The organism is Brevibacterium sp. S111, assembly GCF_004745075.1.
Classification (GTDB): domain Bacteria; phylum Actinomycetota; class Actinomycetes; order Actinomycetales; family Brevibacteriaceae; genus Brevibacterium.
In genome coordinates this window covers 1-419,496 of record NZ_RHFH01000002.1, presented here as the reverse complement: position 1 = coordinate 419,496, position 419,496 = coordinate 1, and the positions used below count along the sequence as shown (strand labels likewise).

Genomic DNA, 419,496 nt, shown 5'->3' with positions numbered 1-419,496 from the left:
TACGGGAACTGAAAAGTGGAATCAGACTGGTGAGAGACCGGGACGATGTTCCCTGCCCATTTGTCGACATTTTGCGAGAACCGGATTCACACCACGGCTCCCATACCGATCGGTGGATCAAGGCTTACCCGTGCCCGCGCCCGTGCCGGTTCCCGGCCTCGCGACGCTCACCTCGCGACTCTCAGCGCGCGACGCTCACCTCGCAACGCTCGGTCCGCGACTCACAGTCCGGACGACCGGGTGGCGGCGAGCGGCCGGAGACGTATGATGCCAGGAACGACGCTTTCCAATCGATTGTCCGCTCAGTCGCTCGGTCGGGTCGCGGTCAGCCGCCGGCCCCGCCTCGGCGAGGCGGATTCGCGAGGATCGGCGTCGTTGGGATCGAACGTCGCCAGGATCAAAGGAGAACCTTCAATGCGCACCATCAACGGCATCGACGAGATCGAATCGCTCATCGGTCAAGAACTCGGAGCCTCCGAGTGGACGACGATGGACCAGGACGCCATCAACACCTTTGCCGATGTCACCGATGACCACCAGTGGATCCACATCGACGAAGCCCGCGCGGCCGAGGGCCCCTATGGTGCGACCATCGTCCACGGGTTCTTCACCCTCTCGCTCATCCCGAAGTTCTCCGCCGAGATCTTCACGATCGAGGGCGTGTCCATCCGCGTCAACTACGGACTCAACAAGGTCCGCTTCCTCCAGCCCGTGGTCGTCGGCTCGCGCCTGCGCGGCAGGGTCGAGGTCAAGGAGGTCATCCGCGGCCAGAAGGGCACGCAGGTCATCCTCAACCACACGATCGAGATCGAGGACCAGGAACGTCCCGCCTGCGTCGCCGAGGTGGTCACCCTCCTCGTCGAGTGAGGCTCGGTCCGGTAGGGCGGCGCAACACTGCCAGCGGGGTCATACCATCTGCCAGCGAAATGGGTGTGGTCAGATTGCCAATATCGAGCTTGAATTGGGCAATCTGACCACACCTATCTTTCGCCGACCGGCGCAGCGGCCAGGTGGCGTCCTCAGATAAGTCCGCCTGCGCGCAGGTGGTGGGCGATCAGACGGCAGATCTCCGACATGTCCGAGCCTTTCGATACTCGGATGACCGTCCAACCCTCCGCCTGAAGTGCTGAGATGCGGCGATTGTCCTCAGCAAACTGGGTAGGCGAGCTCCGGTGGTGGTCTCCCTCGTACTCAATGGCGAGCCTGATCGACGGATAGCCCATGTCTGGATGGAGTTCTGTCCCGATGAGCGCACACATGACTGCCGGATGGACCAGGGGTTCAGGAAGACCTGCGTCGATGAGATGCAATCGCAGCCTCGTCTCCGGTGGAGAGTCCACATCGTCCCGGACCAAGTCGAGCGCGCTTTCAGCGGTGAGACGTCCGTACACTCGGCGGCGGGAAGCAAGCTCAGCGCGGATCTCGTCGATGGTTGTCACCGGTCCACCGTGCCACCGGCCGACGGCGGCATCACCAAGCTCCACGAGTTGCCTGACCGTCAGCACCCGCGCAAGTTCGATGAATAACTGCGGTACCGTGACGAGCGGCAGGCCGAAGAAGTTCTCCGACCGCAGCCATTCGTAGCGATGGAAGACAACATTCTTCCGATACCTGGACAGGCACTTGTCTTCGCGGGCCACATGCATCCGTGTATCGGCATTCCACGGCACCGGCAAGCCATATAACCGTGCCGCAGTGACATTGCAGGCGACCACATTCGGGTCGATGCAGGCCAGACCCGACAGCTTCACTCGCTCTTCGATCCACTCGGTATCCGCCCAAGTCGGAGCGACGACCCGAGTCGTGGGAGCGGCTTCGACCCATACGCCGTAGTCGAGCTGCTGGTACTTCCGCCCGTCGTCCAGCGCGCGACGCGTGATTCCCCGCGAAGCGGCCTGCGCCCTCGTGAACGGAATAGCGGCGGTCAACAACTGACGTGGCTTCTCCGACCAGGACCGGACGCGCAGCTTCCGCGGCTTCGTACTGTCGCGCGGCGGCGGAGGAGCCGTCGATCCCCCAGCTGCGTTAGCCGGAACGTCGGCCCGATTGTCGTGCAGCGGGTTGGCCTGCGGGCTCATCCGCGAGCTGGTCCTAGAACCGGCCCGTGAGTTGGTCGCCTGACCGCTTTGCGGGCCGGACCGCTGGGTAGCGTTGAGTGGCCGCGAATCTGACGCCTGATTATCCATGGCATGAGACTGCCTCACCCTTGACGAAGAATGCCAGAGGCGAATATCCGCCTGTGGACAGAGTTGCGATATCCACAGGCGGAGTACGTACGACTCGCCGCTCGCTCCTCGCGGCTATGGACGGAGGAAGACGCCGGAGATGGGTGGGGTCAGATTGCACATTTCTGCGTCGAAAATGGCAATCTGGCCACACTCATCTCACGGGCGAGGCAACAGCGGTCGGTGCTGCGCGGCGCAACCGGCGGGCAGGCACCCCGGACCGCCCCGCAGGTCAGCTCGGGCGGTGGGCGTCGAGGAGCTGGGCGACGCGGATGTAGCCGAGGTGCGAGTAGGCCTGCGGGTGATTGCCCAGGTGCGCCTCGGCGACGGGGTCGTACTCCTCGGACAGCAGCCCCGTCGGCCCGAGCAGGTTGTCGACCTGCCGGAACAGGTCCCACGCGTCGTCGATGCGACCGACTTCGATGAAGGCCTCGATGAGCCAGGTCGTGCAGATGTGGAATCCGCCCTCGAGGCCGGGCAGCCCGTCGTCGTAGCGGTAGCGGAACACGGTCGGCCCGACCCGCAGCTCACGTTCGACGGCGTCGACGGTCGAGACGAACCGCGGATCATCGGCGTCGACGAGCCCGGAGAGCCCGACGAACAGCGCCGCCGAGTCCAGATCCGTCTCCCCGTAGGCGACGGTGAACGCCCCGACCTCCTCGTTGTACCCGTGGGTGAGCACGTCGTGGGCGATCTCCTCGCGCAGCTGCCGCCACGCCCCGGGCGGTTCGCGGTCGAACCGTTCGGCGATCCGCAGCGCCCGATCGACCGTCACCCAGCACATCACTCGCGTGTAGACGTTGTGCTTCGGTGCGCGCCGGGCCTCCCAGATCCCGTGATCGGCCTCGAACCACCGCTTGCCCACGGCTTCGACCATCTGGCAGGTGAGGGTCCAATAGTTCTCGGGAAGCTCGCCGAGGTGGCCGCTGAGTTCGTCGAGCAGCTCCGTGACCGGGCCGAACACGTCCAATTGGACCTGGTGTTCGGCGGCATTGCCGACCCGCACCGGCCGAGAGCCGGCGTATCCGGGCAGGTGGGCGAGCACCGCTTCGGTGGTCAGCGCCGAACCGTCGACGGCGTAGAGCGGGTGGAGCTGTTCGGGTGAGACGGTGCGGGAGAGGATCCCGGACAGCCACGACAGGAAGCCTTCGGCCTCGCCCGTCGAACCGAGCGCGAGCAGGGCCCGGACCGTCATCGACCCGTCCCGCAGCCACGTGTACCGGTAGTCCCAGTTGCGCACGCCGCCGATACCCTCGGGCAGGGAGGTCGTGGGGGCGGCGAGGACTCCTCCGGTGGGTTCGTGGCACAGGGCGCGCAGGGTGATCGCCGAGCGGATGACCTCTTCGCGGTGATGGCTGGGCAGGTGCAGCGAGTCGACCCAGTTCGTCCAGAAGTTCAGGGCACGTTCGCGCACATGGTGCTCCCCGCCGGTGGCGATATAACCGGCGTCGCCGGTGCCCGTACCGCAGGCGAGGACGAGCACGACCCTGCCGCCGGGCTGCTGCGAGGGCACGACGGTCGCCTCGGCGGTGTGGGAGTCGCCGTTCTCGACGAGCTCGAAGTCGAGCCCCGGGGCATGGAGTTCGATGGGTTCCGAGGTCCCGAGCACCGCCACCCCGTCATCGGTCGTCACCATGCGGGTCGGCACCGTCGCATAGTCGAGGCGAGGGGCGAAGCGGATCCGGGCGGGAGCATCGCCGGTGAGCACGCGCACGACGATCGTGTCGTCGCTGTGCCCGTCGACGGGAGCGAGGTAGTCGATGCAGCTGAGGCCGGCCCACCGAGTCTCGAGCAGCGTGGAGTGCCCGAGGTAACGCTGAGTCAGCGGGCTCGCCCCGCCGACGGGGGCGACGGCGAAGAACCCGGCCGCCTCGGTGCCGAGGATCTCGGAGAACATCGAGGCAGAATGCGGCAGCGGGTGCGGCATCCAGCAGATGCTGCCCGCGGGATCGACGAGCGCGGTCGACTGCCCGTTGCCGATCAGGCTGTGCCGCTGAATCGGGGTGGCCCGCCGACCGAAGAGCCAGGACTTGCGCAGTTCGAACAGGGCCCCGAGGACGGTGGAGACCTCGTCCGAGGAGGCCAGGCGGAAGTCCGCGTGCGTCGTCGTGGGCTCGGTGCCGACCTTCAGCCCGAGGTCGTGCTCACCGAGGGTCTCGAGCGCGAATTCGTCGGCGGTGTCATCGCCGATGAACACCACGTTCTCGGCTCCGGTCTGCACCCGCAGCCGGGTCAGGGCTTCGGCCTTCGACGACGGCACCACGGACAGGTCGATGACCTGCTTGCCCCTGGTCGGGTGGATCGGATGGGCGGTCGCGAGCTGTTCGACGGCGGCTTCGACCCGGCGGCGTTCGGTCTCGTCGAGTCCGCGCAGGTGGACGGCCGCGCCCGTGGTCTTGTGCTCGATGACCTCGCCGGGCAGGGTGCGGGTGAGCTCGGCGCGGAAGTCGGCCAGGGTCGCCCGCTGCGCCTCGGTGAGGCTGGCGATGGTGAAGGTGTCGGTCTCTCCGCCGTGGGATCCGAAGAGGTGGACCTCCCGCGGCAGGCGCGACATCGCCGCGAGGTCACGCAGGCTGCGACCGGAGATGACCCCCGCCGAGGTGGACGGCAGGAGGGCGAGCGCGCGCAGTGAGTCGACCGAGCTCTCCAAGGGAAAGGCTTCGCTGGGGACGTCGACGATGGGAGCGATCGTGCCGTCGTAATCGGTGGCCACGAGCAGAGACGGGGACCGGGAGAGTTCGAAGAGGCGGCGGAAGAGGGCGGGGTCGAGTTCGCGGCTGGCTTCGGCGAGGTCGCCGAGGAGTTCGGAGGACCTCACCGAGGCGGCGATGGTGGCCAATCGGGATTCGGTCGCGCTCTCGTACTCGACAGTGCTCATCTCACCTCGGGTGTCTCGGGTGCCCGGTCAGGGCTCGTTCTTCGGGGCAGTTCCGTCATCTGATTCGTCGGAGTCGTCGGAGGTGGCCGCCTCGGCGGGGGTGCCGATCTGCTCGGCCGGTTCGCCGCGCTTGGCCAGCTGGCGACCTTTGCTCAGGCGGGAGTACCCGCCGATGATGAAGATCACGCCGGCGATGAGGGTCGCGGCGCCGGTGAAGCCGAGGATCGACAGGGCCTCCATACCGTCGCCGAAGACGAGGATGATGCCCAGCAGGGCGTGGGTTCCCGCAGCGATGAGGAAGTCCGAGGCCATCGGCTGGGACTTCAGCTGCCTGTAGGCCCAGAATTCGAGCGCGCCGTGCAGCAGGGCCCAGATGCTCAGCGCCGCGCGCAGCTCGGCGGGGTGGTCGGCGAGGAAGAGGAATACGATCGCCGGGATCGCAATGACGGCCTGGCCGTAGATCGCGGTGCGCACGTTCAGCGGTGCGCGCACGGCTTCGAATACCAGGGCGAGGGCGAAGAGGATGAGGTAGCCGATGGCGAGGTGGTCGACGACGTCGGTCGGCATGCTCAGCTGCAGCGGGTTGCTGTCATCACGGGGCCAGAAGACGGTGGCGATGCCGAAAACCACACCGAGGAGGCCACGGACGACCATGGGCGTGCCGAGCCGTTTCGCGGCGGCGATGGCCTGCGGGGAGGCCTCGGAACGCGGGGACGTGGATTCGGTGCGCGGCTCTTCGGTACTCATCACGACACCAGTCTAGGTCGCCTGCCTGAGTCTGTCCGTTCAGCCCTGACTCAGGCGCGGACGCACCCTTCGAGACGTATTTACGTAATTACGTATTTATTGTATTATTGAGCCATGGAATCGACGCCTTCATCGGAGGAACGCCTCTCTGCACTCGAACGCCGAGTCGCCGAGCTCGAAGCCGGAGCCTCACCCGTGACGGGGGCAAGGGCATCGGGTGCTCCCGCGGAGACGGGCAGCGCAGAATCGTCCCCGGCTGCGGGCGGGACGGGATCCGCGCCCCCGGGCGAGGCAGCCGCGGGGCTGCCCGGCGACACGGACACGTTCTGGGCACTGCACGGACTCGTCGACCGCCTCGGCGAGGACGGCGGAGTGACCTACACCGGGTACACCACTCCCCCGGGCGCCGACGGCCCCGTGGCATGGCAGATGGGGCTGACGACTGCGGGACTGGGCGACATCGATTTCGCCGAGGCGGCCGGATCCCTGGCAGCGCTCGGCCATCCCGTCCGACTCCAGCTGTTGCAGGCGATCTACGAAGGCACGTCGACCGTGGCCGAGCTCGGTCGGGACGAGCGCTTCGGCACGTCCGGGCAGATCTACCACCATGTGCATGCCCTCGCCGGTGCCGGATGGCTCGAGAATGCCCGCCGCGGGCACTGGCGAGTCCCCGCCTCGCGGGTCATCCCGCTGCTCACGCTCGTGCTCATCGGCACGCACTGAACGACACGGGCGGCGAGCGTTCCGTCCCTGATCACCGCACTTCCCACCCCCGACCACGAGGAGGAACGATGACCGAAACCGATCCCGACCGCAGGCCTCCGGCGGACGGTGAGGCGACTTCCGGGCGCGCGCCTCGGCGCCGGATCATCGCCCTGGCCGCCGCGACACTCACGGCCGTCGCTCTCGCCGTCCTCACCCCGTGGCCGCGCGGCTTCCAAGGAACTCCCACCGGTGACGCCGAGCTCATGAGCGAGCTCGCACAGACCCTCGGCAGCAAACACTGGCAGCACATCGCCGCGGCCCGCATCGACGGCGACGAGGTCACCTTCGCGGGCACCGGGGCCGATGAACACACCGAATTCGAGATCGGCTCGATCACGAAGACGTTCACCGCCGCCCTCTTCGCCGATGCCATCGACCGGGGCGAGATCGACGCGGACACCCGCCTCGGCGAGGTCTGGCCGGACCTGCACGGGAAGGTCGCCGAAGTGAGCCTCAAGTCCATCGCCCAGCAGCGGTCGGGTCTGCCCTCGCAGAAGCCGTGGTCAGGGTGGGGCGAGGGCCTCTCCGGCATCCTCGCGAACTACGTCCGCGCGGACCCCTACCGCGGTGACGCCGCCGCCATCGTGGCCGGTCTGCACGAGGCGGAGGTCGGGAAGAAGGAGCCCGAGTACTCGAACTTCGGCTTCGCCGTCCTCGGTCAGGCCATCGCCGAGGTCACTGGGGAGGACTACGGCGAGCTCGTGCGGACGCGGATCACCGAACCGCTGGGAATGAAGGAGACCTTCGTGCCGGACTCCCCCGAGGGATTGAGCCACGGCCGCACCTCCTCGGGCCTGTCCGCCGCCCCGTGGGTGATGGGCGGCTCCGCGCCCGCCGGTGCGATCCGCTCGACCGCCCACGACATGTCGATCTGGCTGCGGGCGGTACGCGATGGAAGCGCTCCCGGCGCGAATGCCGCCGAGCCCCGCGCCGATTTCGATGAAGGCGACCGCATCGGCTGGGCCTGGTTCACGACGAAGACCCGCGCGCCGAACCTCACCTGGCACAACGGAGGTACAGGAGGCTACACGTCGTTCCTCGGCTTCGATGCACAGTCCGGGCGGGGTGTCATCGTGCTCAACGACTCCGCGAACTGGGTCGATGCGGCTGCAGCGCTGATCTCAGACACATCCGACGCCGGGCCGGCGCGACCGGTCGACGTCAGACAGGAGGGAGCACGGTCATGAATCCCGAATTCGTCTCAGCGGTCATCGGTGCGATCATCGCAGCCTGGGGCGCCTTCGCAGCACTGCGGGCATCCAGGTCGGCGACGCGGATGGGCCTGCTCTCGGGGATCGGCACGGGCGTGATGTTCGTGCTTCTCATCCGCCTCGTCGGACCCTTCGGAGGCTGGGCCGACTGGTTCGTCTGGGTCTGGCTGGCCGCCATGGCCACCATCGTCGTCGCCGTCTTCCGGGCAGTTCTCGTCTGGCCCGGCCTGCCCTGGCGGGCCGAAGACGCAAAGACCCGTCGCAGCGAGGTGAGCGGACTCGGCTTCTCCGTCGTGGCCGCCCTCGTCATCGCCGGAGCCCTGGTTCTGCCCGGACTTCTCCTCTGAGCCCCAGCGAACGCAGCATCACAGGATGCAGGCCACCCGCGCCCCCGACGGGCGCGGACGCCTCACCCGGAGGCGATGGATCACTTGCCCGTGATCGTCAGGGTCCCGCCGTCCTCGGTGACCTCGTACTTCGGCAGCGGTTCCTCGGCCGGACCGGAGAGCACCTCACCGGTGGTGACCGAGAAGTTCGTCGAGTGGCACGGACAGATGATGGCTTCCTCGGTGACCCTCTTGACCTGGCAGCCCTGGTGCGTGCACACGGACGAGAACGCGAAGAACTCGCCCTTCTTCGGCTGAGTCACAACATAGGTATCGTCGATGACGGTGCCCGATCCGACGGGAACATCGGAGCTCGGAAGGCTCGCATCCTGCGTCGGCGCGGCCTCCTCCTCTTCGGGTGAGCACCCCGAGGTGGCCGCCACCGAGGTGCCGACGACCGCAGCGGTTCCGGCCACGCCCACGGTCTTCATCACCCGACGCCGGCTCGGGGCCTCGGCCGCGGTCGACTCTGCCGGGATGGGGGTGATCGGGCTCGTGGTCATCGGAATCTGCTCCTTCTCGCGGATGCGCACAATCCACCATGCCGGCGCCCCGGCATGGTGCGGAGACTCCAGCGTACAATCGCTGACGGTTCGACACGTACAGGGGGCAGACGGCACCCGAGGCGAAAGGCGGTGGCGATGTCCGAAGGATCGCAGGCGAAGACCCCGGACCCATCGCAGTCGCATGCGGCCACGGGATGGGGGTTGGCCGCCTCGGCGTATGTCTTCACCGTCGTCATGATGGGCACGACCCTGCCGACTCCGCTCTACCCCCTCTACGAGGAGCGGTTCGGCTTCGGCACCGCATTCACGACTCAGCTCTTCGCGATCTACGCACTCGGCGTCATCGCCGCACTCATCGTCTTCGGCCGCCTCTCCGACGGTCTCGGGCGGCGCCCGGTGCTCAGCCTCGGGGTGGTCTTCTCGGTCGCCTCGGCGGTCCTCTTCCTCATCGGCGCGAACGTCGGACTGCTGCTCACCGGACGTGTCCTCTCCGGGCTGGCCGCGGGGATCTTCACGTCCACGGCCACCGTCACCGTGCTCGAGAACGCCCCGGCCGGACGCGAACGGCTGGCCGGGTCGCTCGCGACGGCCGCGAACATGGGCGGACTGGGATTGGGGATCCTCTCCTCCGGACTCCTCGCCCACTTCGCCGCCGGGCCCCTCTTCACACCGTTCCTCGTCAACGCGATCATGCTCATCATCGCCGGGGCCGCGCTGCTCCTTGTTCGGGACCGGACGCGGAGGCAGCAGCGGGGCACCCCGGGTGCGGTGCGGCTGCAGCTGCCGGGCATCCCCGCCTCGGCGAAGCGCATGTTCCTCGCCGCCTCACCGGGAGCGATCACCGGATTCGCGGTGTGTGGCCTGTATTCGGCGGTCGCGCCGAGCTTCATCGGGCAGACCCTGCACCTCACGTCGACGGCGGTCACCGGCACCGTCGTGTTCCTCCTCTTCGGCGCCTCGGCGAGCGCGCAGCTGGTCTTTCGGGGACTGAGCGACCGTCGGCTCATCGTCGGCGGGACGGTGACGATGATCGTGAGCATGGGTGCGCTTGTGCTCGCGCTCCTGATCGGCTCGCTGCCGGTGCTCATCGTCTCCTCCGTGCTGGCCGGAGCCGGGCAGGGGCTGGTGTTCATGACCGGGATGCGCGCGATCACCGCAGCCACCGCCCCGGAGCACCGCACCGAGGCGACCACCTCCTACTTCATCCTCGCCTACGTCTTCATGTCCGTGCCGGCGATCGGTGCCGGATTCCTCGCCGCCGAGGTGGGACTGGCGAATGCGACGACGATCTTCGCGGTCGCGGTGGCCGCGGTCTGCGTGTTCGGGCTCGTCGCGGCCCGGAGGTTCTCTGCCCGGTGAGGGACGGTCCGGGCCGGGCACTTTCGGACAGTTCGCTGAAACATAGGTCACCTTCGGACATTTTGGCGGCAGCAAAGTATCCGATTGCGACCTCAATTTCGGCGCGAATGTCCGATTGCGACCAAAACTCGGCGCCAGATGTCCTCCGTCGCCTCTCCTGCACGGTCTCAAACGACTGAACGCCCCGGAGGTTCTGAGTCAGTGCCGTGAACTAGGGTGGGATCCATGACCTCCGCAGCCACGACCTCCGCCCTCGATGTCCTTCACGATGTCTTCGGCTATGAGGAGTTCCGGGGTGAGCAGGCGGCCATCGTCGACCAGGTCGTCGGTGGTGGGGATGCGGTCGTGCTCATGCCCACCGGCGGCGGAAAATCTCTGTGCTATCAGATTCCGTCCCTGGTCAGGCCGGGCACGGGCGTGGTCATCTCCCCGCTCATCGCGCTCATGGCCGATCAGGTCGCGGCTCTGGAGAACCTCGGTGTGCGCGCGGCCTACCTCAATTCCTCTCTCGATTTCGACACCGCGCAGCAGGTCGAGCAGCAGCTGCTCGCCGGTGAGATCGACCTGCTCTACCTCGCGCCCGAACGCCTCGTGCTCTCGCGGACGATGCGGCTGCTCGAACAGGCGCAGATCTCACTGTTCGCCATCGACGAAGCCCACTGTGTGTCCCAGTGGGGCCATGACTTCCGCAGCGACTATCTCGGGCTCGGGGTGCTGGCCGAACGGTTCCCCGACGTCCCGCGCATCGCGCTGACGGCCACGGCGACCCCGGCGACTCATGCCGAGCTCACCGAACGCCTCCACCTCCAGGAGGCCGAGCACTTCGTCGCCAGCTTCGACCGGCCCAACATCACCTATCGGATCGAACCGAAGGCTTCGGCCCGGTCCCAGCTGCTCAACTTCATCACCACCGAACACCCCGGGGACGCCGGCATCGTCTACTGCCTGTCCCGGCGCGGCGTCGATCAGCTCGCCGAGGCGCTCGTGGCCCGTGGCATCACCGCCCTGCCCTATCACGCGGGACTTCCCGCCGAGGTGCGGGCGGAGAACCAGGCTCGGTTCCTCCGTGAGGACGGGATCGTCATGGTCGCCACGATCGCCTTCGGCATGGGCATCGACAAACCCGACGTCCGCTTCGTCGCCCATCTCGATCTGCCCAGATCGGTCGAAGGCTATTACCAGGAGACCGGCCGTGCCGGCCGTGACGGGCTGCCCGCGGATGCCTGGATGGTCTACGGCCTCGGCGATGTCGTCTCCCAGCGCCGCCTCATCGAATCCGGTGAGGGCGACCAGGTGTTCAAACGCCGTGCGATGAGCCATCTCGACTCGATGCTGGCCCTGTGCGAGACCGTCGACTGTCGGCGCGTGCAGCTGCTGCGCTACTTCGATGAGGAGTCCGAGCCCTGCGGCAACTGCGACACCTGCATGACACCCCCGGTGACCTGGGATGCGACCGTGGCCGTGCAGAAGCTGCTCTCGGCGGTCATCCGTCTCGACCGCGAACGCGGACAGCGTTTCGGATCCGGGCAGGTCATCGATGTGCTGCGCGGCAACGACAACGACCGCTCCCGGGCGTCCGACCACGAGAGCCTGAGCGTCTGGGGCGTCGGCGACGACCTGTCCGAAAGCCAGTGGAAGACCGTCATCCGTCAGGTGCTCGCCCGAGGACTGCTGGAGTCCCACGGCGATTACGGGGTCCTCGTCGTCGGTGAGGCGGCCGGTCCCGTGCTGCGCGGTGAAGAGGAGATCTCGCTGCGCGTCGACCCGGTGAAGAGGTCCGGTGCGAAGAAGGCGGGATCCCGCCGCCGGTCCGGTCCCGAAGTCGAACTCGACCCGGCCGATGCCTCCCTGTTCGAAGCCCTGCGCGCCTGGCGCGGTGAACAGGCGAAGGAGCAGGGCGTGCCCGCCTATGTCGTGTTCCCCGATGCCACGCTCTACGGCATCGTCGAGGTCAGGCCGAGCTCGGTCAGCGAGCTCGGACAGGTCAGCGGTGTCGGTCTGAAGAAGCTCGACCGCTACGGAGAGTCCGTCCTCGAGGTCCTCGCCGCGCATTCGGGCTGATCAGACAGGGCCGGCGAATACTCGTGAGCCGATCCTCCGACCGACGGACACGCATCAGCCGGCCCTCCGACCGTGACGGCTCTCGTCCTCAGTCGACTTTCGTCACGGTGACGTCGATCGGCGTCGGGTTGGTGAAGATGTCGAAGACCGGGCAGTGGGCGTCGACGGTCTCCTGCAGCCTGCGGTAGTCCTCGGCGTCGTCGGGTCCCGAGACGTTCACGGACACCCGCACGGTGGAGAACCCGGGACGGACGGTCTCATCGGCTCCGAAGAGTCCCTGCACATCGAGGTCGCCCTCGGCGGTGACATCGAGTTCGTCGATGGTCAGCCCGAGATTGTGGGCGTAGAGGCGATAGACGACGATCTGGCAGGAGATGAGCGCTCCGAGCGCGTATTCGACGGGGTTCGGTGCCGCGTCATCGCCGGCCAGCGGGGTCGGTTCGTCGACGGCGAAGGTGTGCTGCCCGGCGGTGATCACCGAGGACACGGACCCGCGGGCCGTGCCGGAGGCCGAGAACTTCAGGCGGCCGTTCGTCGCCGAGGCGGCCAGACGCTCATTCCAGGCGCTGCCCGCCGCGGCGAGGCGTTCGGCGCGCTCCTGAGCAGTGATGTCGGCGATGGTGTCGAGTTTAGTGGCGGATGCAGTCATGACGGGGCCTCCCGGTGTCGGTGCTGTTGCTTGGGTGATTGCCGACCCCAGCCTAGGAATCTCCGCCGGCGGGCCGCCCTGACTCCGTCGGCTTCCGACTCCCGCCGACATCTTCGGGTCATCCGGCGTCATCTGCCGACACGAGTCATCGTCTACGCCGTCATCAGTATGTGCGAGACCGTCATTTCCGATGATGGCCGAACACAAGACTCGTCTGCGTGTGCGCGATCGTCGGATCGGACAGGTTCTGCTCGATGAATCGGTGCAGGCCCGTCGGATGGTCACAGGCGACGTGGACGAGGAGATCCCGCTCCCCCGACACCTGATACACCTCGAGCGTCTCGGCTGCCTCGAGCAGCCGGTCGATGACACTGCGCAGCTGCGAACGGCCGACCGGGGTGACACGCACGGAGATCATCCCGAACACGCTCAGTCCGAGCTTCTCGTAGTCGATGTCGGCGTGGAAGCCGCGCAGCACCCCGCTCTGCCGCAGGGCGCTGACGCGGCCCGAGCAGGTCGATGGCGCCAACCCCACCCGCGCGGCAAGGGTCTTGTTCGAGGTCCGGGCGTCGGCACTGAGCTCACGGAGGATCGCCAGGTCCACCTCGGCGAGCCGAACATCCGCCGAATCGGAGCGATGATCGGCGATCAGCGTCGAATCATTCACGAATATTCCTCTCAGTGACTCAATTCTGTTCGGATTCTGCCCATCATATCCGAATGCCATGCCAGGATGAGGAGCATACGCGAACGCTCGCCGCGCCCCTCATCGCAGAGGCGGAACGGATCGGCGAAGACGACGACTCGGGAGACTCTCGTGGCAGCCAAGCTCAACCAGGACCAGCTCAAACGCACGATCGGACTGCCCGGTGCGCTGAGCGTGACGATCAATCAGGTGATCGGCGGCGGCATCGTCTCGCTCACGGGCGTGGCCATCGGCATCACCGGCGGCGGAACGCCCTGGGCCTACCTCATCGCGGTGGTCACGATCATCCTCGTCTCGATCCCCTATGCCGCGATGGCCTCGGCCCTTCCCGCGGTCGGCGGGACCTACACCTGGCCTGCGCGGGTCGTCGATCCGCGGCTCGGCTTCGTCAATATGTGGATGGCGCTCATGCAGCAGTGCGCGCTCAGCCTCTACGGCCTCTCTGCCGGGATCTATCTGCACTCGCTCTCGGACTTCTTCGACCCGATCATCGTCGCGGTCGTCATCGTCAGCATCTTCTACGTCGCGAACCTCATGGGCGCCGCCTTCTCCTCGCGGGTGGGGGTCTGGCTCATGGTCCTCATGCTCATCGGCTTCTCCGTGTTCATCGTCAACGGCTTCGGCCACATCGAATGGAACGCCTACCCCGAACCGCTGCCGCACGGCTTCACCCAGCTCCTGTCCGCGGCGGCGCTGCTCACCTTCGCCACCATGGGAAGCTTCGGCGTCGCCGAGCTCGGTCGCGAGATGAAGAACCCCTCTCGCGACATCCCTCTGGCGATGATCGGCGGCACCCTCGTCGTCGGACTCCTCTACGTGCTCATCGCGATCCCCGCCGTGGGTGTCCTTCCCATCGCCGAGGTCGCCGATCAGCCCCTCTCGGTCGTGGCCGAAGAGATCATGTCTCACGGCTGGTGGGTGTTCTTCATCCTCGGCGGAGCGATGGTCGCGATCGTCTCTACGCTCAACGCCCAGCTCCTGTGGGGGTCGAAGGGTCTGCTCGCCGCCACGGACGACGGCTGGCTGCCGGCGGCGTTCGGACGGGTCAATGCCCGGTTCGGCACTCCGCATTGGATCCTCACCGCGCTCTTCGTCCTCGGCATCGTCCCAGCGATCGCCGGTCTCGACATCTCGGTCATCGGCACGGCCGCCTCGGCGCTGGTGCAGGTCATGCTCATCGTCATCCTGCTCGTCTCGCTGCGGATGCGCTATGTCATGCCCGAGACCCACGCCCGGGCCCCCTTCACGATCCCCCTCTGGCTGCATTGGGCACTGACGGTGATCGGCACAGCGGTCAACCTCTACCAGATCACGCTGCTCGCAGCCGACTTCACACCGGTGGTGTGGATCGCCCTGGCAGCGTGGCTGGCGATCGGAGTCCTCATCGCGGTTCTCCGGTACCCGACGGTGGGCCGGATCCTCGCCGCCCGCGCGACAGCCTCCGACACAGCCGCCGACGAACCTGCCACACTGAACGACAACAGCACCGAAAGGACGACACCATGACCACTCTCGACGACGGACGCGACGCCGAACCGATCACTGACTCCGCTGACTCTCGAGCTTCCGAGCAGCCCGCCCGTGCCGGCGGAGGTGCGCTCGATCGGGCGGCCTGCGCCCAGCGGGGTGCCTACGATCCTCTCCGCGGCTTCCGCGAGGAGTTCGTCCTCCCGCCGGAGACGATCTACCTCGACGGCAATTCCCTCGGAGCCCGGACCAAGGGGGCCGCAGAGCGTGCCCAGAACGTCATCTCCGAGGAGTGGGGGGCCGGTCTGATCCGCTCGTGGAACGACGCCGGCTGGTTCGACCTGCCCGCCGTGCTCGGCGACAAGGTCGCGGGCCTCGTCGGGGGCGGTGCCGGGGCCACCGTCGTCACCGACACGACTTCGATCAACCTGTTCAAGGTCGCCTCGGCCGCCTGCAAGATCCAGGCCGCCGATGCTCCGGGACGCCGCGTCATCCTCACTCAGCGGGAGAACTTCCCCTCCGACATCTACATGCTCGAGGGCCTGGCCGAGCAGCTCGGCGACGGCTGGGAGGTCCGCCTCGTCGATGACGCCGAAGTGGCCGCCGGATTCCCTACCGCCCTGACCGACGAGGTGGCCTTCGTCGTCCTCACCCACGTCAACTACCGCACCGGTCGCCTCTTCGACATGGAGTCGACGACCTCGGCGGTCCATGCGGCAGGGGCACTGGCGATCTGGGACCTCTGCCATTCGGCCGGTGCGCTCGAGATCGACCTGGCCGGCTCGGGCGCGGACATGGCGGTCGGCTGCACGTACAAGTTCCTCAACGGCGGTCCGGGCTCACCCGCGTTCGTCTGGGTCTCCGAGGCTCTGCGGACACGGTTCACCCAACCGCTGTCGGGATGGTGGGGCCACAAGCAGCCCTTCGAGATGGAGCCCAACTACACGCCGGCCGACGGCATCCGGCGCTATCTCACCGGCACGCAGGGCATCATCTCGATGTCCGTGGCCGAGGTCGGTCTCGACGTCCACTCCCGGGCCGACATGGCGGCCGTGCGGCAGAAGTCGCTGGCTCTGTCCGATCTGTTCATCGAGCTCGTCGATTCGCGTCTGTCGCATCATCCCGTCGAGGTCGTGACCCCGCGCGAGCAAGCGCAGCGCGGTTCGCAGGTCTCGATCACCCACCCCGAGGGGTTCGCGGTGATGAGTGCGCTCATCGAGCGCGGCGTCATCGGCGACTACCGCGAGCCCGAGGTGCTGCGGTTCGGCTTGACTCCGCTCTATGTCGGGTTCACCGATGTCTGGGACACCGTCGAGGCGCTGCGTGACATCCTCGACAACCGAGAATGGGACGTCCCGCAGCACAAGGTCCGCGGCGCCGTCACCTGAGCTCGGACCGGCTGTCGATCTCCGCATAGACCCCGAAGAGGGGTTCGCCGACCTCGTTGGTGGGTCGATAGCCGGCCAGCGCTCTCAGCAGGCGCGCATTCCGCTCGCCGGTGACCGGGTCGAGGTCCATCACCGCGCACCGCGGGATCGGTGCCCCGATGCGCACCCGGATCTCGCCGAGGCCGGAGTCGACAAGGCCGACCTCCCGGCCCTGCCAGGCCTCCTCGGCGAATGGGACATCCGTGTCGACGACGAAGGTCGCACGGAAGCGGGCCGCCTCGTCGACGAGTCCTGGTCGGGCCGCCCGATCGGTGAGGTCGCCGAGCGAGGCCGTGGTGACGATGGAGACCGGCGCACCGAAGACGACGTCTCCACGAGGGGCACGGGCCAGACGCACATGTCGGCCGAGCCAGGTCGACAGCAGTGCGGCGTGCGGGCCGTCCGTGAGGCTGAGATCGGTTTTCCGCTTCCAGTAGTCGCAGGTGAGAACCTCACCATCGGTGGCGGGCACGGCGCAGGCGGACCGGCCGTCGGGCAGCGACATCGCCAGCTCCTCCCCGCGCAGTTCGGCCGTGACCCCGATGAGGCTAGGGTGCTGGACGGTCTTGAGGACCTGACGACGCTCGACGTCGACGAGGCAGTATCGGCGATCGCCGACGGGCCCCTCGGCGTCGAACTGCGCCTCCGGCCGGCGGATGTGCCGTGTGCCCTTGACCGGAGCGAACCCGACCGACACGACTTCGAGGCTCACCCCGGGCCGCGGGGTCATGTGTGCCTCCGTCCGGTCACGGCATAGGCGCCGATGGCCACTGCCCCGATGGCGAGGACCGTGCCGCCGATGATGACCGCCCCGGGGATCGTGGCGATCGTGCCGAGCACCCCGACCGTGACTCCGGAGAAGGTCTGCATCCCGGGGCCGAACATCGCATAGGATCCGATGACGCGCCCACGGATCTCCGCGGGCGCCTCGAGTTGGATGATCGCCATCTCGGTCGACTCGGCGGTGATCTTCGAGACTCCGGCGATCACGAGCATGACGATCGCCACCCACAGGTGTGAGGTCAGGGCGAAGAACACGGCGCTGAGCCCCATCGCGGCAGCGGCCAGCGCGGCAGCCGTGGGGACGGCTTTGATCCATCCGGTCGCCTCGAGCCCGAACCCACCGAGCACCCCTCCGGCACCCATGGCGAAGAGCAGCACCCCGTAGGTGAAGTCACTGTCTCCGCCGGACGGGGTGAGGATCCCGCCGAAGACGGGCATCGCGGTCTGCAGCACCGCACCGATCGTCATCGAGGCGAGCGCGGCCAGCAGCAGCATGCCGAGGATCGCACGATTGTGGCGGACGTCGATGAGCACCCGCAGCGACTGCATGAGCGTCGTCCGCGCCGTGCGCACACTGCCGCTGCGCAGATGTCCGGTGAAGGGCGTGCGGATGAGGAAGAGTGTCAGCGGCAGGTAGAAGACGATGTTGATGAAGATGCCCCAGGTCGCCCCGACCCCGAGCAGCAGGGCGGAGCCGACGACGGGCCCGAAGAGGATGCCGAGGCTGCGGAACGTCGCGTTGAGCCTCACGGCGCTCGGCAGCTCCTTCCGGTCGACGAAATCATGAAGCATCATCTGCTCGGCCGGGCCCCACAGGCATCCGGCGAGTCCGTGGATGACGAGCAGCACGCAGGCCTGCCACAGCTGCAGCGAGTCGGTGAGGAAGAGGATGCCCCAGCACAGGGAGACGACCATGAACATGATCTGCCCGATCTGGATGAGGCGGCGACAATCGAAGCGCTCGGCCAAGGAGCCGGCGTAGACGGACAGGAGCAGGAACGGCAGCCAGTGACTGATGAGCTGGAAACCGACAAGGGCCGGGGACTCGAACTTCTCCCACAGCACCCAATAGGTGATGACGTGCTCGATGTTGTCGCCCATCATCGCCGTGCCCGAGCCCACCAGGTACGGCGCGGTCTTCCAGCTGCGCAGCACACTGAAACGGCGTGGGGCGGCCGAGGCGTCGCCGGAACCGGGAGAGATATCGTTCACCCGCTCATTCTCACACCACCGCCGAAATACCGACATACGCTCTTGTCTGCCGGGACTCGGCAGAGAATAATGAATGGCGATCAAGGAGGATCATCATGCCCACAGGCACCGACGCACTGCCCGCATCCGCTCGCAGCAACTCCGCCCTCATCGTCATCGACGTCCAGAACGCGGTGATGGAAGCCTCGTGGAACTCAGACGGGGTCATTTCGACGATCGCCTCTCTCGTCGATCGTGCCCGGAACACCGGCACCGAGGTGGTGTGGGTCCGGCACAGCTCAGATGAGCTGCCGTCGGGTTCGCCGCAGTGGCAGATCGTCGATGCGCTCGCCCCCGCCGAAGGCGAGGCGATCATCGAGAAGACCCATGGCAACACCTTCGAGGAAACGGACTTCGCGGAGGTGCTTGCCGGCAAGGATGTCGGCCACCTCGTCGTCACCGGCGCCCAATCGGATGCCTGCGTGCGCTCGACGATCCACGGCGGCTTCGCCTGCGGCTACGACGTCACCCTCGTCACCGACGCCCACACCACCGAGGACCTCACCGAGTGGGGAGCTCCCCCGCCGGAGCAGGTCGTCTCTCACACGAACCTGTACTGGCAGTTCGAATCGGGTCCTGGCCGCACGGCACAGGTACAGGAATCGGGGGAGGTCGACTTCACCCGCCCCTGAGACCCGGAGTCTGACATCATGGGTCCATGAGTGAAGACACCCGCAGCATCGAACTGACCCGCATCGCCGAGAACCACTACCGCGCCACCGCTCCGAGCGGGGCGAGCATCGAATTCGGTCGCGGCGAGGGCCTCATGTCCCCGGTCGAGCTGCTCCTGGCCGCCGTTGCCGGCTGCTCGTCGATCGACGTCGACACCGTGACCAGCCGCCACACCGAACCGACCCGCTTCGAGGTCAACGCACAGGCCGAGAAGGTCGACGAGGACGGCGCCTCCCGCCTGGACAACGTTCACCTCGACTTCGACCTCGCGTTCCCCGACGATGAGGACGGGCGGAAGGCCGATGCCCGCATCGAACGCCTCGTCGGCCTCTCCCACGACAAGTACTGCACGGTCTCGCGCACCGTCGAACACCCCACAAAGGTCGACTTCAGCATCCGCCGCGACTGACGTCGCGATGCGCTCGGGCCCCTACCTCGCCGAGGCGGCCCGACGTTCCGTGCAGACGTGGACCTCAGCTCTCGGCGAGCCGCTTCTTCTCGACCTCGACGTCGAAATCGGCGGCAGGCCACTGTGGATCGATGTCGTGGAGGGCGTCGAGCAGCAGTCGCTGCACGGCCAGTCGCGCGTACCATTTCCGGTCAGCAGGGACGACGAACCAGGGTGCGGCCTCGGTGGAGGTGCGATCGAACACGGTCTGATACGCGTCCATGTAATCCGGCCACAGGAGTCGTTCGTCGACGTCGCCGGGGTTGTACTTCCAGTACTTGTCGGGCCGGTCGAGGCGTTCGGTCAGCCGCTCCTTCTGCTCGTCCGGGAGAGGTGAAGCATCACCTTGACGATGTGCACTCCTGCCTCGGCGAGTTCGGCTTCGAAGTCGTTGATGGCTGAGTAGCGGCGGTCGATCTCGGGGGCGTCAGCGAGTTCACGGACGCGGCCGATGAGCACGTCCTCGTAGTGGGAGCGGTCAAAGACACCGATCATGCCGGGCCCGGGTACCCGTGGGCGGATGCGCCAGAGGAAATCATGGGCGAGTTCTTCATCCGTCGGTTTCTTGAAGCTCGCGGTTTCGACGCCCTGTGGGTCGACGGCGCCGACGACGTGGCGCACGATTCCGCCCTTGCCGGCGGTGTCCATGGCTTGCAGGACGAGGAGGACGGCTGGCCCGGTGTCGTCGTCGTGGTGGGCGGCGAAGAGCCTCTCCTGCAGGTCGTTCAGCTCGGTCGACAGCGCCCCGAGATCCTTTTTCCCGCTCTTCTTGTCCCCGGCGTAGCCGGGAGTGGAGTCGGGATCGACCTCGCCGAGGCGGAATCCCTCCCCAACGCGCAGCAGAGGGGCAGGGTCGGTCGTCCAGTTGCTCTTCGGCTCGCTCATGCGATCATCCTTGCAGACAGGAGGGCCCGCCTCAGTCCGGTTTCCGGAACACCGACGGCAGCTTCTTCTTCACCCGATGGCGGGTCTCGCGGTACGACCACTGCCGCATCGGCTGCGGGACCCGCCATTGCAGCTTCCACGCGAGCATGCGGAAGGCGAAGGCGGCGGCCGCGATGATGAGCGAGGAGATGGCGCCCAGCAGTCCGGTCACCTCGGCGAGGATCGTCAGCCCCGATCCGAGCAGGGCGGGGATGAGGTAGAGGTCGGTGCCGCGGAAGATCGCAGGGTCCTCGCTGGCCACGGCATCGCGCATGAGCCCGCCGCCACAGGCCGTCAGCGCGCCCATGAGCAGCGCGGCCGGGTAGTTCGTTCCGGCGGCGAGCGCGATCGTCGTTCCGGTGACGCTGAAGAGCCCGAGTCCCATCGCGTCGAAGGCGACGATCCAGATCCGTGCCCGGGAGATGTGCGAGCCGATCATGTAGATGAGCAGGGTCGCGATCACCGGCGGGGCGAGATAGATGGGTTGGGCGATGGCGTTGGGCACCCGGTCGAGGAGCACGTCGCGGATCATGCCGCCGCCGATGCCGGTGAGCGTGCCGAGCACGAGTCCGCCGGTGATGTCGAAATTGCGGCGGGCCGCCAGCAGCACACCGGAGACGGCGAAGGCGAAGGTGCCGGTGAGGTCGAGGGCGAGGAAGAGGACTTCCTGCAGATTCAGTTCCACATCGGCTCCCGGCCTGCTCGGTCAGCTGAGCTGGAAGTTGTCCGGGTTCTTGTACTGTTCGATCTCGACGACCGGAGTTCCCTTGCCCATGAGGAGTTTGGAGATCGGGCAGCGTGCGTGAGCGCGGGCCGCGTATTTCTCGGCGTCCTCGTCCGAGACCCCGTCGATGGAGATGTAGGCACGCGGGGCGAAGTAGAAGCCGTTGCCCGAAGGCTCTTTGTGCAGTTCGACCTCGACGCGCACCCGGGAGAGGACGTCGAGTTCGTTGACGGCGAGCACGACTTTGAGGGTCTCACCGAGGCACGTCGACCACGCCATCGCAAGGAACTGTTCGGGGTTGTTGCCCTGTTCGACGTGCGAAGTCGGAGCCGTGGTCAGGGTCTGGCCGTCTTCGACGCGCACCTCTCCGGAGGTGCCGCCGAGGTTCTCGACCTTAGCGGTGTAGATGGGCGCGGTCGGGCTCTTCGGCTCATCCGCATCGGCGCTCGGAGCCTGCGGCTGGGCGTATCCGGGGTTCTCAGTCATTGCTCCATGCTACGACAGACACGTGCCATGGTCACTGGGGTTTCGGTGAATGGAATGTGACGCGGCCGGATGATCCCATCCGAAGGCCCGCGGTCTCCGAATCATTCCCATGAACCCATATCCTCGCGCTCGCCGCCGTCTCCGAGGCGCTCTGGTCGGAATCGCGGCCACCCTCGTGATGTTCGGCCTCGCCGACCCCATCGCGCGCGCATTCAGTCCCAGTGCCGCACCGCTGCTCACCCTCGGCCAGGCGATCATCCCCCTCGCCCCGCCGGCGGCGATCAAACCCGTCATCGCATTGTTCGGAGACAACGACAAGGTTGTCCTCGTTCTCTCCACGGGACTCGGGGCGTTGGTCCTCGGCGGACTCATCGGAATCCTCGCCCTGTCCCACCGACGTCTGGCCACACTGTTTCTGCTCATCGCCGGGCTCGTGCCCGCCGTGGTCATCGTGCTGCGTCCCGAGGCGAATGCTTCGGACATCGTTCCCACGCTCATCGGTCTTACGCTCGGCATCGCGGTCTTCGTGGTGCTCCTGCGTCTCGGCGGCTCAGGAGAACCCGGCTCCGATCGGCGAGGCGCAGAGCACGGGTCACGAACGCCGGAGCCCTTGAGTCGCCGTCGCTTCTTCACCCTGGCAGGAGCCTTCGGTGCGATCGGTGCCGTCACCATCGCCGCCGGCCAGACCGTTGCCTCTCTTGCACAGGATGCGGGAGCTGCGGTAGCTCAACTGGTCCTGCCCCGCCCGGCGAAGAAGGCGGAACCGATCCCCGCCAAGGCGAGCACCGATGTGACAGGCACGGCCCCTTTTCTCACCGACCCGCAGGACTTCTACCGCATCGACACGGTCCTCGCTCCTCCGGTCGTCGATCCCGAACAGTGGTCGCTGCGCATCCACGGCATGGTCGCCGAGGAGGTGACCCTGACGATGGACGAGCTGCTCGATCTGCCTCTCGAAGAACACCACATCACGCTCACCTGTGTGTCCAATCCGGTCGGCGGCGATCTTGTCGGCAACGCGACCTGGCTCGGCTACCCGGTACGTGAGCTCCTCAAACGTGCCCGGCCGAGCGCAGACGCCGATATGGTCCTCTCCCACTCCTTCGACGGTTTCACCGCCTCGACGCCGATCACGGCTCTCACCGATGACCGCGATTCCCTTCTGGCCGTCGGCATGAATGGTCAGGCGCTGCCGCCCGAACACGGATTTCCCGCACGCCTCGTCGTGCCGGGGCTCTACGGTTTCGTGTCCGCAACCAAATGGGTCACCGAGCTCGAGGTCACCCGTTTCGATGAGAAGACCTCCTATTGGACCGACCGTGGGTGGGATGCGAAGGCGCCCATCCTCGTCGCCTCCCGCATCGAAGTGCCCAAACCGCTGGGGAAGGTCTCTGCCGGCAGTCTTCAGGTCGGCGGCACCGCGTGGGCGCAGCGTTCGGGCATCGACCGCGTCGAGGTCAGACTCGACGACGGCGAGTGGACAGAGGCCGATCTGGCCGAGGAGGTCACGATCGACACCTGGCGTCAGTGGCGGACAGATTTCGCCGAGGTGGAGCCGGGCTCGCACACGCTGACCGTGCGAGCCACGGATAAGGACGGCACAGTCCAGACTGCGAAGCGCCGAGATGCGATCCCGAACTCGGCCACCGGCCACCACCACATCCAGTTCCGCGTCGAGTGAGCGCCGACTGCACCGAGGCTCCCGCCCGCGGGCTGGGTGATCCCGCCTCGGCGAAGAATATTTCAGATTTCTTTGCCATCCACCCATCCGCATTCGCCTCCGCTGCGAATACCCAGTACACAGCGAGCAATGGAGTCAACTCCACGGCTGTGCGCTGATACACATCACTGTTGATTAGGAGAAGAACGATGAAAACACTGCTTCGCACACGTACCGCCACCATCCTCTCGGCCGGCGCGATCGGCCTCCTCGCACTGAGCGGCTGCTCGGGCATGGGTTCGGATTCGGGAGGCGAAGAATCCGGCTCGGATTCCGACAGCTCGGAATCCCAGTCGGCTGACTCGGGCGAATCCGAGATGCCCGAAGAATCCGGCGACTCCTCGATGGACGACAGCGACCTCGTCGGTTCCGGCTGCGCAGCCTATGCCGAAGAGAACCCCGACGGCGGTGGATCCGTGGAGGGAATGGCGCAGGATCCCGTGGCCACAGCGGCCTCGAACAACCCGATGCTCACAACCCTGACCAAAGCGGTCTCGGGCGAGCTCAACCCCGATGTCGACCTCGTCGACACCCTCAACGGCGATGAATTCACCGTCATCGCCCCGGTCGACGATGCCTTCGCCGACGTGCCGAAGGACGACCTCGACGCCTTGGCCAAGGACTCGGACATGCTGACGAAGGTTCTCACCTACCATGTCATCCCCGGTCAGCTCTCACCCGATGAGATCACCGGCGAACACGAGACCGTCGAAGGCTCGAAGGTGAAGATCTCCGGTGACGGCGAAGACATGAAGTTCGACGATGCGGGACTGGTCTGCGGCGGCGTGAAGACCGCCAACGCCACCGTCTACATGGTCGACGGCGTGATGATGCCGGAGAAGTGACCGGAGTTCGCCACGAGAGTGCACCACGATGAAGTGGCCGGGAACCGATCAGCAGCGAGACGATCGGCGCCCGGCCGCTTCTGCATTCCCTGCGACTCGTTCGATCTCACGTGTGCGATGCGTCGCTGCTCCCGCCCTGCTCGGCTCACCGTTCACACATGACATGCACGACTCTCTCATCACGGACCGGGGTGATCAGATTCTGCGCAGATGGCATGATTGGGCAATGAGCTCTGATGACCAGACAGCGGTTTCCGCTGATCCCGGCGGTGCGCTGCTGATCCGCATCGCCGAGGGCGACCGGTCCGCTTTCGACGAGCTGTTCACCACCCAATCCCGCATCCTCATGGCCGTGATCCTGCGGATCGTCAAGAGCAGATCGCTCGCCGAGGAGGTCCTGCAGGAATGCTTCACCGAGGTCTGGACCCGATGTTCGGGTTTCGACCCGAACCGCGGCACCGGAAGAGCCTGGCTGATCACCCTGTGCCGCAGACGAGCCATCGACTGCGTACGCAGCGTCCAAGCCCAACAGAACCGGGATCTCGCGGACGGTCTGCGGACGACCGCCGAAGCTGGTGAACAGGTGGAGCAGACGGTCATTGCCCGCGCAGAGTCCGATCGGACGGTCTCGGCTCTGCAGGTCCTGCCGGAGGAGCAGGCCGAACCGATCGTCATGGCCTTCTACCAGGGCATGACCCACACCCAGATCTCGGAGAACCTCAAGGTGCCGCTGGGTACCATCAAGTCACGGATCAGGGACGGAATGAAGAAGCTGCGAGAAGAGTTGGAGGCAAGCCGATGAACGCCGATCGTGACTATCTGGCTGCCGGTCTGGCCCTCGGAGGGCTCAGTGACTCCGAACTCGCCGAAGCGCAGCGCCTCGCGGACTCCGACGCAGATTTCCGCTCCGAAGTCGACGCCTACGCCGAGACGATGGCGCTGATGGCGGAGGACGTGGAACCGCAGGAGGTCAGCGACAAGACACGAGAGGCCATCCTCAACATTCCGTCGACACATGCGCAGGAACCTCCCGGTGACCACTGGCTCGCCCAGACCGCACCACCGGTCGACCCGGGGTCTCAGGATCCAGCCGGTCCCGTCGGCTCGGAATCTGCGGCGGCAGCTCCATCCACCTCACCGTCGGAGCATCGTCAGTCGCAGGACCACGAGGACGATAGTGAGGGCGGCGAGCGAATCGACCCTGGTGAACGCGGTGATCGTCGCGGCAACAGCAGAGTCAGCGACATTCGTGATCAGCGTGCCCGCCGCAGTCGGCAGCGGCCCTGGCTGCCCTATGCTGCGGCCGCGGCCGCCGTCATCGTCGTGGGCGGATTCGGAGTGACGATCTGGCAGCAGACTCAGCATCAGAACCAGCTCGAGGAGCAGCTGGCCGCAACCCAGCAGCAGCTCGACGAGTCCGCGCGACTCATGGAGGCAGATGATCTTCGCACGAGCACGGCCGATCTGCCCGAGGGCGGTTCGGTCACCGTGCTGTCCTCGGAGAGCGAGCAGCTCATCCGATTCAGCCCGCGCGATGTCGGAGACCCACCGGCAGGAAAATCGATGCAGATGTGGGTGATCGGTGACGACGGACCCGAGAGCGCCGGTCTCATGACCGATGAACCGGTGACCATCGCCGGCAGGGAATTCTCGGACGGCAGCCTGTTCGGCATCACCGTGGAGCCCGCGGGCGGGTCCGAGCAGCCGACCACGGACCCGATCGTCGCACTCGATCTGTAGGAAGGGATTCAACCACTACGATGGTCGTGGTACCGTGATGTGACCGGCATGTCCATCAACGGTGAAGGAGACCCACATGCCGATCGGCTACCTCTTCACAATCGGACTCCTCGGCGTGTGCACGGCTGCGGCCCTCATCCCGCCGCCTGGCTATGGCCGCGCAGGTCGCATCAGCTACTTCCTGGCGGTCGTCATCAGCGAAGTGCCCCACTTCGGGGCACTCTGGCTGATCCTCTCCACCGCGCTTGCTCTCAGCGAGGGAGACCTGGACGGCCCCGTGGGAACGGTGCTCCTTGCGCTGTCGGCAATCATCCTCCTCGGCCTCCTCGTGGTGCTGCGGCGCTGCCTTCTGGCTCGATCGGTGGTCACGGCGCTGATCCGCGCACACACCGAACCTCGGCGCGGGAGCACGAGCTCGGCGCCCCCACCGAGGTGGACCTGGCTGCGTCCGCTGCTGTTCCCCGTCCCGCTGCGCCCCCGTTCGGTCATGCGGATCGGCGGTCTGTCCTACGGCGAGCATCGACGACAGCGCCTTGATGTCTATCGGTTCCGGAACCAGACCCTCAGCGGCCCGGTGCTCGTGTACTTCCACGGCGGGGGATACTCCTCCGGCGGAAACCGCCGTGAGGCCCGCGCACTGCTTCACCATCTGGCGGCCCGCGGGTGGGTCTGCATCAGCGCGACGTACCGGCTGCGCCCGAAAGCGGACTTCACCGATCACCTCGACGATGCACGAGCCGTGCTGCGCTGGACACGCGACAACGGGGTGCTCCACGGCGGAGACGCCTCGACGATCGTCATGGCCGGCAGCTCGGCCGGAGCACATCTGACTTCGCTCATTGCACTCGGCCAGGGCGCGGACGTGGGCCCGCCGCTCAGCGAGGAGGCCGAACTGACCCACGACGAGCTGACGACCCCGCGGATCGCCGCCGCGCTGTGCCTCTACGGCTACTACGGTCGGTACTACGGCCGCAGCGAGGACGAGCACCCCGTGTCGACCCCGCTGGCGATGGATGCCTCGGCGGCACCGCCGATGTTCTTCGTCCACGGCGACAATGACTCCTGGGCCCCGATCGATGATGCGAGGGAACTGTCGAAGCAGGTGGCAACCGCGTCGAGCCAGCCCACGTGGTATGCGGAGTTTCCGGGCGGACAGCACGGCCTCGACTCCCTCTTCTCCTGGCGCTTCGCCGCCGTCGTCCATGGATTCGACCGCTTCCTTGCCCACATCGGCATCGCTCCGCAGCCGCACCCGAACCCTCCGCAGCCGCAGGCACTTCCGACACAGCAGCCGAGCACCCATCGCATCGGCGAAGGAGCAGAGTCATGACCGAATTCGCCTGGGACCCGGAGTCCTACCGCGCGCTCATGGCCGAGGAGATCCCCGACTATCCCCGTCTGCAGGCCGAACTGAGCGCAGCCGTCGCAGCCGACGCCCCTCGCACCATCCTCGATCTGGGCATCGGGAGCGGCCTCACCGCCGCCGAGGTGGCCCGGGCACTGCCGGAGGCGCACCTCTTCGGCATCGACGACAGCGCCGAGATGCTCGCTGCGGCCGAAGAAGCTCTCGATCCGACCAGGACTGCTCTGCAGCAGAGCCGACTGGAGGACCCGCTGCCGAGCGGGCCTTTCGACCTCGTGATGTCGACCCTGGCCGTCCATCACCTCGACGGATCAGGCAAGGCGGATCTGTTCGCACGGGTCGCGGCCGTCCTCGATGAGGGCGGGCGCTTCGTCCTCGCCGATCTCGTCGTTCCTGTCGACCCGGCCGATGTCATCACGCCCATCGATGGGATCGAGGACACCCCGAGTTCGCTGAAGGACCAACTGGCTTGGCTCGAGGCCACAGGCCTGCACCCGCGGGTGCACTGGCAGCACCGCGATCTCGCCGTCATCGTCGCGCAGAAGGTCCATCTCGGCTGACCCCGCATACGCAGCTGCGTCGGCTCGAGGCCGGGATCGTCAGCACACTGCTGCGATCGACACCACCGCGGTCATCGCCTGGCGCCGATGCCGATGAGCCAGGCGCCCAGCACCGAGGCGGGATCGACCCGAGCTCCGCGCACGCCGTTGCCTGCCAACCGGTCGAACAGCAGGCCGTTCATCACACCGATGAAGTCGTTCGCTCGCTTCTCGGGCTCGGGGACCCCGAGACCGGCGAGCATGCGCTCGGCCTCGGCAACCAGCTTGAGCCGGATGGGAGATTCGGTGGTGAGCAGGGTGTGCAGTTCGGGGTCCTGCCAGTAGTCGAGAGACAGTGACATCCGTGCCCGGATATCGGTCCCGCGGGCGATGGTCGCCTCCAGCGTGGGGACCAGCTGTTCGAGCGCCTCGGCGACGGTGTTCGGCAGAGGGCGGTCACGGTCGCCCCCGCGCAGATCGGCCATGGCCGCGATCTGGTCGATGACCATGATGACCAGAGCGCGTCGGTTGCGCGCGTAGTTCGACGTCGTTCCCGGCGGCAGGTCGAGGCGCTGATCGATTCGACGGTGGGTGAGAGCATGACTGCCACCTTCGGCCACCAGCTCCATCCCGGTGCGGGCAATGGCCTCACGTCGATCCACTCATCCTCCTCGGCCGCCGGAATCGGACCATCGACTCACGACCGCCTCGCTCCTGGCGGCGCGGTCAGGACCATTCTAGGCGGGCGGTCATCTCTTCCGGCGAAGGTCCGCGAATCCGGCGATGAGAGCGTCGAGCGCGAACTCGAATCGCGCATGGGCAGCGCGATCGGCGTTCGCCTCGACCGCCTCGGCGAGGAGCGGGAAGTCTTCGGCGGACACTCCAGCCAGGTGGCGCCTCCACCTCTCCTCCCCATGCGGCCCCGGCGCCGTGTCGTCTCCGGCCTCGAGCACGGCGTGAATGAGGACCAGCTCGTTGAGGGAGTAGACGATATCGAGGGCCGAAGCCGGCGGGAACTCGTCGGCCTGGAGGAATGTCAGCAGGGACTCCATGAGCGCGAGGTTTCCGGTGGTCACCGCCGGGCGCGACATGACCAGCTCGACGAGCCTCGGATGTGCGCTGAGGGTCTCGAGCTGAGCGCGGGCATAGGTGCGCAGCCCGTCCTCCCAGCCATGACCGGCGAGGTCAACGATCGGCACCGAGGTGGCAAGGTCTTCGACGATCGCGTCGAGGAGTGCGCCTTTGTTCGGAAAATGGTGGTAGAGCGCCATTGCCTCGACGTCGAGTTCGGCACCGAGCCGGCGCATCGACAGTGCGGGCAGCCCCTCCTCATCGGCGAGGCGGATCGCGGTCGCCACGATCGCCTCGGCGGTGAGTCCCGCGTGCTGTCCGCGAGCGCGAGCAGTCCTGCGACTCACCATGGCCGGTCTTCCTGCATGAGCTCCGGTTTTCCTCCATTGACCTGTTCTACGTCGTAAAACTAGCATAGACACAGAGTTTTACGTCGTATAACTCTTAGTCACGCAGCTCGCTTGGCGGGCCGGCGACACCACTTGCGGAATGGTCCCGCAACAGCATCACAGGAGAAAGGACTCCATGACCATGCACTATTCGCATTCGACGTTCCTCGCGCTCTGGGGCGGCCTCGCCCTCACCATCGTGGCCACGGTCAGCGCACACCTCGGGCGCGAGCTTCGCCCTCCTCGTCCGTGACACCTCGGGTGAGACCGGACTGCCGCCGTTCATCAGCGGGATCGGCCTCCTGCCCTCCGTGGCCGGCCTCATTGCCGTGGTCCTGATGTTCAGGGCACGGACGACCTCGGCGGGGGCAGACGCGAACTCGACGGGGCGAACACACCGCCGCCAAACCACCTGAAAGGCAGCATTATGACAACCAGTCTTCATACGAGCATGTCCCTCGACCCGCTGCGCCTGCAGAATGCCCTCGATGAGGTTCATCATGCAGGCATGCCCGGAATCGCCGCCGAGGTGGCCGATGACGGAGAGATCTGGCGCGGCAGCGCCGGTTTCGCCGAGGTGACCACCGAAGTTCCCATGTCCCCCGATCTGCATCATCGGGTCGGGAGCATCGCGAAGACGTTCACGACTCTCGCGCTGCTGCGATCGGCAGAGACCGGGCTCGTCGATCTCGACCAGAGCATCGGCCACTACCTTCCCGAGCTCGTCCCCGGTCAGCGTGGCCACGCCGTCACCGTGCGAATGCTCGCGAACCACACGAGCGGACTGGCCGAATATCTGCCGTCCATCTACGACTCCCTGCGTGCGTTCCCGGATCTCGCGCGAACCAGCCCCCGCAGCCTCGAGGAGAACAGGTTCACCCGGTTCACCCGCCGGGAACTCATCGCAGCCGGGGTTGAGGCACCCATGCTCGGAACACCGGGGCAGCCCCCTGGGATGTACTCGAATACGAACTACCTGCTGCTGGCCGAGCTCATCGAACTGGTCACCGGGAGTGCAGCCGAGGACCACATCACCACCGAGGTCATCGTGCCTGCCGGTCTGAATGACACCTATTTCCCCACGGACACGGCTCTGGCCAGACCGCATTCGCGACTCTACGAGTCGTGGTTCTCGATGGCCGATCCGCCCCGTGACTTCAGTGAGTTCGACATGTCGTGGGTCGGGCCGGCGGCCTCCCTGGTATCGACCGCTGCCGATCTCAATCGGTTCTTCGGCCTCCTCATCGGCGGCGAGCTGCTCCAGGCGGAGTCGCTTGCGCAGATGCAGCGCACGGCCCCCGTCCGCTCCTTCGAGGGAACGATGATCGACTACGGATTGGGACTGCATCGCCGCAATGAGGCGGGAGGAACGTTCTGGGGCCACGACGGTTCGGTGTGGGGAGGCGGCGCCATCACCATGACACGTGCCGACGGCCGACGTCAGATGACGATCCTGGTGAATCGGCAGCGGTGGAATGAGCTGGATGATTCGGGCCGTCCCGTGCCGCATGCCATCGACGGAGCTCTCGAGCACCTGTACAGCTTGGCATTGGGCTGATGCCGGGCCCGTCTCCGCCCTGTGCCGGAGGCGGGCCCGGACGGTTCCCCACTCGGACGGATACCGCGGCATCAGCGGACTGACTAAGCTGGAGGAATGGCAGAGAACGCGACGTCTTTGAGACCCACGCGGGGTGATGTCTATCTGGTCGTCGCCCTAGCGGTCGCTTCGATGATCTTCGCGGTGCTGTACACGGCTGGTGGATATTGGCCATTCGAGGCGCCGCTCTGGGTGCTGTGTTTGGCCTCGACGGCGGTCGCCCTGCCACTGATCTGGCGGCGACGCTACCCCAGCCAGGTCGCCTGGATCCAAGTGATCATATTCGTCGGAGCACAGGTGTCCAGTGCCATGGAGCCCGGCGTCACCCAGATCATCCTGTTCATGGGTCTCTACTCGGTGGGAGCTTGGCAGAGCAACCGCCGAGCCGCCTTCATCTCCCGCGCACTCTACTGCCTCGGCATCCTCGTCTACCTAGTCCTCGCGCTGGGCCTCCAGTTCAACGATCTGTCCGATATGACCGCAATGCAGGTCGCGGCAAGCTTCGGCGTCAATCTGCTGACGAACGTCGCCTACTTCGGCGGTGCCTGGGTATTCGGCGATCGGGCGTGGAAGCAGCGGCAGCTGCTGGCCGAACTTCGGGCTGCCAATGACGAGGTCCGCTCACAGGAGAAGCGTCTGACCCAGCAGGCTCTCGAACTCGACCGGGTGCGTATCGCCCGCGAACTCCACGACGGTGTTGCCCACCACATCGCCGGAGTCGGCATCCACGCAGCGGCGGCCCGACGCAGTCTGACGAAGAATCCGGACAAGGCGGCCGAATCGCTGGCGACGATCGAATCCTCGACAAGGGAGACCGTCGAGGAACTCCGCGCGCTCGTCTACACCCTGCGCGATTCGGACGAATCGAGCACCGAAGGAGCGCCTGCGCAGGGCAACCCCGGCCTCGGCGATGTGCCCGAACTCATCGAATCCGCACAGCGGTCCGGGCAGACCGTCGAGTTCACGACGATCGGCAGCCCCCGACCACTGACCCCGATCACCGAACTGTCGATCTATCGCGTGATCCAGGAATCCCTGACCAACTGCTCCCGCTACGCGGGTGCCGGCGCCGAGGTGGATGTGCGGCTGCGATACGGCACCACCGGTCTCGAGGTCGAAGTCAGCGACTCCCGCCCGACCGGCGAAGGGTCTGCCCGCTCCGGCGCTGCGGCCGACCGGTCGGCCGGGGAAGGCCTGGGCCTGGGCATCATCGGTATGCGAGAGCGTATGAACGCACTCAGCGGCAGCCTGGAAGCGGGGCCGAAGTCCCGCGGCGGCTGGCTCGTCCGCGCCCGCCTCCCCTATCCTCACAGCGACGCCGAACCCGCGGCCGACGACCCGGCCGCCGCGACCGACCCAGTGGCGACCGCATCGGCTTCCGACTCCCCCGGGCCCGACAACTCAGTGAAGGCAACCAGATGATTCGAGTTCTCCTCGTCGACGACCAGTCGATGGTCCGCACCGGTTTCCGCACGATCCTCGAGAGCGAGGACGGCATCGCCGTCGTCGGAGAGGCCGAGAACGGTCAGATCGCCATCGATCGTGCCCTCGAGCTCTCCCCCGACGTCATCTGCATGGACGTGCAGATGCCGGTGATGAACGGCCTCGAATCGACCGCCCAGATCGTCCGCCGAGGCGCGGCCGGAGCGGTCCTCATGCTCACGACCTTCGACCGCGATGACTTCCTGTTCCAGGCGCTGGCCGCCGGGGCCAGCGGCTTCCTCCTCAAGACCGCCAAGGCCGAACAGCTCATCGATGCCGTCACGGCTCTGGCACACGGGGACGGGCTCCTCTCCCCCGAGGTGACCCGGCGCGTCATCGAACGCTCGGTGTCCACCCCCGAACCGACGACCCCCGCGGCACCGGAGCTCGACCAGCTCACCGAACGAGAACTCGAAGTGCTCAGACTGGTCGCGACGGGATCGAGCAATTCCGAAATCGCCGGTGACCTCTTCGTCGGCGAAGCCACCGTGAAGACCCACGTGTCGAATCTGCTGTCCAAGCTCGGCATCCGCGACCGCATCCACGCAGTGATCTGGGCTTATGAGAACGGGGTCGTGGCGATCGGTCAGCACGACAAGGGCTGAGATGAGACCACCGAAGCGACAACGGCAGTAATGTGATCGGTGTCGAATCGCTGAGAAGTGCGTCGAATCTCCCCCGCAGGCAGGGGCTCGAACTCACCCTCACGGCGGATCTCAGGCGGCTGGTCTCCGTATAGCGTTGTGGCATGATCACCCTGGAGAACATCAACCGCAGTTTCGGCAGCAAGCAGGTGCTGCACGATCTCAGCTTCGACATCGGCGACGGTCGGATGACCGGCTTCGTCGGCTCGAACGGCTCCGGCAAGACGACGACCATGCGAATCCTCCTCGGAGTCCTCGCCGCCGATTCCGGTCACATCACCGTCGACGGCGCCCCGATCACCCCGAGCCATCGCAGTGCGATCGGGTACATGCCCGAAGAGCGCGGCCTCTACCCGAAGATGCCGATCATCGATCAGCTCATCTATCTCGCCCGCTTCCACGGCCTGACCCGCCAAGCGGCGAAGAAGCGCGGTCTCGAGCTCCTCGACCAGCTCGACCTCAAGGGTGAACCCACCGACACCCTCGAATCAGTGAGCCTGGGCAACCAGCAGAAGGTCCAGATCGCGGCCGCCCTCATCCACAATCCGCAGGCGCTCGTCCTCGACGAACCGTTCTCCGGCCTCGATCCCGCCGCCGTCGAACGCACCCTCGACGTGCTCACTTCTTTCGCCGCCTCCGGCGCCCCGGTGCTGTTCTCCAGCCACCAACTCGACCTCGTCGAACGACTCGTCGACGACATCGTCATCATCAACGACGGCCACCTTGTCGCCGCCGGCACCACCGAAGAGCTGCGCCGCCAGCGCAGCCTGCCCGAATGGACCCTGCAGACCGACTCCGACCTCGGCTGGGTGCGCGGAATGCCCGATGTCTCCGTCGTCGAACTCGACGGCAGCTGGGCCCGCTTCACCGCCCCGAGTTCCGACACCGCCGAGGCGGTTCTGCGCCACGCGCTCACCGTGTCCTCGGTGACGTCGTTCGGGCCGCACGAAGTCGCCCTCAACCGTCTGTTCCAGGAGGTCACACAGGCATGAGCACGACAGACACGAACACCGCCGCCAGCGCCCGCTCGCACCGCGCAGGTTTCACCACCGCCATCGGACTCGTCATCGAACGCGAGATCATGGTCCGCCTCAAGTCCAAGGCCTTCATGGTCTCGACGATCTTGAGCATCGTCATCCTCGGTGTCCTCGTCGGGGTCTCCGGGGCGCTGCCCTCTCTCTTCTCCTCCACCGACGAGGTGGCGGTCACCTCGGCGGGGGCGAAGGCCGTGGACGGAATCGAGGGCATCGAAACGGTCTCAGTCGATGACGCGGATGAGGCGAAGGCCCTGGTCACCTCCGAGAAGGTCGACGCGGCCGTCGTCGAGTCGAAGGACTCGCCGACCGGGGTCGCGGTCCTGTCTCTGCGCTCGGCACCCGAGTCGCTCATCGGCGCACTCAGCCTCACCCCCGAGGTCGAGCTCCTCGACCCCGATGCCCCGGATCCCACGCTCACGTACCTCATCGGGCTCGGCCTCGGACTCGTGTTCTTCATGGCCGCGATGACGTTCGGAAACACGATCGCCTCGTCCGTGGTCGAGGAGAAGCAGTCACGGATCGTCGAGATTCTGCTCGCGTCCACCTCGGCGCGGGTGCTCATGTTCGGCAAGGTCATCGCGTGCACGATCCTCGCCTTCGCCCAGATCGGCCTCACCGCCGTCGCGGTTCTCACCGGGGCCGCGATCAGCGGAAACGACCTCGTGCTCGGATCGGTGGCCGAACCGATCGCCTGGTTCGTCCCCCTCTTCATCATCGGCTTCGTCATGGTCGCCGCCCTCTATGCGGCCGCCGCCTCACTGGTCTCGCGCACCGAGGATCTGCCGTCGACGAGTATGCCGATCATGATGCTCATCTTCCTGCCCTACATGGGCGTCATCATCTTCTCGTCGAACGAAACGGTGATGGCGGTGCTGTCCTACATTCCGTTCTCGGCGGCAGTGGCCGTGCCGATGCGCGTTTTCCTCGGCACGATCGCCTGGTGGGAGCCGCTGGTCTCCCTGCTCATCCTCATCGTCACCACCCTGCTCGCGCTGCTGCTGGCGACCCGGATCTTCGAGCGCTCAATCCTTCAGTCGGGTCCGAAGCTGTCCTGGGGGCAGGCGCTGCGCCGTCAACGGGGCTGAGGCCTACAGCCAACCGTTCTCCTCGGCGATCCGCGCGGCATCGGCACGGTTGCGGGCATTCGTCTTCCCGATCGCCGAGGACAGACGATTGCGCACGGTGCCGGTCGAGAGGTGGAGCGTCGCGGCCACTTCGTCGACGCTGGCCCCGTCCGCGGCCGTGCGCAGCACATCGGTCTCCCTGGCGGTCAGCGGGGAGGACCCATGCATCGTCGATTCGACGACGAGTTCGGGGTCGATGACCGACATTCCGGACATGACGCGGCGGATGCCGTCGGCGAGGTGGTCGACCGGAGCGTCCTTGACCATGAACCCGCTGACCCCGGCGTCCAAGGCCCGTTTGACCCATCCGGGACGTCCGTAGGTCGTGACGATGATGACCTTGACCCGGGGAAACTCCTTGTGCAGCGTGGCGGCGACACTCAGTCCGTCGGGTTCGGGCATATCGACGTCGAGCAGCGCCACGTCCGGACGGGTCTTGGAAATCGCCGGCAGGACTTCGTCGCCACGGGCGCACTGCGCGACGACTTCGAAGTCGGATTCCATACCGAGCAGGGCGGCGAGCGCTTCGCGGACCATGGTCTGGTCGTCAGCGATGAGCAGCGTCGTCACGGGCCTCACCTCCGTCGACGTCGAGGTCGAATCCGGCATCGGTCTTCCGAGTGCGCACTCGCGCCCCCACACCCGCAGCTCTCTCCCGCAGGCCCCGCAGCCCGGTCCCGGCCCCCACTTCGCCGAGGTCGAGCGTCGTGGCCGGGTGCGTGGGGTCGCCGCGGCCGGCGGTGTCGTTGCTGATGATGAGACGGTGCCTTTCGAGGGTGATCGTCGCCCGCTGCGCTCGGGCATGCCGGAGGATGTTCGTGCTGCCTTCGCGCAGACTCCACGCGAACAGTTCCCGCAGGCGGGGATCGACGACATCGACCGAGGTCGGAGCCTCCACCGTGATGTCGGCGGCCCGCAGTGCCCGGGTTGCTTCGACGAGTTCCTCGGCCAAAGAGATCGTGCGTGTTCCCTGCACCGTGGTGCGAACGTCGGCGAGCGCACCACGGGCGAGCTCTTCGATCTCGGCGATGTGCCGGGCCGCATCGGGGGACCCTGCGGCTTCGAGTTTCGCCGCCAGCTGCGCTTTGAGCGCGATGACGGTCAGGGAGTGGCCGAGCACATCGTGGACGACCTGGGACACGCGCAGTCGTTCGGTCTCGCGTTCCAGACGGCGGTTCTCCTCCTCCGCCTGTCGGGCCGCTCTGGACCGGTCACCGGCCATGAGTGCCATCACCATGGCGAACCCGGAGATCGAGATCCCGAAGGTGGCCGACCAGTCGTGACTCCACCCGGGGACGAGACGTTGGGCCACCTCGGCGACGATGAGCGTCGAGGCCGCGATGACGAGTCCGGGGATCACCCGCCGCACGGACACCACAGCGATCACAGAGATATAGGCCAGGTACGACAGTGCTTCCTCGCCGACGAGGGGAACGGCCACGACGGTGATGGCGATCATGATGATGAGCGCCGCATTGACGACGATCAGGGCCTGTCGTGTGCGGTGAGCGCGGGGGGCGCGCATCGTCCGGACGAAGGTGCCCAGACCGATGCCGCCGGCGATCATGCCGAGGTAGAACACGACTGCGAAGGCGACCGTGAGGCTCACGCCCCAGAACCGCTGTGCCCCGTCGAGCCGCAGCGAGGCGGCCAGCGGATAGGAGAGGAAGACGAGCCAGAAGAACGGGAAGAACCAGCTCATGAAGTTCAGCGGGCGCAGCCCGGCGGGCGAGGACCCTGCCCTCGCCCGGCCGGTGGTGTCGTTCGCGGTCACTGTGCTCCTGACGTGATCGTTGGGTTCGCGCGTCCCCTGCAGGCCGTGACGTGGTCGGCTGTCACACCCGCGAGGTGTCCCGGCGCAGGGCCAGGGCCGATCCTGCGACGAAGATCGCGAGCCAGACGAGGACACTGACAATCGCCCAATGATCGTAACCCCCGCCCAGCGGTGCGCGGGCGATTTCGCCGACTCCGTAGGCCGGAGTGAAGCGGGCGATGGTCTGCAGGGTGTCCGGCCAGATCTCCAGCGGGACGAAGAGTCCGCCGATGAGGGAGAGGATGCCGAGGACCATGCTGGCCACCTGGATCGCGTTCTCGGCGGGCAGCAGATAACCGAGCATGACGCCGAAGGCCGCGAAGACACAGGACGTGAGGATGACGAGAAGTCCGGAGGAGACGAGCGTTGTCAGGGGCGCATGGACGCCGGTGGTCGCGGTGAGGACGAAGACGACGATGACGGACACCGCGCCGAGGACCATGGACACGATCACCTTGATGAGGATGTACGCCGCCGGGCGCAGCGGCGTCAGCGCCAGCTGGCGACTCCACCCAAGTGCCCGTTCGATCGCGACTTGGGCACCGCCGGTGGTCGTGGCGATCATCGCTCCGTACGTCGCCAGGGACACGGAGATGTAGAGCGCGGCATTCGTGCTGCCGAGCATCTCGTCCTTGTTCGTCAGGCCGAAGATGAGATAGAAGACCGCAGGCATGATCATCGTGAAGATGAGCGTGCGCCGGTTGCGCAGCTTCCGCAGCAGTTCGAGCCGGAGCAGGGCGGCCGAGAATCCGCCGAAGCGGGGGATCCTGCGGTCGTCGAGGGAGGAGAGGAACCTCGCCGAGGCGGCCCCCGGTGCCGTACGCACCTTCGTGGATCCGGCCAGTTGGGTCGATGGCGGTTGGGTCGATGGCTGGGTGGACATGTCATGCCCCTTTCGCGGTGAGACTGATGAAGGCGTCTTCGAGGGAGTGAGAGGTGATCTCGAGGTCGGTGCAGGCGTTGTCGAACAGCATCTTCGCGGCCGCATCGGAGTCGGTGGTGCGCATTCTCAGGCGTCTGGCCTGCACGTCGATGGATTCGACTCCGGCCAGGCCGCCGAGGAGGTCGACCAGTTCGGCCACGCCCGCCTCGGCGGTGGGCTCGCCGTCGGTCAGCGGCAGGGTCGCGCTCACAGTCTTCGCAGCGGCCATGCCGCGGATCTCATGGGCCGAACCGTCGGCGACGACCTTCCCGTCTGCGATGAGGATGACGCGGTCGGCGAACTCGTCGGCCTCCTCGAGGTAGTGGGTGGCGAAGAGGATCGTCTTGCCGGTCAGCGCATCAGCGCGCATCTGGTGCCAGAAGTCGCGGCGGCCGGTGACATCCATCCCGGTCGTCGGTTCGTCGAGGACGATGAGGGCAGGGTCGGGCAGGAGCGCCATGGCGAAGCGCAGACGCTGCTTCTGCCCGCCCGAGCACTTCTTCACGACCGAGTTCGCGATTTCGGCGATTCCTGCACGTTTGAGAACGAGGTCGGTGTCGAGGGAAGAGGCGAAGATCGCGGATGTGTATTCGACGGTTTCGCGGACGGTGAGGTCATCGAGCAGGCCGCCGGTCTGCATGACCGAGCTGACGTAGCCGAGAGACACGGCTCGCCGAGGCGGCATGCCGAAGATCTCGACGTCTCCTGCATCGGGTCGGCTGAGGCCGAGCAGCATGTCGATCGTCGTCGTCTTGCCTGCTCCGTTGGGTCCGAGGAAGGCGACGACTTCGCCGGGGCGGATCGTCAGGTCGAGATCGTTGACGGCTGTGATGCCGCCGAAGCTCTTCGTCAGATGGTTGAGGGCGACTGCGGAGGCGGTGACGGCTCCGCGGTGGACCGGAACGGCCGAAGCGGGCGTGTGGGACGTTGTCTGTGAAGTCATGTTCACACACTAGAAATCAGCGCTCGCGTGCGCTGATGCCATTTGTCACCGAGTGCGGGGTGCCATTTGTCACTGGATCTCACGACGAAAGAATGGAAATTCCACCGTGCTGGCAACTGTATCTGCCGCAAACTGGCAAACTGTCAGATATGTCCGAAAATTCTTCCGATGAATTTCAGGCCGAGGAGGTCGTCTCCTCGTATGTCAGCAGACGGCAGCGCCGAGAGGAAGAGTCCGGACAACCACGCTTACCGTGGAAGCGGGGGCTGAGCATCGCTCTGCAGGTGATCGCTTGGACGCTTGCGGGACTTTTCGCCCTGATCATCGTGCTCACCGTGCTGGTTCCGCGAGTCATCGGGGCCGAGCCCTACACCGTCATCTCGGGATCGATGGAACCGACCATTCCGACGGGCTCGATCGTCGTGTCCCAACACGTCGGAGCCGATGACGTCGCCTTCGGTGATGTCATCACCTACCAACTGAAGTCGGGAGAGCCCTTGACTGTCACGCACCGAGTCGTCGGTGTCGACATCGTCGAAGGTCAGACTCGTTATCGGACTCAAGGAGATGCGAACAACGCTGAGGATCCGCTTCCGGTCCGCCCTGAGCAGATCCGCGGAGTGGTCATCTATCACATACCGTTCGTCGGATATCTGGGGCAACTGGTCCCGATGGGCAACAGACAGACGATCGCAACCGTCATCGGCATCGGGCTCATCGGTTATGCCGTCATCATGTTGACCCGAAGCCTCGTTGACCAGCGCCGAAAAAGACGGCTTTCATCCACGCACGACTCCGCAGAATGATCTCTGAGTTGAAGATCACCTCTCTATCGAATAATCAACATTGCCTGTTGTAATATTTGCAGTTATCATTAATTGTGAATGCAGATTATCTGCATATGACATGGCTGAAGTTGAATATGTGATTTTTTCATGACTTCGCTCGTCGACAACCACCCCTCTCCAGTAAAAACAGGATCACACGTGAAGAAATCAACGAAGGCACTCATCGCCGGCGGCATCGGCGTCGCTCTCCTCGTCGGCGGAGCCGGCACCGTTTCGTTCTGGACGGACGAAGCTGAAGGCGGCGACGGAGTGATCTCGGCTGGAACACTCGATCTCGGCTCTCCCGCAGGCGGCGGCTGGGAGATCAGCCACGAAGGCGACGGCAGCGGAACAGCCACCGAACCAGTGGCATTCGACCCCAGCGCGGACCAGATCGTTCCCGGAGACGTGCTCTCTTACACACAGTCCATTCCCGTCACCCTCGAAGGCGAGAACATCAAGGCGGAGTTCAACGGCAGCATTGACGTGACTCCCTCAACCGATGGCACCGCGGATACGGCCCTGTCTGAGGCCATCGAATCCGAGGATCTCGCCGCCACCGGTCTGACCGGCGCAACAGGCGACCTCTCCCTCGACGGAGAGACGCTCGCCGGTGAAGGTGACGGCTCGGTCGAAGTGACGACCACCATCACCTTCCCCTGGGGAACCGAGGGGCAGTACAACGACGCCAAGCTCGGCTCGCTCAATTTCGCCGTGGACTACACCCTCACTCAGGTCCCCGGGAACTGACCCCTTTCGTTTTCAGGGTGGGTTCGACTGACTCGAACCCACCCTCCGGCTCGTCCTCAATCCCCGCCTCCACATGAGGAGCACGAGAATGTCTCTCCGTCGCGCAGTGTTCGCTGCCGCAGTTTCTGCTGCGGCCGGCGCGCTGCTGATCGGCGGCGGCGTGACTTATGCGGCATGGTCCGATTCCGCGGAATCGGAATCCACGACGGTCCAGGCGGGGACACTGACCGCAACGATCGCCCAAAAGGGTCCGACAAACGAATCGACCGGGTCGAATCCGAGCATCGTCGTGACTTCAGGCAGCAACGGAATCATCCCGGGCGCACAGGCACAACGGTGGACGTACACGGTGACGAACTCAGCGAATTCGGCGACCGCAGCCACCGGCACGCTCGACATCGCCGGAACGCCGTCGAGCACCGACGACTACGCCGTCATGCGCCCCTATCTCCGTGCCTCAACCACAATCAACGGCACGAAGAAGAACATTCCCGATTCCGCTTTCTCGTCCAGCGGATTCTCTTATTCAGTGGATCTGGGCAAGACACTCAAGCCGGGCGATTCCCTGGACATCATTCTTGACCTGTCCATGCCGGCGACTGCGACAAATTCGGCTGGAAAGAAAGTCGACGTCGCCGTCGAGCTCCTCAATCGTCGCAGCGCGAACCTGGACGTGCAGTCAATTTTCACGATGAAGAATTCGGCTCAACTCAAGCAAGCGGGGAAGCCGTGACCCGCCGCTTCTCGAAACCTGCGACACGCAAGGCGTGGATGATCACCGCCATCCTCGCTGCACTTTTCCTGCTCGTCCCGGTGGGCGCTACGACGGCATACTTGACCAGTAAGAGCACTGCCAGCCAAACCATAGGCGGCGTCGGCCGCTGGTGCTCGGTCCCGAACCCCGCCGAGCAGCCGAACGTGTATCGACTGAAGGACTTTCCCACCTATTCATCAAGCGGTTCGTCGATGATCATCGTCCCTGCTGTCCGCAATGGTGAGTTCGGATCCGGAGGCGGAGACGGTCGACTCGGAGTCCGAGCCTGGGCATGCAGCAGCAGCTCGCTGACGACTGGCTCCAACATCAAAGTCACCTCGTGGCGAAACACTTCCGCTTCTCCGGCGCTCAACTGGCTCCAGCCAGTCAATGGAAGCGGCCTCCCCTCTCGTCGGCTCAACCCGTCGAGCGGTTTGGGACAGGAGCTCACGAAGCTCCATCGCGAAGGTACATCTGGGCTCGTCGGTGCTCGACTCGGCGGAGATGATCGCGCAAAATATGCCTGGATCGTGTCGTCGGGGCGTACTAAGACTGCGACGAACGCCTCGCCGTCGTATTCCCTCCTCGTTCACAACTTCAATATTGATCCTCATCCGACGTTCTCAAGTGGGTTCAAATCCGACGATTCAGGAACTCGAACGGTCAGCAACTCGGTGGAGTACCTCGCGACGGCATTTTGGAAAGGATCCGGGGAATGGTCTGGTGGGCTCCTCTCACCGCCCACTGCCCAGCCGGTCAATCTCGTTCCCTACAAAAATGACATCACCAGCACCGACGGGCGCCAGGTCCAGTGGGTCGTCATCGAATGGTGGGGCGCGACCGCACCGAGTGATGACATGGTCCTTGAGGTGTTCGTGCGATGACCTGCCGTTTTGTCGTCTCGGTATTGGCCGCAGTCCTCGGCCTGGCCCTGGTGATCGTCGCACCCGCAGCGGCGAGCGCCGAAGGTCAGATCGTCGTCACCCGACCCGACGGCAGCCCACCCGGCAAGCTCTTCACTGACCTCACCTTCGTGCCCGGCGATACGAAGACGGAGAAACTCGTCGTCACACAGACGACAGATGAGGACGTCTCGACCGGTATTCGCTTCGAGGCCACCTCCCCACACGGCCCACTCCATGATTCGGCTGAGGTCACCATCAGCGGCTTCGGCAATTCGGTATCTGCTCCCCTCGGCGAAGCACTCGATGCCGATTCCCCTTATTGGCTCGGAACATTGAGTCCGGAGGACAAGGAATCGATCACCGTATCCGTCCGCCTGCCCGCTTCGGCCGGGAACGACACCAAGCGAGAACGGGCGCGATTCCGCGTCATCGTCACAGCCCAAGGCGACGGTGTCGGCCCCACTTCTCCGCCGACCGATCCCCCGAAGGACTCCGCGGCGGATTCCGACGACAGTGCATCGAGCGAAGCGGATGCCTCTGCCTCAGATCAGGATGACGACTCCTCTGCAGACAGCAGCAGCGGAACCACTGCCGCCTCAGGATCGAAGTCGAAAGGTGAGGAGAACACTGCAGCCGACGGCAGCTCGGAATCCGGCGCCGGTTCGGACGTCAGCAGCAAATCGGACTCCGGCGGCACGAATCTCGGAACGTCAGACACAACAGCAGATGCGGGGTCCGATGCCGACGGGTCGCTTCCGCGGACGGGACTCGGATCACTGTCAATGCTGTTCGCCGGCGCCGGTCTGCTGCTCCTCGGCGTCATCGTGATCGCCATTGTTCGGCGTCGCCGACACAGAACTGCGAGTTAACTCAGGCTTCACATTCCCTCCACTCACTTTGTGAGAAAGCTGAGTAAGTTGGAAGCCGTCTGCTCGCACACAGACGCTCACGCGCTCGTCCGAGCCCTGCCGTCGGTACGGCTCGGACCGCATCTTCGGTGAACGTCTGTGTGCTTCTCTACGAAAGGACGGCACATGGCCAGGAGAACCCTGCGAATCGCTGCGGCGACCGGCGCTCTCAGCTTCGCGCTCTTCGGAGTCGCAAGCCCCGCCCAGGCTTCGGGAATCGACGAACCCGGCGGAGCCCGCCAGCTCGACGGTGACAACACCGACGCCATCCGCGACGCGGTCGAGGACTCCGGCGCGAAGAACGTCATCCTCCTCATCGGCGACGGCATGGGCGATTCCGAGATCACCGCCGCCCGCAACTATGCGAAAGGCGCCCACGGACGCTTCGACGGTCTCGACGCACTGCCGATGACCGGGCAGTACACCACCTATGCGGTGGACAAGGACACCGGCAAGCCGGACTACGTCACCGACTCCGCTGCGAGCGCCACCGGCTGGTCCTCGGGTACGAAGACCTACAACGGGGCGCTCGGTATCGACCGCAAGGGCAACCCGCACAAGACCCTCATCGAAATGGCCCGTGCGAAGGGAATGAAGACCGGCGACGTCTCGACCGCGGAGATCCAGGACGCGACACCGGCCGCGCAGCTGACCCACATCAGCCTCCGCGGCTGCTACGGGCCGGAAGAGACAAGCGAGGACTGCTCGGATGAGGCGCTGGAGAACGGTGGGCTCGGTTCAATCAGCGAGCAGATCATCAACGCTCGTGCCGATGTCACCCTCGGCGGCGGCTCGGCCTCCTTCGAACAGAAGGCCACCGCCGGTGACTGGAAGGACCAGACGCTGCTCGAGCAGGCCGAAGATCGCGGCTATCAGCTCGTCGATGATTCCGACTCACTCGATTCCCTCACCGAGGCGAACCAGGATTCGCCGGTGCTCGGACTCTTCACAGAGGGCAATTTCCCCGTTCGCTGGGAGGGTCCGAAGGCCACCCACGGAGGCGGCACCGAACCGGCCGTGAAATGCAAGAACAACCCCGAGCGCACCTCGAGTGTGCCGAAGCTCGATCAGCTGACGAACAAGGCCGTCGACCTGCTCGACAACGACGATGGATTCTTCCTCCAGGTCGAGGGAGCAAGCATCGACAAGGAGGATCACGCCGCGAACCCGTGCGGTCAGATCGGTGAGACCGTCGACCTCGACGAAGCGGTCAAGGCCGCCCTCGACTTCGCGAAAGAGGACGGCGAGACTCTGGTCATCACGACCGCCGACCACGCCCACACGAGCCAGATCGTCTCCGCCGGTTCGGACACTCCGGGTCTGACCCGGACACTGACCACCGCCGACGGAACCGATATGACGATGAACTACGCAACCGCAGACGAAGAGGAGTCGCAGGGCCACACAGGCACGCAGCTGCGCATCGCCGCCTACGGACCGGGTGCCGCCAACGTCGTCGGACTGACCGATCAGACGGACATGCACTTTACGATCGCCGACGGCCTGGGACTCGACCCCGAGGCCGAAGTGCCCGGCGACCCGGGCGACGATGCGAACGGCGATGACGACTCGGCGGGCACGGATGATGCGAACGGTTCTGCCACTGCCTCAGGTTCGTCCGATACCGGCGGCGATGACAGTTCGGCAGGCTCTCAGGACTCGAACGCATCCGAGGACTCCAACGACTCGAATGATGCCGATGCCGCCGGTGGCGGATCCGGCGCAAATGGCAGCGGCGAAGGCGGCGAAGGCAATGCCGGCTCCGGCAGCGGAGGCGAAGGCCCGGGGTTGGCCGGCGGTGGCGGCGGAACCCTGCCGCGCACCGGCGTCGAGATCGGAGCCGCGGTCTTCTTCGGCGTGGCCGCGATCATCGGCGGATCGGCTCTGATCCGCATGGCCAAGCGCCGTGGGATCCTCCCCGCCTGAACCGCGCACGATGCCGGACGCTCCCAGCGAAGCGTCCGGCATCGTCCGTCCCACTCACAGGTTCGCCTGGCACAGTGAGCCCATGGACCCGCTGGATCTGCCCCTGACCACCGACCGACTGGTTCTGCGCGCGTATCGCGAGTCCGATGCCAAGACGCACCTTCCCATCTACTCCCGCGAGGATGTCTCCCGGTTCCTCCTCCAGGAGCCTTGGACCGCCGAGGTGGCCGAGACCGAGGTCGCCAAACGCCTCCCCCGCACGGGACTCGAAACAGAATCGCGTGCCCTGGCCCTGGTCATCGAGACCGCCGACGGCCTCGATTCGCTCGAGGGGTCACGAGTCATCGGCGATATCGCGATCTGGCTCGCCGACGACAGCGAGGAGAAGGCCGAGGTCGGGTGGATCCTCGATCCGGCCGCCGCCGGTCACGGCTTCGCCACCGAAGCGGCCATCGCGGTCCTCAACCTCGCCTTCGACCATTACGGACTCCACCGGGTGTTCGCGCAGATGGATGCCCGAAACACCGCCTCGGCGAAACTGGCTCAGAGGATCGGCATGCGACAGGAAGCGCACCTGCGCAGGGACTGGTGGTCGAAAGGCGAATGGACCGACACCCTCGTCTTCGGAATGCTCTCAAGCGATCGGCAGACGGCCTGAGTGCACCGAGAGCGTCACCTCCGGTCCGAGGACTTCGCCGGCACCGGCTGTCCGACTCGAGTTTCTGAGATCTCTGACTCTTTGCTCCAGGGCGCGTACTCTGCGGCCCTCTCGGTGTGAGAATCTGAGGTGGCCGTGAAGCCTGGCCCGTCGATCGAACGGGCAGGTGGCCACGGGCAGTCGAGAGAAGAGGACAGCAGACACCGATGGCTCCAGCCGACAAGGATCGCAGCGAGGCAGTGCCCACGGATGAACACACCGACGGCGGCAGAGAGAACGTCGGTCTGCGCAGAGGCCTGACTGCCCGCCACATCAGATTCATGGCCCTCGGCTCAGCCATCGGCACGGGGCTCTTCATGGGCTCCTCGGAGTCGATCCAGTCCGCCGGCCCGGCAGTGCTCCTCGCCTACATCATCGGCGGTGCCGCCGTCTTCATGGTGATGCGCGCCCTCGGCGAATTGGTCGTCCGGCACCCCGTCTCGGGCTCCTTCGGCCAGTATGCCTCTCACTATCTTCACCCCTTCGCCGGCTTCCTCGTCGGGTGGACCTTCGCCTTCGAGATGATCCTCGTCGCCGTCTTCGACGCCACAGCGATCGGCGTGTACATGGGGTTCTGGTACCCCGACGTGCCGCGGTGGATCTGGGTGCTGGCCGTCGTCTTCTTCATCGCCGCGATCAACATGATCGGCGTCAAGATCTTCGGTGAGCTGGAATTCTGGTTCGCGCTGATCAAGATCATCGCGATCATCGTCCTCATCGCCGCCGGCGTGGCCATCATCGTCTTCGGCTTCGGCATCGCCGACCACGACCAGATGGGACCGCAGGCACTGGTCGACCATGGCGGTTTCCTCCCGCACGGGTTCTGGGGGCTGCTCTCATCATTCACCATCGTGATGTTCGCTTTCGGAGGCGTCGAGATCATCGGAGTCACCGCCGGTGAGGCGCAGAACCCGAAGCGGGTGATCCCCGCCGCCATCAACTCGGTGCCGGTGCGCATTCTCCTCTTCTACGTGCTCACCCTCGGCGTGATCATGTGCATCCTGCCGTGGAACCAGATCACGTCCGAGACCAGCCCCTTCGTCGCGATCTTCGACTCCGTCGGTTTCACAGCAGCGGCGGCCATCCTCCAGGTCGTTCTCATCACTGCCGCCCTGTCGGCCATCAATGCCGATGTCTTCGGTGCCGGTCGGATGCTCCACGGTCTGGCCGAACAAGGTCAGGCACCGCGATCCTTCGCCCGCACCTCTCGCAACGGCGTGCCCGTGATGACGGTGATCACGATGATCGTCGCACTGCTGATCGGCGTGGCCCTCAACTACCTCTATCCCGACCAGGCACTGTTCCTGCTCGGAGCACTGGCCACCTTCGCGACGCTGCTGGTGTGGCTGATCATCCTCGCCGCTCACCTGCGGATGAAGCGCGTGATCGCCCAGGAGAACCGCCTGCCCAGCGAATTTCCCATCCCCCTGTGGCCGTTCGGCTCGTGGATCACCGTGGCGTTCATCGTCTTCGTCGTCGTCATGGTCGGCATCGTCCCCGACTCACGTCCGGCCCTCTGGGTCGGACTGCTGTGGGTGGCTGCACTGTGGCTGTGCTACCTCGCCTTCATCCGCGGCGAGGGTCGCCGACACTACGAACTCAGCGACCGCACCGAACCGATCACGGCGTCCGACGGCGCAGAGTGAGCGACCCGACGATGATCGCACCGACGATCCAGCAGGCGATGAAGAGCACCCGCAGCCAGATGTAGGCATCATCCTCATCGCCGGTCGAAACCGCATTCAGCGCATCGATCGCGTGCGACAGCGGCAGCCAATCACCGATGGTCTCGAGCACCTCGGGCAGCTGGTCGCGCGGGAGGAAGATCCCGCCGAGCAGGATCTGCGGGAAGACGAAGACGGGCATGAACTGCACGACCTGGAACTCCGTGCGGGCGAACGCGCTGGCCAACAGTCCCAAGGCCGTCCCCAGCAGAGCATCGGCGATCGCGACGACGAAGAGCAGCCCGACCGAACCTTCGATCTCGAGCCCGCAGATCATGGTCGCATATCCGACGGCCACTGCCGTCTGCACAATGGCGAGCAGACCGAACGCCAGAGTGTAGCCGAGGATGAAGTCACCGCGGCCCAAAGGCATCGACAGAAGCCGTTCAAGGGTTCCGCTGCGGCGTTCGCGCAGGGTCGCGATGCTCGTCACGAGGAACATGACGATGAACGGGAAGAGCGCAAGCATCGCCGGCCCGATCGTTGAGAACACCTCGGTCTCGTCGAAGATCCAGGCCACGAGACCGATGAGCAGGCTGGGCACGATGAGCAGCAGAGCGATCGTGCGCGGGTCGTTGCGGATCTGGACGAGGACGCGTCCCGTCGTCGCCAGGGTGCGCAGCGGGTTCATCGCCGCCCTCCCGCCTTCGCGCCATGTCCCCGGTCAGTGCGAAATCGGCCCTCTCGCGAGAGCAGACGAGTGCCGGAACGGCCCCCGCGCCCGGAGGCACCAGGTGCCGATATGTCCTTGTCGATGATGCGGAGGAAGGCGTCCTCCGCCGAGGCCGCCCCCGTGCCGGCGAGCAGATCGTGCGGAGTCGTATCGGCGATGATCGCGCCCTCCCGCATGAGCAGCAGTCGATCGCAGCGCGTCGCCTCGTCCATGACATGACTCGAGACCAGCAGCGTCGTCCCTTCCTCGGCGAGCCTACGGAAGAGCTCCCACAGATCGGCGCGCAGCAGCGGATCGAGTCCCACGGTCGGTTCGTCGAGAACGAGCAGATCCGGAGAACCGAGCATCGCCGCGGCCAGAGACACCCGGTTGGCCTGCCCGCCCGACAGCGTACGGGCGATCTGATCGGCCTGGCCGGTGAGGTCGGTGCGTTCGAGCACGCGATCGACCTCGGATTTCGGCGCTCCCTGCACACGTGCGAAGTAGCGCAGATTCGCCCGCACACTCAGATCGTCGTAGATGCTGGCCGCCTGAGTCATGTAGCCGACCCGGTGGCGCAGCGCAGCGGACCCGGCCGGACGGCCCAGCACGTCCACCTTCCCACCGGAGACGATCTGGACACCGACGATGGCGCGCATGAGCGTCGTCTTCCCGCTGCCGCTGGGTCCGAGGAGCCCGACGATCGCTCCGCGGGGCACGTCGAGGTCAAGGGCGTCGATGACGGTCGTGCGACCGCGGCGGACCGTGAGGCTGCGCACCTCGACCGAATTATTCATCATCTGTTGAATGAGACACCCGGAGCCGTCTGAGGTCAACAGTTCGAACAGTCACTGCTGCCGCACTCGGGGTGCGTTTCGCACAGGGGACACCGGGCCCGAATCCACGATGTGCCCCGGAGTATCGTGAGACCGAGCCCCGAAAGGTCTGCACAACGATCCGCCGGCACCGGCAAAGGTCTGGGAAACGGGCCTCTGTGTGGTCAGAACCGCCTCGGCGAGGGACCTAGCGTGGGTGTAGCAGCAATCGGATGAAAGGTTCCACGATTCACATGTTCAGGCAGTCGTCGAAGTTGGCCAATGTCCTCTATGACATTCGGGGACCCGTTCTCGAAGAGGCCCAGGCGATGGAAGCCGCCGGTCACACGATCCTCAAGCTCAACATCGGCAACCCCGCTCCGTTCGGCTTCGAAGCCCCCGAGGCGATCGTCCAGGACATCTCAGCGAACCTTCCGGTCACGCAGGGCTATTCGGATTCGCGGGGAATCCTCTCCGCCCGCCGCGCTGTCGTCCAGTACTACGAGACCCGCGGCATCCACAATCTCAGCACCGATGAGGTCTTCCTCGGCAACGGCGTCAGCGAGCTCATCACTCTGAGCCTGCAGGCTCTGTGCAATCCCGAGGACGAGATCCTCGTGCCCGGCCCCGACTACCCGCTGTGGACCGCCTCGGTGGCACTGTCCGGCGGCACACCGGTCCACTACCGGTGCGCCGAGGAGGACGCCTGGCAGCCGGATCTGGCCGACCTCGAATCCCGCATCACCGAACGCACCCGCGGCATCGTCGTCATCAACCCGAACAATCCGACCGGTGCGGTGTACTCGAAGGAGACGCTGAAGAAGATCGCGGACATCGCCCGCCGTCACGGGCTCATGGTCTTCGCCGATGAGATCTACGAGAAGATCACCTACGACGGCGTCGAGCTGGTCAACATGGCTACACTGACCGGTGACGATGTGCTGTGCCTGACCTTCTCGGGACTGTCGAAGGCCTACCGAGTCGCAGGGTACCGCTCCGGCTGGCTCGCGATCACCGGACCGCTGGAGGAGGCACACAGCTACCTCGAGGGGATCAAGCTGCTGGCGAATATGCGCATGTGCTCGAACGTGCCGGCCCAGCATGCCATCCAGGCCGCACTGGGCGGGAAGCAGTCGATCGACGATCTCGTCCTGCCGACCGGTCGCCTCGGTGCGCAGATGCAGGTCGCCCACGAAGGTCTCAACTCGATCGACGGGGTCTCGGCTCACCGGGCCGACGGTGCTCTGTATATGTTCGCGAAGCTCGATGTCGAGAAGTTCGGCATCACCGACGATGAGCAGTTCGCCCTCGATCTGCTGCGCGAGCAGAAGATCCTCGTCTCCCACGGCACGGCCTTCAACTGGCCTAAGCCCGACCACTTCCGTCTGGTCACCCTGCCTTCGGTCGAGGTGCTCAGCGAGGCGATCGAACGGCTCGACACGTTCCTGTCCGGTTACCGTCAGGTCGCCAATTCGACGTGTGAGCTGCCGATCGTGCGGGAACGGACGGAAGCCGGTCACTCGATGCGCACGACCTCGGCCGCGGCGGGTTGAGGCCGCGACCAAGCTCAGTCAGCACTGTCATGGTCACCACCGCCGATCTCGACGAGCTGCGAGTGAACTGAGAGGCACTGAGACAATGAGCCCATGGTGGAGGACACAGGTGGGCGAGTGACCGTTTCCGCAGATTCCGTCGCCGAGGTCATCGGCCGGCTGTCCCGCGGCAATCCCATCGACCGGCGTGCCCTCGAACAGCAGTGCGGTGAGTCGCCTGAGCTCATCGAGGCCCTCGTCGACCTGTCGGCCACGATGACCCGGTGGAAGCAGAAGGACCGCGAACGAGCGGCCCTGCTCGAAAGCGCCTCAGAGCTCATCCGGGTTCGCGACACGACACGGCTGCTCCAGAAGCTCGTCGACCGAGCCCGATCGCTCATCGGATGCGATATCGCCTATCTCTCCCAGTACTATCCGGATACCGATGAGCTGCGCGTCAAGGCCAGTCGAGGAGCCATCTCCTCCCAGCTCACGACCCTGCACGTCCCTCCTGGAATCGGCCTGGCCGGTCGGGTCGTGCGCGACCGGGCCGCCCAGTGGACCTCGAACTACGATGTCACCCAGCTGCCGCACGAGCGACAGGTCGACTCCGCGGTCAGAGCCGAAGGCATGGAGTCGCTCCTCGGGGTGCCGATGGTCGTCGACGGGGAGGTCCTCGGTGCCCTCTTCGCCGCCAACCGCTATGCGCACGAATTCACCACAGATGAGATCACTCTGCTCTCGGCCCTCGCCGACCACGCCTCGGTGGTGCTCAAGACGGCGCGACTCATGGGAGAGCTCGCCGAGGCCGCCCGGAGCTCCGCAGAGGCCGAGGAATCGGCCGCCGCTCAGGCCGCGACGCTGGGACGCCTCGTCGAGGTCGAGGAGCATCTGACTCGACTGGTCCTCCAGGGTCGGGGAGGCTCCGCGGTCACCGACGCCGTCGCCACGATGCTCTGCGCGGAGGTGCTCGTCATCGACAGCGCGCGTCTGAAGTCCCCCGACTTCCCCGATCACGAGCACGTCTTCTCCGACGAGGCGAGCTTCTTCGCCGACCTCGAGGCGGACAGGACCGACATGCTCACTGCGCTGGAGACCAGCAGGGAGACCGGGCGCAGCGCCGAGGTGCCGAGAGCCGAGAACCTGCTCGTCGCCTCGGTGGCCTCACATCGACGTCAGCACAGCGGGCTCTTCGTCCGCTTCCACACCGACCCCGCCGCCGGCGATGCGAACATCGTCGCTCAGGCCGCGCAGTCGCTGGCTCTCATCCACATGAACGCGCAGGCACGGGCCGACGCCGAGAACCGGGTCAGAGGGGAGCTCGCCGTCGATCTCATCGCCGGGACCCGGTCCCTCGACGAGCTCGAGGCCCGTGCTCGGCTCAACGACTTCAGTCTCGCCGGACCGTGGCGGATGATGACGATCCAGGCGGGTCCCGGAGTCGACGAGCACCTCGGTGCACGCTTGGCCCGGATCGAACCGCGCATCCTGCTCACCCAGCGCTCCCCCGGCCTCACCGTCCTCGTTCCCAGCTCTGTCGCGGATTCTCGCCTGTCCCTAAAGCGGCTCAGCGCAGAGCCGGAGGCCCTGGGCGGGTGCCTCGTCGTCGCCTCCGACTCCGACTGCGACCGCTCGCAGCTGGCCGTGGTCGAAGACGAGCTGTGGTCGTGTGTGCGGATCCTCAACTCTCTGGGCATCGACGAGGGGATCCATCCGGCCGCGGACTTCGCTCCCTATACCGCGATGTTCGGCACGGCCCCGGAACAGGTGGGCAGATTCATCGACCGTCTGCTCGGGCCCCTCCGCGATTGGGATCGCAAGCACTCCGCCGAGCTCACCGACACGGTCCGCGTGTACTTCGAGAGCAACGGGAGCATCAGCAGGACCGCTGCCGCACTGTCGGTGCACATCAACACCGTCAAGCAGCGCCTCGAGCGCGTCGATCAGGTCCTCGGCGAGGGGTGGAGAGCCCCGGAGTTCGCTTTCCGTCTGCAAGTGGCGCTGCGTCTGGACCGACTCACACATCCGAGGTGAGCGCGCTCCGCGCGGCGGGAGGGACTCCACGCGGCGTGAGCGGACTCCACACGATGCGAGCACAGCAGCACCCTGTCCGAAACAGACATGGACAGTCCTGGATTCGGGCCGAAACGGCCATGGTCACTGTCGCGCTGCGATGCTTGACTGTTCTCTGCGGAGGAACTCCGACCGACAGCCGTTGTCGGCCAATGACGACCTGACTGGAGACATACGATGGCAGAGAACAGCCGAATTGCCGATTTCCGAAACATGTCGGTCGGCGAACGCAGGACGGCCGTCGCAGAGACAACCGGGCTCGACACTGAACTGTTCCAGCAGCTCGATGCGAATTCCTTCGGCCCCGAGGATGCGGCCGATCTCAGTGAGAACATCTTCGGAGTGTTCTCGCTTCCTCTCGGCGTGGCCACCAACTTCACGATCAACGGCACCGACGCGCTCGTCCCCATGGCGACCGAAGAGGCATCGGTGATCGCCGCTGCCAGCAATGCTGCACGAATGGCACGCCCCCAGGGCGGCTTCTTCACGAGTTCGAGTGAGCCCATCATGCAGGCGCAGATCCAGCTCATCAATGTGGCGGATCCGCACGCCGCGCGCACCCGAATCCTTGAACGGGAATCGGAGATCATCGACCTGGCCAATGCTCAGGACCCCAAGCTCGTCGAAGTCGGTGGCGGGGTCAAGGGCCTCACGGTTCGTCTCGTCGAAGCACGGACTTCGACCTACGTGCTCGTCCATCTTCTCGTCGATGTGCGAGATGCGATGGGGGCGAATGCTGTGAACACCATGGCCGAAGCGGTTTCCGGCTCCGTCGCAGCCATCGCCGAAGGCGAGGCACTTCTGCGCATCCTCACCAACAAAGCCGACCGTCGACTGTCACGCGCCCGCGCGGTCTTCGACAAGGAGCTGCTCGGCGGTGAAGGCGTCATCGACAACATCCTCCACGCCTACGAACTCGCCGCAGCCGATTCCTATCGTGCCGCCACGCATAACAAGGGCATCATGAACGGCATCTCCGCCGTCGTGCTTGCAACCGGGAACGATACTCGTGCAGCCGAGGCCGGCGCCCATTCCCACGCGGTCGTCGACGGCCGTTACACATCCCTGTCGACCTTCGAGAAGAACGCTGACGGCGACCTGGTCGGGACTCTCGAGATGCCGATGCCCGTTGGGCTCGTCGGAGGAGCCACCAAGGTGCACCCCGCTGCACGCGCGGCTCTGCAGATCGCCGAAGTGTCGACGGCCCAAGAACTCGCCGAGATGATCGTCGCCACCGGTTTGGCTCAGAACCTCGCCGCACTGCGAGTGCTCGCCACCGAAGGAGTTCAGCGCGGACACATGTCGCTGCACGCCAAGAATCTCGCTGCCTCTGCTGGAGCGAACGCCGAAGAAGCCGCGATCATCGTGGATCGGCTCATCGAGGAGAAGGCATTCCGCTTCGACCGGGTCCAGTCCATCCTCGAAGAACTCCGATCGGGTGGTTCGCAGTGACGATGGAGCTTCCACAGCAGATCACCCAATCGGACCTGCCGACCGAAGTCAGCATCTGCGAAGTCAGCCCCCGAGATGGGTTGCAGTCGCAATCACGCATACTCCCTGCAGCGGTCCGTCTCGAGCTGATACAGCGTCTTGCCTGTGCGGGCCTGAAGGTCATCGAAGCCGGAAGCTTCGTTTCTCCTCGAGCCGTTCCCCAGATGGCTGATACTCGATCGGTTCTCGACGGGTTGGATGTGGATTCCGACCTCGCTTTCCCGGTTCTCGTCCCGAACCGGCGGGGTCTCGATGATGCCGTGGCGGCCGGAGCCAAAGATGTCGCGGTCTTCATCAGCGTCACGGATTCGTTCTCGAGAGCCAATCTGGGCGATTCGCTTCAGGTGACCACCGATCGCAGTCTCGAAACAGCCAGAGCAGCGACTTCCGCAGGTCTTCGCGTGCGGGGGTACCTCTCGATGGTGTTCGGCGATCCCTGGGAAGGGTCGGTCGACCCGGCAGATGTCGCCGCCGCCGCTCGACGGCTGGTCGACGCGGGCTGCTCAACGATCTGCCTGGGCGACACCATCGGGACCGCTACTCCCGGTCATGTGACCGCCGTCCTTGATAGCCTGATCGACGCCGGGATTCCGATCGAACGGGTTGCCCTGCATACCCACAACACCTATGGCCAGGCGCTCGCGAATGTCTACGCCGCGCTCCAGGCCGGAGTACGACAGTTCGATGCATCGGCAGGAGGAATCGGAGGATGTCCATTCGCACGCAGTGCGTCCGGCAATCTCGCCACCGAAGACCTCCTCTGGATGCTCAACGGGCTCGGCATCTCGACCGGAGTCGATATCGAAGCCGTGGCGGCCATCAGTCAGTGGCTGAGCGACGAACTCGGCACCCCGCTCCCATCTGCCACGCCCTCGGCTGTCCTCAGCCGGTAGTCCCACCGTTCACGTTCCCGACAACCGTCGGCCGACAGAAGGCAGGCAATGATGCCGCAATTGCTCGAGGTGTGGAATGACACCGTCGATCCCAAACACCTCACCGGTGGAATAGCCATCGGAGTCGGGATCGCTGTCCCGGCCTACCTGATCGCTGATCAGATCTTTGCTTCCAGAGGTGATGGAACTCTGGGGCACTCGTATGCGCTGCTCGTCGGCATCGTCGGCTGCATCGTCGGTGCAGTGATCGCCGGGTTCCTATTCAAACCGAAGCGCGTGATCACGACTGCCGGCGCCGACACTCGGAATCGCCAGGAGATCATCAACGAGATCGTCGACGAATACGGGGATCTCGGTGACCCACGAGAACTCGGCCCTTCGGTCCAGGAAGAAGTCCGTGCCCTCGGCCTCTTCGACGCTCTTGTCGAAAACCACGAGACGCGAGCTCAGGAGAAGGGCGGGCACAAGTGAGCGCAGAACTCATCGAGCCCATTCTGTGGGCAATCGGGATGGCGGTCCTCGCCGGAGTGCTCTTCACCGGCATCGGGTTGATTTCCGGCACAGATGAAACCGCGATCGTTGCCCCACTGGCGCTGCTGGTGATACTCATCGGCGTTCCTCCGGCCGGCGTCATCGCGTTCTTCCTCGCGGCGATCATCGCCAAACACATCTCCCACGCCGTGCCCACGACGCTGCTCGGCATACCGGGGGATACCACCGCCGTGCCGATGCTGCGCGAAGCTCAACTTCTGCGGTCCCTGGGTGTTCCTCATATCGCATTGCGAAAAGCGATCTCCGGTGGTGTCATCTCGGTTGCGATAGCAGTTCCGCTGTCGATCGTCTTTGCGCTCGTGCTCACCCCCTTCGCCGACGCGATCGGTGCCGCCGCCCCATGGATCTTCATCGCCGCTGCAGTCCTAGTCGCCTACACCTCGAAGGGAAAGCTGGCCGCGGTCGTCGCCCTCATTCCCTTCGTTCTGATCATCGTCGGCCTGCAGGCGTTCATCATGGAGCAGAAGGAAGCGACTTTCACGACTTCGTTCTTCCTCGGCATCGCCACCGGCCCGCTCATCTTCGACCTCCTCTCAGCGCTTTCGCCTGTTGGCCGCCGGGCAATGCGACAGGAGGGAAAGCGGGAGTTCAACCTCGCTCCCGACGTGCGCTCGAGAGACGGCAAGCGTCTGCCCAACCCCTTCAAGACACTGAGTGGGAAGCAGCTCGCTTACACCAGCGGCTCAGCGGCGATCACCAGTGCCACCTTCGTGTTCTCACCTGTGGCAATGGCCGTGCTCATGGGCGAGATCGTCGGCAGCCGAATCAAGAACGGCTACGAACGTCTGACGACTGTCGTCACTGTCAGGAATGGAACTACGGAGTCGACCTACATTGCGGAGACCCTCATTCCGCTCATCGCAATCGGTCTGCCGCTTTCGCCGATGGCCGCCGGTCCGGCTGCGCCGCTGTTCAACGCTCCGCCGGTGTACACGCTCGACGCCGAGACGGGAGAGACGAACAATCTCCACGACCTGCTCACGACCGGACAGTTCGCACTCTTCGCCGTGATCGCGGCGATCATCGCCATCGTCATCGCCTACCCCTTCGTCATGACAAACGCCCACCGGGCAGCGACCTGGGTGATGCGATCCGTCTCCCACGAGGCGATCATCGCCGGCTTCGCCTCGCTCATCTGCGTCATCTGCCTCTATGAGGGCGGACTGCTGGCCCTGGGAGTGACGCTCACGGTCGGACTCGTCGGGGGCCTGTTCAACCGATTCATCGGCATGCACGCAGGAGTCCAATTCATGGGCTACTACGTCGCCGCCCTCACCGTGCCCGCCCTGCTGGCGCTGTGAAGACCGCGCCTTCCTCTCCTTCCCTCACCGAGGCGGGTCCACCGGTCACCGATATTGGGCGGTGACCCGACGAATAACGGCGACCACCTCGGCGATGGCGGAATCGTGAGCGGCGACGATCGGATCACGGCGGGACGTCGTCCGCGGTTGGGCGGCCCGGGACACGAGAAGCACGTCGCGACGACAGGCGCTCAGGGGCATCGGGATGATCTCGATGTCCGGGTCGGTCGAGAGTGAGGATTCGGGGATCATCGCCACCGCCAGTCCGGCTGAGATCATCCGATTGATTGCCGCATAGTCGTCCATGCGCATCCCCACCCGGGGTTCGAACCCGGCAGCGACGCAGAAGGAGCGGACCACCTCGTCGATGGCGTCACCCGGGTCGATGCTGAAGGCCCAGGTCTGGGACACCAAGGCCGTGAGATCGGGCAGACCGTTGTCATCGACGGCGATGGCACCGATGGATTTCGGCACGCACAGGCTCAGCTGCTCCGAATAGAGGGGACGGGCGGAGAGCGATACGGGGATCCACGTCTTGTCGATGTCGGTGGAGACCAGCAGCGCGAGGTCGAGGTCACCGGCCTCGAGCCGCGAGACGAGTTCCGCGTGCTCGTCCATCGTCACGTCCAGAGCCGCGGTCGGAGCCTCGGGGTGAGTGCCCTGGGTTCCTCCGTCGGCTCCGGCCACCGCCTCGTCGCGGGTCTGCCAACGAGGCCGTTTCTGCAGGTCATGGTAGAGCGGCGGGATCAGCCTGGCGCCGACTGTGGGCACCGCCCCGATCTTGACCGGCACTGCTTGGGACTCCCTCCACAGGGCCACTTCGGTGCCGAGGCGATCGCACAGTCCGAGGATCTCCGTCGCCCGCGCCACGACGAGGCTGCCCACTGCGGTCGGATGCGAACCGCGGGGACTGCGCACGATGAGCGTCGATCCCAACGTCCGCTCGAGATTGCGCAGGTGATGGTTGACCGTCGGTTGGCTCCAGGCCAGGGCAGCGGCCGCAGCCGCCACTGAGCCGGAATCGGCGATGGCACGGAGAGCCACGAGTCCTCTTGTATCCAGTGGATCCATCATTCTCCCGCAAACAGCTCAATAGTGTGTATAGAGCAGTTTAGGAAAGTTGCTATTCTCCCGGCAAGGGTCGGCTTCCTACTCTGGGACTATGACCGTCCAACATGATTCCCCCATGTCCCCGGCTCCGGAAGCGTCGTCGACCCCCATCGGCCCAGCGAACCCGGAACAGGCCCGCGCGCCCTACGCCGAGGCCCTGGCACAGGCAGCGAATCGCGATTCGCTGTTCCTGTCCACCCCCGGACACGGTGGCACCCGAACGGGAATCTCTGCCGGTCAAGCCGAATTCTTCGGCGAGCACACCCTCTCCCTGGACATCCCCCCACTCTTCGACGGCATCGACCTCGGTGCCGACACCCCGAAGGACGAAGCTCTCGCCCTGGCTGCCGAGGCCTGGGGCGCCAAGCGCACCTGGTTCCTCACCAACGGCTCCTCGCAGGGCAACCGGATGGCCGCACTGGCCATCGGCACCCTCGGCCGCGGAGTCATCACCCAGCGCAGTGCGCATTCGAGCTTCATCGACGGCATCGTGCTGGCCGGCCTCAATCCCGGTTTCGTCTACCCCAATGTCGACGAGGTCAACGGCATCGCCCATGGCGTGACCCCCGATTCGCTGCGCCGGGCGATCCGCAACCACCCCGATGAGGTCAGCGCCGTCTACCTCGTGACCCCGAGCTACTTCGGTGCCGTGGCCGATGTCGAATCCCTCGCCGAGGTGGCCCATGAAGCCGGTGCCGCACTCATCGTCGATGCCGCGTGGGGCGCCCACTTCGGGTTCCACTCGGACCTGCCGGCGTCCCCGGTGACCCTTGGTGCCGATATCGTCATCATGAGCACTCACAAGCTCGCCGGTTCACTCACCCAATCCGCGCTCCTTCACCTCGGCGACACCGAATTCGCCGATCGGCTCGAACCGGCGCTGGCCCGAGCGTTCATGATGACCGCTTCGACGAGCGAGAACGCGCATCTGATGGCCTCGATCGACCTGGCGCGCCGTGAGCTCATGACCTCGACCGAGGCGATCACGGAGTCGCTGGAGAACATCCGCCACATCCGCGCGCAGATCGAGGCGACCGACCGCTATCACCTGCTGTCCGGCGAGTTCCTCGGCCACCCCGACGTCGTCGACATCGACCCGTTCCGCCTGCCCATCGACATCACCGCCACCGGCCTCGACGGACACACCGTCCGCAAACGCCTGGCCGAAGAGTTCGACATCTTCCCCGAGATGTCGACAGCGACGACTCTCGTCGCTCTCATCGGCATCGGCAAGTCCCCGAACATCGGCCGCCTCATCGATGCCCTGGAGACACTGCGCATCGAAACCGCGGACGCCGGCACGGCCGTCGGCGACGGACGAGTCTCCGTGCGCACGGCACTGCCTCCGCTGCCGACAGCCGGCCGGTTGGCGATGACGCCGCGTGAAGCATTCTTCGCTGACTCCGAACTCGTCTCAGCCGCCGAAGCCGTCGGACGAGTGAGTGTGAGTTCGCTGGCTGCCTATCCTCCCGGCATTCCGAATGTCCTGCCCGGCGAGGAGATCACCGTCGAGACCATCGGCTTCCTCCAGGCCGTGGCAGCGAGCCCCTCCGGTCACGTCCGCGGTGCCGTCGACCCCGGTCTCGAGACCTATCGCGTCATCAGGAACTGATCTGCGCGCAGTCACCGTCCGCACCGTGCTCGTCGGCCTCAGCCGACAACGCCACTGGACAATTGACCCTGCGAATTAAGTTATATCTTTTTTGCGTATTTTCTGGACCACTGGACAGATTTCAACGAACACTTCTGCCATCGGACACATCTGCCGTGAACTGTGTCACAATTTTTATTGACATGCCTTTCGTGCCGCGTAAGGATGTTCTGCATTGTCGAAATCCGACAGCAACTGCCGCGCAGAGTTCGCACCATTCCGGCGACTCGGCCCTGCAACTTGCCTAGCAGCAGCTGAAACGAGGAACCTCTGATGCCAGAAGGCCACGACAGATTCGCGCAGAAGGACAAGAAGCCGTCGCGCAAGGAACGGCGTGCAATCAAGAAGCAGAGACGGTTCGAAGCCGATGACTGCATCGTCGTCGAAACCAAATCGATCCGCACCGCCATCGGCGGGACCACGGTCGGCAACTTCATGGAATGGTTCGACTTCGGCGTCTACGGCTACCTCGCTTTGACGGCTCATCCGATTCCAGGGTGTAGTCGCGGTCTGAAGCCGCCGGTCTCGAGCAGGGACCTGGCGATGTAGTTGGTGAGGTTGCGGAACCCGAGGGCTGAGCCGCGGAGGTGTTCGAGCCGGCCGTTGATCGCCTCCGTAGGCCCGTTGCTGGTGCCGGGGCGGTCGAAGTAGGCCAGCACGTCGGCGGCCCGCTTCTTCAACGTCCGGCCCAGCGTGATGACCTCGATCAGCGCGGCCGGGACGCCGTCGCTGACCGACTCGATCAGCTTGGTCATGAGCTCGCGGCCCTGGCGTCGGTCCTCGTGGCGGTAGGCCGCGATCATCCGCTGATAGATCCCCCAGGTCGCCTCGACCTGCACGTGCTCATCACCGGCGAACAGTGCCCGTAGTCGGCTGGCCTGCTTGTCAGTGAGCAGCCCAGCACCGGTGTGCAGCGTTCGCCGTGCGGAGTAGAGCGGGTCACCCTTGTGGCCGCGGTGACCGTGGATGGCCTGCTGGACCCGGCGTCGACACCGGTCCAACGCGTCGCCGGCCAACCGGACCACGTGGAAGGGATCCATGACCGCGACAGCGTCGGGGAGCTCCTCGGTGGTGGCGGTCTTGAAGCCGCTGAACCCGTCCATCGCGACGACTTCCACGCCGTCACGCCAGGTGTCGCTCCGGGTGGCGAGCCAGGTCTTGAACACCTGCTTCGAGCGACCCTCGACCATGTCTAGGAGCCGTGCCGGGCCGGTGCCATCACGGATCGGGGTGAGGTCGATGATCACGGTGACGTACTTGTCGCCACGCCTGGTGTGGCGCCACACGTGTTCATCGACGCCAACGACTCGGACACCCTCGAACCGTGCCGGGTCGTCGATCAGGACCCGCTTGCCCTCGGCCACGACGGCGTCGTTAGCGGTGTCCCAGGCAACCCCGAGACCCTCGGCGACCCGGGCGACGGTGAGGTGAGCGATCACGATCCCCTCAAGTGCCCACCGCAGCCCGCGACGCGAGAGCTTCGCCCGAGGTTCGGCCGCCCGGGAGGTGTCTTGGCGCCACACGTGCCCGCAGCCAGCGCATCGGTAGCGGCGGATGGTGAGCAGCAGCGTGGTAGGTCGCCAGCCGAGTGGTTCGTGGGCCAGCTGCCTGGTGACCGTGTCCCGCGGGGTTCCTTCGCAGCCGCATCGGCGGCACCACTGGTCGGCTTCGGCGACCCGGCACGCGACGACCGCACGGTCGGACTCGAGGCGTTGGCCGGTGACGACGAGGCCGAGCTCGTCGAGTCGGCAGAAGGTGGTCAGATCTGGGTGGGCGAACGCGCGTGAGCGGTCGCCGGCGGTAGCGTCGGGCACGTCGAGGTCTTTCAGGATGAGCGTGTAGGAGCCTTCATCCTCGGGAGACCTCGACGTCTATCCCGGGACCGCCACGCCAACGCCTGCTACACCCACAACCGGGATGAGCCCCTATGGCGCTTCACAACCGTGGTACACGAGAGCACGCATGGTGCGGCTCCTTCGGTGGGTGGGCTGCCGGCCGGGGGCCGGGTTCGGTGCGGGTCGGTCTCAGAAGGCGCTGGCGGCGGCTTCGGCGACGGCCTGGTCTTGGTCACCGGTTCCTCCGCTGACGCCGACGGCGCCGACGACCTGGCCGTCGCGCTCGAGCGGGATGCCACCGGCGAAGATCATCACCCGACCGTCGTTGGAGGCGTGGATGCCGTAGAACTGCTCACCGGGTTGGGCGAGGTCGCCGAGGTCTTTGGTGGCTGTGTCGAACGCGCGGGCCGTGAAGGCTTTGTTGATCGAGATGTCGATGCTGCCCAGCCACGCTCCGTCCATCCGTACGTGAGCGACGAGATTGCCGCCGGCATCGACGACGGCGATGTTACTGGGCTGACCCTGCGTGCTGGATTCAGCTTCTGCTGCCGCGATGACACGTTTGGCGTCGTCCAACGACAATGTAGGAATTGATAGCATCAATTGCTCCTTCGAATGTGGCGTGCGCTTTGTGGCTCGAGCCGCTCCAGAGCCGCCCGTTGGTTTGCCTGTTGAGTTTGTGACCGACAGCGCTCGTGTTGTGGTTCGCGTTGCGAACGTGCGTGAGCGGACTACGGGAGCTTGGACGCGAGGACGTCGGCCGGCAGGATCTCGGGTGCTGCGCTGAGGAGGTGCTGGTTGGCCGTCAGGGCTGCGACGATGGCGCCGTTGGCGTGGGCGTCGCGAGCGGCCTCGTCGTGGAATGCATCGAAGATCCAGAAGGTGTCGGCGTGGGTCCTGACCGCGAACCAGACAATCGTTCCTACTTCTTCGTTGGCGAGTGCGACAGCGCCGGCGAGCAGATCGGCGAGCGCGTCGTGCTGTCCATCGGCCGCGACGATCTTGGCGACGAAGGCATACGGAAGTGATGCGGGTGTTGACATGAGGGACTCTCCTTGAAGTCGTGATTCTTCGTGTGACGAGTTCAGCGTATGACGAGCGAGGGCCGGTGGGTAGTGGCGTATACGGCAGTATTGCTATTGTTTACGTCATGCGTATCGGACTGATCGCGATCGACGGCTGCTTCGGTTCGGCTATCGCGTCGATCATCGACATCGTGCGGGTAGCCGACGGAGCCCGCGGTGATGTCGACCCGCGGATCGACCCGATCGAACTCGCCATCCTCGGACCGAAACGGCGAGTGACCACGACGGCATCGATGACCCTGTCGGTGGACCACCCGCTGTCGGAGTCCGCAGAGTTCGACGTGGTCGTCGTCCCTGCGCTTGGAACCCTTACGGCCGCCGCTACCAACGACGCCCTCCAGAGCCGAGATGCTCGTTCGGTCATCGCCTCGCTCGGGCGCCTCGACGAGGCGACCACCCGGATCGCCGCGGCGTGCACCGGCGTGTTCGCTGTCGCCGAGACCGGACGGATGCATCATCGGCGGGCGACGACCAGCTGGTTCCTGGGGCCGGAGTTCCTGAAGCGCTATCCGAGCGTCGCCCTCGATCTCGACACCATGGTCGTGGTCGACGGGAACCTCGTCACCGCCGGCGCCGCGTTCGCCCACATCGACCTCGCGCTCTCACTCGTGCGATCGATCAGCCCCGACCTGGCCCAACATGTCGCCAAGCTCCTCATCATCGACGAGCGTCCGTCGCAGGCGGCCTTCGTCGCCTACGAAAATCTCCGGCACGAGGACTCGATCGTCGTCGAGTTCGAACGCTTCGTGCGCGCCCGACTGGACGAACCGTTCAACGTCGCCTTCGTCGCGCAGTCGCTCGGCACCAGCCGGCGCACCCTCGAACGACGAGTCCGTGCGGCGCTCAACCTCACTCCGCTCGGGTTCGTCCAACGGCTTCGCATCGAACGAGCTCGGCACCTCTCAGCAACCACGGATCTCACCTCCGCCGAGATCGCGCTACGGGTCGGCTACGCGAACGCCGAGACTCTGCGCTCCCTCCTGCGTAGGGAGCGACGCCGTTCCTGACCTATCGCCATGCCTGTAGCCGGTGTGCTAGTGCTCGACTGGAACCACCTCTCAGCACGTCGCGTCGACGCTACTGCGTCGCCCCTGGACGACCCACTCGACACGCCCGCAGCACAGGCCATGTGACGTGTCCCGGCTTCCCGGACGGTCGGGGTCGGGTGGCTGTGATGTGTCGCTGCGTTCTCGTCGAGGGGGTCAGCAGACTCGATCAGGGTCGATTGGGATGAGACGCGAAGGCGGTCAGGTCAGGGCGGCCGAAGCCGGCCGGCGGGGTAGCGTCGGTCACGTCGAGGTCTTTCGGATGGATGGCGTAGGAACCTCCATCGTCGGGAGACCTCGACGTCTATCTGCGGACCGACGCGCCCGGCCGACCTACACCCTCATCTGGGAAGAGCCGCTTTGACTATGAGGACCGTCTTCACCGAAGGCATGGACGAGCAGATGGGCCTGCTCGTCACTTTGTTCGGCTTCGCGGTCTCGTTCCTCGTTCGTCCTCTTGGCGGCATGGTGCTCGGACCACTCGGCGACAAGATCGGTCGCCAGAAGGTCCTCTTCTTCACGATGGCCACGATGGCCACCGCCACGGCACTGATCGGCGCGCTGCCCACCGCGGCCCAGGTCGGTCTATGGGTCATCATCCCGCTCTACCTGCTCAAGATGATCCAGGGCTTCTCCACCGGCGGCGAATACGCCGGTGCCACCACCTACGTCTCCGAGTTCGCCCCGGACAAGTCTCGCGGCTACTGGGCGTCGTGGCTCGATGTCGGCTCCTACCTCGGATTCGCCGCCGGCGCCGGCACCGTGGCCATCACGACCGTCGTCACCACGTCCATCAACGGCGAGAACGCCATGCTCGACGGCGGCTGGAGGATCCCGTTCCTCATCGCCATCCCGCTCGGCGCCGTCGCCATCTGGTTCCGCCTGAAGATCCCCGAGACCCCAAGCTTCGAGTCGAGCGAAGAAGCCGGCCGCGACATCAAGGTCAAGGACGACAAGTACGCTCGCCACGGGCTCATCGGCGTCGTTCGCCACTTCTGGAAAGAGATCCTCATCGGCATCGCCGTCGTCGCAGGATCGCAGACTGTCGGCTATGCGCTCACGAGCTTCATGCCCACCTACTTGGAAGAGACCGTCAAGGTCTCGAACGTCCAGGCAGCTGCGGCCACGATCCCGGTCCTCGTCGTCATGTCTGCCTGCCTGCCGCTCATCGGCAAGCTCTCAGACAGACTGGGACGCAAGTTCGTCTTCATGGCGGCCGCGATCATGACGATCATCCTCATCATTCCCGCCTTCGCCGTCATGCAGATCGGTGAGATGTGGGCGGTGATGGTCGCTCTGTTCATGGTCGCCCTGCCAGCCGGGTTCTACATCGCCTGCCTGGCCTCGACGCTGCCCGCCCTTTTCCCGACCGCATCTCGCTACGGCGCGATGGGCCTGACGTTCAACCTCGGTGTCTCCCTGTTCGGCGGCACCACGCCGCTGGTCGCCCAGGCACTCATCGACGCCACCGGCAACTCGTTCATGCCCGCGTTCTACATCCTGTTCTTCTCGGTCGTCGCGCTCGTCGCCGTGCTCCTCATGAAGGAATCCGCGCACAAACCGCTGCCGGGGTCGTTCCCGACCGTCTCCACCCATGAGGAGGCCGAAGAGCTGGCTCGGACCCAGGCGGAGAACCCGGATATGGACATCGAGGCGATGCCGATCGTCGACATCGACCCCGACAAGGCACCTGCCTGATCGAGATCCACACGCGATCGGGTACTCGATCTGATCACAGACAGCGACACCGGGCCGTCCCGACAGGGGCGACCCGGTGTCGCTTTACTCCCGTGCCGATTCCACCTGACACGGCAAGGTAGAGTCCGGGTGAGCGGGGAAGCGCTTGAAGAAGTAGAGGTTCGACGTCACGAGTTCGGCCGCCTCGGCGGAATCGCCCGCCTCGATGAGGTCGACGATCCTCGGCAGCTCACGGGCGGAGTCGACGGTAATGGTCCCGATCTGGTCCTGGTGTCGGTAGAGGCGCGACTGATCACGCAGTCGCAGGCTGATCGCGGCTGCGCGCGCACCGAGCCCGTGTTCGAGCAGAGCTTCGTGGAATCGGCGATCCTGGGTGTAGAACTCGGCGATCTCACCGCTCTCGGCCGCCGCCACGGTCGCCTCGGCGAGTTCGCGCAGACGGTTGACCGCGCCGGCTTTCGCCGTTGATTCGGCGAGCTCGCGGGCGGCCGGAACAGCGAGGAGGACACGGATGCGGATGATCTCCTCAAGGTCCGCCTCGGTGACGGGGACGAGACGGAAGCCCCGATTGGGCACAGCCTCGACCGTTCCTTCGGTCACGAGCGCCATCATCGCCTCACGAACGGGACTGAGAGAGATGCCAAGCTGCTTGGCCAGCCGGGCGGCCGAATAGATCCGGTCTTCGGCGAGCTCACCGGAGATGATGGCATCGCGAATGATCGCCAGCGCCTGCTCGCGCAGCGACTCGGTCTGCGGTCTCATTCGCTCCATCACGTTTCCCTCCCTCACCTCACTGTGCACAATCGGCTTCCATCGGCTATTGACAGCATAACCGCGAGATCGCACGATAGAGGCAGGTAATCGGTAACCGATTACCCAGTGTCGCTCCCCTGTCGGAGCCGTTCCTGCAACGAAGGAGGAACCCATGACCGCCGATCCCCAGCTCGGCACGTCCGCCGATCCGCTGCTCCAGCCCTTCGACCTCGGAGGCCTGACCCTGCGCAACCGCATCGTCTCGACTTCGCATGAGCCCGCTTACACCGAGCTCGGCATGCCGAAGGACCGTTACCGGCTCTATCACCGGGAGAAGGCTCGCGGCGGAGTCGGGCTGACGATGATCGGCGGCTCGGCCGTCGTGTCCAAGGATTCCCCGGCCGCCTTCGGCAACATCGATCTGTCCACCGACGAGGTGGTGCCCTGGCTCTCAGCGATCGCCGAAGACTGCCACGACGAGGGCGCAGCGGTCATGATTCAGACGACCCACTTGGGGCATCGCTCTTCGAACTTCGCGGGTGACTGGCTGCCCCTGGTTTCGACTTCGCGAACGAAAGAGGCAGCGCACCGTTCGTTCACGAAGGCCATGGAAGACTTCGACATGGATCGCATCGTCGCCGACTTCGCCGCCGCGGCCGCCCGCGTCGCCGCCGCCGGTCTCGACGGCCTCGAGGTCATGCACGCCGGGCACCTGCTCGACGCGTTCCTCGCTCCGTGGCTCAACGACCGCGACGACGAGTACTCCGGTGAACTCGAGAACCTGATGCGGTTCCCGCTGCGCGTCATCGACGCGGTCCGGGCGGCCGTGCCCGAAGACTTCCAGGTCGGCATCCGCATGGCCGTCGACGAACGCCGCGACGATGGCATGGACGAGGCCCGGGCCACCGAGGTCCTCCAGACCTACACCGCGCATGGCATCGACTTCCTCAGCCTCAACGTCGGGCTGATCAGCTCCGACCGGGAACTCGCCGAGGCAATCCCGGGCATGGGCACACCCGCGGCACCGTGGCTCGACACCTGCCGCCGCATCCGGGCCGCGATCGACATCCCGGTCCTCCACGCCGCCCGCATCGCCGATGCCGCGACCGCCCGGTTCGCCCTCGAGGACGGGTGCCTCGACCTCGTCGGTATGACCCGCGCGCAGCTGGCCGATCCGCATCTCGCACGCAAGATCGCCGAGGGGCGGGAGGACGACATCCGCCCCTGCGTGGGCGCGAACATGTGCCTCGACTCGATCTACACCTCAGGCTCGGCGACCTGCATCCATAATCCCGCCACCGGTCGCGAAGCCGAACTGCCGCAAGAGGTCCCCCACGACGCTGAGGCGGCTCCGAAGCATGTCGTCATCCTCGGTGCCGGCCCGGCCGGGCTCGAAGCCGCCCGTGTCGCTGCCGTCCGCGGGCACCGGGTGACGCTGCTCGAGGCCGATGACGCACCCGGCGGGCAGGTGCGCATCGCCGCTCGTTCGCAGCGACGCCGCGACCTCATCGGCATCATCGACTGGCGCGTCCAGCAGTGTAAGAAGCACGGGGTCGATCTGCGGCTGAACACCTTCGCCGAGGCGGACGACATCCTCGCGCTCGACCCCGACGTCGTCATCGTCGCCACCGGAGGGGTTCCTGACGCCGGGTATCCCTTCCGTGAGCAGGGCCCAAGCTTCGACGTCTGGGATGTCATGGACGACCGGCTCAAATCGAAGCAGCGGGTGCTCGTCTTCGACGACCACGGGTTCTACCCTGCCCTCGACGCCGTCGAACGATTGGCTCGGGGAGGTCAGCAGGTCACCTACGTCAGCCCCGAACGCACGATCGGCATCGATGTGGGGTCGATGAACTCCCCCGCCTATCTTCAGGTGTTCTCCGAATTCGGAGTCGAGGTCCGCCTCGGCGAGCGCCTGACGGAGAAACCGCGGATCGAGGGAAAGGAGATCGTGGCGAGGCTGCGCAACGACTATTCGGATCGGGAGACCGAGGTCATCACCGATGCCGTGGTCGTCGATTTCGGGACGACACCGAACGATGAGGTCTACTTCGAGCTCAAATCACAGTCGTCGAATCACGGGGCGACGGACCTTGAGGCGTGGGTGCGGGGACAGCCGCAGCCGGATTCCGGCGCCGACCCGCAGAGCACATCCACCGGCTCCGAGGCGGGGCCGAAGTTCGCGCTCTACCGGATCGGTGACGCCGTCGCCTCCCGCAATGTGCATGCGGCCGTGCTGGAAGGACTGAGAGTGGGAATGGGGCTGTGAGTGGCCCAGTGACGACGATCTGCACAAGCATCGATTTCCATACTGCCGGCGAACCGTTCCGGATCGTCGCCGAACCTCCGGTCGAAGCCCCCGGCGGGAGCGTGGCCGAGCGGCGGGAACTGGCCGTGCCGGGCTCGGAGGTCGATGATCTGCGCAGGCTGCTGTGCTTCGAACCTCGCGGTCATGCGGACATGTACGGCGGCTTCATCACCGCCCCCGATGATGACGGTGCCGATTTCGGGGTCCTCTTCTGGCACAAGGACGGGTTCTCCACGGCCTGCGGCCACGGGACGATGGCGCTCGGGGCGTGGGCGGTGTCGACTGGGCTCGTTGCGGTCAACCCGTCCGGGACTACAACAGTGACGATTGATGTGCCCTCGGGGAGGGTGCAGGCTCATGTGCACACGGACGGCAAGGGACGGGCCGCCGCGGTGGATTTCGTCAATGTGCCCAGCAGGCTCATCGGCACGGACATTTCGGTTCCCACGAGCCGAGGACCGGTGAGCATCGACCTCGCCTGGGGTGGGGCGATCTATGCCCTCGTTGACGGCGCGCAGCTCGGTATGGCGCCACCGGGAGGCTCAGATGACAGCGGAACAGGCGGCGGGAGCAGCGGTGTGGTTCTGTCGGAGAATCTCACCGCGCTCATCGGGCTCGGCCGTGAGATCAAGGCGGGTCTGGCCGGTCGCCCGCAGACCGTGCATCCGGACGACGATCGCCTCTCCGGCGTCTACGGCACGATCTTCGTCGACCGATTCGGGACCGTGCCCGACGGGGCGCTGCACCAGCGCAATGTCACGATCTTCGCCGATGGTCAGGTGGACCGCTCTCCCTGCGGTTCGGGAACAGCGGCTCGTTTGGCCGCTCTCCATGCCACCGGTGAGCTTCGACCCGGGCAGACGCTGGTCCATGAGTCGATCGTCGGCACGCGTTTTCGGGCGAGAGTGCTCGAGGAGACCGCTGACGGCGTCGTTCCGGTCGTCAGCGGCAGTGCTCACCGCGTGGGCACCGCGACCTTCGAGATCGACCCGCTCGATGACCTCGTGCCCGGGTTCGTGCTGCGGTGAGCCGTCCTGGACTACTTCGTCGATTCGAAGTTGAGAACATCCAGCGCCCCGATCTGAATCTCCTCGCGACCTCTGCGCTCAAAACAATGCCTGCTTGACCCGTTGCAGAATCGCTGACCGAGTTATTCGAACCGCCGCCGTGCCAAGACCAATCCTGACCCGAACGTCACGGCAATGCCGAATATCACCCAGGTGACCCAGACTCGTCCAGAAGAAGCATTGTCGAACAGACCGGGCAGCAGCAGTATGAAGATTCCTGAAAACACTGCCAAACCGAATATGAGACCAGCCAGTGCATATGGCTTCGACATATCACCCTCACCCCCAGTTGAAGCTGCCTGCCGTCGTCACGGACTCACCGCCCACGTTCGCGTATCCGCACGCTGCAGAAGCCGCTCTTCTGACCAAAGATCTCGATCGTCAGCAACCTTACCGTCGATGCAGCCGCCGTGCTCGGCATCTCCGGCATCTTGCATGGGCACATGTCAACTGGCGCCGTCGATCACCGCTCGACGACGAGGTCGGTCAAGGGAGTCGAACAGCAGGGCAGGAACTTTCCGGCCGCGATCTCCTTGGGGCGGATCCTTCCGGCATGCTTCATCTCGACCTCAGCGCAAGCAGATGTGCCTACCACTTTGCACAAGGTTTCTAGCACGAGCTTCGTTGACAAATCCTGCGTGAAAGAAGTCAAGCAGGCTTACGAGAAGGTCGGGCAAGAGGCGAGTGCTGACGACCTCGAGATCTGTAAAGGGAATGTGACCGTCGAAGAAGGATCTACTGAGACAGTCGATGTCGGAGAGGCCAAAGCACTCGCTGCTACCCAAGACATGAGCAAGCACGAAACTGCTCAAGTCGTCGAAGCGGCCAAAGCTGGAAAGATCAAGAGCCGGAAATGGAAGCATGCCTACTGGGGTGGCTCCAATTACGAGAAGCATGCTGGCAGAACATACTGGAACGGTTCTCAGGCTTGGGTGAAGAAATATAAAGGTAAGACTGGGTACCACACTTGCCACTCAGAAGGCTCATGGCAGGTCGGCGGCTAAGATTGAATCACTTTTGGAGGCAGTCAGGACGAGACGGATGCAGGTGAAAGACATGGCGACCGAACAGCGTGAGCGATTCATGTCGGCGTCAGAGTGGAAATTCATTGGCTTCCTCGTTCTCGCTTTCTTGCTGACTCCTATCTTTTATGGCCTTCCGCTGCTTAGCCCATTGTTCGCTTTGAGCACGAGCGTCAGGACGCACAGAACGAAAATGGTGTGGCTCTGGGTCGTCGCTTCGCTCCTAGTATTGATGTCGATCGCACCGTTCATCCTCAAACTCGCCAGACTGAGCAACTTCGTCGTTGACTGACGATATGGTGCGTCACCGTTAGTGCACAGTCAGTGCGCGCCCGAATACAGCGAACCTCAACGTAAGCGACCTCAGCAAGATCGACACCCTGCCGACCCTTGCAGCGCTCTGTCGATGCCGACGCGGCACGCTCCACTCCATCACCGTCGAACCCACTACCGACACCAGCACTCTCCGCGTATGCGCCCGCCGCGGCGATGGATCGAAGAACGCGCTGTACGCGAAGATCCAGCAGCAGGTCGCCGACGACGCCCCCATCGTCCCCGTCGCCTACCAGAAGGCGCTGGACGGGGTGAGCAAGGACGTCGTCGGCTTCCGACCCTATGTGCGCGGCACCTACGGCCTCAAGGAGACGAAGCTCAAGCACTGAACGACGGACTCACTCACCTCTCGACGACGAGGTCGGTCAAGGGAGTCGAACAGCAGGGCAGGAACTTTCCGGCCGCGATCTCCTTGGGGCGGATCCCTCCGGCATGCTTCATCTCGACCTCACCGCTGACCAGCACGGACTTGCAGGTTCCGCAGGCGCCTTCCGAGCAGGATGAGGGCACCGACAGTCCAGCGTCCAAAGCGGAGTCAAGGACGGTCGTGGACTCATCGCAGTCGACCACGCGCCCCGAGACCGCGAATTCGACCGCATGGCTCACACCGGTGGGCCCGCATGCGCCGGCCCCGGCTCCCGCGGCCCTCGCCCTCGCTTCGGCCCCGGCCAAACGATCGGCCGGTGAGGTGGCGAAGACGAACGACTCCTCATGCGTCCGAGCCTGCAGCACTCCCGCCTCGGCGAGGAGGGGACGCACCGCGTCCATGTACGGACCTGGGCCGCAGACGAAGGTCTCACGCTCGGCCGCGTCGGGGACGACCTCTGCGAGGGCGGCCGCATCGATCCGCCCGCGCCGACCCGTCCACGTCTCCGTCCCTGCGTCCCGGGAGCAGAGGATGGTCACGCTGACCCCGGCGACCTCGGCGAGCTGTTCGAGTTCGGCACGGAAGATGATGTCGGCCGGCGTCGAGGCACTGTGGACGAAGACGATGTCGGTGCCGAACCCTCCCTGGCGGGCCAGCAGGCTGCGCACCATCGACATGATCGGGGTGATCCCGGAGCCCGCGGAGAGGAAGAGGTGGCGTTCGGCCTGGTGGAACCTCGTGCTGAAAAGCCCGTAGGGCCCGTCGACGTGGAGATGATCGCCGAGCTGAACGCTGTCGTGCAGGTAAGTCGAGACCACTCCCCCGGGCACGCGCTTGACCGTGATGGTGAAGATGTTCGTGCCGAAGGGTGCCGAGGAGATCGAATAGCAGCGCTCACATCCGAGCTCGGGGAAGCGCATCGTCACGTACTGTCCGGGGGCGAAGTCGACAGCGGACATCCACCCCGCCCGCAGCTCGAAGGTCTTCACGTCATGGGTGACCTGAGTGATGCCGGTGACCTCGACGGGTCCAGTGAGCAGTTCCGGATCGAGCGGCTCCGCCACGACGGCCAGCTGGCCGGTCTGGGCGGGCGGGACCGCCGGAGCGGCCAGTCCCGCCTGCACGGGCCAGTCGGCCCATGCCCGCCCGGTCCTCGCGGGCACACGGAAGGTCGCCTTGCCTGCCGGTGATTCTGCCACCGGACCCCCTGCCGAAGTGACCGCCGCAGATGCTGCGTCGACGAGCCTGGAGGCAAGCGTCGAGTGACGGTACCTCATCGCTGCGCCCCCTTCTCCTTGTGCGCCTTGAGCTCCTTATGCACCTTGAGTCGTTCGATGTACCAGGTGACGAAGTCATCCACCTGCGATTCGGTCGGTGCGTACGGGCCGGGTTCATACGCCGGCGACGAGATTCCCAGATGCCCGCGTTCGCAGAAGGTCGCGTCCTGTTCGTTTGTCTTGATCCACACCTTCGTGAGGTTGTCGAGATCGTAGTCGACGCCTTCTTCCGCATCGGCATGGACGAGCCAGGTCGTGCGCACCAGCGTCTTGTCCTCGGCCAGCGGCAGCAGGCTGAACGTCACGACATGGTCGCCCATCGCGTGGAACCACATGTTCGGCTGCACGTGCAGCGAGGCCCGACCGAGGACGAAGGTGTCGAGGTCACCTAATAATTTCGCCGAGGCGGCCGAACCGTCCATCGTGTACGACTCGCCCAACCCGTCGAGAGCGGCCCGTTCGATCCGGAAGCCCGTCGGCCGTCCGCTGAGTTCCTCGACGAGGGCATAGGGCAGTCCATTGCGGTCGCAGTTGGCACGCAGCTGCTCCTCGGCATCGAGGTAGCGTTGGTAGGCCGGCTGCAGACGCTTGGGGATCTCCTCGGGTTCGTAACCGTAGGTGGGAAAGAATGTGCAGGTCAGCTCCGGGTGGCCGGCTTCGCAGTGGTAGCACTCGCGGTTGTTCTCCATGACGAGCTTCCAGTTCGAGTCCTCGATGAGGTCGCTCTGCGCGGCCACCTTCGTCGCGGCGATGTCATGCCCTGCCAGATAGGGTTCGATGACATTGGCCACCTCGTCGATGTCATCGGGAGGGGTGGGGCTGAGGCAGATGAAGATCAGCCCGCCGATGACGCGAACGTTCACCGAGCGCAGCGAGAAGCACGTCCGATCGAAACCAGGAGCCTGGACGCCCGCGGAGATGAGCTCGCCTGCCGGGGTGTAGGTCCACTGGTGGTAGCCGCACACGATGTTGCCCACCGAACCGGACAGGTCGCCCAGCAGCCGAGTGCCCCGGTGACGGCAGACATTGTGGTGGGCGCGGATCTCCTCATCGTCATCGCGGATGACGATGACCGAGTAGGTGCCGATGTCGATCGTGAGGTAGTCACCGGCTTCGGGCACTTCGGCGGTCGAGGCGACGAAGATCCAGGTCGAAGCGAAGATCGCCTCGATGTCGCGTGCGAAGAACTCCGGGCTGATGTAGAACGGCGCCGCCAAGGAGTAGCCGGGTACGCGTTCGTCGATGAGTCGGTCGATGTCGGTCCTGCCGTGCCCGCCCGATCCAGCGGCCATGCCCGGGCCGCTCACTCCGGAATCGGTTCTCTTCTGCTCTGGGGCCAGAGTCAATTCGTCCACCACCTCGTCGTGATCGTCTCGGCCGTTTCTCCTGCCGGCCCCTTCGCCGGCCGCGGCCCCGGAGTCTGTGCTCCTTGCCCCCAGTGTCCGCCAGAGGTTTGCTGAAGAAAAGCGAATCTTCTTCATCCGAAACGTGCAATACTATTGCATGATCGATCCGCGTCTCCACGTCCTTCGGGTCCTCGCCGAAGTCGGCACCCTCACCGAGGCGGCGCACCGCCTCGGGTACACGCCCTCGGCCGTGTCCCACCAGCTGAAGTCCCTGTCGAAAGATCTCGGCGTACGCGTCGTCGAACCTCGCGGCAGGGGCCTCGTCCTCACCCGCGCCGGCCAAGTTCTGCTCGAGCGTTCGCAGGAACTCTTCACCCGGTGGGAGGAGATCCGCGGCGAACTCGACGGTCTCGATTCCGGGCTCGACACGCGGAGCAGGCGGCTGCGTCTGTGCGGGTTCTCCACTGCCGCGGCGACCCTGCTGCCGCCGACCGCCCTGGCGGTGCTGGAACGGTTCCCCGGCGCCGAGGTGACGATCAGCGAAGCCGAACCCCAGGAGTGCTTCGATCTGCTCGTTGCCGATCATGCCGATGTCGCCGTCGTCGTGGCCACCGACCCGCTGCCGCCCCGCGGTGACTCTCGCTTCGAACAGTCCGCGCTCTTCAGCGATCAGCTCGATCTCCTCGTCCCCTCGGGTCATCGCCTGGCGAACCGGGCAGCGGTGCCGCTGAGTGAAGCCGCCGAAGAATCGTGGATCCTCGACCGCCCCGGCTCGCCGTATCACCGCTTGGTGCGCACGGCCTGCGCGGCGGCGGGCTTCCAGCCGGATCACGCCCACCAATCGCGGGAGTGGGAGACCGGCGCGGCCCTGGTCTCGGCGGGGCTCGGCGTCGCACTCATCCCGCGTCTGGCCAGGCTGCCCGACGGATTCGACGTCGTGCGGGTCCCGCTGCGCGGTGACCCCGTCCCCTCGCGAAAGATCCTCACCGGCATCCGATCCGGCTCTGGCACGCAGCCGATCATCGCCGCGGCACTGGCCACCCTCGAGTCGGTGTCCGCCGACGTGGTCCAACGGGCGAAATGACATACTGACCAGGCGCATCGGATACGAGGAGAATCATGGAAACTGGGCAGCTGCGGCGGACGATCGGACTGAGCGAACTCGTCTTCTTCGGTCTCGTCTTCATCGGACCGGCGGCCGCCGTCGGGGTCTTCGGCACCCTCGACGCCCGCTCCGGAGGTGCTGTCGCGCTCGTCTACATCGTCGCCACGGTCGTCATGGCCTTCACCGCGGTCAGCTATATGCGCATGTCACGCGAGGTCCCGCGCGCGGGCACGGTCTTCGCCTACGCCTCGGCGGGCATCGGGAAGCCGGCCGGCTTCATCGCCGGGTGGATGATCCTCCTCGACTATCTCTTCATCCCCTCGGTCGCCTACCTGTTCACCGGAATCGCGCTGAACTCGATCTTCCCGGCATTGCCCGTCTGGGTGTTCGTGGCCGTGGCCGTCGTCCTCACCACCGGCCTCAACCTCGCCGGGGTCAAGATCGCCTCGCGCGTGATCACCGGGGTCGTCCTCGCCGAGGTGGCCGTCCTCGCGCTGGTCCTCGTCCTCGGCATCGCCTATCTGGTCTCGCATGGTCCGACCCGCGGGTGGCTGACCCCGTTGACCGGGGTCGACGCCTTCTCGATGACGGCGGTGCTCGCGGCTGTGTCCGTGGCGGTGCTGTCCTATCTCGGCTTCGATTCGCTCGCGACCTTCTCCGAGGAGGCGAAGGGCGGACCGCGCATCGTCGGACGTGCCACTCTCATCTGCCTGATCCTGGCGGGAGTCCTCTTCGTTGCCCAGACCTGGGTGGGCAGTCTCCTGTCACCGCTGTCACCGGCGGATCTGCAGGCCGATCCCTCGCTGGAAGGCGCCGCGTACTACAACGCGGTCGATGCGACGGTCGGTCCGTGGCTGCACTGGCTGCTCGCCTTGGCCAAGGCCGTCGGCGCGGCGTTCTCCGCGATGATCGGTCAGGCGGCCGGCTCCCGCATCCTCATGGACATGGGCCGGGCTCGGCAGGTCCCGAAATTCCTCGCCGAGGTGGCCCCGAGGACCGGTGTGCCATGGAAGGGCATCCTCGTGGCTGCGGGCGGAAATGTCATCGTGGCCGGGTGGGCGGCGACCCGTGCCGATGGCCTCGACCAGCTCACCTCGATCGTCAACGTCGGAGCGCTGAGCGCGTTCGTGCTCCTTCAGGCCTCGGTGGTCGGCTTCTTCCTCATCAGGAAACAGGGCAGCGAGGCACCGGATCGATTCAAACACGGTGTTGTTCCGATCATCGGTGCCGGACTGCTCATCGCCGTGCTCGTGAGCGCGAATCCTCTGGCGCTCCTCATCGGAGGAATCTGGCTGCTCATCGGCATCGCGGTGTTCGCGGTGAATAACCGGCGGCGAATCCGCGGCTGAGCCGCCTCGGGGAGTGGACCATCAGTCCTGCAGACGAGTCGTGCCTTCGTGGCCGCCTGAGGTGTTCAGCTGCTTGGCGTAGCAGCTGTCGGGACCGAGTCCGTGCGACGAGCACCAGGACAGGGCATCATCAGGGTCGTTGTAGCCGATACCGACGACCGTGACCCAGAAATTGCCTTCCTTGAAGCTTGTGAAGTCACCGCTCCAGACGAGTTTGACGCGAGGAAACTCCTCACGCAGCTCCTGATGCTCGTCGAGGATCGCCTGTTCGTCCCAGGTTCTGCCTTCGGCTTTGAGCCCGACCTTCTTCGAGCTCAGCTGGGGCACCCATTTGCCGTTGAGGTCGTCTGTGGCCTCCTTGCCGTCCGCATCGGCGAGCTGCTTGAGTGCCTTCTTCGGGTCGTCGGGCAGCTGCGTCTCTTCCTCGGTGGGTTCTGGTTCAGCGCTGGCCGAACCGTCACTGCCGGTCTCGTCGGCCGTCGGTTCCTCACTTGAGGCGACGGTGGACTGTTCACCGGAATCGCGTGGGAACAGCGTCGCGGCGCCCCAGCCGATGCCCACGCCGAGGACGATGACGATCACGGCGAAGAGGGCGATCATTGGCCCGCGCTTCTTCGGTGCTGCCGCCGGCTGCTGATAAGGGCCCGGTCCCTGCGGATAGGGGTACTGATTCTGCGAGTAGGCCTGCTGACCGTGCGGTTGCTGCGGCCCGGCCTGCGGGTGGGCCGGACCGCTCTGCTGGTGAGGTGGTTGGGCCGGCGGGTGCGGCGGATAGGGTGGCTGCCCTTGCGGAGGCGCGCCCCAGCCGGTGTTCCCCTGGGGACGGGGCTGCGACGTCCACTGACTGTCGGACTGGTCGTTGACGTCCCATTCGTTCTCATCCCCGCGCCCGGGAGGGTTCGTACTCATCCGCAACTCCAGATCGATCACGCCGTATTTCAGAAAAAGTCCCGATAGAGAACTTCTCTTGCATTAACAGCCTAATATAAGTTGTGAACTACACATGCTTGACTTGATCAGTTGATTGTTTCGGTTTGAACTACATCGCGGAGCTGTCGAGCAGCTGCACTTGAGGACTGGGTATGGACGAGGAATCCGACGAGACGACACCGACCGCCGCCGAGGATCCGAAGGATCGGGATATCGAGGACCAGGAGAGTCCCGAGCCCGAGCCCACGGCCGGCGATCAGCCCGATTCCACCGAAGAGACTGCTCGCTGGGCGCCGCCGGAAGACGGGATGCCCGCCTCCCCGCAGACAGTCGACCCCTATCAGCAAGCAGCCGGGCCGTACCCGCCTGTCCCCGGTGCCCCTCCGCACGCCGGTGGGCCGCAGGCTCAAGGGTCCGCTCCCCACCAGCAGGGCGCCCACCCTCAAGGCTCGGGTCGCTATCAGCACGATCCCTATCGGCAAGACCCCTATCAGCAGGGGCCGTATCAGCACGGTCCCTGCCAATCCGGTCCCGTGCCGTATCCCGCACCGCCGGGCTACCCAGCACATGTCCCGAAGTCGAAGTTCGCCTCGGCGCTGGCGAAGGGTTCCACGTGGAGAACGGCCCTGATCCCACCGGGGATCGCCCTCCTCGGCGGCATTATCGTCTCCATCATCCTCACCGTCATCCTCACGTCGATGTCAGAATTCAGCGCCCTGACCGAGGAGACCGGCTTCAACCTCGACAGCCTCAGCTACGCTCTGCCCTTCGTCCTCATGGCGCTGTCCCTGTTCGGCTCGGCGGCACTGCGTCTCGATATCAATGCTCCTGACAGCTTCAACGCCCAGCTGAGCATCTTCACGACCGGGGCGCCCTTGGTCGTGACGATCATCATTGTCGGCCTGCTGTGGTCGATGACGAAGATCAGCGAACGCCGCTCCCCTGCACCCAACCGGGTGTCCACGTGGATCCGCATCGGGGTCTCGACCCTGGCGATGACGCTCGTGCTCTTCCTCCTCCAGGTCATCTTCGCCGCGCGCTTCTCCTCGTTCGAAGAAGACGGTGCGCTCACCTTCTCCTACTCGGCGGTTACCGTCCGGTCGTTCTTCCTGCCCCTGCTCGTCATCCTCATCACGAGCATCGCCGGCCGGATCGCTGGGCACTTCAAAGGCACCGAGGCGATCGGCGCACCGTTCCTGCGCTGGGCGGTCCCACCGCTGCTGGTGACCTGGGTCCACCTCGCCCTCTGCACCGCCGTGTTCTCGATCGTCGCGCTCTTCGTCCTGCCGCTGTCCGTCGAGATGCCGGGCCAGCTGGTACCGCTGACATTCATCAACATGGGTCTCATCCTCACCTCGCTGACCCACCTCGGCGGAATCAGCGCCACCGCCCAAGGTGACTTCGGCGTCTACTCGGACACCTTCAGCGAAAGCCTCACCCTGTTCAGCCGCGACGCTCCCGGCCTGCTGTGGCTGGGACTGCTCGTCGTTGCGGTCGCGGTGCTGATCGCGACGGTCGTCGCCACCGTCACCCGACGTCCGGCCTGGACCGTCGTCGAGCAGGACAAGCAGCAGTGGTCGAGTGCCTGGAAGCTGCCGGTGGCGTTCTGCCTCGTGTGGGGTCTGCTGTCGCTGCTGGCGATTCCTGCGCACCTGTCGATGTCCGGATCCGCCGAGGCGGCCATGTACTTCGGCGGTTCCGGTGCTGCCCGTGCCGGAATCGGCCCCCTGGCCTGGACGTTCCTCATCTTCGCCGTCTGGGGTGGGATCATCGAGGTGCTCTCCCGCACCCTCGGTCCACGACTCGCTCTCACCTTCCCGGCCCTGGCCCGGATCGCCGCCGGACGGACCGTGCATCCGCACTGGGGACCGCACCTGGGCATGAGCGAACCGCGTTTCGCCTTCGTTCATCCCGATCTGGCTCAGACAACCGCTCCGACGCCGCCGCCGGTCGCCCCCGGACCCGGCGAAGTCGGGCCACAGGCGCCCGGCGGATATCAGGGTCAGCCCGCATCGCCTGAAGCGTTCGGCTCGCGGGGCCACTTGCAGGGTCCGCAGCAGTTCTCCGCCCCGGTCGGCCCGCAGCAGCATCCGACACCGTCAGACCAGCAGCCTTACGCCTACCCGCAGGGTTCGGTCGGCCAGCAGGCCTATTCGGCGCCGCAAGGGGCGGCCGGGCAGCAGTCGCACCCGGTGCCGCAGGGAATGTACGCCGCACAGCCGTCTGCAGGTCCGGCCAGACCCTTCGACAAGAAGAAGACGACTCTCGTATCGGTCGTGGCCGGAGGGGCCGTCCTCCTCCTCGTCGCCGCGCTCATCGTCGTCACCCAGGTCAATGGGCACATGTTCGGTCCTGAAGCGACAGTGGAGAAGTACTTCGCGGAACTCTCCGACGGAGACGCCGAAGGGGCTCTCAAGGTCGCCGACGTCGATGTTCCACAGGAGTCACGGACCCTGCTGACGAACGACGTGCTCGGCGGATCCAAGGCGCTGCCCGACGATGTCACCGTCGACGATGCCGAGATCTCAGGCGACACGGCGACGGTCGCGGTCACCTATGACGTCGGAGGGTCCAAGGGCCACAGCACCCTGACCTTGCACCGGGCCGGGAAGAAGGCTCTGTTCTTCGACGACTGGACGCTCAAGAGTCCGGATCTGCTCACCCTCACCGTCGACACTCCGGGCCTCAAGAAGGTCAAGGTCAACGGAATCGACGTCGACAGCGACGGGTCGACGCTGTCCCTGCCGGCCTTCCCCGGTCTCTACACGATCGATGTGGCTGAGAAGTCCGACCTCATCACTGCCGACGAGGTCGAGGTGCGAGCGTTCCTCGGTGATGACGCGGACATGGAGGGTGAGGAGACACCGATGCTCGCCGCCCACCCCTCGGACGCGTTCCGCAGTGAGGTCGACAAGCAGGTCAAGACCCTCATCGACAGCTGCGCGAAGAAGACCGTCGCGCAGCCTGACGGGTGCCCGTTCGGCTCCTCGCTGGCGGAGAGCTACGATGCCACCGGCCTCAAGTGGTCGATCTCGTCGTATCCGACGGTGACCGTCGCCGATGACTCCATGGGCGCCGACCAGTATTCGGATCCCGCGGATGCGACCGGTCCGAACGGCGGACCTGCGTGGCTGATCTCCTCGGACACCTCCGGTGAGGCGCTTGTGACCGGCAGCTACGACATGTTCGATGAGTCCGAACCCTTCGATGACACCGTGACCTTCGACCTCACCGGCACGGCTGAGATCGTCGACGACAAGGTCGTCATCACCGTCACCGACGACCCCTGGGACTGGTGACCGACGAACCTCAGTCGACGAATATCGCCGAGGTGTCGCCGATCCTCTCCACCAGCCCTCGTCCTTCCTCGACGTAGGCAGCCCGCTCTCCCTCGGGAACCATCGCCCCGCCGGTGAGCCACACCAGGTGGACGCCCGCCGGAGACTCAGCCGCCGCATCACCCATCCGCCACGGAATGGTCAGCCCGGCGGTTGCCGAGGGTTCGACGTCGATGTCTTCGGTCTCGTGGAGCACACCGACTCCGGCCCGGATGACTTCGTCGGGGACCGCGGCGAAACCGGAGATCAGCGGCCCGATCGTCGGTCCGATGAATCGTGAGGGCCGGGCGACGGCCAGTCCGTCGGCGGCGGTGGCTCCGGAGAGTCCGATGTCCTGAACGGAGATGTCGCTGTGCCGACCGGTGCGCACACCGAGGAACATCGCCGGTGCCTGGCTCGGTTCGACGAAGACACAGTGCACCGCAGTTCCGAAGACGCGCTTGAGCCCGAACGTCACTCCCCCGGGCCCTCCGCCGATTCCGCACGGCAGGTAGACGGTGAGCGGATTCTGCTCATCGATGGTCACTCCGGCGGCGTCGAACTGGCGTCTGATCCGCAGTGCGGCCACCGAGTACCCGGCGAAGAGGCTCACCGAGTCCTCGTCGTCGACGAAGTGGGTGTTCGCGGCGGCTTCCGCCGAGGCGCGTCCGGCCTCCACGGCTTCGACGAAGTCACCGGCGTGTTCGATGACGTCGACTCCGTGGTCGCGCAGCGTCGTCTTCTTCCATTCGCGGGCGTCGGCGGACATGTGCACGGAGGCGGCGAATCCCAGCCGTGCGCTGAGGATTCCGATCGACAGTCCGAGGTTGCCCGTCGAGCCGACGACGATCCGGTGGTCTGCAGCGATCTCCCGGAACTGCGGGCTCGAGTAGGTGGCGGGATCATGAGCGTCGAGGCCGTGATCGGCGGCGACCGCCTCGGCGAATTCGAGCACCTCGTGGAAACCGCCACGCGCCTTGATCGACCCGCTCACCGGCAGAGAGTCATCACGCTTGAGCCACAGCTGACCGGAGAGTTCGGTTCCGAAGAGCGCGTCGAGTCGCTCCTGCGCCGAGGCGGCCCGCACGAGCGGCGATTCGATCAGTCCGCCGCGGGCCTCGGGGAAGGCCGATGCGAGTTCGACGGGGACCGTTGCCGTTTCCGGGAAGGTCTCGGCGAACCAAGGGGCGAAGCGGTCGAACCGGGCCGCCGCGGAATCCATGACGTCGGCGAGATCGGGCAGGGCCGCCTCGGCGGGAGTTCGCCGGACCCATGTGGTCGCCTGGGCTGATGCCAAGGATCGGATGACGTCGTCGTCGCGAAGATCGGTGGGAAGTTGAGTCATGCCCCGATCGTAGCCGGACTTTCGGGCAAGGATCAGACGATCTTCTTCGCATCCTCGAGCACGTCGGCGAGTTCGTTCAGCCAGGTTGCGTAGCCGTCATAGGTGTAGGCGCGTTTGTCGTCCCAGGTGCCCAGCTGTCCGGCCTTGACGGCAGGCAGCCGTCGGTAGACGGGATTGTCCTCGTAGTCGGCCGACGCGTCGTGGACGAGGAGGACGTCGGCCGGGTAGTCGGAGATCTTCTCCCAGGACACTTCAGCCCAGGCGCTGTCGGCCGGGGATTCGGGCCCGACGAGGGTGAGTCCGTCCTCGCTGAGCATCTGCGCGATCCCCAGCGAGGTTGAGGCGTAGTTGATCTCGGCGCTGAAGTTCGCGAGCAGCACGGTCAGCGAATCATTGTCCTCGGCGACGGTGCGGATGCGTTTGCGCGCCTTTTCGAAGGCCTTGCGGTCCTCGGCGACGGCACCGGATTCCGTGTCTTTGCCCAGTGCCTCTGCGATCGCGGCGTATTGGGCGAACATCGCATCCGGACTCTGCTCGCTCAGCTTGACGGGAACGAAGTCGACGAGGTCGTTGACCTGGTCTTTGACCTTGTCGTCCCACCAGGTCCAGCCGTCGCCCTCGTCATTGCCGTAAGCAACGAGGATGTCCGGCTCGGTCAGCGCAAGGGCTTCGATATCGAGTTCCATCTCGGTGCCGACGACCTCGACCCCGGTGGAGTCGAAGGCCTTCCCCGGTGATTCGTTCTGCCCGAATCCGAAGACCGCGACCGGGGTGATCCCGTACTGTGCCAGACCGGCCGCGGAGTAGAAGTCCGCGGCGATGCGCTTGGCCGGACGGTCGAGTTCGATCGTCAGCCCGTCATAGCCCTCGGGCGAGTAGCGGAAGTTCTGTTCCGTGCCGCCGCCTCCGGAGGCCGCAGACGGCGCGTCATCGGTCGTCGAACCGTCGCAGGCGACGAGGGCGAACGGGGCGAGAACGGAGAGGGCAAGAAGCTGACGACGACGCATCGAGAGCCTTTCGGTGAGCGTCCCGGCGAGGACGGATCGGGCACGTCCCCGCGGGGACATTGGACGAGGTGGAACGGTGGAAGTGCTGGTCAGCGCGCTGCTCAGCCGGCCTTGTTGATAAGGCCTGGCGACGCCGGGACCACCGTAACACTATTTGGAAAGGCTAGCCTTACTGAATTAGAGTAGAGCAGTGTTGTGGATGTTCGCACGTCCTCGACAGCTGCACACACGAACGGAACGCGTCCCCGCGGGGACGCACCCAAGACCCTGTGGTCGTGGGATGCGAAGGAGAATCAGTGTCACGAGCCCCCATCGGTGCTTTCGAAGCAGAGGTCGTCGCCGTCGAAGACCTCAGCCCGTCTTTCCGTCGGGTGACATTCGGGGGTGCGGGACTCGAGGAATTCGGTCCGAACACGCACCCTCGTGACCTGCGGATCAAACTCGTCATCCCTCCGGCAGGAGCGGCCACACCGCAGTTCGACCTGCCCGCGTTCCTCACCGAGCAGGAAGCTGCCGGTGTCTCCTGGTACCGAGCCTGGCTGCAGGTCGATCCCGAGGTTCGCGGCGCGATGCGCACCTACACGGTGCGGGACTGGAACGATGCCGACCGCAGACTCGTCATCGACATGGTCCTCCACACCGATGAGCACGGTCATTCGGGCCCGGCGGCTCAGTGGGCCGAATCCGCCGAGGTGGGGCACAGTCTCCACATCATCGGCCCCTCCCGTGCCTCGGAGACCCCGTGCGCCGGAATCGAGTTCGCCCCCGGCGATGCCCACCAGATCCTGCTCGCCGGCGACGAAACCGCCGTGCCCGCGATCGCCTCGATCCTCGATTCGCTCAAGGACAGTCAGGCCCAAGGCAAGGCCGTGCTCGAGGTCCCGAGAGCCGAGGACATCATCGACATGACCGCTCCCGCCGGCTTCGAGATCGAATGGCTGCCGCGCGGCAACGCCGATTTCGGACAGCTGCTCGAACCCGCCGTCCGTGAGGCGGTGCGTTCGGAGACCCGGATCCCCGCCGAAGTGGGGGCCGGATCGGCAGGGTCGGCCGGCGGGCCGCATGGTCAGGTGCGGGAACTCGATGATGTCAACATCGACGAGGAGATCCTCTGGGATGTTCCCGCGGCCCTCACCGAGGCGGCCCAGGACAGTTCGAGTGCGACGGAGAAGGACACCCGTCCCTTCTATGCCTGGATCGCCGGAGAGGCCGGGCCGGTCAAGCGTCTGCGCCGCTACCTCGTCCAGGAGGTCGGGGTCGACCGCAAGCAGATCGCCTTCATGGGCTACTGGCGGCAGGGCAAGGCCGAGGGCTGAGCACTCGGCCCCTCAGCAGACAGCGCGCTCAGATCTCGGCGAGCATCTTTCCGGGGTTGAGGATGCCCTGCGGGTCGAGGGCGTTCTTCACGGCCAGCTGGATCCGTCGTGATCCTTCGTCGAGTTCGTTCGGCAGCCACGCGCGTTTGAGGAAGCCGACCCCGTGCTCTCCGGTGATCGTTCCACCGAGCTCGAGGCCGACGCGCATGATCTCTTCGAACACCTCTTCGGCCTTCGCCGTCTCGGCCGCATCCGCAGAGTCGAAGAACACCGACGGGTGCATATTGCCGTCACCGGCATGAGCGACGAGCGCGATCTCGAGTCCGGAGGATGCCCGCAGCTCGGCCAGCCGGTCGCAGAATTCGGGAACGGCCGTGCGCGGCAGGCACACATCATCGAGCAGCTGCCCACCGCCGTGGGCGTTCGCGAACTTCTCGTAGGCCGGCTGGATCATCCGCCTGGCGGTGATGAGGGCCGCGGAGTCCGTCGGGTCGTCGGAGTACGCGACGTCGAGGGCACCGCAGCGCTGAGCCACCTCGGTGAAGGTCGACATCGCGGCTTCCGCATCCGTCGGGTTGTCGTCGACCTGCATGATGAGCATCGCCCCGGCATCGCCGTCGAGACCGAAGTCGCCGTAGTCGTTGAGCATGCGCAGGCTTGCCCCGTCGAGGAACTCGAACAGACTCGGCACCCCTCCTCCGGCCACGAAGTCGGCGACGGTCTGCAGTCCGCTGCGCTCATCGGGGAATGTCGCAATCGCGGTGAACGGATCAGGCAGAGCGGGCACCAGGCGCAGGGTCGCCTCGACGACGATGCCCAAGGTGCCTTCGGAGCCGATGAAGAGGTGGCGCATATCGAGTCCGGCCACGCCCTTCGCCGTCTGCGGGCCGAGCGTCGTGATGCTCCCGTCGGCGAGAACGACCTTGAGCGACCGGACGTAATCCCTGGTCACACCGTATTTCACGCAACACAGGCCGCCTGCGTTCGTGGCGATGTTCCCACCGATCGACGACAGCGCGACCGATCCGGGATCGGGCGGGTAGGACAGCCCGTACGGGGCCAGGTGATCCTTGAGGTCCTGGTTGATGATGCCCGGCTGGACGGTGACGAGTCGTTCGGCCTCGTTGACGGCCACGACGTCCTTCATCTTCGATACGTTGAGCAGGATCGCCCCGGGTGAGGCGTTCGCTCCGCCGGAGATTCCGGACCGTGCGCCCTGCGGGACGACGGGGACCCGATGTTCGCCGGCGAAGCGCATGACTTCCTGGACATCCCCCGCCGAGGCGGCCCTGACCAGGGCGATCGCACCCTCGCGTGGACAGAACAGGGCTTCGTCACTGGAGTGGGCGTCGATGACGTCGGGGTCGGTCGTCAGTGCGCCCGGGCTCAGACGGGCGGCGAGGTCAGCGAGCACGGCCGGATCAAGAGTGGGGAAGTCGGTGGTCGGGTTCGCGGCTGCGGTCGGAAGGGTCGACATGCGTGCTCCTCGGTTCATCGGTGGCGGCAGCGAAGGTCGGCGTCGCAACGTCGCGGTCGTCCGCCTCGGCGATGGGTGTCGACGGTCGTGCAGCCTTCTACTTGAGCTTCGCCTCCAGGCTATCGGGCGCCGGTGCCGCCTTGAGGATGAGGGTCACAATGCCGGCGGTGACCATCGCGGCGCCGACGACCCACATCCCCGCGTTCTGGGTCCCGGTGAGGTCGGCGAGCCAGCCCGTGATGTAGGGGGCGAAGAATCCGGCCGAGTTGCCCAGTGAGTTGATGAGCGCAAGACCGGCGGCGGCTCCGGCACCAGCGAGGAAGGTCTGCGGCAGCGGCCAGAACGTCGGCAGGGCCGCACAGATCGCCATGCACGTGATCGTCACTGCGATCATCGTGGTGAACGGTGAGGACAGGTAGAGCGCGATCGGGATCGTCACACCGCCGATGAAGAGCGGGAGGGCCACGTGCCAGACCCGTTCGCCGCTGCGGTCGCCGTGGCGGGACCAGAAGTACATGGCCAGAGCACCGAAGATATAGGGGATGGCGGTGATCAAGCCGATCTCAACGATCGAGTATTCGACGCCGAAGGTCGCCTGGAACCCGGAGATGATCGTCGGCAGGAAGAAGCTCATCGCATAGAGGCCGTAGACCATGCCGAAGTAGACGAAGGACAGGGCCCACACACGCGGTTGGAGGAGGGAGCGGCGGACCGGGTAGTGGAAGGTCTGCTCCTTGTCCTTCTCCTCGGCGTCCATGGTCGCCTGCAGCCAGTTGCGCTCTTCGACAGTCAGCCATTTGGCATCGCGGGGACGATCGGTGAGGTAGACGATGCACATGATGCCCAACAGCACCGCCGGGACGCCTTCGATGATGAACATGAAGCGCCAACCGGCGAAGCTGTCGAACATGGCATTGCCGCTCGAGATCAGCCAGGACGACAGCGGCGATCCGACGACGCTGGACAGGGGGATCGCGAGCATGAACAGCGCAGTCGCCCGGGCACGCATCGTGGTCGGGAACCAGTAGGTGAGGTAGAGGATGACACCGGGGAAGAATCCCGCCTCGGCGATTCCGAGGAGGAACCGCAGCACATAGAGCCAGCCGTGGTTCGGCACGAACGCCATTGCGGCGGCGATGATCCCCCAGCTGATGAGGATGCGGGCGAGCCAGATGCGCGCCCCGAATCTGTGCAGCGCGAGGTTCGAGGGCACCTCGAGGATGAGGTAGCCGAAGAAGAACACGCCCGCGGCGAACCCGTACTGGGTGGCGTTCATCGCGAGGTCCTCATTCATTCCGCCGGGGCCGGCGATGCCGAGGTTCGTGCGGTCGAGGTAGTTGATGAAGTACATCGCGATGATGAACGGAATGAGCCGGATGAGGACCTTGCGCATGGTCCGCTTCTCCAACACGGTGCCGGACGGTGACTGTCCGGCTGCGGACGGGCTCACCTCGGATGACATAGGATCTCCTTCGATCTGGTCCGGCCACGGTGGTGGCTCGGGATTCGCCGCGATGACGGCTCTCTGCGCACTACGGCAACACATTACGACAGCTCGCCCGCCTCGCCTAGCGTTCGCGGCGGAAGTGCCGAATACCGGGACGACTGCGGACTACTACGATTGGAGCAGAGCGACAAGGGGGACACCATGCAGCCGATGACCGAACTCGATGCCGCGAGCCTGCGTGAGTACTACAGGAAGTTCGCTCTCCTGGAGGCCGCCGAGAGCTCTCCGATCTACACTCAGTGGGCTCGGGGCGTGGCCGAGGATGAGGTCATCATCGCTCGGCTCCTCGAGCTTCCTACACCGAAACGTCAGGCGAACCTGCTCTTCGCGGCGGCCCGCCACCTCGGCGCCGGAAATGGTGACTATTCGAGCCTGAGGGAATGGCTGCTGAAGAACTGGGGGCCAACCCGCGAACTCATGCTTGCGCGTTCGACTCAGACGAACGAGGCAGGTCGCTGCGCTGTGCTCTTACCGGCCCTGGCTCAGCTCTCCGGCCCGCTGTCGCTCATCGAGGTCGGCGCCTCGGCCGGGCTGTGCCTGTATCCCGATCGGTACAGCTACACGTATCGCAGCGAGTCAGGCATCACCCGGTGCGACCCAGTCACCGGTCCGAGCAGCGTCACCTTGGACTGCGAGCTCAGACATGCCGCGCCCCCGACGCGTGTCCCCGAAGTCGCCTGGCGCGCCGGGATCGACCTCAATCCGATCGACATCGCCGATACTGACCAGCAGAAATGGCTGCAGTCGCTGATCTGGCCCGAGCACGACGGACGACGCGCTCGGCTGAGTGCCGCCGCAGAGCTCGTCGGGGCGGATCCGCCGAGGCTGGTCCCCGGGGATCTGCTCGACACCGTCGAGTCGCTGGCGGCCGAGGCTCCTGCGAACACGCAGACCGTCGTGTTCCACAGCGCCGTGCTCGCCTATGTCGAGCCCGCCGTACGCGAGCGGTTCGCCGCCCTCATGCGCGAGCGCGAGGACATCGTGTGGATCAGCAATGAGGGCGGTGGGGTGCTGCCTGACGTTCTCGCGCAGGTCAGCGACCTGGGCGTCCAGCCGGACGGTCGCTTCGTCCTTGCCGTCGACGGCAGGGCCACGGCACTGACCGGTCCACACGGGCAGAGCTATGAGGGGCTGATGTAGGGCAGAGCCCGTGCACTGCCTTCGGAAGGCACCCTGATGCATTCCTCAGCGCACTTTCCCACCTCGTTGAGTCCGTCATCGGTGATGGCCGGCTGTCCTCACGCCCAGCCGACGACGAGGCGGGCCGCCTCGGCGGGGACCGTCGGGTCGACCCCGGTGAGTTCGGCGAAACGGCGCAGACGATTGGCCACGGTGTTGCGGTGGCAGAACAGTTCGGTCGCACTGGCGCCGATGCTTCCCGAGGCCAGGTAGGCCCGCACCGCTTCGATGAGGCGTTCGCGTTCGACCCGGCCGCAGTCGGCGAGCGCCGAATCGACATCGCCGAGGATCGGGTTGCCGGCAGCGTTGAGCGACCGGGCTGCCAGGCGCGCCCACCCGCGTCGCCATGTCATCGCCGAGGTCTCATCAGGGGCGATGACTTCGGCAAGATCGCGAGCCGTCAGTGCCGACCTCCGCAGGGCACCGATACCCGCGGCCCGCACGTATCCCACCCGCGCCTCAGCGACCCGGCGTTCGAACGCCTCGCCGGGGCGACCGCGAGATTCCGAATCGCGGGTGAACGCAATGAGCACCTCGCCGAGGTGGTGCGTGAACATGGTCCCGCCCGCGCGGGCGTAATCGGAGATGAGCACGCGCAGCGCTCGCAGATCCTCCCCGGCCGCGGCGATGACCAGCAGCGGTGAGTCCGCCTCGAGGCCGAGACCGGACGCAATCGTCGACAGGCGCTCACTGGTCGGGTCGGGGTCGTCGAAGAGGCTGGCGATCAGTCCCGTCTGCACCGAGTACTCTTCGGCGCGCATCCGCGCCAGCTCCGCCGTGTAGGCCTGCTGGACCTGGGAGACGTATTCGTCGACGGTGCTGAGCACGATGCCCGTGTGGCGGATGACGAGCTCGGCATCGTCCTGGCTCGCCACCCGGGTGAGCACCTCCCAGAGCACATTGAAGTCGTGGCGGATTGCGGTCATCAGCGCCTCCAGGGGAATGCCCGCCCGGGCTCGCGAGACGCCGACCTCCGTCGAGATCGCCACCGGTCCATCGAAGCCGCCGGCCCGCAGTCCCTCGATCAAGGTGCTGAAGGAGAGCCGTCCGGTCCGGCGCAGCTCGGAGACGGGGATCGGCGCGGGGTCGTATCCGGAGACGGTGACAACGCGGGACATGAACCTCTCGGTCAACTCATCGAGGTCGAGCGCATCGAGAAGTTCGAGCCATCGCTGCTCGTCCCCAGGCGCCGGCCGGTCCCGCAGCTGCCGGTCGTCGACATTTCCCTCCTGCTCATTCACCACCCCTCAAGGATATGTGCATATGCACAAGTTGTGACCGATATTCGGCGGCAAATGCGCCTGGAGCATGGCATGTGGCACTCTGTAAGGTCGGTACCTGCCGGGCCAACGCAGCGTATGCCGGGGGCACTCCTCCTGCATGCGCACGCGGCGCCCGGTGCCTCACCCGCACACAGATGCGGCCGAACCGGGCCGCATCCCCCGGACTCAACGGAGAGAACCATGAGCGAGCAGAACACCACGGCGGCCGCCGAGTTCAACGCCACCACTGAGCTGAGCATCAAGGATGCGAACAAGGTCGCCGCCGGGGCGCTGATCGGCACCGCCCTCGAGTGGTACGACTTCTTCCTCTTCTCGGCCGCGGCCGCCCTGATCTTCAATGTCCAGTACTTCACGAACGAGAACGCCACCGCCGCCGCTCTCGCGTCCTTCGCCACCTTCGGCGTCGGACTCGCAGCCCGCCCCATCGGCGGGCTCATCTTCGGCCGCATGGGCGACAAGCTCGGTCGCCGCCGGGTCCTGCTCATCACGATCATCGGCATCGGCGTCGTCACCGGTCTCATCGGCCTGCTGCCGACCTACGCCGCCATCGGCTTCGCCGCCCCCGCCCTGCTCGTGCTCCTGCGCATCCTCCAGGGCCTCTTCGTCGGTGGCGAATGGTCGGGCGCGATGACGCTCGTCGTCGAGAACGCACCCCTGCACCTGCGCGCCCGCTACGCGGCGATCCCGCAGATCGGTTCCCCGATCGGCACCATCCTGTCCTCCGGCGGCTTCTTCATCATGACGCTCGTCTTCTCGCAGGACAACTTCAATTCCTTCGGCTGGAGGATCCCCTTCCTCATCGCCCTGCCCCTGCTCATCGTCGCCGTCTACCTCCGTTCTCGACTCGAGGAGTCGCCGGTCTTCCGTCAGCTCGAGGAGTCCGGCGAGGTCGAGAAGAGCCCGATCAGCACGACTCTGCGTGACAGCTGGAAGCAGGTCATCGTCGGTATGGCCGCAGCCCTGCTCGGCGTCGGCGGCTTCTACCTCGTCACCGCGTTCTGCGTCTGGTACGGCGTCAACATCCTCGGCTATGACGATTCGCTCCTGCTGCTGGGCAGCATGGTCGCGGCCTTCGTCGAGATCTTCGTCCTCATCTGGGGCGGAGCATTGGGGGCGAAGTACGGTGCCAGCAAGGTCGTCCTCTGGGGCGGAGTCGCCTCGGCGCTGGTCTCGGTCCCAGCGTTCCTGCTGTTCGTGACCGGTCAGCCGGTGCTCATCATCCTGGCCATGACCCTGGCGGTGGGCACCCTGTCGCTGCCCTACGCCGCCTCGGGGACCGTGATGACCGGCCTGTTCCCGGCCAACACCCGCTATACAGGCGTGGGAATGTCGCAGAACGCCGCCGGTATGCTCTCCGGATTCATTCCGCTGCTGGCCACCGGCTTCGTCGCCTCGGCGGGAGATCACTGGTGGCCGGCCGCCGCGATGCTCGCCTTCCTGTCGCTGTTCACCGCCTTCGCCGGAATCATCGCCCCGAAGTTGAGCGTCGACCTGCCGGGCTTCAAACACTGAGCCCGTCTCCGGACCCGCTCAACCGCACCCCTGCCCGCCGGGGTCAGGTACCACCCCTCGAAAGGACGAATACCATGTCGCACTCGGCCGGCCACCTCATCGTCGACACCTTGGAGAACGCGGGGATCGAACGCGTCTATGCGGTCCCCGGCGAGTCCTACCTCGACGTCCTCGACGGCCTCTACGATTCCTCGGTCGAGACCATCGTGTGCCGTCAGGAGGGCGGGGCCGGGTTCATGGCCCTCACCGAGGCCCGACTGACTGGCCGCCCCGGAATCGCCATGGTCACCCGCGGGCCCGGGGCGGCGAACGCGATGATCGCCATCCACACCGCATGGCAGGATGCGACCGCACTCGTCCTCTTCGTCGGCCTCGTCCCGCTCACCGACCGAGCCCGCGAGTCCTTCCAGGAGTTCAGTCTGCCCGAGTGGTTCTCCTCGACGGCCAAACGTGTCATCACCATCGACGACGAGCACCGCGCCGGCGAACTCACCGCCGATGCCCTGCGCATCGCCGCGGCCGGCCGGCCCGGACCCGTCGTCGTCGGCCTGCCCGAAGACGTCCTCGTCCGCCTCACCGAATCGACCGCCCCGACCCTCGCCGAGGCGGCCCCACCGACACCGGCGACCGCTGAGATCGAATCGCTGAGGGCCCGTCTCGCCGCAGCGAAGCGTCCCGCCTTCGTCCTCGGCGGAGACGGTTGGCACTCGGGCTGCGGTGCCGACCTTGCGGCGTTCGCCGCCTCGGCGGGGATTCCGATCTTCTGCGACTGGCGGGCCTACGATGCGCTGCCGCACAGCTGCCCGGCGTGGGCCGGGTGGCTCGGCTATGGTCGCGCCGATGCGGTGGCCGCCGGTTTCGCCGAGGCCGACCTGCTCGTCTTCGTCGGCTGCACCCGCTCAGATGTGGCCAGCGACGGGTACACGATCGGGTTCGATGCCGAAACCGTGCTCGTGTCCCTCGACCCGGAGGCCACCCAGCATGCCGGACGTATCGACCAGCAGATCCTCGCCTCACCGCAGTCCTTCACCGAGGCGCTGACCGGCTTCGATGCCGCCGGTGCACGCGGCGAACGTTCGGATGAGTGGATGCGGGACCGCACGGAGGTGCAGTCCCGGTTCGCCGCTCACCGCGCCGACGCAGCGGCGGTTTCCGGGGTCGATCTCGGGGTGGCGTTCGGAATCCTCGACGACCGCCTCGGCGGGGAGGCGATGCTCACCTACGGGGCGGGAAATGCGACGATCTGGGGACACCGGTTCATCCGTCACAATCGGCCGGCCAGTCTCGTCGGTGCCCGCAACGGGGCGATGGGAAGCGCCGTGCCCGGCGCGGTCGCCGCGTCCCTGGCATTCCCGGACCGGCGCGCGGTCGCGATCTGCGGCGATGGGGATTTCCTCATGAATGGCCAAGAGATCGCCACGGCCTTCGCTCATGGGGCCCGACCGCTCATCATCGTCGTCGACAACGGCGTGTACGGAACGATCGTCTCCCACCAGGAGAACCACTATCCAGGCAGGCCCTCGGGCACACGGATGGTCAACCCGAACTTCGCAGAGTGGATGACGGCGTTCGATATGAGCAGCTCCGGGGCCGCCTCGCCGGGGGCTGATGCTTCGGTGTCCGGGCTGACCGGGCATGGCGAACGCGTCGAGACGACCGAAGATTTCGGGCCCGCGCTCGACCGAGCCCTGGCAGCGGAGGGCCCCGCGCTCATCCACGTGCTCATCGATCCGGCGACGATGCCGCCGGCGGCCGACGAGACCTCCTGACACCGACCCTGCCGACACCGCAGCCCTCTTCCGCATCCTTACCGCGACTCCGCGGGGCCCACCCGTGGCCGAACCATCTCGAAAGGACCCATCATGACCGTCACACCCTCTCTGATCAGCGCGGATCGTGAGGCCGAATTCCTCGCCGACTGGGCCGTCCACTCACGCTTCGGCGCGGTGGAGGGCACGAACGGTGTCGACCGGCAGGCGGCCAGCGCGGCCGATGGGCAGCAGCGGAAATGGTTCGAAGAGCTGCTGGTCGAGCACGGCTTCAGCGTGCATCGGGATGCGATCGGCAACCAGTTCGGGCTGCTCGAACTCGTGCCCGGTGCCCCCTATGTGCTCACGGGTTCGCATATGGATTCCCAACCCACGGCCGGTCGCTTCGACGGTGCCTACGGGGTGATGGCCTCGGCGCATGCCTGCTTCGCCGTCGCCGATGAACTGCGCGCGGACCCCTCGAAGGCGAGGTTCAATCTTGCCGTCGTCAACTGGTTCAACGAAGAGGGATCGCGGTTCAAGCCCTCGATGATGGGCAGCAATGTCTTCACCGGCAAGGCCGAACTCGAGTCCGCCCTGGCGACAACCGATGCGCAGGGAATCACCGTCGCCGAGGCGCTCGATGCCCTCGGCGAGCGAGGGGACTTCACCCTCCCCGAGATCGCCTCCTATGCGGAGATCCACGTTCAGCAGGGCCGCAGCATGGAGGAGGACGGGGTGACGATCGGGCTGGTGGGTGCCACGTGGGCGGCGCACAAGTACGAATTCGTCGTCACCGGTGCACAGGCCCACAGCGGGTCGACGCTCATGGACGACCGTCAGGATGCTCTGCTCGGAGCGGCGCGTCTCGTCGTGACCGCCCGTGAGCTCACCGAGGAATTCGAGCCCGGAGCCCTGCACACCGCGTGCGGTCAGCTCACCGTCTATCCGAATTCCCCGGTCGTCGTCGCCAGCGAGGTTCGCCTGCTGCTCGACCTGCGCTCTCCCAGCGCCGAGGTGATCGCCGCCGCTCATGAGTCCCTCATGGCCACGATCGCCACGGTGTGCGAGGAGGATCGGGTCGATATCGAGATCGTCGCCGAGCACAGTTGGGATCAGAACCCGTACTCCGAGGACGGGGTCGAGCTGGCCCGCACGGTCGCGGATGACCTGGGACTCACCTCGGCGCGGGTGATGACGGTGGCCGGGCATGACTCGACGAACATGAAGGATGCAGTGCCGACAGTCATGCTCTTCATCCCCAGCGTCGACGGGATCTCACACAGTCTGTCCGAGTTCACCAAGGACGAGGACCTCGTCTCCGGACTGCATCACCTCACCGAGGTGGTCCGGCGCCTCGCCGCCGGCGCGCTGGCCTGAGGCCGGGTCCGGGAGTGGCCCGGATGCGTGCCGGGTCCGGACACGGGCCGGGTGCGGGCCTCACTCGATGTCGTCGACGTCTTGGTTCTCGTCGACGAGCTGTTCGGCCAGCGGTTCCCATTTCGCGTAGGCGTCGGGGTAGGCCGAGGCCTGCACGTCCTGCGCGGCGGCACCCGGATCCTTGCTCTCCCAGCCGTCGATCTCGGTGAGACCCGGATTGGGGCTTTCAGGGTTGATTCCGTAGAAGGCCTTCGAGGAGTAGACCGGGTCGGTGACCTCATCGGTCGATCCCCAGTCCATGGAGGGCCGCTGTTGGAACGCTCCGGCGGAGTCCCTGTCTCCACCGTCGAGGTTCTGCAGGCTCGATTCCTGCAGTGCCGTCATCACGGCGATCGTCTGCGCGTCCTTCGACAGGTCCGCGCCCTTTCCGACGCCGATGATCGTGCGCGCATTGTCGATCTGTTCGGAGGTCAGCTCGTCGGGGTCGTCGATGCCTCCGGTCGGGTCGGCGGCAGCCGAGGTCGCCGTCGACAGGGAGACGCCTCCAGCGATGACGGCAGCGGAGAGTGCGGTCACCGCAAGTGTGCGTACACGATTCATCTGTTCTCACTTTCCTGTAGGTGTGGGCCGGCAGCCTGAAAGACCGTCCTCACTGTGATGGGCACAGCCGCGCCTGCTGCGTTCGGCACAGAAGGGGCTGGAAATGGCCCATCACAACCCTGTCGGACGCACCGCGCCGGTTCAATGCATAGAGACACATAGGTGGCTCAGTCTCCCTGCAACGAAACGTCAGTGAGGAGTGAACATGTGCGCCGAATTCGATGAGTGCCAAGCCGGTGTTAGTCGGGACCATCACCTGCGGAGTCGTGGCGCAGTCGGGCCCAGCGGCGCATCCGTTCGGCGATGAGCCGTTCCTCGCCGCTGTCGGTCGGTTCGTAGAACGTCTGTCGCGGCATGTCGTCGGGGAAGTAGTTCTGGCCGGAGAAGCCCGCCTCGGTGTGCGGGTCGTATTCGTACCCCTCCCCGTATCCCAAGTCCTTCATCAGCTTCGTCGGAGCGTTGAGGATGTGAGCCGGGGGCATGAGCGAGCCGGACTGCTTGGCCGCGCGCATCGCCCGGTTCATCCCGCGATAGACGGCGATGGACTTCGGTGCGGTGGCCAGGTAGACGACGCATTGGGCGATCGCGAGTTCCCCTTCGGGTGAGCCGAGTCGTTCATAGACGTCCCATGCGGCCAGTGCCTGGTGGACGGCCTGCGGGTCGGCGATGGCGATGTCCTCGTTGGCGAAGCGGACGAGGCGCCGGGCGATGAAGAGCGGGTCCTCTCCCCCGTCGAGCATCCGCGCCAACCAGTACAGGGCCGCGTCGGGGTCGGAACCGCGCATCGACTTGTGCAGGGCGGAGATGAGGTTGTAATGCCCCTCTTGGGACTTGTCGTACTGCGGGGCGCGCTGCTGCACGAGCTGAGCCAGGCCCGCCGGATCGAGGGGCTCGTGCACGGTCGACAGCATCTCGATGAGGTTGAGCAGATAGCGTCCATCTCCGTCGGCCATGGCGAGGAGGGACTGCCGCGCCTGCGCATCCAGCGGCAGTGCGTTGCCGATCGCCTCTTCGGCTCGTTCGACGACCGTCGTCAGGGCGGTCTCATCGAGCCTCTTGAGCACGAACACCTGGCAGCGGGAGAGCAGTGCGCCGTTGAGCTCGAAGCTCGGGTTCTCGGTCGTCGCCCCGACGAGCACGATCGTCCCGTCTTCGACATACGGGAGGAAGGAATCCTGCTGGGCGCGGTTGAATCGGTGGATCTCGTCGACGAACAGCAGCGTGCCCTGTCCGACTTCGCGCCGCTTCTGCGCGGCGAGGAACACCTTCCGCAGATCGGCGACTCCGGAGAAGGTGGCCGACAGCGGCTCGAAGACGAGATCGGTTCCTTCGGCGAGGAGGCGGGCGATCGTCGTCTTCCCGCACCCGGGAGGCCCCCACAGCACCATAGAGGCGAGTCGGTGTTCGGAGACCATCCGTCCGATCGGGCTCTCCGGGGCGAGCAGATGCTCCTGGCCGACCACCTCGGCGAGAGTCGTCGGCCGCAGCCTGTCGGCCAGGGGGCGCGTGGACTCATCGGCCCCGAACAGTGCGGGCGAATCCTCACTCATCAGCTCATCTCCTTCCCAACCCGATGGAGACCAGATGCTCGGTGAGCGGATGTCCCTCGCCGATGCGTCCCACCGTACACATTCCCCTCGCGGTCGAACAGACCACCGAGTGACGATTGCGCTGCTCTCAGGTCCCCTGACGGGTCGGTCGGGTATCGTGGATCACATTCTGATGACACGGAGGACTGACGTGGCTGATCTCAAGAAACTCACCGACACCCATGTGGCCCAGGCACGGGACAACGAGAACGGGCGCAGTGCCGAACTCGTCGCTCACGATGGCGAGCTGCGCCAGACCGTGATCGCTCTGGCAGACGGAGTGCGACTTCCCGCTCACAACTCGCCTCCTGCCGCCAGCATCCAGGTGCTGAGCGGACGCATCCGGGTCGAACTCGGCGAGGAGATGCAGGGGGAGTTCGGGGCCGGCGAACTGTGGATCCTCACCCATGAGCGCCACTCGGTGCTGGCGCTGGAGGACTGCGCCTTCCTGCTGACCACGGTGACCAGCGTCGACAAACCCTCCTATTCCTGACAGCACCGTTGCCCCATGGCGATGACGTTGCCCACCGAGGTCTCCCGCGCGATCGAGTCGTATCTCGGGGTGGCCGACCTTCTGCTTCCCGGCGCGGTCATCGCGGCCGCAGTGGCCGGGTCGGTTGCCCTGGGGGCCTATCGACCGAATCGCAGTGATATCGACATCGTCGCCGTGATCGGTGATGACTGGCGGGATCGGCGTGATCTCATCGTCCGGCTGCGGCTTCTCCACCTCTCGCAGCTTCCGCGACTGGCTCTGCGCGCAGCACGTGGTCGGGGATTCAGCGCCTGCTGCAACGTCTCGTTCATCTGGCAATCCGACCTCACGCGGCCCGTCACCGGCATCCGTCCGATCGCTTCGCATACGGGTGAGATCTTCGAGGCGAACCGGGCGTTCGACGTCAACCCTGTCGTCTGGAAGGAACTCGTCGACGGCGGCATCGTCGTCCGCGGCCGCGCGTTCACCGAGTGGTGCCTCAACCCGGAACCGGATCGACTGCGTCCATGGGTCACGGACAATCTGCGAGAGTACTGGTCTCCCCTGGCGGCTCGGCTCCGCGCCCGGCCGCTACGGAGTGTTCGGGCTCTGGTCCGCCGCATTCTCACGTCCCCGCGGGGACTCGCCGCCAGCACCGTCGTGTGGTGCGTGCTCGGCCCCGCCCGCATGCACCACACGCTGATGACCGGCGAAATCATCGGCAAGGAGGAGGCAGGTCGCCGAGCCCTCGACACGTTCCCTCAGCATTCCCCCATCACCGAGGTGGCCCTGGCCAAGGTCCGCGGAGCGCGAATCCCGTCCGCACCGCCACATCGGCAGTGGAGGGAACTGACCGCCTCAGCAATGGAGGACATACTCATGAACGCACAGACCGCGGGCAAGAACTGATCCATTTACGTGATGATGTCGTTCTGCACTGACGAGATTCAATAGGCGGTTTGCGCTATGTTGCTCAATGCTTCACGAACGCGCAGTGCAAACTGCTGACATCCAGCCCTGTCAAGAGCCTCGTCCAGCTGTCGGAATTTCGGCTTGGATTTCCAGTACTCGAACTGGTCACGGACTATCGGGCGAAGGCATGAAGGCGCAGAGTCGACCACGAGCATGAAGAAATCATCCGGAGAAATGACCTCATATGGCTGGGAATCCGGTGTAGTCGTGATTCCGGTCGGACGGTCGGACGTGACTACAAGGTCAGAGCGGGCTGCCAGCGCCGCCGCATGAACATGGTAATCATTTGGGTCTTCACCTGTGAACTCAACATTGCCCGGAAAGTCTTGTACCACCTCGTCGACACAAGCTCGTATGAGTTCGAGACGGTGACGAGTCCGATGCCCAGGCGCTTCGGGCTGTTCTTTGCGCATATTTGCCAGCACCTCGGCAAAAACATCCTCGGTCGAATGAAGTTGAAACATACCTTCGTTGGCCTGCCTCAAATGAAACATCCAATCAAGGAGGGTCTTACTAAAGAAGATGTTGGCATCGACAAACACTCGCTGGGGCATAGAAACAGACTAGCTGGAGTGGATACTCCCCCTCCAGCTAGTCAGTGATTCGTCTCAGTCAGTGAGGAACTCTTCGTGCTCCTCATCCAGCTGACGCAGTTCGTCGAAAGCAGACCGGCGAGCAGCCACATTACGCTCTCGAAGATCCAATACCTCGTCTCTGCTGAAACGCGTATGTGAGCCTTTCTTAAACGAACTGATTCGGCCTTCACCGACCCATTTCATCAGGGTCGGCCGTGAAATGCTGAGCAGATCCGCTGCTACTGTACTGGTCAGCTCCGTCGGAAGCTGCCCAATAGAAACGGAGCCCTGTTGCGCGATCAGCTTCAGAGCATGCAATAGTGTCCTCTGGATACTGGCCGGAAGTTCCGCCTCTTCTCCACCTGCGAAACGAAGCACAAGCGACGCTTCACTGGGTATGACAGTATCTTGGGCATCCTTCACAGTCTGATCGCTGATTGCAATTCGCTCGGAAGAAGCTAGTGCTGACATAGTCACCCCTTCCCGGGTTCACTTCTATATCTAGAGAACAACGATACCAACGTTTCACTTATAAGTGCAACTAGGCGATCAGTGACGCACTAGCCTGTCCACTTCGCGACGAAGTGGAGGCGCTTGTTGCCGAATTCGCCCATGCCGATCAGGCCGATCTCGCGGCCGAAGCGCGAGCGCTTGACTCCGCCGAATCAGATGATGACCTGCGCATCCTTGATGATCGCAACGCCGCCCGCCGGGGTCTCCGTGGCGATCATCGCCGACGAATGGTGTCGCAGTCCGGACCTCATCCGTCGGCTCCGAGCCCTCGACACGTTCCCTCAGCATTCTCCCATCACCGAGTTGGCCCTGGCCAAGGTCCGCGGAGCGCGAATCCCGTCCGCACCGCCACATCGGCAGTGGAGGGAACTGACCGCCTCGGCGATGGAGGACATTATCACCGAGACGCTGCGGACCGATCCCGAAAGACCCGACTGTTGACCTGTCCGGTTGCCACCAGAGTCCCTTGCGCATCTGTGACGTGCACTTCGGTGAGAGTCGCCGAACGAGTCCGGTGCACAACCTTTCCCGTCGCAGTGAGGTCAGTTTTGGCCGCGCCGAGATAGTTCACCGTGAGATTTGCTGTAGCGCCACCGGAAGCGTTGTCATCGGGTGAGATTCCGGATGCCAAGGCGGCGGCTCCTGCGGTATCGATCAGAGTCGCGATGACGCCTCCGTGAAGGACTTGGGGTGTAGTCGTCAGTTCTTCGGAATACGGCATCGCGAGAGTGACGTGATCGATCTCCGCCGATTGCACCGAGATTGCGAGGGTCTGTGCGACGGGTGAGTGGAGGATGACATTCGTGATCCAGTGCTGTGCAAGCGAGTGCATGGTGGACATCCTTGATGGTTGAGGCGATGGCCGCCTTGGTCATCTAAGCGTTGTCCCTCTAGCGGCCGTTGTCGATAACCTCACAGGTCATTTATCCAGGAGCCAACAGGGGCCTCTGCCTTTATGACATGCCGAGAATGGCATTTCTGGTGGTCTCGTCGGCCGGGTAGAAGGCCTCGATGCGCAGTTCGTCGACGGTGACATCCATTGCTGACTCCACCGCGGCGGAGATGCTGAAGAAGCGCAGCTCTGCGCCACCGACTCTGAGTTCGAGTGGGACGACGACATCGGTGAGCACTGGACGACCGACGTCATCACCTGGGTAGGCGGCCACTTCCGCCGCAAGCTCATGGAGCCGGGCATCACCATCACGTTCGGACCTGCTCTGTACCTGGGTGAGCAGGTGCGAGCGCCACTGGCCGAGGTTGGTGATACGAGGGGCCAGACCGTCAGGATGCAGGGTCAGCCGCAACGCGTTGATCGGGGGTTCAACCAGGTGAGCCGCACAGCCATGGAGCAGGAAGTCGGTCGCAGCGTTGCGGTCGACGACATCCCACCAGCGGTCCAGGAGGAGTGCGGGAAAGGGCAAGTGCGCATCCATGATCGACTGCAGTGCTCTGCTGACTGCCAGCGATTCGGGCGCGTCGAGTCCACGCTCGGGGTACGTCGGTGCCAGGCCTGCGGCATGCATCAGCTGATTGCGTTCGCGCAGCGGAACATCCAAATAGCCTGCGAGACGTTCGATCATGGTGCGCGACGGCTGTGACCGTCCCGTCTCGAGGTAGCTGAGGTGGCGCGTTGACACACTGGCGCGCGTGGCCAGCTGGAGTTGGCTGAGCTGCCGTCTGGTTCGCCACTCTCGCAGAAGCTCACCGAATGATATCGAATTGATGGCCGTCACCCGCCCCCGTCGCCGTCACGCCCATCATTCTACCGAGGTGTGATGACAAGCATGGCGGTCTCCTAACTGTAGGCACCTAGGGCATAGGTGACCACAGTTAGGAGACCGCGGAGAATCGGCCGCGACTTACTTCGCGACGAAGTGGAGGCGCTTGTTGACGAATTCGCCCATGCCGATCGGGCCCATCTCACGGCCGAAGCCGGAGCGTTTGACCCCGCCGAAGGGGATCTCGGCGGCCTCGGCGGCGATGGTGTTGACATGCGTCATGCCGACCTCGAGACCTGCAGCGACCCGATCGGCGCGCGCCTCGTCGGTGGAGAAGACCGATCCGCCGAGCCCGAGTGCGCAGTCATTGGCCAGCTCGAGGGCCTCCTCATCGCTGGAGACCCTGTACACGGTGGCCACCGGTCCGAAGATCTCCTCGCCATAGGATTCGGAGTCCCGGGGCACGTCGACGAGCACCGTCGGCGAATAGTAGGCGGCCGGTCCTTCGCCCAGCTCCCCGCCGACGAGGGCCCGGGCGCCCTCGGACACGGCCTTCTTCACCTGGGCGTCGACCGTCTCGGCCGCCGTCCGCGATGACAGCGGCACGTACTCGTCGTCACCGAGCTTCGCCGGGTCTCCGGGCTTGAGACCGGTGCCGAGCTTGACGAGTTCGTCGACGAATTCCTCGTAGATGTCGTCCATGACGATGAGCCGTTTGTTCGAGTTGCACACCTGTCCGGCGTTGTAGGTGCGGAATTCCCAGGCTTCACGGGCCACCGCGGCGACATCCGAAGCGTCGAGGACGACCATGGGGTCGATGCCGCCGAGTTCGAGCACGGCCTTCTTGAGGTTCTGCCCCGCCTGCGCGCCGATGATCGCACCGGCCCGCTCGGAACCGGTCAGGGACACGCCCTGGACGCGGGGGTCGGCGATGATCGAAGCGATCTGGTCGTGGTTGGCGAACAGGTGCGAGTAGCCGCCTTCGGGCACACCCGCCGCGAGGAAGATCTCCTCGATGAGCAGAGCCGAACGGCCGCAGATATCGGCATGCTTGAGCATGATTGTGTTGCCGAGCACGAGGTTCGGGGCCGCGAAGCGGGCCACCTGGTAGTACGGGAAGTTCCAGGGCATGACGCCGAGCAGCGCGCCGATGGGCAGGGCCTCGATGCGGGCGGTTCCGGGGATCGTGCTCGGGATCTGGTAGTCCGTGGCCAGGCTGGGGCCGTGGACGCCGTAGTACTCGATGATGTCGGCGGCGAACTCGACCTCGTCGACGGACTCCTCATAGGACTTGCCCATCTCCGTCGAGATCGTGCGCGCAAGTTCGTCTTTGCGTTCGTGGAAGATCTCGGCCGCGCGGCGGACGATTCCCGCCCTCTCCTGGATGTCGGTGTCCTTCCAGGTCAGGTAGGTGGCGTGGGCGGCAGCGACGGTGTTGTCGATGTCGGTGTCGGTCGCCTCGGCGAAGGTTTCGACGGTCTGACCGGTGGCGGGATTCTGGACGCGATAGTTCGACATGGTTGCTCCTGTGGTGGTTTCGAATGGTGGCATGGTGGGGTCAAGGCAAGATCAAGCGGCACCGCGGCTCCATCACCGCGGTCTGTTATCACCCATACCATCGACAGAAGCGCCCGAAGGGACGCGAACGATCATTCCGAAATGATCGTAGTACAGATCGCAGACTTTCACCGAGGCGGCCCATCACCGCATGGGTCACGGGTTCAGCGCACGACCTCGCGGTGAGTGGTGTCGAGACGACGCGCCCACCCGCGCGAGTCGAGGTGTTCGAGCAGCGGAATGACCGTCCTCCGCGTCGTGCCCAGCGCCTGTCTGGCCTGACTCGTTGTGAACGGCTGCTCAAGACCGGCGAGTTCACGCATCGCCTGGGCGGGGGTGCGTGGGGAGACGACGATTCCGTCGCCGAGGCGCAGCACCCGTCCGGCCTTCTCGGCGACCGCGAGCTCCCGCGCTCCCAGACCGAGTTCGCGGAGGTCATCGGCTTCCGGGGCGGAGAACGGATCGGCGGCGAGACGTCGTTCGAGTTCGACGAGTCCGGCTTCGGCGGGTCCGAGATCCGCCGCGTGGCCGGGCGGCCGGACCATGCCGTCAACGGTTTCGAGGCCGGCGCGGGAGATGATCTCGCCGAGCAGGGTGCGAGTCGCCGCGGCCGCGCCTTCGGGCAGGGGCAGGCGTGCTTTCGTCGGTGTCTTCGCTGCGGCGCTGCGAGCGCTGTCGGCTGTCTCGACGCCTCGCCGCAGTGCTTCGGCAACGGCTTTGACGGGGACTCCAGCGGCCATCGGTCGGGCTGTGAGTTCGCGGCCGACCAGGGTCCTCGCGGTTTCGACCCAGGCGGCGAGCGCGGGAGTGTGGACGAGCCATCCGCCCACGGCTTCGACCTCCTCGGGCCGGGAAGAACTCGACACTTCCAGACCGAATCGGACGAGGACGGTGCGTTCGACGGCACCGCGGCGGGCCACCTCGGCGAGGATGTCCCCCTCGACCGGACGCTCGGCCAACTGACGTCCGCGGCGGGCACCGGCGCCCCGGCGTGAGAGTTCGGGCGGGTCGACGTCGAGGACGACGAGGCCGGCGAAGACGTTGCGGCTGCCCGGCGCGCGCAGCACGATCCGGTCACCGAGCCGCAGCGGCAGAGGCCGTTCCAGCGTGAGCCGGGCGTGGTCGGCGCCGAATCCTCGCAGTCGGGCGCGAACGGCGGCCGTGCCGATGTGGGCCATGAGTTCGCGGACGCCCGCGTCGAGGGCCTCGCCCATGGTGCGGCGGACGTCGATGACGTCGACGACCGGCCACGCATCGGGGGTGAGCAGGGCGTCGCCGCGGTGGAGATCCTCGGCGGGGGTGTCGCGCAGGTTCACGGCGACGCGGGCCTGCGGGACCGCCTCGGTGGTGGTGGAGTTCTTCGACTGCAGTCCGCGCACGGTCACGGTCCGGCCGATCGTCTCACCGACCAGATCGACGGTGTCGCCCGTGCGCAGCGTCCCGGCCGTGAGCGTGCCGGTGACGACGGTGCCCGCGCCCTTGATCGTGAACGCGCGGTCGACCCACAGCCGCACCCGCGCCGAGGTGTCCGCGGGCTCGGCCGCGGCCGTGACCTCGTCGAGGACGGAGATGAGCTCGGGCAGACCGTCCCCGGTCGTGGCGGAGACCGTGACGATGGTAGCGTGCTCGAGTGGAGTGCCGCGCAGCTGGGCGCCGACCTGCGATTTCGTGGTCTCGATGGTGTCGGGGGCGAGGTCGGCGCGGGTGATGACGACGAGGCCGCGGGTGATCCCGAGCGCGGCGATCGCGTCGCGGTGGTCGCTCGACTGGGCCTGCCAGCCCTTGTCGGCGGCGATGACGAAGCAGGCGATGGGTGCCGGTCCGAGGCCGGCGAGCATGTTCGCGAGGAACTTCTCATGCCCGGGGACGTCGACGAACGCGAGTTCCCGACCCGAGGGCAGAGTCGTCCACGCGAAGCCGAGGTCGATCGTCAGGCCGCGTTTGCGCTCCTCGGCCCACCGGTCGGGTTCCATTCCCGTGAGGGCATTGACCAGGGTGGACTTGCCGTGGTCGACGTGCCCGGCGGTGGCGATGACGAAGGTGTCGGGGTGCGGATTCTGATCAGGCATCGTTGTCGTGAGATTCTTCGCCGAGGTGGTCCGCGGTCAGCACCCGCCGGACTGCGGCGGCGATGCGGTCATCGTCTGCCTCGGGCACACATCGCAGGTCGACGAGGCAGCGCCCCTGGTGGGTGCGAGCGACGATCGCGGGGTCTCCGGTCCGCAGTGCGGCGGCGCAGGCTTCGGGAAGTTCCACTGCCCAACCAGGCAGCGGTACGCCGGGGGCTCCCCCGCCGCCGACGCGTCCGTCGTGGGCCACGACCTTCGCTCCGACCGCCTCGGCGAGGGAATCGGTGCGTCTGCGCAGGTGATCCGGATCGATGTGGAGGGCGTCGTGGACGGGGTTCGCGGTGTGCGTGATCGTTGCTTCGAGCGCGGCGAGGGTGAGTTTGTCGGTCCGCAGCGCTCGGGCCAGGGGGTGCTTCGCCACCGCCTGCACCGCTTCGGTGCGGCCGAGGATGAGTCCGGCCTGAGGTCCTCCGAGGAGTTTGTCACCGGAGACGATGACGAGGTCGGCACCGGCACGCAGAGCGGTGTCAATGTCCGGTTCTGCCGGGAGTGAGGGATCGGGGGTGAAGAGGCCCGAGCCGAGATCGACGATGAGCGGCAGATCGTGTTCGTCGGCGAGAGTGCGCAGTTCTGCGACGTCGACGGAGGCGGTGAACCCTTCGACGCGAAAGTTGCTCGTATGCACTTTGAGCAGACTCGATGTGGTCGCGTCGATCGCCTCGGCGTAGTCGGAGAGGTGTGTTCGGTTCGTCGTGCCGACTTCACGCAGGCGGGCGCCGGTGGTGGTCATGAGGTCGGTGAGACGGAAGCCGGCACCGATTTCGATGAGCTCACCGCGGCTGATGACGATCTCGTCGGGACTGCCGGCAGCTGAACCGGCGGCGGCAGTCGATCCGGCAGCCCCGGATGCAGCGCCGCGGCCTCGCAGTGCCGTGACCGCAAGCAGCAGGGCGGCGGCACCGTTGTTGACGACGAGGGCGTCCTCAGCTGCGGAGCAGGCTCGCAGCAGGGCGGCCTTCGCCCCGGTTCCGCGTTTGCTGCGTTTGCCGCCGGCCAGGTTCATTTCGACGTCGACGTATCCGGCGGCTTCGGTGACGGCCCGCGTTGCCGCAGGTGACAGTGGTGCGCGGCCGAGGTTCGTGTGAACGAGGATGCCGGTGGCGTTGAGCACCGGGGTCAGGGAGGAGGCCGAACGGGAACGAAGCGTGGAGACGAGGGTGGGGGTCACCTCGGCGACAAGGATCTCACCATTGCGGGCGGCGTTCTGGACTTCGGTGATGATCGCCTTGACCGTCGCCTGATTGAGGTGTTCACCTGCGGCGATGATGTCCGGTGAGGCGAGGAGGAAGTCCGTGCGCGGTATGCTGCGACGCGGGTCGGACTCGACCATGGGGCCTCCTCGGGTGTGCCGACGCACGGGCGCGAACCGGTGGCGCGCTGCTCTCGCCTGCCTTCGCGTCCGCCGGCGAAACGGGTGGACTGTGGCGGAGGCGGACGGGAATCGAACCCGCCAGACCGAGATGCTCGGTCTCACTGGTTTTGAAGACCAGGGCGCCCACCAGGACACGGACGCCTCCACCGGCAATCCTATCGCGAACGGTCGCCGAGGGGACCCGGCCCGATTCACGATCGAGCCTCAACCCCGATCCGGTGGCACTCCACACCGGTGACCGTGTGTCGGCGGCCGGCCACGCCGATCCCCACCAGTGTTAGTCTCCGGGTATGACTGCGATTCATGATCGTCTGACTTCATTCGCCCATGGTGGAGGGTGCGCCTGCAAGATTCCTCCGGGCGAGCTCGAGGACGCGGTGCGCGGGTTGGTCGGGCAGCCGGGTCCGGATGTTCTCGTCGGCCTCGACGACGGTGACGATGCCTCGGCGGTGCGAATCCGCGAGGATCTCGCGGTGCTTTCGACAGCGGACTTCTTCACACCGGTCATCGACGATGCCTACGACTGGGGTCGGATCGCTGCGGCGAACGCACTGTCGGACATCTATGCGATGGGCGGGACGCCTGTCACGGCGATCAATCTCGTGGGATGGCCGCGTGAGAAGCTGCCGATGGAGTTGCTCACCGAGGTCCTCCGCGGTGGGCTCGACGTCGCGGCGCAGGCGAACTGCCCCGTCGCCGGCGGGCATTCGATCGACGATCCCGAGCCGAAGTACGGAATGGCCGTGACCGGGGTGGCCCACCCCGATGAGCTCATGCGCAATGATGCCGCCGAGGTGGGGCTTCCCCTGACATTGACCAAACCGATCGGGGTGGGCATCCTCAACAACCGGCACAAAGTCACCGGTGAGAACTTCGACGAAGCCATCGCCACGATGACCTCGCTCAATGCCGATGCTGCCCGGGCGGCTGTCGCGGCCGGGGTGCGAGCGGCCACGGATGTCACCGGGTTCGGGCTGCTCGGACACCTGTTCAAGATGGCTCGGGCCTCTGGGGTCGGTGCCGTCATCGACGCGGCCGCGGTGCCCCGCCTCGACGGAGTCGATGAGTCGATCGCCGATGGTTATGTCTCGGGCGGAACCAGGCGCAATCTCGATTGGGTGCGCCCGAACCTCACCGCCGACGACTCGGTGACCGAGGACGAGCTGTTCCTCCTCGCCGATGCGCAGACTTCAGGCGGACTGCTCGTCGTCGGTGAACTGCCCGGCCACCCGGTCATCGGCGAGATCGTCGTCGGCTCGGGCGTGCACGTGCGGTGACGCCGGTCATCTGCGTGGAGTGACGTCCTCGTCGCGGAACTGTCGGAAGCTGGACAAGAAGAACCAGAAGAGGACACCGTTCCCGAGGCCGACGAGCAGTGCCTCCCACCAGGAGAAGGCGTCATTGCCCAAGCCCAAAAGGCTCATGCCGAAATAGATGAACGGGAAAAGCAGCGCCATGAACACACCGAGTCTGACGCTCTGACGATCCTGGAGCAGCTTCTTCATAGATTTCCTACGCTACTGCACATGCTGTGTTTTGCAACCCGTCTTGCCGGCCGTGCAGAGCATCCCACACTGTTGCCCGCACAACACCCGGAGCATCTCACACCGTCAGCGACACGACACACCGCTGGCCGCACAGCGGACCGATAGCGGCACAACGCACCGATAGCGGCATAGCGCAGCGGTGCACCGGGAGGTTATGTCGCTGCGGGTGAGGGGTCCGGCGGCATCGGCCTCAGCGTCGTCTGCCAGCCAGCGCCCCTACCAGCCGGTCGTGATCGAGTCGTCGGTGATGCCGCGGGCCCGACGCTCCTCGAGGCGAGCGCGCTGGGGTTCGACGACGTGACGCGGATCCTTCGTCGATTCGATGCCGGCCTCGAGCACCCCGAAGCGGGTGTACGCCGAGGCGGCGGCGAGTGCCGCACCGGAGACGACCGAGAGCGCACGCAGCGCCGTCCTCGTCTTCCAGCTCCGCTTGCCCCCGGCACCGAAGGCACCACTCGATGCGTCAGTCTTACCGGCCAGCTTCTTCGCGAACACTCGTGCCGCCACCTCGACGGCGGCGGCACCGGCGGCACCGGCAAGGAGCAGCTTCTCGGCCCGGTGGAGTTTGTGGCCGGGTTCGCCGTCTTCCATCGGATCGACCTCGGCGGGGTGCATGCCCTTCTTCATCTGATCCATCGCCACCATCTCACCGGCGGCACCGGTCAGCGCCAGAAGACGAGCCGGACCGGTCTCGCGGATCGGAGCCAGCGCCATTCCCGCTCCCCCGGCGGCCATCGATGCCGAGGCCACGAACACATATGAGAGTCCGTTGCGACCGGCAGCGTTCCACGTGGGAACCGCGGTATCGCCGAGCAGCGCGCCCGTGTAGGCGGCCAGAGGTGTGGCGAAGAGCGCTGACTCGATGGCGGCAGGCGTTTCGAGGGCGTGGAGCACGCGGCGCAGGGGGCCGAGCGGCAGCAGCTTCTCACCGGTCAGGCGATCGACTTCGATGGCGGTCAGCACGCCCGAACCGACGCCGAAGCCGGAGAGGATCCAGGTGCCCAGGCTCATCGGGGAGCTGACCTTGAACACGCGCATCATGTTGAGGAACCGTTCGGGCCGGCCGAGGTCGGCCACGAGCGCCGCTCCCCCGATTCCTGTTGCGGTGATCGCTGTCATCCGTGAAGCGATGCGCAGACCGGGACGGTCGCTGAACTGTGCGCCCAGACCCAAGAGGGCCGAGCCACCGGCCAGACCGCCGAGGAACAGGTAGAGCCCGATCTCATCGCCCCAGGGCGGAGCCTTGACGATGGGTCGACCGTAGTAGGAGGTGAATTCGACGTCCTCGACCATCGGCATCTCACGGTTGCCGTCGGCCCCGCGGTTCTTCCAGCCACCGCCTCGCCGACCACCGGCACCCGGTCCACCACGACCGCCACCGGGCCGACCGCCTCGGCGGCGCTTCTTGCGTCCGCCTTCCGGCTCGGGTGGACGGTAGGAGTCATATTCGGACGTGCTCAACGGCGGCTCCCGAGGAAGGCGAGTCCGACGGCGGCGACCATGCCGAGCGCCGCGATGCCGGCATTGGCGTACATCTTCGGCAGGTCCTTCGTCGGCACACGCGGATCCGGCGGCAGCCCGTAGACCTCGGGCTCGTCGAGGATGAGGAAGACCGATCCGGTGCCACCGACCCCGTCGTTCGGGTTCGCGCCGTAGAGGCGAGCCTCGGTCAGACCCTTCGCATGGAGATCGGCCACGCGGGCGTGAGCCTTGTCGACCATGTCGTCATGGTCGCCGAATTTGATCGATTCCGTGGGGCAGGTCTGCGCGCACGCCGGTTCCTGCCCATCGACGAGGCGGTCATAGCACAGGGTGCACTTGTTGGCCGTGTTCTTGTCCGGCACGTCCATGTCCGAGGCGCTGCGATCACGGTCGGTGGGTGTGTTGATCGTGCCGTCATCGCGGCGCTCGATGACGCCGAAGGGACAGCCGGCCACGCACGTTCCGCAGCCGTTGCAGACGTCGTTCTGCACGACGACGGTGTCGAATTCCGTGCGGAAGAGCGCTCCCGTGGGGCACACGTCCAGGCAGCCGGCGTGGGTGCAGTGCTTGCACACGTCCGAGGACATCAGCCAGCGGAAGTCCGCCGTGTCCGGGGGCGTCGTATCGAGGTTGGCGATGTCCTCGGGATCGCTCGGTTCCAGGGCGCCGGGTGCCAGCAGATCGATGCCCATCGGTGGGGTCGAGGGCAGTCCTCCGCTTCCGGCAGACCCATCCGCTGCCGCACCGAGGGCACCGCCGAGTGGCTGGGCACCTGCCGACTCATCCGTGCGCGGACGGATCGTCGGCATGCCGAGGTTGACGAGTTTCCGCCCCGACTCGCGGGCGGCTTCGATCCGCTCGGAGTCCTGTTCGATGAAGGCGACGTGTCGCCAGGTGTTCGCCCCGAGGCTGCCCGTGTTGTCATACGAGGATTCGAGGAGTTCGTAGGTCCCGTCCTGCGGATTGTTGTTCCACTCCTTGCAGGCGACCTCACAGGCCTTGCAGCCGATGCAGATCGACGTATCGGTGAAGAACCCTTTGCGCTCGTGCGCGGAACCGTGCCAGTGCCCATCCGCAACGGCATCGTTCTCGACGGTCGATGTCGACATCAGTCCTCCTCCTCGTTTCCTGTGGTGTCCACCGTATCCGTCTGGGCACCCTCGCCGAGGTTGCCCTGCTGAGCCTTGTCGGCATCCTTGCCGATGTAACCGCGGTCGGGGTCGCCATCGGTCGGGTCCCCATCGTCCGCGCGGTTCGCGTCCACGGTCTCGGTCGGGTTCTGGTCCACGCTGTCGGTGGGTCCAAGATCGGCCCGGCCCGTGCGATCATCGGCACTGTCGACGGCTTCGTCTCCGAGGGTGCGCCCAGGGGTGACACCCACGGCGGAGTCCCCACCGCGATGCGGATGCCCGCCCTTGCTGGCCGCAGAGTCCGCGGCCAGGGACTCGGCGACGACGTCATCGGAGACCGTGACCAGCTGATTGCCCGATTCCGGGCTCAGACCCGCCTCACGCTGATACTTCTCGACGAAATCGACGAGCTCCGGACCCCGTGGACGGCGTCCCGGAATGATCGTGCCGGCCACGTACTTGCTGTTCTGGATGAACACATTGGGGTCCATCGTCACGCCCAGCAGATCATTCGCGGAGTCACCTTCGACCGTGGCGTCTCCGCCGACGCCCCAGTGGTAGGGCAGGCCGATCTGGTGGATGGTCTTCCCGCCGACCGTCAACGGCGTCATCCTCCGGGTCACGAGCACGCGGGCCTCGATGGCGGCGCGCGGGGAGACCAGCGTCGCCCATCCGTAGGGCTCGAGTCCCACCTCGGCGGCGAGCTCCGGGGAGATCTCACAGAACATCTCCGGCTGCAGCTCCGAGAGGTAGGGCAGCCACCGCGACATTCCTCCTGCGGTGTGGTGCTCGGTCAGGCGGTAGGTCGTGAACACGTACGGGTAGACCTCGGAACCGGGATTGCCTGCGGCCGGGGCCGAGAGGTTGTCCTCCCTGCGCATCACCAGTCGTGTCGGGCTCGACTGTTGCTCGTAGAGCGGGTTGGCCACCGAGGATTCCTGCGGCTCGTAGTGCGTGGGCATCGGCCCGTCGACCATGCCGCTGGGCGCGAACAGCCAGCCCTTGCCGTCGGCCTGCATGACGAACGGATCGTCCCCGTCGAGGTTGGCGGGTCCGCCGTAGGGCTGATCCGAGCGGGCCGAGGGTGCCCGGTCGATCGGGAAGTCGGGGACGTCCTTGCCCGTCCACTTTCCGGTCTCTTCGTCCCACCACACGAACTTCTTCCGCTCCGACCAGGGTGTGCCGTCGGGTGCTGCAGAGGCGCGGTTGTAGAGGATCCGTCGGTTCGCCGGCCAGGCCCAGGCCCATTCGGCGGCGGTCTCGTCCTGCTCGGCTCGGGGCTTGCGTCGGGCGGCCATGTTCTCGCCGCCTGAATAGATTCCCGCGTAGATCCAGCAGCCGCCTGCGGTGGTGCCGTCGTCGGTCATCTGATTGAAGTTATCGAGCGGCTGTCCGTCCTTGTCACCGCCGACGTAGTAGCCGTTGATCTCGGCCAGCACGGATTCGGCGTCGACCTCACCCTCCTCATCGACCGGGTAGTCCCAGGTCATGTCGAGGAGCGGACGATCACGAGGATCGTCGGAGTCCCCCAGCTTCTCGCGCACCCGTTTGCCGAGTTCGAAGAAGAAGTCGAGTTCGCTCTGCGCATCGCCGGGTGGGTTGACGGCCTTGTGCCGCCACTGCACGAGACGCTGCGTCTGGGTGAAGGTGCCGGCTTTCTCCGTGTGGTTGGCCGCGGGCATGAAGAACATCTCGGTTTCGATGTCCTCGGTCTTGAGCTCACCGCTGGCGATCTCGGGGCCGTCCTTCCACCAGGTGGCGGATTCGATGAGACGGAAGTCGCGGACGACTATCCACTTGAGGTGGCTCATCGCCATGCGCTGCATCCGCCCGTTGGCCGAGCCGACGGCCGGGTTCTGGCCGAGCAGGAAGTACCCGTCGACACCGTCGTTGAGCATGCGGACCTGCGTCTGATACGTGCCGTGGGCACCGTTGATCTTCGGCAGGTAGTCGTAGGCGAAGTCGTTCTCCGGCGTGGCGGCATCGCCCCACCACGCTTTGAGCAGGTTGGTGGCATAGCTGCGTCCGTTCGCCCAGAAGCCCTTGTGGGTCTCCGGAGTGCCCACCGCCTTGACGTAGTCGTCGAAGGTCTCATGGACTCCGGCGCTGGGCATCGGCAGGTAGCCGGGCAGCAGGTTGAACAGGGTCGGTATATCGGTCGAACCCTGGATCGTGGCGTGTCCGCGCAGGGCCATGATGCCGCCGCCGGGACGACCCATGTTGCCCAGCAGCAGCTGGAGGATCGAGGCGGTGCGGATGAACTGGGCGCCCAGCGAATGCTGGGTCCAGCCCACGGCGTAGGCGAAGCACGTGGTGCGTTCGCGCCCCGAATTCCGGGTCACCGACTCGACGAGGTATTCGAAGTCTTCCGGTTTGATGCCGCAGTTCTCGGCCACCATCTCAGGCGTGTAGCGCGAGTAGTGGCGTTTGAGGATCTGGAAGACCGTGCGCGGGTCGCTCAGGGTCTCATCGGTGATGGGCGCCCCCGACTCATCGGTCTGGTACGACCAGGTCGAATTGTCGTAGGAGTTCGTCTCGGGGTCGAACCCGGAGAAGAGTCCGTCCAGGTCTTCTGTGTCCTGATAGTTCTCGCTGATGAGATTCGTCGCGTTGGTGTACGCGCGGACGTACTCATCGAAGTACGCACCGTCGCTGAGCACACGGTTGATGAGCGCACCGAGGAGCACGATGTCCGAGCCCGCCCGGATCGGGACGTGCTTATCCGCGATCGCAGTGGTGCGGGTGAAGCGAGGATCGACGTGGATGATGCGGGCACCACGGGCCTTGGCCTCGGTCACCCATTGGAAGCCCACGGGGTGGCACTCGGCCATATTGGATCCCTGGATGATGATGCAGTCCGCATTCGCCATATCCTGGACGGGTTGTGTGGCGCCGCCTCGCCCGAACGAGGTTCCCAGACTGGGAACCGTGGCGGAGTGTCAAATGCGCGCCTGGTTCTCGATCTGTATCGCGCCCGCCGCCGTGTAGAGCTTCTTCGCGAGGTAGTTCTCCTCGTTGTCGATGGTCGCCCCGCCGAGGCTGGCGATGCCCATCGTGCGACGCAGGGGGTGTCCCTTGTCGTCGACGTCCTCCCAATGGTTGCGGCGGGCTTCGATGAAGCGGTCGGCGACCATGTCGAGCGCCGTATCCAGATCGAGCTTCTGCCAGTCCTTGGCACGCGGAGCGCGGTAGAGGACCTCGGTGACGCGTCCGTTGGCATTGACCAGCTGTTCGCTGGCGGCTCCCTTCGGACAGAGACGTCCACGCGAGATCGGCGAATCCGGGTCGCCTTCGATCTGCACGACCTTGTCATCCTTGACGAAGATCTTCTGTCCGCAGCCGACGGCGCAGTAGGGGCACACGGACTGGACGACCTTATCGGCCGTAGCCGTGCGCGGGGTGGTGTCTCGGGTCTTCTGGGACACGACAGATTCTCCGCGTCCCGTCTTGTCCGAGGTGCGGAATTGCCGGAGTACCGGCCACTCGAGGAAGCTGAACCGAGCCATGGCTCAACCATAGACCCTCACATGCGGAAAATGCATCAGGCGAGCCGCAGTGGAATCACCGCGTCCTGCAAGGTGAGACCGCCTGAGTCGAGCGGTCGGTGACGACCGTTCGGCTCAGGCGGAAAGAGCTTGGGTTCAGGCCCCGGGAAGGGACCGGCTCAGACCCGGCGAGCGAGCAGGATGGCGTCATCGAGTTCGGCGGGTTCGCCGTCCGGTGAGGTCACCTGTCGGGTCCGGGTCTCGGCGAGTTCGATCTCCCAGCGATCGGGGCTGGCACCGATGAGCAGAGCGAAGTCTCCGTTCGGGCTCACCGGTTCGCGGTGGTGGTCCATCCCGTGGTCGAGCTTCTCATTGTGTTCGGCCGCCCACGGCGGCATCGTGGCATGGGAGACGAGCAGCAGGGCACCGCCCGGTGCCACATGTTCGGCGACCCGGGCGAGCAGCTCTTCCCGGGTGTCGGGCAACCGGGTGTGGAGGAAGAATCCGGTGACGAGGTCGAAGCCGCCTCGGCGATCGGCGTCTTCCGATGATGCGGACTCCGGTGCCCAGGTGGAGATGTCGGCGACGGCGAAGTCGGCCTTCGCTCCGCGGTCGTCGGCGGCCCTGCGGGCACGGTCGATGGCCGTGGTCGACAGATCGATTCCGGTGGCGTCCCAGCCGTGTTCGGCCAGCCAGACGACATCGGCACCCTCTCCGCAGCCGACGTCGAGGGCGCGGCCGGGCGCCATGTCACCGACGAGGGCCACGAGGGCTTCATTCGGGCTGCCCGACCACACGGGGTCGTCAGATTCGGAGTAGCGCTCTTCCCAGGCCGCCACGGAATCCGGGACAGCGATGGATTCGGTCACTGGTCGACGCCCGGATCGGCGGGGATGGAATCGGGGCCGTCGTCCGCGGCCTCGGTCGAGGCGGCAGCGTCCTGCTTGGCCAGTTCGGCGCGGACTTCGTCCATATCGAGGCCCTTGACGGCGGTGATGACCTGCTCGAGCTGCGGTGCGGCGAGCGCACCCGGCTGAGCGAAGACGACGATTCCCTGGCGGAAGGCGACGAGCGTCGGGATCGAGGAGATCGCGAAGAGGCCGGCCAGCTGCTGCTGGGCTTCGGTGTCGATCTTGCCGAAGGCTATGTCGGGGTTGGCCTCTGCGGCCTGTTCGAAGACCGGAGCGAACTGCTTGCACGGGCCGCACCAATCGGCCCAGAAGTCGAGAAGGATGATCTCGTTGTCGTTGATGGTCGATTCGAAGTTGTCCTGAGTGATTTCGATCGTAGACATGCGGGTCAGTCTAGGAGCCGAGGATGAATGATGTCTGGACGGGGTTGGCATTTCTCCTGGACGGCATGCTCCGCGCACTCTGTATTGTCACGAACTCAGTCCAGGGCGAGGTCCACAATCGGTTCGTCCTCGGCGATGGCGGTGAAGACAGCATCCGCCTCGGGGGCGATGACGACCCGGTTGGGGTCCTCAGGAGCCTTCGTCCAGGGCATGATCGCGAAGGTGATCGCGTCCTCGGGCACCGAGGAGACCGTCGAGGCCAAGGAACCCAATGCCGAAACCGAGTCGAGTTCTTCGTCGACGCTCAGCGAAGAGGTGACGGCGTCGAGGAAGCTGTAGAGGCGGTCGGGACGTGACAGGACCTGCGCGCTCTTGGCCCGGTCGATGATCGATTCCATTACCATCTGCTGATTGCCCATGCGGGAGATGTCGCTGCCGTCGCCGACGGCATGGCGGGTGCGAGCCAGCGCGAGGGCATCGCTGCCGTCGATGGTCTGGTGACCGGCAGGCAGGTCGAGCTGGGCCTTGGAGTCCTTGAGCGGTTCGTCGAGATCGACGGTGATCCCGCCGAGGGCATCGACGATCGTCGCGAAACCGTCGAAATTCACCTCGATGAAGTGATCGATGCGCACGCCGGTCAGGGCTTCGGCAGCGGAGACCGAGCAGGCGGGACCGGAGTTGAGGGCGGAATTGATCATTCCGTGGACGGCGCTCGAGGCTCCGAAGCCGGTGTCGGTGCAGGCGGGGATGTCCATGATCGTGTCTCGCGGGATCTGAACAGCATCGATGCGGGAGGTGTCGGCCGAGATGTGGGCGAGGATCATCGCATCGCTGCGAGCGCCTTCGGCCGTGCCGTATCCCGAAGAGGCGGCTCCGTGCCCGCCGTCCTCGACACCCATGCCCTCGCCGGTGCTGCCGTCGTCCTCGGCGTTCCCGGAGTCGAGATCTCGCGTGTCCGAACCGAGGATGAGCACATTCGTCTCGTCCGTGAGCTTCTCGGGCACGGCACTCTCCTCTCCGGCACGCAGGGGCGAGGAGCTGATATTGGAACTGAGGTTGTGAACGACCGCCACGATCGTCACCGGAACTGCGATGACCATGACCGCGATCAGGGCCACGATGGTGCGGCGGCGTCGGTACTTCATGGCGAGACGACGCTGACGCCGCGGTCCGATCTCCGGCAAACCTGCACTCCTTCATTTCACTCTGTTTCAGATTGCATACAATCCTAAACACAGGTTCTCAGTGCAATCCGTCATTCAAGCCGTCCAGACTCTGTTAGAATGGATTTGTTCCTGTACGACACTGTGCGGAACGTGTGGCGTTGCGAGCGTAGGTAGATTCGCTCCGCGCCCTGCAGTCGCCGAATCAGCGCGTGTCTACCATCCGCGCTTCTCATACTTTCTCTTCACTTTTCAGTCCAGTCGTACCTCGACTTCAATCCAGCACCTTCGAGTGCGTTATCGTCACCGAGCTTTCCGCTTCTTCGCCTGAGACAAGGATTTTTCACATCAGCACGAATTCCGGAGCTTCGGTTTCACCACAGTTTTTCGTTGGATCCGCGTACGACACTCGGTTCGTCCAACGAGAAGTCACACCATCAGACCAACGGCTGCTCGGCACTGTCGATCAGCTCCAGGCTCTGCAGGTGTGAACAGCCGGACCCGGTCACGGGTCCGACCATCACGACCGCACCAGCGGTCATCAGCTAAAAATAAGGATACAAAGATTATGGCAACAGGTACCGTGAAATGGTTCAACGCGGAAAAGGGTTTCGGATTCATCCAGCCTGACGACGGTTCGGCTGACGTGTTCACCCACTTCTCCGCGATCGAAGCCTCCGGCTACCGTGAGCTCACCGAGGGTCAGAACGTCGAGTTCGACTCTGAGATGGGTTCCAAGGGCCTGCAGGCGACTCGCGTCCGCGGCCTCTGAGACTCACTGTGAGTCTCATCAGAGACATCACAGGTCTCTCTCGAGACTTCTGAGATTCATCGGAGACCCTCCGCTTTCGGCACCGTCGTGATCGTCTCATCGGTCACCAGTCGCGGTCGGATGGTTTCCACCAGCGAAGCACCGAAGCAGTCAGCTGCCTCGGTGCTTCGCTCTATTCATGCCCGGTCCGCGCTCTTCATATCCGGTCCGTGCAATTCATGGTCTGTCCGTGCGGAACCGAGCTCTCAGCTGCTGCGCCGTCGGTCCAGCGCCCACCATAGGCCAAGGAACGTTGACATATAACTGTTGCGACTTCTACAGTCGTGGCAACGATCACAGGAGTGCTCAGACACACGACGGGGGCGGAGGCATGATGAGAAGAGGACGTCGGCTGAGCTGGATCATCGCCCTGCTGCTCCTCGTCACCGCGTGCCACGTCGCGGCGCATATTCCGCCGCTGACAAACTTCGCCGTCCTCTTCTGGGGACTCTCGCTGATCTTCCTCGTCATCGCCCTGATTCTGGCGATCATGCGCAGCCGGGAGCACGGTCGCAGCCGATGACTGATGTAGTCGCCCGGCCACCCGCCGAGGCCCCTCCTGCCGGTTCATCCCCGGCCTCCGGAAGCAGCCTCACCGCCGTCTTCGGTACCGAGACTCACCGCACCCGGTAGCGTGGGTTGTGACTCAGCGAATCCGATCACACAGGTGGTGCCCTCATGTCTCAGCCCGACTCCTCCATTCCGACGACCGTGGTCTTCGATCTCGGCAACGTCCTCATCGGATGGGACCAGTCGGGTCCGCTCGCTGACCGGATGAGCGCCGAAGAATGGCGCGACTTCGCCGCCGAAGCGGATTTCTCCGCCCTCAACTCCGCCTCCGACGCCGGCGTTCCGGTCGCCGAGATCGTCGCGCGGGCCGCTGCGACGGACCCTCGCCACGGCGAGATCATCTCCCTCTACTACGAGCGCTTCGAGAAGTCCCTGACCGGTCCGGTCGAGGGCATGGCCGAGGTCGTCGCCGAGCTCAAGGACTCAGGGACCAGACTGCTCGGCCTCTCGAACTGGGCGGCCGAGACCTTCCACCATGCCCCTGCAGCGGCACCGGCCATCAATGAGCTCGAAGACGTCGTCGTCTCCGGGCGCGAAAAGCTCATCAAACCCGATCCGGCGATCTTCCACGTGCTCACCGAGCGGTTCGACCTCGACCCGAGCCGGACCGTCTTCGTCGATGACCTGCCGTCGAACATCGAAGCCGCACGGAAGCTCGGATTCATCGGTCTCGTCTTCACCGACGCACAGTCCCTGCGCCGGGATCTGGCTGGTCTGGAGCTGCTGGAACCGACGAACCGCTGACGAGAACCAGAGCAACTCCGCCTGGGCAGAGCACGCTTCGCATTGAGCCGAAGTTCAGTCGCAGGGCCTAACGTGGCCAGTATGACATATGTGATCGCTCAACCCTGTGTGGACGTGAAGGACCGTGCCTGTGTGGATGAGTGCCCGGTGGACTGCATCTACGAAGGCGAACGGATGCTCTATATCCATCCGGACGAATGCATCGACTGCGGAGCCTGTGAGCCGGTCTGCCCGGTGGAGGCGATCTTCTACGAAGATGACGTGCCCGAGGAGTGGTCGAGCTACTACAAGGCCAATGTCGAGTTCTTCGACGACATCGGCTCCCCGGGCGGGGCTGCCGGCATGGGCGTGATCGACAAGGACCATCCGCTCGTCTCCGCCCTCCCGCCGCAGAACCAGTGATTCGCCGGGCGACGACGGCAGGATGCGTTCCACCCATTCCCAGTCGCCGTCTGCGGGCAGGACCTCGGTGCTGCGCGGGACCGATCAGCTTCCCTGTTCGAACTCGTCCTTCATCGCGGTGAGCGTGCGGTAGATGTTGATGCGCTGGAAGTCCGAGAAGGACTGCCCGCGCGTGACCACACGATCGAAGACCGCGGCCACCCAATCCGGCCAGCCGGTGCGATCATCGTTCCAGGTCTCGGTGACTCGCGTCGCTCCGCCGAGGTCCTCGAAGTCATAGGACCACGTGGCATTGCTGCCTTCGAGAGACGGCGAACGGGGACCGATCTTGCGCACCGTGAACGCGAACCGCCGGCCCGGCACGGAATCGATGACAACACTCTCGGTCACCCACCTCGCGCGGCCCCGCCGGTTGGTGCCTTCGAATACCTCGCCCACCGACAACGGGCGTGCATCCGCGCGGGTGCTGGCACCGGTGTTCTCCGGACTCCACCGGGGCATCTGCGTCGGATCGGCCACCTGCGCCCAGATGGCGTCGGCCTCTGCACGGATGACAATGCTGCCGCTGACCTGCATGGTGCGTCTCATCGAATTCCCTTCCTCGGTCACCCACCCAGCCTAGAGGGTCGTTCCGGTGTGCACCTGCCCGAGCCGGACTCACTCCCTCGTGTCACCGGTCTTTCGGCCCCGACCCAAGAGCGCCTCTTGGTGAGCGACGGTCTGGTCGCGCAGGGCCTGCACGACCGCGGCGATGGCGGGTCTGCGCAGCGAGTCGGGGCGCAGCACCATCCAGTAGGGCAGACGTTCGGCCACCGTGTCGGGGAAGAGGCGCACGAGGTCCGGATGGCGATCGGCCATGAAGCACGGCAGGAATCCGACCCCGGCACCCGCTCGGGTGGCTTCGACGTGGACGAAGACGTTTGTCGAAGTCAGGGCATCTTTCATTGAGGGGAAGAGCCGCGTCGGTGCGTCCAGATCGTCGACCTGGAGCATGGAGTCGACGAAGTAGACGAGTCGGTGTTCGCTCAGTTCGTCCACCGAGGTGGGAGTGCTGTGGGCGGCCAGATAGTCGCGTGCGGCGTACAGTCCGAGTTCGTAGTCGCCGAGCTTCACCGCCTCCGCCCGGTGCACGCGCGGTTCGCCGACGACGACTTCGATGTCGAGCCCCGACCTCTGCTGCAGGGCTTGGCGAGTGACGGTGACGATCTCAACGCTCAGACCCGGATGTCGGCGTCGGAGCCTGGCCACCGCGGGAGAGGCCACGTAGGCGCTGAAGCCGTCGGTGGCGGTCATCCGCACCACTCCTGCCACCGGATCCGGCACCTGTCCCTGTTCGCCGAGGCTGTGCACTGCCGCCTCCATCTGCTCGGCGACGACCACGGCCCGCTCTCCGAGCTCCGTGAGCTCCCATCCGCTGTCGGCGCGGGCCAGGACACGGCCGCCGAGGGATTTCTCCAACGCCGCGATGCGTCGGGAGACCGTTGAATGGGTCAGCCCCAGGTGGTGTGCCGCTGTCGTGAATTTCGCCGTGCGGGAGACGGCCAGCAGCACGAGCAGGTCATTGGGGGTGGTGTCCATGCCTGCCATAGTAGGCACAGACGATCACCTCGTGCCGTGTCCTCAGCGGACGATCTGCGGCGATGGCGAGCGCGTCCATCTCAGCAGCACGACGATTCCGCAGATGAAGAACACGATCCCCGAGGCGACCAGTCCGGTGACGATGACGCCGATATCGCTGCCCAAGTCGACGTCGTCGACCGGTTTGGTCGGTGCCGTCCCCTCGGGGTCGATGAGGACCGTGATCGTATCGCCCTCGTCGAAATCATCGAAGCCGTCCTTGCCGCGGTAGATGAGCGGCTCGGCGACCGGACTGCCGTCGGTGCGCTCGAGGGTGTAGGTGTGCGTGTAGGCCTTCCGAGACCGGGACGAACTCGAGTCGTGCCGGGTCTTCACCTCGACCTTGTGGTCAACGACGACCACCTCGGTGACTTCGCCCGACTGTGACAGGGCCACATCCTCGGCGAGCATCACCGTGCCGATGAGGGCGATTGCGACGACCGGACCGGTGTACCAATACGCCCATGCGCTGCCCATGATCATGCGCATCGCCAAAGTGACTCCGACGAAGACGAGGACCCCGAGGACGATGGTCAGCAGCTGCGCGGACGGAATCAGGTAGCCGATCGCAAAGACCACTCCGGTGCCGATGAGGAAGACGGCGCCGACGATGACGATGCTCAGGGGGTTCCGGCTGCCCCGATTCCGACGTCGGTCCCTCACGCCGCCATTCCTTTCCTTCCGGCGCTGCCCATCCGGGCACTGCTCATCACTGCGGCATGTTGACGAACCGGGACTTCGCGCCCTGGAACGCCACAGGGATGTCCATCGTCGGACCGGCACGGTGCTTGGCGACGATGATGTCGGCCTCACCGGCACGTTCGTGTTCCTTGTCGTACATGTCCTCACGGTGGATGAGCAGCACGAGGTCCGCATCCTGCTCGATCGAACCGGACTCACGCAGGTCCGAGATCATCGGCCGCTTATCGGTGCGCTGTTCGCTGCCGCGGTTGAGCTGAGACAGCGCGATGACGGGTACCTCGAGCTCCTTGGCCAACAGCTTCAGCGACCGGGAGAACTCCGAGACCTCCTGCTGACGGGATTCGACGCGCTTGCCCGAGGACATCAGCTGCAGGTAGTCGACACAGACCATCTTGAGATCGTGCTGCTGTTTGAGGCGGCGGCATTTCGCGCGGATCTCGGTCAGCGCCATGTTCGGCGAATCGTCGACGAACAGCGGGGCACTGTTGATGCGGGCTTCGGTCGCGGCCAAGGTCGTCCAGTCGTGTGGGCTGAGCTCGCCACGACGCAGGTTCTGCAGCGGAATCTCCGACTCTGCGGAGAGCAGACGCATGACGAGTTCGTTCTTGCCCATCTCGAGTGAGAAGAACACAGCGGCCTGATCGTTGTGGATCGCGGAAGAGCGGATGAAGTCGAGCGCCAACGTCGATTTGCCGACACCGGGGCGGGCGGCGATGACGATCATCGTGCCCGGGTGCAGACCGTTGGTGAGGTTGTCGAATTCGACGAAGCCCGTGGGCACGCCCGCGGTCTGCCCGTCGGTGTTGCCGTTGCGCTCGATCTCCTGAGCCACCTCGCCGAGGATGTCGGAGAGGATGACGTAGTCCTCGGTGGTATGACGTTCGGTGACCTTGTAGATCTCCGCCTGCGCGGAGTTCACGACGTCGTCGGTGTCGCCTTCGGCGTCATAGCCCATCTGCACAATGCGGGTGCCGGCCTCCACGAGGCGGCGCAGCACGGCCTGTTCGCTGACGATCGCGGCATAGTAGCCGGCGTTGGCCGCGGTCGGAACCGAAGAGATGAGAGTGTGCAGATAGGCGGCACCGCCGACGCGGGCGAGGTCGCCGGTCTTCGTCAGGTAGTTCGCCACTGTCACCGAGTCCGCGGGTTCGCCGCGGGAGTAGAGGTCGAGGACCGCCTCGTAGATGGTTTCGTGAGCGGGCTTGTAGAAGTCGTCGCCCTTCATCGTCTCGACGCAGTCGGCGATGGCGTCCTTCGACAGAAGCATCGCACCGAGCACACTCTGCTCGGCCTCGACGTCCTGCGGCGGGGTCCTCAGACCGTCATAGCCCTGGTCGTTGCTCAATCGTGTTCCTCTTCCTCACAGCCTCGTCTTCGCCCACCCCATGTGGTGCGCTCCAACTGTACCCGGCCACCGCTGCGACCGGACACCGACCATCGTAGGTCCCGGCACGGACATGATCGTGTCCGCCGGCTCCGACGGACACCCTCACCGAGGCGGCCCACCGTGACCCGGCGAGCCGCCTCGGTGACGGTGCGGACTTCTCAGTCCCGAGCCCGCCCGGCCGTGGCCACGGAGTGCAGGATCGGCTTCGTCAGCTGCAGTCCGGCACGGATGATGACGATGCCGACGACGACGGTCAGCAGGATCGTGAGGAATGTGACCGGTTTGAATACGAGCGCCGCCCCGGCCAGGGGCAGTACGAGCAGCAGACCGAGCCCTCCGGCCAGCAGCGACACCCAGATCGCCGGTGCCATGACGGCCCGCACGAGTGCGCGGTGGATGAGCTGGGGGTCGACGCCTGCGGCGAAGAGGTCGGAGAAGGTGTCGGCCCTGTCGTGGATGTCGGCGACCTGGTTGATCACCGCCGAGACGGCGATGAGCACGATCGCGATGCCCATGACGAGCAGCACTCCGGTGAAGAGGTCGTGGAAGAGGTGGATATCGCTCTCTCTCATCCCTGACTGCGGGTCATCGGCGGTGTCGAGTCCGAGCTGCATGAGGGCCACGCCGGACCCGCACACGGCCGCGGTGAAGGCGGCCATCGCCAGTCCCGAAACCCGACGCCAGAACCTCTTCGGTTCGTCGGAGACGAGACGGGCGGCGATGAGACGTTCAGGGGTGGCCGCGCGGTTGCCGCTGAGGTGAGCGAACCAGCGGACGAGGAGTCCGCCGACGAGGTCGACGACGATGAGACCGAGCGCGAAGAAGCCGACCACTGCGGCCAGAATGACTCCCACGCCGAGGCCGCCGCTCTGGGTCAGTGCGTACACGACCGGCAGCAGACAGATTGCCAGCACCGTGACCACGACCCGGCCCACGGGGAACTTCCGGTCCAGGCTCTTCGTCCGCACACCCAGCGGGGAGACCGCGACCTTCCGCAGCCCGATGAGCGCCGAACCCGCACAGACGAGGACGAGTCCGGCCACCACTGTGAGGACGAGCCAGGCCGGCATGAGCATGTTCGCGTACCCGATGGGCCGGCCCATGAAGTGGATGAAGCTGACCGGCAGCGCCAGGCCCAGGTAGCCGACCACGCCGAGAACGATCCCGACCAGGGCGGGAATGAGAGGTTCGGCCACGGCAAGTGCCGTGATCTGTCTGCGTTCGGCTCCGAGCAGCGACATCGTCGACAGACGTTCGTCCTGGCGGCGGGCCGACAGGGTGGCCGAAGCCGAGGCCAAAGTCGCTGCGGGGATGATCAGCAGTGCCGTGGCCAACGCGGCCAGGGTCTTGTACATGATGTCGAATCCCGCTTCGGCGGGGTCCGGGTTCGGTGGGATCTGGAAGAACATCCAGGCACCCGCCGCCACCGTGAGGAACAGTGTGGCGCAGGCGAAGAAGGCTGCTGCCACGAGCACGGAAGTCGGCGAGGTCAGCGACCGACGCCCGAGCACGAGGGAAACGGTGCGAAATGAAGTGGACAAGGGATCTCCTCTCAGGCCCGGGTCAGTGTCGGGGAAGCCTGCGCGGCCGCCTCGGCGGGGGTCCGGTTCTCGGGCTCCGCCTCGGTGACTCGGCGGACGAGGGGTCGTGTGAACTGCAGACCCAACCACACCATCGCCACTCCGGCGACGAGGACGATGGTGACGACGCCGATGGTGAAGGGATCGCCGAGGTCGCCGGCCGAGGCCATGAGACCGGCGAGCAGTCCTCCGAGGAGCAGGGAGACGACGGTGACGAGGAGGATCGGAGACATCACCGCGTTCACGGTCACCCGGTGCATCATCGCCTGCGGCATCCCGGCGGCGTGGAGCTCGCGGTAGGTGCCGGCCCGGTCGAGGATGTCTGCGGCCTGATTGATCGTGGCGGAGACGATGACGAGGGCGAAGGCGATGGCCAGGGTGAGGAGGAGGCCGGTGAAGATGTCGTCGCCGAGGTACTGGTACGGGCCCATGACGGCGCGCTCCTCCGCGGTGAGGTCGCCCTGACCGCTGCGCATCATCGCGGTGCCCGCCCCGCCGACGACGGCGATGAAGGTGATCATCGCCAGCCCGGCGACCCGCCGCCAGTACTGTCCAGGGGCGTCGGCGATCACTCCGGCCGCCATCACCGAGGCGGGACCGCGGGCGATCTTCGCCGTGATCCCCGCGTGGATGCGGATGCACAGCACCCCGATGACGCTGATGAGCAGGAGGGCAAGACCGATTGTCGCAATGCTCGAGATGATGGTGGCCGTGACCGCCATTTCGACTTGGGTGGAGACGAAGACGGCTGTGGCCACGACGAGGACGAGCACGATGGCGGTGATGACCCGGAGCAGCGGGAACTTCCGCTCGAGGGATCGGGTGCGCACTCCCAGCGGGGAGACGGTGATCTTGCGCAGGCCGAGCAGTGAGGCCAGCAGGCAGACGAGGACGAGACCGATCACGACGGCGGCGAGCAGCCAGACCGGCATGAGCAGAGACTGGTATCCCAGGGGCTGGCCGGTGAAGGTCACGAGGCTCAGCGGCCAGGCGAGCAGCAAGTAGCCACCGATGCCCAAGACGATGCCGATGGCGGCGGGGATGAAGGGTTCGGCGACGGCGATGAGGCGGATCGTGCTGCGTTTCGCGCCGAGCAGTGACAGCGTCGAGAGGCGCTCGTCCTGGCGACGTGCGCTGAGTTTCGCCGAGGCGACTCCGAGGCTGACCGCGGGAACGATGAGGAAGACAGTGGCGAAGACCGCGAGCAGTTGGTAGAGCTCGGCGACCTCGGAGTAGCCGGTGACTTCGGGGCGGTCGGTGAACGCCCAGGCACCGGCGGCGACGGTGAGGAAGATCGTCGAGCAGGAGAAGAAGGCGATGCCCACGAGCTTCGCCGTCGTCGAGGTCAGGGACTGTCGGGACAGGAGGATGGGAAGGAGATTCATCGGTGCCCTCATCCGTGGTTCTGGACTCGGGGCTGGTGAGCCGGGGCCTGGTGGGTGGTGCCCTGTAGTGCGGAGTCGGCGACGATGCGACCGTCGGCGAGCCTGACGATGCGGGAGCAGCGGGCGGCGACGTTCTCATCGTGGGTGACGACGACGAGTGTGGATCCCCGACCCGTCGTGGAGTCGAGCAGCTCGGTGAGCACCTCGGCGGAGGTGCGCGAGTCGAGGGCGCCGGTCGGTTCGTCGGCGAACGTGACGACGGGCTGGGTGACCTGGGCGCGGGCGATCGCCACTCGCTGGGCCTGCCCGCCGGAGAGCTGTCCGATGCGTTTGTTGACGTGTTCGGCCAGGCCGAGGCGATCGAGCCAGGCCCGTGCATGCTTGGTGGCGTCCGAGCGGTTCATTCCGGCGAGCATGGCGGCGAGCGCGACATTGTCCAGGGCGGTGAGCTCGGGCAGGAGCAGTCCCTGCTGGAAGACGAAGCCGAAGACTTCGCGGCGCAGGGCCGTGCGACCGGATTCCTTGAGCGAGGTGATGTCCGCGGCCGCACTGCGGTCGGTCGGCGAGAGGCGGATGCGACCGTCATCGGGATGGATGATGCCGGCCAGGCAGTGGAGGAGGGTGGTCTTGCCCGAACCGGAGGGTCCCATGATCGCCAGGGATTCGCCGAGTCCGATCGTGAGGTCGATGCCGGCGAGCGCATAGGTCTGATTGAAGTGCTTGGTGACGCCGCCGGCAGTGATGATGGAGGGAAGATGCTGTGCAGGGGTCTGTGAAGAAGTCATGTCTCTATGCTCTCTCCCGGGCACTGTGTCGGCCATGAAGTCATCCCACAGGTGGGGAGGGGAAAACCCAACTTCTGTTGAAGGAAAGCCGAAGTCGGGTTCGGGACTTGATAATCTCCTCACACCACGTCATCGTCTGAGCAGACGCAAGCCTTGCCACCGGGGAGCCATCATGAAGATCAACTGGACATCCATCTTCGTCACCGATCAGCAGAAGGCCTTGGACTTCTACACCGACAAGCTCGGTTTCGCCGTCAAACACGACATCGACATGGGCGGTCCCCGGTGGCTGACCGTGGTCTCTCCGGAGGAGCCGGATGGGGTCGAGATCGTCCTCGAACCCAATTCGCACCCCGCGGTGGCACCCTTCACCGAGGCGCTCGTGGCCGATGGGATCCCGATGAATCAGTTCGCTGTCGACGACGTCCAGGCCGAGTACGAACGCCTGAAGAGCCTCGGAGTGACGTTCATTCAGGAGCCCGCCACGATGGGTCCGATCACCACGGCCGTCCTCGACGACACGGTCGGCAATCTCATCCAGCTCGTCCACCAGGCCGACGGCGCTTGACGCCGAGCACGTACGGGGTCAGCAATGCCGCACTCGGCAACCGCGCATCCCTGAGTTCATCGGACAGCTCTGTCCAAGTCGCCGTCAGAACCCGCCCTGTTCTGAGCTCACCCCGGCAGCAGCACGATGACGGTGTGGATGAGGAGGCCGACGAGGGCGCCGATGACGGTGCCGTTGATGCGGATGTACTGGAGGTCGCGGCCGACGTAGAGTTCGATGCGTTCGGCGGCTTCCTTCGCGTCCCACCGTTCGATGGTGTCGGAGATGACGCTGGCGATTTCGGGGCCGAAGCTCTCGGCGAGGTCGCCGGCCGTGGTCGCGATCCGATCGTCGATCCGGCGGGAGAAATCCGAGTCGGACTGCAGCCGGTCGGCGAATTCACCGATGAGCTGCCAGATGCGGGCGCGCACTTCACCGTCACTGTCGATGATCGCCTCGCGCAGCAGCGCCTTGAGCGAGGTCCAGATCTCGAGCACCGATTCGATGACCCCGTCCTGGCTGAGCAGGTCGTTGATGATGACCTCGGCTCGCTGTGACAGCGAGGTCTCGGAGTCGAGGTCGTCGGAGAGGTCGACGAGCCAGGCGTCGAGGGCCTGCCGGGCTTTGTGGTATTCGTCGTCGCGGACGTTGGCGACCCAGCCGAGCACCTCACGCTGGAGCCGGTTCGCCAGCTGTTCGTTGACGAAATCGGGTACCCAGGACGGTGCCCGGTTGTGAACGATCTCGTCGATGACCTGCGGATTGTCGCGCAGCCAGGTGTACGCCTCGGCGATGATGAGGTCGACGAGTTTGTGGTGGGCTCCGTCGAGCACGATCTGGCGCAGCAGCTGTGCCAGCACCGGTGTCTTGCGGGTCGCCACGAGCCTGGGAATGATGACGTTCCTGGTCAGTGCCGCGATCGAGTCATCGTCGATGCGCGCGAGCACGTACTCGAGCCCGCCTGCGGCACGGTCGACGACGATGTCACGGTTGCCCGGTTTGGCCAGCCATTCTCCGACCCGGTGAGACACCTCGGCGGATCGGATCTTCGTCGACACCGCCTCGGCGTGGAGGAAGTTCGCGGCGACGAAGGCCGAGAGGCTCGCGCCCAGGGTGTCCTTCTTGCGCGGGATGATCGCGGTGTGCGGGATCGGCAGGCCGAGGGGGTGGCGGAAGAGCGCGGTGACGGCGAACCAGTCGGCGATCGCGCCGATCATCGCGGCTTCCGAGGCGCGGGAGACGAAACCCCAGACACCGGTGTTGTCGGTGAAGAGATGAGTGGACAGGAAGATGAGCGTGGCCAGGATGAGCAGGGACAGCGCGAGTGTGCGCATCTTCTTCAGCCCGCGAGCGCGCTCCTGGTCTTCGGCCGTGAGCTCGGCCGGCCCGCCGGTTCCACCTGCCGCACCGAAGCGCGGAACGGATGGTGTCTTCTCGATCGACATCGTTACCCCCTGCTCAACGACTTTAGCGAAACCACGGCCCTCACCCCGCATCCGCAGGCGGATTCTCACCTGGGAATTCGGCGGGGAGTCCGAGCGCCGGCCACACAACGCACCGTTGACCGCACAACGCCCCGTTACCGACATAGCGCCCCGTTGCACCGGGTGGTTGAGCCCCTGCCTGTAGGAGAAGAGCTCCCCGCGCGCCGTCAATCGGGTTAAAGTGCCACCATGGCCCGCCCCTTGACCGCCCGAGAACACAGTGTCGCGCTGTTCATCATCCGTTGTGCCACGACCTCTCCCGACGAATCGGACTACGCGAACTTCACTTCTCAGCAGCGAGACGCCTGGGACCCACCGGTGCCGATCACGGCCGAACAGAGACAGACCTGGGAGAACAGCCTCGGCGAGGTGCTGGTGACAAATGAATGTGGTTGCGGCATCTGCCCGAGCATCGGCATGCGCCCCAGACATCGCACCGACGATGACAAACGCAACGACCAGGGCGGCGACGGGGACTGGTCGGATCGCATCGTCCTCACTGCCGATGTATCCGGGGCGATGCTCCTGCTCTTCATCGACGACGACATTCCCAGCTATCTCGAGTTGGCCCCGACCGATGACGAGCTGAGCTTCGCGGAGTTCTCCGAGCCAGAGTCGATCAGTATCTGATCAGAACCTCCAACTCGCCGAGGCGGCTCCGAGCCGCCGATGAACGCTAGGCTCGATGGATGGAGTATTTCGAGGATCGTGAGCGGGCGGAATCCTTCGGCGAGGTGGCCCGAGACTACGATGCCTACCGGCCGAAGTATCCTGCCCCACTCATCACGGAGATCATGCAGGCGGCCAGGGCGACCGCCGAGTCTCGCACGGGCGACCCGCGCATCCTCGACGTCGGTTCGGGAACCGGCATCCTCGCCTCTCAGCTCAGGGACGCAGGGGCTGAGATCCTCGCGGTCGAACCGGACACCGCGATGGCACAGGTCGCCAGGTCCAAGGGCCTCGAAGTGGAGATCTCGACGTTCGAGGAGTGGGAGGCACACGGCCGCATGTTCGACCTCATCAGCTTCGGACAGTCCTTCCACTGGGTAGACCCGATGGCTGCTCTGCCGCGAATCCGCACCTTGCTCGAACCCGCGGGAAAACTGGCCCTGGCCTGGAACGATATCGAACCGAAGGGTGAATTCCGCGACCGGCTCGATGCGATCTCCGCTCGTTTCCACGCCGAGGGCACGACCGCGGGTCTGGGTGCTGCACCGATTCCGGGCACTGCTGCGGACCCGAGCACGCCAGCGGATCCGAGCACGCCAGCGGGCCCGGGCACGGCAGAGACCGCGGGCAACTTCGAAGCTGTCGAGCATCCGGCCCTCACACAGCTGCGCGCCTCCGGTTTCACGCCGCACGAATCCGTTTTCGCCGAAGACCTCTGGTATTCGAGGCACAATTGGCTCTCGATGCTGTTCACCTACTCGGCTCAGCTGACGATGGATCCGGTGAAGCGAGCGGTCATGCGCGAAGAGCTGTCGGCCGAAATCCCTGACGACGGACTCGAAGCACGAAATGAAGCCCTGCTGATCCTCGCTGGGGTCTGAAGGTCTCCCGCTCGCACGCCCGACACACCCCTGCCAGGGGCTGAGCATCCCTCACCGTTCCCGCCACGCCGGACTCTTACCGCCACAACGCACCGGTGCAACGGGAGGCTGTGCGGCTGCCGGGAGGTTGTGACGCTGACGGTCCAGCATGCTCCACGTCCGGGCACCGGGCCGGGGTGCTCCGCGTCCAGGCACTGGGCCGGTGGCGCGCTGGCGAAGCCCGACCCGTAGAGTGAGAGGGGTCTGGTCACCGCTGTCCTGCGCCGGGGGCCGCACGGGCTCTGCGCCACAGACTCAGCGAGACGACCGGATCGACGCCATCAGCATCCGACCGTCAGGAGCAGTCGTGCCAGCTCAGCCCGCCGAGGCCACCATCTCCGAGATCACCGATCTCATCACGTTCGACACGACGAGCCGGGACTCGAACCTCCCGCTCATCGAGCACGTCGAAGCCCGCCTCGAAGCCGCCGGCATCACCTTCCTGCGGATCCCGAATCCCGAGGGCACGAAGGCCAACCTGCTCGCCACCATCCCCGCCGCCGACGGCACGAAGACCGGCGGAGTAGTCCTCTCCGGTCACACCGATGTCGTCCCCGTCGACGGCCAGGACTGGTCATCGGACCCATTCGCACCCGAGATCCGCGATGGAAAGTACTATGCCCGCGGCAGTGCGGACATGAAGTCCTTCGTCGGCGTCATCCTCTCCCGCCTCGAGACCCTGGCGGCCGCGAAGCTGCGCGAACCCATCCACCTCGCCTTCTCCTATGACGAAGAGATCGGATGCGTCGGTGCGGTGTCCCTCGTCGAAGCGATCACCGAGGCGCAGCTGGCACCTCGCGGCTGCGTCGTCGGCGAACCCACGAGCATGCGCGTCATCCGCGGTCACAAGTCGATGAACGTCTTCCGCGTCGACTTCCACGGTGTGGCCGCTCACTCTTCGCTCACTCCCGAAGGCGTCAACGCCATCGCCTACGCCTCCGAGTTCGTCGCCTTCGTCCACGCGGTCGCCGCCGAATTCCGCACCGAGGGACCCTTCGACGAGGCCTATGTCGTGCCGTTCACCTCGGTCACGGCGAACACGTTCAGCGGCGGCATCGCCGTCAATACGATCCCCGCCGAGGCGAGCGTGCAGTTCGAGTTCAGATCGCTGGGCTCGGTCGATCGGGAAGAGCTCATCGCCCGTTTCCGCGCCGAAGCCGAGCGCCTGGGTCGCCAGATGGCGGCCGAGAACGACACCGCCGGCGTCGACTTCACCATCGAAGCCGGTGCCCCCGGCTGCGAGACCCCCGCCGATGCCGACATCGTCGACCTCGCCGCGAACTGGGGCGGCATCGCCACCGATGACAAGGTCACCTACGGCACCGAGGCGGGGCTGTTCTCGAACGCGGGCATCCCGACCGTCGTCTGCGGGCCCGGAGACATCGCCCAGGCGCACGCTCCCGATGAGTTCATCGAACTCGAGCAGATCGCCGCCTGCGAATCCTTCATCGACGCCCTCATCGCCGATCTCCGCACTGACTGAGCTCCCCGACGCCTCCCGCGGACTCAGTCGATGAACACTCCCACGACGAGGTTGATCGCCGTGGCGAGGATGACGGCGTTGAAGATGTAGGACAGGAGGCTGTGGCGCAGCACCACGGCCCGGATCTCAGTGGTCGACACACTCGTATCGGGCACTCCGAGGGACATGCCCACGGAGAACCCGAAGTAGAGGAAGTCCAGATATCTCGGCGGGACATCCGTGTTGAAGTCGATGCCCGCCGGCTCGTCACCGTCGAAGTATAAGAAGGCGTACCGGGCGGAGTAGAGCAGCTGCAGGCCGGCCCAGGACATGAACACACCGAGGAGGGCGATCGCCGCCGGCAGGGGTCCGGCATCGGATCCTCCCATGATGAGCAGACCGACGATGCCGCCGATGCCCAGCAGCTGGGCGACGGTGACGACGACCTCGTCGATGATGGGCCGGAAGTCCTCCCGCTTCGCATTCGCTTGAGTCGCCTCGGCGTCCATGGGCCGCAGCACTACCGTGCCCAGGATGACGAAGGTCGTGGTGACAACGGTGATCCCGACGAGTGTCGCGAATGCGGCGGCTTCAACCAGCGCGATGACGACGCCGACGACGAGACCGAGGACGATCGAGGCGACCAATCGGTTGCCAGCGCTGATGAACAGCCTGTTCATGGACTCTCCGTTCGCTCATGCCGGTGATCGGCGGGCCACCCTTCCACTGTTGCACACCGGCCCGTCAGCCGGAAGCGAGGATCCCGAGACACCTGGTTCCCTTCGGTCGACCTTCGTGTTTGGATGGGAACACAGCCATCGAGGTCGAGGAGGCAGCATGGGATCCGAATTCAACGTCGGTGATCACGTGGGATGGAACTCGGAAGCGGGCGAGGTCTCCGGTACGATCACCAAGGTCCACACCTCGGATTTCGAGTACAAGGGGCACAACCGCCGGGCATCGCCGGACGAACCTCAGTACGAGATCCGCAGCGATAAGACCGACCACATCGCCGCGCACAAGGGCAGCGCACTTCACCGCATCGACAAGCGATGACCGACCCGACCCCCGCGGCAAGGGAATCCGAGTTTCTCACCATCGGGCATTCGAATCGTGAACTGAACGAGTTCATCGATCTCCTCACGGCCACCGGCACCGAGGTGGTCGTCGACGTCCGCAAACTCCCAGGATCGAACCGGAATCCCCAGTTCAACGCCGACACCCTTGAGACCGACCTCGCCGAGGCGGGGATCGAGCTGCGGCGCCTCGAGGGACTGACCGGCCGGCGACCGGTCAGCCGCACGGTGCCGTTCGACGTCAACGCTTGGTGGCAGAACAGAAGCTTCCACAACTACGCCGACCACTGCCTGTCCGAGGAGTTCCGTACGGACCTCGACACCCTCGTCGACTGGGGTGAGGACGTACGATGTGCGCTCATGTGCTCAGAAGCCGTGTGGTGGCGCTGCCACCGGAGGATCATCGCCGATCAGCTGCTCGGCCGTGGGCTCAAGGTCGCCCACGTGCTCGGCCATGACCATATCGATGCGGCGAAGCTGAGTGCGGGGGCGGTGCTCGATGAGGATGCACGCGTCACCTATCCGGCCGATGCCTGAAGGGCCGATCTGCTCCAACCGACGCCGCACGCTCCAGCGGACGCCGCAAACCCTGACAGACGCGCCGAGGCGGCACCTGAATACAGGTGCCGCCTCGGCGGTGGTGTGGGGAGGGTCGTGCCGGTCGGTACGGACCGGGCAGCCCTCTCGCCACGTCCGGATCAACGGATGGGGCCGATCAGGCCTTGCCGATGACCTCGAACTTGATCTTCGCGGTGATCTCGTCGTTGACGCGCACGACAGCGTTGTAGCTGCCCGGGGTCTTGACGTGCTCGGTCAGAGCGACCTGGCGACGATCGAAGTCGTGCCCGATTGCCGTCTGCAGCGCTTCGGCCACGAGAGCCGGGGTGACGGCGCCGAAGAGGCGACCGTTCTTGCCGGCCTTCATGTCGATGCGAGCCGTGGACGACTCGAGTTCGCCCTTGACCTTGACAGCCTCATCGTGGTCGGCGATCTGCTTGGCCTGACGGGCCTTGCGGACGGACTCGATGTGCTTCTCGGCGCCGGCGCTCCAGGCCGAAGCCCAGCCACGGGGCAGCAGCAGGTTGCGTGCGTATCCGGCACGAACCTCGACGACATCGCCGGCGGCACCGAGGCCGTCGACTTCCTGGTTCAGAATCACTTTGCGGTTAGGCATATTTCTTTCCCTCCGATCAGCGAGCTGAGCTCGAGTAGGGCAGAAGTGCCATCTCGCGGGCGTTCTTGACAGCCTTTGCGATGACGCGCTGTTCCTGCACGGTCACACCGGTGACGCGACGTGCACGGATCTTGCCGCGGTCGGAAATGAACTTACGGAGCGTAGCGGTGTCCTTGTAGTGGATGGTCGCCGCTTCGCCCTTCTTGAGCGGATTAGCCTTCTTCTTGATAGGCTTCCGGATCTCTGGCTTGGCCATGAGTATCTCCTGTTAACGAAATGTCTTCAGACGTGGATCAGAACGGGGGTTCGTCGGCGCCCGGGTTGCCCCAGCCGCCGTTTCCGCTCTGCGGGTTCGATGATGCCCACGGATCGTTGCCCGGTGCGTTGTTGCCCTGGCCGTAGCCGCCCTGGCGCTGACCACCCTGCTGGCTGCCCTGGGGGCCGCCCTGCTGGGGGTTGTTGCCCCATCCGGAGGACTGCTGGTTGCCGAAGCCGCCCTGCTGGCCGCCTCCGCCCTGGCCTCCGCCGAAGTTGCCGCCGCCGGAGAATCCTCCGCCGCCGGGGGTGTTCTTCGTCACCTGGGCGGTGGCGCGTCGCAGGCTGGGGCCGACTTCGTCGACATCCAGCTCCATGACGGTGCGCTTCTCGCCTTCCTTGGTTTCGAAGGACCGGGACTTCAAACGGCCCTGAACGACGACCCGTGTACCACGCTGCAGGGATTCGGCGACGTTCTCTCCCATTTCACGCCATACCGAGCAGCGCAGGAACAGGGTTTCCCCGTCCTTGAACTCGTTGGCCTGACGGTCGAAGATACGCGGCGTCGAGGCCACGGTGAAGTTTGCGACTGCAGCACCATTGGGTGTGAAGCGCAGTTCGGGATCGCTGGTCAGGTTCCCGACGACCGTGATGACTGTTTCGCCTGCCATTGAATGCTCCTTGAAGCGAGGTAGCTTAGATGCCTTACTTGGCGTCCGGGCGGAGGATCTTCGTGCGCAGAACGGACTCGTTGAGTCCGAGCTGACGATCGAGTTCCTTGGTCGTTGCAGGCTCGGCGTGGAAATCCACCACGACGTAGTAGCCCTCGGACTTCTTCTGGATCTCGTACGCGAAGCGACGACGTCCCCAGATGTCCACGTTGTCGACGGTGCCGTTCTCAGCCGGGACAACCTTGATCAGGTTGTTCACGGTGTCAGCCAGCGTCCGCTCTTCGAGGTCGTTGTCAAGAATGAGCATGAGCTCGTACTTACGCATATGTCACCCACCTCCTCTGGTCTTTGCGGCCATGGTCGGTCCATGGCAGGAGGGTATATGCATGTCCGTGCCGCTTCCGTGCTGGTCACGAAATGGGAACAGACCTCGCTAGTCTAGTCGACGCATCGGCGAGCTGTCATGTCCGTCCGCGTGGTCTGCCTTACGGCCTGCGTCCTGATGGCCCCCGTACCCTGCGTCGGCGTCGGCCGTAGGCGTGTGTCGAGGTTCCTCCCCTCGCCGAGGCGGCCCCGCCGTCGCCGTGCGGCCGCGGATCCGTCGCCGGTAGAGGTTCTCCCCGGCCATGATGACGACGAGGACGAGGGCGAGGAGTCGCAGCAGGGCGAAGAGCGCGACGAAGGCGGGATCGAGGCCCTCGTCGAGTTCGTAGCCGGAGACATCGCCGAGTCGGATGCCGACGGCGAAGACCGCCTCGGCGAGGGTCCAGACGATGAGCACCCACCAGCGGCGGATGGACAGGGCGACGAACGGCAGCAGCCACAGGCTGTCCCAGGGCATGAGGCCCGGTGCCAGGAGCAGGCAGCCTCCGATGAGCAGGCACGCGGACACGGCCGGGTCGAGGCCGGTGCGTCGCACCATGTGGAGGGCGGTGGCCACGGCGAGGATCACTCCGCCGCTGGCGATGATCCACAGTGGGGCCCACAGTGCGGTGTCGCCGAGGTCGGCCATGAGCAGAATCGAGGCGAAGGAGCCGCCGTCGACAGCATCGGAGTACCAGTGGATGACCCGGTCGACAGCCGTGCGGTCGATAACGAGCAGAAGCGCCGAGGTGATCATGGCCGCGGCGAGCATCATCCGCGGGTCCCGTGGCTGAAGTCCCCGTGCCGGGTGCGGCCCGGCCACGGCGAGGGCGAGGAGGACGAGCAGGGCGAGCGGGTTGATGAATGCCGCGATGCCCAGCAGCACGCCGGCCGGCCAGCCGCGCGGAGGTACCGGCGGAGAGCCTGTGAAGAGGACCATCGCCCAAATGCTCAGGGCTAGGGCGAGCGGGTCGAGTGTGGAGCCGAGGGTGAAGAGAATGAGCGGGGAGGCGAAAACCGCGATCAGCCAGGCGCGTTCGCGGGCGAGGACGAGCAGTCCCGCACCGAGGGCCGCGATCCCGGCGGTGTTGAGCAGGAGCACGACGACCATGAACAGTGAGACGTCGTTCGTGACCAGGTGGAGCAGGTCGACCAGGCGGGCCTCGAGTGGTGCCAATGCTCCCGCACCACCGTGCGAGCGGCCGAGCACTTCGGGATTGACGTCACCGGCGAAGGCCGTTGAGAGGGGGCCCGCGCACATCCTCGCCGAGGCGGCGGGCTGTTCGTATCCCGAGTTCAGACACGGCCCCTGCAGTGCCAGGGCAAGGAAAGTGGTGACACCGAGGACTGCTGCGAAGGCGTACGCCTGCGCGCTGCGGAACCGGCGACCGGCGACACCGAGGTGAATGCCGACCGGACCGCCGAGCAGAGGCTCGGCGATCCGGGTACTGGGCTTCGAGGGCATGGCTAGAGGTTACTAGTCATTGCGCCCCGGCGACTTCGGCGGCTCAACAGGAAGCTTGCCTGCCGGCCCATCATCTTTATCCTTCGGCGGGTCCTCATCCGAACCGGACTCGTCGCCGTCGCCTCCGTCACCCGAATCCTCGTTGTCCCCGTTGTCGGAGTTCTTGTCGTCCTTGCCGTCGGAATCTTTACCGTCGGCGTCCTTTTCGGAGTCCTTGTTGCCGTCCTTGGAATCCGAGTCCTTATCCTTGCCCTTTTCCTCGTCGTCCTTCGGCGGCTCGATCGGAGCCTTGGTCTCCTTGCTCTTATCGCCGTCGCTGTTGTCCGACGGAGCCTTGGGAGCAGGCTTGGGTTTCGGAGCCGCTGGAGCGTTGGTGTTCTTCGGCTTCGGCTTGTCGGGCAGTTCTCCGCGGGCGGGGAACTGTTCGACCTTCTCACCCTGGAGGGCCTGCTGCATGTAGTCTGTCCACACCTGCACGGGGAATGAGCCACCGGTGACTTCGCCGCGTCCGCCATAGGGTCCGATCGAGATCGACTTGCCGTCGACTTCGCGGTAGAGCACGACCGAGGTTGCGAGGTTCGGGGTGTAGCCGGAGAACCAAGCCGACTTGTTCGACGTGGAAGTACCGGTCTTCCCGGCTACGGGTCGACCGACGTTCTGGGCGTAGCTGCCCGATCCGCCGTTGACGACCTGTTGCAGAGCGTAGGAGGTCTCCGCAGCGACGGCCTTGTCGAAGACGCGCTTTCCCTTGGTCTCGGCCTTGTACACTTCCTTGTCCTCGGCACCCTGGTGGATCGTCTTGATCGAGTGGGTCTCGTGGTGGACACCGTTGGAGGCGAAGGTCGCGTACGCCGAAGCCATATCGATGGGCTTGACACTCGGTGTGCCGAGCACGTTCGACGGGTTCGGGGTCAGCTCGATCGAGCAGCCGCCCGTATTGCCGGCCTTCATCTCCTTCTTCGTGCAGTTCGGGCTCAGTCCCGCACGTTCGGCGACGTCTACGGTTTTGTCCGGCCCGACCTGCACATTCAGAGCGGCATAGGCTGTATTGATCGAGGACTGGGTCGCCTTGAGCAGGCTCACCGGTCCGTAGCTCGTATTCCCGAAGTTCTTCACCGGCCAGGGCGTGCCGTCATTGTTCAACGTTGTCGGGCTGGAACCGGGGTAGGAATCGGTCAGGCGCACACCGTTCTCGAACCCGGCCACAAGGGCGAAGGGCTTGAACGTCGAACCGGCCTGCACATGGCTCTGTGTGGAGGCATTGAATGCCTGGTCGAGATAGTTCTTGCCACCGTAAAAGGCTTCGATTCCACCGTTGTCCGGGTCGATCGAGACGAGTCCGGCCTGCATGCCTTCGGGCTGGTTCGGCGGCAATGACTTAATGGCCTGTTCGGCCGCCTTCATCCGGTCCTTGTCGAAGGTCGTGACGATGTTGTAACCGCCTCGGTCGAGCTGGGCTTCATCGATGTCGAGCTTCCGCAGTGCCTCGCGGCGAACGAAGTCCCACATGTAGCCCTTCTGGCCGGACAGCGAGGACTCCTTGTTCTGCTTCTCCACCTTCGGCAACTTGACCTTCACGGCCTGATCTTCGGTGATGAAGCCTTCGTCGACCATCGACTTGACCACATAGTCGAAGCGGTCCTCGTAAGCCTCGGGATTATCCGAGGGGTCGGCAGCACCGGGACGCTGAATCATCGCGGCCAAGAGAGCGGACTCACTGACGTCGAGGTCCTTCGCCGATTTGTCGAAGTAGTTCTGTGCAGCCACCTCGACGCCGTAGGAGCGCCTGCCCAGATAGATGGTGTTGAGATAGTTCGTGAGGATCTCGTCCTTCGACTGCTGCTGGTCGATCTTGAGCGAGATGAACATCTCCTTGATCTTGCGATCAAAGGAATGCTCGTTCGTGAGGTAGAAGTTCTTCACGTACTGCTGGGTGATCGTCGAACCGCCACCCGCGTACTTGTTCGTCGCCACACCGACCACCGCTCGGGACAGACCCTTGATCGAAATGCCGCGGTTCTCGTAGAACGAGGTGTCCTCAGCGGCGATCGCGGCCTTCTGCATCGGCTCGGAGATCTCGTCGAACTCCACGGACTTGCGGTCTTCGACCTTGTACTGGCCGATGGGGGTCTTGCCATCGCTGTAGTAGATCGTCGAGGTCTGACCGGTTGCCTCGAGGTTCGGCTCCGGGATGTCCGTCGCCGCATATCCGACAGCGAAGAGCACGCACAGCGCGATGACGAGGCTGAGCCCGCCGACGACGAGTACGCGAATGCTCGGCAGGAAACGAGTCCAGCCGCTCACACCCGCTCGCGGGTAGTTGAGCAGATTCTTCGTATTCCTGCCGATGTTCTTGGCTCTGTGTTGTCCCTTAGCCACCCAAGGTCCTCCAGGTCAGTCAGCCTGCCGCGATGCGTGGCGACGAGGTCCGAAAAAGGTCAAAGACGCCCCTCAGTCTGGCACGCCTTCTTTAGTAGAGGGTGAAAAAGTGCTGAGCCTCGTACCCTCCGATCGCGAGAGGTTACCGTACAGTCCACCGAGTAACCCGGCGCAGAGCATCTCACCAGGTATTTTACTTCACGGCATGATTTTCAACCATGACATGTGCGTGTTTGCTCACATTCAACAGGGAGTCAGGTTTTCGATACGAGGAACCATCGAAAACCTGACTCCCTGTTGAACGGCGCGTTTGCACGACCGAGGCGGCCGGGGGGCCAGGGGTGCGACCGACCGGAGTCAGCTCTTGAGGTCGAAGTCCGTATCCGCGTATTCGCTGCCCTCGACGGCGGGTTCGCCGCTGAACGGGTGGAGCTGGTCCTCGCGCGCCCGCAGCTCGACGCGTCGGATCTTGCCGGAGATCGTCTTCGGCAGTTCGGCGAACTCGAGACGGCGGATGCGCTTGTACGGTGCCAGATTCTCACGGCAGTAGGCGAGGATCGACCGTGCGGTCTCGGCGTTGGCCTCGAACTTGTCGGAGACGACGACATAGGCCTTCGGCACGGCCAGGCGCAGCGGGTCCGGCGAGGGCACGACGGCCGCCTCGGCGACGGCTTCGTGTTCGATGAGCACGCTCTCGAGTTCGAACGGAGAGAGTCGATAGTCGCTGGCCTTGAACACGTCATCGGCACGGCCGACGTAGGTGATGAACCCGTTCTCATCGCGTTCGGCCACGTCACCGGTGTGGTAGACACCGCCGGAGAAGGCTTCGGCCGTCTTCTCCTCGTTGCTCCAGTAGCCGCTGGTCAGGCCGATGGGACGCGGGTCGAGACGCAGACAGATCTCGCCCTCGTCTCCCTCTTCGCCGGTGGCCGGGTCGACGAGCACGACGTCGAAGCCGGGCAGGGCCTTGCCCATCGAACCGTACTTGAGCTCCTGATCCGGCGGGTTGCCGATCTGCAGGGTCGATTCGGTCTGGCCGAAGCCGTCGCGGATGAGCACGCCCCAGTCGTTCTTGACGCGGTCGATCACCTCGGGGTTGAGCGGCTCGCCGGCGCCCAGGGCCTTCGTCGGAGGATTCTTCAGATGCTTGAGGTCGGCCTGGATGAGCATCCGCCACACTGTCGGAGGGGCGCAGAAGCTCGTCACACCGACCCGGTCCATGGTCTCCATCAGCGCGTTCGCGTCGAAGCGCGAGTAGTTGTAGAGGAAGACGCAGGCCTCGGCGATCCACGGAGTGAAGATGTTCGACCACGCGTGCTTGGCCCAACCGGGCGAGGCGACGTTGAGGTGGACGTCGCCCGGGGTCAGTCCCATCCAGTACATGGTCGAAAGGTGGCCGACGGGGTAGGAGACGTGCGAGTGAGCGACCATCTTCGCCTTCGATGTCGTGCCCGAGGTGAAGTAGAGCAGCAGCAGGTCATCAGCTCGTGAGCTGCCCTGCGGGTCGAAATCGGTGCTCTCCTCATCGGCGTCGGAGTAGCTGTAGTCCTGCTGGCGGGTGGGCTCACCGCCGACGACGATGCGCACGACTTCGGATTCGACATCATCGAACTTCGCGGCATCCTCGGTGCCGGCGACGACGAACTCGGCCTTGCCGCGTTCGACGCGATCGGTCAGATCGATGGGCCCCAGCTGCGTCGTCGCGGGCAGCAGCACGGCGCCGAGCTTGATGCCGGCGAGCATCGTCTCCCACAGTTCGACCTGGTTGTTGAGCATGACCATGACATGGTCACCACGCTTGATGCCGGCGCGGCGGAAGTGGTTGGCCACCTGGTTCGACCGGGCCGAGAGCTCCGCGAAGCTCCACTTGCCCTCGGTTCCGTCCTGTTCGACGATCCACAGGGCCGGGTTGTCATTGTTCTCCGCGATCTTGTCGAACCAGTCGAGGGCGAAGTTGAAGTGTGTGAAACGCGGCCATTCGAACTTCTCGCGGGCAGCGTCGTAGTCGCTGCGGAGCTCGATCAGCTGATCTCGGGCTGCTCTGAACTCGTCGGTCACCGTCATTGCTCTCTCCTCACACTATCGCCCACGCCACAGTCTGTGACGCCAAGCACAAATCTAGACGATTCCGAAACTATCAGCACAGATCAGTCCGCAGATCAGCGGGGTCGGTCGAGAACTCGGCGCAGGCGGATCAGCAGCAGTCGGTCACTGACCGTGGTCTTCCCACCATGTGCGCAGCTCCGCCTCGGCGCGCTCGGGCCCGAGTGGTCCGTGCTCCATCCGCAGCTCGAGCAGATGCTTGTACGCGCGGCCCACCAGCGGCGATGGTTCGATGTCGAGGATCTCCATGATCTGCCGGCCGTCGAGGTCGGGACGGATCGACGCGAGTTCCTCCTGCTTGGCGAGGACGTCGATGCGCTTCTCGAGATCGTCATAGGCGAAAGCCAACCGGTCGGCTTTGCGCTTGTTGCGGGTGGTGACGTCGGCACGGGTGAGGATGTGCAGACGGGAGAGCATGGGACCGGCGTCGGTGACGTAGCGGCGCACCGCCGAATCCGTCCAGCCGGCATCCCCGTAGCCGTAGAACCGCAGATGCAGTTCGACGAGGCGGCCGACCGCCTTCGTCGTGTCCTTGTCGAAGCGCAGCGCCTTCATCCGCTTGGCCGTGAGCTTCGCTCCCACCGCATCATGGTGGTAGAAGGTCACAGCGCCTCCGGGCTGGAAGCGGCGCGTGGCCGGTTTGCCGACATCGTGCATGAGCGCGGCGAAGCGGACGACGAAGTCCGGGACTCTGAGACGCTGCGGATCATCATCGGCCATGCCGGCTTCCGCCTGGGCCGCGGCATAGCGTTCTTCGAGTTCGATGGCCTGACGCAGCACGGTCAGCGAATGCTGGTAGACGTCCTTGTGCCGGTGGTGCTCGTCGGTCTCGAGCTGCAGTCCCGCCACCTCGGGCAGGACGTGGTCGGCGAGGCCGGTGCGCACAAGCAGGTCGATGCCGGCGGCCGGATCGATGCCGGTCATGAGTTTGACGAGTTCGACCTGGATGCGTTCGGCGGAGATGATGTCGATGCGTTCGGCCATCTCGGTCATCGCCAGCTCCACCTCGGAAACAGGGTCGAGCCCGAGTTGAGAGGTGAATCGCGCCGCGCGCATCATCCGCAGCGGATCATCGGAGAAGGAGTCCGCGGGCGCGCCGGGAGTGCGGATGCGCCCAGCGATGAGATCGTCGAAGCCCTGGTGCGGATCGACGAAGGTCTTCGACGGCAGGCGGATCGCCATCGCCCCGATGGTGAAGTCGCGGCGGACGAGGTCGGCGTCGAGGTCCGTGCCGAAGCGCACGGTCGGTTTGCGCGAATCGGACTCATAGGCTTCGGCGCGGTAGGTCGTGATCTCGATCTGCACACCGGACTTCACGGCTCCGATGGTGCCGAATTCCCGACCGATGTCCCAGTGCGTGTCGACCCAGTCGGCGATGAGCCCGAGGATGTCATCGGGATGCGCATCGGTCGTGAAGTCGAGGTCGGGCATCGGACGGCCGAGCAGCGCGTCACGGACGGACCCGCCGACGAGGGCGAGTTCGAAACCGGCCGCGGAGAACCTCTGACCCAGCGGGCCGAGGATGTGTTCGAGCTCATCGAGCTTGTCGTGCAGTCGGGCGTGCGCGGTCTGCGGGTCCACCGAGCTCCTTCTCTTCCAGATTTCTGCTCTTGCCGGCTCAGACATGCCGCCCGGCCACAGGCGGAAGTTCCGATCCCCATAAGCCTACCGGGAGCCGGTGACACGGAACTTCCAAGATTCGCCTACTAAGGTAGGAGAATGACCACACCGATGCCCAAGCCGGGACCCCGGGCGTCCCGCCGCACCACGGTGGAGGAGATCTCCGCCGGTGGCATCGTCGTCGACTTCTCTCATCCGAAGCTGACCGTGGCCGTCATCGCGCGCATCAACCGGGCCGGCCGGATCGAATGGTGCCTGCCCAAGGGCCATCTCGAAGGCACGGAGACTCCCGCCGAGGCAGCCCGCCGTGAGGTGGAGGAGGAGACCGGGATCGCGGGACAGATCATCTGCCCGCTGGGCACCGTCGACTACTGGTTCACCGTGACCGGGATCCGGATCCACAAACTCGTCCACCATTTCCTCCTCCGCGCACGATCGGGGACCCTGACAGTGGATAATGATCCTGACCAAGAAGCGATCGATGCCGCGTGGGTGCCCTTCAACGACCTGCGTTCGCGACTCTCCTTCGCCAATGAGCGCCGCATCGTCGCCGCCGCCCGACCGATGGTGTCCCGACTGGAGCAGTGAAACCCATTCCCATCCGCCGCCTGCGATTCGTCACCGCCCTGCTGAGCACGCTCATGCTGCTCGCAGGGCCGGTTTTCGCGCTTCCGCTTCTGTCCGCATCCCCGGCAGCAGCCGATACTCAGGGCACCACGGAGGCGCAGACGACCGATACACAGGCGGACAAGCCCACGATCACCCTCGACGAGGTCACACCCTGGGTCGATGAGAAGGGTACGCTCACGGTCCGCGGAATCGTCGCGAATCCCACCGACAAGGCGATCGAGAAGCCGACCCTGAGTCTGCAGATGTCGACCCGCAAGCTCGATTCGGAGTCCCGGCTCAGCGCCTGGAAGCGGGGAGGGTCTGAGCACCGCACCGTCGCCGACCTCGAACACGATGGACCGAAGGCCCGGAAGAAGGCAGAGAAGGACAAGAGCTCCGAGGCGGACAGCGACTCGGGGATCACCCTCGACACGCCGATCGAGGACACCGTCGATCCCGGCACCTCCGCCGAGTTCACCTTCACCGTCGAGGCCGACGACCTGGGCCTGAGCAAGTCCTCGCCCGTGAGTTCCTGGGGTCCGCGCGGTCTCGCCGTTCAGCTCGGCGACGGCACCGGACTGCGCGCCTCCGCGCTCGGCTTCACGACGTGGTATCCGACGCCGAAGTTCGACCAGACGAAGCTCAGCCTGCTCGCCCCGGTCACTCTGCCCGGACATTCCGAGGGCGGACTCATCCCCGCCGAGCAGCTCGACAAGGCCATCGCAGACGGCGGTTCGCTGTCGACGATCATGAAGCTGCTCGACCACAAGGAACTCGCACTCGCCGTCGACCCGAGAGTCATCAGCTCCTTCGAAGCCGCGATCGCCGAACCTCCTCCCGCCGACGGCGAGGGCTCGGAGCAGACCGAGGAGCCCGGCGACGAGGACGGTGAGCAGACCCAGACCCCACCGGTCGGAGTCGCTGAGAACGAGGACACCGGAGCCAGCGACGCCGAACTCAAAGCCGAAGAGGAGCGCCGCAAACGCCTCGACGCCTGGTACGAGGACTTCGTCTCCAAAGCAGAGAAGCACACGGTCGTCGCCCTGCCCTTCGGCGATCCCGATCTCCACTCACTCCACGGCAGCAAGATCGACCGGCTCGGCTCCTTCGCACAAAAGCAGCGCGCGATCGTCAAGGACGTCTTCCCCGAAGCACGCACGGACATCGCCTGGCCCGTGGCCGGCAGCGCGACGAAGAGCGGACTGCGGGCGCTGAAGAAGTCGGGCAACTCCACGGCGATCCTCAGTGATGAGCAGCAGCCGTCGATCACCGGCATCCACGACGATGCGCATTCGCAGACGACGATCACCGACGATGGGGAATCGACGATCGATACGCTGATCACCGATTCGAAGCTCACGGACATGGGCACCGCCGCGATCACTTCCGAACATCCCGCCTCGGCGCTGTCCGAGCTCGTCGCCGAATCGGCCGCGATCCAATCCGAGGCCCCCTATCGCGCGCGCAACCTCCTGGTGCCCCTGCCGCGCACGGCCGCCTCGGCGGGGTGGGAGAAGACGGTCGAGGCACTCACCTCCGCGCCGTGGATCGCCCCGACCGGGGCCGACGAACTCCTCGACTCGCCGTCGGAGGCCCGCGGGCTGCTCCGCACCGATTCCGACGCTGCGCACATCCGCAAATCCACGGTGACGTCCCTGGCCCAGACCCGATCGAACCAGACGGGTTTCAACAGCGTCTTCAGCGACCGGAAGAGCGCGGACATCCGCTTGGATCGGGAACTGCTCAGCTGCACCTCGGCGGCGTGGACCCTGGATCCGAAGGCGAACGACTGCGCGGATAAGGCCCGGGACCAGAGCCGGAAGCTCATGGACAGCCTGCACCTGCGCAAGGGATCGTCCGTCCTCCTCGTCACCGGCGTGAAGACGACGATTCCCGTCACGATCGTCAATGATTCCCCCGCCGAGGCGACTCTGCGGATCCGAATGAAATCCTCCACCCCGCAGCTGCGGACCCAGGAGACGGAGACCGTGCAGGTTCCGGCTGCGGAGACGATGCGTGTCGACGTCCCCGTCGAAGGCCTGGCCAATGCCGATGTGCCGACCACAATCGAGATGGTCACCGACGATGGGGCCGTCCTGCCCAGGGATGAGTCGCTGCTTGTGCGGGTCCGCGCCGATTGGGAGAACATCGGCACGGCCGTGGCCGGATTGGCCCTGGCCGCGGTGTTCGTGATCGGCTTAATCAAGACGATCTCGCGCGGGCGTCCGAAGATCCCCGAGCAGCAGCTGGCCGACGCGATGGCCCGCGCCCAGACCGACGACCCCGAAAAGAGGTAGCGCTTGTCCAGCTTCTCATCCCTGGCCCGGTCCTCGGCAATCATGACCGCAGGCACCCTGACTTCGCGGGTGCTCGGCTTCGCCAAGGCCTCGATGCTGGCCACCGCGATCGGTGTGACCTTCGTCCAGGCCGACGCCTTCGACGTCGCGAACAAGGTGCCCAACACCCTGTACATGCTGCTGGCCGGCGGTGTGGTCAATGCCGTGCTCGTCCCGCAGATCGTGCGTGCCTCGAAACAGAAGGACGGCGGCGAGGACTTCACGAACCGGCTGCTGACACTGTCCTTCCTCATCCTCGGCGCGGTGACCATCATCGCGACCGTCGCCGCCCCGCTGCTCGTCTGGCTCTATTCCTCGGGGTGGAGTCACGAACAGCTGGCGCTGGCCACGGCCTTCGCGTACTGGTGCCTGCCGCAGCTGTTCTTCTACGGCCTCTATACGCTGCTGGGCCAAGTCCTCAATGCGAAGTCCTCGTTCGGCCCGTATATGTGGGCGCCCGCGCTCAACAACATCGTGGCGATCGCCGGCCTCGCGGTCTTCATCATCGTCTTCGGAACGAACAACGCCTCCCCGCACGGGCTGGATACCTGGACTCCGGACAAGATCGCCCTCATCGCCGGCACCGCCACCCTCGGCGTGGCAGCTCAAGCGCTCATCCTCATCTGGCCACTCAAACGCATCGGCTTCAAGTACAAACCGACCTTCGGCTTCCGCGGGGTCGGACTCGGAGCGGCCGGCAAGGTCGCCTTCTGGACGTTCGCGGCGATGCTCGTCGGTCAGATCGGGTTCCTCATCATCTCCCGAGTCGCCGCCGGATCCTCGGTGCCGGGAGACGGAAACGCTTCGAACACGGCCTATACGAACGCGTACCTCGTGTTCATGCTCCCGCACTCGCTCATCGCAGTATCCCTGGCCACGGCCCTGTTCACCTCTTTGGCCAAGGACGCCGCCGAAAACGACACCGAGGCGGTCGTCGGCGACTTCTCGATGGGTGTGCGGATGGTCGGGATGGTCAATACCTTCGCTCTCGCCGCCCTCGTCGTCCTCGCCTCGCCGGTGGCGATGATCATCGCCGGTCCTGGTCGCGAGCAGGCCATGGCCATCGGGTTGGTCATCATCACGATGGTCTTCGGGCTTGTTCCCTTCAGCGCGAACTATCTGGCACAGCGCGTGTTCTACGCCTACGGGGATGCGAAGACCCCGTTCCTCATCCAGCTGCCGCAGATCGTCTTCCAGTCCCTGGCGGTGCTCTCGGCTTCGATCTTCCCGAAGTCGGTGACGGTGGCGATCATCGGTCTCATCATGAGTCTGGGCTACCTGTTCGCGATGATCATCTCGTTTGCAGTCCTGAAGAAGCGCCTCGGTGCGATCGATCTGCGCGAGATCCTCACCTCGCACGTGAAGTTCCTGCTCGCTGCGATCGTCGCCGGAGGTGCCGGTTTCGGACTGCTGTACTTCTTCCCGGACTTCGCGCTGGCCGGTCGCCTGCCGGCGATCGCCACGACCGCCCTCGTCGGCACCGTCATGCTCCTTTTCTTCATCGGAGCTTGTTATTTGCTCAGAGTCAGAGAGTTGCATTCGATTATTGACGTGGTAGCTGGAAAACTAAGAAGAGCAGCCTGAGCCCTTGAATCCCCACCGGAGGTGGTCGTCCTGATCGATATCGAACCCGGCATGGTGGTGGCCGGTCGTTATGTCGTATCGACTGTGGACCGACGTTGGCTTCCCGATAAGCCCGAGGTCGGTGCCGTGTGCACGGGCCTCGACGCGATCCTCGATGAGCCCGTGCTCATCCTCGTCGCCGATGCCGACGGGTCCAACGATGTCCTCGAGGCGGCTCGGCGCGTGTCGATCCTCGGTGACCCGCGCATCGCACCGACGCTCGATGTCGGGCATTCGAACGGCCTGGACTACATCGTCATCAAACGCATCGCGGTGACGCCGTTCAATCAGATCCTCCCGCGGTCGCCGCTGCCCGTCGACGCCGCCTGCGCACTGATCGGCGAGATCGGCACCGCACTCGTGACGGCGGCCAGGCGGGGACTGTTCCACATGTTCCTGCGCCCGAGCGTCGTGGGATTGACCTCGAAGGGTGCGGTGATCATCGCCGGCATCGGCATCGATGCGGCATTGGCGCTGGACACCGGGCTCGTCGAGCAGACGGACTACACGCCGACGAAGGCCTCGCGTCGGGACGCGCTGGCCCTCGTCCAGCTCTTCTACGCGGCTCTGACCGGTTACTGGCCCGGGGAAGAAGCCTTCGACGGCCTGCCTGCTGCGGAGAAGGAGAATGCGCGCATCGCGCGGGTCAAGGCACTCAACCCCGATGTCTCCGATGAGCTCGACGACTTCGTCAGTGGAATCATCACCGGTTCGGATCCCGGACCCGGTTCGGTCGCCGAGATCCTCGGCTACATCGACTCCTGGGATCCGGAGCTGCTGCGCTACGTCAACCGCGCGCCCGTGGCTGAGAACGAGACGCTGTTCGAGACCTCGCCGCGCAGCTTCGATGAGGCGACCAGCCTGCCTACGCCCCGGTCGAAGACCATCGGCCCCGGCCCCGAAGGTGCGGCCAGCGCCAGCGAGGATCAGGTGCAGGCCGCTCTTGTGCGCGTGGGCATCACTCGTCCCGGCACTCGTGGTCTGGCCGCGGGCGTCGTCGGACGCACTACGGGACGCTACGCGGATCGGATGCAGATGAGGGAGGCCTCGAGTTTCCCCATCGCCAAGGAGCAGCTCGACAGCGCTGCCCAGGACTGGGAGGAGTGGGAGCCGGAGCAGACCTATTCCGAATACTCCGAATACGCCGCTCACGAATACGATGAGAACCTCACAACCCCGATCATGAGCCGGGAGGACGATCCCGACCCAGACACTCAGGCTCTCGAGATCGTCCCCGAGGACGAGGGCGATGAGAACGACACGCGCGTGATCATGGACAACGACGAAGAAGAGGACGACGGGTCCTGGTTCCTCGGCGGCATATTCGAAACCGATGAGCAGCAGCGCGAACATCAGCGCCGCGAATACGAGCGGGAACGTCGCATCGCGAAGGCGAAGGAAGAGGAGGCGCGCCGCCGTCTTGCCGCTTTCGAAGCGAGCTCGGCCGCGCGGCAGCAGGAAGCCAATGCCGCGGCACCGCCGAAGGAGATACGTCGGCTGTCCCCGGACACCGATGACGATCACAGCACCGAGGCGGCCCCGCCGACCGAGAACTCTCCGACCGCGGATTCGGCGTCCGTTCGCCCGGCCGAACGCAAGGCGGCAGGACGGCCGCGTCAGCAGCACAGCGATTCCACCGCTGCGGCCGCCGCACCGAAGCCGACATCGTCGAAGACGCCTTCGACCAAGTCGGCCGCGACCGGAGCTGCAGTCGCAGGTGGAGCTGCAGTCGCAGGAGGGGCCGCAGTCGCGGGAACGACCGGGGCTGGAGGGGCCGGGGCAGGGTCCGCCGGTGCAGCGGCCGGTGGCAGCGGCGGCGGTTCTGCTTCGGAGGATCGCGATCTCGCAGCCACCCGGAAGCCGTTCCTGTGGTTGGTGCTCGGTCTCGCCGTCGTCGCGGCGATCATCATCGGCATCGTCGTCATCAACTTCAATTCCGGTGATGACGAATCTGCTCCGGTGGCTGAGTCGTCCGCTCCGAGCGAGGAACCGACGAAGAAGGCCAAGAAGGAGACTCCGAAGGCTGATCCGCCGAAGATCGAGTCGGTCGAATCACTCGATCCCGAGGGTGACGGTTCGGAACATGACAGTGAGACCGAGAACGTCATTCCGAACACCGAGGGTTCGTGGAACACGGACCGCTACAACTCGGCGAGCTTCGGCAACCTCAAATCGGGAGTCGGTCTGCTCTTCGAGTTCGAAGACGAGTCGACCGTCAGCAAGGTCAAGGTCAAGTCGGGCAGCTCCGGCGGTAAGTTCGAGATCCGCGACGGAGACGATCCGGCGGACGCGAAGGTCATCGGCGAAGGTGTCTTCGACGCCGATGGCGGAGTCACCGTCAAGTTCGATGAGAAGGTCACCACCGACAAGCTGATTCTGTGGGTGACCGATCTGCCGCAGACAGACGGCGGTTTCAAGGCCACGATCAGCTCCGTGCAGTTCTCCTGACAGACATGGTCTCTCCGCAGCAGGTGCCGCGGGCGGCGAGGCAGCTGCGGCAGCAGGTGCGGAATAGTCCACGGCACCGTACGGTTATAGAAACGATAGTCACTCCGCACGACACGCCATAACGGGTCGGGCACAGCAAACAGAAGCAGGGATCTTTTCACATGACTGATACTCAACTGGTGATCATCGGGTCGGGTCCGGCCGGCTACACCGCCGCCGTCTATGCGGCTCGCGCCAACCTCTCGCCGGTCGTCATCGCAGGTTCGGTGACAGCGGGCGGCGAGCTCATGAACACCACCGATGTGGAGAACTTCCCCGGTTTCCCCGCCGGTGTGCAGGGGCCCGAGCTCATGGAGAGCATGCGCGAGCAGGCTGAGAAATTCGGTGCCGAGGTCATCTACGACGATGTCGAGACCCTCAAGCTCAACCCCGGAGCTCATGAGATCGAGACCGCCCTTGGTGCTCGCTACACGGCCAAAGCCGTGATCCTCTCGACCGGCTCGGCCTACCGTGAACTCGGACTGCCCAATGAGAAGCAGCTGTCGGGACACGGCGTCAGCTGGTGTGCCACCTGCGACGGCTTCTTCTTCCGCGATCAGCATATCGCCGTCATCGGTGGAGGGGACTCCGCCCTGGAGGAGGCCACGTTCCTCACTCGCTTCGCTTCGAAGGTCACGCTGGTCCACCGTCGCCAGGAACTGCGTGCTTCGCAGGCGATGCAGGATCGCGCACAGGCAGATGAGAAGCTCGAGTTCCTTCTCGACAGCGAAGTCGCCGAGGTCCACGGCGAGGATTCCCTCACGGGTCTGACGATTCGCAATACTGTCACCGGTGAGACTTCCGAGCTTCCGGTGACCGGCATGTTCGTGGCCATCGGCTCCGACCCGCGCACCAGCCTCTTCGCCGACCAGCTCGACATGCGCCCCGATGGCTATCTCAGTGTCGAAGGCCGCACGTCCAAGACATCGGTCGAAGGCGTCTTCGCCGCCGGCGACGTCATCGACTCCGTCTACCGTCAGGCCATCACTGCAGCCGGCTCAGGCTGCTCAGCGGCACTCGACGCAGAGCACTACCTCGCTGATCTTGACGCCGCTGCGGTGCCAGTTTCGGCTGAGGCCGCCGTCGCTTCCTGATCAAGCTGCATCCCGCTCAGGAGCGGCACCGCGCCCAAGGCGGGAATGAATCCGCCAGCACCACTGTTCTCGATAGTGAAACTCGTTGTGAAGGAAGGTCAACCATGTCGACAGAAGTCACTGATGCAACATTCGAAGAGACCGTACTGAAATCCGACAAGCCTGTGCTCGTCGATTTCTGGGCACCTTGGTGCGGTCCGTGCCGCATGGTCAGCCCCATCGTCGACCAGATCGCAGAAGAGCACGGAGAGAAGCTCAACGTGGTCAAGGTCAACACCGATGAGAATCTCGAGACGGCGAGCACCTACGGAATCACTTCGATCCCCGCTCTGTACGTCTTCAAGGACGGTGAAGTCGCCAAGACCATCATCGGTGCCCGTCCGAAGCCTGCTCTCGAGGATGAGCTCTCCGAATTCATCTGATCGAGTTCTAAGGCGCCTGTTGTACTATCAACAGGCGCCTTAGGCGTATCTGCACCATTGAACCCGCCCCCGCAACCGCTCCACAGAAGATTGGCAACGCATTGACGAACACGAACCAACCGCGCTATACGCGCGGTGACATTTCTGAGATGCTGCCGAATATCAAAAGCCAGATGGCGCGCCTGGGACTCAACATCGGTGATACCGAATCGGCCGATTTCGACCGCCCCTTCGAACTGGCAGTGCGACAATTCCAGCAGGACCGCGGAATCCTGTGCGACGGTGTGTTGGGCCCTGAGACGTTTTCGGAGCTCGAACAGGCCAGATATCAGCTGGGCGACCGAGTGCTTCGCTTTGACCCCGTCAGAGTGCTCACAGGCGATGATGTCGTCGTCCTGCAGACAAGACTCGCCGGTTTGGGCTTCTACCCTGGCAGAATCGATGCCGAGTACGCTGCCCGAACCGAGACGGCCGTCAAGGAACTGCAGATGAGTCTCGGAACCAAGGTCGATGGCGTGACCGGGCCACAGACGCTGCGCGGGCTCAATGCCATCAACCGAAACCAGGACACGGGAAATCTCTTCGCTCTCCAGGAGCGTGCGCGAGTGGCGGCATCCGGCACCTCACTGGTCGGACGGACGTTTGTCGTCGAGGCTGCAACTACAGTTGTAGATTTCGAGAGTCTGCCGATGTCGGAAGAGCAGTCCGCGCTCGAGCGTCAGATCACTCTCGATATTGCATCTCGCCTTGTCGGACGGCTTGAGGCCATCGGCGCGGGGGCACTTCTTCTCGAAGGCGATACCGTCGAGGTCAATCGGGCTGATGCACTAGGCGCATCCGCAGTCATCACTGTCACCGCAGATGTCAGCAAGTCAAAAGATGCGAATGGAATCGCCACCTTCTACTTCGGACATGAACGACAGAGCGATCTGAACTCACCCACTGGGCAGAAACTTGCGGAGCTCATCCAGGGGGAGGTCGTCGCGCGCACCGGAATGCTCGACTGCCGAACTCATGCGCGAACTTGGTATTCACTCAAGCGACTCAAGACTCCGAAGGTCCATGTCGTCACCGGGTACCTCACCAACGCTGACGATCTCGAAAGCCTCCAAGATCCATATGTTCGCGATTCGATCGCGGATGGTATCGCAGCCGGGTTGCAGCGCCTCTATATAAGAGAAGACAACGATCCTCAGACTGGCGCCCTCAGCCTCGAAGCGATCAAAGCACTCAGCTGACCTCAATGCTCAACTGCAGGTAGTGACCGCCCGCAGTTAGCCACGACCGGCCGCTCCGCGTTTCACATGAAACATCGCTCTGCAGCCGGTCCCGGCTCACACAATTCTTCAAATTCTCGGGGGCCCGGAGAGAGGGCACAGCGGCAATCAATCCAACGCCGTTTCTTTCGCCCGCGCTGTTTCACGTGAAACACAACAACGCACTAATCGTTAAATAGGACCACGCAAAGCTCGAGAACGGGCTTCGGCAGTTACCCCAAGATGAACACTACTTAAGGTCCGGCCCGCAACGGATGGAGCAGGCGAGTTCAGTAGTCGGGATACACAATCGTCTCTACCATCAGTTTGGCCGGATCCAATAACGGCGGGCGGCGCATGTGATGCATCAAGGACGCATCTGGCAAGTGTCGGTCTTGTCAAAGACCTCCTTGGGCCCCCTCAGTCATGCCATGTCGCAGTCACGGCCCTCCTCGGAACCGCAGCTACACCCACCAATATGGGCGGTATTGGCGATATTTGGAACTATCGATGATTCAGCAGTATTTGTTCCGATGGATGGAAAAGGTTGAGCAAGAGCGGAGGCGCCGTGACAAGACACCGATGTACTATCCCCGGTGCTACAAGGGACAACACGCACCTCTTCTTTGGAGCTATTCGCTCGACGAATGATCGAACTAGCCGTTCCACATGAAACACCTGATGCGGCCCAGCGGGATGAAGGCGGCTCAGCGAGTGGACCGTCGCCCGAAAGTCAACTATGAACCCACTATGGTGTCGTAACGCCGATCCTCGGTTCGCTTCTTCCAATAGAACGAAATCACTTATGCGACCCCGGAACTTCACGAGATGAACCAGCGGCCTGAACACACCGGTAGATTCAATGCACGCCATCATCAACCGGGGCCACGGTGAAGTTGCATTCCTCCCGACTTCAGTCATCAATTTGTCGGAAGCACAACACGACAACCATATATAGAGGGGACTGTGGTCCAGGCACGCCTGCCCGCCGAATCAGGCCAAGGCCGGCAATTCACAATAGCTCGGGCGTATCACCTTGTTTCACGTGAAACACTTACGACCACAGCAGGGGCAAAAGAGCTCGTCATCCACACGCATGCCGATGCGCCACGATAGTTCCGTAGAGTTGGGCAAATCCGTGAAGCCCCGCGTTGGCCGATCACACATCCAGCCCGCCCTGCCACCAGCGCCACCTTCTGGCAATGAACTCAATGGGTACCCTATCTGACACAAGCAACTTCCTACACGCAGCCAGCGATCCACAAGACTAGCAGCGTCTGGACCGTGGTATCGCGCAGAAGGTGTTCAACGCATTGGAACGAGGTTGAGTTAAAAAGCGCGCCCTTCGGGTCGTTCCACGTGAAACTGTCGTGTCCGTTTAATCGTCCCCGATCTTCCGATACGCCAGTACACGTACTGAAGCAAGCGATGCGAGTACAGACCTACCCTGGTAGTGCTGGTGCTAGAGGGACGTGACAGCAGTTCTTCGAAAATGCATGACGGTACCGGTAAATGCGAATGCACCGAATTCCTCGTAGATACAGGTTCACGAATACATGCATTGGCGACAATTGCCTTGACCCACCAGATCGAACTGTGGGCGACGCCCTAGTTTCACGTGAAACGTGACCTATCGATATCGGCGACACACCATTGCTTAGATTGAGTACTATGTCGGTATCAGCGCTAATGACCACCTTCTTAGGCAACAGGCATTCCTGATTGATACGTTCCACGTGAAACAGAGTCTGCGATCGTCCGGCTGCTGTCTCCATGTAGCAATCACAATGGAACGTCTAACAGAGCGTCGGACCAATACACAGGGAACGCCCCCAATCACGAGCTGATCTCGCGGCCGATTTGAAAATAGCGTTCGGTAGAAGAAGATAGCTCCATTGGGCGGAGAAATAGCGTCCACCACCGTTTCTCGTGAAGCATGAACCCCATACGTCGAGCACGTCAATTTCAAAAACCACCGGTCCAGTATGTCTATGACAAAGCCACCGATTGGTCGCACAGGTATGGCTGTGGCCCTGATAGTTTCACGTGAAACATCGGAGCTGTGAAGTTCCAGTCCAACGTCGGACCCAGGCCAACGCCTAACCAAACATTCCACCGACGTATTCCAAACTTTCGAAGCTACCCAGCTGGGCCGATTCAAACCGGATAGACCAAAATATACGTTCCGGTCGCGGAGTAGTCGACTGAACATCATGGTAACCGAGAGAAGCAGATCCGGGCCGCGATGGTATATCGACACCAGCTTTTGTTTCACGTGGAACGGCCCCAAACAAGCCGCAGGAGATACCCTTGCGACTGCACTTCGCGTCAACCTTTGCGAAGTTGCTATTACACCGGGGCGGGTAGGCAACCCGGGGAGCAAGCATCTCACAGTGCCAAAGGAAGAACTATATTCTCCGGTGAGGACCGGATAGGCAGCGGTAGATGCGGTCAACCTCCGAGGGGCACAGGAGCCTGAAGCTAGAAAAGTGGCTCGAGCATCAATCCGTATTCGAAGCTGTCGAGCTCAGCGAGGGCAATCAGCCGTTTGGCCGCGGAATCATACATTCATGAAGCGAACCGCTTGACTCTAAAACCCATGTCTCAGTGTGGATAGCACAACGCCCGGCGGTGACACCCGCCGGGCGTTGACTCTTTTCAACTCTGGAGTTCAGCCGTCTTCTTCGGCAGAAATTCCCAACAGGCCAAGAATGCGATCGAGATCCTCTTGGTTAGCGAACTCTACGCTCAGTTTTCCCTTACGCTTACCGACGGAGATGTTCACCTTCGTATCCAAGCGATCGCCGAGTCGTTCGGCAACCGCGATGAATTCCGGAGACACCTTCGTCGTTGCACGTGAAACATTCGCCGAGTCACCGCGGTTGAGCAACACAACAGCTTCTTCCGATGCACGCACGGACAGTCCCTCCGCGACAATGCGCTGCGCAAGAACTTCCATATGTTCGGGTTCGCGCAGTCCCAGGATCGCTCTCGCGTGGCCGGCCGAAATCACGCCCGCCGCAACTCTGCGCTGAACGAGCGGCGGAAGACGCAGCAGACGCAGAGTATTCGAGATCTGTGGACGGGAACGACCGATGCGTTCGGACAGCTCTTCCTGCGTGCATCCGAAGTCTTCGAGCAGCTGACCATAGGCGGCCGCTTCTTCCAGCGGATTCAGTTCCGCCCGATGCAGGTTCTCGAGAAGTGCGTCTCGGAGTAGATCCGTGTCTTCGACGTATCGAATGATCGCAGGAATCGTCGGGAGCCCCGCGTCCTTCGTCGCTCGCAGACGACGCTCACCCATGATGAGTTCAAAGCGCGACCGATCACTGGGCTTCTGCCGGACGACAACCGGCTGCAGGACTCCGATCTCCCGAATACTGTGAACCAGCTCGGCCAGGAGATCCTCATCGAAGACCGTTCGGGGCTGACGGGGGTTCGCATCGATGAGGTCGACGTCGATCTCACCGAACTCCGTGTCCGGGATCGATTCGACGCCATCGTGCGGATCTGCTTCTTCATCACCGGCGGCAGCGGAGTCTTCTGAGGTTGAAGACTCGTCGTCTGCACTCGCTGCGTCGGAAGAAGCCGCGACCTCATCGCCCGAGGCGTCACTATCAGCAGTATCCACTACCGATGTAGTTGATACATTATCGGTGTCTTCGTTGCCTTCGTCCTGATCAGCCTTGTTGTCGGCCGGGTCATAGCCGGATGATGTGTAGACACCGGGATGCGTTTCACGGACGTCCGATGATGACTCAGCGGTTGAAGAGACAGAATCCGGATTCTCTGCCGGGGTATCCGCGACGGCTTTCGGGGATGATTCAGCAATTTGAGTCGCTTGATCGGAGGCTGGGGAACCTGCGGTCGTCGAAGGCTCGACGGTTTTGGAGCCCACGTCCTTCTTTGACGACGCTGTGGACTTGTCTGCGGAAGTATTGGCCTTCCCCGCTGGAGTATCAGCCTTGTCCGCTGCAGTAGTTGTCTTTGGTGCAGAAGCGGCGTTGGAAGAGCCGGAAACGGCGTTGGAAGACGCAGCAGCGGTTGTGGAAGGCGACGTCGTGCTTCGAGTACCGGATGCCGACTTGGTCGCCCCCGCAGCGGTCTTCGTCGATTTCGTGCCGCCGGTCGACTTCGTCGTCGAGCTCGAGCGCGCTGGCTTTCCACTGGACGTCTTACCTGCAGCTGTTTTCGACGATGAGCCAGTCGCACCAGCACTCTTGGACGCCGTCGTCTTCGCAGCCGTCTTCGTCGTCGTCTTCGCTGCCGTCTTCGGAGAGGTACTCGCGGTCGATGATTTCGCTGTCTTCGCTGTCGACGACTTCGACGAGTCCGAGTCCGACGACTTCGCTTCGTTCTCCGTCTTCACTGCAGATCCGGCCTTGGGTTTGCGACGGCGTGAGGACTGCATCGAAGCAGCAGGATCGGTACGAGCGGTCCGGGAGGTCTTGTGTTCACCCTCACTCTTGCCGTCTTCGCCATTCCCGCCGGAGAAGAAGACATCGACTGGACGATCACTGGAGTTCGCGTCGGGGATCAGTGCTCCGAGGCCGCGTCCCAGGCCCCTCTTCTTGCGTTCAGCCACGACTTACTCCTCGATTCGCGATTTCTTCTGCGGCCTCTCGGTACGAGAGTGCACCGCTCGAATGTGGATCATATGAGATCACGGTCTGCCCGTAGCTCGGAGCCTCCGAGATCCGCACTGAACGCGGAATCGCCGTACCGAGAACCTGTTCCGGGAAGTGAGTGCGGACATCCTCGGCGACCTGTGCGCTGAGGTTCGTCCGCCCGTCATACATCGTGAGCAGAATCGTTGAGATCGCCAACGCCGGATTGAGGTGCTTCTGGATGAGCTGGATGTTCTTCAGCAGCTGGCTCAGGCCCTCGAGTGCGTAGTATTCGCACTGAATCGGGATGAGAACCTCGCGAGCGGCAACAAAGGCGTTGACAGTGAGCAGACCGAGGCTCGGCGGGCAATCGATGATGACGTAATCGACCCGGTTCCCGGCGGCTTCCTCTTCGCTGAGATAGATGCCCAGAGACCGCTGCAGTCGCTGCTCGCGAGCGACCAATGAGACCAACTCGATCTCGGCTCCAGCGAGATCGATGGTGGCAGGCACGCATGTGAGTGTGTCGAAATCCGGGCACTGAGCCACGGCCTGACGCATCGGGACATCGTCGATGAGTACGTCGTAGATGCTCGTGACCTCGGAATAATGATCGATTCCCAGAGCCGTACTCGCATTGCCCTGCGGATCGATGTCGATGAGCAGGACGTTGAGGCCCTGGTTGGCCAGCGCCGCTGCGATGTTCACCGCCGTCGTGGTCTTCCCGACGCCGCCCTTCTGGTTCGCGATCGTGAAGATGCGGGTGTCATCCGGCCGTGGAAAGGTTGTCTGCGACAGTCGATCCGCACGCCGGTTGTCCCGTGCAATCGCGGCACCAATGGGAGACGACTCATCCATGATCGGCATAGGGCGCACTCCATCATCCATCGGTTTCACAAGGCTCTCATCCAGCCTAGACCAACTCTACTTCGTACTATTTCTTCACGATCTCGACGACACGACTCGGGACCTCGAGAATGCCGCCGCCATCGACGACGTGGATCTTCGGCTGCGAGAGCCGATATCGCTTGATCAGTTTCTTCGCTTTGACCAGCTCGCCCTCGACCGAGGCTCCCTTGAGCGCCAGGATACGGCCTCCAGGGCTGATCACTTCACGCGTCCATTCGATGAGAGTCGTCATCGCCTTGACCGCTCGTGCTGTGACGACAGTGAACATCTCCTCGTCCACGAGCTCCTCGACACGGGCGCGGACGATCCGGACATTCTCCAGACCCAGATCATCGACGACCATGCTCAGCCATTCGACGCGTCGTTCCATCGGTTCGATGAGGACGATCTTCGCGTCGGGACGCAGCAGTGCAATCGGGATCCCGGGCAGGCCGGCTCCGCTGCCGACATCACCGACGACGTCGCTCTCACCGACGTATTCGGCGACGACGGCGCAGTTGAGGATGTGACGAGTCCACAGTCGATCGACCTCACGAGGTCCGATGAGACCCCATTCGATGCCAGTGGTCGCCAGATGTTCGGCGTAGCGCTGAGCCGCGGGGAATGCCGCACCGAAGTACTCCTCGGTGCCGACAGGCGGCGTTTCGATCTCGGGCAGTTCGCTGCCGGTCTCAGGCAGATCAGTCATCGGCGAGCCGGACGACGACATGACGACCGTCGCCTTCGCCCTCGGATTCCGACACCAGACCGGCACGTGCCGCCTGGTCGTGAATGATCTTGCGTTCGAAGCTGTTCATCGGTTTGAAGGCGAACTCCTCGCCGCCGTCCTTGACCTCGTCGAAGGCACGATTCGCCTTCTTGATGAGCTCATCGCGCCTGCTGTTGCGGTAGCCGTCGATGTCGAGCATCAGCCAAGACCGCTGACCGGTCTGCGTCTGCACGGTCAGTCGGGACAGCTCCTGCAGAGCTCCGAGGGTGCGCCCTTCCTTGCCCACGAGGGTCTTCAGGTTCGAATCCTCGTCGTCCTCGCAGACGATCGACAGCTGTGCACGACCGTCGGCGACATCGATATCGATATCTCCGTCGATATCGGCAAGATCCAGAAGCTCTTCGAGGTAGTCCGCGGCGATCTCACCCTCTTCTTCGAGGAGCTCGGCACGGCTCGGCTTGGTCGAGGTCTCCTCAGCTGTCTGCTCGGAGGTCTCGTCGATCTTCTCTTCGGTCATGTTCGTGTCCTCAGCGCTTCTTGTTCTTCTTGCGGTTCTTGCTCACGGGCTGCTGCCGTTGGCCACTCTTCTTCGCGGCCTCCTCGGTGGCGGTCTGGCCCTGGATCTCTTCCTGCTTCACAGTCTTGCCCTTGCGAGCCTTGCGCTCAAGCATCTCCTTCTCGGCTTTCGAACCGGGTGCGGGCATATTGCGGATGACCATGTGCTGCTGGGCCATCGTCCAGGAGTTCGAGACCAGCCAGTAGATGAGAACACCGAGCGGGAAGTAGATACCGCCGAAGCCGAAGACCAGCGGCATGACGTAGAGAAGCATCTTCTGCGACTGCATCATCGGGTTCGCCATAGCGGACTCCGACATGTTCTTCGCCATCATCTGCTTCTGCGTGATGAACATCGTGCCGGCCATGATGACGATGAGGACACCGGTGAGGAGCTTGACCGAGACTCCCGGATCGGTGAACACAGCGGAGAGGTGAATGCCGAAGACCGAGGAGCTCTCGGCCTGAACCGCGAGATCCCGTGTGAAACCGCCGATAGCGTCCATCGACCCGTTCGCGACGTCCGGCATGTTGCGGATGACGCGGAAGAGCGAGAAGAAGATCGGCATCTGCACGAGAAGCGGCAGACATGACGCCCATGGGCTGGTCTTGTTGTCGCGGAACAGCGCCATCTGCTCTTCGGCCATGGCCTGACGCGAGTACTGGTCCTTCTTGCCCTTGTACTTCGCCTGGAGGCGCTGGATCTCCGGCTGCAGGAGCTGCATCTTGCGCTGCGACTTGATCTGGTAGACGAAGAGAGGGATGAGCAGAGCGCGGATGACCACGGTCAGTCCGGCGATCGACAGCACCCAGGTCCAGCCGTTGTCTGCGGGCAGGCCGACAGCAGTAAAGATCTCATGAAAGATCGCAAGGATCCATGCCACTACCCACTGCAGCGGGTAGAGCAGGTTGTCGATCCATCCCATTCAGTTCTCCTCGTTACAACGATTCGTCACGATCGTTCATTTTGCCATTGTTCATCGGTTGGCGCGACACGCTCGACGCGCCCCGAGCCAGTCCGCCGATCCGCGTGTTTGCGGGGACCTATGTGGTCTGTGTTCTTCAGCTGCGGGCCTCGCCGCCGTGAATGATCTTCGATCTGGCCTCCCGCGCCGAACCCGGCACGTGGTCGACTCCGCCGTGGGACCACGGGTTGCATCGCAGTATGCGCCATCCAGTTAACACCAGTCCCTTGAGAACTCCGTGTATCTCGAAGGCCTCGAGGCCGTACATGGAACAGCTGGGATAGTAGCGGCATACTTGGCCGTACAGAGGTGAGACCACGATCCGATAGGCCCGGATGAACCAGACGAACGGCATGCGCGGCCCGATCCGGACGATCCACCCCACCGTCGGCCAGAAGCCGGACGGACGGCCGGGCACCTCGGAGACATGTTTCAGATCATGCTCGGCGTCCACGATGTTCCAGCTTCTTCTGTGCCTTGGCCAACAGCTGATCGACCTCGGCCTCGAGGACCGAGAACTCCGCGTCGGCCGCGTGCGGCAGCGCCCGGAGCACGAACAGCTCTCCGGCTCTCAGTTCGCCCAGACGCGGGCGCATGATCTCGCGCAGACGCCGCTTCGTGCGGTTGCGCACCACGGCGTTGCCCACGGCCTTGGATACGATGAAACCCACGCGAGGAGCGTGGGTATCATCGGTGCCTCTCAGGCAGTGCGCCATGAGATGCTCTGAGCGCACCCGGACACCGGCTCTGAAGACTCGTCTGAAGTCCTCGCTGCTGCGGATCCGGTGCGCCGCGTCAAGCACACTCAGGCCGAAAGTTCGGAACGTCCCTTGCGACGACGTGCGGCCAGGATCGAACGGCCTGCACGGGTACGCATGCGCAGACGGAAGCCGTGCTTCTTGGCGCGCTTACGGTTATTGGGCTGGAATGTACGCTTGCTCACTTCAGTCTCCGATTCTAGGTTGCGGGTGAACGCCGGTGCGTTCTCACAAAAAACGGCGGTGAGAGTCTCGACCGCCGAGCACTCCTGTGCATAAGAGCCAAAAGATGATCAGGATAATCGGATGAAGCCCGGTACACAGGACACTCCATCTTAGCGAGGCCGCAACCAGACGGTCAAACGCGGCTCCCATGTTTCACATCACGCTCGGCGAAAATTCATCACGGTTCACATCCGCGCCATCCGACCTCGTCCACAAGTCACACTCATGTAGTTTTCCACAAGCTTATCCACGAGTGTGGAGATTCACTGGCCTGAGCCAGCACGAGTCCACAATCTGTGGAAAACTATGTGGAAGTCATGCACAGGTGTGGATCACGCCGAGAACGAATATTTTGAAAGTTGAGGAAGATTGACGGTGTCGAACTCCAAGAATGAGCTCATCAGCCGCTGGCGCACGGTGGTCTCAACCCTGGATCAGGACCCGGAACTCACGGCGCATCAGAAGGGATTCCTCTCCCTCGCTGTGCCCAAAGCCCTCGTGGACAATGCGCTCGTTCTCCTCGCCGTGCGCGACGAACACACCCGCCGCACCATCGAGACTCGACTTCTCGGTCCTCTGACCAGGGAGTTCTCCAAGGTTCTCGGCTTCGACGTGACTTTCGGCTTCGTCGTCGATCCCGAACTCGACGTGCCGATCCGCTTCGAAGATCTCATCGGGGAACCGACCCCGGGACCTCAGGTTCCCATCGATCCGGTCACCTCCACCTCGGCGACGGGAGCTCCCGCCCCGGTCCAGGACCAGCGGCCGATGCCCGACGCTCAGCAGCCGAATCCGGAATCACCGCGCACCGAGGCTGCCCCCTCCCTGGCGCCGGCACCCGCCGGGCAGGATTTCGGTCACCCGACCGGCCACCAGGCACCTGCCGCACCGCAGATGCCGCAGACACACCAGGCACGGTCGACGCAGGGGATGACCGAGCGCGAACTCAAGATCGCCGAGGCGACCGCCGCCCCCATGGTCCCGCCCGTCGATGCTCCCGGCGTCGCCCAGCTCAACCCGAAGTACACCTTCGACACCTTCGTCATCGGTGCTTCGAACCGCTTCGCCCATGCTGCGGCCTTCGCCGTCGCCGAAGCTCCTGCCAAGGCCTACAATCCTCTGTTCATCTATGGGGATTCGGGACTCGGCAAGACCCACCTGCTCCACGCGATCGGCTACTACGCGACTCAGCTCTTCCCTGAGATCCGCGTCAAGTACGTCTCGAGCGAAGAGTTCGTCAACGACTTCATCAACACGATCGGTTCGTCGAAGACCTCGAACGCGCTGCGCCCGGCCTTCCAGCGTCGGTATCGCGAAGTCGACATCCTCATGATCGACGACATCCAGTTCCTGCAGGGCAAGGATGCGACGGTCGAAGAGTTCTTCCATACCTTCAATGCTCTACACAATGAGGCCAAGCAGGTCGTCATCACCTCCGACCAGCCGCCGAAGATGCTCAAAGGGTTCGAGGAGCGGCTGCGCTCCCGCTTCGAATGGGGCCTGCTCACCGACGTGCAGCCGCCGGATATGGAGACCCGGTTCGCGATTCTGCGGCGCAAAGCCGCCGCCGAACACCTCGATGTCCCCGACGATGTCCTCGAATACATCGCCTCCCGTGTGTCCTCGAACATCCGCGAACTCGAAGGGGCACTCATCCGCGTCACCGCGTTCGCGAACCTCAACGACCAGCAGATCGATGTCTCCCTGGCCGCGACCGTCCTCAAGGACTTCATCACCCAGGACGACACTCCTGCGGTGACTGCCGCCGACATCATGGGTCAGACCGCTGCCTACTTCAGCCTCACGCTCGACGACCTGTGCGGTACTTCGCGTTCCCGCACCCTGACCACGGCCCGACAGATCGCGATGTACCTGTGCCGGGAGCTCACCGATCTGTCCCTGCCGAAGATCGGTCAGGCCTTCGGCGGACGCGACCACACCACCGTTATGCACGCGAACAAGAAGATTCGAACTCAGATGGCCGAAAGACGAGCCGTCTACACGCAGGTCACTGAACTCACAAACCGCATTAAACAACAGCACCGCCTATAGAACGCGGTATGCACATCTGTGGATAACCCTGGGGACAATTGCTCACAGCTGGGGACAGACCGGTGGACAGACCAGCTGCCTGAGTGGAAAGATGTGAACTACATGCTTGTGTTTACCCAAGCGCCCACCGACGCCCTCGTCGCGGTGCACAAGGCATCCACAGGTCCATAAGCGGCTCGTTCCCTTGACTACTCGGGGGTAAGCAGCACTTGTCCACAGTCTCCACAGGTGCTGATACTTCTACCAAGTGAATTCAACTCTTAAGAGGGCGACCGCCACCGACTGCTTCGCTCGGTGAGCACCGAGCTCCGGAGCTCGGGTTCAACGGGATGACGAGCCGGAGAATATTCGAACACAGGATCTCAGCCAGTTCTCGGATCCGAGATTCACCCTCTTCTGAGCCCTTTTCGGCACTCCCACGTGCACTTTCGCTGCAGCCCTCCTGATCGCCTCTGCTGAGGTGGTCATTCATCCGATAGGCTGTGTAAAGTTTTCCGAGCAGTATCGAGCCTGTGCCGTGCAACCCAGAGTCTTGTGCCAGATGCCCTGAGCAGGTCGGGTGGCCACCCCGAAGGAGTAAAGTGAACGCGGAAGCATCCCCCTTGAAGTTCAAAGTCAATCGCGATGTACTCGCCGACGCGGTGACCTGGGCGACCAAGACTCTGCCCAACCGTCCTTCCGCTCCGGTCCTCACAGGCATCCTCATCACTGCCGAAGCCGGTGGCACCGTCCGTCTGGCCGTCTTCGACTACGAAGTCTCCTCCCGTGTCGAGATCGCCGCCGATGTCGCCTCCGCCGGAACCGTGCTCGTATCCGGACGACTGCTCGCCGACATCTCCAAGGCTCTGCCGAATCAAGAGGTCACCCTCGAACAGATCGATGCGAAGGTCGACGTCACCTGCGGCTCCTCGCGCTTCTCGCTGATGACCATGCCCGTGGCCGAATACCCGGCACTGCCGCAGGTTCCCGAAGACTCCGGAACCGTGTCCGCAGGCGAGTTCCAGAACGCCGTCTCCCAGGTCACGATCGCGACCTCGAAGGACGACACCCTGCCGATCCTCACCAGCGTCCGCGTTGAGATCGAGGGCGAGAAGGTCACTCTGCTCGCCACCGACCGGTACCGTCTGGCTGTCCGCGAGTTCACCTGGCACCCCGGTCGCCCCGATGTCTCCGCCGTGGCACTGCTGCGCGGGCGCACACTCTCCGATGTCTCGAAATCCCTCGGCGGCGATGTCACCATCGGTCTGAGCACCGATGCGGGCAAGGACCTCATCTCGTTCACCTCGGCCGGGCGAGTCACGACATCACTGCTCGTCGAGGGCGAATACCCGAAGGTCCGGTCACTGTTCCCGGACTCGGTGCCGATCCACGCCATCGTCGAGACCGCTGTGCTGCGCGAAGCCGTCCGTCGTGTCTCTCTCGTGGCTGAGCGCAACACCCCGCTGCGATTCGAAGTCACCGACGGAATGCTCACCCTCCATGCCGGCACCGGTGACGACGCGCAGGCCTCGGAAGCCGTCGAAGCGACTCTCCAGGGCGAGGAGATCACGGTCGGCTTCAACCCGCACTACATCGCCGAGGGGCTCGCAGCGGTCGAGAGCCCCTATGTGAACTTCTCCTTCACCCAGCCGATGAAGCCGGTCATCATCTCCGGGCAGAAGGAACTCGACGGCCCCGCCGACGAGTCGTATCGCTACCTGCTCATGCCCACGCGGATCTGAATGTGGATATCCCGACTCTCCCTGCGTGACTTTCGGTCGTATCCGGAACTCGACCTCGAGTTCTCTCCCGGAGTCACCACTTTCGTGGCGGACAACGGGACAGGCAAGACCAATATCGTCGAGGCGATCGGGTACCTCGCCCATCAGCGCTCCCACCGAGTGGCCTTCGACGCCCCACTGGTGCACGAGGACCGCCCGGCCGCGACGGTCTCGGCACTGGTCAGACGGGAACAGCGGCATGCCACCGTCGAAGTCACCATTCAGGCCAAAGGGGCCAACCGAGCCCGGGTCAATCGGAACGCGGTCAAGCTCAAGGACATCCTCGGCCTCGTCTCCTGTGTCATCTTCGCCCCCGAGGACCTCAGCCTGGTCCGCGGCGAACCGGCGGAGCGTCGCTCATGGATCGACACCCTCGTCGTGGCGCGCAATCCGCGTTTCGCCTCGATCATCACGGACTTCGAACGCGCTCTCAAACAGCGCAATGCGCTGTTGAAGCGACTGCGCGAAGATCGTGATCCCGGCCTCGAGGCGACTCTGGACATCTGGAACATGGCCTACGCCGATTCCGCGTCCGAGCTCATCTTCGGCCGGCAGCGGATCCTGTCCGACATCGTGGCCCCTCTGCAGGAGAACTTCGCCTACATCGCCGCCGACGCGCGGCTCGAACGCCAAGGTGCGCACATCTCCTACGATTCGCGCATCGACTATTCTCAGGCCGGCTCCGCCGCCGAGTGCAGAGAGCTGCTGCTGGAGGCACTCGACCGGCGCCGCACCACGGAGATCGAACGCGGACTCACGCTGCACGGCCCGGGACGTGACGACCTCTCGCTGCGCATCGGTTCGCATCCGGCGAAGGGCTACGCCTCTCACGGGGAGACCTGGTCGCTGGCCCTGGCCATGCAGCTGGCCGGATGGGACCTGCTCTCTGCCGATGCCGGCTCCGCCGCCGAACAGCCGATCCTCGTCCTCGACGACGTCTTTGCCGAGCTCGACACGGGCCGGCGCAACCGCCTGGCCTCGCGAGTCACGGCCGCCGAACAGGTCTTCATCACCGCCGCCGTCGATTCGGATCTGCCCGAAGGACTCGAAGGTACCCGGATCGACCAGGCCGGACTGTTCGCCGGCGCCGACGGGCCGGCGAGTGCGAATCCGCCGGCGAGTGAGCACCAGGCAGAGAGCGAGAGCTCGACCCGGAGCGCCTCATGAGCGGAATCGTCCGGGACTTCTCCACTCCTGTCGCTGCCCTCGAAGCGCTCGATCGGGTTCGCCGCATGGAGGTCACAGAAGCGAAGTTCGTCCGCAGCCGGCGCCGATCCCGCCTGCGCGGGGAAGTCGTGTACTCGGGATCGGGCAAGGACGGACGCGACCCGAAGTCGGTGTCGTCCGTGCTCGGTTCCCTGATCTCCGACCGCGGCTGGTCCTCTTCCCTCGACATCGGCAAGGTCCTGGGGCGGTGGCCCGATCTCGTCGGCCAGCAGGTGGCCCAACATGCGACTCCTGTCGACTTCTCACCGCCGCTGCTCGTCATCGCCGCTGACTCGACGACGTGGGCGACTCAGCTGCGCGTGCTCAAACCGACGATCCTGCGCCGCCTCGAAGAGGGGCTGGGTTCGGCCACGATCACGGAGATCGAGATCAAGGGTCCGCAGGGACGCAGCTTCAAACGGGGTCGGCGGTCGGTGGCCGGCCGCGGCCCGCGGGACACATTCGGGTGAAAGGGCGCAGCCGCCTCGGCGATCTCCTGCGTCGGCGATCTCCTGTGCGGGACCGTCGGAACTCGGTGCCGGCGCTCAGTTTCTGGGAAGAACTCAGAGGGCCTTAAACGGCCACAGCCGGTCCCGTAGGTGTCCGGGGGTACATCTGCGCTCCGAAAATTCGGGAAATCCGCCTTCTCAGGCCGCTTACGGGCATTTCAGCCCACAGCGCGGTAGAATGGGGAGCTGATAGCGACCATCCGAACAAGGAGTCACATGACGACCGAGGATCAGCCTCATTATGATGCCGGCGACATCACGGTACTCGAGGGTCTCGAGGCAGTCCGGAAACGACCCGGCATGTACATCGGTTCGACCTCGGAACGTGGTCTCCACCACCTCGTTCAGGAGATCGTCGACAACTCGGTCGACGAGGCGATGGCCGGCTACTGCGACCATATCGAGGTGACGATCCTCGCTGACGGCGGCGTCCAGGTCACCGACGACGGGCGCGGAATGCCGGTGGCGATGCACCCCACGGAGAACAAGCCCACCGTCGAGGTGATCCTCACGGTCCTCCACGCCGGCGGCAAGTTCGGCGGAGGCGGCTACGCCGTGGCCGGCGGTCTCCACGGTGTGGGATCGACGGTCGTCAACGCCCTCTCCGAACGCCTGGCCGTCGAGGTCAAGCGCGATGGCTACACGTGGTCGATGGACTTCGTCCGCGGTGTGCCCACCGGTGAGCTGCGGCGCGGTGAGGAGACGGAGGAGACCGGGACGACCGTGACCTTCTGGCCGGATGCCTCGATCTTCGAGACCACGGACTTCTCCTATGAGTATCTGCGCGCGCGGTTCCAGCAGATGGCCTTCCTCAACAAGGGGCTGAAGATCAGCCTCACCGATGAGCGCCACAACGAGGTCGACGACTCGGATGTCCAGATCGACGAAGACGAGGCAGACGAGTGGAAGCCGCGCTCGGTGACGTACAACTACGAGCACGGTCTGCTCGACTACGTCCAGTACCTCAACTCGTCGAAGAAGGTCGACCTCGTCAACCCCGATGTCATCGTCTTCGAAGCCGAGGAGGGCGAACAGACCCTCTCGCTCGAGATCGCGATGCAGTGGACGACGGCCTACAACGAATCCGTCCACACCTACGCCAATGTCATCAACACCCATGAGGGCGGCACCCACGAAGAGGGCTTCCGCACCGCACTGACCTCCCTGGTCAACAACTACGCTCGGGAGCAGAAGCTGATCCGCGAGAAGGATCCCAACCTCACCGGCGACGACATCCGCGAGGGACTGACCGCCGTCATCTCCGTCAAGCTCGCCGATCCGCAGTTCGAGGGACAGACGAAGACGAAGTTGGGCAACTCCGAGATCAAGGGCTTCGTCCAGCGGGTGGTCCGCGATGAGCTCGGGCACTGGTTCGAGTCGAATCCGGCTCAGGGCAAGGATGTCGTGCGCAAGGCGCTGCAGGCCTCGCAGGCTCGTCTCGCCGCCCGCAAGGCCCGTGAGGCCACCCGACGCAAGGGACTCCTCGAGTCCTCGGGCATGCCCGGCAAGCTCAAGGACTGCCAGTCGAAGGACCCTTTCGTATCCGAAGTCTTCATCGTCGAGGGTGACTCCGCCGGCGGCTCCGCGACCCAGGGACGCAACCCGAATACGCAGGCGATCCTGCCGCTGCGCGGTAAGATCCTCAACGTCGAGAAGGCCCGCCTCGACCGGGCCCTGGGCAACAACGAGGTCCAGGCGATGATCACCGCCTTCGGCACCGGCATCGGTGAGGAATTCGACCTCGACAAGCTGCGCTACCACAAGATCGTCCTCATGGCCGACGCCGATGTCGACGGTCAGCACATCACGACCCTGCTGCTGACCCTGATCTTCCGGTACATGAAGCCTCTCATCGAACACGGCTACGTGTATCTGGCCACCCCGCCGCTCTACCGGCTCAAGTGGTCGAACGCGCCTCACCAGTTCGCGTACACGGACAAAGAGCGCGACGGTCTGCTCGAGACCGGACGGGCCGAAGGCAAGCGACTGCCCAAGGACCTCGCCATCCAGCGCTACAAGGGTCTGGGCGAGATGAACTATGAGGAGCTGTGGGAGACGACGATGGATCCGGACCATCGTCTGCTCAAGCAGGTCTCCCTCGACGATGCGATCGTCGCCGATGAGATCTTCACGGTCCTCATGGGCGATGACGTCGACTCCCGCCGCCGCTTCATCCAGGAGAACGCGAAGGACGTCCGCTTCCTCGACATCTGATCAGCACCGCCGGAGACGGCGGAGACAGACTCTGACGAACTCACCTACTGCCGTCGCATACGGTTAAGACACAAGGGAAGAACCCACATTGGCTGACGAGAACGATATCGGAACAGAAATCAACCGGGTCGAGCAGGTCGATCTCAACCTCGAGATGCAGAGGTCGTACCTCGATTATGCAATGAGCGTGATCGTCGGTCGTGCTCTGCCCGACGTCCGCGACGGACTCAAACCGGTCCACCGTCGTGTGCTCTACGCGATGTTCGACGGCGGCTACCGCCCCGACCGCAACTTCTCCAAGTGCTCCCGTGTCGTCGGCGACGTCATGGGTCAGTATCACCCGCACGGTGATACGGCGATCTACGATGCCATGGTCCGCCTCGTGCAGCCGTGGACGATGCGCTACCCGCTCGTTGCCGGCCAGGGCAACTTCGGTTCTCCGGGCGACGACGGTGCGGCCGCACCCCGTTACACCGAGTGCAAGATGGCACCCTTGGCCATGGAGATGGTCCGGGACATCGAAGAGGGCACCGTCGACTTCCAGGACAACTACGACGGGCGCAACCAGGAACCCATGGTTCTGCCCTCCCGGTTCCCGAACCTTCTGGTCAACGGTTCCGCCGGCATCGCCGTGGGCATGGCCACGAACATCCCGCCGCACAACCTCCGTGAGGTCGCCGCCGGCGCCCAGTGGCTGCTGACCCACCCCGAAGCGAGCAAGGAAGAGGCCCTCGAAGCCCTGCTCGGCATCATCAAGGGCCCCGACTTCCCGATGGGTGCGACGGTCCTCGGCCGCAAGGGCATCGAGGACACCTACCGCACCGGACGCGGCTCGATCACTCAGCGCGCCGTCGTGGAAGTCGAAGAGATCCAGGGCCGCACCTGCCTCGTCGTCACCCAGCTGCCGTACATGGTCAACCCGGACACTCTGGCCGCGAAGATCGCCTCCTACGTCAAGGACGGCAAGGTCGCAGGCATCGCGGACCTGCGCGATGAGTCCTCGGGCCGCACCGGCCAGCGCCTGGTCATCGTGCTCAAACGCGATGCCGTGGCCAAGGTCGTGCTCAACAACCTCTACAAGCACACCTCGCTGCAGGAGAACTTCTCGGCGAACATGCTCGCGCTCGTCGACAGCGTGCCGCGCACGCTGAGCATCGACTCCTTCCTGCGCCTGTGGGTCAAGCACCAGATCGAGGTCATCGTCCGACGCACGCAGTTCCGTCTGCGCAAGGCCGAGGAACGTGCCCACATCCTGCGCGGCTACCTCAAGGCGCTCGACGCCCTCGATGAGGTCATCGCCCTCATCCGTCGGTCCCCGTCCTCCGACGAGGCCCGGACCGGACTCATGGAGCTGCTCGAGGTCGACGAGATCCAGGCCAATGCGATCCTCGACCTGCAGCTGCGCCGCCTGGCCGCCCTGGAACGCCTGAAGATCCAGGAAGAGGCCGACAAGATCGAACAGCTGATCGCCGAGTACAACCACATCCTCGAAACGCCCGCTCGCCAGCGGGAGATCGTGTCCGAGGAACTCGACGAGATCGTCGATCGCTACGGCGATGACCGCCGCACGAAGATCCTCGCCGGATTCGACGGGGACGTCTCCATCGAGGACCTCATCCCCGAAGAGGAAGTCGTCGTCACCATCACCCGCGGAGGCTACGCGAAGCGGACGCAGACGAACCTCTACCGCGCTCAGCACCGTGGCGGCAAGGGCATCAAGGGAGCCGCTCTGCGCGGTGATGACGTCGTCGAACAGTTCTTCGTCACCTCGACGCACAATTGGCTGCTGTTCTTCACGAACACCGGCCGGGTGTACCGGGCCAAAGCCTATGAGCTGCCCGAGGGCTCACGCGACGCGAAGGGTCAGCACGTGGCGAACCTGCTCGCGCTGCAGCCGGGTGAGTCGATCGCGAAGGTCCTGTCCATCCGCGACTATGAGGAAGCGGAGTTCCTCATCCTCGCCACCCGTTCGGGTGTCGTGAAGAAGACGCGTCTGAGCGAATACGACTCGAACCGCACCGGCGGTGTCATCGCCATCAACCTGCGCGAATACAAGGGGCAGCCCGATGAGCTGGTCTCGGCCCGCATCGTCGGTTCCGAAGACCACCTGCTGATGATCTCGCGCAAGGGCATGTCGATTCGCTTCGCTGCCGACGACGAGTCGATTCGTCCCCTGGGCCGAGTCACCGGAGGCGTCACCGGCATGAAGTTCAAGGGCGATGACGAACTGCTGACGATGGATGTCGTCCAACCCGACACCTACGTCTTCGTCGTCACCGAAGGCGGATACGCGAAGCGGACCCCCGTCGACGAATACCGTCTGCAGGGCCGTGGCGGTCTGGGAATCCGGGTTGCCAAGATCACCGAACAGCGCGGAGACTTGGTGGGCGGGCTCATCGTCGAAGAAGGCGAAGAGGTCCTCGTGGTCATGGAGAAGGGCAAGATCGTTCGGTCGAACATCGATGAAGTTCCGGCGAAGGGACGCAACACCATGGGTGTTGTGTTTGCGAAACCGGGCAAGAAAGACCGTATCATCGCAGTGACCCGTGGTCCCGAGGCCGAGGTCGAGGACGAAGTTGAAGACGATGCCGAAGTCCCGGAAGGTGAGGTCGCAGAGCCTCAGACCGGCAACGAGGATGTGGAAGAGTGAGCGATAGCAAACAGCCAGGCTCAGGCAAGATCATACGGACGTCGAGCGGCTCGACGCGGCTGACGGCGGGTTCGTCGAAGAACGACGCGAAGTCAGCCGAAGCGACCGGCAGCGGCTCCGGTCAGGGGGCGTCCGGTCCGGCATCGTCCGGTCAGGGCTCTGCCAACCAGACCTCACAGAAGGCCACGGTCGTCGCTCCGCCCGCGCCGAAGGCTTCGCCGAAGCCCGGCAGGGCTCCTTCGACAGGTTCGGGACCATCCGCGCACACCGGCGCCCAGGAGGCGGCCACGGCCGGCTCCCAGGCCTCCGGGTCTCAGCCGGCCGGGTCCCAGCCGACCGGCTCGCAGGGGTCGGGCGGCGGAAACCGCACAGCCACCTCGGCGATGGGAAGCGCTTCCAACACCGTCCGCGCCAGCTCCGGCGGCGTGAAGATGGGTGTGAAGAACATGGTCGACAGCGGCAAGGGCAAGAAGAAGAAAGGCCCTCGCACCGTCCGCCTCACCGTCTCCGCGGTCGACCCGTGGTCGGTCATGAAGATGTCGTTCCTGATGTCCGTGGCCATCGGCATCGCCACGATCGTCGCCTTCATCGTCCTCTGGGTCGTGCTGCAGGCGACCGGTGTGATGAGTGGTCTCGAATCGACGATGAGCGAACTCGCCGGCGCCGAGTCGGCCGAGCGCATCGTCGGCATCTTCGGCTTCGGCCGAGTCGTGGCCGCCGGGTTCATCATCGCCGTGATCAACATCGTGCTGATGACGGCTCTGTCGACCCTGGCTGCGTTCATCTACAACATCGGATCCCTCATCGCCGGTGGCTTCAGCCTCACCCTCACCGACGACTGACCCCATTTGCTACCCGACGGCGGCCCAGCAACCTCGCGCCAAGTTGCTGGGCCGCCGTCGGGTAGTGCTGGGTGGGAGTGTGGCTGTGAGGCGAGTCACTGGAAGCCGATTTGTGTTTGTCGGCAGGGGTTGGGTATCGTTTTACTTCGGGTTCACCCCGATAAGGGCCTATAGCTCAGGCGGTTAGAGCGCTTCGCTGATAACGAAGAGGTCCCTGGTTCAAGTCCAGGTAGGCCCACGTCCCCAGTTCGGGGATTTCCTTTCGAGGAGGATCATGAGGAAGTGGATTCTCAGCGGTCTCACAGCGGTGGGACTGGGAGTGTTCTTCCGGTGGCGGCACCTGAATCAGAGTGCCCAAGCCGAATGGTCCGAACACACCGACTCGGTGTGAGGGTGAGAGCCCGATTCGGGGGTATGGCGCAATTGGTAGCGCATCTGCTTTGCAAGCAGAGGGTTAGGGGTTCGAGTCCCCTTACCTCCACTCGAGTAGTTTTGAGACAGCACTCGTAACACGAAGGCTCCGAACCATTGCGGTTCGGAGCCTTCGTCGTTCGCTGAGTACTCGGGTTATGGGCCGGGCCCTTGAGACCGGGAGTGCTTCAGGCTCGCCAATATCCGAGGTAGCCGTCGATGAGGCCGTCATAGGTGTGCAGGGTGCGGTTGTTGTTGAAGTTCTGGTGCCACACCTGTCCCTCGTAGTAGATGCCGATGTGGCCGTAAGCAGAGGTGTCGTTCCCGGTGCCCCAGACGAGGATGTCGCCGTTCTCGAACTTCTGGTCCGTGTGCCAGGTGAAGCCATTCTGCTTCATCTTGGTCCCGCCGGAGCCGCCGGACTGGTAGTCGATGGCCTCGCCCCACGCGCCGTGGTCGACACCGTGGACCTCTTCGAGCGCCCGGGAGATGAGGCTGACGCATTCTCCCTGATACCTGCCCTGGGAGTTCGCCGGCGACTGTCCTTTGTAGTGGTTGAGGAAGTCTCCGATGCTCGAGAACTTCTTCTCCGCCTCCGGGCTCGCCGAGGCCATCGATCCGGTGCCGAGCACGGCGGCTCCGGCGATCATCGCGGTTGTCATGGTCTTCGTGGTGACGTTCTTCAGAGTCATTCTCTTCTGTTCGCTCCGGTCGACTGATTGACATGGAGGCGTGCCCGAAGTGGGCTCGTGACTTCCGCTGTCGACGCTAACAGCGCCGGAATGAACATCCGATACGTCGAATCGAAGAGACGGTGAACTCGCTCGCCATCGCAGATCCCGGTGACCTCGCCGAGGCGGGACCGGACGCCACCGATGCCCGCCGTGACGGAGATCGCTGAGGTTTCGGGTTCTCCCCACTATCGGCCGGAAACGGGAATACGTTAGTCTGAGTTGCTGTTCTTACTTTCGTCTGCGCGCCGATTCGGCATCTGCGTGCGGCCTCCGCCCACATCCAGGGCCCCACAGATACATCCGAACGGAGCACCGTCTTGTCCAGCGACAGCTCACCCGCACGCGCGCAGGCCCCGCAGCAGGAGACCATCGATCCCGCCGGGATGCGGGTCATCTGGCTGCTGCTCGTGGCCGCCTTCGTGGCCATCCTCAATGAGACCACGATGGCCATCGCCATCCCCGAGCTCAACGCCTCCCTCGACATCCCGCCGGAACTCGGCCAGTGGATGACGAGTGCCTTCATGCTCACCATGGCCGTGGTCATCCCGACCACCGGCTTCCTGCTCCAGCGCTTCACTACGCGCCAGATCTTCCTGGCCGCGATGATCCTCTTCAGCGCAGGCACCCTCATCTGCCTCGTCTCACCCGGCTTCTCACTCCTGCTCATCGGCCGCATCGTCCAGGCCGGCGGTACGGGCATCATGATGCCGCTGCTGATGACGACGATGATGAACGTCGTCCCGCCGCATTCGCGCGGCCGCATGATGGGCCGCGTCGGCCTCGTCATCTCCCTGGCCCCGGCCATCGGACCGACGATGTCGGGCATCGTCCTCGACAGCCTCGGCTGGCGCTGGCTCTTCGCCATCGTCCTGCCGATCGGCCTCGTCGCCCTGGGACTCGGCGCGAAGTGGATGACCAACCTCGGCGAGTCCACCCACGCTCCCATCGACGTCCTCTCGATCGTGCTCTCCGCGCTGGGCTTCGGCGGCATCGTCTTCGGCCTCAGCCAGTTCGGCTCCGGCGGTTCCGGCGGTGGCGCTTCGGCCGGTCTGGCCTGGAGTGCGATCGGCGGCGGCGTCGTGTTCCTCGGCTTCTTCGTGTGGCGTCAGCTCGTCCTGCAGCGCCGCGACGGCGCCCTGCTCGACCTGCGCGTGTTCAACTCCCGCAACTACGTCATCTCCGTGGTCATCATGGCCGTGGTGGCGCTGGCGATGTTCGGCACCTTCTCCCTGCTGCCGCTGTACCTGCAGAACGTCGCCGGGCTCAACGCCACCCAGTCGGGACTCGTGCTCCTGCCCGGATCGGTCCTCATGGGTCTGCTCGGTCCCGTCATGGGTCGCATCTACGACGCACGGGGCCCGAAGACGCTGCTCGTCCCCGGCACGATCCTCATCGCCGTGGCGATGTTCTCGTACTCGATCGTGACTCCGGCGACGCCCACCTGGGTCCTCGTCGTCGTCCAGACCGGGATGTCCGTGGGCCTGGCCGCCTCGTTCACACCGCTGTTCTCGGCGTCCCTGGGTTCGCTCGACCGTCGCCTGTACTCGCACGGCTCGGCCGCGCTCAACACCCTGCAGCAGGTCGCGGGTGCGGCGGGCACGGCCCTGCTCATCTCGATCTACTCCGCGGCCCTGCACTCCGGTCAGGCCGCCGGTCGGACCGTGGCCGAGGCCGGTGCTCCCGGTGCGCAGACGGCGTTCCTGCTGGCCGCGGTCATCGCGCTCGTGTCCGTCGTCCTCGCCTTCTTCATCAAGAAGCCCGAAGACCAGGAAGATCACACCGCCGAGGTGGTCGAACCGAGCGCCGGCGCACCCGCGGAATGATCGGCGCACCGACCGCATGACCGCTGTCCCGGGGAACCCCGGGACAGCGGTCGCGTCTGTGGCCGCCTCGGCGAGTTCGACTCCGCCCTTGGTACGGTGACGTCATGACCTCCTCCGCGCATTCGGATCCGACTCACTCGCATCCGACGCACTCCCCCGAGATCCAATCGGACGTGAGGGTCCGCGGGGCGAGGGAGCACAATCTGCGCGATATCGATCTCAGCGTGCCCCGGGACGCACTCGTCGTGTTCACCGGAGTGTCCGGGTCGGGCAAATCCTCCTTGGCCTTCGGGACCCTGTACGCGGAATCCCAACGCCGCTACCTCGAATCCGTAGCCCCCTACGCCCGGCGACTCATCGATCAGGCCGGAGTCCCGGACGTCGATTCGATCACGGGCATGCCGCCGGCCGTGGCCCTGCAGCAGCAGCGCGGCGGACGCAGCGCCCGCTCGAGCGTCGGCAGCATCACGACCGTCTCCAGCCTCGTGCGCATGCTCTACTCACGGGCCGGCCACTACCCGGACGATGAGCCGATGCTCCTGGCCGAGGACTTCTCGACGAACACCGTCGAAGGCGCCTGCCCCGAATGCCATGGGATCGGCCGCGTCTATGAGGTGCCGGAGGAGAGGATGGTCCCGGACCCGACGCTGACGATCAGGGAACGCGCGATCGCGTCCTGGCCGAAGGCCTGGCACGGCCACCAGCTGCGCGATGTGCTCGTGGCCCTCGGCTACGACGTCGACGTGCCCTGGCAGGACCTGCCGCGCGAGCACCGCGACTGGATCCTCTACACCGAGGAGACCCCGCACCTTCCCGTCCACTCCCGGCTCACCCTCGCCGAGGCGCGCGAAGCGATCGCCGCGGGCACCGAACCGACCTACTCGGGAACGTTCGTCGGCGCCCGGAAATATGTGCTCGACACCTTCGCGAACACGAAGAGCGCAGCGATGAAACGGCGGGTGGCCGAGTTCCTCGCCGCCGGACCCTGCCCGGTCTGCCACGGCAAGAAGCTCAAACCCGAAGCCCTGTCCGTGACGATCGCCGGGCTCGACATCGCCGAATTCTCCGCTCTTCCGCTGCACGAACTCATGACCGTCCTCAACGAGGCCGTCGCCGCGGCCAAGGCATCATCGGACGACCCAGCCGCGGACCGTCATCCGACCACGGCAGATCCCTCCGCGGAGAAGCGAGCGACGACGGTCCGCCTCGGCGAGGGTCTCATCGACCGACTGCGACCCATCAGCGATCTCGGGCTCGGATACCTCTCGCTCGATCGGACCACCCCGACGCTGTCCGGAGGGGAGCTGCAGCGTCTGCGACTGGCCACGCAGCTGACCTCGGAGCTCTTCGGGGTCGTCTATGTGCTCGACGAACCCTCGGCCGGTCTGCACCCGCAGGACGTCGACGCTCTTGTCGGCATCCTCGACGGGCTGAAGGCGCGCGGCAACAGTCTCTTCGTCGTCGAACATTCCGTCGACATCATGCGGCACGCCGACTGGCTCGTCGACATCGGACCCGGGGCCGGAGAACGCGGCGGAGACGTCCTCTACAGCGGCCCCACGGCCGGTCTCGCCGAGATCGAGGACTCCGTGACTCGGGGGTACGTCTTCGGCAATCGCGGACTGGACCCGCACGAACCCCGCTCACCGCAGGGCTGGATGCGCTTGGAGAACATCCGACGCAACAACCTCGACGATGTGAGCCTTCAGGTCCCGCTGGGAGCGCTCACCGCGGTCACCGGTGTCTCGGGTTCAGGCAAGTCCAGCCTGGTCAGCCAGGTGCTTCCCGTGATCGTCGGCGACCGGCTCGGTGCTCCCGCCGAGGCTCGCGAAACCGAACCCGAGGGCGACGAGCTGCTGCTCGTCGACGAATCCGAGGAACTGCGCGGCAGCGTCACCGGCGATCTCACGGACATCCGGCGGGTCGTGAGCATCGATCAGAGACCCATCGGGCGCACCCCGCGCTCGAACGTTGCGACCTACACGGGCCTGTTCGACCATGTGCGTCGCCGCTTCTCCGAAACTCCCGAAGCCCGAGAACGCGGCTACAGACCCGGCCGGTTCTCCTTCAACGTCGCCGGCGGCCGCTGCCCGACCTGCGAAGGTGAGGGCTCGGTGATGGTCGAGCTGCTCTTCCTGCCCTCGGTCTACACCGAGTGCCCGGACTGCCACGGAACCCGCTTCCAATCGAGCACCCTCGAAATCGTCTGGCGCGGACGCAATGTCGCCGAGATCCTCGACATGAGCGTCGAAGAGGCCCACGAGTTCTTCACCGGCGAATTCGACATCATCCGCTCGCTGACCGCACTCATCGACGTCGGACTCGGGTATCTGCGCCTCGGCCAACCCGCAACCGAACTCTCAGGCGGCGAAGCCCAAAGGGTCAAGCTCGCCAGCGAACTGCAGCGCTCACAGCGCGGAGACACACTCTACGTGCTCGACGAGCCGACGTCGGGGCTGCACTGCGCCGATGCCGACCGTCTCGTCGCTCACCTGCAGAGACTCGTCGATGCCGGCAACACCGTCGTCATGGTCGAGCTCGATATGCGGGTCGTCGCCGTCGCCGACCACGTCATCGAGCTCGGTCCCGGGGCCGGAGACGACGGCGGACGGGTGGTGGCCGCGGGCACACCCGCGGACATCGTCGCCGACGGGGCGGGCCCCTCGGCGAGATACCTGGCCGCGGCACTGTCCGCCGACCGGTGATCTCAAGCACACGAACCCTGCTGCCCGGCCCCCGCGAACCGCAGAATCAGACGGATCGCGGGGGCCGATGCGATTGTTGGAGACGTCTAAGTCTCAGTTGTCCGTAGACACACCCGATTCGCGCCGGGAAGTCTGGAAGACATGCCCACAGCGCTCCTTCGCCGCATCACGGTGTGCCTGCTCATCGCCGCACCCGCCGTGGTGCTGCGCATCACCGGCACCGAGGCGGCCCCCGTCCTCGATCTCCTCGCCTTCGGCACCGCGATCGTCGCTGCCGCCTTCCTCCTGGCCTGGGCCGCCGAGGCGGTGCAGAAGGACATCTCGGGAGCCCTGGCGATCGCCCTGCTGGCGCTCATCGCCGTCCTCCCCGAATACGCCGTCGACCTCTTCTACGCCTTCCGTTCCGGTTCCGATCCCGACTACCTGCACTTCGCGGCCGCGAACATGACCGGATCGAACCGGCTGCTGCTCGGCTTCGGCTGGCCGCTCGTGGTCATCATCGCCCTCCTCGCCGCCCGCCGGATGACCAAGCGCAGGGCCGCCGACGCACCGGCCTCGCTGCGACTCGAGCCCGGCAGCCGGATGGACATCGGGTTCCTCATCATCCTCGGTGTCCTCGCCTTCGCCATCCCGCTCATCGGCAGCATCCCGATATGGTTCGGCATCGGACTCGTGCTCGTCTTCGCCGCCTACCTCTGGCGCGCCGGCCGGTCCGCCGGAGACGCGGAAGGCGAATTCGTCGGTGCCGCCGCCGACATCGCGGCAATGCCGACGAGGGGCCGACGGGCGACCGTGATCGCCCTGTTCGTCGTCTCCGCGGCGATCATCCTGCTCAGCGCCGAACCCTTCGCTGAGGCGCTCGTGGCCTCGGGGCAGAGCATCGGCATCGACAGCTACTTCCTCGTCCAATGGCTGGCCCCTCTGGCCTCGGAGGCACCCGAGTTCGTCATCGCCGCGATGTTCGCCCTGCGCGGGATGGGCCGGGCGGCGATCGGCACGCTCATCGCCGCGAAGGTCAACCAATGGAGTCTGCTGGTCGGGTCCCTGCCGATCGCGCACTTCGCCGGCGGGGGCGGGTTCGGGCTGCCCCTGGACCCTCGCCAGGTCGAGGAGTTCACGCTCACGGCCACGCAGACCATCCTCGGCGTGGCGATCATCCTCGCGCTGCGCTTCCACTGGGCACCGGCGCTGGGTCTGGCGGGACTGTTCGGGCTGCAGTTCTTCGTCACGGACACGTCCGGACGCTTTGTGCTCTCGGCGATTCAGGCGGGACTGGCGATCGTCTTCCTCGTCCTTCACCGTCGCCACATCCTGCCCACGCTGGCCGCACCCTTCCGCCGATCCGGGCATGAGAGCTCAGATGAGACCCGCGGTGATGCCCTCGCCGAGGCGGCACCCACCGATCGGGCGAAGGCACGTGCGTAGAATGACGATCATGCCGCGCCCTGCAGTGACTCGGATGGTCGAGGACTATGTCACCCTCATCTGGAAGGCCTACGAATGGCCGGGCGGTCGCCCCGCCACGACGGACCTGGCCGAACAGCTCGGTGTGACCGCCTCGACGGTATCGGCGAACCTCAAGAAGCTCGCCCGCGACGGCTATATCGACTACGAACCCTATGGGCAGATCGTCCTGACCGACGCGGGGCGGCGGACCGCCGTGGAGATCGTCCGACGCCACCGGATCGTCGAAACCTACCTCGTCGAAGCCCTCGGACTGACCTGGGACCAGGTCCACGAGGAGGCCGACCGGCTCGAACATGCCGTCTCCGACCTCGTGCTCGAGCGGATGAACGCCGCCCTCGGAGACCCGGACCGGGACCCGCACGGTGATCCCATCCCCGATGCGCAGGGGCACACCGCCTCGTTCCCGAGTCGCCGTTTGGAGGAGACCACCCCCGGAGAGGAGGTCTCGGTCGTGCGTGTCTCCGACCGGTCTCCCGAGCTGCTGCGCTATCTCACCGACCGAGGGATCGTCATCGGCACGCGCCTGACGGTGACGGCAATCAGCTCAGCGGCGTCCTCGATCGCCGTGGACATCGACGGTGAGAGCGTCGAACTCGCCCTCGACGCCGCCGAGGCGATCCGCGTCGAACCCGCGCTCGGCTGAACCGTCGACTCTGCTCCGGTGTGAGGCTCTCAGGGGTTCGAGTTCCCTTACCTTGCTCCCATCATCTGCCGGGACGTTCCCACAGCACCGTGTCGAGGGTTCTCACAGCACCTTGTTGAGGAAGGACTTCGTGCGCTCGGACGTCGGGGCCTTGAAGATCTGCTGCGGTGTCCCCTCCTCGACGATGGCGCCTGCGTCCATGAACAGCACCCTGTCGGCAACCTCACTGGCGAAGCCCATCTCGTGGGTGACGACGACCATGGTCATCCCCTCCTCGGCGAGCTGCTTCATCACAGCGAGCACTTCGCCGACGAGTTCGGGGTCGAGCGCACTCGTGGGCTCGTCGAAGAGCATCATCTTCGGTTCCATCGCCAGGGCCCGCGCGATGGCCACGCGCTGCTGCTGACCGCCGGAGAGCTGTGCGGGATAGGCCTCGGCCTTGTCGCCGAGGCCGACCTTGTCCAACAGCTTCAGCGCCCTGTCCCGCACAGCCTGCTGACTGAGGCTGCGCACCTTCCGGGGTGCCAAGGAGATGTTCTCGAGCACGCTCATGTGCGGGAAGAGGTTGAATTGCTGGAAGACCATGCCGATCTCCGTGCGCACCTCATTGATGTTCGTGTTCTTGTCGGTGAGGCTCTTGCCGTCGATGACGACCTCACCGCTCGTGATCTCCTCGAGCATGTTGAGGCAGCGCAGGAACGTCGACTTGCCGGAACCGCTGGGCCCGATGACGCAGACGACTTCCTGCGGCTCGACCTCGCAGTCGATGCCCTTGAGCACTTCGTTGTCACCGAAGGATTTGTGCAGATCGGATACGCGGATGATCATCAGTGAGTCAGCCTCTTCTCCATGACATTGAGGACCTTCGACAGAGTCAGCGTGATGACCAGGTAGAAGATCGCGACCGTCGTATAGATCTCGACGGCGTTGAAGTGGTTGGACGCGACGAGGCGGCCCTGAAAGATGAGTTCGGGAACGAGGATGACCGACAGCAGCGAGGTGTCTTTGATGCTGATGATGAACTGGTTGCCCAGCGGTGGGATCATCCGCTTGAACGCCTGCGGCCAGATGACATAGCGCATCGTCAGGTGCTGGGAGAGCCCGAGAGACCGTCCGGCCTCCATCTGCCCCTTCTCCACCGACTGCACCGCGCCGCGGACGATCTCGGCGATATAGGCTCCGGAGTTCAGGCCGATGACGACGATGCCGGCGGTCAGTGAGGGAATGTTGAAGCCGATGATGAGCGGCAGGGCGAAGTAGATCCAGATCGCCTGCACGAGCACGGGGGTCCCGCGCAGGACCTCGATGTAGACGGTCGAGAGGCTGTAGACGATCCTGCTGCGGGAGATGCGGCCGAGGCCGAAGATCGCACCGAGGATGAAGCCGATGATGAGTCCGACGACGGAGACGAGCAGCGTGTAGTACAGACCCTGCAGCAGTGCCGGGATGTAGTCGATGACTCCGACCCAGTTGAATTGGGCTAAGCGGGACATATCTTCCTTCCACAGGACTGCGGGCACGGGATGGCTCCCCTGCCCGCAGTCCGCTGTGCTCTCACAACTGGGATGTCAGTCTTCGGCCGGTGGTTCTTCGCCGAACCATTCCTTGTACATCTCCGCGTACTTCCCGTTCTCCTTGATGGTGGCCAAGGCTTCGTCGACGGCCTTGACGAGGTTCGGGTTGTCCTTGGAGATCGCGATGCCGTAGTCCTGCGCTTCGAGCAGGTCGCCGACCATCTTGAGCTTGTCCTCACCTTCGGTGCGGATGTAGTAGGCGACGTTGGGCTGATCGTAGAGGACCGCGTCGGCACTGCCGGACTCGACCGCGAGGTAGGCCTGGTCGAGCTGTTCGTAGGTCTTCGCCTCGGCGCCGTCGATGTTCTCGTCGATGTAGGCGGCACTCGTCGATCCGAGGCGGGTGGCCACGGTCTTGCCGTCGAGGTCGTCGATGCTCTTGATGTCGTCATTGTCGGTGGGCACACCGAGGATGAGACCGGACTTGTAGTACGGGTCGGAGAAGTCGATCGTCTGCTTGCGTTCGTCGGTGATGCTGATGCCGGCCACGGCGAGGTCGAAGGATCCGGTCTGGAGACCGGGGATGATGCCGTCGAAGTTCGTCACTTCCTGTTTGAGTTCGAACCCGGCTTCATCGGCGACAGCCGTGATGAGGTCGATGTCGAAGCCGACGTACTTGCCGTCTTCCTTGAATTCGAAGGGAACGAAGGAGGTGTCTGTGGCGTAGGTATACGAGTCTTCGAGCGCTGCGTCCTCGTCGCCGCCGTCGGAGGAACAGGCCGAGAGCCCGGCTGTCAGGGCCAGTTGTGCACGCGGATGAGGTGCTCGTTGGTGAAGGCCTGGAACGCCCACTGAGCGTTCTCGCGGCGGTGACCTTCTTCCCGAACTTCTGCCCTTCTCGAGGCTATCGGTCCACACCGAGGACATGAGACCGTCGAATAATGAACCGTTCCGGTGAAGTGAACTGATCGCAGAAGACCTGAGGTTTCCGGCAAGTCAAAGCTCCTCGAAGGTGGCACTGGAATCCTCGAACAACCGGGCATGAAGTCGAGCAATGGGGAACAGATCAGAAATTGTTACGACGAGCTTGGACTCTACGACCAGACGAACTCCGGTCGGTCGACGGGGCAATCGAGGGCCGCGCCCCGTCTGCTGAACATCGAGCTTGTGCGAAGTATCAATGCTCAACGGCTACTGCTCAAATGTCTTCCTCCCAGCTTCAGAAGGCTTCAGGATCCGCGTGACACGAGATATCGAAGTTTAGGAGGATAATGACCTTGTGCACGATTCCCGAAGAGACGCAAACCTTTCCGATGTTATGCGAGCAGTTGGTATACTGTATCGCCGCGCGACGCGCACGTTTGACCAGGACCAAAGCAGCTTGCCAGTCGGCACCCGCTCAGTGCTTGAGCTGCTTGCCCTCACGGCTCCACAGACGGTCCCCCGCATCGCAAAGACGTTGTTGCTCAGTCGCCAATTCGTGCAGCGTAGTGTCGACTATGGCGTCGATCAAGGATTCCTAGAGTTTCAGGAAAATCCGGCTCATCGCCGGTCGAGATTGGTTTCCGTCACCGTTGAAGGGCGGACCACAATTGAGGGCGTATTGCGTCGTGAACAGGAGCACTTTGCTGACGCCAGAGACCAGTTGACCGAGGACGAGATCTCGACCTGTCTGTATGTACTCAACATCATTCGCGACCAGACAGACTGGCGTCCTGCGACCGAAGGCGGAGGACTAGCTGGCAATGAGTTCGCGTGACCCGAGCGTGAAGAACCAAGTTCGCCATTCGTCGAGAGACCAGCCGCATTCAATGACGAGTGGGCCGAACGAGGCGACGCTTGCACATGCGTAGAGCAGGTCGGCGACGCGTTGCGGATGAGCCTCGGCCCTAGCTCCGGGCAGCTTCAACAATCGTTCAGCAAGGGTTAGGCTGAATCGACTGCGTTGCTCGTGCAATTCTTTCAACAGCAACGCCACGTCGGGATCTGCCGCTGCTGATTGTATAACGAAATAGATTGAAGAAACCTTCTCAGTTGCCTCTGCGACGTGGCTGGAAGCCATTCGCCACGCCTCTTCGACTGACGACATCTGTTCAATGTTCCGTGCCCATTCCCGGTCGAGGAGGGGACGCACGTCACCACCGCCAATTGCAAAATCATGAGCAGCTTTGAGGACTCCGACTTTCGACGTATACGCGGAGTAGATCGTCTGCACGCTGACGTCCGCCTGAGACGCGATATTCGTGATCGTAGTTGCGACATACCCCTCATTGACGAATAACGTGCATGCAGCTGCAGCAATGCGTCGCCGAGCCTGTTCATCTCGCGGCCTCCCTCGTCCCCTCACTGTTTTGACCTCAGCAGGCGCCGGACCTCAGTTCCGAGGAATTTGGGGTCCTCGACATGGGCGAGGTGTCCGTGACCCTTGAGCACGGTGACTTCAGCAGACGGGATGGCTGCGGAGACACGTTCGAAAGCAGGACCGTATGGCAGAACTCCCTGAGAATGTTCTCCGACAAGGAGGGACGCGTCGATCGCACTCCAGCCTACCGTCGGTGAGAAGCTGTTCAGCGCCTCCAGTTCTGACGCCAGTGGTCCAGCCAGGTCGCGAAGATGAGCCCAAGCCGGGGTATCACGCATCGCAGCAACTTCGTTTGCCGGTACGTTTGAGATGTCCCGATTGACGATGGTGACTCGTTCGTCTAGGTTGGCAGCGGCAAGTGCTGGAACTGCCTCTCCGGCGAAGGGCGGTAGGACCGGATCGTAGGCGATAACGGAAGTGACGCGACTATCTTGAGCGGCGGCTTCTAAGGCAATTGTGCCGCCCAGGCTCCAACCCACCAGAATGACCTCTCCCTGGACTTCGTCGATCCATGCACGCAAGTCGTCGACTTCGGTGGGGAGGTCGTAATCTGTCCCCTGAGGTCCGCTATCCCCGCGGCCGCGACGGTTGACGATCAGCAGGGGACTACGGTCGTCCATCGCTTCTGCAACCGGGACGAAATCGGCTGCGTCGGCCATTGCCCCGGGAACGATGATGATTCCAGGTCCGTTGCCGAAGCGCCAGAGCGCGTGCAACTGCACGCCGCCCGAGCAGATGAACCGTGACTCCATTTCTCACACATGCCTTCCTAGGCCTCTGAACTATTTTCTAGAATCATAGTACATGAAATCAATGCCAGAAGTGCACTCAAGTGCATTCTCCTGTTGACCTCGCGAGACGTTCGAGTTACTTTGATAGAACGAGATTCCAGAAAAGGACTGGATTAATAATGACACGATTCGCAGTCATCTACTATTCGTCGACAGGTTCAGTGCACGATTTGGCTGAGGCATATGCGGCTGGTGCAGAGGAAGCTGGAGCTGAAGTTCGACTTCGGCGAGTGGCTGAGCTCGTCCCACATGAGATAGTCGAAGCCAACGAAGCGTGGCGGGACCACCTTGAAGTAACCGCGGATATTCCGACCGCCGACGTCAAGGATCTGATCTGGGCGGATGGCTTCGCGCTCGGGACTCCGACCCGGTTCGGTCAGCCAGCGTCACAGCTCAAGCAATTCATTGATTCCGCGAGCGCCGCGTGGAGCGCTGGGCATCTCGCGGGCAAACCAGCTTCGGGATTCACGAGTGCCCACGAACGCCACGGTGGGCACGAGGCGACACTGCTGGCCCTGTACCACACGTTTTGTCACTGGGGGTCGATTATCGTGCCGACAGGTTATGAGAACTACGACGTTGCGCACGCTGCCGGCGGTAACCCTTACGGTGTCAGCAGTATTGGCAGTGAGGGAGCTCCCGGATTGGCGGTGCTCGAGCAGGCTCGGTATCAGGGTCACCGGCTTGCAATGTTCGCCCGTACGATGAAAGATTCCAGAGTCGAGGCAGCATGAGTGCCGTGACGGGTACTTTGCCCACGGAGTCCGAGTCGAGTAGGCCAGCCAACAAGCGTCGTTGGTGGGCTCTCGGTCTTCTCACCGGTGCGAACCTGCAGGCCTTCTCAGCTGTCACCATAATGAACGTGGCACTTCCGCAAACCCAAACTCAACTGGGGATGACCGCTGGTTCTGCTCAAGCTGTCGTCACCGTCTATTCTTTGACTTTCGGTACGCTAATCCTGGTCGGCGGACGGATTGCTGATGCTTTGGGTCTCCGCAGGTGTCTCATTGGTGGACTGGTCGCGTTCGCGCTGTTCTCGCTGTTAGGTGGATTAGCAGCACAACCGGCGATCCTTTTGGTGTCACGCGCACTGCAGGGCGGATCTGCTGCCTTCATCGCTGCAACGGCGATTCCACTGATGTCGGTGCTCTTCCCGGTCGGTCGGGGTCGTAACATTGCCTTCGGCACGCTAGGAATCGTTATGGGCATTGGCACGGCGGGGTCATTCGTATTCGGTGGCGTGATGGCCGACCTGCTGACTTGGCGGTGGAGTTTACTCATCAATGTACCGCTGGCCCTCCTCACTACCGCCGGGATCTTCATGATGATCCCGAAAGACAAGAGCAAATCGAACGTGCGTTTCGATCTCTTGGGAGCTGTTCTCGTGAGCGTATCGCTTGGAATGCTGGTTTTCGCCCTGGACCGAGCGAGCATTTTGGGCTGGCAACATCTCGGCACTCAGGCGCTGCTGGCCGGGGGCGTCGTAGGTATTGCGCTTTTCGTCGGTTCACTTCGTTTCGCAGAACAGCAACTGATACCGACACACCTCGTACATAACGGGGTGCGAGCAGCTGGCTACGTTGCTGCCTTCTTTGCAGGAATAGCGATGTTCGCGGGAATGTTCGTCCTGACTTCATTCATGCAGAGCGCTTGGGACGTTTCTTCAGTGCGGATGGGGCTTGCGTTCCTGCCGTTTGCGGCCGGTGCGGTCATCGTGACAGCAACTTTGCCTCGTATCCGTTCGTATATTGGGGCCCGACCTGTACTGGCGGGAGGTCTGCTGATCGCCGCCGGCGGTTTGGCCAGTCTGGGATCTCTCACTCCCACATCGGGTTATATCGGAGGAGTTCTGCCCGCTATGTTGTTGTTGGGAGCTGGCGGGACCGTCGTAATGATCACTGCCGGGGACGTTGCAACTGCTGGGGCGGGAGACGACTCCGGCATCGCGGGCGCTCTCGTGAATTCAAGTCAACAGATAGGTGCAGCACTCGGAACCGCGACGGTCGGAGCTGTGATCCATTCGGTAACGAAGGGGTCAGAAGTCGGCGACTCCGAAGTAACTGTTGCTACGGTAGCTGGTTATGCCCAAGGCGGACTTCTGGGTGCCGCCATTGTGGCCGCAGCTGCGATCGCAGTCTTTGTCATTCGAAACTGGCGCCTTTCACAGCGCCGTGACGGAAGAAGAAAGAATCATGCCTGAAATTCACGTTCTTGAAACAGATGTTCTCATCCACGCACCCTCAGCACGGGTTTGGGCGTTGATGCACGATCCTCGGCGATTACCTGAGTGGAGTCCTCAAGTGCGCTCGACGACTCTTCTCGATGGTGCCGAGGAGATCGCTGTTGGTGTCAGATTTGTGAACGATAATGCCCAAAGTGGACTGTCTTGGACAACGCATTGCGAGGTCGTACGATATTTGCCCGGCACCGAGCTAGCTTTCCGCGTTGATGAGAACTGGCTCATCTGGTCGTTCACGCTCAAAGCTGATGGCGCAGGGAAAACGCGGGTCATCCAGCGTCGAGAGGCTCCTGAGGGAATCTCTGATTACGCACACGGGCTGACAGAGAAATACATGGGCGGAACCATTGCATTTAACCAGACAATGTTCGAGGGTATGAGCCAGACATTGCTGAGGATGAAAGAGGCCTGCGAAAGCGGAATTGAGAAGACCAGCATTCCCGAACTACGTACTGCGCGATTGTGTCTCGATCTTCCCAAAACGGAGGACTCCGTACAGATCCTGGAAATTGCAGGTAACCCGCGCACTGTGGAACATAACCCTTCGGATTTTCTGACTGGTATTCCTGATGCCGAAGCGCTCGTCAATCGCTGGATCCGACATTGGGAGTTCTATGGCTACGGCTATTGGTGTGTGCGCGAGAAAGACCAGTCACGAATTGTGGGGTATTGCGGGGTCAAGAACATGACTGTCCAAGGACACAGTGTACTGAATCTTATCTGTCGCCTTCGCCCTGAGGTGTGGGGCCGCGGGTATGGGACTGAGGCGACACAAACCGTTCTTGACTGGGCGCAGCGAACTCATCCCAACAGGACGCTTCTCGCTCGTATTCGCCCAAAGAACAGCGCCTCTCGCAAAGTTGCTCTCAAGGCTGGGCTTATGCGTGACCCAATTCTTGACGAGGATGGAGAAGACGGACTCGACCTGAGCTTCAGTACTCGGCGAAACTCGAGCGGAAGCACCTACGCGTGATCTCTGCAGCAGACCGTTGCTAGCCAAGTATTATCGGGTCGATTGGCCAGCGTACTGAGCTTTAGCGTAGAAATCTGCCATTAGTTTCCAGAATACAAGAGTCAGTGTCATTTGAATGGCAGTAGCCGGAAGAGCTTGGTATGCCGACCTTCTCCGGGCGCCAACGATCGACACCACCATTGCCGCAGTAGACAAAACGTTGATAGCCGAAGCCTTGTCACAGCGGAGACGTTCGCTCCAGAGTTCTTCACCCAACATGGCTCGTGTCGACCATGCGTTTTCATTGCGGGGACTCCGGAAAACAATTGGATTCAGCAACATCCACGCGGTGACTGCTGCGCCTGCCCACGTGCTGCGTTTCCAGATGGGCAGAACAATGAGCGGGGTAGATGCCCAGCGTGACCACGCGCTGAGTGGATTCGAGTGCCGAGCAAATACCCAACGTTTAAGCTGGGCTGAACCGGTGCTCAAGGTTTCAGACTGGCGGTATCTGCGGGTGTCCATAGGTTCTCAATGCTCCTGAGTACTTGGCTATTCTCCTGGCAGCGATGCCAGGACGGTGGTGCTGCCTGCTGATCGGGATCAATCTCAGAATGGTTCTCGAAGGGATCCCAGCCTGAGAGCCTGCAACGTGATTTCGGCTATATGGCGATGGCCGACTGCGTTAGGGTGGGTGCTGTCGTCCATCCAAGCAGTTGGGGCTTCGGCGCCGAAGTGCTGACGCCAGTGTTGCTCGTGGTCGACAAGGAGGGCATCTTCTGCTTCGGCAACGTTGCGTATTGCTTCGGCATATGCGGTCATCCACTTGCGTCGAGGTACTGGTGCGTCTGGCATCACAAGGACTGGGGTATGGAGGACGACAGTCGCACGAATTCCGTGTCCCTGTTGCACGATCTCGGCGAGTCGCCTTTGGAAGTTGGTGAGTCCGGACTCACCATCTAAGGCGTCGTTTGTGCCGAGCGAAACGTTGAGCACCTGGGGATTGAAGCGGCCGACGAGATACTCGAAGTCAGCGTTTATTTCGAGAGCCGTCCAAGCGGAAACGCCTGAGTTGATCACAATGTCCTGCACCCGACGGAGCTCCCAGCGAACCTGCTCACTGACCAGTTCAACCCAAGAGCGAGAGCCATATGTGTGGAAGACCCCCTGGGTGATGCTGTCGCCGGTGAATACCCAGGTGGCTCGTGAAGTGAGGTCGAGTTCTTTCATTTCGAGGGAACCTCCAGTAGCGGATCGCTGGTGAGTGCAACTTAACCTTCTGTGCTGTGACTGACCCAGATATTGGGTTCGACATACGTCGCGATACCGAGCTCGGCATCGCAATGTACCGGAGCCAAAGCATCCGGCACGTGGACCGGGCCTGAGGTGTCGAACGGCAGACCTGTCCATGCTCTCCATTCGCTGAGCGTTCCCGTGACGACCATGGATCGCTGCGCTATAGATTCAACGGTTCCGCCGGCGCGCACGTGTGTGCGTAGCCACGGATCAAGAGGCAGGCCATCCTCGCGGGTGCGATGGACATATGCCTGCATGTCCTGAAAAGGATCCACTTTTCCGTTGGGTCGGACAGGGGCAAGGAGTTGGGAGAATCCGAGTCGTCGGGCATTGACGCGCACTGCCTCCAGGGCTTGGGCAGAAACTCCCTGACCTCGAGCATCCGATCTTACGGCGATTTCCAGCGCAGATATGGCGTTCGGTGTGCTCCCGGTCAACAGGCGGATCAATCCACGACGAATCGCGCCATCCCATCCGTCCGCTGGGAGCTCTCCATTTGGCGGTGTTTGAAAGGGAATCGAGTGAACTTTGGCGATGATCGCGTCATGGTCATCCAATGCCAGCAGCGTGTATTCGGCGAGCTGGAGGAGAATGTCGGCGTTGTAATACAGCTCGCCTATCGGGTCCTGCCGGATGAACTCCGGCCATGTGTTCTCCATATTTAGGAGTTCGCGAAGCAACTCCGGGCGAGTCTGGAGTGTGCTGAATCTCAACTTCATACATTCACGATAGTACGAAAAAACGTTTAACACAGTAGAATTCTAGAAAAGAGTTCGGAATTCACGGATGAGAGGGATCGGACGTGGCGCCAGGACCTCCTGGCGAAGCTAGAACTACGAGTGGACTCAAACCAGACTAGTGAAGGGGGACTGGGCTTGGGCTACGGTCGCAGGTGATGCCAGGAACCGTTGTGCGATGGCGAAATTGGCTTTACCTATGGACATAACCCACCACAACGTGTGTGGTGGAGGATGGCTGCTCTTGCCTCGTGAAGTGACCCAGCGGACTCCTGTCGATCAGTTTGCTCGTGAATGAATGGGTTGAAGATGTTCTTTCCGTAAGACGCTCAAGTGGCACCATCCTTTGCTATGTGTGGCGGATGATCGGCGAATGTGCCGTCTTGTTCCGGTCACGGCCAGTGTTGCCGGTGGGATGAAAGTGATTGCAGGTGCTGCAGAGCTATCTGCGCTTCGTCGCGATGGTTGAGGATTCCGACATCTGGGCTCATGCCTGGACATGCTTACAGACTGATGCATGAGATTTGTAGATCACATCGGAGAGATTCCTGCACGTACGTTCTAGCCGTGGTTGTGGTGGGTATCGTGGGCTCGCGCCGTACCGAAAGGGTTGTCGATGAGGTACCGCCAAAATCCGTCGTCTCCGCGGCGAGCGACGTCGGTTGCTGTGCCGCGGATGTTGATCAACTCCCCTTCTGGCGTGGTCCCCGAGATTGTCCAGTCGACAATGAGGAGTGCTATATCGTTCGTTTCGTACACATGGCGAAGCTGTACGGCAAGAGGCAATCCTAGCGCCTGAAATGATGTGTTCGCCGCGATTCGGTCCTGGCCAGAATGTGGAGTGCCAGGAGAAGAGACGAACGTACTGGATTCCTCGTACAGGAGTTCAACCGCCTGGGGGTCACCGCTATTGAAGGCGCGGGCGAATGCCGAGGGATGATCTGCTGCTGTGGTTGTAAGAGAGACGTTGGAGGTGTCAGTGAAATGGCTTTCAGTCATAAATCTAGTCAAGATGATCGCAATGTGACTAACCAATCGGAGAGTTACAGCGGATGGGACATGACTCTCGTTCCCGGGATGGATGGGCGCACACTTGAGCCTCATCACGACTGCTCGGTCGAAGTGGCACTTGAAGCTCTCAAGGGTCGATGGACAACCCTCGTTCTGCGAGAACTGATTCATGGAGACAAGTCGTATGGGGCACTATCGCAGAGCTTGCCAAAATTGAGCGACAAAGTCCTCACTGATGTTCTGACACATCTGCGCAAGTGTGGCGTGGTCAGCCGAACGGTGTTCCGGGGATTTCCAAACCGGACTCTTTATCGATTGACCGCGACCGGATGGGAAATTCGTCCGCTGCTGATCGAGCTTTACCGAACTGGTCTACGAATGAGAAAGTCATGCTGAGGTGGATCGTGCAATGCTTGGACACACGGTGTCGGTCGTCCAACAGGCAGAACAAGCTGTGTAATTTCCTACGACCGTCGGCGGGGAAATGTAAGCAGCTTCGTGAAGCTTTCAAGGCGGCGTAAACTCTTGAGGCCGAAATTTGGAGCTAATCGTCACCTCAGCAAATGATCAACGTGCTGGCACACTTTGGCACCCCTGATGTGCCCCAGACAGCCTAGTCAGAGGCGATCAGCAAAATCGATCGCTTTGTCTACCTCCGAGTTCTCCATGAAGGCGTGCAATGTCAGCGTCTGGTAGTTCAAAGTCGCCAGCACAGTCATTGACTCAGTGCTGAGTGATTAGGTGGTTCGAAGGTGCGAGGTAGACAGTTGCGTTTGTGGCTTTCTCGGCGTCTGAGCGACCCGTTGATAGTTCAAGTGATGGACTCGGGCATCAACCGCAGCGCCCGCCGAATGCAGGATTACATGCAGACTGCTTGTGCCGGGGTGAGCCTTAGAGATTTGCAGAGTACCGGTCCCCGGCTTGCGTCTAACTCAAACTTTTCCAAGGGGACAACACCCCCGTGCTGGACGATGCAACGCAGCCCTCGCAGGAGCAAATATTATCGACTCAATTGCAGCAGATGCGGTTGCATCCAGTCGATCTGAGCGGCGAAAGACCTGATGGGACCCACGCGTCACTGAGAAGATTCCAGGCGGACTGCGACTGAAAGCGAGGCCTCCTCGATCTGGAATCTCGTGACAGTATTTCTTAACGCGAACAACTCAGCGGTGACTTAGCGCTTGGATGTGCAGCCGTCCCGTCTGCCCTGTGTCTGACTCGCAGATCGAACTGGTCCATACATGCACTGGGACTGATGCAGGTTTTGGTGACATCTGATCTGGCTTGTTCACAGGCAAGCCTGGAAGGATAGACACCATGCCCCAGCCCTACCCGAAAGAGTTCCGCGATGACGTCATCCGCGTCGTCTTGAACCGCGACGAGAAGACCACGATCGCCCAGATCGCCAAGGACTTCGGCGTCCACGAAGGCACCATCGCGAAATGGCTCCGCCAAGCAGACATCGATGCCGGCAACAAGCCCGGCAAGACCACCGATGAGTCAGCCGAACTCCGAGAACTCAGACGTCGGACTCGCCTGCTGGAACAGGAGAACGAGGTCCTGCGCCGCGCAGCCGCCTACTTGTCGCAGGCGAATCTGCCGTCAAAAGGCTCTACCCGCTCGTGAGAGAGCTCGCCGCCGACGGTATCCCCGTTGCGGTGTCGTGTCGGGTATTGAAGCTCTCCCGCCAGCCCTACTACAGATGGCTGGCCGCCCCTGTCCCTGAAGCCGAGGTGAATGAGGCGCATCGGGCCAACGCCTTGTTCGATGCCCATGCCGATGACCCGGAATTCGGGTACCGGTACCTGGCCGATGAGGCCGAAATCGCCGGGTATCCGATGGCCGTGCGCACCGCGTGGCGGCTGTGCTCGGCCAACTCGTGGTTCTCCGTCTTCGGCAAGGCCCGAGCCAAGAACGGCAAACGGCCGGGCCCGGCCGTCCACGACGACCTGTGCGTCGTCACCGACGCCGATGGGCGCACCCGCCACGAGTTCCGAGCCGATGGACCGAATCAGCTCTGGCTGACCGACATAACGGAGCATCGCACCGATGAGGGCAAGCTGTACATGTGCGCGATCAAGGACGTCTACTCCTCGCGGATCGTCGGCTATTCCATCGGGGCCCGAATGAAGGCTCGGTTAGCTGTTGATGCCCTCGAGATGGCCGTGGCCCGTCGCGGTGGTGACGTGGCCGGATGCGTGGTCCATAGCGATCGCGGCAGCCAATTCCGGTCGAAGAAATTCACCCGTGCTCTGGCCCGCCACGGCCTGATCGGATCGATGGGCAGAGTCGGCGCGGCCGGCGACAATGCTGCCATGGAATCGTTTTTCGCCCTGATGCAGAAGAACGTTCTCGACCGTCGCCGGTGGTCGAGCCGGGAGCAGTTGAGAATCGTGATCGTGACGTGGATTGAGCGGACGTATCACCGGCGTCGGCGGCAGGCCCGGTTGGGTCGTTTGACACCGGTTGAGTACGAGGCAATTATTGAGTCACCTGCAGTCGCAGCGTGACACCCGAATTGTCACCTCTCCTTGCATCAGTCCCCTTGCCTGTTCGGGAAGAGTTCGAGTGGCTAGTGTTGCGGGTGCCGCCGAAGGTGAAGCACGGGGTACGAGTCGCCTCGGCGACCGTTGTCGATGGCGGCTGACAGGATGCCGTGCACGTGTTCTTCAGATCTGCGATGAGTAAGTTCCCGAACGACGGTCTTGAGACGGCCGAGTTGTCTAGAACTTCAGGCCACGGCGATTGGCGCGATGTGCTTCCAAGCGTGGTTCCCAAGACGCCGTGCTTCAGAGTTGATCTCTTGGAGCTGGACTCGTGTCGGGTCAGCGAGAGCCTGCAGCAGGGCTACGGGAATTAGCAGTAGTTCGTCGACTGTAGATCTCTTTGGTCCGACGTCTGGCGGAGCTCTTCTCTCGGTGGTGTGCAGTCCCCATTCATCATGCAAGAATCACCTAGAACCTTGTTCTGGATGCGGCTGCGGGGCCGACCAGGAGCCGACTTCGGACTACAAGAAGAACGACGCCGCTGCCTCGCAGTTTCCCCGTGCGGTGTCCTAAACCGTGCGACCGTATTCTGAACGGATTTACAGTTCAACGAGATACTCGGCCGGCGCTCGAGTGCCAAAGTGCCGATCGGGCCTGTCGCCGACATAACTCATCGGGCAATTCCAAATACGCTGTGCATATCACGCTCGTTTGTATCGACTGACCCACAATCCAGGTAGTGCTTCCGTGTCGCCGACATGCGAGAAGCCGAGTGCTTCATACAGCCGACGCGCTGGAGTGTTTTCGCGGCCAGTTGAGACGTCTATCGGCTCTGAGCCAAGAGAGAGTATCAGTTGGCGGGCCAAACCCAAGCGATGCCAGCGCGGTTCAACAAACAGACGATCCACTTCGAGTGAGAGAGCAGGTTTGGAATAGGCGATTGCCGCGACGATTGCAGAACTCGCGATCGCGACGTGCCACTGAAGGCCAGCAGCTACAAGCCTTGCTTCTGACTCACTGAGCTGGGGGATGCGGTAGTCGCCGATGAGCGCGGCTTCAATGAGGTAAGCCTGCCGTTGCAGAACGATCAGCTGACTGGATGCGTTTACGACCTCTTGGGGCTCAAGACGCGCAATGTTCACTCCATCACATGGGATGTTCATAGTGTCGAGCTACTTTCCGCGACAATCTCGGGACCCGGCGAATTTATCCCGGGCATACGACCGAATATAGATCCGGAGTGCACTGATGGTGAGCGAATCCATGATGCCGTACGTCGTTCCAACGTTCATGTCGTCAAAGATTCGATCAAGAGTGCCGGAGGCTAATCCGACGAGCAGGAGCCGCACCCAGGGTAGGAGCGTCGGGGGGACTGGGGCGCCTACTGGTCCAGTTCATGTCGGTGCTATCCATTTGGAGTCACCACGTCAGACTGTGCGCGTTGTCGACAGTTTTTACGGAGAGGACCGTTCTTGCAGGATTCGAACTTTGAATGTCCTGTTTTCGGGGTGGCTATTGCAAAGATTTACACGTACTCTAACAACTAGGTTGTCATAATTCTGATGCCGATTACAACCACATTTGCCGTCAGAGTGCACTCAGCACGGCGACCTCGGGGCGGTGCTGAGGTCGCTGTGCGTCTCAAGCGGAGAAGATCCGTGCGGTGCGTGAGTTCCGGTGAGCTCTTGCGCGATGATCTGGTATTGCATATTCTGTAAAGTACCAGAAGTACTTTACAAACCAATGGAGGTTAGCATGACAAAGATTGCCGTCATCGTCGGTAGTACCCGTCAACATCGTCGTGGACGTCAAGTAGCTGAATGGGTCTATGAGTATGGTCGCACCCACTCGCCGGTCGAAGTCGATTTCGATTTGATTGACCTGGCAGATTATTCCCTTCCGGTTCTCGATGAGCCCTATCCAGCTGCGTGGGGGATCTACCAGAATGATCACACCCGTAGATGGGCAGAGTCGATCGCCGCTTACGACGGTTACGTCTTCGTCATCGCGGAATACAACCACGGCGTACCTGGTGCGCTGAAGAATGCGATCGACTACCTGTACGACGAATGGACGAACAAATCCGCAGGGTTTGTCAGCTACGGCGCAGATGGTGGAGTTCGAGCGGTCGAACAGATGCGTACAATCTCGGCCGAACTTGGACTGGCAGATGTTCGCGAGCAGGTTGTTCTTTCAACTTTCACCGACTTCGACTATACAGAATCTGACCTTGCTCATCCCGCAACAGCGGGCGACTTTGCCCCAGAAGCTCGGCATGTGGACGATCTCTCTGCAACTCTGCATTCGGTTGTTGTGTGGGCTGAAGCCATGGCCTCGGTTCGTGTTTCTATTTCAGTATGAGCATCCCTGCGGGCAGTGCACGGAACTGAGCCGTGAGGAGGTGTCGGTATGTCAGTCCAAGATCCCATGTTCTTTCTGATGGTGAAGGGCGCGAGTGCGGCCCACCCTCCACTTTTCGAATCTCAACTTGGGGTGCGACGAACCAGCCTTCAAAGACTCGGGTCCATTCGGATTGCTCCTTCGGCGCCACCGGCGGAGCATCGGGTTCTCGTGAGCCAGTTGCGCGGGGCAGCGTCATGGCTGGACCCCCTTGCGTCAAAATCTGGTGACGAGCCGCCTCGGGGCAGACTTTCGGAGCTCTCGCCGCCATTTTCAGGCTAAGAAGCAGAAGGGATTGTCGCGAGCCAGGGATCTACCGGTCGCAGAATTGCACCGTGCTCGGCAGGCCGGGGCCGAGGTTGGCTTCCCAGGCCACGGAGAGATCACCGTTGATAGGAGCCGATGTGGGCTGAACCCCGGTGGGGGACCGTGTTCGCCTGCGGCCATCGGTCGGGTGAGCTTACGGTCAGCACCGCTCACCACCGTCCTGGTTCCGGGACCATCAGATGCCCTGCCAACGCTGTGTGCAGAACCGATACAACTGTAATCCTCAGGATGAAATCATGAATACATCTGCTGAATCCGCAGTTCGACTTCGAGAACTCACAAAAAATTTCGGAGATTTCACAGCAGTCGATGCCATTGACCTGAGCGTAGAGGCCGGAAGCTTCTATGGCATCGTCGGGCCGAATGGGGCTGGGAAGTCCACTACCCTGTCGATGATCGCCGGTTTGTTGGCTCCAACCGCAGGTACCGTCAGCCTCGCTGGATTCGACATCGTCCGAGAGCGAGAGCAGGCTCTTGGTACCCTCGGCATCATGTTGGAAGGGCTGTCGCTGCCCGAGCGCCTGACAGGCGCAGAACTGTTGGAGTATACGGCCGGGTTGCGCGGCATGGATACGCGTTGGCAAGAACGGTCGGATGATCTGCTGACTATTCTTGAACTTGACCGCGCACCGAATACGCTCATCGTCGACTACTCCACCGGTATGCGGAAGAAGATCGGTCTCGCAGTCGCACTTCTGCATCGACCCAAGGTACTTGTACTCGATGAGCCGTTCGAAGCGATAGACCCGATTTCTGCACATTCGATCGAAGCGCTCCTCCGGCAGTACGTCACCGGGGGCGGCACAGTGTTGTTATCCAGTCATAATATGGATGTCATTGAGCGCACATGCACGCGCGTCGCTCTCATGAGCCGCGGGCGAATTCTGTCCGATGGCACGATTGCTGAGGTTGCAGCTGGAAGGACGCTCAACGCGGCTTTCGTTGAATTCATTGGTGTGGCTCCTCAGCGCGAGTTGGACTGGTTGTCATGAGCATGTGGCGTGGGTTTGTTTCGCTTAAACTCCGCATACTTCGGCATGGCCCGCATGGCGATCGAGTTTTCGGGCTCATCACTGGTTTGGTTGTTGCTTCTGGCGTTGTGACACTAGCGGCTCTCACCAGATCTGGCACGCTCGACGACAGCTGGCTTACCGCAGCTATAAGCATTCTTGGAGTCGCTTGGTTTCTCGGGCCGATTCTGCTTCCTGGAGCAGTCCCGGTACTCAACCCGCAGTGGTTCCGGACGTTGCCGAAGCCACCGTTTCGGATCGCTGCGGCACTGGCACCCAGCGAGATGTTGAGTGTGGGTACAGTCATCACCGTCGCGTCCTTGAGCGGATTCGTCGTACTCGCGTCGGTCCACGACGGGATTACTATCGTTGCGGCGCTTGTGGCAGTCATGACGCAACTGTTCTTCTTCGTGTGGTTGGGCCGTAGCGTTGGCGCTCTGGTCGTATTCATGCTGCGGTCTCGTGTTGGTGGGTGGTTTGCCGCGTTCCAGATGTCTGCACTGCTGGCAATATCCTTTGCCGGGTGGATTCCGGTCGCCGCATTCCTCGTGCCAGACCTGGGTAGTGGTCGCGCAGACGCTTATACTGGCGAATTCTGGACCGAGCTGCCGGGTCCACTGGAACAAGTTCTTCTTGCTGCGCCGACGGGTTGGGGAATGGCAGCAATCAATGCCGCCTCGGTTTCGGCTGCGCCAGTCGTGGTGATGCTGCCATTAGTCGGTCTCCTGTCGCTCGGGGTATTGCTTTGGATGGTGTGGGTGGTGCTCACTGCGGCGACACTGAGACAGCCTCCAACGCGGGCCAGCAGCCGGCTAAAGGTGCGAACTAGGCGGGCACTATCAGCTCGGAGGTATGCAAGCCCACTGCGCACAGACCCGGTGACCGCTGTTGCCAAGCGTGAATTGAAAACTTGGTTACGCGATCCGCAAAGGGCGCTTGAACTGCGCCACGCTTGGATGACACCACTGCTCATGGTGCTGCTTGTGATTCCGACTGCGTGGTATTGGAGCGTCCCGTTTGTTGGTGTTGCTGCCGCTGTTTTCGCGGCAATGGTGGCCATCAACACCTATGCACTTGATGGCACAGCACTCTGGCAGTTGCTGACGACCCCAGGTGCGATCCGCGCTGACGTTCGTGGGCGGCAACTTGCCTGGATGCTGATGTTCGGGCTTCCGATATTAGTAGCCAGCACAACTCTCAGCCTTGTTGTTGAATCGTCGTTGGCACACGTTGCGTTGGGAGCCACTCTCGCTGCGGTCGGGGTAGCCTGCGGCTGCGCACCACTGATAAGCGCACTCATGCCAGCGGTCGGCCGCGATGCCCGTGAACGAATATCGACTGGACAAAATGCTGGAAACCCGGCGGGCGGACAGATGATGTCGTTCGCCCTCGTGCTATTTGCTTCGTTTCTTCCGGCAATACTGGCGGCCGTTTTGCAACTTGGAGACCTCTGGGTTTTCCACCTCATTTTTGGGCTCACCACAGGGGGGATCAGCATTGCAGTAGCCGGGCCGCTGACAGTCGAACGACTGGTCATCACCGGACCAAAGCTGATGGCCTCAATAAAGTCTGGATGACTAGACCTGGACGACTAGACGCGAATCGCCCCGGGGATAATAGAGGCGGGGTGATTGGGAGATGGAGATACTCTCTTGCCAGTGAAATACACCGATGACCTCGGGGCGCGTGCCGTCGATCTCGTCATCTACGCTCAAGCTGATCCCGAGACGGCGAACGGGGCGGTCATCCGCGTCGCGAACCAGCTCGGTCTGAGTAAACAGACTCTGCGAGTCTGGGTGCGCAAGCACAGGGACATCGGTAAAGCCACCCCCGCCGGCCGAGTCGGTCGACCTGGAAGCGAAGAACCGGCGGCTGCAGGTTGAGTTGACCTAAGCAAAGAAAGCGAACGAGATTCTGAAGGGAGTCTCGGCTTCAGCGACGACAATCGCGACGAGTTCGGCATCACACCAATAGTGCGCGCCCTGTCCGGGACTGTGGCACGGATTGCTGTGAGCTCGTGTATGCGTTCAAGAGCATCAATCAGCAGCCAGAGCTCGACGGGATCAGGCTCTGATGGTGATGATCGAGGATGCCTATGAGGCGAACTATTCCTACTACGGCTACGGGCAGCAGTTGATATGGAAGGCGATCAACCGGGAGTACGCTGACCAGTACAGGCATGTTGCTGGCTGCACGGCGAAGCGGTTGATGCGACAGTCGGGCATCGACGGGTTCCAGCGGGAGCGTCCGAAGACGGTCTCAGCTAGGACTGAGGAGTGCCCGGATGATCGCGTCGAACATCAGTTCGCGGCACCGGCACCGAACTGCTTGTGGGTCGCTGACATCACGTATGTGCCAACGCAGGCTGGGTAAGTGCACACGACGTTCATCCTTGATGTTTTCCATCGCGAGATCGTCGGTTGGCAGGTGACGAACCATATGCGGGAGTCGCTGGCCAGGGACGCTCCGCCAATGGCGCTAGTGGCGAAGTATCGGGCTGGCGAAGCTGTGTCCGGGCTAGTCCACCATCGCGATCGTGGCATTCAATTCCGATCGACTCGCTACGTAGAGACCCTGGCGGAATCAGAGATCGTCGCGTCGGTGGGGTCGCGCGGGGACTCGTACGATAACGCTATGGCCGAAGCTCTGATCTCGGCCTACAAAGCCGAGCTCGTCGACCGGAAAGTGCAGTGGAGGTTGATCGAGACGATAGCTGAAACGCCGAAATAGGTGGCTTGATACAACCAGCCACGATTGTATTCAGCGCTGAGCCGCCGCCCGCCGTCCGAGGTCCGTTCGGAGTGGATCAACCAGTCCGTGGATGAGGTTACGTCTGCTTAAGAAACCGAGGTAAGGAGCCCGTACGAAACCCGGGTTTTGACAATAATCCTTGACCTCGACCGAAGCCGATTGGCCAGGTTGAAGTTGTCGCTCTCGGACGATGATCACCCGGGGCGCTCGTTGCATTCGAGGGCCAGGTGCAGTGTGGTGGTTCGGGTCAGGTCACGGCGTTAGTCGTCGTTCCCGGCGATTGGGACCGAGGGCTTGGAGTACTCCAGATCCGATGTTCCCTCTGACGCGGACGACGGGATGCTTGTCTATCGGGGCAGCGTTGGCTTTGAAGGTGATGACTGCGATCCGGCTGCGATCGAGCTCGGAAATGTCGACACCCCAGCTGTCAGGTACAACGATCTTCAGTGTGCCAGTGCGTGCGGAGACGCGGATGTCGATGCTTGTTAGGCCAGTGATGATATCGAGGAAGTTGAGTTCAAGCAGTCTGCCAGCCGGCTTGCAATGCAGGTACGGTGACACCAGCCATCTCCCTCGTCGGATAAGGCCGTTCCACGGTGCGCGGAGGACCTCTCAGTTGTCAGGAGACCAGCCGTAGCCAGAACCCGCCGATCTCTGGGTTCCTGTGGCGCCAGTCAGTATTTGGGTCGAGGGCAACTCGGTGCCAAGCCCCGCTAGCGGGCGATCGAGATCGATAGGGAATCGAGCGGCTTCGACCAGTTCCATGCGTTCTTCGAGTTCGACGATCGTGATACGGCCGTCACCAGCAGCAGCCCGGAGGGTCTCTATTGCGTGATCGCGTTCATTGTCCCCGATTAGAACGGTACGGGATGGGTCATCAGACTGGTCATTTTCGGCCGACATCCTTGTCGCTCCTCTGCTGTGCGGTCTTTTGTTACTGGCCTTGCCAGATTCGACTGGCCACGTTCTTTACGGTACTGGACTGACAGGAAATGATTTCAGTCTAGTTCGTAAAGTTGCGGCTATCGACATTTTGTGTCGTAAACCCGAGAACGAATACGAAGCCCACCCATCATTTGCGGCCCTCAAGTTCCCGAGACGAGTACTCGTAGAATCGCGTCTGCAACTATTGATGAACCCCTGAAAGATGCAATCTCCGATAAAGACCCAGATTGACTGGGGCGAAGACGCTGGGCCGCTGGGGTTTCTTCACGGGCACGTCCTGGTTTTTAGCGGATTTTGTCTTTATGGCACATGCATAAGAGGAGTTCTGTTCTCCGACTTATCGATATAGACGATCAATATACCCGAAGAAATCGGTTGGACGGCATGGTTTACGGGCGACAGAATTGAATTTCAATACGCCAAGAAAGGTCAGAGTATGAGCACATATGAAGTTCGCGCTATAAGAGCGCAAGTGTGGGTATCGGCCGATGAATCGCAGCGAAACCGGAGGCCAGCGGCCCGTGGCCCAGCTGACAACGTGACGACTGCAGTCTATTTGACCATGCAAGGAGCCAGCTATGAGTGAAATGCCCGTGAAGCGGTCGCCGGATGCAACCAGACCCGCAGACACTTTGACGATGACTCTCTTCCATGCGGCACTGCGCCGAGATCTCGAACGAGCCCGATTCCTGCTAGAGAACCCGCATTGGTTGAGTCCGCGGCGTGCACGCAGGCTCGGTCGGATGCTGTTGTGGGATATGGGTGAGTTGCGCCGGCACCATGAGGGAGAAGACCACTATCTGTGGCCCCTGCTGCTCGAGCGCTCACCGGAAAGCTCTGAACTGCTCAATGCTATGGAAAATGAGCACCTGGCAATCGATGAACCGCTTGCGGAACTTGAGGTTGCTGCCCGCGGTCTTGTCGCCGCACGCAATGGGCCACAGCAGGTTCTTGCCGCCCTCGATGTGCTGGAAGGTCCGTTGCGGACGCACCTCGAGCACGAGGAAGCCGACGGGATGGACATTGTGACCCGTGTGCTCAACCATCAAGAATGGAAGGAGTTCGAACAGCGTGCATGGGCTGCAGGTTATACACCCCTCGAAGCGCTACGGTTCCTCGCCTGGATATGCGATGGAGTCGATTGGAGCCCTTCTGTGTTGCGGCGGACTCGTATGCCCGTTCCGTTCTGGCGTGTACTGTCCGGCCCCCTTTCGTCTATCGCAGCGGTGCCGGGTGCGAGTGTCTGGGCGGGCACTCCGGCTGCTCGGATCAGGAGCCGGGTGACCCCGAGATGAGCAGGAGTCCCGACTCGGCTCAATGGTTTCCAATCCCCTCGATGAGACGGGTGACGAGGATTTCTGTAGCCGGGGCGTGGAGGTCGGGACCGGTGACGAGACCGACGTCGACCTGGGGTTCAATGCCGTGCTCACCCACGAGTGGTACGCCCCGACCTTGTGCGAACGAGTCAGGTAGTACAAGCCAACCAATGCTTCGAGCGTACAGCTCCTCGGCGATGGCAGGGGTCGCGACCTGGGCGACGATGTTCAGTGAGATTCCAGCCCGCCGAGCCTCCGTCTCCAGTGCTTGTCGAACACCGACCCCGCCATCGAGGACGATCAGGCGGGCTTCATGCAGCTTTGAAAAGGAGATCGCGGACTCCCCATTCTGCGGTGGCGAGTCACCGACCACGATAAGTGGATCATGGAGCAGCCGTTCCCATCGCAGGGATGTGGTGCCGAACCGGACCACCAGGGCAATGTCCAAAGAGCCGTCAGCGATGGCGCGTTCGAGGGCATCGCTTGACTGCGAAGTGATGACGAGATCAATGCCGGGGAAGTCACTGGCGAAGTCTGCCAGGATTCTGCTCAGCCCAGGAACTGTGGCCTCGGCGATGATGCCGAGCCGTATCCGTCCATGGCGGACTCCTGCCAAGTCGTCGACGACCTGGCGTATCGCGTCTAATGACGACAGAGCGGTCCGAGCTGCAGGTAGGACGGCAGCTCCCACCGGAGACAGGCTCACCCTCCGCGTGCTGCGCAGGAGAAGACGATGGCCCAGCGCTGTCTCGAGTTCCTTGATGCGCGAACTGATAGTCGATTGGGCCGTACCGATTCTATCGGCGGCGGCGCTGAACGATTCCTCCTCAGCGACGAGGATGAATGCTTCGAGCTTGGACATGTCCATGTGAACGTACCTTTCGTGAAAAGAAGGTGACTTTGTGATGCAACTTGGCCCCCGAGCTTCTGACGCCCGCGCGAGCAGGGGCGGATCACCATGGCCAGCCCTCCCACAGTTCGTACCGCGACTGGGAGCTGGGATGTCCGTTCAGCCTTGCAGGAGGAATGGCGGACCATATGATCGCTGGGCCGGCGCGCCGATGGGCCGAGGATCTACTGCCGCACTTGCGGTCTGCGCGCCTTGACCGTGTCGTGTATTCCTTCACCGTTTTCGGTGCGATGGTTGCGGCCCAGTCCGTCGGGGTGTCTTTTGGTGTCCTTATTCCAAATATCTATTCCATGCCCACGCCAAGCCAGCCACCGATGGGAATGGTGTTGTCGCCTTCGCAGACCTTCGTCGGACGGGGAAGGGACCGCCTACTGGGCGAGATCGGCACTCGGATGCTTGCGCACTATGTGATGCCTCGGTTGAATGCCCTGCGCCGGGATCTTGACCTGCCGCAATTGCGCAATGCGTGGCAGCAGGTCCACGGAGCTCGGCGTGAGCTGGTTCTGAGTTCCCATGCATTCGACATTGCGAACAACTGTGATTCTACTGTGCGGTACGTGGATCCGATGCTTGATGACCCGGGCTGGGCACATTCGCACCACTCTGTCGAACCTCGGGGCGAGGGTCCTCTGATCCTGGTCGCGATGTCGTCGGCAGAGCAGGGGCAGTTGGGGGTTCTGCAGAACGTCATCGAAACGTTGTCCATTCTGCCCGTTTGCGCCGTCGTGACGACCGGGCTCAGCATCGACCTCTGCGATCTGAGCGGTGGCGCCCGTGTGGAGATCGTTCGGGCCGCCCCGCACCACGACTTGATGACGCACACCGGTTTGGTCATCACCCACGGCGGGCACGGCACTGTCATGAAATCCCTGACTGCTGGGCTGCCGATGGTGATCCTCCCGCAGGGGCGTGACCAGGCAGACAACGCGGTTCTTGTGTCCTTACGTGGAGCAGGGATCACGCTTCCACGAGATGCACCCGCCGGGCAGATCACCCACGCTGTGGTTGAGGCGCTGAAATTGCCGGGATACTCGAAGGCAGCCCGTATGCTGGGGGAGGCGATTCGGCACGAGGTGGCCGGCAGCAATCTGGTCTCCGAGTTGGAGCCTTCGTATGGTGACACGGTCAACGCCTGAATCTTCATCGATGGCGTGTGCCTTGAGTAGCCCGCAATGCATCAAGCGGCGGCTGCGGTCTGCAGAGGCATGACAGTAGACAACGCAGCAGGTTCGTCTCGTTGAGCCCGGCCGTCAATGAGAAGCCCCAGACGATGGCAAAGTGCAAGAATCCGGTACTCACTCGTTTTCATTGCGAGTCACGACGGATCGGTTGTGATCATGAGCTGGCCGTTGGCTGGTAGGTCATGTGTGTGCGTTTCAATCAGGTCGGTCTCCCCATCTGTAGGTAAGAATTCGGCGTGCTGGAATCCCATGGGAAGTCCGTGGGCCAACCAGAGGGATTGACGGTCCATGAGTTGGGCATGAACATGAGGTTCTGTGCTGTTCCCCGAGTTGCCGCAGTCGGCGATGTGATCTCCAGCCTTGACTCGATCGCCCACCTGTATTCGAAGAGACCCTCTGCGTACGTGGGCTACGACGGCGAACGTCCCGTCGTCTGCACGGATCGTGACGTGGTTGCCGAAGATCCAGTGGGGGCCACCGATTGTTCTCACGCTCTGCTCGATGGCGAGGTAGATATGGGAGAGCGGACTTGTCCGGCTCCGGTGGTCTCTCTGCCAATCGGTCGCATTGGCGACTACCCCATCGACCATGGCGAGTACGGGTAGCCCATGACCCGGGAACTGATGGGCTGGGAGCATGCCGGTCGTCGTGGGGTAGTCTACGGCGACCTGGCTCTCCTCGGGCCACGCGACGAGGTCGATGGCGTGAGACTGTCCGAACATGCGCAGTCCATGGCTGGGAACCTTCGTTGCGGGGCTGTTCGCCGCCAGCCATCGGCCTCTGACAGGTGGGTGCAGAATGCGTAGCTGGGTTGGATGGCGGGGCCGGCCGAAGGCGCAAACAGCCAGAAAGATCGCTGCTAGCGTCAGTGCGGCATACGACGCATCGGTCAGTACGGACAGCAATGGTTGCGGGGTCGGGAGAAATGCTGCCGCGGCTGTGATCAACATAATGGCGACCACGGCGTAGGCGAGTACGATTCGGACTCTGAACATCCAGTCCCGTAGTGCGGTCACAGAAGACTGGGGGCTGTTGTTGACGCTCGTCATGTCGACACTCCTTTCGTCAGGATAGTTCCGATGGCGGTGCCCAGAAGAGTGGGGTCTTCGACGTGAGCCAGGTGTCCCTGCCCGGGTAAAACCGTGACCGATGCCTGTGGGATGCGCTCCGATACACGGTCGAAGACAGGACCATAAGGTTCGACCGCATGTGAACGTTCGCCGACGATCAGCGCCGCAGCCACGCTCTCCCATTTCTTACTGGGCGTGAAATTGTTGAGCGCGGCGAGTTCCGCAGCGAGGGGAATGGCCAGTTTTCGCAGGTGTGACCACTCGGACTGATCCTTCATTGCTTCCACAATCTCGGGTTCTAGCCCGCTGATGTCGCGGTTGATGACGACAACCCGTTCATTGAGATCGGCTTCTTCCAGCATCGACACGGCACCCTTAGCGAACGGAGGAAGCACAGGGTCGTAGGTAACCACTGATCCAACGCGCGTCCTGGGCGGCATTTTCGAGTGAGGTCGTCCCTCCCCGTGGCTCCACCCCACGAGGTGCACCGGCTGTTCAAGATGATCGATCCAAGCTCGCAGATCACCGATCTCGGTGTGCAGGCTGTAGTCGGCACCCTGCGCGTCGCTGTGGCCACGGCCTCGACGGACGATGATCCACGCCGGGGCCTGCGTAGTTCATCGCCTGCGCTACCGCAGCGAAATCGTGCGAGTCGGCCATGGCCCCAGGCGCGACCATTTCCGGAGGCCCGGACCCCTGTCGCCATAGGGCGTGCAGTTGTATGTTTTCGCGCTCGATGAGTGCTGATTCGAAGTCATGGTTCGTGATTGTCATATGTAATCCTCATCTGAATCGGCGTCGTCGTTGACCCGAAATCGCTTACCGGTACCTTCATCGAATTGCCCACACCGCGAGTCGATGGCAAAACAAAAGTATAGTAAAAACTATACTTTACAAAAAGAGAGTTCGACAGCGTCGTCGTCGATGTTGCCGTCCTCCGGTACTGTCACCGCCGTGCATGGGCAGTGAATCCGCGTTGAAGGGCCGACTGGGCAGCAGTTGACACGGCGGCGTCGAGCGGAATAGAGATCGTGGGTCAGTGCTCGAGGAATTGGAACCGAAGCAACCGTCGATGCCCTACTTGCAAAGTTCTGGGACCTGGTCGGCGAGCCTCGTCGAGTTGCGGACTGGAGCGCACAGATCGTTTCGACGGAATTTTGCGACGATGCGGAGGCCGCATCACTTGGCGTCCGCCTCGTCGACAGCAACCACGACTACGGAATGACATAGTCAACATCTGCGAAGATCGTGCGGTTCGTGCCCTGCTGCGAAATGACATTTCAGGTCGACGAAAACTGGCTGGTGTAGTCATTCACTCTGAAGTCGGTGGACGGGGAGAAGGCCCGGGTGGTCCACCGCCGCGATTCTCCAGAAGGAATCTCGGACCGGGCATATGTAATGACCGAAAAGTACAAGGACGGAACCGCCGCGTTCACGCGCAGCATGAGGAACCGGATGGTCCAGACTCTGCTGCGGATCAAGATGGCCACGGAGCAGGAGAGCTTACAAGCGATTCGTCCCTTGTGAGCGGGTCCCCGCTGTCTCCACACATCACGCCTGGTTCTCGAGGTACCTGAGTGTAGAGATGCCGCGGAAGTATTCGCCGTCGTCGGAGACCACCGCGCTGTCACGTACAACCCTACGGACTTCGTCAGTGGCCTTCAGGAGGCGAACAAGCTCATCCAGATGTGGCTTCACCGCTGGGTGGCTCACGATTACGGGTACTGGTGCGTGCGGGAGACGCGGACGGGGCGGATCATGGGCTACTGCGGGATGAATAGAATGCATATCAATGGCTGGCCGGCACGCAGCCTGATAGCTCGGTTCCATCCGGACGTGTGGGGGTTGGAGTATGTGACCGAAGCGGTCATGGCGGCGCTGATATGTGCCGGCACTCACTCAGGGGACGGGTCGGTTGTAGCTCGGACGCGACCAGTGAACCTGGCCTCGCGAACCGTGGCGCTCAAGCTGTGCCTTCGACGCGACCCGGGCAGGGATGAGCGCGGGATCGACGAGTATTCAGTGACCGTTCGACGTGACGATCGCTGCTCGAGGCGGAGAAGCGCGATTGAAGGTGAAATCAAACTTTCGCGTAGATGCTCACTGTTTTCGCGAATGTAGCCGAGGGGTCTTGTGCCGGAAGGAGTCAGTCGCTATCGTATGTAAAGTACAAGAAGTACTTTACAACTGAAGGTTTGACAATCATGACTCGCATCGCAATCATCGTCGGCAGCACCCGCGTACACCGTCGTGGCCGAATGGTGGCCGACTGGGTATACGAGCACGGACGAGAGAAAGCGCCGGACGGAGTGCACTTCGACATCGTCGATCTGGTCGACTTCGCCCTCCCGGTCCTAGACGAGCCTGCACCCGCAGCGTGGGGTGTGTACGAACATTCCTATTCGCGGCAGTGGGCTGAGACCATCGATTCATACGATGGGTACGTCTTCGTTCTTTCCGAGTACAACCACGGGGTACCGGGTCCGTTGAAGAATGCCATCGATTATCTGTACAACGAATGGATCAACAAATCGGCCGGATTCGTCAGCTACGGAATGCAAGGTGGCGTGCGCGCAGTTGAACAAATGCGTATGATCGCCGCCGAGCTGGGACTTGCCGATGTTGGCGAACAGGTCGTGCTGTCGACGTCTACGGACTTCGACTACACAGGCTGGGACGAGTCCGACCCTGCGACGACAGGAGCATTCGCCCCGGCGCAACGACAGCTGGCCGACCTGACTGCCACGTTGCATGCGGTGGTGACCTGGGCTGAAGCGATGATCACCGTGCGGCAGAAACTGCTAGCGGCATGAACACGCGAACATCATCTTGGGCCGTGCCTGTTATTCTCCTCGGCGGAGTGCTCCTGCCGTTGGCGATGTCCGGGGCCAGTGTTGCAGTGCCGGCCATCGGTGATGACCTGGAATCCGCAGGTTCTGCGGCGTCATGGGTAGTCACCGGGTACTTTCTCGCAGCTTCATCGCTCATGCTGGTCACAGGTTCCCTGGGGGACAACCTCGGGCGGCGACGAACTTATCGCTTGGGCGTTGTCATCTACGTTCTCGGCGGGGCAATTGCCGCTTTTGCACCGACCATCTCTATTCTCCTCGTGGGGAGAGTGCTGAGTGGAATGGGGGCCGCGGCAGTGATGGCTGGTGGAGCGGCAACTGCTGCAGCGGCATTCAACGGTCCTGCAAGAAGTCGAATGTTCGCCGCGATCGGGACAGCGGCCGCAATCGGACTTGCGGCGGGTCCCGTCGTATCGGGAGGACTGGTCGAAGCCCTCGGATGGCGGGGCGCATTCATGGCGTTCGCTCTGGCGGGGCTGGTCGTGTTCGGCGGATCATTCGCCTTGCCCGAATCTCACGGGGACGAATCGGTACGGATTGATTGGATCGGTGCCGCGTTGGTCGTTGCCGGCCTCTGCTCCTTTATGCTCGCGATAGCGGGGGCTCCGAGTCGCGGCTGGGCGAATCCGATCACTCTTGGAGCCGGCATGCTTGCGCTTGTGTCCTTCGCATTACTTCGTTTTCATGTTCGCAAAGTCCCTTCTCCCATCATCGATTTCTCGCTTCTGCGCGACCCGAACTTTTTGGGCTGGTTGATCGCGTTGGCGACAGTGTCGTTCGGCTACGCCGGGCTGCTCGCCCACTTGCCCAGCTACCTGCAAAGTGTCTTCGCATACTCTCCGTCACAGTCGGGGCTGATGTTGTTGACTCCAGTCGTCCCTATGGTGCTGCTGCCGATGCTGGTGGGGCAGCTGAGCACCAAGGTGCCGGCGAGACTGATGATCGGACCGGCCCTGTTCGCCATCGCTGCCGGTAATGCATGGCTCGGGTTTGCGGTGTCTCTCGATTCCTCCGCATCAGACCTGATCCTTCCTCTGGTGCTCATCGGTCTCGGCCTGGGGACGGCCACAGGCATCGTGGACGCGCAAGCCATGAACCACGCTGAGCCGGAGAAGCACGGGCAAGCAGCCGGCTTGATTAACACAGTTCGAGGAGCTTCGACAACTCTCATTATGGCCCTGTTCGGGTCTGCGATCGTGGGGCTCATCGGGCTGAGTACCGGCGATCCGCAACTTGCGGGCAGGCTCGCGACGGGTGCCGACATCGGCGGCGATACGGTACTCGCGGGTGCAATAAGCTTCGGCTGGACTTTTGCTCAGTGGGGTCTCGCGGTTGTCTGCGCAATGGGCGCAATCATGGTCATGCTCCTTCTCAGGCGGCCAGAACGCAGCGGCTATAAGAGCGTGTCTGAATGGAGCGAGGTAAAATAGGTGCTTTACACTGCATCAAGTGCATCACTAGCAATGAGAGGTAATTGATGATTTCGACATCGAGCACGTCAGGCCCGGCCGGAAAATCAACGAGCCGCTTGCGCCCTGAGAAGCGCGCTGCAATTATGGAAGGCGGTCGGAAAGTGCTGGCCCAGCATGGGATCGAACGAGCAAGTATCGACGCTATCGCCGCTGCGTCCAAGGTGTCCACGAGAACGATCTACAAGCATTTCACGGATAAATCGACGCTGTGCACAGATATCATTGCCGAATCTGCAGCTCGCGTGGCCGAGGATATTACTGTACTCATTGAGAAGTACTTATTGGGTGTAACCAGTGCTGATGACCGAGAATCGGCATTGACCAACTTCGCAACGGCGTGGCTTCTATCGGACGCACCATCAGAAGATCACCGCATACTTATGGATCAGATGCATGGTATAGCGTTCCATGAGGAGCCTGCCCTCGTCGAAACGTGGTACCGCGCAGGACCCGGGTTGGTCCTCGATACTTTGGCTGCGGCATTCACTACCTGGGGCGAGCGTGGACTTCTTCTCGTCCAGCGATCCGACATTGCTGCAGCGCACTTTGCTCAGCTCGTGTCCGCGCGCCCCAACATTGTCGCCAGTTCGAAAATCAGTGCACGAGAGCGGACAACCTGGGTCAGTGCTGGCGTCGAAGTGTTCCTTCGGGCGTATCGCGCATAGGATTCTCGTTCGCCGCTAGGGGCGGCAGCAACATAGGCACGGCAATTAGCGGCTTCCATGGCTTGCCGTTGGGGACCGTATCGATATGGAACCAGTGATGCCAACTTAGGCCAGACGCATGGCACCGTGGCCCAGACGAATAACTCTACTTCTCCGGTGTTGTTCGGCGTCTTCGGGAAAAGTAGAGAGGTGACGTGATACATGGAAACCAAACGCCGACAAATACTGCGCGTAGGCTTCTTTGCGGACGGGGTATTCAAAGCGATAGTTGCCCTTGCAATGCTAGTGCTATATGAGCCGTTGACAGAAAACCAAGGTGTTCCTGGGTGGCTCTTTCTTTTGACAGTGGTGGCGGTGGTGAGCAGTGCGGTGGCCGAGATCGCGTATGCCGTCAGAAACGGGGCAGGAAGGCTCACAAAACACCTTCTGGCGTACGACGCCGGCTGGATCCTCGTGACCATCGGCGCACTTCTATTGGCACTCAGATTCGGCGTACCAGGCTGGACACTATGGTTTGGTTATCAGCTGGTTGCATCGCCGATTGTCGCCATGGTGTTCTTTCGTGGTGCGCGGTTCGCCTCACATCCCGCTTAGTTGTGCGGGTTTACTCAACTCAGGTGAGACTCTGGCTGTGCAATAGCTCTGAGATAAGTGGTCAGCGGTTGATATCCCAGACGGAGTTGTCGCCGCTTCCTGGGAGCCTTGAAACCTTCTCTTTCAGAGCTTGTGCGGCACGTTCAGTTTCTGTGAAAGACTCGACTTACTTCCACGCACTCAACGCGTCGATCGTACGCGTGGGAACTCCAACTTTTCTGAATCAGTAGAGCGCAAGTCTATGCAGAGCGGGAATTCGTAGATCTGCGACAAGTGGAGTCTCGCCAAGTTTGGGACCACGGGACTGGTGATTGGCCGCAGCTGCGTGTGCAGCTCTGCAGCTGGAGCCAACACCGAAACGTCGATCGGGCCGGCAACATAAGTTGCCGGCCCGATCAATGCCTATTCGTGGGCTGAGGAACTCTCTCAGTTGTGCACGCGGATGAGGTGCTCGTTGGTGAAGGCCTGGAACGCCCACTGAGCGTTCTCGCGGCCGTAGCCGGAGCGGTTGATGCCGCCGAACGGGTATTCCGGTCCGGACTCCATGTGGGCGTTGATGAGCGTCATGCCGGCGTTGATCTTCTTGCCGAACTCCTGACCCTTCTCGAGGTCGTCGGTCCACACCGAGGACATGAGACCGTATTCGGTGTCATTGGCCAGACGCAGCGCGTCCTCTTCGTCCTTGGCGCGGTAGATCATCACGGCCGGTCCGAAGAGCTCGTTGCAGCCGAGGTCCGAACGCGGGTCGATGTCGGTGAGCACGGCCGGGGACATGAACCAGCCCGGACGGTCGAGTTTCTTGCCGCCGGTGAGCAGGGTCGCGCCATCGGCGACGGCCTTGTCGATCATCTCGACGATCTCGTCGCGAGCGCCTTCGGAGGATACGGGCCCCATGCCGACCTCGGGGTCGTCGAAGTCCGAGACCTTGATGGCTTCGGTGGCCTTGACGGCCTCGGCGACGAATTCGTCGTAGAGCTCATCGACGACGATCATGCGCTTGGGCGAGGTGCAGACCTGTCCCGCATTCGCCAGGCGCAGGCCGACGAGCTTCTGCGCCACGGACGCTACATCCTTCGAGTCGAGGACGACGGCCGGGTCGTTGCCGCCGAGCTCGAGCACGGCGCGCTTGTAGTACTTCGCGGCGATCGCGGCCACGGAGGCGCCGGCACCCTCGGAGCCGGTGAGCGAGAAGCCCTTGACGCGGAAGTCCTTGAGGACCTCTTCGGCGTGCGAAGAGTCGAGGTAGATGTTCTGGTAGACGCCCTTCGGCAGTCCCGCTTCGGTGAGGAGATCCTCGAAGTACTGCGAGGACTTCGGGCAGATCGAGGCCTGCTTCATGATGATCGAGTTGCCGACCATGAGGTTCGGCAACACAAAGCGGGCGATCTGGTTGTAGGGGAAGTTCCAGGGCATGATGCCCAGCAGCACGCCCAGCGGCTGGTGCTCGACATAGCTGGAAGCCGCACCGGCGGCGGCCAGGTGGGTGGGAGCCAGGTGGGTGGCGGCGTTGTCGGCCATCCAGCGGGCGGTGCGGGCGACCTTGTCGACCTCGCCGAGTCCCTGCTTCTTGATCTTGCCCATCTCACGACCGATGATGTCGGTCATCTCTTCGGCGTTCTCATCGACGAGATCGGCGAACTTGCGCAGGATCGCCGCGCGTTCGCGAAGCGGGGTCTCCTTCCACGCCAGATGTGCCTCATGGGCACGATCGATGTACGCGGGGATCTCTTCTTTCGGAACCGAGGCGAACTCTTCTTCGACCTCGCCGGTGTTGGCATTGGTGACAGCGAACTTGCTCATGGAACGTCCTTTCACGGGTTGACGATCTGTGCCCTGTAACAAACTACAGTCTCCCGACATTCCGCGACACTTGAGTCCATCCCTGGGATTGGGAATCGGGAATAGGATTCGGGCATGGAGAGAGTGACTGGAATCGGCGGATACTTCCTGCGGGCCTCCGACCCCGAGGCGATGACGACGTGGTACCGAGACGTACTCGGGGTCGACTTCGGCGATCACGGACTGTGGCAGCAGCCGGCGGGACCGACCGTGATCGGGCTCTTCGAAGCCGACACCGACTACTTCGGGACGCGGCCGGAAGGCCAGGATCGGCAGCAGACGATGCTGAATTTCCGTGTCGCCGACCTCGACGCGATGATCGCGCAGCTCCGCGTTGCCGGCGCCGAGGTGGATGACCAGACCCAGCAGATGGACGGAATCGGACGCTTCGGCTGGGTGACCGATCCCGAAGGGAATCGGATCGAGCTGTGGGAGCCGGAAGAACAGGGGTGACCATCGGGTGAGCCCGTCCGTGGACGGATTGAACTGGGGTGGCGTGGACGTCGGATGGGCTGGGCTAGGTGTACTGATCGGGGACGTTGATCAAACGTGAGAACGGCGGCTGGTTATCGCAGGCGCTGTGTGGCCGGTGCTGGTTGTACTGGTGCAGCCATCCGTCGAGGGAGGCACGACGATCGGCCTCGGAGGTGTAGCAACGTGAGTATGCCCAACCGTCGGCCATGGTTCGATGAAACCTCTCGACTTTCCCATTGGTCTGAGGCCGATACGGGCGAGTCCGTTTCGGGGTGATCCTTAGTGCCTCGCAGGCGTCACGCCACAGGAAGGACCGGTACGCGCCGCCGTTGTCTGACAGGACGCGTTCGATGATGACGCCGCGGTCGACGAACCAGTCGACCGCCCGGTGCAGGACGGCGACGGCGGTGACTGCAGTTTCGTCGTCGTGAACCTCGGTGTAGGCGACGCGGGAGTGGTCGTCGATGACGGTGTGGACGAACGCATACCCGAGCTTGGGGTTGTGCCACTTACTGCGCGGCTTGCCCGGGGTAGCGGAGCGGTTCTTCTCGCCTTGGCGGCGGCCGACATAGCGCCAGCCGCCGCCGTCGGGGATGTTGCCGAGCTTCTTCACATCCACATGCACGAGCGACCCCGGGTAGTCGTGCTCGTAGCGGCGGACAGGTTCACCTGTAGCGCGGTCGACGTATGCGAGCCGGTTCAGCCGGGTGGTCGTGAGGATGCGATGCACGGTGGACGGCGCGATGCCGAGCCTGCTCGCAAGTTGAACCGGCCCCTCGCGAAGTCGCAGGCGCAGGCTCACGCACCGCTTCATCGTCGCCTTGCTCGTCTTGTATGGCGAGGTCTTTGGTCGCGAGGACCGGTCTTGCATCGATTCGCCGTTGGCGTAGCGGTCTACCCACCGCTTCACGGTCGGCCAGGACACCTGGAAGCGAGCGGCGACCTCGCTGACCGGCCAGCCTTCGTCAATTACGAGTCGGGCGACTTTCAGCCGGTGTCGCGGTGTGAGTGCTGCGTTGGCGTGGGACATATGGAGGCCTTCCTGTGTGAAGCCGCTCGCTCAAGAACGCAACGTTGCTGGGCAGTCGGAGCGAATAGGTAAGTCGACCGTCGAGAACTGAGTCATCCGCGCAGCTCCGCGCTAGACGTATGGACGGGTAAGAAGTTCGACAAGGTGGCCGAATGGGTCAAGGACGTAGAGAGCGCGGGCATCTTCTTCGCTGCGGATCTGGGCGCGAAGCGTTCGCTGGGGGTCTGCCCAGTAGTCGGTTTCGGTGCTGATAAGTGATGCCAAAGTGCGAGCGAAGTGCTCGTCGTCGACTAGGAAGGCAAAGTGCAGTTCACTGAAGGTGGTGGGCGGACGAACGAACTGCAACAGCACGCCGTCATCGAGCAGTACGTGGGCGAAGGGTCCCCAGGCGGGGGCTGACTTGGCCTCCAGCAGCTCTCGGTAGAACTTGGCGGATTCTTCGGCGGCATGGGCCGGGATGATGATGTGGTTGAACCGGGCAGTCATGGATGTCTCCTATCGATCTTTGGGCATGCAGAAGTCGCCCCTAGGCCCATGTGAGGACACATGGGCCTAGGGGCGCGAGAAGTCGGCGGTAGTGACCGGCGAAGCGCTGGCCAACTGCTGACGTGGTCTGGATTGGACGCTCGCGGTCAGTCACGCGGCGACGCTGGGTGCGGCGACAACACCGTCGGCCTCCCAGAGGTTCGGCGCCTCCATGCCTGGCACAGACTGCCACCGGCACGCGACGCTACCTCAACAGTACCCCCGAAGGTGGCGCAGCCTCAATCAACGTCTCCGGTCAGTACAGCTAGGCGGCCGCCTCGGCGGTGGCGGGTTCCCGGCGATCACCGACGAGCCGGCGCTTGACCGCGAACGACAGGACCGCGGCGATGACGCACATGGCCGCCCCGCCCCACCAGGCATAGGTGTACTCACCGAAGGCGTCACGGACGACACCCGCGGCGAAGGCTGCGCCGGCGGCCCCGATCTGATGGGCGGCGAAGACCCACCCGAAGACGATGGTGCCGTTGTCCCCGAAGATCTCCCGACACAGCGCGGCCGTCGGCGGGACCGTCGCCACCCAGTCGAGCCCGTAGACGACGATGAAGAGGATCATGCTCGGGTGCACGGTGTCCGAGAGCAGCCAGGGCAGGAGCAGCAGGCCGACTCCGCGGAAGGTGTAGTACGCGACGAGGAGGATGCGAGGATCGAACTTGTCGGTCAGCCAGCCGGAGAACACGGTGCCGCGGCGCTTGGTGGGGGCGCCGTCGGTGGCTGTCGAAGCGTCGGTGTCGACGGCTCCGTAGGGCAGGACGCCCAGGTCAGAGGGGTGATCGCGAAGGACGAACCAGACCAGTGGCACAGCGGCCATTGCCGCGATTCCGATGAGGAGGGATGCGGGCCTCCAGCCGGTGGACTCCGCGATCGTGGCGACCGGAGGCAGGAAGATCAGCTGACCAGTGGCCGATCCGGCCGTGAGGATGCCCATGACCAGCCCGCGACGAGCGATGAACCAGCGATCGGCGATCGTGGCAGCGAACACGAGGGCCATCGACCCGGTGCCCAGCCCGATGAGCACTCCCCAGAAGATGAGCAGCTGCCAGGACGCGGTCATGAGCACGCTGCCTCCGGCGCCGAGGGCGACAAGTGCCAGAGCCGCCGCGACCACCTGGCGGATGCCGAAGCGATCCATGAGTGCCGCGGCAAAGGGTGCGGTGAGCCCGTAGAGCAGCAGATTCACGCTCACGGCCAAGGACATGCTGCTCATCGACCACCCGAAGTCCGCATGGAGCGGAACCATGAGGGCACCGGGAGCAGCACGGAATCCTGCGGCGGCGAGCAGGGCGATGAATGCGACAGCGGCGACCCACCAAGCGGGGTGGATGCGGCGCTGCCTCTGCTGCTCGGGTGGAGTGGTCGACATCGATCCCTCGGGCTTTCTTCAAAGAAGTTATACTGGAGGAAGTGTAAGCAGACTTCGTCGGAGAAAGGTAGCCGAGATGGCATTGCGTTCGGATTGGTCGCAGGAGTTCTGCCCGGTGAAGCGATCGCTCGATGTGCTCGGCGATCCATGGGTGCTGCTCATCGTCCGGGACGTCCTCCACGGGCGGGGACGATTCGATCAGCTGCGTGAGAACCTCGGAATCTCCGAAGCCGTCCTCAGCCGCCGTCTGTCCGGAATGCTCGAGGCCGGGCTGCTGACGAAGGTCGACTATGCCGATGGGGCGAGGACCCGGCAGGGCTATGCGGCCACCGAGGCCGCGTCCGACTTGCTGCCGATCCTGCAGCAGCTGTCGCTGTGGGCGGAGAAATACACGGAGCTTCCCGAAGGCGGCGGTCATATGGCGCTCATCCACGAGACCTGCGGGCACGAAACGACTCAGGGGGAAGTATGCAGCGCCTGCGGTGAGCCTCTGGTCCCCGAACAGATGACCTGGGTCAAACCGTGGATCGACAAGCGCGAGCGTCTGCAACCGGCCGGGACTCTCGCCTGAGTCCTGCCCGGACTGCGCGGTCCAGAAGCAGTGCACGGCCCCGATGGGACCGCACGGCGCGCTGAGACTAGGGCATGTCTCCTTTATTGGCGGAGCCATGTCAGGATCGCGCTGATCACGACGGCCGCTCGATAGGTGATGGCGATCTTGTCGTATCTCGTCGCTAACCCCCGCCATTGCTTGACGTAGGCAAACGAACGCTCCACCACGTTGCGGTTCCGGTAGACACCGGCGTCGAACGCCGGCGGCCGCCCACCTTTGCTACCGCGCTTCTTACGAGTCGCGATCTGGTCTTTCTTCTCCGGGATCACCGCCCGAATACCACGCGAACGCAGATAGTCGCGGTTGGCTCTGGACCCATACGCTCGATCCGCCAGAACAGCGTCCGGACACGTGCGAGGACGACCACCGCCGACCCGCGGTACTCGAATGTCAGCCAGCACCTGCGGCAGGATCACCCCGTCGTGGCGCTGTCCGCCGGTGACCACGACAGCCAAAGGCCGGCCTTTGCCGTCGACGGCATGATGGATCTTCGTCGTCAGCCCACCACGTGAGCGACCGATGCCGTGCCCGGCGGGTTCACATTCCGAATCAGGCAGATTTTTGTAATTCGACGTAGCCCCCTGTGTCCTGATCGAGGCGTGTCGTGTTCGTCGCGTGCTGGTGAGCACGATTGATGGTGCCATCGACGGAGATGTTCCAATCGATGTCACCGGCAGCATCAGCATCGGAAAGCACCCGAGCTAAGACTCGGTCCCAGGTGCCGTCGGCGGCGTAGCGGCGGTGACGTTTCCATACTGTCTGCCACGGCCCGAAATGCTCGCGCGGCAGGTCACGCCAGGCGATGCCAGCGCGGTAGCGGTAGACGATTCCTTCGACGATTCGCCGGTTGTTCTCAAACGGTCGGGCTCTTTTGCCGACGTTTGAGGGCAGAAGTGGTTCGATCTTCTCCCACTGCTCATCAGTGAAGACTCGGTGTCGTTGCTGTGTAGTCACGTCTCCACCGTGCCAGTCCTGGAATGGTCAATAAAGGAGACACGCCCTAGTGCCGTAGCGGCGTTTGAAGGCCCGGGAGGCCACGACCGGGTTCTTCCACCCTGCAGCGTGTGCCGCTTCGGCCACACCGAAGCTGCCGCTGACGAGCAGTTCGGCCATCCGATCCACACGTACCTGCCTCAGATACGCCGACGGCGACAGGCCGGTCTGGTGCCGGAACACCCGCGTCAGCTGCGAGCTCGACAACGAGACCTGGTCGGCGAGCTCGTCGATCGTCCAGGCATGGTCGGGTTGGCGCCGCAGCAGTGCGACCGCTGCGGCGACCTCCCGGCGCGGCAGCACCGACTCCCGCACTGCCCCTTCGGATGGCGGGCGTGTTACTCCGGCGAACCGGCCCACGATCTCTGCGACCTGCGCCGCGGTCGACAACATGGCAAACTCCTCATGCCCGGTCGCGTCCAGTTGCGCCACCCGAGCCAGGTGCGGGCCGAGGTGCTGCATCGCACCACCCGGCAGACGCAGCTGCTCTGGACCGGTGGCGCCGTGCACACTGCGGTCCAGCAGGTGCACCATCGGGTGCGTGCGCGGCAGCCAGCGCAACTCGGCGGCGAGATAGTCCTGTTGGAGGTAGAACGTCACCGTCCGTGCATGTCCGTGCGGGAAGCCCGCGCACTCGGCTCCGGCGGGAATGACCAGCACCGTTCCCGAATCGAGGGTGACCTGCGCATTGGGCGCGTCCACGCGCGCCCACCCCGAGACGCCGAACACAACCTTGACCGCCTCCGCCGTGACCGGGCCAGATGGCGACCACGCCATCTGATCACGCACGGTCAGCGGCAGGCTCGTGCGCTCGAACAATCTCGCTTCCGTCAGCACCGTCGCCACATACCCTCCCAACGCCACTGTTTCTGCGGCGTGGTTCTCCCTCTCGATCCGTGGTCACTGTCGATCGCGGATAACCAGGAGGGCACCGGCGCCAGTTGGGACGAGCGCTTCTGTCATGCGCGGGTCGTCGGCGACCAGTACGCGGAACTCATGCACCTGCTCCGCGTGCGACACGGCGTTGTCCACCGCGAGCGGTCCGCCGGGAGTCGGTACGTGGACGAGGTCGGGCCAGTAGGCCTCATACGCGAGTCGCTCCGCGTCGAGGAAGATGAACTCCCAAGACTCATCGGGCGCCTTGGCAAGCACGTGGGCGGCATCTGCGACCTTGAGGTCGAACCCGTTTGTGAGTTCGGCGTGGACGGATTCGCGGCGGCCTGCGAGTTACGGTCGGCGTCGGTGTCCACGCTGGTTAGGCGTCCTCCGATCGCAGAGACGGCGTCGGTGAGCCAACGGGTGGAGTAGCCGTTCGAAGTCCCGAGTTCCAGCGCGGAGCGTGCCCGTAGTGCGCGCACGAGCACCGCGAGCAGTTGCGTCGTGTCCGGTTCGACGCTGCGGTACCGAGCCAACCGGTCGGGTTCGGCTGCGTCGTGCTCAACGCCGCGCCAGTGCAGGTCCTCCAGCGTCTCATGGAGTTTTCTGTCCATCGTCGCGTTCCTTGCTGTCTGGCCGGGAACCGAAGTGCCCGCTCCGATCCGTGCGGTTGGCGAGCGCCAACACCATGAGCATACCCTACGGTATGGTCTGGTTCGAGTGTCAGGGTCGGGGGTGTCAGGGAGCCGATCCGAGCGCGCGACCGGAACTACATCGTGGCGGCAACGGCCAGGTGCCCCAGGGTCCGGTCGAGCTCCTCGGCCAGATCGAGCTCGAAGTCGTGGCTGCAGCGGATGAGTGCTTCGAGTCCGAGCCCGAGGATGCTGGCGGTGAGTCCGCGGACGGCGGGGTCGTCGACGTCGCGTCGGGTGCGTTCGGCGATGAGCGTCTGGATGACCTGGAGCTCGTCGATGACGGTTGCGATGTTGGCCGACCACAGTTCCGGGACCTCGAGCAGCCCGTGGTCGCGCTCGCTGCGGGCGGCGCGGTCGGTGGGTTCGAGGGAGGCGAGTGCTTCCCGGAGCGCTGCGCGCACCGCCTCGAGGGCGGTCAGTTCGGCGGGTTGGTTGCGGAACGCCTCTGCGAACGGTTCGCGTAGCGAGTGGAACCGGTCGATCCGGGCGAGGTCCTGCTTGCGGGGGAAGTACCGGAACACGGTGCTGGGCGCGACCTCGGCGGCTTCGGCCACCTGCTCCACGGTGGTGGCCTGAAAGCCCTGCTCGCGGAACAGGCGCAGCGCGTGCCGCTGGATCTCCAGGCGGGCGCGCTCCTTCTTCCGTTCGCGCAGCCCGGTTCGCTTCGGGGAGGTGTCGCCACCGCTCATGCGTGCCCCTTCGTCGTCGTGTGTTCGCTCTGTGCTGGCGCGGCTGCCGCCGATCGGCGTGGGAGCAGCAAGACGGCAGCGATCGCGCCGAGGGCGGCGACGCCGCAGCACAGCCACAGCATATGGCCGAGGCCCTCGGCGAAGGCTTGGCGGATCGCCTGCGCGGCGGCATCCGATCGAAGGTCGTCGGCGGCGCGCAGCCCGTCGAACACGTTCCTGCGGGCGGCCTCGGACACCGGTCCGGGCAGCGATCCCAGTGCCGCTGTGTAGCCGGCGGTGAGGACGGTAGCGGAGACGAGCGCCGACAGTCCGCCGCCGATGCGCTGGACGACCTGGAAGGAGGCCGACCCGAGGCCGACCCGGCTGGTATCCACCGCCTCCAGGGCCGCGGTGGAGGCCGCCGCCATCACCACTCCCGCGCCGAGGCCGGCCGCGAACATCCAGGCCAGGGTGAGAGGTGACTCGTCGACGCCGATGGTCGCTGCGCCGATACCCAGGGCCAGGGCCAGGACGGCGAAGCTCGTGGCGATGACGGCCCGGACGCCGAAGCGGCCGGTCAGCCGACCGGACAGGCCGCCGGCGACGACCACGCCGGCCAGCAGCGTCAGCAGCCGCAGGCCGCTGCCGGCAGGGTCCAGACTGAGGACCGCCTGCGCGTGCTGCGGCATCCCGTACAGCACGCCGAAGAGCACGAACATGCCCAGGGCCGCCATCGCCGACGCGGCGAGGAACCGGGCGTTCAGCAGGCTGTGCAGTCCTCGCAGCAGTCCCCTCGCGGTCGTTGCGGGGTCGTCGGATCGGGACTCGGGCACCGTGATCGCGATGCCGACGAAGGCTGCCGCCAGCACCGGCAGGGCCGCCAGGAACGCCCAGCCCCACCAGGCGCTGGTGAGGATGAGCCCGCCGAGGATCGGTCCCACCGGCAGGGCGAGGAATGCGCCGGCCGCCCAGACACCGACCGCCCGAGGGCGCTCGTCGGCGTCGAACAGCGTCGCCAGGGCCGCCAGCACGGTGGTGATCACGGCCGCCGCCGCTGCCCCGGAGAGGATCTGCGCGGCGATGAACACGGAGGGCGAAGTCGCCGACGCCGCCAGGACCGAACCAGCCCCGAACGCCGCGATCGCCGCGAGCAAGATCTTCTTCCGCCCCCACCGGTCGGCCGCCGCGCCCGCGGGCAGCAGTGTGACCGTCAGTGCCAGCAGGTAGCTCGATACGAACCAGGACAGCTCTCCCGAGCTCGCGCCCAGCTCGCCGGCGAGCGTCGGCAGCGCGACGTTCAGCAGCGTGGCCGGCAACGAGACCGAGAACACCGCCGTGGTGAGGAACCCCAGCGCCCACCACCGGTACCTGTACGAGGTCATCCCATCTCCTCAAATTTCAGAGTGGACTCTTATATATTAGCATAACTCGAAATCGGAGTGTACTCTCACAATGTACCATCCATCGAGCTGAGGAGCAGCGACGACCATGACCCGCACATCTACCGCGATTACCGGACTGCACCACGTCGGCCTGGTGGTGCGTGACATCGCCGAGGCCCGCCGCGCGTACGCGCGCCTGGGGTTCGTGGTGCCGCCCGCGACCTTCCCGGCCCTGCCGCCGTCCCCCGGCGCGGCACCGCAGGCCTTCGGGGCCGGGAACACCCATGCCGAGTTCGGCGGCACGTTCCTCGAGCTGGTCACTGTCGTTGACCCCGAGGCAGGTGTCGCCGACGAGGACGTCCAGCTGCACGTGATCAATGCGCCGGACGAGGTCTTGGCGCAGCTCACCGAGACCATCGACGCGACCACTGCGCGCCTGAGCGCCTCGCTGGAGCAGCGCGAGGGTCTGCACATCCTCGCGTTCCGCACTCGGGACGCCGACGCCGCGGCCGAGCACCTGGATCGAGCCGGCGTGGCGCACGGCGCTGTGCAGCGCCTGCAGCGCCCGATCGAGACCGACGACGGCCCCCGCAACGAGCCCATCGGCTACTTCGAGCTCGACGAGCACCGCACGCCCGAGGGGCGGCTGGCGGTGGCCGAGGACGCCCCCGCCGCGATCCTCGCCGTGCAACGGGTCCCCGAACACCCGAACACCGCGATCGGGCTGACCGGGGTCCACCTCGGCGTGCCCGACGACGAGCTGACCGCCTACGCGCACCGGTACGGTGCGTACCTCGGCGTCCAGCCGCGGGAGGAGGCCAAGACGCTGGTCTTCGACCTCGGCGATTCCAAAGTGACGCTCGTCCCGGCCAGCGCAGTGCGCGAAACACTGCCGGGCGCGAGCGACGTGCCGGGCGGAGTGGGCTTCCTCGCGTGCACCGTCCAGGTGCGCGATCGCGAGATGGCCATGACGCACTTGAAGAGCCACGGAGTGCCCTTCCAGGCACAAGAAGACTGCGTGGTGGTGGCCTCCGGGGACGCGCTGGGAGCAGCCCTGATGCTGCGATGACGCGCGACCGATGAGCATCCCAGGTCAGAAGCTTGGCAAATGCAGCGCAGCCCGGCGGGTGGCGGCGCTTCGTCACGATGCAGGACCAGTATAGCGTGGTCCAACGCGAGGAAGAACGCGAGATGCTGCCGCTGCTCGCCGATCAACAGGTGATGAGCCTGCAGTGGTGCCCGCTCGCCAAAGGGCGGCTTGCTCGCCCCTTCGGCACGGCCACGGTTGACCTCGATTTGCCGAGCAGGAGAACCAAGCCAGGCCTCGAAGGCGGTCGCACAGTCCCGCGCGCTCAGCGCGGCGCGGTTTCATCCCTCAGCACGGTGTCGAGCAGGCCGGGCCACAGTGCGTCTATGTCGGCCTGGCGTAGCGCCATGTAGTGCCGGCGGCCATCAACCCGTTGTCGCACAACGCCGCTTTCTCGAAGCACGCGCCAGTGCCCCGTCATGGTCGATGGCGGGGCACTCGTCTCGACCGCGCCGCAGTAGGTCTCGCCCTGTTCTGCCAGCGTGCGAACGATGGCGAGCCGAATCGGGTGCCCGAGCGCAGAGAGCACGCGATCGAGGCTCATCTGGTGGAGGTCGGGATGGAAGGCGCTCACCCAAGTAATTGTACATCCCTACGGAAAGTTCGTACAATACGACCATGCCGAACAATCGAATCAAGGCGACGGGCCTCGCGATCCTGCTCATCGGTGAGTTCATGACGACTCTCGACGTCTCGATCGTCAACGTCGCCCTGCCGAGCATCGGCGCACGGCTGCCGGCCTCGGGTTCGGCTCTGGTCCTGGTGTCTGCGGGGTACACGCTGACCTACGCGACCCTGCTGATGCTGGGTGCCAGGCTCGGCGATCGATATGGTCACCGTCGCGTGTTCATCGTCGGCGTCGCGAGCTTCACCTTCGCCTCGCTCGCATGCGGTCTCGCGCCGAACGCCGCGTCGCTGGTGGCTGCACGAGTGCTCCAGGGGATCGGGGGAGCGCTGATCGCGCCACAGGTCCTGTCGATCATCCAGCTGAGCACGACCGGACGGGAACGGGCGCGAGCGCTCGGCTGGTACGCGGCCGCCATCTCTGTCGGTGGGGTCGCGGGACAGTTGCTCGGCGGTCTGCTCACCGGACCAGACGGAGAGTTCTGGCGGGCCGTCTTCCTGATCAACGGTCCCGTCGGCGTGGTCCTGATGATCGCTGCCGTACATCACGTCCCCGCAACGCACCCGGATCCCGCTCGAAGCGTGGACGCACGTGGTGCGGCGCTGATGAGCACCGCTGCCCTCGCCATCACTGCGCCGCTGGTTCTCGGCCCCGAGCTCGGATGGCCCCTCTGGCTGCTGGCCATCGCCGCAGTCGGGGTGGTGCTGGCAGCCGGCACAATCCTGCACCTGCGATCGACGCATGAGGACCAGGCAATCCTCAACCTGGGACTGCTTCGTCACGCCGGCGTGAAGGCGGGGGCGGGGTCTCTGTTCGCAACAATGGCCGCGTACGGCGGTCTGCTGTTCTCCACCATGCTTCTCCTGCAGGACGCCGAAGGGATGAGCCCACTCGGATCCGGCCTCGCGGTCACACCGTACATCCTCGGGTTCGCGGCGACCAGCCTCATCGCGGGTCGATCCGCCTGGGGAGGACGGTCGTCCGCCCCAGTGGTCGGGCTGTCAGCGACCGCCGTGGCCTATGCCGCCGTCGGACTCACAGGACCGTCAGGTTTGACCGGCGGACTGGCGCTCGCGGTGGCCGGGGCTGGCATCGGCCTGGGCTTTGGCCCTGTCCTCGCCCAAGTCACACACCGTGTGCCGACGCGTCAGGCCGCAGACGCAAGCGGCGCTCTCACCTCGATCGCTCAGATGGGATACCTCGCAGGCGTGGCGGTGCTCGGAACCTGGTTCGTGACGACGGCGCAGTTGCCGCAGCCGCGGCCCGCGTCGGATGCCTACTTGGCGGTCGCCTTGGCGATCAGCGCCGTGGCCCTGGCGGCTGCCGGACTTGCGGCTCGTCTCGCGGTGACCGGAAGATCGGCTCGGCCTGACGCGGCCGATGAGGGAATCACGAAACAAGCGGAAGCATGTTCGCCCGATGCACGCCGGCAGAGCTGATCGGGTCGCAGTCCCGCTCGGGAGGGGCAGCTCCCCTCCGAGGAAGGCCCTCCCGTTGCCCCGGCCGAGCTCGTCACGCAGATCAAAGGTGGAGACATCTTCACTGCGAGCTTCGAGCAGTAGTTCGGCATCACGAGGTCGACAAGTCGGAATGGAGAGAGGCACCAGATCGCGGATGCTGACTGAGAAGGGTGCGACGGCGATCGAGGGTTCTGATCACGCCGGGTCGCGGACCACCAGGAGTGCTCCTGCTCCGGTAGGAGCGAGTGTTTCGGCGACGCGCGGGTCGCCGGTCACCAGGGCGCAGAAGTCACGGACCTGTTCGGCGTGGGACAGGACGTTGTCCACCGCCAGCAGCCCGCCGGGGGCCAGGACGCGGACCAAGTCGGGCCAGTAGTCGACGTACGCGGGCCGCTCTGCGTCGAGGAAGATGAAGTCCCACGTTCCGTCGCGCGACTCGGACAGCACGTCGGCGGCGTCTGCCACCCTGAGGTCGACATGGTCGGAGAGGCCGGCTCGAGCAAGGTTCGCGGCGGCCAGCTCGGTGCGGTCCGCATCGATGTCTGCGCTGGTAACGCGCCCGCCGGTCGCGGCGACGGCGTCGGCGAGCCAGAGCGTCGAGTACCCGTTCGAGGTCCCGAGCTCCAGCACGGAGCGCGCCCCCTTCGCGCGCACGAGCACCGCAAGCAGTCGTGCCGTGTCCGGTTCGACGTTGCGGTACCGGTCGAGCCTGTCGAGTCGTTCGGCGTCGTGTTCGACGCCGAATCGGTGCAGGTCGTCGAGCAGGGCGCTCAGGCGTGGGTCCATGATCTGCTCCTTCTCTCCTGGTGCTCCGAGCCTCAGCCGTTCGCCTGGGGCGTGGTCTGGGCGAGCGCGATCCGCCACTGCCCGCCCTCGTCGACCACCACGTAGGTGAGGAAGGCTTCCGACTCCGGCGAGTCGGACCCGCTCGCGTAGATGCGCTTGGTGCAGCTGACGATCGCGACGTCCGGCCCCGGGCGCGTGACGTCGTCGATCTCCACGTCGGTCCTCACGTCCGCGAGCGGTGTCGCCATCGCTGCGGCCATCGCCTCGCGGAAGCTCTCTCGGCCCAGCAGGCGTCGCCCGGCGACGTTGACGATCACCGTATCTGCGGTGTGCAGCGCCATGAGTGCGTCGACGTCGGCCTGAACCTCCACGGCGTCGGCCACGAGCTGTTCAATCTGGTCTGTCATGGTTTTGATTCCTTTCGCGGTTGCAGTTGAGCCTTACACCGACGAGATCCGGACGAAGTCGAGCACCAGCGGGCCGATGCTCAGCGCGAGCATCCCCGTGGCGTTGAGGAAGAGGTTTTGCCCGAAGTCCTGTGCCCGGATGTGCATCCCGATCGCTGAGACGAAGTAGCCCACGACGCCGAGCGGCGCGAGAAGGGCGAGGTAGGGCACCCAGATCCCTGCGATCAGCGCCGCGACGGCGACAAACTTCGTCACCGGCATCATCCACCAGTACTCACGAAGCCAGCCGATGTCGTCGAGGCACTTGCCGACGAACGCGACGGGCTTGAGACAGGTTAGGAGACACGCTCTAGCAGGCCGCCTCGGCGAGGGCGGATTCTGACCGCCGCTCCCACGTCCGTTCGACGCGGATCGCCACGGCCACGACGACGAGCGCAGCGAGCGCGAGGACGATGGCGGCGATGACCGTGGCTGGGAAGCCGAACCCGGCGGCGATGACCCAGGCACCGACGGCCGGGCCGAGGGCATTGCCGACGTTGAAGGCCGAAGTGTTGACGCTCGCGGCCAGGGTCGGAGCCTGAGTGGCGATCTGGAAGACGCGGGCGTTGAGCGCTCCGGCGATGGAGAAGCCGCTGGCGCCGACGAGGACGATCATGACGCCTGCGAGGATCGCCTGGTCAGCGACCAGCCACAGCGCGCCGAGGCTGAGCGCCAGGGCCGCGAGGCTGCCGACGATATTGCCGAAGATGTTCCGATCGGCCAAGCGCCCGCCGACGACGACACCGACGAATGCACCTACACCGAAGGCCGCGAGCACCGCGGGAACGAGATCCGCGGGCAGGCCCGCGACCCGTGTGAGCAGGGGTGAGAAATAGGAGAAGGATGCGAATACCGAGGCTTGGAACAGCGCGGTCGTGCCCAGGGCCAACCAGATTCGGGGACCCTTGAACGCGGCGACCTCGGCACGCAGCAGGGTCTGCAGACGGGGAGCCGCCTCGGTGGGGGTGGGCGATCCTGCGTCGTCAGGGCCGGTTTCGTCCGGGTCGGTGGGCTTTGCGTCCGATCGCGTGGTCACGGCGACGAGGACGGCGGCCAGCGCGGTGACGAGGGCAACCGCCCAGAACGTCGAACGCCACCCGAACTGGGTGCCGATCCACGTTCCCATCGGCACCCCGACGAGATTGGCCACGGTGAGCCCGCCGACGAGGCTGGCGAGTGCTCGGCCCTGCACCGCGGCGGGAGCGATGGCCGAGGTGTGAACTGCGGCGACGGCCCAGAATCCGCCGCAGGCGAAGGCCGACAGCACCCGGGAGGCCATGAGCAGCCCGTAGCTCGGTGACAGTGCTGCAAGGATGTGGAGGGCGGAGAAGCCGATGATCATGACGATCATCGTCGCCCGCCTGGGCAGGGTCAGCGTCAGCAGCGTCATGGCCGGTGCCCCGACGATCATGCCGACGGCGAAACCGGTGATGAGCAGGCCTGCCTGCGGGATCGTCACGTCCAGATCGGCGCTCAGGGGCTCGAGGATTCCGGCGATCATGAACTCGCTGGTGCCGAGGCAGAAGATCACGGCGGCCAGCAGGTAGACCTGACCGGGGACGCGGGGTTTGGGAGCCGCCGAGGTGGCTGACTGGGTCATCGGGCAGTGCTGCCTTCCATGTGGGGACCGAGAGCGTAGACGGAACGGTCCGGTCTCCCGCCTTATTCCGTCAGATCAGGAGTAACAGATCAGGAGCTGAGGATGCAGAACTCATTGCCCTCGGGGTCGGCGAGGACGACCCAGGGTTCGTCCCCGGTCTGACCCACATCGACACGGCGTGCTCCGAGAGCGAGGAGGCGGGCCACCTCGGCGTCCTGATCATCGGGCCGGAAGTCGAGGTGGAGTCTGTTCTTCACGACCTTCTCTTCCCGGTCGATGACGATCTGCTCCCATTCCAAAGACATGGCCTCACCTTTCGACGGGAGGGTCCTCAGGCTCCGACGTCGCCGAGGTGGTGCCGGACTTCGTGGAGTCCGTAGAGCGTGAGTGAGGCGACGGTGAAGGCGTGACCGTCGGAACGGAAACCGCGACGATCCCATTCCTCCCCGCTGACCTTGGACAGGAGGCCGGCGTAGGACTCGGCCGCCGCACGCAGGGCGGGGGCCACCTCGGCGGGATCGGCGTGGGCGTAGTCGGATTCGACGGCGACCGTATCGCCGTCGAAGTTGTCCAAGGTCGGATCGGTCTCGGTCAGCATGCGCTCGGTGCGGCGGCGGAATTCGTCGAGGACATCGCGCATATGGGAGGCGTATTCGACGTCAGACCACCGGTCCGGACTGCGCCGTTCGGTGGCGTCATCCCTGGTCAGAACCGTCTGCCAGGTAGCGGCCGCCTCGGCGAGGGTGGCGGGGACTACGGTCGGGTCCTCGGTGCCGGTGAACCCGCATTCGGAGCAGCCTCCGGCGAGGACATCGGTCCAGTCACGCGTATCCGGGGTGATCTCGCTCATTTGCTGTCCTTGCTGTCCTTGCTGTCCTTGCTGCTCGACTTACTACTCGAATTCTTGGTGCTCTTCTTGCCGCTCGATTTCGTGCCGTCGTTGAGGATCCCGGCGAGCACCGTGGCCTGGCTGATGTCGTCGCGTTTGGCCGCGGTGAGCAGGGTCAGCGTTCCCTTCTGCGCATGTTCGCGCAGCTCGTCGAGAGCCTTGGCGGCGTCATCGCCCTTCAGTTCTTCACGGAAGCGGCGGGCGAACTCGTCGAACTTCTCCGGGTCGTGGGAATACCACTTGCGCAGCTCGGTCGAGGGCGCGACGTCCTTGACCCATTCGTCGAGTTCGGCTTCGTCCTTGCTCACCCCGCGCGGCCAGACCCGATCGACGAGGACCCGGGTCCCATCGGACTTCTCTGCTTCGTCGTAGATGCGGCGGACCTGGACTGTGTGTGCGCTGCTCTTGGCGGAGCTCTTCTTCTCGGACATCGACTGATGCTCCTTTCGCTCGCTTCTCTTCGAGTCTACGACGCGAACACATCTGCTGTGCCTTTCGACCACTGGCGGAGGCAGCGGTACGCACACCATGGCCAATCGTGCCTGGTGAAGCGTAGACTCCAAGACATAGGTGACCTTGGCATCCCGAGGTGCACCGCGCCGAATCCGCGAGCGGAGGAGATGATGCAGTGACCGTCTGGCAACAGGCCTTCCCCGATGGGAAGAGTCCGCAGAGGGTGCTGGTTCCGCCGTCGCCCTATGCGATCTTCCTCGTCCTCACCGTCCGCCCCGGCTTCGAGAGCACGGCCAAGGACTTCCTGCCCGAGATCGCAGGACTCACCCGAACAGTCGGCTTCCGCTCCCGCGAAGACGATCTCAGCTGTGTCACGGGCATCGGCGCCGACCTCTGGGACCGCATGTTCACCGCGCCCCGCCCCTCGGACCTCCACCCCTTCATCGAACAGCGCGGAGACGTCCACACAGCACCGTCCACCCCGGGCGATCTGCTGTTCCACATCCGCGCTCGCCGCATGGACATGTGCTTCGAACTCGCCCGACTCATCGGCGACGCATTGGACGGAGCCGTCGACGTCGCCGACGAAGTCCACGGCTTCCGCTACTTCGACGAACGCGACATCCTCGGCTTCGTCGACGGCACCGAGAACCCCGAGGACCAGGGAGCCGTCGATGCCGTGTTCCTCCATCCTGATGATGTGGCCGAGGATTCCGCTCTCGACTCTGCCGAGGCGGGACCCGATGTCGCTGCCGCCGCTGCCGGAGCAGGAGCCGTTCCGGGCAATGGCGCCCCCGGCTATCCGGGCAGCACCTACGTCATCGTTCAGAAATACACGCATGACATGTCCGGCTGGGACGAACTCAGCGTCGAAGAGCAGGAAGCGGCCTTCGGCCGGCACAAACTCTCCGACGTCGAATTCGCCGAGGAGGACAAAGCCCCGAACTCGCACCTCGTGCTCAACTCGATCGAGGACGAGGACGGCAACGACCGTGAGATCGTGCGCGACAATATGGTCTTCGGCTCCGTCGGCGCCGAGGAATACGGCACCTACTTCATCGCCTACGCCGCCGACGTGACGACGACCGAGCAGATGCTCGAGAACATGTTCATCGGCGACCCGGTGGGCACCTACGACCGGATCCTCGACTTCTCCACTGCGGTCACCGGCGGACTGTTCTTCGTCCCCTCCCAGGACTTCCTCGACGACCCCGACGGGGAACTCACCGAGGCGGGACTCGGGATCGGTGGAGCCGCCTCGGCGAAGGTCGATGGTCCGGACATCGATGATGGATCCGACGTCGATGCGGCCGGAGGCGATGCCCCGGCGGACAGCGACGACTCGGCAGACGCAGACCCCTCAGCACCCACGGACGGCAGCCTGGGAATCGGCAGCCTGAACAGGAGACGACAGTGAACAACCTCTATCGCGAACTAGCTCCCATCACCGGCCCGGCCTGGGCGGAGATCGAGGAAGAGGCTCGGCGCACCTTCAAGCGGAACATCGCCGGTCGGCGCATCGTCGACGTCGAGGGACCGAGCGGCTTCGAGACCTCCTCGGTGACCACGGGACACATCCGCGAGGTCCAGTCGTACTCGTCGGGCCTGCACATCCGCCAGCGCATCGTCCAGGAGTTCGTCGAGCTCCGTGCCCCCTTCACCGTGACCCGGCAGGCCATCGACGATGTTGCGCGCGGCTCCGGTGATTCGGACTGGCAGCCGGTCAAGGACGCGGCCACGACGATCGCGCTGGCCGAGGACCGGGCGATCCTCCACGGCATCGAACACGCTGGCATCGGCGGAATCGTTCCGAACTCATCGAACGCCGCCGTCAGCCTCCCCGAGGCCGTCGAAGGCTACGCGGACGCTGTCGCCCAGGCGCTGTCGAGCCTGCGCACGGCCGGTGTCGACGGACCCTACAGCCTTCTGCTGTCAGAGGCCGAGTACACGAAGGTCTCGGAGTCGACCGACCACGGCTTCCCGATCCGCGATCACCTCTCCCGCCAGCTCGGTGCAGGGGAGATCGTCTGGGCGCCGGCGCTCGAGGGTGCCCTGCTCGTGTCCACCCGCGGCGGCGATTACCAACTCCACCTGGGCCAGGACCTGTCGATCGGCTACCGAGGTCACGACAGTGAGACCGTCGACCTGTACCTGCAGGAGACCTTCGGCTTCCTCGCGCTCACCGACGAATCCAGCGTTCCCCTGCACCCCTGAGCCTGCACCCCTGAGCGGGGTGCGGTGAACTGCTGCGCCCGCGGAGTCGCGGCGCAGCCCCCAGGTCGCGCTGCACAGCAGAGGGCTGTAGTTGCCTAGGCATCGTTATGTTCGCTGAATCATCGGGTTCTGTACGGTTGCACATCGACTTCTGATCCAGTCATCGAGTCATATTGCGATCACTGGATCAGAAGTCGATGACTCCCCACGAGGTGGCCTAGCGGCGGGCCGCCTCGCTGAGGTTGCTCAGCACGAGGGTGCGCACCTGCCGGTCGATATAGGTGTCGAGGTCGAGCCCGATGCGCTGGAAGTACCAGTGCTTGAGCGCCCACATGTGCGCCGTCGCCATGAGGTCGTGGCCCAAGGTCTGCGCATTGACATCACGCAGGTCTCCCGCTTCGACGGCGGCGGTGACGACGTCGACGAGAGGCTGCAAGGTCTCGAGTTCCTGGTCCTGGATCGATTTCAGCCCCTGCTTCGACAGTGCCCTGGAGACCTGATAGGTGAGCACGACCGCGTGCCTCTGCTCGTCGACGACGCGGCAGAACTCGGAGAACGCAGCGATGACCTTGTCCACGGGGCCACCCGCCTCGGCGATGGCGGAGGGGACCCGCAGCCGGAACTCCTCGAGGACGCGGGTGATCGCGGCGAGCACGATCTGCTCCTTGTCGGAGAAGTACTTGTACAGCAGTCCGACACTGACCCCACAGGACTTCGCAATCGCCTGCATGGACACCGAATGGGTGCCTTTCTCCTGCATCAGGCGCACGGCGGCATCGACGATCTGCCGCTCCCGGAACTCCGCACGGGCGCCCCGGACGATCGCGTTGAGGTCTTCGGATTCAGCTGACATGCTCGGTGGCGACTTCCTCTCTGAGCTTGAACTTCTGAATCTTACCGCTTGGCGTGCGCGGGAACTCGTCGAGGCATTGCAGTGCCTCGGGCCAGTAGTTCTTGGCCACGCCCTTCGTATCGAAGAACTCGCGCAGCTCGTCCATCGACAGGCTGTGGCCCTCGTTGAGGGTGACGACCGCGCACGCGATCTCCTGCAGCCGCGGATGCGGCACCGCGACGACGGCGACCTGGGAGACCGCGGGATGCTCGTAGAGGACGTTCTCGATATAGGCCACGGGGATGTTCTCGCCGCCGCGGATGATGATGTCTTTCGACCGTCCCGCGATCCGGATGAAGCCCTCCTCGTCCTTCTCGGCGAGGTCTCCCGTATCGAGCCACTCACCGTCGAAGGCGTCTGCCGTCTGTTCCGGCTCATCGAGGTAGCCGACGAACAGGAATGGGCCTGTCACCTGGACCTTTCCTTCGACACCTGCGGCCACGGGTTCCCCGAGGGGATCGACGACGCGGACCTTCATCGAGCCCAGGGCGCGCCCGTCGGTGCTGGTGACCTTCTCTTCCGAGTCGCCCGGTGCCGTCATCGTCACCAGTCCGCACTCCGTCTGGCCCCAGCCGCCGAAGACGTTGAGCTCCGGCAGCAGCGTGCGCGCCTCATTGACCATCACGCGTGGAATCGGGGCGCCCATGCAGCAGAAGTGCTTGAGGGAGGACAGGTCGTGCTGCGTCGTTTTCGCCACCTCGAGCAGATCGTGGAGGAACGGAGTCGCCCCCGATGTGTGTTGGATGCCGTGGTCGGCAACGAGTCGGGCGAACTCCTCACCGTTCCACACGTCCTGGAACACGCCCGAGCCGCCGATGAGCAGGGGCAGGCACACTCCGTACATGTAGCCGGTGAGATGGCCGAAGGTCGAGGCCATGTGGATGACCGATTCCTCGTCCAGGCCCAGGTGATCGGGCCACGGCAGCGAGGCCGCGAGCACGTTGTTGTGCGTGTGCATCACGCCCTTGGGATTGCCCGTCGTGCCCGAGGTGAAGAGGATGAGTCCGACATCGTTGGGGTCCGGACGTCGTTCGTCCCAATCGATGGATTCGATCGCCGAGGCGGCCGACCGCGAACCGTCGGACGCTGAGTCGCGTTCGCCTCGGCTGAGGAAATCGGCCCACTTCTCGAAGCCGTCCCGACCGGCGAAGGCCTCGTCGCCCGGGGCGTCGAGGACGATCGTGTGCTGCAGCTCCGGCAGGTTCGGCCGCAGCCGATCGACCATGTCCGGATAGTCGAACTTCCGGAAGCGGTTGGGCACGAAGAGCACGGACACTGAGGCCTTCTTCGCCATGTACCCGATCTCGCGGTCCCGGTAGATCGGGATGAGCCCGTTGGTCACGGCCCCGGCCTTGATCGCGCCGAGGTGGATGACCAGCCATTCGTACCAGTTCGGCAGTTGGATGCCCACCACGTCGCCGGGTTCGACTCCGAGGTCGACGAGCGCCCGGGCACAGGTCTCGACATCCGAGCTGAGCTCGGCATAGGTGTGCGCACCGTAGGGATCGCGGGTGACGATCGCGTCGGGCCGCTGTGCGCTCCAGTGCTCGAGGTGGTCGAGCAGGGTCTGGTTCTTCCAGTCCCCGGAAGAAGTGAATTTCTCGATGAGGGAGTCGGTCAGGATGGTGTCGAATCGGGTGGGCATAACAGGGCTCCTTTGCTCTGGTGTCGTACCTGTGACTCGGGTGGTGCCGGTGATTGCTGGGACGAGCGAGGTCGTCGTGCTGTGGATCAGGCCATGGTCAGTCCGCCCGAGACGGACAGGGTCTGGCCGGTGACATAGGAGGAATCGGGGCGGGCGAAGAAGGCCACGGCGTTCGCGAGGTCGTCGGGCTGGGCGAGCCGGCGCATCGGAATCGACTTCTCCAGTGCGGTGCGCAGTTTCGGATTGTCCGCGGAGATCTCGGCGAACAGCGGGGTGTCGGCCGGTCCGGGGCATACGCAGTTCGCGGAGATTCCGTGGCGGGCGACCTCGCGGGCGAAGGTCTTCGTGAACGAGATGATTCCGCCCTTGGCCGCCGAATACACGGCCTCGCCGCTCGACCCGACCCTGCCGGCATCCGAGCCGATGCTGATGACGGCACCGGATCCGGCCGCGATCATGTGCTCGGCCGCGGACTGTGTGCAGTTGAGTGTGCCGAGGAGGTTGATCGCGATGACCCGCTGCCACGTCGCAGGCGTCGATTCCATGAATGGTTCGACCTTGTCCCAACCGGCGTTGTTGACGAGCACGTCGATGCGTCCGAAGCGCTCGACCACCTCGGCGACCATGGCGTCCACGGTCGCACGGTCGGTGACGTCGGCGGCGAGCCCGATCGAATCATTTCCCAGCGCCGAGGCGGTGTCCGCGGCCTTCTGCGCGTCGAGGTCGGCGACGACGACGGTGGCGCCGTCGGCGGCGAGACGGTTCGCGATGCCCTTGCCGATTCCGGAGGCGGCTCCGGTGACGATGATGACGCGGTCGGTCAGTGGTGCGGTCTGAGTGGGTGCTGACATGGTGTGTCCCTTCTTATATGTGTCTGATGGTGCGTCGTCCGGTGGATGTGTTCTTACGGGTGAGCCGGTGTTCTTCCCGGTCAGGGGGCAAATTTCCGCCCGGCGGAGCTGCGGGCGATGATGAGCTTCATGATCTGGGCGGTGCCGTCGCCGATCTGCATGCCGAGCACGTCGCGCAGCCGTTTCTCCACGTCGCGATTCTTCATGTAGCCGTTCTGCCCGTGCAGAAGCAGGCATTGGTGGACCGCGTGATAAGCCTCGAGCGGAGCCCACCACTTGCACATGGCCGCCTGTGAGGTGTGCGGGAGGCCTTCGTCGCCGAGGCGCAGGGTGTCCAGGCAAAGCAGACGTGCCGCCGCCATCTTCGTCTCCGCCTCGGCCAGAGGGAATGAGACGCCTTGGAACTTCGACAGCGGCTGGTCGAAGGCCTCACGTCCCTTGACGTAAGCCCAGGCGTCCTCGATCGCGCGGGTCGCTGTGCCCGTACACTGCAGTCCGATGAGGGCGCGGGAGAAATCGAACCCCTGCATGACCTGGGTGAATGCTCCGCCGACTTCGCCGAGGAGGTGGTCGGCGGGCACGCGGACATCGGTGAAGTCCACGCTGCCGCGGGCGACGGCCGCCTGGCCCATGTCGATGATGGGGTTCCGTGTCACTCCCGGGGCGTCGAGGTCGACGAGGAATGCCGAGATGCCCTTTCCTCGCCCGGCGTCGGGATCGGTGCGTGCGAAGATCACCGTGGCGGTCGAGGTCATGGCCAGCGACATCGACTTTGTGCCGTTGATGATCCAGTCGTCTCCGTCGCGTCGGGCCGTGGTCGAGGGATTGCCGGCGTCCGAACCGGCGTCGGGTTCGGAGAGTCCGATCGCCACCGTTTCGGCTCCTGTAGTGATGAGGCGGCAGTAGTGGGCGGCCACTTCGGCGCTGGCATTGCGGGCGATGACCTGTCCGATGAGGGAGCCGACGACCTGGATGTAGGCGACGGTGAGATCTCCGCGGGCGATGGCCTCGGTGACGAGTCCCGCGGTGACCTTGGTCAGGCCTGCCCCGCCGAGGTGGGTGGGCAGTTCCGGGGCGATGAGCCCGGCGCGGCCCATCTCCCGGGTGATGTCGGCGCCGATGCGGCCGGCGGCTTCGCGTTCGCGGGCTTCATTGATGAGCCGCTCCTCGAATCCGGCCGCCGCATCGAGCAGGGTCTGGGTATCGGGGGTGAGAGTCGTGTCCACGGGAATCCTCTGTGCTGGCAGGGTCTGTGCGGGAAGGGTCTGTGCCGGTGGGAATGCCGGTTGTCAGTACGCGCCGTCGAATTGGCTGAAGTCCGGATCGCGCTTCTCGGCGAAGGCGGTTGCACCTTCGTGCGATTCCGGCGAGTGCGCGTAGAGGTCGAGGGCGCTCATGGCGAGGTTCGTGAAGCCGGTCTGCATCTCGGAATCAGCGTTGAAGGACTGCTTGAGGAATCGCAGCGCTGTCGGTGCCTTGAGACCGAGGGCCCGGGCGCGTTCCTTGGCGCGGGGCATGAGCTCTTCGGCGTCGACGACCTCGTTGGCCAGCCCCCAGGATTCGGCCTTCTGTGCGTCGATGAGTTCGCAGAAGTACCACATCTCACGAGCGCGCTTCTCGCCGATGACGCGGGCGAGGAAGGCCGAACCGTAGCCGGCGTCGAAGGATCCGACCTTGGGGCCGGCTTGGCCGAAGCGTGCGTGGGAGGCCGCGATCGTGATGTCGCAGAGGGTGGTGAGGACGTTTCCGCCGCCGATCGCGACGCCGTTGACCGCGGAGATCACGGGTTTCGGCACCGACCGGATGACCTTGTGGAGTTCGGAGATGCGGAACATGCCGTAGCGGCTGGGGCCGTAGTCGCCGGTCTGGGCCTTCTGCTTGACGTCGCCGCCGGCGCAGAAGGACTTCTGTCCGGAACCGGTGAGGATGATCGAGCGGACGCGATTGTCGCCCCACGCGAGGGTGAAGGCTTCGATGAGTTCGTCGACGGTCTGCGAACGGAAGGAGTTGAAGGCCTCGGGCCGATTGATCGTGATGACCGCGAAGGTCTTTTCGACGTCATAGAGGATGTCGTCGAATTCCGTGGTTGCGGCCTGCTGAGTCGTGGGTGTGGCTGTGGGCATCCTTGCCTCCTCGAACGGAAAATGAATCTATGTTCACCACTAGTGAACATGAGTTCACAAGCCAGGTCAAGAGTTGCAGCGCCGGAAGATTCTTGTGAATTCGCCGAGTTTCATCCAACTGCATCGAAGCGGCGGTGCGCGGGTGGAAGAATGTTGCCGGCAAGGGTGCCGACAGAATAAGAGACGGACGATGATGACCGCAGAAACACCCGACTCGAACAGACCGACAATGCCGAACGGCAGGCGGCCGGCCGACGGTGCGGAGATCGGGGCGCTCATCGGCGCCGGCTTCGGTCTGCTTTTCCTCATCATCAACACTGGCCAGTTCTCCACCCTGGGACGCACACTTGTCATCACAGTCGGGGTCCTGGCGTTCGCAGGCATCGCGATCTTCGCGATCCGCGGACTTATGCAGGGCGGCCGTGCAGGACGGGGCGAATCAGGGAAAGGCAGCCGTCGGGAACCGCCGTTCGGTCGCGCCTACTGGATCATCGTGCTCATCGAGGCGGTCCTGTTGTTCGCCGGAACCCGCCTGTTGGCGAGCCTCGGCCATCCGGAGCTCGGAGTGGCATGGGTGGCGGTGGTCGTCGGCACTCATTTCTTCGCGCTCGGCTGGGTGTTCGGGCTCGACCGCTTCCATGTGCTCGCCACCGTCGTCACCCTCTGCGGAATCGGTGGGTTCATCGCCTTCTTCGCGGCGGCTCCGGCGTTCATCCCGGTCATCAGCGGCGTCATCTCGGGCTTCGTGCTGCTCGCCTTCGCCATGTGGGCCCTGATCCCGACCGAGCGGTAGAGCCCGGCACGCATCGAGTTTGGTTCGGTTCGTCATCGGGTTCTGATCCAGTCATCGAGTTTTCTCCCGATGACTGGATCAGAATCCGATGACTCCCCACGAGGTGGCCGCACCGGGAGGCCCCTCACGTCGCTTCGCGTGCGCTGGTGGCCACTCGGCGCGGCGGGAGGCAAGGCCGCGGCGGGCACCGGGGCGGACAGGCGCCACCCGACCCTCCGCGGGGCGCGTCAGCCTTCGTCAGGGCCGGTGGCGGGAGCCTCGGGGGCCCCAGTTCCGTCCTTCTTCAACGGCTGCACGCGCGGGGGCGGGAACTCCGGCGCCTGAGCGGCGGGATGAGTCTCCAGCCCGGCGAACACCTCGGCGATGGCGCGGTCGAGCTGCGGATCGTCGTCGGCGAAGAGCTGACCGGGATCGTGCTCGACCTCGATATCGGGTTCGACGCCATAGTTCTCCACGTCCCAGCCCTTGCCCTCGATCCAGAAGGCATAGCGAGGCTGCGTCACGCCGGTACCGTCGACGAGGTCATAGCGGCCGTCGATGCCGACGACTCCGCCCCACGTGCGGACACCGACGACCGGGCCGATGCCCTTGGCTTGCACACGCGCGTTGATGATGTCGCCGTCGGAACCGGAGAACTCATTGGCCACGAAGACCACGGGTCCGCGCGGAGCATCCTCGGGGTCACGGCCCATCTCGTCGTAGCTGCGGGCCTGATTCCAGGCCACGACCGTATCGGCGAAGCGTTCGGCCACCAAGGCACTCGTGTGCCCGCCGCGGTTGAACCGCACATCGGCGATGACACCCTCGCAGCCCATGGCCTGCCGCAGATCCCGGTGCAGCTGCGCCCAACCGTACGAGGCCATGTCCGGAACATGCACATAGCCGATGCTGCCGCCGGACTTCTCGGCCACATACTCCCGGCGGGAGCGCACCCAGTCCTGATAACGCAACTGCTCTTCACTGGACAGCGGAATGACCGCGACGGTGCGGTCCTTGCGACCGCGGCGCAGAGTGAGCTCGACGATCGTGTCCGCGGCTCCCTGCAGATGAGCGGCGGGACCGGTCGCCTCGTCGACGGGCTGACCATTGACGGCGACGATGACATCGCCGGGCTTCGCTCCGACACCGGCTTGGCGCAGCGGCGATCTGGCATCAGGTTCGCTGCTTTCACCTGGAAGGATGCGCTCAATGGTCCATCCTTCCGATGCCTTGACCAGGTCCACGCCGAGGAAGCCGAGTTTCTTCGACCCATCGCCGAGTCCCGACGGCGGGCTGACATAGGCGTGGGAGGTATTGAGTTCGCCCACGGTCTCCCACAGGACGTCGACGAGGTCGTCATGCGTCAGCGCCTTCGCGGCCACGGCACGCCAGCGCAGAGTGACCGACTCCCAATCCACCCCGTTCATGTCCTCGCGCCAATAATGGTCGCGCATGATCCGCGAGTTCTCCTCGAACATCTGCAGCCATTCGGCCCGCTGGTCGAGCTCGAACCGCAGACGCGACACGTCGACGGAGACGAACTCATCATCGTCGGCCTCGACCTTCCGGTTGGCCGGGACCACGCTGATCGCATCGTCGCTGCGCACAACGAGCAGCTTGCCGTCACCGGAGATCTCATAGTCGTCGGCCTTGTCGACGACGGTGGTGACCTTCCGCTTGGCGAAGTCGAAGAACTGGACCACCTCGGCGGGTTTGTCACCGGCATCTCCGGCCCGCTGGCTGCCGAGCTCACCGGCTTCGACATCGCCGGTGCGCATCCAGACGAGACCGCCCTCGGCAGATTCGAGATCTCGGAAGACTCCCGAGGCGACGGGGAACGGCACGATGCGTTCCTCCGCGCCCTCGAGTTCGACCTCGACGGTGGCGACGGGCTTCTCCCCGCGACCACGTTCGGACTTCGCATCCTCGGCGACTTCAGCAATCGCCCACCCGCCGGCACTCGGCCCGAACGGTGCGGGCTCATCGGCGGCCAAGGGCAACAGCCACGGTCGGGTGACGCCGTTGAACGACAGATCGAAGGAATGCTGGTTGTACGACGGATCGAAGGTGCGATCCGAGAGAAACGCGACGAATTTCCCGTCGCGCGTGAACGTCGGCGAGAAGTCGTTGAACTTGCCCGTCGTCAGCGGCTGGGCCCGCCGATCCGACTTCACCTCGGCGATCATCAGCTGCGCGAGCAGCTCCTCACCCTGCGTCGGCTGCGACCACACGAGGTACTTCCCATCGGGAGAGAACCGCGGGTCCCGCGCCTCACCGTGGCCCGAATGCCCGACCAGGCGCGTGCGCCCGTTGCTCACCTCGACGGTCCGAATCGACCCGTCGTGGGAGATCGTAGCGAGCATCTTCCCCGCCGGATCCGCCTGCAGGTGGAGGACCCGTCCCAGGGCTCCGGCCCCGATTCGCCGAGGCGGCTTGTCCCCGTTCACGGACGCGACCTCGATCGCGTCCTCCCCTTCGACATCCGTGATGAACGCGGCCAGACCGGTGTCCCCGAGGATGAGGGGTTCGCGGGTGCGGATGGACGAATCCGCACACAGCGCCCGAGCAGGGCCTTCGCGGTGGGCAAGCCAGAAGGTCTTGCCGCGCCATTCCACGACCGAGGCATTGCCTGCATGGTCAGGGCTGATGCTGTTGAGCCCGGTCTTCGGATCGAGGCTCAGCGGCTGCACCTGCGTTCCCGGCAGGGTCACGGCGAGGGTGCGGACGGCCGCATCGAGGCTGTCGAGGACCTTGATCTCCCCACGCGAGTGCCAGACGATGCGGGTGCCGTCGGTCGTGGCGTCACGGACATACCCCTCGGCCTCGGTCTGGTGTGTGAGCTGGCGCGGCTCGACCACGGAGCCATCTGCATTCGCCGAGGTGGCCAGACCGTCGATGATCCACAGGTTCGCCTGCTCATCGGCATGGTGAGGGAAGGTCGCGGCCCGGTCGGAGGTGAACACGAGCGAGTCGCCGACCCACAGCGGATCCGTCAGCGACGCTTTGTCCTCGCGCAGCAGCCGCTGCCACTTGGCTCCGGACCCATCGCCGATGCCCGCGGCATTCGTGCCGCCGACCCGATCAAGCCACAGCCTCGGCGCGGTGCCTCCCCGGTAGCGCTTCCAGTGTGCAGGCGGACGGGAGAACGGCGTGGACAGAGCCGTCACTCCCGTATGGTGTCGGGCCAGGCCCGAAGCACGACCGAACGACAGCCGATCGACGTCACCGTCGAGGCTCACGGACTTCACGACATGGTTGCGGACCTCGAACTCTCCGGCATTCGCACCGACGAGGACATGAGTCGAATCGGCCCAACCGAGCATCGTCATCGCCGTCGATCCCAGCCAGGTGAGCCGACGCAGGGACCCGGTGGCCACCTCGGCGACCATGAGCTCCGGCTGGCCGGTGCGGAAGGACACGAACGCGACGTGCGCTCCGTCGGGTGAGATCCTCGGTGATCTGACGGGCGCGTGGTCGGAGGTCAGGCGCCAGGCGCGGCCGCCGGCGGACGGGACCAGCCAGACATCGTCGTCGGCGGTGAAGGTGATGAGATCGGACTGGATATGGGGGTAGCGAAGATAAGTCACGTGACCCACATTACAAGCTCGACTGTACGGCGACCGCGGGCCGGAACCGATGCCCAGGCAACTTGCACGCGGCAATAGAATGGGCACATGCCATCTCTGACTTCTGTGCTCACGGACCGTTTCGCCGCCGCCCTCACCCAGGCCTTCGGTGAGGACTTCGCCAGGCGCGATCCCGTCATCCGCAGCAGCCAGTTCGCAGACTTCCAGGCCAATGTGGCCCTGCCGCTGGCCAAGGAACTGAAGTCGAAGCCTCGCGATATCGCCGCACAGATCGTCGACAACCTCGACCTCGATGGCGTCTGCGAGACCCCGGAGATCTCCGGACCCGGGTTCATCAACCTCACCTTCACTCCCGAATTCCTCGCCTCCACCCTGACCGCGGGCGGAGTCGCCGCAGCTCCGGAGAACACGGAGCCGCAGACCATCGCCATCGACTACTCTGCTCCGAACGTGGCCAAGGAGATGCACGTCGGCCACCTGCGCACCACCGTCGTCGGCGACGCCCTGGCCCGCACCCACGAATTCCTCGGCAACACGGTCATCCGTCAGAACCACATCGGCGACTGGGGCACACCATTCGGCATGCTCATCGAGCACCTCCTCGACGTCGGCGTCGACTCCGATGAGGCCTCCGAAGTGTCCGAGAACCCGAACGCCTTCTACCAGGCGGCCCGCGCGAAGTTCGACTCCGACGAGGCCTTCGCCACCCGCTCCCGGGCGCGCGTCGTCAAGCTCCAGGGCGGCGACGAGGAGACCCTGGATCTGTGGACGACGCTCGTCGGCTACTCCCGCGAGTACTTCAACCGCATCTACTCGCTCCTCGACGTCACCCTCACCGACGACGACCTCGCCGGCGAGTCCACCTACAACGACGTTCTGGCGGAAGTCTGCGACGAGCTCGAGTCCAAGGGCCTGGCGACGATCTCCGATGGTGCGCTGTGCGTGTTCCCCGACGGCTTCACCGGCCGTGAGGGCGAACCCCTGCCGCTGATCATCCGCAAGTCCGACGGCGGCTACGGCTATGCCACGACAGACCTCGCCGCTGTGCGCAACAGGGCGGTCAACCTCGGCGTGAACCGGGCACTCTACGTCGTCGGCACCCCGCAGGCCATGCACTTCGACATGGTCTTCACCGTCGCCCGCGCGGCCGGCTGGCTGCCGGAGACCTTCAGCCCCGAACACGTGAAGATCGGCAATGTGCTCGGTTCCGACGGCAAGATCCTGCGCACCCGCTCCGGCGCCCCGCTGCGCCTGGCCGAACTCCTCGAAGAGGCCGTGACCCGGGCCAAGGCGACGCTGTCCGAGTCGAGTGTGGACTTCGAGCCTGCGGAGGCCGACGAAGTCGCCCGCATCGTCGGCATCGGTGCCGTGAAGTACGCCGATCTCTCTGTCGCCCACGACACTTCCTACACCTTCGACCTCGACCGGATGCTCGCCCCCATCGGCAACACCGCTCCGTACCTCCAGTACGCCGGTGCCCGCATTCGCTCCATCGGCCGCAAGGCCGAAGCCGAAGGCGTCGACGTCTCGCAGGTCGCGAACGCTGCGATCAGCCTCGGTGAGTCTGCCGAACGTGAGCTTGCGCTGTCGATCCTCGGCTTCGCCGATGTGGTCGCCGAGGTGGCTGCCGGTTCGACGCCCCACCGTCTGTGCACCTACCTGTTCGATCTCGCCCAGGCCTTCACCTCGTTCTACGAGCAGTGCCCGGTGCTCATCGCCGAGACTCCTGAGCTGCGCGACTCCCGTCTGCGGCTCTCGGCGATCGTGCTCGAGGTCCTCCAGGCCGGTCTCGGGGTGCTCGGCATCCGCGTTCCCGAGCGCATGTGAGTTCGCCTCAGCGTCCATCCGCGAAGAGGATGCTGCCCTGGATCATTCTGGGCATCGTCATCCTCGCCCTCAACCTGCGCGCCCCGATCATCGCGCCGACCGCGATCCTGCCTGCCATCCAGGAGGGCACGGGATTCAGCGCGGCCGGACTCGGTCTGCTCACCGGCCTGCCGGTTCTGCTGTTCGCCCTGGCCACGCCGCTGGCGGGGAAGTTCATCACCCGCCTCGGGGCCGAAGCCACGGTCCTCGCGTGCCTGTCCGGTGTCCTCGTGGGCACCATTCTGCGGTCGGTCGGCCCGCCCTGGCTCGTGCTCGTGGGCACCGGCATCATCGGCCTGGCGATCACTTTGGGCAATATCGTCGTCCCCGTCATCATCCGCCGCGAAGTGCCGTGGGAACAGGTGTCGATGGTCACCGGCCTGTACTCGGCGATGATGAACATCGGGTCAATGGCCACCCTCATCGGCACCGGTCCGCTGGCCGAGGCCTTCGGATGGCGCTGGGCCCTGGCCGCATGGGCCGGCCTCGCTTTCGTGGGCCTCGGCTTCTGGATGGTGCTCATCCGCGTGCGCGTGCGCCGCGAGGGGGAGGCTGCCCGCGCTGCTGCGGCCGAGTCCGCCGACGGCGCTCCCAGCACCGAGGCGGCCGCCCCCGTCGCGAAGCAGTCGTGGGCCGAGGCTCCCGCTTCGTTCCGGTTGATCATCGCCCTGCTCATCATCACGTTCTCCGGGCAGTCGACCGCCTACTACGTGACGACGACCTGGCTGCCGAGCTACCTCGGAGACACCATCGGGCTCGCCCCGACAGTCGCTGGAAGCACGGCGTCTCTGTTCCAGATCGCTGCGATCCTCGGTGCCTTCGGAGTGCCGCTGTTGGCCGTGAAGACGAAGCCGTGGGTGCCCGTGGCGATCGTTGCCGCGCTCTGGCTGTCCCTGCCCGTGGGTCTGCTGGCGGCGCCCGGTGCCTACTGGCTGTGGGCGACGACCGGCGGCATCGCCCAGGGCGGCGGGTTCACTGCGATCTTCTCGATCATCGCCCGCACCGCCGGAAGCGATGCGCAGACTGCATCCGCTTCGGCCCGCGTGCAGTTCGGCGGCTACCTCGCAGCGACCCTGGCCCCGCCTTTCGCGGGTTGGCTCAACACGGCCACTGGCGGGTGGACGGCACCGCTGCTGCTCATCCTCGCCGCCACGCTCGCGTTCACGATCACAGGACTCTGGGCCGCCCGCCGAGCCGGAGGCTTCCCCCGCGGCGGCCGCGAGGTCCTCGACCCCGACTAAGCTCACCCTCCCCAATTACTACCTGACGGCGGCCCAGCAACCTCGCGCGAGGTATCTGGGCCGCCGCCAGGTAGTAATAAGGGTTCTACAGCCACGGGAACAACGAGGCGGCCCACCTCATCGGTGGGCCGCCTCGGTGACGGTCTTGCGAATCCTTGGATTCGCCTGCGCGGCTGTTCAGTGTGACTGATCAGCCCGGAGTGACTCAGTGCTTGGCGTCGGAGTCCTCGGCAGGCTTGACGGCCGGCTTCGGAGCGGGGACCTCGTCCGCGGCGTCTGCCTTGGTCGAGGGCACAGCGGTCTGCGAGACCTGGGTGGCAGCGGCAGCGCCCTGGCGCGAAGCCGGGGTCGAGCCGACCGGACGAGCGTCGGCGGGACGGTTGTTCGGCAGCGGGGTCGACCAGGGATCCTCGACCGGCTGGGCCTTCTTCCACACGTAGTAGCCGATTCCGGCGGCCGAACCGATGACGAGGGTCCACACGAGTGCGGTCTTTCCGCCGCCGGACTTGCGAGCGGTATCCTTCTCGATGCGCTTACCGGCATTGGCGAGAGCCTTGCGGGCCTTCTTCATGGCCTTCTTGTCACCGGTGAGGCGGACAGCCAGATCGTCGATGAGTTTCGGGGTCTCGGCCGCGGACAGCGAAGACGCTGCGTTCGACGCGAACTTGCCGGCGCGCTCGGTTGCTTCGGGGCGGTAGGACTCGAGCTTGTCGGCCCAGGAATGGACCTGACCATTGGCCTTGTCGGCCAGTGCTTCGACCTGCGGACGTGCCTTCTCAGCGAACTCTTCGGCCTTGCCTGCCAGTGCCTCGACCTGCGGGCGAGCCTTGTCGGCGGCCTCACGCAGCTTCGGGGCTGCGTTCTCACTGGCATCTGCCAGGACTCGGAGTGACGTCTGCTTCGCGGAATCGAGCTTGGAAGTGAGCTGATCTCGGGTGGGCTTCTTCGACATAAACTGTTCCCAATCCTTAGATGTCGGTGGTCAAGTTGATCACTGACTAGTCTACGGCCTAGGGGCAAACCTGTGGACAGCGGATGTCATCGAATTGTCTGCGGATCGCCTGACAGGTTGGGCAATGGTCCTGGGTCGGAACTGCATTCGCCGCCTCGGCGTGGAAGAATGAAGTCATGACTACAGCCTCAACGCATACCGCAGTCCTGCACACCAACCACGGTGACATCACCATCAACCTCTTCGGCAACCATGCTCCGAAGACCGTGGCCAACTTCGTCGAACTGGCCCAGGGCGAGCGTGAGTTCACCGATCCTTCGACCGGTGAACCGACCAAGCGTCCCTTCTACGACGGACTCGGCTTCCACCGCATCATCTCGAACTTCATGATCCAGGGCGGCTGCCCGCTGGGCACCGGCACCGGCGGACCCGGCTACACCTTCGACGACGAGATCCACCCCGAACTGCAGTTCGACCGTAAGTACCTGCTGGCCATGGCCAACGCCGGCAAGCAGATGGGCCGCGGCACCAACGGTTCGCAGTTCTTCATCACCACCGCCGAGACCCCGTGGCTCAACGGCAAGCACACCATCTTCGGTGAGGTCGCCGACGAAGCCAGCCAGAAGGTCGTCGACGAGATCGAGGGCGTGCGCACCGCTGCGATGGACAAGCCGGTCGAGCCGGTCGTCATCGAGAAGGTCGACATCACCGCGAAGTGAGTCACCGTCCATAGAGGACCACTGAGTACCATGGTGTGATGGACACACCTCAGGAGGGCTCGGCACGGGAAACCGGCCGGGCCCTTTCTGCATCCCCGCCGCTGATCACCCGCACGCTGCTCATCGTTACCATCGTGGCTTTCCTTGCGGAGCTCATTCCCGGCCTCGACCTGCTGCGGCGGCTGAGCTTCGTTCCCGCTCTCTCGCTCGAACAGCCGTGGCGGGTGCTCTCGGTCGCTCTCGTCCACGAGGAGCCCTCCCCTTTCCACCTGCTGGCGAACATGATCGGGCTGTTCTTCTTCGGATCATTCGTCGAAAAGGCCTTGGGGCACTGGAAGTTCCTGGCCGTCTACATCATCGGCACCGCCGGTGGTTCTGCCATGGTTCTCCTGCTGGCCGACCCGTTCGACGTCGACTGGGTGACGAACCATATCGGCGCTTCAGGTGCGGTGTTCGCGATCGTCGGCGTCCTCTTGGCCCCGACCCGTCGCCTCGACCGGAACATCACCGGGGTCCTCGTCTTCGTCGCGCTCAACTTCGGCTACGGATTCCTCGTGGCAGGAGTGTCCTGGGAGTCCCACCTCGGCGGTCTGATCACCGGCTTCGTGCTCGGCTGTGCGGGGCTGCTGGGTCCACAGCGGTCGCGGACGCTGGTGTTCACAGTGACCTCGGTCGGTCTGGTGGTGCTCATGGCGGCCGCCGGAGCGTGGAAGATGGTCGGCCTCGGCCTCTGAGTTCGGCGCTGTCAGGCTTTTACCAGAAAAAGGTCCATTTGTGTGCACTCTGCGGTGGAAAATTCTTTGTCCACAGGCTCTATCCACAACGTGGATAACTTACACACGTGTATTTACCCTGGTCAGAAGCATAAAATAAGTTATCCACAAGCGACGCACCCGGCTTGGGTATAACTCGACGCTTGTGGATTGTTGATGACGGGCTGCGACTGTTGGGGTCAGTAAAGGTCCTGGTGAATGCAGATTGTCTGGTCGATCCGCAGTGATTCTCAAGCTTGAGAATCACCGCAGTTCGACCAGACAATCGAAGCGATTGGGGCCTGGGTCGGCTATCGCCAGCGAGTGGACATGATCAGACCCGCCACGAAGAAGGCGAAGCCGATGAGGATGTTCCAGTTGCCCCATGCTTCGACGGGGAAAGCACCCTGAGTGATGTAGAAGGTGACGAGCCAGATCAGACCCACGATCAGCAGGCCGAGGAGGACCGGCAGGAACCAGCTCGGGTTCGGCTTGATCGTCTGCTGACCTGAGGTCGAGGTGTAGCTCGCGGTCTTGCGCCCCTGTGGGCGTTTGGCCGGATTGCCCGAACGGGACGTGCGCTTGGCGGCTGAGCCCTTCGAGCTGGTTGACTTGGACGCCGATCCCTTCGAACCGGAAGTCTTGGAGGACGATGCCTTGGAGTCGGAGGCCTTAGAAGCCGAGGTCTTCGTTGACTTCTCGTCCTTGGCCGAGTCGGACTTCTCGTCCTTCGACGCCTTGGTCTTCTTCGCGGCAGCCGCGGTGTCTGAGTCCTTCTTTGAGTCCTTCTCAGAAGTCTTGTCGGACGCCTCTTCGTCGGCGTCCTCGTCCGCGGATTCGTCCTTCAGGTCGTCCGCAGCAGACTCGGTCGCATCCGATTCGTCGTTCACAGCTTCGGCGAGGTCGGTGTCAGCATCGTCGGCGACATCGGTGTCGAGCGTTTCGGTCTCGAGTTCCTCGACTTCGGTCGCCTCGACCGCTTCTGCGGACTCGGCCTGCTTCGCCTTGGCCGCCGACGAAGTGCGAGAAGTGCGCTGGGGGCGTCCTTTGGACTTGGCCACAAGTACTCCTTTGTCGGTCGACCGCCGTGGGGTCGCCGAATGAATGGTTGGGGACGATCGCAGACCAGTCTACTCGGGGCGGGGGTCTCAGTGAAAAACTCCGACTACCCTGAAAGCGGCCCGAGCGCGCCCCGAACGATGATTCTCATAGGATAAAGTGCATAGGGGTATCCCCGCCTGTCATCTTCGACGGCCCCCGACAATGCAGTGACAGTCACGGAGCAGATGTGGTGAATAGTTCCTCCTCGGGTAACGAACCGGGCGTGAATCCGCCCTCGCGACCCACTATCCGGCCTGCTCAGAGACGGCAGGCTCCATCTGACTCCGCCGGCCAACAGCTCGGTCACGCCGCCGGTCGGTCTGCAGACGCTTCCGCTGCCTCGGGCGATCAGCCGCTGCCCAGTCGACGCGAGATGCGGCGCAGGGAAGCCGAAGCCGCCGCAGCCCAGGGTGAACCGACCGCCGTCTATTCCGACGCCCCGCCCGTCTACCAACAGCCCCAGCAACCTCAGCAGCCTCCACAGCCCCCACAGGCCGCACCTGGCCAGCAGCATGGCCAGTCCACCCAAGCGATGCCCGCGGTCCCGCAGAACGCCCCCGCCGCGGCACAGCAGGCTCCCGCCGCGGCCGGGACCGGATACGCAGCCAACAACGCATACGCGGCCGCACCCCAGCCGGGCGGACAAGCTGCGCATGGACAAGCAACGCACGGCCACCTCGGCGAGGATCAGCCTCAGGGCCGCCGCGAGACCCGACGCCAGCGGCGACGTCAGCCCGTGGAACGCGAACCGCTCGGCCCGATCCGCGGCACTGTGCGCACCTTCGGCGAACTGTGCATCACGGCTGGTCTCGTCCTCATCCTCTTCGTCGTCTGGCAGCTGTGGTGGACGGACATCCAGGCCAACCGCGACAACGAAGTGCTCGCCGACGAACTCTCTCAGGACTGGGCGAACCAGGACCCGAACGAACTGCCCGACGATCCGGACGAACCCGTGGTCGCCGATCCCGTGGGCAAGAACGAAGCGTTCGGCATCTTCTACATCCCGCGCTTCGGCGATGACTACTACCGCACTGTGGCCGAGGGGGTCGACCTCGAACCCGTGCTCAACCGGATGGGCGTGGGCCGCTACCCGAATTCGGCGATGCCGGGCGAGGTCGGGAACTTCTCCATCGCCGGCCACCGCGTGACCTACGGCAAGCCGCTCAACCAGATCGCGAACCTGCGCCCGGGCGATGAGATCATCGTCCAGACGAAGGACGGCTTCTACACCTACACCTTCCGCAACTTCGACATCATCCTCCCCGATGCCGTCGAAGTGCTCTCACCCGTGCCGGACGCACCCGAGTTCAAGGGCAAGGACCGAATCCTGACGATGACGGCCTGCAACCCGATGTTCTCCGCACGGGAACGCTACGTCGCCTACGCCGAACTCACGGACTGGACGCCGGCCAGCGACGGAGCGCCGGACAATATCAAGGACTCGAAGGCCTACGACAAGGTCAGCAAGAACGGCGGTGCCTGATATGTACGCTTTCATCTGGCGGATCCTCCCGGGCAACTGGGTCGTCAAACTCATCTTGGCCCTCATCCTCATCGCGGCCGTCGTGCTGGTGCTCATGCAGTACGTCTTCCCCGTGATCGCCCCGTACATGCCCTTCAACAACGCCACCGTGACGGAGACCGGACAATCATGACCTCAATCCTCGTCATCGACAACTACGACAGCTTCGTCTACACGCTCGTGTCCTATCTGCGTGAGCTCGGCGCGGACGTCGATGTCGTCCGCAACGACGACATCCCCGCCGCCGAGATCGCCGACACCGTTACCGCCTACGACGGTGTCCTCCTGTCGCCTGGTCCCGGCGTGCCCGCCGAATCCGGAGTCTGCCCGCCCCTGCTGTCCTGGGCGGAGACCTCCGGAATGCCCGTGTTCGGCGTCTGCCTGGGCCATCAGGCCCTCGGCGAGGTGTTCGGCGCCGAGGTGACCCACTCACCCGTGCTCATGCACGGCAAGACCTCGGTCATCACCCACGACGGCGAAGGCATCTTCTTCGGCTGCCCGAGCCCGCTGACCGTCACCCGCTACCATTCGCTGGCGATCGTCGACGAGACCCTCGACCTCGAGAAGTTCACCGTCACCGCCCGCACCGACGACGGCATCGTCATGGCCATCGAACACCGCGAGAAGCCCCTGTTCGGCGTCCAGTTCCACCCCGAATCCGTGCTCACCGAATGCGGATACCTCATGCTCGGCAACTGGCTCGAGGTATGCGGCCTCGAGGGTGCCGCCCAGGCCGCGGCGGGCATGTCGCCTTTGGCGACCGCGATCGCCTGAGAATTCCCGCCGATCCCTGTTCTCAGGGTTCTCGCCGAGGCGGCCGATCGTTATGATCGTGAGCACAGTGATCCCTGTGCTCAGTTGATCCGCATCCGCGCCGGGATCCGTGCACGCCCGCAGTGCCGTGCACGACCGACGAACAGGAGGCAGCGACGATGTCAGAACCGACCTATCTGCGCGAAGAACCGTTCACCGAACTCACCGTCATCGAGGTCCCGGCTACTCCGGCAGCGGTCGTCGAGGCCCGCGAAGTGCACATGGCAGACCTGCCGGAACTCTTCGACTCCACGTTCTCCGGACTCTTCCCCGTCCTCTCCGATGCGGGACTCGAACCCGCAGGACCGGCCTTCGCCCTCTACACCAGGCAGCCGAGCGAAACGGTGGATCTGCAGGTGGGGATCCCCACCTCGGCAGGACTGACGAACGCGCAGCCGATCGCCGGCGGTCATATCGTCATCCCCGCGGAGCTGCCCGGCGGATCCATGGCCGTGCGCAGCCACCTCGGCGGATATGACGGGCTCGGGGAATCCTGGGCGCAGCTGGTCAAGGACGCGATGGCGGCCGGGCACCATCCGGGACTGCCGTTCATCGAACTCTATGTCACCGAACCCAGCCCCGAGGCGGATCCCGCCGATATGCGCACCGACCTGTTCCTCACCTTGGACTGAGAGACGGCGTCACAGACGCGAACGGATACGACAGCGGCCGGGTCAGTCATCGACTGACCCGGCCGCCGTGCGCTGCGAGGACCCTGTGTCCGAGGACTGTGGGCCTCAGTTGCCGATGACTTCGGACCAGTTGTCGAAGAGCCCTCCGCCCATCGAATCCTTGTCCTTCTTATCCTTGTCTTTGTCCTTCTTATCGTCGTCTCCGCCGCCGTCATCGCCGGGAGCGGTCGGAATGCCACCCGGGATCGAGGGAATCGAAGGCGAGGGCTCCGGCGGCTTCTTGGCCACCTTCACGGTGATCTCCGAACCCTGCTTGACCTCGCTGCCGCCAGTCGCGGACTGTTCGAAGACCTTCTTCTCATCGTGTTCGTCGGTCTCGACCTCTTCGGTCTTGCACGTGAGCTGGTACTCATCACCCTCGAGGGTCTTGCAGGCCTCCTCGGCGGTCTGACCGGTGACATCGGGAACCTCGACCATGCCCGAGGACACGACGAGATCGACATTCGAATCGACGTCGACTTCCTGACCGTCACCGGGTTTGGTTTCGATGACCACACCCTTCTCCACATCCGGAGAGTTCTGCGAGATATGGGTGCCGGCCTGGAGCCCTGCGTCGTTGATGATCTTCCGCGCCTCCTCCTCGGTCTTTCCGGAGACGTCGGGGACCTTCGCGGATTCGGGCCCGGAGGAGATGATCAGCTTGACGACGCTGTCCTTCTCCACCATCTGACCGCCCGGAGGATCGGTTTCGATGGCTTTGCCCTCATCGACGTCGGCACTGTACTGCTCATCGCGGTCGACGCGCAGCCCCTGTTTGATGAGCGCGGATTCGGCCTCATCGGCGTCCATGTTCGCCACATCCGTGACCTGGACTTCGATGATGTCCGGCGGTTTGTTGATCTCGTACACCCACAGGGCAACGGCGGCCAGGGCGAGGAGGACGAAGATCGAGCCGATCCAGATCCAGGCGCGGGAGCGCTTCTGCGGCGGCCGCTCCTCCTGGTTGGTCATGATCGCCGATACTGGCCCGGTCTCGGGAGCGGGCTCGGCCTCGTTGGCATGAGCCATCGGAGCGGTCATCGGCGGGGCCATCATCGGATACGCCTGTGTAGCCTCGACATCGTCCTCGAAGCTCATGGGACGGCCGTCGCGGGCGGCGAGCACGTCCTCGCGGAAGGTGTAGGCGTCCTGGTAGCGGGCGTCGCGGTCCTTCAGCAGAGCGTGGAGGAGGAGCCTGTCGACGGCCGGTGGGATGCTCTGGTTGTAGAAGCTCGGCGGCTGCGGAGTCTCACCGACGTGCTGATAGGCCACTGCCAGCTGGGAGTCGCCGACGAACGGGGGACGGCCGGCCAGAAGCTCATAGAGCAGGCAGGCGGTGGAATAGAGGTCGGAACGGGCGTCGACGACCTCACCGCGCGCCTGTTCGGGGGAGAGGTACTGGGCGGTGCCGACCACCGACTGGGTCTGCGTCAGTCCCGAGTTGTCCTTGAGTGCTCGGGCGATCCCGAAGTCCATGACCTTGATGTCACCCTCGGGGGTGAGCATGACGTTCGCAGGCTTGATGTCGCGGTGGACGATGCCGTTGCGATGGGAGTACTCGAGCGGAGCGAGGACTCCGGCGATGACGTTGAGGGCCTCGTCGACGGTGAGTGTGCCGTGTTCATTGAGGACTTCGCGCAGCGTCTGACCCTCGACGTATTCCATGACGATGAAGGGCACGGACACGGACGAGCCACCGGATTCGACGAATTCCTCTTCACCCGAATCGTAGACGGAGACGATTCCGGGGTGATTGAGACCGGCCGCGGACTGCGCCTCGCGCTTGAGGCGGGTGTGGAACGAGGGATCGCGGGCGAGATCGGAGCGCAGAAGTTTGATGGCCACGCGACGCCCGAGACGGTTGTCGACGCCCTCATGCACTTCTGCCATGCCCCCACGGCCGAGGAGCGCACGAACTTCGTAACGCCCCGACAGCACCTTGGGTTCACTCATGTATGTCCTCCGCTTGTCTCACCCGGTCTCTGGGTTCATTCTCACCTGAACCGAGTCGAGTTCCAGTATCTCAAACTCTTCTTTTCTTCTGATCGCTGCTCTGAATCGCTCAATGTCTATTCATTGCCGTTGTTTCCGTTCGGGTTGCCGCTGGCATCCGAGCTGCTCGCCGAGCCCGAATTGCTGCCTGCCCCGTCATTGCCGCTGTTCGGGTTCGAACCGCCCGAGGCGTCGGCCGAATCCCCGGAGCCCGAAGAGTCCGTCTCACCGGACGTGTCCGTCGAACTCGAGGAGTCCGATTCGCTCGACGTCTCGGAGTCCGATGACGAATTCGACGAAGTCTCGGAGTCCGAACCGGTGTCGCTGTTCGCCGAATCAGATCCGGAGTCCGAACCCTGATCCTGCGAATCGGATGCGGAATCGGAATCCGAGCTCGACTCCGAGTCATTGCCCAGACCCGAATCGGATCCGGAGTCCGTGGCGGGCTCTTCGGGCTGCTCGGCGGGACCGGCGGAGATGTAAAGGGTCACGGTGTCACCCTCTTCGAAGGTGTATCCGTTGTCGCCCTCACCGACGTCCGCGACGGTTCCGGCCGCCCGATCCGAGTTGATGTCGGTCGTCTCGACCTCGAGTCCCTTGTTCTCGAGGTTCTGCGTCGCCGAGGATTCCGTGAGTCCGATGTAATCGTTCTTATCGATCTCGATCGTCTTCGCCGCCTCCGAGGTGGGCGCCGAGGTTGACGGTTCCGGTTCGGGTTCGGCATTGCCTCCGCCGAGGAAGAACCACAGCAGGGAACCAACCGCGATGAGGGCGATGATCGCAAGGATCCAGATGAGGACGCGGCCCTTGTTCGACTGCTTGTCCTTCTCCAGATCCTGATTCTGCGGATCGTTGGGATCGATCTGTCCCGTATTCGCCGCGGCGGCTCCGGCACCGGCGGCCCCGGCGCCGGCGATTCCGGCGGCGGCTCCGTTCGGGTACACCTGGGTCGCATCGTTCGAGGAGGTGACGGGCAGGGTCTTCGTCGTGGCTGCCGGCTCCGGGTTGTTGAAGACCTGGGTCAGGGCTTCGGACGCTGCGGCTCCGTGGCGCATCTGCGGCACGAGCTCCTCGGCGCCGGCGACGTCCCCGGCGGAGAGCGCCTCGGCGGCCTTCGCGACCTTGAACGCATCGGAAGGGCGACGTTCGGGCTTCTTCTCCAACAGGCAGTCGACGAATCGGCGCAGCGGTTCGGAGACCGTGTCCGGCAGCGGCGGATGCTGCTGGTTGACCTGAGCGATGGCGATCGCGACCTGCGAGTCGCCCGTGAAGGGGCGCTGCCCGGCCAGGGCCTCGTAGGCGATGATGCCGAGTGCATAGAGGTCCGAGCCGGGGCCCGAACCCTTGCCGGTGGCCTGTTCGGGGGCCAGGTACTGGGCGGTGCCCATGACCTGACCGGTCTTCGTCAGCGGCGCCTGATCGGTGACCCGGGCGATGCCGAAGTCCGTGATCTTGACCCGGAAGTCCGGTGTCATGAGGATGTTGCCGGGCTTGATGTCACGGTGGATGACGCCCACCTTGTGTGCGGCGCCGAGGGCCTGAGCGGCCTGCGTGACGATGGAGAGGGTATCGGTCTCGGACAGGGGTGCGCTGCGCTCGATGATGGCCGACAGAGCCTCACCGGGCACGTATTCCATGACGAGGTAGGGCGAACCCTGCTCGTCGCCGTAGTCGTATACGCCGGCGATTCCCGGGTCGGAGACTCGGCCCATGTTCTGGGCTTCGGCACGGAATCGGGCGAGGAAGGTCGATTCGGAGAGGTACTCGTCCTTGAGGATCTTCGCCGCGACCTCACGGCCGAGGACGGAATCCACACCCTTCCAGACCTCACCCATGCCGCCGACGGCGATGCGGGAGGTGAGTTTGTAACGGTTGCCCAACAGGGTGCCTTCGACGGGTCTCATTTCTCGACCACCGCTTCCATCATGTTCTTCGCGATCGGTCCTGCGATCGTCGCACCATAAGCTTCGTTGCCCGCGTTTCCGCCGTTCTCGACCACGACCGCGACCGCGACCTGAGGGTCGTCGGCCGGGGCGAAGGAGATGAACCAGGCATGGGGTGCCGCGCCCTTGGCGTGCTGGGCGGTGCCGGTCTTCGCTGCGACCTTCGTATCGCCCATCTTCGCCACCGAGGCGGTGCCGTTCTCGACCACACCGGTCATCATGTCGGTGAGCTTGTCTGCCGTATCTCCGGACACGGGGCGGGACATCTGGCTCGGGCGGGTCTCGGAGATCGGCTCGAGGGTGTTCGCATTGAGCACCCTGTCGACGAGCTGGGGCTTCATCATCTTGCCGCCGTTGGCGATTCCCGCGGTCATCATCGCCATCTGCAGCGGAGTCGACCTGACCTCGAACTGACCGAGCGAGGACTGGGCCAGCTGCGGCGGATTGAGGTCGGACGGGAACGAGGACGGGGTGACATTGAGAGGGATCTCGAGATCCTCGCCGAAGCCGAACTTCTCGGCCTGCTTCGCGACCGCGTCTTCTCCGAGGTCCATGCCCAGGGAGGCGAATGAGGTGTTGCAGGATTCGGCGAGCGAATCGGCCAGGGTCGGCTTGCCCCCGTTGCGACAGGCACCGGGATGCGAGTTGCCGATCGTCGCCGTCGTCTGCGGCAGATCGAGCGTGGCGGGTCCGTTGAGCTGGGAATCGGGTTCGTAGTCGCCGGATTCCAGGGCGGCCGCCGCGACGAGGACCTTGAAAGTCGAGCCGGGCGGGTACAGGTTGCCGCCGATCGCGCGGTTGTAGGCGGGCTTGCCCTCGGCGGCTTCAAGGTTCTTGAAGGCCTCGCTGGCCTCAGTTGTGTCGTGGCTGGCCAGGGCATTGGGGTCCCAGCCCGGGGTCGAGGCCATGGCCAGGATCTTCCCGGTCTTCGGGTCGAGGGCCACGGCCGCACCGTTCTGGTTGCCCAGCCCGTCCCACGCCGCCTGCTGCACCTTCGGGTCGATGGTCAGCTCGACCGCTGCGCCGCGTGGCTGCTCACCGGTGAAGAAGCTGCCGACCTTGTCGTAGAACAGGGCGTCGGAATCGCCGGAGAGGTAGTCGCCGGCGGCACGTTCCATGCCCGAGGCTCCGGACACGACGGAGTAGTAGCCGGTCAGCGAGGCGTAGGCGCGCGGATCGAGGTTGTCCGAACCGTATTTGCGCTGGTACTTGTACTTGTCGTCGACAGGCTCCGAGTACGCGATCGGGGTGCCGTCGACGAGGATCGGACCGCGATCACGGGCCAGCTGGTCGAGGATCCGTCGGTTGTTCAGCGGATTGTTGTTCAGCGAATCCGCGGTCACGTACTGCACCCAGCTCGTCGACCCGAACAGGAGCGCGAACATGACGAATCCGACGACGGCGATATGCGTCAATGGCTTCTTCATCGTTCACCTCCGGTGGGTCGTTGGTCGGTGGGATCGGTGTCGTTGGGTGTCCCGCCGCGCTTGAGTGCGCGGTCATCCGCGGGCGGCAGGTTCGTCGTCGGGGCTTCGCCGTCGAACTCACGGGAATCGGCCGGCGGCAGATTCGTCGTGGGGGCATCCTCGTCGACGGTGCTCGCCGAGGCGGCCCTGCCCTGTGCAGGGACGGCTCCTTCTGCATCCGCTGAGTCCACCTCCGCGGCGGGGGCGCCCGGGGGAACGGGCTCGGGATCCTCGGTGATGGTGAGCACTCCGGTGTGGAATTCCTCCACGGGGCGCCTGGCATTGTCCGAGATCCGCAGCAGCAGGCCGATGATCATCCAGTTCGCGATGAGCGAGGAGCCGCCCTGTGCGAGGAACGGCGTGGTCAGACCCGTCAGCGGGATGAGGCGTGTGACGCCGCCGACGACGACGAAGACCTGCAGGGCGATCGTGAATGACAGGCCCGTGGCCAGCAGAGTGCCGAAGCCGTCACGCAGTTGCTGAGCGGTGCGGATTCCGCGCTGGAAGATGAACAGGTAGCACAGCAGGATGACGAAGAGCCCGGCCAGGCCGATCTCCTCACCGAAGGCTGCGTAGATGAAGTCGGACTCCGCGAAGGGCACCATATTTGGGCGTCCTTCGCCGAAGCCGGTGCCGATGAGTCCACCATTGGACATGCCGAACAGACCCTGCACGAGTTGGTACGACCCACCGACTTCTTTGTTATAGACCTCGGGAGTCAGAGCATTGAGCCAGCCATCGATGCGCTGCTGCACGTGCGTGAAGTAGAGGCTGGCGAGGACCGCTCCGGCTGCGAAGAAGCCGAGACCGAGGATGATCCACGAGGCCTTGGAGGTGGCCACATACAGCATCGCGACGAATAGTCCGAAGAAGAGCAGCGAGGTGCCGAGGTCGCGTTCGAAGACGAGCACACCGACACTGGCAACCCAGGCGGTCACAATCGGCCCCAAGTCACGCAGGCGCGGCCATTGGATGCCAAGGAACTTCTTTCCGGCCGCGACGAGCTGATCCTTGTAGCTGACCAGGTAGCCGGCGAAGAATATAGTCAGCAGAATCTTCGAGACCTCGCCGGGCTGGAATGACCCGAAGAGCGGAACCTTGATCCAGATCCTCGCCCCGTAGTGTTCAGAACCGAGGCCGGGCACTAGGGGCAGAAGCAGCAGGACAAGACCAGCCATCCCGGAGATGTACGTGTATCGCCTCAGCAGGCGGTGGTCTTTCAGGAAGATGACGATCAGGCCGGCCAGGACGACGCCCAGAGATGTCCAGATGAGCTGAGTCATGCCTGAACCGAGGTACTCATCGCGGCCGAGGTCGACGCGGTAGATCATCGCCAGTCCGAGCCCGTTGAGCAGCACCGCGATCGGCACGAGCACGGGGTCGGCGTACTTCGCCTTGATCCAGACGACGACATGGAGGATGAGGCCCAGGGCGGCCAGCCAGCCGGCATAACCGTAGACGTTGGCCGGGATCGTGCCCTCGACGCCGAGGCCGACAAGGGCATAAGCGCAGGTGGCGACGGCGATGGCCAGGATCAGGAGACCGAGTTCGGCCAGCCGGTAGGGTCTGGGTCGCGCGGTCTGCGAGGGAGCCTGGTTCATCACTGCGACTCCCGGGTGATCGCATCACTGGGGTCGGCGGATTTCGAATCCGGAGGTGAGGGCGCCGGATCGGTCGGGTTCGTCGAATCCTCGACGTTGCCGGTCACACCGGTCGAGCGGTCGGATTCCTTGCGCAGGTTGTCGATGATGCGGTCGGCTTCATCGCGCGAACCGGCGGGGATCGAACCGTGCAGACGGTCCTGCGAATAGCTGTTGAGGCTGTCGACCTCGATGTCGGTGGTGTCGACGAGGCGGCTGAGCTCGATGGGTCCGAGTGTGGTGTCGAGACCGCGGTAGAGCGAGACCTTGCCGTCTTCGGCGGCGACGTAGTACTGGTTGCTGACGTAGTTATAGGCGAAGAAGCCGCCCACGGCCAGCGCGATGATCACGATGGCGGTGATGATCCATCCGAGGTAGGACCTTTTCTCGACCTCGTCGTCGAGGTCGTCCTCCTCATCCGCGGCGGTTTTGGTCCGCAGCTGCCGAGTGGTGCCGTCCTGGGCTTCGACGTCCTCATCGGCCTCGCCGTCGACGGCCTGAATCGGCACGGTGTCGGTGGGAATCTCTGCGTCCTCGTAGGCCGCTTGGGTGTCGGTGTCCGCAGCAGGTTCGGTCTCGGGATTCGCACCGATCGCCGCATAGCGGGGATTGATGTGGACGGAGCCGACGGAGACTCCGCCGGGAGTCTCGACTTCGCCTTCGAGGACATCGCCGACGACGACGGTGACATTGTCGGCTCCGCCGCCGGCCAGGGCGAGATCGATGAGCTGGCGGCAGGCCTCGTCGGGGTCGGCCACCTCGGTGAGGACTCGGGAGATGTCGTCGAGGTCGGCGAAGCCGGTCAGTCCGTCCGAACACAGCATCCAGCGGTCGCCGACCTGGGCTTCGCGCAGGGACAGATCGAGATCGGGGGAGGCGCCGACGTCACCGAGGACCTTCATCACCACGGAACGCTGCGGGTGGGTCTCGGCCTCCTCGGCGGTGATCCGGCCTTCGTCGACGAGCATCTGGACGAAGGTGTGGTCATGGGTGATCGGCTGCAGCCGACCGTCGCGCAGAACATAGCCGCGGGAGTCGCCGATATGGGCGAGTGCGAAGCGATTGCCCGGGGCGCGCAGCACCGCGGTGACGGTGGTGCCCATTCCGGCGAGTTCGGGCTGTTCGCCGACGCCGCGGACGATCCGGTCATTCGCGTCGAGGATCGAGGTGCGCAGCAGTTCGAGCGCGTCCTCGCCGCCGGGTTCCTCATCGAGTTCGGCCAGACGGGCGACGGTGATCGCCGAGGCGACGTCACCGCCGGCGTGACCGCCCATACCGTCGGCGATGAGCAGGAAGTTCGGTCCGGCATAGCCGGAGTCCTGGTTGTTCTTGCGCACCAGACCGGTGTGAGACCGGGCTGCCGAACGGAGAGTGATGGTACCGCCGGTCGTCACGATTGGGTCTCCAGGGTCGTATGTCCGATGGTGATCCGGGTGCCGATGCTCAGCCGCACAGGGCCGGTCATGCGTGATCCGTCGACGATGGTGCCGTTCGTCGAACCGAGGTCCTCGAGCAGCCAGGCGCCGTTCTTCGCGGAGATCCGGGCATGGTGGCTGGACGCGAAGTCATCGTTGATGACGATCGTGTTGTCCGGCGCACGGCCGAAGGTCACGGGAGCTCCGGAGAGCATGAGCGACTGACCGGCCAGAGGGCCGTCGGTGATGCGGATGGTGCCCGGATGGGCGTGGGCGACCGGTGCGGCCGCGGGGGCCTGCCGGGGTGCGGGTGCCGGACGGGCCGGTGGGGGCGCGGTGGCCTTGGAGCCGCCTCGGCGAGATTTCCGTCCGGCGCGGGAGCGGCGGGGACCGAAGATGTCCCGGCGCAGGACTCCGGCGACTCCGAGGACGAAGAGCCAGAGGATGACGAAGAAGGCCAGCCGGAAGACGGTGACGGTGAATTCGCTCACTGGGCGTCTCGCTCGCTGTAGTGGACTTCGGCCTCTCCGGCGAGGAGGATGTCGCCGTCGGAGAGGTTCGCCGAGGTGAGTTTGCGTCCGTGCAGCAGTGTGCCGTTCGTCGAACCGAGGTCGTTGGCCACCGCGTGGTCGCCTTCGACGATGATCTCGAAGTGGCGGCGGGAGACGCCCGGGTCGTCGATGACGAAGTCCGAACTCGACGAAGAGCGGCCGAAGGTGTTCGTGCCCTGGCGCAGCTGCTGGGTGCGACCGTCGATGGTCACGCTGGCCTCGATTGTGCGGCTGCGTGCGGGGGCAGGTGCGGAGGCCGGTCGGGGGGCCGGATTGGTGCGCGGGGCGGGTGTCGCCCGCGCCGGTTCCGGGGTGCGGCGCGGGGTCACGGGCCGGGAGCCGGAGTTCGGTGACTCGCCGACGACCGGGTTGGCCCGGGAGACCGGGTCGTAGCCGCCGCGATTGGCCGGCTGCGCGGCCGGGGAGCCGTCGGGGCGCTGAGTCGAGGACACGACCCGGTACATGCCCGTGTCGAGGTCATCGGCCAAGGAGAATTCGACGGATACGGGGCCGACGAAGCTGTAGGCCTGCTCGACGGCGTGATCGCCGATGACTTGGCGCAGATCGGAGCGCAGTTCGGATTCGAGACCGGAGAGTCGGTCGTGATCCGTCGGTGAGAGCTCGATGATGTAGTGATTGGCTGTCAGTGTGCGGCCGCGGGAGACCACGGCGGCCTTGTTGTCGGCCTCACGGCGCAGAGCGCCGGCGAGTTCGACGGGTTCGACCTGTGATCGGAAGGCCTTGGCAAAGGCGCCGTTGACGACGCTCTCCAGCCCCTTCTCGAAGCGATCGAGTATCCCCATGGCACCTCCTCATCAGGTGTTGCCGGTCGCAGACGAACTCTTCGCCACGCGTCTGTGTGGGCCCTGACCAGGTGGTCCCGGGTGGGCACAGTCTGAGCACATCAACACCCAATCCTAACGCGGTGAGGCTCTCAACTCACGTCGCGCGTGTTCTCGGGGCGAAGCTGTGCCGGGATTCTCGGCCCGCGTCCAGTGAAGTCGCGGGGATGGTGAGAGGTGGTGTGCGGGCTGCGCGTGGCGCGGTGCAGGCGCCAGGACGGCGGCACCGTGGGGGACAGGGGAGGGTCGTCGGACACTTGTGATCAAGGACGGGAAATGTGAACGTGGACACGTTTGTGCGCTTTCGCTCCATCCGGTTTTATGTTTCGCCGTCAGCGATGCTAGAGTTTTCTCTTGTTCGCGCGAGTGGCGGAATTGGTAGACGCGCTGGCTTCAGGTGCCAGTGGCCGCAAGGTCGTGGGGGTTCAAGTCCCCCCTCGCGCACAGCGAACATGAAGCCCCTCACCGGGACCTCGAGAAGGTCGGGTGAGGGGCTTCGTCGTGTCTGCAGAAGAGCCCCGCGGCGCAAGCCCGCAGCACCGGGCCGGGAGACCGCGGCGCGAGGCTGCGCCGCGGGGCCCGCCGGGGTGGGAGGTCGCGGCTCAGCTGCGTTCGTAGACGCGGGCGCGGCCCGTGACCCCGGCGAAGCGGAACGGTCCCGCGGTCACCTTCGGGGTCGAGACGTCCTCGGCGCTCGGCAGCTCGGTCGCGTGCAGGGCGCGGTACTCGTCGATGGACAGCGGCACGCGGGCATCGAGTGCCGCGGTCACGGTCTCGCGATGCGAATGCTGCTCATAGCCGGGCACGACGCGGGCGGTGAAGAACTCTCCGACGCTTCCCGAGCCGTAGCTGAAGAGTCCGATGCGCCTGCCCGCGAGATCCGAATCGTGGTCGAGCAGCGAACACAGACCCGCATACAGCGAAGCGGTGTACGAGTTGCCGAGACGGCGGTTGTACAGGGTGCTCGCCGCCAGTCCCGTATCGCGCGGGTCGGAGGCAGAAGCGGTCTGAGCACCCGCGACGATCTCGGTGTCGAGCACCGCTCCGGTCAGACCGGCGAGGTGGACCTGCGCCTTCTTCGCCATCTTCGTGAACGGCTGGTGGTAGAGGATGCGGTCGATCTCGTCGATTCCCGGTCCGTCCTGCGTCTGCAGATCGTTCCAGGCGCCGGTGAGGGAGTCGAGGTATGCGGTGACGGACAGAGCACCGTCGACGATCGCGGTCGTCGAATCGTTCGGCCGCCAGAAGTCATCGACATCGGCGGAGTTCAGGCCCGAGACCGGTTCGATCTCGAGCAGCCTCGGGTTCGCGGAGACGAGCATCGCCACGGCTCCGGCACCCTGAGTGGGCTCGCCGGCGGTGTCGAGTTCGTAGCGGGCGACGTCCGAAGCGATGACGAGGACGCGTTGGCCGGGTGAACGCGTGACGATGCCGACGGCGGCCTGCAGCGCCGCAGTCGCCGAATAACAGGCCTCTTTGACCTCGATGATGCGCATCTGCGAGGGCAGCTCGAGCAGCGAATGCACCGCCATGCCCGCGGCCTTGGACTGGTCGGTGCCGGACTCCGTGGCGAACAGCATCGTCCTGATGCCCTCGGTGCCGCTGCGTTCGATGATGGGTGCTGCGGCCGCGGCGGCCATGGTGACGATGTCCTCATCGGGCGCCGGGAAGCTGAACTCGTCCTGCCCGAGACCGAGACGGAACTTGTTCGGATCGGTGCCGTTCACCTCGGCGAAGTCGTCGAGTCGGACGACATGATGGGTCGTGGCCAGCTCGATGTCGTCGATGCCGATCGGTGTCATGCGGCCTCGCCGTCCTCTCTGCGTTCCATCTCAAGATGTGTGGACATGAGCTCACCCGGGTTCGTCTGCGCGGCGAGCAGCGAGAGCTCACCGCAGAGCACGGTGGCGGCCATGAGCGCGGCCAGACGGCGCGAGTTCGCGCCGGGCTCGCGGTCCTCGCGGCAGCCGAGTCGCTCCAGCGCCTCGTCGACATGCGGCAGATCCTTGCCGTTGCCGACGGTGCCGACGATGAGATGCGGCAGGGTGGTCGAGAAGTACAGGCCCTCGGGTCGGTTCTCCGCATAGGTGATCCCCTGCGAGCCCTCGACGATGTTCGCCGCATCCTGACCCGTGGCCAGGTAGAAGGCGAGCAGCATGTTCGCATAGTGGGCGTTCGCCGATCGCAGCGCCCCGGCGATCGTCGACCCGACGAGGTTCTTGCGGATGACGATCTCGGTCATCTTCTCCGCGGTCGAGCGCAGGCGGCGTTCGACGACCTCGTGGGGCAGGAGGATCTCGGCGACGACATTGCGGCCGCGCCCGAGGATCCCGTTGACCGCGGTCGCCTTCTTGTCCGAGCAGTAGTTGCCCGACACCGAACCGTAGTCGAGGCCCAGCTGCCAGGACAGTATGCGCTCCATGAGCGTGTCCGAGGCCTGGGTGACCATGTTGTGGCCCGAAGCGTCGTTGGTCCGGAAGGCGAAGCGGACGAAGAGCAGATTGCCGACGATCTCCGGGTGGACCTCGATGAGCCGGGCATGGTTGCTGCCGGCCGAGACGACGTCCTCGAGTTCGGGCATGCGGTGTCGGATGGCCTGCGCGGCCGCCTCGGCGCCGATCGCGGATTCGGCGACGAAGAGCACCGACCGGGTCATGCGCTCATCGACGATGACGGTGCGGATGCCGCCGTCGATCTCACGCGAGATCGACGCGCCGCGACCGACGGAGGGCCACAGCGGGGTTTCGTACGTTGCCAGGGGCACGGCCACCTCGGTGTGGGTGCCCGTCGGAGCCAGCGCTTCGCCGCTGACCCGCAGGGGACCGACCCAGGTGGTCGGGATCCCGGTCATCGTGGTCTGCTGTTTCACAGCTGATTCCTCCTCGAAAGAACGTCAGTTCGGTGCGAGAGCGCGGTGACGTCGATTCCGCGCAGCCGGGCGAACTCGCCGAGGCGGCCTCGTGTGAGCAGGTCCGTGCCCGTGAGATCCGTGGACCGTTCGGCACCGAGCAGAGCGAACAGAGCCGAGGTCTGAGTCTGCCAGGTGCGCACGAGTTCGACGAGTCCGTCCGGACCGTGATCGAGCACGGTCTGCAGGAAGGTGCCGGCGACACCGACGGCACGAGCCCCGCAGGCCAGCGCTTTGACGACATCATAGGGGTTGCGGACTCCGCCGGAGGCCAGCAGCACACGTGACGAGACGCCGTCGGCATTCGCGTTGCCGGTGGTCGTCGACGCGTCGCCGGTGTCAGCGGCAGTGGTCCATTCCGGTGGGGCGTCGAGCAGGCAGGCCAGGGCGGACTGGCCGAAGCCGGTGAGCATGGAGAAGTCGCTGGCCCCGGCGCGGTCGTTCTCGATGCGCAGGAAGTCCGTGCCGCCGGCACCGGAGACATCGGCGAAGCGGACCCCGATGCCGGCGAGCAGCGACAGGGTGCGGCGGCTGAGTCCGAAGCCGACCTCTTTGACGACGACGGGCACGGGGCAGGCGGCGACGATGTCCTCGAGCCCTGACAGCCAGGTGGAGAAGTCGCGGGTGCCTTCGGGCATCGCGGTCTCCTGGACGGGGTTGATGTGCAGCTGCAGGGCGTCGGCATCGAGCAGTTCGACGGCCCGGCGGGCATCGTCGGCGCTGCGACCGGCACCGAGGTTGCCCATGACGAAGCCATGCGGGTTCTCCTCCCGGATGACGGTGAAGCCCTTCGCGGCCTCCGCATCGTCAAGGGCCACGCTCATCGACCCGCAGGCCATGGGCAGCCCGGTCTCGGCTGCGGCGATCGCGAGGTCCCGGTTGATCTTCGCCGTGGTCTCGGTGCCGCCGGTCATGCCGTTGACATAGAAGGGGGTCGGCCAGGTCCAGTCGCCGAGGTCGACGGAGAGGTCGACGCGCTCGGGACTGGTGCCCGACAGCGCATGGTGGACGAACTCGAGGTCGTCGAAGTCGCTGCGGCGGGGCCCTTCGGTCTGCTGCGCCGAAGCGAGGCGGACGTGGTCGTCCTTGCGGGAGGCGCGGGAGGCTTTGGCCTCGGGGGTCTCAGAACTCATCGATCTCGCCTTCCTCTCGGTGGGTGCCGAGGTCCAATGGTCGGATGCCTGCGGCTTCCCAGCCGGTCAGGATGGTCTGCGCATCGGTGTGGGAATGGGCCATTGCGATCCCGCAGTCGCCGCCGCCGGCGCCCGAGGGCTTCGCGGCGGCACCGTGTGCTTCGGCGATCTCGCACAGTTGGTGCAGGGTGGCGGTCTCGATGAGGCTGCCCGAGGTCTCGCCGAGGCGCTGGAGCAGGGCGCGAGCGGCGCGGATGGTCTTCAGCGCCGCTTGGGCATCATCGTCATCGAAGGCGGACACGAGATCGTCGACGAGAGTATGGGAATCGGCGGCGAAGGAGGAGAAGGGACGCGGCTCGGCGGCTACGGGCGCGGGGCCGGCCTCAGGTGCCGGGCCAGCCTCAGGTGCGGGCGCAGCATCGTGTGCGGCGCCGGGGGAGTGGACGCGTTTGACGAGGTGCTCGGTCGAGGCCGGTGAACCCGTCCATCCCACGAGGAGATCGAGAGAGGCGGGAGGAGTGATCCGCCGCGCAGAAGAGCCCGCCCATTGCGAGCAGTTCAGTGCCGAGACGACGCCATGGGCCTCACGGTGGGCGCGCAGGGCGGCACGGTCGGGCGAAGAGTAGCGGATCCACCCGCCGAAGGTGCTGGCGGCCAGATCTCCGCCCGAAGCGTTCGGCGAGATCGCGATCGTTGCCAGCAGCGCGAGTTTGAAGCGTTCGGCGGGGCTGAGGCGAAGCTCGTAGAACTCGGCGAGGGCCGCGACCGTCGCCACGGTCACCGCGGCCGAGGAGCCGAGCCCGAACTTCCGGCCGTCGGTGTCATCGAGTTCGCTGGAGATCTCAAGATCGAAATAGCGAGGGTCCGCACCTCGGGCGGCCCGCAGCTCCTCGACGGTCGAGATCGCCGAGAGCACATAGTCGGCAGGACGATGCTCGAGGACGATGGCCTCGCCGTTCTCCTCCCGGTGCCACACCAGCGGTGCCTGACCGTATTCGGAGGAGTGGATGCGGCCGGAGTCCTCACTCTCGGTCAGCCGCACCGTGATGCAGCGATCGACGGCGACGAGCACCGCCGGCTGCCCGGGGGAGACGACGGCGTATTCTCCGGCGATGAAGAGCTTTCCGGGCGCCCGGGTCTCGATCATGCGTGGCTGCCTTCACCCGCAGACGTGCCCGCAGCGGGCGGGACTTCGTCAGCGGCGGTGAGCAGGTGGGCGCCGGGGCCGGGGCCGACGACGCGGACATCGCCGAATCCGGAGAGCCTCTCCGCCAGCGCCTCGGCGTCGGAGGGGCGGACGATGACGGCGACGTTCGGACCGGCATCGGCGGTCGAATAGGCTTTGATCCCGTGCTCGCGGGCTTCGGCCACGGCGTCGAAGATCGCATGGCTGGTCGGGTTGAGGAAGCGGATCGGGGGCACAGTGGACTGGATGAGTCCGTGCATGCGCAGGGCATGGGATTCGGTGATCTCGCCGATGCGGGTGAAGTCCTCGGCGGAGCAGGCCGCGACCATCTGCTCGAGGTAGTCCTCGGTCGAGGACACCCAACCGGAGTAGAACGGGGAGGTCTCCGCCGTCAGACGCATCGCCTCGCGGGAGGACACGGCCTTCCTGGCGCGGTTGACGGTGACGATGATCATGCGCATGTCCGGGGCGTCGACGGATTCGGCGAACGAGGACTCGTCGTCACCGGCATGCCACACGGCCATCCCTGCGGCGATGGACCGGCAGGCCGATCCCGAACCGCGGCGGGCCAGACGGCTGAGCTCGCGGGCATCGAGGTCGAGGTCGAAGGCTGCGGCGGCCGCGGTCGCCAGGGCGGCGAAGCCCGACGCCGAGGAGGCCAGTCCGGCACCCGTGGGCACGGAGTTGCGGGAGCGGACAAGGACCCGGTCCTCGCGTCCGGCGAGTTCGCGGACATGGTCGAGGAAGACGGAGATGCGGTTCGTCTGCCCGGGATCGGCGAGGCTGCCGTCGAGTTCGAGGACATCGGTGGCCGCCTCCGGGGCGGGAACCACCGTGGTCGTGGTCTCGAAGTGGTCCAGGGTCAGCGAGAGGCTGCCCGCGGCGGGCAGGATGAGCTCCTCATCGGCTTTGCCCCAGTATTTGACCAGGGCGATGTTCGGGTAGGCCCGCGCCGTCGTCGTTCTCATGTCGGTCTGACCTCCGTCGTCCAGGTGCGGGGAGCTCCCGCGGCGCGCAGCGCATCCGCCAGTTCCTCGGCGGCGTCGTCTCCATCGGCCAGGGCCAGCACGCAGCCGCCGAGACCTCCGCCGGTGAGCTTGGCCCCGCGGGCTCCGGCCGCGGTGGCCGCAGCGACGAGGGAGTCCAGGCTCGGGGTGGAGACGCCGAGGCCGCTGAGCAGCTCATGGGCCTCGAGCATGCGGTGGCCGATCGTCACCTGGTCACCGGAGCGGATATCGTCCACGGCGGCATCGGTGAGCTCGGCCAAGCGGTCGATCATCGCGCCGATGCGCGTCGGATCCGCGTCACGGCGGGCACGCACTCCGCCGACCGCCTCGGCGGTGGACCCGTGGTGACCGGAATCGGCGAGGACGAAGACGAGGCGCTGACCGACATCGATCGTCTCCGCGCACCCGGTCTGGAAGCGGATCGGGGCGGGTTTGGCCACTGCCCAGGCATCGATGCCGCTGGGGCGGCCGTGGGCGACGGTCTCGGCGGCCTGCACGATCTCGTGGAGGGCCTCCTCGTCGAAGACGGTGGCATGGAGATTCGCCACGGCCCGGGCGACGGATGTGGCCACGGCGGCACTCGATCCCAAGCCCCGGCTGTGGGGGATCGCCGAACGGATGAGCAGCTCCACCTCGGCGTCGGGATCGCCCACGCCCTCAAGGGCGGCGGTCAGCCCGGCGACGACGGGACCCATCGGCTCCGGGGCGGTCTGCGCGTTCCCGGAGAACAGCTGGCTCTCGATCCGGGTCTCCTGCTCCGGTGACCGGCGGATATCGGTCTGGACTCCGAGGCCGTGCAACGGCACGGCGACGGCGGGAGAGCCGTAGACGACCGCGTGTTCGCCGAACAGGATGGCCTTGGCATGGGCGAAGCCCTGAGCTGTGCCTGCGGCGGCCGGAGGCGGTTCGGTCTGAGAGGAATTGTGCATGCAGGAGGATTTCGGAGTCTGTGGATTGATTCCACCATCATATGCCGTACCCCGGCCCATCCCGAAGACGAGGTGACCTCGGTCTCAGGTGAGCCCTACCGAGAGGTAGGCGCGTTCGGCAGGGTCGGTGGTCAGGTCGAGGGCGCGCCGACGCGCCGTGGCCGCCTCGTCAGTGCGGCCGAGGCGGGTCAGCAGATGAGCCCGCAGCACCCAGGCCGGTTGGAAAGCCGAAAGGCGTGGTGAGTCGGCATCGAGTGCGTCGAGCGCCATCAGTCCCGTCTCGGGGCCGTCGACCTCCGCGAGGACGGCCGCCCGGGAGACCGAGCCGCCGAGGCTCGGCGCGACCTGCGCGAGGTCGTCGTGGAGGCGCAGCAGCATCGGCCAATCCGTGGACCCGGTGCGGATTCCTGCCATATGGAGGAGTTGGATGGCCGCCTCGAGTCCGAATCGGCCGATGTGTCCGCAGCGGTGGACCTCGACGAGGTGGCGCTCGCCGGCCTCGGTGAGTGTTTGGTCCCAGAAGTTGGGGTCCTGACAGGAGAGGGGAACGAATCGCCCGTCACCGCTGCGTCGGGCGGGGAAGCGAGCGGCAGAGAGGTGGATGAGGGCGGCCAGTCCGTGGGATTCGCCGTCGCCAGGGCACAGCTGCGCCACGAGACGGGATAGGTACAGGGCCTCGCCGATCATGCCGTCTCGCGGCTGGGCCGCCGCATGAGTCCATTCGATGGCGAAGGCTCCGTAGATCGTCTCGTGCACATCGGGCAGACGGGACTCGAGGTCGAGGCGGTCGGGACTGCCGAAGGCGACGCCGAGACCGGCAACCCGCTTCTTCGCCCTGGTCAGACGGGCAGAGACGGTGGCGGCCGGCAGGGCCATGGCCGCGGCGATCTGCTTCGCCGTCATTCCCATCACCGCCGAGAGCATGAGCAGCGGCCTGGCGGCCGCGTCGATGTCCGGATGCGCGCAGGCGGCGAGGAGTTCGAGGCGCTGATCGGGCAGAGCGTAGGGGGCAAGATCGGCGGAATCGGCGCTCGCAGAATCAATGCTCGAAGGATAGGAACCGAGGCGGCCCGTCGCCCGGTCGATATGCGCACCACCCTGGTCGATCCGGTCGATCGTCTCCTCGTCGAGGGCGGTCGCGGTCCGGGCGGCCGCAGACTTCCATACGTCCCGGCGAGCATTGAGCGCCACCCGGTAGAGCCACCCTTCGGGATTGTCGGGCGGCCCCTGGGCCCGCCACGCGGTGACGGCACGTTCGAGCGCGGTGGCCAGTGCATCCTCGGCGCCGGCGATGTCTCCGTCGGCGGCCGCGATGAGCGCGATGATCCTGCCCCAGCCGTCCTGGGACAGGTTCATCGCCCACTCGGCAGGATCGGTGATCTCTGCGGGCTCGGTCATCGCGGCGAGGAGTTCAGGACGACTGGTCCGGTCGGGACGGGCAGTCGCCCGATCGGGCCGGCCCGTCACCCGGTCGGGTCCAGGTGCCGTCGACGAACGAAGTCGCCGCGGGTCGGATCTCGATCGTGCCGTAGCTCGTGCCGGGGAATTTCTCGGCCCAAGTCAGGGCCGCCTCGATGTCGGGAACGTCGATGACGACGACCCCGGCCAGAGCCTCTTTCGCCGCGGCGAAGGGCCCATCCTCGATGACGACCTCTCCGGTCCTCCGGGTCACGGTCTTCGTCTCGGAGTGGGGTGCGAGCATCTCCCAGGCGACGAATACTCCGGCCGAGGTCAGGGCCTGGCCGAAGTCGTCCATGAGGCGCATCATCTCCTGGAAGTCCTCTTCGGTGGGGGCGGGGCCGTCGACTCCGGGCTCGGGGGCGTGGAAGATCAGTGAGTAGCGCATGGTTCGCTCCGTTCTGTGTGCGGCGACCGGATTTCGGTCGCTCACAGAGAAGACGATCGAATCGACGTCGATTCAACACCGTGCTCAGAATTCTTCCACGAATTCCTTCCGCCGAGGCGGTTCGGCCCGGCCGGGTGCTCAGACCAGCCCGGTGTAGACCGATCCGGGGTTGAAGATGTTGTCAGGATCGAGGGCCTGTTTGATCCGGTGGTTGAGCTCCATGACGTCCTCGCCGAGGTAGGGCGCGAGCCATGGGGCTTTGAGCCGGCCGACGCCGTGCTCACCGGTGATGGTGCCGCCGAGGCCGGTCGCCAGGTCCATGACTTCGCCGTAGGCGATGCGCGCGCGCTCCTGCTGCGCCTCATCCTTCGGGTCGAGCACGAGCAGGGGGTGCGTGTTGCCGTCGCCGGCGTGGGCGATGACGGCGATCGTGACCTCACGCCCGGCCGAGATCTTCTCGATGCCGAGGACCAGGTCGCCGAGCTTCGGCAGCGGGACTCCGACGTCCTCGAGCAGCAGAGCGCCCTTCTTCTCCACGGCCGGAATCGCGATGCGGCGGGCCGTGACGAAGGCTTCGCCCTCATCGGGGTCGGCGGTGAGGTAGCACTCGGAGGCGGCGTTGGAGTTGCAGATCTCTTCGATGAGCGCCGCCTGCACGCTCGAATGCTCTCCGGGTTCGTCGGATTGGATGACGAGCATGCCCTCGGCCTCCCGGTCGAGACCCATCTTCAGTTCGTCCTCGACGGCGTTGATCGACGGCTTGTCCATGAACTCGAGCATCGACGGCCGCATGGCCTTCGCGATGTCGAGCACGGCCTGCGTGGCATCGGCGAGCTTGCCGAACATCGCGACGACGGTCGTCGGGGGCAGCTGGGCGGGAATGAGTCGCAGGGTCACCTCGGTGATGATGCCCAGGGTTCCTTCGGAGCCGACGAAGAGCTTCGTCAGCGGCAGACCCGCGACGTCCTTGAGCCTGGGTCCACCGAGATTTACGGCCCGCCCATCGGCGAGCACCACCGTCATGCCCAGCACATAGTCCGTGGTCACGCCGTATTTCACGCAGCACAGACCGCCGGCGTTCGTGGCGATGTTGCCGCCGATCGAGCAGAACTCGAAGGACGAGGGATCCGGCGGGTACCACAGGCCGTGTTCGGCGGCGGCGGCCTTCACCTCGGCGTTGAAGGCACCCGGCTGGACGACGGCCATGCGCGTGATCGGATCGATGCTGATCTCGCGCATCTGATCCAGTGAGAGGACGATTCCGCCGGCGATCGCGGAGCTGCCTCCGGACAGTCCGGAACCGGCGCCGCGCGGCACGATCGGCACCTTCGCTTCGGCGGCGATGCGCACGACCTGCTGGACCTCCTCGGTGGAGGTCACTCGGACGACGGCCAGCGGTACGCCGGCGTCCGGGTCGTTCGCTCGATCCCAGCGATAGGCGTCCATCGAGTCGGGATCGGTGATGACGGCCGAGGCCGGCAGGGCTGAGGTGAGGGAGGAGACAACGTCCATGTTGTGATCGAGCCTTTCGAGCGGAGTTCGGCACCCGGAATTCGCTTCCGACGTTACCAGGATCACTGTCGTTCTCGGCGCGGAGGTCAGGGTGCGGACCGGGCGGGTCCGCATCGTGCCGAGAGTGCTCGTGAAGGGCCCTCCCGCAGCCCGTCGCGGCGTAGGCTGAACCCATGACCGTCGCCCCCGATCAGCTGCCCGCCGCCTGCGTGCTCGGGACCGTGCCCGGCACCGGGCTCGAGGGGGCGCGGATCGGCATCGTCGATCTCGATGCGACAGGTGCACAGATCGGTCGGATCGAACTCGCCGAGGCGGCCCTGCCCGAGTTCGTCCGTGACCGTGAGAACCCGGCCGGGAACGCCGCTGCCGGCCCCGACGGGTCCGACCCCGACGGGGCGGATCAGCGCACACCCCCGCCGAGGTGGGTCTTCAGCGACACCCCGAAGTGGTACCCGCCGCTGCTGGCGGCCGGGGTGAGCATCGAACGCTGCCACGATCTGCGACTGGCTCATGCGATCCTCGCCCGCTCCGAACTCGTCACCGCCGCCGAGCCGCTCCGTGCCGCCGAGGACTGGGACGCCGCGCCCACCGGCGCCGAGGACGGTGAGGAGGCCGCCGCGCTCTTCGAGGTCGACGCCGGCCGCGGCCGTGTCCCGCAGGTGCCGCACGACCTCGAGGCGGCCCTGGCCGAATTCGCCCGCCAGACCGCCGCCGTCGACAGCGCAGGCGATCCGGGTCGGCTGCGTCTGCTGCTGGCCGCGGAATCGGCCGGAGGACTCGTCGCCGCGGAGATGCGAGCGGCCGGGGTGCCCTGGGACGAGGCCGAGCACGACCGGATCCTCACTGAGCTCCTCGGGCCCCGGCCGATCCGTGATGGGAAACCCGCGAAGATGCTGGCGAAGGCCGATCAGGTCCGTGCCGCGCTCGAGGACCCGCGGGTCAACCTCGACTCCCCGAACCGGCTGCTGTCCTCCCTGCACAATGCCGGCATCAACGTCGCCTCGACTTCGAAATGGGAGCTGAGCGGCAGCGAGCATCCGGCGATCGCACCTCTGCTCGAATACAAGAAGATGGCGCGGCTGCTGAGCGCCAACGGCTGGCATTGGCTCGATGAGTGGGTGGATGAGGGTCGCTATCGGCCGGTCTATGTGCCCGGCGGCGTCGTCACCGGTCGTTGGGCGGCCAGTGGGGGAGGGGCTCTGCAGATTCCGCGGCAGCTGCGCCCGGCCCTGCGCGCCGACCACGGATGGCGTCTCGTCTCCGCCGACGTCGCTCAGCTCGAACCCCGTGCGCTCGCCGCCATGTCCGGGGACCGGGCGATGGCCGCGGCCGGGTTCGGCAAAGACCTGTACTCCGGGCTCGTCGATGCCGGAGTCGTGGCCACGCGGCAGGAGGCGAAGATCGCGGTGCTCGGTGCCATGTACGGTTCGACGACCGGTGAGGCGGGTGCCTTGGTGCCCCGCCTGCGTGCGAATTTCCCCGCCGCGATGCATCTCGTCGATTCCGCCGCCGAGGTGGGAGTGCGTGGGGGAGTCGTGTCCACCTGGCTGGGGCGGACCTCCCCGCCGCCGAGCGAGGGCTGGCAGCGCCTGCAGAAGGCCGCGAACCGCTTCGACGCCACCGGCGTCGATGAGCAGCGGGCCCGTCGGGCCGCCGGTGACCAGGGACGGTTCACCCGCAACTTCGTCGTCCAGGGCACCGCCGCCGAATGGGCGCTGGCCTGGCTCGCCGATCTGCGGCTGCGTTTGGCCCGGCTGCCCGCAATCGACGGAGGCAGCGACGGAGGGTCGGGATCGATAGGTCGGTCGGCTGTCGAACCGGCGGCTGCGGAACCGGCGGCCGCCTCGGGACCGGTGTTCTCACGTCGCGCCCACCTTGTCTTCTTCCTCCACGATGAGGTCATCGTCCACGCCCCGGCCGAGCAGGCCGAACGGGCGGCGGAGGAGATCAGGGCGGCGGCCGCCTCGGCGGGCCGTCTGCTCTTCGGTGATGCCCCCGTCGATTTCCCTCTCGAGCTGAACATCGGGCAGCGCGCGACCAAGGACTGAGTCGGTTCGAAGACCGCCCTGGGGCGAGGACTGAGCCGGTGGGAGCCCGATTCGAGCACTGAGTGCGAACTGAAAGATCAGTGCCGATGCATGGAATAGACTGCGGGCGTCAGGCGCTGGACGATGGGGCCCAGTTTCGCATATCCGAACAAGGAGAGCACATGAGCATCAGCGTCAAGGCACTGCAGAAGACCGGGCCGGACCAGCCGTTTTCCGTCACGACCATCCAGCGGCGCGACCCGCGTCCCGACGACGTCGTCATCGACATCAGGGCCGCGGGCATCTGCCACAGCGACATCCACACCATCCGCAACGAATGGGGTGAGGCGAACTTCCCGCTGACCGTCGGCCATGAGATCGCCGGCGTCGTCGAAGCCGTCGGGTCCGAGGTCACAGGGTGGAAGGTCGGCGACCGTGTGGGAGTCGGCTGCATGGTCGACTCCTGCGGCGAATGCGAGGAGTGCCGGGCCGGCCAGGAGCAGAACTGCTTCACGGGCAGTGTCGGCACCTACAACGTCGAAGACGTCGACGGCACGATCACGCAGGGCGGTTACGCTCAGAAGGTCGTCGTCAACGAACGCTTCGTGTGCCGCATTCCCGATTCCCTCGACTTCGACGTCGCCGCCCCGCTGCTGTGCGCGGGCATCACCACCTACCAGCCGCTGGCCCGGTGGGGCGCCGGTGAGAAGAAGAACGGCGCACCCAAGCAGGTCGCTGTCGTCGGGCTCGGCGGGCTCGGCCACATGGGTGTGCAGATCGCCGCGGCCATGGGCGCCGAGGTGACCGTTCTCTCACGCACGCTCAACAAGGAAGCCGATGCGCTCGCCCTCGGTGCGAAGCGGATGCTCGCCACCACCGAGGACGGCTTCTTCCGCCGGCACAACGGCGAATTCGACCTCATCCTCAACACGATCAGCGCCGACATCCCCGTCGACCGCTACCTCCACCTGCTGGGGCCGCGTGGAGTCATGGCCGTCGTCGGACTGCCGCCGGAGAAGCAGAAGCTGTCCTTCGGTTCGATCATCGGCGGGGCCAAGGTGCTCGCCGGATCGAACATCGGCGGCATCGCCGAGACCCAGGAGATGCTCGACTTCTGCGCCGAGCACGGCATCGCCGCGAAGATCGAGACGATCCCCGTCACCGAGGCAGACGCCGCTTACGACAGGGTCGTGGCCGGAGATGTGCGCTTCCGCGTCGTCATCGACACCGCGAGCTTCGACGATGTCGAAGCAGTCTGAGCGAAGTCATCTGAGTCGAGGTCGCTGAACAGTGGTGAGGGGGCGGGTGCGATGACAGGGTCGAAGAGGCGAGTGCGGAGCGTGCCCTTGGCGCTGCTCATCCTCTACACGATCTTCATCGGCCTCGTCACGCTCACCCCGAACCAGCTCGACACGGGTTCCGGTTCGTTCATCGCGCGACTGCTCGAGTTCCTCGCCTCTCACCCGGTGACGGCGTGGATCGACTACGACATCCTCGAGAAGCTCGCGAACGTCGGCATGTTCGTTCCCTTCGGTCTGCTCGTCGCGCTCCAGTGCGGACGCAGCCGCTGGTGGGTCGGCTGGGTCACGGGGATCGCCTTCACCTGCCTCATCGAAGGCACGCAGGCGACCCTGCTCTCACCCACCCGCTTCGCCACGATCAGCGACCTCGTGACGAACAGCCTCGGTGCCGGGATCGGCGCGCTGCTCGGGCTCATCGTCATGACCATCTGGCCGCCGAGGTGGGACGACGAACCCATCGATCACGAAGTCCGTTGACGACGTTCCAACCCCATCGTTCACGAGATCCGTTGACCGCTCTCCAAGGATTCGGCCGTATGTTGGACGGTGATGACAGATCGTGATCAGCGCACCGTCGGTGCGCCGCTGGCCCTTCTCGTTCTCTATACCCTCTTCATCGCCGCCATCACGCTGACCCCGCAGCAGATGGGCACCGGCCCGGACACCCTCATCGGGTACGCACTCGACCTCTTCGCCGCTCACCGGGAGACGGCCTGGCTGACCTACGAACGGGTCGAGAAGCTCGGCAATGTGGCGATGTTCATTCCCTTCGGCTTCCTTGCCGCCCTGCATTTCGGGCGCAGCCGCTGGTGGTTCGGGTTCCTCTTCGGTGCGGGCTTCAGCGCCGCCATCGAGATCTTCCAGGGCACCGTGCTCACGCAGACCCGGTTCGCCACGCTCAGCGACCTCGTCACGAACACGATCGGCGCGGGCATCGGCGCGCTCCTCGGCCTGTGCTGCATGGCCGTATGGCCGAAGCGGAGGGCGCGAAGTGATTCAGGCCGGGAGCTCGCGGCCGTCTAGGGAGTATGCCGGATATCGGATCTCCCCCAGTCGTTCTCCGGATTCTCAGCCGTTCTCCGGAGCCTCGAGGGCCGCGATGCACAGACCGAGCGCCTCGGTGACCATCGTCCGAGTCTCTTCGTCGAGCGGCGAGACCATCCGGTCCGAGATCGCCTCGACTCGCGACGCCGCCCGGTCGAGCAGCCTTTCGCCCGCCGGGGTGAGACGCGTGGGCAGGACACGACCGGAGTCGGCCTTCACCGGGCGGGTGACGAGTTCGCGGTCCTGCATTCCGCGCAGAAGAGTGTTCATCGTCTGCCGGGTGACGAAGGCGCCGCGGGCAAGCTCGGAATTCGACGCTCCCGGCCGCCTGCGCAGCTGCTCGAGGCAGTTGTACTGCGGCGTGGTCAGCCCCAGCGGTCGCAGCGTCTCGTCCATCCGAGACCGCAGCGCCGTCTGCAGGTGCTTGAGCTGATAGCCGAGGTGGGATTCGAGCGCCACCGGTGCCGCATCGTTCGTCCGCCCATCAGTGTCCGTCTCCACATCGTGACTCTCTGAACCTTGACCCATGTAAGTATTCTGACATACATTTGCTGATGTCAGGATGCTGACATTTAACGAATAAAGAGTTCCGTCAAGCGGCGGGGTGCCGAAAGAGCAGGGAGAACGTCATGAATGCGTCAGCCAGCACTGAGTCAGCCAATGCGGAGTCAGTCAGAGCAGGGTCGGCCGGCACGGGGTCGGTCGGCACAGTGAGCGGTCCGGACTTCATCGCCGTGCAGGTGCGCGATGTCGAAGCGGCCGCCGGGTTCTACGAATCGAAGCTCGGACTCACTCGCGCCCCATCCGCACCTCCCGGAGCGGTCGTGTTCACCACCTCGCCGATTCCCTTCGCGGTGCGCGAACCGCTGCCCGGCGTCGATCTCGATTCCGGGGATCGTCCGGGGAACGGGGTGGCGTTGTGGCTGAGATGTGAAGATGCGCGCGCTCTCCATGAATTCCTCGCCGAGGCGGGGGTCGAGATCCTCCGCGCACCGGCACCCAGCCCTTTCGGTCTCACCTTCACGATCGCCGACCTCGACGGCTACGCGGTGACGTTCCACGACGCAGGGTGAGGGCAGCTCGCCCGTGTGAGGCGAGAGTCCGATCAGGCCTCGTCGGCAAGGTCCGCCGACGAGGTCTGTGAGTATCGCGGCCACCAGCAGTACACCCGGTCGGCGTATTCGCGGTATTCGTCGCCGAAGCGCTCATACAGGTCGGCCTCCTCGTGGGGGCGGATGAGCCAGTTCCACAGCAGCGAGCCGACGAGTGCGTAGACGACGACGAGCCATGAGCCGATGAGCACACCCATCGACACGCCTTGGACGATGCCCGCGATGGCCATCGGGTTGCGGACGAAGGAGTAGGGTCCGCGGGTGACCAGGTGGTTGGCCATCTGTCCGGGCAATGGGGTTCCGGAGCCGAAGTTCGCGATCGCGCGGGCCGACCACACTCCGATGACGCTGGAGAACGCGAGCAGAGCGAAGCCGAGGACGGCCACCAGGATCGGGAACTTGTAGGCGAGGCCCCAGCGATCCTCAAAGCTGTTGATGATCAGGGGGATGATGACGAGGAAGACGCCCCAGAAGATGACGACCTGGATCGTGGTGCGCACGAGCAGGTGGGAGCGCACGCGGGTGTGCGAACTGTGGAAGGCGAAGGGGCCGATGAGGAGCTTCTCGGACGGGATGCGGCCGTAGAGCATGAGGGCGCCGGCGAGCACGCTGCCGAGCGCGGCGAGGATCATGAGTACGGCACCGAGTCCCGCCTCGGTGGTGGCGGTCGCGTAGATGATCATGCCGAGGGCGACGAGCACACTCCAGCCCGTGGCGATCCACACGGCCCAGCGGAAGTTGAGCGCGGCCAGGGCCGAGCCGATGACGAAGAGCGGGATGTCGACGATCGCGATGATCAGCGGGTCGATTCCGCCCAGCGTCGCCGTCTGCACACCGGGGATCGTCGCGGTGCCCAGCCACCACGCGGCCCCCGCGAGGGCCTGGAGCGCGAAGTACATGCGACCGTGGAAGATGCGCAGCCGCTTCTTCGGTTTGTTCACCTCGGTGACATGGCGGTTCATGCGATCACCGTCCCGCGGAAGCACACGGTCGTGGCGCCGCCGACCCAGATCTCATCGTCGTCTCGGGTGATCGAGATGACCCCGGCGCGGCCGAGCGCGGTGCCCTGAGTGGCCGTATAGGAGTCCGGGGCGAGGCCGGCACCGATGAGCCACTGGGCGACGGAAGCATTGAGGCTGCCGGTGACGGGGTCTTCGGCGACGCCGACGCCGGGGACGAAGGCGCGGATCTCATATTCGTGCGCCGAGGCGGCCGGATGGGAGCCGAGGACACCGAGCTTGGCATCGGGGATCGCCGAGAAGTCGGGGGTCAGAGCGAGCACCTGTTCGGCGCTGCGCAGCCGCACGGCCGCCCAGCCGGGGCCGTTGTCGACCCACTGATGATCGAGGATGTCGCCGCGATCGACGCCGAGGGCCGCTGCGATCTGCGCCACGTACGTTTCGTCGAGCTCACCGGTGCGCAGGCGTTCGGGAGCGGCGAAGGCGAGGGTGGGGCCGCCTCGGCGAATGTCGACGAGTCCGGCACCGCATTCCTGGACGATTCGGCCCTCCTGCTTGGGTGTGCCTCCGGCGTCGAGCCAGGCCGCGGCCGAACCGAGGGTGGGGTGGCCGGCGAAGGGCAGTTCCCGGTGCGGAGTGAAGATCCGCAGGCGGTAGTCGGCGGCGGGGTCCGTGGGGGAGAGGACGAAAGTGGTCTCGGACAGGTTCGTCCAATTGGCGATCCGCGCCATCTGCTCGTCATCGAGGTCATCGGAATCGAGGATGACGGCAACGGGATTGCCGCGGTAGGCAACTGCGGAGAAGACGTCGACCTGGGCGAATGGGCGGTTCTGGGACAATGACACTCCTTCGGAGACGTGGCGCACGCAGCGAACGGGGGATCGTGCGGCCACTTCTCTCAGTGTAGAGGCCCGGGGCGAGTCCACGGACCGCCGCACCCTGGCACGGGCGCGTCGGTTCCACTATGTGGCGCCCGTCGGTCCGCAGGTCGCCACCTCGGTGCCGGTCCGCCGGTCGCCACCTCGGTGTCGGTGCCGGTGCGCGGTCGACGGGACTGGGCGCGCGATTGCATAATGAGGCATGGTCAAAGGTGCTTCAGCAGGGGGCCGACCGCCCCACATCGGTGTGATCGGCGGCGGGTTCATGGGGCGCGTCCACAGTCGGGCAGCGCGTGCGGCCGGGGCCGTGCTCGACACCGTCGCCACGTCCGGGCCCACCGGCAGCGCCCGGGCGGCTGCCGAACTCGGGTTCGCGGATTCCGCATCTGTCGACGAACTCATCGACCGGTCTCTCGACATCGTCCACGTGTGCACTCCCAACGATGTCCACGCCGAACAGTCGCTGCGGGCGCTCGATGCCGGTTCCGCGATCATCTGCGAGAAGCCGTTGGCGACCGATTCGCCATCTGCCCGGGCCGTGCTCGCTCGCGCCGAGGAGCAGGGACTGGCCGGGACCGTCCCCTTCGTCTACCGCTTCCATCCGATGGTCCGCGAGGCTCGTGCCCGCTTTCGCGCCGGTGGAGCCGGCCGGCTGCTCACCGTCGACGCCGGGTATCTGCAGGACTGGCTGCTCGGCGCCGACGATGAGAACTGGCGCGTCGAATCGGCCCGCGGCGGACCCTCACGTGCGTTCGCGGACATCGGCTCCCACCTCGTCGACCTCATCGAGTTCATCGTCGACGACCGCATCTCGTCCCTGGTGGCGACGACACGGACCGTCCACCCTCGCCGAGGCGGGGCCTCCGTGGCGACGGAAGACACCGTGGCCGTCACCGCCGAATTCGCTGGTGGAGCCATCGGCACGCTGCTCGTGTCCCAGTTGGCACCGGGACGGAAGAATTCGCTCACCGTCGAGATCGCCGGCACCGAGGCGAGCCTCCGGTTCGACCAGGAGCAGCCGGAACGTCTGTGGTGGGGACGCCGAGACGAGAGTCGCCTCCTTGTCCGTGATCCCGAAACGATGCACGCCGATGCCGCGAGACTGTGTGCGGTCCCGGCCGGCCACGCGCAGGGATATCAGGACGCCTTCAACTCCTTCGTCGCCGACTCCTACTCGTACTTCGCCGGCGGTGATCCGGAGGGACTGCCCACACTCCGCGACGGAGTCCGCGCGGTGCTCGTGACAGAAGCGGTCCTGAAATCGGTGTCGACCCGAGCCTGGGTCGACGTCGAAGCGGTGTGAGGGTCGTTCGTTCCCGGGCCGCCACTGCGGTTGAACCCGGGCCATCACTGCGGTTGAGTGAGACCTGAGGACGTCACCGCGGTTGAGTGAGACCTGAGGACGTCGCACAGGCTCGATTCGTAGACTGAGCCGCTATGGACTTCAAGCAGGCAACGGCGACGTGGTGGGACGCGATCACCTCGGGATTCGGGCGCCAGGACGGACTCGAGCTCGACGTGGTCGGGCTCGTCCTCGTCATCGGACTGCCCCTCCTCGTGACGCTGACCCCGGGCATCTGGCGCTTCTTCGGTCTTTTCGTCACCTTCGTCCACGAACTCGGCCACGCATTTGCCGCCCTCACCACCGGACGCGTGGTGAAGGGGATCTCGCTGAATTTCGATCATTCGGGGCAGATGAACTCCTTCGGCCGAGTCGGCTTCTCAGCCACCTGGGCGGGGTTCTGGGGATATCCGGCACCGGGCGTTCTCGGTCTCGTCCTCATCACCTCGGCGGTCTTCGGGTGGGCCCCGCTGGCGCTGTCGGTGGGGGCGTTGATTCTGCTCGTGGCGCTCCTCTTCATCCGGAACTTCGCGGGTGCGATCATCGCCGTGATCACCGCGATCGCGGCCCAGCTCGTCGTCGTAGTCCTGCCGCTCGAATGGATCGCTGTCTTCGTCGCCGCGCTCGGCACCGCGCTGACGGTCGGTTCGCTCAGGGACCTCGTCAAGATCATCCGCGTCCATACCCGCCGCCGACGCGTGCAGCAGTCCGATGCCTATATCCTCGCCCAGGATTCGCGACTGCCGGCCGGTGCCTGGCTGACTCTGTTCGCGCTGGTCATCATCGTGTGCGCGCTCGCCTCCGCGCGCATTCTGTACACGGCGGTATCGATCGGGTCGCTGTGACCTGACGGACCGGTCGCTCGGGTCGCTGCGGTTGACCATGTGCGCGGCATGGGGCCGTGTTCTCATGTCCGTGGCGGATGGCAGAATCGAACCATGGCAGCTCACCCGAAATTCTCCGCCGTTCTCTTCGACTGCGATGGGGTCCTCGTCGACTCCGAAAGCATCACCAACGGTGTTCTGCATGCCATGCTCGTCGAACTCGGCTGGCAGCTGACCGCCGAGGAGTGCATCGCCCGGTTCGTCGGGAAGATGCTCCGCGACGAGGCCGACATCATCGAGGAACACACCGGATTCCGGATCGACGATGAGTGGATGACTGAATTCCGTCGGCGCCGCAACGCGGGGCTCGAGGCCTCACTCCAAGCGATCCCGGGAGTCGTGGAAACGGTGCACCGCCTCGCTGAGTCCTATCCGAACAGGATCGCGTGCGCATCGGGCGCAGACCGTCCGAAGATCGAACTTCAGCTGCGGAAGGTCGGACTCTTCGATGCGTTCGGCGGCCGGATCTTCTCCGGCATGGAGCAGCCGAACTCGAAGCCGTCCCCCGACGTCTACCTCGCGGCTGCCGAATCCTTGGGCATCGACCCCGCCGAGGCTGCCGTGATCGAAGATTCGCCCACCGGAGTGATGGCCGGTGTTGCGGCAGGATCCCGTGTGCTCGGGTTCTGCCCGGATTCGCCGGTCCATCACAGCGTCGATACGCTGCTGGCCGTCGGAGCGGCCGAGACGTTCGCAACGATGGGCGATCTGCCGGGCCTGCTCCTGGAGTAGCCGCGAGGACGCCGCAGGAGCATGACCCAACGGCTGAAGGGGCAAGGGCTGAGCCTCGTGTCCGCTTTCGAGAAGTGTCGGGTTCAGCGCCGTTTGTCTTCGAACAAACGTCTGCAAATAGCAATCAAAAATAGATCACTTCGGTTTGTAATCGAATTGTGACATTCATTGATCTGGTTCTGAAGTAGAATAGAGCCAAGGCATTCACATCGACGTGAAGGGCGGCGAGACCGATGAAGGATCCCCAGGATCCGAGCAACGACGGTCTTGAGCCTGCCTCAAACGATTCTTCGAACGAGTCCTCGAGTGACCCTTCGATCGAAGGCTCCAATGGCTCCTCCATTGAGCCGTCTTCCCTAACGGCCCCGTCTTCCCCTCCGCCGCTGGTCGGCCCCGAATCACCGCGTCGCCTCGATGTCGACCCTGACTCGCCCATGGCCGTGGTTGCGAGCATCGCACGACTGAGCACCGGAGCACGCATCGCAGAACTCCAGGCCGTCGCCGGTCTCTTCCTCGCCGAGGTCGTCGATCGGCTCCGCTATGCTCCCGAGGGCGAGATCTACCACCACGCCACCTTCACCGAGACGGTGGACCGCTTCATCACTGCCCGCGACGGGGAGCCGAAAGACGCACCCTCCGAGCCCGACGGTGATGAGCCAGAAAGCGACGAGTCCGACAACGCTGAGGCGCACGGCGTCGATCCCAGCGCCGTCGGCAACGTCGAGTCCGACAGTGCTGGGTCCGGAAACGTCGAGAGCGACGGTGCGGAGCCAGACGACGCTGAGGCGACCGAAGTCGAGCCCACCGCGGCTGCCTCGCCGAAGCAGCTTCCGAATTTCCCGAAGTTCCAGCTCTACCGGTCGTTCAATTCGTGGGCGCACGAATTCGCCGCAAAAGAAGAAGTCGCCGAACTGACTGCAGTCCTCGGCGCGACGATCGAGGGTGCATACAACGAGATCACGAACGCTCTCACTCTGGTCTTCGGACTGCCGAAGTTCCTCGACCGCTGCCTCAACGGAGAGTTCACTATCGAGCATGTGCTCGTCGCGGCACGGGCCGTGAAGGACGTCGAGTTCGAGTACGTCCCGCGTCTCGACACCTACCTCGGACAGCGTCGCGCCGACATCACCATCGAAACCTTCAGGAAGTCCCTGAACCTCAAGATAGCGTCTCTCGTTCCGGTCGAGGATCGTCTCGAAGTCGCGGCGAGGCGTCGTCGTGTGGACATCACGACCTACGCCGACGGAACCGCTTCGGTGATGCTGTCGGGCCCTGCCGTGGAACTGCAGGCTTTCTTCCTGCGCATCGAGGCGTTCGCGCGCGCCATCCGCAACGGAAACATCTCCGCGTTCACCGATCAGGATGTGTCCGGAATCGATGTCGGCGAGCAGGACAGCATCGCCGCCCTGATGTTCGACATCGCCACGCGAGCGACCCCGCAGATGGTCATCGCCGTGACAGCTCATGACACAACGACCGGAGAGACCTCCACGAAAGAGGTCGCTCTCGACTCCATCGAGACCGGCGACCGCAAAGCCCCCATCTCGGCCGGCGCGGTCGACCGCGCAGCTCGGGCGGCCACACAGGAAGCCGAAGAATCGGCAGGAGCCGGCGTCGAGGTGAGGTCGATCATCAAACTCGCCATGCCCACCCACGGACAATGGGTGCGTGAGCAGGCGAAGATGATGGTGACGGTTCCCTATCTCACCGCAGTCGGCCGCTCGGGGCTTCCGGGAATGTTTTCGGACGGTGCTCCCGTGCCCGCCGATGCTGCGAAAGCTCTGGCCGGCGACAGTCCCACCTGGCATCGGATACTCACCGACCCGGCGACCGGCACCCCGATCGACGCGCGCTCGAAGAGCTACTACATCCCGGCGGATGTCCGCGCTCCGCTGACCGGGAAGTGGCAGTCATGTTCTGTGCCGGGGTGCACCCGTCGCGCCGAGACCTCGGAAATCGACCACATCATCCCGTTCGACCACGACGATCCCGTACGAGGCGGCCAGACGACGTTCGACAATCTCCACCCACTGTGTCGGACTCATCATCAGCTCAAGACCGACCGCAAGTTCTCCATCCGCACGACCGCAGCTGGGGCCGTGGAGTATGCCTTCGCTCATGATGTCGTCACGACAATTCACCCGCCGGATAACCCGATCAACGCCGAGCACGCATGGCAGGTGGAGAACTATGACCAATTGCCGGACCGGCTGGCGGTCGACGAAGAGCCCGCCCCCGAAGCAGGGGACCGGTGCGACTTCGACGACCTGTCCGGCTTCGGTGGCTGGGCGGGTGGCGGTAGGGTCACCCCGTTCGAGGCTGACTCTGCCTGCACCGCGCGCACAGGTTCCCCGCCCAGCACTGATACCCCGCGCACGGGCGCCCCGCCCGGCACGGACACCTCGCGCAAGGACACCTCGCTCAGTATGGACAGCCCGCTCAGCACGGGCGCAGGGGATGAGTGGGCCGACCGCACGGACGGCGGCGAGGGATCGGTCCTGCGTTACACCTCGGAGACCGGCACTGCTTCGGAGACCGACACTGGGGCGACCGCCGGCGGAGACCGGCGAAGTTCGAAGGCTCGCCGGTCACGGGAAGCGCAGGAGTCGATCTGGACCGTGAGCTGGGATCCGGAGAACCCGCCGCCGTTCTGACCCACCCCGCGCTGTTACGACCGACCCCGCGCCGAGGTTCTGGCAGGGACAGGGATCAGCCCTTGTCTTCCTCCTCGATCAGCCGACGCACGTCATCCTGAGTCTTGACCTCGCCCTTCTTCGCCGCCTCGATGACCTTCTCGTGCTGTGCATCGGTGACGACCGGAATCTCTTCACCGTTGCAATCGACGATCTTGCCGTCCTTGACGGTGTCGCCCTCGGTGAGGATGGCCTCGTTGTCGATCAGCCGCTGCAGCTCCTCCTGGCGGATGACCCGTCCGGTGCCCGCCACGAAGACCGACCGATCCGTTCGATCCTTCGACTTCACACCGATGTGGTTGAAGACGAGGTTGAGCAGCACCGCCATGAGCGTCGCCGAGGAGATTCCCGAGTGCAGGATGATGCCGACCCACGAGGGGAAGGAAGTGTAGAAATCGGGCTCGACGACCGGGATGATTCCGAAGGCCAGGGACACTGCGACGATGATCATATTGAGGTTGCCCTCATAATCGACCTTCGCGAGAGTGCGGATGCCTGAAGCGGCGACCGTGCCGAAGAGGACGATGCCAGCGCCGCCGAGCACCGGGGTCGGCACCGCCGCGACAACTCCGCCCATCACCGGCAACAGGCCGAGGATGACGAGGATGGCACCACCGGCGGTGACCACGAAACGCGACTTCACACCGGTGATCGCCACCAGCCCGACATTCTGAGCGAACGCCGACTGAGTGAAGGAGTTGAAGACCGGCGACACCGCCGAAGACAGCATGTCGGCACGCAGACCCGAGGCGATGCGCTTCGAGTCGACCTTGGTCCGCACGATCTCGCCGACCGCGATGATATCCGCGGTCGTCTCGGCGAACGTGACGATGACGACGATGAACATCGAGATGATCGCGGCGGCCGAAAATGTTGGCATACCAAACGCGAAAGGCTGCGGGAAGGCAAAGATTCCGCGATCGAGCACGTGTGAGAAGTCGGCCCACCCGAAGATGAGGCAGCCGATGGTGCCGAGAACGATCGCCAACAGGATCGACAGGCGCGAGACCATCGCCACCGGGATGCGGCTGAGGACGAGCACGATGGCCAAGGTGACCACTGCGATGAGGATATTGCGCATGCTGCCGTAATCGGCGGCCTCCGCGTCACCGCCCATCGCCCAGCCCGCGGCCACGGGCATGAGCGACAGACCGATCGTCGTGATGACCGTGCCGGTCACCACCGGCGGGAAGAACTTCACGATGAGCGCGAAGGCGGGTGCGACGACGAGGCCGATCACCGAGGCGACCAGGACCGAACCGAACACCGCGGGCAGACCGTCGCCACCCGCGAGGATCGACGTCATCGTGGCCACACCGGCGAACGAAACGCCCTGGACCAGCGGCAGCTGGGAGCCGAAGAAGGGCACGCCCACCGACTGCAGGATCGTCGCCAGACCGCCCATGAACAGGCACGAAGCGATGAGCACGCTGATGCCGTTGCCATCGAGGCCGGCGGCGTTTCCGATGATGAGCGGAACAGCGATGATTCCGCCGTACATGGTCAGCACATGCTGCAGGCCGTAGGCGAAGGAGCTGCCGACCGGAAGCCGTTCGTCCTCGGGACGATGCGACTGGGATTTGGCCGCCGATGCGCGGCCATTCTTAGGTGAGTGTTGGGATACCGACATCTATCTCTCCGTTGAGTTGTCCTCGAACGCTTACTGCTCCGCCCCGCGCCGAACCGATTGGTATTCCAGTTTCTGGACGGCAAGGTCGGTGTGGAGCTCCACTGTGACCGAGGAATCGGTTTCAGAATTCCGAAGTGCGAAACAAGATTTCCTTATCGCAAAACTCTAAAGGAATACCATTCGACGCGCAATACGTTTTCGTGACGTGCGGCACATGCTAGAGTCTCGCTCGTCGGTGTATTCGTCAAACGGCAACCTACTGATCGTTCGCTCAGTTCGGTGGCTCCGGATCATCGTACAGGCGAGTCGAACGGTCCGCACAGCCGGGTCGTTCGGACTCTCTGCACGATCGGGTCACAGCGCTGATGCGTCTGATCGTGGGTTCGGACGGCGCAGATGAACCGTGAGATCGGTATCTGCGGGCCAGTGATCGAGAGATCGGAGGGCCGAGACATCGGACGGCGGAGCAGCAGACGCCGGAAAACCTGAGCTGGTGGCGTCGACCCCCAGCGTTGTCGTCACTCATCACGGGCCATGCAGTGAGAACCGCAGGCCGAGCTTCGAGCTCCGAAAGGCGACGACATGACAGGCGATATGACACACGACATGACAGGCAGCGAGCGCGCGAACGCCGGTGGCCACACCGGAGACCCGACAGCGCGACTGTGGCTGCGCGATCCCTTGGCCGTCCACCTCGGTGCCGGTGTCGATCCTGATCGAGCGGCCCGCGGCATCGTCATCGACCGGTCCACGGGCACCATCGTCGAACTCGTGCCCGCCGGTGGGGAGCCGAGCGGTGGTGAGCCCAGCGATGCGGCTGGCTTCCGCGGCGAGGTCATCGACGCCTCCGCACACGTCATCACACCCGGGCTCATCAACACCCACCACCACTTCTACCAAACGCTGACCCGCGCCTGGGCGCCCGTGGCGGATCTGCCCCTCTTCGGATGGCTGCAGAACCTCTATCCGGTGTGGGCCCGGCTGACCCCGCGCGCCCTCGAACTCGCCACGACCGTGGCCATGGCAGAGCTCCTCGAATCCGGATGCACGACCGCCGCCGACCACCACTACCTGTTCCCGACGGGCATGGACGACGCCATCGACGTCCAAGTCGACGTCGTCCGCAGGCTCGGCATGCGCGCCATGCTCACCCGCGGCTCGATGTCACGGGGGGAGAAGGACGGCGGACTGCCGCCGCAGCAGACCGTCCAAGACGCCGAGGTGATCCTCGCCGACTCCCGCCGCCTCGTCGAGAGCTACCACGAACGCGGCGACGGAGCGCAGATCCAGATCGCCTTCGCCCCCTGCTCCCCGTTCTCCGTGACCACCGAACTCATGCGCGAGTCCGCGACTCTGGCCGCCGAACTCGACGTCCGCCTCCACACCCATCTGGCCGAGACCATCGACGAAGAGGACTTCTGCCGCGAGACCTTCGGCATGCGCACCGTCGACTACCTCGAATCCGTGGGCTGGCTCGGCGATCGGGCCTGGCTGGCCCACGGAGTGCACTTCGACGAGGAGGAGATCCGCCGCCTCGGCGCCGCCGGGGCTTCCGTCGCCCACTGCCCGACCTCGAACATGCGCCTGGCCTCGGGCATCGCCCGCGCCGTCGAACTCGAAGACGCCGGCGTCAACGTCGGCCTCGGCGTCGACGGATCCGCCTCGAACGATGCCTCGAACCTCATCCGCGAAGTCCGGCAGGCCCTCTACGTCCAACGTCTGCGCTACGGCACCGAGGCGGTCACCTGCGACCGGGCCCTCGACTGGGCGACGAAGGGCTCGGCTGCTGCGCTCGGTCGCGGAGACATCGGGACCATCGAGGTGGGCAGGCGGGCCGATCTCGCGATGTTCCGCCTCGACGGGCTGGCGTTCTCCGGATCTCACGACCCGATCCCCGCGCTCGTCCTCTGCGGAGCGGAGAAGGCCGACCGGGTGATGGTCGACGGCCGGTGGCGAGTCATCGACGGCAACGCCATCGGCGCCGACGGGGTCGAACTCGACAAAGCGGCCCTCATCGCCGCACATCGGCAGGAAGCGCACCGCCTCGTGGCGGGCTGATCTGTCAGGTGGCGGCCGCCTCGGCGATCAGTCCTCGGGTCTGCGGAACACCTCGCGCAGGTGATCGCCGGTGAGGAAGTCGCCGACGCCGATCATGACGAGGCTGAACACGATCTGCTCGGTGATCATCCACACCGGATAGAGGCCGGGGATCGCGGCCATGACGAGGGTGATGACGGGGAAGATCTGCGTGAACAGGCGCAGCCGCTGATAGCCCCAGTAGAGGCCCTTCGTCGCTCGCCAGAAGAAGTAGAACAGCGTCGCGGTCATGCCGAGGACGACGACGGTGCGCATCCACACGGCGAAGGGCACCGGCTCGCCGGCACGGGCGATGATGATCGCATAGACCACGGCACCGAAGCCGAGGGCGAGCTCGAACGCGAGCAGCCAGGTGATCCAGGAGAAGGCGCGTTTCGTCTTCGGCTGCTCGAGGCCCTCGGGCGCCACGACGATGCCCGCCTTGCTGCCTCCGGCGATGCGATCGATCTTCGAGAATACGTTCTCCATAGCCATGCGCTCAGGCTAACCCGACGGATGCCCTGCGATGCGCCGATTCGAGCGTCGAGAGGGTGTGAGGACAAACATCAATCGAAAGTTGGATTCCGAGTTCAATCCTGCGGGTCAGGAAACCGCGCCCGCGAATTGATGAAGTGGAAGCATGAAGAAGATATTCAACGCAGCATTCACGTACATGATCATCGGAGTCCTCGCCGGACTGTTCTACCGCGAGTTCACCAAGGCCAACGACTTCCCCGAAGGCGAGTTCACCCAGCTCGCCGTCGTCCACACTCACCTGCTCACACTCGGGTTCATCGTCCTCCTCATCGTCCTCGCCCTGGACAAGGTGTTCGGTCTGTCGGGATCGAAGCTCTTCTCATGGTTCTTCGTCACCTACAACATCGGCGTCGTGCTCACCGCGGGCATGATGGTCTGGCACGGATCGCTGACCGTCCTCGGCGAAGAATCCAACGCTATGATCGCCGGCATCGCGGGACTCGGCCACATCGCGCTGTCCGTCAGCCTCGTCCTGTTCTTCCTCTCTCTGCGCAAGAAGGTCGTCGCCGACACGGCCGCGATCGGACACGCAGACACGGCGGCGATCGCGAACTGAGCCGATCCTCGCCCGTGCTGAGTGGGTGACAATGGTGCCATGAGCACTGTGAGGATCCTCGTCATCGAACACGAACACGGCACCGGACCCGAACGTTTCGGACGGTGGCTGGAAGACGCCGGCGCCGAGGTGGTCGTGACCCGGCCGTACCTCGGCGAGGTGATCCCCGCGGTCGGCTCCTTCGATGCCCTCATCGTCCTCGGCGGATCCGCCGGACCGCTCGAAGACGCTGAGAACCCGTGGTTCCCCGAGGTCAGGCGACTGCTGGAGCGCTCGATCGGCGGGGAGTTCCCGAGTCTGAACATCTGCCTCGGCGGGGAGATGCTCGCCGTCGCCGGTCGTGCCCCCATCACTCGGCGGGCGCACCCGCAGATCGGGATCTACGAACTTGCGGCCACCTCGGCGGGGAAATCGGACCCCGTGTTCGGGTCACTGTCCGAGAGTCGGTTGCCGGCCGTGCTCTTCCACCAGGAGGAGATGGCACTGCCCGACGGTGCGGAACTCCTCGTCACCGGATCGGACGCCCCGGTCCAAGCCTTCCGCCTCGGCGAATTCGCCTGGGGCACGCAGTTCCACCCGGAGACCGATGCCGGTCAGATCACCCGCTGGCTCGACGGAGACGATCTCGCGCTGCCGGCAGGGAAGACCGAGGATTCGATCATCGCCGAGGTCGCCGACCACGACGAGGAACTCAAAAGGACCGGCCGGGCCCTGGCGCATTCGTTCGTCGCGTTCCTCGTCGCTGAGCGACCCTGAATCCGCGTCGTCCGGCGCAAGCCCTGCCATCTTCATGAAGAAGCGAATTGTGAGAACCCTGTGAGCTGACCGCTTTTCCTGGGCGAAAGCTGACAGTCTCCTCTTCGGTTGTTAGGTTGATCACGGGTGCCGGTCCCGGACCAACCCTCCGGACGAAACGCAATCTCGCGCCCGCAGGTATGACTTCCATAACTGAACATCTCGCCCATTCCGCCCCCGCGGTGGACCTCAACGCCGCCGGAGTCGATGAGGCCATCGAATCCTTCCTCGGGCCCGCGGCACAGACCTTCAGCAACATCGTCTTCTTCGAGCTGGAGATCGGCGATCTCGGCATCCCGCTCATCGTCGTGTGGCTCATGGCCGCTGCCGTCTTCCTCACCGTCTACCTGCGCTTCCAGCCGATCACCGGTCTGCGCTACTCCATCGGCATCATCCGCGGCCGGTTCACCCGCAAGACCGACCCGGGTGAGGTCTCGAGCTTCCAGGCCCTGGCCACCGAACTCTCAGGCACCGTGGGACTGGGCAACATCGCCGGTGTGGCCGTGGCGATCACGATCGGCGGGCCCGGTGCCGCCCTGTGGATCATCATCTTCGGCTTCTTCGCGATGACCGTGAAGATGGCCGAAGCCACGCTCGGTGTGAAGTACCGGCAGATCAACGACGACGGCAGCGTCTCCGGCGGTCCCATGTACTACCTGCGGGCAGGCATGGCCGAGATCGGCCGACCCAAGCTCGGCAAGTTCCTCGCCGTGTTCTATGCCCTGACCGCTGTGCTCGGCGTCATCGGCGCCGGCAACCTCTTCCAGGCGAACCAGGCCGCCGCGATCCTCGTCCAGGCCACCGGCGGCGATTCGAGCTTCTTCGCCGACAAACTCTGGCTCATCGGCGCGATCATCGCCGCACTCACCGCCCTGGTCATCCTCGGCGGGATCAAGAAGATCGGCCAGTGGACCTCGAAGCTGACTCCACTCATGGCGATCCTCTACTTCGTGTCCGTCATCGTCATCCTCGTCCTCAACGCCGGTCAGATCCCGCACGCCTTCGTCCTCATGGTCACCGGTGCCTTCAGCCCCAGCGGCGTCGCGGGCGGCGCAGTGGGCGTAGCCATCGTCGGCATCCAGCGGGCCCTGTTCTCCAATGCCGCGGGCATCGGCTCGGCCGGTATGGCGCACGCAGCCTCGAAGACGACGAAGCCGGCGACCGAAGGCTTCGTGGCGATGTGGGAGCCGCTCATCGACTCCGTCATCATCTGCACCCTGACCTCTCTGGCGATCATCACCACCGGCCTCTACAGCGAAAGCACCGAGGACGGCATCGGCCTGACGGCCGAGGCCTTCGGCACGGTGTCGAGCTGGTTCCCGATCCTGCTCACCATCGCCGTCGTGCTCTTCGCGTTCTCGACGATCCTCGCTTACGGCTACTACGGCCAGCAGGCCCTGGGGTACCTCACCGGCAACTCGAAGAAGGCCGACAAGGCGTATCAGATCTTCTGGATCGTCGCCGTCATCATCGGCGCCTCGATGTCGCTGGACTCGGTCATCGCATTCTCCGACGCGATCTTCTTCCTCATGGCCTTCCCCAACCTGCTCGGCATCTACTTCCTGGCCCGCATCCTCCGCCTCGAGGTCCTGCGGCTGCGCACGAAGATCGACGCGGGGGTCCTCCGAGAGGTCACCCCCGTGGAGCTGCAGGTCGGGATGGGCGATCACGAACCGACCCCGGAGCAGATCAGAGCCGCCGAGGCGGGACGCAGACGCAAGCGCGACAAGCTGCGTGAGGTCCGCGATACGCTGCGTCGGAAGAAGCAGGAACGCGAGAAGGCCGCGGACTGAGTCCGCGGCCTTCGGGCCCTGACCGACCGTGCCCCACCCCGTTGGGTGTCAGGCAGATCAGTCCGCGTGCTTGAGCTTCTGATCCGTGTTCGAGTAGGCGATCGAATCGGCGGTGGATCCGACGAGTCCCATCGTCACTCGCAGCAGGCCCGGTTCGACGTCATCCATGGGCGGAGGGGTCTCCGGGCCCAGGGTCAGTGACTTCCCGTCCTTCGTCGTCGCGGTGATCGAACCGATGTAGACCGAGACATCGCCCTTGAGCGTCATCGTGTCGGCCTTCGTCACCAGGCCGTGGTCCTCCTCCGGCGGGCGCACTGTGAGCGAGAAGCCGGTGATCTTGATCTCCTCGGCCTGGAGCTTCAGCGTCACGACGCTCCCGCCGTCGGCGGTGGGCACCGAGACGAACGAGATGCCCTTGAGTCCCTTGAACGACAGTCCCTCCGAACCCATGGCGGCCGGAGTGTCCGTGAAGATCGGTGCCTTCTCGTCCTGCTTCGCATGATCCGGAAACTCGCCGTTGGTCTCGTCTGTCGGCTCGTCGCTCGGCTCGTCGCTCGGCTCGTCGCTCGGTTCGTCGCTCGGTTCGTCATCCGGCTCATCGACACCCAGACCGCCGGGGTCCGTGGGCTCCGGTGAGGCCGGATCCGACGGCTCCTCGCTCGGTTCGTCCGTCGGCCCCGGCGATGTGGGTGCGGGGACCGTGGGATCCGAGGTCGGCGGATCCGTCGGCTTCAGCGGCATGCCCGGAGACATCGTTCCCGCGGGTGCGGGAGTCTTGTCCTTGGCGGAATCGTCGGAGTCATCGCACGTGCCCACGAGTGAGCACAGCGGAGACGAGTGGGCGGCGGTCATCGTTCCGGCCCCGATGGTGGTGGGGACGACGAGGGCAGCTGCCGCCAGTATGGCGGCCGTTCGGCGGCTGGGCGCACTCATGCAGTCTCCCCTTCTTCCTCGGCGGTTCCGGAGTCTCCCCTCCGGCCGGGCTTCGGTCCGCGCGGTCCCATCCAGGCGACGACGAGGATCGCCCCGATGGTCGACAGCAGCATCCCCAGAAGGTACCCGCCGAGGTTGACCCCGATGAGCGAGTAGACGGAGAGGATGAGCGCGATGATCCCGTAGAACACGTGATGCGTGGGCTTGAGGATCGCAAAGAGCGCGAGCACCACGATCGCGATCGGGATGACCGTCGCCTGGAGTCCCTCGATGCCGAACTGGATCTGCATGTTCCCGAGATCCAGCTGTCCTGAGAAGAACAGCTCGATTCCTCCGAGCACGGCCAGCACGCCGCCGATGAAGGGCCGCTGCCGACGCCACTGCTTGAATCCGCGGCGTTTCTTCGCGCCGTCGCTCATCTCGGCTCCTTCGCTCCTGTCAGCAGCCCTCGATTCCGATGCCGGACCGGCGAATTCCGCCGTCTCGACATCGGATTCGAGGTGGGCATTCTGCTCACCGGCGCGTCGACTCCGTCGGGACAGCGCGAGCAGGCTCGTCTTCTGCACGGTGGCGTCCTGGTCGGCTGCCTCCCGTTCATCGGTCGGCTGCCCGTCGGCTGTTGTCTCCCTCATCAGGAGCACGTCTCCGATCCGTCGGTGAGTTTCAGCGCCATGTCTTTGAGGGTGAACACCGAGGCGGTCGTGCTCCACGAGTCCTGCTTGAGGTCCTTGATGGAGATCGTGTCCGCGTCCTGAGCGAAGTCGCCCTTCGAACCCTTGGCCTTCGTGTTGACATCAGAGGCATCGACGCCGATGCGGATGTTCTCGAATTCCGCGTCGCCCTTGAGTCCCGTCATGCCGATCTGCAGGTCCTTCGCCGAGGCGGGGGTGCCCTTGCCGCCGGCCTTGATGAGCACGCCCACCTTGCCGATCGGGGTGTCGACGGCTGCCGACTGGCAGAGATTCTCGAGCGTGGCGTCCTTGATGTTCGCGGTGACGACCGGGTGCTTGCCGCCGTCGGCATCCTTGGCCACGCCGCTGTACTGCGAGAAGCCGGTGCCCTCGAGCTGCGACGAGGTGATCTTGAACTGTGTGCCCGAGACTGCGAATGAGACGGGCACGGCGCCCTGGGCGACTCCGCCCATGAGCATGGCCGACACGACGCCGGTGGGGACAGCAACCAGTGCGATGCGACCGGCATGGGATGCGACGAGCCTGCGGACGAGGCCGGAATTGCGGAACTTCATTGATCCTCCTAGGGCACCGGCGCCTGCGCCGGCATGAACTTTGTGACGTAAGTTACCACGGGGTGTTACTGGACAGTATCGTGCCCGAAACTTGTGCGTCAACAGGTTTCACATCTGTAATTTTCGCGACTTTCTGCGGGCCGTGCGAACCTGTCCGCGATGCAGTCGCCGCGCGGGAGTCCGCCTGCGGGTGCGGATGCCGACCGGCGACGGGTGCCCGTGTGGCATGAAAACCCTGGTCATGTCGCTGGCGGAGGAGTCGAGTCAGCGCACGGGGACATGGAGTCAGCGCACAGGGGCGTCGGGACCGAGCGGGATGCCCAGACCCCACCACAGGAAGAACAGGAGACTCCAGGTGATCGTCATGCACACGGCCAGCGGCAGGGTGTGCGAGGCGAGCGTGCCGATGCCGGCCTTCTTCTGATACTTCTGCATGAAGCCCAGCGCGAGGATGAAGTAGGGACTCATCGGGGTGATCGCCGTCGAACCGGAGTCGGCGATGCGGAAGATCGCCTGGCTCGTCTCCGGCGGAACTTCGAGGAGCATGAGCAGCGGAACGATGACCGGGGCCATGATCGCCCACATCGCCGAACCGGAGGTGATGAGCACATTGACGACGGAGAGCACGAGCAGAACGAGGACGAAGACCACCCAGGTCGGCAGGCCGAGTCCGATGAACAGCTCCGAGGTGGAGACCGAGACGAGCATGCCGATGTTCGTCCACTCGAAGTACTCGAGGAACTGCGCGATGGCGAAGAAGAGGACGAGGACTCCGGAGATCGACGCCAAGCCCTGACCCATGAGCTTCGGGACGTCGGACCAGGTCTCGATCGTGCCCTCGCGGAAGCCGTAGACGATGCCGCCGATGCCGAAGAGCAGGGCGATGAGGAAGGCGATGCCGGTGAGGAACGGGGACTCGCCGAAGGGGCCGTCGCCGCGCAGGGGAGCCCCCTCGGGGACGACGAGGACGACGATGGCGATGACCGCCGCGCTGACGGCGAACATGGCCAGACGCAGAGCCGAGCGCTCTTTGTCGGAGATGACGAGGTCTTCGAATTCGGCATCCTCGTCGGCATCGAGGTTGTCGCGCTTCATGAGCACGAGTTCGGTGACGATGGTGATGACGACGGCCAGCAGGATGGAGCTGGTGATGTTGAAGTACCAGTTGCCGATCGGGGTGACGATGTAGTCGGGGTCGATGATGTTCGCCGCGGCCGTTGTGATGCCAGCGAAGATCGCGTCGTTGGGCGTCGGAATGGGGCTGGCGTCGTAGCCCGAGGCGATCGAGGTGTAGGCGACGATGACACCGAGGACGGGGGAGCGCCCCACCGCCTTGAACACCATCCCGCCGAGCGGGACGAGGATGACATAGGCCGCCGCCGAGGCGACATGCGAGATCGTGCCCATGAACGCGACCGTGAACACGATGAGCCCGGCAGGAACGCGGGCGATCGAGACCTTCATCGCCGTCGACAGCAGCCCCGTGCGCTCGGCCAGGGCGACCCCCATGATGACGACCATGATCGTGATGAGCGGTGGGAACGTCTCATAGGCCTCGAGTGCGGTGCTCACGGCCATGGCGATTCCCTTGCCGCTGAGCAGGTTGTTCACCGGGGTCCATTCCCCGGTTTCGGGATCCTCGACACCGGCACCGGCGAAGGAGAGGGCGAGGCTGAGTGCGGCGAGGATCCCCGCAAGGATCCAGAACAGCCAGAAGGGGTTCGGCAGCTTGTTGCCGACGACTTCGATGACGTTGAGGGCGCGGATGACGAACGGCAGCTTCTCCTGCGTCCGCTCGGTGGTGCTCGTTTCCATGTCGGTCTCCAGGGTCTCCAGGTGGATGGCGGAGGAGCGAAAAAGGGCATGACTCATCGCGGGCCCGTGAGCTCCATCGGTCTGAGAGGGCGGGTGGTCAGTGGTGGTGTCAGTTCATCTCGGCTGTCATGGGCGCAGCATGTCTCATAGGCGCAGCATGTCTCGGGAGTAGGCGACGAGTTTCGCGATGACTTCGCCGAGGAGGTCGCGACCGGCCTTGGCAGTGGCGGTTCGGGGGTCGCCGAGGACCCCGTTGTCGGCATATCGGTCGAAGGTGACTGCGCTCGCGGGGGTCTTCGTGCGGCTGAGCCGTGCGCGGTCGTCGAGCTCGTCGAGTCTCGTGGCCCCTGGCGCGAGCCGAGGGGAGTCGACGAGGCGGTCGTCGATGGCCAGGACCTGGGAAGTCTCGGACTCCCCGCAGTGTCCGCTGACCTCGGTGCGGGGCAGTGCGGCGGTGGTCTCGGTCGCCAGCGCGCTCACGGGGGAATGGGCGAAGACGAGGTTCGGATGGGAGTCGAGCAGCACCTGCTGGGCGACGCCGAGCGCGGCCTGATTGCCGCCGTGGCCGGTGATGACGAGGAGCTTGGCGAATCCCGAGTCGGCGAGCCGGGCCGCGATCGTGGTGACGATGTCGATGAAGGTCCGCGGGTCGAGGCTGATCGTGCCCGGGAGGAAGGTGTGGTGCGGGGAGACCCCGTAGTCGACGCTGGGGAGGACGAAGGCCCGGCCTGCCGGATCATCGGCCGCTGCCCTCGCGGCGAGTTCTTCGGCGACGGCGAGTGCGACATGTTCGGCGCGGATGCTGTCGGTGCTCAGCGGCAGCGCATCGCCGTGCTGTTCACAGGCGCCCACCGGGAGGATGAGGAGGCTGCCCTGCTCCTTGGCGACTTCGACTTCGAGCGAAGTGAGCTCCCCGTACCTGCGGATGTCCGGGCGGATCTCGCTCACCTGCTGTCTGGTCACTGTTCGGCCTCCTTGTTCGCCGCGTCGTCTGTCTGAGGATCATCGGCCCAGTCCGCGAGGACGACGGTCTTGATCGCCTCGAGGTGCTTGCGGGTGCGATGAGCGGCTTCGAATCCGTCGCCGCGCTTGATCGCGTCGAGGATGTCCGCATGCTCATCGTGGTCACGCAGCCGGTCGTAGGTGGTCCGCGCCGCCTGCTGAGTGCGCGAGTGGATCGCGAGCAGCGAGACGAGCATCTCGTGCAGGGCGCGGTTGCCCGAAGCCCGTGCGAGCTCGACGTGGAAGTGGCCTGCTGGGACCGCGGTCTCGACCTGCAGGGCATTGTCGAGGGCGGATTCCATCGAGGCGACCGCCTCGGCGCTCTGGATCTGGGCCGCCAGCTCGGCGATGCCCGGCTCGATTGCGACGCGGGCGTCGAGGAGCTCGATCGCCGCAGCGAGGTCGACGGGCACATAGTGCGGATTGTCGAGGATGCGGCGATTGATCGCCTCGCGCACATAGGTCCCCGAGCCGTGCATGAGCTCGACCGAGCCCGTGGCCTCGAGCCGACGCAGGGCTTCGCGGACCGTGGGCACGGTGACCTCGAAGCGTTCGGCCAGAACCTTCGCCGAGGGCAGTGTCTGGCCGGGCTGCAGGTTCTCGGCACGAATCGTCTGGACGATCTCACGGGTGAGTCGTTCGACGAGTCCGATGGATGGTGTCATGCCACTCTCCTTCAAGTGTTTAAGTCATCTAATCACTTTGGTGCGGATGTGTCAACGGTCACGTGTCGGTCCCGCGTGGTTCTCGAAGAACGCCCACAGGGTGTCGGTCGCCGAGAAGTGCTTCGTCACGTACCCGCCGCCGCTGTAGACCACCTCACCCGGCCAGACGTGGCCGCCGTCGGTGACCGAATAGAGCTCGACCTCGGCGCCCGAGCTCTTCCCTCTGGCGGTGGAGGTCCCAGCCGTGCAGTTCTTCCAGCTCGTGCGCAGCACATCCTCGCCCCTTTTGCCGACCCTGCGCTCGGTCGTGGCCGTGCAGTCCGAAGCCTCGGCCCAGGGCTCGATCCAGTCGCGCACGCCCGGATAGGTCTCGCCCTGGCGCTCGCCCCCGTCGTAGTGCATCGTCGCGTCGCCGGTGCCGTGGATGGCGAGCATCGGCGTCGGCTCCGAGTAGTCGCAGCCGTTCGTCGACTGCGGATAGTAGGCCCCGGCGACGATGCCGAAGGCCGAGAACCGGTCGCGCAGATGGCAGGCGAGCACCGAGACGAAGCCGCCTCCGTTGGACTTGCCGGTGGCATAGACGCGATTGAGGTCGATGCAGTGCTCGTCCTCGATCGAATCGAGCAGATCGGAGACGAAGCGGACATCGTCGGCACCGCTGGCATAGGGGGCACCCTGCCAGGAGCGTTTGCCGTCGTCGAGTGCACCATCGGGGAAGACGGTGACGGCGGGGAGGGTGGGCAGGCCCGTGTAGTTCTGGAGCTCGGCTCCGTCCGATCCGTTGCCGTGGAAGCCGAGGATCAGCGGCATCGGCGTCGACTCCTCGTAGTCGCGGGGGATGTTGATCCGATAGGTCCGATCCTCGCCCGCCGAGGTGATCGTCCGTTCGTCATTGCCCGGAGTCTGCTCGCTCCCGCAGCCTGCGGACGGGGCGGCCTCCAGCGTCGGGGCGGCGGCCTCGGCCGCCCTGCCCGGGCTCGTGGCAAGGGCCGGCCCCAGAGCCAGGAGACTCGAGGTGAGAACCACGGCGGATGCCGCTGCGAGGATGGCGGTCGGGGTGCGTCTCGTCGTCGATTGCATCGTGAGTCCTTTGATCGTCGGTGATCGTGAGCAGGACTCTAGCACAAGTCATAAAATGACTTAAGGACTTGCCGGTGACTCCGATCGTCGAGACTGCCGACCGGAGAGCGAAGCCCAGTTCTGCCTCGTGAGATCGACGGCGAGGCCGTGATCGCCGGCGCGGACGGCCGCGATGATTTCGGTGTGTTTCTCAGGCGAGGCCGAACCGGCGACCGAATCGAAGTGGAGGTACTCGGTGCGGCGCAGGGTGGCCGTGACGAGCTCGAGGTGATCGGCGATGAGCGGGTTGCCGCTGCGGGACAGGGCCACCTCGTGGAATTCGTCATCGGCGGTGATGGCTGCGTCGATGTCGGCGGTGTCGAGGGCCGCGCGCAGCCGCTCGTTCGCTCGCTCCATGGCGTCGAGGTCCGCGCCGGTGAGGTCCGCGACGGCGAGGTTCATGGCCAGGGCATGCAGCTCGGCGGCGATCTGACGTGCATGGACGATGGCCTCGGGATTCTCCGGCGCCACCCGGGTCATCCTCCCCGGTTGGGCCACAACAAGACCGGCCTGGGCCAGGCGCTGCAGGGCCTCGCGCACCGGAGTCCGCGAGACCTGCAGCCAGGCGCCGAGCTCCTGATCGCGCAGCTGCTCTCCGGGGGCCAGCTGCCCGCGGACGATCGCATCGCGGATCGACCGGTAGACGTCATCCCGCAGGAGAGTGCGCTGCGGGGAGGGCGAATGCGCGGGAATCGGCACCGGGGGTCCTTTCGTCGGCATCGGGATGGCGGTCGGCACCGGTCGTGGAAGTCTGGGATGCGGTGCCGACCTCATTGTAGACAGGCCCGAAATGCAATATATTGCATATCACTGGCCGCGATGTGCTGGTCGTCTCCGGCAGAGAGCAGGGATCGCGGTCGAACGATACGACGACGAAGGGGTCCCCATGGCCATCACCGATTTCGACCGCTATCCGCTCACCTTCGGGCCGAGCCCCGTGCATGAATTGGGCAGGCTCGGGGACCACCTCGGCGGGGCGAGGGTCTGGGCCAAACGGGAGGACGTCAACTCCGGACTCGCGTTCGGCGGAAACAAGACCCGCAAGCTCGAGTACATCGTTCCCGACATCCTCGCTTCGGGCGCGGACACGCTCGTTTCGATCGGCGGTTACCAGTCCAACCACACGCGGCAGGTCGCGGCCGTCGCTGCCCATCTCGGCCTGAAGGCCCGTCTCGTCCAGGAGCGCTGGGTGGACTGGGAGGATCCGGGCAATGACACGGTCGGCAATATCGAACTCTCGCGCATCATGGGCGCCGACGTCCGCCTCGACTCGGCCGGATTCGACATTGGCATCCGCTCGAGCTGGGAGAATGCGCTCGCCGAGGTCGAAGCGGCCGGCGGCAGGCCCTATCCGATCCCGGCCGGGGCCTCCGAGCACAGGTTCGGCGGACTCGGCTTCGCGAACTGGGCCTATGAGGTCGCCGAGCAGGAGAAGGAGCTTGGGGTCTTCTTCGACACCATCGTCGTGTGCACCGTGACGGGCTCGACCCATGCGGGCATGATCGCCGGGTTCGCGGCTCTCGAGGATGCCGGCGGGCGTCCCCGTCGGATCATCGGCATCGACGCCTCGGCGACCCTGGACAAGACCCGTGACCAGGTCCGGCGCATTGCGAACTCCACTGCCGAGCTCATCGGACTCGGTCGGAGGATTCGCGAGGACGAGATCGACATCCGCTCCGGCTGGGCCGGGCCGGCCTACGGCATCCCCGACGAGTCGACCGTCGACGCGATCCGCACGACCGCTCAGCTCGAAGGCGTCATCCTCGATCCCGTCTACGAGGGCAAATCGATGGCCGGGCTGCTCGATCTCGTCGGTCAGGGCGGCATCGACAGGGACTCCACGGTCCTCTACGCCCACCTCGGCGGTCAGCTCGCGCTCAACGCCTACAGCTCGATCTTCTGAGCCCGGCGTCTGAGTCCGGGTCGGCTCAGGAGTCGCCGTGTTCTCCCAGAACATTCATCGGGTACAGTCAGGAACTGTTCTCTGCAATGATCTGGGTCACGTCGCGCGCCGACGTTGGAAAGTGAAGTGACATCATGGGTGCTGCCGCCGAATTCTTCGATACGATCAGCGGATTCGTCTGGGGTCCGTTCCTACTCATCCCGCTGCTGCTGGGCACGGGCCTGTACCTGACGTTCCGCCTCGGCGGGCTGCAATTCACGAAGCTGCTGCCGGCCCTGAGTCTGGGCATTCTCAAGCGCAAGGACGCCGGATCCGAGGGTGACATCTCGCAGTTCCAGGCGCTGACGACGGCGCTGGCGGCCACGGTCGGCACCGGCAACATCGTCGGCGTGGCCACTGCCATCGGCATCGGCGGTCCCGGTGCCCTGTTCTGGATGTGGATGACCGGCCTGCTGGGCATGGTCACGAAGTATGCGGAGGGCTTCCTCGCGGTGCGCTTCCGCGGAACCGATGAGGCCGGGGAGAAGTCCGGTGGCCCGCAGTACTACCTCGAACGCGGCATCAAAGGTCCTCTCGGCAAGGTCCTCGGCCTGATGTTCGCCGTCTTCGCCGTCCTCGCCTGCTTCGGGATCGGCAATATGACGCAGGGCAACTCGATCGCGGCGAATGTCGAGTCGAGCTGGTCGGTTCCCACCTGGATCACCGGCGCTGTGCTCACGGTCCTCACGCTCGTCGTCCTCGTCGGCGGCATCAAGTCCATCGGACGGGTCACGGCCGGCCTGGTGCCGATCATGATCGTCTTCTACGTCCTCAGCGCCATCTACATCCTCATCGCGAACATCGACGCCCTGCCCTCTGCCTTCGCCCAGATCTTCACCGAGGCCTTCACCGGCACTTCGGCCGTCGGCGGATTCGCGGGCTCGGCGATCATCGTCGTCGTGCAGATGGGCGTGGCCCGTGGTCTGTTCTCGAACGAATCGGGACTCGGTTCGGCACCGATCGCCGCAGCCGCGGCAAAAACCTCGCATCCGGTGCGTCAGGGGCTCGTGTCGATGACGCAGACCTTCATCGACACGATCATCGTCGTCAGCTTCACCGGTCTGACGATCATCGCCACCGGGACCTGGAACGAAGTCGATCCGGAGACAGGGGAACAGATCAGTGCGGCGCTCATGACGGGCGAGGCCTTCTCCCACGGTCTGCCCGGTCATTGGGGTCACTGGGTCGTGACGCTGGGCATCGTCCTCTTCGCGTTCTCGACGCTGCTCGGCTGGTCCTACTACGGCGATCGCAATGTCGAACGCCTCGTCGGCCGGCGCGGAGTGCTGCCGTTCCGGATCTTCTTCTCCCTCGTCGTGTTCGTCGGTTGCACCACCGAACTCGAGCCGATCTGGAACTTCTCGGATGTGATGAACGGTCTCATGGCCCTGCCGAACCTGCTTGGCATCCTCATCCTCTCCGGACTCATCGCCCGGGAGACGAAGCACTACCTCAAGCACGATCCGCAGCTGAAGGCGGACAAGGACACGATCGAATCGTTCATGATCGATCAGCCCGGTTGGGCCGACTGGAAGGCCGGAGACGTGATCGGCTCCTCGCGCAGGTTCGACTGATTCCCTCACCGAGGCGGCCGTCCCCAGTATGGGGGCGGCCGTTTCGCTGTTGCGGTGCGTTCCCTTCGCTGAGGCGGCAGTCCCTTTGGGGTGGTTGCCCCTTGCAGGCGGCTGCCCCTTGGGAGGTGGCTGTGTTCTGCACTCACGGCATGCGGATTTCGTTGAAGCGTATTCGGAATCCGCACTCCCTCGGTGGCGGGTCGGTGATCGATCCAGGACTGAGGATTCCCCCAGGTTCCGGCACTTGTTGCGCGGGTCACGTGTTGATAGCGTGTGAGACAGGCATACGCAATCCGTCGATTCCGACGGCGAAGAGGTATGCGATTGCTTAGCCGGCGCCAACAGGCGCCCACGTCAAAGGAGTCTGGAATGAGCAATGTAGGAAGCGCCGCAGGCGGCTACCGCGTCGAAAACCCGGCCACCGGTGAAGTCGTCGAGAAGTTCGACAACGCGACCGACGAGGAGATCCAGCAGGTCCTCGAGTCCGCGCACAAGGGGTTCCAGGCCTGGCGGGACAAGACCATCGAGGAGCGCGCTGCCGTCGTCAACAAGGTCGCAGCCCTGTTCGGTGAGCACAAGGCCGAGCTCGCGAAGATCATCGCCGAGGAGATGGGCAAGCCCACCGCCGAAGGTGAGGAAGAGGCCGAGTTCTGCGAGGCGATCTTCAACTACTACGCCGACAACGGACCGAAGTTCGCCGCCGATGAGCCGATCGAATCGATGTCCGGAGGCAAGGCGTTCATCCAGCGCCGCCCGGTCGGTGCCCTGCTGGGCATCATGCCGTGGAACTTCCCGTACTACCAGGTGGCTCGCTTCGCCGCGCCGAACCTCGTGCTCGGCAACACGATCATCCTCAAGCATGCGGAGATCTGCCCCCGCTCCTCGGCGAAGATCGCCGAGCTCATGAAGGAAGCCGGCGTCCCCGAGGGCGTGTACAACAACATCTACGCCACGCACGAGCAGATCGAGACGATCATCGCCGATGACCGCGTCGAAGGCGTGTCCCTGACCGGTTCCGAACGCGCCGGCTCGGCCGTGGCCGCCACGGCGGGCAAGCATCTGAAGAAGGCCGTGCTCGAGCTCGGCGGCTCCGACCCCTACATCATCCTCGACACCGATGACATGAACGAGGCCGTCGACACCGCTTGGGGCACTCGCCTCTACAACACCGGCCAGGTGTGCAATGCGAACAAGCGGATGATCGTTATGGACGACATCTACGACGACTTCGTGTCCGGACTGACCGAACGTGCCCAGTCCTGGGAGAAGGGCACCCCCGCCGAGGCGGGCGACGGCAAGTACTCGCCTCTGTCCTCTCGGGGCGCGGCCGAGAACCTGCGCAAGCAGCTCGATCGGGCGGTCGAACAGGGAGCGAACCTCGTCGGCGGTGAACTCGCCACCGATGGTTCGGCCTATGTCACTCCGGCCGTGCTCACCGGAGTCACCTCGGAGATGGACGCCTACCGCGAGGAGCTCTTCGGACCTGTGGCCACCGTCTACAAGGTCAGCAGCGATGATGAGGCCCTCGAGCTGGCCAATGATTCGCGCTTCGGCCTCGGCGGTGCCGTGTTCGCGAAGGATCCCGAGCGTGCCGCGAAGCTCGCTCAGCGTCTCGACGTCGGCATGTCCAACGTCAACACCCCGGCCGGCGAAGGCGCGGAGATCCCGTTCGGCGGAACCAAGCGGTCGGGCTTCGGTCGCGAGCTCGGCCCCTACGGCATGGACGAGTTCGTCAACAAGCGCATGTACTACGTGGCTGACTGATACTCGACCTGCGCACCGTCGATAAACGGGTTGGGCGTCGAGAAACGTGTGAACGCACGGGTGTCTCGACGCTCAGCCCGTTTTTCGCTGTCTTGCGGCGGGGCGCTCAGCTGGGGAACTCAGCTCTCGAAGGTCCACTGCGCATCGACATCAGGGTCCGATCCCGCGATCGTCGACACCTCACTGGGGTCGAGGCCGTTCTCGGCGAACCAGCGGCGCGCCGCCTTCTCTGCGATGCCCTCGGACTGCTCGACGAGGAAGCGGCCGCTGTCGGTGAGGGAGAACGCACCCGATTCCGAGCGTGAGAGCCAACCGAGTTTGACCAGAGGCAGACTGGCACGCACTGCCTGTGAAAGCGTCTCGCCCATCGCCTCGGCGAGGTCCTCCCGGCCCAGCCCCTGTGGCCGGGCATCGATGAGGCGCAGTCGGCGAAGGTCGTCCAGGCTGAGCCCCACCCGCGAGAGCGCCGCGCCGACCGTCGTGTCCAAAGAGCTCTTCGCCCAGGCCAGAGTCAATGCGGCCTCGAGGTTCGGCACGGAAGCGCAGTCGGCGGCTTCGTCTGTGCTCATGACCGTGTCCTCGGCCGCACCTTGACCTCTTCGAGGCACACCGCTGAGACACTCACGACCCTGCCGACGAGGCCGCGTGCGGCGAGGTCGGCATCGGAGAGCTCCTCGGCTCGGATGCTCGCCAGCGTTTCGGCGTCATCGCGGTCCGCCTCGTCGCTGGTGACCAGAAATCGGTGCTGATAGTTCACGAGCTCGGGCGTGTAGAGGAACGTGCCCTCGGGGGAGAAGCGCGCGGAGAGCATGTCGTGATCGTCCTGTGCCGCACGGAGGCTGCGGTGCTGCTCCTCGTCGAGTGCGGCGAAGCGCCCGCGGACGGTGATGCGAAAATTCCAGGTCATTGTGGGGCCCCTTCGGCTCGGGTGGCGTGATCGAACAGGGTGATGATCTCGTGCGCTTCGATGCTGGGATGGGTGGGCACTGCCGTGTCGAGGACGGAACGCAGCGACAGAGCCATCGTGGCGGGATCGAAGCTGCGCATCTCGCCTCGGCGCTGGCCGTCCTCGAAGAGCGCCACGAGGTTGGCGATGGAATCGGCGGAGCGCTCGCCGTAGGACTGCGCCGGTGCAGCGGGCCGGCTGAGGTAGCCCACTGCTGCGATGATGGCTGCGGCCCGAGCCGGTTCGCGGCGACAGTAGTCGATGTGTGTGGAGATATAGGCCGCGAGCCGGTCGTTCGCGGACCCGGCCGAGCTCAGGGCCCGGCCCAGCTCAGGCCCGAGATCCTCGACGACGAACTGCACGACCGCCGCGGCGAGCTCGTCCTTGTCGGAGAAGTTCCCATGGACGGCTCCGCGGCTGAATCCGGCGGTCTCCGCGACCGCGACGAGCGAGGTGCCGCGCACCCCGTGCTCGGCGAAGAGTCCAGCGGCCGATTCGATGAGGCGTCGACGGGTGAGCTCCTGGCTCTCTCGGCGCGTCAATCGGGGTGTGGAGGGGGCAGTCATGATTTCAGAATACAACGAAGTATCCGAATACTCCAAAGTATCTCAGTGGCAGGGCTGCGGTGAGAGGGCGTCGGCCACGTTGTACTGTGGGAACGGCCGACACGGTGCGCCGGTGTGCCGCCGAACGCTCCGATGGAATGCCATGAACTCTGGAGGTCAGAATTGCCGATCACCTCGACGATCCTCGACGTGGCACTCGTACGCCCCGATCAGCTCGCCCTCGCCGGGTCCGAGGCCCGACTGAGCTACGGGGAGCTCGTCGACGACTCCCGTGTCGCGTTCGCCGTCGTCGACTCCCTCCACCGGGCGCAGCCCGAACCGCCGAGGCCCGCCCCGGAGACCCAGGGAATTCCGATCACGGCCGTGAGCACCACCTCGGCGTTCTTCACCGCCCGCATCATCGCCGGGCTCGCCGGCTACCGCGCCGTCTCGGCGACCATCGATCCGCGGTGGCCGCTCGACCACCAGGTCGGAGTCATCCGCACGACAGGCATCGGCCTCGTCATCAGCGAATCGCGCACCCTCGCCGAGGCGCTCGCCGCCGCCGGCTGGACCGGGACCGTGATCACCCCGGCCGAATTCGCGACACGCGAGGCGCAGGTCCGCAGCGCTGGCACCCCGGCTCCGGCCCCGACCGTCCGCGAGGCGAGCGAACCTTTCCTCATGCTCTTCTCCTCGGGCACGACGAGCAATCCCAAGGCCTTCATCAAGACCCGGCAGCAGTACCGGGACAATGTGGCCGTCTCCTCCGCTCACCTCGAACCGCTCCCCGAGGTGGCCACGCTCGCACCCGGCCCCGTGTCCTACAGCCTCACCCTCTATGCGGTCATCGAGTCGCTTGCCACCGGCGGCAGCGTCCACGTCGCCGACGACTTCGACCCCTTCACCATGGGGCCGCGCATCGCGGACGAAGCCATCACCCGCATCGTCGCCGTGCCCGCCGTGGTCAAGGCCCTCGCCGAGGCGGCCGGGCGTTCCCCCGACCGTTTCCACGGTCTCGACCTCCTCGTCACCGGGGGAGCGAACCTGCCCGCGAGCATCCGCGACCGTCTCGCCGAGGTCCTCCCCGAGGCCCGACTCATCAGCTACTACGGTGCCGCCGAGATCGGCTTCATCGGCGACAGCCGCGCCGGCGACGGCACCTGGATCACCGTCTACGACTCGATCGGGGCCGAGGTGCGCGGAGACGACGGGCAACCCCTGCCCGATGGAGAGATCGGCACCCTGTGGATCAGGGCCGCCGCGTGCTCCGACGGCTACGTCACCGGCACCACCGACGCGCAGCTCCAGGGCCCGGACGGATGGGCCAGCGTCGGCGACCAGGGACGCATCGAAGGCGGACTGCTCCAACTGGCCGGCCGTGCCGGGGATATCGCGATCACGGGAGGACACAAGGTGTCCCTGCCGGAAGTCGAGCGGGCGTTCGAGACGTGCCCCCGCCTCGGCGAGGCGTGCGCGATCGCGCTGCCCGACGACAGCCTCGGCAGCATCGTCGCCCTCGTCATCGAAACCGGGTCCGCCACCGGAGCCGGCCTTGCGCCGTCTGTCCCAGGCAAGGCCGCGCTGCTTGCTCACGCGCGTGCCCGCCTGGCCCCGCAGTTCGTGCCGCGTCGGTTCTACCTGATCGACCGACTGCCGCGGACCGTGGGCGGGAAGATCCGGCGCACGGAAGCCACCGAACTCATCACGAACGGACAGGGACAGCGACTGTGAACACCCCCACCACCCCACCGCGCCGAGTCGTCGTCACCGGACTCGGCGCCATCACCCCGAGCGGGCAGGACCCCGAATCCCTGTGGGAATCCGTCCGCACCGGAATCAGCGCCATCGACGTCCTCGCCGGTGAGCAGTTCGCGGACCTCGCGGTGCGCATCGGCGGACAGATCCGCGACTTCGACGCCGAGGCCATCCTGCCTCGAGCGCTCGCCCGCCGTCTCAGCCCCGTCCAGCACTGGGCCATCGCCGCCGCCGACCAGGCCCTCCGCCAGGCCGGAATCGCCTCGGCCGCCGAGGAACTGCCCTGGGACCGTGACCGCACCGCCGTCATCGCCGCCACCGGATCTGGGCCCGTCGATGCCATGCAGTCAGCGACCCGCGTCCTCGATTCCGGCGGCCCCCGCGCGGTGCCGCTGACTCTGGCCATCCACGGTGCGCCGGACTCGGCGGCCGCCCTCATCAGCCAGCGTTTCGATCTCCGCGGTCCCGGGCAAGGCGTGTCCGCGACCTGCGCATCCGGGGCGATCGGCCTGGGAGAGGCCATGCGACGCATCCGCCACGGCTACGCCGAGGCTGTGCTCGTCGTCGGGATGGAGGACTGCCTCGGCGCGGTCAATCTCGCCTCGAATGCGAACATGCGCGCCCTCGCCGCAGGCTTCGACGATGACCCGACCGCAGCGAGCCGGCCCTTCGACCGCGCCCGGAACGGGTTCGTCATGAGCCAGGGGGCGGCCGCGATCCTCCTCGAATCCGCCGACTCCGCCGCCGCACGCGGGGCCGAACCGCTCGCCGAACTCGCCGGGTTCGGCGCCGCCAGCGATGCCCACCACCCGACGAATCCGCATCCGGATGGGCGGGGAGCCGCCTCGGCGATGGTGCAGGCCTTGGCCGATGCCGGGCTGGAACCCGGCGACATCGACCACATCAACGCCCACGCCACGGGCACACCGGCCGGGGACCGGGCCGAACTCGCCGCCTTCGACGCGGTCCTCGGCGAGGACGGGCGAACGATCCCGATTTCGGCGACGAAATCATCGACGGGGCATCTGCTCGGCGCTTCGGGCGTGGTCGAAGCGATCATCGCGATCATGACGCTGCGCGATCAGGTGCTGCCGCCGACCCTCAACCTCGATGACCGCGAGTTCCCGGAATGGGACATCGTCGCAGGCCAGGCCCGTGAACTGAGTGAAGACACGGCCCCCGCCGAGGCGGCCGCCACCACCGTGCTGTCGACTTCGTTCGGTTTCGGCGGACACAACGGGGCGATCATCCTGAGCCGGAGTCTCGCCGCGGTGGGTGCGGCGCGCACGAATGAAAACAGCTGAACAGAGGAGAGACGATGACCGACCGTGAGATGCGCGTTCGCGAACTGGCCGAGAAGCACCTGCCCGATGAGGCGCTCGAACGCTTCCGGCAGCGGGCCGATGTCTATGACCGCGAGAACCGGTTCTTCGATGAGGACCTTGAGGAGCTGAAGTCACTGGGCTACCTCACCCTCTTCGTCCCGCAGACCCACGGCGGACCCGGGCTGAGCCTGTTCGAGGTCTCCCGGCTGCAGCAGCGACTGGCCGCGGCGGCGCCGGGAACCGCGCTGGCGATCAACATGCACCTCATGTGCACGGGCGTGGTCAAGGCGATGAACGACCGCGGTGACGACTCGCTCAACTGGGTCTTCGACGAGGTCATGGCCGGTGAGATCTTCGCCTTCGGCATCTCCGAACCCTCGAACGACTGGGTGCTGCAGGGCTCGACGACCGAGGCGGTGCCCACCGCGGACGGCGGGTTCGAACTCACCGGGGTGAAGATCTTCACGTCGCTGTCACCGGTGTGGACTCGTCTCATCGTCCACGGGGCCGTGGCCGCCGATGACGACGGCATCGCCGGACCCGATGCCGATGAACCGGCCGAGGGCGAACTCGTCTACGGCTTCATCGAACGTTCGGCGCCGGGGATCACCGTCTCCGATGACTGGGATGTGCTGGGCATGCGGGCCTCGCAGTCGCGGGCGACCATCCTCGACCAGGTGCCGATGAGACCCGAGCGGGTCTCCCGGGTCATCCCCGCCGGCAGACACCCCGACCTGCTCACCTTCGCCATCACGAGCAACTTCCAGCTGCTCATTGCCGCCGTCTATGCGGGAGTCGCCGGCCGGGCACTGGAACTCGGTGCGGCCGGGCTCCACAAGCGGAAGTCCGCGAAGGCCGGCACCGCTTTCGCCGAGGTGCCCGAGGCCCGGACCCGCCTGGCCGACGCCCACCTCGACCTCATGCCGGTGACCGCGATGATCGATGCCTATGCGCGGGACTTCGATGACCTGGTCGATCACGGGGCAGGGTGGCCGCTGCGGCTCGTGGGTGCTCGCATCAAATCCGCCGAGGCGGCCCGACACTGCACGGAGACCGCGCTCATGTGCACGAGCGGCAGCGGATTCGGCAACAAGCACGAACTCTCCCGACTCTTCCGCGATGCCGCGGCCGGACTGTTCCACCCGCCGAGCGCCGATGCCGCCCGCCCCATGTACGCGGCGGCTCTGCTCGACGAGTAGGGAGGGAGCCGGCGGCTGTCCTTGTCGTCGCTCAGGTAGCGCGAAACTCGAAAAGAGCGCCGCCAGCGACGACTTTTTCGACGTTCGCGTTACCTGAGGGCGCCGCCCCTGCAGACCGACTCGGGTGGCGCCGCTGCTCATCGGCGTCATCCTCGGCCTCGGGCGGAGACCGGACTTCGCGGTGTGCTCGCGGTGGCCGACGGAGATGCGGCTGTGCTCTTGAGTTCGTCGCTGACGATCGGAATCTATATCGTGCTCGCCGTTGCGGTGCTGTTCACACTGGTCCAGCATCTGCGGCACTGTCGTTCAGGGTCGAAGGTGCTGGTGGAAGCCAGTCAGCAGTGGCGGATGGCTCTCCGGGGCCGCGGGCGCGATTCGGCGTTTGCTAGAATTGACGGCATGAGTTTCGGTCTCCCATCGAGAAGGCTCCGCAGCCGCCGCTGACGGCGGCGGGATCAGCTTTCTACATCTCGTGCGCCGTCCTGGCCCTCGCCGGACGGTGGCTTCATGCTGTCCGGCTCCATGACGAGCTGAAAGACCACGATGCCGGAAACCACATCCTCATCCCCTTATACCGATCTGCCCACAGGCGAGAATCAGCTGCCCGCTGGCTCTGCCGCACATATCCGTGCCGAAGACATCCACGTCATGCGCGGCGACCGTGAGGTCCTCACGGGCCTCGACATGACGATCTCCGCCGGTTCACGGACGGCCATCGTCGGAGAGAACGGCAGCGGAAAGACGACCCTGCTGCACCTTCTCGCCGGCACTCTTCCGCCCGACCGGGGAACACTGCGGCAAACGGGCACCGTCACTCTGCTTGAACAGGCGCTCGACGCTGACGCGAACCGCACCGTCGGTGACCTCATCAACGAGTCCCTGCGCCACGAGAACGCCGCGCTGGCCGCACTCGACGCTGCCGGCGAGGCGCTGGCCAGGGAAGACCCCGGCTCCGAGCCGGCGTTCGCGGAAGCCCTCGAACTGGCGACCCGCCTCGACGCCTGGGACGGTGAACGTCGCATCGACACTGCACTGGCAGGACTCTCGGCCTGTTCCGATCGCACGCGGACGCTTGCCAGCCTCTCCGTCGGCCAACGCTACCGAGTGCGTTTGGCCGTCGTCCTCGGTTCGAGCACGGACATCCTGCTGCTCGACGAACCGACGAACCACCTCGACACGTCCTCCCTGGCGTTCCTCACCGAGCGGCTGTGTAATCGCTCCGGCGGATTCGCCCTGGTCAGCCACGACCGGGCGCTGCTGCGCGATGTCGCCAACGACTTCCTCGACCTCGACCCGAGCCGCGACGGCCGTCCTCGGACCTATTCCGGCGGCTACTCCGGATGGGTCGAGGGAAAGCGTCGGGACCGCGAGAAATGGGAGCAGGACTACCGCGCCGAGGTGGTCGAGCACTCCCGCCTGACCGATGCCGCCGATGACGCCCGATCCCGACTGAGCACCGGATGGCGGCCCCCGAAGGGAACAGGCAAGCACGCTCGTGCGACGCGGACGGCCGGAGTCGTGCAGGCCTTTAACCGTCGAGCCGACGACCTCGAACGGCACGCCGTTGAGGTGCCCGAACCGCCCCTGCGTCTGCAGTGGCCGGACATGCCGGAGGTGTCGGAAACCGATGACGAGCGGTGGGAAGCGGACAGCGGCCCGCTGCTGACTGCGGAATCGGTCACCGTCGAGGGGCGGATGGGGCAGACGGTTTCCCTGAGCATCGATCCCGGCGACCGTCTGCTCATCACCGGGGCGAACGGCACCGGCAAGTCGACGCTGCTCGACGTGCTCACTGGCCGACTCGAGCCGAGTTCCGGAGAAGTGCGGAGACATCCGCAGGCGCGGGTGGAGCTGCTCAGCCAGGAGGTTCCCGAGTGGAACGCCGACGACACAGCCGCCCGAGTGTTCGAGGACTGCTCACTGAAGGCGTCACTGTCCGGTGACCTCACCCTGCAGGACCTCGGTCTGCTCTCGGCGGATGATTCGATGACACCGGTCCGCCGACTCTCGCAGGGTCAGCAGCGCAGGCTCCAGCTGGCGATGTGTCTGGCCGTCGAACCGGACGTGCTCATCCTCGATGAGCCGACGAATCACCTGTCCACCTCGCTGGTCGACAAACTCGAGGAGTCATTCGGGACCGCCTCGGCGGCGCTCATCGTCGTCACCCACGACCGGCAGATGTTGTCGGATCTCGCGGAGTGGCCGCGTCTCGACATCGGGAGAGCGGCGGTCGGGGACCGAGCGCAATCGGCCTGACCGACAGCGAATCGGGCCGCCGAGCGGGAATCCGTCGGGGAGGACGCTCTTACCCAACTGCCGCCTCGGTGCGTGTCTGACGCTGATCGGCCGGGATCCACCGCGGGTCCGGTTTCACCAGCGTGATCGCCACGACCACGACGAGGTTAGCCGCGACCGCCCACAGACCGCCGTTGATTCCGAGCAGCGGGTCGAGTCCCGTGTAGTGAAGGGTCACCATGACGACGGAGCCGATGAGGAGCCCAACGGCAGCGGCCTGCTTGCTCATCCGCGGCCAGTACAGGGACAGGAGTGCAGCCGGAACGACCTGCGCGAGTCCTTCATAGCTGAGCACGGAGAGCTCGACGAGCGCATCCGGCATGAGCAGGCTCATCGCAAGGGCGATGACACCGACTGCCAGACACACCCACTGGGACAGCGCCTTCTGGCGCAGACCACGGGCGGCGTGCTGTTCGGAGGTCATCGAGGCGGCGTTCTTCGGACCGGCCAGACCGCCGCCGAGGACGGTCCTGCCCCACATCGATCCGACCGAGAGCATGTACACGCTCATCGGCACGATCGCCGACAGTGCTCCGGCGACGCCGATGATCGCGACGATCGGCGCGGGCAGTGAGTCGATGACCACGGAGAACAGCGCCAAGTCGGCGTCCTTGAGTGCCGGGACGACGAAGAGTGCGGCCACGCCGACCATCATCGGCACCAACAGCAGCAGTTGGTACCACGGCAGGAGGATCGAGTTCCGGCGCAGTGCATTCGCCGAGGTGCCCGACAGGTATCCGGCGATCGATGTCGGAAACACGGTGATGGTGATGCCGTTGAGGATGATCGTCGAGATGAACCATGCGCCTCCGTAGATGCCCTCGCCGGCGCCGGGGAACGTCAGCCACTGGGACTTCTCGCTGACGAGGAGGTCGAGCAGAGGTGCCAGGCCGTCGAAATAGTGCAGCGGCACGTAGATCGCGAGGAAGGCCACGGCGAGGATGACCAGTCCGTCCTTGAGAACGCTGACCCAGGCGGAACCGCGCAGACCGGAGACGAGGATGAACGCCTCGGCGACGATGAAGGAGATGATGGCGGCGATCTTGAGGTCGATCGCCCCGTAGCTCATCGCGTTGACGACCGCGCCCATGCCCTGGATCTGCAACTGGATGTAGGGGACGATGAAGATCGTCGCGAGCACGGCGACGAGGATCGCGAGCCCTCTGGAGCGGAAACGATGTTCGACGATGTCGGAGAGGCTGACGAGTTTGTGCCTGGCCGCGTAGGTCCAGAACAGCGGTCCAACGAGGTAGGCGACGACGAGACCGACGCTCAGGTACCCGATGAGGTAGAGGATCGGCACACCGTAGGAGTAGGACCAGCCGGCCGTGCCGAGGAACGAGAATGACGTGTAGGTCTCGCCCGCCATGAGCAGCAGGATGAAGACGAAGCCGAGTCCGCGACCGGACACCGACCATTCGTCGAGAGATTTCTCCCGACCCCGGCCGGACCACACGCCGACACCGATGGTCGCGAGCATGGCGAGGCCGAAGATGATGCAGGCGATGACTGCGGAAGTGCTCATTGTCCGGCCCCTTCCTCGTGAGAATTCCCGCTCGCTTCGATCTCATGAGCCTCACCGAAGGCGATATCAGCTGGAATGTATTCCGCTTTGTCGGAGCGGTAGTAGTGATCGCCGCGTGCAGTCATCCACACGAAGAACCAGGTGAGAACCGTGACGACGATCGTGTAGGTGATGACGAACGGCAGGCCGGCGATGCGCGGCTCGACCGAATTCGCCACGAGCGGGGTGAGGGCGTAGAGAACGACTGGGATGATGAGCAGGAAGAGGGAGAACCGCCGCCGAGGCGGCCCCGACGGCGGTTGTGAATCATGAGTCCGGGACATGCGCGCGCCCTTTCACCATTTCTGACGTCTTCGGCAAGATGACCCGGCAAGGCTAGTGGTCTGGACCATGGGCGGCGGAGAGTGGTCCGAATCGTGGAATCGCGCTGGTGATGCTGGTCAGTGAAGTTGACCAGCGGAGAATCGTGTTCGCAATCGCCAAAAACTCGAGTCAGGACTAGGAAGCCGCGGGAAATCCTCTAGAGTGCTCCTCGCCACGACTTTCGAACTCTGTGTCAGTCCTCCGTGCGAACATGAGTGAAGCCGGGCAAAGGTGGCAAATCGGGTTGATACAGGTGGTCGATACAGATGTTTCTAATTTTGACAGCCGCAGTTGTGCTAATCGGTCTCGGTGTTTGGGGTGTTATCAAGCGAGTAGGCACCCTCAAATATACGAACAATTGGCGAGGCCCGCGGCTGCTCATCTATGGCGGAGCCTTCCTCGCCGGCTCAATCTTACCTACAGGTCCATTCTATTTACTGGTAGTTGGAGGAGTGATTGTCTTCTTCATTGCCGATTTCACTATCGGAGTTTTGGTGTCTAGGAGCGTTGACTGGGATACTCGACTGACTTTCGTTAACGAGGTTGGTGTTGCTCTTGTCGAAATTTGGCGAGGTGTGCTGTCTTCCCTGAGAAACGCTGGCAAAGTAATTGCACCGCATGGTTGGAAATCGGGCTTCAGTATCCGCCGCGACAGCCCTGTCGTGAGAACTTTAAGCGATATCACTCGAAATGTGGATTTACCGATTGCAATCGGTCTCAAGTTGATGTTCGCTTTGTGGATGCTATTAATAGTGGCCTGGGTGGGGGTCTATGTACCTTTGTCATTTGCGTGGGTTGCAAGCGGGGAAAGCGATTCGGCGGTGTTGTTTCAACGCATGGGGGAAATCTATCTCTACGCATACGGCCCTTATATCGTTTCGGTGTGGTTGATTTCTTGTGCAGTCATTGCGCTACTCGGCTCCTTCGTCCGAATCAACGGTGATGACAGGCGCCCATTCCGTTCAATCGTGTATTTTTCGGCTAGCTCGGGAGTCGGTGCGGCTATAGGTCTAATTCTCGGGCTAATTGCTCCTCCGCTCTGGGATATAATTTCGAGGACCCCATTCCAATCGCTTCTTAGTTCATCTCCGCCAGCGTCCGAGGGTCTAGCTCTTTCGTGTTCCACTCTTGGTACGGTTCTGGGGGCACTAATCGGTACCTATCTGTCTGTCCGTGATCGGTTGTCATCAATTGGCAACATACTTTACCGAGAGGTTATAGTTATGGGGCTGTTGATGATCTCAGGGTTTTTGGTGGGTCTCGTAGATTCTCTTTCACCGCGACATTTGCTCGAAGTTCTGGCGTCACGATCCAGTATTGCTTCACACGGAGAATGTTTGGTGGACAACGATCTCAAGTCACTGACGACAAGCGATGCAGCAAAATGTTTTCTGTTCGAGAGCGACAGTTTCGTGCTCTCTTCAGAAAGCGTGTTTTGGGTAATGTTCTGGATTCTTCTATTGGCTGGATGCAGTCGCCTTATTTTTGAATTGGCTAAGGGTTCTCGTGAACGTTTGTCCGAGGTCTGAATGCGATGCAGAGATGATTAGGTCAGGTGCCGAACGCGGCTCCGTGAGTCAGGAGGCTGTCAAATTGAGATGCGGAGCTGCAATCCCAAAAGAGTTTCCGACGCGAGGAACGCGAGTGTACTTGTCGGGGCGTGCACCTTTCGACAAGTGCGCTGACGGTTGAATGACGTTGCTCTTGTGCGCGAGCGCCTGAACGAAACTGAGACGATCCGGGCCGGACGGCACTCAGACCCCGGCAGACCTCAGAGCTCGGGGAGCAGCGAGATCGGGTTCTCGATGCAGGCGGCGACGAAGGTGAGGAACTCGCTCGGTTCCTGACCGTCACAGGCCCGGTGGTCGAAGACGAAGGACAGGTACATGACCTTGCGCACGGTCAGCTGTCCGTCGACGACCCAGGGACGTTCCTTGATCCGGCCGAGACCGAGCATGGCCACCTCGGGGAGGTTGATGATCGGGGCCGAACCGTCGACGCCGAACACACCGTAGTTGTTGAGCGTGAATGTTCCTCCCGAGAGCTCAGTCGGATCGAACTTCCCTGTCGTCGCCTTGCCGACGGTCGCCGACACCGAATCGCGCAGCTGTCGCAGGCTCATCTCGCCCGCCCCGTGGACGACGGGAACCATGAGTCCGCGCGGAGTCTGCGCGGCCAGTCCGAGGTTGATGTCGCCGTGGGTGACGATCTCACCGGCGGCCGTGTCGATCGAGGAGTTGATGATCGGATACTTCTTCAGCCCGGCCACGACGAAGCGGGCGACGAGCGAGAGCAGAGAGTACTTCTCTCCCGAGCGCGCCTCGAGCGCGCGCTTCGTGGTCAGCAGCTCGGTGGCGTCGACGTCGAGCCAGATCGTCGCCTCGGGGATCTCCTGCCGCGACTTCGTGAGGCGTTCGGACACGACCTTCCGCAGCCCCGTGATCGGGGTGCGAGTGTCGCGGTCGGACCGATGGGAATTCGCTGCTGCGGCATCGCCGGCGAAGGCGGGCAACTTCGCCGCAGCGGCTGTTCGGGATGCGGAAGCGCTCGCCGAGGCGGCTCCCCGTTCCGTGCCCAGGTGCGGTTGGTTTGCCGGCGACGTCCCTGCGGGGACGTGGGCAGCGGCACCTGCCCCGGACCCGATCGCTGATTGCACATCGACCCTGGTCACGACCCCGCCTGGGCCGGTACCGGGCAGGTGCTTGGCGCTGATGCCGTGATCCTTCGCGAGCTTGCGCACGAGGGGAGAGGATACGGGGGAGACGTGGTTGTCCGCATCGCTCGCTGATTCGTCGGCGGCGGACACCGACGAGTCGACCGTGGAGGACGGTAACGAGCCATCAGCGCGTGCGGGCGCCTCTGTCGGCGGCTGCGTTGGAGCATCCGGGACGACGGTCGGAACGGCGGGAGCCGCAGTCGGTGCGGCGGTAGATGTCGCATCCGGTGTGGCCGCGTGCTTGCCGCCGAACGAGCGTTTCTTCGTCGACCTGGTCTTCGGCTCCGAAGTGCCGTAGCCGATGAGGTTCGCGCCGTTCGATTCGTCGGCGCCAGTCTCGCCGCCGTCGTCTCCGCCGTTTGCGTCGACTGCGCTCGTGCTCGCCACCGCGCTCTCGGAACCGCCGTCGGCTGTCGACTCAGCGCCCGCGCTCACCTCGGCTCCCGCCTCGGCGACGGAGAGCAGGGCCTGACCTGCACTGACGGTGTCCCCGGCGGCGGCGTGGAGGCTGACGATGCGTCCCGCGTAGGGGCAGGGGAGTTCGACGACGGACTTCGCGGACTCGACCTCGACGACCATCTGATCGACCTGGACCTCATCGCCGACGGCGACCTTCCAGGAGATGAGCTCCGCCTCGGTCAGCCCCTCGCCGAGGTCGGGGAGGATGAACTCGCGCGTGGCCGCGGCGGAGCCGGCATCGCGACGCACAGAACTCGTCTCAGCACTCATCACAGCTCCCAATCCCACGATTCGAGAGCATCGAGCACGCGTTCGACCGTCGGCAAGTAGTACTCCTCCATCTTCGGTGAGGGATAGGGCACGTCGAACCCGGCGATCCGCAGGATCGGGGCCGACAGGTGCGTGAAGTTGCGTTCGGTGAGGCGGGCGGCCACCTCGGCGCCGTATCCGCCGAACTGCGCGGCCTCATGGATGACCGCGGCCCGCGAGGTCTTGCGCACCGAGGCGGACACGGTCTCATCGTCGAAGGGCGACAGCGTGCGCAGGTCGATGACCTCGACGGACAGACCGTGCTCGGCACCGGCTTCCGCGGAATCGAGTGCGGTGCGCACGGTCGGACCATAGGCGAGGAGGGTGACATCGGTGCCCTCGCGGAGGACCTGAGCACGGTCCATTGCGGCCGTGGTCACAGGCAGGGAGAGGGTCTCCTTCATCCAGTACCGCGGCTTCGGCTCCATGAACACGACCGGGTCATCGGAGGCGATCGACTCGCGCAGCAGAGAATACGCGTCCGCCGGATTCGAGGGCGTGACGACGGTCAGCCCCGGAGTCGAGGTCCAATACGCTTCGGAGGAATCCGAGTGGTGCTCGACGCCGCCGATGTCCCCGGCATAGGGAATGCGGATCGTGATCGGCAGGCTGACCTTGCCTTTCGTCCGGTTCCGCATCTTCGCCACATGGGACACGATCTGCTCGAATGCCGGGTAGGCGTAGGCGTCGAACTGCATCTCGACGACCGGGCGCATCCCGTTCATCGCCATGCCGATCGCCGTGCCGATGATCCCGGACTCCGCCAGCGGCGAGTCCCAGACCCGATTCGACCCGAATTCCGCGCGCAGTCCTTCCGTGACACGGAAGACCCCGCCGAGGCGGCCGACATCCTCACCGAAGATGAGCACGGTGTCGTCGGCGGCCAGACTGTCGCGCAGCGCCTGGTTGAGCGCCTTCGTCATCGTCACCGAGGACGGGGCGGACCCGACATTGCTCGCCGAGGCGGCCGTGGCGGTTTCGTCGTTCACCGCGGTCGGATCGGTGGTGGAATCGGTTCCCGTTTCAACGCTCATGCGTGCCCCGCCGCTGCGAGTTCGGCTTCGAGGACCTGCTGCTGCTCGGCCAGTGCGGTGCGCGGGCGAGCGTAGACGTGGGCGAAGAGTTCGCGCGGGTCGATCTCGGCCTCGGTGTTCATGGCATCGCGGACGGACGCGGCCAAGGTCTCGGCCGCCTCGGCGATCTCATCGACGCCGGCATCGTCGAGGGCACCGGTCTGACGCAGGTACTTCTCGAGACGATCGATGGGATCGAACTGCTTCCAGTGTTCGACCTCCTCGGCGTCGCGGTACTTCGTCGGGTCGTCGGAGTTCGTGTGCGATTCCATCCGGTAGGTCAGGGCCTCGATGAGGGTGGGGCCGTCGCCGTTCCGGCCGCGCTCAAGGGCGGCGGTGACAGCGGCGAACACAGCGGCGACATCGTTGCCGTCGACGCGCAGCCCGGGCATTCCGTAGCCGGCGGCCCGGTCGGCGAGCATCGTCGCGTTCGTCTGCTCCCGCAGCGGAGTCGAGATCGCATACTGGTTGTTCTGGAGGACGAAGACCGTCGGCGTCTGCCAGACGGAGGCGAAGTTGAGGGCCTCATGAGCATCGCCCTCGCTGCTGGCGCCGTCGCCGAGGAAGGTCAGAGTCGCAGCATCCGTTCCCTTGAGTTTCGCCGCCATGGCGAATCCCGTGGCATGCAGGGTCTGCGTCGCAAGAGGCGTCGCCGCAGGTGAGATGTGGTACTCGTGCGGGTCGAACCCGCAGTGCCAGTCGCCGCGGAAGGCCGCGAGGATCTCGGGCACGGGCACCCCACGGGTCAGCAGCGCTGCCGAGTCCCGGTAGGTGGGGAAGAGCCAATCGCCGGGGGCCAGCGCGGTGGTGGCCCCCACCTCGGCGGCCTCCTGACCTGCCGCGGAGGGATAGGTCGCGAGTCGACCCTGACGGGTCAGGTGCGTGACCTGTGCTTCGAACCGTCGGACGAGGACCATCTGCCGGTAAAGCCCGGTCAGGGTGCGATCGCTGGGAATGCGCAGCCCCTCGGTCGGGGTGTCGGTGAGCCGGCCATCTGCGCCGATGAAGCTGATCGGCTGCAGCTGGGGCAGTGAACGGCCTGTGGTGGGAACGTCAATGGTCATGCCCCCATGGTGACGTGAGCCGAGTCACGATTCCATGGCGTCACGCCAGGTGAGGACGGGCGGCCAAACGTGTCGCGAACTCGGGACGAAGGGGCCGGTTCCGGCAGGCCGAGTGGACATTTGGCTGGGCGGTCGGGGGTTCATTCACGCGGGCGCGCCGGTGCCACGGTCTTCAGATCTCACCCCAACGATAGCCGTGGGAGGTGAAGGCCTCGGCGATCGCAGCTTTCTTGCCTTCGACGGTTCCCTTGAAGGCCTGATGCCCGCCTTCGGTGACGACGACGAGTTTGCCCTCGGCGAAATATGCGGTCGAAAACGAGGCGCGGGAGATGCGCAGCGGGTGGTCGTCGTCTCGTCCGATGGTGATTCCGTGCTCGTCGATGCGCAGGGGAGTCGTCGAGGCGGCGATGACGAACGTGGCGATGAGCCCGAGCGCCCCGCCGATGATCGGACGGGCGATGACAACCCACGCCTGGTCGAACCGGCTGAGCTTCTCGATGACGTCTCCGAAGGGGATGGGGAATGTCGCGGCGATCGATCCGAGTGCGGGCAGGAAGAATCCGAGCGCCACGCCGATGCCGATGCAGACGAGGCCGATGACGACGACGTCGGTCCGACTGAGCGCGAACGTCGCAGCGGTGTGGGGCTGCTGGGCGGTGGGGTCGTTCTTCTGTCGGGGCTGGTCCATCACATGCTCAATCCTCGAAGGCCTTTGCGGTACTCCATGATACCAAAGTGGAACATGTGTGTTCCACAAGTAGACTGCTCTGTATCGTTCACCGAGTCAGGGAGGGGGTGTGCCGGTGCAGGGCATGCGTCGATTGGGCCAAGACGCCCTGGTCAGCGAGGCGCTGACCATTCTTGCCGAGAACCCGCAGGCGTCGATGATTGAGCTCTCGCAGTCGATCGGCGTCGGCCGCACCACTCTCTATCGGCATTTCGGTGATCGGGAGGCGCTCGTCGCCGCGGCGGCCCGGCTCGGTGCCCGGCGATTCGGTGAGGCTGTCATGAAGGCCCGGCCCGGCGACGGCGATGGATTGGCCGCGCTCGAGCGGATCTGCGCGGAGCTGTTCACGCTGCCCGATGTGCTCACCCTGCTCTTCGCCGACAACCCGATCATCACCGATGAGACCTTCGCCGAGGCGGCCACCGAGTCCCGTGCGGATGCAGAATCTGCGGGCGGTGGCGCGGAAGGTGCGGGTGACGATGCCGATCCGCTCGAAGCCGTCATCGCGAGGGGGCAGTCGGACGGCTCCATCGATGAGGGCGTGCCGATCGGATGGGCGGCGGCGTTCGTCTACCTCACTATCGGCTCCGGACACCTCTTCAGCGTGAGTGTCGGCGTCGACGATCCGACCGTGCGCGCCCAGTCCCTCGAGCTGACCATCAGGGCGGTGCGGAAGACCCTGGGGTCGCCCGGAGTGTGATCTCGGTAAAGACGCGGGGCCATGCCGGGTCGGTTCTGGGGCGGACGAGGTCTGGCTTGTTACCGTTATTGCTTCAGTTCATCCTCGGCAGGAGCAGTGCGTGTCTTCTTTCTTCGACAGTCCCGAATTCCACGGTATGGCAGCGGGCGGCAAAATCAGCCACAACCCCGGCATGGGCGATCGGATGATGCGGGAGTTGGCGCCGTTCCTCAAAGCTGAAGGCGTCGACATCGACGATCCGGATGCGGACTTCACCGAAGCCGAATTCCACGCAGCCATGGAAAGGGCACAGGTGGCGTACAACCGCCGTCTGTTCACTCCGGTCGGTGCCCATCGCGGACTGGCGGTGGGGAAGCTGCGGTCCTTCTCCCTTGCCTTCGCCGAGGGTGATACCAAGCGCGCCGAGGCTGTTGTGGCCTCCCTGCCCTCGGATCCTGAGGACTTCAATCCGAGCGTCGCACAGGTGACCGGGGTGGCGATGGGCCTGGTCGACGAATGGTTCACCGACGAGACCCACGGACCCAAACTGGGCGGAGTGATGGCGCCGAAGTGGCCGACGAAGAAGTCCCGTGCCGTGGCACGCGACATCCTGGCGCTGGCGCACAAGGGGCGCGTCGTCGACAGCCTCGACCGCCTCATCAACAGCAACAGCGGATTTCACGTCCTCGAAGGGTCCATGCTCGCCGTGGCCGCCGTGGTCGTGCGCCTGACCAAGCGAAACAAGGTTTCGGCGCAGGACGTCGTCGACGAACTCATGCCCCTCGACGGTTATCCGGAACCGGTCGCCGGCACCTACAGCCCCACCGACCGAGTGATCCAGGATGGTCAGGAAGCTCAGGACGGCCCCGCTGTGGAGCAGGACCTGCCCGAGTGGCTCGGCGGATCGAACGCTGCCGATAATGCAGCCGGTGCTGCCGCTGACCCGCGGGACATCGATGAGCGAATGGACGAGGTCGAAAAGACCGTCTACGAGATGCCGCTCTACCAGCGCTTCCGCGACTGGCTGGCCGAGGCCTACGACGACGGCGATGAAGACTCAGAGGTCTTCGACATCGCCCACCTCCTGTTCTGCATCGCCGTATCCTCCCGCGCAGATATCGACGAGCCGGAGGGAATCGACGACCTCCTCGACGTCCTTGAAAGCTTCGCCGTCGACGGACAGGAGGGCGCCGAGAATGCCGACGGCGAATCGCCTTCGACGGTGATCTTCCTCGACAGCCTCGAAGCTCTCGACAACTATCTCCGCTTCCGCATGGACACCGACGAGACCCCCGAACGCTGGAACGCCGCTCGCGCCCGAGCCGAGGCCGCGAGCATGCGCACCGACCCGCTACCCTCGGCCCTGATGGCCGCCGTCGAAGCCAATGCACTGAGCGAGGAGCAGCTCGCGCAGCCCATGACGCAGAACCGCCTCGTCACCGGCATCGCCGGAATCCTCGAGTGGATCGGCGACTCCCGACAGGTGACCGGAACGGGACGGGTGAAGCGAGCGGATATCGCCGAGGCGGCCGGACAGTTCGGCATCGATGCCGTCGGTGTGGCCTCGAACGCCCGGTACGAAGACGGCGTGAACTATGCGCGCAGCGCGGATGAGGTGCCCGTCCTCGAGGCGATGTGGGCCGTCATGCAGAGCGCGGAGATCATCGAGATCACTGGGACGAAGGTCAGGCCCGCCGACGCCGCTGACCAGTGGCGCTCTGGTGTGGTGAGCGCGGATGCGGCACTGCCGGTCATCGGCGCGTTCATCTACGAGCGGCTGCTCGACGTGATCAACCTGGTTCCCGGCGAGGACTATGGTGCCCCGGCGATCACGATCGCCCAGCGTCTCATCGAGATCCTCACTCCCGACTCCGCACCCGAGCCTCCCGAGCTCGACATCGACGAGGTGCGCGCCGGCCGGATCTCCACATTGCTGGCGGACGAGCTGCAGGAGCTGACCGAGCTCGGGCTCTTTGAGGCAGACGGAGACACGGTGTCCGTAGAGCCGGTGTACCGGCGCATCGTCGCCGGTGCCGCTCTCATGCTGCTCTCGCGCTGAGGATTCGGCCGGTCTCGGGAAAATAGTTGCCGACGACCTGTTGTGCGTTGCCGTGCTGCGGGTTAGGCTAGCCTATGAGAATTACGAAACATCGGTCTTGCCTAAGGCGGTTGACACGCTGGCTTGAAGTGTTGGACACGATGGTGGTGATTCTCTCTGTTTCACGTCATGGAGCCCTCGGCGCAAATTCCGGTGTCGAGGGCTTCGACGATTCACCGCACGGTTCATCTGCGGGGCCGATGCCCTGTCTGTGAGTCGCCCTGCCGGTGAGTCGTAGCCGGTGAATCGCTCAGCCGGCGCCGGGCCTGTGTCCCTCGGCCTCGTCGAGGATGAGCAGCGAGCGGGAGGACACGACGCCGGGCACCTCGTGGATCCGGCGCAGAATGACCTGTGAGAGTGCCGTATTGTCCGGGGCGTTGACCGTGACCAGGGCGTCGATGTCGCCGCTGACGGCTTGGACCTTCTCGACGAACGGCAGTTCGGCCAGATCGTCGCGGACCTGCGGCCAGGGGCGCTCGCCGATCTTGACGACGACGACCGCGGTCACGGTCATGCCGAGGGCGCGGCGGTCCACCTCGGCGGTGAATTTCCTGATCGCACCCGATTCGACGAGGGTGGTGAAGCGCTTGTGCGCCGCCGAGCGGGAGATGTGGACGCGCTCGGCCAGCTGGCGCACACTCAGGCGCGAATCCTCGACGAGGGCAGCGATGATGCTGCGGTCGATGTCGTCGAGGTCGAAAGCCACGGGGCGCTCCTTCACCGTTGATGTTCGCGTCCTGTCCGCCCGGGTTCGGATCGGCACCGGGAGGCAAGGGTCGGTCTGACCGTGTCCTGTCGGTCTGACCCCATTCTAGAGTCCCTCCTCGATTCTAGAGCCCCGCCTCGGCGAGGGTTCTGCGCCACACCGGGAAGGCTCGGGCGTCTGCGAGGTGCGGGGAAACGGGCCGGTGCGCGGAAGCGGGGAAGTGGGGCCGCGGTCCGAGGCATTGGACAAATTCTGTCGATCGTTCGTACAGTAACGAGGATGTCTGTGGTGCGTACCACGTACCATTGGTGACTGAAGAGATGATCGGATCCGGCCGGACCCGGTTAACCGTCGACAAACAGCCACCTGTAGATTATGAGACAGAAGTCTCACTGCAGCCCAACTGCTTCACGAAACTAAGGAGTCATCCTTGAAGATCGCGGTATTGGTCAAAGAGGTCCCGGATACGTACGGTGACCGGAAACTGAACTTGGAAACCGGGCTTGCCGATCGCGGTGCCTCGGAAGCCGTCCTCGATGAGATCGGTGAGCGCGCCCTCGAGGTCGCACTGGCACACAAGGACAGCGACAGCGACACCGAGGTGACCGTCATCTCGATGTCGCCGGACACCGCGACCGCCACGATCCGCAAGGGTCTGGCCATGGGCGGCGACAACGCCGTGCATGTCGCCGACGAGGGCCTGGCCGGTGCCGATCTCGGTCTGACCGCCGAGGTGCTCGCCGCCGCCATCCGCCGCGGCGAATACGATCTCGTCGTCACCGGCAACGTCTCCACCGACGGCAACGGCGGCATGATGCCGGCGATGCTCGCCGAGCACCTCGACTACCCGCACGTGACCGGCCTGGCGACCGTCGAACTGACCGACGGCAAGGTCTCGGGCTCCCGCGCGATCGAAGGCGGCAATCAGCAGGTCTCGGCCGAACTGCCCGCCGTCATCTCGATCACCGAGGCGCTGCCCGAAGCCCGCTTCCCGAACTTCAAGGGCATCATGGCCGCGAAGAAGAAGCCCTTCGAGGTCATCGGCCTGTCCGATCTGGGCATCGATGCCGAGGACCAGTCCGTGGCTCGCTCGATCATGGTCAGCGTCGCTGAGAAGCCGCCGCGCGAAGCCGGCGAGAAGGTCGTCGACGAAGGCAATGGCGGCGCCGAGCTCGCCGAGTACCTCACCAAGAACCGTCTGGCCTAAGGAGAATCGTCATGTCAGAATTCCCGCAGGACTCCATTCTCGTCGTCCTCACCGCCGATGCCGAAGGCCAGCTGGAGAAGCCGGCCGCCGAACTGCTCGGCGGCGCCTCTGAGATCGGCTCGCCCGTCGCGCTCGTCCTCTCCGCTTCCGGCGGTGCCGATGCCGCGGCGCAGAAGGCCGCCGAACTCGGTGCCACAGCGACCCTGACCGCAGAAGTCGCCGAAGGCAACCTCGGCAACTCCGCCGTCGATGCTGTCGCTTCGGCCGCCGAGCTCACCGCCCCCGACGCAGTGCTCGTGCCCAACACCCTTGACGGCCGCGACATCGCCGGCCGGTTCGCGGTGCGCAGCGGTTCGGCCGTGTCCGTCGACGCGATCGGCGTCGAGCGCGACTCCGAAGGCATCGTGGCCAATCACTCTGTCTACGGCGGCGGCTACACCGCCTCGTCGGCTCCGACCTTCGGCGCTCCCGTCATCACGGTGCGCCTCGGTGCGATCGAGACCCGTGCGGAAGCCCAGCCTGAGAACACGCAGGCCCTCGAGGTCGCCGATTCCGGCAAGCGTGCCGCCTCGATCGATTCGTTCGAAGCCATCGTCGAGACCTCCTCGCGGCCCGAACTGCGCGGTGCGCAGAAGGTCGTCTCCGGCGGTCGCGGCGTCGGCTCGGAAGAGTCGTTCGAACTCGTCGGCGAATTCGCCGACGTCCTCGGTGCCGCTGTCGGTGCTTCGCGTGCGGCCGTCGATGCCGGTTACATCGCGCAGTCGCATCAGGTCGGCCAGACCGGTGTCTCCGTGTCCCCGCAGCTCTATGTGGCACTCGGCATCTCGGGCGCGATCCAGCACAAGGCCGGCATGCAGACATCGAAGACCATCGTCGCGGTCAACAAGGATGCCGAAGCTCCGATCTTCGACATCGCCGACTTCGGCGTCGTGGGCGACCTGTTCAAGGTCGTTCCGCAGGCGATCGAAACACTGAACGAAAACAAGTCCTGATATGGCGACCTATTCCAGTTCACTGCGCTCGGGCCTGCCCCGGGTCGAAGGTGGTGACCCCTGGCCCCCGGAGGGCACCGTCGGTGAGCCCTTGGAAGAGGGCGCATCGTGGATCGCGGCGACGTCCGAGTCGGAGGAACTGGATGAAGGTTCCCCCGCCGAGGCGGCCGAGCCCGAGACGACCGACGTTGAGCAGACTGCCGCTGAGCCGGTGGCCGCTGAGTCGACTGCCGCTGAGTCCGTCGAGGTTCCGCTGCGTCGTGGGCTGCCACGCGTCGAAGGCGGCGAACCATGGCCGCCGGAGGGTCACGCTCCTGCCGGAGTGAAAGCCACCGGCGCGTCTGCGGCATCCGCTGCCGACTCGGACGTCGAGGCTGAGACCCCGAGCGATGAACCGACCGAAGAAGCCGACGAGCCGACCGAAGAGTCGGCGTCCGCAGCTCCGGCTGCAGCCGCTGCAACCGTCGGCGCCGGAGCCGCCGTTGCGACCGCTGCGACCGGCGCAGAAACCGAATCGGTCGAAGCCGAATCGTCGGCCGAACCTGCCGCCGAGGCTGCACCTGCGGCCGCGAGCGAGGTTCCGCTGCGTCGTGGTCTGCCCCGTGTCGAAGGCGGAGAGCCCTGGCCGCCGGAAGGCTTTGCGCCTGCCGGGGTCAAGGCCGCAGGAGGCACGTCCGCCGGCGCCGCCGCTCCGGCAGCGGCTGCGCCCGTCGACCGGGCCGCGGACGACACCGCAGCGCAGGCCGACTCTGCCGAAACCGCTTCAGCTGACACCTCAGCCGATTCCGCCTCCGAGTCGTCGTCCGCGGCTCCTGCAGCTGCCGCAGCAGGCGCCGCTGCAGCAGGCGCCGGTGCTGCCGCAGCCGCCGCGAGCGGTTCGGGCTCCGGAGAGCTCTCGGACGTTCCGCTGCGCCGCGGACTCCCCCGCACCGCCGGGGGAGACCCCTGGCCGCCGGAAGGCTTTGCCCCCGCAACGGCAGTGAAGACTGCCGGAGCCGGGCAGCCAGCCTCCGCTTCGGCACCGGGAGACGCGGCAGATTCGCCCTCGACCGACACCGCATCGGCTCAGGCAGACAAGCCTGCCGATGATGCGCAGTCGACCGCTGAGACGAAGCAGGACTCGAAGCCGACCCCCGGTGACGAATCGGGCGAGAAGAAGCCCCAGGGCCGACGCACCGGCATCGGCGGCGTAGGCGCCGGTGCGGCCGCCGCAGGTGCGGGAGCCGCCGCCGGTGCAGGTGCCGCCGCAGCGGGAGCCGCCTCGGCGAGTTCGGTGAAGTCCTCCGACGCGACCGAGAAGAAGCCCGCGCAGCGCCAACCCATGGGCAAGCCAGCAGCCAAGGCCACGGCCAAACCCACGCAGCGCAAGCCGATGGCCAAGCCCGCCGCGAAGTCGTCGGAGCAGTCCGCGGCACGCGCCGCGGACAAGCCGGCCGCAAAATCGGCACCGGCTGCGAAGGCCGCGTCTTCTGGTTCGGCCAGTACTGCCTCGGCGAAGCCTGCAGCGAAGAAGGAACCGGTAATGATCGGTTCGAAGTCGCTGGGACAGTGGTCCAAGCTCGTCGGGCTGGGGCTCGGCGGACTCATCGTCGTGGCCGGAATCCTCATCCTCGCCGCGCGCGGAGTCACGACTCTGCCGGGCGTGCCCGAGTTCCTCGAACGCTACCCGGGCGAATACCACATCCCGGACTTCGTTGATCCGGGCTTCCCGGGCTGGGTGCGGTGGACGCACTTCCTCAACATCTTCTTCATGGTGCTCATCATCCGCTCGGGTCTGCAGGTGCGCCATCAGCAGAAGCCGCCGGCGTTCTACACCCCGAAGAAGGGCGGGAAGAAGGTCAGCATCAACCTCTGGCTGCACACGGGTCTCGACCTGCTGTGGTTGGCCAACGGTGTCGTCTTCGTGGTGCTGCTCTTCGTCTCCGGACACTGGGCGCGCATCGTGCCGACCAGTTGGGAAGTGTTCCCGAATGCTCTGTCGGCGATGCTGCAGTACGCGACGATGGAATGGCCGATGGAAGACGCGTGGGTCAACTACAACGCGCTCCAACAGCTCATGTACTTCATCGTCGTGTTCATCGCCGCGCCTCTGGCAGCGATCACGGGCGTGCGCATGAGCGAATGGTGGCCGAAGGACGCTTCGACGCTGAACAAGATCTACCCGGCGCCGCTGGCTCGGGCGATCCACTTCCCGACGATGCTGTTCTTCGTGTTCTTCATCCTCGTCCACGTGTTCCTCGTGTTCACGACCGGACTGCGACAGAACCTCGGCTACATGTTCGCGGGAACCGACGTGGTCGGATGGGCCGGGCTGATCTGGTTCATCGTGGCCATGGTCGTGGTTGTGGCCGGGTGGTTCGCGGCCAGGCCGCTGCTGCTGGCACCGATCGCGAACCTCTTCGGGCGCGTCTCGAGCAGGTAGGCGGAAGCGCCCGATCCCGGTGCCGCGGCACCGGAGGGCTGGGACTCACAGGCGAAAGGCCCCGTCGGACATGCGGTCCGGCGGGGCCTTTCGCATGCCTTCTGCGCATTGCCGGGAAAAATCTCTTGACCGGGGACCGGTGACGCAATAGCCTTTAATGCAACCACGTTGTAAAGAATGCAACATGGTCGAAGCGTCACCGTTCACGACGATGGAGAAGACAATGAAGTCCGACCTCGCTCCAGAGGACAATGATGCGGCGAAGACCGAAGGGTCTTCACCCGCCCAGCCCACGCTCGAACAGAAGCGCACCCTGCGGCGCGTCGTCTCCGCAAGCTTCGTCGGCAACTTCGTCGAATGGTTCGACTACGGCGTCTACGGATACTTTGCGACCACCATCGCGCTCGTCTTCTTCCCCGCTTCCGAGGGCAACCTCGCTCTGCTGTCGACCTTCGCGGTCTTCGCCGTCTCCTTCGTCGTCCGTCCCATCGGCGGTTTCATCTGGGGGCACATCGGTGACAAGATCGGGCGACGTTCGGCACTGTCGATCTCGATCCTCATCATGTCCGTCGCGACCTTCGCGATCGGGCTCCTGCCCAGCTATGCCATGGCAGGCTTCTTCGCCCCGGTTCTGCTGCTCATCGTCCGTCTCGTGCAGGGCTTCTCGGCCGCCGGCGAATATGCAGGCGCTTCGGCGTTCCTCGTCGAATACGCCCCTCCTCGCCGCCGCGGACTCTATGCGGCCGTGGTGCCTGCCAGCACCGCGACGGGGCTGCTGCTGGGCTCTGTGCTCGCGGCGGTGCTTTCGGCCACGCTCAGCGATGGCCAGCTGGAGAGCTGGGGCTGGAGACTGCCGTTCTTCCTCGCCGCGCCCATGGGGCTGATCGGCCGCTACATCCGCACTCGGCTCGAAGACACACCGGCGTTTCGCGAACTCGCACAGCAGGACGAGGTCATCAAGGCGCCCGTCTTTGCGATGTTCCGCGATTACTGGCGACCGCTCCTCATCGCGATGTGCGCGGTTCTGCTCAACGCGGTCGGGTTCTACGTCGTCCTCACCTACATGCCCACGTACCTGACAACCGAACTCGGCTACGCGGCGACCGAGTCATTCATCGCCACGACCATCGCGCTCGTGACCTACATCGGCTTCATCCTGCTCACCGGGCTGGCCTCGGACCGGTTCGGTCGCAAGCGGATGCTCACCATCGCCTCCATTGCCTTCATCGTCCTCACGGTTCCCGCCTTCATGCTTCTCGACGCCGGCAGCTTCACCGTCGTCATCCTCGTCGAGGTCGGACTCGGCGCGATGCTCACGCTCAACGACGGGACGCTTCCCAGCTTCCTTGCCGAGATGTTCCCGACGAGGATCCGATACACCGGCTTCGCGGTGAGTTTCAACGTCTCGAACGCGCTGTTCGGCGGCACTGCCCCCTTCATGGCGACACTGCTCATCGGTCTGACCGATTCGAACCTGGCCCCCGGCTGGTATCTCATGGCTGCGGCCGCCATCTGTCTCGGCGCCGTCGTCTGCGCCAAGGAGACCTTCCACAAACCCCTGCGCGAAGTCTGAACCTGCGCAGAATCACCCTCACGGTTGGACCAAGTGTGCAACCGTGCCCAAGGAACAGGAGAAATCAATGACCACTTTTGCCGACAGCACCTCCGTCGCCGACCTCGACCGCCTCAAGGTCCTCCACAACGGGGCCAAGACGCCGTTGACCTTCTCCGATGCGGAGATGGAGCGGCGGCTGACCGGCCTGCGTGCGATCATGGCGGAGAAAGAGCTCGACGCAGTAGTCCTCACCTCGTATCACAACATCAAGTACTACTCGGACTTCCTCTTCACCTACTTCGGACGGTCCTATGCGATGGTCGTCACCGCCGATGACACGGTGACCATCACTGCGAACATCGACGCCGGAATGCCGTGGCGGACGAGCTACGGCGAGAACATCGTCTACACTGACTGGCGCCGCGACAACTACTACTACGCAATCCAGGAGGGTCTGCGCCAGCGCGGCATCGGCAATCCTCGCCGACTCGGCGTCGAAGACGACAACCTGCCGTTGGACAACCGCAACCGAATCCAAGCGGCCTTCCCCGATGCCGAGCTCGTCGACGTCGCACAGGCGGCCATGCGCCAGCGGATGATCAAATCGGCCGAAGAGATCGAGGTCATCAAGCACAGTGCTCGGATCGGCGACCTCGGCGGTGAGGCGATCAAGGCCGCGATCACCGAGGGCATCAGCGAGTACGAGGTCGCTCTCATCGGCACCGAAGCGATGGTCCATGAGATCGCGAAGACCTTCCCGGACCAAGAGGTGCGAGACACCTGGGTGTGGTTCCAGTCCGGAATCAACACCGACGGCGCGCACAACTGGGCGACGACACGGAAGATCCGCAAGGGCGATATCCTCAGCCTCAACTGCTTCCCGATGCCCTCGGGCTACTACACAGCGCTGGAGAGGACGCTCTTCTACGGTGAACCCGATGAGCGATCACTTCAGCTGTGGAACGTCAACGTCGAGGTGCATAAGCGCGGCCTCGAACTCATCAAACCAGGGGCGGTGTGCAAGGACATCGCTGCCGAACTCAACGAGATCTATATCGAGCACGGGCTGCTGGCCAACCGGACGTTCGGATATGGGCATTCCTTCGGTGTGCTCAGCCACTACTACGGTCGGGAGGCCGGGCTCGAGCTGCGTGAGGACATCGACACGGTCATCGAACCGGGCATGGTCGTTTCCATGGAGCCGATGATCACCGTCCCCGAGGGGCAGCCCGGCGCCGGCGGATACCGTGAACACGACATTGTCATCGTCGGCGAGAACGAGTCCGAAGACATCACGAAGTTCCCGTTCGGGCCCGAGCACAACATCATCCCGGCCTGATCCCTCGGGGGGCGAATATACTCACACTATGTCCCGACAATCGCCCGACAATCCACGCCGTGGTGCCTCGGTCATCGAGAACACCGTCGCCATCCTGCGCTGCTTCGCACCGGATCGACAGGAGCTCGGTGTCACCGAGATCGCACCGCGCGTGGGGCTGCACAAGAGTACGGTGTCTCGCATCCTCGCATCGCTCGAGCAGGAGGGCATCGTCGAACAGGGGGCATCACGGCGATACCGGTTAGGACTCGGAATCATTGCGATCGCCGGTCCCCTGCTGGCGGACCTGGATGTGAGACGAGCGGCCTATCCCATCCTGCAGGACCTCACGCAGAGGACCGGAGAGACGAGCGCCCTCATGGTCTGGGACGGGTCCGAAGCGATCACCGTCGAACAGATTCCGAGTCCGCAGCCGGTCAAACACACCTCGACGCTGGGCTCGCGCTATCGGACCGAGCAGAGCGCATCGGTCCAGGTCTTCCTCGCCGCAGAGAGCGGCGAGGAGGCGACCTGGGACGTCGGCTTCGCACTCAACGACGCCGAGACCTCCCCGCACGAGGTCGGGGTGGCCGCGGCCGTGCGCGATCATCGCGGAGAGGTCGTTGCGGCCGTACTCATCGCGGCGCCGAAATTCCGGGCAGATACCGCCCGGATCGCAGACCTCGGTGAGGCCTGCGTGCATGCGGCAGACGCCATCACCCGACGTCTGGGAGGCGGTTGAGTCGCATCACCTCGGTGAGGTCAGTGACTGCTGCGGGCAGTGAGATGTCTGATCGTGCGGATGATCATGAGTGCGAGGAGCACGATCCCGACATAGCCGTTGATGACATAGACGATGTTGACCATCTGCGAGAACGGTAGGACCAGGCCGACGATCGTGCCGAGGGCCGCGAGGGCGATCGTGAGGTACTTGAACTTCTTCGTCTTGTCATCGAAGAACCGTGCAGAAACCGTCCACAGCAGGGGAATGGCCGTGGTGTAGATGCCGGCGAGGATCATCGCCGAGATGAGCGCGCCGACCCAGGGGCCGAGGTCGCCGGCGAGGACGAGCATCGGGATCTCCGCATCGTAGACCTGTTCGATGTTCGCCAGCAGTCCGAGGCCGACGACCATGCACGCGGCCGAGAACGCGATTCCGCCGAGGAGTGCTCCGCCGGTGGCTTCACGTTGGTTCTTCACTGTCTTGCCCAGTGCTGAGAGGAAGGCCGCGAGCCAGAGCATGCAGAAGCCGACGTATGACAGGCCCGCCAGGAACCAGTTCGACGAGGCCTGCGTGACATCGAGGCTCGGAAGGATCGCATTCCCGGTCGAGATCCCCTCCGGGTCGCGCATGATGCCGTAGACGCCCAGAGCGATCGCCACGACGACGATGACGGGTCCGATCTTTCCGATGACATCGACGAGGCTCGTCAGCCCGAACCACACCGTGAGTCCGACGGCGGCGGCCAGGGCGACACCGCCGATGTACTTCGACAGACCGTAGTACTCCTCGAAAACTGCTCCGGCGCCGGAGATCATGACCGTGAAGCTCAGGAAGACGAACAGGATCGAGAAGAAGTCGAAGAACGTGCCGAGGTACCTGCCGCAGTAGTGGTAGAAGACTCCCGAGGGTTTCTCGAACTGCTCGCGGCGGCCGGTGAGGAAGAATTCGACAGCGACGTAGGAGATGAGCACGAGGACGAGCAGGCCCGTGCCGAAGACACCCCAGAATCCGTAGGACGCGTAGTACTGGAGGATCTCCTGACCGGTCGCGAAGCCCGAGCCGATGAGGAACGCGATGATCGCCCCCGCATAGGTGATGACGCGCAGGATGCTGGTCTTCTCGGTCGTGGCCAGATGGGCGGCAGCAGAGGTGTCAGTCATGGAAGTCCTTCTTCTTTGAGGGATGGAGCGATCGCCGATCATCAGATCGACAACTGATATATCACCTGGACAAACGTTAGTGCCGCAGCTCCGATGCGTCAACGGGCGGAGAGGGTGCGACGCGGATCGATCCCCTCCGACTGGAGTCGGTTCCGCCTCGGTGAGGGCTCAGCCCAGGGTGGAGCGGACGGTCTTGTCGAACTCGCGGACGTGCTCGGCGGCACGGGCGGCAACCGATTCCTCATCGCCGTCGAGGATCGCCTCGAGCAGATCGATGTGCTCGCGGATGTGGCCGATGAGATCGGGGATCCCAGGGATGACGAGGCACCAGATGCGGGTGGCCAGATCATCGAGCCGAATGAGCGTCTCGGACAGGTGCGGATTGTCGACTGAGCTGTAGATGAGGCGATGGACCTCGAGGTCGCGTTCCATGAGCGTGCGCTGCTCGTCGGTCGAGCCGAGGGCCCTGAGGTCGGAGATCGCTGCGGTGAAGTCCTGGCGTCGCTCGGGGGTGAGGCTGCGTGCGGCCCGTCTGGCCGCGATCGGCTCGAGAGCCTCCCGCATTTCGGAGATCGTCGCCAGATCCGTGAGATCGACATTGGTCGCGAAGGTCCCCCGGCGCGGGTAGGACACGACGAGGTGGTCGCGCTCGAGTCGCTTGAGGGCCTCGCGGATGGGGGTGCGGCCGACTTCGAGTTCCGCGCTCAGTGCCGCCTCGTTGATCGGGTCGCCGGGGCCGATGTCGAGCATGATGAGCCGGTGGCGAAGGATCTCATAGGCGCGATTCGCCAGAGTCGGCGTCGGTGACGTCGCGTCGGCGGGCGTGGCCATGGGGTGACTCCTGAAGAAAGTGCTGGCGAATCTGTTGCACTGAGCGGATTCCTCTGCATAGACTACAGGAACACAGCTGATATATTAGTTGCCGATCAGACGCCGAGGTCTGATCGCCACAGATCGAAGGAGATCCATGACAGAGCAGCTCGTCTCCCGTCCTGACAGCCTCGCCGAGGCGACCCCGGAGTCCGTCTTCCCCAGTCGTGAGCCTGTCGAACTGAGCACAGCGATCGCCGAACTCGATCCCGAGATCGCGGGCTTCATCGACGCCGAACTGGCCCGGCAGCGTGAGGGGCTTGAGATGATCGCCTCGGAGAACCACACCGCCGCAGCGGTCATGGCCGCACAGGGATCGGTGCTCACGAACAAGTACGCCGAGGGCTACCCGGGACGCCGCTACTACGGCGGCTGCGAACACGTCGACGAGATCGAACGCATCGCCATCGATCGGGTCAAGGCCCTCTTCGGCGCCGAGTACGCCAACGTCCAGCCGCACTCCGGCGCCCAGGCCAACGCCGCGGTCATGCACGCCCTCATCCGTCCCGGCGACACCGTGCTCGGCCTCAACCTCGCCCACGGCGGCCACCTCACCCACGGAATGAAGATCAACTTCTCCGGTCGCCTCTACTCGATCGTCCCGTACGGCCTCGACGAAGAGACCGGACGCGTCGACATGGCCGAGGTCGAACGACTCGCCAACGAGCACGAGCCGAAGCTCATCGTCGCCGGCTGGTCGGCGTACACCCGGCAGCTCGACTTCGCCGAGTTCCGCCGCATCGCCGATGCCGTCGGCGCCTACCTCATGGTCGACATGGCCCACTTCGCCGGTCTCGTCGCCGCTGGCCTCCACCCCTCACCGGTCCCGCACGCCCACGTCGTGTCCTCGACGACGCACAAGACCCTCGGCGGTCCCCGCGGCGGCATCATCCTCACCAATGAGGCCGACATTGCGAAGAAGATCAACTCCGCTGTCTTCCCCGGCCAGCAGGGAGGACCGCTGGAACACGTCATCGCCGGCAAGGCCGTGGCCTTCGGCCTGGCTGCCACCGACACCTTCGCCGACAAGCAGAGACGGACCCTGGCCGGAGCCTCGGAACTCGCGCGCCGCCTGACCGAAGACGATGTCGCCGAGCGCGGCATCGCGGTCCTCACCGGCGGCACCGACGTCCACCTCGTCCTCGTCGATCTGAGAGAGTCCGTCCTCGACGGCGCCCAGGCCGAAGACCTGCTCGCCGCCATCGGCATCACCGTCAACCGCAATGCCGTGCCCGACGATCCCCGCCCGCCGATGGTCACCTCGGGGCTGCGGATCGGCACCCCGGCCCTGGCCAGCCGCGGCTTCGGATCCGCTGCCTTCGCCGAGGTGACCGACATCATCGCCGAAGTGCTCAAAGCCGGTGCGACCGAAGGCGGCGCGAGCCCCGAGACCATTGCCGAACTGAGCCGCCGGGTCACCCGACTCGCGAACGACCACCCGCTCTACCCCACCATCTCAGAGATCGGAGCACGCTGATGGCTGACCAGCTACCCGAGCACCCAGACTTCCTGTGGCGCAATCCGGAACCGAAGAAGTCCTATGAGGCCGTCATCGTCGGCGGGGGCGGACACGGACTGGCCACCGCGTACTACCTGGCGAAGAACCACGGCATGAGAAACATCGCGATCCTCGAACGCGGATGGCTCGCCGGGGGCAACATGGCCCGGAACACGACGATCATCCGCTCGAACTACCTGTGGGACGAATCGGCCGCGATCTACGAGAAGTCACTCAAGCTGTGGGAACAGCTGCCCGAAGAGCTCGACTACGACTTCCTCTTCTCCCAGCGCGGTGTGCTCAACCTCGCCCACACCCTCCAGGACGTCCGCGAATCCCAGAGACGGGTCAACGCCAACGTCCTCAACGGCGTCGACGCCGAATGGCTCGACCCCAAACAGGTCAAGGAAGTCTGCCCCATCATCAACATCGGCGACGACCTGCGCTACCCGGTCATGGGCGCGACCTTCCAGCCGCGCGCCGGCATCGCCAAGCACGACCACGTCGCCTGGGCCTTCGCCCGCAAATGCGATGAGATGGGCGTCGACATCATCCAGAACTGCGAAGTCACCGATATCGAGCGCATCGGCGACAAGGTCGTCGGAGTCCAGACCACCCGCGGGCCGATCGCCACCGAGAAGGTCGCCCTGTGCGTGGCCGGAGACTCCTCGGTGCTCGCCGAGATGGCCGGCATCCGCCTGCCCATCCAGTCCCACCCGCTCCAGGCCCTGGTCTCCGAGCTCTTCGAACCCGTGCACCCGACCGTCGTCATGTCCAACCACGTCCACGTCTACGTCTCCCAGGCGCACAAGGGCGAACTCGTCATGGGCGCCGGAGTCGATCAATACAACGGCTACGGCCAACGAGGCGGCTTCCACGTCATCGAGGAGCAGCTGGCCGCCGCGGTCGAACTGTTCCCGATCTTCTCCCGAGCCCATGTGCTGCGCACCTGGGGCGGAAACGTCGACGTCACCCTCGATGCTTCGCCGATCGTGTCGAAGACCGAAGTCGAAGGACTCTACGCCAACTGCGGCTGGGGCACCGGAGGCTTCAAGGGAACTCCGGCGGCAGGTCTCACCTTCGCCCACACCATCGCGAACGACGAACCCCACCCGCTCAACGCCCCCTACGCACTCGACCGCTTCGAGACCGGCCACCTCATCGACGAGCACGGCGCTGCCGCCGTGGCCCACTGAGCCGATACGAGACGGAAAGGACCGACATGCTTCTCATCGACTGCCCGAACTGCGGGCCGCGCGACGAAACCGAATTCCACTACGGCGGTCAGGCCCACGTGCCCTACCCCGCCGACCCACACGCCCTGAGCGACAGGGAGTGGGCCGAATACCTCTTCTACCGCGACAACGACCGCGGTGCCTACGCGGAGATGTGGAGCCACAGCGCAGGCTGCCGCAAATGGTTCAACGCCGTCCGCGACACCGTGACCTATGACTTCATCGCCGTCTACCCGATGGGCGATAACCGACCGACAACACTCGAAGGCGAGGCCGGACAATGACAGACCCACGCTTGACCGACACCCGGATCGCCGGAGCCCGCGGCATCGATCGCAGCCGCCCGATCTCCTTCACCGTCGACGGACAGTCCTATTCGGGCTTCGCCGGAGACACCATCGCCAGCGCCCTCATCGCCGCCGGCCGCGTCGACTGCGGCAACTCCACCTACCTGTCGCGGGCCCGCGGAATCCTCGGCGCAGGCATCGAAGAGTCGAACGCTCTGGTGCGCGTCAAGGCCCGCGTCCCCGGGGACGTCTCCGAATCGATGCTGCCGGCCACACGCGTCGCCATCACCGAGGGGCTCGAAGCCGAATACCTCGCGGGTCTGGGCATCCTCGACCCCGGCCAGGACGAGCTCGTCTACGAACACAAGCACGTCCACACCGATGTCCTCGTCGTCGGAGCGGGACCGGCAGGCCTGGCCGCGGCCCGTGAGGCAGGCAGATCCGGTGCCCGGACACTGCTGCTCGATGATGGTCCCGCCCCCGGCGGATCGCTGCTGTCGGCATCGACGCCCTCCTCGGGCAGCTCGGCCGCGGAGACCATCGACGGACAGGACCCCGTCGAGTGGATCGAGACCACCCTCGCCGGATTCGCCGAGGACGAGGAACTGAGCTGCGTGCCGAACACCACGGTCTTCGGCAGCTACGACTCGAACTATTTCGTCGCCCTCGAAGACCGCACCGTCGAGCTCGTCGGCGCCGACGGGGCCGGAGATCCGGACAGCACAGGCACCGCATCGGCCCGCCCCGGCACCCGCCAGCGCGTCTGGCACATTCGAGCCGGACAGGTCGTGCTCGCCACCGGTGCCCATGATCGTCCGATCGTCTTCGCCGACAACGACCGCCCCGGCATCATGCTCGCCACGGCGGTGCGCACCTACCTCAACCGCTACGGAGTCGCCGCCGGTGACTCGATCGCCGTGGCCACGACGAACGACTCCGCCTACGAGCTCGTCTCGGACCTGCATGCAGCCGGCATCGACATCCCCGCGGTCATCGACTCCCGGACAACCGCCTCGGCGGCGGCGAAGCGCGTGAGCGAGGAGACGGGCGTACGACTCATCCTCGGCTCCGCCGTCAGCGGCACCGCAGGTGAGGGCCCGGCGGGACGGATCAGTGCGATCACGGTCTCCGGTCTCGACGAGGACGGTGTCGCAGAGGACGATGGTGAGGACATCGCCGTCGATCTGCTCGCCGTCAGCGGCGGACACTCACCGGTCATCCACCTCCACGGCCAGCGCAAGGGCCCGATCCACTGGCGAGCCGACATCGCCGCCTTCGTCCCGACGACCCCCGTGCCGAACCAGTCCACGGCAGGAGCGATCAACGGCGACTATTCGCTCGAAGCGGCCCTCAGGCAGGGGGCCGAAGCCGGCAATGCCGCAGCCGACCGCACCGGTTTCCCCATCGAACTCAACGTTCCGGCCGCCGCGCCGATGGCCTGCGCCCCGGCCCGCCCGCTGTGGCTGGTCACCTCGGCGAAGGACGAGCACACGGCTCTGACCACGCATTTCATCGACTTCCAGCGCGATCAGACCGTCGCCGACGTCCAGCGGGCGATGAATGCGGGGATGCGCTCGGTCGAGCACATCAAGCGCTACACCTCGATCTCGACGGCGAACGACCAGGGCAAGACCTCGGCGGTCAACGCGATCGGCGCGATCGCCTCGGTGCTGGGCGAAGCCGCGGACCTCGGACAGGTCGGTCACACGACCTTCCGCGCTCCCTTCGCCCCCGTCCCGTTCGCCGCTCTGGCCGGACGTCGCAAGGGCGAGCTGTTCGACCCGGCCCGCATCACGTCGATCCACTCGTGGCATGTCGCCCACGGCGCCGAGTTCGAGGATGTCGGACAGTGGAAGCGTCCCTGGTACTACCCGAAGCCGGGTGAGGACATGGACGCGGCGGTGCTGCGCGAGGGCAAGGCCGTGCGCGAATCCGTCGGCTTCCAAGATGCCTCGACGCTCGGCAAGATCGAGATCCGCGGCACGGATGCCGGAGAGTTCCTCGGTCGGATCTACACGAATGGGTTCAAGAAGCTGAAGGTCGGCAAGGGCCGCTACGGGCTGATGTGCAAGCCCGACGGGATGATCTTCGACGACGGCGTGACCCTGCGCGTGGCCGAGGACCGCTACTACATGACGACGACGACCGGCGGGGCGGCGACCGTCCTCGAATGGCTCGAGGAATGGCACCAGACCGAGTGGCCCGAACTCGACGTCGTCTTCACCTCGGTGACCGAACAGTGGGCGACCGTCGCCGTGGCCGGCCCCCGGTCGCGTGAGGTCATCGCCAAACTCGCCCCCAACCTCGACGTGTCGAACGAGGCCTTCGAGTTCATGGGCTTCCGGGAGACGACGCTGGTAGGCGGCATTCCCGCACGGATCTGCCGGATCTCGTTCTCCGGTGAGCTCGCCTTCGAGATCAACGTCGACACGTTCTACGGACTCGCCGTCTGGGAGGCCGTCGCCGAGGCGGGGGCCGAGTTCGACATCACCCCCTACGGCACCGAGGTCATGCACGTGCTGCGCGCCGAGAAGGGCTTCATCATCGTCGGCCAGGACACCGACGGCACCGTGACCCCGGCCGACGCCGGCATGGAATGGATCGTCTCGAAGTTCAAGGACTTCATCGGCAAACGCTCCTACTCCCGTGTCGACACGGCCCGGGAGGACCGCAAGCACCTCGTGGGCGTGCTGCCCGTCGACGGAACCACGCGTCTGGCCGAGGGGGCACAGCTCATCACCTCGGCCACGCCGGTGACGCCGGACGAGGGACCCGTGCCGATGATCGGCCACGTCACCTCCTCCTACATCTCGCCCAGCCTCGACCGTCCCTTCGGACTCGCCCTCGTCGAGAACGGCCGCAACCGCGAAGGCGAGATCGTGAAATCCCCGTTCGGCGACACCCTCGTCGACGTCGAGATCACCTCGCCCGTCTTCTACGACCCGGAAGGAAACCGCCGCGATGGCTGACACCACCTATTCCACCGACACCGCCCGCACTGCTCAGGGGAGTGCTGCCCAAACGGTTCGCGACCGCACCGATGCCGGTTCGCTCGAGGACCTGCGCATCTCCCCGGCGGCTCACCTGGCCGACGAGATGGCTCAGGCATCGGCCGCTGGGGGCCGAGCCGTGGCCCTGCGCGAACTGCCGTTCGCCGTCCAGCTCGGTGCCCGAGCCGAACCCGACTCAGCCTCGGGGCGAGTGCTCGAAGACGCCTTCGGTCTGCCGCTGCCCCGCCGGGTCGGCGAGGTCACCGGCGACAGTGCAGGGCTGCACATCCTGTGGCTGAGCCCCGACGAATTCCTCGCCGTCGACGTCTCCCGCCGGCAGCAGCCGGGGGAGACCCTCGTCGCCGAGGCGGGCCTCGAAGGGCTACCCGGACAGGCCGTCGACCTCTCGGCCAACCGCACGATCCTCGAACTCTCCGGTGGGAGAGCTCGCGAGGTGCTCGAGAAGAGCTGTCGCGCCGACCTCCACCCGCGCGCCTTCGGAATCGGCACCGCGATCGTCACCCAGCTGGGCCCCGTGCCGGTCATCCTCCACCACTCCTCGGAGGAGGCCTACCGTGTTTACCCGCGCGCGAGCTTCGCCGACTACCTGGTCCGCTGGCTGCTCGACGGCATGGCGGAGTTCCTCGGCGACGGTGCCGACGGTGCGACCGGCGCCGACCGCGGCGTGACAGCGGAGAGGACCGGCTGATGGCGCTCGGGGTCCTCGACCTGTTCTCCATCGGCATCGGCCCCTCCTCCTCGCACACGGTGGGGCCGATGCGAGCGGCGGTGCGCTTCGTCCGGGAACTCGAGGCCGCAGGGCTGCTCGGCCGCGTCGAAGCGATCCGGGTCGGACTCTACGGCTCGCTCGGAGCGACGGGAATCGGACACGGTTCGGATTCCGCCGTGCTCGCGGGACTGAGCGGATTGGAACCCGAGACCCTCGACCCGGATTCGGTGGGACCGCTGGTCGCCGAGGTGCGTGAGAAGGGCACGCTCCACCTCGGCGGGCGAATGTCCGTGCCCTTCGACGCACAGACCGACCTCACCCTGCACCTGCGCGAATCGCTGCCCGGCCATCCCAACGGGATGCGGATCAGCGCCGAGGTCGACGGTGGGCTCATCGAGCGCGAGTACTACTCGGTGGGCGGGGGATTCGTCGTCACCGCTGAGGAGCTCGCCGCGGAGAAGGAGGCCGCCGAGGCGATTGACACAGTCGGGGACGATCGGGACGGGCATGGTCGGGACGGGGACACCATCGAGTTCTCCACGGCCGATGAGCTTGTCGCACAGTGCCGTGCGCACCAGCTGAGCATCGCCGAGCTGATGGCGGTCAACGAACGTCAGCGCCAGGACGACGAGCTGCTGCGCAAACAGCTGCTCGACATCTGGGCGGTGATGCGCGAATGCGTGCACAACGGGTGCACACGCACGGAGACGACCCTGCCCGGCGGTCTCAAAGTGGGGCGGCGGGCCCCGCAGCTGCGATCGACGCTTGAGGCCGCCGAATACCGTGCCTCGGGTTCCCTCGATGCCCTCGAATGGGTGAATCTCTATGCCCTGGCCGTCAATGAGGAGAACGCCTCGGGCGGGCGCATCGTCACCGCCCCGACGAACGGGGCGGCGGGCATCATCCCCGCGGTGCTCCACTACATGGACCGGTTCGTCATCGGGGACGGGCCGGGTGGCGAGGGCGCCGTCGATGACGACGCCCCCGGTGATCCCGGCGCGGCGAGCGACGACGCGGTCGTCGAGTTCCTGCTCACGGCTGGGGCGATCGGGATCCTGTTCAAACGCAATGCCTCGATCTCCGGCGCCGAGGTGGGCTGTCAGGGGGAGGTCGGGTCGGCCTGTGCGATGGCTGCCGCGGGCCTGTGCGCCGTGCTCGGCGGGACGCCGGAGCAGGTGGAGAACGCCGCCGAGATCGGTCTCGAGCACAACCTCGGACTCACGTGCGATCCGGTCGGCGGAACCGTGCAGGTCCCCTGCATCGAGCGCAATGCCATCGCCTCGGTGAAGGCGATCAACGCCGCGAGGCTCGCCATGCACGGCGACGGCTCGCATCGAGTGAGCCTCGACCAGGCGATCGAAACCATGCGGCAGACTGGAGCCGATATGAAATCCAAGTACAAGGAGACATCGCGCGGTGGCCTCGCCGTCAACGTCGTCGAATGCTGAGCGGCCGCGATCCAGCCGAACCCCGACTGCAGAAGGAAAGAGACATGCAGGACTTCATCTTCACTCTCGAATGCGCCGAGCGTCCCGGTATCACCCATGCGGTGACCGGTGCGCTGCTCACCCACGGCGGGGACATCAAGGAGTTCAAACAGTTCGATGACCAGTCGACGCAGCAGCTGTTCCTGCGCATCGACTTCCGCGTCTCCGAGGAGCCGGGCAACGGGATCGAGGCGCTGCGGACCGACTTCGCGGCGATCGGCGAGGAGTTCGGGGCGACCTGGCAGCTGTGGCCGCAGGGCGAGAAGCGACGGGTGCTCATCATGGTCTCGAAGTTCGAGCACTGCCTCAACGATCTGCTCTTCCGCGCCCGCGTCGGCGAGCTGCCGATCGAGATCGCCGCCGTCGTGTCGAACCACCCCGACCACCGTGAACTCGTCGAATGGCATCACATCCCGTTCTTCCGGATCCCAGTGACGAAGGAGACGAAACCGGCGGCCGAGGCGAAGCTGCTCGAACTCGTCGACCGCTTCGAAGTCGACCTCGTGGTGCTCGCCCGCTATATGCAGATCCTCTCCGATGACCTCGCCCGCGAGCTCACCGGACGCGCGATCAACATCCACCACTCGTTCCTGCCTTCGTTCAAGGGCGCCAAGCCCTACCACCAGGCGTGGGAGCGCGGGGTCAAGACCGTCGGAGCGACCGCGCACTTCGTCAACAGCGAGCTCGATGAGGGGCCGATCATCGCCCAGCAGCTCGTCGAGGTCGACCATTCCTTCGCCCCCGAGGATCTCGTCGCTGCCGGCCGCGACGCCGAATGCAAAGCGCTGTCCAGTGCCGTGAAGTGGCATTGCGACGGTCGTGTCTTCCTCTCGGGCAAGAGGACGGTGGTTCTGCGCTGAGTCTGCGCTGAGTGCGGGGCGCGAGCCCGCTTCGCCGAGCGGACCACTTGGCTTCGAGCGAGCGGGTTGCGCCTGGTCCGGTCGACACCAAGTGGTCCCCTCGGTGCTTCAGGCTCGGGCCCGGGAGCGATCGCTCACGACCCGGAAGGTGTCCATCCGTGAGTCCTGGGCGCCGCGGACGTATCCCGACGGTGCGGCCGCGGTCATGCGGAGGAAGGAGACCACCTCGGCGCTGAGGACTTCCCCGGGCAGCACATTGGGCACTCCGGGCGGATACGCGGCCAGGGCGTCGGCCGAGACCTGACCGATGGCCTCGGCGGAGTCCACGACCTGTGAGTCCGCGAAATGCGCCTGGCTGATCTCCATGCGCTTGACGCAGCTGCCGGGGACGACGATCGGACGCTCCGGCTCGGACTCCGATCGCGGCAGCGCCTGCAGGGCGGACCAGAACCGTTCGACGTCGACCGGCGAGGTGGCACCGATGAGCAGGAGCAGCGCCGAGGGGGTTGCGAGTTCGCAGTAGATGCGGTGGTCGCGGATGAGCCGGTACTGGGCCTCGGCACCCGTGATTCCGGCGCCGCGGGTGTCGATGACGACCTTGAACGGATCGTGGTCGATCGCATCGTGTCCGCCGAGGATATCGGGCGTGGCATCACGGAAGCGGGTGTCGCTCTTCACCCGGGAGCGCAGCTCCGCGGCGGTGTCCAGGGCCGCGCCGATCGCCTCGGGGCGGGTGACCAGATGGCGTCTGGCCTCGTCGAGCGAAGCCAGCAGCAGAGAGCTGCTCGAGGTCGACTGGTAGGACTTCACGACCCGATCGACGAGACCGTCGATGCGGCGGGCGTGCCGGGAGTGGCCGAGGTGGATCATCGCGGACTGGGCCAGCGAACCCGCACCCTTGTGCGTGCTCGAGATGACGAGGTCGGCGCCGAGGCGGACTGCGTTGACCGGCAGATCCGGGTGCATGCCGAAGTGGGAGCCCCAGGCCTCATCGACGATGAGCGGGACATCGTGGGAGTGGGCCGCCTCGGCGATGGCGGCGATATCGGCCACGGCGCCGAAGTAGCTCGGAGAAACGAGGTAGACGGCGGAGCTGTCGGGATGCTGCCGGAGTGCGGATTCGACCTGGGCGACGGTGACGCCGTGGGAGGATCCGAGGCCGGCGTCGACCCGGGGGTGGACGAAATGCGGGCTCAGCTCGGCGTGGATGATGCCGTCGATGACGGAGGAGTGGACGCTGCGCTGGAGCACGAACTCTCGTCCCAGCCCGCGCACGACGGTGGTAGCGATGTGGTTGCCGCCGGAAGCGCCGTTCGTGATGAACCAGCTGCGCGAGGCTCCCCAGGCCTCGGCGGCGAGCTGCTGGGCGGCCGCGATCGGAGTCCGGCGATCGTGATCGATCATCCTCCAACTCTGCTGATCGATGCCGCTGAAGAGCATCGGGAAGTCGATGCTCATGCCGCTCTCACCGACGATGTCCGCCAGGCCCGGGGCATGTGCGCCCGAGCCCTGATGAGCCGGGACGTGAAGACGCTGCCAGTCCTGGGCGGCCAGAGCGCGGAGGGCATCCGCGTACGGGGCCTCGTGCTGGCGCGGGTCGATGTGGGCCACGGTGCCGGAGGGCAGTTCGGAGAGCTGGGAATCGGTGCGCATGGAACTCACGCTACGGAAGCGAAGAAACCTACGCTATAGCAAGAAATCGATCACACTGTCATAGTGTCTATACCATGATGAATCTGCAGCAGTTCCGGGTCCTCCAGGCCGTCCGGGAGGTGGGGAGCCTCAACCGCGCCGCCGAGGTGCTCGGCCACGGAGTGCCGACCGTGACCCACCACCTGCGAACACTCGAATCGCATCTGCGTGTGCAGCTCGTCGAGCGGGCCCGGAGCGGTGCCCGGCTGACGCCCTTGGGCGAGTCCTTCGCCGCGGAGATCGCGCCCGTGCTCGAGCGCATCGACCGCGCCGAACAGCTCGTGACCGCGCAGCGCGACGCGGGCGTGGTCACCCTGCGGATCGGGTCCTTCTCCTCGATCGGCTCACGCCTGCTGCCGGCCGCGATCGCCGAACTGCAGGCACAGAAGTCGGTGCGCGTCGAGGTCGTCGAGGCCGAGCCCAGCGAGGTGGTGCGCATGTTGCACAGCGGTGAGGTCCATGCCGGCCTCATCTACGACATCCCCGAACTGCCCGAATTCGCCGGGCCCGAACTGAGACTGCGCACCCTGCTCGACGAGCCCTACCGGGTCATGGTCGCCCGTGACGGGCAGCTGGCGAAGCAGGACGTGCTCGACGTCGAGCAGATGGGTGAGGTCGCGTGGGTGTCGAGCCGCAATGAGTCCGAAGCCTCGGTGCGCGTGCTCAATCGCGTCTACCGGTCACTCGGACTCGAGGTCCGTGAGCTCATGCGCAGCGACGACCTCTATATGATCCACGGACTCGTCGCCGAAGGACTCGGCTGTGCGCTGACGACGGAGGCCGCCGTCGATACGGGCTTCGCCGTTGAGATCAGACCGGCGAAGCAGGACCTCGGCACCAGGCGGGTCTCCTTCGTCACCCGCACGGGACCGAACCCGGCGGCGGTCGGATGGATGGGCGAGATCCTCGAAACGGTGGCAGCCGAACGCGGGGCCGCCTCGGCGGGGTGAGGTGTGCCGGCGGAACGAAAGGGCCGCGCGGCGGGGCGGAGCGAAGGGGCCGGGCGGACGAGCCAGATGAGACAGGGCCTCAGAGGTCGCCGGAGTCCGGGGCCGGGTCGGTCTGCGAGCTCAGCGCCTCGGAGATGGCCTTCGCCTCACGACGGAGCAGGGCGACGAGGCGTTCGACCCGGGGCCCGGTGACGCGGTCGGCGATGCTCGCGATCGACAGAGCCGCGCGCGGTCGGGAGCCGCGGATGCGCAACGGCACTCCCACGGCCCACGATCCCTGAGCGAAGAGTCCGGGATTGTGGACGAAGCCGTCGATGCGGGCCTGGTCGATGATGTCGCGCAGGTGCGGGACCGAGACCTTCGGATACCGTTCGGCGAGGATCTCGGCGTTGGCTTCGAACTGGGCGTCCACCTCGGCGGGGGAGAGCTCGGACAGGATCGCCAAAGACCCGGCCCCGATGCCCAGCGGGTGCCGGTCGCCCACGGACAGGGCGTTGTTGAAGATCTCGCCGAAGCCCTCCTCGCGGCGCGCGCAGATCGAGTAGCTGCCGGTGCGCAGGGTGAGGAACACGGTGTCGTGGCTGAGCTCGGCCAGGCGCAGCAGGCTCGACTCGGACTCCGTGACCAGGGGGTCGACCGATTTCTGCGCCAGCTGCCCGAGGATCTGGGACTGCACGCCGAGGCGGTACCCGCCTTCCTCGAGCCGTTCGACATAACCCATGGCGATGAGCGCCTGGAGCATGCGGTGGACGCTGGCCTTCGGACGGCCGCTGATCGAGGCGAGTTCGGACAGGCTTGCGCCTTCGCGTCGCTCACCGGCGATGAGGCCGACGAGGTTGAGCAGCGTCAGTGCGCGCTGGATGCTCTGGGCGCCGGTGCCGGGCTCGAGCGAGTCGACGGCATGAGCGACATTGAACGACGCGGAGCGGCGGAGGAGTCGACCACGCATCCTGATGCGATGTTCCTCGCGGAGTTCCTCATTCGGGTCGGCGCCATTGTGCATGCCCCCATTATGGCCCGTGCGCCCGAGCGGCGGAATGAAGGGTCGGACCGCGGGGCATCAGGCCAAGAACGCGCGTCGAGCGTCTCATTCTGCGATCGTCGACGAGTCAGAGGTCTTACTCCGCGATCCAATATGTGGAACGCGGCCGCGACCGATGGCGGCGGCTTCGACAAGGGGTGGGCCTAGACTCGAATGGGCCCGGCCGAACGGCGGGACCTTCGGCGTGGAACCCGCCGAGCAGCGAACTCAAGAGGAGAGTGGGACGTGGCCGAAACCGTCCTCGATATTGCCGGGGTGACGTTCCGACGGGGGCAGACGCATATCCTCCACGGCATCGACCTGCGCATGCGAGCCGGCGAACACTGGGTGCTCATCGGACCGAACGGGGCCGGAAAGTCCACTCTGCTCAGCTTCGCCTCGGCGCAGGTGTTCCCGACCTCCGGCACCGTCGACATCCTCGGATCCCGGATGGGCCGCGTCGAACTCGCCGCCCTCCGCCGCTTCATCGGGCACGTGAATCCGCGCCATCCGCTGCGCTCGAACCTGTCCGTGCGCGAGGTCGTCCTCACCGGCCTGACCGGCACCGTCGAACGCCCCCTGCGCTGGGAACCGGAACCGCACGAGGTGGCGAAAGCCGACTCCCTCATCGCCGAGGTGGGGCTGACCTCGCGTGCGGACGCGGGCTGGAAGGTGCTGTCGCAGGGGGAGCGGGGGAAGACGCTCGTGGCTCGTGCGCTCATCGCCGATCCGCAGCTGCTGCTCTTCGACGAACCGACCACCGGCCTCGACGTCGCAGCACGCGAACAGCTGCTCGAGACCATCGACGACCTGTCGGTGCGCTCGCCGCAGCTGGCGACACTGCTGGTCACACACCACCTCGAGGAGATCCCCGAGACGACGACGCACGCCGCACTCATCTCCGAAGGACGACTGACCGCCGCGGACTCCATCGGCGAGGTGCTCACCTCCGAAAAGGTCTCCGCCGCCTTCGACCATCCGATCGAGGTCGGTTTCGCCGACCGTCGCTGGTCGGCCCGCGCCGTGCGTACGGCCGGAGCCGTGCGAGCCGTCAGCACCGCCGGTGCCGAGCCGGTCGGCTGACCCGGCGCTCTGCCGAGGCGGCGCTCTGCTGGGGCGCCGGCCGACGTCGCGTCGCACTTCCACATCTCGTCCATATCATCATGACGCGAACTGATGGCCCGTACGTAATGTGACGGTGTTCTGCACCAAACCTGATGGCGAAGTGCACTAAAGGGGTGAGACCAGCCAGCTGGCGGGATGAGGGGTGCCGGAACGCCAGCTGGCGGGATGAGGGCGGGTATGTCAGCCGCTGGGATGAGGGCTGCCGGGATGAATCGCCATATGAGCCGGAGCTGGTGATCGGCTGGGATGGTGCGGGCCGTCATTGCACCCACCCGCGCTCGAGCCTAGGCTTGAGGCATGAAGATGAGTACCGTGTGGAGCATCATCGGCGCGATCATCGCCGTCATCATCGCCTGGTGGGTGGTCAACATCGCGTTCTCGATCGCGTGGTTCCTCGTCAAGGCCATCATTGCCGTGGTTGTCGCGATGGCGATCTTCGGTCTCATCAAAGCCTCGCTGAGGTCGAAGGACCGCCAGAGTTAAGGACCGTCAGCACTGGAATCATTCGGGCCGGGAATCCGCCGGCGTCACAGATCTCCGAGGCTGGTGTTCGCCCCGCACAGGATGACGCAGACCTTCTCGCCCGCAGCCGGCACATAGGCGCCTGGGCCAGAGGCGCCTGAACTGTCGGAACGGTCCGATCCACGCGACTGACCGGAGCGGTGCGGTCCGTCGATCCCCGCAAGTGCAGTCGCCGCCGCATGTTCGACGGCGAGCCGATGCTCGTCCCACAGGTGCTCCCGAGCGGCGTTGATCGCCGCATCGTCGACCAGCACCGAGGTGACCAGATCCGACCGCGCAGCCGCCACCCCCAGCGGCGTCGCCCGCCGGGCTCCGAGCGAATCCGCTGCCACCGAATCGACCGTGACATCGACCGGTTCGCCCGCTTCGAGTGCAGCATTGAGCGCCCGACAGTTCTTGGGCTCGACCGCGACCGTGCGCACTCCGTGATGGGCAGCGGCCGTCGCGACTCCGGCGAACAGCCCGCCCCCGCCGACCGAGACGACGACCGTGTCGAGATCGGGCACCTGCCCGAGGATCTCGGTCATGAGCGTGCCCGCGCCGGCGGCGATGAGCGGGTGGTCGTAGGCATGGGAGGCCAGCGCCCCGGACGACTCGACGAACTCGTCGCAGGCGGCGGCCGCCTCGGCGAATTCGCTGCCGACGAGCTCGACGCGAGCCCCGTAGGAGCGCAGCCGATCGACCTTGACGCTCGGGGCCGTGGTCGGCAGGAACACGGTCGCGGGCACCCCGGCCGCACGGGCCGCCCACGCACACGCGAGCCCCGCGTTCCCGCCCGAGGCGATCGTCACCCCTGCCTCGGGGAAGGTGCCGGCATCCAGGTGTGCGCGGATGAAATTCTGCGCACCGCGGGCCTTGAACGTGCCCGTGTGCTGGAGGAACTCGAGCGCGAAGAAGATCCCGTCCTCCGGCGCCGAGGTGACCGTGACCGGCCGTACCCGCCCGCCGGTCCGTGCGGCGGCCGCCTCGATGTCGGTGTGGCTCAGCTCCGTGGCCGGTGGCATGCGGGCATCCTCCTCGTCGTCGATCCAGGGCTCGTCCTGCCGGTCAGATCGGGCCCGTCACCAGCATAGAGGCAGCGAACGGGACCACTCCGGGCGTTTCAGCTCGTGTGCTTGGTGATGCCGAGGTCGACGCCCTTGGTCTCCTTGACGAGGCTGACGCCGATGAGCGAGATGATGCACACGATGATCATGTAGATCGCGATCGAGATGGACTTCCCGGTCTCCGCGAGCAGCGTTTCGGCGATGGTCGGGGCGAAGGCGCCGCCGAGGATCGCGCCGAGCGCGTAGCCGATCGACACACCGGAGTAGCGGACCTGGGCGGGGAACATCTCCGCGTACATCGCCGACATCGGACCGTAGGACAGGCCCATACCGACGGTGAGGACGAAGATGCCGATGCCGTAGGCCCAGATGTTGGCCATGTCGATCATGAGGAACGTCGGGATGAGCCAGACGATGAGGAGGATGTAGCCGATCTGGAAGGTGCGCACGCGGCCGAGCCTGTCAGACAGCGCCCCGCCCCACATCGTGAAGATCAGCCAGCCGAAGCTTGCCAGCGTCGTCGCCAGCAGCACGGGTGCGCGGTCGAGGCCGACGGATCCGCCGTCCTCGATCGGTCGGGAGGCGTAGGCGGCGAAGAACGCGATGATCATGTAGCCCACGGCGTTGTTGCCGATGAAGATGAGCGCGGAGAGGACGACTTCCTTCGTGTTCTTCTTGAACAGGGTGCCCAGCGGCGCGGAGGATTCGGCCTTGCGTTCGGCCAGCTCAGCGAAGACGGGGCTCTCTTCGACCTGGCGCCGGATGTAATAGCCGACGAGGACGAGGACGACGGAGAAGAGGAACGGAATGCGCCAGCCGAAGCTCGCGAACTGTTCGGGGCTGAGCACGGTGGTCAGGATCCAGATGACGCCGGTGGCCAGGATCATGCCGACCGGCACGCCGATCTGCGGGTAGGCACCGAAGATGCCGCGCTTGGAGATCGGTGCATGCTCGACCGACAGCAGTGCGGCTCCGCCCCACTCGCCGCCGGCGGAGAAGCCCTGAAGGATCCGCAGCAGAGTGAGCAGGATCGGGGCGCCGACGCCGATCATCGCGTAGTTCGGCAGCAGACCGATGAGCGAAGTCGCCGCCCCCATGAGAATGAGCGTGAGCACGAGCATCTTCTTGCGTCCGATGCGATCGCCGAGGTGGCCGGCGATGATCGCGCCCAACGGTCGGAAGAGGAACGAGATGCCCAGAGACGCCCACGCCATGATCTGGCCGAGTGCCGGATTGTCTGAGGCCAGCGGCCCGAAGTACTGGGCCGAGAGGACGAGCCCGGCGGCCTGCGCGTAGATGAAGAAGTCGTACCACTCGATGGTGGTGCCGACGAGGGTGCCGGCGAGGACCTTGCGCTCTTCGCGGGTGATCGATGCGGGTGCTGCCGGATGCGATGCGGACGGGCCGGATGCTGTCGTGGACATAAGCGGATCTTTCGGTTGCTGGGCGACATTGCCGTGCACCTCACCGGTGGCGGTGATACTCGACCGTGAGTGATCGCCGGTGCCGTCGGTGAACAGGTGGCGGGGGACTGACTGTCTGGTCAGTAATTGGTCTCGATCATAGGGCAGAACATGCGCCGTGTCACTCCTGCGCAGAGGCGTCGGCCGCATCCTGAGCGCGGCTCCGCCTCCGCCGTCGTCCGATGACAATTACCGACCGATTGGTTAGTATATTGTGGAGGAATCGGCAGCGGTGCCGAATGCGGTCGCCGTGAACCGGGAGACGTCGTTTCACCAGGGAGAGCAAAGCATGACCGAAATTCTCAGTTCCTATGTGGCAGGATCCTGGCACACGCCCGGTGCGACCGAGTCCGCCCGCTCCGTCCACGACGCCGCCACCGGTGAGCTCCTTCACCAGGTCAGTTCGGCCGGCCTCGACTTCGCCGCCGTCGACGAACATGCGCGCACGGTCGGCATCCCCGAACTGCAGAAGCTCACCTTCCATCAGCGCGGTGTGATCCTCAAACAGCTCGGCGCCCACCTCATGGAGCGGACGAAGGACTACCACGAGATCTCCTTCACCACCGGCACGACGAAGCGCGACGCCTTCGTCGACATCGAGGGCGGCATCGGCACCCTCTTCACCTACTCCGGCGTCGCCCGTCGCCAGATGCCGAACTCGACCGTCCACCTCGACGGCGGTGTCGAGCGACTGTCGAAGAACGGCACCTTCGTCGGTCGCCACATCCTGACCTCCCGACAGGGTCTGGCACTGCAGATCAACGCGTTCAACTTCCCCGTCTGGGGCATGCTCGAGAAGTTCGCCCCGATGTTCGTCGCCGGCGTCCCCGTCGTCGTCAAGCCCGCCACCGACACCGCTCACCTGACGCGCGCGGTCGTTGCCGACATGATCGATTCCGGCCTGCTGCCCGAAGGTGCCATCCAGCTCGTCAGCGGCGACGTCACCCCGCTCTTCGACCACCTCGCCGAGCAGGACGCCATCGCCTTCACCGGCTCGGCGGACACCGCCCGCCGCCTGTCCGGGCTCGACTGCGTCACGGAGCGCGGCACCCGATTCTTCGCCGAGGCGGACTCGCTCAACTTCTCCCTGCTCGGTCCCGATGCCGGACCCGGCACGCAAGAATTCGACCTGTTCGTCTCCGGCGTCGTCGCCGAGATGACGGTCAAAGCCGGCCAGAAGTGCACCGCGATCCGCCGCACCTTCGTCCCCGCTGCCCACGCCGAGGCGGTCAGCGAAGCCATCGTCGCGAAGCTCGCCACCCAGGGCGTCGGCGATCCGCGTGAGAAGTCGACCCGCCTGGGCCCGGTGGTCTCCGACAAGCAGCGCGCCGACGTGCTCGACTCCATCGACGAGATCCTCGCCGGCGGAGCGCACCTGCTCACCGGCGGGCGTGAGGAGTCGGATCGCCTCGCCGCCGAACACGGCGGCGCCTATGTCGCAGCCACCGTGCTCCAGGCCGATGACGCCTGGGCCGATGCCGTCCACGACATCGAGGCCTTCGGCCCCGTGACCTCGATCATCACGTATTCCGACACCGAGGAGGCCGTCCGTCTGGCCGCCCGCGGACGCGGTTCCCTGGTCGGCTCGGTCGTCACCCACGACCGCGAGTTCGCCACCGAATTCGTCCGCAGGATCGCACCCTGGCACGGGCGAGTGCTCGTCCTCGACCGTGACGACGCCGAGGAGTCGACCGGCCACGGTTCGCCTCTGCCGAACCTCATCCACGGCGGTCCCGGACGGGCCGGGGGCGGCGAGGAGATGGGCGGACTGCGCGGTGTCGAACACTTCATGCAGCGCACCGCGATCCAGGCCTCCCCGGACATGCTCACCGCGATCGGCGGGGAATGGGTGAGCGGATCGCAGCGCCGCCTCGGCGAGCATCCGTTCACGAAGTCGCTTGCGGACCTGCGCCTCGGCGACACCCTCGACTCGGAATGGCGCGAGGTCACGCTCGACGATATCGAGCACTTCGCGAACTTCACCGGGGACACGTTCTACGCACACATGGATGAGGAGGCGGCCGCCGCGAACCCGTTCTTCCCGGGACGCGTGGCCCACGGCTACCTCATCGTCTCCTTCGCCGCCGGACTCTTCGTCCAGCCGGACCCCGGCCCGGTGCTCGCGAACTACGGCCTCGAGGGGCTCAACTTCATCACGCCCGTCTCCCCGGGCGACAAGCTCAAGGTGACGCTGACCGCCAAGCGCATCACCCCGCGCGAGACCGACGAGTACGGGGAGGTCCGCTGGGACGCTCAGGTCGTCAACCAGAACGAGGAGCCCGTCGCGAACTACGATGTGCTCACCTTGGTGGCCAAGGAGTACTGAGGGCATCCGGGCTCGCGTGGGGCAACCCCGTCTCTGCCTGCGGCAGACGAGGAGCATCGGGTCGGTTACGCTCTCCGGTCCTGTGGAACGCGGACCTTGAGTGAGGCCGGTCGGATCGTGAGCGTGGCCGGCGTCCGAGCGACCGCATCGCCGTCGGCCATGATGACGACCGGATCCACGCCCGGGGGTGTGTCGATGCGGATCTCGGTGGCGTGACTGAGGCTGATGTGCGGGTGCCACCCAAGCCTGACCAGCATGAACGAGACCAGCTCCGCGGCCAGGCGCGGCACGAGCGTGTCTTCGAAGAGGACCACGTCGATGAGTCCGTCGTCGACCTGCGCATCGGGGGACAGCTTCAGCCCGCCGCCGTAGCGGCCGGAGTTCGCGAAACCTGCCGAGAGCCCATGGAATCCGCGCCTCTCGCCGTCGACTGTGAGGACGAGGTCGATGGGCGTCGGTCTCCTGATCGCGCGGATGAGTCCGTACAGGTAGACCCAGTGCCCCTTGATGCGGCGAGTCGAATCGGCGTAGTCCTGCACCGTCGTGTCCAAGCCGAGGCTGACATTGCCGACGCAGATGAGCCCGTCGAGGTCGAGGGTGTCGATGGCAAGGTCATATCCGTCGGCGATGACGGAGACGGCCGCCTCGACGTCCTTCGGAATGCCGAGCTTCGCAATGAAATCATTGCCGCGGCCACCGGCAATGATGCCCAGGGACGTCTGCGTCCCGAGGAGTCCGGCACCGACGGCGCGGACCAGGCCGTCTCCACCGAGCGAGACGACGAGGGGCGCACCGCGGCCGGCGAACTCGGCGGCGAGCTCCCCCGCGTGCGCCTCGCTGCGGCTCTCGACAACCTCGACCTGCAAGCTCCTCCGAGCGAAGGCGGCCTTCATCGGCCCGATCCGCCGCCCCACCTCTCCGTGACGGGCGGTCGGGTTGAGGATCACCGGCAGCGGCGGAGGCGAAGCGGCTGTCACAGCTGATCCGGTCCGTTCATGAGCTTGCCGGGATTCATGATCCCCACCGGATCCGCTTCGGCCTTCGCCGCGCGCAGCATCCGCACCCACAGCTCACCGGTCTCACGGGGAATCCACGGAGCGTGGTCGCGGCCGGTGGCATGGTGATGCGTGATCGTGCCGCCGCCGGCGATGATGGCATCGCTGGCCGCGGTCTTCAGCGCCTTCCACTGGGCGATCTCCCGGCCCTCCTCCTGGCGCGCGAAGATCGTGTAATAGAGGGAGCAGCCGGTCGAGTAGAGGTGGGAGATGTGGCACAGCACGAGTGCAGGGGTGCCCCGCTTCGCCAATGACTCCTCGATCTCCTGACCGATCGAGTCGTGGAGCTGTTCGATCGCGCTCCACGGAGCCGAGGTCTCCAAGGTGTCGACGAGCGTTCCCTCCGTGAGCAGCTGATCGCGCAGATACGGCGTCGAGAAGCGGTGCTTCTCCCACATGGTCTCCGGGGAGCCGCCGACGCTCACGCCCTTGTGTCTCTTGGCGATGTCGCGTCCATCGGCCCGCCGCATCCGCGCCGAGGCCCTCTGCCCGTCATAGCGCAGCACCAGCAGGCACGGGGTCGTGATGCCGCGGGCCCTGAGGACGGCGAGAACACCCTTGCGCTGAACCCCGCTGCCGAGCTGCGCGAGCCCGAAGGCCGTCTCGTTGACGTCGGAGAGCCGGGCGATATCCGGTCGCAGACCGGTCTGCTCCATCTCCCGCAGCGCCGCCGCACCGGAATGGAAATCGGGGAAGAACCAGGCATCGGGCAGGCTGACCTCCGGCAGGCGCGAGATGCCCAGCGTCACCTCGGTGATGATGCCGAGGGTGCCTTCGGAGCCGACGATCAGCTGCCGAGGATCGGGGCCGGCCGCCGAGGCGGGGGAGGGGCGCAGCTCGACGGGACCGGTGGGCGTCGAGCAGCGCAGACCGAGGACCTTGGCGTCGATGCGTCCGTATCCGGTCGACTGCTGACCGGCCGAACGGGTCGCGACCCAGCCTCCGACGGTGCTGAACTCGAACGACTGCGGGAAATGTCCGAGCGTGAAGCCGGCTGCCTGGAGCTTCTCCTCGAGGTCGGGGCCGAAGACGCCGGCCTGAACGGTCACTGTCAGCGACTCCTCATCGATGTCGACGACCTCATCGAGCCGGGCCAGGCTGATGCACACGCTGCCGCTGAACTCGCCGCGCACGGTCTCGATGCCGCCGACGACGCTGGTGCCGCCTCCGAAGGGGACGACCGAGATTCGCTCCTCCTGGCAGATGGCCAGGAGCTCGTCCACCTCGGCGTCGGTGCCGGGATAGAGCACAGCATCCGGGGCCGAGCTCAGCACACCGCTGCGCAGACGGATGAGGTCAGGGGTGCTGCGACCGACGGAGTGCGAGACCCGCCGGGCATGATCGTCGCGGATGTGACCGGCGCCGAGCAGCTCGGCGATGCGCGCGAACGCCTCGCGCGGAAGTGCCGGGGCGGGCAGCTGCACGTCGTCGAGATCGATGGGCGGATTGACGACGCCGGCGGACCGACCGCAGACCTTGTTCAGCATCTTCTTCGCTCCAGGTTTGACGGGACCGTCGTGTCCGTCCTCGCCCCAGCCCCACCAGCGCATCCTCGGTTGAGGGGTGTCCATCAGCGTCATCCTTCTTCCTGTGTGTTCACGATCAGTTCGGGTGCCAGCCTGCGAACGGCAGAGGCGAAATCGGCGCGGTCGGCCTCAACGAGCCCCCACCGCGAACGGCGGTCGATGACATCGTCGACGGTGATGGCCAGTTCGTGGTCGACGGCGAAGCGGACCTCGGCGCCGCTGTAGGGGATGCCCGTGCGCACCGGGCCGCCGAGGGTCGGATCGGACTCGGCATAGGCCGCGACGCTGGCCGCGTCGGTGCCGTAGCGGCGGATCAGCGCCTCCGGCAGGTTCGGATCGGGGGTGCCGATGCCGACGAGTCCGAGCGACTTCGTCCGAGACGGGCCGGCCGTGAGGCCTCCGCCTTCGACGACGGCGTCGACGGCATCCTCGGCCATGCGCCGATACTCCGTGAGTTTGCCTCCGACGATGGTCAGCGCATCGGTGCGCGGGTCCCGCAGCAGTGCGTGCCTGCGGGAGAGATCGGCGCTGGAAGAGCCCGAGGTTTTCAGCAGCGGCCGGAACCCGGCGTAGCTGCCGACGATGTCGTCCAGGGCGAGAGGCTCGGCCAGGGCGGTGTTGATGGTTGCGAGCAGGAAGTCGAGGTCCTCGTCATCGGGCATCGCCCGGTCGGGAACCGCACCATGGTGCGGGGAATCGGTGAGACCGACCATGACGAGCCCCTCGTGCCAGGGGACCGCGAAGACGAAGCGACCGAAATGGCCGGGCACCGGTGCCGTGATCGCGACCTCCGGGTCGCCGAGGCGCTCGGCTCGAACCAGCAGGTGGGACCCCTTGCTGGGTGCGAGTTCGACCTCATCGGCCAAGGTATCGGCCCAGACTCCGGTGGCGTTGACGATCTGCTTCGCACGCACCGTGTGCCGGTCGCCGGTGAGCTCGTCGACGAAACCGACCTGACCGGGTTCGATATCGGTGGCCTCGGCGTAGGTGATGATGCGTGCGCCGTGGACGGCGGCAGTGCGGGCCAGGGCCACCACGAGGCGGGCGTCGTCGATGAGCTGACCGTCCCAGCTGAGCAGGCCGCCGCGGAGTCCCTCGGCGTCCGCGGCGGGAACCTGCTCGCGCACGGCGGCGGCCGAGACGCGACTGGGACGGGGCAGCAGGGATGCCGGAGTGCGTGCGAGCCTGCGCAGGACGTCGCCGGCGAAGAAGCCGATTCCGAACATCGCGGCATCGAGGCGGCCGACCCCGGAATGGAGGGGCATGACCAATGGCAGCGGACGGATGAGATGCGGTGCGATCCTGCCCATCAGCCGACCGCGTTCGAGGGCGGATTCCCAGGCGATGGAGAAGTCGAGCTTGGCCAGATAGCGCAGACCGCCGTGGGCGAGCTTCGATGACCAGCTGCTCGTGCCCGAGGCGAGGTCGCCGCGTTCGATGAGGACCACGCTGAGTCCCCGGGTCACGGCGTCGAGGGCGACGCCGACACCGGTGAATCCGCCGCCGATGACCACGAGGTCGACGGTGTCGTCGGCGGTGGCCGCCGCGAGGTCCCGCGCTCGCCGAGCGGCATTGAGCGCCGCGTCTCCATGGGTTCTGTCAGGCATCCTCGGGCATCCTCGCTCCTTCTGGTACTGAGTCGTACCAGTTTGCAATCGGCGTGGAATGTTGTCAACATCACAGTGTGAGCGACCATGGACGACCTTATGCCGGTGCCAGCCGCCGAGCCCGCGAGAGTGCACGGCGCGAACGAATCATCGCCGCCGGTGCGCAGATCTTCGGCCTCCACGGCTATCGGGCCGCGACCGTCGGTGCGGTCTGCGCCGAGGCGGGGCTGAATAAGCGCTATTTCTATGAGTCGTTTGCGACGCTCGAGGACCTTCTCTGTGCCGTCTATGCGCGGGTGGTCGCCGATCTGCGCGAGGCGGTGCTCGCAGGCGGCGGTGGTGAGGCTCGCGAGGTGCTGCGCGGTTTCGTCGCCGGCTTCCTTGATTGGGTGCAGGCCAACCCGGTCTGGGCGCGCGTCCACCTCTTCGAGGTCCTGGGAGTCAGCGCCCGGGTCGATGAGCTGTACCGCTCATACGCTCGCGCCATCGGCGACGAGCTCGTGGGTCGTCTGGCGGAGGTGACTGCGGGCCCGCCGCTGACGCCGGCCCGAAGGCGAGTCCTCGGCGACGTCCTCGTCGGTGCCGGGCTGCAGGTGGTCGTCGACTGGGTCATCAGCGGCTACGAGCCTCCGCGCGATCGGCTACTGGCCGAGACGGAGGCGACGCTGGGGTGGATTCTCGCTGCCGGTGCGGCGACCGACTTCGACTGAGTGCCCCACAATTTCGCAACCGAGTGCCCCACGGCCCGCAGCTGAGTGCTCCGCAAGCCCGCAACTTTGTTGGGCGGGCCAGGGCCGGTGGTTCAGGCCTCGAGCCCTTGGAACGCCATCGTGGTGACCGCCTCGGCGATGGTGTCGGGGTCGATGGGGTAGCTCGAGCGGTACCACTCGGTGATCGAATTGACCATGCCGAAGAGCAGGCGAGTGATGAGCCCGGGGCTGAAGTCCGAGCGGAGTCCGCCCTCGTCGATCGCCGCGGAGACGAGACTGCGGATCTTCTCGTCGATGGCGCGACGCGCATCGAGGGCCTCGAGCTCGATGGCCGAGTTCCCGCGAACGCGCAGCAGCAGAGTCACCGAATGGTGGTACTCGATGAGAATGAGCACACTGGCCCGCACGGCCAGACGCAGCCGTTCGAGGGCGGTGATCCCGGTCCGATGGCTCTCGGCTTCGACGGCTGAGTCCAAGGCGTCGATGCCGCGGTTGATCGCCAACCGCAGCAGCTCTTCCTTCGACTTCACATGATGGTAGATCGCCGACTTCGTGATGCCGAGCTCCCGGGCGACGGTGTCCATCGAGGTGCCGTCGTAGCCGCGGGAGACGAACACCTCGGTGGCCCTGTTGATGAGCGTCTCCCGGTCATAGCCGGGGCGACCGCGGCGCGAGCGCTTGGGGGCGGCGGTCGACGATGTCGACTCGGCGGAGCGCGGGGACCGGGCGGCCGCCTCGGCGAGGGAATCCGACGCGGATGAGGACGATTCGGGCATGCTGATCAGTCTAATCGGCTGCCGCGTGACGCACGGAGACGCACGTCATCTCAGCGGATGCCTTCGCGGCGGTCGATGATGCGCTTCATCTTGCCGACCGAGCGCGGCAGGTCGCCGGGCAGCTTGATGTCGACGCCGCAGGAGACGCCGAGGCGCTCCTTGATGCGGGCCGCGACGAGACGGTCGAGGCCCTCGAGTTCGATCGCACCGACGCCCTCGCGGGCTTCGACCTCGACGGTCATCTCGTCCATCCGGCCGGGGCGGGTGAGGAGGAGCTGGAAATGCGGGCTCAGCGGGCTGAACTCGAAGAGCACGGATTCGACGTTGGCCGGGTAGACATTCACCCCGCGGATGATCATGAGGTCGTCCGAGCGGCCGGTGATGCGCGAGATCCGGCGGAAGTTCGGGCGTGCGGTTCCCGGCAGCAGGGTCGCGAGATCGTGCGTGCGGTAGCGGATGATCGGCAGCGCCTCCTTCGTCAGCGAGGTGAAGACGAGCTCGCCCTCCTCGCCGTCGGGCAGCGCCTCTCCGGTGAAGGGGTCGACGATCTCCGGGTAGAAGTGGTCCTCCCAGATCGTCGGACCGTCCTTCGTCACGGCCGACTCGCAGGCCACACCGGGTCCCATGACCTCGGAGAGGCCGTAGATGTCGACGGCGTTGATGTTGAAGGACTGCTCGATCTCCTTGCGCATCTCGTCCGTCCACGGCTCGGCACCGCAGATCGCGGTCTTCAGGCTCGTCGACGTCGGGTCGATGCCCTGGCGATGGAACTCGTCGAGGATGGTGAGCAGATACGTCGGCGTGGCCGTGATGATGTCCGGTTTGAAGTCCTGGATGAGCTGCACCTGGCGCGGAGTCTGCCCGCCGGAGATCGGCACGACGGTGAAGCCGTGACGTTCGGCGCCGTGGACGCCCAGGCCGCCGGTGAACAGTCCGTAGCCGTAGGCGTTGTGCATCATCTGTCCGCGCTCGCCGCCGGCGCCGAGGATGGACCGCGCGATGAGGGCACCCCATCGGTCGAGGTCGCCCATCGTGTACCCGACGACCGTCGGCAGGCCGGTCGTGCCCGAAGAGGCGTGGATGCGTGCGACCTGCTCCTGCGGCACCGCGAAGAGCCCGAAGGGATAGTTGTCGCGCAGATCCTGCTTGGTCGTGAAGGGCAGCTTCGCGATGTCGTCGAGGCTCGTGATGTCCGCAGGGCTGACGCCGAGTTCGTCGAAGGCCTTCCGGTAGAAGGGCACCTGCTCATATACGGAGGTCACCGTGGTCTTGAGGTTCTTCAGCTGGTCGGCGCGCAGCTCGTCGAGGCTCATCCGTTCGCCGGCGTCGAGGTCGGTGTCAGTCATCATCGTCTCCTTGCGAAATTCTTCTCTGTGCCGGATTCGGACGGGGCGTCCGATCCGCTGACCGCCGAGGAGGGGCACCGACTCCGGCGTCGTGTCCTCTGCGGGTGGTTGGGGGTGGGCAGGCGGCGGCATCGGCCGCGTCAGCGCTGCGCCCGCCTGCTGCCGGTCACGGTGTGCGGGGAGGCAGGGTGCGGGAGCGACCGCGGTAGGTGGCGACGATCTCGTCACCGCGGGTGACGGTGACGTCGTAGATGCCCGAGCGTCCCTGTTTGATGACCTCACGGCCGTGGGCGATGAGTTCGTCGCCGATGAAGGTGGGTTTGAGGAAGTCGATGTCTCCGCCCGAGGCGACCGTGATCGAGCCCGGGTAGTTGCAGGCCATGGCGAAGGTGGTGTCGGCGAAGAGGAAGACGTAGCCGCCGTGCGTGATGTCGTGGCCGTTGGTCATGATCTCGGTGATCGTCATCGAGCACTGCGCCCAGCCGGGTCCGTGGTCATCGACCTTGATGCCCAAGTGCTGTGAGGCGCGGTCATTGGCGAACATCGCGGCGGCGCCGGTGGGTATGGGAGCGTGTGGGGCTGCCCCGGTGCTGGATGCCTCGGTGGATCCTGTGGGATCGGGCTGTGGAGCCGCCTCGGTGGGGGTGGAGGTGTTCGGGGTCTGTGACTCCGCGGTCGTCGTATCGTGGGTGGGCTGTCCCAAGGTCGGCTCCTCCTCGAGTCGCGGGTTCTGGCGCCGGTGCACGAGGAGTGCCTGCGCCGCTGCGTGTGGACGACGGTGAGAGTTCCCCGTGATCCCGGACGGTCAGCCCGTCGGAGAATAAACGACCATCTGGTCAATAAATATCGTTCCGATAGTCGCCGCTGTCAAGTCACACGATGATCCGGCCTGCGAATCGCGCACGCATCGTCAAGCGGAAGCGGGAATAGGTCGCTATCGGATAGTTTCCGAGAAATATAGGTCGCTATCGGACATTTTCCGGCGCTGAAAGTATCCGATGCTGACCTAAATTCGGCAGGCGCCGCTTGGGCCGGAGGAAGTTTGTCTGGTCGATCCGACAGGTGTTGCGACGACTCCTTGAACCCAAGGCGCCGAAACCGCTGTGGATCGACCGGCACATGCGCCGGGTGGGCGCCTGTTTGCGAAAGATAGGCGCATAGAAGCCGTTCGCGTGGGCGGCATTGCACCCGGGCCGGGGGTGTGCGACACTGGTGGCAACAATACAGAACAAATGGTCAGTAAATGGATGCCCTGGATCAGAGGTCTGACGATGGTCGGACCGATGGGGAGGTCGGCAGCCGCTGACCGAGGCAGGTCCTGACAAGGGCACATCCAAGGGCGGAGTGGTCATGACGACTCAAGTGAACGACAATCGCTACGACGAAGCGAAACTCGAAGCGCAGTTCGACGCGACGATCGAGGCCAAGGACCGGATCGAACCGCGGGACTGGATGCCCGAGGCCTACCGCAAGACGCTCATCCGCCAGGTCGCGCAGCACGCGCACTCGGAGATCATCGGCATGCAGCCCGAGGGCAATTGGATCTCCCGTGCCCCTTCGCTGCGGCGCAAGGCGATCCTGCTGGCCAAGGTCCAGGACGAAGCCGGTCACGGCCTCTACCTCTATTCGGCCGCAGAGACCCTCGGCGCCACGCGCAACGAACTCACAGAGAAGCTCATCGCCGGCCGCCAGAAGTACTCCTCGATCTTCAACTACCCGACCCTGTCCTACACCGACGTGGGCACGATCGGCTGGCTCGTCGACGGTGCGGCGATCTGCAACCAGGTGCCGCTGTGCCGGACGTCCTTCGGCCCCTACGGGCGCGCCATGATCCGCATCTGCAAGGAGGAGTCCTTCCACCAGCGTCAGGGTTACGAACTGCTCATGACGATGATGCGCGGCACCGACGAGCAGCGGGCCATGGTCCAGGAGTCGGTCGACCGCTTCTGGTGGCCTTCGCTGATGATGTTCGGCCCTCCCGATGACAACTCCCCGAACACCGAGCAGTCGATGGCCTGGGGTATCAAGACCCACACGAACGACGAACTGCGCCAGAAGTTCGTCGACATGTCCGTTCCGCAGGCCGAGGCGCTGGGCGTGACGTTCCCCGACGAGAACCTCAAGTGGAACGAAGAGCGCGGACACTATGATTTCTCGACACCGAACTGGGACGAGTTCTGGGCCGTCGTCAAGGGCGACGGGCCCTGCAACGAACAGCGTGTGTCCCACCGCAAGCGCGCCTGGGACGACGGTGCCTGGGTGCGCGAAGCCGCGCTCGCCTTCGCCGAGAACCAGAACGCCGAGGCGGCCGCCCCCACCGCGGGCAACGCCGCCACTGCGGCCGCCCCCACCGTGCCGTCGGCCGACGGCTCCACCACCACCGCCGAGGAGGCAGCGAAATGACCGAGACCAACCCCGGCTCCGCCTCGGCGAGTGCGACCCGCGGCGAATGGCCGCTGTACGAGGTCTTCGTGCGCGGCAAGCGCGGACTCAACCACGTCCACGTCGGGTCGCTGCACGCGACCGATGACCAGATGGCCATCCACCATGCCCGCGACGTCTACACCCGACGCAACGAGGGCGTGAGCATCTGGGTCGTCCGCTCCGCCGATGTCACGGCCTCGAGCCCGGACGAGAAGGACCCGATGTTCGCCCCCAGCGGCGACAAGGTCTACCGGCATCCGACCTTCTACGACATCCCCGACGATGTCCCCCACATGTGAGAAGGGGAGACGAATGACTGCGAACAACGAACCCACCGTTCACGTCGAACACGATGAAGCGGGAACCAACGTCGACCACGGCACCCACGACAACGCCTACTCGGGCCTGCTCGTCAACGATGCGAACTGGGCCTTCGGCACCGACTTCGAGGACCCGCTGGCCGGCGTCGACACGACCGTGCCCGACGGGGTCGACGCGAAGGACCTCGGCGCCTACTGCCTCATGCTCGGCGATGACGCGCTCGTGTTCTCCCAGCGGATCTCCGAATGGTGCTCGAACGCCCCCGACCTCGAAGAGGACATCGCGCTGGCGAACATCGCCCTCGACCTCCTCGGGCAGGCCCGACTCCTGCTCGCCCGCGCCGCGGCCGCCGATCCGGAGCTCGTGCCCGAACTGCCCGGGGGCTCACCCGTGCCCGATGAGGATCGGCTCGCGTACTTCCGCAACGACCTCGCCTTCCGCAACGTCCGCCTGGCCGAGGTCCCCAACGGCGACTTTGCCGAGGCGGTCGCGAAGATCCTCATCTACTCCACCTGGCGCCTGTCGATCTTCGAACGCCTGACGACCAGCCGCGACACCGTGCTCGCCGCGATCGCGGCGAAGGGCGTCAAGGAGATGTCCTACCACCGCGACTTCGCCGGACGCTGGGTCCTCACCCTGGCCCGCGGCACCGAGGAATCGAAGTCCCGCTTGATCAGCGCCCTGAACGGGCTGTGGCCGCTGTGGACCGAACTCTTCGAATCCCACCCGGTCGAGGCCGCCGTGGCCGAAGCCGGAATCGGCGTCGACCCCGCCGAGGTGGCCGACGAGGCCGGAGTCATCATCGACCAGGTCTTCGCCGCCGCCGGCATCGATCGTCCCGACCGCGGATCGCTGGCCGGGGTCGGCGTGCACGGTCGCAAGGGCCGCGACGGACTCCACACCGAAGCCCTGTCGAAGCTGCTCGCGGAGATGCAGGTCGTCGCCCGGGAGCATCCGGAGGGACAGTGGTGACCGCCATGCTGCGGACCCACCCGACCGGCACCGACGCCGAGGCGATCGAGCGTGCCCGTGCCGCCGCCGAACGCGTGACGGACCCGGAGATGCCGATGCTCACGCTGCTCGACCTCGGCGTGCTCCGTGATGTGAGCATCGAGGACGGCCGCGTCATCACGACGATCACCCCCACCTATTCGGGGTGCCCGGCGATGGCGACGATGCGCGATGACTTACAGCGCGAACTCCTCGACGCCGGCTTCCCCGACGCCGAGGTGCGCGTGTCCCTGTCCCCGGCGTGGACGAGCGACTGGATCACCGAACGCGGCAAGAAGGCACTCAGGGATGCCGGCATCTCCCCGCCCGGAGCCGCACCGCACCGGCAGGGGCCGGTGGCACTGACCCTCATGCCCACCCGCCGCGCCGTGAGCTGCGTGCTGTGCGGGTCGGAGAACGTGAGACTGTCCTCCGAATTCGGCCCGACCGCGTGCAAGGCCATGTACCAGTGCCTCGACTGCCTGGAACCGTTCGACCATGTGAAGGAGATCTGATGACCCAGACGATCGATCAGACCGCCGAGGCGGCCCCCACCGCCCAGCGCGCCGACGGCTCCTCCCGGTCGAGCTTCTACCCGCTGACCGTGAAGTCCGTCGACCACCTCACCGAGGATTCCGCGGCCGTGACCTTCGATGTGCCCGAGGAGTACGCCGAGCTCTTCGACTTCGCCGCCGGACAGTCGCTGACCCTGCGCCGGCTCATCGACGGGCAGGAGCACCGCCGCACCTACTCGATCTGCGCCCCGGCCGGATCCGACCCGCGCATCGGTGTGCGTGAGGTCCCCGAAGGGCTCTTCTCCCTCTGGCTCGTGCGTGAGGTCCGTGCCGGCGACGTCATCGAGGTCCAGCCGCCCTCGGGCAGCTTCCGGGCCGACCCGGACCAGGGCGGACGGCATCTGTGCATCGCGGCCGGATCCGGGATCACCCCGATGCTCTCGATCGCGTCGACCGTGCTGTCGAACCCCGAAGCCTCGGTGACCCTGCTCTACGGCAACCGGAAGACGAACACCGTGATGTTCGCCGAGGAGCTCGCCGACCTCAAGGACGCCCGCAACCAGCAGCTCGACCTCGTCCACGTCCTCTCCCGCGAACCCCGCGAAGTCGAACTCTTCTCCGGCCGCCTCGACGAGGAGAAGCTGCGGCAGCTGCTGAGCGCCATCGTCCCGATCGGCAGCATGGACCATGTGTGGCTGTGCGGTCCCTTCGGGATGCTCGAAGACGCCCGCAGGGTGCTCGCCGAGTTCGACGTGCCGAAGGAGAGGATCCACTTCGAACTCTTCTACGTCGACGAACCGCCGCCGGAGGTCGTCCACGCCGACAAGGTCGTCGAAGGCGCCACCAGCGAGGTCACGGTCGTCATCGACGGACGCCGCACCACCTCGGCGATGTCGCAGGGCAAGACCATCCTCGATTCCGCACAGGAATCGCGCTCCGATCTGCCGTTCGCCTGCAAGGGCGGGGTGTGCGGAACCTGCCGCGCGAAGATCTGCGGCGGCGAGGTCGACATGGTCCGCAACTACGCCCTCGAGGACGCCGAGGTCGAGGCGAACTTCGTCCTCACCTGCCAGACCTTCCCCGTCAGCGATGAGGTCGTCGTCGACTTCGACTCCTGAACGACCCTGAACGGTCGCGTCCCGCGCCCACCCCGGACTCGACCGTCACCCACCTGATCGTCACCCCTGTCAACGAGGAGACCCATGCCTGAGGCATTCATTCTGGACGGACTGCGCACCCCCATCGGCCGCTACGGAGGTGTCCTGGCCGATCAGCGCCCCGACGACCTCGTCGCCACGACGATGAGGACCGTCATCGACCGGACGGGAATCGACCCGGCCGACATCGACGAGGTCATCCTCGGCTCGGCGAATCAGGCCGGTGAGGACAACCGGAACATCGCCCGCATGGCCGTGCTCCTGGCCGGCCTGCCCGAGTCCGTGCCCGGCTTCACCGTCAATCGCCTGTGCGCTTCGGGAATGACCGCGATCACCACCGCTCGTGCGATGATCGCCGCCGGAGACGCCGAGGTGGTCGTGGCCGGAGGCGTCGAATCGATGACCCGCGCCCCGTGGGTGAGCGAGAAGCCCAGCCGGGCCTGGTCGAAGCCCGGCCGGACCTGGGACACCTCGATCGGATGGCGGTTCACGAACCCCGCCTTCGACGAGGACACGACCCTGTCGATGCCGCAGACGGCCGAACGCGTCGCCGAGAAGTGGAAGCTGACCCGCGAGGCCCTCGACGAATTCGCCTTTGACTCGCACCAGAAGGCGCTGGCCGCTGCCGCCGCAGGCAGCTTCGATCCGGAGATCCTGCCCATCGGCGAGGTCACCGCCGATGAGGGACCGCGTGCGGATACGACCGTGGACAAGCTCGGCAGGCTGCGGCCCATCCACGGCCCAGGCGGGCTCATCACCGCCGGCAACTCCTCCTCGCTCAACGACGGTGCCGCCGTGGTCGTGCTCGTCAGCGAGGACTATGCGAACAGGCACGGCCTCAACCCCCGCGCCCGCGTCGTCGCCGGTGCGAACGCCGGAGTGTCCCCGGAGATCATGGGCGTCGGTCCCGTACCGGCAACCCGGAAGGTGCTCGAACGCACCGGATGGAAGGTCGGCGAACTCGAAGCCGTCGAACTCAATGAAGCCTTCGCCTCGCAGTCGCTGGCGTGCATGGGAGATCTCGGACTCGACCCGGCCACCGTCAACGGCTTCGGCGGAGCGATCGCACTCGGCCACCCGCTCGGCTGCTCGGGCACCCGCATCACCGTGACCCTGCTCAACCGGCTCGAACAGGCCGGGGCGAAGAAGGGGCTGGCGACGATGTGCGTGGGCGTCGGCCAGGGTTCGGCCCTGCTGCTGGAGCGCGCATGAGTACGGGCGGCGACGCAGCGAACGGAGCGGGCGCCGGCACGAACGGATCGGCCTCCCCGCTGCTCGTCGAACGCCATCCCGACCGCACGATCATCCGGCTCAACCGGCCTCAGGTGCGCAATGCCATCGATCAGGCGATGGTCGACGCCCTCCACTCCGTGTGCGCCGAGCTCGAAGCCGAACCGAAGGTCGCGATCCTCACCGGCACCTCCGGGGTCTTCGCCGCCGGCGCCGATATCGCCCAGCTGCGCAACCGCCGCCGCGACGATGCCCTGGCCGGCATCAACTCGAAGATCTTCACCCGCATCCAACAGCTGCCGATGCCCGTGATCGCACTCGTCGAGGGATTCGCCCTCGGCGGCGGTGCCGAACTCGCCTTCGCCGCAGACTTCCGCATCGGGACACCGTCGACGAAGATCGGCAACCCGGAGACCGGACTCGGCATCCTCGCCGCCGCCGGAGCCGCCTGGCGTCTGCGCGAACTCGTCGGCGAACCCCGGGCCAAGGAGATCCTGCTCGCCGGTCGCACCCTCCAGGCCGATGAGGCCAAGGCGATCGGACTTCTCAACGACGTCGTCGACCCCGAGGATCTCGAACTCGCCGGCCAGGCGCTGGCCGATCGGATCGCAAGCTTCGCGCCCTTGGCAGTCCGGTTGAGCAAATCCGCCTTCCACGCTCCTCGTGAAGCCCACCCGCTCATTGATAATCTGGCCCAGGCCGTGCTGTTCGAATCGCAAGAGAAGTTCGCCCGCATGGATGCGTTCCTGTCCAAGCGCGAGGCGAAGAGGGCGAAGAAGGCCGCCGAACGGGCCGCCCAGGCCGAGACCGGTGCGCAGACACAGCAGGAAGGCGAGAGCGAATGAGCGAGTCCACCCCCGACACCCCGGCCGCAGATGCTGCGGCCGCCGGCACCCCTGCCGCGCGCGTGCCCGAAGCCGTCGGAGTCTACGGCGGCGGCCGGATGGGAGCGGGCATCGCCCACGCCTTCGCCACCGCCGGCGCCCGGGTCATCGTCATCGAGAACACCGAAGACACCGTCGCAGCCGCACGGGAACGCATCGAGGCCTCGGTCGAGAAGTCGAAGTCCAAGGGCATCGACGTCCCCGGCACCGTCGAAGTCGTCCGCGACCCGACCATGCTCGACCAAGCGCTCCTCGTCGTCGAAGCCGTACCCGAGGTCCTCGAACTCAAACAGGAGATCCTCGCGGCCATCGCGAAGCACGCACCAGCGGCAAGCATCGGCACGAACACCTCGGCGCTGTCCATCGACGAACTCGCCGCCGCCCTGCCGCGCCCCCAGGCGCTCATCGGCCTCCACTTCTTCAACCCGGTTCCCGTCTCCGAACTCGTCGAGGTCGTCGTCGGCACCCACACCGACCCCGGCCTCGTCGAAGTCGCCAAGGGATGGATCGCGGGACTGTCGAAGACGGCGATCACGGTCAAGGACTCACCCGGATTCGCGTCCTCCCGCCTCGGCGTGGCACTCGCCCTCGAAGCGATGCGGATGGTCGAAGAAGGCGTCGCCGAGCCTGCGGACATCGACCGTGCCATGACGCTGGGCTACCGGCATCCGGCCGGGCCGCTGAAGACCACGGACATCGTCGGACTCGATGTGCGCCTGGGCATCGCCGAACACCTCGCCGCCGAGGTCGGTGAGCGTTTCGCCCCTCCGCAGATCCTGAAGGACAAGGTCGCGGCCGGCGAACTCGGCCGGAAATCCGGGCAGGGCTTCTACGCCTGGTGACACCCCGCGCTCACGGGCGCACTCCGGAGTCCCGCCACGGGCGCCGGCACCACTGTTAGGACACGCAAAGGAGCATCCATGACCGAGATCCAGCTGAAGAACCGCGGCCGCATCGCCGAGATCATCCTCGACGGGCCCGCCTCCCGCAACGCTCTCGATGCGGACAACCTCCGCGACCTTGCGGCAGCCGTGGCCAAGGTCGCCGAGGCGGTGCCCAGTGTGCGCGTGCTCCTCATCCGCGGGGAGGGCAAGGTCTTCTGCTCCGGTCGCGATATCAGCGGCGTCGACGCCGAGACCGATGACGCACACGCGTTCCTCGCCGAGTCCTTCGCCCCCGTCTTCCAGGCGATCAGGGCGCTGCCGATCCCCGTCATCGCCCAGGTCCAAGGGGCCGCTCTCGGGCTGGGCTTCGGTGTCGCGGCGGCCGCGGACATCATCTTCGCCGCCGATGACGCGAAGTTCGGGTCCCCGTTCGCCGCGATCGGTGCGATGCTCGATTCCGGTGCCCATCACGTGTTCCTCGATCGGGTCGGCTACCACCGGACCATGGACCTCATCGTCACCGGTGACTTCATGACCGGCGCCGAGGCGGCCGTCGCCGGGATCGTCTCCCGCGCGGTCCCAGCCGCGGACCTGAGCGAATTCGTCGAAGCGAAGCTCGAGAAGATCGTGTCCGGTCCGGCTGAGGCCTTCGCCATGGAGAAGGGGTTCGTGCAGAAGATCGCCGACGAACGTCCGAGCATGGCCGATCTGCTCGCCGAGGAGGCCGTCCTCCAGGAGTCGGCCCGGCAGACGCCGGACTACGTCGAGGGGTTCCGGGCCTTCCAGGAACGTCGGGCTCCGAACTTCGAATGAGGTCTCAGCTGTGCCGGCCGTCGTGGAGCGTTGGCCGGTAATTCACTTCGGCGATGCCGTCGTCCAGCGTCACCGTCTCGAGCAGCTCGAGGTCGAGATCGGGTGCGCCCGCGAACATCGGCACGGCCCCGGTGCGGCCGCTGATCACGGGGAACATCGTCACCTGGATGCGGTCGATGAGACCGGCGGCCAGGAGTGCGCGGTTGAGTGTGGGACTGCCATGGGAGCGTAGGGGGATCGTCGATTCCCGCTTCAACCGGGCGACCACCTCGGCGGGGGCGCCGGTCTCGACCGTCGCATCGGGCCAGTCGACGCCCGGGCTCAGGCTCGTGGAGATGACGGTCGTGGGCAGGTGCTTCATCCGGGTGTTGATCGGGTCCTCCGCCTCGGATGCGGGGGTGAGGTGGGCGAGGAACTTCTCGAACATGCAGAAGGTGCGTGCCCCGATGACCAGCCGCTGCTCCTGACCGTACTGGGCGGCACGGCGGGCGAGGAACTCCGGTCCCTGCTTGCCCCAGTAGCCGCCCCAATCGCCCTCCGGTGTGAAAGAGCCGAAGCCGTCGACGGTGGTGAAGAGATCCCAGGTGTAGGTGGCGGTCATCGCGTCGTCCTCTCTGCGCGGCGTCGCGTAGCCCACGTCGGGAGGGAGGATGGCTCACCGGATGTCCGGGGAGGGGCGATGCTGCACCGTCTCAGCGTGCGCCGATCACCGGGGCGAAGTCAATGATCGCTGCTCTGCTCAGGCGAATCGTCGTGGCGGGCGGACTTCCACCGACGCATCGTGATGATCGTCAGGATGATGACAAGCACCCAGGAGACGCCGACGGCGACGGCGTTGATGAGATTCGGCTCGCCGATGAAGGCGCCGACCGCCACGAGTGAGAGCTGGCCGGGCAGGGAGGAGACGACGGTGGCGGTGAGGAACGTGCGGTTGTCGATGCCCAGCGCCCCGCTGCCGTAGTTGACCGGCCAATAGGGGAAGCCGGGCATGAGCCGCAGTGCGCACACGGCGTAGAACCCACCGCCGGTGAGGCGGGACTCGACGGCCTCGGCGTGGGAGCCGAGCAGCCGCATGACCGTCTCCCGGCCCAGTGCCCTGGCGATCCAGTATCCGATCCAGCAGCCGGCGACGACCCCGATCATCGACAGCAGGGTACCGAAGGGCAGACCGAAGATCAGGCCGCCGGCGGTGGCCATGATCGTCACGGGGATCGGGGTGGCGGCGACGGCCATGTAGATGAGGATGAAGACACCGAAGCCCCAGAAGCCGGCGGCGAGGATGTCTTCCTGGAGTACGTCGATGGAGGGCAGGCGGACATTGAAGACCGCCCACACTCCGGCCAGCAGCGCGAGGCCGAGGGCGATGTTGCGCAGGATCGTCGGCCAGTCGAGGCGGGAGCGGGTGTTCCGCGTGCGCTGGGCAGCGGTATCGCGGGCACGAGCGGCTTGGCCGGGGCGGTGCGGTCGCTCCGGGGGTGGGCTGTCTTCGTGTCCGGGCATGGACCGATCTTACGTCCCGGCCGGGGTGGGACGGCAATCGTGGGCACACGGGCCGGGCCTCTGCCTGCGGTCGAACTGCAGGCAGAGGCCGAAGCGTGGCCGGCTTGGTGTCAGGACGCGGGACCTTCGGTCAGGGTCACCTCGGTGGTATGGCTCTGACCGGTGGTGTCCGTCCAGGTCAGGGACACTCTGTCGCCGGGTTTGTGCTCGGCGATCGCACTCGAGGCCGCGGTGCCGTCGCTGATCTGCGTCGAATCGATCGCGGTGATCGTGTCACCGGCGGTCAGTCCGGCCTTCGCGGCGGGGGTGTCCTCATAGACCCCGGCGACGACGGCGCCTGCGACCGCATCGGTTCCGGTCTGCCCGGACTGCGTGCCCTGCCCGGTCTGCCCGGACTGCATGCCCTGCCCGGGCTGGCCGGACTGTGCTGGCTGTCCGGATCGGTCCTGCTGGTCCGACCGTTCGGTTCGGCCGACGCCGATACCGAGGAAGGCCGGGTAGCCGAGCGTGTTCGTGCTCGTCTGCTGACCGGCGATGATCGACTCGGCGGTCGTCAGTGCGGAATCGATCGGGATGGCGTAGCCGGTGACCACCGGGGTGCCGGAGGAGGCTGCGGTGTTCATGCCCACGACCTCGCCTTCATCGTCGAGCAGGGCTCCGCCCGAATCGCCGGAGACGATATCGGCTTGGACTTGGATCATGCCGTCCAGCGTCTCCGAATCCTCGGTGCCCTGAGCGGTCGTGGTGACCGAAGCGCCGAGGTCGGTGACCGTTCCATCGGCTGCCTGGAGCTGCCCGCCGCCCTCGGAGTTGCCGACGGCGGTGATGTCGTCGCCGACTTGGACGGTCTCGTCGTCGACAGCGGCCGGTGTGAGGTCGGTGGCGTCCTTGAGTCTGAGCACGGCGACGTCATGAGCCGAGTCGGAACCGACGACGCTGGCTTCGTAGGTTTTGCCCGTCGTGGCCACGGTGACCGCGATCTTGGTCGAGTCCGCGATGACGTGATTGTTCGTGAGGATGAGACCGTCCTTGCTCAGCACGATGCCGGTGCCGGCCGCTTCGGCGTTCTCGTAGCCGAGCTGGGTGTCGATGAGGACGACACCGGAGGACTCTTCCGCGCTCGCCGGTGCGGCGTCCTGCTGCGTCGAACCGTCGCTGCCCTGGCCGGGGTCGGTGGGCTGACCGGTGAAGGGGATGACTGATTGGGTGGTCCCGGCCGCGACCGTGCGGGCGTGTCCCGTGGCGGAGGCCGACAGGCCCGCGGCAGACCCGATGCTCAGCGCCAGAGCCGCGGCCGCTCCTGTCACTGCCAGGGCGAATCGATGCCTGTGCGGGCGGGAGCGGGTGACGGCTGTCGCCGCCGTCTCGGTGCCGGATGTGTTCTCACCCGTGTGCCCAGCGCCGGTCCGTGCCTGTGCTGACCCCGTGCGCTTCGACTCGTTCATGGCTCTGCCTTTCTGTGCTGAGTGGGAGTGTCCGATGACTCCTATTCAGTACCCGGAGGCTGTGGCCAGGCTGTGGCGCAGCTGGAGCGAAGCTTCGACTTTGCCAGTCGAGTGCTGAGAGGGGTGAGACCAGCTCAGGCGGCGATGACGATGATGCCGAGGGCCGTGCCGATGTAGAAGAGGCTGACGGAGAGGATGAAGACACGTTCTGCGATGCCGAAGGCCTTCGCGCGAAGGGGCCTGATGATGAGCGCGACGACGCTGATGACCAGCGACACGAGCGCGATCCAGGAGACCGCGTGCAGGGTCTGCGCCAAGGGTGCTGGCCCCTCGGCGGTGAAGAGCCTGACGAAGTTGCCCATGCAGGCGTAGCTGATGGCGAACCAGGCGATGGCCATCAGGTAGTGCAGGCGGCCGGTCGTGCTCAGCTTCTCACCTTCCAGGTCGGTGGGGACGAAGGGCAGGAAGGCGAAGATGAGCGCGAGGACGGCAAGGGCGATGCTCACGAGCGTCGAATCGGGCCATTCCGGTATGCCGATGGCGACGGCCGCGGCCAGCAGGCCCCAGAACGGCACCGTCACCCAGGTCATCGCGCTGCTCAGGCGCCTCGTGCTGCCGACGGCATAGTCGCTGACGGCATGGCTGATGATCGAATACTCGCTCCGTACGAGGTGGAGGGCGAGGAAGAGAACGAGACGGGCCAGTCCGCAGGCGGTCGCGAGTGCAGCGAGGATGAGGGTCATGAGCGGTCCATGGGGTTGTCGGAGCGGATGCTGCGGACCTCGTCGTGGAGTGCGCGGATCGTGGAGGCCAGTGAGCTCGGATCGATGCCGATCGCTCGGGCATTTTCGTCGAGGGAGTGTCCGAGCAGGCGTGCGCAGTGCGCGTGCTTGTCCTCGCCCGCCGAGGTGAGTCGCAGTTCCCGTCGATTGCCGGACCCCGGAGCCGCACCGTCGGTGATGAGGCCGTCGGTCAGCAGCGCTGTGACGATCCCGGACCCGGCGGCCTCGGTGACGCCGAGAGACTTCGACAGTGTCCGTCCCGTGATGCCCGGGTGCTGGCCGAGGATGACGAGAGCGACGTACTGGTTGTAGGTCAGCCCCTCGGGACGGAGCATCTGCTCCGCCCACCGATCGAGTGTGCGGACCAGGTCGTGAAGTTCATGAGCGAGATCCATGAAGTAAGTTAAGCACTTAAGTTAATGGTCGGCAAGGGGTTTTCGATGGATTCTCGCGGCTGCGCAGGGCCGCCTCGGCGAGGGGTCAGCCGGTGAAGATCGCCACTGCCTTGATCGCGGTCAGGGACAGGCCCCAGACGAGGCCGCCGGCCACGACGACGGTCAGGGCCGTGCCGACGGTCTTGTAGGCGCCGCCGACGGGTGACTGCGGCGAACCGGAGTCGGGGACGTGGGCGATGGGGGTGGAGTCAGTCATGATCGTTGCTCTTCCTCAGTTCTCTTCGAGGGCGGCGGCCTGCCTGGCGGCGACGTCCTCTTCGCGTTCGAAGTGCTTCTCGCTGACCGGGCGGATCAGCGCGTTGGCGATGAAGCCGATGATCAGGGCGCCGACCATGATGAACATGCCCGGGGTGTAGAGCTCGGGGCCGGACTTGCCGGCCGCCTCGCCGGCCTCGACGACGGAGTTGACGATGAGCGGACCGGCCACTCCGGCGGCCGACCAGGCGGTGAGCAGCGCACCGTGGATGGCCCCGACCTGGTACACGCCGAAGAGGTCCTTGAGGTAGGCGGGCACCGTGGAGAAGCCGCCGCCGTAGAAGGAGATGATGATGAGCGTGGCGAGCACGAAGAGGATGATCGATCCGCCGCCGAAGAACGCGACGAGCAGGTAGAGCACCGCTCCACCGCCGAGGTAGAGCATGTAGTTGTTCTTCCGACCCAGGTAGTCCGAGGTCGTCGACCAGATGAAGCGACCGCCCATATTGCCGATCGAGAGCAGACCGACGAAGCCCGCGGCCGCGGCGGCGGTGATGCCGAAGTAGGCCTGGATCATCGGGGCGGCGTTCTCGAGGATGCCGATGCCCGCGGTGACGTTGAGGAAGAGGGCGACCCACAGCAGCCAGAACTGCGGAGTGCGGATGGCGTTGCGGACAGCGACATTGCCCTCGGTCTGCATCGGCTTCGCCGCGACCGTCGAGGGGTCGAAGCCCTTCGGCGTCCACTCCGGGTGGGGGACGCGGATGACGAATGCGCCGGCGGCGATGACGACGGCGTAGACGATGCCGAGGGTGATGAACGTCGGGGTGAGGCCGGCGACGAGATTCTCGGGTTCGACACCGCCGCCGTAGAAGGCCATGAGCTGGTTCGACATCGGGCTGGCGATGAGCGCACCGCCGCCGAAGCCCATGATCGCCAGACCCGTGGCCAGGCCCGGACGGTCCGGGAACCACTTCATCAGGGTCGACACCGGCGAGATGTAGCCGATGCCCAGTCCGATGCCGCCGATGACGCCGTAGCCGAGGTAGACCAGCCACAGCTGTCCGGACACGATGCCCAGCGAGGCGATGAAGAAGCCGACGACCCAGCAGGTTCCGGCCGCGACCATCGATGCGCGCGGACCCTTCTTCTCCACCCAGGGACCGAAGACGGCCGAGGAGATGCCGAGCATGAGGATCGAGATCGAGAAGATCCAGCCGATCGAGACCTCACCGGCGTCGAAGTGCGTCATGAAGGGGATCTTGAACACGCTGAATGCGTAGACCTGCCCGATGCACAGGTGGATGGCCAGGGCCGCCGGCGGGATCAGCCACCGGTTGAAGTGCTTCGGCGCAACGATCGCCGAACGCGTGAGAATGGAAGCCACGGGAAGTCCTTCTGTTGGTGGAACTCGTCTCGCCGTCGACAACGGAGAGCGGACGAACGCGGGGTCTGTGAAGAATCAACCGACCCGATATTCCACTAAAGGGTAGAGCTCACACAAGCAGATTGCGAGGAATGCTCAGCGTTTTCTCCGGAAAACGCCGAAGTTTCCCGTCAGATGGGACTTCCGTGCCGGGGTGGTCTCAGAGGTGGAGCGTGACGTCGGCCTGCTTGCGCAGCTTCTTCGCGAACTTCTGCGTCGCCTCGTCGGTCTTCTGGCTCTTCACCTGTTCCTTGAGCTGAGGCCGCATCTCGTCCAGCGAGGGCATCTCCTGCTGCTGCCCGCCCTGCTGCGCCATCTGCTCCTGCTGGGCCTTGGCCTGTTCATAGGCCTGCCCGATCTCTTCGCCGCTGACCTCGAACTCGCCGTACTCGTCCTCGACGAGGCCCTCGATCTTCAGCTGATTCTTCAGTTCCGAGCGGACCTTCTTCTCGTCCATGCCCTGGTCCTTCATGGCTTTGAGGAAGTCCTTCTCGCTCATCTGCCCGGACTTGGCGGACTCCTTGAGCCCCTTGTCGATGTCCTTGTCCGTCACCGAGATCTTGCGCTTGTCGGCTTCCTGGACGAGCACTTCGGTGCTCACAAGGTTCTCGGCGGTCTGCTTCTTCAGATCCTTCTCATCGACGGGCTGTCCCGACTGCTGCGCCTGCATCTGCATCTGCTGGTACTGGGTCTCGAAGAGAGGGACGAAGTCGTCCTTCATGATCTTCTCGCCGTTGACCTCGGCGACCACCTTGGGGATGTCCTTCGTGTTGGGCTTGCCCTGCTGGCCCTGCTCGCCGGAATCGGCGCCGGGGGACTGCTCGGCGGCAGCCGAGGACTCCTGCGGTTTCGCGTCGTCGCCCTGACTTCCGCACGCGGCCAGCGCCACCACGGAGACGGACATGGCCAGGCCCAGCAACCACCGGTTGGTTCGCACAATCACTCCTGCTCTCGGATACAGCCTGCCAGGCTAGCAGGGGCGACTCCCCGAAGAATGTGTGGAGTATGTGTGTCGCTTGGCAAGGGTGTTTGCATCGGGGTCTCGGGAGGCACATCAACCCAGCCGGCGGGTCCGCGATGAGGACTGCCCCGCGTCCGCCTCGGCGGGTACACTTCGGCTACCGGTCGGATGCGACCGGAGATCGACCATGAAGGGGGCCGAAATGGAGTCGACGTTCCGTGGGGTGTTCCTCACCTGCGCCGACGCCGAGGCGACCGCCGCCTTCTACCGTGACATCGCCGGTCAGCCGCTGACGACGGCCGGCAGTGATGAGTACACCTACTTCCTCGTTGAGACCGAGGGAGTCCAGATCGCCTTCCACTCCGCCGAAGCATTCGCCGACTATGCGTTCCCGCCGGTGGCCGAGTCGAACCTCACGCACCTGTATTTCCGGATCCCCGATCAGGCGGGGTTCCTCGAGCGGATCCGCCATGCGGGTGTGCCGATCGTCGCGGTCGACGATGTCGTCGTCACCGTCGAGGACCCCGACGGCCGAAAGGTCATGTTCGGCACCGCGTGAGGCACAGTTCTGCTCGAGACACAGGCAGAGAGCCGAGACCACGGTGCACACAGGTGTTTCGGCGCTCCACCGTTGGCTCGAAGGCAGATGCATGGTTCCAGGTGCTTCAGCGGTCCGCAGCGAGGATCGCTGAGAGTCCGGCTCTGAGATCGGCGACGAACTCATCGGGCATTTCGAGCGAGGGAAAGTGTCCGCCGCGATCCGCGGCTCTCCAGCGCACAATGGAGCGGTACCGGTGCTCTGAGAGGGCACGCGGATACTTTTCGATGTCGTACGGGTACATAGTGATCGCGGTGGGAACGTCGACGCGCAGGTCGGGGTCGAGAGAGTTGTGGCTTTCGAAGTAGATCCGCGCCGACGAGGCGCCTGTGCGCATCAGCCAATACAGGGAGACGTTGTCGAGCAGGCGGTCGCGGGAGATCGTCTCGAACGGGGAGTCTACGGTGTCCGTCCACTCGGCGAACTTGTCGAGGATCCACGCGAGTTGGCCGACGGGTGAATCGACGAGGGCGTAGCCGATGGTCTGCGGTCGCGTCGCCTGCTGGTGGGCATAGGCGGCCCGATGCGTCCAGAAGTCTTCGGCGTCGAGGGCCCAGGCACGCTCGTCTGCCGTCAGGCCCTCCAGTGAGGCTCCCGGGATTCCGGGCGCATAGGTGGTGTGGATTCCGATCAGGTGGTCGGGGAAGCGCCCACCGAGGATGGTTGTGATCACCCCACCCCAGTCGCCGCCGAAAGCCGCGAACCGGTCGTAGCCGAGCCTGCTCATGAGTGTCACCCACGCCTCGGCGATTCGATCCGTGGACCAGCCGGTGACACTCGGTCTGTCGCTGAACCCGAAACCGGGCAGCGAGGGCACGACGCAGTGGAACGCCGGTGCATCGGGATCTGTCGGCTCGGCCAGTTCGTCGACGACGTCGATGTATTCGGCGATGCTGCCTGGCCATCCGTGAGTGAGGATCAGCGGGGTCGCGTTCGATCGGGACGAGCGACGGTGGAGGAAGTGGATGCCCAGGCCGTCGATGGTGGTGCGGAATTGGCCCATGTCGTTCAGGCGGTCTTCGAAGTCCCGCCACGAGTAGACCGTTCGCCAGTAGTCGACGAGCTCCATGAGGTCGTTCAGCGGTATGCCTTGGTCCCACCGTCGCGGGTCGGGGCTTGGTCGAGCGACGGTCTCGGGTTCGGGCAGGCGGGCCGATTGCAGTCGGGCACGGAGATCGTCGAGGTCGGCTTCGGGAATGCGTGAGTCGAATCCCTGGATGGCTTCACTACTTAGGGCGGCGTCGGCTGCTTGGGCAATGTCGGCTGGTTGGACTTCGGTGGCTGGACGGGCGTCGTCGGAGTTGGGCATCACGGGTTTCCTCCTGGAGTCGGTGGCGGTTGCACGGAGAGCGCGAATGTGTTCGGTCAGCCGGCGGTGTGGATGCGAACCCCGTGTTCGTCGGGGCAGACACGGGGTGCGAGTTCCCATTCAGGTGTGTAGTCACCGGTGAATTGCGGTCGGTAGGGGATGACGGGTTCGGTGAAGAGTCCGTCGAGGCGTCCGACGAGGCGGTCGCGGACTGCGTCGAAGTCGTCGATCCGGTCGGCGCTGGGGGCGGCGAAGGGCTCGAGTACGCTCATGCCGGTGTAGGCGAAGGTGCCGTGGAGGAGGCCGAAGAGGAGTTCCCGGAGTTCACCGGACTTGCCTCGGGGCCCGATGGCCAGAGGACGATCGCCGAGGGTGGTGACGACGAGAGCCCGCTTGCCTGCGAACGGTCCCTGTTCGAAGCGAAGGCGGCGACCCGTGGGCGAGTCGGTGCCGAAGGCGAAGCCGCTGACAAAGACACGGTCGAACCAGCCTTTGAGGATCGCGGGCATCCCGTACCACCACAGGGGGAACTGAACCACAACAGCGTCGGCGCGCTGAAGCTTCTCCTGTTCGCAGGTGATCTCGTGCGGTTGGGTGCCGTCGACCTGGGCGGTGCGGGTGTCGGCGCTGACGCGGAAGCGGGCGGGGGCGCGGACGGAATCGGTGTCGGTCGCCTCAGCGCTCGGTTGATCGGTGCTCGCGAGATGAGCACCGTCGCTCCGATTCAGGACCGGATCCCAGCCCATGGCGTAGAGATCGGATGTCAGGACGGCATGGCCTGCCTCCCGCAGATGGGTGATTCCCGCGCTGCGCAGGCTTCCGTTGAGTGACCAGGGTTCGGGATGCGCGCTGAGCCAGAGGACTGTCCGAGGGGTGTTGTCTCCTTGCATGGTTCCATGGTTGCCGCTTAGCATAAGACTGTCTAGTACGGACATTTATGTCCCTGTGGAGGTGTGTATGCGGTTGCCTGTGCGTCGTGCGATGGAGGTCTGTCCTGTCGAGGTCGCGGTTTCGGCGGTCGGCGGCACGTGGAAGCTCACCATTGTCAAGCATCTCCTTGACGGGACGCGTCGATTCAATGAACTCGGTCGGTTGGTGCCGTTGGCGAATACGAAGACCCTCACTAGGCAGCTGCGGGAGCTCGAGGAGGACGCTGTGGTGTTGCGCACCGCCTACCCGGAAGTGCCGCCGAGGGTCGAGTACTCACTGACGGACCTGGGGCGCAGCCTTGAGCCGATCGTGATGGCGATGAATGAGTGGGGGAAGGACTTCGCGGCGAACCAAGCGGACTGAGCCTCCGAGAGAACTGAACCGGCAGGGCGAGCTGCTGGGCGGTGCAGGCAGCAGGGTCGATCGATCAATTCAGGTCAGGACGTTCTCGATACTCGGATACCGTGTTTGTCGAATCGTCGTCGTGTGTGAGCTGACGCTCCCATGAGCACTACTCGGGCGGCCGCTCGGGCAGTGGGTAGGTCGGTCAGCGAATCGGTGACAAATTCCACACGTTCGAGAGGAATGCCCAGACTGCGCAAGGCGTCCGCTTTTCGTGCTCCGACCCTGTGATCGGCAACTTTGGGTCCGGCTGTGGTGACTTCGAGTCGCGACGCGGAAAGCTCGTCGAAGGGGATTTCCGCGGTTGCAAGCAATGCCGAAGCGAGTCGATGCTCTGTCGCAGTGGCGATGACGATCCGTGAACCGTATGCGTGTTGGCGGCGAACGCGTTCGACGGCGTCACTGCGCATCCATCTCGAATCCGCACCGAACTTTTGGCCCAAGCGTTCGGCAAGCGTGCTGTAGTCGTCGTCGGACATGCCGGACAATGCGATCTCGGCAATGCGTCGTGAAGCCTGTGCCTTCCGCCCAGACAAGAAAGTCAGGCATGCCGGCAGCGCCCGGAGGAAACGCGATGGGGAGCGGACGAGTCGACCTATGACGAGAGCGGTGAACGTGTCCTTGCGAGTGATGACGCCGTCGAGGTCATAGACGACAAGCTCGGTTCTCTCCATGAACAGAAACGCTAGCAGGCTCACAAGATTGGCCGGGGACGAGAGTGGGACGAATACAGACGAGTTCCTGGAGGATGCTCGTCACTCGCTCGGTTCGTAGGCCGAATACACGATGCCGCTGGGGAAGGCTTTCGAATCGATGAGCCGCAGTCGGGGCGGTCTGGCCGAGTGTGCTCCGTCGTGGAAATAGCCGCGACCGCGGCCCTGCCAGACCGGGTAGGTGAACATCCGATACTCATCGATCAGCCCCTCGGCGATGAGCTCGTGGGCGAGGGTGATGCTGCCGGTGACGATGACGTCGCGGCCCGGTTCCTCGCGCAGGTCGGCGACCGCCCGCATGGGATCGGAGCTGATGATCTGCGTGTTCTGCCACCCCGGTTCGGCCAACGTCGATGACACGACGCGTTTGTCGACCTGATTCAGATGCTCCGCGATCCCGGTGGTGTCGTCGGTCTGGTCGGGCCAGTAGCCGCGGAAGTCCTCGAAGGTCCGCCGCCCGAGCAGCAGCACATCCTCATTCGCGGACTGCCGCATGAGTTCGGCGGAGAGTTCCTCGTCCTGGGCCTGCGGGTCGAACCAGTCGTCGAGCATCTCGACGCGACCGTCGAGGGTGATGTTCTGAGTGATGATGATGCGCACGGTCGGTCTCCTCGTTGAGTGACGTGGGGGGCCCACACTACTCACCGGCGGAGACCGGCGAAAGGGGCCGCGTCGACGTCTGGGAACTCGGTTCGAAGGCGCGATGCCGTTGGGGGACGGGAGTCGTCAGGTGAGGGATTCGGCGTGCTCGGACGTCTCGACCACCTCGGCGCGGGGGTGGTTGCGGCGGATGAACAGGACGACCAGCGCCCCGGCCAGGGCGGCACCGGCGCCGATGATGAAGCAGGTGCGGAAGGTCGTTTCGGCGGGAATGGCGACCGAACCCATCGGGATCGTCCGACTGGTGAGGACGATGGCCATGACGGCACCGGCGACGGTCGTGCCCATCGAGCGCATGAGCGAGTTCACGCCGACTCCGGCGCCGGCTTCCGAGGCGGGGGAGTTCTCGAGGATGAGCGTGGGCATGGCCGCATAGCCGATGCCGACTCCGGCCGAGGCGATGCACGTGGCGACCATGAGCTGCCAGGGTTCGCCGTCGAAGAAGACGGCGAAGACGTAACCCGCAGAGATGACGAAGGCACCCAGGGCCAAGGTCGCACGACCGCCGAGGGTGGTGAGCAGACGGCTCGAGATCGGAGTGAACGCAAGCATCATCAGTCCGCCCGGAGCCATCCACAGTCCGGCCTGCAGGATCGTCTGCCCGAGTCCGTAGCCGACCTCGGTCGGCATCTGCAGCAGCTGCGGGACGACGATCGACTGCGCCATCATACCGAAGCCGATGAGCAGCGCGGCGATATTCGTCAGCAGGATCGGGCGTTTGACGGTGGTGCGCAGATCGACGAGCGGATGGGGTGGCGGACCTCGTAGAAGCCCCAGCCGATGAGGACGATGAGGCCGCCGAGGATCGTGACCAGGGTCGACGGTGCGGTCCATCCCCAGTCGTTGCCCTTTGAGACGCCGGTGAGGATGCCGACGATGCCCAGGGCGAGGCCGATCGCGCCGAGGGCGTCGAATCCGGCACGGTCGACGGGTGCGACATGGGGCAGGGCCAGGGCCGAGAAGACGGTCATGAGGACGGCGAGGGCGGCGGAGAGCCAGAAGAGCATGTGCCAGTCGAAGTCCTGTGCGATCCATGCCGCGAGCGGCAGTCCGAGTGCGCCGCCGACGCCGAGGGTGGCGCTGATTCCGGCGACGGCGGAATTGCGCATGTGCGGTGGGGTGATCTCGCGGACGAAGCTGATGGCGACGGGGATGTAGCCCATGGCCACACCCTGGAGGACGCGGCCGATGAGGGCGGGGCCGATGCTCGAGAACAGGGCGCAGACGAGGGAGCCGACGACGAGGATCATCGCCGAGGCGACGAGGATCGGCTTGCGGCCGTGGATGTCGGCCAAGCGGCCGGAGACCGGCATCGACACGCCTCCCGCCAGGAGGGTGGCGGTGACGACCCAGGAGGCGTTCGCCGCCGAGGTGTTCAGCAGGTGCGGCAGCTCCGGTTGGATCGGAATGACCAGGGACTGCATGAGCGAGGCGCACAGGCTCGAGAACCCAAGCACCATGATGGCCAGGATCGGAGCCGCGGCCACCCTCGGCTCGGTCTTCGGTGTGGTTTCGGCATGGGGGTGCCTGGGCGTCTGAGGATGTGCCTGAGTCTGGTCGTCCAACCGGTGCTCACTTTCCGAGAAACAGTAATGTGTAATCTACACATTTAGCTTGTATGTAGACTACATACTTATGAGCGATGAAACAATCCCGCAGATTCGAACGAGGCGGAGGAGCGGCAGCGACGAGGCCCTCGTCGAATTCTCCGACCTGCCCCCGGCGCGGAGGATGGGAGTGCTCGTCACGAGGCTCGAACGAATTCGTCGAATGCAGACGAACCAGATGGATCTCGGTACAGCCGACTTGCGGATCCTCTGGTTGTTCGCCGATGGGCGGTCCCGCACGCTCAAGGAGATCTCCGAGGACCTCAGCCTCGAGCAGTCCACCGTGAACCGTCAGATCAACGCCGCCATCAACGAGGGTCTCCTGCAGCGTTCGCGGGAGGCCGGAAGCGCGGCGCGGCGGATCTCTCCGACCGTGCAGGGCGTCACCGCCTTCGAGCGTGATGTCGAGAAGTCACGTGCCGCGCTGCAGGTGGGACTCGACGCGCTCGGTGACGACGCCGAGGACTTCCTGGGCAGCTTCACCCGGCTTCTGGACGCCTACGAAGATGCCGTGCGCACGAACGGCGATACGGTGTGAGAGCTGGGATCGATCCGCCCGGCCTGGGCCCGTTGCTGAGGAGAGTTCATGACCGCCCCCGACTTCCGCGCAGAAGCGCACAGCCACCTCGGCGATCTCATTTCCCTGCGACGGAAACTGCACGCGAACCCCGAACTGGGATTCGACCTTCCCTTCACACAGCGCACGGTGCTCGACGAGCTCGCCGGGCTGGGGCTCGAGGTCACCACGGGTGAATCACTCACCTCGGTGGTGGCCGTCCTCAAGGGTGGGAAGCCCGGACCCGCGGTGCTGCTACGCGGGGATATGGATGCGCTGCCGGTCGTCGAAGACACCGGCCTGGACTTCGCGTCGACGAACGGGAACATGCACGCCTGTGGGCACGACCTGCATACGGCCGGTCTCGTCGGCGCCGCCCGCCTGCTCGCCGCGCACCGAGCGGAGCTCCCCGGGTCGATCATCTTCATGTTCCAGCCCGCCGAGGAGGTCGAGGGCGGGGCCGAGCCGATGATCGCCGAGGGCGTGCTCGAGGCCGCCGGTGTCCCCGTCGTCGCGGCCTACGGCATCCACGTCGAAGCCGGTCTCCGCGGTCGCTTCGCGACGAAGGGCGGGCCGCTCATGGCCGGGTTCGCCGATCTCAACCTGACCATCCACGGCGCCGGCGGACACAGCAGCCAACCGCAGTCGACTCGCGACCCCGTGCCGGCGCTCGCCGAGGTGGTGCTGGCCCTGAATACGATGACCGGCCGGTCCTTCGACATCTTCGATCCCGTCGTCGTCTCGGTCACCCAGCTCGCAGCCGCGCATGCCAGCAACGTCATCCCGGAATCGGCGAAGCTCACCGCCTCCATCCGCTTCCTTTCGGCCGAGTCTTTGGCGCTGCTGCAGGAGCGGGTGACGGAGATCGCCGAGAACATCGCCAGGGCGCATCGCTGCGCCGCCGAGGTGGACTTCCAGGTGGGATTCCCCGTGACCGTGAACGACCCCGCTGAGTCGGCGGTCGTGCTCGAGCGGCTGGTCTCGGCATTCGGGTCCGAGCGGGTCGTCGAGATGGAGCATCCGCGGATGGGGTCGGAGGACTTCTCCTTTGTACTCGAGAGAGTGCCGGGGACGTTCGTCTTCCTCGGCGCGACGCCCGAGGGCATCGACCCGGACGCGGAGACGAACCACTCGCCCAGAGCGGTCTTCGATGACGGACTGCTCGGCGATCAGGCCGCGGCGCTCGCCCACCTGGCATTTGCGCGGCTGGCGGACGAAGCGGAGCGGGGCTGAAGGCCAGCTGCTGATGTCGGACGTTACTGGTGCCGACTGCTGGGTGCCAGTTGCCAGCCACCAAAACACGTGGGCGCAGAATGATAGGTCGTAACCGGATACTTTCAGCGCCTCCTGAGTATCCGGTTACGACCTATGTTTCGGCTCGCACTATCCGAATGTGACCATTTCTCACCACTTCACCCGACTTTCGGCCTTGAGAAGCTCGGGTTCAGCGTGAGATCTGAGAGTCTCAGGTGGTGATGAGCCCGTGCGGGTCGAGGACGAACTTCTTCGCCACGCCCGAATCGAAGTCCGCGTACCCCTGCGGTGCGTCCTCGAGGCGGATCGGGGTCGCGTTGACGTTCTTCGCGATCGAGACCTTGTCATGCAGGATCGCCTGCATGAGGCCCCGGTTGTACTTCATCACCGGGCATTGGCCGGTCACGAAGACGTGCGACTTCGCGAAGCCGAGGCCGAAGCGCATCGACAGCGATCCTTCCTTGGCCGCTTCGTCGGGGGCTCCCGGGTCGCCGGTGACATAGAGTCCCGGAATGCCGAGGCTGCCGCCGGCCCGAGTGATGTCCATGAGCGAGTTGAGCACCGTGGCGGGAGCCTCGTGGCTGGCGTCCTTGCCGTGTCCGCGGGCTTCGAAGCCGACCGCGTCGATGCCGCAGTCGACCTCGGGCTCGCCGAGGATCTGGGCGATCTGGTCCTTCGGGTCGCCCTGGGAGACATCGACCGTTTCGCAGCCGAATCCGCGTGCCTGAGCCAGCCGGTCCTCATTGAGGTCGCCGACGATGACGCAGGCCGCGCCCAGCAGATGCGCCGAGGTGGCTGCGGCGATTCCGACCGGGCCGGCACCGGCGACGTAGACCGTCGAGCCCACGCCCACCCCGGCGCTGACGGCACCGTGGAAGCCGGTGGGGAAGATGTCGGAGAGCATCGTGAGATCGAGGATCTTCTCCATCGCCTGATCCTTGTCCGGGAACTTCAGGACGTTCCAGTCCGCGTAGGGCACGAGCACGTACTCGGCCTGACCGCCGACCCAGCCGCCCATGTCGACGTAGCCGTAGGCCGAGCCCGGGCGATCGGGGTTGACGTTGAGGCAGATGCCGGTCTTGCCCTCCTTGCAGTTGCGGCAGCGGCCGCAGGCGATGTTGAACGGCACGGAGACGAGGTCGCCGACGTGGACGAACTCGACATCGCGGCCGACTTCGACGACCTCTCCGGTGATCTCGTGGCCGAGCACGAGACCCTCCGGGGCAGTCGTGCGGCCCCGGACCATGTGCTGGTCGGAGCCGCAGATGTTCGTGGCCACGGTCTTGAGGATGACGCCGTGATCGACCGTGCGGCCGACGTTGGCGGGATTGACTCCCGGGCCGTCCTTGAGGACGAAGTCCGGGTACTCGGTGTCGACGACTTCGACCTTCCCGGGACCGGCGTAGCTGATTGCCTTGTTGCTCATCGTTGAGCCTCCATGTGTGCGAATGCGTGGGAGTTGTCGGACATGTGAGTGAGTCGGACGACGCCACTGACATATCAGTCTGACATCAGACGTAGATGCAGTCTCGCCGTCGTGGGAGAGCCGTGTCAAGACCCTCGGCGGAAGTTCATGCAGGCGCAGTGCGAGCGCTCGGCAACCCTCCCGTGAACCGGCCCGGAATCCTCCGCGAACTGGCCCGGAGTCCTCCCCTGGCCGGTCCGGAGTCCTCCGGGAATCGCTCAGGAGTCCTCGCGCAGGCGAGTCGAGAGGATGTGCTGCGACATGGTGCGCAGGTGCTGCATCGATTCCCGAATGAGCGGAGATCTGCGGCTGCCGGCCCGCACCGCTGCGATGATCTTCCGGCTCAGTCGGCCGGTTCCCGCGAGCCGGACACGGCGAACGTTCGCCTCTCCGGCGAGGCTGGACATCCGCGGCAGCAGGCTGACTCCGACGCCCGCACCGACGAGTGCCGCCGAGGTCTCCCACTCGACGGACTCGTGGGCCACCGTCGGGGTCACCCCGGCCGCGGTGAAGGCGGCGACGAAGAGCGAATGGTAGGGAGATCCCGGACTCGCGGTGATCCACTCCTCGCCGGCGAGTTCGCCGAGGGTCACCGATTCGCGATCGGCGACCGGATGGTCGGCGGGGACCATGACATCGAGGGGATCATCGAGCAGGTCGATGCTCTCGAACCGAGCATCGTCCTCGACCTGCACATTGCCCTGCATGGAGACGATGACAGCGAGGTCGATGCGCTCGGCGATGAGGAGTTCGAAGCAGCGCGTCGGACTAGCCTCGATGACGTGGACGCTGACCGTGGGGCGGGTCGTGCGCAGCTTGGCGGCCAGCGGTGCCAAGAGGTTCGACGAGGCGGTCGAGAATCCTCCGATGCCGAAATGCGTCGGCGCCTGGTCGCCGGACCCGAAGGCGCCGGCGCGGATGTCTTCCCAAGCGGCGGTCAGAGCGTCGGATCGCCGCACGAGATAGCGCCCCGTCGAGGTCAGGCGCAGGCCGCGCCCGTCCTTGACGAGCAGCGTCATGCCCAGGGACTGCTGCAGCTCTCTGAGCTGGCCGGAGACGGCCGACGGAGAGTACCCGGTGAGTTCGGCCGTGGCGGCGACGGTGCCGCAGGCGGCGAAGGTGCGCAGCGTCGCCAGACGAGGATCGATCATGAGTAACATTATGCAGTCATTCCGCACGATACTGAACAAAATCTCCCGCTTTTTCTGCAGTATCTTGGTCGCTAGTGTGACAGTCGAGCAGGTCCCGGCAAGCACGGTCCCCGCGGTCGTCGATGAGGAGTTCGCCATTCCGTTGTCGGGCCGGCGCAGGCAGGTATCTCGCATCCAGCAGACATCAAGGGAGATGACAATTGACTGCTACCAACCTGGCCCCGACGAAGAAGGGCTTTCCCGCCGGAATCACCGAGGAGCGGCTCGATGAGTTCCGGGTCCGGCTCGACACCCGTCGGGTCGGCTTCTCGCTCGAGGCGCCGTTCTACACGGACCCGAACATCTTCAACCTCGACATGCAGGCCGTGTTCGGACAGCACTGGGTCTTCGCATGCAGCGTCGCTGAGATCCCCGAGCCGGGTGACTTCGTCACGCTCGACTACGGTCCGTATTCGATCATCGTGCTCCGCAACGACGACGGCGGCGTCAACGTCATCCACAACGTGTGCCGGCATCGCGGCGCCCGCGTGCTCACTGAGCTCAAGGGAACGACCGGCAACCTCGTCTGCGGCTACCACTCCTGGACGTACTCTCCCGAAGGTGACCTCATCCATGCTTCGGCTCCCGGCGAGATGACCTTCGACAAGTCCTGCTACTCGCTCAAGCGGGCTCACGGCACGATCGTCGCCGGTCTGGTGTTCCTCTGTCTGGCGGAGGAGCCGCCCACGGATTTCCACGAGACGGCGAAGATCTTCGAGCCCTATGTCGGCCCGCATGAGCTGGCGAAGACGAAGGTCGCCTACCAGCAGAACATCGTCGAGGAGGCCAACTGGAAGCTCGTGATGGAGAACAATCGCGAGTGCTACCACTGCGATGGTCACCCGGAACTCGCCTGTTCGCTGTTCCCGACCTGGGGACTGACCGATGAGACCATCCCGCCCCACCTCGAAGACGTCTGGGATCGCAACCAGCAGGCCCAGGCCGCTTTGGAGTACCGCTGCCGCCGCTACGGACTGCCCTATGACGTCGTCGAGGAGCTCGACACCCGCATCGGCGGGATCCGCATCTCCCGGGAATCCCTCGACGGGCAGGGGGAGTCCTTCTCGGCCGACGGACGCAGGCTCTCGAAGAAGCTCCTCGGCGATCTGCCGGACTTCCGACTGGGTCGCTGCTCGATGCACCTGCAGCCGAACTCCTGGTTCCACCTGCTGGCCGATCACGTCGTCACCTTCGCCGTCTTCCCGATCGGCACGGACAAGACCCTCGTGCGCACGACATGGCTCGTCGCCGACGATGCGGTCGAAGGGGTCGACTACGACCTCGAGACGCTCACCCACACCTGGAAGCAGACGAACCTGCAGGACAAGGCCTTCGTCGAACTCTGCCAGCAGGGGGCGGCGAGTCCGTTCTACGAGCAGGGGCCCTATATGAAGAGCGAGTACCAGGTCGAGGCCTTCATCAACTGGTACGTGCAGCGGATGCGGGAGCACGTGGGATGAGATCCTCCGCAGTGCCCGCGCTGCCGTTGGCCCAGCGGGTCCGAGGCCTGGAGATGCCGTGGAACCGCGTGCTCTCGGGTACCTCCGGCCCGGCCGGAGCCGCCACCGCCTTGGGGCCCTGGCATCCGCAGGAGTTCACGGCCGAATGCGTGGAGACCATCCCCGAGGCGGGAGGAATGATGGTCTTCGTCTTCCGTCGCACGGACGGTGCGCCCCTGGCGTTCCGATCGGGGCAGTACATCAACATCGACTTCCCCGCTGACGGACCGCATGCGGAACCGGTGTCCCGCAGCTACTCGATCTCCTCGGCGCCGACCGAGCCGTGGACATTCTCGATCACCATCAAACGGGATCCCCAGGGGAAGGTCTCGCAGTGGGCGCACGCGAACATCAGGCCCGGCACGACGCTGGACATGCTCGGGCCGGTCGGTGCCTTCCACCTCGCCGACTACGATCGCCGGGCCCGTCTCCTGCTCTTGGCGGCCGGAGCCGGCATCACCCCGCTGATGTCGATGATCCGCACCGTGCATTCGCTGCCCGGCCAGGCCGATGTCGTCCTCGTCTACCATGGTGCGGCACCGGACTCCTTCGCCTTCTCCGACGAGCTCGACTTCCTCGCCACGGTGGACTTCCGGATCAAGGTCGTCTACTGCCTCGGCGATCGGGAGTGCGACGAGGAGTGGCCGGGTCGGACCGGTCGGCTGTCGGCATCGCTGCTCGATGACCTCGTCCCCGACGCGAACGGCCGGCAGGTCTTCGCCTGCGGCCCGGAGGGGTATCTCAACTCGGCGACCGACCTGCTGCGCGCCGTCGGAGTCGATGACACCTCGGTGTTCATGGAGTTCTTCTCCGGCGACCGCGAGATCCGGGCCGAATACGCCGAAGAGGTCGCCATCGCCGGTGAGATCGCCGAGGAGATCGCGGCGTCGACCGAGGAATACTACGAGTCCCAGCCGGCCGCGCTTGACATGTACGAGCCCGAGTACGACGCCGACGGTCCGATCGAAGCCACGGGTGCGCCGATCGAAGCCGTCGATGCCGAGGCGGTCGTGCCCGACGAGGAGCCGAGCCCCGCCTCGGCGACGGATTCGAACGAAGATGACGAAACCGCCGTCGTCGACCCCGCCGTCCTGCCTACTGTGGGGGAGGGGGAGCACACGATGTCGTTCGTGCGCTCGGGTCTCAACGTCCGCATCGGGGATGAGGAGACCGTGCTCCAGGCCGCGCGGAAGGCGGGAGTGAAGATTCCCGCGAACTGTCAGGAGGGCATGTGCGGCTCCTGCAAGTCCATCAAGCTCGACGGTGACGTCGAGATGAATCATCAGGGCGGCATCCGCGCCAGAGAGATCGACGCGGGCAAGTTCCTGCCGTGCTGCTCGACGGCGAAGTCCGACCTCGTCATCGACGCCTGAACCGGTCGGTTCGGGCACAGTCGCCGAGTGAGTCGAAGGAGACCACATGACACAGCAGAAGGACATCGATGGCATCGACCCCGTCCGCCCCGATGTCTCCGCTCGCCGAATCGGTGAGGGGAGCATCTCGGTCGACGAAGCTCCACTGAACCGACTCGTCATCGTCGTGGCGATCGCGGCTTTCGGTGGTATCTTCATCGACGGCTACATCCTCGGCGTCATCGGCGGAGCGGTCGGTCCGGCGGCGGCCGAACTGGAGCTCTCGGCACTCGGCCAGGGGCTCATTGCGGCCAGCGCACTCATCGGCATCTTCATCAGCGGACTGTTCTTCGGGCGCATCGCCGACCGTTACGGACGCAAACGGGTGTTCTTCTGGAACCTCGTCGGCTTCGTCCTCGTCTCACTGGCTCAACTCTTCGTCGTCGGCACGTGGGATCTCGTGGCGATGCGGCTGCTGCTCGGTCTGCTCATCGGCGTCGAGTATGCGGTCGGCACGGCACTGCTCGCGGAGTTCACTCCGCGTCGTCACCGCAGCGTCCTGCTCGGCTCGATTGCCGCCTTCTGGTTCATCGGCTTCATCTCAGCCTTCGTCGTCGCCCACCTCTCGAGCCCCGACTCCTGGCGTCTGCTGTTGGCAAGCAGCGCGCTGCCGGCGTTCGTGGTGCTCATCGTGCGGATGGCACTGCCCGAGTCTCCGCGGTGGCTGCAGGCGCAGGGGCGCACGGAGGAAGCACAGGCGATCATCTCCGCGCACTATGGGCCGCAGTACGCGCTGCCACCTGCCCCCGCAGAGGTCGTCAAGACTCGGCTGCGCGACTTCTTCGCTGAGAACGACACCCGCACCATCGTGTATTCCGGACTGTTCTGGTTCTGTCAGGTGGGACCGTTGTTCGCGATCTTCACGTTCATCGTTCCTGTCCTCGGCGACCTCGGCCTGAATAACGGATTCTCGACGGATCTGCTCATGAACGGGCTCCAGCTCCTCGGCGCCGGTGTGGGACTGTGGCTTCTGTGGCTGCTGCCACGCCGCACCTTCGTGAACTGGACCTTCGCTCTCATGGTGGTTCTGCTCGTCTTCCTCGGCGGGTGGACGGAACTGCCGCCGCTGGTGACTCTCATGGTCTTCGGAGCCTTCGTGCTCATCATCACCGCTTCGAACAGCATCCAGTACGTCTACCCGCCGGAGATGTTCGTGACTCGCTTCCGCAGCACCGGCGTCGGCTATGCCGCGGCATTCAGCCGTGTCGGGGCCGCTGGAGCCACTTATCTCTTCCCGGTCACGCTCGACCACCTCGGGGTATCGAGCACCCTGCTCATCGCGGCGATCTTCCCACTCATCGGGTTCATCGCTTCGATCTTCTGGGCACCGGAAACCAAATACTCCGCATTGGACGCCTGAGCGCTGCTCGAGAGCCCACTGCGACATCACCCTCCACCACCCTCACCAACAAGGAGTACTCTGTGCCGAACGCATCACCACGAGTCGTCATCATCGGAGCCGGCATCGTCGGCGCCAATCTCGCCGACGAACTCGCGCAGTTGGGCTGGACCAATACGCTCGTCGTCGAGCAGGGCCCGCTGGTGATTCCCGGCGGATCGACCTCGCACGCGCCGGGACTCGTCTTCTCCTCGAACCCCTCGAAGTCGATGACCGAGTTCGCGCAGTACACGATCGAGAAACTCACGTCTCTCACCGGCCCCGACGGTCGCGGCTCGTTCCTGCCCGTCGGCGGACTCGAGGTCGCCACGACCGAAGAGCGGCTGCAGGATCTGCACCGACGGGCCGGTTGGAACCGGTCCTACGGCGTCGAAGCCCATGCCATCGACGCAGATGAGTGCGCGAAGCTCTTCCCCATGCTCGACCGGGACATGGTCCTCGGAGGGCTGCTCACCCCCGGCGACGGACTCGCTCTGGCCGCGAAGGGCACCCAGCTCGTCATTGACCGCGCCCGAGCCGCAGGAGTCGAATTCCGTGACCGGACGACGGTTACCGACATCGAAACGACCGGCGGCAGGGTCAGCGCCGTCATCGCCGGTGAGGATCGGATTCCTGCCGACATCGTCGTCTCCTGCGCCGGATTCTGGGGCCCGAAGATCGGTGAGATGGTCGGCACGACGATTCCCCTGCTGCCCTTGGGCCACCAGTTCGCGTGGACGACCGAGGTGCCGTCCCTCGTGGGGAAGAACGAGCTGCCGGCCGGGGCTCAGGCTCCGATCCTGCGCTACCAGGACAAAGACCTCTACTTCCGCGAGTGGGGCGAGCGGATCGGCATCGGCTCCTATGCTCACCGCCCGATGCCCGTCGACCTCGACACTCTGCGGACCTACTCGCCCGAGGAGATCACGGAGGAGGTCATGCCCTCGAGCCTCGACTTCACTCCGGAGGACTTCGTCCGCGAATGGGAGGCCAGCCAGGAGCTGCTGCCGGAGCTCGCGCAGACACAGGTCCAGCGCGGCTTCAACGGCATCTTCTCCTTCACCCCCGACGGCGGATCGCTCGTGGGCCAATCGCGGGAGGTCGACGGGTTCTTCGTCGCCGAGGCGGTCTGGGTCACCCATGGTGCCGGCATCGCGAAGGCCGTGGCCGAACTCATCGCCCTCGGACGCTCGAACACCGACCTGTCCGGCATCGACCTCAACCGCTTCGAGGACGCGCTGACGACACCCGAGTACGTCAGCGAGACCTCGCAGCAGAACTTCGTCGAAATCTACGACGTCATCCACCCGCTGCAGCCGCGCGTATCACCGCGTGACCTGCGGCTCAGCCCGTTCAACGAACAGCAGAAGGCCCTCGGCGCGTTCTTCCTCGAGACGAACGGGTGGGAGCGCCCGCACTGGTACGAAGCCAATGCCGCTCTGCTGAACGAGCTGCCGGAGGAGTGGAAGGCACCGCCGCGGGACGAATGGGCCGACAGGTTCCACTCGCCGATCGCAGCGGTCGAAGCCTGGAAGACGCGGACGAATGTCGCCATGTACGACATGACCGCGCTCAAGCGCTTCGAGGTCAAAGGCCCGGGCGCCGGCGAGCTGCTCCACGGACTGACGACCTCGTCGATGCTGCGCAAACCCGGCGCCGTCAGCTACACCCTGCTGCTCGACGAGGCCGGCGGCATCACGAGCGACATCACCGTCGCGATCCTCGACGAAGAGACCTACCAGGTGGGAGCGAACTCGAACATCGACTTCGCCTCCATCACCCGGGCGGCCAAGCACCAGAGCGCGGCCGACCCGAGCAAGTGGGCCACCGTGCGAGAGACGACCCCGGGCACCTGCTGCATCGGACTGTGGGGACCGCTCGCCCGCGAAGTCATCTCTGAGGTCAGCGACGACGACCTCAGCAACGACGGACTCAAGTACTTCCGCACCAAGCAGATCACCCTCGGCGGCATCCCCGTCACAGCGATGCGCCTGTCCTATGTGGGAGAGCTGGGATGGGAGCTCTACACCTCCGCTGACCTGGGGCATCGCCTGTGGGACGTACTGTGGGACGTACTGTGGGAAGCCGGTCGGGACTACGGCCTCATCGCCGCAGGACGCGAGGCCTTCAACTCGCTGCGCCTGGAGAAGGGGTTCCGGTCCTTCGGCTCCGATATGACCAGCGAACACGAACCGATGCAGGCAGGACTCGGCTTCGCGGTCAAGGCTTCGAAGACCGATGACTTCCGCGGAAAGGCCGCCCTCGCGGACCGGGCTGCGGCGGCCACGCAGAAGCTGACATGCCTGACGCTCGATCGGCGCGAGGACGTCGTGCTGGGCAGTGAGCCCGTGTACCTGATGGCGAGCTCCGCGGGGACGGCCGATGCGGAGGTGGGCACCGCCTCGGCGACGGGGCGGACGCCTGCCTCGACGGGCGGTGCGGACGGCTATGTCACCTCGGCGGCCTATGGGTACTCGATCGGGAAGTCGATCGCCTACGCCTGGCTGCCGAACACACTGAGCGTCGGGGACGGCGTCGAGATCGAGTACCTCGGGCGCCGTCTGCCGGCCACCGTCACGGCCGAACCCATCTTCGACCCGGAGATGACGCGCCTCAAAGGTTAGGTGGGCAGGCACTCCGGCTGCAGGGGCCGGAATTCATCGAAAAACGCATTGAGTGTCGAGAAACGGGTGTGCGCACGCGTGTCTCGGCACTCCGCGCGTGTCTCGGCGGGCACGTGCTGAGCTGCGGCGGCGAGGGGAGACGGAGGGACTGCCACGACACCGATGTTCCATATCGTGGATTTTCTTTGACCATCTGATGGGACCGGGAAAGTATGAGGGACAGTGCTCGTCCCGCAGAGCCCGGTACCCGAAGGAGTGTCCATGTCAACGCCTGCAATCATCGGCTGGTCCCACGGCAGGTTCGGCCGGTCCGAGTCACCGCTGCCGCAGATGATGGCCGACGTCGCCCGTGATGCCATCGCCGATGCTGGCCTCGAGCCGACCGATATCGACGTCATCCACGTCGGCGTATTCAACAACGGACTCTCCCGCCAGGGCTTCGAAGCCGCACTGCCGGGCACCGTGTTCCCCGAACTCGCCCGCATCCCGGCCCACCGGCACGAGAACGCCTGTGCCACCGGATCCGCCGCGATCTTCGCCGCCCACGACACGATCGCCGCCGGCCGCCACCGCACCGCGCTGGTCATCGGCGCCGAACGCATGACCCAGGCCTCGGGCCACGACGTCAACGAAGTGCTGCTCAGCGCGAGTTTTCGCGAAGAGGAAGAGCACCTGAAGTCCTTCGCCGGAGTATTCGGCGAGATCGCCCGACAATACTTCGACCGCTATGGCGATCATTCCGAGGCCCTGGCGAAGATCGCCGCGAAGAACCACGCCAACGGCGCACAGAACCCATTGGCCCACATGCAGAAGGACCTCGGCTTCGACTTCTGCAACACCGTCGGTGCCACCAACCCCTACGTCGCCGAACCCCTGCGCCGCACCGACTGCTCGATGGTCTCCGACGGTGCCGTCGCCCTGGTCATGGGCGCCGAGGAGGTCGCCGCCTCCGCCCCGCAGGCCGTGACCTGGCGCGGAATGGGCAACGCCAACGACGTGATGCCGCTGTCACAGCGTGATCCGCTGGAGATGGCCGGCGCCCGCGCGGCCATGGACCAAGCGCTGCAGTCCGCCGGCATCAGCATCGATGCCCTCGACCTCCTTGAGACCCACGACTGCTTCACAATCGCCGAACTCCTCGAATACGAAGCCTTCGGACTCGCCGCCCCAGGTCAGGGCCACACCCTCCTCGACGAAGGTGCGACCGCCATCGACGGCCGCCTGCCCGTCAACCCCTCCGGCGGGCTCAAAGCCAAGGGGCACCCCATCGGCGCCACCGGAGTGTCCATGCACGCCCTGGCCGCCGCCCAGCTGACCGGCCGCTCGCCCGGCATCCAGATCGAGGACCCGGAACTCGCGGGAGTCTTCAACATGGGCGGCGCCGCCGTGTCGAACTTCGCCTCCGTGCTCGAGCGCGTTCGCTGATGCGCACAATCTCCCAGACCTCCCCGGCCAAGGACTTCACGCCCACACCTCGGCGCGGGGTCAACGTCTCCCACTTCCTCACACAGACCGCCCGACGCCTGCCCGAGCGGCTTGCCGTCGTCGACGACGATCACGGGCAGCGCTGGACCTGGGCCGAACTCGACGCCCGCGCCGAGGCGCTCGCCGCCGCCCTCCAAGCAGGCGGGGTCGGCCGTCGCGACACCGTCCTCCTGCTCTCGGCCAACCACGCCGAGGTGATCCAGTCCTTCTGGGGGATCCTCCGTGCCGGAGGCGTCATCGCCCCACCGAACGCGGCCTTGTCGACCGAGGAGCTGCTGGGCATCAGCGCCGAGGTGGCCCCCGCCGCCGTCATCGCCGACCGTGCCCACTCCGACTTCGTCACCGCGCTGGTGGCCGAAGGCTTCACCGGCCCCGTCCTGTGGATCGGCGAGCTGCCCTCATCGAGCGGACCACTTCGCGCCGAGGGGACCGGCTCCAACGAGTCCTCTCGACGCGAAGCGGTCCGCTCGGCGCACGCCCCCGCGGCCGTCGACTCCACCGTCGACGAAGACGACCCCTGCTGGTACTTCTTCACCTCCGGATCGACCGGCCGGCCCAAGGCCGCGACGTTCACGCACCGCCACCTCGGCGCGGTGCTGGCGAACCATCGCTGCGACCTCTTCCCCAACGAGGACGAGACCGGAGCTTCCCTCGTGCTCGCGCCGCTGTCGCACGGGGCGGGCATCCACATGCTCGCGCAGGTCTTCGGCGGCACCCCGTCGATCATCCACCCTGGCGGCAAGCCCAGCCAGGAGTCGCTGTGGCCGGCCATCGACGCCTACGGCATCACGAACGCCTTCACCGTGCCGACGATCCTCAACCGCATCGTTGCCGGCTGCCCGGCCGGACGCGGACCCGAGGACCACACCTTGGAGCGCATCATCTACGCCGGTGCCCCGATGCTCGCCGCCGACCAGGCACGTGCTCTCGAGCGTCTCGGCCCCTATCTCGTCCAGTACTTCGGGCTCGCCGAGGTGACCGGAGCGATCACGGTCCTCGGTCCCGACGACCACGGCCGGATCCCCGTCGACTCCGCTGGCATCGGCACCTGCGGGCGTGCCCGCACCGGAGTCGAGATCATCATCCTGAACGACACAGGCGCGGAACTGCCCGTCGGCGTTCAGGGCGAAGTCTGCGTGGCCGGGCCGACCGTGTGCGCCGGCTACCTCGGCCGTCCCGATGCGAACGCCGAATCCTTCGCAGGAGGCGTCTTCCACACCGGCGACATCGGCTACCTCGACGCGGCCGGCTACCTGTTCCTCACCGGCCGGAAGTCGGATATGTACATCTCCGGGGGATCGAACGTCTATCCGCGTGAGATCGAAGAACTCCTCCTCACCGACACCGAGGTGGCCCAAGCCGTCGTCGTCGGCGTGCCCGATCCGCAGTGGGGAGAGATCGGCGTGGCCGTCATCGAACGGACGGTCCCCGCCGCTGCCGATGACCTGGAGGAACGACTGGATCGGCTGTGCCGATCAAGGCTCGCCGCATACAAAGTGCCCAAGGAGATCCACTTCGTCGAGACCATGCCGGTCACGGCGTACGGCAAGCTCGCCCGCAAGGAGATCAAGGCCGAATATTCGCAGGGACGGGGCAGCGCACGATGAACACGGCAGGCAGGCTGGCGGGCACGACGATCATGGCGATCGGGTGCGGCACCCCGGACGGGGAGGTCAACAACGGCTTCGCCGCAGCGATCGCGTTCCTGCGCGAGGGTGCGCGCGTGTGCATCGTCGACCGCGATCCGAACGCCCTCGACCAGGCACAGCGCGCCCTCGCCGAGGCGGCCGCCCGGCCCGAGACCGACCGCGGTGGCCACGGCGGGCAGGGCCGCCTCGGCGGGGTCGATCTGGAATCCCACCTGACCACGGCCGTCGCCGATGTCGCCGACGAGGACTCCCTGGCCGCGGCCTTCGCCCACTGCGCCGAGCGCCTCGGCGGACCGTCCGTGCTCCACTTCAACGTCGGCGTCGTCGTCAACGGGGGAGTCGACGAACTTCCCAGCGAGGGTTTCCGCCGGGCACTCGACATCAACCTCACCGGCGCGTTCACCGCGATCAAACACGCGCTGCCGCACATGCGTGCCGCGGGCACCGGGTCGATCATCACGGTGTCCTCGATCGGCGGGATGCGCTACATGGGGTATGACTACCCGGCGTATGCGGCCTCGAAGGCCGGGCTCATCGAACTGACGAAAGTCGTCGGCGCGCAGTACGCGGGCGAGGACATCCGCGCGAACTCGATCGCCCCGGGCCTCATCGAAACCCCGCTCATCCACCGTTCGATCACGGGCCACTACGACTCGGTCGAGGACATGCTCGCCGCCCGGCACGCGCAGTCGCCGACGGGGGCGATGGGCCGGCCCGAAGACGTCGCGGATCTCGCGGTGTTCCTCGCCTCGGACGAATCGGCCTACATCAATTCCACGCTCATCCCCGTCGACGGGGGACTGACCCACTGGGCGGGGATGCCGAAGCGGTGACCGGCGGGGCCGCCTCGGGGCAGCAGCGCGCCGAGAGACCACGAATGTGACAGGGAAATAGGGAGATGAAGGAGGCAATGGTGCCGAGAACACGGACGACGAGAACCATGCTCGTGTGGTCCGCCGTGCTGATGGTGTGCGCCCTGCTGCTGGCGGGGTGCGGAACGAACTTCGGCACCACGGACGACGGCAAGCAGCGCTACCGGTGGAAGATGACGGTGACGACCGGGTCGACCTCGACGTGGTACCTCGCGGCGGAGAAGTTCGCGAAGGATCTCGAGGCGGAGACCGACGGGCGGATCACCATGAAGGTCTTCGGCAATGAACGGCTCTCCGCCGGTGAAGCCACCGCCGGTGTCGAACAGCTCATGGACGGGGCGAAGGACTTCTCCTACAACTCGCCGATCATCTACGCCGGCGTCGACCCGCGCTTCGGTGCCGTGACCGCGCCGTTCATCTTCGACACCGTCGAGGACGGGCAGAAGGCGCTCGCCGGCGAAGGCGGGGACGTCTACGGCGATTACCTCGCCGAACGCGGAGTGCACCTGCTCGGCTTCGGCGAATCCGGGATGCGGCAGCTGACGAACACGCACCGGCCCATCCACACCCCCGAGGACATGCGGGGCATGAAGTTCCGCATTCCCGGCTTCGGCATGTACACCGACCTCTACCGGCAGATCGGGGCGAACCCGACGACGATGCCCTTCGGCGAGGTCTTCACCGCCCTGCAGCAGGGAGCGATCGACGGGCAGGAGAACCCGATCGACGTCATCTACTCGGCGAACCTGCAGGAGGTCCAGCCGTACCTGACACTGTGGAACTACTCCTACGATCCGCTCATCCTCGGCGTGAACAAGGACCTCTTCGACTCCCTGACGCCGGAGGATCAGAAGCTTGTCACCCGCCTCGCCGGTGACGCCAACGAGTTCCAGATCGAGAAGAACCGCGACGGCGAAGAGAAGCTCATCGCAGAACTCAAGGACTCCGGCATGGAGGTCAACGAACTCAGCGATGAGGAGAAGGACGCCTTCCGCACGAAGCTGAGTCCGATCTACAGCGAATACCGCAAGGTCTGGGGACCGGACATGGCCCAGGCGTTCATTCCGAAAGGACTGTGAGATGAGAGCCATCAGATTCTTCGAGGACTGGGTCGTCATCGCCTCGTTCATGGTGATCGTCCTCGTCACCTTCGTCAACGTCCTCTCCCGTTACATCTTCAAGGCCTCACTGGCCTTCTCCGAGGAGATCACCATCAACCTCCTCGTCGTGCTCACGATGATGGGAGCCGTCGTCGGGATCCGCCTCGGCGCGCATCTCGGGTTCACCTACCTCGTCGAGCACGCGAAGGGCCAGGTCCGCCGCTTCCTGCTCATCGCCGGCACCGTGCTCATCGTCGCCTTCCTCGCCGTGCTGCTGATCTGGGGCGGCGAGATGACGATCGCGCAGGGTCTGCGCGGCCGGGCCACCCCGTCGCTGGGGATCCCGCAATGGCTGTTCACCCTGTCCATCCCGCTGGCCGGTGCGCTCGGAGTGCTGCGCAGCATCCAAGCCCTGCGGACGGCTCTGCATGAGGACACCTCCGCCGAGGCGGTCATCGAGCGCCTCGCCGTCGAAGCCGCCCCGGTCATCGACGCTGACGAATTCCAGGGAGGCCGGAAATGATCACGCTCCTGCTCTTCGGCAGCTTCTTCCTCTTCCTCGGCCTCGGGATCCCGGTGGCCTTCTCCCTCGGCCTGGCCGCCGTCGTCACCCTCGTGACCACCGACGGCATTCAGGTCCTCGATGTCGTGCCCTCGGTGATGTTCCCGTCGATGAGTTCGGGCACGCTGCTGGCGATCCCGTTCTTCATCCTCGCCGGCATCGTCATGCAGTACACGGGCATCTCGCAGCGGCTCGTCGACCTTGCGTTCCTCATCTTCGGCCGCCTGCGCCACGGCCTGGCCGCGGTGACGATCATCTCCGCGTTCTTCTTCTCCGCGATCTCCGGATCAGGGCCTGCCACCGTGGCGGCGATCGGTGCGATCCTCATCCCGGCGCTCGTGCGCAACGGGTACCAGAAGAAGCACGCGGTCTCCCTCGTCGCGGCCTCCGGATCGATGGGCATCGTCGTGCCGCCGTCGATCGCGTTCATCATCTTCGCCGTCGTCGCCGCCGAGTTCGGATCGATCTCGATCTCCCGGCTCTTCATCGCCGGCATCGTGCCCGGCATCATCATGGCTCTCGCCTTCTTCATCGCCGCCCTGTTCGTGCCCCGGGTGCGTGAACTGGCCGGCCTGCCGGTGAAGGCGAAGACCGACACCGAGGCGGCCGCCGGGTCCGGTGCGACCGGACCGGCAACCGGCGCCTCCACGTCGGCAAATGCTGCGTCCGGGTCGGCGAACGGTGCGTCCGGAACCGGCGGTTCGGGTGACAGCGCGGCAGGGTCGAAGACGCAGCTGCTGACGACGAACGGGAAGGCCGCCTCGGCGAGTTCCGGGGTCTCCGGTTCAGGACCGGTCGGGTCTGGGGACCCGACTGCCACGGTCGATCCCGAGGGCGGGTTCGGGGAGATCCTCACCGCTCTGGTCAAGGCGATCCCCGGTCTGCTCATCCCGGTGATCATCCTCGGCGGGATCTACGGCGGCATCTTCACCCCCACCGAGGCGGGAGCCGTCGCATCCGTGTACGCGCTCATCGTCGGGGTGTTCGTCTACCGGGAACTGACCTGGAAGGACATGCCGAAGGTGTTCCTCGAATCCGGGGTCTCGACCGCGGTCATCATGTTCATCGTCGGCGTGGCCAGCCTGTTCTCCTACGTCATCACCGTCGAAGGGGTGGCCGATCGGATCTCGTCCGCGGTGCTGTCGGTGACGGACAACAAGTACCTCATCCTCGCGGCGATCACGATCATCCTGCTCATCGTCGGCGCCTTCGTCGACGCGATCAGCGCGTTCTACCTGTTCATCCCGATCCTCGTGCCGATCCTCATCGGCGTCGGTGTGGATATGACGACGATCGGTGTGTTCATGACCGTCAACCTCGCCATCGGTCTATTCACCCCGCCGGTGGGACTCAACCTCTACGTGGGCGCGGGCATCGGGAAGATCAAGCTCGAGGAAGTGGTGCGCGGGATCGTGCCGTTCCTCATCTGCGCGATCATCGCCCTGCTGCTCATCACCTACATCCCGGCGCTGTCGAACTGGCTGCCCGATCTGCTCGGGGTCGGGTAGACGGGGCTGCCGCCGCGGCATCGGCGCCTTCGGGTGCCGGTGCCGGGTGAGTTCGACCGGGCGCCGGACGGCGCTTCACTCAATTCTTCTCAAAGGAGAGTCATGGAACCGTATCTGCTCACGAACAAGACCGCGCTGGTCACGGGTGCCGCCCAGGGCATCGGTCTGGCCATTGCCACGGCGTTGGCCGACAGGGGCGCCTCGGTCGGTATCGTCGACCTCAAGGGTGCCGAGGATGCGGCGGCGGGCCTGGCGCAGACGTACCCCGAGCAGCGGTTCGCCGCGTTCTCCCTCGATGTCCGTGACGTCGACGAGGTGACCGCCGCGGTGGGGTCGTTCGTCGAGACCTTCGGCTGCCTCGACATCCTCGTCAACAACGCGGGCACGGCCGCGCGCATCGGCATCGACGAGATCACCGCCGAACAGTGGCAGCGCGACATCGAGACCAACCTCGGCGGGACGTTCAATTTCATCAAGGCCGCCGTCCACCCGCACATGGCCGAGGCCGGTTGCGGGTCGATCATCAACATCTCCTCGATCTCGGGCATCAACGGCGGAGCGGTCTCCGACGGGGAGGCCGGTGCCCGGTCCGGCCCTGCCTATGCGGCGAGCAAGGGCGGGATCATCGCCCTGACGAAGTGGGTGGCCAAGGAATACGGCCGGCAGGGCATCCGCTGCAATTCGGTGGCGCCCGGCCCGGTCGAGTCCGCGCTCACTGTCGGGCAGACGTACGACACCTCGGGGCAGGCGCTCGACCGCATGGGTCAGCCGAATGAGATCGCCGAGGCGGTCGCCTACCTCGCCACCGACGGTGCCGCGTTCACGACCGGACAGATCCTGCGTGTGGACGGTGGGGCCGTGATGTCGTGAGCTGAGTCTGAGCCTCTGCGGGGACGCCCCGGTGTACGAAGGTGCCGGGGCGCCTTTATGAGCTGGTCAGCGGGTGCGTTTCAGGCCGTGCGGCGAACGAAGAGTTCGAAGGTCACGGCCACGGGATTGGCGCCGGGTTCGAGGGTGCCTCGGGTGACCTGGCCCGCGACGTCGACGACTTCTCCGGTGAGGACGACCTGCGGGGCTGCGTCCTGCGCGCCGGTCGGGCTCGACCCGAGTGAGGTCGCCGTGGTTGAAATCGCCCCGGTCGAGGTCGCTCCGGTCACGGTGCCGCTCAGGTGCGTGAACTCGACGGCTGGCCACGGAGCAGAGCCGTCGACGAAGACCGCTCCGGTCGTGCTTCCGAGGCTCGCGGTCACCTCGGCGGAGTCGAAGCCGGCGCTCCGGCAGACGGCGAGCACCGCCTCGTCGAGGATCTCACCGGGACGAATGCGCGAGACCACGGCATCGGGTGGGCCCGGGGTCAGGCGGTCCGACTCGGATGGAGTCGGTGCGGCCGTCGGGCTGGGGGAGGCCGGTTCGTCCGGGTGAGGAGCGAAGGCGGAGAACCCGGTTTCGGCATCGACATCGCTGATCAGCCGGGCATCGGGCAGCGCGAACACGCGGACCCGCAGACCCTCCGGCCCGGCAAGGGTGCCCGGCAGCAAGTGGCCGCCCTTGATTGTGCCGTCGGCTTGTGTCCACGAGGCATGGATGTGGCAGAAAGGTGTGCCGTCGCGGAACCCGACGGTGGCGGCGGCATGGGCCAGCCGCGCGGGGTGGTCGACTGTGAAGGCTTCGGTGAAGGACATCGGGTGCGCGGCGTCGGGGCCGTAGGCGGGGTGGACGAAGGCGATGGGCCCGAACTGACCGGACACGAACTCGGCGGTGAGACCCTCGACGGCGAAGTCGGCCAGCGCCTGCTCGAGGGCGGCGAAGACATCTGTGCCTTCGGTGAGGTCGATGATGTGCTCCGTGAATCGGGTGGGCACGGAGACGATGCGCGGGTGCTGAGGCGGCCCGGCGTGGACGACGGCGGTTCCCGGTGTCTGGAGGGGAAAGGTCGGCTGCGGCAGATTCCGCGTCTCGGCTCCGTTGCTCATGTCTCGATTATCGTCGGCGGCGCTCGCCGGTGTCGCCGAGGATCCATCTTGTGGAACAACAGGACGTCGCGGCCGCGCTGAGGAGGCGCGAGGGATGATCAGGCGTTCGATGGGACGGTGGCGGCCGCCTCGGCGTGAGCGCGCTTCTGACCGCGGTGGCCGATGATGGTTGCGATGGCGATCATGACGGCGACGAGGGCGATGCCGATCCACTGATTGAGCGCCAGCGTCGCGGCTCCGGCGAGGGCGCCGACGAGAATGAGGATGACGGCCAGCAGGCGCCGGACCCAGCGGACGCTGCTGCCGCCGGCCAAACGGGAATCGGAGGCGAGCCCGACGATCGTCGAGGTCACGACGACGGTGGTGACGTCGGCGATCTTCATCTTCCTCGCCGCCGCGGCCTGCGCGCCCATGAGAGCCGAGAGCGCGGAGGTGAAGATCGTGCCGGCGAGGCCGATCTCGGGATCGGGTACGAGGCCGACGTAGAGCGAGAGGCCCGCGCAGCCAGCGGCGACGATGCCGAAGATCAGCGTCGTCCGGCGGTGCCAGGCTTCGCCGATGTCGCCGAGGATCCGGCCGGACAGGGCGGCGCCGATCATGAAGAAGACGAGTGCGAGGGCGGGGCGCAGAACCGGAACGTCTTCGGCGCCGGCCAGGCCCATGCCGAGGATGACGACGTTGCCGGTCATGTTTCCGGTGAAGACCTTGTCGAAGCCGAGGTAGCCGATGGCATCGACCATGCCGGTCGAGAAGGTCAGCAACAGAAGCATGGCCAGGTCGAGTCGACGTGTCATAGGTGCCCTTTCGGTCATTTTGTATACAAAACGATAAGCAGTGCCGCAATTGTGTGCAACTATGAAGAGGGCAAGCAGTTCCGTCCAGCCCTCGAGAACTCTCCGAAGGATCCGATCGATGCCATTCACGCCTCCCGCTGAATTCACCACTCGCCCGACCCTCGAAGGTCACTTCGGCATGGCCGCCTCGACGCATTGGCTCGCCACCGCCGCGTCACAGGCTGTACTCGAGCGAGGTGGGAACGCGTTCGATGCCGCGGTGGCGGGTGCCTTTCTGCTTCATGTCGTCGAACCGCATCTCAACGGCCCTGCCGGAGACATGACCGGAATCTTCGCGACCGCCGCGGATCCCGGTGCTCCGCAGGTCATGATGGGCCAGGGGCCAGCTCCTGCGGCGGCCACGATCGAGCACTACCGCGGCGAGGGGCTCGACATGGTCCCCGGTGCCGGTGCGCTTGCGGCAGCAGTTCCCGGCGCAGTCGATTCCTGGCTCAACCTGCTCGAACACCATGGCACCTGGGAACTGGCCGAGGCCCTCGAGTTCGCGATCGACTATGCCGACAACGGTCATCCGATCCTCGAGCGAGCGGCGGGCACCATCGCCAAGGTCCGCGAACTCTTCACCGAGCACTGGCCGACATCGGCGGCCCTGTGGATGCCCCGAGGAGAGGTCCCCGAGGCCGGCGAAACGGTGTGCAATCACGCCTATGCTGATGTGCTGCGCAGACTCATCGCTGCCGGTGAGGCAGCGGATTCGCGGGAAGAGCGGATCCGTGCGGCACGACGGGAGTGGAAGTCCGGCTTCGTCGCCGAGGCGATTGCGGAGTTCATCGTCACCCCGCACCGCCATTCGACGGGCGGCGATCATGCGGGAGTCATGACGGTCGAGGACATCGCCGGCTTCGATGCCCACTTCGAACCGCCGGTGACCATCGAGTTCCGGGGATTCGAGATCGCGAAGATCGGTGCGTGGGGCCAAGGTCCTGTGCTGCTCCAGGCGCTGAAGATCCTCGACGGCTTCGATGACGAGCGCCTCGACCCGTCGAACGAACTCGGAGCGCACACGATCCTCGAAGCGCTCAAGCTGGCGATGGCTGACCGTGATACCTATTACGGCGACGGCGATGTCGACCTCGACTGGCTGCTCAGCGACGAGTACGCCGCATCTCGTCGGAGGCTCATCACCGATGTCGCATCACCCGAGTTCCGGCCCGGCGAGACCCGGGCAGGCCAGCGCTCGGCGTTCACGCCTCCGCTCCTCCTCGAAGGCGCCGATCGCGAAGAGCTCATCAGAGCAGGCATCGGTGAGCCCACGGTGCAGAAGAACGGTGTGAACAACGGAGACACCTGCCACATCGACGTCGTCGACCGATGGGGCAACATGATCTCGGCGACACCGTCGGGCGGCTGGCTGCAGTCCTCACCGACCATCCCGCAGCTCGGATTCTGCCTCGGAACCCGTCTGCAGATGACGTGGCTCGATGAGAAGGCGCCATCGGCGCTGGCGCCCGGCAAGCGCCCGCGGACGACTCTGACCCCGACGCTGATCTCGAAGGACGGCGATCCTGTCATCGCACTCGGATCTCCGGGCGGCGACCAGCAGGAACAGTGGCAGCTTCTCCTGATCCTGCGTCTGCTCGTCGGCGGCTACGAAGCGCAGCAGGCCATTGACGCACCGGCCCTGCACACCACATCGTTGGCGGCCTCATTCTGGCCGCGCACCTGGGTCCCGGGTGGCGCCGTGGTCGAGGACCGCCTCGGCGAGGATGTCATCAACGGGTTGATCGCCCGTGGACACGTTGTGACACGGGCGGGGGACTGGGAGTTGGGGCGGCTGTCCTGCGTGACCCGCGATCCCGGGACCGGACGAATCACTGCTGGAGCGAATCCGCGTGGCGCACAGGGATACGCGGCGGGCAGATAGGGCGGCCGCGAGGTGAGGTCCTGCAGCTGCCGCGGGCCTGAGACGATGGTGATGTGTTGGACTGCAGAAGGACAGAGCGATGAGTACCGCGGAATGGGGCAGAGTCGATGGCTGAGGATACGAGTCACAGTCGTGCGGATGCCTCCGGGGTCTCGAGCAGTCTTGCCGTCGGGGCGCAGATCCGCAGCGACATCATCAGGGGAGTGCACTCTCCCGGTGCCAAACTTCGGGAAGTGGCGTTGGCCAAGCAATACGCGGTCTCGCGGATCCCGATCCGGGAGGCGCTGCGCGCGTTGGAGGCCGAGGGGCTCGTCGAATCCCGCGCCTACAGCGGTTCGATGGTCGCGCCCTCACCGGTCGAGGACGCCGACGACCTGTTCGAGATCCGCATCGTGCTCGAGGCTGCGACCGCCAAGCGTGCGGCGAGACGAGTGGCCGAACTCGGAGCCGAGGACGCGCCGGACAACCAGTGGCAGCGGCTGCGTGAGGAGATCGATGAGATCCTCGCAACCGGCGATATCGTCATCCGGCAACAGCGCTTTGACGACCTCGCCGCACTGAATACGCGGTTCCACTTCGCCGTCGCGGGCCTCAGCGGCAGTCTGTCCCTCATCAGCCTTCTGCGTCAGATCTCGGGCAAGATCGAGTGGCTGTATTCTCTCAACCTCATGCGCCGAGGGCCTCAGGCCTGGCCCGAACACCGGGAGATCATCGCGGCCATCGACGCCGGCCAGGAGGAGAAGGCGGCCGAGGTCATGGCACGCCACGTCCGCCGCAGTCGGGATTCCTACTTCGCCATGATGTCCGAACTCCCCAGCGCTACCTGACGGCGGCGCAGCAACTTCGCGCGAGGTTGCTGCGCCGCCGTCAGGTGGCAATTGGGTCAGGATTCGCCAAGAAGCCTGTCGAGCTTGTTGTAGCCCTCGACAATGCCGTGCTCCATGCCCGAGGCGACCATGCCGTCACGGGACTCGAGTGAATCGAAGACCGACGTCGCGGTCAGTCGCGTCCGCTCGTCGCCGAGGTCGGTCAGAGTGAGGATCTCGAGGTTGACCGCATCCGGGAAGCCTTCGAAGGTGAAGGTCTGGACGATGCGTTCGTTCTCCCGCACCTCGTGGAACGAGCCGAAGAACGCGTACTCGCCGCGATCATCGGTCGACACGTAGCTCCAGTTTCCGCCCGTACGAGGATTCCATTCGCGGATCGTGTTCGTGATCGTGTCCGGCCCGCACCACTGGACGAAGAGCTCGGGGTCGATATGGGCCCGGAACACCTGATCCGGGGTGGCCGCGAAATCGCGGGTGATCGACACGGTCTGCACCCCCTCGGGGACGTCGAGCTTGAGCGTCGAATAGTCGGCTGCGGTGTCGCTGGTGGTCGTCATGTCATGCTCCTTTGCGTGATTTTCCGTGGGATGAAGTGTCCTCGGACCGCTTCGCCGAGGCGGCGCTCGCATCCGAGTCGCGCGTTGCCTCGTCCGCGTCCATCTGTGCGAGGACGGCATCGAGACGTTGATAGCGGTCTTCTGCCTGCTGGCGGTATCTTTCGATCCACTTCGTCATCAGATCGAACACGTTGTCTTCGAGGTGGACCGGTCTGCGCTGGGCTTCACGGGTGCGGGAGACCAGTCCGGAGTCCTCGAGCACCTTGAGATGTTTCGACACGGCCTGCACGCTCATGTCGTAGGGTTCGGCGAGCTCATTCACCGTCGCGTTCGCAACACTGAGCCGTGCCACCATGTCCCGCCGAGTCGGGTCGGCCAGCGCTGCAAAGATCTTGGACAGCTGATCGGCCATGGAACCCCCGTGCATCGACGTCGAAATCAGTATTCAACCAAGTGGTTGATTTAAGGGTACCGCCGTCCGGCACAGTATTCAACCGTTTCATTGAATAAGGAATCGGTTGCCGCGGGTTCCCGCTGTCACCTGGACTGATGCAGTCAACGGTGGGGCCGCCTCGGTGGTCGTCGACTGATTTCGTACCGAAGATTTCCCGCGGGTATTGAACCTTCCGGCGAAGTCTGTCGTATTGTCACAATAGCGGCGAGCCGGAAACGCATCTGCCGGATGTGCGGCCGGGTTCGTCGGCGGTCGTACTGACAAGGATGTCTGGAGAAGATGATGCCCACCCTGCGACAGCAGCTGTTTCGGATCAAACCGGTGCCTCGGCAGAAGGAAGATGTCGAGACCGACCTCAAGCGCACGATCGGACTGTTCTCACTGACGATGGTCGGCGTCGGCTCGACGATCGGCACCGGCATCTTCTTCATCCTCTCCGAATCCGTGCCCGTGGCGGGGCCGGCCGTGATCTGGTCGTTCGTCATCGCCGGAGTCGTCGCCGGCCTCGCCGTCATCTGCTACGCCGAGCTCGCCGGGTCCGTTCCCGTCTCCGGATCCTCCTACTCCTATGCCTATGCGACGCTGGGCGAACTGCCGGCGATGGGCGTGGCCGCCTGTCTGCTCCTCGAATACGGCGTCGCCGGAGCCGCCGTCGCCGTCGGCTGGTCGCAGTACGTCAACCAGCTGCTGTTCAATCTCTTCGGCTTCCAGATCCCGCACGCTCTGGCCTACGCGCCCGAGGAGGGCGGCATCGTCAACCTCCCGGCGATCCTCCTGCTCGCGATGTGCTGCTTCCTGCTGGTCCGCGGCACCGGCGAATCCATCGTCGTCAACGCGATCATGGTGTGCCTGAAGATCGGCGTCCTCATCTTCTTCGTCTGCGTCGGCGTCACCGGTTGGAACACTGACAACTTCTCCGACTTCGCTCCCTTCGGCATCTCCGGGGTCGTCGCCGGGTCCGGACTGATCTTCTTCAGCTACGTCGGCATGGACGCCGTCGCCACGGCCGGAGATGAGACGAAGAACCCGAAGAAGACGATGCCCCGGGCCCTCATCTCCGCTCTCATCATCGTCACCAGCGTCTACGTCCTCGTCGCCGTCGCCGCCCTCTCCGCCCAGCCGTGGGAGAAGTTCGAGGGCCAGACGGCAGGCCTGTCGGCCATCCTCGAGGGCATCGTCGGTTCCCAATGGCCGGGCACCGTCGTCGCCGCCGGTGCAGTGATCTCGATCTTCTCCGTCACTCTCGTGTCGATCTACGGCCAATCGCGGATCCTGTTCACGATGGCCGGCGACGGCATGATGCCCAAGCTCTTCCGTGAGGTCAATCCCCGCACCCTCACCCCGGTCAAGGGCACGATCGTCGTCACCGTCGTCATCGCGATCCTCGCCGGGTTCATCCCGCTCAACTTCCTTGCTGAGATGACCTCGATCGGCACCCTCGTCGCCTTCGTCGTCGTGTCCCTGGCCGTGATCATCCTCCGCGTGCGCGAACCCAACCTCGAACGCGGTTTCAAGGTCCCGTTCTATCCAGTGCTGCCGGTGCTCTCGATCATCGGCTGCTTCTGGATCATCTCGAGCCTGCAGCTGATCACCATCGTCGTCTTCGTCATCTGGACCGGACTCATCCTCTGCCTCTACCTCATCTTCGGCCGCAAATCCTCCGTCCTCGGTCGTCAGCTCGCCGAGGCGGGACCCGCCACCTCTGACTCCGCAGGAGGAGACAAATGAGCATCGTTGTCGGCATCGCCCCAGGTCAGGACAATCGCGCGGCGGTCGAGCTCGGCATCGTCCTCGCCCGCACCTACGGTCACCGGATCGTTGCAACCGCGATCAACTCCGCCGCCTTCCCGATGGCGCCCGTGCACTTCGAGGGACAGTACGAGAAGAAATACCGCAAGATCGCCGAGGCGGCCCTCGACGAGGCGCGAGCGCTCATTCCCGGCGACATCGAGTCCGAGGTCGTCCTCCACACCGCGCGGTCATCCCGGCGTGGTCTGCTCGAGATGTGTGAGACGGCCGATGCGTACCGGCTCGTCATCGGCCCCTCCGCCGACGGTGAGCCCGGCCGGATCGGTCTCGGCTCGGTGTCGAATGGGCTGCTCCACAGTGCCCGACTGCCGGTGGCGCTGGCTCCGGCGGACTTCCGTGCCCCGGAGGGGGCGCGGCTGGAGCGGATCACGGCCGCGTATTCCGGGTCGACCACCTCGGCGAATCTCATCCTCGGTGCCGCGATGGTCTCCGCGCAGTCGGATGTGCCTTTCCGCATCGCCTCCTTCGCTCCGCGCTCGCGGGTGGTCGCGACCGCCGGGGTCGGCTTCGATATGGAGTCGAGTGTCGTCGACGAGTGGACGAAGGTCGTCCGGCGCGACACCGACAGGATCCTGTGTTCGATCGATCAGCTGCACATCAAGCCTGGTGAGACCGATGTCGTTGTGGGCACTGGCCGGGATTGGGCTGCGGCGCTGACCGCCGTCGAGTGGAAGCATCCGGAGCTGATGATGCTCGGGTCGTCCGGGCTGGGCGCGCTCAAACGGGTGTCTTTGGGCAGCCATGCGATGCGGATCCTGCAGAACTCCCCGGTGCCGATCGTCGTCGTGCCCCGCCGCGCGAAGGCCGACTACATCCGCCAGCAGACCGTCTGAGGGCTGCATTCGCAGCGGCACGGCGCCGAGGGTGTCCAATACTTGAACGGTTCCAATGTAGCGCGTCCGGTTTCGTTAGCGTGGCCGCAGGTCACAATGACGTGGCCGACACAGAGTAGAGAGGAACCGCATGGAACTGCTGCGCCTGGGACCGATCGGCCACGAGATTCCGGTGGTCGGCAGCGATGGAGTCTGCTTCGACCTCCGCCCGCTGACTGACGACATCGACTCGAACTTCTTCGCCTCCGACGGCATCGAACGCGTCCGCGCTGCGCTCGACGCCGGTGAAATCGCACCTTTGGCCGGCGCCGAGGAGATGCGCATCGGCCCACCTCTGACCAGGCCGTCGTCCATCGTGTGCGTGGGGATGAACTATGCCGCACACGCTCGCGAAGCCGGTGCCGAACCGCCGGAGCGCCCCGTCGTCTTCTTCAAGATGCCCTCGACCATCGCCGGACCCACCGACCCGATCGAGCTGCCGCCCTATGCGACGAAGGCCGACTGGGAGGTCGAGCTGGGAGTCGTCATCGGTTCCCGGGCCTTCCGGGTCGCCTCGGCGGAGGAGGCCTATTCCCACGTGGCCGGCTACGTGCTCGCCAACGATCTGTCCGAGCGTCGCCTGCAGATCGAGGAATCCGGCGGCCAGTGGTCGAAGGGGAAGAATCTGCCCGGGTTCACCCCGCTCGGACCGTGGATCCGCCCCGCCGCCGAGGTGGATCCCAGTGCCCTGCGACTGCGCAGCTGGGTCAACGGCGAAAGTCGGCAGGATTCGACGACTGCCGACCTCATCTTCTCCGTCGGCGAGATCATCTTCCAGCTCAGCCAGGCGATGGTCTTCGAGCCCGGTGACCTCATCCTCACCGGCACTCCGCAGGGCGTGGCGATGTCCGGACAGTACCCGTTCCTGGCCGATGGAGACACGGTCGAGCTTGAGCTCGAAGGTCTCGGTCGGCACCGTCAGGTCGTGACCGTCACGGGCTGAGCCTCAGTCTGCCCAGTCTTCCCAGTCCTCGGGAAGATCGTCCCAGTACGTGTCGCGGTCGGCGACGATGCGCTGCCGCCTCCGCGAGATGAGGTATCTCGGGTCGCCGAGGACGACTTGGGGTTCATCGAGCTCGAAACCGGCGGCGCGCAACATCTTCTCGGCATGCGCCTTCGGCGAGGTCGAGACGCCGAGGTGGCGCTGCAGCTCTCCAATCGTCATGTCGCTCTCGCTGCCCCATTGGCTCGAGAAGAGGTTGTTGTCCTTCCCGACGATCCAGAACAGTGCCGCGAGCAGACTCCGGTCGGCGATGCGACGGCGGAAGATCGCGGGGTCGCCTCGTCCGATCGTTGTGAGGAACCGCAGTGCGGCCGTCGCGAGCTCCGGCTCGTCGAACACCTCGTCCGCGATCCGCCAGATCTCCGGCACCAACGAGTTGAGGCGGTCGACAACGTCTTCGGCCACGCCGCCAGTGTCGAGGCCTTCGGCGGGCAGCGGCTCCTCGGTCAGTGCCTTCAGAGCCTCGATGCCGCCGACCGCTTCGGCTCCGCTGCCGACGAAGATCTCGGCCAGCTTCGAAGCGTGATCGCTGAGGAAGGACTCGTCTGCGATCACGTCGTCGAAGTCCGAGGAGAAGATTGAGTCGTCGTTGTCTCTGCCGGTGAGGAGCCGTGTGAAGAGGTCCATCGTGCTTTCGCCGCCGAGGTGGTCCCCGCGGACTCGGGCCGTGTATTCCTCTCGGTTGTCCTCGATCGCGGCAAGAGCATTGTCCGTGAAAGAGCGATCGACTCCGCTGCGATCGTTGGCATAGCGGACGAGCGCGGCCAGGGCGCTCGGCATGGTGAGCAGATTGTCCTCGGGCGCCATCACTTTGCGCGGGTAGAGGTCGCACATGAGACGCTCGACGAAAGTGCCTGACCACCTCAGCGGATCATTGTTGCCGTAGTTGCATTGGAAGTCGAAGAGCAGGTGGGCGTGCTCGATCTCCTCTTCGGTCAGTTCTTCAGCGAAGCGTGAGGCGCGGAAGTCCTTGACGAGTTCATCGATCTCCTCCGGTTCCCACATTCTGATCTCGTAACCGGTGCCGCTGTCGGGAAGCTTCCGCAGCATCCATTCGAGCAGCGGTCGGGTGCCCGGCCAGCTTTCGGTCTCAATCGGTGGAAGCATGTGGGTGCTCATCTCCAGGGCCTCACTCAGCCTGGCGGCGGCATCGGGCAGGCTGAGGGTGACGACGTCGACGGGTGCCGGAAGGTCGGTGCGGCTGAACTCGACAAGACTCGACAGAGGTCCAGCGGCGAGGTAGGCGTCTTCGAGATAGGGTGAGCCGGTGCGATCCACGGCGACAGCCAGAGTGGCTGATCGGCCGGCCGTGGAGATTTCGAGCAGGATCGTCTCTTCGATCTTCACCGGCGACACGAGGGCAGCGGCGCGGAAGGGCCTGATCTCATCGGCGCGGCGGATCCATTCCGGCAGGCGTTTGGTGTTCGGGGTCGGGAGCATTTTGGCGATCCGACGGCCGAAGAGCATATCGTCGAGCATCTGCGCCCAGATCCTCACCAGCGGTTCGGTCTCTTCGGGTGTTGCCTCGAGCATCTGCAGGGCGAGCTCCGAAATCGGGGGCAGCTCTTCTGCCTCCTCGTCATCGTCGTCGTCCGGGCCGAAGGCGGCCAGCATGGTGCTGGCGATGTCGAGCAGCATGACCGGACTCTCGCTGTGGGAGGCCTCCTCGAGCAGGTCGAGAAGCTCGGGCTCGTCAGCGTGAGAGGGATCGAATGAACCGGGTGGAGGAGTCATGGGCTCTACGCTACTGCGTGTGTTCTCTGGCGCACAGTCGTGGGGCGTGGGACTGCGCCGACAGCGTGTATTCGAGATGGCCGGCGCCAGCTTCTGCAGATGGTTGGTGGGGTCGGGCAAGGCCGCAATCGTGGCACCATGGAGAGGATCAGCCACGACGAAGGAGCATCGCAATGAGCACGCGCCGACTTCCCCTCACCGGTGTGCGAGTCCTCGAACTCGGCAACTACATCGCCGCGCCCACAGCAGGCAGGATGCTCGCGGACTTCGGCGCCGAGGTGATCAAGGTCGAACGCCCGGAGACCGGTGACGAGCTGCGCAATTGGCGCCTCAAGGCCGGCACCACCTCGATGCTCTACCGCACGATCAACCGCAACAAGAAGTCCGTCGTCCTCGACCTGCGCAGCGAGGAGGGGCGGACCGCTGCTCTCGAGCTCGTCCGCCGCTCCGACATCGTGTTGGAGAACTTCCGCCCCGGCACGCTCGAGAAGTGGGGGCTCGGACCGGACGTCCTCGAAGAGGCCAACGCCGACCTCGTTCTCGTGCGCATCTCCGCGTTCGGGCAGACCGGCCCGATGTCGGCCCGTCCCGGCTTCGCCGCCGTGGCCGAAGGCTACTCGGGCTTCCGCGAGCTCGTCGGCGACCCCGACCGCCCGCCCGTGCGCGTGGGCGTCTCCATCGGCGATTCGATCGCCGGGATGCAGGCGGCCTTCGGCGCGGTGATGATGCTCTTCGACCGTCAGCGGCAGAAGATCGCCGGAGCCGCCGAGGCGGTCGTCGGCTCCGCACACAGCTTCGAAGGGGAGGGCCCGCTGTCGGAGCGGACCGTCGACGTCGCGCTCAATGAGGCGATGTTCTCCGTGATGGAATCGCTGGTCCCCGACTATTCGGCCTTCGGTGAGGTCCGCACCCGCACCGGGGGTCGGATGGAGGGCATCGCGCCCTCGAACGGCTACCTCTGCGCCGGTGGGAAGTCCGTCGTCATCGCCGGTAACGGGGACGGAATCTTCACCAGGCTGATGACCGCGATCGAGCGGCCCGACCTCGCCGAGGATGCCGAACTGCAGACGAACGCCGGACGGTGGGACCGGCGCGAGGAGCTCGATGAGGCGATCGGAGCGTGGTGCGGGCAGCGCTCGGTTGAGGACGTTGTCGAGGCTTTGGAAGAGGTGGGTGTCCCGGCCGGCCCCATCTATACGGCCGAAGACCTCGTCGCCGACGAGCAGCTGGCCGCGCGCGGAATGATCCAGAACCTCGATGTCTCCACCGGTGAAGAAGTGCTCGAGGACGTCGCGTTCCCCGGCATCACCCCCGTCATCGGCGGTGAATCGATTGCGATCGACCACCTCGGACCCGACCTGGGCGAGCACACCGATGAGGTGCTGTCGTGGTTGGGACTGGGGTCTGGCTCCGGAGCAGACCGGGACAGCCGGGACGACGGCCAGGAAGACTGAGCGCGGCAGACCCTTCTCGGCGGTGCCCGCCCAGGTCTATTCTTAGGCCATGGGCGAGCTGAGATACTCGATCAACGTCACCGTCGACGGCTGCTGCGATCACCGCGTGGGCGTCATCAGCGAAGAATTCCATCGGCATCATGCCGAGAATCTCAAGCGTGCCGACGGTCTGGTGTTCGGGCGCGTGACGTACCAGATGATGGAAGACGCCTGGCGCAGGCCGCCCGGTGACACGACTCCCGAAGCCGACCTCGATCCGTTCGTCGAGGCCATCGACCCGGCTCGCAAGTACGTCGTCTCGAGCACATTGGACAGCGTCGACTGGAACTCCGAACTCATCCGCGGCGACCTCGACACCGCCATCCGCGGACTCAAGGAACGGTCAGTGACGGGACTCGCGGTCGGGGGAGTGACGCTGCCGCTCGCCCTGGCCGAACTCGGTCTCATCGACGAATTCGAATTCGTCATCCACCCCTGCATCGCCGGCCACGGCCCCTACCTCTTCGCCGGACTGAGCGAAGTGGTCGATCTCGAACTCGTCGGACGCGACGAACTCGAGTCGGGGCACGCCATTCTGACGTATCGCCTAAAACAGAGCTTGCCGCTTGATACTCCGCACGATCGCTAAGCAGAGGTGTCACGCCCCACTTTGGAGTTTGGATTAGATTTTATGGGGATATGGGTGTGATCAATCCAATAATTCCAAAACTATGGAATACTTGTGGATGTGGAAGCTCAGGATGTTCGAGACCTTGCTGAGGCTGGCGAAACTCTGACCGTCGAATTCAAGTCGGACCGTCGCGAAGCGATGAAGGACGACAAAATCGCAGAGACTGTTGTGTGCCTCGCGAACGGTCGTGGAGGGTCGCTGCTTATCGGAGTTGAAGACGATGGCAGTATTACCGGTGCACGTAAGCGGCATGGTGAGGTCACTGACCCCCTTCGGCTTCAGGCTGTGATCTCGAATAGGACAGTCCCTCCGGTGGTCACCAGCGTGGAAGTCGTCCGCGTAGGCGAGCTGGACGTGATTGTCGTTGAGGTTCCACGGGCAGACTCTGTGACGGGAACTAAGAAGGGTCTGTACCTTCGGCGTGCTCTTCAGACCGATGGAACACCTCAGTGCGTACCGTTTCATGCGCACGAGATGCTCGCAGATCGAATCGAGCGGGGCGAACTCGACTATGCTTCGATAACTGAACCGGGCGCGACAATGAGTGACCTTGATCCGCTCGAATTCGAACGGATGAGGAAACTTGCTTCGACGAGCTCTAGCGGTGCCAGCGTTTTGACTACGCTCACCGACTTTGAGCTTGGTCGTGCGCTTGGCGTGATAGATGGGCGTGAGGATGCGGCCGTCATCAAACGTGGCGCGCTCTTGCTGTTCGGTCGTACGGATGCGATACGTCGTTTCGTTCCAACACATGAAACTGCGTTTCAGGTCTCTGAAGGGTCGGTGGTTAAGCAGAATGTGTTTGCCCACGACCCATTGTTCAAATCCGCAGAAGATCTTTTCGCGCAGGTTCAAAGATTCAACGATGAAGACGAGCTGGATATTGGGCTTACGCGAGTTTCGATTCCGAGAATCCCTCCGGTAGCTGTGCGAGAACTGATTGCGAACGCTGTCGTCCACCGGGACTACACGATGCCTGGCCCAATTTCCGTGCAAATGAGCGATTTGGACTTGGCCATATCCAACCCGGGAGGGTTTCCTAGGGGCGTGACGCTCGACAACTTCCTCAGCATGTCGCGACCTCGGAGCAGGATTCTGGCTGAGGCATTCTTGCGAGCGGGGTTGGTCGAGCGCACAGGGCGCGGTATCAGCCGTGTATTCGAGTGGACGTTGCGCACTGGCAGGACATCTCCGGACTATTCGCGAACAGATTCTTCTCGCGTCGTTGTCTCGTTACCAATAGGCAACCCCGATCTTTCGGTGGTGAAGTTTGTCGTCGAGCATGATGAAGCAGCCGGCCGTCCCTTTTCGCTCGCTGAACTCCAAGTTGTTCATGCACTTCTCGACGATCCGAAACTGACTTCGGGGGAATTGGCGCGAATCACACAAGCAGGCGAAATCGCGACTCGCAGTACTCTCACTCGCCTGGTTGAAGGGGGAGTCGTGGAGATGCGTGGGAACGGTCGCGGGCGCAGGTATACGTTGAGCGCGGCTACCTACCGGGACCTATCGACTCCGTCCAGCTACGTTCGAGTGCGCTCCTTCGACGATGTCCAGCAAGAGCAGATGGTACAAACATATGTGCGTTCACACGGGTCCATTACACGAAGGGAAGCGGCTGACCTCTGCTCCATAACCTCTGAAGAAGCTAAGGGGTTGCTCCGTTCCATGAGAGACAAGGGATTGCTTGACATGGTGGGGGAACGTCGAGGCGCGCGATACATCGGCCCATCGACTTCTGAATAATTGTCTTGGGGAGTGAACGGGCCAAAGCAGCTCAAATTCTCGACATCGGCCAGCGTTTCTCTCCCTCACATGTAGGCGGAGTCCCGATAAACGGAACTCCCAAGGGGGCAATTCTCCCTGCCCTCTCACATGTCGAAACTTCCCTGTTCCGCGCCGTCAGCGCCATGTATAACAAAAGTGACGCTGTGCATCGGAGCGCGGCGACGGTTCGTTTCCCGTTCTGCGGGAGCAGAAGCGAAGGAGTCCCATGGCCAGGCCGACCACCGTCGAGATCCTCGACACCACCCTGCGTGACGGGCTGCAGATCGAGAAGGCGATCGTGCCGACTGACGTCAAGGTCGCGCTCGCCGAGAAGCTCATCGCCGCAGGATTGAACCAGATCGAAGTCGGGTCCTTCGTCAATCCGAAGAAGGTCCCGCAGATGGCCGACACGGACGAGCTCCTGCGCAGGTTGGCCCCGCACGAGGCCGACGGTGTCGAGTTCTACTCGCTCGTCTTCAACCTCAAAGGTGCTCAGCGGGCCGTCGACGCCGGGGCGAAGAACATCAAACTCGTGCTCTCAGCCTCCGAAGGGCATTCGAAGGCAAACTCCGATGCCTCGATCGCCGAGGCTTCCGACCGGCTCATGGCCGCGGCCGTCTTCGCCCGTGACCAGGGGGTGCGCTTCGACATCACGACCGCTGTGAGCTTCATCTGCCCCTTCGACGGAATCACCGAGGCGGACCACCTCGTCGAGGTTCTCCGTCCCTTCGACGAAGCCGGATCACACGGCATCGGGCTGGCCGACACCATCGGGAATGCGAATCCGTCGCTGCTGCGTCGGAATACCTCGGCGGTGATCGAAGCCTTCCCAGACAAGCCGGTCAACCTCCATCTCCATGACACCTATAACTTTGGTATGGCCAATGTCGCGGCCGCCCTCGAGCTGGGAATCGCGAACTTCGACGCGGCCATGGGCGGACTCGGAGGCTGCCCCTTCGCCCCGGGCGCGGCCGGCAACATCGGCACCGACGACCTCGTCCATCTCCTGCACCGCGAAGGAGTGGCCACCGGCGTCGACGTCGAAGCACTCACGGAGGTCCGCGACCCGCTCATTGCAGCCGTCGGACACCCGCTGACCTCGAGCCTGTCCGACATCCCCGCGACTCCCGCAGCCTTCGACGCCCGGTTCGCGCCCGCCTCGGCGAATCAGGCGGCGGGCAGCTGACGAGGGCAGGAGCCTGTTGCCCTTCCCCGCGGCCCTGACCCGGTCAGCCGGGGGTCTTGAGGATCGGCAGAAACTCATGGCAGCCAAGGACGCGCGTCGGCGGAATGGCAGTGGAACGGTGTTGAGATGAGAACGGATATGTCATTCACGGGGTCCGGCCCGCACTCCGGGGAATAGTCTTGAGCGAAATCGGTGACGCCGAGCGCGGCAGCCGTGGAATCACGCACAAGCCACAGCGGGAGGACCCCAAATGACCACACGCATCGCCGTCGTCGTCGGCAACCCGAGCCCCGGCTCGCGGACCAGGCAGGTGGCCGAAGATCTCGCCGCGAAGGTCGCTGGCATCACCGGGTCCGAGATCGACGAAACCATCGAACTCGCCGAAGTGACCGATGAGATCTTCGAATGGAAGTCCGACCGTCTCGACAAACTCACCGAACGTCTGTCCACCGCCGACTACGCGGTCATCGCCACTCCGACCTACAAAGCCAGCTACACCGGGCTGCTCAAGGCCTTCCTCGACCGGTACGACGCAGGCGGTCTGCATGGACTGATCGCGATCCCCGTGTTCACCATCGGGTCCCCGGCTCACACTCTCGCGGTCGAGACGACGCTTCGGCCCCTCCTCGTCGAGCTCGGCGCAAGCGTACCGACGAAGGGACTGGCCTTCCCGACAGCGAAGTTCGAGGACCGTGAGAGCGTGCTCGACGATTGGGTCGAAAGCCAGAGGGTGTATTTGGCGTCGCGAAGCTGACGCGTCGACGCCGAGCCCAGTCTTCAGCTCGGCCAACCGACAGCAGCTTGGTCCATGGACCAAGCTGCTGTCGGGTCACCGAGCCGTTAGGGGCACCCAACGCGCGGCACGCACCTCCGGCACAAAACTGCCCATCCTTCGGCCGGCGCTTCCTTCGGCGCAATAGGATGAAAGAGAGATCGACTCAGGAGGACACTGCATCGTGCCACGCACCGTCTACTACACCGCGACCACGCTCGACGGGTTCATCGCCGACCCCAAAGACTCGCTCGAATGGCTGCTGCGCCAGACCGAAGAGCCGCCCGACGACGGATTCATCGATGGCGTCGGCGCAATCGTCATGGGCGCGACGACCTACGAATGGCTACTGCGCAACCTCGACGGACCCTGGCCCTACAGCGTTCCCACCTGGGTGATGACCCACCGGAACCTCGGCCTGCCGAAAGCCGAGGAGGACGGGAAGAAGCCCGACATCCGATTCGCGAAGGGCTCGGTCTCCGACCGCTACTTCGAGATGTGCACGGCCACCGGCGACCGCGACCTGTGGGTGATGGGCGGCGGCGACCTCGCCGGGCAGTTCGCTGACGAGGGATTCCTCGACGAGATCATCACTTTCACGGCTCCCGTGGTCCTCGGCAAGGGCCGCCCGCTGCTGCCGCGTCGTCTCGATCTCGAACTCATCGAAGTCGGGCACAGCGCTCCCTTCGTCATCGCCCGCCACCGGGTCATCGGTCCTCTTCTCGAAGACAGCTGACCGCCCGGTTGACTGTGGCGCAACCCTCGCCGAGGCGGCCCGACGCTGCGTACGCACCGATGGGGCCGCCTCGGCGAGGTTGATCCGGATACCGGGCACCTCTGGTGGGCGGGTGAGGTTTCGTGATTCGATGCAGGCATGACTGCTGCGATTGAGAATCATCGGGCCCGCCTGCGCGCGGGGGAGATCTACAACGGACTGTGGCTGATGTCGACGAGCCCGGAGCTGGCGAAGATCGGGTCGGCGGCCGGATTCGACTATGTGAGCATCGACCTGCAGCACGGGCTGGTGCGTCCCACCGATGTGCTGCGACTGACCGACGCCGTGCGCGCCAGTGGGGATGCGCTCGTGACTGCTCGGGTGGCGGCGAACCGATTCACGGAGATCGGTGCGCTCGCCGACGCCGGCGTCGAAGCGATCATCGTCCCGCTCGTGTCCTCCGTCGCCGAGGCGGAAGCGGCGGTGGCCGCGCTCGACTATCCCAGCCGCGGCGGCGATCGATCCTGGGGACCGACTGCCGAGATCATGCACAATGCCGTGCAGGATACCCGGGACGAACGCCCGCTGCTGTTCGTCATGATCGAGAACAAGGAAGGCCTGGCCGCGGTCGAAGATATCTGCGCCGTGCCCGGCGTCGACGGGGTCTACGTCGGCCCGTCGGATCTCGCCTTCGCCGTCGGCGCGCTGCCGGGACAGCCGAATGACGCCCACGCCGAGGCACTCGTGCGGATCCGCACGAGTGCCGATGCCGCCGGGGTGGTTCCGGGAATCCACTGCGGCGACGGTGCGGAAGCCAAGCTGCGCAAGGAGCAGGGTTTCCGCTTCATCACCTCGTGCGGCGACCTCGGCGCCGCGGGCCGCGCGTTCCGCGAGGACCTGGCAAACGCCCGCTCGTGACCCCTTCTCAGCAACCTTGATCCTAGCAAGAGGGGATCAGCCTGTCTGGCCGTAGATTCTTCGTGAGAGCTCATCGGCGGCGGCACTGATCTCGGCGACCAGCTCGGGCTGCTTCTATTCGGGCAGGTCGGTGCTGCCAAAGGTGACGGCGACCGCGGCGGCCGGCCACCCCATGTGGTCTATGACCGGAACAGCCAGTGTGGTCAGGTCGGGAGTGACATCGCCGTCTTCGAACGCGAACCCGCGTCGCCGCACTGCGTTGAGCACGACCTTGAGTTCGGAATACGAAGAAAGGGGTATCCATTTAAATCCCGAAACCGGGATCCTGGTACCGAGGTAGGCTGAACAGACGAATAGAGGGCTCCCGCGCTGCGCCAACAGCCGGGAGCGTGGACATACACCAGGAAGGGGTGTACGT

General features: G+C 65.1%; 375 protein-coding genes, 4 tRNA genes and 3 pseudogenes. 195 read left to right on the top strand and 187 right to left on the bottom strand.

From position 1 onward, the window contains the following. Positions 1-414 precede the first annotated feature (414 nt). Positions 415-867, top strand: coding sequence for a MaoC family dehydratase (locus EB836_RS04245; RefSeq protein WP_135537836.1), 453 nt, complete (start codon positions 415-417; stop codon positions 865-867). A 152-nt stretch (positions 868-1,019) separates the two neighbouring features. Here the strand turns inward: EB836_RS04245 and EB836_RS04240 are convergent, their stop codons facing one another. The 3 genes from EB836_RS04240 to EB836_RS04230 form a co-directional block, all read right to left on the bottom strand. Next, positions 1,020-1,751, bottom strand: a complete 732-nt coding sequence (locus EB836_RS04240) for a hypothetical protein (protein ID WP_135537834.1) — start codon at positions 1,749-1,751, stop codon at positions 1,020-1,022. Positions 1,752-2,457: 706 nt separating this feature from the next. After that, on the bottom strand, positions 2,458-5,103 hold the full coding sequence (otsB, locus tag EB836_RS04235) for a trehalose-phosphatase (RefSeq protein ID WP_135537833.1): 2,646 nt from the start codon (positions 5,101-5,103) through the stop codon (positions 2,458-2,460). A 27-nt stretch (positions 5,104-5,130) separates the two neighbouring features. After that, on the bottom strand, positions 5,131-5,850 hold the full coding sequence (locus EB836_RS04230; RefSeq protein ID WP_135537831.1) for a hypothetical protein: 720 nt from the start codon (positions 5,848-5,850) through the stop codon (positions 5,131-5,133). Between the two features lie 114 nt (positions 5,851-5,964). Between EB836_RS04230 and EB836_RS04225 the strand changes: the two genes are divergently transcribed. From EB836_RS04225 to EB836_RS04215, 3 genes are all read left to right on the top strand, one after another. Continuing rightward, positions 5,965-6,573, top strand: a complete 609-nt coding sequence (locus EB836_RS04225) for a winged helix-turn-helix domain-containing protein (protein WP_135537829.1) — start codon at positions 5,965-5,967, stop codon at positions 6,571-6,573. A 68-nt stretch (positions 6,574-6,641) separates the two neighbouring features. Then, entirely contained in the window at positions 6,642-7,802 is a 1,161-nt protein-coding gene (locus EB836_RS04220; protein ID WP_167854347.1) for a serine hydrolase domain-containing protein, read from the top strand. Continuing rightward, positions 7,799-8,173 carry a hypothetical protein gene (locus EB836_RS04215; RefSeq protein ID WP_135537826.1) on the top strand — a complete coding sequence of 125 codons (375 nt, stop codon included), beginning with the start codon at positions 7,799-7,801 and terminating at the stop codon, positions 8,171-8,173. Before EB836_RS04220 ends, EB836_RS04215 begins: the two co-directional genes overlap by 4 nt. 80 nt (positions 8,174-8,253) lie before the next feature. Here EB836_RS04215 and EB836_RS04210 read toward each other — a convergent pair whose 3' ends face one another. Further along, positions 8,254-8,715 (bottom strand): Rieske (2Fe-2S) protein, encoded by a 462-nt coding sequence (locus EB836_RS04210; RefSeq protein WP_167854346.1) that lies wholly within the window; start codon positions 8,713-8,715, stop codon positions 8,254-8,256. A 138-nt stretch (positions 8,716-8,853) separates the two neighbouring features. On the opposite strand from EB836_RS04210, the gene EB836_RS04205 reads away from it, so the two are divergent. Both EB836_RS04205 and recQ read left to right on the top strand, forming a co-directional pair. Then, on the top strand, positions 8,854-10,077 hold the full coding sequence (locus EB836_RS04205) for an MFS transporter (RefSeq protein WP_135537822.1): 1,224 nt from the start codon (positions 8,854-8,856) through the stop codon (positions 10,075-10,077). 225 nt (positions 10,078-10,302) lie between these two features. Beyond that, positions 10,303-12,138: a DNA helicase RecQ gene (gene recQ / locus EB836_RS04200; protein WP_135537820.1), complete on the top strand. Its 1,836-nt coding sequence runs from the start codon at positions 10,303-10,305 to the stop codon at positions 12,136-12,138. 88 nt (positions 12,139-12,226) lie between these two features. Here recQ and EB836_RS04195 read toward each other — a convergent pair whose 3' ends face one another. Further along, complete coding sequence (locus tag EB836_RS04195) at positions 12,227-12,787, bottom strand: OsmC family protein (protein WP_135537818.1); 561 nt, start codon at positions 12,785-12,787, stop codon at positions 12,227-12,229. A gap of 181 nt (positions 12,788-12,968) precedes the next feature. Beyond that, positions 12,969-13,454, bottom strand: coding sequence for an Lrp/AsnC family transcriptional regulator (locus EB836_RS04190; RefSeq protein ID WP_240689587.1), 486 nt, complete (start codon positions 13,452-13,454; stop codon positions 12,969-12,971). A 150-nt stretch (positions 13,455-13,604) separates the two neighbouring features. Between EB836_RS04190 and EB836_RS04185 the strand changes: the two genes are divergently transcribed. Both EB836_RS04185 and kynU read left to right on the top strand, forming a co-directional pair. After that, positions 13,605-14,999 (top strand): APC family permease, encoded by a 1,395-nt coding sequence (locus EB836_RS04185; RefSeq protein WP_167854345.1) that lies wholly within the window; start codon positions 13,605-13,607, stop codon positions 14,997-14,999. Next, a complete protein-coding gene (gene kynU / locus EB836_RS04180) occupies positions 14,996-16,348 on the top strand; it encodes a kynureninase (RefSeq protein ID WP_135537813.1) in 1,353 nt (450 codons plus the stop codon). The genes EB836_RS04185 and kynU overlap by 4 nt, the downstream gene beginning before the upstream one ends. On the opposite strand, the gene EB836_RS04175 is transcribed toward kynU, so the two are convergent. Beyond that, entirely contained in the window at positions 16,341-17,117 is a 777-nt protein-coding gene (locus EB836_RS04175) for an MOSC N-terminal beta barrel domain-containing protein (RefSeq protein WP_135537812.1), read from the bottom strand. The genes kynU and EB836_RS04175 overlap by 8 nt on opposite strands. After that, positions 17,114-18,382, bottom strand: a complete 1,269-nt coding sequence (locus tag EB836_RS04170) for an MFS transporter (protein WP_135537811.1) — start codon at positions 18,380-18,382, stop codon at positions 17,114-17,116. The genes EB836_RS04175 and EB836_RS04170 overlap by 4 nt, the downstream gene beginning before the upstream one ends. Positions 18,383-18,477: 95 nt before the next feature. Between EB836_RS04170 and EB836_RS04165 the strand changes: the two genes are divergently transcribed. Together EB836_RS04165 and EB836_RS04160 are read left to right on the top strand one after the other, a co-directional pair. Beyond that, positions 18,478-19,053, top strand: a complete 576-nt coding sequence (locus EB836_RS04165; protein WP_135537810.1) for a cysteine hydrolase family protein — start codon at positions 18,478-18,480, stop codon at positions 19,051-19,053. Between the two features lie 26 nt (positions 19,054-19,079). After that, the gene (locus tag EB836_RS04160; RefSeq protein ID WP_135537809.1) at positions 19,080-19,502 is read left to right on the top strand and encodes an OsmC family protein; all 423 of its coding nucleotides are present in this window, start codon (positions 19,080-19,082) and stop codon (positions 19,500-19,502) included. A gap of 64 nt (positions 19,503-19,566) precedes the next feature. Here the strand turns inward: EB836_RS04160 and EB836_RS04155 are convergent. From EB836_RS04155 to EB836_RS04145, 3 genes and pseudogenes are all read right to left on the bottom strand, one after another. Then, positions 19,567-20,426 (bottom strand): annotated as a pseudogene (locus tag EB836_RS04155) (PPK2 family polyphosphate kinase). A gap of 31 nt (positions 20,427-20,457) precedes the next feature. After that, positions 20,458-21,150: a TRIC cation channel family protein gene (locus tag EB836_RS04150; protein ID WP_240689586.1), complete on the bottom strand. Its 693-nt coding sequence runs from the start codon at positions 21,148-21,150 to the stop codon at positions 20,458-20,460. Between the two features lie 21 nt (positions 21,151-21,171). After that, positions 21,172-21,675, bottom strand: coding sequence for an OsmC family protein (locus EB836_RS04145; protein WP_135537808.1), 504 nt, complete (start codon positions 21,673-21,675; stop codon positions 21,172-21,174). A gap of 109 nt (positions 21,676-21,784) precedes the next feature. Here EB836_RS04145 and EB836_RS04140 point away from each other — a divergent pair, with 109 nt between their 5' ends. The 6 genes from EB836_RS04140 to EB836_RS04115 all read left to right on the top strand — a co-directional run bounded on the left by EB836_RS04140 (position 21,785) and on the right by EB836_RS04115 (position 27,903). After that, positions 21,785-23,356, top strand: a complete 1,572-nt coding sequence (locus tag EB836_RS04140) for a molybdopterin-dependent oxidoreductase (protein WP_240689585.1) — start codon at positions 21,785-21,787, stop codon at positions 23,354-23,356. A gap of 188 nt (positions 23,357-23,544) precedes the next feature. Beyond that, complete coding sequence (locus EB836_RS04135; RefSeq protein ID WP_135537807.1) at positions 23,545-24,240, top strand: fasciclin domain-containing protein; 696 nt, start codon at positions 23,545-23,547, stop codon at positions 24,238-24,240. Positions 24,241-24,466: 226 nt separating this feature from the next. After that, positions 24,467-25,042: a sigma-70 family RNA polymerase sigma factor gene (locus EB836_RS04130; protein WP_135537806.1), complete on the top strand. Its 576-nt coding sequence runs from the start codon at positions 24,467-24,469 to the stop codon at positions 25,040-25,042. Further along, positions 25,039-25,980 carry an anti-sigma factor gene (locus EB836_RS04125; protein WP_135537805.1) on the top strand — a complete coding sequence of 314 codons (942 nt, stop codon included), beginning with the start codon at positions 25,039-25,041 and terminating at the stop codon, positions 25,978-25,980. The genes EB836_RS04130 and EB836_RS04125 overlap by 4 nt, the downstream gene beginning before the upstream one ends. A 76-nt stretch (positions 25,981-26,056) precedes the next feature. Next, on the top strand, positions 26,057-27,310 hold the full coding sequence (locus EB836_RS04120; RefSeq protein ID WP_135537804.1) for an alpha/beta hydrolase: 1,254 nt from the start codon (positions 26,057-26,059) through the stop codon (positions 27,308-27,310). Beyond that, complete coding sequence (locus EB836_RS04115; protein ID WP_135537803.1) at positions 27,307-27,903, top strand: class I SAM-dependent methyltransferase; 597 nt, start codon at positions 27,307-27,309, stop codon at positions 27,901-27,903. The genes EB836_RS04120 and EB836_RS04115 overlap by 4 nt, the downstream gene beginning before the upstream one ends. A 71-nt stretch (positions 27,904-27,974) precedes the next feature. On the opposite strand, the gene EB836_RS04110 is transcribed toward EB836_RS04115, so the two are convergent. After that, positions 27,975-28,544, bottom strand: a complete 570-nt coding sequence (locus tag EB836_RS04110) for a TetR/AcrR family transcriptional regulator (protein WP_135537802.1) — start codon at positions 28,542-28,544, stop codon at positions 27,975-27,977. Between the two features lie 87 nt (positions 28,545-28,631). Beyond that, positions 28,632-29,303 carry a TetR/AcrR family transcriptional regulator C-terminal domain-containing protein gene (locus EB836_RS04105; protein WP_167854343.1) on the bottom strand — a complete coding sequence of 224 codons (672 nt, stop codon included), beginning with the start codon at positions 29,301-29,303 and terminating at the stop codon, positions 28,632-28,634. 466 nt (positions 29,304-29,769) lie between these two features. Between EB836_RS04105 and EB836_RS04100 the strand changes: the two genes are divergently transcribed. The 5 genes from EB836_RS04100 (at position 29,770) to EB836_RS04080 (ending at position 35,187) form a co-directional block, all read left to right on the top strand. After that, positions 29,770-30,900, top strand: coding sequence for a serine hydrolase domain-containing protein (locus EB836_RS04100; protein ID WP_135537800.1), 1,131 nt, complete (start codon positions 29,770-29,772; stop codon positions 30,898-30,900). 96 nt (positions 30,901-30,996) lie between these two features. After that, positions 30,997-32,361, top strand: a complete 1,365-nt coding sequence (locus tag EB836_RS04095; RefSeq protein WP_135537799.1) for a histidine kinase — start codon at positions 30,997-30,999, stop codon at positions 32,359-32,361. Next, entirely contained in the window at positions 32,358-33,026 is a 669-nt protein-coding gene (locus EB836_RS04090) for a response regulator transcription factor (RefSeq protein WP_135537798.1), read from the top strand. The genes EB836_RS04095 and EB836_RS04090 overlap by 4 nt, the downstream gene beginning before the upstream one ends. Positions 33,027-33,169: 143 nt before the next feature. Further along, positions 33,170-34,057, top strand: a complete 888-nt coding sequence (locus tag EB836_RS04085) for an ATP-binding cassette domain-containing protein (protein ID WP_135537797.1) — start codon at positions 33,170-33,172, stop codon at positions 34,055-34,057. Then, positions 34,054-35,187 (top strand): ABC transporter permease, encoded by a 1,134-nt coding sequence (locus EB836_RS04080; protein WP_135537796.1) that lies wholly within the window; start codon positions 34,054-34,056, stop codon positions 35,185-35,187. Before EB836_RS04085 ends, EB836_RS04080 begins: the two co-directional genes overlap by 4 nt. A gap of 3 nt (positions 35,188-35,190) precedes the next feature. Here EB836_RS04080 and EB836_RS04075 read toward each other — a convergent pair whose 3' ends face one another. The 4 genes from EB836_RS04075 to EB836_RS04060 form a co-directional block, all read right to left on the bottom strand. Then, a complete protein-coding gene (locus EB836_RS04075; protein ID WP_127365140.1) occupies positions 35,191-35,796 on the bottom strand; it encodes a response regulator transcription factor in 606 nt (201 codons plus the stop codon). Then, a complete protein-coding gene (locus tag EB836_RS04070; RefSeq protein ID WP_135537795.1) occupies positions 35,774-37,000 on the bottom strand; it encodes a histidine kinase in 1,227 nt (408 codons plus the stop codon). The genes EB836_RS04075 and EB836_RS04070 overlap by 23 nt, the downstream gene beginning before the upstream one ends. 61 nt (positions 37,001-37,061) lie before the next feature. After that, on the bottom strand, positions 37,062-37,922 hold the full coding sequence (locus EB836_RS04065; protein ID WP_135537794.1) for an ABC transporter permease: 861 nt from the start codon (positions 37,920-37,922) through the stop codon (positions 37,062-37,064). Position 37,923: 1 nt separating this feature from the next. Beyond that, complete coding sequence (locus EB836_RS04060; RefSeq protein ID WP_135537793.1) at positions 37,924-38,904, bottom strand: ABC transporter ATP-binding protein; 981 nt, start codon at positions 38,902-38,904, stop codon at positions 37,924-37,926. 149 nt (positions 38,905-39,053) lie between these two features. Here EB836_RS04060 and EB836_RS04055 point away from each other — a divergent pair, with 149 nt between their 5' ends. The 8 genes from EB836_RS04055 (at position 39,054) to EB836_RS04020 (ending at position 47,317) form a co-directional block, all read left to right on the top strand. Next, the gene (locus EB836_RS04055; RefSeq protein WP_167854342.1) at positions 39,054-39,710 is read left to right on the top strand and encodes a signal peptidase I; all 657 of its coding nucleotides are present in this window, start codon (positions 39,054-39,056) and stop codon (positions 39,708-39,710) included. Between the two features lie 180 nt (positions 39,711-39,890). After that, positions 39,891-40,481, top strand: a complete 591-nt coding sequence (locus tag EB836_RS04050) for an alternate-type signal peptide domain-containing protein (RefSeq protein WP_167854341.1) — start codon at positions 39,891-39,893, stop codon at positions 40,479-40,481. Positions 40,482-40,569: 88 nt separating this feature from the next. Then, positions 40,570-41,214, top strand: coding sequence for a SipW-dependent-type signal peptide-containing protein (locus tag EB836_RS04045; RefSeq protein ID WP_167854340.1), 645 nt, complete (start codon positions 40,570-40,572; stop codon positions 41,212-41,214). Between the two features lie 38 nt (positions 41,215-41,252). Continuing rightward, positions 41,253-42,119, top strand: a complete 867-nt coding sequence (locus EB836_RS04040; RefSeq protein WP_135537789.1) for a hypothetical protein — start codon at positions 41,253-41,255, stop codon at positions 42,117-42,119. Continuing rightward, positions 42,116-43,009, top strand: a complete 894-nt coding sequence (locus tag EB836_RS04035; RefSeq protein WP_135537788.1) for an LPXTG cell wall anchor domain-containing protein — start codon at positions 42,116-42,118, stop codon at positions 43,007-43,009. Before EB836_RS04040 ends, EB836_RS04035 begins: the two co-directional genes overlap by 4 nt. Before the next feature lie 165 nt (positions 43,010-43,174). Then, the gene (phoA, locus tag EB836_RS04030) at positions 43,175-44,974 is read left to right on the top strand and encodes an alkaline phosphatase (RefSeq protein WP_135537787.1); all 1,800 of its coding nucleotides are present in this window, start codon (positions 43,175-43,177) and stop codon (positions 44,972-44,974) included. 82 nt (positions 44,975-45,056) lie between these two features. Then, complete coding sequence (locus EB836_RS04025) at positions 45,057-45,632, top strand: GNAT family protein (protein ID WP_135537786.1); 576 nt, start codon at positions 45,057-45,059, stop codon at positions 45,630-45,632. Between the two features lie 320 nt (positions 45,633-45,952). Continuing rightward, a complete protein-coding gene (locus EB836_RS04020) occupies positions 45,953-47,317 on the top strand; it encodes an amino acid permease (RefSeq protein ID WP_240689593.1) in 1,365 nt (454 codons plus the stop codon). On the opposite strand, the gene EB836_RS04015 is transcribed toward EB836_RS04020, so the two are convergent. Together EB836_RS04015 and EB836_RS04010 are read right to left on the bottom strand one after the other, a co-directional pair. Then, entirely contained in the window at positions 47,292-48,026 is a 735-nt protein-coding gene (locus tag EB836_RS04015; RefSeq protein ID WP_135537784.1) for an ABC transporter permease, read from the bottom strand. The genes EB836_RS04020 and EB836_RS04015 overlap by 26 nt on opposite strands. Further along, positions 48,023-48,847 carry an ABC transporter ATP-binding protein gene (locus tag EB836_RS04010; protein WP_135537783.1) on the bottom strand — a complete coding sequence of 275 codons (825 nt, stop codon included), beginning with the start codon at positions 48,845-48,847 and terminating at the stop codon, positions 48,023-48,025. The genes EB836_RS04015 and EB836_RS04010 overlap by 4 nt, the downstream gene beginning before the upstream one ends. Positions 48,848-49,110: 263 nt before the next feature. On the opposite strand from EB836_RS04010, the gene EB836_RS04005 reads away from it, so the two are divergent. The 6 genes from EB836_RS04005 to EB836_RS03980 all read left to right on the top strand — a co-directional run bounded on the left by EB836_RS04005 (position 49,111) and on the right by EB836_RS03980 (position 56,704). After that, positions 49,111-50,415 (top strand): pyridoxal phosphate-dependent aminotransferase, encoded by a 1,305-nt coding sequence (locus EB836_RS04005; RefSeq protein ID WP_135537913.1) that lies wholly within the window; start codon positions 49,111-49,113, stop codon positions 50,413-50,415. Positions 50,416-50,532: 117 nt separating this feature from the next. Then, complete coding sequence (locus EB836_RS04000) at positions 50,533-52,428, top strand: helix-turn-helix domain-containing protein (RefSeq protein WP_167854339.1); 1,896 nt, start codon at positions 50,533-50,535, stop codon at positions 52,426-52,428. Between the two features lie 216 nt (positions 52,429-52,644). Continuing rightward, positions 52,645-53,919 carry a hydroxymethylglutaryl-CoA reductase, degradative gene (locus EB836_RS03995; protein ID WP_135537781.1) on the top strand — a complete coding sequence of 425 codons (1,275 nt, stop codon included), beginning with the start codon at positions 52,645-52,647 and terminating at the stop codon, positions 53,917-53,919. Between the two features lie 2 nt (positions 53,920-53,921). Next, entirely contained in the window at positions 53,922-54,851 is a 930-nt protein-coding gene (locus EB836_RS03990) for a hydroxymethylglutaryl-CoA lyase (protein ID WP_135537780.1), read from the top strand. Positions 54,852-54,899: 48 nt separating this feature from the next. Further along, positions 54,900-55,322, top strand: a complete 423-nt coding sequence (locus tag EB836_RS03985; RefSeq protein ID WP_135537779.1) for a hypothetical protein — start codon at positions 54,900-54,902, stop codon at positions 55,320-55,322. Continuing rightward, entirely contained in the window at positions 55,319-56,704 is a 1,386-nt protein-coding gene (locus tag EB836_RS03980) for a tripartite tricarboxylate transporter permease (RefSeq protein WP_135537778.1), read from the top strand. The genes EB836_RS03985 and EB836_RS03980 overlap by 4 nt, the downstream gene beginning before the upstream one ends. Positions 56,705-56,749: 45 nt before the next feature. Here the strand turns inward: EB836_RS03980 and EB836_RS03975 are convergent, their stop codons facing one another. Continuing rightward, positions 56,750-57,748: a LysR family transcriptional regulator gene (locus EB836_RS03975; protein WP_240689584.1), complete on the bottom strand. Its 999-nt coding sequence runs from the start codon at positions 57,746-57,748 to the stop codon at positions 56,750-56,752. A 118-nt stretch (positions 57,749-57,866) separates the two neighbouring features. On the opposite strand from EB836_RS03975, the gene EB836_RS03970 reads away from it, so the two are divergent. Together EB836_RS03970 and EB836_RS03965 are read left to right on the top strand one after the other, a co-directional pair. Next, a complete protein-coding gene (locus tag EB836_RS03970) occupies positions 57,867-59,426 on the top strand; it encodes an aminotransferase class V-fold PLP-dependent enzyme (RefSeq protein WP_135537777.1) in 1,560 nt (519 codons plus the stop codon). Between the two features lie 312 nt (positions 59,427-59,738). Next, entirely contained in the window at positions 59,739-60,014 is a 276-nt protein-coding gene (locus tag EB836_RS03965) for a hypothetical protein (RefSeq protein WP_135537776.1), read from the top strand. On the opposite strand, the gene EB836_RS03960 is transcribed toward EB836_RS03965, so the two are convergent. The 3 genes from EB836_RS03960 to EB836_RS03950 all read right to left on the bottom strand — a co-directional run bounded on the left by EB836_RS03960 (position 59,948) and on the right by EB836_RS03950 (position 62,343). Further along, positions 59,948-61,279 (bottom strand): ISL3 family transposase, encoded by a 1,332-nt coding sequence (locus tag EB836_RS03960; protein WP_135537775.1) that lies wholly within the window; start codon positions 61,277-61,279, stop codon positions 59,948-59,950. The two genes, EB836_RS03965 and EB836_RS03960, sit on opposite strands and share 67 nt — an antisense overlap. 210 nt (positions 61,280-61,489) lie before the next feature. Then, positions 61,490-61,900, bottom strand: coding sequence for a heme-binding protein (locus EB836_RS03955; RefSeq protein ID WP_135537774.1), 411 nt, complete (start codon positions 61,898-61,900; stop codon positions 61,490-61,492). A 131-nt stretch (positions 61,901-62,031) separates the two neighbouring features. Continuing rightward, the gene (locus EB836_RS03950; protein ID WP_135537773.1) at positions 62,032-62,343 is read right to left on the bottom strand and encodes an antibiotic biosynthesis monooxygenase; all 312 of its coding nucleotides are present in this window, start codon (positions 62,341-62,343) and stop codon (positions 62,032-62,034) included. 107 nt (positions 62,344-62,450) lie between these two features. On the opposite strand from EB836_RS03950, the gene EB836_RS03945 reads away from it, so the two are divergent. Both EB836_RS03945 and EB836_RS03935 read left to right on the top strand, forming a co-directional pair. Beyond that, positions 62,451-63,392 carry a helix-turn-helix domain-containing protein gene (locus tag EB836_RS03945; protein WP_135537772.1) on the top strand — a complete coding sequence of 314 codons (942 nt, stop codon included), beginning with the start codon at positions 62,451-62,453 and terminating at the stop codon, positions 63,390-63,392. Positions 63,393-63,797: 405 nt separating this feature from the next. Next, on the top strand, positions 63,798-65,129 hold the full coding sequence (locus EB836_RS03935; protein WP_135537909.1) for an MFS transporter: 1,332 nt from the start codon (positions 63,798-63,800) through the stop codon (positions 65,127-65,129). A gap of 84 nt (positions 65,130-65,213) precedes the next feature. Here the strand turns inward: EB836_RS03935 and EB836_RS03930 are convergent, their stop codons facing one another. Then, positions 65,214-65,891 (bottom strand): GntR family transcriptional regulator, encoded by a 678-nt coding sequence (locus EB836_RS03930; RefSeq protein WP_240689583.1) that lies wholly within the window; start codon positions 65,889-65,891, stop codon positions 65,214-65,216. A 163-nt stretch (positions 65,892-66,054) separates the two neighbouring features. Here EB836_RS03930 and EB836_RS03925 point away from each other — a divergent pair, with 163 nt between their 5' ends. From EB836_RS03925 to EB836_RS03910, 4 genes are all read left to right on the top strand, one after another. Further along, complete coding sequence (locus EB836_RS03925) at positions 66,055-68,151, top strand: FAD-dependent oxidoreductase (RefSeq protein WP_135537769.1); 2,097 nt, start codon at positions 66,055-66,057, stop codon at positions 68,149-68,151. Further along, positions 68,148-69,218, top strand: a complete 1,071-nt coding sequence (locus tag EB836_RS03920; RefSeq protein WP_240689582.1) for a proline racemase family protein — start codon at positions 68,148-68,150, stop codon at positions 69,216-69,218. The genes EB836_RS03925 and EB836_RS03920 overlap by 4 nt, the downstream gene beginning before the upstream one ends. Positions 69,219-69,700: 482 nt before the next feature. Then, positions 69,701-70,261, top strand: coding sequence for a hypothetical protein (locus tag EB836_RS03915; RefSeq protein WP_167854338.1), 561 nt, complete (start codon positions 69,701-69,703; stop codon positions 70,259-70,261). A gap of 52 nt (positions 70,262-70,313) precedes the next feature. Next, the gene (locus EB836_RS03910) at positions 70,314-70,571 is read left to right on the top strand and encodes a hypothetical protein (protein ID WP_135537767.1); all 258 of its coding nucleotides are present in this window, start codon (positions 70,314-70,316) and stop codon (positions 70,569-70,571) included. 383 nt (positions 70,572-70,954) lie between these two features. Here EB836_RS03910 and EB836_RS03905 read toward each other — a convergent pair whose 3' ends face one another. Together EB836_RS03905 and EB836_RS03900 are read right to left on the bottom strand one after the other, a co-directional pair. Further along, positions 70,955-72,178: a hybrid-cluster NAD(P)-dependent oxidoreductase gene (locus EB836_RS03905; protein ID WP_240689581.1), complete on the bottom strand. Its 1,224-nt coding sequence runs from the start codon at positions 72,176-72,178 to the stop codon at positions 70,955-70,957. 74 nt (positions 72,179-72,252) lie between these two features. Further along, a complete protein-coding gene (locus EB836_RS03900) occupies positions 72,253-73,602 on the bottom strand; it encodes an aromatic ring-hydroxylating dioxygenase subunit alpha (RefSeq protein ID WP_346763069.1) in 1,350 nt (449 codons plus the stop codon). Positions 73,603-73,759: 157 nt separating this feature from the next. Here EB836_RS03900 and EB836_RS03895 point away from each other — a divergent pair, with 157 nt between their 5' ends. Next, positions 73,760-74,686 carry a LysR family transcriptional regulator gene (locus tag EB836_RS03895; protein ID WP_135537765.1) on the top strand — a complete coding sequence of 309 codons (927 nt, stop codon included), beginning with the start codon at positions 73,760-73,762 and terminating at the stop codon, positions 74,684-74,686. Between the two features lie 35 nt (positions 74,687-74,721). Further along, entirely contained in the window at positions 74,722-76,056 is a 1,335-nt protein-coding gene (locus EB836_RS03890; protein ID WP_135537764.1) for an APC family permease, read from the top strand. A gap of 21 nt (positions 76,057-76,077) precedes the next feature. Here EB836_RS03890 and EB836_RS03885 read toward each other — a convergent pair whose 3' ends face one another. After that, entirely contained in the window at positions 76,078-76,965 is an 888-nt protein-coding gene (locus EB836_RS03885) for a hypothetical protein (RefSeq protein WP_240689580.1), read from the bottom strand. 173 nt (positions 76,966-77,138) lie between these two features. Here EB836_RS03885 and EB836_RS03880 point away from each other — a divergent pair, with 173 nt between their 5' ends. Then, positions 77,139-80,285 carry a hypothetical protein gene (locus EB836_RS03880; RefSeq protein ID WP_240689579.1) on the top strand — a complete coding sequence of 1,049 codons (3,147 nt, stop codon included), beginning with the start codon at positions 77,139-77,141 and terminating at the stop codon, positions 80,283-80,285. Positions 80,286-80,295: 10 nt separating this feature from the next. Here the strand turns inward: EB836_RS03880 and EB836_RS03875 are convergent, their stop codons facing one another. Then, positions 80,296-81,648 (bottom strand): D-serine ammonia-lyase, encoded by a 1,353-nt coding sequence (locus EB836_RS03875; RefSeq protein ID WP_135537763.1) that lies wholly within the window; start codon positions 81,646-81,648, stop codon positions 80,296-80,298. A 32-nt stretch (positions 81,649-81,680) separates the two neighbouring features. Then, entirely contained in the window at positions 81,681-82,715 is a 1,035-nt protein-coding gene (locus EB836_RS03870; RefSeq protein ID WP_135537762.1) for an ABC transporter substrate-binding protein, read from the bottom strand. 236 nt (positions 82,716-82,951) lie between these two features. On the opposite strand from EB836_RS03870, the gene EB836_RS03865 reads away from it, so the two are divergent. Beyond that, the gene (locus EB836_RS03865; protein WP_135537761.1) at positions 82,952-83,971 is read left to right on the top strand and encodes a siderophore-interacting protein; all 1,020 of its coding nucleotides are present in this window, start codon (positions 82,952-82,954) and stop codon (positions 83,969-83,971) included. Positions 83,972-83,999: 28 nt separating this feature from the next. On the opposite strand, the gene EB836_RS03860 is transcribed toward EB836_RS03865, so the two are convergent. Together EB836_RS03860 and EB836_RS03855 are read right to left on the bottom strand one after the other, a co-directional pair. Then, positions 84,000-85,448: an FAD-linked oxidase C-terminal domain-containing protein gene (locus EB836_RS03860; RefSeq protein WP_135537760.1), complete on the bottom strand. Its 1,449-nt coding sequence runs from the start codon at positions 85,446-85,448 to the stop codon at positions 84,000-84,002. A gap of 97 nt (positions 85,449-85,545) precedes the next feature. Beyond that, complete coding sequence (locus tag EB836_RS03855) at positions 85,546-86,910, bottom strand: MFS transporter (protein ID WP_135537759.1); 1,365 nt, start codon at positions 86,908-86,910, stop codon at positions 85,546-85,548. 195 nt (positions 86,911-87,105) lie between these two features. Here EB836_RS03855 and EB836_RS03850 point away from each other — a divergent pair, with 195 nt between their 5' ends. After that, positions 87,106-88,095 carry a DUF2332 domain-containing protein gene (locus EB836_RS03850; RefSeq protein ID WP_240689578.1) on the top strand — a complete coding sequence of 330 codons (990 nt, stop codon included), beginning with the start codon at positions 87,106-87,108 and terminating at the stop codon, positions 88,093-88,095. Positions 88,096-88,193: 98 nt separating this feature from the next. Here EB836_RS03850 and EB836_RS03845 read toward each other — a convergent pair whose 3' ends face one another. Next, entirely contained in the window at positions 88,194-89,378 is a 1,185-nt protein-coding gene (locus tag EB836_RS03845) for a helix-turn-helix domain-containing protein (RefSeq protein WP_240689577.1), read from the bottom strand. Between the two features lie 219 nt (positions 89,379-89,597). On the opposite strand from EB836_RS03845, the gene EB836_RS03840 reads away from it, so the two are divergent. The 3 genes from EB836_RS03840 to EB836_RS03830 all read left to right on the top strand — a co-directional run bounded on the left by EB836_RS03840 (position 89,598) and on the right by EB836_RS03830 (position 94,057). Beyond that, positions 89,598-90,929: an MFS transporter gene (locus EB836_RS03840; RefSeq protein ID WP_135537758.1), complete on the top strand. Its 1,332-nt coding sequence runs from the start codon at positions 89,598-89,600 to the stop codon at positions 90,927-90,929. A 74-nt stretch (positions 90,930-91,003) separates the two neighbouring features. After that, positions 91,004-92,698, top strand: a complete 1,695-nt coding sequence (locus EB836_RS03835) for a thiamine pyrophosphate-dependent enzyme (protein WP_135537757.1) — start codon at positions 91,004-91,006, stop codon at positions 92,696-92,698. 93 nt (positions 92,699-92,791) lie between these two features. After that, the gene (locus EB836_RS03830; RefSeq protein ID WP_135537756.1) at positions 92,792-94,057 is read left to right on the top strand and encodes a M20 family metallo-hydrolase; all 1,266 of its coding nucleotides are present in this window, start codon (positions 92,792-92,794) and stop codon (positions 94,055-94,057) included. Positions 94,058-94,117: 60 nt separating this feature from the next. On the opposite strand, the gene EB836_RS03825 is transcribed toward EB836_RS03830, so the two are convergent. Together EB836_RS03825 and EB836_RS03820 are read right to left on the bottom strand one after the other, a co-directional pair. After that, positions 94,118-94,657 carry a hypothetical protein gene (locus EB836_RS03825; protein ID WP_135537755.1) on the bottom strand — a complete coding sequence of 180 codons (540 nt, stop codon included), beginning with the start codon at positions 94,655-94,657 and terminating at the stop codon, positions 94,118-94,120. A gap of 239 nt (positions 94,658-94,896) precedes the next feature. Beyond that, the gene (locus tag EB836_RS03820) at positions 94,897-96,207 is read right to left on the bottom strand and encodes a replication-associated recombination protein A (RefSeq protein ID WP_135537754.1); all 1,311 of its coding nucleotides are present in this window, start codon (positions 96,205-96,207) and stop codon (positions 94,897-94,899) included. A gap of 190 nt (positions 96,208-96,397) precedes the next feature. On the opposite strand from EB836_RS03820, the gene EB836_RS03815 reads away from it, so the two are divergent. After that, the gene (locus tag EB836_RS03815) at positions 96,398-96,739 is read left to right on the top strand and encodes a cupin (protein WP_135537753.1); all 342 of its coding nucleotides are present in this window, start codon (positions 96,398-96,400) and stop codon (positions 96,737-96,739) included. Positions 96,740-96,754: 15 nt separating this feature from the next. After that, the gene (locus EB836_RS03810; protein ID WP_135537752.1) at positions 96,755-97,627 is read left to right on the top strand and encodes an aminoglycoside adenylyltransferase domain-containing protein; all 873 of its coding nucleotides are present in this window, start codon (positions 96,755-96,757) and stop codon (positions 97,625-97,627) included. Positions 97,628-97,665: 38 nt separating this feature from the next. Here EB836_RS03810 and EB836_RS03805 read toward each other — a convergent pair whose 3' ends face one another. From EB836_RS03805 to EB836_RS03770, 8 genes are all read right to left on the bottom strand, one after another. Next, positions 97,666-98,244, bottom strand: a complete 579-nt coding sequence (locus tag EB836_RS03805; RefSeq protein ID WP_135537751.1) for a PIN domain-containing protein — start codon at positions 98,242-98,244, stop codon at positions 97,666-97,668. 54 nt (positions 98,245-98,298) lie between these two features. Next, the gene (locus tag EB836_RS03800; RefSeq protein WP_135537750.1) at positions 98,299-98,736 is read right to left on the bottom strand and encodes a helix-turn-helix domain-containing protein; all 438 of its coding nucleotides are present in this window, start codon (positions 98,734-98,736) and stop codon (positions 98,299-98,301) included. A gap of 439 nt (positions 98,737-99,175) precedes the next feature. After that, a complete protein-coding gene (locus EB836_RS03795) occupies positions 99,176-99,610 on the bottom strand; it encodes a PaaI family thioesterase (RefSeq protein WP_167854337.1) in 435 nt (144 codons plus the stop codon). 121 nt (positions 99,611-99,731) lie between these two features. Beyond that, the gene (locus EB836_RS03790) at positions 99,732-100,511 is read right to left on the bottom strand and encodes a helix-turn-helix transcriptional regulator (RefSeq protein WP_135537748.1); all 780 of its coding nucleotides are present in this window, start codon (positions 100,509-100,511) and stop codon (positions 99,732-99,734) included. A gap of 126 nt (positions 100,512-100,637) precedes the next feature. Further along, entirely contained in the window at positions 100,638-102,014 is a 1,377-nt protein-coding gene (locus EB836_RS03785; RefSeq protein WP_135537747.1) for an NAD-dependent succinate-semialdehyde dehydrogenase, read from the bottom strand. A gap of 203 nt (positions 102,015-102,217) precedes the next feature. Continuing rightward, positions 102,218-104,122 (bottom strand): selenocysteine-specific translation elongation factor, encoded by a 1,905-nt coding sequence (gene selB, locus EB836_RS03780; RefSeq protein WP_135537746.1) that lies wholly within the window; start codon positions 104,120-104,122, stop codon positions 102,218-102,220. Further along, positions 104,115-105,512 carry an L-seryl-tRNA(Sec) selenium transferase gene (gene selA / locus EB836_RS03775; protein WP_135537745.1) on the bottom strand — a complete coding sequence of 466 codons (1,398 nt, stop codon included), beginning with the start codon at positions 105,510-105,512 and terminating at the stop codon, positions 104,115-104,117. Before selA ends, selB begins: the two co-directional genes overlap by 8 nt. A gap of 92 nt (positions 105,513-105,604) precedes the next feature. Then, positions 105,605-105,699: transfer RNA gene (locus EB836_RS03770), tRNA-Sec, on the bottom strand. Positions 105,700-105,844: 145 nt separating this feature from the next. Here EB836_RS03770 and selD point away from each other — a divergent pair. Beyond that, positions 105,845-106,831, top strand: a complete 987-nt coding sequence (gene selD, locus EB836_RS03765; protein ID WP_135537744.1) for a selenide, water dikinase SelD — start codon at positions 105,845-105,847, stop codon at positions 106,829-106,831. A 6-nt stretch (positions 106,832-106,837) separates the two neighbouring features. On the opposite strand, the gene EB836_RS03760 is transcribed toward selD, so the two are convergent. The 7 genes and pseudogenes from EB836_RS03760 to EB836_RS03725 form a co-directional block, all read right to left on the bottom strand. After that, a complete protein-coding gene (locus tag EB836_RS03760; protein WP_135537743.1) occupies positions 106,838-107,059 on the bottom strand; it encodes a hypothetical protein in 222 nt (73 codons plus the stop codon). Between the two features lie 258 nt (positions 107,060-107,317). Further along, positions 107,318-108,562 (bottom strand): NrfD/PsrC family molybdoenzyme membrane anchor subunit, encoded by a 1,245-nt coding sequence (nrfD, locus tag EB836_RS03755; RefSeq protein WP_135537742.1) that lies wholly within the window; start codon positions 108,560-108,562, stop codon positions 107,318-107,320. Beyond that, entirely contained in the window at positions 108,559-109,692 is a 1,134-nt protein-coding gene (locus tag EB836_RS03750) for a 4Fe-4S dicluster domain-containing protein (protein ID WP_205683295.1), read from the bottom strand. Before EB836_RS03750 ends, nrfD begins: the two co-directional genes overlap by 4 nt. Before the next feature lie 359 nt (positions 109,693-110,051). After that, positions 110,052-113,219: pseudogene (gene fdnG / locus EB836_RS03745) on the bottom strand (formate dehydrogenase-N subunit alpha); the annotation flags it as partial. A 158-nt stretch (positions 113,220-113,377) separates the two neighbouring features. After that, positions 113,378-114,067 (bottom strand): class I SAM-dependent methyltransferase, encoded by a 690-nt coding sequence (locus EB836_RS03735; RefSeq protein ID WP_135537739.1) that lies wholly within the window; start codon positions 114,065-114,067, stop codon positions 113,378-113,380. Continuing rightward, on the bottom strand, positions 114,064-114,492 hold the full coding sequence (gene trxA / locus EB836_RS03730; RefSeq protein ID WP_135537738.1) for a thioredoxin: 429 nt from the start codon (positions 114,490-114,492) through the stop codon (positions 114,064-114,066). The genes EB836_RS03735 and trxA (EB836_RS03730) overlap by 4 nt, the downstream gene beginning before the upstream one ends. 95 nt (positions 114,493-114,587) lie before the next feature. Further along, positions 114,588-115,676, bottom strand: coding sequence for an LCP family protein (locus EB836_RS03725; protein WP_240689576.1), 1,089 nt, complete (start codon positions 115,674-115,676; stop codon positions 114,588-114,590). Between the two features lie 547 nt (positions 115,677-116,223). On the opposite strand from EB836_RS03725, the gene EB836_RS03720 reads away from it, so the two are divergent. The 4 genes from EB836_RS03720 (at position 116,224) to fdxA (ending at position 118,182) form a co-directional block, all read left to right on the top strand. Continuing rightward, entirely contained in the window at positions 116,224-116,427 is a 204-nt protein-coding gene (locus tag EB836_RS03720; RefSeq protein ID WP_062240453.1) for a cold-shock protein, read from the top strand. Between the two features lie 373 nt (positions 116,428-116,800). Next, positions 116,801-116,989 carry a hypothetical protein gene (locus EB836_RS03715; protein ID WP_205683294.1) on the top strand — a complete coding sequence of 63 codons (189 nt, stop codon included), beginning with the start codon at positions 116,801-116,803 and terminating at the stop codon, positions 116,987-116,989. A 155-nt stretch (positions 116,990-117,144) separates the two neighbouring features. Beyond that, on the top strand, positions 117,145-117,780 hold the full coding sequence (locus tag EB836_RS03710; protein ID WP_135537736.1) for an HAD family phosphatase: 636 nt from the start codon (positions 117,145-117,147) through the stop codon (positions 117,778-117,780). A gap of 81 nt (positions 117,781-117,861) precedes the next feature. Beyond that, positions 117,862-118,182: a ferredoxin gene (gene fdxA / locus EB836_RS03705; protein ID WP_135537735.1), complete on the top strand. Its 321-nt coding sequence runs from the start codon at positions 117,862-117,864 to the stop codon at positions 118,180-118,182. Positions 118,183-118,266: 84 nt separating this feature from the next. Here the strand turns inward: fdxA and EB836_RS03700 are convergent, their stop codons facing one another. From EB836_RS03700 to EB836_RS03670, 7 genes are all read right to left on the bottom strand, one after another. Then, positions 118,267-118,770 carry an SRPBCC family protein gene (locus tag EB836_RS03700; RefSeq protein ID WP_135537734.1) on the bottom strand — a complete coding sequence of 168 codons (504 nt, stop codon included), beginning with the start codon at positions 118,768-118,770 and terminating at the stop codon, positions 118,267-118,269. 69 nt (positions 118,771-118,839) lie between these two features. Next, positions 118,840-119,760 (bottom strand): LysR family transcriptional regulator, encoded by a 921-nt coding sequence (locus tag EB836_RS03695; protein ID WP_135537733.1) that lies wholly within the window; start codon positions 119,758-119,760, stop codon positions 118,840-118,842. Between the two features lie 42 nt (positions 119,761-119,802). After that, the gene (locus EB836_RS03690) at positions 119,803-120,462 is read right to left on the bottom strand and encodes a hypothetical protein (protein ID WP_135537732.1); all 660 of its coding nucleotides are present in this window, start codon (positions 120,460-120,462) and stop codon (positions 119,803-119,805) included. Positions 120,463-120,508: 46 nt separating this feature from the next. After that, the gene (dnaB, locus tag EB836_RS03685; protein WP_135537731.1) at positions 120,509-121,846 is read right to left on the bottom strand and encodes a replicative DNA helicase; all 1,338 of its coding nucleotides are present in this window, start codon (positions 121,844-121,846) and stop codon (positions 120,509-120,511) included. A 200-nt stretch (positions 121,847-122,046) separates the two neighbouring features. After that, positions 122,047-123,429, bottom strand: a complete 1,383-nt coding sequence (locus tag EB836_RS03680) for an FtsX-like permease family protein (protein WP_135537730.1) — start codon at positions 123,427-123,429, stop codon at positions 122,047-122,049. 11 nt (positions 123,430-123,440) lie between these two features. Further along, on the bottom strand, positions 123,441-124,853 hold the full coding sequence (locus tag EB836_RS03675; protein ID WP_240689575.1) for an ABC transporter permease: 1,413 nt from the start codon (positions 124,851-124,853) through the stop codon (positions 123,441-123,443). Between the two features lie 8 nt (positions 124,854-124,861). Next, the gene (locus EB836_RS03670) at positions 124,862-125,638 is read right to left on the bottom strand and encodes an ABC transporter ATP-binding protein (protein WP_135537728.1); all 777 of its coding nucleotides are present in this window, start codon (positions 125,636-125,638) and stop codon (positions 124,862-124,864) included. A 172-nt stretch (positions 125,639-125,810) separates the two neighbouring features. Between EB836_RS03670 and EB836_RS03665 the strand changes: the two genes are divergently transcribed. Next, on the top strand, positions 125,811-126,206 hold the full coding sequence (locus EB836_RS03665; protein ID WP_135537727.1) for a VOC family protein: 396 nt from the start codon (positions 125,811-125,813) through the stop codon (positions 126,204-126,206). 107 nt (positions 126,207-126,313) lie between these two features. Here EB836_RS03665 and EB836_RS03660 read toward each other — a convergent pair whose 3' ends face one another. Then, positions 126,314-127,630, bottom strand: a complete 1,317-nt coding sequence (locus tag EB836_RS03660) for a DUF445 domain-containing protein (protein ID WP_135537726.1) — start codon at positions 127,628-127,630, stop codon at positions 126,314-126,316. Positions 127,631-127,858: 228 nt separating this feature from the next. On the opposite strand from EB836_RS03660, the gene EB836_RS03655 reads away from it, so the two are divergent. The 3 genes from EB836_RS03655 to argE all read left to right on the top strand — a co-directional run bounded on the left by EB836_RS03655 (position 127,859) and on the right by argE (position 130,741). Then, positions 127,859-128,299 carry a hypothetical protein gene (locus tag EB836_RS03655; protein WP_135537725.1) on the top strand — a complete coding sequence of 147 codons (441 nt, stop codon included), beginning with the start codon at positions 127,859-127,861 and terminating at the stop codon, positions 128,297-128,299. Between the two features lie 59 nt (positions 128,300-128,358). Further along, positions 128,359-129,219, top strand: a complete 861-nt coding sequence (locus EB836_RS03650) for a class I SAM-dependent methyltransferase (RefSeq protein ID WP_135537724.1) — start codon at positions 128,359-128,361, stop codon at positions 129,217-129,219. Positions 129,220-129,565: 346 nt separating this feature from the next. After that, entirely contained in the window at positions 129,566-130,741 is a 1,176-nt protein-coding gene (gene argE / locus EB836_RS03645) for an acetylornithine deacetylase (protein WP_240689574.1), read from the top strand. 23 nt (positions 130,742-130,764) lie between these two features. Here argE and EB836_RS03640 read toward each other — a convergent pair whose 3' ends face one another. Continuing rightward, on the bottom strand, positions 130,765-131,400 hold the full coding sequence (locus tag EB836_RS03640) for a DUF1345 domain-containing protein (protein WP_135537722.1): 636 nt from the start codon (positions 131,398-131,400) through the stop codon (positions 130,765-130,767). 157 nt (positions 131,401-131,557) lie between these two features. Here EB836_RS03640 and EB836_RS03635 point away from each other — a divergent pair, with 157 nt between their 5' ends. After that, positions 131,558-131,776 carry a DUF2945 domain-containing protein gene (locus tag EB836_RS03635; RefSeq protein ID WP_135537721.1) on the top strand — a complete coding sequence of 73 codons (219 nt, stop codon included), beginning with the start codon at positions 131,558-131,560 and terminating at the stop codon, positions 131,774-131,776. Continuing rightward, entirely contained in the window at positions 131,773-132,333 is a 561-nt protein-coding gene (locus EB836_RS03630) for a DUF488 domain-containing protein (RefSeq protein WP_135537720.1), read from the top strand. The genes EB836_RS03635 and EB836_RS03630 overlap by 4 nt, the downstream gene beginning before the upstream one ends. A gap of 178 nt (positions 132,334-132,511) precedes the next feature. Here EB836_RS03630 and rplI read toward each other — a convergent pair whose 3' ends face one another. The 8 genes from rplI to EB836_RS03590 all read right to left on the bottom strand — a co-directional run bounded on the left by rplI (position 132,512) and on the right by EB836_RS03590 (position 141,787). Continuing rightward, the gene (gene rplI, locus EB836_RS03625; protein ID WP_135537719.1) at positions 132,512-132,970 is read right to left on the bottom strand and encodes a 50S ribosomal protein L9; all 459 of its coding nucleotides are present in this window, start codon (positions 132,968-132,970) and stop codon (positions 132,512-132,514) included. Between the two features lie 16 nt (positions 132,971-132,986). After that, positions 132,987-133,226 carry a 30S ribosomal protein S18 gene (gene rpsR / locus EB836_RS03620; RefSeq protein WP_135537718.1) on the bottom strand — a complete coding sequence of 80 codons (240 nt, stop codon included), beginning with the start codon at positions 133,224-133,226 and terminating at the stop codon, positions 132,987-132,989. A gap of 37 nt (positions 133,227-133,263) precedes the next feature. Next, a complete protein-coding gene (locus tag EB836_RS03615; RefSeq protein WP_135537717.1) occupies positions 133,264-133,896 on the bottom strand; it encodes a single-stranded DNA-binding protein in 633 nt (210 codons plus the stop codon). A gap of 34 nt (positions 133,897-133,930) precedes the next feature. Then, a complete protein-coding gene (rpsF, locus tag EB836_RS03610; RefSeq protein WP_025779601.1) occupies positions 133,931-134,221 on the bottom strand; it encodes a 30S ribosomal protein S6 in 291 nt (96 codons plus the stop codon). Between the two features lie 108 nt (positions 134,222-134,329). Beyond that, the gene (locus EB836_RS03605) at positions 134,330-135,724 is read right to left on the bottom strand and encodes a hypothetical protein (RefSeq protein ID WP_205683293.1); all 1,395 of its coding nucleotides are present in this window, start codon (positions 135,722-135,724) and stop codon (positions 134,330-134,332) included. A 12-nt stretch (positions 135,725-135,736) separates the two neighbouring features. Continuing rightward, complete coding sequence (locus EB836_RS03600) at positions 135,737-138,103, bottom strand: transglycosylase domain-containing protein (protein WP_240689573.1); 2,367 nt, start codon at positions 138,101-138,103, stop codon at positions 135,737-135,739. A 357-nt stretch (positions 138,104-138,460) separates the two neighbouring features. Further along, a complete protein-coding gene (locus EB836_RS03595; RefSeq protein ID WP_135537716.1) occupies positions 138,461-140,167 on the bottom strand; it encodes an AMP-binding protein in 1,707 nt (568 codons plus the stop codon). Between the two features lie 144 nt (positions 140,168-140,311). Continuing rightward, complete coding sequence (locus EB836_RS03590) at positions 140,312-141,787, bottom strand: CCA tRNA nucleotidyltransferase (RefSeq protein ID WP_240689572.1); 1,476 nt, start codon at positions 141,785-141,787, stop codon at positions 140,312-140,314. A gap of 138 nt (positions 141,788-141,925) precedes the next feature. Here EB836_RS03590 and EB836_RS03585 point away from each other — a divergent pair, with 138 nt between their 5' ends. The 7 genes from EB836_RS03585 to EB836_RS03555 all read left to right on the top strand — a co-directional run bounded on the left by EB836_RS03585 (position 141,926) and on the right by EB836_RS03555 (position 151,635). Then, a complete protein-coding gene (locus EB836_RS03585) occupies positions 141,926-142,414 on the top strand; it encodes an NUDIX hydrolase (RefSeq protein WP_135537714.1) in 489 nt (162 codons plus the stop codon). Then, positions 142,411-144,732 carry a DUF6049 family protein gene (locus EB836_RS03580; protein ID WP_240689571.1) on the top strand — a complete coding sequence of 774 codons (2,322 nt, stop codon included), beginning with the start codon at positions 142,411-142,413 and terminating at the stop codon, positions 144,730-144,732. The genes EB836_RS03585 and EB836_RS03580 overlap by 4 nt, the downstream gene beginning before the upstream one ends. A 3-nt stretch (positions 144,733-144,735) precedes the next feature. Further along, positions 144,736-146,355 carry a murein biosynthesis integral membrane protein MurJ gene (gene murJ, locus EB836_RS03575; RefSeq protein ID WP_135537713.1) on the top strand — a complete coding sequence of 540 codons (1,620 nt, stop codon included), beginning with the start codon at positions 144,736-144,738 and terminating at the stop codon, positions 146,353-146,355. Positions 146,356-146,376: 21 nt separating this feature from the next. Continuing rightward, positions 146,377-148,842: a virulence factor MviN gene (locus EB836_RS03570; protein WP_135537712.1), complete on the top strand. Its 2,466-nt coding sequence runs from the start codon at positions 146,377-146,379 to the stop codon at positions 148,840-148,842. Positions 148,843-149,003: 161 nt separating this feature from the next. Continuing rightward, on the top strand, positions 149,004-149,975 hold the full coding sequence (trxB, locus tag EB836_RS03565) for a thioredoxin-disulfide reductase (RefSeq protein WP_135537711.1): 972 nt from the start codon (positions 149,004-149,006) through the stop codon (positions 149,973-149,975). A 104-nt stretch (positions 149,976-150,079) separates the two neighbouring features. Further along, a complete protein-coding gene (gene trxA / locus EB836_RS03560; protein ID WP_135537710.1) occupies positions 150,080-150,397 on the top strand; it encodes a thioredoxin in 318 nt (105 codons plus the stop codon). Between the two features lie 101 nt (positions 150,398-150,498). Next, complete coding sequence (locus EB836_RS03555; protein ID WP_240689570.1) at positions 150,499-151,635, top strand: peptidoglycan-binding protein; 1,137 nt, start codon at positions 150,499-150,501, stop codon at positions 151,633-151,635. Between the two features lie 2,689 nt (positions 151,636-154,324). Here EB836_RS03555 and EB836_RS03550 read toward each other — a convergent pair. Beyond that, positions 154,325-155,551, bottom strand: coding sequence for a ParB/RepB/Spo0J family partition protein (locus tag EB836_RS03550; RefSeq protein WP_240689569.1), 1,227 nt, complete (start codon positions 155,549-155,551; stop codon positions 154,325-154,327). 67 nt (positions 155,552-155,618) lie between these two features. Between EB836_RS03550 and EB836_RS18395 the strand changes: the two genes are divergently transcribed. Then, complete coding sequence (locus EB836_RS18395; RefSeq protein WP_240689568.1) at positions 155,619-156,314, top strand: hypothetical protein; 696 nt, start codon at positions 155,619-155,621, stop codon at positions 156,312-156,314. Here EB836_RS18395 and EB836_RS03545 read toward each other — a convergent pair. From EB836_RS03545 to rpmH, 7 genes are all read right to left on the bottom strand, one after another. Then, positions 156,231-157,127, bottom strand: coding sequence for a ParA family protein (locus EB836_RS03545; RefSeq protein WP_135537709.1), 897 nt, complete (start codon positions 157,125-157,127; stop codon positions 156,231-156,233). The two genes, EB836_RS18395 and EB836_RS03545, sit on opposite strands and share 84 nt — an antisense overlap. Before the next feature lie 67 nt (positions 157,128-157,194). Next, positions 157,195-157,857: a 16S rRNA (guanine(527)-N(7))-methyltransferase RsmG gene (gene rsmG, locus EB836_RS03540; protein WP_135537708.1), complete on the bottom strand. Its 663-nt coding sequence runs from the start codon at positions 157,855-157,857 to the stop codon at positions 157,195-157,197. Continuing rightward, positions 157,850-158,395, bottom strand: a complete 546-nt coding sequence (locus EB836_RS03535; RefSeq protein ID WP_135537707.1) for a R3H domain-containing nucleic acid-binding protein — start codon at positions 158,393-158,395, stop codon at positions 157,850-157,852. Before EB836_RS03535 ends, rsmG begins: the two co-directional genes overlap by 8 nt. A gap of 10 nt (positions 158,396-158,405) precedes the next feature. Then, positions 158,406-159,359, bottom strand: coding sequence for a membrane protein insertase YidC (gene yidC / locus EB836_RS03530; RefSeq protein WP_135537706.1), 954 nt, complete (start codon positions 159,357-159,359; stop codon positions 158,406-158,408). A gap of 136 nt (positions 159,360-159,495) precedes the next feature. After that, entirely contained in the window at positions 159,496-159,852 is a 357-nt protein-coding gene (yidD, locus tag EB836_RS03525; RefSeq protein ID WP_240689567.1) for a membrane protein insertion efficiency factor YidD, read from the bottom strand. Next, positions 159,836-160,201 (bottom strand): ribonuclease P protein component, encoded by a 366-nt coding sequence (gene rnpA, locus EB836_RS03520; RefSeq protein WP_135537705.1) that lies wholly within the window; start codon positions 160,199-160,201, stop codon positions 159,836-159,838. The genes yidD and rnpA overlap by 17 nt, the downstream gene beginning before the upstream one ends. A 2-nt stretch (positions 160,202-160,203) precedes the next feature. Next, the gene (gene rpmH, locus EB836_RS03515; RefSeq protein WP_135537704.1) at positions 160,204-160,341 is read right to left on the bottom strand and encodes a 50S ribosomal protein L34; all 138 of its coding nucleotides are present in this window, start codon (positions 160,339-160,341) and stop codon (positions 160,204-160,206) included. Between the two features lie 415 nt (positions 160,342-160,756). Between rpmH and dnaA the strand changes: the two genes are divergently transcribed. From dnaA to EB836_RS03470, 9 genes are all read left to right on the top strand, one after another. Then, a complete protein-coding gene (gene dnaA, locus EB836_RS03510; RefSeq protein WP_135537703.1) occupies positions 160,757-162,433 on the top strand; it encodes a chromosomal replication initiator protein DnaA in 1,677 nt (558 codons plus the stop codon). 581 nt (positions 162,434-163,014) lie between these two features. Beyond that, a complete protein-coding gene (gene dnaN, locus EB836_RS03505; protein ID WP_205683292.1) occupies positions 163,015-164,154 on the top strand; it encodes a DNA polymerase III subunit beta in 1,140 nt (379 codons plus the stop codon). Further along, the gene (recF, locus tag EB836_RS03500; protein WP_135537702.1) at positions 164,155-165,360 is read left to right on the top strand and encodes a DNA replication/repair protein RecF; all 1,206 of its coding nucleotides are present in this window, start codon (positions 164,155-164,157) and stop codon (positions 165,358-165,360) included. Further along, positions 165,357-165,869 (top strand): DciA family protein, encoded by a 513-nt coding sequence (locus EB836_RS03495; RefSeq protein WP_135537701.1) that lies wholly within the window; start codon positions 165,357-165,359, stop codon positions 165,867-165,869. The genes recF and EB836_RS03495 overlap by 4 nt, the downstream gene beginning before the upstream one ends. A gap of 255 nt (positions 165,870-166,124) precedes the next feature. Then, entirely contained in the window at positions 166,125-168,122 is a 1,998-nt protein-coding gene (gene gyrB, locus EB836_RS03490) for a DNA topoisomerase (ATP-hydrolyzing) subunit B (protein ID WP_135537700.1), read from the top strand. Positions 168,123-168,210: 88 nt separating this feature from the next. Continuing rightward, the gene (gene gyrA, locus EB836_RS03485; RefSeq protein ID WP_135537699.1) at positions 168,211-170,772 is read left to right on the top strand and encodes a DNA gyrase subunit A; all 2,562 of its coding nucleotides are present in this window, start codon (positions 168,211-168,213) and stop codon (positions 170,770-170,772) included. Further along, complete coding sequence (locus EB836_RS18390; protein WP_240689565.1) at positions 170,769-171,614, top strand: DUF3566 domain-containing protein; 846 nt, start codon at positions 170,769-170,771, stop codon at positions 171,612-171,614. Before gyrA ends, EB836_RS18390 begins: the two co-directional genes overlap by 4 nt. Before the next feature lie 164 nt (positions 171,615-171,778). Next, a tRNA-Ile gene (locus EB836_RS03475) sits at positions 171,779-171,852 on the top strand. A 170-nt stretch (positions 171,853-172,022) separates the two neighbouring features. Beyond that, positions 172,023-172,095: transfer RNA gene (locus EB836_RS03470), tRNA-Ala, on the top strand. Between the two features lie 118 nt (positions 172,096-172,213). Here EB836_RS03470 and EB836_RS03465 read toward each other — a convergent pair. Next, positions 172,214-172,717: a CHAP domain-containing protein gene (locus tag EB836_RS03465; protein ID WP_135537698.1), complete on the bottom strand. Its 504-nt coding sequence runs from the start codon at positions 172,715-172,717 to the stop codon at positions 172,214-172,216. A gap of 425 nt (positions 172,718-173,142) precedes the next feature. Between EB836_RS03465 and EB836_RS03460 the strand changes: the two genes are divergently transcribed. The 4 genes from EB836_RS03460 to EB836_RS03445 all read left to right on the top strand — a co-directional run bounded on the left by EB836_RS03460 (position 173,143) and on the right by EB836_RS03445 (position 179,397). Next, positions 173,143-174,582: a DHA2 family efflux MFS transporter permease subunit gene (locus EB836_RS03460; protein ID WP_135537878.1), complete on the top strand. Its 1,440-nt coding sequence runs from the start codon at positions 173,143-173,145 to the stop codon at positions 174,580-174,582. A 104-nt stretch (positions 174,583-174,686) separates the two neighbouring features. Next, positions 174,687-177,287 carry an excinuclease ABC subunit UvrA gene (locus tag EB836_RS03455; RefSeq protein ID WP_135537697.1) on the top strand — a complete coding sequence of 867 codons (2,601 nt, stop codon included), beginning with the start codon at positions 174,687-174,689 and terminating at the stop codon, positions 177,285-177,287. 141 nt (positions 177,288-177,428) lie between these two features. Continuing rightward, the gene (locus tag EB836_RS03450; protein ID WP_135537696.1) at positions 177,429-178,712 is read left to right on the top strand and encodes a sodium:proton exchanger; all 1,284 of its coding nucleotides are present in this window, start codon (positions 177,429-177,431) and stop codon (positions 178,710-178,712) included. 10 nt (positions 178,713-178,722) lie between these two features. Continuing rightward, positions 178,723-179,397: a metal-dependent transcriptional regulator gene (locus EB836_RS03445; protein WP_167854336.1), complete on the top strand. Its 675-nt coding sequence runs from the start codon at positions 178,723-178,725 to the stop codon at positions 179,395-179,397. A gap of 102 nt (positions 179,398-179,499) precedes the next feature. Here the strand turns inward: EB836_RS03445 and EB836_RS03440 are convergent, their stop codons facing one another. From EB836_RS03440 to EB836_RS03430, 3 genes are all read right to left on the bottom strand, one after another. After that, positions 179,500-180,225, bottom strand: a complete 726-nt coding sequence (locus EB836_RS03440; RefSeq protein WP_276606420.1) for an amino acid ABC transporter ATP-binding protein — start codon at positions 180,223-180,225, stop codon at positions 179,500-179,502. After that, positions 180,225-180,890: an amino acid ABC transporter permease gene (locus EB836_RS03435; RefSeq protein WP_135537694.1), complete on the bottom strand. Its 666-nt coding sequence runs from the start codon at positions 180,888-180,890 to the stop codon at positions 180,225-180,227. Before EB836_RS03435 ends, EB836_RS03440 begins: the two co-directional genes overlap by 1 nt. Before the next feature lie 75 nt (positions 180,891-180,965). Next, on the bottom strand, positions 180,966-181,763 hold the full coding sequence (locus EB836_RS03430; RefSeq protein WP_205683291.1) for a transporter substrate-binding domain-containing protein: 798 nt from the start codon (positions 181,761-181,763) through the stop codon (positions 180,966-180,968). Positions 181,764-182,190: 427 nt separating this feature from the next. Here EB836_RS03430 and EB836_RS03425 point away from each other — a divergent pair, with 427 nt between their 5' ends. Further along, positions 182,191-182,670, top strand: a complete 480-nt coding sequence (locus EB836_RS03425) for a MarR family winged helix-turn-helix transcriptional regulator (protein WP_135537692.1) — start codon at positions 182,191-182,193, stop codon at positions 182,668-182,670. On the opposite strand, the gene EB836_RS03420 is transcribed toward EB836_RS03425, so the two are convergent. Both EB836_RS03420 and EB836_RS03415 read right to left on the bottom strand, forming a co-directional pair. Beyond that, complete coding sequence (locus tag EB836_RS03420) at positions 182,647-183,258, bottom strand: TetR/AcrR family transcriptional regulator (protein WP_083532478.1); 612 nt, start codon at positions 183,256-183,258, stop codon at positions 182,647-182,649. The two genes, EB836_RS03425 and EB836_RS03420, sit on opposite strands and share 24 nt — an antisense overlap. Beyond that, positions 183,255-184,025: an alpha/beta hydrolase gene (locus EB836_RS03415; protein ID WP_135447383.1), complete on the bottom strand. Its 771-nt coding sequence runs from the start codon at positions 184,023-184,025 to the stop codon at positions 183,255-183,257. The genes EB836_RS03420 and EB836_RS03415 overlap by 4 nt, the downstream gene beginning before the upstream one ends. A gap of 158 nt (positions 184,026-184,183) precedes the next feature. Here EB836_RS03415 and wrbA point away from each other — a divergent pair, with 158 nt between their 5' ends. Genes wrbA through EB836_RS03400 form a run of 3 tightly spaced genes read left to right on the top strand, consistent with a single transcriptional unit; the run spans position 184,184 to position 187,276 of the window. Beyond that, a complete protein-coding gene (gene wrbA, locus EB836_RS03410; RefSeq protein ID WP_205683290.1) occupies positions 184,184-184,798 on the top strand; it encodes an NAD(P)H:quinone oxidoreductase in 615 nt (204 codons plus the stop codon). Next, positions 184,795-186,264, top strand: a complete 1,470-nt coding sequence (locus tag EB836_RS03405; protein WP_135537691.1) for an MFS transporter — start codon at positions 184,795-184,797, stop codon at positions 186,262-186,264. The genes wrbA and EB836_RS03405 overlap by 4 nt, the downstream gene beginning before the upstream one ends. Continuing rightward, positions 186,257-187,276 (top strand): GNAT family N-acetyltransferase, encoded by a 1,020-nt coding sequence (locus tag EB836_RS03400; protein ID WP_135537690.1) that lies wholly within the window; start codon positions 186,257-186,259, stop codon positions 187,274-187,276. The genes EB836_RS03405 and EB836_RS03400 overlap by 8 nt, the downstream gene beginning before the upstream one ends. Positions 187,277-187,864: 588 nt before the next feature. Here the strand turns inward: EB836_RS03400 and EB836_RS03390 are convergent. The 3 genes from EB836_RS03390 to EB836_RS03380 all read right to left on the bottom strand — a co-directional run bounded on the left by EB836_RS03390 (position 187,865) and on the right by EB836_RS03380 (position 190,287). Next, positions 187,865-188,485 carry an SGNH/GDSL hydrolase family protein gene (locus EB836_RS03390; RefSeq protein ID WP_062240359.1) on the bottom strand — a complete coding sequence of 207 codons (621 nt, stop codon included), beginning with the start codon at positions 188,483-188,485 and terminating at the stop codon, positions 187,865-187,867. A gap of 41 nt (positions 188,486-188,526) precedes the next feature. Beyond that, positions 188,527-189,210: an N-acetyltransferase gene (locus EB836_RS03385; protein WP_240689564.1), complete on the bottom strand. Its 684-nt coding sequence runs from the start codon at positions 189,208-189,210 to the stop codon at positions 188,527-188,529. A gap of 639 nt (positions 189,211-189,849) precedes the next feature. After that, the gene (locus tag EB836_RS03380) at positions 189,850-190,287 is read right to left on the bottom strand and encodes a DUF4440 domain-containing protein (RefSeq protein WP_135447387.1); all 438 of its coding nucleotides are present in this window, start codon (positions 190,285-190,287) and stop codon (positions 189,850-189,852) included. A gap of 1,329 nt (positions 190,288-191,616) precedes the next feature. On the opposite strand from EB836_RS03380, the gene EB836_RS03370 reads away from it, so the two are divergent. Then, positions 191,617-192,809 (top strand): IS3 family transposase gene (locus EB836_RS03370; RefSeq protein WP_240689563.1). Its coding sequence is split into 2 segments (ribosomal slippage): positions 191,617-191,901 and positions 191,904-192,809, totalling 1,191 coding nucleotides; the frame shifts between segments, so codons are not numbered across the junction. A 677-nt stretch (positions 192,810-193,486) separates the two neighbouring features. Here the strand turns inward: EB836_RS03370 and EB836_RS03365 are convergent. Next, complete coding sequence (locus EB836_RS03365; protein ID WP_167854334.1) at positions 193,487-193,927, bottom strand: GNAT family N-acetyltransferase; 441 nt, start codon at positions 193,925-193,927, stop codon at positions 193,487-193,489. A gap of 613 nt (positions 193,928-194,540) precedes the next feature. Here EB836_RS03365 and EB836_RS03360 point away from each other — a divergent pair. The 6 genes from EB836_RS03360 (at position 194,541) to EB836_RS03335 (ending at position 199,252) form a co-directional block, all read left to right on the top strand. After that, positions 194,541-195,146, top strand: a complete 606-nt coding sequence (locus EB836_RS03360; protein ID WP_062240350.1) for an NAD(P)H-dependent oxidoreductase — start codon at positions 194,541-194,543, stop codon at positions 195,144-195,146. Between the two features lie 602 nt (positions 195,147-195,748). Continuing rightward, positions 195,749-196,504: an ABC transporter ATP-binding protein gene (locus tag EB836_RS03355; protein ID WP_135537685.1), complete on the top strand. Its 756-nt coding sequence runs from the start codon at positions 195,749-195,751 to the stop codon at positions 196,502-196,504. Continuing rightward, complete coding sequence (locus tag EB836_RS03350) at positions 196,501-198,099, top strand: hypothetical protein (protein WP_135537684.1); 1,599 nt, start codon at positions 196,501-196,503, stop codon at positions 198,097-198,099. Before EB836_RS03355 ends, EB836_RS03350 begins: the two co-directional genes overlap by 4 nt. A gap of 81 nt (positions 198,100-198,180) precedes the next feature. Next, positions 198,181-198,405, top strand: a complete 225-nt coding sequence (locus tag EB836_RS03345) for a transposase (protein ID WP_167854333.1) — start codon at positions 198,181-198,183, stop codon at positions 198,403-198,405. 190 nt (positions 198,406-198,595) lie between these two features. After that, positions 198,596-198,895, top strand: coding sequence for a hypothetical protein (locus EB836_RS03340; RefSeq protein ID WP_135537682.1), 300 nt, complete (start codon positions 198,596-198,598; stop codon positions 198,893-198,895). After that, positions 198,896-199,252, top strand: a complete 357-nt coding sequence (locus EB836_RS03335) for a DDE-type integrase/transposase/recombinase (RefSeq protein WP_135537681.1) — start codon at positions 198,896-198,898, stop codon at positions 199,250-199,252. A 273-nt stretch (positions 199,253-199,525) separates the two neighbouring features. Here the strand turns inward: EB836_RS03335 and EB836_RS03330 are convergent, their stop codons facing one another. Continuing rightward, positions 199,526-199,834 (bottom strand): hypothetical protein, encoded by a 309-nt coding sequence (locus tag EB836_RS03330; protein WP_135537680.1) that lies wholly within the window; start codon positions 199,832-199,834, stop codon positions 199,526-199,528. Positions 199,835-199,885: 51 nt separating this feature from the next. Further along, positions 199,886-200,176 carry a DUF1707 domain-containing protein gene (locus EB836_RS03325; RefSeq protein ID WP_135537679.1) on the bottom strand — a complete coding sequence of 97 codons (291 nt, stop codon included), beginning with the start codon at positions 200,174-200,176 and terminating at the stop codon, positions 199,886-199,888. 620 nt (positions 200,177-200,796) lie between these two features. Between EB836_RS03325 and EB836_RS03320 the strand changes: the two genes are divergently transcribed. Continuing rightward, positions 200,797-201,513 carry a hemerythrin domain-containing protein gene (locus tag EB836_RS03320; RefSeq protein WP_083532470.1) on the top strand — a complete coding sequence of 239 codons (717 nt, stop codon included), beginning with the start codon at positions 200,797-200,799 and terminating at the stop codon, positions 201,511-201,513. Between the two features lie 19 nt (positions 201,514-201,532). Here the strand turns inward: EB836_RS03320 and EB836_RS03315 are convergent, their stop codons facing one another. Continuing rightward, entirely contained in the window at positions 201,533-202,402 is an 870-nt protein-coding gene (locus EB836_RS03315; protein WP_135537678.1) for a LysR family transcriptional regulator, read from the bottom strand. Positions 202,403-202,560: 158 nt separating this feature from the next. Between EB836_RS03315 and EB836_RS03310 the strand changes: the two genes are divergently transcribed. Next, positions 202,561-203,580, top strand: a complete 1,020-nt coding sequence (locus tag EB836_RS03310) for a glycosyltransferase (RefSeq protein ID WP_135537677.1) — start codon at positions 202,561-202,563, stop codon at positions 203,578-203,580. Between the two features lie 179 nt (positions 203,581-203,759). Here the strand turns inward: EB836_RS03310 and EB836_RS18615 are convergent, their stop codons facing one another. Together EB836_RS18615 and EB836_RS03300 are read right to left on the bottom strand one after the other, a co-directional pair. Continuing rightward, positions 203,760-204,674, bottom strand: coding sequence for a M23 family metallopeptidase (locus tag EB836_RS18615; protein ID WP_062240327.1), 915 nt, complete (start codon positions 204,672-204,674; stop codon positions 203,760-203,762). Next, positions 204,671-205,288: an alpha/beta hydrolase gene (locus tag EB836_RS03300; RefSeq protein WP_276606423.1), complete on the bottom strand. Its 618-nt coding sequence runs from the start codon at positions 205,286-205,288 to the stop codon at positions 204,671-204,673. Before EB836_RS03300 ends, EB836_RS18615 begins: the two co-directional genes overlap by 4 nt. Before the next feature lie 805 nt (positions 205,289-206,093). On the opposite strand from EB836_RS03300, the gene EB836_RS18610 reads away from it, so the two are divergent. The 5 genes from EB836_RS18610 (at position 206,094) to EB836_RS03275 (ending at position 210,275) form a co-directional block, all read left to right on the top strand. Next, positions 206,094-206,222, top strand: a complete 129-nt coding sequence (locus EB836_RS18610) for a hypothetical protein (RefSeq protein WP_276606419.1) — start codon at positions 206,094-206,096, stop codon at positions 206,220-206,222. A 677-nt stretch (positions 206,223-206,899) separates the two neighbouring features. Beyond that, positions 206,900-207,508, top strand: coding sequence for an NAD(P)H-dependent oxidoreductase (locus tag EB836_RS03290; RefSeq protein ID WP_135537675.1), 609 nt, complete (start codon positions 206,900-206,902; stop codon positions 207,506-207,508). After that, positions 207,505-208,974: an MFS transporter gene (locus tag EB836_RS03285; protein WP_083532467.1), complete on the top strand. Its 1,470-nt coding sequence runs from the start codon at positions 207,505-207,507 to the stop codon at positions 208,972-208,974. Before EB836_RS03290 ends, EB836_RS03285 begins: the two co-directional genes overlap by 4 nt. A gap of 47 nt (positions 208,975-209,021) precedes the next feature. Then, a complete protein-coding gene (locus EB836_RS03280; protein ID WP_240689590.1) occupies positions 209,022-209,681 on the top strand; it encodes a TetR/AcrR family transcriptional regulator in 660 nt (219 codons plus the stop codon). A 201-nt stretch (positions 209,682-209,882) separates the two neighbouring features. Next, on the top strand, positions 209,883-210,275 hold the full coding sequence (locus EB836_RS03275) for a hypothetical protein (protein WP_062240313.1): 393 nt from the start codon (positions 209,883-209,885) through the stop codon (positions 210,273-210,275). A 426-nt stretch (positions 210,276-210,701) separates the two neighbouring features. Here EB836_RS03275 and EB836_RS03270 read toward each other — a convergent pair whose 3' ends face one another. Next, positions 210,702-212,075 (bottom strand): NAD-dependent succinate-semialdehyde dehydrogenase, encoded by a 1,374-nt coding sequence (locus EB836_RS03270; RefSeq protein WP_135537673.1) that lies wholly within the window; start codon positions 212,073-212,075, stop codon positions 210,702-210,704. A 114-nt stretch (positions 212,076-212,189) separates the two neighbouring features. Here EB836_RS03270 and EB836_RS03265 point away from each other — a divergent pair, with 114 nt between their 5' ends. Continuing rightward, positions 212,190-212,567, top strand: a complete 378-nt coding sequence (locus EB836_RS03265; protein WP_101555101.1) for a VOC family protein — start codon at positions 212,190-212,192, stop codon at positions 212,565-212,567. A gap of 64 nt (positions 212,568-212,631) precedes the next feature. Here the strand turns inward: EB836_RS03265 and EB836_RS03260 are convergent, their stop codons facing one another. The 3 genes from EB836_RS03260 to EB836_RS03250 form a co-directional block, all read right to left on the bottom strand. Beyond that, the gene (locus EB836_RS03260; RefSeq protein WP_135537672.1) at positions 212,632-213,618 is read right to left on the bottom strand and encodes an IS481 family transposase; all 987 of its coding nucleotides are present in this window, start codon (positions 213,616-213,618) and stop codon (positions 212,632-212,634) included. A 111-nt stretch (positions 213,619-213,729) separates the two neighbouring features. Further along, on the bottom strand, positions 213,730-214,104 hold the full coding sequence (locus tag EB836_RS03255) for a VOC family protein (RefSeq protein WP_135537671.1): 375 nt from the start codon (positions 214,102-214,104) through the stop codon (positions 213,730-213,732). Positions 214,105-214,408: 304 nt separating this feature from the next. Beyond that, a complete protein-coding gene (locus tag EB836_RS03250; protein WP_205683288.1) occupies positions 214,409-215,524 on the bottom strand; it encodes an MFS transporter in 1,116 nt (371 codons plus the stop codon). Positions 215,525-215,600: 76 nt separating this feature from the next. Between EB836_RS03250 and EB836_RS03245 the strand changes: the two genes are divergently transcribed. Then, positions 215,601-216,095: a helix-turn-helix domain-containing protein gene (locus EB836_RS03245; RefSeq protein ID WP_098729913.1), complete on the top strand. Its 495-nt coding sequence runs from the start codon at positions 215,601-215,603 to the stop codon at positions 216,093-216,095. Positions 216,096-216,178: 83 nt separating this feature from the next. On the opposite strand, the gene EB836_RS03240 is transcribed toward EB836_RS03245, so the two are convergent. The 5 genes and pseudogenes from EB836_RS03240 to EB836_RS03220 all read right to left on the bottom strand — a co-directional run bounded on the left by EB836_RS03240 (position 216,179) and on the right by EB836_RS03220 (position 220,751). Beyond that, positions 216,179-217,091 (bottom strand): IS5 family transposase gene (locus EB836_RS03240; RefSeq protein ID WP_240689562.1). Its coding sequence is split into 2 segments (ribosomal slippage): positions 216,179-216,718 and positions 216,720-217,091, totalling 912 coding nucleotides; the frame shifts between segments, so codons are not numbered across the junction. Positions 217,092-217,118: 27 nt separating this feature from the next. Then, the gene (locus tag EB836_RS03235) at positions 217,119-217,976 is read right to left on the bottom strand and encodes an AraC family transcriptional regulator (RefSeq protein WP_135537669.1); all 858 of its coding nucleotides are present in this window, start codon (positions 217,974-217,976) and stop codon (positions 217,119-217,121) included. Positions 217,977-218,030: 54 nt separating this feature from the next. After that, a pseudogene (locus EB836_RS03230) lies at positions 218,031-218,318 on the bottom strand (hypothetical protein); the annotation flags it as partial. A 457-nt stretch (positions 218,319-218,775) separates the two neighbouring features. Beyond that, a complete protein-coding gene (locus tag EB836_RS03225) occupies positions 218,776-219,390 on the bottom strand; it encodes a TetR/AcrR family transcriptional regulator (protein ID WP_135537667.1) in 615 nt (204 codons plus the stop codon). Next, positions 219,387-220,751 (bottom strand): MFS transporter, encoded by a 1,365-nt coding sequence (locus tag EB836_RS03220; RefSeq protein WP_135537666.1) that lies wholly within the window; start codon positions 220,749-220,751, stop codon positions 219,387-219,389. The genes EB836_RS03225 and EB836_RS03220 overlap by 4 nt, the downstream gene beginning before the upstream one ends. Positions 220,752-220,857: 106 nt before the next feature. On the opposite strand from EB836_RS03220, the gene EB836_RS03215 reads away from it, so the two are divergent. Next, on the top strand, positions 220,858-221,820 hold the full coding sequence (locus tag EB836_RS03215; protein WP_135537665.1) for a VOC family protein: 963 nt from the start codon (positions 220,858-220,860) through the stop codon (positions 221,818-221,820). 283 nt (positions 221,821-222,103) lie between these two features. On the opposite strand, the gene EB836_RS03205 is transcribed toward EB836_RS03215, so the two are convergent. After that, positions 222,104-222,412 carry a helix-turn-helix transcriptional regulator gene (locus tag EB836_RS03205; RefSeq protein ID WP_205683287.1) on the bottom strand — a complete coding sequence of 103 codons (309 nt, stop codon included), beginning with the start codon at positions 222,410-222,412 and terminating at the stop codon, positions 222,104-222,106. A 44-nt stretch (positions 222,413-222,456) separates the two neighbouring features. On the opposite strand from EB836_RS03205, the gene EB836_RS03200 reads away from it, so the two are divergent. After that, complete coding sequence (locus EB836_RS03200) at positions 222,457-223,902, top strand: MFS transporter (RefSeq protein ID WP_135537664.1); 1,446 nt, start codon at positions 222,457-222,459, stop codon at positions 223,900-223,902. Positions 223,903-224,118: 216 nt separating this feature from the next. Here EB836_RS03200 and EB836_RS03195 read toward each other — a convergent pair whose 3' ends face one another. The 7 genes from EB836_RS03195 to EB836_RS03165 form a co-directional block, all read right to left on the bottom strand. After that, on the bottom strand, positions 224,119-224,709 hold the full coding sequence (locus tag EB836_RS03195) for an O-methyltransferase (protein ID WP_135537663.1): 591 nt from the start codon (positions 224,707-224,709) through the stop codon (positions 224,119-224,121). A gap of 32 nt (positions 224,710-224,741) precedes the next feature. Then, the gene (locus EB836_RS03190) at positions 224,742-225,116 is read right to left on the bottom strand and encodes an SgcJ/EcaC family oxidoreductase (protein WP_135537662.1); all 375 of its coding nucleotides are present in this window, start codon (positions 225,114-225,116) and stop codon (positions 224,742-224,744) included. Between the two features lie 33 nt (positions 225,117-225,149). After that, entirely contained in the window at positions 225,150-225,371 is a 222-nt protein-coding gene (locus EB836_RS03185; RefSeq protein WP_205683286.1) for a DoxX family protein, read from the bottom strand. 94 nt (positions 225,372-225,465) lie between these two features. Then, positions 225,466-226,755: an MFS transporter gene (locus EB836_RS03180; protein WP_135537660.1), complete on the bottom strand. Its 1,290-nt coding sequence runs from the start codon at positions 226,753-226,755 to the stop codon at positions 225,466-225,468. A gap of 89 nt (positions 226,756-226,844) precedes the next feature. Continuing rightward, positions 226,845-227,060: a VOC family protein gene (locus EB836_RS03175; RefSeq protein WP_083532465.1), complete on the bottom strand. Its 216-nt coding sequence runs from the start codon at positions 227,058-227,060 to the stop codon at positions 226,845-226,847. Positions 227,061-227,086: 26 nt separating this feature from the next. Next, complete coding sequence (locus EB836_RS03170) at positions 227,087-227,605, bottom strand: DinB family protein (RefSeq protein ID WP_135537659.1); 519 nt, start codon at positions 227,603-227,605, stop codon at positions 227,087-227,089. After that, the gene (locus EB836_RS03165) at positions 227,602-228,075 is read right to left on the bottom strand and encodes a DUF488 domain-containing protein (protein ID WP_135537658.1); all 474 of its coding nucleotides are present in this window, start codon (positions 228,073-228,075) and stop codon (positions 227,602-227,604) included. The genes EB836_RS03170 and EB836_RS03165 overlap by 4 nt, the downstream gene beginning before the upstream one ends. Before the next feature lie 197 nt (positions 228,076-228,272). On the opposite strand from EB836_RS03165, the gene EB836_RS03160 reads away from it, so the two are divergent. Further along, positions 228,273-229,514: a Dyp-type peroxidase gene (locus tag EB836_RS03160; RefSeq protein ID WP_098729917.1), complete on the top strand. Its 1,242-nt coding sequence runs from the start codon at positions 228,273-228,275 to the stop codon at positions 229,512-229,514. Next, the gene (locus EB836_RS03155; RefSeq protein ID WP_098729918.1) at positions 229,511-230,311 is read left to right on the top strand and encodes a family 1 encapsulin nanocompartment shell protein; all 801 of its coding nucleotides are present in this window, start codon (positions 229,511-229,513) and stop codon (positions 230,309-230,311) included. Before EB836_RS03160 ends, EB836_RS03155 begins: the two co-directional genes overlap by 4 nt. A 217-nt stretch (positions 230,312-230,528) precedes the next feature. Here EB836_RS03155 and EB836_RS03150 read toward each other — a convergent pair whose 3' ends face one another. The 5 genes from EB836_RS03150 to EB836_RS03130 form a co-directional block, all read right to left on the bottom strand. Then, a complete protein-coding gene (locus EB836_RS03150) occupies positions 230,529-231,164 on the bottom strand; it encodes a TetR/AcrR family transcriptional regulator (protein ID WP_135537657.1) in 636 nt (211 codons plus the stop codon). Continuing rightward, the gene (locus EB836_RS03145) at positions 231,154-232,848 is read right to left on the bottom strand and encodes an AMP-binding protein (protein WP_039211683.1); all 1,695 of its coding nucleotides are present in this window, start codon (positions 232,846-232,848) and stop codon (positions 231,154-231,156) included. The genes EB836_RS03150 and EB836_RS03145 overlap by 11 nt, the downstream gene beginning before the upstream one ends. An 86-nt stretch (positions 232,849-232,934) precedes the next feature. Next, on the bottom strand, positions 232,935-233,699 hold the full coding sequence (locus tag EB836_RS03140; protein WP_135537656.1) for a 3-oxoacyl-ACP reductase family protein: 765 nt from the start codon (positions 233,697-233,699) through the stop codon (positions 232,935-232,937). 80 nt (positions 233,700-233,779) lie between these two features. After that, positions 233,780-234,925: an acyl-CoA dehydrogenase family protein gene (locus EB836_RS03135; protein WP_039211681.1), complete on the bottom strand. Its 1,146-nt coding sequence runs from the start codon at positions 234,923-234,925 to the stop codon at positions 233,780-233,782. A 63-nt stretch (positions 234,926-234,988) separates the two neighbouring features. Further along, complete coding sequence (locus EB836_RS03130) at positions 234,989-235,822, bottom strand: enoyl-CoA hydratase-related protein (protein ID WP_052240148.1); 834 nt, start codon at positions 235,820-235,822, stop codon at positions 234,989-234,991. A gap of 229 nt (positions 235,823-236,051) precedes the next feature. Here EB836_RS03130 and EB836_RS03125 point away from each other — a divergent pair, with 229 nt between their 5' ends. After that, positions 236,052-236,615: a hypothetical protein gene (locus EB836_RS03125; RefSeq protein WP_098729927.1), complete on the top strand. Its 564-nt coding sequence runs from the start codon at positions 236,052-236,054 to the stop codon at positions 236,613-236,615. 227 nt (positions 236,616-236,842) lie between these two features. On the opposite strand, the gene EB836_RS03120 is transcribed toward EB836_RS03125, so the two are convergent. After that, positions 236,843-240,181 (bottom strand): S41 family peptidase, encoded by a 3,339-nt coding sequence (locus EB836_RS03120; protein WP_240689561.1) that lies wholly within the window; start codon positions 240,179-240,181, stop codon positions 236,843-236,845. Positions 240,182-240,268: 87 nt separating this feature from the next. Here EB836_RS03120 and argS point away from each other — a divergent pair, with 87 nt between their 5' ends. Both argS and EB836_RS03110 read left to right on the top strand, forming a co-directional pair. Further along, a complete protein-coding gene (gene argS / locus EB836_RS03115) occupies positions 240,269-242,008 on the top strand; it encodes an arginine--tRNA ligase (RefSeq protein WP_135537654.1) in 1,740 nt (579 codons plus the stop codon). Continuing rightward, positions 242,005-243,288, top strand: coding sequence for an MFS transporter (locus tag EB836_RS03110; RefSeq protein ID WP_346763068.1), 1,284 nt, complete (start codon positions 242,005-242,007; stop codon positions 243,286-243,288). The genes argS and EB836_RS03110 overlap by 4 nt, the downstream gene beginning before the upstream one ends. A gap of 205 nt (positions 243,289-243,493) precedes the next feature. Here the strand turns inward: EB836_RS03110 and EB836_RS03105 are convergent, their stop codons facing one another. Continuing rightward, positions 243,494-244,240: a hypothetical protein gene (locus EB836_RS03105; protein ID WP_052240147.1), complete on the bottom strand. Its 747-nt coding sequence runs from the start codon at positions 244,238-244,240 to the stop codon at positions 243,494-243,496. 176 nt (positions 244,241-244,416) lie between these two features. Here EB836_RS03105 and EB836_RS03100 point away from each other — a divergent pair, with 176 nt between their 5' ends. Together EB836_RS03100 and EB836_RS03095 are read left to right on the top strand one after the other, a co-directional pair. Then, on the top strand, positions 244,417-244,959 hold the full coding sequence (locus EB836_RS03100; protein WP_039211675.1) for a peptidylprolyl isomerase: 543 nt from the start codon (positions 244,417-244,419) through the stop codon (positions 244,957-244,959). Between the two features lie 38 nt (positions 244,960-244,997). Further along, positions 244,998-245,693 carry a rhomboid family intramembrane serine protease gene (locus EB836_RS03095; RefSeq protein ID WP_135537653.1) on the top strand — a complete coding sequence of 232 codons (696 nt, stop codon included), beginning with the start codon at positions 244,998-245,000 and terminating at the stop codon, positions 245,691-245,693. 329 nt (positions 245,694-246,022) lie between these two features. Here the strand turns inward: EB836_RS03095 and EB836_RS03090 are convergent, their stop codons facing one another. Continuing rightward, entirely contained in the window at positions 246,023-246,772 is a 750-nt protein-coding gene (locus EB836_RS03090) for a cell division protein CrgA (RefSeq protein ID WP_098729930.1), read from the bottom strand. A gap of 413 nt (positions 246,773-247,185) precedes the next feature. Here EB836_RS03090 and EB836_RS03085 point away from each other — a divergent pair, with 413 nt between their 5' ends. From EB836_RS03085 to EB836_RS03075, 4 genes are all read left to right on the top strand, one after another. Beyond that, on the top strand, positions 247,186-248,295 hold the full coding sequence (locus tag EB836_RS03085; protein WP_082019063.1) for a class E sortase: 1,110 nt from the start codon (positions 247,186-247,188) through the stop codon (positions 248,293-248,295). Position 248,296: 1 nt separating this feature from the next. Then, entirely contained in the window at positions 248,297-248,467 is a 171-nt protein-coding gene (locus EB836_RS18115) for a hypothetical protein (RefSeq protein WP_039211671.1), read from the top strand. Further along, entirely contained in the window at positions 248,464-249,108 is a 645-nt protein-coding gene (locus EB836_RS03080; protein WP_062240266.1) for a gamma-glutamyl-gamma-aminobutyrate hydrolase family protein, read from the top strand. Before EB836_RS18115 ends, EB836_RS03080 begins: the two co-directional genes overlap by 4 nt. Positions 249,109-249,266: 158 nt before the next feature. After that, entirely contained in the window at positions 249,267-249,779 is a 513-nt protein-coding gene (locus tag EB836_RS03075) for a GyrI-like domain-containing protein (protein ID WP_098729957.1), read from the top strand. 105 nt (positions 249,780-249,884) lie between these two features. Here the strand turns inward: EB836_RS03075 and pknB are convergent, their stop codons facing one another. The 7 genes from pknB to EB836_RS03040 all read right to left on the bottom strand — a co-directional run bounded on the left by pknB (position 249,885) and on the right by EB836_RS03040 (position 259,628). Beyond that, complete coding sequence (gene pknB, locus EB836_RS03070) at positions 249,885-251,771, bottom strand: Stk1 family PASTA domain-containing Ser/Thr kinase (RefSeq protein ID WP_135537652.1); 1,887 nt, start codon at positions 251,769-251,771, stop codon at positions 249,885-249,887. Positions 251,772-251,887: 116 nt separating this feature from the next. Then, a complete protein-coding gene (locus tag EB836_RS03065; protein ID WP_135537651.1) occupies positions 251,888-253,714 on the bottom strand; it encodes a protein kinase in 1,827 nt (608 codons plus the stop codon). After that, on the bottom strand, positions 253,711-255,180 hold the full coding sequence (locus tag EB836_RS03060; RefSeq protein ID WP_135537650.1) for a penicillin-binding protein 2: 1,470 nt from the start codon (positions 255,178-255,180) through the stop codon (positions 253,711-253,713). The genes EB836_RS03065 and EB836_RS03060 overlap by 4 nt, the downstream gene beginning before the upstream one ends. After that, a complete protein-coding gene (locus EB836_RS03055) occupies positions 255,177-256,820 on the bottom strand; it encodes an FtsW/RodA/SpoVE family cell cycle protein (protein ID WP_135537649.1) in 1,644 nt (547 codons plus the stop codon). Before EB836_RS03055 ends, EB836_RS03060 begins: the two co-directional genes overlap by 4 nt. After that, positions 256,820-258,196 carry a protein phosphatase 2C domain-containing protein gene (locus EB836_RS03050; RefSeq protein ID WP_240689560.1) on the bottom strand — a complete coding sequence of 459 codons (1,377 nt, stop codon included), beginning with the start codon at positions 258,194-258,196 and terminating at the stop codon, positions 256,820-256,822. Before EB836_RS03050 ends, EB836_RS03055 begins: the two co-directional genes overlap by 1 nt. 53 nt (positions 258,197-258,249) lie before the next feature. Next, positions 258,250-258,765 (bottom strand): FHA domain-containing protein, encoded by a 516-nt coding sequence (locus EB836_RS03045; RefSeq protein WP_135537647.1) that lies wholly within the window; start codon positions 258,763-258,765, stop codon positions 258,250-258,252. Further along, positions 258,762-259,628, bottom strand: coding sequence for a DUF3662 and FHA domain-containing protein (locus tag EB836_RS03040; RefSeq protein WP_135537646.1), 867 nt, complete (start codon positions 259,626-259,628; stop codon positions 258,762-258,764). The genes EB836_RS03045 and EB836_RS03040 overlap by 4 nt, the downstream gene beginning before the upstream one ends. 399 nt (positions 259,629-260,027) lie before the next feature. Here EB836_RS03040 and EB836_RS03035 point away from each other — a divergent pair. Continuing rightward, positions 260,028-260,111 (top strand) — tRNA-Leu (locus EB836_RS03035). 158 nt (positions 260,112-260,269) lie between these two features. Here the strand turns inward: EB836_RS03035 and EB836_RS03030 are convergent. The 9 genes from EB836_RS03030 to EB836_RS02990 all read right to left on the bottom strand — a co-directional run bounded on the left by EB836_RS03030 (position 260,270) and on the right by EB836_RS02990 (position 270,188). Continuing rightward, positions 260,270-261,469, bottom strand: coding sequence for a hydroxymethylglutaryl-CoA synthase (locus EB836_RS03030; RefSeq protein WP_135537645.1), 1,200 nt, complete (start codon positions 261,467-261,469; stop codon positions 260,270-260,272). Beyond that, the gene (locus tag EB836_RS03025) at positions 261,466-262,536 is read right to left on the bottom strand and encodes a hydroxymethylglutaryl-CoA reductase (protein WP_240689559.1); all 1,071 of its coding nucleotides are present in this window, start codon (positions 262,534-262,536) and stop codon (positions 261,466-261,468) included. Before EB836_RS03025 ends, EB836_RS03030 begins: the two co-directional genes overlap by 4 nt. After that, positions 262,533-263,708: an alpha-hydroxy-acid oxidizing protein gene (locus EB836_RS03020; protein WP_135537644.1), complete on the bottom strand. Its 1,176-nt coding sequence runs from the start codon at positions 263,706-263,708 to the stop codon at positions 262,533-262,535. The genes EB836_RS03025 and EB836_RS03020 overlap by 4 nt, the downstream gene beginning before the upstream one ends. Then, on the bottom strand, positions 263,698-264,855 hold the full coding sequence (locus EB836_RS03015) for a phosphomevalonate kinase (RefSeq protein ID WP_135537643.1): 1,158 nt from the start codon (positions 264,853-264,855) through the stop codon (positions 263,698-263,700). The genes EB836_RS03020 and EB836_RS03015 overlap by 11 nt, the downstream gene beginning before the upstream one ends. Beyond that, positions 264,852-265,862, bottom strand: a complete 1,011-nt coding sequence (gene mvaD, locus EB836_RS03010) for a diphosphomevalonate decarboxylase (RefSeq protein ID WP_135537642.1) — start codon at positions 265,860-265,862, stop codon at positions 264,852-264,854. Before mvaD ends, EB836_RS03015 begins: the two co-directional genes overlap by 4 nt. Then, the gene (mvk, locus tag EB836_RS03005; RefSeq protein WP_167854332.1) at positions 265,859-266,830 is read right to left on the bottom strand and encodes a mevalonate kinase; all 972 of its coding nucleotides are present in this window, start codon (positions 266,828-266,830) and stop codon (positions 265,859-265,861) included. The genes mvaD and mvk overlap by 4 nt, the downstream gene beginning before the upstream one ends. An 84-nt stretch (positions 266,831-266,914) precedes the next feature. Further along, complete coding sequence (locus EB836_RS03000) at positions 266,915-268,228, bottom strand: DUF6596 domain-containing protein (RefSeq protein WP_205683285.1); 1,314 nt, start codon at positions 268,226-268,228, stop codon at positions 266,915-266,917. A 13-nt stretch (positions 268,229-268,241) separates the two neighbouring features. Next, a complete protein-coding gene (locus tag EB836_RS02995; RefSeq protein WP_135537640.1) occupies positions 268,242-268,676 on the bottom strand; it encodes a YciI family protein in 435 nt (144 codons plus the stop codon). Between the two features lie 138 nt (positions 268,677-268,814). After that, positions 268,815-270,188, bottom strand: coding sequence for an FAD-linked oxidase C-terminal domain-containing protein (locus EB836_RS02990; RefSeq protein ID WP_135537639.1), 1,374 nt, complete (start codon positions 270,186-270,188; stop codon positions 268,815-268,817). Between the two features lie 173 nt (positions 270,189-270,361). On the opposite strand from EB836_RS02990, the gene EB836_RS02985 reads away from it, so the two are divergent. The 4 genes from EB836_RS02985 (at position 270,362) to EB836_RS02970 (ending at position 274,539) form a co-directional block, all read left to right on the top strand. Further along, positions 270,362-272,236, top strand: coding sequence for a bifunctional 3'-5' exonuclease/DNA polymerase (locus tag EB836_RS02985; protein WP_135537638.1), 1,875 nt, complete (start codon positions 270,362-270,364; stop codon positions 272,234-272,236). A 161-nt stretch (positions 272,237-272,397) separates the two neighbouring features. Beyond that, a complete protein-coding gene (locus EB836_RS02980; RefSeq protein WP_135537637.1) occupies positions 272,398-273,474 on the top strand; it encodes an NAD(P)-dependent alcohol dehydrogenase in 1,077 nt (358 codons plus the stop codon). Positions 273,475-273,525: 51 nt separating this feature from the next. Further along, a complete protein-coding gene (locus EB836_RS02975; protein WP_240689558.1) occupies positions 273,526-273,993 on the top strand; it encodes a VanZ family protein in 468 nt (155 codons plus the stop codon). Positions 273,994-274,065: 72 nt separating this feature from the next. Then, positions 274,066-274,539 (top strand): VanZ family protein, encoded by a 474-nt coding sequence (locus EB836_RS02970; RefSeq protein WP_135537636.1) that lies wholly within the window; start codon positions 274,066-274,068, stop codon positions 274,537-274,539. A gap of 45 nt (positions 274,540-274,584) precedes the next feature. Here the strand turns inward: EB836_RS02970 and EB836_RS02965 are convergent, their stop codons facing one another. Next, entirely contained in the window at positions 274,585-275,088 is a 504-nt protein-coding gene (locus EB836_RS02965) for a MarR family transcriptional regulator (RefSeq protein WP_135537635.1), read from the bottom strand. Positions 275,089-275,189: 101 nt separating this feature from the next. On the opposite strand from EB836_RS02965, the gene EB836_RS02960 reads away from it, so the two are divergent. Beyond that, positions 275,190-275,633: a VOC family protein gene (locus EB836_RS02960; RefSeq protein WP_135537634.1), complete on the top strand. Its 444-nt coding sequence runs from the start codon at positions 275,190-275,192 to the stop codon at positions 275,631-275,633. A gap of 32 nt (positions 275,634-275,665) precedes the next feature. Here EB836_RS02960 and EB836_RS02955 read toward each other — a convergent pair whose 3' ends face one another. After that, positions 275,666-276,634 (bottom strand): isoprenylcysteine carboxylmethyltransferase family protein, encoded by a 969-nt coding sequence (locus EB836_RS02955; protein WP_135537633.1) that lies wholly within the window; start codon positions 276,632-276,634, stop codon positions 275,666-275,668. Beyond that, a complete protein-coding gene (locus EB836_RS02950) occupies positions 276,631-277,470 on the bottom strand; it encodes a PhzF family phenazine biosynthesis protein (protein WP_205683284.1) in 840 nt (279 codons plus the stop codon). Before EB836_RS02950 ends, EB836_RS02955 begins: the two co-directional genes overlap by 4 nt. 241 nt (positions 277,471-277,711) lie before the next feature. On the opposite strand from EB836_RS02950, the gene EB836_RS02945 reads away from it, so the two are divergent. The 4 genes from EB836_RS02945 to EB836_RS02930 all read left to right on the top strand — a co-directional run bounded on the left by EB836_RS02945 (position 277,712) and on the right by EB836_RS02930 (position 283,121). Then, a complete protein-coding gene (locus EB836_RS02945; protein WP_135537632.1) occupies positions 277,712-278,812 on the top strand; it encodes a Gfo/Idh/MocA family oxidoreductase in 1,101 nt (366 codons plus the stop codon). Positions 278,813-278,946: 134 nt separating this feature from the next. Beyond that, the gene (locus EB836_RS02940; RefSeq protein WP_135537631.1) at positions 278,947-279,696 is read left to right on the top strand and encodes a M50 family metallopeptidase; all 750 of its coding nucleotides are present in this window, start codon (positions 278,947-278,949) and stop codon (positions 279,694-279,696) included. Positions 279,697-279,789: 93 nt separating this feature from the next. Next, the gene (locus EB836_RS02935; protein WP_135537630.1) at positions 279,790-280,467 is read left to right on the top strand and encodes an HAD family phosphatase; all 678 of its coding nucleotides are present in this window, start codon (positions 279,790-279,792) and stop codon (positions 280,465-280,467) included. A gap of 434 nt (positions 280,468-280,901) precedes the next feature. Continuing rightward, positions 280,902-283,121, top strand: a complete 2,220-nt coding sequence (locus EB836_RS02930; RefSeq protein WP_167854331.1) for an HNH endonuclease signature motif containing protein — start codon at positions 280,902-280,904, stop codon at positions 283,119-283,121. Between the two features lie 55 nt (positions 283,122-283,176). Here the strand turns inward: EB836_RS02930 and EB836_RS02925 are convergent, their stop codons facing one another. Next, a complete protein-coding gene (locus EB836_RS02925) occupies positions 283,177-284,790 on the bottom strand; it encodes a nucleobase:cation symporter-2 family protein (protein ID WP_135537628.1) in 1,614 nt (537 codons plus the stop codon). A gap of 606 nt (positions 284,791-285,396) precedes the next feature. On the opposite strand from EB836_RS02925, the gene EB836_RS02920 reads away from it, so the two are divergent. Beyond that, positions 285,397-286,848, top strand: a complete 1,452-nt coding sequence (locus EB836_RS02920; RefSeq protein ID WP_135537627.1) for an 8-oxoguanine deaminase — start codon at positions 285,397-285,399, stop codon at positions 286,846-286,848. Positions 286,849-286,875: 27 nt separating this feature from the next. On the opposite strand, the gene EB836_RS02915 is transcribed toward EB836_RS02920, so the two are convergent. Next, the gene (locus EB836_RS02915; protein WP_135537626.1) at positions 286,876-287,361 is read right to left on the bottom strand and encodes a hypothetical protein; all 486 of its coding nucleotides are present in this window, start codon (positions 287,359-287,361) and stop codon (positions 286,876-286,878) included. 145 nt (positions 287,362-287,506) lie between these two features. On the opposite strand from EB836_RS02915, the gene EB836_RS02910 reads away from it, so the two are divergent. From EB836_RS02910 to EB836_RS02900, 3 genes are all read left to right on the top strand, one after another. Further along, positions 287,507-287,959 (top strand): DUF2871 domain-containing protein, encoded by a 453-nt coding sequence (locus tag EB836_RS02910; RefSeq protein ID WP_135537625.1) that lies wholly within the window; start codon positions 287,507-287,509, stop codon positions 287,957-287,959. 39 nt (positions 287,960-287,998) lie between these two features. Beyond that, a complete protein-coding gene (locus EB836_RS02905; protein ID WP_135537624.1) occupies positions 287,999-288,715 on the top strand; it encodes a type 1 glutamine amidotransferase in 717 nt (238 codons plus the stop codon). A gap of 179 nt (positions 288,716-288,894) precedes the next feature. Then, entirely contained in the window at positions 288,895-290,547 is a 1,653-nt protein-coding gene (locus EB836_RS02900; protein WP_135537623.1) for an amino acid carrier protein, read from the top strand. A gap of 57 nt (positions 290,548-290,604) precedes the next feature. Here the strand turns inward: EB836_RS02900 and EB836_RS02895 are convergent, their stop codons facing one another. From EB836_RS02895 to EB836_RS02860, 8 genes are all read right to left on the bottom strand, one after another. Further along, positions 290,605-291,480 carry a hypothetical protein gene (locus EB836_RS02895; protein ID WP_135537622.1) on the bottom strand — a complete coding sequence of 292 codons (876 nt, stop codon included), beginning with the start codon at positions 291,478-291,480 and terminating at the stop codon, positions 290,605-290,607. After that, positions 291,477-292,112, bottom strand: a complete 636-nt coding sequence (locus EB836_RS18270; protein WP_205683283.1) for a DUF6114 domain-containing protein — start codon at positions 292,110-292,112, stop codon at positions 291,477-291,479. Before EB836_RS18270 ends, EB836_RS02895 begins: the two co-directional genes overlap by 4 nt. Beyond that, positions 292,112-292,726 carry a DUF6230 family protein gene (locus EB836_RS02885; RefSeq protein ID WP_135537621.1) on the bottom strand — a complete coding sequence of 205 codons (615 nt, stop codon included), beginning with the start codon at positions 292,724-292,726 and terminating at the stop codon, positions 292,112-292,114. Before EB836_RS02885 ends, EB836_RS18270 begins: the two co-directional genes overlap by 1 nt. 285 nt (positions 292,727-293,011) lie before the next feature. Beyond that, the gene (locus EB836_RS02880; RefSeq protein ID WP_135537620.1) at positions 293,012-294,541 is read right to left on the bottom strand and encodes an AbgT family transporter; all 1,530 of its coding nucleotides are present in this window, start codon (positions 294,539-294,541) and stop codon (positions 293,012-293,014) included. Between the two features lie 144 nt (positions 294,542-294,685). Beyond that, positions 294,686-295,504, bottom strand: coding sequence for a creatininase family protein (locus tag EB836_RS02875; protein ID WP_135537619.1), 819 nt, complete (start codon positions 295,502-295,504; stop codon positions 294,686-294,688). After that, positions 295,501-296,208, bottom strand: a complete 708-nt coding sequence (locus EB836_RS02870) for a GntR family transcriptional regulator (RefSeq protein WP_135537618.1) — start codon at positions 296,206-296,208, stop codon at positions 295,501-295,503. Before EB836_RS02870 ends, EB836_RS02875 begins: the two co-directional genes overlap by 4 nt. Before the next feature lie 51 nt (positions 296,209-296,259). Further along, on the bottom strand, positions 296,260-297,288 hold the full coding sequence (locus EB836_RS02865; protein ID WP_135537617.1) for a PHB depolymerase family esterase: 1,029 nt from the start codon (positions 297,286-297,288) through the stop codon (positions 296,260-296,262). Between the two features lie 60 nt (positions 297,289-297,348). After that, the gene (locus EB836_RS02860; RefSeq protein WP_135537616.1) at positions 297,349-298,026 is read right to left on the bottom strand and encodes a GntR family transcriptional regulator; all 678 of its coding nucleotides are present in this window, start codon (positions 298,024-298,026) and stop codon (positions 297,349-297,351) included. Between the two features lie 187 nt (positions 298,027-298,213). On the opposite strand from EB836_RS02860, the gene EB836_RS02855 reads away from it, so the two are divergent. The 3 genes from EB836_RS02855 (at position 298,214) to EB836_RS02845 (ending at position 302,607) form a co-directional block, all read left to right on the top strand. Next, positions 298,214-299,230 (top strand): 1-aminocyclopropane-1-carboxylate deaminase, encoded by a 1,017-nt coding sequence (locus EB836_RS02855; RefSeq protein ID WP_135537615.1) that lies wholly within the window; start codon positions 298,214-298,216, stop codon positions 299,228-299,230. A gap of 134 nt (positions 299,231-299,364) precedes the next feature. After that, the gene (locus EB836_RS02850; RefSeq protein WP_135537614.1) at positions 299,365-300,843 is read left to right on the top strand and encodes a sodium:alanine symporter family protein; all 1,479 of its coding nucleotides are present in this window, start codon (positions 299,365-299,367) and stop codon (positions 300,841-300,843) included. Positions 300,844-301,212: 369 nt separating this feature from the next. Next, positions 301,213-302,607 carry an NAD-dependent succinate-semialdehyde dehydrogenase gene (locus EB836_RS02845; protein WP_135537613.1) on the top strand — a complete coding sequence of 465 codons (1,395 nt, stop codon included), beginning with the start codon at positions 301,213-301,215 and terminating at the stop codon, positions 302,605-302,607. Between the two features lie 119 nt (positions 302,608-302,726). On the opposite strand, the gene EB836_RS02840 is transcribed toward EB836_RS02845, so the two are convergent. The 3 genes from EB836_RS02840 to EB836_RS02830 are packed head-to-tail and all read right to left on the bottom strand — an operon-like array spanning position 302,727 to position 304,119. Next, positions 302,727-303,176 carry a hypothetical protein gene (locus EB836_RS02840; RefSeq protein WP_135537612.1) on the bottom strand — a complete coding sequence of 150 codons (450 nt, stop codon included), beginning with the start codon at positions 303,174-303,176 and terminating at the stop codon, positions 302,727-302,729. Next, positions 303,173-303,514 (bottom strand): DUF6204 family protein, encoded by a 342-nt coding sequence (locus EB836_RS02835; protein WP_135537611.1) that lies wholly within the window; start codon positions 303,512-303,514, stop codon positions 303,173-303,175. The genes EB836_RS02840 and EB836_RS02835 overlap by 4 nt, the downstream gene beginning before the upstream one ends. Next, positions 303,511-304,119: a TetR/AcrR family transcriptional regulator gene (locus EB836_RS02830; RefSeq protein WP_135537610.1), complete on the bottom strand. Its 609-nt coding sequence runs from the start codon at positions 304,117-304,119 to the stop codon at positions 303,511-303,513. The genes EB836_RS02835 and EB836_RS02830 overlap by 4 nt, the downstream gene beginning before the upstream one ends. A gap of 162 nt (positions 304,120-304,281) precedes the next feature. Between EB836_RS02830 and EB836_RS02825 the strand changes: the two genes are divergently transcribed. The 4 genes from EB836_RS02825 (at position 304,282) to EB836_RS02810 (ending at position 310,636) form a co-directional block, all read left to right on the top strand. Beyond that, positions 304,282-305,832 carry a class I adenylate-forming enzyme family protein gene (locus tag EB836_RS02825; protein WP_135537609.1) on the top strand — a complete coding sequence of 517 codons (1,551 nt, stop codon included), beginning with the start codon at positions 304,282-304,284 and terminating at the stop codon, positions 305,830-305,832. After that, a complete protein-coding gene (locus EB836_RS02820) occupies positions 305,829-307,160 on the top strand; it encodes a beta-ketoacyl-[acyl-carrier-protein] synthase family protein (protein WP_135537608.1) in 1,332 nt (443 codons plus the stop codon). Before EB836_RS02825 ends, EB836_RS02820 begins: the two co-directional genes overlap by 4 nt. A gap of 14 nt (positions 307,161-307,174) precedes the next feature. Further along, on the top strand, positions 307,175-308,380 hold the full coding sequence (locus tag EB836_RS02815; protein WP_135537607.1) for an acyl-CoA dehydrogenase family protein: 1,206 nt from the start codon (positions 307,175-307,177) through the stop codon (positions 308,378-308,380). A 543-nt stretch (positions 308,381-308,923) separates the two neighbouring features. Continuing rightward, positions 308,924-310,636, top strand: a complete 1,713-nt coding sequence (locus tag EB836_RS02810; RefSeq protein ID WP_135537606.1) for an ATP-binding cassette domain-containing protein — start codon at positions 308,924-308,926, stop codon at positions 310,634-310,636. 49 nt (positions 310,637-310,685) lie between these two features. Here the strand turns inward: EB836_RS02810 and EB836_RS02805 are convergent, their stop codons facing one another. Together EB836_RS02805 and EB836_RS02800 are read right to left on the bottom strand one after the other, a co-directional pair. Then, entirely contained in the window at positions 310,686-312,200 is a 1,515-nt protein-coding gene (locus EB836_RS02805; protein ID WP_135537605.1) for a sodium:solute symporter family protein, read from the bottom strand. After that, a complete protein-coding gene (locus tag EB836_RS02800; protein WP_135537604.1) occupies positions 312,197-312,523 on the bottom strand; it encodes a hypothetical protein in 327 nt (108 codons plus the stop codon). The genes EB836_RS02805 and EB836_RS02800 overlap by 4 nt, the downstream gene beginning before the upstream one ends. A 492-nt stretch (positions 312,524-313,015) precedes the next feature. Here EB836_RS02800 and EB836_RS02795 point away from each other — a divergent pair, with 492 nt between their 5' ends. Next, positions 313,016-314,092, top strand: a complete 1,077-nt coding sequence (locus EB836_RS02795; protein WP_135537603.1) for a hypothetical protein — start codon at positions 313,016-313,018, stop codon at positions 314,090-314,092. Between the two features lie 242 nt (positions 314,093-314,334). On the opposite strand, the gene EB836_RS02790 is transcribed toward EB836_RS02795, so the two are convergent. The 4 genes from EB836_RS02790 to EB836_RS02775 form a co-directional block, all read right to left on the bottom strand. After that, positions 314,335-316,008, bottom strand: a complete 1,674-nt coding sequence (locus tag EB836_RS02790) for a dihydrolipoamide acetyltransferase family protein (RefSeq protein WP_135537602.1) — start codon at positions 316,006-316,008, stop codon at positions 314,335-314,337. Further along, entirely contained in the window at positions 316,008-317,081 is a 1,074-nt protein-coding gene (locus EB836_RS02785; protein ID WP_135537601.1) for an alpha-ketoacid dehydrogenase subunit beta, read from the bottom strand. The genes EB836_RS02790 and EB836_RS02785 overlap by 1 nt, the downstream gene beginning before the upstream one ends. Further along, a complete protein-coding gene (gene pdhA / locus EB836_RS02780) occupies positions 317,078-318,184 on the bottom strand; it encodes a pyruvate dehydrogenase (acetyl-transferring) E1 component subunit alpha (RefSeq protein ID WP_135537600.1) in 1,107 nt (368 codons plus the stop codon). Before pdhA ends, EB836_RS02785 begins: the two co-directional genes overlap by 4 nt. A 172-nt stretch (positions 318,185-318,356) precedes the next feature. Further along, positions 318,357-318,872 (bottom strand): hypothetical protein, encoded by a 516-nt coding sequence (locus EB836_RS02775; protein ID WP_135537599.1) that lies wholly within the window; start codon positions 318,870-318,872, stop codon positions 318,357-318,359. Between the two features lie 109 nt (positions 318,873-318,981). Between EB836_RS02775 and EB836_RS02770 the strand changes: the two genes are divergently transcribed. Beyond that, positions 318,982-319,611 carry a TetR family transcriptional regulator gene (locus tag EB836_RS02770; protein WP_240689557.1) on the top strand — a complete coding sequence of 210 codons (630 nt, stop codon included), beginning with the start codon at positions 318,982-318,984 and terminating at the stop codon, positions 319,609-319,611. A 100-nt stretch (positions 319,612-319,711) separates the two neighbouring features. Beyond that, a complete protein-coding gene (locus tag EB836_RS02765; RefSeq protein ID WP_135537598.1) occupies positions 319,712-321,649 on the top strand; it encodes a hypothetical protein in 1,938 nt (645 codons plus the stop codon). A gap of 289 nt (positions 321,650-321,938) precedes the next feature. Here EB836_RS02765 and EB836_RS02760 read toward each other — a convergent pair whose 3' ends face one another. After that, positions 321,939-322,394, bottom strand: a complete 456-nt coding sequence (locus tag EB836_RS02760; RefSeq protein ID WP_135537597.1) for an Lrp/AsnC family transcriptional regulator — start codon at positions 322,392-322,394, stop codon at positions 321,939-321,941. A 430-nt stretch (positions 322,395-322,824) separates the two neighbouring features. Between EB836_RS02760 and EB836_RS02755 the strand changes: the two genes are divergently transcribed. The 6 genes from EB836_RS02755 to EB836_RS02730 all read left to right on the top strand — a co-directional run bounded on the left by EB836_RS02755 (position 322,825) and on the right by EB836_RS02730 (position 330,630). Then, a complete protein-coding gene (locus EB836_RS02755) occupies positions 322,825-323,601 on the top strand; it encodes an electron transfer flavoprotein subunit beta/FixA family protein (protein WP_135537596.1) in 777 nt (258 codons plus the stop codon). Positions 323,602-323,612: 11 nt separating this feature from the next. Continuing rightward, positions 323,613-324,593, top strand: coding sequence for an electron transfer flavoprotein subunit alpha/FixB family protein (locus EB836_RS02750; RefSeq protein WP_135537595.1), 981 nt, complete (start codon positions 323,613-323,615; stop codon positions 324,591-324,593). Position 324,594: 1 nt separating this feature from the next. After that, positions 324,595-327,015, top strand: coding sequence for a cytochrome b/b6 domain-containing protein (locus EB836_RS02745; RefSeq protein ID WP_135537594.1), 2,421 nt, complete (start codon positions 324,595-324,597; stop codon positions 327,013-327,015). Positions 327,016-327,199: 184 nt separating this feature from the next. Further along, positions 327,200-328,588 (top strand): MFS transporter, encoded by a 1,389-nt coding sequence (locus EB836_RS02740; RefSeq protein WP_240689556.1) that lies wholly within the window; start codon positions 327,200-327,202, stop codon positions 328,586-328,588. A 67-nt stretch (positions 328,589-328,655) separates the two neighbouring features. Next, complete coding sequence (locus EB836_RS02735; protein WP_135537593.1) at positions 328,656-329,909, top strand: aminopeptidase P family protein; 1,254 nt, start codon at positions 328,656-328,658, stop codon at positions 329,907-329,909. Between the two features lie 28 nt (positions 329,910-329,937). Continuing rightward, a complete protein-coding gene (locus EB836_RS02730; RefSeq protein ID WP_135537592.1) occupies positions 329,938-330,630 on the top strand; it encodes an IclR family transcriptional regulator in 693 nt (230 codons plus the stop codon). Positions 330,631-330,650: 20 nt separating this feature from the next. Here the strand turns inward: EB836_RS02730 and EB836_RS02725 are convergent, their stop codons facing one another. Both EB836_RS02725 and EB836_RS02720 read right to left on the bottom strand, forming a co-directional pair. Next, positions 330,651-331,772, bottom strand: coding sequence for a hypothetical protein (locus EB836_RS02725; protein ID WP_135537591.1), 1,122 nt, complete (start codon positions 331,770-331,772; stop codon positions 330,651-330,653). Between the two features lie 168 nt (positions 331,773-331,940). Beyond that, a complete protein-coding gene (locus tag EB836_RS02720) occupies positions 331,941-332,603 on the bottom strand; it encodes a GntR family transcriptional regulator (protein ID WP_135537590.1) in 663 nt (220 codons plus the stop codon). Between the two features lie 136 nt (positions 332,604-332,739). Between EB836_RS02720 and glyA the strand changes: the two genes are divergently transcribed. Genes glyA through purU form a run of 7 tightly spaced genes read left to right on the top strand, consistent with a single transcriptional unit; the run spans position 332,740 to position 341,729 of the window. After that, entirely contained in the window at positions 332,740-334,119 is a 1,380-nt protein-coding gene (gene glyA / locus EB836_RS02715; RefSeq protein WP_135537589.1) for a serine hydroxymethyltransferase, read from the top strand. After that, on the top strand, positions 334,119-335,336 hold the full coding sequence (locus EB836_RS02710; RefSeq protein ID WP_135537588.1) for a sarcosine oxidase subunit beta family protein: 1,218 nt from the start codon (positions 334,119-334,121) through the stop codon (positions 335,334-335,336). Before glyA ends, EB836_RS02710 begins: the two co-directional genes overlap by 1 nt. Before the next feature lie 26 nt (positions 335,337-335,362). After that, entirely contained in the window at positions 335,363-335,659 is a 297-nt protein-coding gene (locus tag EB836_RS02705) for a sarcosine oxidase subunit delta (RefSeq protein ID WP_135537587.1), read from the top strand. Then, positions 335,656-338,631 (top strand): 2Fe-2S iron-sulfur cluster-binding protein, encoded by a 2,976-nt coding sequence (locus EB836_RS02700; protein WP_135537586.1) that lies wholly within the window; start codon positions 335,656-335,658, stop codon positions 338,629-338,631. The genes EB836_RS02705 and EB836_RS02700 overlap by 4 nt, the downstream gene beginning before the upstream one ends. Continuing rightward, complete coding sequence (locus EB836_RS02695) at positions 338,624-339,361, top strand: sarcosine oxidase subunit gamma family protein (RefSeq protein WP_135537585.1); 738 nt, start codon at positions 338,624-338,626, stop codon at positions 339,359-339,361. The genes EB836_RS02700 and EB836_RS02695 overlap by 8 nt, the downstream gene beginning before the upstream one ends. Next, positions 339,361-340,830 (top strand): L-serine ammonia-lyase, encoded by a 1,470-nt coding sequence (locus EB836_RS02690; RefSeq protein ID WP_135537584.1) that lies wholly within the window; start codon positions 339,361-339,363, stop codon positions 340,828-340,830. Before EB836_RS02695 ends, EB836_RS02690 begins: the two co-directional genes overlap by 1 nt. Before the next feature lie 44 nt (positions 340,831-340,874). After that, positions 340,875-341,729: a formyltetrahydrofolate deformylase gene (gene purU, locus EB836_RS02685; protein WP_135537583.1), complete on the top strand. Its 855-nt coding sequence runs from the start codon at positions 340,875-340,877 to the stop codon at positions 341,727-341,729. A gap of 108 nt (positions 341,730-341,837) precedes the next feature. Here the strand turns inward: purU and EB836_RS02680 are convergent, their stop codons facing one another. Continuing rightward, positions 341,838-343,382 carry an aminotransferase class I/II-fold pyridoxal phosphate-dependent enzyme gene (locus EB836_RS02680; protein ID WP_135537582.1) on the bottom strand — a complete coding sequence of 515 codons (1,545 nt, stop codon included), beginning with the start codon at positions 343,380-343,382 and terminating at the stop codon, positions 341,838-341,840. Positions 343,383-343,456: 74 nt separating this feature from the next. On the opposite strand from EB836_RS02680, the gene EB836_RS02675 reads away from it, so the two are divergent. Further along, on the top strand, positions 343,457-344,371 hold the full coding sequence (locus tag EB836_RS02675) for a LysR family transcriptional regulator (protein ID WP_135537581.1): 915 nt from the start codon (positions 343,457-343,459) through the stop codon (positions 344,369-344,371). 79 nt (positions 344,372-344,450) lie between these two features. Here the strand turns inward: EB836_RS02675 and EB836_RS02670 are convergent, their stop codons facing one another. Next, positions 344,451-345,374, bottom strand: coding sequence for an IclR family transcriptional regulator (locus EB836_RS02670; RefSeq protein WP_135537580.1), 924 nt, complete (start codon positions 345,372-345,374; stop codon positions 344,451-344,453). 264 nt (positions 345,375-345,638) lie between these two features. Here EB836_RS02670 and EB836_RS02665 point away from each other — a divergent pair, with 264 nt between their 5' ends. Then, positions 345,639-346,475 (top strand): ATP-binding cassette domain-containing protein, encoded by an 837-nt coding sequence (locus EB836_RS02665; protein ID WP_135537579.1) that lies wholly within the window; start codon positions 345,639-345,641, stop codon positions 346,473-346,475. 339 nt (positions 346,476-346,814) lie between these two features. Then, entirely contained in the window at positions 346,815-347,000 is a 186-nt protein-coding gene (locus tag EB836_RS02660; protein ID WP_135537578.1) for a hypothetical protein, read from the top strand. A 44-nt stretch (positions 347,001-347,044) separates the two neighbouring features. Here EB836_RS02660 and EB836_RS02655 read toward each other — a convergent pair whose 3' ends face one another. Together EB836_RS02655 and EB836_RS02650 are read right to left on the bottom strand one after the other, a co-directional pair. Then, positions 347,045-348,043: a serine/threonine dehydratase gene (locus tag EB836_RS02655; RefSeq protein WP_135537577.1), complete on the bottom strand. Its 999-nt coding sequence runs from the start codon at positions 348,041-348,043 to the stop codon at positions 347,045-347,047. A gap of 98 nt (positions 348,044-348,141) precedes the next feature. Next, positions 348,142-349,509 (bottom strand): MFS transporter, encoded by a 1,368-nt coding sequence (locus tag EB836_RS02650; RefSeq protein ID WP_135537576.1) that lies wholly within the window; start codon positions 349,507-349,509, stop codon positions 348,142-348,144. A 328-nt stretch (positions 349,510-349,837) separates the two neighbouring features. Here EB836_RS02650 and paaZ point away from each other — a divergent pair, with 328 nt between their 5' ends. Next, entirely contained in the window at positions 349,838-351,874 is a 2,037-nt protein-coding gene (paaZ, locus tag EB836_RS02645; RefSeq protein WP_135537575.1) for a phenylacetic acid degradation bifunctional protein PaaZ, read from the top strand. Between the two features lie 65 nt (positions 351,875-351,939). Here paaZ and EB836_RS02640 read toward each other — a convergent pair whose 3' ends face one another. Genes EB836_RS02640 through EB836_RS02630 form a run of 3 tightly spaced genes read right to left on the bottom strand, consistent with a single transcriptional unit; the run spans position 351,940 to position 356,062 of the window. After that, entirely contained in the window at positions 351,940-352,851 is a 912-nt protein-coding gene (locus EB836_RS02640) for a diacylglycerol kinase family protein (RefSeq protein WP_167854329.1), read from the bottom strand. Continuing rightward, on the bottom strand, positions 352,848-354,500 hold the full coding sequence (locus tag EB836_RS02635; protein WP_135537573.1) for an FAD-binding oxidoreductase: 1,653 nt from the start codon (positions 354,498-354,500) through the stop codon (positions 352,848-352,850). Before EB836_RS02635 ends, EB836_RS02640 begins: the two co-directional genes overlap by 4 nt. A gap of 5 nt (positions 354,501-354,505) precedes the next feature. Continuing rightward, on the bottom strand, positions 354,506-356,062 hold the full coding sequence (locus tag EB836_RS02630; protein WP_135537572.1) for a glycerol-3-phosphate dehydrogenase/oxidase: 1,557 nt from the start codon (positions 356,060-356,062) through the stop codon (positions 354,506-354,508). A 77-nt stretch (positions 356,063-356,139) separates the two neighbouring features. Here EB836_RS02630 and EB836_RS02625 point away from each other — a divergent pair, with 77 nt between their 5' ends. Beyond that, a complete protein-coding gene (locus EB836_RS02625; protein WP_167854328.1) occupies positions 356,140-356,772 on the top strand; it encodes a TetR/AcrR family transcriptional regulator in 633 nt (210 codons plus the stop codon). 92 nt (positions 356,773-356,864) lie between these two features. Here EB836_RS02625 and EB836_RS02620 read toward each other — a convergent pair whose 3' ends face one another. The 3 genes from EB836_RS02620 to paaI all read right to left on the bottom strand — a co-directional run bounded on the left by EB836_RS02620 (position 356,865) and on the right by paaI (position 359,597). Next, entirely contained in the window at positions 356,865-357,548 is a 684-nt protein-coding gene (locus EB836_RS02620; protein WP_135537570.1) for a TetR/AcrR family transcriptional regulator, read from the bottom strand. 50 nt (positions 357,549-357,598) lie between these two features. After that, positions 357,599-358,894: an AMP-binding protein gene (locus EB836_RS02615; protein WP_135537854.1), complete on the bottom strand. Its 1,296-nt coding sequence runs from the start codon at positions 358,892-358,894 to the stop codon at positions 357,599-357,601. 166 nt (positions 358,895-359,060) lie between these two features. Continuing rightward, positions 359,061-359,597 (bottom strand): hydroxyphenylacetyl-CoA thioesterase PaaI, encoded by a 537-nt coding sequence (paaI, locus tag EB836_RS02610; protein WP_240689555.1) that lies wholly within the window; start codon positions 359,595-359,597, stop codon positions 359,061-359,063. Positions 359,598-360,244: 647 nt separating this feature from the next. Here paaI and paaA point away from each other — a divergent pair. From paaA to EB836_RS02565, 9 genes are all read left to right on the top strand, one after another. Next, positions 360,245-361,297, top strand: a complete 1,053-nt coding sequence (gene paaA / locus EB836_RS02605) for a 1,2-phenylacetyl-CoA epoxidase subunit PaaA (protein WP_167854327.1) — start codon at positions 360,245-360,247, stop codon at positions 361,295-361,297. Continuing rightward, the gene (paaB, locus tag EB836_RS02600; protein ID WP_135537569.1) at positions 361,294-361,617 is read left to right on the top strand and encodes a 1,2-phenylacetyl-CoA epoxidase subunit PaaB; all 324 of its coding nucleotides are present in this window, start codon (positions 361,294-361,296) and stop codon (positions 361,615-361,617) included. The genes paaA and paaB overlap by 4 nt, the downstream gene beginning before the upstream one ends. Before the next feature lie 13 nt (positions 361,618-361,630). Further along, a complete protein-coding gene (paaC, locus tag EB836_RS02595; protein ID WP_135537568.1) occupies positions 361,631-362,611 on the top strand; it encodes a 1,2-phenylacetyl-CoA epoxidase subunit PaaC in 981 nt (326 codons plus the stop codon). Between the two features lie 5 nt (positions 362,612-362,616). After that, a complete protein-coding gene (gene paaD, locus EB836_RS02590) occupies positions 362,617-363,144 on the top strand; it encodes a 1,2-phenylacetyl-CoA epoxidase subunit PaaD (protein ID WP_135537850.1) in 528 nt (175 codons plus the stop codon). Beyond that, positions 363,144-364,262 carry a 1,2-phenylacetyl-CoA epoxidase subunit PaaE gene (gene paaE, locus EB836_RS02585; protein WP_135537567.1) on the top strand — a complete coding sequence of 373 codons (1,119 nt, stop codon included), beginning with the start codon at positions 363,144-363,146 and terminating at the stop codon, positions 364,260-364,262. Before paaD ends, paaE begins: the two co-directional genes overlap by 1 nt. A gap of 84 nt (positions 364,263-364,346) precedes the next feature. Next, a complete protein-coding gene (locus EB836_RS02580) occupies positions 364,347-365,513 on the top strand; it encodes a thiolase family protein (RefSeq protein ID WP_135537566.1) in 1,167 nt (388 codons plus the stop codon). Then, positions 365,510-366,376 carry an enoyl-CoA hydratase/isomerase family protein gene (locus EB836_RS02575; protein WP_135537565.1) on the top strand — a complete coding sequence of 289 codons (867 nt, stop codon included), beginning with the start codon at positions 365,510-365,512 and terminating at the stop codon, positions 366,374-366,376. The genes EB836_RS02580 and EB836_RS02575 overlap by 4 nt, the downstream gene beginning before the upstream one ends. After that, a complete protein-coding gene (locus tag EB836_RS02570) occupies positions 366,373-367,257 on the top strand; it encodes a 3-hydroxyacyl-CoA dehydrogenase family protein (RefSeq protein WP_135537564.1) in 885 nt (294 codons plus the stop codon). Before EB836_RS02575 ends, EB836_RS02570 begins: the two co-directional genes overlap by 4 nt. Before the next feature lie 78 nt (positions 367,258-367,335). Next, the gene (locus EB836_RS02565; RefSeq protein WP_135537563.1) at positions 367,336-368,112 is read left to right on the top strand and encodes an enoyl-CoA hydratase/isomerase family protein; all 777 of its coding nucleotides are present in this window, start codon (positions 367,336-367,338) and stop codon (positions 368,110-368,112) included. Between the two features lie 4 nt (positions 368,113-368,116). Here the strand turns inward: EB836_RS02565 and EB836_RS02560 are convergent, their stop codons facing one another. The 8 genes from EB836_RS02560 to EB836_RS02530 form a co-directional block, all read right to left on the bottom strand. Further along, entirely contained in the window at positions 368,117-368,713 is a 597-nt protein-coding gene (locus EB836_RS02560) for a dihydrofolate reductase family protein (RefSeq protein WP_135537562.1), read from the bottom strand. Between the two features lie 119 nt (positions 368,714-368,832). Beyond that, positions 368,833-369,612: a TVP38/TMEM64 family protein gene (locus EB836_RS02555; protein WP_135537561.1), complete on the bottom strand. Its 780-nt coding sequence runs from the start codon at positions 369,610-369,612 to the stop codon at positions 368,833-368,835. A gap of 110 nt (positions 369,613-369,722) precedes the next feature. Next, the gene (locus tag EB836_RS02550; protein ID WP_135537560.1) at positions 369,723-371,057 is read right to left on the bottom strand and encodes a trypsin-like peptidase domain-containing protein; all 1,335 of its coding nucleotides are present in this window, start codon (positions 371,055-371,057) and stop codon (positions 369,723-369,725) included. 134 nt (positions 371,058-371,191) lie between these two features. Continuing rightward, positions 371,192-371,800 (bottom strand): DUF998 domain-containing protein, encoded by a 609-nt coding sequence (locus EB836_RS02545; protein ID WP_135537559.1) that lies wholly within the window; start codon positions 371,798-371,800, stop codon positions 371,192-371,194. Further along, positions 371,797-372,234: a MarR family transcriptional regulator gene (locus EB836_RS02540; RefSeq protein WP_135537558.1), complete on the bottom strand. Its 438-nt coding sequence runs from the start codon at positions 372,232-372,234 to the stop codon at positions 371,797-371,799. The genes EB836_RS02545 and EB836_RS02540 overlap by 4 nt, the downstream gene beginning before the upstream one ends. A gap of 85 nt (positions 372,235-372,319) precedes the next feature. Further along, a complete protein-coding gene (locus EB836_RS18110) occupies positions 372,320-372,490 on the bottom strand; it encodes a hypothetical protein (protein WP_167854326.1) in 171 nt (56 codons plus the stop codon). A gap of 15 nt (positions 372,491-372,505) precedes the next feature. Beyond that, positions 372,506-373,876, bottom strand: coding sequence for an OFA family MFS transporter (locus EB836_RS02535; RefSeq protein ID WP_135537557.1), 1,371 nt, complete (start codon positions 373,874-373,876; stop codon positions 372,506-372,508). Positions 373,877-374,075: 199 nt separating this feature from the next. Further along, entirely contained in the window at positions 374,076-374,852 is a 777-nt protein-coding gene (locus EB836_RS02530) for a SurA N-terminal domain-containing protein (protein ID WP_240689554.1), read from the bottom strand. A 226-nt stretch (positions 374,853-375,078) separates the two neighbouring features. Here EB836_RS02530 and EB836_RS02525 point away from each other — a divergent pair, with 226 nt between their 5' ends. Then, positions 375,079-375,435, top strand: coding sequence for a VOC family protein (locus EB836_RS02525; RefSeq protein WP_135537556.1), 357 nt, complete (start codon positions 375,079-375,081; stop codon positions 375,433-375,435). 106 nt (positions 375,436-375,541) lie between these two features. On the opposite strand, the gene EB836_RS02520 is transcribed toward EB836_RS02525, so the two are convergent. Continuing rightward, on the bottom strand, positions 375,542-376,783 hold the full coding sequence (locus EB836_RS02520) for an epoxide hydrolase (RefSeq protein WP_135537555.1): 1,242 nt from the start codon (positions 376,781-376,783) through the stop codon (positions 375,542-375,544). Positions 376,784-376,839: 56 nt separating this feature from the next. Continuing rightward, positions 376,840-377,673, bottom strand: coding sequence for an NAD(P)H-dependent oxidoreductase (locus tag EB836_RS02515; protein ID WP_135537554.1), 834 nt, complete (start codon positions 377,671-377,673; stop codon positions 376,840-376,842). Positions 377,674-377,740: 67 nt separating this feature from the next. Here EB836_RS02515 and EB836_RS02510 point away from each other — a divergent pair, with 67 nt between their 5' ends. Beyond that, positions 377,741-378,076: a helix-turn-helix domain-containing protein gene (locus tag EB836_RS02510; protein WP_205683282.1), complete on the top strand. Its 336-nt coding sequence runs from the start codon at positions 377,741-377,743 to the stop codon at positions 378,074-378,076. 794 nt (positions 378,077-378,870) lie between these two features. Here EB836_RS02510 and EB836_RS02500 read toward each other — a convergent pair. From EB836_RS02500 to EB836_RS18600, 3 genes are all read right to left on the bottom strand, one after another. After that, on the bottom strand, positions 378,871-379,428 hold the full coding sequence (locus EB836_RS02500) for a dihydrofolate reductase family protein (RefSeq protein WP_135537552.1): 558 nt from the start codon (positions 379,426-379,428) through the stop codon (positions 378,871-378,873). A gap of 126 nt (positions 379,429-379,554) precedes the next feature. Beyond that, positions 379,555-380,265 carry an MFS transporter gene (locus EB836_RS18605; protein WP_276606422.1) on the bottom strand — a complete coding sequence of 237 codons (711 nt, stop codon included), beginning with the start codon at positions 380,263-380,265 and terminating at the stop codon, positions 379,555-379,557. Further along, complete coding sequence (locus EB836_RS18600; RefSeq protein WP_276606418.1) at positions 380,190-380,948, bottom strand: MFS transporter; 759 nt, start codon at positions 380,946-380,948, stop codon at positions 380,190-380,192. Before EB836_RS18600 ends, EB836_RS18605 begins: the two co-directional genes overlap by 76 nt. 175 nt (positions 380,949-381,123) lie before the next feature. Between EB836_RS18600 and EB836_RS02490 the strand changes: the two genes are divergently transcribed. Together EB836_RS02490 and EB836_RS02485 are read left to right on the top strand one after the other, a co-directional pair. Further along, positions 381,124-381,633: a MarR family winged helix-turn-helix transcriptional regulator gene (locus tag EB836_RS02490; RefSeq protein ID WP_205683280.1), complete on the top strand. Its 510-nt coding sequence runs from the start codon at positions 381,124-381,126 to the stop codon at positions 381,631-381,633. Positions 381,634-381,681: 48 nt separating this feature from the next. Continuing rightward, positions 381,682-382,884 (top strand): M20 family metallopeptidase, encoded by a 1,203-nt coding sequence (locus EB836_RS02485; protein WP_135537551.1) that lies wholly within the window; start codon positions 381,682-381,684, stop codon positions 382,882-382,884. Between the two features lie 232 nt (positions 382,885-383,116). Here EB836_RS02485 and fdhA read toward each other — a convergent pair whose 3' ends face one another. Together fdhA and EB836_RS02475 are read right to left on the bottom strand one after the other, a co-directional pair. Further along, positions 383,117-384,331, bottom strand: coding sequence for a formaldehyde dehydrogenase, glutathione-independent (fdhA, locus tag EB836_RS02480; protein WP_135537550.1), 1,215 nt, complete (start codon positions 384,329-384,331; stop codon positions 383,117-383,119). Positions 384,332-384,588: 257 nt separating this feature from the next. After that, entirely contained in the window at positions 384,589-385,521 is a 933-nt protein-coding gene (locus tag EB836_RS02475) for a LysR family transcriptional regulator (RefSeq protein WP_135537549.1), read from the bottom strand. Between the two features lie 248 nt (positions 385,522-385,769). Between EB836_RS02475 and EB836_RS02470 the strand changes: the two genes are divergently transcribed. From EB836_RS02470 to EB836_RS02420, 11 genes are all read left to right on the top strand, one after another. Next, positions 385,770-387,020, top strand: a complete 1,251-nt coding sequence (locus EB836_RS02470) for an aromatic ring-hydroxylating dioxygenase subunit alpha (RefSeq protein ID WP_240689588.1) — start codon at positions 385,770-385,772, stop codon at positions 387,018-387,020. Next, entirely contained in the window at positions 387,017-388,432 is a 1,416-nt protein-coding gene (locus EB836_RS02465) for an iron-sulfur cluster-binding domain-containing protein (RefSeq protein WP_135537547.1), read from the top strand. Before EB836_RS02470 ends, EB836_RS02465 begins: the two co-directional genes overlap by 4 nt. 46 nt (positions 388,433-388,478) lie before the next feature. After that, a complete protein-coding gene (locus EB836_RS02460) occupies positions 388,479-389,831 on the top strand; it encodes an MFS transporter (protein WP_135537546.1) in 1,353 nt (450 codons plus the stop codon). 62 nt (positions 389,832-389,893) lie between these two features. Further along, a complete protein-coding gene (locus tag EB836_RS02455) occupies positions 389,894-392,473 on the top strand; it encodes an FAD-dependent oxidoreductase (protein ID WP_135537545.1) in 2,580 nt (859 codons plus the stop codon). 261 nt (positions 392,474-392,734) lie between these two features. Beyond that, complete coding sequence (locus EB836_RS02450) at positions 392,735-393,898, top strand: thiolase domain-containing protein (RefSeq protein WP_135537544.1); 1,164 nt, start codon at positions 392,735-392,737, stop codon at positions 393,896-393,898. Next, positions 393,898-395,565, top strand: a complete 1,668-nt coding sequence (locus EB836_RS02445) for an AMP-binding protein (RefSeq protein WP_135537543.1) — start codon at positions 393,898-393,900, stop codon at positions 395,563-395,565. The genes EB836_RS02450 and EB836_RS02445 overlap by 1 nt, the downstream gene beginning before the upstream one ends. Next, positions 395,562-396,440: an SDR family oxidoreductase gene (locus tag EB836_RS02440; protein WP_205683279.1), complete on the top strand. Its 879-nt coding sequence runs from the start codon at positions 395,562-395,564 to the stop codon at positions 396,438-396,440. Before EB836_RS02445 ends, EB836_RS02440 begins: the two co-directional genes overlap by 4 nt. Before the next feature lie 77 nt (positions 396,441-396,517). After that, positions 396,518-397,558, top strand: coding sequence for a DctP family TRAP transporter solute-binding subunit (locus EB836_RS02435; RefSeq protein ID WP_240689553.1), 1,041 nt, complete (start codon positions 396,518-396,520; stop codon positions 397,556-397,558). A 1-nt stretch (position 397,559) separates the two neighbouring features. After that, complete coding sequence (locus EB836_RS02430; RefSeq protein WP_135537542.1) at positions 397,560-398,102, top strand: TRAP transporter small permease; 543 nt, start codon at positions 397,560-397,562, stop codon at positions 398,100-398,102. Then, a complete protein-coding gene (locus EB836_RS02425; protein WP_135537541.1) occupies positions 398,099-399,649 on the top strand; it encodes a TRAP transporter large permease in 1,551 nt (516 codons plus the stop codon). Before EB836_RS02430 ends, EB836_RS02425 begins: the two co-directional genes overlap by 4 nt. Positions 399,650-399,751: 102 nt before the next feature. Beyond that, positions 399,752-400,519: an SDR family NAD(P)-dependent oxidoreductase gene (locus EB836_RS02420; RefSeq protein ID WP_135537540.1), complete on the top strand. Its 768-nt coding sequence runs from the start codon at positions 399,752-399,754 to the stop codon at positions 400,517-400,519. Positions 400,520-400,599: 80 nt separating this feature from the next. Here EB836_RS02420 and EB836_RS02415 read toward each other — a convergent pair whose 3' ends face one another. Both EB836_RS02415 and EB836_RS02410 read right to left on the bottom strand, forming a co-directional pair. After that, positions 400,600-401,622, bottom strand: coding sequence for a DUF296 domain-containing protein (locus EB836_RS02415; RefSeq protein ID WP_135537539.1), 1,023 nt, complete (start codon positions 401,620-401,622; stop codon positions 400,600-400,602). A 98-nt stretch (positions 401,623-401,720) separates the two neighbouring features. Next, entirely contained in the window at positions 401,721-402,416 is a 696-nt protein-coding gene (locus EB836_RS02410; protein WP_135537538.1) for a YoaK family protein, read from the bottom strand. A 118-nt stretch (positions 402,417-402,534) separates the two neighbouring features. On the opposite strand from EB836_RS02410, the gene EB836_RS02405 reads away from it, so the two are divergent. Together EB836_RS02405 and EB836_RS02400 are read left to right on the top strand one after the other, a co-directional pair. Continuing rightward, complete coding sequence (locus EB836_RS02405; RefSeq protein WP_135537537.1) at positions 402,535-404,340, top strand: gamma-glutamyltransferase; 1,806 nt, start codon at positions 402,535-402,537, stop codon at positions 404,338-404,340. Between the two features lie 107 nt (positions 404,341-404,447). Next, positions 404,448-405,167: a GntR family transcriptional regulator gene (locus EB836_RS02400; protein ID WP_135537536.1), complete on the top strand. Its 720-nt coding sequence runs from the start codon at positions 404,448-404,450 to the stop codon at positions 405,165-405,167. Between the two features lie 56 nt (positions 405,168-405,223). Here the strand turns inward: EB836_RS02400 and EB836_RS02395 are convergent, their stop codons facing one another. Beyond that, positions 405,224-405,724, bottom strand: coding sequence for an SRPBCC family protein (locus EB836_RS02395; protein ID WP_135537535.1), 501 nt, complete (start codon positions 405,722-405,724; stop codon positions 405,224-405,226). Between the two features lies 1 nt (position 405,725). Then, positions 405,726-406,136, bottom strand: a complete 411-nt coding sequence (locus EB836_RS02390) for a metalloregulator ArsR/SmtB family transcription factor (protein ID WP_135537534.1) — start codon at positions 406,134-406,136, stop codon at positions 405,726-405,728. 324 nt (positions 406,137-406,460) lie between these two features. Here EB836_RS02390 and EB836_RS02385 point away from each other — a divergent pair, with 324 nt between their 5' ends. From EB836_RS02385 to EB836_RS02375, 3 genes are all read left to right on the top strand, one after another. After that, entirely contained in the window at positions 406,461-407,906 is a 1,446-nt protein-coding gene (locus EB836_RS02385) for an amino acid permease (protein WP_135537840.1), read from the top strand. After that, positions 407,903-408,820: a universal stress protein gene (locus EB836_RS02380; protein ID WP_135537533.1), complete on the top strand. Its 918-nt coding sequence runs from the start codon at positions 407,903-407,905 to the stop codon at positions 408,818-408,820. The genes EB836_RS02385 and EB836_RS02380 overlap by 4 nt, the downstream gene beginning before the upstream one ends. A 130-nt stretch (positions 408,821-408,950) precedes the next feature. After that, positions 408,951-409,802: a fumarylacetoacetate hydrolase family protein gene (locus EB836_RS02375; protein WP_135537532.1), complete on the top strand. Its 852-nt coding sequence runs from the start codon at positions 408,951-408,953 to the stop codon at positions 409,800-409,802. A 3-nt stretch (positions 409,803-409,805) separates the two neighbouring features. On the opposite strand, the gene EB836_RS02370 is transcribed toward EB836_RS02375, so the two are convergent. Continuing rightward, positions 409,806-411,596: a hypothetical protein gene (locus EB836_RS02370; protein ID WP_135537531.1), complete on the bottom strand. Its 1,791-nt coding sequence runs from the start codon at positions 411,594-411,596 to the stop codon at positions 409,806-409,808. A 173-nt stretch (positions 411,597-411,769) separates the two neighbouring features. Between EB836_RS02370 and EB836_RS02365 the strand changes: the two genes are divergently transcribed. After that, entirely contained in the window at positions 411,770-413,050 is a 1,281-nt protein-coding gene (locus EB836_RS02365; protein WP_135537530.1) for a CaiB/BaiF CoA-transferase family protein, read from the top strand. Positions 413,051-413,099: 49 nt separating this feature from the next. Then, entirely contained in the window at positions 413,100-413,678 is a 579-nt protein-coding gene (locus EB836_RS02360) for a dihydrofolate reductase family protein (RefSeq protein WP_135537529.1), read from the top strand. Between the two features lie 60 nt (positions 413,679-413,738). Here EB836_RS02360 and EB836_RS18375 read toward each other — a convergent pair whose 3' ends face one another. Beyond that, positions 413,739-414,680 (bottom strand): hypothetical protein, encoded by a 942-nt coding sequence (locus tag EB836_RS18375; protein WP_240689552.1) that lies wholly within the window; start codon positions 414,678-414,680, stop codon positions 413,739-413,741. A gap of 1,033 nt (positions 414,681-415,713) precedes the next feature. Here EB836_RS18375 and EB836_RS02350 point away from each other — a divergent pair. The 4 genes from EB836_RS02350 (at position 415,714) to EB836_RS02335 (ending at position 419,078) form a co-directional block, all read left to right on the top strand. Continuing rightward, the gene (locus EB836_RS02350; RefSeq protein WP_135537527.1) at positions 415,714-416,673 is read left to right on the top strand and encodes a hydroxymethylglutaryl-CoA lyase; all 960 of its coding nucleotides are present in this window, start codon (positions 415,714-415,716) and stop codon (positions 416,671-416,673) included. A gap of 250 nt (positions 416,674-416,923) precedes the next feature. Then, complete coding sequence (locus EB836_RS02345) at positions 416,924-417,427, top strand: NAD(P)H-dependent oxidoreductase (RefSeq protein WP_135537526.1); 504 nt, start codon at positions 416,924-416,926, stop codon at positions 417,425-417,427. A 202-nt stretch (positions 417,428-417,629) separates the two neighbouring features. Next, positions 417,630-418,181, top strand: a complete 552-nt coding sequence (locus tag EB836_RS02340) for a dihydrofolate reductase family protein (RefSeq protein WP_135537525.1) — start codon at positions 417,630-417,632, stop codon at positions 418,179-418,181. Positions 418,182-418,319: 138 nt separating this feature from the next. Beyond that, on the top strand, positions 418,320-419,078 hold the full coding sequence (locus EB836_RS02335; protein ID WP_167854325.1) for an aldolase/citrate lyase family protein: 759 nt from the start codon (positions 418,320-418,322) through the stop codon (positions 419,076-419,078). 114 nt (positions 419,079-419,192) lie between these two features. On the opposite strand, the gene EB836_RS18595 is transcribed toward EB836_RS02335, so the two are convergent. Beyond that, entirely contained in the window at positions 419,193-419,456 is a 264-nt protein-coding gene (locus EB836_RS18595; RefSeq protein WP_276606421.1) for an IclR family transcriptional regulator C-terminal domain-containing protein, read from the bottom strand. Between the last annotated feature and the right edge of the window lie 40 nt (positions 419,457-419,496).

What these genes read in the sequence shown, in the direction of transcription:
- EB836_RS02905 (WP_135537624.1), top strand. Translation starts at nt 287,999, where the DNA reads ATGAGCACTGTGAGGATCCTCGTCATCGAACACGAACACGGCACCGGA.
- EB836_RS02945 (WP_135537632.1), top strand. Translation starts at nt 277,712, where the DNA reads ATGGTCAAAGGTGCTTCAGCAGGGGGCCGACCGCCCCACATCGGTGTG.
- fdhA (WP_135537550.1), bottom strand. Translation starts at nt 384,331, where the DNA reads ATGAGCAACAAGGCAATCAGCTACGCCGGTCCCGGGAAGGTCGAAGTC.
- otsB (WP_135537833.1), bottom strand. Translation starts at nt 5,103, where the DNA reads ATGAGCACTGTCGAGTACGAGAGCGCGACCGAATCCCGATTGGCCACC.
- EB836_RS03985 (WP_135537779.1), top strand. Translation starts at nt 54,900, where the DNA reads ATGATGCCGCAATTGCTCGAGGTGTGGAATGACACCGTCGATCCCAAA.
- EB836_RS03095 (WP_135537653.1), top strand. Translation starts at nt 244,998, where the DNA reads ATGGACACACCTCAGGAGGGCTCGGCACGGGAAACCGGCCGGGCCCTT.
- EB836_RS02365 (WP_135537530.1), top strand. Translation starts at nt 411,770, where the DNA reads ATGAGCACGCGCCGACTTCCCCTCACCGGTGTGCGAGTCCTCGAACTC.
- EB836_RS02475 (WP_135537549.1), bottom strand. Translation starts at nt 385,521, where the DNA reads ATGATCGATCCTCGTCTGGCGACGCTGCGCACCTTCGCCGCCTGCGGC.
- EB836_RS02370 (WP_135537531.1), bottom strand. Translation starts at nt 411,596, where the DNA reads ATGACTCCTCCACCCGGTTCATTCGATCCCTCTCACGCTGACGAGCCC.
- EB836_RS03065 (WP_135537651.1), bottom strand. Translation starts at nt 253,714, where the DNA reads ATGAGACCCGTCGAAGGCACCCTGTTGGGCAACCGTTACAAACTCACC.
- EB836_RS02810 (WP_135537606.1), top strand. Translation starts at nt 308,924, where the DNA reads ATGCCGGAAACCACATCCTCATCCCCTTATACCGATCTGCCCACAGGC.
- EB836_RS03910 (WP_135537767.1), top strand. Translation starts at nt 70,314, where the DNA reads ATGGCGACCGAACAGCGTGAGCGATTCATGTCGGCGTCAGAGTGGAAA.
- EB836_RS03925 (WP_135537769.1), top strand. Translation starts at nt 66,055, where the DNA reads ATGACCGCCGATCCCCAGCTCGGCACGTCCGCCGATCCGCTGCTCCAG.
- EB836_RS02985 (WP_135537638.1), top strand. Translation starts at nt 270,362, where the DNA reads ATGACCGTCGCCCCCGATCAGCTGCCCGCCGCCTGCGTGCTCGGGACC.
- mvaD (WP_135537642.1), bottom strand. Translation starts at nt 265,862, where the DNA reads ATGAGAACGACGACGGCGCGGGCCTACCCGAACATCGCCCTGGTCAAA.
- EB836_RS04085 (WP_135537797.1), top strand. Translation starts at nt 33,170, where the DNA reads ATGATCACCCTGGAGAACATCAACCGCAGTTTCGGCAGCAAGCAGGTG.
- EB836_RS18600 (WP_276606418.1), bottom strand. Translation starts at nt 380,948, where the DNA reads ATGGTGCTTGGGTTCTCGAGCCTGTGCGCCTCGCTCATGCAGTCCCTG.
- yidC (WP_135537706.1), bottom strand. Translation starts at nt 159,359, where the DNA reads ATGGGATGGATCGACAACCTGCTCTACCCGCTGCAGTGGGTAGTGGCA.
- EB836_RS04045 (WP_167854340.1), top strand. Translation starts at nt 40,570, where the DNA reads ATGTCTCTCCGTCGCGCAGTGTTCGCTGCCGCAGTTTCTGCTGCGGCC.
- EB836_RS02425 (WP_135537541.1), top strand. Translation starts at nt 398,099, where the DNA reads ATGATCACGCTCCTGCTCTTCGGCAGCTTCTTCCTCTTCCTCGGCCTC.
- EB836_RS03165 (WP_135537658.1), bottom strand. Translation starts at nt 228,075, where the DNA reads ATGTCCGAGAAGAAGAGCTCCGCCAAGAGCAGCGCACACACAGTCCAG.
- EB836_RS03000 (WP_205683285.1), bottom strand. Translation starts at nt 268,228, where the DNA reads ATGACCGAGCCCGCAGAGATCACCGATCCTGCCGAGTGGGCGATGAAC.
- EB836_RS03670 (WP_135537728.1), bottom strand. Translation starts at nt 125,638, where the DNA reads ATGACTTCTTCACAGACCCCTGCACAGCATCTTCCCTCCATCATCACT.
- EB836_RS03435 (WP_135537694.1), bottom strand. Translation starts at nt 180,890, where the DNA reads ATGTCCCGCTTAGCCCAATTCAACTGGGTCGGAGTCATCGACTACATC.
- EB836_RS03785 (WP_135537747.1), bottom strand. Translation starts at nt 102,014, where the DNA reads ATGTCGAACTATCGCGTCCAGAATCCCGCCACCGGTCAGACCGTCGAA.
- EB836_RS03990 (WP_135537780.1), top strand. Translation starts at nt 53,922, where the DNA reads ATGGAGCTTCCACAGCAGATCACCCAATCGGACCTGCCGACCGAAGTC.
- EB836_RS02920 (WP_135537627.1), top strand. Translation starts at nt 285,397, where the DNA reads ATGACAGGCAGCGAGCGCGCGAACGCCGGTGGCCACACCGGAGACCCG.
- EB836_RS03660 (WP_135537726.1), bottom strand. Translation starts at nt 127,630, where the DNA reads ATGTCGATCGAGAAGACACCATCCGTTCCGCGCTTCGGTGCGGCAGGT.
- EB836_RS04015 (WP_135537784.1), bottom strand. Translation starts at nt 48,026, where the DNA reads ATGAACCCGCTGCGCACCCTGGCGACGACGGGACGCGTCCTCGTCCAG.
- EB836_RS02550 (WP_135537560.1), bottom strand. Translation starts at nt 371,057, where the DNA reads ATGAACGAGTCGAAGCGCACGGGGTCAGCACAGGCACGGACCGGCGCT.
- EB836_RS02565 (WP_135537563.1), top strand. Translation starts at nt 367,336, where the DNA reads ATGACCGAGATCCAGCTGAAGAACCGCGGCCGCATCGCCGAGATCATC.
- EB836_RS03200 (WP_135537664.1), top strand. Translation starts at nt 222,457, where the DNA reads ATGCCGAACAATCGAATCAAGGCGACGGGCCTCGCGATCCTGCTCATC.
- EB836_RS03220 (WP_135537666.1), bottom strand. Translation starts at nt 220,751, where the DNA reads ATGACCTCGTACAGGTACCGGTGGTGGGCGCTGGGGTTCCTCACCACG.
- EB836_RS04035 (WP_135537788.1), top strand. Translation starts at nt 42,116, where the DNA reads ATGACCTGCCGTTTTGTCGTCTCGGTATTGGCCGCAGTCCTCGGCCTG.
- EB836_RS02925 (WP_135537628.1), bottom strand. Translation starts at nt 284,790, where the DNA reads ATGTCGGTATCCCAACACTCACCTAAGAATGGCCGCGCATCGGCGGCC.
- EB836_RS02840 (WP_135537612.1), bottom strand. Translation starts at nt 303,176, where the DNA reads ATGAGCACAGACGAAGCCGCCGACTGCGCTTCCGTGCCGAACCTCGAG.
- EB836_RS02735 (WP_135537593.1), top strand. Translation starts at nt 328,656, where the DNA reads ATGACCACTTTTGCCGACAGCACCTCCGTCGCCGACCTCGACCGCCTC.
- EB836_RS03655 (WP_135537725.1), top strand. Translation starts at nt 127,859, where the DNA reads ATGGCCCGCCCCTTGACCGCCCGAGAACACAGTGTCGCGCTGTTCATC.
- EB836_RS03085 (WP_082019063.1), top strand. Translation starts at nt 247,186, where the DNA reads ATGCGGCGCAGGGAAGCCGAAGCCGCCGCAGCCCAGGGTGAACCGACC.
- EB836_RS02800 (WP_135537604.1), bottom strand. Translation starts at nt 312,523, where the DNA reads ATGTCCCGGACTCATGATTCACAACCGCCGTCGGGGCCGCCTCGGCGG.
- pknB (WP_135537652.1), bottom strand. Translation starts at nt 251,771, where the DNA reads ATGAGTGAACCCAAGGTGCTGTCGGGGCGTTACGAAGTTCGTGCGCTC.
- EB836_RS04090 (WP_135537798.1), top strand. Translation starts at nt 32,358, where the DNA reads ATGATTCGAGTTCTCCTCGTCGACGACCAGTCGATGGTCCGCACCGGT.
- EB836_RS02680 (WP_135537582.1), bottom strand. Translation starts at nt 343,382, where the DNA reads ATGCGCACCGATTCCCAGCTCTCCGAACTGCCCTCCGGCACCGTGGCC.
- pdhA (WP_135537600.1), bottom strand. Translation starts at nt 318,184, where the DNA reads ATGACCATTGACGTTCCCACCACAGGCCGTTCACTGCCCCAGCTGCAG.
- EB836_RS04165 (WP_135537810.1), top strand. Translation starts at nt 18,478, where the DNA reads ATGCCCACAGGCACCGACGCACTGCCCGCATCCGCTCGCAGCAACTCC.
- EB836_RS02785 (WP_135537601.1), bottom strand. Translation starts at nt 317,081, where the DNA reads ATGAGCGTTGAAACGGGAACCGATTCCACCACCGATCCGACCGCGGTG.
- EB836_RS02395 (WP_135537535.1), bottom strand. Translation starts at nt 405,724, where the DNA reads ATGACGACCACCAGCGACACCGCAGCCGACTATTCGACGCTCAAGCTC.
- trxB (WP_135537711.1), top strand. Translation starts at nt 149,004, where the DNA reads ATGACTGATACTCAACTGGTGATCATCGGGTCGGGTCCGGCCGGCTAC.
- EB836_RS02710 (WP_135537588.1), top strand. Translation starts at nt 334,119, where the DNA reads ATGGCTGACCAGCTACCCGAGCACCCAGACTTCCTGTGGCGCAATCCG.
- EB836_RS03275 (WP_062240313.1), top strand. Translation starts at nt 209,883, where the DNA reads ATGGAAACCAAACGCCGACAAATACTGCGCGTAGGCTTCTTTGCGGAC.
- EB836_RS02850 (WP_135537614.1), top strand. Translation starts at nt 299,365, where the DNA reads ATGGGTGCTGCCGCCGAATTCTTCGATACGATCAGCGGATTCGTCTGG.
- EB836_RS02450 (WP_135537544.1), top strand. Translation starts at nt 392,735, where the DNA reads ATGTCAACGCCTGCAATCATCGGCTGGTCCCACGGCAGGTTCGGCCGG.
- EB836_RS03880 (WP_240689579.1), top strand. Translation starts at nt 77,139, where the DNA reads ATGGACGAGGAATCCGACGAGACGACACCGACCGCCGCCGAGGATCCG.
- EB836_RS04080 (WP_135537796.1), top strand. Translation starts at nt 34,054, where the DNA reads ATGAGCACGACAGACACGAACACCGCCGCCAGCGCCCGCTCGCACCGC.
- EB836_RS03700 (WP_135537734.1), bottom strand. Translation starts at nt 118,770, where the DNA reads ATGAGACGCACCATGCAGGTCAGCGGCAGCATTGTCATCCGTGCAGAG.
- EB836_RS03225 (WP_135537667.1), bottom strand. Translation starts at nt 219,390, where the DNA reads ATGAGCGGTGGCGACACCTCCCCGAAGCGAACCGGGCTGCGCGAACGG.
- EB836_RS02830 (WP_135537610.1), bottom strand. Translation starts at nt 304,119, where the DNA reads ATGACTGCCCCCTCCACACCCCGATTGACGCGCCGAGAGAGCCAGGAG.
- EB836_RS03130 (WP_052240148.1), bottom strand. Translation starts at nt 235,822, where the DNA reads ATGCCCACAGCCACACCCACGACTCAGCAGGCCGCAACCACGGAATTC.
- EB836_RS03175 (WP_083532465.1), bottom strand. Translation starts at nt 227,060, where the DNA reads ATGTCTTTGGAATGGGAGCAGATCGTCATCGACCGGGAAGAGAAGGTC.
- EB836_RS03260 (WP_135537672.1), bottom strand. Translation starts at nt 213,618, where the DNA reads ATGTCCCACGCCAACGCAGCACTCACACCGCGACACCGGCTGAAAGTC.
- purU (WP_135537583.1), top strand. Translation starts at nt 340,875, where the DNA reads ATGCAGGACTTCATCTTCACTCTCGAATGCGCCGAGCGTCCCGGTATC.
- EB836_RS03250 (WP_205683288.1), bottom strand. Translation starts at nt 215,524, where the DNA reads ATGTCGACCACTCCACCCGAGCAGCAGAGGCAGCGCCGCATCCACCCC.
- EB836_RS04210 (WP_167854346.1), bottom strand. Translation starts at nt 8,715, where the DNA reads ATGACCACGAGCCCGATCACCCCCATCCCGGCAGAGTCGACCGCGGCC.
- EB836_RS02750 (WP_135537595.1), top strand. Translation starts at nt 323,613, where the DNA reads ATGTCAGAATTCCCGCAGGACTCCATTCTCGTCGTCCTCACCGCCGAT.
- recF (WP_135537702.1), top strand. Translation starts at nt 164,155, where the DNA reads ATGTGGATATCCCGACTCTCCCTGCGTGACTTTCGGTCGTATCCGGAA.
- EB836_RS18610 (WP_276606419.1), top strand. Translation starts at nt 206,094, where the DNA reads ATGACCGAAAAGTACAAGGACGGAACCGCCGCGTTCACGCGCAGCATG.
- EB836_RS04220 (WP_167854347.1), top strand. Translation starts at nt 6,642, where the DNA reads ATGACCGAAACCGATCCCGACCGCAGGCCTCCGGCGGACGGTGAGGCG.
- EB836_RS03340 (WP_135537682.1), top strand. Translation starts at nt 198,596, where the DNA reads ATGGTGATGATCGAGGATGCCTATGAGGCGAACTATTCCTACTACGGC.
- EB836_RS03055 (WP_135537649.1), bottom strand. Translation starts at nt 256,820, where the DNA reads ATGAACCAGGCTCCCTCGCAGACCGCGCGACCCAGACCCTACCGGCTG.
- EB836_RS02410 (WP_135537538.1), bottom strand. Translation starts at nt 402,416, where the DNA reads ATGACACGTCGACTCGACCTGGCCATGCTTCTGTTGCTGACCTTCTCG.
- EB836_RS03805 (WP_135537751.1), bottom strand. Translation starts at nt 98,244, where the DNA reads ATGCCCCAGCGAGTGTTTGTCGATGCCAACATCTTCTTTAGTAAGACC.
- EB836_RS03930 (WP_240689583.1), bottom strand. Translation starts at nt 65,891, where the DNA reads ATGAGACCGCAGACCGAGTCGCTGCGCGAGCAGGCGCTGGCGATCATT.
- EB836_RS02880 (WP_135537620.1), bottom strand. Translation starts at nt 294,541, where the DNA reads ATGGAAACGAGCACCACCGAGCGGACGCAGGAGAAGCTGCCGTTCGTC.
- EB836_RS02360 (WP_135537529.1), top strand. Translation starts at nt 413,100, where the DNA reads ATGGGCGAGCTGAGATACTCGATCAACGTCACCGTCGACGGCTGCTGC.
- EB836_RS02740 (WP_240689556.1), top strand. Translation starts at nt 327,200, where the DNA reads ATGGTCGAAGCGTCACCGTTCACGACGATGGAGAAGACAATGAAGTCC.
- EB836_RS03965 (WP_135537776.1), top strand. Translation starts at nt 59,739, where the DNA reads ATGCCAGAAGGCCACGACAGATTCGCGCAGAAGGACAAGAAGCCGTCG.
- EB836_RS03885 (WP_240689580.1), bottom strand. Translation starts at nt 76,965, where the DNA reads ATGAGTACGAACCCTCCCGGGCGCGGGGATGAGAACGAATGGGACGTC.
- EB836_RS02380 (WP_135537533.1), top strand. Translation starts at nt 407,903, where the DNA reads ATGAGCATCGTTGTCGGCATCGCCCCAGGTCAGGACAATCGCGCGGCG.
- EB836_RS02405 (WP_135537537.1), top strand. Translation starts at nt 402,535, where the DNA reads ATGCCATTCACGCCTCCCGCTGAATTCACCACTCGCCCGACCCTCGAA.
- EB836_RS02965 (WP_135537635.1), bottom strand. Translation starts at nt 275,088, where the DNA reads ATGGGTCAAGGTTCAGAGAGTCACGATGTGGAGACGGACACTGATGGG.
- paaZ (WP_135537575.1), top strand. Translation starts at nt 349,838, where the DNA reads ATGACCGAAATTCTCAGTTCCTATGTGGCAGGATCCTGGCACACGCCC.
- EB836_RS03545 (WP_135537709.1), bottom strand. Translation starts at nt 157,127, where the DNA reads ATGCCGATCATGGATGAGTCGTCTCCCATTGGTGCCGCGATTGCACGG.
- EB836_RS02400 (WP_135537536.1), top strand. Translation starts at nt 404,448, where the DNA reads ATGGCTGAGGATACGAGTCACAGTCGTGCGGATGCCTCCGGGGTCTCG.
- EB836_RS03995 (WP_135537781.1), top strand. Translation starts at nt 52,645, where the DNA reads ATGGCAGAGAACAGCCGAATTGCCGATTTCCGAAACATGTCGGTCGGC.
- EB836_RS03605 (WP_205683293.1), bottom strand. Translation starts at nt 135,724, where the DNA reads ATGCCCTCGAAGCCCAGTACCCGGATCGCCGAGCCTCTGCTCGGCGGT.
- EB836_RS03080 (WP_062240266.1), top strand. Translation starts at nt 248,464, where the DNA reads ATGACCTCAATCCTCGTCATCGACAACTACGACAGCTTCGTCTACACG.
- EB836_RS03285 (WP_083532467.1), top strand. Translation starts at nt 207,505, where the DNA reads ATGAACACGCGAACATCATCTTGGGCCGTGCCTGTTATTCTCCTCGGC.
- rpsR (WP_135537718.1), bottom strand. Translation starts at nt 133,226, where the DNA reads ATGGCCAAGCCAGAGATCCGGAAGCCTATCAAGAAGAAGGCTAATCCG.
- trxA (WP_135537710.1), top strand. Translation starts at nt 150,080, where the DNA reads ATGTCGACAGAAGTCACTGATGCAACATTCGAAGAGACCGTACTGAAA.
- EB836_RS02865 (WP_135537617.1), bottom strand. Translation starts at nt 297,288, where the DNA reads ATGCAATCGACGACGAGACGCACCCCGACCGCCATCCTCGCAGCGGCA.
- selD (WP_135537744.1), top strand. Translation starts at nt 105,845, where the DNA reads ATGACTGCGATTCATGATCGTCTGACTTCATTCGCCCATGGTGGAGGG.
- EB836_RS04115 (WP_135537803.1), top strand. Translation starts at nt 27,307, where the DNA reads ATGACCGAATTCGCCTGGGACCCGGAGTCCTACCGCGCGCTCATGGCC.
- EB836_RS02675 (WP_135537581.1), top strand. Translation starts at nt 343,457, where the DNA reads ATGATGAATCTGCAGCAGTTCCGGGTCCTCCAGGCCGTCCGGGAGGTG.
- EB836_RS02955 (WP_135537633.1), bottom strand. Translation starts at nt 276,634, where the DNA reads ATGAACCGCCATGTCACCGAGGTGAACAAACCGAAGAAGCGGCTGCGC.
- EB836_RS02430 (WP_135537542.1), top strand. Translation starts at nt 397,560, where the DNA reads ATGAGAGCCATCAGATTCTTCGAGGACTGGGTCGTCATCGCCTCGTTC.
- EB836_RS04195 (WP_135537818.1), bottom strand. Translation starts at nt 12,787, where the DNA reads ATGACTGCATCCGCCACTAAACTCGACACCATCGCCGACATCACTGCT.
- EB836_RS04065 (WP_135537794.1), bottom strand. Translation starts at nt 37,922, where the DNA reads ATGTCCACCCAGCCATCGACCCAACCGCCATCGACCCAACTGGCCGGA.
- EB836_RS03360 (WP_062240350.1), top strand. Translation starts at nt 194,541, where the DNA reads ATGACAAAGATTGCCGTCATCGTCGGTAGTACCCGTCAACATCGTCGT.
- EB836_RS03850 (WP_240689578.1), top strand. Translation starts at nt 87,106, where the DNA reads ATGACCGAACTCGATGCCGCGAGCCTGCGTGAGTACTACAGGAAGTTC.
- EB836_RS04135 (WP_135537807.1), top strand. Translation starts at nt 23,545, where the DNA reads ATGAAAACACTGCTTCGCACACGTACCGCCACCATCCTCTCGGCCGGC.
- EB836_RS02670 (WP_135537580.1), bottom strand. Translation starts at nt 345,374, where the DNA reads ATGCACAATGGCGCCGACCCGAATGAGGAACTCCGCGAGGAACATCGC.
- paaD (WP_135537850.1), top strand. Translation starts at nt 362,617, where the DNA reads ATGCTGCGGACCCACCCGACCGGCACCGACGCCGAGGCGATCGAGCGT.
- EB836_RS03810 (WP_135537752.1), top strand. Translation starts at nt 96,755, where the DNA reads ATGGCGATGACGTTGCCCACCGAGGTCTCCCGCGCGATCGAGTCGTAT.
- EB836_RS02885 (WP_135537621.1), bottom strand. Translation starts at nt 292,726, where the DNA reads ATGAAGTTCCGCAATTCCGGCCTCGTCCGCAGGCTCGTCGCATCCCAT.
- EB836_RS03390 (WP_062240359.1), bottom strand. Translation starts at nt 188,485, where the DNA reads ATGAAAGAACTCGACCTCACTTCACGAGCCACCTGGGTATTCACCGGC.
- EB836_RS03075 (WP_098729957.1), top strand. Translation starts at nt 249,267, where the DNA reads ATGTCAGAACCGACCTATCTGCGCGAAGAACCGTTCACCGAACTCACC.
- EB836_RS02435 (WP_240689553.1), top strand. Translation starts at nt 396,518, where the DNA reads ATGGTGCCGAGAACACGGACGACGAGAACCATGCTCGTGTGGTCCGCC.
- EB836_RS03140 (WP_135537656.1), bottom strand. Translation starts at nt 233,699, where the DNA reads ATGTCAGCACCCACTCAGACCGCACCACTGACCGACCGCGTCATCATC.
- EB836_RS02620 (WP_135537570.1), bottom strand. Translation starts at nt 357,548, where the DNA reads ATGCCCGAATCGTCCTCATCCGCGTCGGATTCCCTCGCCGAGGCGGCC.
- EB836_RS02870 (WP_135537618.1), bottom strand. Translation starts at nt 296,208, where the DNA reads ATGACACCATCCATCGGACTCGTCGAACGACTCACCCGTGAGATCGTC.
- EB836_RS03170 (WP_135537659.1), bottom strand. Translation starts at nt 227,605, where the DNA reads ATGAGCGAGATCACCCCGGATACGCGTGACTGGACCGATGTCCTCGCC.
- EB836_RS02700 (WP_135537586.1), top strand. Translation starts at nt 335,656, where the DNA reads ATGACAGACCCACGCTTGACCGACACCCGGATCGCCGGAGCCCGCGGC.
- EB836_RS03630 (WP_135537720.1), top strand. Translation starts at nt 131,773, where the DNA reads ATGACCGACCCGACCCCCGCGGCAAGGGAATCCGAGTTTCTCACCATC.
- paaC (WP_135537568.1), top strand. Translation starts at nt 361,631, where the DNA reads ATGACTGCGAACAACGAACCCACCGTTCACGTCGAACACGATGAAGCG.
- EB836_RS04175 (WP_135537812.1), bottom strand. Translation starts at nt 17,117, where the DNA reads ATGACCCCGCGGCCCGGGGTGAGCCTCGAAGTCGTGTCGGTCGGGTTC.
- EB836_RS02520 (WP_135537555.1), bottom strand. Translation starts at nt 376,783, where the DNA reads ATGCCCAACTCCGACGACGCCCGTCCAGCCACCGAAGTCCAACCAGCC.
- EB836_RS03795 (WP_167854337.1), bottom strand. Translation starts at nt 99,610, where the DNA reads ATGCACTCGCTTGCACAGCACTGGATCACGAATGTCATCCTCCACTCA.
- EB836_RS02970 (WP_135537636.1), top strand. Translation starts at nt 274,066, where the DNA reads ATGACAGATCGTGATCAGCGCACCGTCGGTGCGCCGCTGGCCCTTCTC.
- EB836_RS04120 (WP_135537804.1), top strand. Translation starts at nt 26,057, where the DNA reads ATGCCGATCGGCTACCTCTTCACAATCGGACTCCTCGGCGTGTGCACG.
- gyrB (WP_135537700.1), top strand. Translation starts at nt 166,125, where the DNA reads ATGACGACCGAGGATCAGCCTCATTATGATGCCGGCGACATCACGGTA.
- phoA (WP_135537787.1), top strand. Translation starts at nt 43,175, where the DNA reads ATGGCCAGGAGAACCCTGCGAATCGCTGCGGCGACCGGCGCTCTCAGC.
- rsmG (WP_135537708.1), bottom strand. Translation starts at nt 157,857, where the DNA reads ATGACTGATCTGCCTGAGACCGGCAGCGAACTGCCCGAGATCGAAACG.
- EB836_RS02705 (WP_135537587.1), top strand. Translation starts at nt 335,363, where the DNA reads ATGCTTCTCATCGACTGCCCGAACTGCGGGCCGCGCGACGAAACCGAA.
- EB836_RS04100 (WP_135537800.1), top strand. Translation starts at nt 29,770, where the DNA reads ATGACAACCAGTCTTCATACGAGCATGTCCCTCGACCCGCTGCGCCTG.
- kynU (WP_135537813.1), top strand. Translation starts at nt 14,996, where the DNA reads ATGACCACTCTCGACGACGGACGCGACGCCGAACCGATCACTGACTCC.
- fdxA (WP_135537735.1), top strand. Translation starts at nt 117,862, where the DNA reads ATGACATATGTGATCGCTCAACCCTGTGTGGACGTGAAGGACCGTGCC.
- EB836_RS02635 (WP_135537573.1), bottom strand. Translation starts at nt 354,500, where the DNA reads ATGGACACCCCTCAACCGAGGATGCGCTGGTGGGGCTGGGGCGAGGAC.
- EB836_RS03030 (WP_135537645.1), bottom strand. Translation starts at nt 261,469, where the DNA reads ATGACACCGATCGGCATCGACGACATCGAGCTGGCCACGACCCATCAT.
- EB836_RS02510 (WP_205683282.1), top strand. Translation starts at nt 377,741, where the DNA reads ATGCGGTTGCCTGTGCGTCGTGCGATGGAGGTCTGTCCTGTCGAGGTC.
- EB836_RS03675 (WP_240689575.1), bottom strand. Translation starts at nt 124,853, where the DNA reads ATGAATCTCCTTCCCATCCTCCTGTCCCGACAGTCCCTGACCTCGACG.
- EB836_RS04145 (WP_135537808.1), bottom strand. Translation starts at nt 21,675, where the DNA reads ATGACTGAGAACCCCGGATACGCCCAGCCGCAGGCTCCGAGCGCCGAT.
- EB836_RS03405 (WP_135537691.1), top strand. Translation starts at nt 184,795, where the DNA reads ATGAGTGCCGTGACGGGTACTTTGCCCACGGAGTCCGAGTCGAGTAGG.
- EB836_RS03825 (WP_135537755.1), bottom strand. Translation starts at nt 94,657, where the DNA reads ATGAATCGTGTACGCACACTTGCGGTGACCGCACTCTCCGCTGCCGTC.
- EB836_RS03450 (WP_135537696.1), top strand. Translation starts at nt 177,429, where the DNA reads ATGCCCACAGCGCTCCTTCGCCGCATCACGGTGTGCCTGCTCATCGCC.
- EB836_RS03315 (WP_135537678.1), bottom strand. Translation starts at nt 202,402, where the DNA reads ATGGACATGTCCAAGCTCGAAGCATTCATCCTCGTCGCTGAGGAGGAA.
- EB836_RS02725 (WP_135537591.1), bottom strand. Translation starts at nt 331,772, where the DNA reads ATGACTGACACCTCTGCTGCCGCCCATCTGGCCACGACCGAGAAGACC.
- EB836_RS04125 (WP_135537805.1), top strand. Translation starts at nt 25,039, where the DNA reads ATGAACGCCGATCGTGACTATCTGGCTGCCGGTCTGGCCCTCGGAGGG.
- EB836_RS03280 (WP_240689590.1), top strand. Translation starts at nt 209,022, where the DNA reads ATGATTTCGACATCGAGCACGTCAGGCCCGGCCGGAAAATCAACGAGC.
- EB836_RS03695 (WP_135537733.1), bottom strand. Translation starts at nt 119,760, where the DNA reads ATGGACACCACCCCCAATGACCTGCTCGTGCTGCTGGCCGTCTCCCGC.
- EB836_RS02540 (WP_135537558.1), bottom strand. Translation starts at nt 372,234, where the DNA reads ATGGATCTCGCTCATGAACTTCACGACCTGGTCCGCACACTCGATCGG.
- EB836_RS03255 (WP_135537671.1), bottom strand. Translation starts at nt 214,104, where the DNA reads ATGACTGCCCGGTTCAACCACATCATCATCCCGGCCCATGCCGCCGAA.
- EB836_RS03935 (WP_135537909.1), top strand. Translation starts at nt 63,798, where the DNA reads ATGAGGACCGTCTTCACCGAAGGCATGGACGAGCAGATGGGCCTGCTC.
- EB836_RS04040 (WP_135537789.1), top strand. Translation starts at nt 41,253, where the DNA reads ATGATCACCGCCATCCTCGCTGCACTTTTCCTGCTCGTCCCGGTGGGC.
- EB836_RS03265 (WP_101555101.1), top strand. Translation starts at nt 212,190, where the DNA reads ATGGAGAGAGTGACTGGAATCGGCGGATACTTCCTGCGGGCCTCCGAC.
- EB836_RS02460 (WP_135537546.1), top strand. Translation starts at nt 388,479, where the DNA reads ATGACACAGCAGAAGGACATCGATGGCATCGACCCCGTCCGCCCCGAT.
- EB836_RS02350 (WP_135537527.1), top strand. Translation starts at nt 415,714, where the DNA reads ATGGCCAGGCCGACCACCGTCGAGATCCTCGACACCACCCTGCGTGAC.
- EB836_RS03830 (WP_135537756.1), top strand. Translation starts at nt 92,792, where the DNA reads ATGACCGTCACACCCTCTCTGATCAGCGCGGATCGTGAGGCCGAATTC.
- EB836_RS03350 (WP_135537684.1), top strand. Translation starts at nt 196,501, where the DNA reads ATGAGCATGTGGCGTGGGTTTGTTTCGCTTAAACTCCGCATACTTCGG.
- EB836_RS03860 (WP_135537760.1), bottom strand. Translation starts at nt 85,448, where the DNA reads ATGTCGACCCTTCCGACCGCAGCCGCGAACCCGACCACCGACTTCCCC.
- EB836_RS02940 (WP_135537631.1), top strand. Translation starts at nt 278,947, where the DNA reads ATGGACTTCAAGCAGGCAACGGCGACGTGGTGGGACGCGATCACCTCG.
- EB836_RS03215 (WP_135537665.1), top strand. Translation starts at nt 220,858, where the DNA reads ATGACCCGCACATCTACCGCGATTACCGGACTGCACCACGTCGGCCTG.
- EB836_RS04245 (WP_135537836.1), top strand. Translation starts at nt 415, where the DNA reads ATGCGCACCATCAACGGCATCGACGAGATCGAATCGCTCATCGGTCAA.
- EB836_RS03895 (WP_135537765.1), top strand. Translation starts at nt 73,760, where the DNA reads ATGATCGATCCGCGTCTCCACGTCCTTCGGGTCCTCGCCGAAGTCGGC.
- trxA (WP_135537738.1), bottom strand. Translation starts at nt 114,492, where the DNA reads ATGTCTACGATCGAAATCACTCAGGACAACTTCGAATCGACCATCAAC.
- EB836_RS04215 (WP_135537826.1), top strand. Translation starts at nt 7,799, where the DNA reads ATGAATCCCGAATTCGTCTCAGCGGTCATCGGTGCGATCATCGCAGCC.
- recQ (WP_135537820.1), top strand. Translation starts at nt 10,303, where the DNA reads ATGACCTCCGCAGCCACGACCTCCGCCCTCGATGTCCTTCACGATGTC.
- EB836_RS02545 (WP_135537559.1), bottom strand. Translation starts at nt 371,800, where the DNA reads ATGACCCTCATCCTCGCTGCACTCGCGACCGCCTGCGGACTGGCCCGT.
- EB836_RS02790 (WP_135537602.1), bottom strand. Translation starts at nt 316,008, where the DNA reads ATGAGTGCTGAGACGAGTTCTGTGCGTCGCGATGCCGGCTCCGCCGCG.
- EB836_RS03180 (WP_135537660.1), bottom strand. Translation starts at nt 226,755, where the DNA reads ATGACCCAGTCAGCCACCTCGGCGGCTCCCAAACCCCGCGTCCCCGGT.
- EB836_RS02445 (WP_135537543.1), top strand. Translation starts at nt 393,898, where the DNA reads ATGCGCACAATCTCCCAGACCTCCCCGGCCAAGGACTTCACGCCCACA.
- EB836_RS03855 (WP_135537759.1), bottom strand. Translation starts at nt 86,910, where the DNA reads ATGTCATCCGAGGTGAGCCCGTCCGCAGCCGGACAGTCACCGTCCGGC.
- EB836_RS02560 (WP_135537562.1), bottom strand. Translation starts at nt 368,713, where the DNA reads ATGACCGCCACCTACACCTGGGATCTCTTCACCACCGTCGACGGCTTC.
- EB836_RS04055 (WP_167854342.1), top strand. Translation starts at nt 39,054, where the DNA reads ATGTCCGAAAATTCTTCCGATGAATTTCAGGCCGAGGAGGTCGTCTCC.
- EB836_RS04160 (WP_135537809.1), top strand. Translation starts at nt 19,080, where the DNA reads ATGAGTGAAGACACCCGCAGCATCGAACTGACCCGCATCGCCGAGAAC.
- EB836_RS03800 (WP_135537750.1), bottom strand. Translation starts at nt 98,736, where the DNA reads ATGTCAGCACTAGCTTCTTCCGAGCGAATTGCAATCAGCGATCAGACT.
- EB836_RS03750 (WP_205683295.1), bottom strand. Translation starts at nt 109,692, where the DNA reads ATGTCGACATCGACCGTCGAGAACGATGCCGTTGCGGATGGGCACTGG.
- EB836_RS03650 (WP_135537724.1), top strand. Translation starts at nt 128,359, where the DNA reads ATGGAGTATTTCGAGGATCGTGAGCGGGCGGAATCCTTCGGCGAGGTG.
- EB836_RS02615 (WP_135537854.1), bottom strand. Translation starts at nt 358,894, where the DNA reads ATGACTGACACCGACCTCGACGCCGGCGAACGGATGAGCCTCGACGAG.
- paaE (WP_135537567.1), top strand. Translation starts at nt 363,144, where the DNA reads ATGACCCAGACGATCGATCAGACCGCCGAGGCGGCCCCCACCGCCCAG.
- EB836_RS03400 (WP_135537690.1), top strand. Translation starts at nt 186,257, where the DNA reads ATGCCTGAAATTCACGTTCTTGAAACAGATGTTCTCATCCACGCACCC.
- EB836_RS02990 (WP_135537639.1), bottom strand. Translation starts at nt 270,188, where the DNA reads ATGGACGTTGTCTCCTCCCTCACCTCAGCCCTGCCGGCCTCGGCCGTC.
- EB836_RS03955 (WP_135537774.1), bottom strand. Translation starts at nt 61,900, where the DNA reads ATGCTATCAATTCCTACATTGTCGTTGGACGACGCCAAACGTGTCATC.
- EB836_RS02695 (WP_135537585.1), top strand. Translation starts at nt 338,624, where the DNA reads ATGGCTGACACCACCTATTCCACCGACACCGCCCGCACTGCTCAGGGG.
- EB836_RS02900 (WP_135537623.1), top strand. Translation starts at nt 288,895, where the DNA reads ATGACTTCCATAACTGAACATCTCGCCCATTCCGCCCCCGCGGTGGAC.
- EB836_RS03970 (WP_135537777.1), top strand. Translation starts at nt 57,867, where the DNA reads ATGACCGTCCAACATGATTCCCCCATGTCCCCGGCTCCGGAAGCGTCG.
- EB836_RS02465 (WP_135537547.1), top strand. Translation starts at nt 387,017, where the DNA reads ATGAGATCCTCCGCAGTGCCCGCGCTGCCGTTGGCCCAGCGGGTCCGA.
- EB836_RS03015 (WP_135537643.1), bottom strand. Translation starts at nt 264,855, where the DNA reads ATGATCGAGACCCGGGCGCCCGGAAAGCTCTTCATCGCCGGAGAATAC.
- EB836_RS03535 (WP_135537707.1), bottom strand. Translation starts at nt 158,395, where the DNA reads ATGACCGAAGAGAAGATCGACGAGACCTCCGAGCAGACAGCTGAGGAG.
- EB836_RS02935 (WP_135537630.1), top strand. Translation starts at nt 279,790, where the DNA reads ATGGCAGCTCACCCGAAATTCTCCGCCGTTCTCTTCGACTGCGATGGG.
- EB836_RS03665 (WP_135537727.1), top strand. Translation starts at nt 125,811, where the DNA reads ATGAAGATCAACTGGACATCCATCTTCGTCACCGATCAGCAGAAGGCC.
- EB836_RS02775 (WP_135537599.1), bottom strand. Translation starts at nt 318,872, where the DNA reads ATGGACCAGCCCCGACAGAAGAACGACCCCACCGCCCAGCAGCCCCAC.
- EB836_RS02420 (WP_135537540.1), top strand. Translation starts at nt 399,752, where the DNA reads ATGGAACCGTATCTGCTCACGAACAAGACCGCGCTGGTCACGGGTGCC.
- EB836_RS03635 (WP_135537721.1), top strand. Translation starts at nt 131,558, where the DNA reads ATGGGATCCGAATTCAACGTCGGTGATCACGTGGGATGGAACTCGGAA.
- EB836_RS03445 (WP_167854336.1), top strand. Translation starts at nt 178,723, where the DNA reads ATGCCGCGCCCTGCAGTGACTCGGATGGTCGAGGACTATGTCACCCTC.
- EB836_RS03440 (WP_276606420.1), bottom strand. Translation starts at nt 180,225, where the DNA reads ATGATCATCCGCGTATCCGATCTGCACAAATCCTTCGGTGACAACGAA.
- EB836_RS02745 (WP_135537594.1), top strand. Translation starts at nt 324,595, where the DNA reads ATGGCGACCTATTCCAGTTCACTGCGCTCGGGCCTGCCCCGGGTCGAA.
- EB836_RS03320 (WP_083532470.1), top strand. Translation starts at nt 200,797, where the DNA reads ATGAGTGAAATGCCCGTGAAGCGGTCGCCGGATGCAACCAGACCCGCA.
- EB836_RS03455 (WP_135537697.1), top strand. Translation starts at nt 174,687, where the DNA reads ATGACCTCCTCCGCGCATTCGGATCCGACTCACTCGCATCCGACGCAC.
- EB836_RS02415 (WP_135537539.1), bottom strand. Translation starts at nt 401,622, where the DNA reads ATGAGCAACGGAGCCGAGACGCGGAATCTGCCGCAGCCGACCTTTCCC.
- EB836_RS04060 (WP_135537793.1), bottom strand. Translation starts at nt 38,904, where the DNA reads ATGACTTCACAGACAACGTCCCACACGCCCGCTTCGGCCGTTCCGGTC.
- EB836_RS02575 (WP_135537565.1), top strand. Translation starts at nt 365,510, where the DNA reads ATGAGTACGGGCGGCGACGCAGCGAACGGAGCGGGCGCCGGCACGAAC.
- EB836_RS03190 (WP_135537662.1), bottom strand. Translation starts at nt 225,116, where the DNA reads ATGACAGACCAGATTGAACAGCTCGTGGCCGACGCCGTGGAGGTTCAG.
- EB836_RS04025 (WP_135537786.1), top strand. Translation starts at nt 45,057, where the DNA reads ATGGACCCGCTGGATCTGCCCCTGACCACCGACCGACTGGTTCTGCGC.
- EB836_RS02485 (WP_135537551.1), top strand. Translation starts at nt 381,682, where the DNA reads ATGACCGCCCCCGACTTCCGCGCAGAAGCGCACAGCCACCTCGGCGAT.
- EB836_RS04130 (WP_135537806.1), top strand. Translation starts at nt 24,467, where the DNA reads ATGAGCTCTGATGACCAGACAGCGGTTTCCGCTGATCCCGGCGGTGCG.
- EB836_RS03710 (WP_135537736.1), top strand. Translation starts at nt 117,145, where the DNA reads ATGTCTCAGCCCGACTCCTCCATTCCGACGACCGTGGTCTTCGATCTC.
- EB836_RS02650 (WP_135537576.1), bottom strand. Translation starts at nt 349,509, where the DNA reads ATGTCCACGACAGCATCCGGCCCGTCCGCATCGCATCCGGCAGCACCC.
- EB836_RS03060 (WP_135537650.1), bottom strand. Translation starts at nt 255,180, where the DNA reads ATGAAGAAGCCATTGACGCATATCGCCGTCGTCGGATTCGTCATGTTC.
- EB836_RS03495 (WP_135537701.1), top strand. Translation starts at nt 165,357, where the DNA reads ATGAGCGGAATCGTCCGGGACTTCTCCACTCCTGTCGCTGCCCTCGAA.
- EB836_RS04020 (WP_240689593.1), top strand. Translation starts at nt 45,953, where the DNA reads ATGGCCCTCGGCTCAGCCATCGGCACGGGGCTCTTCATGGGCTCCTCG.
- EB836_RS02335 (WP_167854325.1), top strand. Translation starts at nt 418,320, where the DNA reads ATGACTGCTGCGATTGAGAATCATCGGGCCCGCCTGCGCGCGGGGGAG.
- EB836_RS03585 (WP_135537714.1), top strand. Translation starts at nt 141,926, where the DNA reads ATGACCACACCGATGCCCAAGCCGGGACCCCGGGCGTCCCGCCGCACC.
- EB836_RS03145 (WP_039211683.1), bottom strand. Translation starts at nt 232,848, where the DNA reads ATGCCCACCCGATTCGACACCATCCTGACCGACTCCCTCATCGAGAAA.
- glyA (WP_135537589.1), top strand. Translation starts at nt 332,740, where the DNA reads ATGACAGAGCAGCTCGTCTCCCGTCCTGACAGCCTCGCCGAGGCGACC.
- EB836_RS04095 (WP_135537799.1), top strand. Translation starts at nt 30,997, where the DNA reads ATGGCAGAGAACGCGACGTCTTTGAGACCCACGCGGGGTGATGTCTAT.
- EB836_RS02580 (WP_135537566.1), top strand. Translation starts at nt 364,347, where the DNA reads ATGCCTGAGGCATTCATTCTGGACGGACTGCGCACCCCCATCGGCCGC.
- EB836_RS04105 (WP_167854343.1), bottom strand. Translation starts at nt 29,303, where the DNA reads ATGGTGAGTCGCAGGACTGCTCGCGCTCGCGGACAGCACGCGGGACTC.
- EB836_RS03950 (WP_135537773.1), bottom strand. Translation starts at nt 62,343, where the DNA reads ATGTCAACACCCGCATCACTTCCGTATGCCTTCGTCGCCAAGATCGTC.
- EB836_RS03105 (WP_052240147.1), bottom strand. Translation starts at nt 244,240, where the DNA reads ATGTCGAAGAAGCCCACCCGAGATCAGCTCACTTCCAAGCTCGATTCC.
- EB836_RS03875 (WP_135537763.1), bottom strand. Translation starts at nt 81,648, where the DNA reads ATGACTCAACTTCCCACCGATCTTCGCGACGACGACGTCATCCGATCC.
- EB836_RS02930 (WP_167854331.1), top strand. Translation starts at nt 280,902, where the DNA reads ATGGCCGTGGTTGCGAGCATCGCACGACTGAGCACCGGAGCACGCATC.
- EB836_RS03835 (WP_135537757.1), top strand. Translation starts at nt 91,004, where the DNA reads ATGTCGCACTCGGCCGGCCACCTCATCGTCGACACCTTGGAGAACGCG.
- EB836_RS03355 (WP_135537685.1), top strand. Translation starts at nt 195,749, where the DNA reads ATGAATACATCTGCTGAATCCGCAGTTCGACTTCGAGAACTCACAAAA.
- rpsF (WP_025779601.1), bottom strand. Translation starts at nt 134,221, where the DNA reads ATGCGTAAGTACGAGCTCATGCTCATTCTTGACAACGACCTCGAAGAG.
- EB836_RS02375 (WP_135537532.1), top strand. Translation starts at nt 408,951, where the DNA reads ATGGAACTGCTGCGCCTGGGACCGATCGGCCACGAGATTCCGGTGGTC.
- EB836_RS03915 (WP_167854338.1), top strand. Translation starts at nt 69,701, where the DNA reads ATGTCAACTGGCGCCGTCGATCACCGCTCGACGACGAGGTCGGTCAAG.
- EB836_RS02525 (WP_135537556.1), top strand. Translation starts at nt 375,079, where the DNA reads ATGGAGTCGACGTTCCGTGGGGTGTTCCTCACCTGCGCCGACGCCGAG.
- EB836_RS02980 (WP_135537637.1), top strand. Translation starts at nt 272,398, where the DNA reads ATGAGCATCAGCGTCAAGGCACTGCAGAAGACCGGGCCGGACCAGCCG.
- paaA (WP_167854327.1), top strand. Translation starts at nt 360,245, where the DNA reads ATGACGACTCAAGTGAACGACAATCGCTACGACGAAGCGAAACTCGAA.
- EB836_RS02570 (WP_135537564.1), top strand. Translation starts at nt 366,373, where the DNA reads ATGAGCGAGTCCACCCCCGACACCCCGGCCGCAGATGCTGCGGCCGCC.
- EB836_RS02915 (WP_135537626.1), bottom strand. Translation starts at nt 287,361, where the DNA reads ATGGCTATGGAGAACGTATTCTCGAAGATCGATCGCATCGCCGGAGGC.
- EB836_RS03150 (WP_135537657.1), bottom strand. Translation starts at nt 231,164, where the DNA reads ATGTCAGCTGAATCCGAAGACCTCAACGCGATCGTCCGGGGCGCCCGT.
- EB836_RS02895 (WP_135537622.1), bottom strand. Translation starts at nt 291,480, where the DNA reads ATGAGTGCGCCCAGCCGCCGAACGGCCGCCATACTGGCGGCAGCTGCC.
- EB836_RS03385 (WP_240689564.1), bottom strand. Translation starts at nt 189,210, where the DNA reads ATGGAGAACACATGGCCGGAGTTCATCCGGCAGGACCCGATAGGCGAG.
- EB836_RS03820 (WP_135537754.1), bottom strand. Translation starts at nt 96,207, where the DNA reads ATGAGTGAGGATTCGCCCGCACTGTTCGGGGCCGATGAGTCCACGCGC.
- EB836_RS03640 (WP_135537722.1), bottom strand. Translation starts at nt 131,400, where the DNA reads ATGAACAGGCTGTTCATCAGCGCTGGCAACCGATTGGTCGCCTCGATC.
- EB836_RS02855 (WP_135537615.1), top strand. Translation starts at nt 298,214, where the DNA reads ATGGCCATCACCGATTTCGACCGCTATCCGCTCACCTTCGGGCCGAGC.
- EB836_RS03020 (WP_135537644.1), bottom strand. Translation starts at nt 263,708, where the DNA reads ATGAGTTCTGAGACCCCCGAGGCCAAAGCCTCCCGCGCCTCCCGCAAG.
- EB836_RS02440 (WP_205683279.1), top strand. Translation starts at nt 395,562, where the DNA reads ATGAACACGGCAGGCAGGCTGGCGGGCACGACGATCATGGCGATCGGG.
- EB836_RS03595 (WP_135537716.1), bottom strand. Translation starts at nt 140,167, where the DNA reads ATGACGGTGACCGACGAGTTCAGAGCAGCCCGAGATCAGCTGATCGAG.
- EB836_RS02805 (WP_135537605.1), bottom strand. Translation starts at nt 312,200, where the DNA reads ATGAGCACTTCCGCAGTCATCGCCTGCATCATCTTCGGCCTCGCCATG.
- EB836_RS03945 (WP_135537772.1), top strand. Translation starts at nt 62,451, where the DNA reads ATGCGTATCGGACTGATCGCGATCGACGGCTGCTTCGGTTCGGCTATC.
- EB836_RS03840 (WP_135537758.1), top strand. Translation starts at nt 89,598, where the DNA reads ATGAGCGAGCAGAACACCACGGCGGCCGCCGAGTTCAACGCCACCACT.
- EB836_RS04140 (WP_240689585.1), top strand. Translation starts at nt 21,785, where the DNA reads ATGAACCCATATCCTCGCGCTCGCCGCCGTCTCCGAGGCGCTCTGGTC.
- EB836_RS02690 (WP_135537584.1), top strand. Translation starts at nt 339,361, where the DNA reads ATGGCGCTCGGGGTCCTCGACCTGTTCTCCATCGGCATCGGCCCCTCC.
- EB836_RS03290 (WP_135537675.1), top strand. Translation starts at nt 206,900, where the DNA reads ATGACTCGCATCGCAATCATCGTCGGCAGCACCCGCGTACACCGTCGT.
- wrbA (WP_205683290.1), top strand. Translation starts at nt 184,184, where the DNA reads ATGACACGATTCGCAGTCATCTACTATTCGTCGACAGGTTCAGTGCAC.
- EB836_RS02660 (WP_135537578.1), top strand. Translation starts at nt 346,815, where the DNA reads ATGAAGATGAGTACCGTGTGGAGCATCATCGGCGCGATCATCGCCGTC.
- EB836_RS02385 (WP_135537840.1), top strand. Translation starts at nt 406,461, where the DNA reads ATGCCCACCCTGCGACAGCAGCTGTTTCGGATCAAACCGGTGCCTCGG.
- EB836_RS18115 (WP_039211671.1), top strand. Translation starts at nt 248,297, where the DNA reads ATGTACGCTTTCATCTGGCGGATCCTCCCGGGCAACTGGGTCGTCAAA.
- EB836_RS03325 (WP_135537679.1), bottom strand. Translation starts at nt 200,176, where the DNA reads ATGTCGGCCGAAAATGACCAGTCTGATGACCCATCCCGTACCGTTCTA.
- rplI (WP_135537719.1), bottom strand. Translation starts at nt 132,970, where the DNA reads ATGCCTAACCGCAAAGTGATTCTGAACCAGGAAGTCGACGGCCTCGGT.
- EB836_RS04230 (WP_135537831.1), bottom strand. Translation starts at nt 5,850, where the DNA reads ATGAGTACCGAAGAGCCGCGCACCGAATCCACGTCCCCGCGTTCCGAG.
- EB836_RS02490 (WP_205683280.1), top strand. Translation starts at nt 381,124, where the DNA reads ATGAGCGATGAAACAATCCCGCAGATTCGAACGAGGCGGAGGAGCGGC.
- EB836_RS02845 (WP_135537613.1), top strand. Translation starts at nt 301,213, where the DNA reads ATGAGCAATGTAGGAAGCGCCGCAGGCGGCTACCGCGTCGAAAACCCG.
- EB836_RS02630 (WP_135537572.1), bottom strand. Translation starts at nt 356,062, where the DNA reads ATGCCTGACAGAACCCATGGAGACGCGGCGCTCAATGCCGCTCGGCGA.
- EB836_RS03870 (WP_135537762.1), bottom strand. Translation starts at nt 82,715, where the DNA reads ATGTCCCCGCGGGGACGTGCCCGATCCGTCCTCGCCGGGACGCTCACC.
- EB836_RS02815 (WP_135537607.1), top strand. Translation starts at nt 307,175, where the DNA reads ATGACCGACCGTGAGATGCGCGTTCGCGAACTGGCCGAGAAGCACCTG.
- EB836_RS03465 (WP_135537698.1), bottom strand. Translation starts at nt 172,717, where the DNA reads ATGACTCTGAAGAACGTCACCACGAAGACCATGACAACCGCGATGATC.
- EB836_RS03890 (WP_135537764.1), top strand. Translation starts at nt 74,722, where the DNA reads ATGGAAACTGGGCAGCTGCGGCGGACGATCGGACTGAGCGAACTCGTC.
- EB836_RS02555 (WP_135537561.1), bottom strand. Translation starts at nt 369,612, where the DNA reads ATGCCCGGACACGAAGACAGCCCACCCCCGGAGCGACCGCACCGCCCC.
- EB836_RS03245 (WP_098729913.1), top strand. Translation starts at nt 215,601, where the DNA reads ATGGCATTGCGTTCGGATTGGTCGCAGGAGTTCTGCCCGGTGAAGCGA.
- selB (WP_135537746.1), bottom strand. Translation starts at nt 104,122, where the DNA reads ATGCCTGATCAGAATCCGCACCCCGACACCTTCGTCATCGCCACCGCC.
- EB836_RS04205 (WP_135537822.1), top strand. Translation starts at nt 8,854, where the DNA reads ATGTCCGAAGGATCGCAGGCGAAGACCCCGGACCCATCGCAGTCGCAT.
- EB836_RS18110 (WP_167854326.1), bottom strand. Translation starts at nt 372,490, where the DNA reads ATGACTGACTCCACCCCCATCGCCCACGTCCCCGACTCCGGTTCGCCG.
- paaB (WP_135537569.1), top strand. Translation starts at nt 361,294, where the DNA reads ATGACCGAGACCAACCCCGGCTCCGCCTCGGCGAGTGCGACCCGCGGC.
- EB836_RS03760 (WP_135537743.1), bottom strand. Translation starts at nt 107,059, where the DNA reads ATGAAGAAGCTGCTCCAGGATCGTCAGAGCGTCAGACTCGGTGTGTTC.
- EB836_RS02720 (WP_135537590.1), bottom strand. Translation starts at nt 332,603, where the DNA reads ATGGCCACGCCCGCCGACGCGACGTCACCGACGCCGACTCTGGCGAAT.
- EB836_RS03460 (WP_135537878.1), top strand. Translation starts at nt 173,143, where the DNA reads ATGCGGGTCATCTGGCTGCTGCTCGTGGCCGCCTTCGTGGCCATCCTC.
- EB836_RS02730 (WP_135537592.1), top strand. Translation starts at nt 329,938, where the DNA reads ATGTCCCGACAATCGCCCGACAATCCACGCCGTGGTGCCTCGGTCATC.
- EB836_RS18270 (WP_205683283.1), bottom strand. Translation starts at nt 292,112, where the DNA reads ATGAGGGAGACAACAGCCGACGGGCAGCCGACCGATGAACGGGAGGCA.
- EB836_RS03100 (WP_039211675.1), top strand. Translation starts at nt 244,417, where the DNA reads ATGACTACAGCCTCAACGCATACCGCAGTCCTGCACACCAACCACGGT.
- selA (WP_135537745.1), bottom strand. Translation starts at nt 105,512, where the DNA reads ATGGTCGAGTCCGACCCGCGTCGCAGCATACCGCGCACGGACTTCCTC.
- EB836_RS03125 (WP_098729927.1), top strand. Translation starts at nt 236,052, where the DNA reads ATGCCGAACGGCAGGCGGCCGGCCGACGGTGCGGAGATCGGGGCGCTC.
- EB836_RS03195 (WP_135537663.1), bottom strand. Translation starts at nt 224,709, where the DNA reads ATGGACCCACGCCTGAGCGCCCTGCTCGACGACCTGCACCGATTCGGC.
- EB836_RS02345 (WP_135537526.1), top strand. Translation starts at nt 416,924, where the DNA reads ATGACCACACGCATCGCCGTCGTCGTCGGCAACCCGAGCCCCGGCTCG.
- EB836_RS02390 (WP_135537534.1), bottom strand. Translation starts at nt 406,136, where the DNA reads ATGGCCGATCAGCTGTCCAAGATCTTTGCAGCGCTGGCCGACCCGACT.
- EB836_RS03380 (WP_135447387.1), bottom strand. Translation starts at nt 190,287, where the DNA reads ATGACTGAAAGCCATTTCACTGACACCTCCAACGTCTCTCTTACAACC.
- EB836_RS02975 (WP_240689558.1), top strand. Translation starts at nt 273,526, where the DNA reads ATGACAGGGTCGAAGAGGCGAGTGCGGAGCGTGCCCTTGGCGCTGCTC.
- EB836_RS03715 (WP_205683294.1), top strand. Translation starts at nt 116,801, where the DNA reads ATGAGAAGAGGACGTCGGCTGAGCTGGATCATCGCCCTGCTGCTCCTC.
- EB836_RS03040 (WP_135537646.1), bottom strand. Translation starts at nt 259,628, where the DNA reads ATGGGGATACTCGATCGCTTCGAGAAGGGGCTGGAGAGCGTCGTCAAC.
- EB836_RS02910 (WP_135537625.1), top strand. Translation starts at nt 287,507, where the DNA reads ATGAAGAAGATATTCAACGCAGCATTCACGTACATGATCATCGGAGTC.
- EB836_RS03310 (WP_135537677.1), top strand. Translation starts at nt 202,561, where the DNA reads ATGGCGGACCATATGATCGCTGGGCCGGCGCGCCGATGGGCCGAGGAT.
- EB836_RS03270 (WP_135537673.1), bottom strand. Translation starts at nt 212,075, where the DNA reads ATGAGCAAGTTCGCTGTCACCAATGCCAACACCGGCGAGGTCGAAGAA.
- EB836_RS18615 (WP_062240327.1), bottom strand. Translation starts at nt 204,674, where the DNA reads ATGACGAGCGTCAACAACAGCCCCCAGTCTTCTGTGACCGCACTACGG.
- EB836_RS02995 (WP_135537640.1), bottom strand. Translation starts at nt 268,676, where the DNA reads ATGCGCTACTCACTGATCTTCCACGCCCCCGAGCCCGGAGTCGACGGC.
- EB836_RS04010 (WP_135537783.1), bottom strand. Translation starts at nt 48,847, where the DNA reads ATGATGAATAATTCGGTCGAGGTGCGCAGCCTCACGGTCCGCCGCGGT.
- mvk (WP_167854332.1), bottom strand. Translation starts at nt 266,830, where the DNA reads ATGCACAATTCCTCTCAGACCGAACCGCCTCCGGCCGCCGCAGGCACA.
- EB836_RS02515 (WP_135537554.1), bottom strand. Translation starts at nt 377,673, where the DNA reads ATGCAAGGAGACAACACCCCTCGGACAGTCCTCTGGCTCAGCGCGCAT.
- EB836_RS03415 (WP_135447383.1), bottom strand. Translation starts at nt 184,025, where the DNA reads ATGGAGTCACGGTTCATCTGCTCGGGCGGCGTGCAGTTGCACGCGCTC.
- EB836_RS03615 (WP_135537717.1), bottom strand. Translation starts at nt 133,896, where the DNA reads ATGGCAGGCGAAACAGTCATCACGGTCGTCGGGAACCTGACCAGCGAT.
- EB836_RS02835 (WP_135537611.1), bottom strand. Translation starts at nt 303,514, where the DNA reads ATGACCTGGAATTTTCGCATCACCGTCCGCGGGCGCTTCGCCGCACTC.
- EB836_RS03720 (WP_062240453.1), top strand. Translation starts at nt 116,224, where the DNA reads ATGGCAACAGGTACCGTGAAATGGTTCAACGCGGAAAAGGGTTTCGGA.
- EB836_RS02655 (WP_135537577.1), bottom strand. Translation starts at nt 348,043, where the DNA reads ATGCCACCGGCCACGGAGCTGAGCCACACCGACATCGAGGCGGCCGCC.
- argS (WP_135537654.1), top strand. Translation starts at nt 240,269, where the DNA reads ATGCCATCTCTGACTTCTGTGCTCACGGACCGTTTCGCCGCCGCCCTC.
- EB836_RS02960 (WP_135537634.1), top strand. Translation starts at nt 275,190, where the DNA reads ATGAATGCGTCAGCCAGCACTGAGTCAGCCAATGCGGAGTCAGTCAGA.
- EB836_RS04225 (WP_135537829.1), top strand. Translation starts at nt 5,965, where the DNA reads ATGGAATCGACGCCTTCATCGGAGGAACGCCTCTCTGCACTCGAACGC.